The sequence below is a fragment of the Cohnella hongkongensis genome (assembly GCF_042654645.1).
GTDB classification, from domain to species: Bacteria; Bacillota; Bacilli; order Paenibacillales; family Paenibacillaceae; genus Cohnella; species Cohnella hongkongensis.
Genome location: NZ_JBHSEP010000001.1, coordinates 1 through 461373 on the forward strand (window position 1 = coordinate 1; position 461373 = coordinate 461373).

Genomic DNA, 461373 nt, shown 5'->3' on the forward strand with positions numbered 1-461373 from the left:
TCCGACACGCTCAACTTTGGTGGAATACTCACCAACATATGAATATGATCTGGACACGCTTCTGCTTCGTGGATCTCTACACCTTTGCGCTCACATAATTCTCGAATGATTTTCCCAATTTCTCGCTAGTTCCAGCGCGTATGTGCTAGACTGCTCTTATCCATTCCCTTGTCCTCCTTGATTCGATGGTGCGGTTGGCAGACCGGCTACCATCTTATCATAAAGGTCAAGGGATTTTTACTCATAGCTATAAGCTTTCCTGAACCCCCAGTCGAACTGGGGGTTTTCTTAGACAAATAAACAGCCAGCAGGTTCGCTGGCTGTTTCGGAGCTTGGATGCTTCGCGATTACTGCGCGTAGTCTCCCGTGTAGTTGACCAAGGACGCATCGCTTACGCCCGGCAGCTCGATAATGGTTTGCAGAAAAGAAGTATTGTCGTCGACAAGCTTGATTTCGTAGGTGACTTCCGTATAATTTTTGCGCACATTTTTCGATTTGAGCTTCCCGCTCAGCTTTTTCATTTCCGTTCGCAAAGCGGCAGTGGCTTCGTCGGTGTGGCGAATAATCAGGAGGAACGCCTCCTCCCGGATTTTTCGCTTGCTGAGCCAGACGATGACAAGGCCGATTAACAAGGAGCCGCCAAGCGCGAGCGGATAGACTTTGGCGCCAGTGGCAATGCCGGCGGATAACGCCCAAAACATGTAGACGACGTCCAGCGGATCCTTTACCGCAGTACGGAAACGAACGATGCTGAGCGCGCCGACCATTCCCAGCGACAAGACGATGTTCGTGCTGATCGTCATAATGACCAGCGTCGTAATCATGGTGATCAAGACGAACGACACATTGTAGTTGTAGCTGTACACGACGCCGCGGAACGTTTTACGATAGATGGCGTAAATAAACATCCCGATTGCGAAGGAAATCGCCAAGCTGATGCTGGCCTCGTAATAGGAAACCGTCTGGAAGCTTTCCAGTGTCAATACGCTCTTCTTAATAATGTCCTCAAAATTCATAACGGTCCTCCAACCTGTTCTCTAACAGCATCATTGTGTATGCAGCAGCATGAGTTTCTCTCTGCACAGGACATACTTGGAAATCGTAGATCGCAGATGATAGGCCGGCGTAATCAGTTCCCTGACGACGTTAGGCAGCACCTCGTCGAATTTTACCTCCATGATGGTGACGCCAGGCATGCTAATCTCGGAAAATAACAGCTCGGAATGAAAAAGATCCAGCTGGTTAGCGGCTACCGCAAGACGCTTGTCAAAGGTGATTCGAACATTCCCATGCGGATAGATAAACGCTTCCCGCCAATAATCGACGATAACGGTCGGCCGATATCCGCCAGCCGTCATGGAGGCGTAGAAATCTCGCGCTAACGGATCCTCGCCTTCATACAAGCTGTCGTAATTTCCATGCAGAATTTGGTCGTACTGCTCTCTGGGGATGCGAATCGATTCCTTCGCGACGTATTCCCCCAACTTGCTTTTCCGTTCCAGCGCGATGTGCTTGTCCGAGCCGTTGTAGATGCGGATTCGGAACTTTTGCCGTCTGAAGACGCCGTCGTTTTTCGTTTCCAGCGCGGTTTTGCGCGGGTCGTCGAAGTACAGGCTGCGGATATTGTAGCCGTCGACATCGACCGAATTCGGATCAAGCGTCATCAGCTGAGAAAGCCTCATGCGCAATCCCAAATAATCGTGCATATGGATGTAGTATTTCTGCTCCGTACGTAGCCGCTTCCCTCTCAGCCGCATTCAGTTCACCTCAAAATCCTTTATGCCGTAGTACATATCGCCTTCCTCGTCCGTGTAGATTTCAAAGTTGAACTGCCGATTGCCTTTGTCGTCCACGACATCCACCCGCCAGAAATACCGGCCGGGAGCCAGCTCCGGAATCGAATGCGAGATTTCCCGCAGTTGTTTATTTTCGTAGACGATATCCGTAAATTCTTTGTTTTTGGCAATGACCATTTCATAGGTCAGCTCGTCGGCCTGCAGGTCGAACGATACTCCCCAGTCGAAATAGATCCGGCCGTCGCGCTGCGTCGCTTCGTTCAAATAGAACGGTTTGGGCTTTTCCAAGTCGTCGTAGTAGCGCTCCAGCGCCCGTTTGGGCGTGTCGATAATCCGTTGGATGTCTTCATCGTAAGCGGACAGACGATCGGGCAAATATTGAATGTCCGGCATCCGGCCGACGAATGGCTCGACGATTGCGCGGTATTTGTCGATTTGCGCCTTTACGGTTTCCTCATTAATGTATTGGCTGAGCTCTTCCATTTTTTCGGTTAGCTTGTTGACATTCTCCTGATTGCGGAAGTAACGGTTATGCAATTCAACTCCCCAGTAATTGCTTAGACCGGCTTGATACGGACGAATAAACTTCATATTTCTTTGAAGCTCCCATCCGCCGTCGTAATCCCAAGGAAGAAAATACCACTTGTCGATATTAAGCGGAGAGTACAGGAAAAAGTTATTGGCGTCCGTATCCATGTTGTCCATTAAAATATTCATGGCTGTCCATGTCAGGAAGTTGTCAAGGTCGAAATACTTTTCCACGGTCTCTTCGATCGGAATGCTGTAATCGTTGACGGCCTCCAGCATGGCGATCAGCTTGTCGTGCTCTTCGCGCCCCTTGATTTCCAAAATCTCCTCGAATTTGGCGACATCGTAGGTTTCGTCCGTCGTCGATTTAATCTGGTCGGGATAGCGGTGAAATTCGAAAAATTTGACTTTATACAAATAGGCGTTCGGATCCAGCATATGAGCTTTCAAAAACCGTTTGTTCGGCTGTTCTACATTCGTGTATAAACCATAGTCGACATAGGGGGCTTCCTTCTCCCCCTGGCTAAGATCTTTCACGTAGAGCCGGACAAACTGCGTCCTCAGGCTGGTCATATCCGGAAGAGTTTCCATCAAATCGAAGCTAAGCTTGTTGCGAAGCCGCGACAGATCGTCAATATGCTTGTTCAGATTCAGCGTTCGCTGATCCATGTACAGCCCGGTCTCCTCGTACAGCTTCAGCCTATAGGACTTTTGAACGCGCGACCAGGCCGAGTTGCCGCGCACCGCAATCGACGCATTGGCCGCTGTCGCATCATGCTCGAACATGCCGGACTTGGGTCCGGATCCGTCCGGCAGCCCCTCCTGCACGATAACTTCAAGCGATTTCCCCAATTCCTTGTCCACCTGGCGGTTTAATGCGTACCAGTCGAACGAAGAATTTTCCCCTTTTGCCGGCAGCACGGTAACGTACAGCGCTTTAAGCGAATCGTCCTGATCGCGATTATACAGCCTCTTGTCGTCTTTTAATCTATAGTCGTGATCGACCGTGATCATCTTGGCAGGGCTATCGTTCGCTTCAATCTGGGAAGGGGGCCCTGAGCTGCACGCCGTCGCCAGCAGACACGCGACAAGCATCGTTGCGACGATGCCTGCTTTGCCTTTGCCGCGTTTATGGCGTGCCTTGTTGCTGATCGGCTGCGCGCAGAACGTATAGTAGTCGATATTGCGCACCACGTAGAGCAGCCGCGCACTCACGGCCAGCAGCGAGACGAACGAAGCGATGAACATGCCCAGGCCGTCATAATTCAGCTGCATCGTCGCAATCGTGCAGCCGATATTGAGCGCCACGAACAGCAAGCTTGTCCAAAGCACGCCTTTGCGGTCGTCGAAATACATCAGAATATGGACGAAGGAGAACAACATAATAAACAAGTAATAAGCGAGCGCCAGAATAATGAAAAGATCGAGCTGCTGCATCGTAAAGCCGATTTTCGGCAACAGCAGCATTCCCGCGCCAAGCGACAGAACCGTCACGACAAGCTGAATTTCCATCAGAAAGCTGATTTCCCGCATCAGCGTTTTTTGCATTTGTTTTTTGGCGTTTTGAATATCTTGTATGGTGCCGTCGGCGCTGATGTACAAATAATAGTGGCGAAATTTCTCGAAGAACGACGTTTCGACGGACACGACAAAAGTGACGAGCGTAGGCAGCACGGTCAGGAAGGCATAAAAAACAGGAACGTCGTAAAACATGAAGACCCGATAGGCGCCCCCGATCAATTGACCGTTCTCGCTGAACCAGTAAACAAAGTTATGCAAATAGATGCCGGAATAAACCAGCATGCCGCTGAAGAACAAGGCGGGATACTTTTTCATGTGCAGCAAAAATTCGTAATATTTGCCGGAATCGGCTTTGGGGAACTTATGGTGCATGTGAAGCCCTGTCAAAAGGCATATGGTCAAAAAACCTGCATCCAGTCCAATAAAGGCGCCCAACAGGGTAGAGATCGAGAAGTATTTCATCAGAACCCAGGCGACCAGCACGGCGATCCCGGCGCCGCTCAGAAAGCTGCGCGCAATTCGCATATAATCCTTTAACGCGGACAGGTAGACGCCCTGTATCCAAATCATCACGAGAAAAACAAAAAAGAAAAAGGCGCTGAATTTGTAAGCCAGACTTCCGTCTACCCGGCTTAAAAAGATCGCAGCCGTAATAGAGGCGATCGGCACGATAATGCTCAGCACGCCGTAATAGGAGGACATGAGCCTTCTGAATTGCTTGGTGTACAAGCAGTCCGAAACATATCGCGTAACGACGAGGGAGATCCCCGAAGTCATCACGATGGAAAAAATAAAGCAGTAGGACACCGTCGCAATGTACAGTTCCCAATCCAGATAGGTTCCGTCATGAATCGACATCAAGCGTTGTAAAATAATGATCAATGACATGCAGAGGATCATAGGACCGACTGTTGTCATGGAGGAATATGCGTAGGCACGCAGATTGTTGAGCAGCCCTTCTTTACGAAAGAGCTTTCGCAGCTCGAATCCGATCCCCGCCATTTGTCCCGCCTCCCAATTCAGTATATAATTTCCGGTAATTCGCAATGACGTCCTCTTGCCGATAATAGCGGCTAACGCGAGCATAAGCGTTCCGTCCGTACTCTTCTCTCATTTTTTTGCTGCTTGCCAGCTGCAGAACCGCCTGGGCGATTTGCTCGACATGCATGACCGGCACCACTAAGCCCGCGGGCCCGATCCCGTCGTCCAGCCCGTCCAGCAACTCCTTGCAGCTGCCGACATTGGTGGCGACGTACGGCTTGGCGGCAGCCATCCCTTCCAGCATCGCGAGCGGCTGTCCTTCGCTAATGCTCGTCAGCAGCAGAATATCCATTTTTCCAATATACTCCATAATGTTGACCGCTCCGGTAAAGATAACATCCTTCAGCTGCAGGCTGTCTACCAGCTTGAGGCATTCCTCGTAATATTCCTCGTCCTCATCGTAAGAGCCCATAATATAGAATACGGCGTCCGGTCTTTCTTCTTTCACAAGCATGAAGCTTAGCAGCATCGTTTTAATATCTTTAATCGGCACGACGCGAATAATGGCGCCGAGATAAAGCTGGTCGCCGGGTTTTTGCCGATCCAGCCGATCGTATCTTTCGACTTGAACCCCGTTGGGGATGACCTGGATTTTATTCGCGTCGCAGCCCAGTTCGATTTCGATTTCGCGGTTGCGGTTAAACAAAGTCGTGACTTGATCCGCATGCTCATAGGCGCTGCCCGACAGGCGATAGAAGTATTGAATCCACAAATCCTTGAAATACCCTTTCACCCAATCGGCCTTAATAATTTCCTCTTCCCTTTCCCGCGAGTAAATGCCGTGCTCGGTCAGGAGAAACGGCATCCCGTACAGCTGCTTGGCAAGAGCGCCGACTACGCCGGCATAACCGGTGGATACGCTGTGATACAGATCGGCTTGCGGAATGTTCTCCCGAATCGTCAGAAACAACGGAAGAATCATCGAACGAACCGTCCAGAACATTTCCGTGAAGGGGACAAGCGGATAGCGCTTCAGGCATAACGCCTGAAGCACATCGTAGAAATCTTTGCTTTGCAAAAAGTCCGATACGCGAGCATACTGCTCCTTGCGCAGCAGCGCGAACAGCTCCCGCCATTCCACCGTTCCCGCGTCTCCCAGAAGCCGCATCAGGTTGTCGCGGTCCCCGTCCGAGAGATGAAACCGCGTTCCCCATTTCCCTTCCTCTGTCAGATAGGCGTCGAGAAAGGTCTCCTTGACCTCGATCACATTGTCCGGCAGGTTGTATTTGAATTTTCCTTTCTGCGTTCGCTGGGCGGCGATCGTATAAATGATAAATTCATGCTCCTGCATTTGCGTGGCAATCTGATGAATCCAACTGGAGACGCCCCCCGTGACATAAGGGTAGGAGCCTTCGGCAATGATGCATATTCTCAAGTTCTCACCTACTTCAGTTCGATATTGAATTGCGCGTTTGTCGCTTCAACCAAATACGTATTTTCGTCGATCCGTTGGACGTGACAGTTGGTCAGCTTGCCGATTTTCTTGTCGGAGCGAAGAATAAAGTACTGCCGGGTATGGTAATTCTCAATGTCGACCCCTAATTCCGAATCCGTTTGCTTGCGTGCGATTCGGCTGTTCAGCACCGCTGCCACATGCATGGCGGCGTCCCCGGAGGTTTGCGCCTTTAGCCAGGGATAGGTATCGCTGACCCGGTCAAGCAGATGCTCGAAGTCCTGGTACAGGTTTTTCCAGCTTTTCTTCTTGCCCCTCCGCACATCCAGCAGATCGTCGGGATGGATAAAGTGCGAGAAAAACCCGTGCGCGGTCATCACGCTCGCCTCCAACCAGAGCATATCGGGCGATTCGGCATAACCGGACGTAATGCGCGGCATTTCTACAATCCCGTCCTCGGCAATTTCAAACTCCTGCACATAGGAGAAATCCCGCGGATCCTCCTCGTACAGACTCGAAATGACGCGCAAGCTGTCCCAGTTGTCGACCAGAGCCTTCCTGCCCTCTCTGCTCAATACGTTGGAAGGAGGCACATAGCTGACCGTGTCGTAGTTCGGAAACGCCTTTTCCAAAAAGGCAACGACCGTCTGTACGGAGGTCTCGATATCCTCATAGGATTTCCACGTATGATAGTGATACGCTTTGGCGATATCCTCCCGAAACTGCAAGGGCTGATGATTGTAGCCGTGTATGCCGATTTCGCCGCCGCTCTTCAGCACCTCGCGGCCGTATACGATCAGGTTGGTCAGATCCTCTTGCCGGTAGGGAGGAAGAGGCGCGGCCACCGTGTCGTTATAGTCTTGAATCGCAACGGCCGTATATTTCAAATCGTATTTTTTCGCCGCCCGAATCATATCCGGCCACCAAATATCCTTGAAGAACGAAGCGATATTGCGTTTATAGTCCGCGTAAATGTCAAGGTTAATGTCTTTACTCATCGGCGCGGGATAGTCGTCGATATAGAACAGCTTGGCGTTAAAAATCGGATAAATGTAGTCTGGAATCAGCATGCTGAGCGCGCCGACGACCAAGCCGCGATTCGATTTCGTAAACAAGTTGTTTCCGTTGTAAACCATTACGGCGCCATCGCCGTATTCGTAGCGCCAAATGACCGGTGACAGCTCTCCTTTGGCCAGCAGCTCGCTGTCATGATCCAGTTCGACAGAAAGCGAGTCGTTATAGAAATAATCGTCGGCGAATTTCTGGTTCTTTTGTCCGATCAGCACGTTCGAAGTCATTTCGATATCGTGATTTCCAATGACATACCGGTAATTAACGATTCCGATTTTGCGATAGATGCGGGTGAGAACAGGACCCGGGTGATCCATTCTGGTCAGGAAGAGATAGCCGCCTTGGGCAATATACCGCTCGAGTTCGTCAATGGCGTCCGGCATCGTTTCCATGCTGTTAAGCAGGATGACGGCCTGGCACGATTCGAAGCCGATATCGTCCGCGGCGACATCCTGAATCGTATAAGGCTGCTTGATATAACGGTAAACTTCCTTAAAATTGCCGTAATACTTGGCGCTCAATTCGTCCTGACTGTCATAGACCATACAGTGCGCGCCGGATGCTTGACTATTCGCCACAAGCATATCCGCGGGCTCGATCGACTGTTGAAACTCCCGCCACTCCGTCAATGACATTTTATTGTTGTTAGACACATACTTCAGAACGAGATCCGACCGAGCAAGCTGTGAAACAATGCCAAAAACAAGTATGCCAACCAGAATAATATAGACGTTTCTTCTAAATCTGACGTTGTTGTTCATTGGCTTCCCCTTCAGACCAAAACCGCACTGCAGTCAGCCCGGCATTCGACAAGCGAATCGGCGAATTTTTCAAGCGTATGAGCGTCTCCTCCAGCTTGCGGCTGGAGCGGACGGTAAAATAATATTTCATTAAGGACAAATAGGCTTGCTCGCTTAACGGAAAACATTCGACGTATTGAAGAGCGGTCTGCTCGGCTTCGGCAAAGATGCCCAGTTCGATTTCCGTTTCCAGCTTGGCCGCAAACAGCAGCTCTTCCTTCTCGTGCTGCTTCAAATAATTCGTTAAAACGGACAAATACGTATATTGGTATTTTCTCTTCGTCCGCTCGTCGAGAAAACCGCTTCTCACGTAAACCGCCAATACGTCGATGTAAGCTTTGGCGGTTTCCGCATGACGCTGATCCTGCTCGTAACGCACTTCCAGTTCCTGCAGGGCAATCAACAGCTTCCGCTTCATTTCCATAATCGCGCTTACTGCGTAATGCGAGGTTTCCGTATCCTCATTGTTTACCGCAAGCTGCAAAACCTCGATATATTTGATCGTGTCCTGTTTCAGCACTTCAATCAGCGCTTGCCGCCGATCTTGATGGCGGCTGGCCACCAACGCATCCTCAATCGGCACCACATCCAGCTCCCGCTGCTTTTCAACGCCGTGAAACACCCCGATTCGGCGAATGGAATGCTCTCGTTCCTGTTGTTCTACATATTCCGCGAATTGTTGCTCGGAGCGGGGGCGCGGTTTTTGACTCCATATCGTCGGCAAGAGCCAGCCCAGGCCCGGAATGCTGGCTACGATTAACAGCTTGATCAGCAGCAGCTGTTTATCTTGCCGGTTTAACAGGGCAAGCGCCGCAGCAGATAGGATGAGATAGAGTCCGTAATAAAGCCAAAGCATTCGCTCACTCCTCGTTTACGACGGTAAATGAAAATTCCGGATGAGACAGCCGCGGCATAATAAGGTCCAGATCCTGCTTGCTCGTATTCGACAGCAGCAGCTGAAGCTGCCGCTCTTCCGTAAGACCGACATAATCCGTTTCGCGGAGCAGCGGCTCGATAAATTGCGCCGCCTGCTGCTGAGAATACTGGTTCAGGTTGCACTGCAGCAGCAGGTACGGGATTTGATGCTGCAGCTTCGCCTCCTGCTTGGCCTGCACAATTTCCTTAAAGACAGCCGGCTGCATAATTTTCGTTCCTTCAACGTACCGATTGTTTTCCGTTGCTTCAATAAAGGTGAAGGCCTTGCTTAACGATGAAGCGATCAAATCGGTCGTAATCCGAAACAGATTTTGCTGGTACAAGGAGAAGCTTTCGAATTTCATGCCATCAATGGCAATAACTGCGGCAACCCGGTTTTGATATAAGAGCGGCGCCGCCATTAACGGTTTGTCCTGCTCGAGGTGCTTGTTCATGTAGATTTGCCCGTCTTGCAGGATGAGCTGCAGGTAGCTAAAATCCGATACGCGCAAGGACTTGTCCAGCAAATTTGCGTCGTAGCCCGAGCTGGCGAGCAGCCTTAGAAAATTTTGATGCTTGTTCAGACGATAGATGGCAACCTTCTCGACGCGCATAATCGATTTGACAACGTTAACGGCGGAGTTGAAGACCGTTTCCGGCTCCAAGCTCTCGAGCTCTTTCGTAGCATAATAGATTTTGCCGTAGCTGTCGCCCGCGTTCATGATACGGAGCTGAAGCTCGTCCTTAACTTCGCGCACCTCTTTATAGATATCTTCCAGAAACTCATAGCGTTCGGTAGCTTCGGCTGCTTTTCGCTCTTGCTGCGCAATGCGCACGTTTTTTCGCTGTATCGCATAGCCGACAACAAGTCCGATAAACAGATAGATCGCAATGCTGAAAAAGAAATCGGTGTCGTAGGTAAGCGATACGGGGTCTCTGCCTGCCTGCAGCTCTTGATAGGTGAGCAAGCCGATCGACAACGCCACGGCCAGCAGCGCCTGGCGATTGCCGTATAAAATGCCTATGATCGTAATGTAAAACAGCTTGACATCGATTACGCCGTACATGTTGCTCACGATGCTCAGGCTCAGCCAGGCGGTCAGCGCGAAGGCCAGCGCATTTTCAAGCGTCGGCATTAGCCACTTCGGCATTTTAGGACGGGCTTTTTTCGGCGCCAGCTCTGCCGCGGCTGATGCCGCGGCCTCATTTTGCCCGATCTGGCTGACGAAATAAGCGTACGTGCGCTCCAAGCCTTCTTTAAGATTGTAGAGCGGCGACCAGTCCAAATCCCGCATGATGGACGTATTGTCCAACTGCGAATGCCGAATATCCTGCTGTCGGGGCGGCTGGTGTTGAACCTGCACATCCGGTCGGATTTCAGAGAGATATCGGATAATGTCATTAACCGAGTCCGGACGGTTCACGGAAAGATTGTAAACGCCCGTGTGCGATGCATTTACGCTGCGATACAGCGCGTCGGCCACGTCCTCGACATAGATGAAATCCCTTGTTTGCTCGCCGTCGCCAAACACCTGCAAGGGCTTGCCCTTCAGCATGTTGTTCATAAAGATCGAGATGACCCCGCCCTCGCCGCCGGAATTTTGCCGGGGGCCGTACACATTGGAGAAACGAAAGCCGATTGTCGACAAGCCGTACAGGTCCTGCCATTTTTCCGCGTAAAACTCGTTGACATATTTGCTCATCCCGTAAGGCGCAATCGGGTCCGCGCTCTTCGTTTCCTGATGCGGCAGCGCCTCGCTGAGGCCGTATACGGCAGCCGATGAGGCGTAAATAAATCGTTTGACCCCGTACTTGACCGACAGGTCCAGCATGTTGACCGTCCCCAACACATTGGATTCCGTATCGAGCTGGGGGTTGACAACGGATTTGCTGACGCTGATCTGGGCCGCGAGGTGCACAACGGTATCAAAACGATACGCCCGGAAGATCTCTTCGCATTTGGGATCCGTCACATCCAGCGTATAGCCGCGATGCTTGATTTGCACATTCGCTTTATTCCCGGTCGACAGGTTGTCGATAATAAATACTTCGTACCCTTCCTTGAAAAACCGGTCCGCGACATGGGAACCGATAAAACCGTATCCGCCGGTAATCAATACTTTCATTTCTCGCATACCTCGCTTCTAATAACTATCGTGTGCAGAGCGCACTACTTCGTGATTTTATATTCGAACAGCGCCTCCTCCTCAGGAAGCTTTAAAGACTTCTGATCGTCAAGCATGACTCCGATCGCAATCGTGCCGCCAGGCCCGACTCCAAGCTCCTTCAACCCGACTTTCCATTCTATGAAGCCTTGGGCATTGACGTATGAAGCGTTGTCGAGCGTCGAAAGCTTGCGGAAATCCCAATTTTTGTTATCTCCCTCGTAACGGTACAGCGCTCCGTTTTCAACCAAATTGTCTATCCCGGACTCCTTCCACCTGGAGGACCGATAGCCGGAATCGCGGTCGTTATCCGAATCGATGTAGACCTGATTTTTCTTCGGCGAGCCGTTCGTTTGAATGGCAATATACAGGTACTCCGAATCGTTCGTCACATAGGCGGCCAGCGATCGATCCGCTTTGGCGGCAAGAGCCGGGAAATCGCTCCAGTCCTCCGACCGTCCGTCGACTTGAATGACAGAGACGGGAGCCGGCGTCGGTTCGGGCGTCGGCTGAGGAAGATCCGAATCGCCTGTTACCATGGCCATAGCTCCTCCGGCCGGCAATTGATCGTTTCTGGAATCCTTCCATATATACCCGATCATCACTTGCTTCTTATCCCGAACGCTCAAATCCGTTAACGGAATCGCCATTTCGATTGTGGAATGGTTAATCACCGATTCGCGATCGCGGTAATCTTTCACCCTTTCCCAGCTCCAGTCCTTGCCGCTTCCCGCGTACCGGTACAGGATTCCGTTCTCAATCAAATAATTCGCTTGTTGATTCGACCAGAACGGCACGGCAAAGGAATCCAAGCTGTCGGTGCGAATATAGAATTGCCCTTTCTCCTTCAGCAGTTGCCCCGTAAGGAGTACGTATAGCGTCCCGTCCACTATCGCGCTCTTCAGCGTCCTTGCATTCGAATCGCTCGTGGCCAGCGGAGAATAGGGGTCCCAGTCCTCAGATAAGCCGTCGATGACAAACGGTGACTGGTTTGCCGGCGGTTCCGGATTTTGCGGAGGCGCTGTCGGCGGCTCCGGGACATGCGGAGGCGCGATCGGCGGCTCCGGATTCTGCGGAGGCGCGGTCGGCGGCTCAGACGTCGACGTCTTGTACTCGATTGCGCCGATGTCGATCGAATTTCCGATAATCCGCGGCGAGGCTGTCAAATCAAAATCCCCGAATTGCGGATATTGCCGCGTTCCGGCATCGATCGCCGGTGAACCGGCGGTCAATTCCGGCATCCCGTCGTTTCGAGGCCGCAGCATCGGATCGGCATATATGGCGTTCGGATCCTGGTTGGCCGACTGCCTGTAGCTGTCGAGACTGCCGTAAAGAACATTTTGGAAAAGCCAGGAGGGACTTGTCCCCTCGACGGCAAAATACTGATTATAATCAAAAACGTTGTTCATGCTGGTCGAGCGGTTATCGAATATAAACGGCGTATCCGCGCCCGCAATCAGCAGATTGTTGGCAAAGACGTTGTTCTGCACATGATGCTGGAACGTTATTTCGCCGTCTCCGGTGCGCAGCTGATTGTTGAGATAGAACGTATTGTTCAAGACAACGTTATCCCTGGCGCCGCCGTTGTCCGGCGAGGAGCCTCCCATAATCAGACCGGACATCTGGTTGTGATGAATGTAGTTGTTCCGCAATGTGATGAAGCTTGCGGCGGCATCCTTGCGCTCGCTAGCTATTTCAATGCCATAATTGCTGTAAAATACTTCATTGCCCTCAATAACAGTAGAGGCGCCGCCATCCACATAGATTGCCGCCGCAGCCCGGTAGCCGCGATAGGCCGGATTGTCGATGGTGTCGACATAGGAAACCCGATTGCCGGCCACAACGCCATTGCGGGCTTGATCGACGCATGACCCGGAACAGGTTTGATAGAAGCCCGCCACATCGATGCCGATGTTGTTGACTCTTTCAATCACATTATTTTGCACAAGAAAACCGTCGACATTTCCTACGATCGTGAGCGCTTCGCTGGAGCCCAAAGTCAGGTCGTGCAAGTAATTGCCTATAATGGCAACGTTCTGGATTGCCGTGCTGCGGTTTCCGTATACGACAATTCCGTTGGCATTTCCATTCGGGTCGGTATGGGCTATGCGATGAATGTGATTGTTTTGAATGATCAGATTGGAGGAGCCTTCGACGACTTTAATGGCCGAAATATACTTCTTGGGGTCGCCAACCTGAAAATCGGTCAGCTCAAAGCCGTCAAAAATAACGTTGCGCGCGCCGTAAAACTGGACAAGGCTTGAGCTGCTGCTCTCCGCCCCGCTAATAACGGGGGTTTCTCCCGGATAGGCCTGAAAGGTTATATAGTCTCCCGAATCGGAGAAACTCTTTATCGTAATATTCTCTTGATAAATCCCTCCTCGGACGAACACCGCCTCCCCAGGCCGAAGCCGATCTGCTGCATGTTGAATCGTCTTCCATGGCGCGGCCTCCGTACCCTCATGGGCATCCGAGCCCCATGGCGCAACATAATAAATGGCCCCTGGCGACGAACCCGCTTTGACGAACGCAGGCAGATTCGAAATGAGAATCATCACGCCCATCAGAAATATAAAGCTGATTTTGATATCTCTCGTCTTTACGGGGTATTTTATACGTTCCATCACATTGATGTATCCCTCCACGCTGCTGCTGATCTGGGTTTGTCGCACCAACGCACCTTTCAAACCCGCGCCATCCGAAAGTATGTACAGGAGAAAGATACGAAATCTCCTTAATTGCCTTTTCATTCGTCTTCCCGCATCGGGCGAGTCGTCGAATCGTTTTAAGAGAACGACCTCTGTAAATCCAAACCTAAAAAACCAGTTAATGTTCTTTTGTCTTTTTTTGAAACTATATAATCATACAATTTTCGACTAAACAAAAACTGAACGTGGACCGGAAAGGAGTAAAAATTGCGGAAAAGGATAAAAATTGCACGTCCGTAAGGGGAGGAAATACGACTGAAGGTCATAATAGTCGTAGGAGAAGTCTATCACACCTATCAGCAAAATCAAGTCTTCCGAGAAAGGAGAATCTCGAAAACGGCGCGAACGGCGTCGCTCTCGGCGGAGATGCAAAGATCGCGCGCCAGATTCGGCATTAGCCGCTCCTTCCAGTTTTCGGCGGAGATGCGAAGATCGCGCGCCAGATTCGGCATTAGCCGCTCCTTGCAGTTCTCGGCGGAGATGCGAAGATCGCGCGCCAGATTCGGCATTAGCCGCTCCTTGCAGTTCTCGGCGAAATCCCTTCTCCAGCGCTTGGCTCAGCTTCTCGCCGGTCGGAAGGATGTCTTGGGCAACAACTGCCGAATTCGGCGCGGGACGACATCTTCTTCGGATAAGCGGCGAGGAGTTACGGAATATCGAATTCCTTGAGGGTCACGCTCACGCGCGCCGGCCGCCGACGAGCGCCGTCCGCTCCCCGGGATGGATGACGAGGCCTCCGGCCTCGATCGTCTGCTTGTCTTTCCCGACAGGGCGGTTGAACTGCAAGGAACGCCTCAGCTGGGCGTCACTCGCGCGACCAATTCCATCGGATTAAGGGGCTTGGTCATGAAGTCGTCGGCTCCCTGAATGAGACCAGTGATTTTATCGAGGTCGGAGCTTTTCGCGCTGGTGATTTTATCGAGTTCGGAGCTCTTCACGCTCAAGTGGAGGATCGGCATACGGTGCTTGTCGCGAATTTGCCGGGTCGCTTCGTCCCCGTCCAGCCTCGGCGTCATAATATCGAGAAGGGCCAAGTCGGTCGGATGCTTCGGTAACGCGTCCACCGCCTGCCCGTTCTTTGCCTTGAGGGATAGACAGCCCCGCCGGGCCAAATGCAGCTCGACCAGGTGGGCGATTTCCGTATCGTCGTCCGCGATCAGAATCGTCAACCGTTTCGCGCGCTTTTTTCCTCCCGGCAGCGGCGAACAGGGCGTACAACCCCCATCCGGTCATTCCTCCCGCCGTATTCAAAATCAGATCGTCCACGTCAAAGCTGCCTATGTAGAAGACCGCCTGGGACGTTTCCAGCGTTAAGCTGAGGAAAAACGAGCATGCGAGGACCTTCCCCGCGGCTCTTGCGGCCTTGCCGGCTCCGAGCGCTGCCAGCAGCAGCCCGAACGGCACAAAAATCGCAAGATTGCCATATAAGTTCACCGAGCCGTGTCTCGTACCCGCGTACAACGCGCTCGTTATTTCATGCAGCGGAACCAGGTTTCCTTGTTGGATCCTCGTCAGAATGCGCGCTGGTTCCTGGAAGCTGAGCTTCCACTGCTCTGTCAAGAATGCGACATCTGCGGGATGGCCTTTGAACAGAATCACTCGGACGAGAACATATAAATAGACGACGAGAGCCGCTCGCAGTACGGCATTTCGCAGCTTCACGAAGGACCGGCCTCCTTCGCGCCAGGCGATCCGGCTCCCCAAGTCGTGACGATGACGCCGTCCTTGTTGTCCCCCGAGATCGTATAGCTGCCCGATACCGGAATCGATAGCGACGGGCTGTCCTTCAAGGAATAATAGGATACGACGTACGCCGTTCCGTTCACTTCGGCCTGAATCCGTCCTTGCTCTTTCAGGTAGTCCAGATATTCTTCCAGCACCCTATTTTGTTCCCGCATTATCGCGCTATGCGGGAGTCCGACGTAGCGAAAATGCCAGGGCTCGTGACGGATGCCCGTAATGTCCGTCTTGTCCTCCGGATAACGCAGCACGAATCCGTGCTTCCAGGCGTTCTCCTCCAGCCACTTGCCCTCCGGCGCATCCTTCATCAGTCCGAGCGAGGAGCCGACGTCGAGAGACAGCCCCAGGTTATGCTCGCTATGGCCCGGCGGATTGGCGTAATCCGCTCCCAGCCTCTCGTACAGCTCGGCCTGTTTTTCCTCGTTTCTGTAGCCGCTCGTAATCAGAAATTGATCCACGCCGTCCGCTCTGGCGGCTTCGACCATCTCGACGAATTTGCGCAGCAGATCCGGAGGCAGCTCGATCCCGTCGCCTGCAATGCCGATGCCTTCCGCCAGCTCCGGCCGCTCGGACAAGTTGACGACTTCAGGCAGCTTCGCCCCCTTAGACACAGGGTAACGGGAATTGACGAGCAGCAAATCGCCTCGACTGATCTCCTCGCGGCCTATCGTCAGCATCTTTCGGGCCGATTGCGGCTCCTGCCACTCCGGCGCGTCTCCTTCCAGCACTACGATGACCGCCTCGTCGTCCGCCCACGGCTGCCGGAGCGCATTCCAGCCGAATCCGAGCAGCAATAGTAGAATAACGCCGCACAACGCTTTCTTCATCCCTAGATTCCCCCTCTGCCTTCTTAAGGATAAAGGGGAATTTTTAATAAATAAGCCGGAAAAACCTAAAGAATTTATTAAACCGGAAATCGGGAGCAGGCAAGCAAAAGCGCGTTCGGCGTCCTCTAGACGCAGAATCGCGTTTTTGTCGGAGGGGATTCAAAAAAGGGGAGCCTATTTTAGGCTATCTGAATCGCCAAGCTAAACGGTTTACGCCGTCCATGGGATTGGCGGGCTCCCGTTGATGCCGGAAGGGATTCAGATCAGGACAGCGTATTCTAAACTTGCCGAATCGTCAAAAAATCCCCTTCGAGCACAGGGCGCTTAATGGCCCGTCTGCTCGAAGGGGATCTTTCCTTGTCGATGAAGCCTGACTCTCTTTCGCCTCCGCTTACCCTTCCAGCCAGATCGTTTTCTCGGCTGCGGGAGTTCGAGCGGCTGCCGGCTGAGGCATGTCGGGGTACCCGACGTAGACGAAGCCGACGACAGTCTCCCGGTCCTCCAGCTTAAACGCCTGCTTCATGACCGGATGGTATGCCGGAGCGCCGGTGCGCCATACGGCGCCGAGTCCGTTATCGTGAGCGGCCAGCAGCAGGTTTTGCACCGCCGCATGCGCGGCCGCCAGCTCCTCCTGCGGGAGCGCCCGCGCATCGTCGGAAGGCGAGCAGACGGCCGCGATGACGACCGGAGCGCGAAGCGCCTTCGCCACCTCCGCTTGACGCCGCGCGGCGCGCTCCTCCTCCGCCAGCTCTCCCCAACCTGCCGATGCGATAGCGGCATAGGCCTCGCCGAGAACCTTCCGGCCCTCCCCGGTCATGACGATAAACCGCCAAGGCTCCGTCCGAAAATGGTTAGGCGCCCATACGGCCGCCTCGATCAGCTTCTCCACCAGCTTCCTTGGAACGGGATCCTCCTTCACCTTGCCGATGCTGCGTCGGCCGCGCACAACTTCTTCAAAACTGGCCATACTCGTCTCTCCTTCTCCCCTCAAATAGCAAATCCCCGACAATCTTCCAAAATCATAACATACTTGCCGGCTGGCGAGAAATACGGAAGACTAATCGAGGTCCCGCCCTGTATTCCTGACTCGAAGGGATATCGGGAAAAGGAGCACTCATGCCCCAATGTTGTCGGGTTAAGCCGTTGTCGTATGCGATCGTGGCGCCATCCTGCCTTCAACGTCTAACGGTTGCAGTGGCGCTTAATCGATCGTTTTCTCTAAAAAGGAGAAGCTAACGGTTGCCACCGCGCTTATTTTGGGGTTGACGAGCGAAACGGCGCATTTTCAGCTGAAATAGCCGCTGCTGCAACCGTTACAATCTCCATATTGCGAAAACAGCACGATTAGCCGCGCTGGCAACCGTTACGTTAGCGGGCTGGCATGTGTTGGCGCGAGTTGGAGTGGGCGGTCGGCTGGCGCAAGTGGTGGGCTGGCGCAGGTTGGTGGGCTAGCGTGTGTTGGTGGGCTGGCATGTGTTGGCACGAGTTGGAGTGGGCGATGGGCTGGTGCAAGTTGGTGGGCTGGCATGTGTTGGTGGGCTGGCGCGAGTTGGTGGGCTGGCATGTGTTGGCGCGAGTTGGAGTGGGCTGGCGTAGGTTGGTGGGTTGGCGCGGGTTGGCGGACTGGCGCAGGTTGGTGGGGTAGCGCGGGTTGGCCTTTGATCGCGATGACCGTCAGGACTCCGCCGCGCACGAACATCTCCCGAATTCAACCAACTCAAGTTGCTTTGATTTTCTGAATCATGCGAAGGAGGAGCAGCAGCAACGGTAAGAACCCGACTTGCGATTCGGTTTAAGATTAACTCTCAATTGAGACGATTCTGCTAGGCTGCTTTTTGACCGTTTGCTTAACCTGACAGCATTGCTCCTGCCCCTCCCACATAATCCTGATTAGAAGGGATTACGAGGAAAGAGCCGCGCTTCGGCGGCTCCTTCCTCGTTCCTGACTGAAGGGGATATCGGCAAAAGCCCACGAAAAGCGAAGGCTGTTCGCAATGCTCCCGGCTCCCGGCATCCGAGTCATCCCACGCCGGCCTTAACGCCGCCGGCGAACTGGCTGTTGTACAGATCCGCATAGAAGCCGCCCCGGGACAGCAGCTCGGCATGCGTGCCCTTCTCGATAATGCTGCCGTGGTTCATGACGAGAATAAGATCGGCGTCCCGGATCGTGGACAGCCGGTGCGCGATGACGAAGCTCGTTCTGCCCTTCATCAGCTCGTGCATCGCCTTCTGAATATGGGCCTCTGTCCGCGTATCGACGCTGCTCGTCGCTTCGTCGAGAATGAGGATGGCCGGATCGGCGAGGATGGCGCGGGCGATCGTCAACAACTGCTTCTGCCCTTGGGACAGATTGGACGCCTCTTCGTTAAGCACCGTGTCGTAGCCGTCCGGCAGCGTGCGGATGAAATGATCCGCATGCGCGGCCCGCGCCGCCTCGACGATCTCCTCTTCGGTCGCTCCGATGCGCCCGTACGCGATATTGTCGCGGATCGTCCCGTTGAACAGCCACGTATCCTGAAGCACCATCCCGAACAGGCTTCTCAGATGACCCCGCTTCATCCGCGTAATGTCCTCGCCGTCGATCGTAATTGCGCCCCCGCTCACCTCGTAGAATCGCATAAGCAGGTTCACGAGCGTCGTCTTTCCGGCGCCCGTCGGTCCGACGATCGCCACCGTCTGACCGCTGCGCACGTCGAGATCCATCTCCTCGATCAGCGGCGCGTCCTCCTTGTATCCGAAACGAACGCCGCGCATGGCCACATCCCCGCGCGGAGATGCCAATGCGACAGCCCGGCCCTCTTCCGCTTCCGGGACTTCCTCCTCTTCGTCCAGCAGCTCGAACACCCGCTCGGCGGACGCGATCGTCGATTGGATGATGTTCGCGATGTTCGCCGTCTGCATGAGCGGCATCGAGAACTGCCGGGCGTACTGGATGAACGCCTGAATGTTCCCGATCGTGATCGTGCCGTTCGCCACCATAATTCCGCCGATGACGCTGATGAACACGTAGCCGATGTTGCTCACCATGCTCATAAGAGGCATGATGTTCCCGGATACGAATTGGGCCTTCCAGCCCGACTCGTACAGTCTCTCGTTAATCCGGTCGAATTGGGCGACCGAGTTCTCCTCCTGGCCGTACGCCTTGACGATCTTATGCCCCGAATACATCTCTTCCACGTGGCCATTCAGTTGGCCCAGCTCCATCTGCTGCTCCTTAAAGTACTTCTGCGATCTGCTGGCCGCTCCGCGAATGACGATCATGGAAAGAGGCAGCGTCAGCAGCAGAATCAGCGTAAGCCACGGGCTGATCGTCAGCATCATGACGATGACTCCGATAATCGTAATCAGCGACGTAATCAGCTGCGTCAGGCTCTGCTGCAGCGTATTGCTGATATTGTCGACGTCGTTGACCGCCCGGCTCAGTATCTCCCCGTGCGTTCGCGTATCGAAATATTTCAGCGGCAGCTTGCCCAGCTTGGCGTTCACTTCGTTGCGCAGCCCGTATACCGTTTTCTGCGCGACGCCGGCCATCAGAAACTGCTGAATGTAGCTGAACAAGGAGCTGACCAGGTACAGCGCCGCCAGAAACAGGACGATCTGCCAGATCCCCGGCAAGTCGAAGGTCGCGTCCGGGTCGCCCTGGATTTTCCCCATCATCCCTTCGAACAGCTTCGTCGTCGCCTCTCCGAGAACCTTCGGACTGTAGATCGCGAACGCCGTGCTCAGAATCGCCGTGATCATCACCGCGATCAGCTTCGCGCGCTGAGGGCGCAAATAGCCCATCAGCCTGCGCAACGTCCCTTTGAAATCCTTCGCCTTCTGCACGGGCATTCCCATTCCGCCCATGCCCGGTCCCGGTCCCATGCCCGGCCCTTTCGGCATTTTGCCGCGCGGCTCGCTCATGCGATCTCCTCCTCCGAAAGCTGCGAAGTGACGATTTCCCGATACACTTCGCAGCTCGCCATAAGCTCCTTATGGTTGCCGATGCCCGCTACCCGGCCCTCGTCGAGCACGACGATCCGGTCCGCATCCATAACCGTGCTTACGCGCTGGGCGACAAGGATGACCGTCGAATCGGTCGTCTCGCTCCTTAGAGCGGCTCTGAGCTTGGCGTCGGTCTTGAAGTCGAGCGCGGAGAAGCTGTCGTCAAACACATAGATCGCCGGTTTGCGGACCAGCGCCCGGGCAATGGACAAGCGCTGCTTCTGACCGCCCGACAAGTTCGCCCCGCCCTGCGACACCGGCGAAGCATAGCCCTCCGGCAGCTCTTCGATGAAGTCCGCCGCTTGCGCGATGGCGGCCGCATGACGGATCTCGTCATCCGTCGCGTCGTCCTTCCCGTATCGGATATTGTCGGCGACCGTTCCGGTGAACAGCTGCGCCTTCTGCGGCACGAGTCCGATCAAGGAGCGCAGCTCCTCGACGGGCATCTGCCGCACATCGACGCCGTCGATGCGCACGCCCCCCTCCTCCGCGTCGTAAAATCTCGGAATCATGCTGATCAGCGTCGACTTGCCCGAGCCGGTGCCGCCGATAATCGCCGTCACTTCGCCCGGAGAGCTGCGGAAGCTGATTCCGGAGATCGCCGGATTTTCCGCCCCCGGATAGCGGAACGACACCCGCTCGAACTCCACTTCGCCGCGCCTGCCGCCCGACGAGCTTCCCCGGACCGATTGCTCCTCCGGCCTCCTGCCGCCCTGCTCCATGGCGGAAGGCTGCAGCTCCAGCACCTCGTTAATCCGCACCGCCGAAGCCGAAGCCCGCGGGACCATGACGAACATCATCGAAACCATCAGCAGCGAGAACATAATCTGCATCGCATACTGCAGGAACGCCATCAGGTCTCCAACCTGCATATGTCCGCCGCTGACTCTCAGCCCGCCGAACCAGATGATCGCCAGCGAGGAGAAGTTCAGAATCAGCATCATCATCGGCATCATGAAGGCCATAATCTGGTTCACCTTGATCGCGGTTTGCGTCAAGTCGCGGTTCGCCTCGTCGAACCGCCGGCTTTCGTGGTCGAGGCGGTTGAACGAACGGACGACGCGAATGCCCGTCAGTCCTTCGCGCAGCACCAGATTCAGCTTGTCGATCTTCTTCTGCATCGCCTTGAAGTACGGAATGCCCTTGCTCGCGATCAGATAGATCGTCAACGCCAGCACCGGAATAGCTCCCACGAAGACGAGAGACAGCTGCGCGTCTTTGGAGATCGCCATGACGAGCCCGCCGACGCACATCATCGGCGCCGCGACCATCATCCGCATCATCATGATCAGCACGGTCTGAACCTGCGTAATGTCGTTCGTCGTCCGGGTGATCAGAGAGGCCGTGCCGATCTTGTCGAATTCCAGCAGCGAGAAATTCTCCACCTGCCGGAACGTTCGGCTCCGAACGTCCCGGCCGAATCCGGACGCGATCCGCGCCGACAAATAGCTGGCTCCGATCGACACGAGCGTTCCCGCAGCGGTAACCGCCAGCATATATCCCCCGATTTTCCAAATATAAGGCGTATCTCCCTTGACTACGCCCTCGTTCACGATGTCCGCCATCAACGTCGGCAAATACAGCTCGCTTAACGACTGCAGCAGAACAAGCGTCATCACCGCCGCGACCGCCCATCGGTAAGGCTTCAGATAACGAAACAGCTTTAACACTTGCCATCAGCTCCGGTGTCTAAAATAAAAAGATATGCCCTATGTAAAAACAATCATATGACGTTATTATGAACCCAGTGTGAACGAAACACAAACTCGGCCCCGTCTCGTCCCAATAAAAAAAACCCGTCGGCAGACGGGGGATCGCGCGATGGCGACTATCGAATTTTGCGGTCAACGAGGAACGGCCCGAAAGGGATAAACGCCGCGATTACGGATAAGGCCGACAGGAGCCAGCTCAGCTTGCGGGCCGCCAGGGCGTTCGCGATGGCGAGCAGATACAGCACGAACAGCACGCCGTGCGCCATTCCGACGACCGACACCGCATCCGGATAATCGGCGAAATATTTAAGCGGCATGGCGACGAGCAGCAGGACGAGAAACGAGATGGCTTCAAGAGTGCCGACGACGCGAAGCCGTCCGATCGGCGTGTTGAGCATGGCAGATGACCTCCAGAGCTTAGCGGTAATATCCCCATCTTACCAGCGCTTGCCCGGGAAAGCCATGTCCATCCTGTGACCGTTCGCCGACGGGCCGACGCCAAGCGCGTTAGGCTCCGACCTGCGAATTTCACAGACTCGGGTTAAAGCCGAGGCGCGCCGCGACCTCGCGCATGCGGGCAGGCAGCGGCGCCTTGAATTCCCGACCGTCCGGCAGGACGACCCTCCAGGCGTGCAGAAGCTGATGGTTGACGTCGCCGAACCTCTTGCCCCCGTATTTGACGTCGCCGAGCAGGGAGTGCCCGATATGCTGGAAGTGGCTGCGGATTTGATGCGTGCGCCCGCTGATCAGCTCGATCTCGACGAGCGAATAGGAGCTGCCGGTCTGCAGCGTCCGATACCGGGTTTCGGCCGACTTGGCCTGCTCGGCTCCTTCCCGGGCCACCTTCGTCCGGTTGCTTTTTTCGTCCCGTACCAGACCTCCCGTCACTTCCCCGTCTCCGGTCAAATTTCCCTCGACGATCGTAACGTAATATTTTTGCAGCTCGTGGCTCTGGATCCACTGATTCAGCCGATGGAGCATGCCCGCCGTTTTGCCGACGAGGACGATGCCGCTCGTGTTGCGGTCCAGTCTGTTGGCGGTAGCCGGCATGAACAGCGGACTGTCCAGCTTCCCTTGGCGGTACAAATAGGCGTGCACGCGGTTGACGAGCGTATCCTTCTGATCCGTCCGATCGGGATGGGTCAGCATGCCGGCCGGCTTGTTGACGACCATCAGCTCGTCGTCCTCGTACAGCACGTCCACGTTGGCGTTCACTCCGACGTACTTCGCTTTTTTCTGACCGATGCTCGCTTCCTGATAGGCGGCTTCGTCCACGTAGAGAACGAGCTCGTCGCCCGCCGCAAGCTCGTAGTTCTGATTTTTGCGCTTGCCGTTCACTCTTACCTTGCCGTTATCGATCATCTTGTAGATCTGGCCCAACGGAAGGTTCGGCATCAGAGTCCGAAGAAACCGATGAAGTCTTTTGCCGCTTTCGGAGGGCGCGATGGTACGATTAATCATCCTTGACTTGTCTCCTCATCTTAACGAATACGCTCGCCTTTCCTTCTCGATTATAGAGCCGGAGGGCTCCGCGTACAAATCGTTGTGATTTTTTATAATTTTTTTAGGAAGGTCTCCCAAAAGGCAGAAAAATATGTTATACTGTAAGCGCTACCAAAGCAATGTCATTCTAAAGGGGGACTGAAACGATGAATGCAGCGCTTCAGGAGAAAAATGTGTACGAGGATTTCGAGCCGCGTCAGGACACGTTATTCTTCAAGATCGGGGCACACGGGCTGATCAGCTTTCACGGACGGAACTACAACATTAAAAAAAGACTGTCCGCCGATGAAAGAAACCGCCTCATCTCGGATACCGCAACATTCTTCCGCGTTTCGTCCGATTGCTACGTGAATATTAGAAACATTTCCGTGATCGGCGAGCACCATCTCTTCTTCGACGACACCTCGAAGCGTCTGCCCTGCTCCGGACGCAAGCAGCAGATGATTCGCCAACTGCTCGGCTGATCGACGCGTCCGTTCTTAGCCGCTGAACGACAAAGCCTGAGCCAATCGCGGGAGTCGGCTTCCGCGGTTCGCTCAGGCTTTGTCGTGATGTCAGGGAACCAGCAGCTCTATAATCAGGCCGGCCGTCTCCTCGATCGCTTTCTCGGAGACGTCGATGACCGGGCAGTTCAGGCGCTCCATAATATCGGCGGCGAACTGGAGCTCCCTCTCGATTCGTTCCATCGACGCGTAGTTGGCCTGGCTGGGCAGTCCGAGCGCCTTTAGCCGTTCCGAGCGAATCTTTAGCAGCCGCTCCGGCTGCATCGTCAAGCCGACGATCAGACGGCTGGAGGAGGCAAAAAGCTCTTGGGGAGGCTTCACCTCGATTGTAAGCGGATAGTTCGCGGTTTTGATCCCCTTATGCGCGAGATAAATGCTCAGCGGCGTCTTGGACGTGCGGGAAACGCCGATCAGCACGACCTGGGCTTGAAGAAGTCCTCGAACATCCTTGCCGTCGTCGTATTTGACGGCGAATTCGATCGCCTCAATCTTCCGATAGTAGTTCTCGTCCATCTCGTGCAGCAGGCCGGGCTTGTACTTGGGCGAGTCGTTAAACGTGTCGATAAACGCCTGCATCATCGGCCCCATCACGTCGACCGCGCGCACGCCGAGCCGAATCGTCTCCTCCCGCATCGTCTCGCGCAGCTCGGGCTGAACGAGCGTGTACGCGATGAACCCTCCGGTCTGCCCCGCTTCCGCAATGATCGCTTTAATCTCGTCCTCCTGCTTGATGTTGCCGTACCGTTTGATCTTCACCTGCTCGGTGGCAAACTGCCGGGCCGTCGCCCTGGCGACCGCGTCGGCGGTTTCCCCGACCGCGTCCGAGCATACGAAAATGATTTTCTGCCGTTCCTCCGACATCCGTCTATTTTCCCCCTACTCCGCGATAAACCCGGAGGATAAGTCCACCAAGGCCAGCGTCATGTTGGTTTTCGTAATTCTACCGACGACCTCCAGCCGGGAACGCTCGCCCGCCGCGCTTACGACCGGCAAGCCCCCGACCTGATGATCCAACATCTTCCTGGCCGCGTCCAGCAACGAATCTTCCGGCGTCACGTACACCAGTCTGGTCACCCGGGTCATTACCATGCTGATCGGAATCGCAGCCGCATTCGGGTTGCCCAACGTGATCTTCAGCAAATCCTTGAGAGACACGGTGCCGACCAGCGTTCCCTGCTCGTCCGTCACGGTCAGAAATCCCGTATTTTCCACGAACAGCGAAATAACGGCATCGTTAACCGTCGCCGTCTCCACAATAACGACCGGACGATTCATGACGTCCTTGACTTTAAGATTCAGCACCCTCTCGCTCTGCCGGCCTTCCGAGGTCATTACCTTGCCCAGGAAGTAGCCGACTTTCGGCTTGGCGTCGATATAGCCAAGCATAACAAGCACGGACAAATCCGAGCGAATCGTCGGGCGGCTGACGCCCAAACTTTCCGCGATCTGCTCCCCGGTAATCGGCGCGTGCTTCTTCACGAGATCGATAATCGCGATTTGTCTAGCCGTAAGTTCGATAATCGGCTCACTCCCTTGCTCTCTGACCCGCATGCCTCCAGGCGGACACGATCAATCGCTATTTATGGTATACCATAAACCGATTTATGACACAATATTTCGTTTTTATCGCGCATAAACGTCTCTATACGCCGTTTACGTGGGCGCGGTCGGAAGAGATCGCCGCCTGCCGCCTGCCGTCTGGCGTCGGGCCCGGCCTGCAAACAGGGATGCGCCCGCCCGCAGGCGAACCGCATCCCTGTATCGTTAGGCCAAGCTGGCTCCGTGGGCCCGATCGACGTAAGCGCGGGCCATGTCCCGCAGCTCGTCGAATTGGCCGGCCTTCACGAGAGCCGGGTCCAGCAGCTTGCCGCCCATTCCGACGGCAATCGCTCCGGCGTCCAGCACTTCGGCAATATTTTGCAGATTCACGCCGCCTGTCGCGATAAACGGAATGTGGTTCAGCGGAGCGCGAATCTCCTTCAAGTAGCCGATGCCGAGCGTGCCCATCGGAAACAGCTTGATCGCGGACGCTCCCGCCTTGTACGCGTTGACGATTTCCGTCGGCGTCATCGCGCCGGGCCAGACGTCGAGCCCCTGCTCGACCGCGTGATAGATCACTTCCTCGTCCACGCTGGGGGAGATCAAGTACTGGGCTCCGGCTGCGATCGCTTCCTTCGCCTGGCCGATGTCGAGCACCGTTCCCGCGCCGATGCGCATCCGGTCTCCGAACCGTTCGCGCAGCCGGGATATGATGTTCAACGCGCCGTCGGTGTTCAAGGTCGCCTCCAGGAACACAACGCCTCCGTCGGCAAGCGCCTGCGCCGCCGATAACGTCTCCTCCAGCGTAAAGCCGCGAGCGATCGCGACGATTTTCTCCCGTGACAATTGCCCTAACAGTTCAGAAGGCATACGGATAACTCCTTTGTCGGTCGTTGTGGTCTAGCTGTCGCCTCCCATTGTACCACCATCGCCGCCATGAAGGAACCGTCCCTTTTTACCGCTTGGCCGCCTCTCTCTCCTTGCCGATCGCTTCCCACATTCCGTTCAGGTACACGGCGCCGAGCGCCCGGTCGTACAAGCCGTAGCCCGGCTTCCCCGTCTCGCCCCAGATCATTCTGCCGTGGTCGGGGCGAATCGGCCCGGCGTAATCGATGTCCCGCAGAGCGCGAATAATTTCCGCCATATCCAGCGAACCCGCAGAGGACAGATGCGCCGATTCCTGGAACGAGCGCTCACCCGTTATTTTGACATTGCGGGCGTGCACGAAGTTCACCCTGCGCTCCTGGCCGAAGCGCCGGACCATCGCCGGGAAATCGTTGGCCGGATTCGCCCCGAGCGAGCCGCTGCACAGGCACAGCCCGTTAACAGGACTGTCGTACAGGCGCAGCAATCTGTCCAGCGCCGCCTCGTCCGTCACGATTCGCGGCAGGCCGAAGATCGGCCACGGCGGGTCGTCCGGATGGATCGCCATTCGCACTCCCGCCTCCTCGGCAGCGGGCATGATCGCTTTAATAAAATAGGACAGGTTATCCCACAGCCTGTGCTCGTCCACCGAAGCGTACTGCTCGAACAGCCGCTGCAAATCCTCTTTGCGATAGCTGCTGTCCCAGCCCGGAAGCTGCAATTCGCCGGTCAGCGGGTTCATTCGCCGCACGACTTCTTCCTCGTAGATGAGCGCGGTCGAGCCGTCCTCCAGCTCGTAATCGAGCTGCGAACGCGTCCAGTCGAACACCGGCATGAAGTTGTAGCAGACGACAGGCACGCCGGCTTGGCCCAGATTGCGCAAGGTGCGCCCGTAGTTGGCGATCAATCGGTCGCGGTCGGGCAGCCCAAGCTTGATATGCTCGTGCACCGGCACGCTTTCGATGACGCTAAGCTGCAGCCCGGCCGCTTCGATCTTCCCCTTCAGCTCCAGTATGCGGTCCAGCGGCCATTCCTCGCCGACCGGAATATCGTAGACGGCGCTTACGATTCCGGCCATGCCCGGAATTTGCCGGATTTGCCACAGCTTTACCGGATCGTCGTCTCCGTACCAGCGGAACGTCATTTGCATCGGCAGATTTCCCCCTTATATCCTCTAATTATCGGTCGAACCCGTGCAAGAAAGTCCATTCCATTCCGGATGAGCTGGCTTTGCCGGCACGAACAGGTTGTTTTGAGCTGCCTCGTTGAACAGACCTCGTCTAGATCGTCATTGCCCCGAAGCCGCCGTCGACGCGCAGCAGCGAGCCGGTCACGAACCCCGAAGCCCGCTCCGACGCCAGATAGACGACTGCTCCCTGCAGCTCGGCCGGCTCGCCGAACCGCTTCATCGGCGTGTGCGCCATGATCGAAGCGATTCGTTCCTCCGACAGGATCGCCCGGTTTTGCACCGCGGGAAAAAAACCCGGCATGATCGCGTTTACCCGCACGCGGGCGGGCGCGAATTCGCGTGCGAGAAATTGCGTCATATTGTTGACGGCGGCTTTGGAAGCCGAGTACGCAAACACCCGCGACAGCGGCGTGGAGGACGATGCCGAGGACAGATTGATGATGCTGCCTCCCCGGCCCCGGTCGACCATATGCCTGCCGAACACCTGGCAGGCGAGCATCACGCTTTTGGCGTTGACGTCGATGATGCGATCCCATTCCTCTTCCGTAATGTCGAAGAACGGCGTCGCGCTGTTCACGCCGGGACAGTTCAGCAGAATGTCCGCCCCACCGGTCCACGCCTCCACGTCCGCGAGCAGCTTCTCCAGATCGCCGCGCGACGTCGCATCAACCTTGTAGCAGCGCGCTTCGCCGCCGGCCTCCGCGATGCGCGCGCGAATCGGCTCCGCGTTGTCCGCCTGGCGCCCCGTCAACGCGACCTTCGCTCCGTACGCCGCCAGCGCTTCGGCCATGACGCCTCCAAGCGTCGAAGATCCGCCGATGACGACCGCCGTTTTGCCGCGCAAATCAAACAAATTCATGCCACGCCCCCGTTCCCGGAAGCCCGGACCGATCGAACTTGAGCTGTCTCTTGTACCGCTCCGGCGTCATCCCGACCTGCTGCTTAAACAGTCTGCTGAAATGCGCAAGATGCTTAAAGCCGAGACGGAAGCATACTTCCGTCACGGCCAAGTCCGGCTGCAGCAGGAACAGAATTTTCGCCTCGTTGATCCTTTTGCGGTACACGTACTCGAAGATCGTCGCTCCAGTCACTTCCTTGAATATTTTCGCCAAATACGATTTGCTGAGGTGAAGCTCCCGCTGCAGACTGTCCATATCCAGCTCGTCGTCCGTATACTTGCGCTCCAGCAGCTCGATAACGTCCTGAACCGCTCTCTCCTTATCGGAAGGAAACTCTCTCTTCTCGTTCAGCGACGACAGACAGCGGTCGTAGACGAAATGCAGCAAGTCGGCGAACGCCAGCAGCAGGCGGCCGGCGCCCACCTGATCCCCCCGGGCTTGATGCCCGTGCATCCGCAGCAAAATCCGCTCCGCCTCTTCCTTGTCTTCTCCGCGCAAGCAGAGCCGATGATTTTTGAACTGCTCGAACGGCAGCAGGATCGGAGCCGCTTGCGGCAGATCCGTGTAGAAACGGAGGATCGCCGGCTCGAAATGAACGATCGAGCGGATATACGGAACCGTCGGATCGATCTTCGGACAATGCAGCGTCATTCCGTACATCAGAATCAAGTCTCCGGGGGCCAGATTATAGATCCGATCCCCGATCAAATAATTGCATCTGCCTTCGTGAAAATAAAAAACCTCGTAAAAGGGGTGAGAATGGAAGATCGGTTCGAGCGCCCGCGTCGAGCGGTAAGCGAACTCAAGCATTCGAGCTCAGCTCCGACAGCAATCCTCCGATATACTCGGAAAAATGGCGGAGCATGGCGGGGGATTCGGCGAACTGTCCGCTGAAGTCCTCGACGCCCAAATAGCCGTCGTAACCGACCGCCATCAGGTCGGCCAGCACTTGACGCCACGGCACGGCCCCTTCTTTCAGGCCAACCCATTCGCATGTCCAGACCGCTTCTCCCGCCTCGTTCGTTCCGACGGTGCGCCAGCCTGCGTTTTTGACGTGAACGTGCGCCAGGTACGGCCCGAGCGCCTCCAAAGCCATCCGGTAATTCTCGACGCCTTCGTGAATCATATTGCCCGGGTCGAACAGCACGCCGACCCACTGCGGGTCCAGCCCTTCGACCAGCCGTCTCGCTCCCGACGCCGAGGCGGCGATCGTGCCGTGATGGATTTCCACGACGCCCTTAACGCCGTATTCGCGGCAGAGCGGCTGCGCCTCCCGCAAGTATGCCCGACCTTCTTCCAGCAGCTCTCCAAGCGGCCGGCTCCGGTCGTAGCCGGGAACGCCGAGCCGGATCATCGCCGAGCCGGCGTGGCGGGCGGCCTCCAGCACCTTCGCCGCCGCCGCCAAATCTCCGGCGCGCAGGTACGGCGTAACGCTCACGACCTCCAGACCGTTAGCGAGCGCCGCCCGCTTAAAGCGTTCGACCTCCTCCAACCCTTTGGAAGGCGCGATCGTGCAGCGGTTGTTGCCCCAATAAGACGGCGCCTGCCGGCGCACCTCCTCCGACGCTTCCGCATACCGCCATTCCACGCCGTGCAGTCCCGCTTCCTTGGCGGCCGCTGCCAGCTCTTCCGGTCCCAGCTCCGGCGTCGCGACCGTGAACACAGACAGCTTCATCATTCGTTCGTCCCCCTTCAGTAGGCGCGAGGCCCCGGCTTATTCGACTTTGACGGCTTTCTCCTGGGCTTGCAGGCACAGCTCCGCCGCTTTGAAGGCGTGCGCCTGCGACATCGCCTTTTCCGTACGGTTCAGACAGTCCAAAATCAGTTCGCCGAAGAACGGATAACCGACCTTGCCCGCCAGCTCCAAATGCCGCTCTCCTTCGCCGTTCACCAGGTATAGATGATCTCCTTGGCCGTCGCGGGCGATATCAACGTATTTGCGCAGCTCGATGTAGCCGTTGGTGCCGAGGATGACCGTGCGTCCGTCTCCCCAGGTCGACAAGCCGTCCGGCGTCAGCCAGTCCACGCGAAAATAGTGGGTCGCTCCGTTATCCCCCGCCAGCGTCGCGTCGCCGTAATCCTCCAGCTCGGGATAGGCTTTGGAGTTGTAGTTCGCCACCTTGCTGTGCAGCACTTCGGCGTTCGCGCATCCGGCATAATAAAGAAATTGCTCGATCTGATGGCTGCCGATATCGCACAGAATGCCGCCGTACTTCGCCTTCTCGAAAAACCACGCAGGCCGCTGGGCCGCGTTCAGCCGATGCGGTCCGAGTCCGAGCACCTGAACGACGCGTCCGATCGCCCCGTCCCGCACCAGCTGTCCCGCAAACACGGCGCTCTCCACGTGCAACCGCTCGCTGTAATACACCGCATACTTCCTGCCCGTCTGCGCAGCCGCCTGTCTGGCGAGCGCCAGCTGATCCAACGACGTGAACGGGGTTTTGTCGGTGAAATAATCCTTGCCGTGCGTCATGACCTTCACGCCAAGCGGGCCTCTGTCGCAAGGAACGGCGGCCGCAGCGACGAGCGCCACCTCCGGGTCCTGCAAAATCTGCTGCTCGGAGTCGGCGGCCTTGGCTTGCGGGTACGTCTTCACGAACTGGCGGACCTTGGCCGGATCGGGATCGTACACCCACTTCAGCGTCGCGCCCGCCTCGATCAGACCGTTGCACATGCCGTATATATGTCCGTGGTCCAGCGCCATCGCCGCGAAGACGAACTCGCCTTCGGCCACGACCGGCCGCGGCTTGCCTTGCGGCGCGTAATTCATTCCATTGGAACGGGTCATCATTGAATCCTCCTTAGCGGGCGGAGACCGCCGAGCGCGCAATTTGTTCCTGCAGCTTCTCGTAGAACAGATCCTCGTCGATCGGCAGTTCGACCCAATCGTCAATCCAGGTAGACAGCAGCATCGCATTCGAGATCATCAGCCCTTGAATGCCTTCCTCTCCCGGCGCAAGCAGCGGCGTGCCGCGCAATATCGCATTCGTCCAGTTCTGCGTAATCTCCTTGTGCTGAGCCTCGCCGGGAACGATCGGAATATCGAACTGCCAGCATTCCGGCTGTGCGAACGACTCCGTATTGGCGCGGTTGAATTCGGATTCGAGCTGTCTGAGCCGCCAGAACGTCATGCGGTCGTTCTCGATGACGATTTTGCCCCGGTCGCCCGAAACCTCGAACCGGTTCGTGCCCGGCCATTCGTGCGTCGAAGTGACGAAGACGCCCGTGGCGCCGTTATCGTATTCCACGTAAGCCGTCACGTCGTTCTCCACCTCGATGTCGCGATGCTTGCCGAAGCCGCAGAAGGCGCGCACCCGCTTCGGCATCAGCCCGGTCGTCCACTGCCACAGGTCGAGCTGGTGCGGATCCTGGTTGATCAGCACGCCGCCGCCTTCGCCGGCCCAGGTCGCTCTCCACCCGCCGGAGTTATAATAAGCTTGCGGGCGGTACCAGTTCGTTATGATCCAGTTCGTCCTGCGAACCTCTCCCAGCTCGCCTGACGAGATCAAATCTTTCAGCTTGGCGTAAAGAGGGTTTGTGCGCTGGTTGTACATGATGCCGAACACCCGGTCGCTCTGCGCCGCGATCTCGTTCATCTCGCGAACCTGCTTCGTGTAGACGCCGGCCGGCTTTTCGACGAGCACGTGCAGGCCCGCTTGGAGCGCCTCGATCGCCAGCCGCGGGTGATCGTAATGGGGCGTGCACAGCAGGACGCCGTCGATTTCTCCCGAGCGGAACAGCTCTGAAGCGCTTGCATAGGTGCGAAGCTGCGCTCCCCAATCCTCCTTCGCCTGGGCCAGACTGTCGGGCCGAATGTCGCTGACCGCCGTTAATGCCGCCCCTTCAACTTGACCTTCAATCAAATACTGCGCATGTCCTTTGCCCATGTTGCCTAGACCGACAATGCCGATTCTCACCGTGTCCAACAGGGATCCGCCCCATTTCCATTAGAATAGGTTCACGGTTTATTGTAACATGTCGATCGTGGATGAACTTCACTCCAGAACTTGAAAATCAGCCGGCATTTAACTGTGAGTCCACCGGATAAAATCGATCCCCTTCCGCTAGATTTGCAGCAGGTAGATGACCGCCGTGACAGTCACGATGCTGAGCGCCGTCGACACGAGCACGCTTTGCGAAGCGAAGTCCCTCTCATTATCGAACTCCACGGCCAGCAGCACGCTCGACAACGAGGTCGGAACGGCGGAGGAGACGATCAGGGCGGCTCCCATCAGCTCGTCGATGCCCATCATCCATACGACGCCCCAGGCGAGCAGCGGTCCGGCGATCAGACGAAGCGTCGTCGCGATGCTCACATCCAGCGCCAGCCTGCGCGTCAGGAACCCTTTCATGTCGCCGAGCTGAACGCCAAGCGTAAACAGCGCCGTCCCGATAAAGGCGTCGGACAAGTAGCCGACGGAGATGTCGACGAAGCCCGGAAGCGGCACCTGGAAGCTTCTCATCAGCAGCGCGACCGGGATGACGTAGATGACCGGCATCGACAGAATGACTTTGCGGATCGCCCGCCAATCCGCCTTGTGCGCGTTCACGCTGTAGATGCCGTACGTATTCGGGATAAGCGACTGCATCATCATGACGATGATCTGGACCGACAGCGTATACGTATTGCCTGCGAAAGCCAGCTGATTGATCGGAATGCCGTAATTGGCGCTGTTATAGAACAGCACGCTGTTCCTCATCGCCGCGCGCATGCCGCCCTTGTAGCCTCGCAGCCGCACGACGATCTCCAGGACGGCGTACTGCAGCAGCATGAACAGAATGAAGAAGAGCAGCACCTGACCGAACAGCCTGCCCGAGATGGCCGTCCCATACAGCAGCTCGAACATGATCGCGGGGGAAAACAAGTAAAAATTCAATTTGGACAGCGTCTTGATGTCGAGCGTAAAAATGCGGTGCAGCAAAATTCCCAGTCCGATGACAAGCGACAAGGGAAGTACGTTGTGATATAAAATGTGCAAGAAAATATCCATGTTGCCCATCAGCCTCTCCGTATCGCAAACCGCCAAATTCGTGTTGGCATGTTATACTGGTATGATGAAAAAGGAATGCAGCGGACTTCCGCCGGTTCGAGCTGCAGAACGCCGAGAGGAGATGAGCGAAGTGGCTTTCGGGATAGACAGAGCGGAATTGGACGCATGGAAGGCTGCCGTCTCTCGCGGGGAAACGGCCTTCCTGACGCATTACTGGTACGATCCGAGATTTCCGCAATTCCGCACGGTCACCAAAGTCGGCAACGCCGACTACGAACGGCTGGCCGAATGGTGCAGGGCCAACGGCCTGAACCCGAAATACATTCACGCCCGCTCTCCTTTTCCGCATTTCGATCTGCTCGGGGCGAAGCAGAGGGAAATTCTGATCAAGGAAAACCTCCTCCATCACCTGTCCCGCTTCAAGCTGGACCAAGCCTGACCGGCTTACGCCGTCCTTGGGAGCGGCGGGACAGCGTTTATGTCGGAGGGGATTCAGTCGGGATAGCGTATTGGATCCTTTCTGAATCACGAACAATAACCGCCGAACGGCGCTTCCTGCGCGCGTTCGGCGGCTATCCCTCGGCTGTCTACCCTTTATTCCAATCGAATCCGACTTTGTTCAGGAAAGCTCTGGCCAGCACGGCATGTCCCGCCTGCGTCGGGTGCACCCGATCCCAGGCCAGCGTCGCCGGGTACAGCTCCTTCAGCACCGCGTCGAAGGCAGCCTGCGTATCGACGAACAAAGCGCCGGTCTCTTCCGCCACCTGCTTCACCATCTCGCCGTATTGGTCCATCGTCCGCCGCATGGCGTCCTGCCGGTTTCTTTCCAGATAGAACGGCGTCATCAGCACGAGCTGACGAACATGCGGCTTCGTCCGCTCCGCCAGAGAACGAAGCGTCGATTCGTAGCGATCCGGGTAGACATGCCATTCCTTAATGAACGGCGTGTCGTATTGCCGCCAGACGTCGTTCGTGCCGATCATGATCGACAGCCAGTCCGGCTTGCGGTCCAGCACGTCCTCCTGCCATCTGCGCTCCAGATCGACGACGGTATTCCCGCTGACCCCCATGTTGACGACGCGAACGCCCAGCTCCGGATACACCGCCTGCAGCAGCGAGTCGACCAAGGACACGTAGCCTCTGCCGAGCGCTCCGAACAGCCCTTCGCCCGCCGGTCTGCTCCGCTCGCAATCCGTGATCGAATCTCCGATGAACAGCAGCTTGTCGCCCTTTAGCAGCTTCATGGTAATCGTCTCTCCTCTATCGCGTTCCATTGTACAATCCATCTGCCAAACATCCCCATTGTACAACGGAACCGATAGGAAGAACAGCTTAAATCTGCGTGATCGGCGCGTTCGGCCTTTCGTCCGGCAACCGAACGACGCTCCTGCTTAGTCTCTATTCATCCATAAAGGGTTTGTTAACGTAGTGGTACATATACCCGAGCAGCAGCCCGCCGCCGATCAGATTGCCCAGCGTAACCGGGATCAGGTTATGAGCGATGCCCGCCCATGTCACCGCCCCCGGATCGCTGTTCAGGACAAGCGCGATCGCGAACGTGCACATATTGGCGATGCTATGCTCGTAGCCGGAGATAAAGAAGCAATATACGAACAGCAGCATCGCGAACATCTTCGCTCCGTCGGACTTCATGAACATCGGCAGGAAAAAAGCGAGGCAGACGAGCCAATTGCACAAAATTCCCCGAAAAAACAGCTCCATCGCAGGCGCATGCATCTTCTTCTCCGCGACGCTGAGCAGAAAGCCGTTGACTGAAGTTTCCGCGAACAGACCGGTCGTGTAGATGAGCAGGGCGAACACCGCGGCTCCCAAAATGTTGCCCGCATAGCTGACGCCCCACAGCTTCGACGTTCTCGACCAGGTCAGCTTGCGCCGCAGTGCGGCATAGCTGTAATAGAACGTGTTGCCGGTGAACAGGTCTCCCCCGCCGTAGGAAATGAGAATAATGGCCGAGCCGAACGCGATGGCCGCCATCGGATAAGTCATCGGGGATTCCGCGTTGTAGAAGTAGCTCCCCGTCTTGAAGGCGACGATAACGCCGAAGCCGATGAACATGCTGGCCAGCATGGATCGGGCGACGTAACGCATCGGGCTTTGCTCATAGATGCGGTTTTTCTTCAAAGCCAGTTGTTCGACCTTCAGCAGCGCCTCCGTCTCCATGCGCGTCTCCCCCGATCGGTTCTCGATGTTGAGAGCTTACCACATTCCCCTCGCTGCGACTGTAAAAGGGATCACAATTGACGGAGCGAAGCGGGACGAACCGCCGGCTCTCAAGATCGGGAGGCTTCGCCGGCGCGGAGACGGAGCAGCCGGTCAACCAGCCTGACGATGCCCAGCATCAGAAAGCATAAGATTAGCGCAACCGCTTCCAGCTGCAGCAGATACCACGGCCACGGGCCGAGCCAGTCGAGCAGGGACGCCGTATTCGGCTTGCGGGCCAGAAACATGAAGTTGCTTCCTGTCCACGCGTTCGTGACTGCGGCCGGAATGGCGATGACATGGAGCCAGCCAAGCGCCCGGAACACCGATGCCGTCGTCGGGCGATAGCCTTCGATCGCGGTCAGGAACACGCTGGCGCCGATGATGGCTCCGTGGGCGATAAAAAAATGAAAAAAGCGAAACTCCGGATAACCCGCATCCAGGTTCGGCGTCAGCAGCGCCTGCATCGCGCCTATAATGCCAAGAAAAAACGTCACCTCGTACAGTTTGCGGCTTCGCGTCAGCAGCACGACGGCCGACAGCCACATCATCGCGCTGCACAGCTGGAACGGCAGGGAATGGACGCCCCAATTGTCCGTCCACCCGTACCACAGCTGAAGCCCCAGCTCGCATCCGATCAAGACGGCGACCAGCGCGTATCTGGCCCGAAGATTCGCGCGCGGCGCCCGCAGCCGCTTGCGGAACAGCAGGATGCTCGCTACGATCGCCGCCGCCATGGCCAACCCCAGCGCATGCGCCGCCGTGAATGGCGCGAACGCCGTTTCTTCCATATTCGCCGCCCTCTTTTCTAGCGTTTATTTCGAGCCACACGCGAAAGCGCTTCCCCAAGCCGCAGCGGAATAGGCGCCGCGAACAGAAGCGCCCCCTCTGCGCGAAGCCAGAGAGCGGACCCGCCGCTCCGCTGCGAGACAATGCCTCGTTCCTCCCCTTCGGTCGCCCGGACGGCCGCAGCAGGCTCTGTCACCACCCGCGCCCGATCAGCCAGGAGCCGCACAGCTCCGTCCATGTCGCCGTCCGGGGCTCATCCCCGGCGAGTCCGAGCCCGTGTCTGCCGGTTTCGTAGACGTGCAGCTCGCAGGAGACTTTGTTCCGGATTAACGCTCCGGCGAAAAGCAGCGCGTTCTCGACCGGAACGGCGCCGTCGTCCGCTGTATGCCAGATGAATGCCGGCGGCGTATCCTCGGTAACCTGCAGCTCGCAGCTGAGCGCTTCCACGAGCGCCGGATCGGGATCGCCGCCCAGCAAGTTCGTCAGAGAACCTTCATGCGTGAACGGTCGCTTCAACGTGACGACCGGATAGCAGGGCACGATCGCGTCCGGACGGCAGGACTCCCGATCGATCGGATCGGCCGCATCCGGATTCCCGCCGTCGTAATGGGTTCCGACCGATACGGTCAGATGTCCCCCGGCAGAGAAGCCTAGCACGGCGATTTTCCCCGGATCGATCCCCCATTGTCCGGCATGGTGCCGAACGTAGCGAACCGCTCTCTGCGCATCGGTCAGCGGGCTCGGATGCCGATACGGCGCGACCCGATAGCGCAGCACGAAGGCGGGAATGCCGATGGCGTTCAGCCACAGCGCAATCGGTTCTCCTTCGTGATCCGCGCGCATGCCGTATCCGCCGCCGGGAAGCACGATGACCGCCCCTCTTCCTCTCTCTTGAACCGGATAAGCTTGAATCGCCGGAGTATCCTCGTCCCCGCGGCCTTGCGCGCCCGGAGCATCGCCCGTCCATAATCTGATCCATTCCCTGTCCATACCCATTCTCGTTTCCCCCAGAAAGTCTTTTCTCCTATTCTACTGGTTGGCGGACGATCCAACAACGCTTTTCAAAAACGCAAGCGATGCCATTCCGGGAGGCGGAGAAGTGCTCATCGATCTGCAGGTGTCGGGTGCCGCGCCGAAGAGCCGTCGCTAAGGGAGCAGCCAGCCCTGCAGCCGCCCCCTTCGCTAACGGCTTTTTGGTCATATTCGCTTGCGTCGGTTCTATCACCGGCGGCATACGGCTTTGTAGGCGCGCAGTTTAGGCTCCTTCGGACGGGTCTTCCCGCCGGCCCCGCTAGCCGGTTCTTCTTGCGCCCCATAAAGCGACGCCTTGCTTCGAAAGCACGGTGAAGGATTCGGTCCACGCCTCCGATGCAGGGTCCCAGGACTGCAGCCATACCCCGTCGTAATCGGTGCCGTCTATCGTAAGCCGAAGGCTGTTGCCCTCCCCTAACGACCACTTGCCGCCGGCCGCCCCCGTCACGCTGCCGTCCGCTTGAAAACGGATCGGAGCAGACTCCTTGACTTCGGCCGAGATGTCCTTGCCGTGATCGACCCATTCGTATTCGCCGGCGACCCGGTTCTTCCCGTCCTTCTCGTCCGGCACGCCGGCATAACGGAACGGCGACACGACCGGCCAGCCTTGTTCGTTCATGAAAAACTGGTGCACCCGGATTTCATGCCGTTCTCCCCTGCGGGGAAAGCGCGTGTGGAAAAACAAAAAATAATGTCCGGTTTCCTGATCATAGTAAGCCGAATTATGGCCCGGCGACACGTACCCCGTCTCGCCTCTCACTCCGCTCGGATCCTTCCAGAGATGGTTCCCCATCAGTTTCACGCCGTAAGGCTCGATCGACCGGTCGTCGAACAGCGGCTTCGACGGATCGGCTTTCACGTCAATCATGTCGTTGCCTTCGGCGTCAACGAAAGGTCCGTCGGGCGACTTCGAACGGGCGACCCGAATTTGATAGCCTCCCCTTGCATCAAGCCCCCCGTAAGACAGGAACAAATAATAGTAATCCGTATCCGGACTATACAGCATGTACGGCCCTTCGATCCGGCTATGGTTGCCGCCGAGAAGTTTCTTCCCATAGCCTTGGCCCGGCACCGGTTTGCCCGTCATAGAATCCATCTCCATAATGAAAATGCCGCCGGAGTATGAGCCGTATACCATCCACAGTTTGCCGTCTTTATCGAAGAAGACGTCCGGGTCGACAACGTTCGGATGAATCCTCGCATCATAGATTTCCCCGTCTTCGCTTGGCTTGCTCCACATGCCGGATTTCAGGATAATCCCCAAGTCCTTATAAGGTCCTTCGATGTTTTGCGCCGCCGCGACTCCCATCGCCGACAAGGGCGAATCGCCGCGGCAGGCGTTGTAGTACATATAATATCTGCCATCCTTCAGCTGAATGACGTCCGTTGCCCATAATGTATCGGCCTCCGCCCATTCCAGCGTCTCGCGCAGCTCCTCCGTCACGTTCGGAATAAGCGGATTACCGTTCGCGACTTTGGAGGCGACAAGCTTCCAGTTCAGCAGGTCGTCCGACTTGGCCGCGGCGAGGTGCGAGCCGAACACGTAGAATGTCCCGTCCTTTTCCCGCCAAACAGACGGGTCATGCACGGAGGCTTCCGTGAACGCCGGAATCCCCCCATTCGCCGAACCGCCAACGTCATCGTTCGCTCCGCTGCATCCTGCAACCAGCAACAAGGCGGCGGCCGATGCGGCAATCGCCGCGCGAATCGTTCGGTCTTTTTCCCTCATCCTTTGATTCCCGAGTTCAAATTAATCGATTGAATAAAGTATTTCTGAGCGAACGAGAACAGAAGCAGCGTCGGGATAATGGCGAGAATCGCCGATCCCATCAGTTGCCCGATCATGCGGTAGTTGCCATAGATATCCTGAAGAAGCAGCAAGCCGGCGGTTACCGGCATTTTCTCGACATCGGTGTACACGATAACCGGCCACAGAAAATCGTTCCACGAGCCGATAAAGGAAAACAAACCGCATACGATCAGAATCGGCTTCATGAGCGGCAGAATAACCGAGGCATAAATCCGGAAATCGCCTGCGCCGTCTACGCGCGCCGATTCGTCGAACTCGTGCGGCACCCCGAGCATGAACTGCCGAACCAGGAAGACGTTGCCCATGCCCGCAAGCCCCGGAATAATCATCGCCCAAGCCGTATTCACCCATCCCAGCGTATCGATGATTTTATAGGACGGAATTAAATTGACGACGCCCGGGAAAAAAGAAATTCCAAGCAGCGTAAAAAACAAGGCGTTCCTGCCTTTAAATCTCATGCGCGAATACCCGTAGCCGGTAAGAGAAATGACCAATACGACAAGAAACGTATGCGAAATCGCGATGACGAGCGAATTGATCAACCAGCGCAAGATCGGCGCCGTCGACGTATTGGTCAGGATCGTCGTATAGTTATCGATCACCCATGTCTCAGGAAAAAGTCTGAAGCCGGAAGAAACGACTTCGCTCTGGGATCGGAAGGATGTCGATATCCCGAATACGACGGGAATGACCCATAACAAGCACATGACAATCAAAAACGCGTAGGCGAAATATTTGGAGAGACTGAACTTTTTCATCACGGTTCCCGCACCTGCCCTTCCGTAGGCGTCACATGCAATCTCATCGCTTCTACCTCGTGCTCCTGCTCATGACATAGTACTGCAAAGCGGATACGATCAAAATGACAACGCCCAGCAATACGGCCATAGCCGAAGCCATTCCGGCAATCGATTCCCCGTGGCCGAACGCCAGGGAGCGAATATACATCATCAGGACGTGCGTGCTTTGGCGCGGACCTCCGTCCGTCATCATCAGCGGCTGTCCGAACACGTTGAAAGCGCCCGCCGTCGTCATCACAAAGGTATAAATCAGCGGGAAATGGATCGAGGGCAAGGTGATGCTGAAAAACTTTCGGTACGGGCCGGCGCCATCCATGTCGGCGGCCTCGTACAAATCTTGGGCGACTCCGGCGAGCGAAGCGCGGTAAATGATCATGTTGCCGCCCAGGCCGCCCCAAATCGTAATGACAATAATTATGATCCACGCGTATGGCTGTGTCGCTGCCCAGGCCGCATTCGAATTCAACACGTTTCCGGTAATCCCAAGCTGTTTGTTGAAGATAAGAAGCCAGATCAGCGCCGCCGCCGAAATCGAGATCAAGCCGGGAACGTACAGAATAGATTGCATTACCCCTTTTGCCTTCACAAGCTTATGCTGGAGCGATACGGCGGCAAGCAGCGGGATAAGGATTAAGAGCGGAACCGTAAACAGCACAAAGAGCAGCGTATTTTTCAGACCGTTCCAAAACTGCGTATGAAAAGTCGATTGGGTATCGAACAAAAGCGCCTTGTAATTAGCAAGACCGACCCAGTGAGGGTCATTCATGAGATTCCATTGCGTGAAGGAGGCGTAGATGCCATAGATCGTCGGCAACAGAATGAACACGATGAACAAAATCAAATGGGGACCTACGAATAAATAAGGCATTATTCCTTTTTTCATACTTGCTAATCCCCTTTCCAGGCTCGCTTCCGGTACTCCTTTCATTAGAAGAGGCCGTCCCTTAAGGGGACAACCCCTTCTGCAGTTCAGACGTTTAGGTTATTTAGCCCCGCTGTTTTCGGCAATCTTGTCTTCTACGAACTTCTGCATCGTTGCAAGCGTCTCGTCGAGATCGACGTTGCCGCGGACGATATCCGCGGAATACATATCCACCGCTTCTTGGATGTACGGATAGTGCTCGTACGTGTAAATGTAGAGCGACTTCGTCTGTTCTTCGTTGGATGTGAAGAACGACTGCATGTAGTTGCCGTATTCCGGCGATTCGATGACATGCCGGCTTGCGACGATCTGACCCGCCTTCGCCCATTCTATCGAATTCTCGCGGATGTACTCGAGGAATTGGCCGATGCCTTCTTCTTTCTCGTCGGAGCGCTTCTCGTTCGCGAACATGGCAAACAGGTGGGAAGACGAGCGGTTCGTAAACTTGTCAGGCGATACGGAGAAGATGTTCGTTACGCCGAAGTTTAACCCCTCAACAGCGGCATGCGCCGTCGAAGTCCAAGTTCCGTCCGTGGAGAACAAGACGTTGCCGGCTTGGAACATGAGATATCCGTCCTCGCCGAACGGCGTCATCAGACCGGCGTCCGCGATTTTTTTCACGGATTGGTACGCTTGGCGGAAGACGTCCGTATCAACGGCCGGCTTGCCGTCGACTTGAATGTCGCCGCCCAAGTTCTGAATCTGTCCCAGCATCCCCCATCCGAGCAGCGCGTCGTTGACCACGTAGTGGCCTTCTTCCATTTTGCCTTGCAGCTCCAGCATTTCGTCCACCGTTACGTTATGATCGTCCAGCCAGTGTTCGACACCGTATTTCGCCAACAGATCTTTGTTGTAATACATGGTGTGGCTATGGATGTCGAGCGGCACCGTGTATTGGACCCCGTTGATGCTGCCGGTATTCCAAGCTTGCGGCAGGTAGTTCTCTTCTTTAATTTCGGGATGCGACGCCATGATATTCGTCAGCGCCTCGAGCTTGCCCTGCTTCACGTATCCCGGAACGCGATCCGCGTGAATGATGGCCAGGTCGGGAATGTCTTTGCCGGTGTTCAGCACCGTGGAGAGCTTGGTGTACATATCGGCGGTAATGACATGTTTCACTTGAAAATCCGGGTTCGCGGCATTGTAATTTTTGACAAGCTGATCCATATATGCCCCGTCGTCGCCGGTAAGCGGCGTCCAGAACGTAATCGTATTTTTGCTGTTGTCGCCGCCGCTGCACGCGGACAGGATCGTCATCATCGTCATACCTAAAATCAAAGCATGGATAAATCGCTTTTTCATGTACATGTCTCCTCCCTTATTTTGCCCTTTAACTTTTCGGTTCTTAAATCCGCTTCCACGACCCTCTTAAGCGTTTACATTTCCGTCTTTAAGCGTTTACATTTCACGTTCGGCAACACCCCCTCTATGTCGCATTGACCGAAATGCTGCAATGGCCCCTTTTGCTGCCTGGAATGGCCAATGATAATTCGTATAAATGTTAATCATTAAACAGTTTGGTTAACCTTGGGTTTAGAATAATATTGCTCAGCACTAAATGTCAATCAATTTTTGTTTAATATTTTATGTTTATATAAAATATTAAGCACAGTGGAATTGTCATTAACCTTTCTCCTTGTCAGTAGCTATTTTTGTACTGTATATTTAACATAAAACTTAAACACTGGATGAGGTCGAATGGAAACTATCGTATCTGAAAACAATCTCCCTCTGTTCGAAGCGCTTGCCAGCAAAGTCCGGATCAAAATCATCGAATTGCTCGCCCAGGAGCCGATGATCATGAAAGACTTGGCTTCAGCGCTCGGTCTCAGCAACTCCATCATTACGATGCACGTCAAGAAGCTTGAGAACGCCAACGTGGTCCGTACCGAAATGATTCCCGGCAAAGGCGCGTCTCAAAAGCTGTGCACGCTTGTCGCGGACCGAATCGAGTTCGTTTTTCCAAGCAAGGGATTGATCCCCCGGAATTTTCATATTTGCAACCTCTCGATCGGCCATTTCACCGACTTTGACGTCAAACCGACCTGCGGACTTGCCTCCAAATACAAGGTAATCGGCGGCGGCTTTGACGATCCCCGATACTTCCTGGATCCTGAACGAGTAGACGCCAAAATTTTATGGTTTTCAACAGGCTTTATTTCGTATAAAATTCCAAACTATCTGCTGCCGGAAGAAGAGCCCGAAGAACTGGAAATTACGATGGAGCTGGCTTCGGAGGCGCCGCTGTCCAACGCGCACTGGCCTTCCGATATTTCGTTCGCGTTCAACGGCTATCCGATCGGCAAGTGGACCAGTCCCGGCGATTTCGGCGGCACGCGGGGCAAGTATACCCCGGAATGGTGGGACATCAACATGAATCAATACGGCCTGCTCGTCCATATCCGCATCAACGGCGACGGCACGTTCATCGAAGGAACGAAGGTCTCGGACTATACCATCCATCAGGTCGATATCCGGCGCCTGCAATGGGATCTGAGGCTGGAAGTGAAGGACGACGCCAAAAATATCGGCGGACTCACGATCTACGGCGTCGGCTTCGGAAACTATTACCAAGACATCGTCTGCAAGCTGACTTATTTCGATCAGAAATAGTTCGATTTTTGCGGTTATAAAACAAGAAGAACCTCGAATAAAAAACGAGGTTCTTCTTGTTTTATAGAGTATGTTGATCTCCAGAACAGCCCTTGCCCCAAGCATAAACGGCTTACGCCGTCCTTGGGACCGGCGGGATAACGTTTATGTCGGAGGTGATTCCGACGGAGGAAACAAATGGATAACATTCACGTATTCCTCTGTCACTTAATTAAAAAGTTCGGTTTTAATCGTAATTTTATTTACAGATTTGTCTACAATTTCTTTATGAATAAACTCATCAAATTCTTGAACATTCGCTATCTTTTCTTTTTCAATTAACATAGCCATTAACTTTGAGATTAAAATTTCTTCTTCATATTCTTCCCTTACATCCTTACTGTTCCAAAACTCATCTGGAGAGAGACCGGTCATTTCAATACGATGCTTCATAATTTCTTTAATCAAATGATTGGTTTCCCCCGTAACTGACTCTTCCTCGAGCGTCTCTTTCTGGAATGTTATTTGTTCGTCGAGTTCTTCCTTGGTTACAGTTATCCCTAATGATTTTGCATAATTTGCTCCAACCTTTTTGGCAATCATTATATTTATTATTTCATTGTCAGAAGGGAGTTGGAAAGATCCCTTCCCCATATCTTGGATTAGTTTTAGATTCTCCTTATAGAAAACAAAATCATTCTTGAGGATCACAAAATCATCGCTTTCGACTAGAACAACATTCGCAATGCTTTTGTCCATACTTTTCAAAGAATCAAAAGTCGCTTTTATCTTGTTCGTTGGAATATTGGGATTAGCTAGTATTGTCCCAATCGAAACAACAGCAATTGCAATAATAACTCCAAAAAGGACCCCATAATTTTTCTTCAATCCTTACTCCTCCCTTTGATCGTGTTTGCATGTATATCGAAGAGACTCACCTGCGTTCCGAATGGTCTCCGGGTGCGTAGCGCAAGTGAGTCGCTTTTAAGTTTATGCGGCTTGATTCGTCTTGTTCATCCCTTCGGACTGCCATGCTCTTTGTCTGCGAACGACCAAGCATTTTGCGAAATATGTTGCAGTTCTCCTAGAAGGTCAGTCCCGCTTAAACGCTTCGTTATAGCACCGTCTGCATACCGGCTTGTAATCCTCGTTGCCGCCGACCTGAATCTGTTCGCCTTCGTTGATCGGCACGCCGTCCTTGAAGCGGATGACCATCGTCGCCTTGCGGTCGCAGTACCAGCAGATCGTCTTGATTTCCTCGATCTTGTCCGCGTAGACGAGCAGGTTGTAGCTGCCCTCGAACAGCTCGTTCTGAAAATCGTTCTTGAGTCCGAACGCCATGACCGGCACGTTCAGCTCGTCGACGATGCGGGTCAGCTCGACGATATGGCGCTTCTTCAGCCACTGCGCCTCGTCGACGAGAACGCAATAATAGCGGCCCGACTCGGCGAGCTGCCTCTTGACCTCCTCGTATAAATTCGTCGTCTCGTCTACGGGTATGGCCGGACGCGTAAAGCCCGCCCTCGTCCCGACTTGATCCGATCCGTTGCGCGTGTCGATGACAGGCGTGAAGATCAATACCGGCTTGCCCTGCTCCTCGTAATTGTGCGCCACCTTGATGATTTCGAACGACTTGCCGCTGTTCATCGTTCCGTATTTGAAGTACAACTGAGCCAATGCGCTACCTCCGCAACGAAGTTGATAGATAGCAAACATTATACAACAGATGCTCGCGATGCAGTAGTCGGCATTTTCTCCGGCCATACGAACAAGGGACTTCTCGCCGCCCGTGCAGGGGTCGAAAAGTCCCTTCCGATCTTGCCGTTTCCGTCAGCCGTGCAAGCCCTTCTTCACCCAGCCAGCCACCGTGGCGGTGCGCTTGCCTTGATGGATCGCCGCCGCGCGTACGTCCTCCAGCATTTTGCCGGATTGGTCGACCGTTACGGAAGTGCCGTAGGGATTGCCGCCGGCCGAGAAGATGACGGGATCGGTGTAGCCCGGCGCGGCGACGATGCCGCCCCAATGGTAGATGGACGTGTACAGCGACAGTATCGTCGCTTCCTGTCCGCCGTGAGCGTTGGACGCGCTGGACATGGCGCTGACGACCTTGTTCGCCAATTTTCCGTTGAACCACAATCCGCCCAACGTATCGAAAAACTGCTTCATCTGCGAAGCCATATTCCCGAAACGGGTCGGCACGGAGAAAATGTAGGCGTCCGCCCACTCGAGATCGTCGGGCGCAACGGTCGGCACGTCCTTCGTCGCCTCCGCGTGCGCCTTCCATTCGGGATTCGCGTTAATCGCCGCCTCAGGCGCCAGCTCGGGCACCTTCAGCACCTTCGTCTCGGCCCCGGCTTGTTCCGCTCCTTCGGCGGCCCATCGCGACAGCTGATAGTTGGTGCCCGTAGAGCTGTAGTAAATGACGGCCAGCTTGACATCGGACAGGGGAATCATCTCCTTTGAAATTAACGAATTTTCCCCCTTAAGAATGCCACTGCGGCAGTTCGTTTATACAGGGCGGGCCGCCGGCGCCGCGCCCCTGCTAGATTTTGTAGAGCGCCATGGACGGATGAACTTCCTCGATGCAGTCCGGCGTCTCCCAGGACGTATTCTCGACATAGGGCGTGACCGGATAGGTCCGGAAGTCCGCGTCCGCCAACGCTTGCAGCATCGACTGCAGCACTTCGATTCTCGTCTCCTTCGGATCCAGCCACAGTTCCATCGCTTCCTCGTCCAGAACGAGAGGCAGCGGATGATCGGTGCCGAAGGCGCTGCCTCTGGTCACCACCGTACACATCGGATACTCGTTCCGTTCGGAATCGAGCCATACGTCGTAAATGCCGGGCATGGCGAAGGTCGGCTTCGTTCGGTGCACGACGCGCCACGCGCTTTTCTTTTTCCCTTCGATTTTCCAGATGTAAAATCCGCTGCAAGGAACGACGCATCGCTTCTTCGTCAGCATGCTGCGCAAATAACGCCGATCGGCCAGCGTATCGACGTTCGCGTTAATCGAATTTTTGCCCCAATAGGGCATCAGACCCCAGCGATGCTGATTAAGGCATCTTTCGCCTCCGATTTGTTGAATGATCGGAACTTGCTGCGTCGGCGCAATGTTGTAGCGCATCAGGTAAGGAACGTGAACTCTGTCGATGCGAAAATGCTCCGTCAAATCCGACAATTCCGCCGTTAGCGAATAGCGGTTACACATGTGCATCAGCCCATTTCCAAGAATTTACTCGTTCTCAGTATGAGCTTGCGCCTGCCGGATTATGTACGGCCGATCAGCAGCGCAATTCCCGACGCGGCCGCAACAAAGAAGATCGAAGCGGCATACATGATCCTAACCGCAAGACGGATGTGCTCGGCATGAAGCCGATGGAGCGGCTCGCCCATCGCAGCCCGTTCGGACGGCACGGCCTGATAATAATTCAAGCCGCCGAGCTGCACGCCCAGAGCTCCCGCGACGGCCGACTCCGGGAAGCCGCTGTTCGGGCTCGGGTGAAGGCGGGCGTAACGGCGGACCGTGCCGACGACCCTGCCTGCGTTCAGCTTAAGGATCGCCGCTGCGGCCGCAATGGCAAGGACCGACAGCCGGGCCGGTATCCAGTTGGCCAGATCGTCGAACCTGGCGGACGCCCAGCCCAAGTCCCTGTACTTGTCGTTCCGGTAGCCGACCATCGAATCCAGCGTGTTCGCAGCCCTGTAGGCGAGCGCGAGCGGCGCGCCTCCGATGAGAGCATAAAAGAGCGGCGAAACGATCGCGTCCACGATGTTTTCCGCCACCGTCTCTACCGCCCCGCGAGTAATCTCGCTCTCATCGAGCTTGTCCGTGTCCCGTCCCACAATCATCGACAGCGCCCGGCGGGCTTCCGGCAGCTTGTCCTCCTTAAGCAGGCGGTAAATGTCCATGCCCGCGTCCCCCAGCCCTTTGGCCGCGATCGTCGTCGAGATCATCCAGGCCGCCGCGCCGTAAGCCAGCCAAGGATGGAGCAGTCCGAACAGGAAAAGAATCGTCCAGCCCAGGAGGAAGGAGCCTCCAACGAGAACGACCGGGTAGGCGATTCCGGCGAGCTTCAGCGCCTTGTCTTCCGAAGAGCCGCCGAGCGGACGGGCGAGCCGTTGGAGCAGCGGGCCGGCCGCGGCCGCGCGCAGCGGCCGCTCCAGCTTGGAGATGATATGCCCCATGCCGACGACGGGATGCGGCAGCGCGCGCGGATCGCCGATCGCCAGATCGATGACCAACGCGCTTGCGACGATTGCGATCTCGACGCTCATCTACGGCTCCCCCTGCGAGCTCGCCGCCTCGCGAACGGCGGCGTAGACGAGCCGGCCGAGCGCATTGCCGATCGTCGTCGCGGCGCCGGCGTAGCGATGAATGCGGCGGTAGCGCTCCGACTGGCTGACGGCGACAAGCACCGCATCGGTCGACGTTCCCGTCGCCACGCGACCGCAGCTGCGGTCGCGAACGTCCAGATCGGCGAAAGCGGCGCTTTTCGCTTCCGTAGCGCTGATGACGGCATTGACCATCGCGCTTTCCGTCATTCGCCCGTCGATCAGCAGAACAAGGTTCACCGTCCCCGGCGCATAGGCCGGGAACGTCTCGCGGGCTACGCCCGCTCTCGCCGCATTGCCGGTGCCGACCGACGCGCAGACGAGCAGCCGGCATTCGTCTCCCGCCTCTTCGACGATCGAGGTATGCGCGATGTTCGCCGCCGTCTGGAGGCCGATCGTCGACGCCGGATCGTAGCCCCAGCGGATTAACGCCTGCCGCATCATCTCCGAAGGATCGGAGCAATCGTAATCAAGCGGCACCTTCCAGTTGACGAAGCGTTCCCCGCTGCCGGGACCTCCCCGATAGGGAGCGTTGCTGAGCGTTTGGTAGATTCGGCCGCACTCGACGGACAGATGATCTTGCCGAAAGCCGATCCGCAGCTCCGGCCACAAGGGCGACGAGTACGAATCGGCGCCTCCGCGAAAAGGTTGTGTCATAAGAACCCCCCGGTCGTAAATGCGAGCAGCGCCAGCAGTGCCAATGTCTCCGAGCCTTCCACCAGCGCCCCGTAGACGTCCCCCGTGAAGCCGCCCAGCTTGCGTACGATGTAAAGTCCGAACAGCCAGCCCGCCAGCAGGACGCCAGCGAAGGCGATCGCGCCCCGCCAGCCCGCGATTCCGAAGGAAGCCGCAAGCGCGAGCAGTCCGTTGGCGAGCAGCACGGCCGGCGTTACGCCCTCGCGCAAGCCGCTGCCGAGCCCGTTCTGTTGAATGTAGGGAAAAAAACGGATCGCCGCGAGCAGCACCGCCCTCGCCATCGCCGGAACGACCGCCAATACGGCCAGCGCTCCCTCTGCGGCAAGCTGCTGCACGGCGGCAGCCTTGAGCAGGATAAGCGCGATCGCCGCCACGACGCCCATCGCCCCGACGCGGCTGTCCTTCATAATTTCCAGCGCCCGCTCGCGGCCGCGCTGGCTCCCCAGCCCGTCGGCCAGATCCATCCAACCGTCCAGATGGAGCGCGCCGGTCGCGATGATCCAGAAGGCGACAACCAGCGCCGCCGCGACCGGAGATCCGGCCGATCCGAAGACGAAGCCGGCTGCGGCTCCGACCAGCCAGACGGCGGCCCCGAGCAGCAGACCGACGAGCGGATAATACCGCGGGCTCCGGCTCCAGCCTTCCAGCGTCTGAGCCCGTTTCGGAACCGGGAACCTCGTCAGAAAGCCGACAGCCTGCCAGAAGGCGCTCATCCTTTTAGCCTCCAGGGCAGTCCGCTGATGACGGCGATCGCTTCGTCCGCGCGTTCGGCCAGCCGCTGGTTCGCTTCTCCGACGACGTCCTGGAACCAGCGCCCGAGCGGCGACATCGCCACGCCCCCCCAGCCGACCTCGTCCGTGACGACAATCGCTTCGCGAAGCGGCGACGAGCCGAGCTCCTCCAGATAAGCGTCCACTTGAGCCAGTATGCGCTCGGTCGTCTCCCGGTCCCTGCACCGATCCTCGGGCAAAGCCATCAGCCGATTGGCGATCCAGGCGGACAGCGTGTCGACGAGCACGATGTCGAAGCCGTCATAGGCGGATGCGGACAGCTCGTGCGGGCATTCCAGCGTGTGCCAGCTCTCCGGCCTCCTGCTCCGATGCCTGTCGATGCGTTCGTCCATCTCTTCGTCGAAGCGAAGGCCCGTGGCGACGTACAGCACCGACGAGCTGCCGGCCTCCGACCGTTCCCGGGCCCGCTTCTCGGCGTAGGCGCTTTTGCCCGAGCGAACGCCTCCGCTGATCATAACCAGGTTCATCGAAGCGCCTCCTCTCTCTCCCGATCCGCTTCCTCCAGCGCCCGCAGCAGGCGATCGTTATCCTCACGCCCCCGCACCGCAATGCGAATGTGGCGTTCCGTGAGGCCGTCATACTTGGCGCAGCTGCGCACGAGGACGCCCTTCGGCCCCAGCGCCGCCTGCAGCCGTTCCGCCGTCCAGCCGCCGGACAGCTCGACCAGCAGGAAGTTGGCCTCTCCGGGCCAGGTCCGCCAGCCCAGCCGGGCGCCGAGCTCCTGACGCAAGGAAGCCCGCCCCGCGGCGACCAGCTCTCTCGTTCTTCGCTCGTACTCCGCCACCTCCGGCTGCAGGCAAGCTTGCCCGGCAAGCAGCGCCAGCCCGTTAACGCTCCAGGTCACCTGCTTGGCCGCCATTCTCCGAATAAGCTCGGGCGCGGCGATCGCATAGCCGAGCCGAAGGCCGGGAATGGCAAAAAATTTCGTCATCGAATGCATGAACAGCACATGCGGGAAGCTTCTCAGCTCGGGCAGCAGCGTCGCTCGTTCCGGCGGCGGGACGAAATCGATGAAGGCCTCGTCCACGACGACGTACGCCGACCGCTCCCCGGCCATCGCGGCAATCTCTCGCAGCTGCTCCAGCGAATAGGTCAGCCCGGTCGGATTGTTCGGATGGCCGAGGAACAGCAGGTCGACCTGCCGCAGCAGCGGCTCCAGCTCCGACGGCTCGGCCCGGAACCCGTTCTCCTCGCGTCCGATCAACGTCCGCACCTCGGCTCCGCAAGCTTCGGCCAGCTGGGCGTATTCCGAGAAGCAGGGAGCGACGACGCCGACCGAGCGGACGCCGAGTCCGGACAGCGTCAGCCATAGACATTCCGCAGCTCCGTTGCCGATCAGCAGCTCGTCCTCGCCGACGGATAGACGGGCCGACAGCAGCTTCTTCAGCTTGCGGTGCCCCGGATCGGGGTAGTTGACGATGGCGGACAGCCCGTCCCTTAACGCCTCCAGCGCCTGACGCGGCGGCCCAAGCGGGTTGATGTTGGCGCTGTAATCGAGCCAGCCGTCCGGACTGACGCCGAATCGCGCCGAGGCGGTCCACAGATCCCCGCCGTGTCCGTATGGCTCCAGTGTGCCCGAGCCTTTCTTCATCGCGCTCCCTCCAGCCCTTCGTTCATTATTTCGTACAGCTTGCGAACGTCCAGATGCCGGCGAACGTGATCGGCCAGCCGATCGAATTCGGCTTCCCGCAGCCGGCCGTAATTCAATTCTCCTGCGATCGGCCGCCAGCCCTTCGACGCGCGAATCGCATTCAGCCAGTCGCGTCTAAACCCGTCGTTATGCAGAATGCCGTGCACGTACGTCCCCCACGCCCTGCCGTCCTCCGAACGGGCGCCTTCCCGGTACGAGCCTCTTTCCCTCCTGTCGACCGACGTCAGGGTGAACGGGTGGGAGACCGGTCCCGTAAACGTCGATCTTCCCATATGGATCTCGTAGCCCTCGATCCCGTATCGCGCCGTGCCCGAATCACCGCTCCAGCCGTGCGCCACGCCCTTCACGCGCTCGGTTCTCTTGTCGGCCCCGAACGTCGTTACCATCGGGAATACGGCCAGCCCCGGCAGCGAGGCGTGGACGGATTCGATTCCTTCCGGGTCGTTCAGCCGCTTTCCGAGCATCTGATAGCCGCCGCAGATTCCGGCCAGCCAGCCTCCCCGGGCGATATGGGCGACCAGGAGGCGGTCGAGTCCCGACTCTCGCAGGAACAGCAAGTCCTCGGCCGTATTTTTGCTTCCGGGCAGGACGACCGCATCCGGCGTCCCGAGCTCCTCCCGCCTGGACACGTAGCGGACGGCGACGTCCGTCTCCGCAAGCAGCGGATCGACATCGGTAAAGTTCGCCCAGCGCGGCAGCCGAACAACCGCAATGTCGAGGCGGTCCCCTTCGGCGAAGGCCGGGCCTTCCGCCGAAGGGCGGAAAGACAGCGAATCCTCCGCCTCCAGCCGCAAGTCGGCCAGATAGGGCACGACGCCGACGACAGGCTTGCCGGTGCGCCGTTCCAGCCATTCCAGACCGGGCCGGAGAAGCTCGACGTCTCCCCGGAATTTGTTAATGACGAAGCCGCGCACTCTGTCCCGCTCCTCCGGCTCCAGAAGCTCCAGCGTTCCGACGAGCGCGGCGAAGACGCCGCCGCGGTCGATATCCGCGACGAGCAGCACGGGAGAATCCGCCCAAGCGGCCATGCGCATGTTGACGATGTCGCGATCCTTCAGATTGATCTCGGCGGGACTGCCCGCCCCCTCCATGACGACGATCTCGTACTTCGAACGCAGCCGCTCCAGCGCCTCTCTCGCGATCGCCCCCGCCTCCGCCAAGTACTCGCTGCGGTAGCTGAACGCATCCATCGTCCGGTACGGCTTGCCGTGAACGACCACCTGGGACGTCCGGTCGGACGAAGGCTTCAGCAGAATCGGGTTCATGTCCGTCGTCGCCGCGACGCCGCACGCGTCGGCCTGCATCCCCTGCGCCCGTCCGATCTCCTTGCCGTCCGCCGTCACATAGCTGTTCAGGCTCATATTCTGCGACTTGAAGGGAGCGACCGACCAGCCGTCCTGGGCGAATATCCGGCACAGCGCGGCGGTCAGCACGCTCTTGCCCACATCCGACGCCGTTCCTTGAATCATCAGGACGCGGGACACCGCCTTGGCCCGGCCCGTTCCGCCGCGGACTGCGGCGTTGCGACGATCCGGCGTCATTCGCGGGACACTCCCGCGCTCTCGAATGTCGCCATCTCCCGCATAATCCGACCGGCGGCGTCGAGCAGCGGAAAGACGAGCGCCGCGCCGCTGCCTTCTCCCAGCCTCATGTCCATATGAATCATCGGCGACAGGCCGATCGCCTTCAGCAGGCTGCCGTGGCCCTGCTCCTGCGACAGATGCGAGGCCAGCATGTAAGGCGTGCAGGCCGGGACAAGGCGGCTGGCGATCAAGGCGGCCGCGGACGAGATGAAGCCGTCGATCACGACGAGCGAGCGGTGAGCGGCCGCTCCCAGAATGACGCCGACAAGGCCGGCGATCTCCAGGCCGCCCAGCTTGGCCAGCACGTCCAGCGGATCGTTCGGATCGGCCGCATTAACCGCCAGCGCACGTTCGACCACGCGCCGCTTGTGCAGCAGCCTCCCGTCGTCGATGCCGGTGCCGCGGCCGACCGCCTGCTCGGGCGTCAACCCTCCCAGGGCGACCCCTATCGCCGCGCTTGGCGTCGTGTTGCCGATGCCCATCTCTCCTGTCGCGAAGACGCGCGTGCCGGCCTCGGCCAGCTCCGCCGCGACGTCGCAGCCGACCCGGATCGCCGACGTCGCCTCTTCCCGCGACATGGCCGGCCCTGCCGCGATATTCCCCGTCCCGCAACGGATCTTCCGCGAGACGAGCCGGGGATGCGACAGCTCGGCGTTCACGCCGATATCGACGCACACGACGTCCGCGCCGGCATGGCGGGCGAGCACGTTCACCGCCGCGCCGCCGTTCAGGAAATTGAGCACCATCTGCGGCGTCACCTCCGCCGGGAAGGCGCTTACGCCCTCCTCGCATACGCCATGGTCTCCCGCCATCACGACGACGGCTTTGCGCGACAGATCCGGCGCCATCTCGCCGGCGACGCCGGCCGCCTGCCTCGCGACCGCCTCCAGCTTGCCCAGGCTCCCCGGGGGCTTCGTCAAGCTGTCCAGATGCGCCTGCGCCTCTCTCATCGCTCCGTCGTCCAGCGGCCGGATGCGTTCGGCCACCTCCCGAATCTCGATCGGAACGTTCGTCGTCATCGATTCATCTTCCTCTCAGCAAAATTTGCGGCACGCCGCTGTCCGGGTGAGGCAGCACGATCGGTTCTGTGCCGTACACGTCCTGCACGAGATCCGGGACGAGCACTTCCCCGGGGGGCCCTTCGGCGGCCGCTCTTCCATCTCTCAGCACGAGCAGCCTGTCGCAGTATTGGGCGGCCAGGTTCAGGTCGTGCAGCACGGCCACGACCGTTCTTCCGCTGTCCCGCTGCCACCGGCGGACGTAATCCATCATTTGAAGCTGGAACCCGATGTCGAGATAAGTCGTCGGCTCGTCCAGCATCAGCACCTCGGGCTCCTGCACGAGCGTCTTGGCCAGCGCGGCCCGCTGGCGCTCGCCTCCGCTGAGCTCGGCGATCGGACGGGAAGACAGAACGGCCAGATCGAGCTTCTCCATCACGACGTCGATCAGCCGCGTCGGATCTTCCTTCTCTCCGCCCAGCCAGCTCTGATGCGGATAGCGGCCCATCTCGACCACTTCGCGTACCGTATAGCCAAGCGAAGGCAGCGCCTCCTGCTGCAGCACCGCCACCCGTCTGGCCAGCTCCTTGCGCCCGTAAGCGCTCAGCTCCCGCCCCCCAAGGGCGACGGTCCCCCCTTGAGCCCTCTCGAGCCCGGACAGCAGCTTCAGCAGCGTCGATTTGCCGCTCCCGTTCGGACCGATAATGCCGTAAAATTCTCCCTTCTCTATTCGGACGTCGATCCGGCGCAGGATATGCGCCGCGCCGATCCGGTAGTCCAGCGCTCTGGCTTCGATCATCCTCTCGCCTCCCCGCCTCTCGTTTTCCTTTTCCACAGCAAATAGGCAAAAAACGGGGCTCCGATAAACGCCGTCACGACGCCGAGCGGAATTTCCTTCGGATTCAGCGCCATCCGCGCGATCGTATCCGACCAAAGCACGTAGACGCCGCCAATGACGGCCGACAGCGGCACGACGATCCGGTTGTCCGGCCCGACGACCAGCCGGACGAGATGAGGCACGACCAGCCCGACGAAGCCGATCACGCCGGACACCGACACCGCCGCCGCCGTAATCAGCGTCGCCACAACGAGCACGATCATCTTCGTCCGCTGCACGTTCACGCCCAGATGCGCCGCCTGGCGCTCTCCGAGGGCGAACAGGTTCATCTCCCGGCTCAGCGAGACGAGGACGACGGCGCCTAACGCGACGTACGGCAGAACGAGCAGGGAATGGCTCCATCCGCGCATCGACAAGCTGCCCATGATCCAGAAGAGAATCTCGTTCACGACGTTATTCGACAGCGACACCATGAACGACACGAGCGCGCCGAAGAAAGCCTGAACGACGACGCCGGACAGAATCAGCGTCTCCAGCTCCATTTTTCCCTGATGATACGCTAACCGAAGCACGATAAGAAGCGTCCCTATTCCCGTCAGGAAAGACACGGCGGGAATCGTCCACAGGCCGATCCACAGCTGCAGCCCGAACAAGATCAGGAACGCCGCCCCGACCGAGGAGCCTGTCGCCACGCCAAGCGTATACGGGTCGGCCAGCGGGTTGCGCAGCACCCCCTGGAAGCCGGCGCCCGCAAGCGCCAGCGCCGCCCCGACGAGCACCGCAAGCACGACTCGCGACAAGCGCACCTTCAGGATGATCGTCGCGTCCGGATCGGCGGTCCCTTCCGCAATCGGCCGCAGGTTCAGCCAATCGCCGACATAAGGAATCTGCTGAACCAGAACGCTCCATACTTTGCCGATCGGCACGTTCGCCCCGCCTAGGGAGAGGCTCGCTAGAATCGAAACAAGGAGGAGCGCGAGGGCTCCTCCCATATAGACCGTCAATTTGCCGCGCATGCTATTCCACCTTGTCGGGATGGATCGCCTTGGCCATATCCTGCAAAACTTTCGTCAAGCGCGGACCGACCCGGCTGATCGAATTGTCGTCCACCGCGTACAGCCGGTCGTTCTTCACGGCGTCGATCGCCTCGAAGCCCGGGCGCTCCTTGATCGCCTGCGGAATGCCGAGATCGAACTGCGTGTTGTGGGCGTACAAAATCACTTCCGGATTGGCCTGGATGACCGCTTCCGGATCGACCTCGAACCAGCCGCTCTTCTCCTTGGACACGTTGTCGCCGCCCGCCAGGGCAAGCAGCTCGTCCATATATTCTCCGCTGCCGACCGTATAGCCCGGCGAGAATTCCATGTAGACCTTCTTCGGCGTCACGCCCTGCAGCGCGTCCGTGACCCGCTTCAGCTCCTCGCGCATCGTCGCGGTCACTTGGGCCGCGCCCTCCTGAACGTTCATGATCTTGCCGACCGTCTCGATCTTCTCCATGACCTCTTCCAGCGTCTTCGGATCGGAGGCGTACACTTTCACGTCCAATTGGCGCAGCTTCTCGATGACGCTCGCCTGCATGCCGCCGTGCGCGAACACGATGTCGGGCTTGGCGGCGAGCAGAGCTTCCACGTTCGTATTCAGATCGCCGACGCGATCGAGCGTCTGTGCCTCTTCCGGGTAATCGCTGTAATTGTCCGCAGCGACCACCTTCCCGCCCGCTCCGATGGCGAACATCACCTCGGTCTCGGACGGGGCGAGCGTCACGACCCTCTCCGGCGTCTGCTCGAACACGACCTCCGCGCCCGTGCTGTCCGTCAGCGTCAGCGGATACTCCGTCTCGGACGCGGCGGACGGCTCTTCCGAAGCCGGCGCGGACGGCGGAGCCTCCTCCGAGGCCGACGCGCTCGGCGAGGCGGCGGAGGAGGGCGGCGCACCGGCCGCATTGTCTTCCTTGCCGCAGCCGACAAGTGCGGCCGCCATGAGAACGACGGCCAACCATAAGCCTAGTTTACTCCACATTCGTTGACTCTTCATACAATCCATCTCTCCCCGCGTTTCTATGACTAAGAGGAGCTTGACCGATTGAACGACCGACACGAAAAACCCTCCCCTCGAAATAGATTCGGAGAGAGGGTCAGCAAACAGGGAAAATGAAACGCGATCGTGCGTGATGCATTCCCGAGTGAGCCGTATCCTTATCCGCGAAGGATTTCGTCTGCTGCATCTCAAGGCAGGTCTCCTGACTGATAGGTTCACGACGAGCCTCCCCTTCCCATCCGATCGGACAGTGGCTACCGAGGCCGTCCCTATTTCACAGTGGCGGGACCGTGCCGGAATCTCACCGGCTTCCCTTTTAACCCGTTGCGTCTGCCATTCAGGTCGAACCGTTGAAGAGAAAGCCCCTTTCTCCATCTCATCGGGTCATCTCTTCGACGTATCATCGGTTCAACTTAAACAGCGGCAGCGCATCGGGCACCTTGAGATATAGAGTCTATTCAATTGCCGCAAGCTACCAATCACTTGGAATTATAGCCCGGGAGCGCGGGGATTGCAACCGTCGCCCTGCGCTATTCGCAATAATACATGAATCCGATCGCGCCGACGCCCGTATGCGTGCTGATGATCGGCGTCGTATCCTCGATCCCGAACTTGTCGTAGCCCGTTCTCTCTACGATGCTCTCTTTCAGCCGGGACGCCAGCTCGTATCCGGCGGCGTGCACGAGGCCGACTCCCCGGACGACCTTGCCCTTGACGTCCTCGGCGAACTGCTTCGTCAAATATTCGACGATCTGCGTTTTGGTCCGCACTTTGGCGACCGGGGTATACTCGCCGCCGTCCAGGCTGGCGATGATCTTGATCTTCAGCAAGGAGCCGAGCCATGCTTTGCCCTTGCCGATGCGGCCGCCCTTGACCAGATTGTCCAGCGTATCCACGACGACGAACAGCCGCGTGTTCCGGCGAATCCGGTCCAGGCGTTCGACGATCTCGCTGACGCTCTTCCCGGCTTTGGCCATCTCCGCCGCCTCGAGCACCTGAAAGCCAAGCGCTTTCGAAATGTAACGGGAATCGACGACGGTCACGCTCGACTCGGACATCCCCGCGCCCATCTCGGCCGAACGAACCGTTCCGCTCATTTCTCCCGTCATATGGATCGACAAAATGTCGCTGCCGTCGCTGCCCAGACGGTCGTACGCCTCCAGGAAGACTCCCGCCGGAGGCTGGGAGCTTTTCGGAAGCTCCGGAGCCGCCTGCATTTTCTCGATAAATTCCGCCGGGCGAATATCCACTCTGTCCAAATACGTGTCGCTGCCGATGCTGATCGATAGCGGAACGACTTCGATCTCGTGCCGGCGCAGAGCGTCGTCCGACAGATCGGCGGTCGAATCCGTCACTATCCTGATTTTGCTCAATCGTCTTCCTGCTTTCCTCGTGGACTAAGCCGCAGCTTCCATGTAGTCTATCATCCCCGCTTGGCCTGTCGCAACTTTTCAGTCTCCGGAAGATCCTTCCGGCAGATGTCGGCGAATCAGCTCGCTCTTCAGGTTCAGAACGGCCGGACTGTAGTTGACCCGATACGGCTCCGGATTCAGCTTGCGAAGATGCTCCGGCCAGAACAGAGCCAGCTGTTTCCTGTGCTCGCCGCGAATCTCGTCCAACCCCGGCAAGGCGCCGACCGGCTCTCCTTCGGCGATGACGGGTCGAAGCAGAGGAACTGCGCGATAGCGGGCCACTTTCTTGTAACGATGGGGATGCAAAGGATCGAACAGCTTAAGCGGCCTTCCTCCGGCGACGTCCTCGTCGCCCGGCAGCGTCACGTAATCGGCCTCCGCCATGCCGCTGTCCGCATTTACGATTCTGTAGACTTCCTTAATGCCGGGATTCGAGATTTTCTCGGGATTCGCGGAGACTTTAATGACCGGCTCCATCGCTCCTTCCTTCTCTCTGGCCGCCAGCTTGTATACGCCCCCGAGAGACGGCTGGTCGAACGCGGTAATGAGCTTCGTGCCGACGCCCCAACTATCGATTCGCGCTCCCTGCGCCTTGAGCTCGGCGATGAGGTGCTCGTCCAGATCGTTCGAGGCGACGATCTTCGCGTCCGGGAAGCCCGCCTCGTCCAGCATCTCCCGGGCTCGCTTGGACAAGTAGGCCAGGTCCCCGCTGTCCAGCCGAATGCCCTTCAAGCGCTTGCCTCGCCGATGCAGCTCGCGGGCGATGCGGATGGCGTTCGGAATGCCGCTTCTCAGCGTATCGTACGTATCGACGAGCAAGATGACATGATCGGGAAGCGCCTCGGCATAATCGCGGAACGCGTCCTCCTCGCTGTCGCGGCCCTGAACCCAGGCATGAGCGTGCGTTCCCGAGGTCGGAATGCCGAACCTCATTCCCGCCAGCATGTTGGACGTCGCGTCAAAGCCGGCGATATAGGCGGCTCTTGCTCCCCAGATTGCGGCGTCCGCTTCCTGGGCCCGCCTGGATCCGAATTCGAGCAGCCGATCGTTCGGGGCCGCCAGCCGGATCCTCGACGCCTTGGTTGCGATCAGCGTCTGGTAGTTCATGAAGTTAAGCAGCGCCGTCTCGATCAATTGCGCCTCGAACACTCTCGCCTCGACCCGTATGAGCGGCACGTTCGGGAACACGAGGGCTCCTTCGCAGACCGACGAGATGCTGCCGCTAAACTTAAAGCTTCTCAGCTCGGCGAGAAACCGTTCGTCGTACCGCTCCTCCTGCGTCCGCAAGTAGGCGATCTCCTCGTCGCCGAACTTCAGCTGACGGACGTATTCGACCAGACGCTCCAGCCCGGCAAACACCGCATAGCCGCCGCCGAACGGCAGCTTGCGGAAGTAGGCTTCGAACGCAGCCCGTTCGTTCTTCGTCCCCCGCTTCCAATGCGCATACATCATGTTGATCTGATATTTGTCGGTGTGAAGCGTCAGATTCGTCTCGCACATGGCGGAGGCTCCTTTGCGCTCTTGCGCGCGCGTATTGCCGGACCGTCCGGAGAGGTGCCTCGATCGGCGCATGCTCGCAGCGCCCATATGCGGCGGATCGGGAGGGAAGGAGTGAGCATCTGCCGGCGACGAGAGGGGGGTCCGTTCGTTCAGCTGTAAATCGACAGCTTCGGCTGACGCTCCGTAAACCGGTATAGCTGCGCGAAGCGCTGGGAATAGCGGTTGGACATTTTGCGCTCCCCGTTGCGGTCCCGCACCTCCTCCAGAATCCCCTTCCGGCTTTGCGTCGACGTCACTTTGCGGATGAAATTTTGGTCCTCGAACTCCGGAACGACCGTCTCGATCACCTGGTAGAGCTCGCTGATCGTAAATTCTTCGGGCAAAAACTGTCTGGCGATCGTCGTCGTCAGCATCCGGCCGCGAACGTGTTCCAGGGCGTCCCGCAGCATGGCGCGATGATCGAAGGCAAGCGTCATCTCCAACGCTTCGGAGACGGGAAACAGCCGAACGTCCGAAGCGTCGTCGGCCGCTCTGCGCTTCATCAGCCGCTCCTCTCGAACAAGCGCGCAGAAAGCGTGCGAGATCATCCATCCGCGAGGGTCTCTGCCCGGCTCGCTGTACACGTTCAAATATTCAAGATGGATGCCGTCGATCCCCGTCTCTTCCTTCAGCTCCCGCCGCGCGCACTCGTAGACCGACTCGCTCTCCTCGCAGAAGCCCCCCGGGAGCGCCCACAGCCCTTCGAAGGGCTCGTACTTCCGGCGGACGAGCAGCACCTGAAGCTCGCGGACGGGCAGCGATTTCTTGGCCGAACTCCGCCTGGAGGACGTCATCGTGAAGAGGACGATGTCGGCAGGCGCGCCGTCCGGACTCCGATGGCCTTGAGCCGAAAGGTTGGATGCATTCTGATTCCCGTAATCGCCGTTCACTTCGAATCGCCCGCCTTTCCTCGAATGATTCCTGGATTCCCCGGCATCCCAACGTACATCTCCGTACCGTTAGCATGCTCAAGAACGGAAAAATTCCGTCTTCATCCTCAGCTCGACAGATTTCGAGCGCAGCGAGTCGGTAGAGGCCGCGATCTCCTCCATGACCGCCGTCTGCTCCTGCGACGCCGAGTACACCTGCTCGGCGCCGCGACGGATCCGGTCGGCCACCTCCGCCACTCGCTTAGCCTCGTTCAACTGCACGGTCGCCTGCTCCGCCTGCCGGGCAATGCCGGCGGCCATCGATTCGACGATGCCGACCACGTGCCGGGCTTCCTCGTTCACTTCGCGGAAAGCAGCGGCGAACTGCTCGCCTTTCATCGCTTCGCGCTCCGACAGCTCGTATTGGGAACGAATGTGACCGACCGCCCGGCCGACTTCCTCCTGAATGTGGCGTATGAGGGTGCGAATGTCTTTCACCGAGAGGGCGCTCTCGTCGGCAAGCGATTTGACTGCTTGGGCGACGACCTCGAAGCCTCGACCGTTTTCCCCCGCTCTGGCCGCCTCGATCGACGCGTTCAAGGCGAGCAGATGCGTCTGGTCCGCAAGCTCGCCGACGACGCTGGAGATGGCGCCGATCTGACGGGCGTACTCGTTCAGCTTCTCGACGACGTCCATCGCTTCCTTGTTCAGCTCGGACAGCTGCTTCATGCCGCTGATCAGAGACTGGAACACTTCCTCGCTCTGCGCCGCCGCCCGGTTCATCTGGCTGGCGCGCTCGCGGGCGACGGCCGCCTCCTCGCTCATCCGGTCCGCGGCGGACGACAGCGCTTCCGCATCCTGATGCAGTCGATCCGCCGAATCCGCCTGAGTCTGCGTGCCGGAGGTGATCGCCTCCGATTCGTTCGTCATCTGCTCGATCTGGCCGGCGGCTTGTCCGACCGCTTCCTGCAGCTCCTTGACATGCGATTCCGTTAGCCTCGTATTGTCCTTAATGCCGTCGATCATCGTTCGCAGCTGCTCCAGCATCGTTACGAAGGCTTCTCCCAGCTCTTGCATCTCGTCTCCGGAACGAGGGGCCGCCGCGTGGGTCCTCAGATTTCCCTCCGCGGCTTCCCGCGCCGCCGACGTCAGCGACAGCAGCGGCTTAAGCAGCCATTTTGCCGCGAAAAAGCCGAACAGCCCGGTCCAGAAAATGCCGAACAGCAACGTCAGAAGAACAAAAAGCCATCCTGACATGAAATCGAACATATCTTTAAGTACCAGGAGAAAAAAGGCGCTCGTCGCGTAAGTCACCGCCGAAGCCGCCGTAATTCCGATCACCATCTTTTTGACGATGCCGAATTTCGGTTTCATGAAGCAGCCCCCTCGTTTGCCTGCAGTTTCTTCCATTGAAGCACGCATTCGGCCGCGATACTGTGACTTACTTCACATTTGGCCTTGCCGCGCAGGGGAAGGGGCCGCTTTTAACGAGCGTTCATCAGTGGTACATTAAGGTAAACAAAAGGAGGACGGCACCATGATGGCAGCCCTGGCCTTGTGCGGTCTGATCGCCGTATCGTTAGCGGGCTACGGTCTCTTCGGAGAGCGCAGGCGGCTGCGCGTCGTCCGGCACACGATTCGGTCGCGGCGGGTGCCGCCGGGCTTCGACGGCATCACGATCGTTCAATTCAGCGACGTTCACCTCGGCCCTTATTATTCGCTTCGACAGCTGGACGAACTCGTGAACGCCATCAATTCGCTCCGTCCCGATCTGGTCGCGTTTACGGGCGATTTGCACGACGCCCGAAGGAAAGACAATATCGCCAAGTACGACCCTTCTCCGGTTTTGTCCCGAATTCAAGCCCGTCTGGGCAAGTTCGCCGTATACGGCAATCACGATTTCGGATACGAGCGGAAGCTCCGCTCCTCGGGAGCGTTCCTGAGCCGGGGCGGATTCACGGTGCTGATCAACGACGCCCGGCGGGTGACGCTTCCCGGAGGGGAATTCATGACGATCGCCGGGTTGGACGATTGCATGCTCGGCAAGCCCAACCCGTCGAAGGCGGCTTCCAAGCTGCATCCCGACCGGTTTAACGTGTTGCTGGTTCACGAGCCGGACGTGGCCGACCGGCTTGCGCGCTACCCGATCGATCTGCAGCTGTCCGGACACAGTCATGGCGGACAAGTCGTCCTGCCGCTTGTCGGCGCGCTCGTCAGAACCTCTCTCGGCCGCAAGTATGTCGGCGGCCTATATCGGATCGGCAGCCGATTTCGCGACAAAAGGCCTTATGTGCTGCATGTGAACCGGGGAGTGGGAACGACGAGAATTCCGGTTCGCATTCGCTGCGTACCGGAGTTGACTGTCATTACCCTTAGATGCGAGGAACAAAGTCGGGATTGAATGAACAAGCCTATTGCAAGATTATAATAGGTAGGCATTCGAGACAAAGGAGGGCTGTCGGATGGATTATATGACCCATACGCTGTTCGGAGTCGCCCTCTACGGAGCACTGAACAAGGCGCATATGGACGTCAAAACGAAATGGGCGTTTTTCGGCGCTTCCGTCGGATCGAACGTCATTCCGGATATCGACATTCAATGGACGCGGGCCGGGGCGGACTATCTCCTGTCGCACCGGGGAATTACCCATTCCTTCGCGATGGTGCCCGTCTGGGCGGCTCTGTTCTTCCTGCTGGCTTGGGCGATCTTTCGCGTGAAGGATCGGCGCATTTTCTGGCTCGCGGCGGTCGGCGTGCTGCTTCATATTGTGAGCGATTGGACGAACGCATGGGGAACGGGGCTGCTGGAGCCGTTCACTTCGCGCAAGTACGCCGTCGGCATCATCCCCAACAAAGGCTATCTGTTCTGGGCGTTCGCGGCCGCGCTCGTTCCTTTCCTGCTGCTGTATCGGAGCGAGAAGCACCGGATGCGGATTTCCCGCGCCTTCTGGGGGCTGGGGGCGCTATATGTCGGATTCCAGATCGCGCATTCCGCCTATGTGTATGCGGATTTGAAGAAGGAAGGCTTCGACCGGGTTGCGATCCGCGCGGACCGAATTCCCGGGGGGCTGTCGTATTACGCCAAAAAAGAATTCGAGGTCGTCGAAGGACGCCACCGGATCGGCGGCGCAGACGGCGTCGTGCAGACGTACCGAATCGACCCGGTAGACGTGAACGCCCTGAAGCTGGACGATTCGGCCAGAATCCTGTTCCTGTTCGCTCCGTTCGTGGTCACTCAGGACTTGGGGGATCAGGTCCGCATCTTCGACCCCCGCTTCGCAGGCCGAGACGGGATGCTTAGCGTCGACGTTCCGAAGACATAGCCCGCGCGTCTCTCATGCGCCGGCATCGGTTCGGCTTTCGGGCCGACCGGCAAAAAAAACGCCGCCCGGCCTGTCCCCCGAGGGGATGCGGGCGGCGTACGCCAAGCACCGATACCGAACCGGAACGGTCCGTTTATCGGCATTCGCCTTCGCCGGTCATTTTCCTTCGACGATCGCCTTAATCTGCTCCAGCGCAATCTTGGGCACGCGATCGTACGTCAACAGCCCGTTGATCTCCTGTTCCACATCGGTAAGCTGCGTATAGCAGAACCCTTGAACGACGCCCGACGCCAGCAGCGGTTGGATAACCGCGCGCAGCCGCTCGGCGTAGTCCTCGTCGTTCTCGGCCCCGGAGTACCCCCAGCCCTCCCACTCGCTCTTCTTGTAGGCGATCCCGCCGAATTCGGTGACGAGTATCGGCTGCCCCGCGTAAGCGTGGCCTCCGACGGACAGCCTGCGGTTGGCCGGCATCGCGCTTGTCGCTTTCTCCCGCGAACTGTAGCGCTCCTCCAGCACTTCCCTGCGCCATTCGTAATCGTGAATGTTGAACAGATCCGTCGCGACCATCTCCCAGCCGTCGTTGGAGACGACCGGTCTCATCGGATCCAGCGACTTCGTCAAATGATACATCGTCAAGGCGTGCTGCTGCTGCCGCTTGTCGATCTGAATGTTCGGCACGCCCCAGCTCTCGTTCAGCGGCACCCAGGCGACGATGGACGGATGGTTGTAATCGCGCTCCATCGCCTCCTGCCATTCGTTCACGAAGCGGCGCACGTACTTCTCCGAATACTGGTACGCGTTGGCCGCCTCGCTCCATACGAGCAGGCCCAGCTTGTCGCACCAGTAGAGATAGCGAGGGTCTTCGAGCTTCTGGTGCTTGCGCGCCCCGTTAAAGCCCATTGCCTTCGTCAGCTCGACGTCTCTTCTGACCGCTTCGTCGCTCGGCGGCGTCAGATTGCCGTCGGGGAAGTAGCCCTGGTCGAGCACCAGCTTCTGAACATACGGCCGGTTGTTCAGACAGAAGCGGCCGTCCTCGATCGACACCTTGCGCATGCCGAAGTAGCTGGAAGCTTCGTCGATCGCAGCGCCGCCGGCCCGCAGCGTGAAGCGAACGTCGTACAGGTTCGGACGTTCGGGCGACCACCAGCGCCCTAGAGAATGATCGTTGAAGTCCGTCAGCCGGACCGTCCTCGTCTCTTCCTCGTTGTTCACGCGCACGACGTCGCGGGCCACAGGAGCCCCTTGGAAGCTCACGTCGATCTCCAGCGTCAAATCGTCCGGGCGATCTGTCCAACCTCCGAAGAAGAGCCGCATCTCGATATCGTTCCGGTCGATATCCGGCGTATACCGGACTTTGTCCACGTAAGTCCGGCCGACTGCCTCGAGCCACACCGTCTGCCAGATGCCCGTCGTCCGGGTATAGAAGATGCTGGCCGAATCCGGCAGCCAGTACTGCTTGCCCCGGGGAAGCGTAACGTCCCGGCTGTAATCGACGGCTTTAACGACAAGGGTGTTGGCCCCGCTCCGGTTCAGAATATCCGTAATGTCCGCGCTGAACGGCGTATGGCCGCCTTCGTGCTTCGCCGTCAGCGTGCCGTTCACCCATACCGACGCTTCGTAGTCGACCGCTCCGAAATGCAGAATCGTTCGCTTGCCGGAGAAGGACGCCGGGACGTCGAACCGGGTTCTGTACCAGACCGTATCGTGAAAGTCGGGATCGCCGATTCCGCTCAGCTTGCTTTGGAACGCGAACGGCACCTGAATGCGGCGGGACAGCTCCTTCTCCCCCGCATGCCATTGCTCCCGATCGCCGACGCGGCCGTCGTCGAACTCGAACTCCCATTCGCCGTTCAGATTCATCCAGTCCGCGCGTTCGAACTGAGGACGAGGATGCTCTTGCCGAGGAATTGCCTTCATGTTTGCAGCCTCCATTAGTTAACTTAGCGATAAACTTAATAACTATATAATTCACTTTTCACCCCTATTATGGATTAAAACAAAGGATTAAGTCAATACTTGATTGTTTAATTAACTTTTGAGTTATATAATAAAAAGAAACGCATTTGGCGGGGAGATTTTATGATCATTCAGGTTCATTCCAGAAATGCGGCTTATTTCGAGTGCTTCTCCTCCGAAACCCGGCTGCGCATGATCGAGCTGCTGAACGTCCGGCCGATGAACATCAAGGAGCTCGCAGCCGCGCTGGAGCTGTCGTCGGCGATCGTCACGAAGCACGTTCAGAAGCTTGAGGAGGCGGGAATTATAGGAACGGAGAGTCTGTCGGGGATGCGGGGAAGGCAGAAGGTATGCCGGCTGCTTCCCGATACGGTCACCTTGCAGTTCAGGACGCCGGAGGCGAAGGACGTCCGGCAATATGCAGTATCCGTGCCGATCGGCCAATTCTCCGACTTTCAGGTGAAGCCGACGTGCGGGCTAACCTCGGAGCGCGCCCTGATCGGAATGGTGGACGATCCCCGCTACTTCTCCGACCCGGAGCGAGTAAAGGCCAAGCATCTCTGGTTCGCCAGCGGCTTCGTCGAGTATCGCATTCCCAACTATCTCGTCGGCAGCCAGAGCGCGCAAAGCCTCAGCCTGTCGCTGGAGCTGTGCTCCGAGGCACCGGGCTACAACGAGAACTGGCCCTCCGACATTACGTTCTCGATCAACGGAGTCGTCATCGGCGTCTGGACCTGCCCCGGCGACTACGGCAGCCAGCGCGGAGCGCACACGCCGGCCTGGTGGAACATGGGCACGCAGCACGGATTGCTGAAGACGATTGCGGTCCGGGCGGACGGCACTTACCTGGACGGACTTTATCTGTCCGATACGACCATCTCCGATCTCGGCATACGCTACGGAGAAGATCTGCGCTTCCGCATCGCCAGCCGAGAGGACGCCGAGCATCCCGGCGGCGTCAGCTTGTTCGGCCGCCATTTCGGCAATTACGATCAGGAGATCGAGGTTACGGTTCACTATTAATTAACGAAGGCTGCCCCGCTGCCCTCTTGAGAGTTCGCAGCGAAGCAGCCCCAGCGCTTCATTCCTTTGAAATATGATCCTGCAACTGATCAAAAAGCTCCGTCGTGCGAAAATCATAGAAGAAGTCTCCATTTTTTTTCATCCCAACTTCAATCATACAACATTCCAATTGGTTATAGGATAGCGCCTGGCAAATCCTCCCCTTGCTCCCACTCCAACCCCGCCAAAGCCTCCGCCAGCATGATACCGCTCAACCGGACGCTAAGCTGGACCGGGCCGGCCGGAGGCGTCGACCACGACGGGCCGATCGCGCCGGACGCGCGGTCGATTCCGCGGTCCCACAGCGTCTCTCCGTTGCGGCGCAAGAGGTCGGTCCACTCTGCCGCCCCTTGAGCCTGCCGGTCGATCATCAGCTTGACGTAACGAACGAGAATGCCTTTGAATAAGCCGGTATCGTCGATCCCTTCGTCCGGCAGCATACCCGTCTCCGGATCGACCAAGCGGTCGATCGTCGCCCGCGCCGTCCTCTCCGCCTCGCGCAAATACCGATCCTCGCTCGTCAGAGCGTACAGCTCCAGCCCCCCTCCGATCATAACGCCTTGGCAATAGGTGAACGCCCAGTCGTAATCGATTCGCCCGTCGCCAAGCCGGTTCATTCCGTCCCAGACAAAGCCCGTCTCCGGGTCGACAAGGTTGCCAAGATTCCACTCGTAGATCCGCTTCGCCCAGATCAAATCGTCCTCCGCCCCAAAGCGCGCGTGCAGCCGGGCGGCGAGAATCGCGGCGGGCGCGTTGGCCGGCGTGTTTTTGTAGTCCAATTGATCCTTCTTCCACGCCAGCCCGCCTCCCATATGCCCGTTCCAGGCGGTGCGAATATCTTCCCACAGGTCGAGCACGGCCAGCTTGTATGCCTCCTCGCCGGTATGGTCGTACATTCTGAGCAGAGCCAGCGCCGTCCATTCCATATCGTCGTAATAGTTGTGGCGATAGGTGCCGCCGTTGGATGCTTTGAGGCCTCGGGCCAACCGCTTGGCGCGTTCCAAATACTTGGCGTCCCGGCTCCGCTCCCAGCCGTCGACCAGCGCGTCGATCGCATGGGCCTGCCACCAGTAGTAATAGTTCTCGCCTTCCGTCCCTTTCTTCTTCGGATGCCATTGATTCATTATGGCCGTCCGTTCGTTCCAATAGTGGCAATAGAAGGCCTCCTGCAGCGCTTCGGCGCGTTCGGTCCAGACGCCGGCGCCTTCGCCGGCGGGAATGGCCGGCCGTCGTGCGCCAGTCTCTTGACCGCTTGTCGATTCCAGCTCCCGGTTCATGCGGTCGCCTCCGTCCGGCCGGCAGGCTCTGCGGCCTCAAGACGCGCGGCCGCCTCCAGCAAAATGATGCCGCTGAGCTGCGTTCCCAGCTCGACCGTCCCGCCCGGAGGCTCGCTCCAATTCGGGCCGAACAGCGTCCGCTGCGGGTCTCTTCCTCGGGACCACAGCAGGTCGGCGTTGCCGGCAATCAGCTTCGCCGGCTCCCCGCTGCGGGAAGGATCGGCGAGCGCGAGCTGTGCCAGGTAACGGACGAAAATGCCCTTGAACAGCCCGCCGTCGCCGTTCCCTTCGTTCGGCAGCGCCCCCGTCTCCGGGTCGGCCAGCCTGGCGACGGCAGCGGCGGCCGTCCGCCGGGCGTCCCGCAAGTACCCCTTGTCCCCGGTCGCCCGATACAGCTCCAGCGCCGCGCCGATGAACACGCCCTGACAGTACGTGAATTCCCAAGCTTTGTCGATCGCGCCGTCGCCCTCCCGATTGATGCCGTCCCAGACGAAGCCGCTTTCGGGATCGACGAGGTTGTTTTTCAGCCATTCGTAGATTTTCACGGCCCAGCCCAGATCGGCTTCGTCTCCGAACCGCGCATGCAGCCGGGCGGCCAGGATGGCGGCGGGCGCGTTGGCCGGCGTGTTTTTGTAGTCGAGCTGGCTTTTCTGCCAGGCGATGCCTCCGCCCATATGCCCGTTCCAGCCGGTCTTGATGTCGTCCCAGAGCAGCAGCGCCGCTTCCTTGTACTTCTCCGTTCCGGTCGCGCCGTAGGCTCGGAGCCAGGCGATCGCCATCCACTCCATGTCGTCGTACAGCGCGTTCGGCCATACGCCTCCGTTCCGTCTGAGCAGCCCTTCGTACAAAGCGTCGAGCCGCTCGGCGTACCGGGAATCTCCGGTCCGCTCCAATCCGTCCGTCAACGTCTCGACCGCGTGGGCCATCCACCAGTAGTGGAAAATCGTATTGCATTCGCCGTTCGGACACGGCGTCTCGATGTCGAACATGCCGATCCCGGCATTCCAGTAACGTTCCGCCAGCGCCTGCTGCGCCAGATCGGCCCGAGCGGCCCATGCTTCCGTCTGATATGTCATATGCGATCACCGCTCCGTTTTCTTTATTAAAATCCGAGGCTCTCCAGCCTGGCCGCCTGTTCGACGAGGATGACTCCGCTTAGCTGCGAGCTGAGCTGGACGACCGTCTCCGGAGGCTGCGCCCAAGAGGTGCCGAACCTCGCCGCATCGCCGGCTCTGCCGTAGTCCCACAGGCTGTCCGCGTTGTTCAGTATCAGGCTTCCGTATTCCCGGCCTCGCTCCGCGTCGCGCGCCGCCCACTCGGTCAAGTAACGGACAAGCACGCCTTTGAACAAGCCTCCGTCGCCGTCGCCTTCGTTCGGCAGCAAGCCGGTCGCCGGGCTGGCCATCTCGCTCAGCACGTAGTCGGCCGTCCGGTTCGCGTCTTCCCGGTACTTCTCTTCGCCCGTCTGCTCGTACAGCTCCATCGCCGCGCCGATAAACACGCCTTGTCCGTAGGTAAACTTCCAATCTTTATCGATCTGACCGTCGCCCGTCCGGTTAATTCCGTCCCACACAAGGCCGGATACGGGATCGACCAGCGTGCGCTTCTGCCAATCGTAGAGGTTCAGCGCCCACTGCAAATCGTCCTGCGAGCCGAAGTTCCGGTACAATCTGGCGGCCAGAATGACGGCCGGCGCGTTCGCAGGCGTGTTCTTGTAGTCAAGCTGCTCCTTGCGCCAGGCGATGCCTCCGCCCATCTCCTCGTTCCAGCCGGTGCGAATGTCCGCCCACAGCTCGAGCGCGGCTTCCTTGTAGCGGTCCTCTCCCAGCAGCTCGTAGGCCCGGAGCCAGGCCAGCGCCATCCATTCCATATCGTCGTAGTACCCGTTCGTCCATACGCCGGCGTTGCGGGCGCGAACGCCATCGAACAGTTCCCCGATCTGCGCTTTCGTCTCCTCGTTCCCGGTCCGCTCGTACCGGTCGAGCAGAGCGTCGGCCGCATGCGCCTGCCACCAGTAGTTAAACGGATCGGTGCAGGCCTGCAGAATACAAGGAGACGCGTTGTTGAACATGCCCCGCTTGCCGTCCCAGAACGAGAGATCAAGCTCCGCTCCCGCCTCGTCCGCGCGAGCCCCCCAGACTTCCCGCTTCGTCTCGCCCGTCCAGCCCGGCGCGATCCAGAGCAGAATCGCCGACGCCAACGCTAACCCCAGCGCGGCGCCTCCCATCCAGACGATTCGTTTCGTCCCGATATCGATCATCCCCTACCCCTTCACTCCGCTGAACGCGATGCCCTGCACGAAGTATTTTTGCAGCAGAACAAACAAGACAAGGATCGGCAGCGTCGCGACGATCGCGCCTGCCATCATCGGGCCGAAGTCGGTTTGATAATTATAGGAAAACGCCTGCAGCCCCATCTGGATCGTATGCTTCAACGGATCGTTCAGCACGATCATCGGCCAGAGAAAAGCGTTCCAGCCGGCCTGGAAGGTAAATATTCCGAGCGTCGCCAGCGCCGGCTTCGTCAGCGGAAGATAGATTTGCCAGAAAATCCGGAACTCCCCCGCTCCTTCGATGCGCGCCACCTCCATCATGTCGCTGGGCAGCGTCAGAAAAAACTGGCGCATGAAGAACACCGCGAACGAGCCCGCCGCGCCGGGAAGAATGACCGCCCAGAACGAATTCAGCAGGCCGCGCCCTCCCTCTCCCATCCAGTCGTTGCCGCCGAGGAACGGCAGATGCATGAGCACGTAGAAGCTCGGAATCATCGTCACGACGCCCGGAATCATCATCGCCGCAAGCAGGATGCGGAACAGCGGCTTGTTGAGCCGGAACGTCAGCTTGGCGAACGCGTAGCCGGCCAGCGAGCCGAGAAACAGATTCGACAGCACGCCCATGACTGCGAGGTAGAAGGAGTTGCCGAAATATCTCAGGAAAGGAACGGTCGTGAAAGCGTCCCTGTAGTGCTCCAGCGTAAAATGCGAGGGCAGCCACCGGATCGGAAACGCGAAGATTTCATTGTCCGGCTTGAGCGAAGTGAGCACGCTCCATAAGAACGGAAGGAACAGGACCAGCGACACGGCCGAGGCCGTCACGTAAAAAGCGGCCGTGCCCAGCGTCCGGCCGGCGCCGGGGCTCAAGCCGGCGGCGGATGTTGTTTTCATGACGTTTCCCCCCCCTATACGATCGGCTCTTCCGCTTTGGACAGCCGCATGTTGATCAACGAGAAGATCAGGATCGCCAGCGCGAGCACGAACGCCTGAGCCGATGCGTAGCCCATCTGCAGCTGGTTAAACCCTTGCTGATAGATCAAATACACCGGCGTCTTCGTCGCGTTCGCCGGACCGCCCTGGGTCAGCACGAACGCCTGGTCGAACAGCTGCAGCGCGCCGATGATCGACATCGTGCTGACGAGAAACGTCGTCGGCCTCAGCTGCGGCCAGGTAATGAACCGGAACCGCTGGACCGCGTTAGCGCCGTCCAGCTTGGCCGACTCGTACAAGTAGTCGGGCACGCCCTGCAGACCCGCCAAATAGATCACCATGTTGGAGCCGACCGCTTGCCAGAGCGTCACCATAATGACGGAGGCCATCGCCGTTCTCGTCTCCGACAGCCACGCCGGACCGGTCACTCCGAAGTAGGACAGAAATCCGTTCAGCAGCCCGAATTCCGGATGCAGCACCCACAGCCATACGGTGGCCGCCGCCACGGCCGAGGTGAGCGTCGGCAAATAGTTCAGCGTGCGGAAGATCTTGACGCCGGCGATCGCCTTGTTCAGCAGCAGCGCAATAAGCAGGGAGGTGAGAATGTTCAGCGGAACGAATACGATCGTATAGAAAAGCACGTTGCGAAACGTCTGCCACAGCAAATTGTCCGCATACAGCTTCCGGTAATTGGCCAGACCGACCCAGTCCATCCGGCTCAGCACGTCATAATTCGTAAAGCTCAAATAGAAAGCCATGAACACCGGCACGACGGTAAAGACGGCGAACAGCAGAAACGCAGGAGAAATAAACAGGTACGCCATTCGCGCCTGGTGAGCGCCCAGCTTGCGGGAACGAAACATCTGCGCACTTCCTTTCTGCTTGTCTATCACTTGGCTACCCGGATGCCGCATACGTCCAGCACGAGCTCGCAGTACATCATGTTCGCCCATGAGAACCACGGCCGCGTATATTGGCTTGCGTCTTCCGCATCGAAGCTTTCGTGCATCATGCCGGCGCCCCCGTCCGTCCGCTCCAGCAGATCGAGCAGCCTAAGCTTCTCCTCCGGCTCGGTCGCCGTCAGCCCCTGCATAGCCAGCGCGATCGGCCAGATATAGCCGGGGGGCGTATGCGGGCTGCCGATGCCCGAAGCTTCCTTCCCCGAGTAAAAATAGGGATTGTGCTCGCTCAAAATAAAGCGTCTCGTTCGAACGTATATCGGATCGTCGCTGCCGGCGTAGCCCAGATAAGGAATCGACAGCAGGCTGGGGACGTTCGCGTCGTCCATGAGCGTATAGTTGCCCAGCCCGTCCGTCTCGTAAGCGTAAATGTCGCCGAACTTCGGATGGTGCACGATTCCGTACGTCCGGATGCCGGCCTCGATCTCGGACGCCAGCCGCTCGGCCTCGGATTGCAGCGAACGGTCCTTCAGCACCTGCTGCGCGATCTCGGCCAGCTCCCGCAGGGCGACGACCGCAAACATGTTGGACGGAATCAGATAACCGTAATCGCAGGCGTCGTCGCTCGGCCGGAAGCCCGACCAGGTCATTCCCGTCTTGCCCGTCCTCGCGCCCTTGCCGTCGCGGGGAAGCGTATCGGTCGCCGGACAGTTGCGCCTTACGAAGCGGTAATCCGAATGTTGTTCATGGTTTTGTTCTTTCCGCCACAGCTCGAGAGTCAGCGCGGCCGCCGTCCGGAACGTATCGTTGAACTGAGCGGTCGTGCCGGCGTTCCTCCACAGCAGATAAGCCAGATGAATCGGATAGCACAACGAATCGATCTCGTACTTGCGTTCCCAGATCCAGGGCGTCATCGCCGTCTCGTCCTCCTGATGGCCCTGGCCGTTCGGCGATTCGTTAAACGCGTTCGCGTACGGATCGTGGCTGACGTAACGAAGCTGTCTCTCGACGACTCCGAGCAGCAATCGTTCGAACTCCGGCTCGGATTTCGCCAGCAGCAGATAAGGCCTGGCCTGCGCCGCCGAATCCCGGAGCCACATCGCCGGAATGTCTCCGGTGATGACGAACGTCGTGCCGTCCTGCAGCGGACGGAAGGTCGTCTCTATCGTGTTGCGCATGCAAGTCTCGAACATCGCTTGCGTCCTGGGGCGATTCTGCAAATGCCGCTGAACCGATTGAATCCAGCGCTGCAGCGGCTCCAGCACGGCGGCTGTCTGAACCATCGTTTCCCTCTCCTTCTTCTCTCTATAGCGAAGAGGGAGGCGAACCTCCCTCTTCACAGCCGATAGGAGCTACTGCACGTCCGCGTTGTCTTTCAGCAGCCGGTCTCCTTGCTCCTGAGCTTTCTTAAGCGTTGTCGCCGCATCCTGCTTGCCTTCGAGGAACAGCTGCAAATTCGGGATAAGACCGTCTCCCTCCATGATGGAATAGCCCGGATGCTGCGGCCTGATCTTGGCGAACTCGAGCGTATCCAGAAACGGCTGCCAGGAAGGATCGTCCTTGAAGAACGGATCTTCCAGCGCAGGCTTGTAGCCCGGGATGTTCAAGCTCGTCTTGGCCCACAGAAGCACGTTGTCCTTGTTGGCCAGCCACCACTTGACGAACTCCCACGCCTCTTCCTTATGCTTGGAGCCTTCGCCGATCACCAGACCGAAGCCGCCCATTACGCTTCCGCGATCTCCGTTCGGCCCCGCCGGTGGCGGAACGATGCCGAACTCCAAATCCTGGCCGTACTTGTTATACGTGCTGAGCATCCAGGGGCCCGTGTAGTTCATCGCCAGCTTGCCGGTGACGAACGCGTCGGTGCCTTCGCCCAATCCCTGCTCGAAGCCGATTTTGTACACTTTGTCCTCATTCAGCAGCCGATCCCACAGATCGAGAACCGCCAAACCTTTGTCGTTGTTGAACCCTGTCGCGTCGTTCGCGTCGTTCAGCATCTGGCCGCCCGCCTGCTGGAGATACATGTTGAACAGTCCGGCGTCGCCGAGAGAGAAGCCCGCCACCTCCAGCTTGTCTCCGTTCCACTTCGTCAGCGCTTTGGCGGACGACGTCAGCTCCTCCCAGTTGGTCGGCGGCTGGAGCCCCGCTTCTTCGAACATTTTCTTGTTATAGAAGAGCGCTCTCGCATCCACGGTCAGCGGCAGGCCGTAAAGCTTGCCGTCGTAAGAAAGCTCCTTGAGCGCTTCATCGTAATAATCGTCGGCGGAAATGCCGTCTCTGGCCATATATTCGTCGATCGGATGCAGGACGTTCTTCGGCGCGTACAGGTTCGTCCGCCAGCGGTCCCAGAACATGATGTCGGGAGAGCCGCCGGAAGTCGCCGCCGTCAGAAATTTCGTAATCATATCCTGCTGGAGCACGTATTTCACGCGAATTCGATCCTGGGACTTGTTAAACGCGTCGACCATCGTCTCGAACTGCTTCTGCCCTTCGCCGCCCCAGTCTCCCCAGAAGGTCAGCTCTACGACGCCTGAATTGCCGCCGCCGGATCCGCCGCTGCTCGGAGAGGGGGAAGCGCCGCCTCCGTTGCCGTTCCCTCCGCCGCTGCAGCCGGCCAGCACCGTGAGCAGCATTCCGGAGGCTAATAGGATGCCCATCCACTTTTTCATTTTCGACAGCCCCTTAATTCAATTTATTAAGCGCTTACAGATAATATATTAATTCCAGCAATATAATATGTCAACATAAAATTTTCATCACTTTTATATATCAACATAATAATTTTGTCGACGAAAAAGCGCTTACATTCTATCGTTCGACAGAAATGCGCGAAAACCCGAAGCCGGAGCCGGGCTTTCGCGCATCCGCCGGCCTGAACGTTTCCTGCCGGGAAGGTCATTTACGTCGTGGAGTCGCCTTTGACGATCGTAAAGGGAACGGTGTTGTTAAACGATATCTCCTGCATATCCCACTGCATCTGCAGCAGATCGGCAGCGCGCCGTCCCATCGCGAACTCGTCCTGGCTAATATGGGTGAACAAATACCTGTTAAACGGATTATGAGGGGAGTCGAAGCAGACGATGCTGCAATCTTCGGGAATTTGCTTGCCCATGGACAGCAGCACTTCTCTCAGGATGAGGGCCAGATTGTATTCGACCGCGACGAATGCGGTCAGGTCCGGATTCATCTCCACGAACTTCTTGACGTTCTCGAAGTCCACCTGCACGTTGCGCTCCTCGAACGAACGCGGCACCGAGCTGAACAGATTCGTCATCAGATGCTGCGGATTAAGTCCAAGCCCGTGACGGATCAAAGCGTCCGTATAGCCCTGAATGCGATCTTCGATCGTCGAGGTGTTCTCGACCGGAAGCGAGATGAAGCCGATCTGCTTATGTCCCCGGTCGAGCACGTACTTGGTCAGCTCGTAGGCCGCCTGGCGATTGTCGGTATAGACGGCGCAAGCCGCCAGTCCTTTTAAGTAGCGGTCCACGAATACGAGCGGATGTTTGTCCAGCACTAGACGCAGCAGCTCCGAATTGTAGTGCTCCCCGTGAACGGGGAAAATAATGAAGCCGTCCGCCCCGAGCTGCAGAAACGAACGAATCGCTTCCTCCTCCTCCTCTCGCTTGTCGTACGTAATCTTCATCAGCATCCGGCAGCCCAGCTCGGAGAGCCGCTCCTCCACCCCGTGAATCATGCGGAGACCGTACGAATCGGCAAAGTCGGGCAGAATGAGGCCGACCAGCTTCCAGCTTGGCGGATAGGTTTTCTTCGTCCCTTGAATCAGCTCCGTCTCGGGAAGCGTCTCGGCCACGAACGAGCCTTTGCCCTGCACCCTTTCGATCAAGCCGTCCGCGGACAGCATTTCCAGCGCCTTCTTCGACGTGATCCGGCTAACGTTGAATTGATCGGCCAGCTCCTTCTCGGAGGGCACTCGGCCTCCGCTGGGCAATTCCCCGCTCCGAATCTTCTCAAGCAAATAGTGATAGATTTGTTCGTACAATGGACCGTCCATTTTACCATCCCTTGATGTAACATGATATATCAACTATACCTAAAAAGATGAGACCTATCAAGTTGAATTTGAAAAGGGGCTCCCCATCAGGATCCGAGCCGTACCGGCTCATTTACTGATGGGGAGCCCCTAATCGAGCCCGTCACCGCGCAGGCAGTCTCACCACTCCGCTACGCTGCCGTCCGAATGGCGCCATAGCGGATTTTTCCAGTCGTGCCCGATCTCCGCCATTCTCCGAACGTGCTCCTCGTTGATCTCGATGCCGAGCCCCGGTCCTTCCGGGATCGCGACAGCACCGTCCGTGTATGCGAATACGGACGGATCGGCGACATAATCGAGCAAATCGTTGCCCTGGTTATAATGAATGCCCAGGCTCTGCTCCTGAATGAAGGCGTTATGGCTGGTCGCATCCACCTGCAGGCAGGCCGCCAGCGCGATCGGTCCGAGCGGACAATGCGGCGCAAGCGCGACGTCGTACGCCTCCGCCATGCCGGCGATTTTCTTGCATTCCGTAATTCCGCCGGCATGCGAGACGTCCGGCTGAATAATATCAACGTATCCGTCCGAGAGCAGCGTCTTGAAATCCCAGCGGGAGAACATCCTCTCTCCGGTCGCGATCGGAATTCGCGAGGCGCGTGCAATCTCCCGAAGCGCCTCGTTGTTTTCCGGCAGAACCGGCTCCTCGATGAACATCGGGCGGAAAGCTTCGAGCTCCTTGGCCAATATTTTGGCCATCGGCTTGTGGACTCTGCCGTGAAAGTCGATGCCGATGCCGAACTGGGCGTCCGTCGACGCTCTGACGGCGGCCACTCTCTCCAGCACCTGGTCGATCTTCTCGTAAGAGTCGACGTACTGGAGCTCCTCGGTCGCGTTCATTTTGACAGCGGTGAAGCCGGCCGCCCGAGCGCGGGCGGCCGCCTCGCCGACCTCGGAGGGCCGGTCCCCTCCGATCCAGGAATACACCTTGATCCGGCGTCGGCAGGCCCCTCCCATCAATTGATAGATGGGCGCTTGATGAAACTTGCCTTTAATGTCCCATAGCGCCTGATCGATTCCGGCGATCGCGCTCATGAGAATAGGACCTCCCCGATAGAAGCCTCCCCTGTACATCGCCTGCCAGTGATCCTCGATGTCCAGCGGATCTTTGCCCAGCAAATATCCGGCCAGCTCCTCGACGGCGGCCTTCACCGTATGCGCCTTGCCTTCGACGATCGGTTCTCCCCATCCGCAGACGCCTTCGTCCGTCTCGATTTTCAGGAAGAGCCATCTCGGCGGGACGACGAACGTTTCCATTTTCGTGATTTTCATGTTGCATTCCCTCCCGTTTGAACGGCGTTCAGCATGTCTTGAATGTGGGCCTTCATCAGCACGCGGGCCTGATCGGACTGGCGCTCCGCGATCGCCGTCGCGATCAGCCGATGATAGCTGATCGCCTTCTCCCGCATATGCGGCAGCTTGTCCGTTTCCCTCCTGCCCTTCGCGGACAGATCCGCGATTACGCTAAGCATCTGCGCGAGCAGCGGATTGCCCGCTCCGTCGGCGATCTCCTGATGAAACCGCACGTCGGTCGCGAAATGGTCCTCCCCGGCTTTCATCTGCGCCTCCATCCGATCGGCCAGCTCGCCAATGGAACGGGCCTGCGCGACGGAGGAGCGAACCGCGCAATAAGCCGCCAGCTCGGGCTCGATCGCCAGCCGGGCCTCCAGCAGCTGCAGCAGCGACTGGGGCTCCATGCCCCGCAGCCGTTCGGCCGGATCGTTCAGCAGCTCCGGATCGTGAGAGACGAAAATTCCTCTGCCGTGCTCGATGCTGACGATGCGCCGGCTCTCCAGCACGCGAAGCGCTTCTCTAACCGCCGTCAGGCTGTATCCGTAGCTCGAAGCCAGCTGCGGCATCGTGGGCAGCCGCTCCCCCGGCTTCCATTCTCCGGATCGGATTTTCTCCTCCATCCGTTTTAAGATTTCTTCGTGAGCCAGCTTTTTCATCCTAACCTCGCCATTTTTCTTCGTTCTATAAAGGATATTATCTTTCCGTTTAAAAGATAATATCTATATTCCTTCATGTCAACCCCCGTTATTCGGCGTCCCCTTCCAAAAACCGCTTCAGCACGATCGCTTGATTGCGGAGCTCGTCCTTGGCGGCGTAGAGCAGTGTGACATCCTGTTCCTTGGCCCACGACCGCAAGCGCTCCAGGTGAGGCCGGGCAGCTTCGCCTTTCAGCTCCTCGACATACCTGGCCCGAAACGGCTCGAACCGCTCCGGCCGATGCCCGAACCATCGAAGCAACTCGACGCTGGGCGCGATCTCCTTCAACCACACCTCCGCGCCGACGCGCTCCTTGGTCATCCCTCGCGGCCACAGTCTGTCCACCAGCACCCGGAAGCCGTCGCCGTCTTCCGCCTGCTCGTAGACCCGCTTCATTTTGAATTGTCCCATTCGGCACCTCCCTAGGTTCTGCCCGCACGGTTACTTCTCTCATTATAGCCGAACCGCTTTCCTATCGCAGACCGATGCCCGCCTCTCGATTGTGATCGTCATCAAAAAGCTGTATATTATTCATAAATATTTATATTAATCCCCAAACCAGCTCATCGAACCCGGAGGTTATCTTCATGAAACTGGACATATCGGAGAACGCGCTGCCCGTCTACGAGGCGCTGGCAAGCGACGTTCGGCTTCGGATCATCCATCTGCTGGCTCAAGAGCCGAGAAACGTCAAAGAGCTGGCGGAAGCCGTCGGCCTGAGCAGCGCGATTATGACGATGCACACGAAGAAGCTGGAAAAAGCCAACCTGATTCGCACCGAGATGGTCCGGGGAAGGGGCGGCGTCCAAAAGCTGTGCAGGCTGTGCGTCGATAAAATAGAAATCGATTTTCCCTCGAATAAGGAACCGAACAGGGAGAGCCACCGCACGGAGCTTTCCGTCGGGCATTATACCGATTTCGAGATTCATCCGACATGCGGGCTGGCGACGCCTGCGAAGCTGATCGGCGAATTCGACGAGCCGAGATTCTTCTGGGATTCCGAGAGAGTCGACGCCAAAATTTTATGGTTCGGCCGCGGCTACATCGAATACAAAGTGCCGAATTTCCTGCTGCCGAGCCAGATGCCCGACGAATTGGTCATTTCGATGGAGCTGGCTTCCGAAGCGCCCGGCAACAACGACAATTGGCCTTCAGACATCGCCTTCTCTCTCAACGGGAAGGAGCTGGGAACCTGGACGAGTCCGGGAGACTTCGGAGACGCTCGCGGGAAGTATACGCCGGCCTGGTGGCCGGACGCGATTAACCAGTACGGACTGCTCAAGCATCTGCGAATTACGAAAGACGGAACGTACATGGACGGCAACCGAATCTCCAACGTGACGCTGGACGATATTCAGGCCCGGAAAAAACAGTGGACGTTCCGGATCGCCTGCATGGACGAAACCAAGCATATCGGGGGCGTCACGCTGTTCGGAGCCGGCTTCGGCAACTATAACCAGGACATCGTGTTTCAGCTGTACTATACGACGGCCGAGGCTCCCTCGCCGGAGAACGAGAGCATCCGGTAATCGCGGGAAAAGCAAAGAAGATCAACGACCGCAAATATGTTCACATCCAAATGCCTCGATCATTCACACCTCCCCTATCGTTACACTATGGTTCATAGAGCGGTCAAGCTATAATGAAGCGAAAATGAAGCGAAATCGTACGATTCAGCCTCGATTTTGGGATAAGGGTGAGGTCTCCATGAATCTCAAAAAAATGAGCCGCAACCGACAGTTGTACACACGAATCCTGATCGGAATCACTCTATGTATCGTTGCGGCTCTCCTCATCGCGTCTTATGTCTACTATTACGCGTTTGCCCGAATTTTACAGAAGGAAACGTTTCAGTCCGATCTGAATCACTTAAGACAGACCAGCCAGACGGTCGCCCGAACGAGCGACAACGCCTTAACGGTTTCCTCCCAGATTTACCGCAACAGCACGATCGCGAAGCTGCTTTACTACACGGAACCGAATGCCTTCGATATTCAGGGGGCCATGCTCGATCTGGACGGCTATCTAGCGACGATGCCCTTTATCCAGTCGATCTACGTTTACAACCCTGCCGCAGGTTACTATATCGTCTCGCGCGAAGGGAATCAGCGCGGCCTGACTCCCGAAAGCAGCGTCGAAGAGTCGGGGATCAACGACATTCTGGAAAATTATCGAAACTTCAAGCCGTTCACGCCAATCCCCAGAACCTTCCGTTACGACGGAAGCGAGCAGCCCCCACGAGGCGCGTTTACTTATCTTCTATACGATGCTTTAGGCTTCGATCGGCAGATCAATTCCGCGATTATCGTCAACGTCTCCGCGGAGTGGGTGAACTACGAGCTGGGGATGAACAATTTCGAAGGCGTGGGAAAAAATTACTTCGTCGACGATCAGGACAACATCTTGTCCGTTAGCGAATTAACGGAGGTGCAGTGGAGCCAAGAGGAGAGGCTGCTGATCAAAGAGGCGATACGGCACCCTCGTTCCGGCTATACGATTGCCGATGTCGAAGGCGTCAAATCGCTGATTACGCACACCTCCCCCGACAAATACGGTTGGCAGTACGTAAGGATTACGCCTTACGAGGCGATAACGGCTCCCGTGAAGCAGGTTCGGGCCGCAACGCTGCAGCTCGCTACGGTGATTCTGGGAGTCGGACTGCTGCTATCCTGGCTGCTCTCCCGTTTCTTGTACGTTCCGATCCACAAGATCGAAAACCGGGTGGAAGCTCTGGAATCGGAACGCCGCAACACCAGCTACACCATTCGTCAGAACATGCTGCGGAAGCTCATCCAGATGAAGGATTTCAATCCGGACTATCAATCGGATAAATTGAAGAGTCTGAACATCTCGTTCGATTTCACCAAACCGTACATGCTGGCCTATATTCGAATCGACAGGTTTAAGCAGCTCAAGGATTTGGGCCACAACGACCTGCTGACTTATAAATTCGCCATTATGAATATCGCTTCGGAGATCTGCTCCAAGTTCGCGCGAGTGGAGGCCGTCGATTTGGAGGAAGAAAGTCTTCTGCTCATGATGAACGCTATGAACGAAGAGCTGTCCGATTCCGGGCTCCAACGGATGTTTAGCGAAGTGCGGCAGGCTTGCAAGGAATATTTAAGTCTGAGCATTACGGTCGCCTATTCGCCGTACGACAGCGATCCTCGCCAGCTTCATCACCTGTTTAAGCAGGTTCATTCGGCATCGCGCCATCGCTTCTTTCAGGGCAGGAATACGATCATCGCGGCTTCCGGCCTGAAGCTGTCCGACAGTACCGCGTATACGTTCCCGATCGGCAAGGAAAGGAGTATGATCGACGCGCTGGTCGGCGGCAAGACGGACGAAGCGAAAGCGCTCTTCGAGGAGATCATGCGCGAGACCGCCCAGTACCCGCCGGTCGTCTGGCATATGGCGGCCAAGCACCTGACGGTTTCTGTTACGAATAGGATCGCGGAGATCGAGAAAAACGGTTCGCTTCAGCTCGGGCTTAATCCGGACGACCTTCCGGACATCGCGGAATACGAGACGCTGGACGAATGGACGGAACGATACTATGCTCTATTCGACAGGCTGAAGCTCAAGCTTGCGGAGAAGCGAAGCCATAAGCAGGAGGATCTGATTCGTCGGATTGCCGAAGTGATCGATTCGCGGTACGCCGATCCGAACTTAAGCCTGAATCTCATCGCGGAGGAGCTCAAGATGTCTCCTTACCACATCAGCAGAGTCTACCGCCAGCAGACGCTGAACAACATCGTCGATCGAATCAATCAAGTGCGAATGGACAAAGCCAAGGAGCTTCTGATTCGGTCGGAGCATTCGATCGCGGCAATCGCGGAACGGACGGGCTATACCAACAGCTCTTATTTCCATCGCATCTTCAAAAAATCAAACGGCGTAACGCCGTCGGAATTCCGCAAAGCGGCGCGGTAATCGCAGCTGAAAAGGCGCCGGTCTTAGGTTGCGCAACTTAAGACCGGCGCCTTTTACGCTCTCGTCCAACCTCAGCCGCTATTACTGGATTCCCGCATCCTGAAGATAAGCCAACCATTGCTTCGTATAGCCCTGCTGCACTTTTTCGAGTCCAGCCTGCTTCGCTTTCTCCATAAATGTGGCCAGCCCCTTCTCGACGTCCGCGACCTGACCGGCCAGCAGCGGGAACAAATATTGCTTCTCGACCTGTTCGAGCGCCGCGCGCTCCGCCTGATATTCCGTGTAGTCCTCCGCGAAGCCGGTGTAGATGTCCGGCTTCTGAATTTTGTCAAGCTCGTCGAAGATCGCCTTGACTCCGTCATAGCTTGGCTCGAACAGCATGAATTCCGGATTGCGCCATGCCCAGCCCTGCATGCCTTCTCGAAGGAAGCCGTTCGTGTCGGCGTTGCCGACCAGCTTGTAATAGCCGTCCTCCACCTCGTAGTTGACTCCTTCAAAGCCGTATTGCGTCAAATGATTATAGCGTTTGTCCGTGACCATCTTCTCGTAGAAGGCAAGCGCGCGCTCCGCGTTCTCGCTGTGCGCCGGAATCGCGAATCCGTTATGAATCGGATGCACCGGCGTTGCGTAGCCTTTGGTCAATCCGTACGGATAATAGCCCAGCTCCCAGTCCGGGTGCAGAGACTTCATATTGCTGTTCGTTTGGTTGTATCGGGTCGGGTTATCTCCAAGCATGGCAGCCGCGGTTCCGTTAACGAGCTTGTCTTGGCTCGTATCCTTCACGTTCAGCTCGTTTTTCGACATATAGCCTTTTTCCGCCCAGCTTCTGTACAGCTTCAGATCCTCGAGATGCTCTGGGGAACCCCAGTAACTCGTCACCTGGGCCGGACTGCCGTAAGGTGCGAACACTCCGTAAGGCATCGGTCCGACGATATCCCGCGCGATTTCCAAATGACTGTCGGACAAGGCTGCGGCGACGTCCGAGCCGATCGCTACCGGCTGAATGTTCGGCTCGTTCTTCTTAATGCCCTCCAGGTAGGCTTCGAAGGTCGCCATATCGACCGGCTTGGGCAGGCCGTACTTCTGGCGCAAATCTTCCCGCCATACGAATCCGCCCGTTACGTACTCCTTGTAGGTGGCGGGTACGGTATAGATGCTGCCGTCGATTCTGACCGCATCCCACATCTCCTGAGGCACGAATTGATTCAAGACGGGAGCTGCCTTCGGGAGCAGGTCGTCCAGCGGCAGAAACGCCTTTTTCTTCGCGTACTGCTGATATTGCGTCCATTCGGCGGTGAAGATGAGGTCGACCTTCTGCCCTGTGGACAGCAGCAGCTTGTACTTCTGATCCCAGTCCGTCCAAGTCGTGAAGTTGAATTTGACCGTCGCGTTCAGATCTTCAAGCGCCATTTTGTTGATTTCCGCCTCGACCTTAGCCAGATCCTTCGGCGCGTTGCCGAGCATGTAGAACTGAAGCTCCACCTTCTTCGAGGTATCGATGCCCGCAGGCGCTGCGGAGGGCGATTCCGACGCCCCGGCGGACGGAGGGTCGGACGCCTGCTGCGGCGAGCTTTGCGTCTGCTTGTCGCTATTGCCGCTGCAAGCGGCAAGGAGCGATGCCAACAATACAGCGGATAAAACGAGGCCGGGCCACTTGTTCAACTTTCCTGGCATGTGAATCCTCCCTTTGTTCCTTCTGAGAATCTATGTTAGCCGGCTTCAAGTTCCTTGAGCACGGTTCTAACCTTTGACGGCTCCGATCGTCAGCCCTTTGACGAAATAGCGCTGAATGAACGGATAGAGCAGCAGGATCGGTCCGGTGACGACGATCGCCATCGCCATCTTCATCGATTCGGCAGGCACGCCCTCCGACAGGACGATTCCGGTTCCGGCCCCGATGTTTCTTAGAAAATCGGCCGTGTTGATCATGTTGTACAAGTAAAACTGCAGCTGGTACTTCTCCGGACTGTTGATGTACATCGCCGACGAGAACCAATCGTTCCAGTAGTGAAGCGCAAGGAACAAGCCTACCGTCGCCAGGCCGGGTACGGCGAGCGGCAGCACGATCCGGTAGTAGATGAGAAAATCGTTGGCGCCGTCGATCTTGGCCGACTCCACCACTTCGTCGGGCACCGCGGAATTCATGAAGCTTCTCATCAGAATAATGAGGAACGGCGTCATTAACGACGGCCAGACGAGCGCGTACAGACTGTCCGTAAACTCCAAGTACTCGGTGATCAAAATGTAATAAGGCACAAGCCCTCCCCCGAACAGCGTCGTAAAATAGATGACGAAGGAGAAGAAGTGGCGGTATTTGAAATCTTTGCGCTGCAGCACGTAGCCGGCCATCGTCATCATGAACAGGCCGAGAACCGTTCCGACCACGGTCACGAGCGCCGTCACTCCGTAAGCCCGCAGAACCTCGTCCGGAACTTGGAAGATGATTCGATAGCCCTCCAGCGAGAAATCGCCGGGAAGGATCGTGTAGCCTTCTCGAATGATCGACTCGTTGCTCGACAGCGACGCCGAAACGATGAGAATAAACGGCAAAATGCACAGAACGCCTCCCCCGATGACGACGGTATAAGCGAGCAAACGGAACCATTTGGCGGTGCTGTCTTCTCTGATTTTCATCGGCTGCCTCCCTAGAACAATGCGTAGTCTTTGTTGACCTTGCGAATGATGCCGTTGACGACCATGATCAGCGCAAACCCGAACAGCGACTGGTAGACGCCGGCGGCCGTCGCCATTCCCATATCGAACGTGACCTTGAGCGAGCGGTAGACGTAAGTATCGAGAATATCGGTCGTGCTGTACAGGAGGCCGTTATTCCCTACCATCTGATAAAACAGGTCGAACTGGCCTTTCATAATCGTGCCGAGCGAGAACAGCAGCAGGATGAAAAAGGTGCTCTTCAGCATCGGAACGGTAATGCGCCATGCCCTCTGGAAGGTGTTCGCGCCGTCGATTCGCGCCGCTTCATAGTACTCCTCGCTAATGCCCGTAATGGCGGCAAGGTAGATGACCATGCTGTAGCCGAAATTTTTCCATAAATAAAAGACGATAATGAAGAAGATCCACAGCTCAGGCTTGTTGTAGACGTCCACGGGCTCGGCTCCGAGCCTCTCCAGCACCGTGTTCAACACCCCCTGCTCGTAATTGAACAGATTGAACACGATGACGCTCAGGATGACGAACGAGACGAAGTACGGCAGAAACAAGATCGACTGCGTTATTTTTTTGAACCACTTGCCCTTGAGCTCGCTGAGCAGAACCGCCACGGAAATCGACAGCGCGTTCCCCAGAAGGATGAATGCCAGATTGTATCCGATCGTATTCACGGTCAGCTCGAGCAGCTTTCCGGACTTCCATAGAAATTCAAAGTTTTTCAACCCGACGAAGTTCATCTGGAACAGGCTTGTATTGAATTCGAACTGCACGAACGCGTAATAAATTCCGATCATCGGCGCATAGTTGTTAATGAGAAAGTAGACGAGCACGGGAAGCAGCATGAGGAATAATATCCGATTTTTGTACAGCTCGCGCCAGAGCGCTCTTGATTTCGCTTTGATCTTGTTCCCCCTCTTTCCTCCGGTTGACCGCGGTCGATTCCGGTTCTTTCCGGTCGGCGGCCCGCGGTTTGTCCCCTGCCTGAATCCAATATAGAAGAGCGGCGCCTCTCGGTATAGTGAAAATCCGTGGCATCGTTGATCTTTTCGGGGATTGGAGGCGTGAACGAATCTGACTTTCCTGCACTTGGTCAATCTGTACAACCGCTTACCGGCGAATCTGTCGCGTCCGGGCCGGAAAAAACCGGCCCGGACGCCTCCTCCGAACGCGAAAAGCGGCAGTCAAGGCGTTCTTGACTGCCGCTTCGTCATCTGCGGTCGTATCGTTGGCTTCGGCTCTCCGTGTCTCCCTTTCGCCCGAACGGCTGCGTATGCTCGCGGGGCGGAACCGAGCCCCCGTCCCCATAGGCTGGCCAGCCGGCTCCGCCCGGCGCGGGGCAGCTTCTGTCCTTAAGCTTCGCGGCGATTCTTACGAAGCATCCGCACAGCGCGCACGTCTGATCTCCGATCAGCTTCGGGCAAGCGCGGCACAAGCTCAGCCGAGCTTCATAGACGTCTTCGGGCACGCAAGCGCCGCTGTCCGGGAGAAACATCGGGGCAGCAAGCAGCTTGTCTATTCGCTCCTCGATGACCCGATACTCCTCCCCGCAGCCCTTGCAGCCGCGGCCCGCCTCTTGCCCCGGCCTCATCGTCCGGCGGCGGTCAACTCCAGAACGGCTACGGACATCGGCGGCAGATTCGCCCGCAGCTGCGAGCCGGAGACGGCGAAGTCCGTATAGGCGACGGGCGCAACGCGATCCGGCCGATCGAACGTATTGTGGCCGTCCGTGGCGTCGGAGGACAGAATCGATCCGGAGACGTTCACCTCTGCGCCGGCCCATCCTCGCAGCTCGACTTCCAAGCTGGCGTTCGACCGGTGATCCAGGTTGCACAAGCTGAGATGAATGCGGCCTTCCGCGTCCCGGGAGGCGGAAGCTGAAATTTGCGGCAGAGCGTCCTCGCCTCCGATCGTCCGAACGGACTCGTGCATATCCAGCAGCTCCGCGTCCTGGTGAACCTGGAACAGATCGAACACGTGATAGGTCGGCGTCAGCAGCATCCGTTCGCCTTCGGTCAGCACGACGGCCTGCAGCACGTTGACGAGCTGGGCGATATTCGCCATCCGAACGCGGTCGCAGTGCCGATGGAAGATGTGCAGCGTAATTCCCGCCACCAACGCGTCCCGAATCGTATTCTGCTGATATAGAAAGCCCGGATTCGTTCCCGGCTCGACATCGTACCATGTGCCCCACTCGTCCACGATCAGGCCGATGCGCTTGTCCGGGTCGTACTGGTCCATGATCGCGGAATGGCGGGAGATCAGTTCCTCCATGTGCATCGCCTTGCGCAGCGTTATCGCCCATTCGGATTCGGGGAATCCGGTCGCGGCGCCTTTATGCGACCATACGCCCGGGACGGTGTAGTAGTGCAGCGTGATGGAATCCATCCAGCGATGGGCCTGCTTCATCAGCGTTTCCATCCAGTAGTAGTCGCCCTCGCTGGGCCCGCATGCAATCTTGTGAATGCGGTTGTCCCCGTAGCTGCGGACATAGGTTTGGAATTGACGATACAGGTCCGCGTAGTATTCCGGACGCATATTGCCCCCGCAGCCCCAGTTCTCGTTGCCGACGCCGAAGTATTTCACCTTCCAGGGCTGCTCCCGGCCGTTGGCCTTGCGCCATTCGGCCATCGGCGATACTCCGTCGAAGGTCATATACTCGACCCATTCGGACATTTCCTGCACGGTGCCGCTGCCCACGTTGCCGTTAATGTACGGCTCGCATTCCAGCAGCTCGCACAGCTTCATGAACTCGTGGGTACCGAAGTGGTTGTTCTCGACAACGCCGCCCCAATGCGTGTTGACCATCCGCTTGCGGCCTTCTCTCGGACCCACCCCATCCTTCCAGTGGTACTCGTCCGCGAAGCACCCTCCCGGCCATCTCAGCACGGGGATTTTCATCTTCCTTAACGCCTGCAGCACGTCGTTGCGAATCCCTTCCGTGTTCGGAATGGGAGAATCCTCCCCGACCCATAGCCCTTCGTAGACGCAGCGTCCGAGATGCTCGGAGAAATGCCCGTAGATGTTCCGGTCGATCGTGCCTTTCGTCCGGTCTGCGTGAATGACGATTCGGTTAGTCATCGCTGAGTTCACTCTCCAATAGTTAATGTTTTTATTAATCGACTATCGTTTTTATTAATTCAATTACTATCATAAAAGCCTCTTCAAGAAATCGCAATCTTTTTTTCCAAGCATAAACGGCTTACGCCGTCCTTGGGACCGGCGAGATAACGTTTATGTCGGAGGGGATTCAGATCAGGATAGCGTATTTTATACTTCTGAATCACCAAGCAAAAACGCCCCTCGCCGTCCTTCGGACAGAGAAAGGCGTTCCGGCAACGTCAGAGGAGCTCCTTCGTTACGGCCGAGCTCCCGAATGACGGGGCGATCAATCGGCCACTCTCGGGCGGGCGGGATCGCAGGACGGCTGCGGCACCATTCCGCTCTGGGCTAGCTTCGTCAAATAATAGCATTCCTCCCGGTACATATGATCCGGAATTAACGGGCTGATCCGGTCCAGCATCTCGGCCGTCAGCTGCATCTCCTCCAGCTCCTGCAGGAAGTGCATGAACACGCGCATCTCCAGATCGATATCGCTGTGGAACTTGCGGAAGGCCGGAAAGTCGGTCAGCTGCGTGCGCATATACCCCGCCATCTCCACCGCCTTGAGGTAGAGCGCCTGGAACTGCTTCTCGAACTTCATGCTCTGCTTGATCCGATTCTTCTCGACCAGATCCATATCCGCGCCAAGGCCTGCGGCATGGCCAATGGCGTCCTGAAGCCACAGCAGATCGTGATGCAGCGGATGGAAGACCGGCACCGGCTTCCCCTTCAGCAGCGCGTCCAGTATGCGCACATATTCCTCCAGCTCGTTCACCATATGATTGAGAAAAGAAGGCGTAAAGCCGATCCTCACCTTGCCAAGCAGCAGCCTCTCCAGCAGGCTGAGCTTAAACGCCCGAAACTTCGTCACCTCCTGCATCGCCTGCTCGTTCAGCGAAGCCAGCATAGCGCCGGCATCGGGCCGGCGGGCCTCCTCCAGCAGTCGATCGAACGTCTGCGCGTACTGCTCCGCGCTTCGAATGTCCGCTTGCTCCCGCGGAGCCAGCACGTTCAAAATCATGCGAGCATGGTCGCCCATAATTTGCAGCCAGAACCGATGCTCGAACAACGGCCCCTCCATCCGTCCCACCTCCAAGTCAGATTCCTATTCAGAAGGAGTATATGATCCCTTTCGGGAAAAAACACCTGGAGGCTTCGAGAGATCAGCGGAACCGCCAAGCCTTAACCTAAAGAAGAAGGGACCCGTCCGATGTGGAGGGGTCCCTTCTTTCTAGGTGGTGACAAAAACGAGATTCTGCGTCTAGAGGACGCCGAAGGCGTTTTGGCTTGCTTACGAGCAGAGGAAGAGCTTAGGCAGCGAAAGGTCCCATATGCTCCGGTCTCGCGTGCCGCAGCAGCTCGACCGTGTCGAGACGCAAGCTTCCCGACGCGGCTGCTTCACCCGCCAGCGCGTCTCGTTTCGTCTTACGAACACTTGCTGTATCCGCAGTTGCCGCAGGTTTTGCAGCCTTCCACGTTCAGCAGCGACGCCGAGCCGCAGGAAGGGCACAGATCCTTCGACGTATATGCGGCTGTCGGCTTCTCGGCGGCGTAGCCGGCGGATGCGGACAGCGCTTCAGAAGCGGCCGCCTGCTCGTGCTCCGACGAGAGACCGGCGTGCGTCTCAAGCGCCTGGGCGACGGCGTCGGCGATCGATTCGACGCGATTCGGACCGAAGCCGACGGCGCCGGAGCCTCCGATGCCCTTCAGATGCTTCACGAGCAGCTGGATCTTGTCGCCGTGATCCCCGTAACGCAGGAACAGCGAGCAGACGCGGCCGAGCGCCTCCGCCATCGCGAATACGTCCGAGCCGGCCTTGCCGACGTTGAGGAAGATTTCCCCCGGCGTGCCGTCCATGTCGTTGACCGTAATGTAGGCCATGCCGAACGGCGTATTGAATTTGTAGGTTGCGCCGCGAAGAATTTTCGGACGGCTCTTGTACTGCTTGTCGAACGCCTGCCTTTGCTGCGGCGTGACGCTTGCGTTAAGAGCGGTATCCAGCGTCGCCGCCGGATTCGCTTCGGCCTCCGCAGCCGCAGCCGGAGCCGCTTCCGGCTTCTCCTCTTTCTTCTTCTCGTCCTTGGCGGTGCGCAGCACCTGCACGTCGCGGCTGCCGTCGCGGTAGATCGTAACGCCCTTGCAGCCCAGCTCGAACGCGAGCTCGTACAGCTCGGCCGTCTCTTCCACGGTAAAGTCCGACGGACAGTTGGCCGTCTTGGAGATCGAGCTGTCGACCCAACGCTGAATCGCGGCCTGCGCCCGGATATGGTCCTTGGCGGACAGATCCATCGCCGTCACGAACCACTCCGGCAGCTCCTCGCCCGGATGCGCATCCTGCCACTCCTGAGCGATCGGAACCAGCTGCTTGTCGAAGCCCAGCCGGCTTTGACGGTAAAATTCGAACGCGAAATACGGCTCAATGCCGGTGGACGTGCCGACCATCGTTCCGGTGGAGCCGGTCGGCGCCTGGGTGATGACCGTAACGTTGCGCATGCCGCGCTTCAGCACCGCTTCCCCGACTTCCGGATACGTGTCGACCATATTTTTCATAAATCCGCTCTGCAGAAATTTGTCCGCTTCGAACGCCGGGAACGACCCCTTCTCCGCAGCGATCTCCGTCGACGCCAAGTAAGCTTCGCGAGCGATAAAGCCGTACAGCTTATCCAGAAACTCCAGACTTTCCGGGCTTCCGTAACGGACTTCCAGACGGATCATCAGCTCGGCCAGCCCCATCGTGCCGAGTCCGACGCGGCGTTCGTTCTGCTGGTTTTTCTGATTCTCGGGAAAATGGTACGGCGTCTTGTCGATGACGTTGTCCAGGAAGCGCGTGGAGTACCGGACGACGCGGGACAGTTCGTCCCAGGCGACGTCATGCTTCTCCGAATCGTAAAACTTCGACAGATTGATGGCGGACAGATTGCAGACGCCCCATGCGGGCAAGCCTTGTTCCCCGCACGGATTCGTACAAATAATCGGATTAAAGTACCAGCTGTTGGACATCTGGTTGTAATATTCCATGAATACGACGCCGGGCTCCGCAGACTTCCAGGCGCTCTCGATGATGGTATTCCATACGTCGCGGGCCCGTACGGTGCGGTAATGTACGACGCTCTTGCCGCGCTTCTTCCACTTCTCCAGATCGCCGTCCCAGAGCACATCGTACTCGGGGTCCGCCGAATCCGGGAACACCAGCTCCCAATCCGAGTCCTCCTTGACCGCCTTCATGAACGCGTTGCTGACGCAGACGGAGAGATTGGCGTTGGTCACCTGCCCCATCGTCTGCTTAACGGTGATGAAATCCTCCACGTCGGGATGCCAGTCGTTGATCATCAGCATCAGCGCCCCCCGGCGGCTTCCTCCCTGCTCGATCAACCCGGTCGTGTAGCTGAACAGGCCGCCCCAGGAGACTGCCCCGCTGGAGGAGCCGTTCACGCCCTTAACGATCGACCGCCGCGGCCGAAGCGAGCTCAAGTTGATGCCGACGCCGCCTCCGCGCGCCATAATCTCGGTCATCTCCGACAGCGTCTGCATAATGCCGCCCCGGCTGTCGTGAGGAGACGGAATGACGTAGCAGTTGAACAGCGTCAGCTCCTCGCTCGCTCCCGCTCCGGCCGCGATCCGTCCGCCGGGAACGAGCTTCCAGTCGTCAAGCAGCCAGCGAAACTTCTCCGCCCAGTCCTTCTGCTTCTCCGGCGTTTCCTCGACCGAAGCCATCGCGTTCGCGAGCCTTGTCCACATTTCCTCCGGCGTTTTCTCGATCGTCAGCGTCAGCTTCTCGACGGTCGATTCCACGAGCTCTCCGTTCCTCAGCTTGACGGTCACGTTTTTCCCGTCGCGCGCCACGACTTCCCCGACGTCCTTGGTAGGGAACTTCGGATCGTCCTTCGTCAGCACGAGCACGACGTCTCCTGCCTTGGTCTCGTTCGTATTCGCATTTTTCCAGGCGTAGCGGTCCAGAAATATTTTCTCGCTCAGCCCTTCGAGGCGTTTCCCCTGCATCGTTGTCACTGCGATCACTCTCCCGGCAAGCATAATAGATAAGGCACAACGCATGCGCAATTAAGATGGAGACAACCGTTAACCATATGTAAATTGTACAATATATTGTGCGTAATCACCATTATACTCTCCTACATCTAGTATTTCTATAGACGAAAAGACCATAAATTTGAACTTGACGCCAATGCCCGACGCGCCCTGATTCCCCGGCTTCCCCTGACTCGACTTGACCGACCGCGGACGGCAGCGAATCTCTCAACGATCGCCTATCGCCGCCGCGCCAGCGGGCCGCAGCAGCGGGACGACTCCGCGCAGTCTCCTCGCCCCGAAGGAGCGAACGGGTTTGAATCGCGCCCGATTGCTCATACTAGAAAGTGGATACCCGCGAGATCGCCTAGGAGGACTGCAGATGAATATGTCTATTCCAACCGATGCCGCCCCCCGCAAGCTGCATCCGCTCGTGGAGATGCACGTCGACCGCGGCGCATTCGAGGACTTGGAGCAGCGGGTCGAACGCAACGGTCCCTGGGACGACTGGTCGCTGTACCAGCTCGCTCTGGAAGCCGAAGAGGCGAATCTCGTCACCGACTTCCACGCGCTGAGGTGCCTGTCGCTGCTGCCGCATTTCGAGCCGATGCCTCACCAGATCGACACCGCCCGACGCGTGCTGCACGAGATGAGAGGACGCGCCATTCTCGCCGACGAGGTCGGCCTCGGCAAGACGATCGAAGCCGGCTTGATTCTTAAGGAATACCTGATTCGCGGACTGGTGAAAAAAGCGCTCGTGCTTGTGCCCGCCTCCCTCGTGCTGCAGTGGGTGCGCGAGCTGAACGGCAAATTCGACATCCCGGCCGTCGCCCAGCGCAAGGCTTATTCTTGGGACAACGACATTGTCGTCGCCTCCATGGATACGGCCAAGCGCCCCCCTCACCGCGAGACGCTGCTCGACAGCGAATACGACCTGATTATCGTGGACGAAGCCCACAAGCTGAAGAACAAGCGGACAGGCAACTATCAATTCGTGAACGAGCTTCGCAAGAAATACTGTCTGCTGCTCACCGCCACGCCCGTTCAGAACGACCTGTCCGAGCTGTACAACCTGATCACCCTGCTGAAGCCCGGCCAGCTCGGCGGCGAAGGCGACTTCGCCGCGAACTTCGTAGCCGACCGGCGCGTGCCCAAGAACGAATCCAGGCTGCAGGAAGCGCTGGGCCAAGTGATGATCCGCAATCGCCGCAGCGACGGGGGCGTCGAATTTACGAAGCGGGTCGTGACGAACGTTCCGCTCCGCCTGTCTCCGGAAGAGATGGCGCTCTACGAAGGAGTGACCGAATATGTGCGCAGGCACGCCGCCTCGGAGAGCGGGGATATGGCCAGCATGCTGTCTCTCGTCACCCTTCAGCGCGAGGTCTGCTCCAGCCGGGACGCCGTGTTCCTCACGCTGATCAATCTGTTCAAGAAGACGGCCGAGGATTCTCCGCTGCGCGCCCGAATCTGGGAGCTCGTCGAGCTGATCAAGCGGATCAAATCGAATACGAAAGCCGAGAAGGCGATGGAGCTCGTCCGAAGCCTGAACGACAAGGCGATCATCTTTACAGAATACCGGGCGACCCAGGAATACTTGCTGAAGTTCTTTAAGGAGCACGATCTGGCCGCCGTGCCTTACCGCGGCGGAATGAACCGGGGCAAGAAAGATTGGATGATGGAGCTGTTCCGCAGGCGGGCGCAGGTGATGGTTGCCACCGAAGCCGGCGGAGAGGGCATTAATCTGCAATTCTGCCATCACGTCATCAACTTCGACCTGCCCTGGAACCCGATGCGAGTCGAGCAGCGGATCGGGCGGGTGCACCGGCTCGGGCAGACGGAGGATGTGCAGATCTTTAATCTGTGCACGCTTGGAACGATCGAGGAGCATATCGTTCGTCTTCTGCACGAGAAGATTAACATGTTCGAGCTTGTCATCGGAGAGCTGGACGAGATTATTCAGCAGTTCGAGCAGGAAGACTCGCTGGAGCGCCGGCTCGCCCGGCTGGTGCTGGAGACGGAGGACGGCGAAGAGCTGCGAAAAAAAATCGACGGGCTCGGGGACACGCTGCTCGAGACGAAAAAACGGAGACAATTGGAGAACGCGACATGAATTCGAAACAGGTTCACCGCTTCGTCGTCTCCTATCTGGAGTCGAAAAACTGCCATTTTATCGAGAAAACCCCTGTCGGGGTTACGGTCAAGCTGTCCCCGGACGCGGACCGGGCGCTGTCGAACAGGCCTTATTACTGGAGCTTCGTCGACCGAACCGGAACCCCTCCGGAGACGATGACCTACCGGTGGTCGTTCGAGAATCCGGCGATGTCCGATCGGATGAACGCCTCTCCGGTATCCTACGTCATGACCGAATCCGGAAGGGTCATTCAGGAAGACGTCTACTTCGGATCGCGGCGGCTTCACCAGCTATTCGGCATCGTCCAGCAGTCCGGGCGCTGCGTCACGCTGTTCGAGGAGCCCCCTCGCGGCCGTCTCGGCCCGCTCGCGTCGCAGCCTTATACCGCATGGCTGGGCGCGAACTTCAAAGTCGGCTACGAATGCGACATGAAGCGCGAAGAATTGTACTCGTGGGGCATATCGCTCGCAACGGGCGTGATCGATGAGAAGTTCATGGACAAGCTGAAGGACCGGAGGCTGACGCCCAAGCTTCCGGCCAACGTCCATCTGCTGAAGAACGGTCTCTCCTTAAAAAAAGGAATGGTCCAGCTGGAGTCGGCGCTCGAACGAAGACTCCGCGCCGCCGATTTCTCCTGGGCCGCAGAGGCCGAAGCGCGCAGGCAGGACGAGCTGGAGCGAATTCGGCAATATTATGTTCCGATGCTGGAGCAGATGAACCATCCGGACCAGCGGGAGCAGAAGGATGCGATGACCGCCAGATTCAAGCAGCGGGAGGACGAGATCGATTGGCAGTACAGACCGCGCGTTAGCGTTTCCGTTCTCAATTGCGGCATATTCCACCTGCCGGGCATCGATTAAGCGACGAAACGCCGCCAATCGGCAAAAATAGAACCCTCCTGACCGGCGCAGGCTGACACGTTCCAACACCTTCGGCGGCGCCGGTCGGATACAATGAAGTCGACAAGCGCCGCCCAACCTGATTCCAATGAACAGCAGGTGATCAAATGATGTATCGAACAAGCCGTGCCGCCAGCCGCAGAAGGACAAGCCTACGGCTGGCGGCCACCGTCGCCATTGCGGCACTGGTGTGGTCGAGCGCGGCTCTGTCCCCATCGGCGGCGGAGACCGCAGCAGGACCGTCGGACGAGCCGCCCTCCAAGCTGGAGCGCCAGGTCGAGAGCTGGGTCACGTCTCTGTCCGAGCAGACGCCGTTCCGCGACTGGCTCACCGCCGATTCTCAAATCTCGGCGCTCGGACCCGGAACGCATAGCTGGCTGGTCCTGTTTACGAAGGAAGGGCGCGATATCGGCTACATGGTGGTGCATGCCGTCATCGACGGCTCGTTCCGGCTGGGCGAGTACGGAACGGGCCCCTATTCTCTCTACTCTGCCGACCGGCTCCATCGCTCGCTGATCGACAGCGGCCTCGCCTCGGACGGGGAGCTTGGCCGCTTGACCGCCGTCAGGCACTACGTCCACCCGTTCGCCGCCGCATGGGAAGTAGCTGTCGGGGGGCATACTTATTGGCTGGACGCCAAGACGGCGGAGCAGCTTCCCGTCAACGGTCCGCAATGGCGCTCCTTGTTCGGGAAAAGCAGTCCCGGCGCTGGAATCGCCGAAGCCTCCGCGCCGGAGACGCTTCGGCTGAACGAGACGTTCGATCCCTACGACAAGCTGCCATGGCTCGTCAAAGAGGCGCCCTTCCCCGCGAAAGACGCCCGAAAGCTGCAGAAGCGTCTCGATGAAGGAAAGCCTCTGCGTTATGTAACGGAGCCGTTCGGGGACGCGATGCTGTATGCGGCTCCGGTGATCGGCTACCTGCGCTGGTCGAGCGGTCGTGTCGACATCGCCCTGGACATGGCGGGAACGCGCTTCATCCCGCTTGATTTGTTGCTGCCCGACGGCCTTTTTTATCGCTAATTCGCGGAAGAATTCGCAGAACGCGCCGCCTCCTGGCGCGTTTTGTTTTTTCTCAGCGCCCGGCTTCCCCACCATATCCGAAGTCCGATCGGCGCAACGCCGAACCACTTGGTCAGCCAAGGCTCCTTGATCTTCCCTGCCGGCTTCTCCGGCTTCTCTTCCTTCGGACGGTCCATATAGCTGACGACCCGCTCCGTCACGTACTTCAGATATTCTGATCCATCCATACGTCCTCGCCTCCTTGCTACTAGCATGCCCGTTTCGGAAAGCGTCCAACCGTCTTGCATGGCCAACGGCAATTTGTGTCACGCTATAGAGCGGAGCTTCGCAATGAGAAACGGAGGAGAACAAATTTGCGATTAAGCCTTAGTCTGTTCATCATTGCCGGCAGCTTGTGGCTCGCGGGCGCAAACTCGTCCGCGGCCGAAGCCTACGAGCCGCCTAGCGTCAAACGAGCGCTTCCGACCGCCGACGTGCTCATCGATGCCGGGCACGGCGGCATCGACGGCGGAACCCACTGGAACGGCGTTCTCGAGAAGGATATCAACCTGGACATCTCAAGGAAGCTGTACCTGCTTCTTCGCGCCAAAGGATTGAAGGTTATCCTCAACCGCACCGGGGATTACGCGCTTAGCGACGACAATCGCTGGCATCTGACGCGCTCGCGCCACCGGCGCGATCTCTCTCAGAGGCGGGGGCTGTCCGACGAGATCGGCGCGAATCTGTTCGTGAGCATTCATGTGAACTGGTCGCCGAAAGGGAAGAAAAGAGGGCCTCTCGTCATTCATCAGCCGGAAGGTCGCAGCGCGATGCTGGCCAAATTCATCCAGGACAGCCTGAACAACCAGCAAAACAGATTCAGGCTGCCGCAGGTGGCGAACCAGTATTACTTGCTGAATCGCGTTCAGGTGCCGAGCGTCATCGTCGAGACGGCCTTTCTGAGCGACCCGGGGGATCGGGCGATGCTGACCTCGATTCCCGGACAGAACCGCATTGCCGCAGCGATCGCCAACGGGATTATCGCCTATCGATTGTGCAGCCCTTGAGCGGCGAAAGGCTCGGGAAGCGGCAGAAGACGGGTGATCGGCACAAATGCCGCCTTCCCCTTCAGTTCGGGTATGGCGGCTCGAAGCGCGTCCGAAGTCGACAGGCCGGACGGTCCGACATGACCGATGACGATGCAGCTTTCATTGGCAGCCAGCCGCTTCTTCACTTCCGCAATCTGCTTCATTACATGATGCCGCGTATAGACGTCGTCGAGGAATACGTCATTATGGAGAGTCGTAATCCCAACCTCCTTCGCCACCGCCGGAACGACGGTTCGATAGGAAGTCCGGCTGTCGAGAAAAATCAGTCCTTTTTCCTTGCACACTTGAAGGACGATTCTCATGACCCGTTTGTCGGCCGTGGCCTTCGACCCCATATGGTTGTTCATCCCGACCGCATACGGCACGTCCGCGATCGCCGCCTCTACCCGTCGGCGAATTTCTTCATCGGTCAAGTCCGTCGTAATCGCGCCGGGACCGAGCCAGCTTCGCTGCCCCTTGACCGGCTCCATCGGCAGGTGCACGATGACGTCGTGTCCGAGACGGTGGGCCGCTTCCGCATCCTTCTTCGTCGTCGGCAGGAAGGGCATGACCGCGACCGTCAAAGGAATCGGCAAGTTCAGCATCTGCTCCGTGCCCTTCATCCCGTTGCCGAAATCGTCGATCACGACGGCGATCTGGCGCTGCAGAGCCGGTGACTGCACGGATTCCGGCGCTTTCGCAGTTAACGTTCCGGCCGGGAAAAATGCAAAGCATCCGCAGATCACGGCACAGAGAACGAATCTCCTCATGTTTCCTTCGCTCCTTATTACCGGCGTCATGGGCCGATCTATGACAATGATCCCCGCCAGGCTTGCGGGCAGCCTGCGGGGATCGTCCAACAGTCCTCGTATCGGTTACCGGGCGTCTTCGCGATTCCGGCTGCGCATGCCGGCCAATCCGAACAGGCCGAGCAGACCGAGCCATCCCCAGCTGAATCCCGTTCTGGCCGGCGTCGTGTCCATTCTTCTGACCGTGTTGTCGTTCGCGCGGGCTCTCACGTTCGTCGTGTTGTTCGTATTGTTGTTGAGCGGACGATAAGTGTTCATTCGGTTCGTATCGTACGCGCCGTACGTTCCGTTCGTGCCGTTCATGCCGAAGGTGCCATTCGTATTATAACCGCCATAAGTTCCGTCAGTGGTGCGATCCAGCGGCATGCTATCCGTTCTGCCCGCATTCGGATAGTACGTTCTCGCCGGTACCGACGCGCCGTTTAACGTTCTGCTGTCTCCGGCTGTGCCCGTGCCCGCGGTCGTATGCTCCGCAAATGCGGGACTTACGCTCGCCAACGCGATACACGTACCCAGAGCCAAACTAGCCGCCATCTTGTTCAAACCTAAACCCCTCCTTAGACAATTTGAATGCCCTAATAAGGTGTCCGAGGCCGGTCAAAATATGCGATGAGGATCGGCGGCACGCCAGCCATAAGCAGGAAATCCTTCGCCGCAGGGGCGGCATAACGCCCAGCCGGAAGCATCCCGCATGTGCTGGAGCCTGTTTTTGCCAACATGGGTAAATGTACGGACCGTAATCTTCTCCCTACATAAGCTACATACGTGACAACTGTCATAATCAAACCGCAAGGTGGTGATAGATATGGGATATCCTGTTGCAGGTGATGTATGCGGTCCTAAAGGCGGAGTGGCGGGAGCCGCGGCTTTCGCACTTGTGCTCTTCGTCCTCTTGGTAATCATCTTGCGCGCCGGCTGGTGCTAACGGACGACAACGAGCTTCCCCGCCGTTCCGGAACCGTCTCGACGCGCGAGTCGGGACGGCGGGCTTTGTCTCCGTCTGCCATTATTCGGACTTGGAGGCGAGCCAGCGCAAGGAATCCGCATAGCGCTTCGGAGACAGGCCTTCGGCTTTCTTAAACAGCTTGCTGAAGTAATACAGATCTCCGATGCCGACCTTCTCGGCGATTTCTTCGATCGTATGGCGGTTCTCCCTGAGCAGCCGCTTGGCCTCTCCGATCCGGATTCCCGTCAAGTATTGGGAGACGGAAACTCCGGCCGCTTGTTTGAACAGCGTTCCGAAATATTTCGGGGACAGGTTCGCTCTTGCCGCCAGCTTCTTCAGATCGATCGGCTTCGCATAGCTTTCCTTCATATACTGGATGGCGTCGAGCATCAGGTCCGCATGGGAGTGGCTGATCCGAATCCCGTCCTCCGTCGTCAATTCCCCGTGGATCAGCCCGATCAGCTTGAGCATGGACGCCTTCAGCCAAATCTGCGCGTCGGATCGCGTCTCCTCGAAATGGCGGCACAGCTCCCTGAACGCATCGAAAAAATCGTGAACCCGCGCCGGCTTGATCCGCTCCGGAATGTCCATATCGACCAGCTCCGCATCGGGCCGGGCATGAAGCCAGCTCGAATCCGGCGTTTCCTCCGATTTCCTCCCCAAATAAACCGCATAAGGCGAAAATTCAGCCGCTTCCCCGAGAAACACGTAATCGAAATGCACGGCGAAGCAATGCATCGGCTCATTCGCCGAGACTTGCATCTCGTTCGTCCGGCGCGGACGAATGTAAAGCAGATCGCCGGGCTCCATCCGGTGAATTCGGTCTTCAATGCGAAGCGTGCCCGTTCCCTTCACGACATAAATAAATTCGTGGTCGTAGATGAACCGCTCCGAATTCAGCGCTCCCGCCGGTATGACGATCTCGTGCACGAAACGGACGTACGGCGAGATCGTTTTGTAATCGACTCGCGTAGACAAAGCCAACTCGGCTCCCTCCTTTCGACCCATGCCGTTTTTTACAAGTATATCACTTCCCAAGTTGCGTTTTATAAGGAAAGCTTAGTTTCGACTTTTTTACAAAAAAAGCGGAAGTCTCTCCATCCCCGTCTGTCTCCGGCGATTGTATGATGAAGGCATACTACCGCGAGGAGGAACAACGAATGACGACAACGCCAATAACGCAGGACCATATTGATTTTTACCGGGAAAACGGATTTGTCAAAGTCGACGATATGCTGACGGGGGAAGAGCTGGAGCTGCTGAGAACTTGCCTGGAGGAAGCCATGCAGATGCCAAGCGACCGCTCCGTGCAGACAGACAAGCAGGGAGGACTGTATTACCGCGTACTGAATCAGAAGGTCAACACCTGGAGAGATCATGCCCTGATGGGCAAATTCAGCTTCCACGAGAGATTCGCCCAATCCGCTCTGCAGCTGACGGGCGCCGATCGGATTCGGCTGTTCCATGATCATGGCCTCTGGAAGATGCCGCAGGACTCCAAGCCGACGCCGTGGCACCAGGATACGCCATACTGGCCGATCAACGAAGCGGAGCAGGGCATGATGTCCATCTGGATCGCGCTGGACGACGTCGACGAGCGGAACGGCTGCATGGCCTTCATTCCGAAGTCGCACAAGCTGGGCAAGCTGCACGGCATCGATTTCCTGGATCCGCAAAACATTTTCGACTACGTCGAAGGCGGACAGCTGGACGACCGCAAGCCCGTCGTCGTGCCGCTGAAGGCGGGAAGCTGCACGTTCCATAACGGCCTGACCTTCCACTACGCCCATGCCAACGAGACCGATCGGCCGCGCCGGGCGCTGGCGATCATCTACATGCCAGACGACATTACGTTCAGCGGCGCGTCTCATCCGATCACGAACGGATTAAATCTGGAGAAGGGCGACGTCCTCAAGGGGCCTCTGTTTCCGCTGCTTGCCGGTCGCGAGTAGAATCCGATAAAAGCGGAAGAGCCCGAATCATCTTTGCCGTACTTGCGGCAGAGATTCGAGCTCTTCCGCCGTCGCAATGCCCGGCGGACTAGCGGCTTGCTCCCGGCGGGGTCCCTTCGGCTTCCGGAAGATAATATTGGCGGAACTCCGTAGGGGTCAGACCGATCTGCTTTTTGAACAGCGTACTGAAGTAACGGGAGTCGGGATATCCGACCTTGTCGGCGATCTCGTACACTTTGTTCCGTTCGTCCATTAGCAGCTCAGCCGCTTTCTTAATCCGGTAATTGGTGCAATATTCGAGAAACGTATAGGACGTTTTGCTCTTAAACAGCTTGCTTAGATAGCTTTCGCTAATATGCAGATGGTCCGCAATGTTCTTCAGGGAAAAATTTCTCTCCACGTTCGCTTCGATATAGGCGATCGCCTCCGACAAGTACCGGTCGTTCGGCTTGGCGCCGTACGCCAGCTTCCCGTGCAGCCCGATGTGATCCGCCGAACGTTCTCGAAGCGCCAGATCGTATTCCCGCTTTCTGCAGACCGCCTCGACCGTCTTCGTCAGCACGGCGTCCAGCTCTTCGTCGTCGATCGGCTTCAGAATGAAGCCTTGCGCGCCCAGATCGACGGCCGCCTTGGCATATTTGAAATCGCTGAAGCCGGTAATCAGAATGAACTCCGTATCGCTCGTCTCCCGACTCCTTCTCATCATCTCGATTCCGTCCAAGCCCGGCATTCGGATATCGGTAATGACAATATCGGGCCGAAGCTTGTCGATCAGCCTGACCCCCTCCAGCCCGTCTCCGACTTCGCCGATGACCTCGCAGCCGTAGTCTTGCCACGGCGTCGTCATGACCAGACCTTTGCGCAGCAGATGCTCGTCCTCGATAACGATAATTTTGATCATGCCGTCTCCTCCTTCGGCCGGTAAGGAATCCGCAGCGCTACCCGCGTGCCGACGCCGGATTCGCTTTCAATGTCGAGCCCGTAGGCTTCCCCGTAATAGAGGCGAATCCGATTATGCACGTTGCTGATTCCGATGCCGCCTTGATGCGTCCAGCCGCGAATGGCCGCCAGCGTCTCTTCGTTCATCCCGATCCCGTTGTCCTTGATCTCCACTTCAAGCTCGTCTCCGCGCCTCCTGCAGACGATGCTCAAATCCACGTTGCCAATCTGATTCTCGAAGCCGTGAACGACAGCGTTCTCGACGAGGGGATGGAGGAGCAGGCGGGGGATCTCGGCGTCCATAGCGTCGTCGTCGATGCCTACGTTCACATGCAGCCGGTCCGCGAAACGAATGCGCTGGATGTACAGATAATGCTTGATCAGCTCCATCTCCGAGCCCAGCGTCGTCACCTCGTCTTCCACGTGAATCATGCCTCTAAGCAGCCGAGCGAGCTGTACGACGATGCCGCTGATTTCTTTCGTCCGGTTCATCTTCGCGTTCCATTTGATCAGATCGAGCGTGTTGTAGATAAAATGGGGATTAAGCTGCGCCTGCAGCGCCTTCATCTCCGCGACGCGAAGCCGCCGCTGCTCGTCCTTGGCGCTGGCGATCAAATCTTTGATCTGCGTCGCCATCGCATTAAAGCCGCTGGCCACGATACCGAACTCGTCGACGCGCCGGGAGTCGATCCGAACCGACAAATCTCCCATCGAGATGCGCTTCATCGCGTGCGCGAGCTCGAAGATCGGTCTGGACACATATTTCGAGAGCTTATAAGCGCACCAGAGGCAGATGACGAGACTAATCGCCGCTGCCGCGGCGAATAAACCTTGAATATAGCCCATGCTTTGCTCTACGATCGCGTCGGGAGAATAGCCGAATACGGACAACCCCATCTTCTCCGAGACTTCGAACTGCAGCAGATTCCCGGTGCCGATCCCTTCGAGGTTCCGCTCCAGCGTTCCTTCCCGTTCAGGCTGCTTCGTATGAATGACCGTGTAAGCATGCTTGTCCAGCACGACGAAATCCATAGCGAAGGGCGCATCGTAAGCGCTTACGATATCGGCAATCAGCGAGCGCGGGAAATCGACGATCAGATAGCCCAGCAGCTCGCCGGAGGCCGAATGCAGCGTTTGTACGAGACTAAGCACAACCTTGTTTCCCGTCTCGCTCTCGTAAGCGTGCGGATAGACGCGAATCTCGCCTTCACTCTCGTGAGCGGTGCGGAAGATGCCCCATCCGCGATACTTGACAGGGTTGTAGATCGACGGCAGCTCCCGAGTGGAATAGTGGACGCTGCCGTCGGCACGGATCAAATATAAGGCCGCTTTGTTTTTCTTGCCTGCCAGCAGCAGATGCACGCTGTTCGACATTTTTCTTCAGCTCGGCATTCCCCCGAAGCAGCGCCTGGCGCACCTCCGGCAGCTCGCCGATCGTGCTCATCATGCCGCTGTACTCCTCCGAGAGTGCATCGAACCTCTCGGCGGCTCCGGCTACCTTGTCGTGGAGCTGTTGTCGATACTGGTCGAGAAAGAAGCGTTTCGAGAAGCCGTACGTCATCGAGCCAATGATGAGCAGCGGGATGACGCCGACCAGGATGAAAAATATAAGCAATTTGTTATAGAAGCTTACCGAGTTCCGCATGCGGATGTCTCCTTCGGCGATTCAGAGCTGTCGGTTGCGCGTGAACGTCCGCTTTCTTCTAATGAGAATAACGTATATTCAAGAAACCGCGCAACCGCCAACGAATGGCAGTCTCCGAGGAGAGCCTACCCGGCCGATCGGACCAGCGCTCTCAGTTCCTCGTGAACGAGACCGTTCGTCGCGATCAAATCGATGCGAGCCATCGCGCTCTGAATCGGCTTGCCCTCCCAATCCGTCGCCCGGCCTCCGGCCTCCTCCAGCAAGATCAGCCCGGCCGCCACATCCCAGACGTTCAGGTCGAGTTCGAAATAACCGTCAATCCGACCTGCCGCCACGTAGGCCAAATCCAGAGAAGCCGGACCCTTGCGCTTCAGATCCTGGCAGGCCGAGAATACTTTCTCCGCCGCCCGGAACATCGTCGGCGCGGAAACCTTCCTGTCGTAAGGAAATCCGAACCCGAAGATGCAGGCTTGCGCTTCATCGTTCCGCGATACGGAGAGCCGTTCGCCGTTCAGCCACGCCCCGGAATCGGACAGCGCAGTGAACAGCTCGTCGTTAAACGGATTGTAGACGATGCCGAACCGGCGATCCGGCCCGACGTATGCGACCGATATCGCCACGTGCGGATAGCCGTGAATCAGATTAGTCGTACCGTCGATCGGATCGAGAATCCATTTCGCCTTTCGCGTCGCATACTCGTTCGTCTCGTTCTCTTCGGAGATGAACTCCGCTTCCGGCTCCAGCTCGCGTAATGCCCGGTTTAGCGCGCTTTGAACGGCCAGATCGATATTCGTGACATAGTTGGCGAACCCTTTTTCCTCGACGCTCAGCTCCCTGCTCCCGCCGCGAACGATCTCGCCGGCCGCTCTCACGCAGGCGATCGTCTTTTCCAGCAGCTGTTCCATCGTTCGTTCTCTCCCTCCGTTGCCCGCTTCTATTCTCCATTTCGCCCCTTGAACAGGGACCCTTTACATCATAACGCTTCTGCCGCCGGAAAACTTGTTAAAGATGACGAGCGAGACAACCGTCGCCACCGAAAGGATCGACGCGAGCGCGGCCGCCGTACCGAAGCTGTCCTTGAAAATCTCCGTAAATATCGCGACCGAGATCGTCCCCGTCCTTCCGGAGAACAGGATCAGGGTGGAGCTGAGCTCGTTGATCGTCTGAACCCAGCTGAGAATTGCGCCGGAGAACAAGCCGGGCAGCATCAGCACCGCAGTTGTCTTGAAGAATGTGCGCATCGGCGGAACGCCGAGACTGATCGACGCCTCCTCGATGCTTGGATCGATCTGATACAAAATTGCCGTGCTCGACCGGAGAATAAATGGCAGCTTGCGGATAATATAGGATACGACGATGATCGTCACCGTGCCGGTCAGAATCAGCGGCGCCTTGTTGAACGCTGTAATTAGGCCGATCCCGAGGACGGAGCCGGGAATCACGTACGGGAACATCGCCAGCGAATCGAGCAGCGACGACAGCAGCGACCTTCTGCGGACGACGACGTAGCTCAGCAGCAGGCCGATGACGATCATGATGACGATGGCGATGCTGGCGAAATAAAACGTATTGACGATATTTTTCGACAGCTTAAATCCGATCGCCTTATAGCTGTCAAGGCTGAAGCCGCTGACGAACAACGGCCCTCTCGTCTTGATGAACGAGGTGACGAACACGACAATCTGCGGCGTAACCGCGAGCAAAGATACCGCGAAGGCGATCGCCGTCAGCAGCGAGCGCTTGCCGAGCTTCAGCCTCTGCACCGCAGGGGGGCGAAGGGCGCTCATGCGGTAGTTTTTGCGAGAGACGATATATTTCTGAACGAACAGCACGAGCAGCGCGCACAGGACGATGACCGTGCTCAGCGTGCTGGCCAGATAAACGTCGCCCCCGATGTCGCTCATGAACTCTTCGTAGACGACGACGGGCAGCACCTTGTAGCCTTCGGCGATAAGCAGCGGCGTGCCGAAATCGGCGAGCGAGGTCATAAAAACGACAATCGCGCCGGCGCTGATCGAAGGCAGGATGACCGGGAACGTCAGCGTCAACAGCTTGCGAATGCGGGACATGCCGAGATTTTCGGCCGCTTCCTCGAGCGAGCTGTCCATATTGGAGAGCGCTCCGGATACGTACATGTAGACGAACGGAAACAGCTTCAGCGTAAAAACGAGCAGCATGCCGTGAAACCCGTAAATCGTCGGAAGCACGATGCCGATTTTCTCGAACAGATTCGTAATGAATCCGTTGCGCCCAAGCAGCAAAATCCACGAATACGCCCCGATGAACGGCGGAGACAGCAGGCTCAGCACGATCATAATATTAATGACGGATTTCCCCCATACGTTAAATCTCGTCATCATGTAGGCGAGCGGGACGCCGATCAGCGTCGCCAGCACTGTCGTCAGCGCCGACACCGTCAAGCTGTGCTTAAGCGTATTGAAGTAATAGGGCGTCGTGAAAAAGTCGTAGAAATTCACGAAGCTGAGCCGGTTCGTCTCCGGGTGGTACAAGCTTTTCAGAAACAACGAGGAGAACGGATAGACGAGGAAAACGATCATCAGCGCCAGCAGCGCGACGCTGACGACGATCCAGAACGAAGGCCTTCGCCAGCTTCTGCGCACCGCCCCCGGCACCGCCGTCGGATCGATCGCCGGACTGCTCATCGAATCGCCTCCCCGGTATCCGGACGATAGAGGTGGAGCTTGGCCGTATTGAAGCGTATTCCGACCCGGTCGCCGACGGCTCGCAGCACATCGGTATCCTTCGCGTATTCGTTCACTTCGACCAACTGCCCGCCCCCCAGCTCGACCTCATAACTGATGTAATCCCCCAGGAACGTCACGAGCGATATGCGGCCTTCCGCATCGCCGCCGTGCGTTTCGGTCAGATGAATATCCTCCGGACGGATGGCCAGACGAACGCTGCCGGCATACGCGGGCCGCCCGCTCACGGGGATCGCGCCAAATCCCGGCACGCTTACGGCGGCAGACGCTCCCGGTCCCGAAGCATCGGAGGCCGGGGGAACTCCGGATTCGGTCAACTCTCCGTCCAGGAAGTTCGTCGTTCCGATGAAGCCGGCCACGAAAGCCGTTGCCGGCTTCGAATAGATGTCCTGCGGCGTGCCGATCTGCTCGACGACGCCCGAATTCATGACCGCGATCCGATCCGACATTGCCAGCGCTTCCTCTTGGTCGTGGGTTACGTAGATGGTCGTAATGTTCAATTCCTTCTGAATTTTTTTGATCGCGGTTCGCATGTCGATTCTTAGCTTCGCATCCAGATTGCTCAGCGGCTCGTCCATAAGCAGAATCGTCGGATGAATGACGAGCGCTCGCGCCAACGCGACCCTCTGCTGCTGGCCGCCGCTGAGCTGGGAAGGATCGCGGTCGCGATACTGCTCGATATGCATCAGCTTCAGCATTTCGCTTACTCTGGCAGCGATCTCCGTTTTCGGGAGCTTGCGGGCCTTCAGACCGTAAGCGACGTTTTTGTGAATCGTCATATGTGGAAAGATGGCGTAGTTCTGGAACACCATCCCGATATTTCGCTGATAAGCCGGGATGTCGTTCATGACCCGGTCGTCGAACAAAATCTGCCCATTCTCGATGGAATTGAAGCCGGCGATCATGCGGAGCAGCGTCGTTTTGCCGCAGCCCGACGGGCCGAGTATCGTGAAAAACTCGCCCTCCTGGATCGAAAAGTCGATGCCGTTGACCGCCGTATTGTCACCATATTTCTTGGTCAGATTGCGGAAAGTTACGCTGTGGCTCATCTGATCACTCCTGTCTCGTTGGGGGAAGCGGACTCCGGAATTCCTTCCGGAGCCCGGCCCCTCGATTCCGCTTGCTGCTTATTGGCTTATTGGCCTCCGACGATGAATTCCTTCCACTTCTTCGTAATCATCTCTTTGTTCTCAATCGCCCAGTCCATGTCGTATTCGACTTTCACGAGCTGGTCCAGCGGAACCATGCCCTTCGGTTCCTGAAGATCCGTCCGCACCGTACGGCGGTAGATATCTCCGATATGGGATTGAACCTCCTTGCTGAGCAGGAAATCAACGAACTTCTGAGCGTTCTCCATGTTTTTCGCGCCTTTGACAATGCCGAGGCCGGACGTCAGCAGCGTATTCCCGTCGGACGGATAGACGATCTCCAGATCCGCTCCGGATTCGACATACTTCAATGCCCCTTGCTCGTAGGTGACGCCTACGCTGTATTCGCCGTCGGAGACGCCCTTGAACGTGCCGGAGGAGCTGCTGATCAGCTTGCCGTCCAGATTGTCGACGAACCGCTTGATCAGATCCATCCCCTGCTCGCGGTCAGGCTTGGACAAAATCATGTTCACGACTGCCGTAAACGAGGAGCCCGACTTGACCGGATCGGCGTGCGCGATTTTGCCTTTCCACTTCGGATCGGTCAGATCCTCCCAGCTCTTCGGCGCCTCTTCCTCCTTCACCAGCTTCGGATTGTAGATGATGACCATCGGCTCCAGATTAAAGCCGTACCACGTGTTGTTCGGGCTTTTCGCTTCGGGAATCAGACTGTCGAGCTCCGTGCTCCTGTACGGCTCCAGCAGATCTTCCACGACCGCGTACCCGTCCACGAAGCCTCCCCACAGCACATCGCCCAACGGATTGTCTTTCTCTGCCCGGATTCTGGCGATCAGCTCTCCCGTTCCTGCGCCGACAAGATTGACCGTAATGCCGGTCTTCTCCTGAAACTCCTTCACGATCGGATCGGACCAGTCCGCCGCATGCGAGTAATAAAGCGTAAGGGAATCGGACTTTCCTCCCTCTTGACCTTGGCCGCTCGAGCCGCATCCTGCAGCGATCACGCTGGCCGCAAGCAGCACCGCCGTCACGCCTGCCCATTTTTTTCTCATCCCGATGTCCTCCCTTGTTTGATTTTCAAGTTCATTCTAAAGCGCTTTCAGAATCCTCACAACGTAACAATCCGGCACTTTTGTTTGTAATCAAGCACACTTTCTCTGTAAAAATTGCCCAACTAGCCAAATCGCCTTCGGCGTCCTCTAGACGCGGAATCGCGTTTTTTTCGGAGGGGATTCAGATCAGGATAGCGAATTTTATAATTTCCGAATCACTAAAAAACCTGCCGATTCGCTGGAATAGCGGTCGGCAGGTTGCGTTCGCGGCTCAGGAAACGGCTTTTCCCGTCTTCTTGCACGCTTTGCTGTTGTTTTTGCAGGTATGATAGACGCCCATAAAATCAAGGCGATGATCGGTCACCTTAAAGCCGTATTCGTTCGCGACGCGCTGTTCCAGCTCGTGCAGCCAGTCGTCCTGAATCTCCTCCAGCGCTCCGCATACTCTGCACACCAGATGATGATGCATATGATCGTGCCCCTCCTGGCGGAGGTCGAAGCGAGCCACTCCGTCTCCGAAGTTCATCTTCTGCACGATCTGCAATTCCGCGAGCAGCTCCAAAGTCCGGTATACCGTAGCCAGACCGATCTCCGGAAACTTCTGTCGCACCAGCATGAACACATCTTCCGCGCTTAAGTGATCGCTCTCGTTCTCCAGCAGCACCTTCAGAGTAATCTCGCGCTGCGGCGTCAGCTTATATCCGTTAACGGTCAACTGCCGATTGATTTTGTCGATTTGCTCCACGATATCCATCCTATGGACACCCCCCGCTTCATTAAGAGTCGTTTTTGTCGTCACTCTCTCATCATAGCGAAATTGGGCGAAAAAATCAAAGCAAAAACCAACATTTTCCATGAGCGGCAGGACGGCTCGACGGTCATGAACGCCGGGCGGGCCGCTTACCGGCCCTTGGCCGCCTTAAACGCCTGCACATACTGGGCGGCACGGGCGGCTACGAGGCTCAGATCGCCCTTCTTCACCGCTTCGTTCGTCAGATCGGAGCCGATGCCGACGGCAACCGCTCCCGCCGAGATCCAATCGCCGACATTGTCCAGCGTCACTCCGCCGGTCGGCATGATGTTCGCTTGCGGCAGCGGGCCTTTGATCGCCTTGATCGCCGACGGCGTCGTGCTCGGGAACAGCTTGACGATATCGACGCCCAGCTCCAGCGCCTCCTGGATCTCCTTGATCGTCATGACGCCGGGCATGACCGGGATCCGGTATCGATTGCACAGCGCGACGGTCGCAGCGTTAAGCGACGGGCCGACGACGAACTCGGAGCCGCTCAGAATGGCGGCCCGCGCCGTCTCCGGGTCGAGCACCGTGCCGACGCCGATGATCGCAAACTTGCCCGGATCGCTCGTCGTGCTGGAGTACTTCGCCGCCAGCTTCTCGATCGCCTTCAAAGCCGAAGGCACCGTCATCGTCACTTCGATCGCTTTAATGCCGCCCGCGATCGCCTGTTCCGCCATCTCCGCCACTTCGTTGGCGTCCTTTCCCCTCAGCACGGCGACGACGCCGTGCTCGACAATATGCTGAATCGTTTGCAGCTTCTTCATCTGTTTCCTCCGCCTTTCCGAATCATCGTTAGTCCTAACGCTCGACGTGCGCCACGTTGTTCAGCACGGCGTCCGTCTCGGCCCGTGTCGGCAAGCCTTCCCAATCTCCGACCATCTGGACGACAAGAGAGCCGACCAGATTGCCGAGCCTCACCGACTCGACCGGATCGAAGCCGCGCAGAAGCCCGGACAGAAATCCGGCACAGAAGCCGTCTCCGGCTCCGATTGGATCGACGAAATGCTTCGCCCGGAAATAAGGAACAGCCTCAACCTTGTCCGGGCGGACGACATAAGTCTCCTCGTTGCCGCCCTTAAGGATCGTTTGGGCTTTCAATCCTCTTAACCGCGCGACGATCTCGTCGAAGTCTTCCGTATCGTACAGAAGCTTCAGCTCGTCCAGGCCAGGCAGAAAATAGTCGGCTTCCTCCGCCAGCTCAAGCAATGTGCGCCTCGCTTCGTCCAGCCCCCACAGCTTCAAGCGCAAATTCGGGTCGAACACCACCTTCGTTCCGCTCGACTTCGCGATGCGGATCGCTTCCCGGACCGTATCTCCGCAGCTGGCGCCGAGAGCCGGCGTAATGCCTGTGACATGCAGATACTTGGCCTGACCGATATAATCGGCGTCCAGATGATCCGGCCGGATTCGGCTGGCGGCCGATCCCCTGCGGTAATAATAGACCGACGTTTTGCCCGCCAGCTGCTCCCGCAGCATGAGCCCCGTCGGGGCTTCGTCCGTCAGCCCCGCTCTCGACACGTCGACTCCTTCTCCTCGAATCGCTTTCAGAATGTGGCGGCCCATCGGGTCGTCTCCCAACAGGCCGAACCAGCCGACGCGATGACCGAGACGAGCCAATCCGATCGCGACGTTGCTCTCGGCTCCGCCGAACGACTTGCTCATGCCGTCGCTGTGCTCGATCCCCTTCGGTCCGCCCATGAGCAGCGTCATCGTCTCCCCGAAGGTGACGACCTCCGGCCGCGGTAGTTGCGTCATCGTTCCTTCCTCCCTGTGAGTCGTTCTTCGGTTTGCTTGCTGCGATCCATCCTTCCCCATACTTCTCTTAGGTGAAGAACGTAGAGCCGCCGGATCTCCTCCTCGTCCCCCGTCCTGAGCACTTCAATGAGCGGCTCGTGGCCGACGGCGATCGAGAGGAGATCCGGGAAATACAGCTTGTTCGTAACGGCCAAAAACCGATTCAGCTTATGGGCAATCTGCCGCCAAAGCTGGAGAATCGTCCGATTGCCCGACTTCACGTAGAAAAACTCGTGAAACTCCATATCCCGGTCGATGAACCGGAACAGGTCGTCCTCGTGAGCCGCTTTAACCATTCCCTCGTAGATCGCATTGAGCCGTTCGTAATCGGCGCTCTCTAGACGAGGGATCGTTCTGCGCACCGCGTCCCATTCGATCAGTTCCCGCAGGGCATAGAGCTCTTCGATCTCCTCCTGCTTGATCTCGGCGACGATGGAGCCCTTGTTCGCCTTGCCGACGAGCAGCCCTTCCTGCTTCAGCCGCTCCATCGCCTCCCGAACCGGAGCCTGGCTGACGCCCAGAGCGCTTGCGACCTCCAGCACGAGCAGCCGGTAGCCCGGGGAGAGCTCCCCCCGGACGATCGATTCGCGCAAACCCAAATACACTTGCTCGCTCAGCGAAGTTCCTCGTTCGTCCAGTCGAAACGGAATGATGCATCCCTCATTCATTTTTATCGATATTATTATCGATAATCTTATCGATAAGAAAAGTGTAGCATTCGGCCCGACAGCCGTCAATGCTCCGTAACCACTAGTAAAAGAGGAGGCAAGACGTCTGCACGTCCGCTATAATGGATGTACGTTCAACTATTTTGTCCGAAAAGGAGCAAAGCGATGATCCCTCTCACCCGCGCGCCCGTGGCGCACGCGCAAATGCTGATCAGAAAGCCGGTCGAGCAAGTATTCGAAGCGTTCGCGGATCCGGCGGTTACGACAAAGTTCTGGTTTACGAAAAGCAGCGGCAGGCTGGAGGAAGGCAGAAGCATTCGTTGGGAATGGGAAATGTACGGGGTAGGCACCGATGTCGAGGTCAAGCGGGTCGTGCCCAATGAACGAATCGTCATCGAATGGGGAGCTCCGAACCCCAGCACCGTCGAGTGGACGTTCGTTCCTCAAGAAGAAGGGACGTTCGTTACCGTTAAGAATTCCAATTTCAATGGGAACGGCGACGAGATCGTCGCCGAAGCGATCGACTCCATGGGCGGCTTTACGATGGTGCTGTGCGCGCTTAAGGCGCTGCTGGAGCACGGCGTCGTCTTGAACGTTGTCGCCGATCGCGCCCCGGACAGCCGCTCGGAATCGTAATCTGCAGCAAGCGGCGGGGGCGGCCGTGATGGACGACTCGCCGTCCATCACGGCCGTCTCCGGACAAGCCATCAGCGGAAAATTCCTTTGGCCTTCGCCTCGCGCAGCCATAACGGAAACTCGTTCAGCAGCTTGTCGTACAACTGCTCGTCCGTAATGGCCGATATATCGTCGAGATGAAAGAAATTGGCGTTATCGACAACCCTGCCCGGCAGCGTATCCAACTGGCTCAGAACTTCGAAGTCGGAGTCGCCGATTCCGACGAACTGCCAGAAGATCGGATGAACGGCCGCCTCCGCGAGCGTTCTCTTCGTCGGCCTGACCACTCCGCCGTCATTAATGAAAATAATGAATACCGGCGTAGACTCCGGCTCTTCCTTCACATATTTGCGGATCACATCTTCCATGACCTGCGGCTCGTCGTTTCTCCCGAACTTGTGGATCGCAGGATCGTTCAGGATGCGGGTTTCTACGTAGCCGCCGAAATCCCGCTCCGTCACCGGAGGCAATCTGCTGAATTCGTGGTCATACACCCAGACGTCCAGCGCTCCGTTATCGTCGAACTGGCACGCCACCGCCAGCATCCGTTCCACGACTTCCTGAACGGTGCCGTTACCGTACAATTTCCGCATGGATCCCGTAATATCAAGCACGAGGCCGACTCTGGCGACGACGCCGGACAACTTCTTCTTTTCCAACGTCATTCCGACCGTTTTCTTGCGCAGATCGATGGACGACAGCGCCAGCGTTTCGGACACGGCCGCTGTCTCGGGAACGGCGGCTCCCTCCTCTTGCACTTCCAGACCGAAACTCTCGCACAGCGACCGCAGTCCGCCGAAGAAGCCGCTCCCGACCGCGCGGAACTTCCATTCCCCTTGGTACCGGTACAGCTCTCCGGCTACGACGGCCGTCTCATGCCCAAGGTCGGAGCCGAAGTCGAATCGGCCTATTTCCTCCCCCGCAGCCGCATCGACGAGCCTTATGTATAGTCCGAACACGTCCTGCATCGTTTGTCCATGCTTCTCGCCTTCGTAGATCGTCACCGTCATAGCGATTTTGTCGACGGCTTCCGGCACGTGGCGAAGCGAAACCCGAATCGCCTCCCGGTCTTTTTCCTCCGCTGCGGAGTGAGCGATAGCGCCTCCGAAGGCGTTAGGGTTGCCGTAGAAGACGAAATGCTCGTCGCGCTCGCATCTGCCCCGTTCAGACAGCACGAACCCGGCGGCATCGATGCAGATTCTCGCATTCTCGCATTGCCATCCGAAATAAACGGCCAGTTCGCTCACGTTCCTGCCCTTCGTCACATCGACTTTCTGGCCCTTGACCAGCATCGTATCGGCCTCCCTGCCTGCTCGCTAAAATGATGCTTTCTCTATCCGCAGCCCGTGCAGGAACTGTTGATTTTATTTTAACATGAGTCGAAGGGGGAGCAAGCTTATTTGTCCGGCTATTGTACGGAAAGATTGGAGTTACGATCTTAGGAGGGAACTTGCAAGAAAAAAAACGGAATAGCTGCATGCCGGCTCGCCAACCTCGGTTGGGTCGTGAACCGGGATTCGCCATCCCCAATTGACTAGCTTCCTGTTGCGATAAGCAGCCGAGTTTTAATCTCACATGGCCTGTTGTCGGCGAGAAGCGGCGATGAGGCTAGCCTCTCTGCTCGTAATAGGCCCGGGCGTAAATGTCCTTCAGTTGCTCGACCGTAACCTCCCTCGGATTTCCGCCCGTGCAGACGTCTTTCAGAGCCTGCTCCGCCAGCCGTCCGGCGTCCTCCAACCGGAAGCTCGTCGCTTTTAAAGGCGGGATGCCGACCTTCGCCGACAACTCGCGCACCGCCTGGAGCGCAAGCCGGGCGGCCTCGTCGACCGATGCGGCGTTCCTCGTGTCCATGCCCATCGCCGCGGCGATATCGGCGAATTTCTCCGGTGCGGAGGGCAAATTGAACTCCATCACATAAGGCAGCAAGATCGCATTGGCGACGCCATGCGGCAGATCGTATTCCGAACCGAGCTGATGCGCCAAGCTGTGAACGATGCCGAGCCCGGCGTTGGAGAACGACAGCCCGGCAATATACGAGCCCCAAGCCATTCTCGATCGGGCCTCTACGTCCAGGCCGTTCTCCACCGCCTTGGGCAGTGCCGACGCAATCAGGGAGATCGCTTTCAGGGACAACGTGTCGGACAGCTCGAAGCTTCCTTTGGCGACATAGGACTCAATCGCGTGCGTCAAGGCGTCCAAACCGGTAGCGGCGGTAAGCCCTGCCGGCTTTTGAACCATCAACTCCGGATCGTTGACCGCAATCCAGGCCAACGAGTTCGGGTCAACCATGACCATTTTGATTTTCCGCCGCTCATCGGTAATGACATAATTGATCGTCACTTCTGAGGCCGTTCCGGCCGTCGTATTGATGGCGATGATCGGAGCGGACTTGTTCGCGGACTTGCCGATTCCCTCATAGTCGGCGATGCTGCCGCCGTTGGTCGCCAGCAGGCCGATCGCCTTGGCGGCATCCTGCGGAGAGCCTCCCCCTACGGAAATGAGAAAATCACATTTTTCCGCCTGATAGGCGGCGAGCCCTTCCTCGACGTTAAGCGTCGTCGGGTTCGGCTGTACTCCGTCGTAAATCGCGTACACGATCCCGCTTGCGTCCAGCACGTCCGTTACCCGCTTGACGACGCCGACCTCGTTCAACACCTTGTCCGTCACCAGAAGCGCCTTCCCCAAACCAAGCTTCCCGATTTCCGCTCCGATTTCCTTCACGCAGCCCGGTCCGATCAAGTTCACGGAAGGCCAATAGATTCTGCGAGATGTTTGCATGCGCTTCACTCCTTATGCGAAATGTTCATTGCCTGTCCCGCCTTAAGCTTAACCGATCGGATGAATTTTTCATGTGAAATAAATCACATATAATCTCGAATAAGGGACTGCGGCGTCTATGCAAATCATTTCGAGTATTTGCGAGGCCTGCACAGCTTTTCAAAGAAAGGTCGCGCCAAGGCACTTTCTTGACCTCGGACATGCCGACTCGGGCACGTCAAGGCACTTTCTTGACCTCGGACACGCAGACTTGGGCTCGCCGAGGCACTTTTTTGGCCTCGGACACGCAGACTCGGGCACGTCAAGGCACTTTCTTGGCCTCGGACACGCAGACTTGGGCTCGCCGAGGCACTTTCTTGGCCTTGGACATGCCGACTCGGGCACGTCAAGGCACTTTCTTGGCCTCGGACACGCAGACTTGGGCTCGCCAAGGCACTTTCTTGGCCTTGGACATGCCGACTCGGGCACGTCAAGGCACTTTCTTGGCCTCGGACACGCAGACTTGGGCTCGCCGAGGCACTTTTTTGGCCTCCGATCGACGCGCCCAAGCCTCTGGCTTTCGCTTCGTTATGCGAGCTCTCTATCCGCTTTGGAGGCCAACCCCTCCATTATCTTTCGCATACATGCTTTGGTCCTGCAACCGAACCAGCACTTTACCGTAACGGCCCCCCTGCCGGACGACCGCCTTGCCGGACGGATACGCCCGCTTCAAATAGTCCGCGACCGTTTTCCGATTCCGGTCGTCCGCCGGCAGACCGTGACCGCGAAGCCAGCTCATTATCTCCTGCAGCGCCTCCTCGTGGGGAACTTCCGTCGTTTTCTCTTCCCGCGTAATTAGCGACCCGTAAGAGTAGCCTTTGAGATACAGCAGATGAAGCAAATATTCGAATTCCATAGGTTTGACAGCGAAAGGCTTCCCCGTCACGAGCGGCCAGATTTCATGGGCCAGGCTATTTTCCGCGGAGCCCGCCGGCATGCTGATATAACAAAATCGCCTTGCGCAGCGGAGCACCTTTTCCACGCTCTCCCAGTCGAAAATGACCGGGCACATCGAAACAAAGACGAGATCGAAGGCATCGCTCCAGCCTCTGGCTTCCGCGTCAATCGCATCAAACGGCTCGGCAACGATCCTCACCTTGTCTTCTCCGTATTCGGCGACGTTTTCCTTCAGCAGTTCGACCAAAGGCAGGGAGGACTCTACGGCGGTGACGAGGGCCCCTCGCTCGACAAAAGGCACCGTAAATACGCCCGAGGCGGCGCCGACGTCCAGAACGGAGGCGTTTTCGAAGCGGACCCCCTGATCTTCAAGCCAATTGACAATCCGCGCGGTCCGTTTTCTTCCCTCTGCGCTGAACGATTGCTCGTTGAACGACTTCGCCTTATGATCAAAAGCTTTTGCGGGTTCGATGCCGGCCTTTTTCATCTTTCTCCGAACGTTCTCTCCATGGTCTTTCCATTCCTTCTCCCACACCGCTTCGTTAAAAAAATGACTCATGGTCGTTTCCCTCCGGCGATGTGCCACGCCTCTGCATTCAGTTCGCCAGTTATCGTCGCCGCGGCTATCGATCCCATCGAGGCCGCAGCAATCGCCTGGTGCATACGCGATGCGGCATCCCCGGCGCTGTAGACGCCCGGAACGTTCGTTTTTCCAAAAACGTCGACAACAACCGTTCCCGTTTCCGACATCTCGCATCCGATCGCTCGCGGCAAGTCCGATCCGGGCACCAGCTTCGGCTTAAAGAAGATCCCCCTGCACGGAACGGTCGTTCCGTCTTCAAGCACGACCTGCCGCACGATCCCGTCGTCGGATTCGATGCGCCGTATCGGCGAGTCGAACAACGGCACCCGATGCCTGCGGAGCTCCTCGCGCTGCTCGTCCGTCAGCTCGTCCGGGCCATTCGTGCAAATCGTAAAGCGGTCCGTCCACCCGGCGATAAGCGGCGCGAAGTGCAGCAGTTCGGCTCCGCTATTAATAACGACAAGCGGCTCGTCTCTCAATTCCCAGCCGTCGCAAAACGGACATACGAAGGCGCTCTTCCCGTACGCCTCCGCCAGACCGGGAATGTCCAGCGGCCGATCCTTCATCCCGGCGGCGAACAGCACCTTCTTGCTGGTCAAGACGCTTCCTTCCTCGGTCGAAATTTGAAAATGTCCGTCCGAGCCTGCGATCGACACGGCCGTACCCGCCACGAACGACACGGAGGGATAGGCGCTAATCTGCTCCTTCGCAATTCGCCGAAATTCGCTTGGGCTTATTCCGTCTCGGGTAAGGAAGCCATGGGCCTCGCGAGTGACGGCGTTGCGGGGGCGGCCTTCGTCGACGACCGCCACGTTTTTCCGGGCTCTCCCCAGCACAAGCGCGGCGTTTAAGCCGGCCGGGCCGCCGCCGATAATCGCCACATCGAGCAGTGATTCGTTCATGTTTTATCCATCCTCCACAGATCTATTATATCCATAATTAAAATGCAAAAAGCGCAGCTCATCTTGTTCTCTTAATTAACGCAGCGCTTGGACGCCTCGTCCAGCATCGACAGTCTCCTCCTCCCTTCCAACAACCACCTTATTACGGACCTGCGATATCCATAATATACGATTCGAGTACGAATTGCAAGACAGCTTGCAGAACGCCGGGGCGATATTTGCAGCGACTCTCATGAGACGCGTACTTCAACCATATAATGGGAGTAGAATTCGACTTGAAGCGGAAGCCTTTTGATGAAACCCCGTTAGCCCCCCAGCAATTCGGTTTCGCCGTATTTATGATAAGCGGAAAGAGGGAGAGTGACTTGGCGTTAAACATTCGGAAGGAGGCGAGCAGCAGCCCGGAGAACCCTTGTACATTCCGGGTTGAGCTCTCAGCGGAAGGAAGCCTTACAGCATCAGATTTGCCTTTATATTTGGTGTTCGTTATTGACGCGACTTCGTCGATGGGCACACAGGATGTCAACAACAATACGGCAACGCGATTTCAGGTGACGGCTCAAGCGATTCACTCCTTTTTGGACATTATTTTTTCGGAAGAATATGCTTCGGTCGACAAGCACATCGCCCTTGTAACGTTTGGCAACGGGGCTAGGGTGCATGTAACGCAAGCTGACGCCGAAGGAAGGTTTAGCGGCTTAGTCAATCCGGCTCCTTTAACGTTGCCAGCCGGCGGCGGTGCGCCGGTACAAGATCATTATATTGGGGCCAACAGCTACAATCCGTCGCAGGCGACGACGGCGCTGGACAATTTTCGGAGCGTGGCCGACAAAACCGCTTTTTTCTATCAGACCGAGGCAGAAATTGAAACGATGATCGACAATATCAGCCGTTACAGCAATACAAACATTCAATCGGGTTTTCTCTTGGCAGGCGAGCTGCTGGAAGCTGTTCCGGGCGAAGCGCATAAGTTGATCATTCTCCTGACGGATGGAGAGAGCGCAGCATCCTCCACATTTTACGCCTACTATAACGAGGCCGATATTCCAGACCGGATTAACGCGGCGTTACTTGTACAAGAGGGGAACGCACTCTTTGCCGACTCCAACGGTATTCGGGCGCCGGTTACGAACGAGGATTTGATCCGGGAAGGAATCGACCCGAACAGCTTCGACCCGGCGACCTTCACGCCGCTGCAAACCGTCGGTCTCAAATTGCGTGCGCTAGCAAGAAGCGAAGCTTTCTTTGCAGCTGCGACTCAATCGCTTATGATCAATCCGTTTGCCGGTGAATGGCATAACTTCGATGGAAGAAATAGCGACAATGCGACCCGCGTTCCCGCCGTGCCCAATCTGCTCAACGACATTACGTTGAACGGCTATTACTGGTCGAACGGGCGAATTGGATTTGCGGCCAATTATTATTATTACCAGCACAGCCCGTTCTTCGAGAAGGTCGACGGCATTTGGCAATTCTCGCAATCGGGCACGGGTACCCCGTTGCAACCGGTATATACAGACGCCTTCTTCTCTCAAAGTCTAGTCGGTCGCGAGCTCGAGACGGTCACATTCGACAACTCCGAGACGGAGCTGATGATCTTCGCCACCGACGATAAAATTCCGCAAACCCGCCTTATCGATTATTATGAGCAAACGAGCCGGAATATCTACGCCAGCAACGAAGCCAAGCGGTTTATGATCGCCGCCTCGGAGGCGATCCGCGCCAACGGAATTAGGATCGATACGATCGGGATCGGCCACTCGGTTCTGCTGCCTGAATATTTGGATGCGACGGCGTCTTCCGGCCAAGCGTTTATCGTTCCCCTCGAGATCTCCAACGCTCAAGATGCGCTTCGCGACCAGATGCTTGCCGTCACCAACGCAGTGTTAGGCTTTTTCGGCAATGTCGTTATCACGGATAGGGTTCCCCGTCGCCCCACTGAGCTCCCTTCTCAGCCGAATGACGGCACCTTCACGCTGGATAGTCATTCGCTCCAAGTGGCCTTCGTGCGCACGCCGAATAGTCCGGTTCTATTTCAACCTGTCGACTTGAGCAGCGGACTTGTCCGTGTGACCGAGGAGGAGGATCATTATAACATCGTATTTCGTGCCGGCGACCTGTGGGCTCCGGAGGAGGCCGCTCTGCAAGAGGGGCGCTTCTTCAAAACGATTATCGCGTATGACCTGACGCCGAATCCGGGCGTCATCTCCCGAAGCGGCGAGAACGTGCCCGATATTCCGGTTAATATCGAAGCCTCCGTCAGTTGGATAGAAGCGAATGCGGAAAGATCGCTGCCTTACCCTCCCGCCTTGGTGTTCGTGCCTGCATTCTGCACGCCGCAGCCTCCGGGCGGCGGAGAGCCGGAAGCTCCTCCAGGCGGCACGCCGCAGCCTCCGGGCGGCGGGGAGCCGGAAGCTCCTCCGGGCGGCACGCCGCAGCCTCCGGGCGGCGGGGAGCCGGGAGTTCCCCCAGGCGGCACGCCACAGCCTCCGGGCGACGGGGAGCCGGGAGCTCCCCCGGGAGGCGCGCTCCAACCTCCGGTTGTCTCGGAGCCAGAGGAGGTTCCTCCAGAGGTCACCCCCCAGCCTCCGGTTATCGTGGAGCCAGAGGAAGCTGCCCCAGAAGTCATCTCCCAACCTCCGGTTGTCGACATCATCGTGGAGCCAGAAGACGTTCTTCCGGGAGAAGAGATATCGGTCACTATCATTATCCAAAATAGGGCCGACAGGCCCATTGAAATGCGGCTGTTCATTCAACTTCCCATAGGATTCCAGTTTGTTCGCCAATCGTTGGTTGACAGCAAACAGCCCAATCTGGCGGAAACGCTGGATGATATGGATCTCGGCGTTAACCCGCCCGGAGAAGTGCAAACGATCCGCTTCCGGCTTGCCGCACCGCTTCACAATCTTTTTAAGCATTATACGCTGCGCGTCACAGTAAGTACCGTTCTGGGCGATGTTACGGCATCTGCCGTCATTCAAATCGAAGAAGAGGCAGAGTAAAGGGCCATTGAATGCGTGGCAAGCCAAAACGCCTTCGGCGTCCTCTAGACGCAGAATCGCGTTTTTGTCGGAGGTGATTCAGATAAGGATAGCGCATTTTATCCTTTCTGAATCACCTAGAAAGGTTCGAGTTCTTCCGACCGTGCCATTAAAGCTGTACTGAAGCCAACATGTGATAGCCGAGATCTGGACTATGCCCTATGGGCAGATGACTTGCAGGTATCTTAGCCTCTTTTGGGAGAATACCGACGCTTTTTATGCAGATTCCCTTGTCGTTTGTTTTTTGGTTTTCGGCTATTCGGATGCTTGCTTCCTCTTGCAGGCTGCTGAGGCAGGGAACATTTTGCATCCCGATATTGTATAACCGGCTCCATATGATCCGAGAAAAGCAGGCGTTCCGTTTCCTCGTTTTTTGGGGATCCGATCCTTTGCGCTTTCACGTAGTCCGGCTCCTCAAACTGCCCAGTCTCGCTTAAAAGAAGCATTTCTCCCATGGATACCGGCTGTTTGACGACTAACAAATGATACATGATCTGGTGAGCGACATTCAGCTGCGTTTGCCGGAGCAAGGCCAACTCGAATGGATCATAGCCGGTTTGAAAGGCAGGGAAGTAAAAAAATTCCATTCTCAGCACCCTGAAGTCCATCGGCAACGAGTCCTCCTCCAGCAAGGACCAGCTGCTATTTTGCGATAGCAGATACTCGTCGCCAGCGACAACCGTTTCGGAAGAGCGCGTCCAGAACCGCGGAGAATGCTCATTAAACCATTGTTTAAACTGCGGGTTAATCATATGAGAGCTTGCATGAGCATAGGGCGCCACTATACAAACGATTGCCTTGTGGCGGCATACCCGGTAAAGCTCCGTTAAGACGGATGGAAGATTATCGGCATACTGCAGACTATTCGAAGCCATCACGAATTCCACCGAGTTATCTTCAAATGGAAGCGGACGATTAAAGTCATGCACCAAATCCGTATCGGGATAAGCAATCCGATCTATGCCTATGCAGTGTTTAAATTTCCGTTTTCCGCTGCCCAGATCAATTCTCAAGCCCGTTCCTCCCTTCCCCTATTGCTTATCCCTATAGTATTCCATTGATTATCGTGCCGAATAGGTATTTGTCCTCGTGTAATCACCTATACTCTCCGTGCATTATACCGTTCTTGCAGGGGCTGCAAATGCATATCCCCACGCAAGCAAAAACCCCTTCGGCGTCCTCTAGACGCAGAATTGCGTTTTTGTCGGAGGGGATTCAGAGAAGGATAGCGAATTTGATCCTTTCTGAAGCACGCAAAAAGCTCCCGAACCGTCCCCGGGACGATTCAGGAGCTCCTGCTTGGTTAAAAGAACCGTTTGCGAGAAGTCGGGCCAAGTCAAGCCAGCACTTGCCCGTCCCGCAGCAATTGCGCCCTCAGCGCAGCGTAATCCACCGCCTGCACGGGGATATCCGCCTCCAACGCGAGCGCCGCAGCGGTTGCCGCGGATTGCCCCAGCACCATGAACACCGGCTCCATTCGGATCGAGCCGTATGCGATATGCGAGGCCGACAAGCAGACGGACACGAGCAGGTTGGCGCACTCTTCTTCCTTAGGCACGATGGCGCGATAGCTGATCGGGTACGGACCATTCAGCTTGATCTGCACGTCGCCTTCGTTGACCGCGAACCCTTCCGCGCTTACATGCCTTTGCACATTGTGCGAGTCCATCGTGTAGGAGCCTTGACCGATGGCGTCCGCTACGGGCGAGCGAAGGAAAATATGGTGCTCGTTCATAACGAAGTCACCAACCATTCTTCTGGCTTCCCTAATATAGAGCTGCGGCGACCAATGCCCGTTCTCTTCGAATTCGTCCAGGGGCAGCCCCCATGGCGCATAGAACGCGCGCAGCTGTTCCGGCACCCGCGGATGGTGCTGCAAGGTCCAGATCAAGCCGCGCTGGTGGCGCTCGTGCGCAGCCGCGATCAAGTCCCGTTCGGCGTACGAGGCTTCCGGATAATCGTAATTGCAGCCGATATAGTCCGTAGAGAAGCCTTTGTCATTGTTCGAATCGGTCTTGCGGTTCGGCACCTTGTTCAGCTTGAAAAAAATACGCTCGCCCTGCTCGATGGCCCGGAACAGCAGCTCGTAATCCCGCTCGTCGTAGCCGTCCGGCTGCTCCACGAACACCCGGTTGGACGGATCGTCCGTCAGGCACATCCGGTAACAGTAGGCTTGGATTCTATGGTCGCCCTGTCCGTCGGGGCCGCCGGCGTCCGGATTGACGCCGGGAAGCAGGCCGCTGGACGGATCGCCTTTTACCACATAGGGATCGACGCCGTGCGGCAGTTGGTTTTTCACCGCATTGGCGGTCTGAATGCCGTTGTACGTTTCCCCGTACACGCTGTTGGACTCGCGGCCCGTCGCATAGGACACGCCCGCGGCTTTCATCAGATCCCCTTCGTATCCGGCATCCAGATACATCCGCCCGCCGAAGCTGCGGCCGGATTCCATCCGGATCGCCGCAATGCGGTTCCCTTGCTTGACGAGCGGATCGATCGGGTCGAGCCGTTCGCCGAAGCGCACGTCGAGCCGGTATTCCTCGGCCCATTCCCTGAACACGGCCAGCGCCGTCTTCGGCTCGAACAGCCATGCCGCCGCGTTATCCGTGCCGTACCTGCGGCCAAGCCTCCGGTAAAAGTCCAGCGACAATCCGCCTATCGCGCCTTTGTCCCCGAAATCGGTGTCGCCAAGCCCGCCCGAGCTAAGTCCGCCCAAGCGCGCGGACGGCTCCAGCACGACCGCGCGCAGTCCCAACTTGCTGGCCTGCACGGCGGCGGCCAGTCCTGCCGATGTGCCTCCGTAGATCACCAGATCGTACATCATTCGCTTATCCTCCATCCGTCGCAGGACCGCCCGGGCCGTCCTTCAGGCACAAGGCAATCAGGTCGTCCACATGCGCGGTCGCCAGACATTCCACCGTATCCGCAGCGCCGTAATAGATTTTCACTTCTCCGCTGTCTTCAAGAATCATGCCTCCGGGGAAGATCACGTCGTTGCGAAATCCCCCCGCGACCTCATAGGGAGCCTCCGGCGCCAGCAGCGGCGTCCGGCAACGGCCGATCACCTTGCGCGGATCGTCCGGGTCGAGCAGCATGATGCCGGCGCTGTAGCGCTTGGTCCACTTCGGCTCCCAGCCGTTCTTGCCGCGCGCCGGATCGATATCGACCGCATGGAACGTCGTCAGCCAGCCCTGCTTCGTCCGCACCGGCGGCGCGCCGGGACCGATCTTGTCGTTAGCGTACGCGACCTGCTCGACGCCCAGCACCAGAGACGACTTCCCCCAGTAGACCAGATCGGGCGATTCGGACAGCCACAGGTCGAACCGGTCGCGTCCGCCCCGGCTGTATACCGGCATCGGCCGCTCCAGCCGCATGTAACGGCCGCCGATTCGTTCCGGAAACAGCACCATATTGCGATTGTCCGGCACGCTCAGACTGATCACGTCGAAGCTCTCGAAATCTTCCGTCGTCGCAATGCCGCCCCGCAATCCGTGTTTCGTATCCATCGCGAAGCACAAATACACCTTGCCTTCGATGACCGTCAAGCGCGGATCGTACACGCGATCTACTTCTTCGTCGCACCACTGCCAGACAGGCGAAGGCCGCACCTCCCAATTTACGCCGTCTTCGCTGAAGGCCAGCCCCAGATTCGTCGTCCGGCTGTCATGCACCCGCTCGGCCCGCTCGTCGCCGTAGTCGTTGCGGAACACCATCGCGTATTTTCCCTCGTATTTGGTTACGCCCGCGTTGAACACCATCGCAGGACCGTAAGGCACTTGTCGGGGCGACAGTACGGGATTGCCCTCATACCTACGAACAACTGCGGCCGACCGCAGCGGAACGCTCGCTGCGCCGCTAGCTTCGGAATTCGCCAACCTTGCCACTTCCTCTCCGCTTTCCTGTCTTTTAGAAGATGGTTGAACCTCTGAGGAGGAAGTCCGTTTCACTGGGTCACCCCTTCGACGTATCCTCGCTTCGTTTTACATAGACTTTACTTACTCGCGTACCAGGCGCTCACTTCCTGCGCGACTTCTTCTCCGCCAGCGCCGTTCCAGGCTTTCTGGAGGCTTGCGATCGTATCGTCCGTTACGCCGTCCACGATCATCTTGATCAAATAGTCGTTCACGGTGCTGTCCAGCTTGGCGCCGTTCGCCGAATATTTCGGCAAATAAGGCGCGAACGCCAGCACGTCCTGACGAATTTGCTCCTTGGGGATGTTGTTGACGAGCTGGAAATTGTCGAACATCGCTTTGCTCTTCTGCAGGCGCGCTTGCCAGTACGTTACGAAATGGGCTTCGTCCATGCCGATCACGAAGTTGTTCGCGGAGCCCCTCTGTTCGAAGAACGCCGGTTCGATCGGCATATAGTTGCCGTTCTCTAGCGTGTAGGTGACGCCCTCCTCGCCGACGAATATCCCCTTGAACGTCTCCGGGTCCAGCATCGCGTTGACCATCTTCACCACGTCTTCGGGATGCTTCGCCGACTTGGGCACGAACGTGATTTTGTTGAACCCTCCGATCTGCGTAAACCCGCTCTGTCCGTCCGGACCTTTCATCGGAGGAATGAACTGATAAGCCGCGTCGGGGACGTTCTTCTTGATCGCTTCGTCGTATCCGGGAATCGACGACCAGCGCGCCCAGATGACGCCGGCGCGGCCGCTGGTGAACTTCTCCGCGGAAGTCGCCGATTTATTCGTGGCGAATTCCTTGTCCAGCAGTCCCTGCTCGTACAAGGAACGCATGAACGACGCATAATCCTTCAACGCCGGATGGCTCGATACGTTAACCGGCTTGCCGTCCAGCTCGTTCCACTGTCCGTAAATGCCGAACGCGCCCATGATGTTGTCCACCAGCCCGATGCTGTCGATCGTGAACGGGATGTTGTTCTTCCCGTTGCCGCCGGGGTCCTGCTCCTTAAACGCCTTCAGCACATCGACGAACTCGTCCAGCGTCGTCGGCATCGCCTTCCCGACTTTGTCCAGCCAATCGGTGCGAATCAGCAGGCCGTCCCTCACGTAGCTGACGTTAAGCGTGGGAATGCCGTATATTTTGCCGTCCACCGTCGCGCCCGCCAGCGATTCCGGAGAAAGCGCTTTCTTAATGTTCGGACCGTACTGCTCAATCAGCGGCGTCAGATCGGTCAGCGCTCCGTTCTTCGCGAAGTTGAAGAAATCCTGCGTGTTCATCGCATCGATGAAGTCGTAATCCGCGCCGGAGGCCATAATCAAGTTCAGCTTGTCTCCCGGCTTCTCCTGCGGCAGCATGTCGTTTCGAACCGTGTAACCCGTCTTTTCCTCGATGTACTGATTCACCGGGTAGCTGTTGTAATCGTCCTGCATGTAATTGCGCAGCGCTTTCAGAACCGGCTTCTCCTCCGGCGCGGCCGCAGAGCTTTCGGACGTCTTGCCGCTTGCGCTCGGCGAAGCCGGACTTGCGCCGGAATTGCCGCCGGCGTCCTTGTTAGTCCCCCCGCATGCGGCCAGAATCGTCGTGAACGACAACAGCAGTACGAGCAGTGCGGCGAGTCCTTTTTTCCTCGACATGTCGAACCCCTCCAATAAGCTTTATTATAAATAAACCCGCTGCGCTTTGCCGCAAATCGTTACTAGCTTGCCAAGATCCAAGCGCAAGGGATTATTCCGCCCGCCAAGTCCGTCCCGGCCCGGTCAACCTTTAACGGAGCCGATCAGGATCCCCTTGATAAAATACTTCTGCAGCATCGGATAGACGAGCAGAATCGGAATCGTCGATACGATGATCGTCGCATTGCGAATGCCCTCCGGCGACAGATTAAGCAGCGCGTCGATGTCCTGGTTGAGCAGATTTTCATCCGAAGCCTGCAAAATAATGTCCCGCAAATACAGCTGCAGAGGCTTCAGCGAAGGATCGTTCAAATACAGCATCGGATGGAACCAGTTGCTCCAGAAGTACACCGCGTAGAACAGGCTGATCGTCGCGAATACCGGCGCAGAGATCGGAATGACGATGGAGAGCACGATTCTCAGGTTGCTTGCGCCGTCGAGCTTGGCCGATTCCTCCAGGCTTTCCGGCAGGCTCTCGTAATAATTTTTCATCAGCAGCAGGTTGAACACATTGATCAGAGCCGGCAAAATCAGCGAGGCCAGACTGTCCATGAGATGAAGATTTTTGATCAGCAGGTAAGTCGGCACCAGCCCGCCGTTAAACAGCATCGTGAAGATGTAGAGCAGCAGCACAAACTTGATGCCCGGCAGATGCTTCTTGGACAGCGGGTACGCGGAGACGGCGGTAAACAGCACCGCTCCAAGCGTGCCGACAACCGTGACGAAGACCGAGATCAAGAACGCGTTCTGAAACAGCCGGTCGCGAAGGACGAACATGACGTTCTCCATCGTGAAGGCCACCGGCAGCAGCCCCACTTTGCCCGATAGGATCGCCCAGTTGGCGCTGAGCGACTTGGCAAGCACGTTCAAGAAGGGAAACAGACAGAGAATGCCAGAGCCGGTCAGGATGACGTACACCGCCCCGATGTAAATCTTCTCAGACCATGGCCGTTTGATTGAATGCTCCAACTTCGTTCGCCTCCTTCGTTACCATATGCTCTTGCCCGTCACCCGCTTGGCCATCCAGTTGCCTCCGATGACCAGGAAAAACCCGATGACCGATTCGAACAGCCCGACGGCGGTGGAGAAGCTGTATTCCATCGAGGTCAGCCCCATCCGGTAAATGTAAGTGCCGATCACGTCGCCCGTCTCGTAGACGGTCGGATTGTACAGCAGCAGAATTTGTTCCGTTCCCGCCTCCAGCACATGACCGATCCGCAAAATGAACATGAGCACGATAGTCGAGGCGATCCCGGGCAGCGTAATGGTGAAAATCTGCTGAATCCGGCTGGCTCCGTCCAGCCTCGAGGCCTCGTACAATTCGGGATCGAGTCCGGCAATCGCGGCGATGAAAATGATGGCGTTCCAGCCCGCTTCCTTCCAGCCGGCCGTGGCCACGATTACGCTGCGGAAATAGTTGTTGTCCATGAAGAAGTTGATCGGTTCGCCGCCGAAAAATTCGATGATATTGTTCACAATACCGTTAGAGGGCGACATGATGTTGACGAACAATCCGGCGATAATGACCCACGACAGAAAATGGGGCAAGTAGATGATCGTCTGAACCGTGCGCTTGAACCACATTTTCCCGACTTCGTTCAGGAAAACCGCGATGGCGATCGGAATCGGAAACAGGATGACGATCTTGTATAAGCTGATGAGCAGCGTATTCGTCATGACCCGGCCGAAATCGTCGGAGGAGAACAACCGCTCGAACTGCTTGAGCCCGACCCACTCGCTGCCGCCAATGCCCTTGAAAATATTGAACTCCTGAAACGCGATGACAAGGCCGTATATCGGGGTGTATTTGAAAATCGCCAAAAATACGAGCCCCGGAATGAGCAACAAGTATAAATCGTAATTGCGTCTAACTTGAGAAGTCCAGTGAATACGGCCCTTCATGCTATCCCTCCCCTCCAGCGCCGCTGCTTAATCCTGGTTTTATCATAGCGGCCGAAGGCGAACGGTCGTGAGGCACATCGTTCAACGGTACTGGTACATTCTTCAGGTCGCGCAGCAAAAAAGGCTCCCCCGGTCCGGCCTGCTTGCAGCCTTGCGGGACAGCCTTGTCTTGTCTTGTCGCGTCGTTCGTTGGTTACTGCGAGCCGCCTGGCTCCGCGCGCTCCGGCACGAACAGGCTGACGGTCGTCCCTTCTCCCGGCGCCGACCGAACATGCAGCCTGCCCTCGCCGCCGGTGAACAGCCGCAGTCGCTCCCATACGTTGTACAGACCGTAGCCGGACGGCGATGGCGACGGCGGGGCGTCCAGGCTGGCGATCAGCTGCGCCGCCTGTCCCTCATTCATGCCGTTCCCGTCGTCGGACACCCGGATTACGAACCCGCCGCCGTCAACGACAGGCTCCGCCTCCACCCGAATGCTGCCGTAATGCCCGTCGACGCTCTGAATGCCGTGCAGAATCGCGTTCTCGATCAGCGGCTGAATCGACAGCTTGGGAATAAGCCGAGCGGACAGAGTCTCCGCACACTCCACCGCGTAATCGAAGTTATGGAACCGCTGCTTCTGGATTTCCAGATAGGCTCTCGCCAGGTTCAGCTCGTCCTCCAGCGACACGATGTCCTTGCCCTTGTTCAAGGTCAGTCGAAAATACTGCGCCAGCATGTTCAGCATTCGGCTGATATCGTGCGCGCCCTTGGTCAGCGCCATCCAATTGATCGTATCGAGCGCATTGTACAGAAAGTGCGGGTTGATCTGCGCCTGCAGAGCCCGAAATCTCGCTTCCTTCTCCTGCTCCTTGACGCGGTAATTGTCCTCGATCAGCTGTTGGAACGTCGACAGCATGTGCGCCACGCTCTTCTCCAGCCGAATGACGACGCCGCTGTGATGGGGAATCCCCTCTTCGATCATGGCGGCGCCGCGCTCCCGCAATTGCTCGGTAATATGGCGGACGCGGTTGATCGTACCGCGGGTGACGTGCACAAAAGCGAGAAAAGCGCCAAGAATAAACAGCAGCGCCAGCGACAGCGTCAAAATAAGCGAAAATCCGAAATTAAAGTCGCTGTTCATATGGTTGATCTGACGGGCCGGCAGCACGGACACCACGCTCCACCCGCCTGCGCCCAGCGCGGCGTGAATCATGAAATGGGGCTGCCCGTTCATCGCGAACTTCTCGATGCCGGACGGCCGATTGCCGAACAGGCCGACAGATTCCGGCACGGGAAGCTTGCTGCCGATCTTGTCCGGCTGCCCGTGGGATACGATGACGCCGTCCCGATCGACGACGTACATATTCCGATTGGAGACGTCCAGTTCGGCATCGTTCAGAATGGCGGCCAGATTGGCTTCCGGCATGTCCAGCATCAGAATGCCGATCACGCGGGCATATTCGTTCGGATCCCGAATCATCCGGGCGGACGAGAATACGCGGACCTCGCCGGGCGAACTGATATAATTCTCGATATGCGTCGGTATCCATTCTACTGCGCCATTGCGTCCGATCACAGCATCGTACCACGGCATCTGCCGTGCAAGGTCGAGGCTGAAAAAGTTGACGTGCTCGCCCGCGTACATTTTGTCGGCGTTGACGTACAGCTTGATTTTCAGAATGTCGCTGCCTTGGAGACTGCGGATCAGATTGCCCAGCTTCTTCTCCTCTTCCACCTGACTGAACCGGGTGCCGACAAGCGGATCCTGGGCGAGAATATCGTACAGCTCGGAATTGAGAATGAGCGCGTCGGAAATATCGCTCACCTTGGACAAGCGATAGTCCAGATTGATTTTCACCTGTTGAACGGATTTCAGCATCGATTGCGTGACCTGGCGCTCCAAAATATCGGCCGATTTCTCGAAATAGGAATACAGCATGACGCCGGCCGGCAGCAGCACGACCAGGAGATAGAGCAGCAGCATTTTCCGGTAGGTGAGCCACAACAGCTGTAATTTACGCCAAATTCCCATCGCTCCGTTTACCTCCCGCCGTGAAGCCGTTCATGTCCCGCCGCGGCATCCGGTCAAATCCCGTTCAGGAACGAAATGGCCGTATCGGCGATTCGCCGGAAGCCCGCCTCGTTAGGGTGGAGCCGGTCGCTCGTGAAGGCGCCCAGCGTCAGCTTGTTGAAGCCGCTGACCGTGTATAAATCCAGCACCGGCAAAGCGTACGCCTGTCCGACCCGGAGCGCGGCCGCCGCATAATCGGCCAACAGGCAGCCGACTTCGTTGCGCCTCTCGCCATCGTATCCGTCCTTGTCCCGCTGAAGCGGCGTCCACAGATTGAGCCGGCTAAGCGGATAACGGCTCAGCAGCTGCTCTACCAGCGTCTGATAGGCGCCGAAAAAAGTGCGATCGTCGAAATCGCCGCCCACCGGCCGCAGCTCCCCCAGCGGCATACTTAACCGATAATCGTTCGTGCCCGCGAATATCGTAATGCAATCGTACGGCTCTTCGAGACAGCGGCCCATATAAACGGTCGCCCCCTCGTCCCGGTCGCTGCCTGCGGCGAGCGGGCAGCCTCCGCGCCCGAAGTTGTCCGCCCGGGCGAAGCCGAGCGCCTGCTGCACGAGCGGTTGATACCCGCCTGCCGCCGTGATGCTGTCCCCCAGCGTCGCCCAGCCGGCGCCGCGCCACCTGGTCCCGGTCATCCGTCCGTCCTCCTGTGGATGTCCCGATAGTCGCTCGGATTCATGCCCGTATATTTGCGAAACTGCTTCGTGAAATAGCTGGGCTCGGCATAGCCGATCGCCGTGCAGACTTCCGCCAGCTTGCGATCTGTGCCGTTCAACAATTTCTTGGCCTGCTCCATTCTGACCCTTGTTATATATTCGTTGATCGTCTCCCCGGTCTCCTGCTTGAACAACAGGCAAATATACGTCTTGGCCAGATACACCTGCGAGGCAATGTCCGCAATCGTCAAATTTTCGGAGTATCGCTCGTGAATGATGCGCATAATTTCCGTGATGACCTCCGGTATTCTCCTGTCCTCCCGCTGCTCGATCCGTTCGCATACCTGCGTTAAATACACCTTCAGATGATGGCTCATATCGTCCAGCGTCTCCAGCTTCAACAGCTGCGCCCAGGCTTCGGACTCCCGCTCGCCCAGATCGCCCGCGCGAATGCCGGACTCGGACAGAAACTGCGAGGCGACAAGCAGCACCTGCAGACCTATCCGCTGGCAATCGATATAGCCGATGCCCGAGCTTCCGCGCAATTCCTCGAACAGCGCGTCGAGGCGCTGCGGCACCTGAACGGCGTTGCCGGACTTCAGCGCGGAGGACAGCGAGGTCATTCGTTCGTTGACGGCCCGGTAATCGACGTCCTTGCGCGCCGCCATCGCGTCGAAGGTGACGACCTGGTTTCTGCCGAGAAACAGCTTGCGCTCGATCGCGCCCGACGCCATCTGATAGCTGTCGGCCAATCGCCCCAGATGCTCGACCGTGCCGCCGATCCCGATCGTCAGACTGATGCCGCCGATCATCCGATTCAGGAACCCGTTCAGACTGGCCATCAATTCGCTGACCAGAGGAAAGATAATCTCCTCCCCTTCATTCTCCGGCAGCTCCACAATCAGCACGTATTCTCCCCGCTGATGCTCGAACACGCTGCCGGAAGCGCGCGCCTCCACAACCTCCCGGCAAATATTTTGAATGGCAAAGGAAATCAGCTGCGTATTCTGCTCGGGCATCTTCTCGAACACGGTCCGCGGGTTGTCAATGCCGATAATGATGGCGCAATAAGGCGCCTGGTAGGGCAGCCGCAGGTCGAGGAAATCGATGCGCTTCTCCGTCGAGGCGCGGTCCATGTTGCCGTCCTTGATCAGCTGGATGAAGAACTTCTCCCGCAGCAGCGGAATGCTTTCGTTCAGCTTGGCGGACAGCCGCTGCAGCATATCTTTCCGGTTTTCCTCCCGCTTCGACATCGCCATAATTTTCTCGATGACTGTGATCAGTTCCTGCAGATTAACGGGCTTCAGAATGTAATCCACCGCATCCATCTTCATCGCCGATTTCAAATATTCAATATCGTCGTACCCGCTGATGAACACGATCTTCGTATCGGGATGGCGTTCCTTCAACCGTTTGACCATCTCGATTCCGTCCATGCCCGGCATCTTCACATCGGTCAGCACAATGTCCGGCTTGACCCGGTCGGCCAGCTCCAGCCCCTTGTTGCCGTTCTCGGCCTCGCCGGCGACTTCGATGCCGTAATCGAACCAATGGATGCAGATTTTCAGACCGTTGCGCGTCGAATACTCGTCATCCACGATGATCAGCTTGTACATAAGCGCTTCCTCCCCGATGAAAATGCCATTGTGCGACTAGGCCGCGGCTTGATGATTCTATTATAAGCGGTTTACCGTCTCTCTTCGCTAGGACAAGCTTATGGAAAGATGGTCGAATCTTCATCACCTGCGCACGTCTGCTGAAGACGGAGGAGGGGACAATCGTCATGAATTCTCGGCCCTGGTCAAGCCTTTCTTCGACATCCAGAAAACCGTCAGGAGATTCGTCCTGACGGTCCATTGGATTTCGCGTATTATACTTCGTAACGGACGTTAGCGCCGTTATCGTCGGCGTACTCGATCACCGTCTTGCTTGTTCTCAGATCAATCGCAAGGCTGCAGACGCTTCGGTCCTTGCGCCAAGCCAGACGCACCTCGTGCGAAGCGCAATCTGTCGGGAGGATAAATTCGCCGTTAAACGCCTCATATTCGTTTCTAAACTGAATCAGCTTGATCAGCCGCTGTACGACTGGCTGGAGAACGGCTTCCTCTATCTCCTCGGTCGTATAGTTATGTCGGTTGATTTCCCGCCCTTCGCCAGTTTCCGCGACACGCTCCGTATCGTTCTTGCCGGCGAGCAATCCGACATAATACACTTGCGGAATGCCCGGCACGAAAAATTGGATCGCCCTGGCCGCCAAGTAGGCATCATCGTTGCAATCGAGCACGGAGTAATAGGAGCAGCGGATCTGATGCACGTCAAAGCCGTCCTCTGCCTTGTGCTTGTCCGAATAGATCAAGCTCAGGTTCGAGCCGCGCTCCAGGCACACATCGACCAATGCGCGAGCCTCTTTCGGATCGATCAGGCCGTCCAGATCCGGTTTTACCGGCACGCCGTCGTGGCAATCCAGCATCGTGAATTGTTTCTCCGGACGGCCCTTCAAATAGCTATACAGCGCAGTGCTCGAACGATTGATGAAGGTTTCAAGCACGCGGTACGGCAAAATAAAGTCGTAAATCCAATAGCCTCGCTCTGCCAGCCTGATCTGGATTTCGTAGTGCGCGTGCACCTCCGGCAGCAGTTCGATGTCCATGCTGCGCGCCAAAGCCGAAATCCATTCGAGAAAATCCCAGATTTCCGGCTCGACGAAGAAGCTGCTTGTACCCGGCTTCTTAATGACATAACCAACCGCATCCAAGCGAACGATCTTGACGCCGTGCTTTCGAAAATTGGCGAAATATTGCTCGAACAATTGTCTGACCTTCGGCGAGTAAATGTCGAGATCGATCTGCTCGGAAGGATCCGACTTGCCGAATGTCGTCCAGACCCGCTCTTCCCGGCCATCCTCCGTCCGAAACGTCGAATACGGCAACGGCCGCCGCAAAAACATCTGAGCGATATGTTCGTCTACCGGCTGTCCGTCCTCCCAGATTTTGTCGAGGGTCATAAAGTAGTCCGCATATTCCGATTCGCGTCCGCGCTTCAGGAAATCGCGGAAGTAAGCCGACTGCGCGGAAATGTGGTTGACCATCAGATCGACGAGAATATCGAACGATTTCCCGATTTCATTCACATCGTCCCAATCCCCGAAGCGTGGCTCGATCTCCAAATAAGTCAGCGGCGCGAATCCCCTATCGCCGGAGGACGGATACGGAGGCAGAATATGAATGCCGCCCTTGAACACGTCGAGAAAGTGCCGATGAAGAACTTGCCTTAACGCCTTCAAATCCCCGCCCATCGAATCCGGATAAGTAATGAGCTGCACCTGATTTTTGATTGCCATTTTGCGAGCCTCCTACACCAGTTGGTACATTTCCTTGATCTGTTCAAGCCTGGGCAAATTAGCAACCGCGCCGGTATATTTCAGTTTAAATGCGCTGACCGCAAAGCCCGCTTGCAGAGCTTCCCTAATCGTGCTCCCTTTAACGAGCGAGGAATAGAAGCCCGCCCAGAATGCATCCCCTGCGCCCGTCGTGTCGATTACTTCCGTCGCCATCGTCTTGAACTTTAGCGTCTCTTTGCCATTGGACACGAGCGCTCCGTCCTCACCTAGCGTCATTACAACAAGCTTGGCGCCCAGCTCCAGAAATCTTTCAAGCTGATTTTCATAAGAATCCGCGCCAAACAGCCTCTCCGCATCCACTTCGGAAGGTTTAACGATATCGACCTGACGGATGATCGATTTCACATATTCAACGCCGTCCTCGCCCTTCGCCCAAATCATCGGATGATAATTAGGATCGAAGCCGATTATCGCGCCTTGCTTTCGGGCCTTCTCGATGACGCGCTCCATCGTACCGCGCGCAGGCTGCATCGAGATCGGCCAGCAGGAAAAATGTACGATTTTGGCGCTATCCAGCGCCTGATCCAGCTCCGGCGTGTACGCCAGATGATAATCCGCATCCCGATAAAAGATCGGAACGGGCGTCTTCTTGCTCTTGGTCACGACCACCATGCTGGTCGCATGGTTTGCTTGCTGTATGCAGCGCGTATCGATGCCCTGTTCCTCCAGGTGCTTGACAAGAAATTTGCCGAGTCCGTCATCGCCGACCGTCGAAGCGACTAACGCGCGAATGCCGAGTTTGCTGACATTCATGGCAATGTTGGAGGGCGAGCCGCCGAAATAGCGGTTATACGTATCGCAATCCACATTCTCATCGTAATCCGCCGAAATCATATCGACCAGCAAATCGCCAATTGTCAATAAATCTATCTCTCTATTTGGAAAAGACAAGCGATCCTCATAGTTAAACATTTCGTTTCCTCCGCCTCCTGGCCATTCCACTTGCTTATCCGAAAAACACGTACGCCACCTTCATCTCATCTTCCCTCAGCTGTAATTTCCGCGTCGCCTCAAGCAGCGGCGTGCGGTCATAAACAAGGCTCTTCATTGCGATCCGGCCGTCGGTAATTGTGAAGTAATGCGCTTCCTTCGTCGGATCGTCGGGCCGGCGGTACGACACGCTTCCAGGATTCAGCCACAGGCTCGTATCGCTTAAATAATGCACGCATCTTCGGTGCGTATGACCGAAAATAATGCGGCGGTCCCCCGCAGTCTCGATCGTTCCCCCGTTGCGTTCCGCCCAGAAGGCGTCGTACTTGGGCAGACTGTCGATCGTCAGATAATTCTCGTACAGATGCTGCATCGTGTAGCTGTATCCGTCCATCTCGAAGGTGCGATAGACAGGCATGCCTTCAAGGAAGGAAATTTCCGCCTCGCCCAGCAGGCGCGCATTGTGATGCGCCCACTTGATCTGATCTTCCGCGACGTCCAGACCGCGATTGCCGTTGCGGTATACGTCGATAATAATGTCGTCATGGTTGCCGCGAACGCAGATCGCGCCATGCTTGTGCACCCATTCGATGACTTCGCCGGGGAACGGCCCGTAGTCCACAAGGTCTCCCGCGCAATAGATCACGTCGCAGTCGGGCTCCGCCTTGCGGATCGCCTCCAGCGTGCAGACGTTGCTGTGAATGTCCGAAATAATTAGTGCTTTCATCGTCTGTTCAGCCCCCGATTAGAGTTCTACGACAAGCCCGTCATAAGCCATCTCAAATCCGTGCTTCTTCGCCTCAACGGCCAATTCGTCGTGCGTCATGCCGCACATGTGGGAAATATGCGTGAGCAGATACCGCGTACGCTCGCTTATGCAGCCGTACTGTTCAAGCTTGCGGCGCATCTCCACGTTTTCGCCCAGTCCCATATGACCGTCTCCCGGAAGCACCCCTCGCGCGCAATCCATGCTGACGAGATCAAAATGCAAGCCGGCAATCCGCTCATAGTTCTGTTCGCTGATCGCATCGGTATCATTCGCGTATAGAATGCGTCTGCCTTCTCCTTCGATCATATAGATGTAGCACATTTCGTCTCGTCTATGATTGGCGATCAGAGGAGTGAAGATCAACTCCGATGCGGCGAATGGCACGAACGGTTCGACGTAATGGAAGGCCAGTTGTTCCAGATAACCTTTCAGTTTCTTGTTCACGCCTTGATAGAACAGCGTCTCGACCGGCTTGCATCCATATACTTGCACTTGCTGTACGCCGCCCTGCTCGTAATCGATGGTGCAGTAATTCGGCTTGCCCCGAAGCATTAAGGAAAAAATATCGAAGTGATCCTCATCCGCGTGGGTGACGACGATACTTTCTACCTTCGCCAGGTTCAGCCCGAAGGCCAGCTTCTGTCCGTACAGATCGGGAGATACGTCGACCAGCACCGTATCGTTGATCAGAACGTTGGAGCGGCGCTTAACGTTGCGGCCGCCCGCTTGAAGCGCTCTTCTGCATACCTCGCATTCGCAGAACATAGCCGGGAAGCCCTCTGAGGCGCCTGTGCCCAAGTATTGAAACCTCATATTCGAACTCCTCTCCCGCTAAAGGCGCCTCGCGCCTAGCCCTTCACGCCGGATGAAGCGACGGATTGAATAAACTGCTTCTGGAAAATAAGGAAAATGATTAGCGTCGGAATCGTCACCATCGAGCCGAACGCAAAAATTTCTCCCCAATACACATAGGCGTCCGAGTACAGAGACTTCATCGCCTGAGGCAGCGTACGGTACGTATCGTCCCTTGTAACAAGCGTCGGCCAGATTAGATCGCCCCATCTCCGGATGAACGTCATGATCGCCACCGTCGCCATGACCGGCCTGGACAGCGGCAGCATGATGCTCCAGAAGCTGCGTATGTAGCCCGAGCCGTCAATAATCGCCGCTTGCAGCAGCTCCTTCGGCATGCCCTTGAAATGGTTATAGAACAGAAATACGTAGGCCGGATACGCCAGCGCCGGGATGACGAGCACCGACATCGTATTGAGCATGTGCAGATCGGCGGCAACGAGCATCCGGTTGATGATAACCGCCTCGGACGGGATGATCATCAGTCCGATAATGGCGGCGACGATCAAGCTTTTGCCGCGGAAATCGAGCAGGCCGAGCGCATATCCGATCATCGCATTGATGATCGTACCGAACAGCACCACCAGCAACGTCGAAATTGTCGAGTTCATAAAATACTTGAAGAAATCCATTCTGGCGAATATATTTTTGTAGTTCTGAAAGCTGAGATCGCCGTAAGGGATAAAGCCTTTAATCGAAGACATATCCGCCACGATCTGCAGGTCCGACTTAAAGGAAGCGACGAACAAATACAGCAGCGGGCCGGCAAACACGACGCCGACTAGGGCGTAGAGGACATACATCAGCGACAAGGAGACGCGCTTGCGCGCGGATAACGTTGAAGAGTTCATGCTATTTATCTCCTTTCGTGATGACTTTGTTCTGGATCAAGGAAATAATCAGGACGATGACGAAGAAGACGACCGCCATTGCCGACGAATAACCGATTTGATTTCTTGAGAAGCCGATGTTGTACATGAACAGAACGACCGTATTGGTGCTGTTCTGCGGACCGCCGTCGGTCAGCATGTAGACCTGTGTAAACAGCTTCAGCGCCGCGATCGTATTAGTAATGATGACGAAATTAAGCGTGTTTTTGAGCATCGGAATGGTAATTTTCATGAAAACCTGCCATCTCTTCGCCCCGTCAACCTTGGCCGCCTCGTAGATCTCTTCCGGAATATACTGCAGACCGCCAAGGATAATGATCATTTGCATGCCGATCGCCTGCCAGATCGACATTATGGCAATGCCGTACATCGCCATATTCGGATCCTTCAGCCACAGCTTCCCTTCAATGCCGAAGATCGCCAGAATGGAGTTTAGCAGACCGTCCGCACTGGGCGAGAAAATAAATGCCCATATGACGGCCACGACCGTCATGGATACGACTTGCGGACTGAAGTAGATCAATCGGATAAACCCAATCCCTTTGACCGTCTTGTTGACGAACACGGCCAGCAGCAGCGAAAGCGCGACGGTAAACGGCACGAACAGCAGGGCGAAGAACCCCGTGTTGCCGAACGCCTGCAGCGACGCTTCGTTCGTAAATACTTTCAAATAGTTGTTGAATCCGACGAACCGCAGCGGATTGTTCGGGTTGGCGACAAGCATCTTGTTCGTGAAGGAGTAGACGATCGCCATCACGAACGGAATCAGCATAAAGACGATAATGATCAGAAGCGACGGCGCGCTCAGCAGCCATGCGGCAGATGTCTGGCCGTCGGCAATACGGTTGGGATTTTTCTTCATGCAGGAAACTCACCTCGTATCATTGAGAAGGGCCGGACGCAAGCCCAGCCCTAGCAGTTACTACTTATTCCAGCCGTTCTCGGTAATGACTTCGTCCAAATCCTTGGACGCCTTGGTCAACTCTTCTGCCGCATCGCTGCCTAGCAGCAGGTTAGCGACAACGCCCTTCATCACATTGTAGATCTCGTTGTGCGCAGGAGTTTGCGGACGAAGATAACCGATGCCCGCCTCCAACTGCTCGCGGTACAGATATAGCCTGCCGCCTTCTTTGTAGTTCTCGTTCTCGTTCAGTACGGAAATTCTGGCCGGAATACCGCCGTTGACATTCGTCATCTTGGCGATGTATTCCTTGGAGATCGCCTCGTTCAGCACCTTCCAGCTTTCGTCGGCTACGTTCTTTTTCTGCGCGGCTGTCGTAATGCCCCAGATTACCGAACCGCTTCCGGTGTATACGCCATGGCCGAAGTCTGGAATCGGGAGCAGGATGGCATCGTCGCCCAGCGTTTCGAAATGCTCCTTGGCCTTCCAGTGGCCGATCAATGCGAGCGCGTTTTCCTTGCGAGTGTAGAAGCCGTCCTCATAGTCCGCTACCGGGTTCAAGTATTCGTTCTTGATCATCCAGCTAATGTAGTCGAATGCCGCAATCGTTTCCTTGCTGTTCAGCTTTCCGTCCGTCAGCCCTGTCTCTCGATTCAGCATATCGCCGCCAAAGCTTTTTACGATCGGCGTGTATGTGTAATAGAGCGTCTTCGGAGAGTTCTGTCTGATGTAGATTGGATATTTCACGCCGCTTTGCTTCAGCTTGGCCAGCGCATCCTCGAATTCCGCGCGATCCCATGCTTCCTTGTAGCTTGTCGGAATGCGGACGCCCGCAGCTTCCAGCATCGACTTGTTGCCCCACAGGCTCATGCCGGAATCGAATTGCGCCGTTGCATACAGCTTGCCTTTGTAAGTCCCTTCGTTGATGATCGACGGCAGCATGTCCGACTTGATTTCATCGGTCATGTAATCGTCCAACGGCGCCATGACGCCGGCTTCGATGTAATAAGACAGCTCCGTCGCATCCATGATGACAATGTCCGGCGTATCGCCAACGACCGGAGACATTTTCAATTTGTTGTAGAACTCTTCATTCGGGAAGAATGCGAATTCCAGATTGAATTCGTCATACTTCGCATCGATTTCAGGAAGAATCTCGTTGTATACTGCCGTTTCCGCGCCGTCGAGACCCCAGATCTTGATGGTGACCGGCTTCTTGTCTCCACTCGGCTTCTGCGAGGCCGAACTGCTTGGAGCTGCGCTTCCGCTTGGCGATGCGCTGCCGCTCGGAGCTGCCCCTTCCGAATTGGAGGACGATCCGCAACCTGCCGTAAACAATGATACGCTAAGCAAAGTAAGTGCCGCGAATTTGATGCTGCCTTTCCTCATCTCTTGATTAACCCCTTTCTCGACTTCATCCTGTTGAAATGTATTTCGCTTTCGAGTGCATCCGGGATATGCAAACCGGTTTGCATATCAAGCAAAGCTGAACCGGATTTACACTCACAAAATAGTTATAAAGCAAATATTTCCATATGTCAATCGGTTGACATATTAAAATTAAGCGTTTTCTACGAATCTGTTCCGGATGAAATCCAGCTTCTGCTTTTCAATTCCAATCGATTCCAAATATGCAGTTGGGGAACCGTAAGTTTCGCGGATATAAGCGAGAAACTGGTGCATATTGCTGTAATGAGATCCGGTCAAATCATCGGAAAAGTTGGCAATATAGGTGCGGCTCACCTCATAATCGGCGACAATGTCCGCTTCTTCAACGCCGGCAAGCGCAAGCAGGAACATGACGGCGATCCCCGTGCGATCCTTGCCAACGGCGCAATGAATCAGTCCCGCGCCTTCCTTCATCTCGGCGATCGCCTCGAACAGCTCGCGCAGCTTGTCCGAGCATTCGCTCAGCACCTGGATATACATGTTGACGAGAGATTGCGTATCCTTCTCGCCATGATTAACGGCCAGTTGCTCAGGCGCCAGCTTGCTGAAGAGAGAGATCGAATGGCTCACCGCGCCGTCGCCGAGATCGGCATCCGGCATTTGCTTGTACTCGGTCTCGTATCTTAAATCAAAGACCGTTCGGACGCCAAGCTCCTTCAGAAACTCCACTTCTTCCTGCGTCGCTCGATGCAAATTGCCCGAGCGATAAAATACGCCGTAACGCGTCACCCCTCCCTCTTCCGTCGGGTAGCCGCCCAAATCCCGAAAATTCGCGATATTGCGGAAAGGAACGCGCCTAAGAAGCTTTTTATTCATTTGTCATTTCCCCATTCTATGTTCACTAAGTGGTTTGTCTGATCTTCAACTCATTCGGCAAAATATTAACGCATTCCACCGGCTCATGATTGATCTGCTTCATCAGCAGATCGAAGGCCAGCTCGGCGATTTCGCGGATCGGCTGCCTGACCGTCGACAACGGCGGCGCGGTCGCTTCCGAGAAAGCAATGCCGTCGTAGCCGACAACTTTAATTTGCGAGGGCACCTTTTTGTTAAGCTGATGGCAGATTTTCAGAATATGCGCCGCAATCACGTCGCTGCTGGCAAAGATGCCGTCGATATCCGGATACTTGGAGAACAGCTCCATAATAATCCCTTCGTAATTGTCGGGATTAAAGCCGTAATCGTCCGTTTCCAGGACCGTATACCAAATTCCATGCTTCTTTGCTGCCTCCACAAAGGCATCGTGCCGTCTATTGGAGAGCATAGGCAGCTTGAGACTGCCCGTAATCATCGCGATTTTTCGGCAGCCCTTCTCGATCAGCAGCTCGGTAGCCATGCGTCCGCCCTCATAGTTATCGGAGCTGACATAAGGAATTTGGTCGCTGATCGCCCGATCGAACGTGACGAGCGGCAGCGCGATTTTGGAAAACTCTGCGACATTGATCGTCTGGCTGCCCATCAGAATTCCTTCGACCTGGTTCGCCTTCAAGTAATTCAAATACATTAGTTCTTTGTCTCTATCATGCTGGGAATTGCACAGCACGACTTTGTATTGGTGCCTGTAAGCATAATCCTCCAGGTGACTGCACAATTCGGCAAAAAAAGGATGGGCAACGGTCGGAATGATAATGCCGATCATGTTGCTTTTTTTGCGGAACAGCGTTCTGGCGACTTCATTCGGCTGATAATTCAGCTCAATCATCGCCCGCTCGATCTTCTCGCGCAAGCTGTCGCTAATGTAGCCTCTATTGTTCAGAACTCTCGAGACCGTGGAAACATTGACGCCTACTTTTTTGGCAATATCCTTAATCGTCGCCGGCAATCGCAGGTTCCTCCTTTCTATAACTAATTTTGGGATATAACAGTGCCCATACTACCATAATCGTTAATAGATGGAAAGAGATCGGCAGACGAAGAAGGGGAATGCCATTTAGGACTCACATTAAACGCCTATAACGACCTTCAAACGAAAAAGCTCCCGAACCGTCATAAGGACAAATTCAAGAGCTTGCTCATTGTGAATATGGTGCGGTCGAGAGGACTCTAAACCGTTCGTACTGCGGCTCAGACGAGAAATCGTGCCGCGAGCTGCTCCAGACAAGCGCGAGCGGCCTGCCGGTCCGATTCGCCAGCTATACGGGTGCTCGTCTGCAGCTCTGCGGCCCCCAGCCGAAATTGCTCTATCGCGGCCGCTTCCTCTCCGATACTGGCATAGATTACCCCCCGACGGAACCGCACCGATGCGAACGAGAAGCGAACGGAATCGCCGTAATTGAGCCTGGACGGATATTGCTCCACGCGATCCGCCCAATGCTTGGCCGCCGCCCAGTCTCCGGCGTTCAGCGCCTGACGGGCCAATCCGAGCGTCGCCTCCCTCCAACAAGGACCGCTGAATTCGGTGCCTTCTCCATTCTCGAATTCCTCGGTGGATAGAATCCCGTAAGCAGCCTCGTATTGTCCGAGAGCCAAATAAATTTCTGTAAGCTGCACAAGTACTTTGGCGCGATTGTCCGCTGCTTCCATCAGCGAGATCAGCGCCTCCCGCTTGTCCAGCTCTCCCCTTTCCCTGTAGATCTGGTCGAGCAGCAGCAGCGTATCCGTGTTGCCGCCGCCGTTCGTCCGCGCATCCTCTTCCAAATACGCGGCGGCGACTGCAGGTTCCTTGCGATTTTTCAAGTACATGTATCCGAGATTGCGGAGCAGCACGGTGTAGCGCAGCCCTTTGCCATAGGCGGATAACGAGAGAGCCAGCGCGTCCTCCCGACGCTCGATAGCGTAATAGTAGACGCTCAGCACATAGTCCAAACGCCCGCTCGTGTCCAGCTCGCGGATTTGCTCCAGAAACGCGGCGACCGGCGCCTCGTTCAAGAACGCGTAATCGAGCGAATGCCGCAGCGCCTCCTCGATCCGCTGTGCGGCATCCGCGGGCGGCTCGTCGCCGAATCCGGACGGCCAAGTCAGCATCAGCCTTGCAAGACCGCTGCGCAGCCCGGCATCGCGGGCCTGATCCAGCACTTTCAGCGCGTCGTCCCGCATGCCCAGCTCCGCGTAGAAAAGCGCGATCGGAAGGAGCACCCGCTCGTCGCCTCCGGCGTAGTCCGCCAGCTTGGCCCGATCTTCCTCGGAATCGGAGGCCAGCCAGCGCTCCGCATAGCCGTACTCGCTCAGCAGTGTCGGGACCGCCGCTTCGTCCGACGGCGCTGTCGCCGGAACGCCCAGCCGCCGCTCGCAAATTCGCCTAAGCAGGTCTAGATAGGGGCTGTCGAAGCCGGCGCTGTCGATATGGACGAGCGCTTCATGCCAGTGGCCGAGCGCGATGTCCGTCTTGACCCACTCGATGAGCGAACCGTCATAATAATCGGCGTCCGCCGCGATGTCCTCGAACAGCTTTCTGGCTATGAGCGTCCGACCTGTCATCTGTTCGGCTGCGCCAAGCAGGAACCGGGCCTTCGCATTGCGATTGTCGCAGCGCAGCGCCTCCTGCAGCAGCCGGATCGCCTCGACGGGCCGCTGCTGCTTCAGTCTGATTTGGCCCAACCGGACGAGAGACACCGTGCAGCGCGGATAGTCTCGCAGATGCGCCTCGTAATACCCGGCTGCCTCTTCGAGCAGGCCGAACGATTCCTGGTACTGCGCCCGGTCCAGAGCCGAGGCGCCTTCACTCTCGGGCCGGCGCACGACGCGCACGTCCTCGAACAGATGAATATCCGGCGGCTCCGACATCCGCTCGTCCCGCCCGCTCATCGCGAGCAGCGTCCGCCCGCAGTGCCGAATCTCCAGGCGGAACCGATACTTCTCCGCCCGATCCGCCAGCTCCGGCAGCGCGAAGCTCGCCGCTGCAGTACGCTCCGGCGTCAGATCTAGCCGCTGCCGGTACGTCTGTCCGCCGACTGTAAGCGCCAGCTCGCAGGCGTCCAGGCGCCGGACTGCAGAGCAGTGGATGACGAGCGAGCGATCGTTGAACTCGAAGCGGACCGCCGCCTCCCGCTCGGCATAATGCAGGTCGCCCAGCTCCGGAATCGCATACCAGTATTCGCTCCATTGGACGGTCTGATGGGGCTTCAAGAATTTGTAGACCGTCTGGCTCTCGAACGGGCCGCTCTGAATCTCGATATAGGCGGAATCGTCCTCCGTGAGCGAGCGATTCCATGCTTCGGCATACGCATCGGTGCCCCAGGTAAAAAACTTGGCGCCCTTCAGCTTCTTGCGATCGGCATAATGCACGACGCCGTATTTCGCCAACCCGTCGTAAACGCCGAAGAAGTTATGCATCGGCAGCTTGCCGAACGTCTCGAACGCATACGGCATTTGCCCGGCGACCGTGCAGTCGTACCCGTCGAACATCGGCCAATTTTCATAGCTCGCCGAGATATTGTTGACGCCCCATTCGAACGGATAGACGAGGCGCAGATGCGGATGGTAATCGACTGCCGCGTTCGTCCAAAAGTAGTAGCGCTGCTCCAGCCGGGTCGGATTGTACAGCTTCACCTTTTGCTCGATGCTCGCCACGCCGGGGTACAGCCGAAGCTCGACCTTCCAATTCATCGACGAGAGCTGCTCGATGCTGCCGAAGACGACGGACGCGCTGCCGTCCTCGTACTGCCTCGTATCGACATTGACCCGGTCCGACGTATGCGGAGCGTGCGAGATCGGAAAATTGAATTCGATGCCTCCGGAGATCCAGGCGCCGCGCGTCCCGACCATGCGCGGCCGAATGACGTCATTACGGTAGAACATCTCGCGCTGCGCGCGCTTGTCGTAAGCGCTGTAGAGCCGCCCGCCGAACGCCGGGAGCACCGTCAGCTTGAAATATTCGTTTTCCACAACGACGGCGTCATACGTCCGGTCCCTTTTTTCCTGCGAAAAATGGTTTTGCTGCGTGTACGGGTAAGGGTCCAAATATTTGTCGAAGAACGGATTGATATCCTCCTTCAACACTTCGTAGGTAGGGAGCGTGAGCCGCTCCCGGTAAACCTGAACTTGTGTCAACCGCTGTCACCTTCCGCTCTGTTGTCGTTATCCTTTAATGCCGGAGAATACCATGCCCTTGCGCAAGCTGTCGCTGAACGCCGCGACCACGATCAGCAGCGGGATGAGAGAGAGCGCCGCCATGCCCATCAGGAAGTTCTGCTTGATGTTCGCGTTGAGCGACAGATTGTACAGGGCGACGTTAAGCGGCCACAGCTCGGCCTTCTTGACGATCAGGAACGGCCAGAAAAAGTCGTTCCACACGCCGAGCATCGTCGTAATCGCGACGACCGCCGTCACCGGCTGGGACAGCCGCATCAGAATGCTGAAGTAGACACGCATCTCCGAGGCGCCGTCGACGCGCGCGGCCTCAAACAATTCACCCGGCAGCTTGTCAAAGAAGCCCTTGTACAAATAGACGAAAAATCCGGCCGCAGTCAAATGCGGCACCAGCATGCCCCAATAGGAATCGCTTAAGCCCCAGCGCTGGAACATCACGTACATCGGAATCATGTAGGCTACGAACGGAATCATGGTCGCCGCCAAAATATAGAGCAGCAGCAGCTTCGCCATCCGCCTGCCGAACAGCCGGGACAGGGCGAAGGCCGCCAGCGAATCGATCGTCACCTGCGCCGCGATCGCGAAGACGATCACGAGCAGCGTATTCGCTCCAAACCATAGGAAGCTGAACTTGGCAATCATCTCCTCTTCGGCGAACAGCACCTGGGGCAGCTTCCAATAGCCCGCAAAGTTTTTCAAAGCGAACCAGTAGCTCTCCCGCACAACGCTGCCCTTGTAGACGCCCTCAACATTGTATTTATTGGCGAGATAATCGCCGATCTGGCCGTCGAACTCGTTGTCGCCAAGGCGCGAGCGATCGAACGACGCGGAGAGCCCTTGCGGATCGAACCGATACCCGACATTTTCCACCGACTGCTTGTATTTCTCCAGCAGATTCGCCCGGTTTACCTGGGCTTTATCGTAGATCAAGTACGTCAGATTCATCTGTAAATCGCTCTTGCCGGAAGAGGATTTGTAGATGACGCGATCTCCGACCGTACCGTAAAAGTCAACCCCAAACACGCCGCTTTTGTTGATCTCATAAACCGTAGAGTAGAGCGCCAGCGTTGAGTCCCGCCACAGTGCCTCCTGCAGCGCCGCCTCGCCCTGCTCGGCGACCTTCGTATAATCGAGCACGATGCCGATCGACTTGGGCGGCGACGGCAGAAGCTTCGGCGGCGTCTCGTAAATTTGCAAATCGTCCTTCATGGACGAGGAGAATAAAAAGAGCAGCGGCACGAGAAGCAGCCCGCACCAAACGACGGTCAGCACGTAGGAGACGACCGTAAACATGCAGTTGCCGGAAGCGATACGTTTGAACAATGTCCTCATCCTCTCCTCAATTGGTGTCTTCTTTGCTCAGCAAGAGTTGAACGACTGTGATGAGCAAGATGACGAACATGAGCATAAAGGAGGATGCCGTCGCCGCTCCATAATCCATATTTTTCTCCGCATATTCATAAATTCCAAGCGCCACCGATAAGGTCGAATTAACCGGCCCGCCATGCGTCATCTGGAACGGAAGATCGAGAATCTGCAGGACGCCGATCACCGTGAAAATCAGTTGAATGGCGATCACGAACGAAATATTCGGCAGCGTGATGCGCATCAACTGCCGCCACTTGCCCGCTCCATCCAGTGTAGCCGCCTCGAAGATCTCCTCCGGTATGCCTTGAATGGCTGCCAGATAAATGAAGACCGCAATCCCTCCGCCGAGGAAGCCGGGAAAGATCAGCGCGAATTTCGCCAGGTGAAGATCGTTCAGCCAGCTGTACTCGCCGAGCCCCACAAAACGGGTAATCAAGTTAGCCAATCCGTAGTCCGGATGCCATATCCATTTCCACAAAATTACCGTCACGGACAGAGGGATGACGACCGGCAAAATGTAAATCGATCGGAACAGTCTGCCGAAGCGTTTGATCTCATTCAAAAACACAGCCTGAATAATCGGAGGAACAAACGCAAGCAGCAAGGTCAGAACAAGATAAACAAACGTATTGCGCCAGGAGGTCCAGAAAAAGCCGATATCCAGCAGCGACTTGTAATTGCCGAAGCCGACGAAGCGGCCTGGCGGGCGCACGAGATCATATTCATGAAGAGACATGTAGAACGCTTGCGCGATCGGGTAATATTTCAGCAGTGTAATGGACAGCAGCGCGGGGGCGATAAACAGCCACGGGCGAATCCATCGTTTCATTTGCATCTGCGCTCCACTCCTTTAGCCGGGATGAAAATATAAGGGGAAGCGCGAAGCCTCCCGCCTATATTTTCGCCTTTTTTTCTATAGGTTCCAGCTGCTTACTTGCCTGCGAGAACGTCCGCGTTGTATTTGTCGACCGCTTCCTTCTGCGCCAGATCCTGCTGCTTTTGCAGCTCGGCCATGATATCGGCGTTTTTATCGACCAGCACCTTCTGGACAGCGGCGACGACATACTTGGTCAGCACGGCCTTGCCCTCGTACTCGTCGCGTCCGGTGGAGACGCCCTCGTTCAGCGCTTCCTCCCATGCCGGGTCGAGCGTCACGATATCGCTCTGCTTCATATCCTTGTAGATCATGATTTGCGGCGGCACAATCCCTTTCTTCTCCTGGTCCTGCAGCTTGCTTGTGATCGTATCTCGGCCGTAACGATACTCGATCCACTCCCATGCCGCCTGCTGCTTCTCCTTGCTGATGTTGCCCGTGATCGCGGTCAGCGCCACGCCGGTCGACGTAACCGGCTTGCCGCTCGGGCCTATCGGCATCGGGACGATGCCCAGATCCTCGACCTTCATCCCCAGCGATGCGACCATCGGCACCCAGTCCGGAGCAAAAATCATCATCGCGGACTTGCCGGTGGCGAACTCCTGCACCATGCCGTTGAAGTCGAGCGTAATATCGCTCTGTACGACTTGATCCTTCCACTTCAGGTCTCTATACAGCTCCAGCGCCTTGACGACGGCAGGCGAAGTGAACTGCAGCTCGATCGTGCCGTCATCCTTCACGCTCGTCAGATCGCCGCCGGCCTGCCAGACGTAGAATTGGAAAAACCAGTCGAGCCAGTCGTTAGCGAGCATCGAGTAGCCGTACTGATTTTTGCTGCGATCCGTCAGCTTCACGGCAGCGTCGATCATCTCGTCCCATGTCTTCGGCGGCTGCAGGTTCGCCTGGCTGAACAGCGCCTTATTGTAGCCGAACATCATCGGGCCGAGGAAGGTGACGAGTCCGTAGGTGGTGCCGTCCTTGATGCCGATCTCCTTGAACACGTCGGTGTGCTTGTCCTTCTCCGGCCAATTCGCGATGAAGTCGTCGAGCGGCGCGAAGTACCCCTTCTGGATATACTTCTTGAACATCGGCCCGGAGATGTCGATCACATCGGGCGCGACGCCTGCGGCATAAGCGATGGCATATTCCGTGTTCGTATCCCCGCTCTTGTCGATGACGTTCAGCTTGATATCGGGATGCTCCGCCATAAATTCGCTGCGCAGGTTTTTGTCGAACGCGCTCTCGTCCTTCGTATTCACCCACAGCGTCAGTTCGACCGGCGTCGTCTGCGCGCTCGCTCCGGCGCTCGGAGATGCCGCCGCGGACCCGCTCTCCGCGGGAGACGCAGCTCCCGAATTGTCCTTGTTGCCGCCGCATGCGGCCAGCATCGATGCGGCCGTCGCCAGCACGAGCGTCGAGGTCAACCATTTTTTCATCTGTTCGTCCTCCCTTTTATTTGAAAGCGCTTCCTGTTGCTCTTTCATTATAAGGCGTTGCCGTCTCCCCCGATATTGAGAAAACGGCAGCGGATATTGGATAATATTCGTCACTTTTTCATGCATCCGCGAACCCGCTTCGGCAGCGACGGACACCGTCCGCTGAGACTTGGATTATTTTCAGAGCGGCCTTTATTATTTTCAGAATCGATTAGGTGATCGTCGTGTCCGGCGGCATTCTTCCATGCGTTGGCCGTGCTTGAATTATGTATAGCTTTCTATCGGCTTCGTGCCTCGAGTAAAATGACCGTATCGTAATTGGCATTCCCGTTGCCAATGACGATGCGCCGCTATCCATTGGAGCTCTGCCCTTGCGAAGAGAAAAAAACACTCCCAAACGGAAGTGTTTTTTCGTCCATATGCGGCTTGCTCCGATGCTTACCGGCCAGCCAAATGCTCGAAGCCTAGCTTGGCCGCGCCGAGCATGCCGGCTTGGTTTTTGAAGGCTGCGGGAACGAGCTTCATGCTGGCCACGGCCGGGTTGGCCTGTTCGCGAATGTGCTTTTCAAGCCTCCCCCACCACCATTCTTTGGTGTCGATCAGCCCGCCGCCAACGATGAACAGGTCCGGGTCGTACACGTTCGCCAAGCTGATGAACGCCACGGCCAAATCGGATACGAAGGCGTTGAGCGTATCGCGGGCGACAGCGTCGCCGGCTGTCAGCAATTCGAAGAACTGTCTGCCCGACGCGATCGCTTCCTCGCCTCGGCGCTCGTTGTAGCTTCGATAAAGCGCGGTTCCCGAGCAGTACTGCTCGAAGCAGCCATGCTGTCCGCAATTGCACGGCCTGCCGCCGGGATACAAAATCATATGGCCGATCTCTCCGGCGCTCCAACGGCCGCCCCTGACGATTTTCCCGTCGACGAATACCGCTGCCGCAATCCCGGTGCCAAGCGTCACGCACACTGCCGATTGTTCGTTTTTCCCCGCTCCCAGCCACATTTCTCCGATGCCGGCCGTGTTGACGTCGTTATCGACGATCGTTGGAATGCCGTGCCTGTCCTCGATATATTGCTTCAAATTCAGACCAGTCCAATTCGGAAGATTCGATGTGGCGTAATAGACGCTGCCCGAATCCACGTCGATTCGCCCCGCGCTGCCAATACCGACCACATCCGGCTTGCAGCGGCTGCGCAGCTCGGTAATCAGCCCATCTATTCCTGCCAAAACGTAGTCTTTCCCTTTGGAAGCATCCGTCGCCCGATATTCGACGTCAAGCAGCGATCCGTTATCGTCGACGATTCCGCCGGCTATTTTCGTTCCCCCGATATCTATTCCAAGTGCGATCATTGCCCTCACCTCGTCTTCAATCGCTTAGACTTAGACCGTCTGCAAATACGCGTTGATCTGCGTTACGTTTTTCAAAGTAATGATCTGCGGTCTCGTAATGCCCGCCCCGATTACCACGGAATGGGCGCCATTCTCGAGCGCTTTAACCGCATTGCGATAGTCCCAGAAACGCCCTTCCGCGACAATCGGAGCTTCGATCTTATCGGCCAGCGCCGCGATAATTTCGAGATTAGGCTCCTGCAGCTCGATCGGCACGTTCGATTCCTTCCGCGTGTAAGGCGTATACCCGCACAACGTTGAGGAAATCAGATCCGCGCCGGCTTTCCAGGCTGCGATGCCTTCTTCAAGCGTCGACACATCCGCCATAACCAGAATATCCAGTTCGCTTTTGATATCGTGAATGAATTGCTCCGTTGTTTTGCCGTCCGGTTTGGTCAGCTTGCTCGCGTCGATCGCCACGATCTCGGCTCCCGTTGCCGCAACCTCTCTGACTTCCTTCATTGTCGGCGTTATATAGGGATAACAATTCGGATACTCCTGCTTGATGATGCCGATGACCGGAATCGCGACCGCTTTCTTAACCGCGACGATGTCCGGAATCGTGTTGACGCGTACGCCTACCGCGCCGCCCATCTCCGCCGCCACTGCCATTCTAGCCATATATTCCGATCCGAACAGCGGCTCGTCCGGTTGTGCCTGACAAGATACGAATAATCCCCGTTTAAGTTCATGTATGCGCAACTTTAACCCTCCGTTTTTTCGATACGTAATCCAGACTTACGGCCAACAGCAGCACGGCTCCTTTGACGACAAGCTGGTAATATTCGCTGATGTTAAGCAGAATCATGCCGTTCGTGAGCACGCCCATAATCAAAATACCGGTAATGACGCCGCTGATCCGGCCTTCGCCCCCGTTCATGCTGACGCCTCCCAGCACGACGCCGATAATGACGTCAAGCTCGTAGCCAGTTCCCGCCGTAGGCTGGCCGCTGTTTACCCTTGAGAGCAGCACCAGTCCGGCAAGCGCGCTTAGGAAGCCGCTTAGACAGTAAGCGATGTATTTGATTTTGCGAACGTTAACTCCGGACAGACGGGAAGCTTCCTCGTTGCTGCCGACTCCGTAGACGTACCTGCCGAAACGCGTCTTCTCCAGAACGAAGTATCCGACGGCGAAGCAAGAAAGCATGAGGATGACGGGAACGGGAATCCCCATTACATAACCTTGTCCGATGAACGAATAGCCTTCCGGCAAGCCATATACGGGCAACCCTCCGGTAATAATGTAGGCGATCCCTCTTAGCGCCGTTAAAGTCGCCAGCGTCACGATCAGCGCCGGAATTTGAATCTCGTGGATAAAGTACGTGTTGACGAGACCGATCACGATACCGGCAACGAGCGTCAGCACGAACGCCAGCGCCGGATGGACGCCGAACAGCATCAGTTTTGCGGCCAATACGGCGGAAACGCCGATAATCGAACCGATGGACAAGTCGATGCCCGCCGTCAAAATCACGAACGTCATGCCTACGGCCACGATTCCGACTATCGATACTTGTCTTAAAATGTTCAACAGGTTATCTACGGACAAAAAAGCATCCGAGGCGACCGAGAAAAAGAGGACGAGAAGCAGCAGCACAATGTAAATTCCGTATTTTACGAGTATGGCTCTTATCGGCACGGGTTGACCTCCGCTCTACATTTGGGATAAGAACGACGACTGTTATTCCGTAGCCATCGTCAGAATGCGTTCCTGCGTCATTTCATCGCCTGCAACCTCTCCGGTTAGCGCCCCTTCCTTCATGACCAGCACCCGGTCGGACATCCCGATCAGCTCCGGCATTTCGGAAGAAATCATAATAATCGACTTGTTCTCGCCGATCAGCTTTCGCATCAGGGTGTAGATCTCCTGCTTCGCTCCGACGTCGATGCCTCGAGTAGGCTCGTCGAAGATCAGAATATCGCACTGTGTCGCCAGCCATTTGGCCAGAACGACCTTCTGCTGGTTGCCGCCGCTCAAGTTTTTGACCGCCTGCAGTTCCCCGGGCGTCTTGATCGCCAATGCCGCGATATAATCCGTGGCCAGGTTTTTCTCCTTCTTCTTATGAAGAAAACCGAAGGAGGAGATTTTATCGAGCGAAGCGTACGAGACGTTAAACTTCACGTCCATGTTCAACAGCGCGCCATGCTGTTTTCTGTCCTCCGGAATGAGCCCCATCTTGTAGCCGATGGCGTCCATCGGATGACGGATCTTTACGCGTTTCCCTCTGATTAGCACCTCGCCGGCGAAGATCGGATCGACGCCGAATATGGCGCGAACCAGCTCCGTTCTTCCGGCGCCGACCAGGCCGGCGATGCCCAGTATTTCTCCTTCTCTCAGGGTGATGGATACGTTGTTGACCTGAGGGTTTGAGAGACCCTTGACCTCCAGCACCGGGGGTCCCGTCCGGGAGGCTTTGGGCGGATAATGCTGTCCCAACGCCCGTCCGACCATCAAGCCGACCAGTTCGGATCGGTTCGTGTCTTCGCACTGCAGTGTTCGAATATATTTGCCGTCTCTCATGACCGTAATCCGGTCGGAGAGGCGGAAGATTTCCTCGAATTTGTGGGAAATGTAAATAATCGTCATCCCCTGCCGCTTCAGCTTGTCGACGATATCGTACAGCTTCTCGACTTCGCTGCTCGTCAGCGGGGCGGTAGGCTCGTCCATAATCAACACTTTGGCGTTGCCGGATATCGCTTTGGCGATTTCTACGATTTGCTGAAAGCCGACGCTCAAATCTTTAACCAGGCTTTGCGGCCGCACGTTCACGCCGAGTTGACTTAAAATTTGCGACGACCGGGCGTTCATCTCGCGTCTATCGATCATGAACCTGCCGCCAAGCTCTCTGCCGTAGAAAATATTTTCAGCTACCGTCAGACTCGGAATCAGGTTGAATTCCTGATAGATCGCGCTGATTCCTTCCTTTAAAGCATAGATCGGATTCATGCCGCTCATCTCAACGCCGTTGTACCTAATGCTGCCCGAAGTCGGCTCGATGGCGCCGGTGATCGTCTTGATCAGCGTCGATTTGCCCGCGCCGTTCTCGCCTACGATCGAATGCACCTCTCCTGGCCGAAAATCGATTGAAACGCCGTCCAGCGCCTTAACGCCAGGGTAATATTTGCTAATGTCCCGAAGAGCTAATAGGGGTTCGCCCATCCCGGCCGGCCTCCTTTATCTCCCGCAGACCCTCTCTCCCGTCTTCGCCGCACAACGTCCAGGGAGAAAGGTCTGCGGATAGAATCGTATTTCTTACTGGATAAATTCGTCCACGTTGCTAAGCGTTACGGGAATCATATTCACCGCGATCGGTTCGGCAATCGGGCCGTCCGCGATGACTTTCACCGCCGTATCTACAATCTGCCGCCCCATTCCAACCGGAGCGATGTCGATAGTCGCGCGGTAAATCCCGTCCTCCTTGATCTTCTTGAGTGCTTCCTGAGTAGCGTCCAGCCCGCCGATAAAGAAGTCCGGCGTATCTTTCTTAGCGGCTTTCACGACTTCGTAAACGCCGAGCGCACCGGCATCGTTAACGGCTGCGACGACTTTGACGTTCGGATGAGCCTGGAGAATCGTTTCCATTGCCCGCATTCCTTTCTCAACCGTGTTCGCCGACTGATTGGCCACGATTTTGGCATCCGGCGCATGCTTCAGAATGCCGTCCTTAATTCCGTTGGCCCGTTCGATGATCACTTTCAATTCCGGGTAATCGATAATAGCGACTTCCGCCGTGCCGCCCAATTTGTCGGCAATCCATTTACCCGCCTCTTCTCCGATCGCCATTCCATATTCATACTCCGGCACGGTAAGGAATGCATCGGAGCCGGCTACGTTCTGGTTGGAGCTGATGACGGTGATGCCGGCTTCTTTGGCTTTCTTGACTACCGGCTCCAAAGCCTTGTCGTCAACCGGGCTGATGACGATGACGTCCAGCTTCTGCGTAATGAAGTTTTCGATCGCGTTGACTTGCTGCACCGCGTCACCTTTGCCGTCATGAACGGTGACGTCGTATCCGAGCTCTTTGGCCCTTGCCTTCACGCCTTCCGACAAGTCGACGAAATACGTATTCGCCAGATTGGCGACCGTAAAACCGATTCGCAGCTTTTTGTTTACGGCTTCGCCGCCGGTTTCCGCAGACGGGCTTCCTTTAGACCCCGCATTGTTTCCGCTTTCATTTGCGCTTGAACAAGCCGTCAATGCCGTCATTGCCACGATAAGCAGAAAAAAAACAATTTTACGCATACTCTTTTCCTCCGATTTTTCATAATATTCCGATTTTTCAAACTTTTAAAACCGTGCTCCGCCCCCTTGAAAACAGAGCTTGTAGAGCGTACATCACCCCCTAGTTCAAATCTACATGCGTTACTTCAACTGGATTTTATATTTATACTTATCGCGGTTGACGATCCGATAGTTGAACTCCACCGGAAGCGTGCCGAAATAAGCAATCCGCTTAATTAACAGACACGGAGAGTTTTTCTTAATATCGAGCAAATCCGCTTCTTCCTTGCTGATCAGGACAGCATCGATCGTCTCTTCGGCCATGTTGGCGGCTACATTGTAGACCTCGCTTAGCGTCTCGTACAAGGAACGCCGACCGAAATCGTATTGGTCCAACCCAGGAAACAGCCGGCACGGCAAGTAAGAGCGGTCAATGACAATCGCTTCGTTGTCGGCCATCCGGAGCCGCTTGATCAAGTAAACCTGCTCGCCCTCGGGCAAGGTCAAAGCCAGTCTGACCTCGTTGTCGGGGAAAACCCTTTCAAGAGATAATTGCTTGGAGGATGGCGTGTATCCCCGCCGCTTCACTTCGTTCGTAAAGCTGTAGAACCGATTCAGTTCCTGGTTAATGCCGGAAAAACGAACGAAAGTACCTTTGCCCGTCTTCTTCTCGATCATGCCCTCATGTTCGAGCTCGGATAGGGCGCGCCTTGCCGTGATACGGCTAACCTGATAGAGATCGCATAACTCGGCTTCGGATGGCAGCTTGTCCCCGACCTTCCATTCGCCTTCCTGAATTTTGTTGGAGATAATTTGCTTCAGTTGATGATATAATGACAGCGGATTGTTCTTATCAATCAAGATGAGCTCCCCTTTCGCGAAATGATCAACCTCCACCTGTTATAACATTATAATATCATGATACGATCGTTTGTCAATTCATTTGTCAAAAAAAGAACGGTAGGCGTTCGCCAGCCCCCGTTCGGGACTCTTACCCTATTTGATGAAGCCCATGCTGGGCGTACACATGAAAAAGAGCGGCCGGCAATGACCGGCCGCTCTTCAGCTTTTACGGGCGATGGAGCCCGGGCTTACTCCAAAGTGCTTTTTGAACAGCCGGCTGAAGTAGGAAAGATCGTCATAGCCCAGATCGTGCGATACTACGCTGACGTTCGCCTGTCCTGACAGCAGCAGCTCTCTGGCCTTCTCCATCTTGTACTGAATGATGTATTCGACCGGAGACAGATCGGTCTCTTGCTTGAAGAGCGTGGAGAAATAGTTCTTGTTCAGGTTAACGTGGTTCGAGAGATCTTCCAGCGTGATTTTGCTGCGGTAGTTTTGCTTGATATATGCGATCGCCTTGCGAATCTCGTCGCGCTTGCGGCCGGATCGAAGCTGGGCCAGACCGGCATGAACGCGTTCGAACAATTGCTCGATTCGACTGCTATACGCCGCAAAATCGGAGGCGCTGTCGAAACCGTCCGCCGCTTCAGAATCTACGGCCGCATCCAGTTCCCCGCCCGCGCTTCTCAAAACCTCCTCGGCCAATGTATGCAGATTGCGCCCGATCTGCCTGACCGCCTTCATGCCGTAGCGCTTGTCCTCGATATGTCTGAACAGCTCGTCCAGCAGCGGCGAAACGTCCTCGCCGAGCTCCAACTGGTCCCGCAGCCGCTGCTTCAGATGCCAGAACGCCTCCTCCAGATCAAGGGTCACCGCAATCTCGTCCATCCGCCGCACGCCCGGGCACAGCTCGTAAAACTCGGAGTCGAGGCCGACCGCGAGATGCCGCACCTCCTCCCCCATCCTCTCCCACGCCACGGGTTGCTGCTGGTAGATCAACTGCATATCCAGATTTAAATAGCGTCGGATCAGCATTCGAATGTCCTCGCCGATCTCCCGCAGTGCCGACTCCGGCTCGTCTCCGGTCTCGACCGGAAACACAAGCAGGCAGCGGCCGGCTCCCAGCGTCAACGCTTCCGCAGCCGTCTTGCGGTTAACTACCTCGAGCAGTATGTTCCGCAGCGTCTCATCGTCCGGCACCCCCCGTTCCCCGCGCAATGCGGACGCGGCGATCAGCCGGTTGCGCTCGCCGATTCGCAGCCGGAACCGCTCGATGCGAGCTCGCAGCTCCGCCGCGTCGATATCGCCGTGCAGCCACTCCAGCGCCAGACTGTTCCGGCGCAGCTGCTCTCCGTCGCCTGCCGTCCGCTCCGACACGCCCGCCAGCGAGCGCACAAGCTCGACCAGCTCGTTCCCGTTCAGCGTCACCTTCAGCACATAATCCGCGGCTCCCGCCTTGATCGCTTCCTTTACCATCTGCAGCTCGTTATAATTGCTCAGAACGACAATCTGGCCCTGGTACCCGGTCTGCTTCAGCCGCTTAATCAGCTCGATGCCGTCCATAACCGGCATATTCAGATCGGTGATCACGACGTCGGGCGCAGTCTCCATGATGAGACTGAGCGCCGACTTGCCGTCCCGCGCTTCCCCGACGATCTCCATGCCGTTTGCTTCCCAATCGGCGATGACGCGTATCCCCATAAGCACCAGAAGCTCGTCGTCCGCAATAAACAATTTAATCATCGTCTGCTCCCCCTTGCTGAGAACGACTCGGCAAATCGAGCGCGACCTCCGTCCCTTGACCCGGCGCGCTGTCGATAGTCAGCCGGAATCCGCCGCCATAATGCAGCCGCAGCCGTTCGCGAACGTTCGGCAACCCGATCCCCCTCATTTTCGTCGCCTGCTCCTCCGCCTTCGGGGTAAAGATCGACGCGAGCTGCTCCGGCGTCATCCCTTGGCCGTTGTCGACGATACGAATCTTCAGCGCGCCGTCCTCCGTCCATGCCTCAACGTCGATGCGCCCTCTTCGATTCAGTCCGTTGAAGCCGTGAATCAAGCTGTTCTCGATGATCGGCTGCAGGATCAGATTGATGACCGGGCACATCGCCGCCTCCTCGGATACGCGGTATTCGACCTCAAACAGCCCGCCGTAGCGGATCGCCTGAATGTTGCAATAGTGCCGCAGATTGTCGATCTCCTCCGCCAGCGGCACGAACTCCTTGTTGCCCAGAATGCCGCTCTTGAGCAGCGTGGCGAGCGATACGATCAGATCGCTGACGGGCTTCGCCTTATTGATGTCGGCCACCCACCGGATCGAGTTCAGCGTGTTGAACAGGAAATGCGGCTTGATCTGCGACCGCAGCATCTTGAGCTCCGCCTCGCGCTTGTCCCGCTCCTCTTCGTTGATCCGACGGATCAACTCGTTCATGCGCAGTACCATTGTATTGAACACCTTAGAAAGCTGCCCCACCTCGTCTCGGCCGCTGATCTTGACGGAGACGCTCAGGTTGCCTCCTTGGACCTCCTTCATCGCCTCCGTCAGTTGAATGATCGGCTTCGTGATGCGCCCGACCAGCAGCGCCGACAGCGCGGCGAACAGCGCAAGGAACCCGCCGGTAATCGAGATGAACAGCGTCCGGCTTCGCTCGATATCGCGATAGATCACCTCGCGGGGAATCGTCTGGACCAGTCTCCAGCCGTTGCTCAGCGAATATGCGTTGACGAACGCTCTGTGCGCCCGGCTGTACTCGGAGCTGGCAGAGCCCGCCTCTACCGACTGCAGCGAAGCCGCATCCGGGTAAGGGAGGCCGATCTCGGCGCGGTCGGTGGATGTGACGATGCTTCCCTGCTCATTCACGATACGGATCGTGATGGCCGGATCTATCTTGGCGGACTGCAAGATCCGGTAGAGGTTCATCTCGTTAACGCTGATCAGCATCGTCCCCTTGCTGTGACCGATCGACTCGTAGGGCAGCATCATCAGCAGGCCGATGCCATACGGATTCTGGTTGCTGGAATTCAAGCCTTCGACGGACAACCACTTGGTGTTGGCGCCCTCCGGCCAGCTCGCATGGCGGTCGATGAAACCTGCGATCTTGTCCTTGATGGCGCCGAGCGGCACATTCTGGCTCATATGCAGATTCCCGTAGCTATCCTTGATCGCGACGAAGCTGTTCGGGTAGTTCAACACCGAATACATGATCTCGGTGAACAGATTGTTGAGCATCTTAATGTTGCCGAAAATGTTGACGGGATCGTCGTAAATGTTTTTCGACAATACTTCGCCCATATCGTTATTCGCGAGCACGACATGCGAGGTCGTGACCATGTCCTTGAACACGACGTTCAAGTTTTGTCCGATCTGCTTCGTGATCTCCGTGTGCGTCACGACAATCTTTTCCTTCAGAATCGTTTGCGCGTAGTAGACGTAAACAAGCGACAATAGCAGAAAAGGAATCAGAACGAAGAAAATGAAAATCGCGATCAGCTTGTACTTGATGCTGGTCTGCCTTAATAAGCCAGGAAAGATCATGGGGTTAAGGTAGCTCCCTTCAAGCAAGCAGAAGCAGATTATAATTGGTATGATAGCAGGAACGCCGCCAATTGAAAATAAAAGCAAGGCCCCCGTCTTCGCGCGGAAGCGAAGACGGAGATCCTCTATGCCTGCGCTATTCGCGCTTCAATATGTTGTAAAGCACAGTCGCGGCGGCCGCCCTCGTCAAGCTTCCCTGCGGATTCAGCCTGCCTCCGCCCTCTCCGCGGACTAGTCCGCTGCCCAGCAGCGTCGCTGCGCTAGCGCGGGCGTAGTCCGCCACGGCCGCCTCGTCGGCGAAGCCGGTCAGACTCGCGTCTTCGTCCGAACCTAGGCTAAAGCCGGCGAGCCGCAGCGCCTTGACGACGAGCACCATCATCTCTTGCCTGGAGATCGGCTGGTTCGGACCGAATCTGCCGTTCCCGATGCCTGAGGTGATGCCGAGCGCTTCGGCAATCGCGATCTCCCGGTAGTTGGCGTCCGTCGCGGCAACATCGGCGAAGCTCGACTGCGCTGTGGCGGACAATCCCAGTAGCCGCACGAGGCTGCCCAAAAACTCCGCCCGCGTAATGTCCGCTCTCGGTCTAAATCTCCGATCCGTCGCCCCCTCCATCACGCCTTTAGACGCAAGAGCTTCGATCGCCGCTCTTGCCCAATCGATTTGGGCCAGATCGTCGAACGTACGATGATAATAGGCTGCCGCATAGATGCCAAACTGCGCAGCGGAGAACACAAGCTCTCCTGTTGTCGGGTCGTACTTGGCATTCGGCACCTGCACCGCACCTCCGTCCCCATCTATGCGCCAGATCGTCATAAAGTCGGGATTAAAGGAAGCGTCACTCGCCTCGGCTGCCGTAATCGCATTCTTCAGCGCAATGGCGACGGGGGCGTCCGGATTGTTCCATTCGATCGACCGGCCGTCTGCCGTCAAGATCAGTTCGATCGCCGGCCCGCTCCCGAACGGATCTCTCCGCCGCTGCCCGGCAAGCTCGCTCATGGAAACAGGCGCTACCGACAGTCCGAGCGTCGCCGCCTGGCGGAGATGTTCGTCGCCGAGCATGGCGCGCGGCAGTGCAAGCGTCGCCGTCTGCGTGTCGATAATCAGCTTGCCGATATCGCTGCCGGCCGCGAACACATCTGCCGGCAGCAGCACCTCGTAGGCTTGCGCGCCGGCGATCGGCTTTACGATCAGCTTGATCGTCTTGGCGCCTGCGGCATCCGTCGCAGCGCTTCGGGCAAGCGCATCCAGCATGGAGGACGAGACGGAAGCTTGCGCGCTGCCGTTCGCTTTTAATATCGGCTCAAGCGCTGCCGTACCGTTCACAGGCGTCGGCGTTGGCGCCGAGCCGCCCGGGGCCTGGATTGAACCTGTGTCCGGGCTCGAACCTGGGTTCGGACTTGGGCTTGGCTCCTCCGACCGAGCCAGCTTGAGCACCTTCACGGGGAAGGTTTTGGTGTCCGAACGGCTTCCTCTGACCAGCGTCGCGGTTAGAATCACCACCGCGTCGCCGTTCCTATAGGCGGGACGCGTGACGGTGCCGTCCGGCCCAACGGCCGCATCGCTGGACGTCCAGCTAATGGATGTGCCGTGCCTGCCCGTCAGCGGCAACGATAGATTTTGCGTCACGGCATCCGCCGTATCCGGATCCGCGAACCCGATCTCCAGAGCCGCCTTGTCCGCCGCCAGCAAATCCGGCGAGCCCGGCGCCGGCTCGCCGGACAGAGACACCTCGCTCCATTCCGCGCTTGTCGTGACATCGTTCAAGCCGGACAGCGTGTGCGCGACTACCCCATAGGAGCGAATCCCGTTCGCCATGTCCTCGTCATTGATGTGCGCCGTAATGCCGATCGATCGGCCCTCCTGCGGCTGAATAGCGATCAGCGTCCAAGGGACTGCCAGTTCGACCGTATACCCGTCCGTCGCGGGCTGGGAACGCTGAATCACCGCACTCGCCGACTCGCTCGGCGCGCCGTTCAAGAACACCTGATCGTCCGCATATCGGATCGTAAGCTGAGGGGCATGCTTGCCGCGCGGACCTTTCGTCAAGTCGCCGTCGATGAACAGCTCTACTCCGTCATCCTCCCACGGCTGCGTCGGATGAGAGAAGCTCCTCGGATCTTGATCGTTCACCTCGAAGGCGGCGTACAGATAGCGGTCGTTCCACAATACGCCGAACCGCCCCGTATTGTCGGTCTCGCCGTAGATCGGATAGAAGATCTCATGGCGCAAATCCCATGCCGCCTCGTCAAGCTCGCCGTCAACGATCAGCTCGTCCTCGTCTATCCTGTAGGCAAACAGCCCTTCATCCGGCAGCTCGCCCGGGTACTGCGACGGCAATGGCTCGCCCGCGATAAAGTGGAAATGATCGAAATACAGCGTATACGGATGAGCCTCACCAAACTTCCAAATCTCGAATCCGATCATACGGGTAACGTCAATATCCGCCAGCGTCGAGATCGGAATGCGCACATGCTTCCATTCCTTCGGACCGATCGTCACCGGGTTCTGGTCGTTATGCTTCCAATCCTGATCGAAGGTCTTGACATAGATCCTCGCTTCTTCATCCTGGGGATTATATACATCGAAGCCCAGAGCGCTGTACTTCGACCAATCGGCCGACCGGAAGCCGGTTCCTTCATAGAATAGCGAAATGCCCGGCCAATGATTTTGAGGGTCCGCGCTTGGCGTATAATCGACCTTCATCGCTTGCCGTCCTTGCGTCACATAATCCGAGGACAGACTTAAGCTGACCTCCGTCTTTTGCCAACGGGCCAGATCGTCCTCTGTCTCCGCATTGTTCAGGGCAATCGTATACTCGGGGGCCGCCTCGCTCAAATCCTGCGAGGGAAGCGCCTCGTGAGCGATAAAATGAAAACGATCGTAGTACAGCGTATACGACTGGGCGCGTCCGAAGGTCCAAATTTCAAAGCCGATCATCCTCGAACGGTCGACCCCTCCGAACGATTCCGCAGGGATAAATACCCGTTTCGATTCCTTAGCGGCGATCGTGATCGAATTGCCGTCGTAATTCGTCCAGTTCTGGTCGAAAAATTTGACGTAAATCGTCGCCTCCGCATCCGACGGATTATAGACGTCGAACCCGATCCCCGAATACTTCGACCAGTCGCCCGAACGAAAACCGGTTCCTTCATAAAACAGTTGAAAGCCCGGATAATCCCCGCCTCCCGTGTAGTCTACCTTGAAGGAGCTATCGCCCTGGGTAGACCAATCCGTCGACAGGCTCATGGACACCCCATTTTTCATAAAACGGGAGAGATCGTCCGCAGTCTCGGCGTCGTTCAAACCGATCGTGAACTCGGGCAGCCCCGCTCCCTTGCCGACCAGCACCAGCGTCTGCTGCTGCGCCTCGCCCTCATGCGTCACGTTGAGAGGCAGGCTGTTCAAGCCGGGGTTCAGCTCGACCAGTTCGGAGAAGACTTCATAGCTCGCCCCTTGCGCCTCTGCTTGAAGCGTCTGGCCGGCAAGCTGCGCGGACGCTCCCTTTTTCGCATAAATCGTAATCCGCTGCTGTAAATCCGACACCCGTTCCACGTTCCACACATACAGGGGATCGCGTACGAGCTCGACGATTCGGTTGGCGATCTCCCGCCGGACCTGGAGCAATTGCTGCGGATCTTCGTCATACTTGTTGATCCTCTCGAACAAGCGATCGTAATAGGGCTGGAGCGCCGCATCGACGTCAAAATCCGCCAGTCCGAGCTGCCCGGCCGCAGCGCTCAACCGTTGCTGCAGCAATCGCAGATATTCGTAATCCTCCATGCCTTCGCGAATCGCTTCAAGACGAATCGTCGGCACGGGACCATGAATGCCGTAGTCATAACCGGGATACATCAAGAAGCCGTCGCCATTCGCACCGCCCGCAAACGCCATCGGATCGCTCCACACGTCCCGATCGACGTAACGAGCGCCGTTGTACTTTTGAAAAATCGTCGTTGACCAGTACAGATTGCCCTCTATATGATGCTGCATCTGCATCCAGGAGAGCAGACGCGCGCCCAACAGATCGTCGTCAATATGATAGGAGGGATACGGATGCTGGGGAGCGAGCGCGGTGTACCACCACATCTGATCGCCCGCAGCCTCTCGCTGCCCGGCTTTGACCGGATCGTACAGTTGGAGCGGAACCGCCCACGTATTCACATATCCGGTCAAGTCGGACACAACCTCCTTCGTGACGACGTGTCTGACATCGGGCGCGATCTCCTTGAGCTGCACCGACACGTCTTTTACAAGCGGGTAGCGGTCCGGGGACGGCTCATCCAGAAAGTTCAGATAGAAGTAGCCTTTGGAGAGCCAGCCTCTGGCCCGCAGCTTGTCTACTATACTCTGCATCTTGTCCAGATCAAGACTCCTGGTCTCATCGCAATTTCCGCTGCAGTAATAAGGAATGCGGAAGCTCGTTACCTTCGAATTGTCCAGAAACCGGCCCGCCGCATCGATGTATGCGTCAATATCGTCGGTTGGAATCGGCAGATCGTCTGGCGGCAGCCGATATTCGGTCTGGAACCAGTAATAATTTTCGAGAAGCTCCCAATATTCCTGCGTATTCATCTCCACATGATGCGCCTTGGCCAGTTGATCTCCCCACAGAGCGAATGCCGTAGACGTGCTGGAGCCATCTTCGAGCTGAAAATCCCATACAGTAAAATGAATCGGCACCTCCAGCAGCTCGGCGTCCTGCACTTGCACGGTTACCTGACCGTAATACACGCCCGGCGGCTGGTCTTTCGGCACATGAACAGTGAGCCAGATGCCCTGATTGCGGCCGGCCTTCACCTCAAATCGGTCGGACGAGCCGAGCGGCAGCAGCGCGTCCGGATACCAGCCTTTGGGATTCGCCTGCGTCGTCTGCTTGGTCACCTCGATGTAGTGCTGCTTATATACTTTGATCCGATCGGCAGCGATCCGCTGCCCGGACTCGCCGACCAGATCGGTAACGCTAACGCCGACCGCAGCCAGATCCTCCTCCGTCGCCCGGACGATGATCTGGCCGCTCTCGTATTCGTTGCGGGCCGCCTCCATGACGAGCGAGTTCGATAGCTCCCCGTTTGTCGGCGCCTCGTCGCGCATCATTTTCTCGCTGTTGGCGGGCACCCCTATTTGGACGCGCTCCGTCTCCGTCTGCTCCGAACTTGCCGCATGGACGGTCAGCTGCGTCGTCTGAAGCGCCAGGACAGCAGCCAGTACGATCGACAACCACTTTTTCATGTAATGCAATCCCCCTCCTGAGATTCATTCAACGCCTCAAATTATTTTGAAAGCGTTTTCCAATATCAGTATAAATGGGGGGGATCCCGGGCGGATATTGAGAAACGAAAGGTATTGTTGGACAATCGTTGTGAATTTTCGTCCAAATAGAAGAAAAATCATGCCGTCGGCAGGTCCGCATCCGCTCAGATGGCATTATTGTTTGAAATCGTATAACGATTGTAGCGAATTCGCGCGAAAATGTTGGTTCTGCCGTTACCTGGTTCGCCCCGCGCCTGCCATGATCGCCAAGTCAAAGCATCAGAGTCGGCTGGCCCATTCCACCATCCTAAATCAGCCCACCAACCTACGCTAGCCCAGCCCAACTTGCGCCAACCCACCAACCCCCGCTAGCCCGCCATCCTACGTCAGTCCACCAACCTACGCTAGCCCACGCCAAATTGTGCCAACCCACGCCACCCACTAACGTAACGGTTGCCAGCGCCGCTAATCGTGCCGTTTTCGCGATGTGGAGATTGTAACGGTTGCAGCAGCGGCTATTTCAGCTGAAGACGTACCTTTTCGCTCGATAACCCCAAAATAAGCGCGACGGCAACCGTTAGCTTTTCCTTTTTCGGAAAAACGATCGATTAAGCGCCACTGCAACCGTTAGACGTCACCGGCAGGAAGCACGCCACCGATCGCATACGACAACGGCTTAACCGGACGACATTGTCCCGTCCCCGATCGTTTCGGACGACAGGTTCCTTCAGCTGATTTCAGTTTTGAACCGCTTAGCCTGACGTCATTGACCGTCCTCCCCTCCTTCTCCTCCTCTTTTATATTGTCATAGATGAGCTGGTGCTTAGATAGTGTGAATCAATATGCAAAAAGGCTTCCAATCTGTTGGAAACAGATCGGAAGCCTGTCATGGATGAAGTGGTGCGGTCGAGAGGACTCGAACCTCCACGGGGTATTAGCCCACACGGACCTGAACCGTGCGCGTCTGCCAATTCCGCCACGACCGCAAATGAAGAGTTGTTGTTTGGCGTCAACGTTTAATATACTACCATGAAGCTCCTTATCGGGTCAAGCGTTATTTTTCAGATTCCCTGAAAGAAGACAAAGACGGGAGCGCTCCGAATTATCGCTGTCGCAGAAAGGCAATCAAAGGATCGAAAGCCTCGGCGTTCGGCAGGACAAAAACGGGGAGCCCCAGACCGGCCGCCTCCCTCTCGATCCGAGGCAGCTTCGTTCTCGACCCGACCGCGATCACGTTGGCCAGGCGGAGCAGATCGGCGTCCTTGTCGTCGCGGATAAGCGCGACCTTCGGATAGGCCGCGGTTTTGAAGCCTTCGACGATCAGATCGTCGAGCCCGTGCGCTCCCATCCGGGAGACCAGCTCCTCGACGGGCGTCCCCCTCTCCAGCACCCATGCCGTGCGGGACGAAGAAGCGATCGCCGTTACCGCCGCGCCGGCCTGCCTGTGTTTCCACGTATCCGTTCCCGGCGGCTCCGGCTCGAACTGGTGAGCGTCGCGCTTCAGCGTCCCGACTTTGCGGCCTTCGGCCGCAAGTCTGCGGACCAGCTCGCAAGCCAGCGTCGTTTTGCCCGAATTTTTGTAGCCTACGATCTGAATAATGCGCACTTCGGCGCCCCTCCTCGCGCTACGGCCTGATTTTCCACGCCTTCACCGGCTGCCCCCGCTTCAATCCCTCCTTGGTCGGAGGAATTTCAATCAGGCAATCCGAGCCGACGATCGTCGTCATCAGACTGGACTTGTCGTCTCCGGTCGGCGTTACCCAGACCTGACCGTCTCTGATCTCGGTGGCGGCTCTGACGTATCGGCGATAGGCGTTCACCTTCGGGAAATCCTCTCCCAGGAAGGCCGAATAAGCCGGGTGCAGCGGCCGCTCCACTCCGAGCATCCGGCGCAGCGCCGGAACGGCGAACAGATGGAAGCCGACGAAGCAGGCGCCCGGATTGCCGGACAGGGCAAGAATCAGCTTCTCTCCGAACAGCGCCGCGGAAGTCGGACTTCCCGGCCGCATGGCGACTTTGTTGAACAGCAGCTTCGCGTCCGGCCGTGCGACAATGTCGGCCATGACATCGTAATCCCCGACCGACACTCCGCCGGAAGTCAGCAGCAGATCGCAGCCGGACAACGCCTGCCTCACCCGCTCTTCCGCCTCCTCCGCGCGGTCGGGCACCTTGCCGAGCATCAGCGGCTCGCCGCCGAATTCCCGAACAAGCGCCGCCAGCATCGGCGCGTTGCTGTTGCGGATTTTGGCCGGCGCGAGCGGCTCGTCCACTTCCAGCAGCTCGCTGCCCGTGGACAGAATCGCCACGCGCGGGCGTCTTGCCGCCGCCACGCGCGTATACCCGCAAGAGGCGAGCAGGGCGCTCTCCCCGGGGCCGATCGGCTGGCCGACGGGCAGCAGACGATCGCCCAACCGGATTTCGCTGCCGATCTCGGAGAGGTTGACGCCGGACGGCACCGACTTGCCGATCCGTACGATCGGCATCCCGTCCCTCTCCCCGGCCGAGGTCATCTCCAGCATAACGACGGCGTCCGCCCCTTCGGGCACCATTCCCCCTGTCATAATTCGCGACGCCTGACCCGGGCCGATCGGATGCTTGGGCTCCGCGCCTCCCGGCAAGCTTTCCAGCACCTCCAGCTCCGCCGGGCTCTCGGGCCGCGCCTGCTTCAGATCGGCGCTGCGCACCGCATAGCCGTCCATGCCCGAGCGGCGGAAGGCGGGAAAAGGATGCGGAGCGATCAACTCTTCGGCCAGATGCCGGCCCCAAGCCTCGTACAACGAAACGTTCTCCGCACCGAGAAAGCGAGCATGGTCCAGCACCGCTCTCTGCGCTTCCTCGGGCTGCTTCGCCTGCCGGCGGAACCGCTCCGGACTGTCTGTATGCTGCATATTGGCGCTAACTCCTTTGCTGCGGGTGTAGGGGACGCGCCGCCCAGCGGGCGATCGCATCCTCGTATTGCTCGGGCGTATCGATGTCCTCGGCCAAGTCGGTCGAATGTCCGGCCGCCAGCAGCTCGTCGGCGCCGACTTCCCGCCGCTCGAGTCGTTCCAGCCAATGCAACAGCCGTCTCGATCCGGCAAGCAGCCGCTCCTCGGCGATCGCCCCCGTCTCCTGACGGTAGACGGCGTGAAACGGCTGAAGATTTCCCCCGATAAGCGGAACCGCCGCCTGCGCCTGTTCGACCGACAGCAAGCGAAGCAAGTATTCGGCGGCCGAGGCGCTCGGATAAGGCTGATCGCAGCCGAGCAGCCAGACATGCGGAGACCGCGCTTCGCGGAAGCCGGCATGCACGCCGGCCAGCGGACCTTCTCCGGCGTACGCGTCGGAGACGATCCGCACGCCCGGATACGCCGCCGCCAGCTGCTCGGAGAAGCGCGCATCGTTGGCGACGACGACGACGTCCGTCGACAGCTTCGCCGCCTCGCGCAGCTGACGTTCGATTATCGTCTCCCGTCCGAGCGTCAGCAGCGCTTTGTTGCGTCCGCCCATGCGCCTGCCTTCTCCCCCCGCCAGAATGACCGTCGTCAGCTCTCCCTGCCGCACCGCATTTCCTCCCCGTCTCAGACGACTTCAGGCGTCTGTATTTTCCCATTGTAGCCCTGCATCGACGCCGCAACAACCCCCTGGGCGGCCATTCCCCCCGTACCCGAGTCTCGCTATCGTCCGTCTCTGCGGATTGCCCTCCGATGATGAAGAAGAGGCCGTCTTATGACGGCCCCCGCGAAAGGTCCAGCAGCGCCTCTGCGGCCTGCTTCCCCTGAGCGACGCAGTCCGGCAGGCCGACGGCCTCGAACGCGGCGCCGGTGGCGACGACGCCCGGCAGCCGCTGCCCGAGCTTGGCGCGGAAATCGGCGATCGCGCCGACATGGCCGACCGGATATTGCGGCATCGAATGGCGCAGCCGCGTAATCTCGGCGAATTCGGGCGCCGCCTCCAGCCCCATCAGGTCGCGCAGGTCGCGGCGCACCGCCGCGGTCATCGCCTCGTCGTCCAGCTCGACGCCCTGCTCGTCGCCCGCCCGTCCGACGTAGCAGCGGATGAGGCGTTTGCCCTCCGGCGCCGTATGCAGCCACTTGGCCGAAGTCCAAGTGCTCGCCGTAATGAGCCGCTTCTCCCCTCGCGGCACAAGGAAGCCGGAACCGTCCAGCTCCCGGTCGAATCCGTCGGCGTCGTACCCGAACACGACGTTGGCCACCGAGACGTAGCGGATAGCGCGCAAGGCCGCGACGTCCGTGTGCGGCTCCAGCAGCTCCGACGCGGCGTACGCAGGCAGCGCGACGAGCGCCTGATCGGCTTCCCGTACCGTTCCGTCGGACAGCCGAAGCCGGTAAGCCGATCGCTCCGCTTCCGCGCCGATCGGCTCGATCGCCAGCACTTTGGCGCCGAGGCGAATCTCCCCTCCCTCCGCTCGGATACGGCTCTCCAACGCTTCGACGATCGTCGACAAGCCGTTCCTGAACGTCAGGAATACGCTGGCGGGAAGCGCCGACGCGGTTCCGGCTCCGGCCGGCTCCCGCTCCGCCTTCGCGGCGGCGGCCCGCTGGGCCGCCCGCGTGCCCGCTATGAGGCTGCCGTGCTCCTCGACCATTCGCTTGAATTGGGGGAAAGTCGCCTCCAGCCCGAGCTTGTACAGATCGCCGGCGTGAATGCCCGCCAGCAGCGGCTCGAATAGGCGTCCGACCATCTCCTTGCCCATGCGGCGCTCGAGGAAAGCCCCGACCGACTCGTCTCCCGCCGGCCCATCATCCGGCAGCTCCTCCTCCTCCAGCGCCCTCCGCTTGCCTGCCTCCGACAGGAGCTCCGTCCGCATGAACTTGTCGCGATCGGCAGGAATGCCGAGCGTAAGCCCCTGCGGCATCGGCACGAGCCTGCCGTCCAAGGCTATATACGTGCTCTTCGCCTGCGGATTCGTGCCCGTCAGCTCCGACGCCAATCCGAGCTCTTCCGCCAACCGGATCATCGGAAGCTTGCGTCCGAGGAACGAGTCCGGCCCGCGTTCGATGACGAACCCGTCCCTCCGCAGCGTATGGATCCTCCCTCCAAGCCGGTCCGCCCCTTCCAGGACGGCGACTTCGATCGCTTCCCCCCGCTCCTTCGCCTGCCGGAGCAAGTAAAAGGCGGCGCTGAGACCGGTAATCCCGCCGCCCAGCACCGCCACCCGGCGACTTTTATTCGTCATGGCCGTCTCCCCCGCTCGCCGCCCCGATGACCGAATCGGCCAGAGCGGCCATATATTGCGGATCGTCGTTCAGCATGCGGATTCGCTCCAGCCGCATCCCTTTCTCCTCCGCAAACTTCTTCGCCTCGATGTCGAGATCGTACAGAACCTCGAGATGATCCGACACGAAGCCGACCGGCGCTACGAGCACCGACCGAACGCCCTCGGCTGCCAGCTTCTCCAGCGTCTCCAGAATGTCCGGCCCCAGCCAGGGCTGCCCGGTCTGCCCCGCGCTCTGCCAGGTGAACTGCCACCGGTCCACGCCCGCCTTGGCGGCGACGGCTGCGGAAGTTGCCAGCAGTTGGTCGGCGTACGGGTCGTTCAGCTCGAGAATTTTCTCCGGCAGACTGTGCGCGCTGAACAACACGAGCGCTTCTTCGCGGCCGCCTCCGAGCCTCTTCAGCCCTTCGGTCACGCGTTCGCTCAGAGCTTCGATCAGCTGCGGGTGCAGATGGTACTCCTGGACGCCGCGGAACCGGATGCCGCGCTTCGCCGCTTCCTCCTCCGCCCGCTTCAAGTAGCCGCCGACGCTCATCGAAGAATACTGCGGCGTCAGCACGATGCCGACCGCCTCCCGAATGCCGTCCGCCGCCATCGCCGCAACGCCGTCCTCGATGAACGGAGCCGCATGCTTCAAGCCCTGGTAGCAGGCGTAGACGCCCTCGCCCGCCCGTTCGTCCAGCATGCGCTGAAGCGCCTCCGCCTGCCGGTTCGTATTTTCGCGAAGCGGGAAGACTCCGCCTACAATAGCCCGGTAGCGGGACGTCAAATCCTCCAATTGCTCCGGCGTCGGAGGATGACCTCTGCGAATGTGCGTATAGTAAGCTTCTATGCCTTCCATGCTTTCGGGCGTCCCGTAGGACATGACAAGCACCCCGATCGGTGGGTTAGCCCCGCTCATGCCTTTGCCTCCTCTGCCAGCTTCCGTTCGCTGTAGCTATGAATATAATCCGTCAGCTCTTTGAGCTTCTCCAGAGACGCTTCCGGAAACAGTCCGTGTCCCAGGTTGAAAATGTAGCCGGGCTCTCGCATGCCTTCGTCCAGCAGCTTCCGCGCCTGCTCGTGAATGACCTCGGACGGAGCGGTAAGCACGTAGGGATCGAGATTGCCCTGGATCGCATACCGCCCGCCGAGCCTGCGCCGCCCCTCCGCCAGCGGCACCCGCCAATCGAGTCCGATGACGTCGGCTTTCAAGCCGGTCAAATGCGGGAGAAGCTCGCCGGAGCTGACGCCCGGGAAATATATTTTCGGCACGTTCAAATCCGCCAGCTCCGAGAAAATCCGCTCGATATGCGGCAGCACGAATGCCTTGAAATCGTGCGGAGCGAGAGCGCCGACCCAGCTGTCGAACAGCTGAACCGCCTTCGCTCCGGAGGAAATATGCGCGCGCAAGTAGGCCGCCGCCATATCCGCCAGCTTGCCCATCAGCCGGTGCCAGGTGTGGGGATCTCCGTACATTAGCGATTTCGTGCGGATATACGATTTGGACGGTCTGCCTTCTATTAAATAGCTGGCCAGCGTGAACGGCGCACCCGCGAACGTGATCAACGGAACCTCCAGCTCGCGGTCCAGTATTCGAATCGTCTCCAGAACGTGCGGCAGATCGCCCTCCGCGTCGAGCGGCTTCAGCCTCTCCACGTCGGCGGCGCCGCGCACCGGGTTATGGATCACCGGGCCGACATCCTTCACGATATCGAATTCGATGCCGATCGACGCGACGGGATTCATGATGTCCGAGTAGAGAATCGCGGCATCGACGCCCAGCTTGCGAATCGGCATCAGCGTCACTTCCGCGGCCAGCTCGGGCTGCCGGCAAATCTCCAGAAGCGAATACTTTTCCTTGATTTTGCGGTAATCCGGATCGTAGCGTCCCGCCTGGCGCATATACCACACGGGAATTCGCTCCACCGCTTCCCCTCTGCACGCCCGCAAGAACAAGTCGTTCTTCAACATAAGCTTCCAGCCTCTTTTATGTACCGTTTTGGTTTTTCATTGCTTTCATTATGCCCCTTTTGGCTGGCGCGGACAAGCTTCCAGCCCGAAGCGAGTATGACAATAGTTTGACAATGCGTTTTTTTGCCCCCGCATGAGCCTATGTTATACTGGCTAGAGATCAGATCCGCATCTGGAGAAGGTGTCAGCAATGCAGCGTTGGAAAGTCAATCTGTACTTATTAATGATCGGCAACTTCCTCGTCATGGCCGGGATGACGATGATTATGCCTTTTCTGTCGTTATACTTGCAGCAGGATTTGGGGGTGACGGGGGAACACGAGATCGGCGTATGGGCCGGCGTGATTTTCGCGGCGAACTTCGTAACGTCTTTCCTGTTCCAACCGTTATGGGGCAAGCTTGCGGAGAAATACGGCCGGAAAATGATGCTTCTTCGCTCCGGCTTCGGAATGGCGATCGTCATGCTGCTGATGGGCTTCGCGACCGAGCCCTGGCATCTGCTTCTGCTGCGGATGCTTAACGGAACGATCTCGGGATACGTGCCCGCTGCGGTGTCCCTCGTGTCGACGGCGACCCCCAAGGACCGTATGGGCTTTGCGATGGGCACGCTTCAGTCCGGAAGCACGGCGGGAGCGATACTCGGCCCTTTTATGGGAGGGTTAATGGCGGACAACTTCGGCTTTCGGCCGATTTTTTACATCACGGGCGCTTTGCTGTTTCTCGCCTCCGTTCTGTCGTGGATGCTCGTTCACGAGAAGTTCGACCGGGCCGCCGCGGCGCTGAAGAAGCAGGCCAGCGTCCTGAGAGGGCTCCGCGAGCTGATGGCCATCCGGCAGCTGCCCGTTCTGCTCACGATTACGTTCCTGATTCAGTTCGCCATGCTCAGCCCGATGCCGCTTATTCCGATCTACGTGCAGCACCTGCACGGCACGGCGGAGAATCTGGCGTTCTATGCCGGGTTCGTCGGCTCCGTCACCGGAATCTCCAACATGATCTGCTCGCCCCTGCTGGGCCGGCTCAGCGACAGGATCGGTCCGATCCGCATCCTGCTCGTCTGCCTGGCGGGCTCCGCCGCCATGACGATTCCGCAAGCGTTCGCGGATTCCGTCGGCATGCTGCTCGTCTTTCGCTTCCTGATGGGCTGCTTCATGGGCGGCCTGATTCCGACCGTCAACGCGCTTGTGCGCCAGTATACGCCGGACGGCAAGGAGAGCCGGGCCTTCGGCTTCAATACGAGCGCGCTCGCCCTCGGCAATATGATGGGTCCGGTCGTCGGCGGAGCCTTATCCGGCTGGATCGGCATCGAGGGGCTGTTCATCGTGGCGGGCGTGCTGCTGTTCCTGACCTGCCTCTGGGCCACCGGAGCGCTGCGGGCTCGGCGGGAGGCCGGCGCCGCAGGGTGACGCTCGGCGAAGCCCGTCCTCGGCGGCGATCGGACCTTCCTTCATGCCGGAAGGCCGCCGGCTCTGCGAGCCAGGCGGCCTTCCCCCGCTTGTTTTATTTGAGCTCGTTCAGACGCTCCTCCAGACGGTCCCACGTTTCGGTGATGCCCTGCAGCATGCCCATATCGATGACGGATTTGAGCGCCTCGGCGGTCACGTATTCGTTGAAGCAGACCAGCTTCGTCTTGCCGCCGAGATCGATAAACTCCATCGTCACCTCGGTCGCCGGCATCGTGTCGTTCTCACGGCCTTCGGCATCCGAGAAGTAGTCGGTATAGACAATCTTCTCCGGTTCGACAATTTCCTTATAGACGGCCTTGCCCCAAGACTCCATTCCGTAAAAATCGCCCTGGTTCCGATCGACGCACTTCATGCAGTAGTGCCAAACGCCGCCTGGACGGAAATCGACCTTGCAGACCGGAATCTCCCAGCCTCTCGGTCCCCACCATACCTTGAGATGCTCCGCTTCCTTGAACATGTTGAATACGAGCTCCCGCGGCGCGTCGAAAACGCGCTCCAGCACGAGCACCCGATCGTTCTCCACTCTGGACACCATCGCGTTGTTAGTCATTGTCATCCTCCTGATAATTAAAGAAATGTGATGAATCTTCCTTGCTCCTCAATTCGCGCAAGTAGTCGTCCAGCTTGTCGAATCTTTCCTCCATTACGCGACGAAACGATTGCAGCCAGTCGTCCAGCGCCAGGAAGGGCGCCGGCCGCAGCCTGTAGATTCTGCGGTTGGCCTCGGCCTGCACGTCCACAATCCCGCTCTCGCCCAGAATCTTCAGATGCTTGGAGGCTTGAGGCTGACGAAGCCCCAGCCGATCGGCGATCTCTCCCACGGTAAGGGGTCCGTCCCGCAGCAGCTCGACGATTCGCTTGCGGTTAGGTTCGGACAACGCGCTCAGCACCGTCATGTCCATGTCCGGAAGAGATCCTGACATGTCATTCACCTCGTTAAGGGATTTTTTCCGGCCGTCCCCTCTCCTTCGCAGTTGGGTAGTTTTTTGCTTGCCCTGAATATACCACCAAGGGAATATTCCTGTAAAGGAATATTTTTGCGCTTGCGACTTAAAGGGACGAATAACGCATCAAGCCGGGAGCGATCTCGCGGATCGACTCCCGGCTTCGTTCGGTTCGGTCAAGAAAGCTCGAATTTGACGAGGAAGTAGTTTTTCTTCCCTCTGCGGATAACGGCGTACTTCCCGTGCAGGAGATGCTCCTTCGTCAGGACGAACTCGAGCGACTGCTCCCTCCGTCCGTTCAGATAGACGGCGCCCTTCTCGATGTCCTCGCGCGCCTGGCGCTTCGAAGGCGCTGCTTTCGTCTCGATCAGCAGCTCGACCAGCGGCGACTCCTGCCGATCGCGCACGACCGTCGTCGGCATATCCTGCAGCGCCTCGACGAGCTCCGCCTCGCTCAGCTGGGTTACGTCGCCGGAGAACAGCGCCTGCGTGATGTTCTCCGCGCTGACGACAGCTTCTTCGCCGTGAACGAGCCGCGTCACTTCCCGGGCCAGCTCACGCTGGGCAACTCGCTTCTCCGGACGCTCGGCCAGCTCCCGCTCGAGCTCGGCAATCCGTTCGGGGGGCAGGAAGGTAAAGTACTTCAGAAACTTGACGACATCGTTGTCGTCCGTATTGATCCAGAACTGATAGAAGGCGTACACGGACGTTTTGTTCCGGTCAAGCCAGACGGCGCCCGATTCGGACTTGCCGAACTTCTTCCCGTCGCTCTTCGTGACGAGAGGCAGCGTCATGCCGAACGCCTCTCCCCCGCCCATTTTGCCGATCAGATCGAGCCCTGCCGTAATGTTGCCCCATTGATCGCTTCCGCCGACCTGCAGAGAGCAGCCGTGGTCGGTCAGCAGCTTGTAGAAGTCGTACGATTGCAAAATCATGTAGCTGAACTCGGTGAAGGAAATGCCGTTCGCCAGACGCGAGTCCACCGAGTCCTTCGCCAGCATGTAGTTGACGGTGAAGTTCTTGCCGATGTCGCGCAGGAACGTAATCAGATCGAGCGACCCCAGCCAGTCATAGTTGCTGACGAGCTTCGCCGGATTGTCGCCCTCGAATTCGAGAAAGCGGGACAGTTGATTTTTTAATCGTTCCGTCCAGAGCGCGACCGTATCGGCCGTGTTGAGGGAACGCTCCGTCGAGCGTCCGCTCGGATCGCCGATCATTCCGGTGCCGCCGCCGACCAGCGCGATCGGCCTGTGGCCGGCCTTCTGAAAGTGGCGCAAAATGAGAATCGGCAGCAGATGGCCGATGTGGAGGCTGTCTGCCGTCGGATCGAAGCCGCAGTACAGCACGATCGGCTCCTTCTTCAGCTTCTCCTGCAAGCCGTCGCGGTTCGTCGACTGGTAGATCAAGCCTCTGTACTCGAGGTTTTCCAGCAGCTGGGGGTCCAGATGAGTCATTCCTTGTCTCTCCTTTTAATATGGATTCAATTCGGCTGAGCGGGCGGCCAATCAAAAAAAGACCCGTCCTGTCCTGAAGACAGGGACGAGTCATCGCGGTACCACCCTATTTGAGCCGCGCCGGAAGGACGCCTGCTCCGCTCTTGCCCGATAACGGCCGGCATTCCGTCTTGTCCTTCCGCGCCCCGCGCGGGTTCGGAACAAGAAGCTCCGGGACGTAATTCGCCATTCGCCCGCGTACCGGCTTGCATCGACCGCCGGCTTTCTGGAACGCGGAATTCGAACGCTACTGCTTCCCTTCGTCGCTTTCATCGTATGGCTTCGTTTGAATCACTTTATCCTAACCGGCAGCCGATGTCAAGCGTCCGCGAACGGCGGTCTCCGGCCGTCGCCGGACGTTCTCATGAAGAGAGTCAGCCCGCCTTGAAAACGCGCTTCCGGGCTCCGCTGCCGCTCGGCGGCAGACCTCCCGCTGCTCACGCATAATGACAAGCCGCGAAATGATTCGGACGCGCCTCGCGGAACTCGGGAACCTCCGCCGCGCATTTCTCCGTTGCCAGAGGACAGCGGGTGCGGAACGGACAGCCGCTCGGCGGATCGACCGGGCTAGGCAGATCGCCCTTCAGCACGATGCGCTCCTTGCTCTCCTCCACGTCCGGGTCGGGAACCGGGATCGCCGACAGCAGCGCCCTCGTGTACGGGTGCTGCGGATTGGCGTACAGATCCTCGCTGCGCGCGAGCTCGACGATTTTGCCCAAGTACATGACGGCGACGCGATCGCTCATATACTTGACCATCGACAAATCGTGCGCAATGAACAGATAGGTCAGCCCCATCTTCTTCTGCAGCTCGATCAGCAGGTTGATGATCTGCGCCTGGATCGAGACGTCGAGCGCGGAGATCGGCTCGTCGCAGATCATGAACTGCGGATTAACCGCAAGCGCTCGGGTAATTCCGATTCGCTGCCGCTGACCGCCGGAAAATTCGTGCGGATAACGCGACGCATGCTCGGCGTTCAGGCCGACCATCTCGAGCAGCTCCTCGACCCGGCGCTTTCTCTCGGCTCTGCTACCCGCCAAGCCGTGAATGTCGAGCGCTTCGCCGATAATGTCCAGAATAGTCATTCTCGGATTTAGAGAAGCGTAAGGATCCTGGAACACCATCTGCATTTTGCTGCGATAAGCTTTGAACTTGGATTTGGACAGCTTCGTAATATCCGTGCCTTCGATGGAGACGCTGCCGGAAGTCGGCTCGTACAAGCGAATGATCGTACGCCCCGCCGTCGACTTGCCGCAGCCGGATTCACCGACCAGCCCGAGCGTCTCCCCCTTTTGGATCGAGAAGCTGACGTCATTGACTGCCTTTAAGATACGATGATTGCCCAGGTCGAAATGCTTGCGCAAGCCTTCGATCTCGATGAATGCCTTGCTCATACGCTAGCCTCCTTGCCGCCGGCCGAACCCGATTGCTTCGCATACGGATGCTGCAGCCAGCACCGGACCGACTGTGTGCCGCTGACCTCCGTATAATCGGGAACTTCCGTCTCGCAGATGCGCATCGCCTCGCCGCAGCGGCTGCAGAAGCCGCAGCCCTGGGGAGGCTGGATCAGATCCGGAGGAGTGCCGAAGATCGGAATTAGCGGCTCGTCCTTCGCCTGGTCCAGGCGAGGCAAAGATCTGAGCAGCCCTTTCGTATACGGGTGCTGCGGATTATGGAAGATTTCTCTCTTCGTCCCCGTCTCCACGACCTGGCCCGCATACATGACGATTACCCGGTCGCAAATATCCGCAACGATGCCCAAGTCGTGCGTGATCAAAATGATCGAGGTTTTCATTTTCTGCTGCAGCTCTCTCATCAGGCTCAGGATTTGCGCCTGGATTGTCACGTCGAGAGCGGTCGTCGGCTCGTCCGCGATAAGCAGGGAAGGATTGCATGCGAGCGCGATCGCAATGACGACCCGCTGGCGCATGCCTCCGGAAAACTGGTGGGGATACTGCTTAAGCCGCGTCTCCGGATTCGGGATGCCGACCATCCTCAGCAGCTCGACGACCCGCGATTTCGCCTCTTCCCGGCTCATCCTCTGATGCTGCAGCAGCCCTTCCATAATCTGCTTGCCGACCGTCATCGTCGGATTCAGCGACGTCATCGGGTCCTGGAAGATCATTCCGATCTTGTTGCCCCGCACCTTCTGCATTTCCTTCTCGGACAGCGCAAGCAAGTCTTGCCCGTCAAGCACGACCTGCCCCTGCTTGATTCGTCCGGGGGGCATTTGAATCAGGCGCATGATCGTTTGGGCGGTAACGCTTTTGCCCGAACCGGATTCTCCGACGATAGCGACCGCTTCCCCCTCCTTGACTTGGAAGCTGACGTCCCGGACGGCTTGCACTTCCCCGCCGTATACGTCGAACGAAACGCTCAAGTTTTGCACGTCCAACAATGCGCCGTTTGCGCTTGGCGTCGATTTCATGAAGGCCGCAACCTCCTTTCCGCGTATTGCGGTCGTTATTTTTTCAGCTTCGGATCGAATGCGTCGCGCATTCCGTCTCCGAAAATATTAAAGGCAAACATCGTCAAGCTCAGGAAAAATGCCGGAAAGAACAGCCGCCACGGATAGATCGTCATCGACTTGACGCCGTCGTTGATCATCGTCCCCCACGAAGCGACGGGCGACTGCACGCCGAGGCCGAGGAAGCTTAGGAACGCTTCCGTGAATATCGCGCTCGGAACGGTTAACGTCATCGTCACGAGAATCGGTCCCATCGCGTTCGGGATCAGGTGACGGAAAATGATGCGCATCGCGCCTGCGCCCAGCGCCTTGGACGCCAGCGCGTACTCCTGGCTTTTCAACTGCATCATCTGCCCGCGCACGATCCACGCCATGTTGATCCATCCGGTAATCGACATGGCCACGATAATCGTAGTCAAGCTCGGCTCCATGACGACGAGAAGCAGAATGACGACAAGCAGATAGGGAATCGCGTACAGCACCTCGGCGAACCGGTTCATGCCTTCGTCCAGCTTGCCGCCGTAGTACCCCATAATTCCTCCGTAGATGATGCCGATAACGAGATCGATCAGAGCGGCCGCAAAGCCGACGAACAGAGACACCTGCGCGCCCTTCCACGTTCTCGCGAACAGATCGCGCCCCAGATCGTCGGTGCCGAACCAGTGCTCGGCGCTCGGCGGCAGATTGGTTTTGCTCAGGTTGTTCGTGAAATGATCGTGCGGATAGAGAAGCGGCGCGAACACCGCGAGCAGGACGACGGCCGCCATAATCCAGAAGCCCGTCATCGCCAGCTTGTTGCCGTACAGCCTCATGCGAATGTCCTGCCAGGCGGTCAACCGCTTGCGCTCGATCCTCTCCGCTTCGCCGGAGTCGCGCCTAAGCGGCTGAAACTGTTCGAGCCGAATCGCTCCCGTCTTGGAATCTTTCTGCAGCAAGGTTTATTTCGCCACCTTTCCGCCTGACATTCTAATGCGCGGATCGACCAACACATAGGCGATATCCGACAGCAAACGGCTGACCATCAGAATCACGGCATAGAAAATCGTAATGCCCATAATGAGCGGGTAGTCCCGGTCGGAGACGCTTTGCACAAAAAACTTGCCGAGTCCGGGAATCGCGAATATTTTCTCGATGACGACCGAGCCGGTAATGACATTGGCCATCAGAAAGCCGAGGAACGTCACGACCGGCAGCATCGAGTTGCGAAGCGCATGACGCCACACGATCAGATGGCCGGCCAAGCCTTTGGCCTTCGCCGTCTTGATAAAGTCGGCGTTTAATACTTCTATCATGGTTGAACGAATCAACCTGGCGATAAAGGCGATAGAGGTGGAGGAAAGAGCGATCGTAGGCAGCACGTAATCCAGAGGCCCGTTTAATCCCGCCACCTCGAACGCCTTGATTTTCACAGCTAGGACGTATTGCAGAAGCGGCGCCAGCACCAGACTCGGGACGGACAAGCCGATAACGGCAATGATCATCGCGAGATTGTCGAGGAGCTTGCGGTGGTACATGGCCGCGAGAATGCCCAGCACGCATCCTGCCACTACGGAAGTGACCACGGATACTAAGCCGAGTTTAAGAGAATACTTGAACGAATCGGAAATGATTTTGTCCACCGCTTGAAACTTCTTCTTCATCGAGATGCCCAGGTCGCCCTGAACGAGATTTTTCAAATAGACGCCATACTGTACGATCAGCGGCTTATCCAAGCCGTAATACGCCTCCAGATTTTTCTGGATCGTTTCGCTTGTCGCTTTTTCGGATTGCAGAGGACTGCCCGGCACGGCGTTCATCAGAACGAACGTCGCCGTGACCAGGCAAAACAATGAGACCAGCATAAAAATGATTTTTTTCGCAATATAACGAATCAAGCTTTTTTCACCCGCCCGTTCTGCCTTTATGATGCAACCGAAAGGGTATATATAGCGTGCGTGCTATATATACCCTTTCGCGTCATGGATATTAGCGCGACATCACCGACGCTTTACTTCTTCTTGCCGAATGCCCAATCCAGGTGACCCGCATAATCGGAGACGACGTCCTCGAAGCCGTCCTTCTCCATCGTGACGGTCGTATAGTAGTAGATCGGCAGAACTGCCATATCGTCGGCGATCGCCGTTTTCTCCGCTTGGGCGATCCGCTCCAGACGAGTCTTCTCGTCCGGTGCCGCGATGGCGTCGTCGAGCGCTTGTCCGACGGCCATATTGTCGTACTTGCCGTCGTTGTTGCCCGATTTCGGGTGAATCAAGTCGTACGAGAAGTTGATCGCGTGGTTGAAGTCGGCTCCCCAGCCGGAGCGGGCGACGCCGAATTGTCCGGCTTTTCTCGACTCCAGGAAGGTGCCCCACTCTTGGTTGGACAGCTTCACTTCCACGCCGAGATTTTTGCGCCACATATCGACGATCGCCTCCGCAATCGCTTTATGGCCTTCGTTCGTATTGTACAGCAGCGTCGTTTCCGGGAACTTGTCGAGGCCGCCCTCCGCCAGACCTTCGGCCAGCAGCTTCTTCGCTTCCTCCAGATTCTCGGAGAAGTAGCCGTCGTCCGGATACATTTCGCGGAAGTTCTTGCCGTCCAGGCCGCCGATGCTCGGCGGGATCAGCGCGAAGGCCGGCGTCTGGTTCGCCTTCGTCACGTTGTCGATGATCGCTTGACGATCGATCGCCATCGCGAACGCTTTGCGCACCTTGACGTTGTCGAACGGCTTTTGCTTCGTGTTGAACAAATAGTAATAAGTGGACGCAATTTCCTTGATTTTGGCCTTGCCGTCCTCGACGAGCTGAGGGACGCGGTCGCTCGGCACCGAGCCGGCTTGCGCGCCGATCCAGTCGATCTTGTCCGTCTCGAACAGGTTAAATACGGTAGAGTCGTCCTCTACGAGGGAGATGGTGACCGTGTCGAAACCGACTTCGGCCGCATGATAGTAGTCCGGGTTTTTCGTCAAAACGAGCTTGTCGCCGTGGGCCCACTCTTTCAGCAGGAACGGTCCGTTCGAGACGATCGTATCGGCGTCTGCCGCCCATTCCGGCTTGCCTTCGACGGAAGCCGGGTGTACCGGCCAATACGTATAGTGCGCGATCAGGCTGTTGAAGTACGGCGTTGCGGAAGCAAGCTTCACTTCCAGCGTCGTTTCGTCGAGCGCCTTAACGCCGACTTCGTCTTCCGCCGCTTCCCCGGCGTTGAATTTCTCTCCGTTTTCCAGATAGAAGAGCATGTATGCGTATTCGGAACCCGTCTCCGGATTCAGCGCGCGCTTCCAGGAATACTCGAAGTCGCTCGCGGTGACCGGATCGCCGTTGCTCCATTTGGCGTCGTCGCGCAGCTTGAACGTATAGGTTTTGCCGTCCTCGGACACCGTCCATTCCTTGGCGATCGCCGGCTCCGGAACGCCTTCCGGGCTAAGACGGGTCAGACCGTCGTACAAGCCGGACGCCACAATCGAGGATTGGGCATCTTTCATCAGCGCGGGATCCAGGCTAGGCGGCTCGCTGGCAAGCGTAAAGCGGAACTCCTGCGGCTTCGCGTTCCCCTGGGACGCTCCGCTGCCGGAAGGAGAAGCCGAGTTGCTGCCGTTGTCGTTGCCGCAAGCGGCCAGAAGCGAGCCGGCGAGCGCAACTGCCATCGCAGTCGAGATCATTTTCTTGTAATTCATTCATTTGCCTCCCCGTTTATAAGAGTATGTTCTTCGAAACTTCCGTTATCTATTCACGAATTTATTCTATCTATGCAAATTTTTACCTAAATTCGTATAGAGAGTCCCCGATTCGCCCTTTGCCTGCTGCAGAGCGCTCGCTTCGTCCTTGCCCGGATGTTCTTGAACAAAAGTCATCTTACTATGAACATTTGTGTTCTGCAATGTGAATTTTTGGAATTGTAAATGAATCTACCTCATTGTGATATATATTCTTACTCATCAAGCGGAAAGCGCTTTCTATTTTTGGTTAAACATTAGATTTGCCGTATAAACATTCATCGGATCTGGTCTCGGCGCGAGCGAGGTGGATGTGAAGGTGAAAATCATTCGTTTTGGTACGGTTTTTTTAAATGTTGATTTTTCCACCGGCTCAGGATTTAGCAAATTTCTAATTATTTTTTTCATTTTGTCAAAAACGAGTTTGCACATATGTAAAAAAGCTCTGGAGCGGCATTCGCCGGCCGTTCCAGAGCTTGCGCTGTTCATACGCCCCCCCCCCTCAGCCCTTCACCCGGGCCAGAGCCAATCCGTCAAAAGCCGGAAGATGAACCCCTTGCAGGCGCGCGTCTCGCGCGATGGCCAGGTTGAACTGGCGGATGGCGCGAACCGACGGACCTTGCCTCGCGTCATCTATCGTTTTCCCTCTCAGCAGCGTATTGTCCGCCGCAATGATCGCGCCGTCGTTAGCCAGCTCGATGCAGGCTTCCAGGTACAGGGGATAGTTTTCCTTATCCGCGTCAATAAAGAAAAAGTCAAACTTCTCGCCTTCCTCCTTCAGCCTGTCCAGACTGGCCGATGCGTCTCCGACGCGGTACTCGACCCGGTCTCCGAGGCCCGCATCCCTCATGTTGGCCAGGGCCAGCTCGGCGTATTCCCGATGGATTTCGAGCGAGACCAGCTTGCCGTCCGCGCCCAGCCCGCGAGCCAGGCAGATTCCGCTATAGCCCCCCAGAGCGCCGATCTCCAGCGCCCTTTTGGCGCCCGACACCGTGACCAGCAGCGTAAGCAGCCTCCCGTAACCGGCAGCGACAGAGATGTCCCGCATTCCCGCTTCCCGCAGCCGTTTGCCGACCCGATCCAGATCCGCGTCGCTTTCATATAAGCCGTCAAAATAAGTTTCCGGCGTCCGCTCCATCGCTTCTCTACCTCCGTCCTGATCTTCCACGATCATTTTAGCACAAAGTTTGTAAATTCCCCCGCAGAAGAGTTATACTTTTTTTTGTTTCCTCTTTGTCATGTTAGAATTAACCCGATGTAAACGCGGACCGTCGTTCAAGACGGATACCGGAAAGGAAGTGAACGATGCTGCCCAAACTGCGCAACGCCGCGAGCCCGTGGATAAGCCGAAGCTTAAGCGCGCTGGCTTCGTGGCCGATCTGGGGAATGCTGCTGCTCGTCGCGTCTATGCTGTATAAATTAAACGAGCTGGACCATCAATTGAACGTCGGCGGAATGAATTACTGGAAATGGGCCGTCAATCTCGGAGCGATGCTTCTCGTCTCCTTCTGGACTCTGTTTCTGGGCGTCCGGGCGAGAGCGGTCGCCTTGGCCGTGCTGGATCTGGCGTTATCCGTCCTGCTGTTCGCCGATCTTATTTATTTTCGTTACTTCAAAGACTTCATCTCCGTTCCGGTGCTGCTTCAGGCCGGCCAGGTCGGAGAGCTGCAGGACAGCATTTGGAGTCTGATGCAGCCCGGCGACTGGATTTATTTCGCAGATCTTCCGATCGCCTTCGCGCTCGCCGGATGGACGTTGTGGAGGTCCGCCAAGCGCTCGCCCGCCGCGCCTCTTCGGAAGGCTTCGCGGCGCGGGCTCGGCTTTCTGTGGCGCAGGCTGCTTCCGGCCGCTCTCGCCTTCTCTCTCGGCTGGGCGTTGATCTACTATCCCGTCGTCGAACAGAAGAACGGCTGGGCGCGCGGCTTGTTCGTGGGCAACTGGTGGAATATCCCGATCTACAACGTCACGGGGCTGCTCGGGTTTCACGGCTACGATACCTATCGCTACGCGAAGGAGCATTGGTTCGGGGCCAAGCTGTCGGAGGAGCAAATTCTGGAGGCCAAAACCTGGTTCGAGGAACGGCAGCAGCTGCAGAAGCAGATGGAGTCCGAGCCTCTGTTCGGGCAATACGGGGGCAAGAACGTCCTGATCGTCCAGGCCGAAGCGTTCCATACGTTCGTCATCGGACAATCGATCGGAGGCGAGGAAATTACCCCTCATCTGAACCGCCTGATGGACCGAAGCCTTTATTTTCCGAACTTCTATCATCAGACGGCGCAAGGCCGAACTTCCGACGCCGACTTCCTGACGAGCTGCTCGATGCATCCGCTGCCGACCGGCTCCGTATTTATCCGCTTTGCCGGCAACGACTACGATTGCGCTCCGGGCATCCTTCAGGAACGCGGCTACGATACGACCGTCCATCATCCTTATGACGGAAGCTTCTGGAACCGGAACAATATGTATCACAACATGAATTACGACCAGTTCTATACGATTAAAGACTATCTGATCGACGAGCCGATCGGCTGGTCGCTCGGCGACATCTCGTTCTTCCGCCAGACGATCGAGCAATTGAAGGAGCGCAACCGTTCGCCGTTCTACGCTCTGACGATTACGCTCACCAGCCACCATCCTTACAAGATTCCTTACGTCAACCAGGAATTGAACGTAGGGGAGCTGAGCGGCACGATCATGGGGGACTACCTTCAGGCGGCCCGCTACGTGGATACGGCGGTCGGAAAGCTCGTGCAGGAATTGCAGGACGAAGGGCTGTGGGACGACACTATTTTCATGTTCTACGGAGATCACGACAACTCCATCTACGATTGGAGCTTGTACGAGAAGCTGTTCGACCGACCTGTCTCCGAGCTGGAGAAGGATCGGATCGTGCGCCAGGTGCCTTTCCTGATCCACCTGCCTAACGACGAGCATGCCGGCGTCATCGAGAAGGCCGTCGGACAGATCGATACGCTGCCCACCGTGATGCACCTTCTCGGCATCCCGATTGAAGGCCGATACTTAATGGGGGTCAGCATGCTCTCCGAAGCGAGGAAGCCTGTCGTATTCCGCAACGGCGGCTTTACCGACGGCAGCGTCTACTTCGTGCCGAGCGCCGACGGGCTGATCGAGAACGGCCGGTGCTACTCCCTGGAGGGCGGCGAAGCGGCGGAAACCGACTCTGCGGCATGCGCCGCAGGAGCCGAAGCCGCAAATCGGGACTTGAGCGTATCCGACAGAACGATCGAGAACGACCTGATCCCGGCATTCCGGGAGGACGACTCGCATTAAAATCGACAAGGCCATTCGGCGATCCTCTTCCGATCGTCGCCGAATGGCCTTGTCGCATTTCCGGTTTCCGCTAATGTTTGACGTACTTGCTCGCCTTCTCGACCGCTTCGTCTTCCGACGGGGCCGTCACGTACCGGCCGTTGACGAATACGAAGGCGTAACGCGCGCAAGGCCCGCAATAAGATTTGCACGCCACCTTGATCTCGGCTCCCGGGGCCATCTTCTGAAGCTTGGGCAGCATCGACTTGACGCGAATGTGCTTGCACTTGTCGCAGATCCGGATGTCGTTCCGGGACGCGACGGCCTGCGAATCAGTGGTCTCCATGGTTCCCTTTGCTCGGATTCGTAATGACGAACCCTTCCTGAGGAAAATAAAGATAGTCGATCTTCACGCCGTCGAGAAATTCTTCGCCCTTCTTCAGAATGACATCGATGCCTTTATCCGTCGCTACGACTTCGTCTTCGCCGGTCGGCTTGGCCAGATCCATGCCGTAATGGGCATGATCGCCGTGGCTGTGCGTAACGAAAACTTTAAGCTTCAGTTCGGCGTTCTCGGGCTTGTCCAGCTCCTGGCGCAGCACCTTCGCCGCATTTCGGGTAATTTTACAGTTCATCGTCTTCCACTCCCGTCAGGTTCTCCGTTCTATTGTAAAGAGTTTACTGTAGGAATACAAGAGAGACGGCCCGCTGCGGGTGAGCCGTCTCGGTCGCGCTTCGTCCGCCGCTCCTGCAGTTAACCGTACACTTGGGGGGCGTACGGCGGATGGGGAGAATAGGAAAATGCCGGTTGGCCGGCCGGCAAGCCCTGCGACGGATGCGGCCCGACTGCGGCGGAGGGAGCTTCCGACCGCTTCCCTTTCTTGCAATCCTTCGACGGCCCGATATACGTCGTCGCTTGCAGCGGCGCCAGCGCGGCCTTCACCTGGGCTTCGTCCAGACAGTACGTGTGCGCCCATACGCTCGGGGGCGTCAAGCGCAAAATATCGGAGCCGAAGATCGCTTCCGGAATCGGCGCGTCGAAGATCGCCAGCAGATGCGTGCGGTCTTCGGTAGCGATCTCATAGTGCCACCAGCCCTGCGGAACGTTCACGACCTGGCCCGGCCGGATCGGAATATTCATCAGCCGGAGCGAGAAAGGATTGACGATCGACACGACGGCCGCCCCCGAAATGCAGTAGATGAGCTCCGATGCGTTCTGGTGGATGTGCGGTTCGATGACGTTGCCTGCGCTCAGGAAAATATCCAGCAAGGAGCTGTTGCCGAGCGTATTCAAATCCTGGATCGACAAGCGATGGATATAATTGCGGTCGTCCTTTTTGAAGAACACGTCGTTCTTCAGCTCGAAGGAGAATTGGGCGTTCGGAGAACTGTAATCCATATACGAAATAGCCAATACGGTCACGCCTCTCTGTAGCAGGTTTGAATTCTACAGAGAGTATATGCGTCCGCCTATCGTCGGGTTCATAACCCGTACTTGCGCTCCATCAGCCGCGCATAGGCTGCGGCCGCGACTGCGGTGAACGCCGCGTCGTCGATCGGCAGCATCGGCATGAAATCCGGCAGGATCCAGTACAGAGCGACCGGTACGACGAAGATCAGCTTGTCCTTTAACGCCACTCTGTTCGAGCTTAGAATTCGCCATACCCGTCCGGGGATGCGCATCCATAACGCGAGTCCGCGCTTGCGAGACATGAGGGAAGCTCCTTTCCTGAGAGCCGCAGTTTTCTCTCATTGTACCCGATCGGCGCGCACGTCAGTCAAGCGCGGCGAACAATCGAGCGCTTCGGCCAGCAGCCTGGCGACATCGTCGTACAGCTCGTCGACCGAATCCGGCGGCAGCGGGTTGTGTCCCCACCCCGCCTCGACCGTAAATCCGGGCCGGCCGAACCTGGCAATAAACCAATCCTTGTAGCCGGCGTCGCTGCCCTCCAGATAGACGGCGCGATACCCTGACGCCTTCGCCATCCGGTCGGCCCATTCCCGGGACTCCCTCGGCTCCGAGCCGCGATAATTCCAATAAATCTCCTCTCCCTGCGTATGAAGCGCGAGCACCGCATCGAAGCTCTGCCGCTCGGTAAACGCCGCCAGAGCGGCCGCTTCCGGCTCGCTCAGCGGTCTCTCTCCGGAATAATCGCGGGGCGCCGGCCCGTCCATGGCGCGGCGCTTGCGCTCTTCCTCCCAGAATGCGGGGAACTGATCGTTCAGATCGACGCCCCTGGCGTTCGCTTTCCATCGATGAAACCGTCCGGAACCCCGGTTCCATCGCAGCAGCTCGCGGTAATGCGGATGCCCTTCCGTCAGCCCGCGCTGGACCAGCTCTACGCCGTCCGGATTCAGCATCGGCACGATCCAGAGACTGCACCGCTCGAACAGCTCCTTGGCCGACTTCCCCCAGAACGAGACGTCTCGCGCATAGCTGTCGGCATAATCCTCGGCGAATTTCATCAACAGCACCGAGGTGATCCATTCGTTCGCATGGCACGCGCCGTTGAAGTGCCACCGATAAGGCCCCGTCCCCAACCTGAAGAACGGGATCGGCCGGCCAAGCGCGCTGCTGCCGATCGATCCCGCGACGACAAAGGAATGCCTCCGCGTTAAAGCCTCCAGCTCCGCCTGCAGCCGATCCGGCCCGTAATCCGAATACGCCGGACTGTCCGCCATCACGATTCCTCCCTTTACTCGGCGATGGTAATCATGTATGCGGGCCGAACCCGACTTATGAATCGCCGGGACGCCGACAAGCCGTCCGTGCGATGCTCGATCCGGCGTCCGTCATCTGGAGCCGATCGGCGTAAACTGCCAGACGACAGAGGTTCGCCGGATTTGTTCGTCGAGCCATTCCTGGGCGATCTCTCTGAATTTCACGGGATCGCCGCTGCTGAAAAATTGGTGAGTCGGGATTTGGTCCGACGGGGCCAGCCCGTTGCTTGTGCCCAGCACCTCTTGAATCTCCCGCGCGGTTTCTTCCGCCGAATTGATCAGGACGACCTCCGGTCCCATCGCTTGGGAGATGCAGTCCGCCAGATAAGGGTAATGCGTGCAGCCGAGAATCAGGCAGTCTATTTTCGAGTTCCGAAGCGGGGCCAATTCCTCGGCGACGATGTCGAAGGCTCTCGAGGAACGGAAATCCCCTTCCTCCACCAAGGGCACGAACGAAGGACAGGCCCGGCTGACGATCTCCACCCGGGAAGACAGGCGCTTCAGCGCCGCCTCGTAAGCTCCGCTCTTAACCGTTCCCTCGGTGCCGATCACGCCTACGATGCCCGACCTCGTTCGTCTCACCGCCGCTCTCGCTCCCGGATTGATGACCCCGATCACCGGCAGCTCCACTCGTCGGCGGATATCCTCCAGCGCAGCCGCAGTTGCCGTATTGCAGGCGATGACGATCATCTTCGGCTCGTATTGAACGAGGTATTCGACGATCTCGCGCGTAAATGCTACGACCTCTTCCGCTGCTCTAGGTCCGTACGGAGTTCTGGCGGTGTCGCCGAAATACAAAATTTGCTCACTGGGAAGCTGCCGCATCACTTCCTTCACGACGGTCAGCCCCCCGACTCCGGAGTCAAGAACAGCGATCGGTTGCTGCACAGGAACACCGCTTTCTTCATGGGTGTATAGGTCGCTTTAGATTATTTTATGAGCACCCGGAACAAATGGTTCCCTCGGATACGGCAAAGAACCGCCCTGCGGGCGGCTCGGTTCGGACGGTTCTCCGACGCTCTATAACGCGGCCGTGCTTTCCTCATCTTTAACCGACGAGACTTCGGCTTGCGGCGCCTCCTGATTTTTGCGCGCGCGAATGTCCGTAATAAGACCCGACGTGCGCTTGGCCAGCGACTGTACGGCCGAACCGGCCTGACGGCTGATGTCGGCCGTCTTCTCGCCGACTTTATGGGCCGTCTCGGCAATGTCGCCGCGAAGCTCGCGGCCCGTTTTCGGCGCCAGCAGCAAAGCGGTCACCGCTCCCGATACGGCACCGGTCAACACGCCCCACATAAACGATTTGACAACCTTCTTCTCTGCCATTCTTGTTCACTCTCCCTCTGTTAGATCCGCATCCGCATCCGGGGTCTGACGGCCGACAGACGAAGACCGGACCGTGTCGGATCGTCCCTGCCACAGGGACCACAGCATCCGCCCGAGCTCGAACGGCTCCGGCTTCCCGGCGGACGGGCTCTCGCCGGATTCGGAGCGAAAAGGCGCGGACAGACAATCCCGATACAGCTCGGTCAGGCGCACCGTCGTCCGGGCGGCGGCATGAACGGCTTCTCCCATCGCTCGCGCCCCCTCCGCGAGCGTAACGAAGCCTTCCAGACCTTGCCGAGACAGGGCAAGCGTCTCTGCGGCCTCTTGCGCCAGACGGCCGCAGCGCCGCAAGGAAGCTTCCGCTTCTCTGCCGACGTTCGCCGCCGTCCATTCAAGCCGCCGCACCGATGTCGAGAATGAGACCAGCGCCCATACGACTGCCGCCGCTATGGCCACCGCCGCCGCCGCGATTCCATACCCGGCTACCTGCCACGCCATTGGCTTCCCCTCCGTCCACCGCTTTCCCGGGCGAATGCCCATGCGGTTAATACAATATAAGTAGCGGCAGCCCGTCTTGACACAGCGGACAAGCCAAAAAAATCGAGTCCGCAAGGGCACATCGGTTCACGCCGTCCCGGGGATCGGGATCGCGTTGATATAAGTTGACGTCGTGCGCTGAATCGCGAAAAAGCCCGTGCCGCAAATGCGACAGGGCTTTCCCCATAAAACGGATGTCAATCGTCAAAATAACTCTTTGTTCAAATACGCCTCCACCTGATCCGAGAAGCCCATCAGCACCCTCGGGAGCTCCGGGGTGAGCGGATGAAGCTTATGGCGCGGCCACTGGTCGTATTCCTGCACGAGCGTCTTGCGAAGCAGGACGAGACTGCGCAGCGGCTGGGCCACTTCCGGCGAAATGACGCCTTCCTCCGAGATGATATCGATAATATCCTCGTAGCTGCTGGCGTCTCTCATGATAAAGCCGTCGATCAGGGCATGTCCGACATCGGTCGCGACTTCCGCCGCTAGATGAAGCGCTCGCTCCTGGGCAAGACCTTCGATCAGTTGGCCCTTCCATGATACGGTCGCCGCGGACAGCGCTTGCGCCAGCTCCGGCAGACAGGCAAGCCGGCTGCGAATATAGGTCACGTTAACGTCGTACATCGGCCGGAACCCCCCGTTATTTCTTCTTGCTGCGGCCTCTGCGCTTTAGCCAGACGACCATAACCACCGCGCTGATCAGAATGAGGATCGTATACGTGGCCATCTGGTACACGTCGCCCATGTTGGACGGATCTTTCTCCGCGGCCAGCGTCAATAGGCGATCAGCTCTCATAGTCGACCGCAACCGAAGCTTCGCGAACGGCTGTCATATGCTCGATCACCTTCTGGTGCACCGGATGCACCTGATAGGCGTTCAGCGCTTCGAGCGAATCGAACTTCGTCACCAACGCAATGTCGTAAGAACGCTCCGAATGAAGCACGTCCTTGCCGACTTCCAGGTAACGAAGCTCCTCGATCTTCCCCTCCATGTCTCGCAGCACCTGAGCCGTGCGCTCGACGCTTTCCGGGCTGCGGTCTTTCAGCTTGAACAGAACGATATGCGTAATCATGGGATTTCCATTCCTTTCTTCTTATGACATGGAGCCGGCACGCGCATACTAGGTCATATCCAGCGAAAGGGGCATGCCTGCGATATGCGTTATCCCGCTACCGGAATATGCACGCTGATCGGACTTGCGCTTTGCCTTTTTAACGCAACCGGCTACGACCCTCATAATCTGTTCCTGATGATGTTCAGCGTCCCGATGTGGCTCGTCGAGCTGTTTACCGATCTGCACAGAGTCGACGTATGGCTGATGTACATTCTTACGGTGTTAAGCTGGGCGCTCATCGGGTACTTGATCGATCTCGGAATCGCTCGGACCCGCTCGAAAGGGAAAAGCCGAGCGTAACCTCCTTCGGCTCTCTGCGGAGATCTACCGGATCGCTGGAAAAAAGGAGCCTGACGGCTCCTTCTTTCTCTATTCGACAATCAGTTTGGAAATCATCGTGGCATGTCCTTGTCCGCACATAATGGAACAGTGCAGCTCATAAGTGCCGGGCGTATCGAAGGTGACATCCATCTCCGGAGTATCCTTGTCCAATTCGATTCCCAAGCCCACGAACTCGACGCCGTGCGTTCCGAGCGTGTTGGAGTATTTCACTTTGTAGTTGGTTCCGGCCTTCACTCTGTACTCCGCCTGGTCGAACTCGAAGTTCGTCGCTTTGATTCTGAGCAATTCTTGACCTTCGGCCAACGCTTCCTCTTTCGGTCTTTCCGGCAGCGCGGTCGCCAGCAAGTATACCCCCATTGCGCACGCGATCGTCACCAATGCGGACATTAACCATTTGTGCATTGTCTGCTCCCCTGCTTCCTACAAAATGTCTACCTCATATTCTACCTAATTTCCTCATTTGAACTCAAGCATTTGTCGAGCATCTTCCGTTAAAACTTTTGACAAATTCATGAACAAAAAGAGGAACGGGCAAGGAGCCCCGCGTTAGTCGAGATTGCGAAAATCGCTCGGCACCTTGCGGGCAATCCCTTCGTTAATCGCTTCCTGGACAACGGCCCGTCTAACGGCGGGGACGACTTTGTCGTTAAAGACGCTGGGAATGATGTACTCCTCGTTCAGCTCATCCGGCGTCACGATCGATGCGATCGCATGCGCGGCGGCCAGCTTCATCGACTCGCTGATCGTTCTGGCCCGCGCGTCCAGGGCGCCGCGAAAAATGCCCGGAAAGGCCAGCACGTTGTTGAGCTGGTTCGGATAGTCCGACCGACCGGTCGCGAACACTCTGACGCTCGATCCCGCTTCCTCCGGAGAGATTTCCGGATCGGGATTGGCCATCGCGAATACGATCGGATCGGAATTCATTTTGCGAATATCCTCGTTATGCAGCAGTCTCGGCCGGGACAAGCCGATAAATACGTCCGCTCCCGCGATCACCTCGGATAGCCGTCCCTTCTCGTTGTCCGGATTCGTCAGCCGGGCGAATTCGTTCCAGGCCTCGTTGCCGTAATGCTCGTCCCTGTGAATGGCGCCGTCCTTGTCGACGCCGACAAGACGAGTGACGCCCGCGGCCAACAGCATGCGCGAGCAGGCGACCCCTGCCGCTCCGATGCCGCATACGACCACTTTGATGTCGGCGATGTTTTTGCCCACGATTTTCAGCGCATTAACGAGCCCCGCGAGCAGGACGACGGCGGTCCCGTGCTGGTCGTCGTGGAAGACGGGAATGTCCAGTTCTTCCTTCAGCCTGCGTTCGATCTCGAAGCACCTCGGAGAGGAGATATCCTCGAGATTGATGCCGCCGAACGTCGGAGCCAGCGCCTTCACGATCGCGATGATCTCTTCCGTGTCCTTCGTATCCAGACAGATCGGGAAGGCGTCCACGCCGGCCAGCTCCTTGAACAGCATCGCTTTCCCTTCCATGACCGGCATGGCCGCATGCGGACCGATGTCGCCCAGTCCGAGAACGGCCGTCCCGTCGGAGACGACCGCTACCGTATTGCGCCGGATCGTCAGAGAGTGGGACTTGTTCACGTCGTCCCGGATCGCCATGCAGACGTTGGCGACCCCCGGAGTATAGACGCGGGACAGGTCGTCGCGGTTTTTGATCGGAACCTTCGAGCGAATCTGGATTTTCCCGCCGAGATGGAGCAGGAAGGTACGGTCGGAGACGTTAATCAGGCGAATTCCCTTCATCGCCCTGACGGCGTCCGACAGCGCCCCGATGACGGAAGGCTCCGCGACGCTTACGGTCAGATCGCGTATTTCCGTCCTCCGGCCGGGCTGAATGACGTCGATGGCGACGATATCTCCGCCCTGCCGGCCGATCAGAGACACGAGCTCCCCGAACGTCACCGCCTGCTTGTCCATCTCGACCCGCATAATTACGCTTGTGCCGCTTTCCAATCTCATCGCGAACCAGCCTCCTTCTTGTAAGAAAAGACCTTTGTTTCTAACAAAGTATACCCGGACTCTATTCCGTTATCCCGTTCTTTCCTTGACTCGGCGGCATGCCACTTCTCTATTATAAACGGGAACCCGCGCATGCCAAGCCGAAAAAAACCTCTTCGCGTCATCAGATTTCCCTTGCACGACTATCAATAGATCTTTTCAAAGATCGGAAAGCGGTGCCAGTTCCAGATGCCCGGCGCTGCCAGCAATAACCCCGGCGGCGGTCGGGACTCACGATTTCTTGTTCGAATCTTCGCCCTTCTCCCCGGCCCGGTTCCGCAGCACCGCCACGACGTTCCTTAACTTGTCCGGCAGCGGCAGCCCCATCCTTCCGTAGTTTTCAGTGATGGACAGCAGCTCGTTGGCGATATAGAAAAAGACGGCGCTGCCCATGATCAGATCCGCCCCCAGCAGGACGTCGATCCTGTGCGTGATCATGATGACAAGCAGAATAAGCCCCTTCTTCAGGAGACCCCAGAAGCCGATGCTGCTGTTAAGACCGCTCCCCTCCTTCACCGCTGCAGCTATCCCCGTCATGTAATCGATCGCCATCAGAATGATCAGCAGCGTCAGCGACTCGCTCCAATTGCCGAACGAGAAAGTCATCGCCGCACCGAGCAAAGCGCACGCCGTTCCCGCGTACAGTTGCATGAGTCGTCCCCCCTTAAGTTGAACTCTGCTTCAGCATATGAAGGAGTGGACAAGACGGGAACGGTGTTTTCCCCGAACAGGATCGAAGCAAGTCCGGATCCACGGGCAGCCGGCAGCCGACGACGGCGCGCGTGAACCGCCTATGGCCGCCGTCCGTATGGCTTCCGGGCATTCGCTTAAGCCCTCGTGACGCAAGCCAAAACGCCTTCGGCGTCCTCTAGACGCAGAATCGCGTTTTTTGCCGGAGGGGATTCAGATAAGGATAGTTTATTTTATACTTGCTGCATCACGAACAAAGGGCCAAACCCCCTCGCTCGCGCGATCGGTTCGACCCTCTTTCAGCTCTTTTACTGCACGGTTATCGAATCAAAGTACTTCTCCTGCATGTTCTTCGCCGCCGCATCGAGCAGCGCTTGAAGATCGGCGTCCTTCTTCGAGAAGACCTCCTGGATGACCGTCGTCATCTCGTTATAATACTCCTGCGTATTGTACTGCGCTTCCGGCTTGCCGTCCAGCAGCGCGTTCGACGCGGCGTCGTACTTGAAGACGTTGTCGTACTTGTCGAAAATGGCTTGAACCCGCTGACCGTACTCGGAATCGGAATTGTAGTAATCCATATGCGCCGGAACGAAGTACTTGTCTTCCTCCTGGAACATCTGGATGTTCTTCTCCAGAGATTCGAGGTACTCGTCGGAGAAATAGTCGAATGTGATATAGTTAAACGCCGCTTCCTGCTCCGCCTTGGACGCGTTCGGATTGATGACCAGATAGTCGCCCCCGAGTACGCCGGTATGCTTGCCGCCCTTCTCGGCCGCCGGCATCGGGTAGACGAGCACGTCATCGGGCGTGAAGCCGGCCTGCAGAGCCTGCTGGAGCGGACCTTCCGCGCCCGCGATTACCATGGCGGCGCGTCCTTGCGCGAATGCGGCCGTCGCGTCGCCCCAGCCGAGCGCCCAGTCTTGCGGAACGGCGTTCGCTTCCCAGCGGAGCTTCCGGTAAAATTCCAGCGCCTTCAAGCCCGCATCGGAATGAAAGGAGGCTTGCAGCTTGCCGTCGGCGATCGTCGTAATGTCGCCGCCCGCTTCGAACAGGAAGTTCGTCCAGTTCCAGCCGCCGTCTCCCCCCTTGGCCATCGGCGCGATGCCCGAGATGCCCTTGTCCGGATCGGCTGCCGCTTTGGCAACATTGTACATATCGTCCCAAGTCCAGTCGTACGGAGGAATCGGGATGCCTTTTTCCTCCAGCATCTTCTTGTTGATCATCGTCGTTACGACGTACCCTTTCTGCGTCACGCCATACACTTTGCCGTCGACGATGAACTGGTTCTGGAATACCGGATTAATCTGATCCTTGTTCGGATAGTTGTTCCACAGCTCGGTAATGTCGGCCGCCCAGCCTTTCTCCACCAGCATCTTCGCTTCGGTCGCGAACGTGTTGAAGAAAGTCGGCGCCTCGTTGGCGGCCATCTTGATGCCGATCTCGTCAACCGCGTACTGCCAATCGTCCGGAATGACCTCAACATTCGGATACTTGGCCTGGAACCGCTTGATTTTCTCGTCTTCGAGCTGCCGAAGCTCGACTTTATCCGCCGTCGGATAATAGATTTTGATCGTGACCTTCTCCGGAGGGGCCTCGCTCTGGGTCGGTGCCGGCGCGGTGGACGCGCCCGGAGAGGCTCCGCCCTCGTTGCCGCCGCTGCATGCCGCCAGCAGCGAGCCGAGCAGCGTCAAGCTCAGAAGCGCCGATAATACGTTCCTCTTTTTCATGGTAACTCCCCTTATCGACAGAATTTGAAGTACAGTTTCATCATAATGGAGACCGATTTCTCGCACGATGTGCATTCCTATTTCGTTCGTGTGCGTGTTTACGATGTTATGACGGTGTTCCAAAAGTCCGCTTTTGCCGCTGAAAACCGAACTTCCGGAACCTGCGCGTATAGCCGCCGCTATCCCTTCACGCCTCCGATCTGCAGACCGCCCATAATGTATCTCTGGAAAATCAGGAAAACAATCATCGGCGGAACGGCGGTCATGGCGAGAATCGCAAACTTTACGTTCAGCTTGAGCCCCCGGGCCGCGATCACTTTTTTGTAGATGGCCGTAGCCAGCGGATAGTTAGGATCCCCGTGCATAACAAGGGACGGCCAGAACCAGTCGTTCCATACCGCCGAGAACACGAAGATGGCCAGCGTCGAGAAGATCGGTACGGACAGCGGAAGCGCGATTGTCGTAAAGCTTCGCCAGTCGGACGCGCCGTCCATCCGCGCCGCTTCGAACATCTCGTGATGAAGGTTGTCGAAAAAGCTTTTCAGCAGCAGCAGGTTAAAGGCGCTCGCCCCGGCCGGCAGCCAGAAGGCGAAAAACGTATTCAGCAATCCCAGATCCTTCAGGTTGACGAAGTTCGGCACAATGTAGGTGGAAGGCGGGATGAACAAGGTCATCAGGAAAAAGAGGTAGATCCCTTTTCGATAAGGCAGATTCAGCCTGGACAGCGCGAAGGACGCAAGGCCGAGGACGAAGATCGTCACGACCATGTTGCCGGCGAAAATTTTGAACGTGTTGCCCATGAAATGCGGGATGTCCATGTACCGCCAGCCCTCAGTGAAGTTGTCCAGCTTCCACGATTCGGGAAGAAACTTCGGAGGGAACGAATTGACCTCCTGCGTCGTCTTGAACGAGTTCATGAACGTGACGGCGATCGGATAGATCATCGTGAACACCATCGTCGCGATGACGAGACATACGATCGCAAAAGCGAATTGATTGGACCTTTTTCTATAATCGTATCTGGACAGAATCGCGCGCTCGGCCGTCCTCATCTTCAATCGCCCCCCCGATTCGTCATTCTGAATTGAAGAACGGCAAGCACGGCAAGCACGAAGAACATCAGCACGCCCATCGCGGAGGCGACGCCGTAATCCAGCCTGGAAAACGCGTACTTCACGATCACAAGGCCGTACGTCAACGTCGAGTTGATCGGACCCCCGTCCAGCATGGCGAGCTGGGACTGGAAGCCTTGCGAGGTGGCAATCAACTGCATCACCAGCAGCAGCAGAATCAGATTGCGGATGGAAGGCAGCGTTATGTGACGGATTCGGGCCATGACGCCCGCTCCGTCGATCTCTGCGGCTTCATACCAGTCCTTGGGGATGCTGACGACGGCGGCCAGGTAGATGAGCAGCGCGGAGCCGAACTGCTGCCACGTCTCCATGATGACGAGCGCGGCCATCGCCCATTTCGAGTCCGCCATGAACATGATCGGGTCTAACCCCAGCCCCTTCAGCATCGCGTTAATAGGACCGACGGGATCGTACAGCCATCTCCACAAGCCGTACAGAACGACGACGGGAATGACGTTGGGCAAGTACGCCGCGATTCTCGAGATCCCTTGGAATCTTCTGAGCTCGGAGATGGCGACGGCGAAGACGATCGGCACCCAGAAGCCGATGACGAGCGCAAGTCCCATATAGTACAGCGTATTGCGAATCGCAATCCCGACGCTATTGTCGTTGAACACCGTCCTGTAATTGTCCCAGCCGACGAACTTGTCGCCATGGACGAAATCCACGTGATAGAAGCTGTAGACGAACCCTTTTACGATCGGCGTCCACAAAAACAAGATGAACAGGACGGCGGCCGGCAAAATAAAAAAGTAACCCCAAAAATGTTTTCTCAGGGTTCGAAACAGACCTCGCTTATTCGCATTTGTCGGCCGCATCGAAGCTGTAGCTTGTGGCTGCATAGCACTCCTCATTCCTTTTCTGTTGGTCTGTCTCAAATTATAGAAAAGGGAGGCGGCTTCTTAACATGTGCGTATCTATCGCAATGATAGGCGATCTTACTTCTTCAGCTCGCTGGGGCTGCAGCCGAAATACTTTTTGAAAATTTTGCTGAAATGCTCGGGCGATTCGTAGCCGACGCGGTCGGCGATCTCGTATCTCCGGAGATCCGTCGTCAGAATCAGCCTTTTGCTCTCCTCCATGCGCAGCTTGATGACGTATTCCCATAGATTGATTCCCATGTATTTCTTAAACAAATAGCTCAAGTAATTGGGACTGACGTGGTTTTTATGCGCAATATCGTTTAGCGTCAGCCCCTTCAGCGCGTAATTCCGATCGATATATTCCTTTACCTTCTCGACGATAAAATTGTTCCGGGAAATCCATTCCTCCTCCGTCAGATCGTCGGACGGAATTCCCCATTTGTAATCCCCGAAATAGAACACGTAATGATCCTTATGCCGATTGTTCCATTGAATCGCCTTGAGCGATTGCTCGTTCAGCTGCGGCAGAAACTCCGCCCCCTTCAGAATCTGGCTGATTCCGACGACGTTGGCGAGCCGCAAGTACTGCTCGATATTGTAATGCAGGCTGCGCCCGACGATTTCCAGCTGATTGATTTTGTTCACGGTCGGATCGGAGTAATCCTCTTCGCTCCATTGGAACAGGATGCAGATTTCGTTCGGCTGCGAATAGAACGCATGGCGGCCCGACTCCTGATCCAGCAGTTCGGTGACGATATTCAGCGCCGCGTACCGCAGCAGATTCTCGTCCTTCGCCGAGACTTCCGGAAATTGAAGATGCACCCGCAAGACCGCGTAATAGGGGCCCGGGAGCGACACCCCGTACTGCCCCAGCGCCGGCGACCGATCGGCGGAAAGCTCCGGATTCGTCAGCAGCTCGTTGAGAAGCCGATCTTTGCCTCCGTCCGGGCTTTCCATCTGAAAGCGATCTCGCGTCCCCGAAAGAATCGGATACTCAGCGGATACGGGACGGTTGATATTCAGAATGACGTTGCGGACTGTATTTAAGAAATGCTCGTTATTCAGCGGCTTGATTAAGTAGTCCTTCGCTCCGAGCCGAATCGCCATCTGCGCGTACTGAAACGTCTCATGGGCGGAGATGACGATCGTCTCGATCCACGGCTTGATCATCTTCGACTGATACATGAGCTCGATTCCGTTCATCGCGCCCATCTGAATGTCGGTGACGAGCACGTCGATGCTCTCCATTCGAATGTAATCCAGCGCTTCATAGGCGTTGTAGGCGATAAAAACACGATCCAGACTCAATCCCGACGTCTGCAGCAGACTGCTGAGACCTTTGCAGATCAGAGGCTCGTCGTCAACGATGAGAATATTGTACATGGATGACCTCCTAGGAAGATTCGTTCGGATCTTGCCGGGCGTAAGGGATCGTCACCGCCGCGATTGTTCCCCCTCCCGGACGTTTGCGGTAGCTCAGCCCGTACGAAGCGCCGAAGTGAAGCTGCAGACGCTGATGCACGTTGCGAATTCCGTAGCCCTTCTGCGTCTGCTCGCGATCCTCGTTCAGATGATTCGTCAGGGCGTCGACGTCGATCTCCTTATAGCCGTTATCTTCGACCTCAATGACGACCTTGTCCCCGTCCCGCTTTCCGCTCACGACGATCTCCCCGTCTTCCCCCATGTTCTTGACGCCATGAATGATCGCGTTCTCAATGAGCGGCTGAAGCGTAATCTTGGGAATCTCGCAAGCCGTCACGCTTCGGTCCACGCTCCACCGTACGTGGAAGCTCTGCTCCTGCCGCTTCTCGACAAGAGCCGTGTACGCGGTCGCGTGCTGCAGCTCCTCCTCCAGCGTAATCAGCTCCTTGCCCCGGCTGAGCGCGATCTTCATCAGCTTGGACAGCTCCTTGATCATCTCCGCCGATTCGGACTTGCCCTCCAGCATGCTCTTCCAATAGATCGTCTCCAGCGTGTTGTACAGAAGATGGGGATTGATCTGCTGATAGAGCAGCTGGAGCTGCGTCTCTTTCCGCTTGATCTCGAACGTGTAGTGATCGCGAATGAGCACATTCAGCCGCCTCGCCATATCGTATACAGAGGAGACGAGCACGCCGACCTCGTCCTTCCGGTGCCGATCCGGCGTGCTCGGCACGAGCCGCCCCGGCACGTATTGGCGGACGAACCAGGCCAGACGCTGCAGCGGCGTCATCAGCCCCTGCCAGAAGTACGTCATTACGAGAATGGCGAGCAGCGCGTCCGCCACCGTAATGAATTGGATGACTCTCTTCAGCTCGTTCTGCTGACGGAGCAGCGTTTGCACCGGCACACGGTACACCAGCTTCTGGTCGGCTCGGTAGTTGAAGCTCATCACATAGATATAATCGGAGGCGATGGCGTCCACCGTTCCTTCGTAGCGGTCTCCCGTACGAATTTCCGGAGGCAGCCGGAAATACGCTTCTTTGGCCGGCACGGTCGACGCGAGAATGCGGTTCGACCAGTCGGTCAAGTAGATTTCTCCGTCGGACAGCGAGACGGTCTGCAGCGACTGGCCGATCTTCCGGTCCATCGTGGCGATCAGCACGCCGATGACGTCGTTGCCCCGGTAGATGTTGTTGATCGCACGGACGTAATAAAGCGATTGGCTGTCCCACTCGAGGCTGCCGTCCCGGGACAGCATGCGCAAATAGCCCGCTCCCTTGCGCTCCTCCGCCTCCCGGATCCAATCCGTCTTCGTATCGTCCGAGTAGAAGAAAACGCCGGAATTTTTCGTCTGATTCGGCGTCTTGGGCGCGACGGCGTATTCTCCCTTCGGATCGTACACGTAGAGCGTATAGTGAATCGCTTCCCCGCCGCTGATTCCGCCGGAATAGGAGCCGAGCAGCTTCTCCATCTCGTCGTAATGGCTCAGCCGATCGCGCATCGTCGCCGGCCTGTTCGTGTTCATCGCCTGCGTAAGCGGATCCTGGATAATCGCTCGCGTCACCCGGTTCACCGTATCGAGATCGCGGGCGATGAGCAGCCGGTTCTGCTTGTTCAGCTCCGTGTAGGCTTGCGTGACGTGCCGTTTCAGAATTTGCTCCGCCTGAATGTTGCCGTACCAGTGAATGACGAAGACGGGGCTGACCAGCACGATAAACAGCAAGACGAGCTGCTGCTTGACGCTTAATTTGGTTAACGGGTTCATTAGCGACTTGCCCAATCCGCCGCCCTCCGATCCAGCTTAGGTCATTCTGACCGACACTTCTATTATCCTCGAAAAAACTGCGTTCCACGTTATTGTAGAGCAAGGTTCGTAAAATTGACTACCATTATCTTGGAAACGCACATAAGGCTGCTCCTCCAGCGCCCGGCGGATTCGGACGCTGGAGGAGCAGCCTTGTCATTGGTCGATCGATTGCGGCGTGCCGCAAATCCGGATCAACCGGCGCACGGCGTTTTATTCCGAATACATACGGCTGACCGCGCTCCAGCTCTCGCCCGGCTCGAGACGGATCAATCCGGTTTCCTCCGCGGGAAGATCGACGTTCGGCGCATTCACCATCCCGGTCTGCGGCTCCGGACAGAAAAAGCTGCCGCTCGCCTCGCCGTTATACACCATCCAATGCTTGTAGGCGTCTCCGGCTTCGTAGACGAAGCGAACGCCGGTCCGGCGGTCGTACAGCGTCATCGCGTTGATCCCGTCCACAGCCGAGGCGGTGTAGTGGTTGTCCATCGACGCGAAGTACGGGTCGCCCTTCCCTTCCCGAAGCCGCCGTTCTTCTTCGTTCAGAGGCAGACGCCTGCCGGTCGGAAGCATCCGCTCGTTCAGCTCCCATCTCTCGCCGAACGAGAAGCCGCACTCCAGATCCTCCGGGCGGCTTCCCGGCGCGAACGGAGCGTTAACCGTCGTATGGAAGCCGAGCATGAAAGGAATCGCCTCGGCGCTGTCGTTCGTCGCCTCGAACCGGTGCGAGAGTCCGGCGTCCGTCAGCGTCAACGTCTGCGTCAGCGTCACGCGGTGCGGGAAGTAAGCATACCCCGGCTCCTTCTCGTCGAAAACCAGCCGAACGGTCGCGAAGCTCTCCTCCTCCGTGCTGCCGTATTCGACCACTTCCCACTTCGAACTGTACACGAAGCCGTGCAGATGGTTGCCCGTCGACGGCTCGTTTACCGGAAACCGGTAGGTCCGTCCGTCGTATTCGAACGTGCCGGCATCGTAGCGGTTCGGCGGAAACAGAACCGGAACGCCGTGCACCCAGGGGCGCTCGACGAATCCGGCCCAGGCGTCTCCCTCCGGCTCGCGAATAAACCGGAATCCCCGGCTCTCGTCGCGGAAGGATATGAGATTGCCGCCGATTCCGGGCAGCACAATCGCCGAATATTTTCCGTGCTTCAAATAGACCGCCTGCTCGCTCTCGTAGGTCCCCAGCTTTGCTTCGTTATGCGCCATGCCGATTCATCCCCCCGGTATTGTCATCGTTACGAGTATATAAGCCAGCGGGCGGCAGCGTCAACCTGCCCGACCGGCTGATCCGGCCAGGCGCGCCGCTTCGGACGCCGGCAAGCCTTATGCCGAGCGAGCCTGCCGAACGGACCGTTATTTTACCGTTGTGAGCCAGCCGACGATCGAGTCGACGATCAGCTCGAGATTGGAGCGGCCGTCGGTGTTGAAATAAGGCTCCCGGTCGCGGAAATAATCGGCATGCTTGCCCACGATCGGCACGCCGAGAAATGCGGCCGGCGCGTGCTTGTTCCGCGTCCAGCAGGGCAGTCCCCGCTTTCGGGTCCATCCGCCGTAAGAGCCGATACGGGATACGAAATCCGGGGACGGCCCGACGGAACCGTCCTTCCTTCTTCCCTCCGCGAAGATCGACAGAACGCGAGGCTTCATCCGCTCAGGGACCCGGCAGCGGGGAGAGCCGATCTTCACCGCGAAGCAGCAGGAGCTGACGCCGCTCTTCAGCAGCAGCTCCGCCGCGTGAACGGCAGCGACGCCGCCCCCGCTATGTCCGACGAGCAGCGTCGTCCCGCTCTCTTCGCCGTCTCCGGCCTCGGCCCGTTCGCGCGCGATGTCGGCCAGCGCTCGGCCGCCTCCGATCGATCGGTCCAGCCGCGCCGCTCCCCGCCGCATATCGGCCCGAATTTCCCAGAGCTGAGCGACGACGTTCCGGCTCCAGTCGCCGTACGGATACAGCAGGCTCGACCGGATGAACGGCCGGCCGAACACCTCCGCCTTCAGCAGGCTCTCCGTCAGCATGATCCGCAAGTTTTCCATGAAGCCGGGGGCCGTCCCCAGTCCGGCCAGTAAGTAGATATCGACCTTAAGGTCTTGGGGTCCGCTCAAAGTTGTCCGCATACAAGATCCTTTCCATATCGGAGGGATGAGTATCCCTGAACCATTTGACCAGCAGCGGCGGATGGACGTCGCTCAGCGACGCCACTGCCATCTTCTGGTACATCGTCACTGCGCCTTCGGCGCTTCCGATCAGTTCCATAGCGTAGCGATCGGCCGCCGTCTCCGCCTGCCGCGAGACATAATTGGAAATCGGCAGCGAAGCGAAGGAAAGCATCGATAGGATCATCAGTGCAAGAGGCAAAGCGGTCATGTCCGACAGAGAACGGATGCCCCATCGGACGCCCCGTTTGCGTATAGCTGCCCTGTAGAGCCAGCCGCCCAGAGCCAGCAGCGCCAAGGAGGAGCCGACAGCCCCTGCGGCGCTCCATTCCAGATGGCGCATGACGTAGTGCCCCATTTCGTGAGCCATAATCAGCATGATTTCCGGTTCTTCCAGCCGCTGCAGCGTCGTATCCCACAGCACGATCCGCAGCGAGGAGCCGATCCCGTTGACATACGCGTTCAGCGCATTCGTTTTCTCCGACATGTCGACTTCATATACGCGGTGAGCCGGAATGCCCGCTCTGGCGGCGAGCTCCAGAATGCCTTCCTCCAGCTGCGGATCGGACAGACGGCTGAATTGGCTGTAGAGCGGATCGATAACGACCGGCTGCACGTACATCATCAGCAGGGTGAACGGCACGGACAGAAGCCACAGCTTCAGCCACCAGCGGCCTCCTCGGGAAATGATCCAGAAAGCGACCGCGGAAACGGCCAGCATCGTCGCATAGCCGATTCCGAAAGCGATCAGCTTGTCCCTCAGCCATCCCGTCAGCGGCTGCGTCGAGATGCCGTACGTCTTCGACAGGCAGTAGCTTGCAGCCCGAAGCGGAAAGTAAAGCAGATAGGCCGTCGCCTGGATGAGCAGCACATAAAGGGGAAAGCGCAGATAGATCGGAAGTCCGCGCTCCTCAAGCTTGACTCTCCATCTCCGTGCGAGTCCGCTGGCCAGCATCATGAAATAAATCAGCCACTCCCAGGGGCCGCTCATAAAGAAAATCCAGTTGCGGGCCGCATTCAGCCACTCGCTGCTCTGAAGCTGATTCGGGGAAAAAAAGGTCGCGGGATCGGCCGCCGTGCCCCGATACGCCTCCGGCACCTGATTCGGCGAGACGTAGGCGACATAGAGGGCGATCGCGACGGCGTAGCCGATCAACCCTAACGAATATTTCAAAAAAGCGGAATGTTTGCGAAAGCTCATCTTGACCTCCTTCATAACGGAATCATGCCCGATAATAGGAGTATAGCACTTCTCTCAACCGGGTAATCATTCCGGCTCCTGTTCGGATCAGGACAGCGAACTTATTTCAGCTTCACTAAAAAAGCATGGATCTCCTTCCGGTTTCCCGGAGATCCATGCTCTAGCCCTTCCCTATAAATGTCCGAAACCGGACCGCCCGAGTTCACACTCGCATTTCCTCCATAAAACGGACGATTTCCTCTTCCTGCGGCATTCCGTTCTGCGCTCCGAATCGGGTCACGGCCAGCGCCGAGGCGGCCACCGCGAATTCCACCGCCTTCTTCGCCCCGTCCCCGCGAGCGATCGAAACGGAGAAAGCTGCGTTAAAGCAATCGCCCGCTCCCGTCGTATCGAGCGCCTGAACCTTCTTTCCCGGAACGTGAAAACGGAGTCCGCGCGCGTCCTTGTACGCGGCGCCCTCAGAGCCCAGCGTCACGACGACGGCATTAAGCCCCTTGCTTAACAGCTTGTCCATTGCCTCGTCCAGCAACCCCGGTTTGAAGCCGCCAAGCAGCTCGGGACTTTCGGCCAGCACGGCCAATTCGTCCCGGTTCGGCGTCATGGCGTACAGCATCGGATAGAGCTCTTCCGGAAGCTTGTGCGCGGGAGCCGGGTTCAGGACGACTTTCTTGCCCGATTCATAGGCATAGCGAATCGTCTCCTGAACGGCAGCGGGGGATATTTCCAGCTGCAGCAGAACGACATCCGCCCCGTCTATTAAATGCCTGCTGCGGTGAATGTCCTGCCAAGCCAGCTTGCCGTTGGCGCCGGGCACGACCACGATGCGATTGTCCGTGTCGTATACCCAAATCGAGGCGACACCGGTGCTTTCCTCCGGCATGACCGTAACCGAGCAGTGGATATTCTCCGTCTGCATCGCCGACAGCAGCTGTTCGCCGAAGCGATCCGAGCCTACCGCGCCGATAAAAATCGTTTGCGAATGAAGCCGCGCCGCAGCAACCGCCTGATTCGCCCCTTTGCCTCCCGGCAGCAGCTTAAAGGACTTGCCGGTTCGCGTCTGCCCTTGCTCCGGAACTTCCCCGATTTCCACGACCAGATCCATGTTCACACTGCCGACGACGACAATTCGGGGAATTGGAGTTTCCGCCATCTTGTTCCTTCAACCCCTTCGTGTCGATCCCCTGACCTTCAGTTTGACTTCCATCTCGATGACGTCCGGATGCGTTCCCGTCCGGCCCTCTTCGATCTGCTGAATGACGCTTTGCGCCGCCACCTTCCCCATCTCGTAGATCGGCTGCGCGACGGTCGTCAGCTCGGGCTCGACAATCTCGGCCAGACTGATTCCGTCGAAGCCGCAGACCGCAATCTTCTCGGGCACGCTGATTCCTTTACGATGAAGAGCCTTCAGCGCGCCGAGCGCCATCAGATCGTTGCCGGCAAATATTCCGTCGATATCGGGATGGCGGTTCAGCAGTGTTTCCACCGCCTGCACGCCGCCCTCCAGACGAAACATGCCGGGCGCCATCAGCGATGGCGTATACCACGAGCAGGATCTCACGCTATCCTCGTAGCCCTGCATTCTCTCGCTTGCCGTCGCAATTTCGGGCGGCCCGTAAATGTGCGCGATTTTCTGGCAGCCCGTATCGAGCAGATGACGTACCGCCATAATCGCTCCCTCGTAATTGTTGCTGCGAATCAACGTGCACTTGCTCGTATCCGAGGCACGATCCAATACAACGACGGGGATTTGCTGCTGTCTCAGTCTGTCCAGTTCCTGCTGAGTCAAATAATTGGAAGCAAATATAATTCCGTCAATTTTGCGCTTGCGCAAAATGTCCAGATAACGGATTTCCCGGTGGTCTTGATGGTCCGAATTGCAGAAGAAGACCGCGTAGCCCTTCTGCTGACTTACATCTTCAATGGCGCGGGCCAGCTCGGAGAAAAAGAGATTGGTGATATCGGGAAGAATCAGCGCAATCGTCGGCATGCTGTTGACCGCCATTCGGCGCGCCGCCAGCGGTTTATAACCCAACTGCTCCATCGCCGAAGCGATGCTTTGCTCTGCCTGCTTGCTGACGTAACCGTTCTGATTGATCATGCGGGAAACCGTAGCGATGGACACCCCCGCCAATTCCGCAACCTCTTTAATCGTCGCCAACCTTAACACCGCCGCTTCTTTGCTAGTGCTTGCCGCCAGAGCCGTTCTACCTCTGGAGCTTATCGAACAAATCTATGAAGATCGCATTCCGGTCTACGGATGCGACGTTTCTCATCAGGTGTCTGGAGCGGTCGAAACTCCACTGCAGCTTATCCGTCAATATCGGCGAATGAATGATGGGTGCCGGCGCCCACTTCTCGTTAAGCAGATAAGCAATCGCGCCAATATCCCAGATCACTTTGGCCCAGCCCAGACGATTGCTTCCATATTCCCGAACGAGCTCGATCAGCGCATCGCTGGCTTCGTTCTTGCCTCCGATGCAGGCTTCCATCTCCGGTACGGAGGTGAGCAAATGCGAAGTCACCGAATAACACGGAACGTGAACCAGCGGCACTCCACTGTTGAACAGTACCTGGGCGGCCAGAATGTCCTGATACACATTGTACGCGTTATTGTTGTTGTCATCCAAAGTGTTTCCGCCGAGCCAGACTACCACGATTCGGTTGACGAGATCGGGACAGAGCAGCAGCGCCGAAGCGATATTGGTGGAAGCCCCGATACCTACCACATAAAGCGGACGCTCGCTGGAATACCCTTTGGCTTTCTCGATCAGGTCAAGCACGGCAGGACTGGACACGGGATGATCCAGATCCGGCAAGTAGGTTTTGGAGCCTTTGAACACCAGGTTCTCGTGCGGAATATTGAGCATGCGCAGAAACCGCAAAATCTCGTTGTAGCTCAGCTCCATCCCGACGCCGGGGTCGGATGCCCGCTCGTTCATGGAGAAAGGCGCCGCATAGATCGCCTTGACATTCAGGCGCTCCTTGGACTTCAACGCGTAGACCAGCGCAAACTGGTCATCCACTTCCGTATACGTATCCGTGTCCAGCACTATATCCACGACGCCTTGCGGATGCTCAAGCATCTGTAGTCTGACGCTGTCATTCAACCGGGGAAATCTGTTCATTCATCCATTCCTCCTCTGATATTAACCTTTAATTCCCGAAGCTGCAATTCCTTCCACGAAATGCCGTTGCAGCAGCAAAAACACGATCAGGATGGGAAGCGACAGCAAGACGACGCCGGCCAATGTCAGATTCATCCGCTCGAACATTAAGTCCTTGACGGTTTTAAGCCCGACGACCAGCGTATAGTTTTCTCTGGATGCGAGGAAGGTTGCCGGAATCAAGTACGAATTCCACGTTCCCGAGAAACTGAAGATCGCGATGGAGGTGATAAGTGGCTTGGTCAGCGGCAGCATAATGCGGAAGAAAATGCCCTCCCGGCTTAATCCGTCGACTCTGGCCGCCTCCTCCAATTCCTTCGGAATGGTCAGGAAAAACTGGCGCGCCATAAAAATATATAAGCTGTTAAACAAAAACGGGACCGTAATGCCGTACATCGTATCGATCCAGCCCAAGTCCGCCAACTGAATGTAGACAGGCGTAATAATGAACTGGTACGGGATCATCATCGTCGCCAGCACCGCGACAAAAATCGCGTTCCTTCCCGGAAACTGCAAACGGCTCAGCGCATACCCGGCCATGCAATCGATGATGATATTTCCGATCACGATGCAGAACGTATTGACAACCGTGTTGCCGAACCAGCGAAGAACCGGGTAGCTCTCAAACAACAGACGGTAGTTTTCCAGCGTGAAGTGCCGCACCGATACGATCCGGTCGATGAACTGTAGCGGCAGCAGGGAATAGTACAGCGAATAGGCGAAAGGCAGGATGAAAAGCATTGCCAAGCCGGTCAGCAGAAGATACAGAAGCCCTTTTCTTGTCGCGTTCATCATCTATACCCTTTCATCACTCGTCTTTTCCGAACATTTTTTTCTGCAGCAGCGTGATGGCCAGAATCATGGCGAACAGAACGACCGCTGTGGCGCTGCCGAAGCCAACCTCACCGAACTTGAAGGAGTTGAGGTAGAAGAAGGTAACCAGCGTGCTGATCGATCCGGCCGGCGACCCCAATTGCCCTTGCCCGGATACCGCCGCGATCTGATCGAACACCTGGAAGGCGCTGATGGCGCCGTGCGTCAGCGCCAGAAACGTCACGGGCTTGAGCATCGGGAGCGTAATATACCGAAGCCTCTGCTTGCCGTTGGCGCCGTCCATCTCCGCCGCTTCGACGACTTCACCGGATATCGTCTGCAAGCCGGATAGATAAATAATCATGTAGAAGCCGACCTGCTGCCAGACGTACATCATAATAATGAACGGCAGCGCATACCTCGTATCCGCGAACCAGGACACGTTATCGATCCCGAAGTAGGATAATAGCGTGGGAATCGGTTTTCCGCCCACGAATAAATACATGAACACCGTTGCTACCGCAATGGACGAAATGACGTGGGGCATATAAAAAATCGTTCGGTATACGCTTCTTCCCTTGAAAGAAACATTGATGCAAACCGCCAGCAGAAGCGCAAAAAAAGTTTGCAAAGGCACGGCGACGACGACCATCGTCACCGTGTTGGACAGCGCATTGTAAAAGCTGTCATTCTTGAACAGCTTGACGAAGTTGTCCAAACCGACAAAATGGTTGTTCAGCTTCATGACATAGTTGTATTCGAAAAAACTGAGCCTGAAGGATTGCAGAGCAGGAATCAGAAACCAGACCGCCCACAACAGCATGGCTGGAAGCAAAAACAGATACGCCGTCCGCCACATCGACCGCGTATCCTTGCTCGCCGCTTTCCATCTCATTTTCGCACTTCACCTTCCACTAGCAGGCTGGAGCGGGAAGCTCCAACCCGCTTTAATCGTCCAGTTGCTTTTTTACTGCTCGAAGTCTTTCTTAGCCATGTTGACGACATCCTGACCCGTCATCGTGCTGTCGTTCTTGTAGATAGCCGATCCGATGGCGTTAATCAGCGCGTTCGTAAACTTCTGTGTTCTCGGAGGATATCCGAACGACACCGAGTACGGAACCGCCTCTTTTAACTGAGCCGTTTGCGGATTAATCTCGTAGAACTGATCGGAGATCGTCGTATCGCTCGGAATGATTCCTCTGTTCTCCAGCGCGTACTGTTGGAAGTCCTTCCGGGCCATATAGTTGATCACCCGGTTGACGATCTCTTCGTGCTCGGTGCTCTTCAGCGCCACGAAGGCGTCGGAGTGCATCGTCTCGGAAGGAGCGGCCGGATCGACTTGCGGAATCGGAATAATTTTATAATTCATATCGGGAGCTGCCGTCTGCAGGTTCGAGATGTACCAGATGCCGCCAGTCGACATGGCCGCCTTGCCCGCCGCGAAGGCGGCTCCGTCCCAAGCTTGCCCCAATTGCTTCGGTGATACGGCTAACCCTTCCTTGAACATCTCGATAATATAATCCATAGCCTTGGCGTTGGCCGGAGAGTCGATCGCCGCTCCTTCCTCCCAACCGCCGCCGAAGGACAGCGCATACTGGGTTAAGTGGAATTCGGAATCGATGTTGATGACCAGACCGTGAACGTCATCCTTGGTCAGCGCCTGGGCCGCCTCCTTCACCTCTTCCCAGGTGGAAGGGAGCTTGTTCTCGTCCAGACCGGCCTGTTTCCACAAATCCATGTTGATGACGAATCCGGCCGGAGCCGCCGTATACGGATAGCCGTACAGCTTGCCGTCCACCGTCCAGATGTCTTTCGCCGCTTGGGAGACGTTCGTCATCTCCAGCTTTGAAGGATCGAGTTCCAGGAAAAGCTCGTTCGAGATAAATTCCAAGTAGCGTTCGTTGGTGACATTGACAATATCGGGAGCCGCTTTCGCGGCGATCTGGGAAGGCAGAGTGTCCCAGAAGTCGGAATCGGAAGGATATTGGACGAATTCCACTTCAACGCCTGGAAGTTCTTGATCCAGGCCCTCAACCGCATACTGGTACGCTTTCAATACCGTATCATTGCCCCAATAGCCAAACTTGATCTTAACTTTCTCGACATTAGCGGATCCGGAAGGCTGAGCGGAATTTTCCGCCCCTTTATCGTTTCCGGAGGAACACGCGGACAGCAGCAGCGTCGCCGCCAACGCCGCGAACGCGAACGGGCGCAACTTCATCTTTGACATCTCCATAGCACCTCTCTGAGTTGATTTTAATGATTGGTCCGTTTTCTCTCGTTTTGTACCCGTTTCAACGCATTCTCGCTTGCTCTTACCCACAGAAGCGTTGAGTTGATGGAAGAGCCCCTTCTTTTTCACCTCACCTACGTATGAAAAATTTACACAAGGAAAGCCACAAAACTGTCGTTCATGATGAAACTGAAATCGCTTTCCGGTTACAGAATAGCAAATAACACCACAACACTCAACGTTCATACTGTTGATAATATCCGTAGTTTTCGCTGATTAATTCGAGTTTTCGATAACTTTCTCCATTTTTCGCCGATGTGATTTATTTCATATAACACCTAATATAATTGTGTAAAATTTACACACATTGCACTCCCCATAGTAAAACGACAAAAAGCCCCTAAGTCGCGCCTAAGGGTGCACTTCACCCGGCACGACCGGAGCTTTGGCTTGAACGGTTTCGCCTACTCATCGAGAGACACTTAAGACAGCTATACCAGCTCGTTCTTTCTCCGCAAATAAGCATAAAGGAACATGCAGCTGACGGAGCAGAGAAGCGCGAGCAGCGCGATAAATCCGTATCCGGCCTGCAGCCCCAGGGTCAAGCTTTCCTTGGCCGCCAGACCGGCTCCAAACAGCCTCCGGGCCGCGTCGATCACGACGCCGATCATCAGATTGCCGAAGACGCAGGCGATTCCCATCAGCGTCACGGTGAACGTGATCGCCGTTTCGGTGCCTCTGGGGTAACGTTTGGCGAGAATCGCCATGACCGTCGGGTAGATCGGCGCAATGCCGACGCCGGCAATCGCGAACAGAATCGCCCCCCGTTCGCCGATCATAATGGCCGCCATGCTGCACAAGCCCGAGACCGCGGACAGCAGGATGACCGATAGCGTGTAACCGATCTTGTCCGTCAGCGGACCGAGCAGCAGTCTGGCCGCCATGAAAAAGACGAAAAACAGCGACAGCATGCCCGATGCCGCCTCGGTCGACCAATCGTACGCCTTCTCCAAATAGTTGACGAGCCAGCCGCCGACAGCCAGCTCGGAGACGACTCCCAGCGAAAGCACGACGACGATCAGCCAGGCGGCCGGATCCCGCCCGAGCGCTTTCAGCGTCAGCCGCTCCCCCTGCTCCCCGCCTTCTCCGTCTCCGTCTCCGGGAAACTTGGCGAAGAGCGACGGAAGAATCGGCAGCAGCGACAGCGACAGCATAATCAAGTACATGCCCCGCCAGCCCAGCTCGCCGCCCATCGGCTGCCAGCCCATCATGGACGCGGCGACGATCGGGGCGACCGCCGAGCTGAGCCCGTAGAAGAAATGGGCCAGATTCATCATCGCGCCCGTATTGCGAGTGAATATGCGGGCCGCCATGATCGCCAGGCCGATCTCCAGCATGCCGTTGCCGATGTACATGAGAAAATAGGCGACCGACAGCTGAACGTAGTTCGCCGATACGTACATCAGCACTCCGGACACCGCCATCGATACGAAGGCCAGATTGCCCGTCCGCTTAATGCCGATCTTCCTTGTCAACAGCCCCGTGAACGAGCAAGCAACCAGATAGCCGAGCGAATTGAAAGCGAGCAGCATGCCGAGCTGCGTCTCATGAAGACTGAAATCGGCCTGCATTCGCGGAATGGCCGGCCCTTTCACGTTCTCGGATAATCCGAAAATCAAAAAGCCGCCGAATACGATCAGCAGAAGCAGCCAATCGTTCGTCTTCATCGCCTTGATGTTCAAGCTGAAGTCCCCCCGCTCGCCTTAAGTGGAGTCGACTGCGCCCGGGCCTCCCGGATCGTCGCCGTCGCATAGACGATCAGCGCCGCCCAGATCAGCGTAAAGCTGATCATCGTCACCTGGCTCACCGTCTCCTGGAACACGGTCACGCTTAAGATCAGCGTAAGCGTCGGACCGATGTACTGAATGAACCCGAGCATCGACAGCGGCAGCTTCGCGGCCGCCTTGGCGAATAGCAGCAGCGGCAATGCGGTAGCCGCTCCCGCGAACAGCAGCAGCGCAAGCGAGGACAGCGGCAGCGTCCATGCGGTCGCGCTGCCCGAAGCGCCGAGATAGCCCCAATAGACGAGCGCCGCCGGAACGACAATCGCGGTTTCGGTCATTAAGCCAAGCGAGGAATCGATCTTGACTCTCTTCTTGACGAGACCGTAGAGCCCGAAGCTTAATGCGAGGGTAAGCGAGACCCACGGCAGGCTTCCGTAATCGATCGTCACGAGGACGACGCCCGCTCCCGCCAGGGCGATCGCCAGCCACTGAGCCCCGGACGGCTTCTCGCGCAGAAAAAAGATCGCCAGCGCCACGTTAATGAGCGGGGTCAAATAATACCCGAGACTCGTCTCGACGACGTGACCGTTGTTGACGGCCCAGATAAAGAGGAGCCAGTTGACCGAGATCAACAGGCTGCTGGCGACAAGCGGCAGCAGCGCCTTCCGGTTTTTCAGCAGTCCGGCGAAATCCTTCCAGCGCCGCTGCAGCGAGAGAAGTCCGGCCACGAAGAGGAACGACCAGATCATTCTGTGCGACAGAATTTCTCCCGCCGGCATCGAATCGAATTCCTTCCAATACAAGGGCAGCAATCCCCATATGACATAAGCGAGTATCGCGTTGAACAATCCGACTTTCATGACGCATCCGCTCCAATCCGTTCGCTGAAACATGAAGGGAATTATATCACGAATTCCGCGGACTGAATATGGAAAATAAGAGGGACATCCGAGAAGCGGACGCCCTACTCAGAACGGGCGGGCTGCCTCTTCTTCCGTGCGCTCAGAACGGCCCATCTGACGCCCCAGACGGCAAGCGCGACGACCGCTGCCGCGATCGCAAGCTTCCACGAATGATGCTCGATCGCGTGCAGCACCCGCTCCCATTGCGGGCCGAAGACGTGTCCGAGACTGACGAACAAGGCGCACCAGAAGAGCGCGCCGCCGTAAGCGTAGGCCGCGAACGTCCGGAACGGCGAACCGATGATCCCGGCGAAGTAACCGGTCAGGTGCCTCACGCCGGGGATAAAATATCCGATAAAGACGAGCGCGTTCCCGTATTTGCGGTACCACTTCTGCGTTTTTTCAAGCTTGGACGGAGTGATCAGCAGCCACTTTCCGAACTTCAGGAGAAACGGCATTCCGGCTTTAAGCCCGACGAAATAGGTAATCGTCATGCCGATCGTCGTACCGGCGAAAGCCCAAGCGAACGCCTTCCAGCCGTTCAGAATGCCTGCGTACGACAAATAGCCGGCGTAGAGCATCGTCGTCTCCCCGGGGAAAGGCAGCGCAATGAATTCCAGCAGCAGCCCCAGGAACAGAACCTCGTAGCCGTACTGATCGAACAATCTTTCAATATTAAAGCTCATGGTCTTCTCTCGTCCTCTTCTCTATATTCCAGCCTCCTTATTATACCTGACTTTGAAAGAAAAGACGCCCAACCCGAGTCGGGGACGACTTAAGCCTGCCGACAAGCGTCTGCGAGAATTCGGCGAAGCGGTGAAACGCGTTTCTCTCTCGTTCCGCAGTGATCTTTGTCATAACCAAGAAGCGGAAGAACAAGATACAATCAATCGAAACGGGAAAAGGAGGGGGACAACATGAAGCCTGTTCGCGAGTCGAAAACATCCGGCCCTATCGGCGTCATGTGGAAAACGGTTTCGGAGGATTGCAACCTCGCCTGCAGCTATTGCTATTACAGCACCTGCAGGGGGAAACCCGGAAACAAAATCAACAGAATCGACTCCTCGCTGCTCGAGAAATTTATCAAGGAATATATGGCGTTATCGCAAGGAGTCGCTTCCTTTGCCTGGCAAGGAGGAGAGCCGCTCTTGGCGGGTCTTGATTTTTTCGAGGAAGTCGTCGCGCTCCAAGCGAAATACGCCTTGCCGAATACCGTCATCAGCAATGCCCTGCAAACGAACGGGACACTGCTTCATGACCGGTGGGCCGCCTTTCTCAAACGATATCGTTTTCTGGTCGGCGTCAGTCTGGACGGTCCCAAAGAAATTCACGACCGCCGCCGGGCGGATGCCCGAGGTCAAGGAAGCTTCGACAGAGTCATGAAGGGGATCTCTCACCTGCGTCGTCATGACGTGGACTTCAACATTCTTACCGTCATCCATAAAGACAATGTCGGTAAAGCGGAAGAGCTGTACCGGTTTTATGAGCAGGCAAAATTCGGCTTCGTTCAATTCATCCCGTGCATGCGATTTCACTCGAAGCGGATCGACCAGCCCGGCTTGTACGAAATCACGCCGGAGCAATACGGCGACTTTCTGTGCGAGGCGTTCGACTGCTGGTACAATAACGGACATCCTGTCCTGTCCGAGCGTTTCTTCGACAACATGCTCAGCGTCTACGCCCGCCGCGAAGCCGAACTGTGCGTTCACCGGAAAACCTGTTCGAGCACGCTTATTTTGGAACAAAACGGCGATGCTTTTCCATGCGACTTTTACATTCACCCCGACTGGAAAATCGGCAACGTCGTCACGGATGCCCTTCCCGATATTCTGAATCATCCCTTGCACGAGCAATTCTCGAACATGAAGCTGCGGCTGTCCGAACAGTGCAAGACGTGTCCCTGGCTTGAGCTGTGTTACGGAGGCTGTCCGCGCAACCGCAGATGGAGTGACGACTTGCGCGAATCGGACCCGGATTATTTCTGTCTCAGTTACCAGAAAATATACGCTTATGCGCATGAGCGGATGGTTGCGCTTTCGGAAAAGGTTCGCCGCAATTGGTTTGCGCAGGGCCTCAATGTTTATTACAAAGGAAAGCTGCCGGGAAGAAACGATCTGTGCGCTTGCGGCAGCGGAAGAAAGTACAAGCATTGCTGCTTGGAGCTCGCGGGGCGATGATCTGGGAATGTCTGAAAAATCGCCGATTCGTCCGCCCCCTTAGCTCCTGCCCCGCTTAGAGGGCGTCCTCTCGGCCCGATAGAAAAGACGCCCACCCCGTCGGGGGGCGTCTTAAGCTGATGTTCCAGCGAAGCGGTCGACCGCGGGGTCACTTGACCGCCGATACCCGTCCTTCCGTCATCTGGACGAGCTGTTCAGGCGTCAGTTGGAACACCGCCTTCGGATGTCCCGCCGCCGCCCACAGCGTCTCGAACTGCAGCAAATCCTCGTCGATAACCGTCATGATCGGCTCCGCATGCCCGATCGGGGCGACTCCGCCGATGACGAAGCCGGTCCGTTCGCGTACGAAATCGGCATCCGCCTTCTCCAGCTTGTCGCCGATCTCCGCCGCGATTTTCTTCTCGTCGACGCGGTTGACGCCGCTGGCGACGACAAGCAAGGGGGCATCGGCTCGCTTCCGTCGGAAGACAATCGACTTGGCGATCTGAGCTATCTCGCATCCGATCGCGTTCGCCGCCTCCTGGGCCGTGCGCGTGCTGTCCGGCAGCTCCACCACCCGGTTTTCGTAGCCCGACTCCGACAACAGCTCCTGAATGCGCTGCGCGCTTTCTTTTAATGGCATGCCCGTTCCTCCGTTCTTGCGGCAAAGGTTCTATTCCTTGGCGTTGTCCAGCAAAATCGCGTTGATGCCGTTCAGGAACGCGTTCGCGCTCGCCTTCACGATATCGGTATCCATCGCGCGTCCCGTATACGTCTTGCCGTCGAATGAGAGGCGCAGGTTCACCCGGCCGATCGCCTCCTTGCCTCTGGACAGGCTGCTGATCCTGTAATCCTTCAGCTCGACGTCCAAGCCGACCAGCGTCTTGATGACGCCATACAGCGCGTCGATCGGACCGTCGCCGACTGCGCTTCCCTTGACGATCTCCGTACCTTTCTTCAATTGAACCGAGGCGGTCGGGAACATGTCGTTGCTGACGACCTGGAACGAGTCGAGCGCGTACAGCTGCTTCTCCCCGTCGCCGGCTTCGTTGTGATCCGCCGCCAAATAAAAGACGTCGTGATCGTACACTTCCTTCTTCGCGTCGGCCAGCGCCAGAAACTTCGCGAACAGCGCCTCGAACGCTTCTCCTTCTCCCGGATCGAAGCCCATTTTCTCCACCGCGTTTCTGAACGCATGTCGACCGGACCGCGCGGTCAGAATCATCTCCATCTTCTCTGCGCCCACATCCTCGGGAGACATAATCTCGTAGACGTTCTTATCCTTCAGCAAGCCGTCCTGGTGAATGCCGGAGGAATGCGCGAAGGCGTTCTCCCCGGTGATCGCCTTGTTGACCTGCACGTCCAACCCCGTCAGATGGCTGACCAGGCGGGAGGATTTGAGCAGCTCCTTCGTCCGGATGTCCGTATAGCCGCCGTAGAAGCTTTCCCGGACTTTAAGCGCCATGACGACTTCCTCCAGGGACGTGTTGCCCGCCCGTTCGCCCAGACCGTTGATCGTCACCTCCACCTTATCGGCGCCGTTCCGGACCGCGCTCAGCGTGTTGGCCGTCGCCATCCCCATGTCGTTATGGCAATGGACGCTCAGAACGACGCGGTCGTCCAAGTTTTTGAGCCGCTCGTTAAGCTTGCGGATCAGCTCTCCGTACTCTTCGGGAACCGCGAATCCGACCGTGTCGGGAACGTTGATCATTGTCGCTCCCGCCTTGACGACCGCCTCGATCGTCGACCACAAATACTCGAAGTCGGAGCGCGACGCGTCCTCCGTCGAATACTGAACGTTCGGCAGCAGCGTCTTCGCGTATTTCACCGCATCAACGCCCATCTGCAGCACCGCGTCCTTCGAGCGGTTGAACTTCTTCTCCACGTGAATGTTCGACGTGCCGAGTACGATATGGATCAGCGGATTTTGCGCCAGCTTGATGCTCTCGTAGACGGCGTCGATATCCTTCTTGACGGCTCGGGCCAGCGCCGTAATCGATACGGTATCGCCTACGCTGCGCACGATTTCCTGCACGGCGCGGAAGTCCCCCTCGGACGAGGCCGGAAATCCGGCCTCGATGATGTCGACGTTCAGACGCTTGAGCTGCTTGGCGATTTCCAGTTTCTGATATACGTTCAATTTGGCTCCCGGCACTTGTTCTCCGTCGCGCAAAGTGGTGTCCAGTACGATAATTTTTCTGCTCATGTTCGTTTCCTCCCGTAGGTTGGTGTTTCGCGATCTATGTGAAGCGAGGCTGGACGGACCCGGAATCCGGCCAACAAAAAAACCCCGTCTCTGCTATAGAGACGAGGTTGAACTCGCGGTACCACTCTAATTCGTTTTCCGCAAGCGGAAAACAATCTTCTTCGATGGCCATCACCATCTATCCCTGTAACGGTGGAATTCCGTCCTGCCTTACATTGTCGGGCAAGCTGTTCATAGACGAGTTCGGAATGGACGACGCTGCCGTTTCGCACCCGCCAACGGCTCTCTGAAAGGTCATGTCATTCTTACTATTTCTAATCGCAACATTTGAGTAATGAAGTTAATGGCTATTATAGGATGTCGGAACGGAGATGTCAACACCGTTATTCTGCCGAATTTTTAAACTAAGCCTCTTTCTTCGCCGGCTTCTCGCGCCTTCTTCCGGAATTCGCTCCGGTACGAAACTGCGCGGGCGTCACTCCCGCCCACTTCTTGAAGGCGTTCTGAAACGCGCTCGGCTCCGAATAATGCAGCAGATAGGCGATCTCCGATACCGAATGCTCCGAACGGCTCAAGTACCCCTTGGCCAGCTCCATCCGTACGCTCGCGCACAGCCCGTTGAAGGAGGCGTTCTCCTCCTTGAGCTTCGCTTGCAGCGTTCTCGTGCTCATCCCGAAATGCAGGGCGGTCTGCCGTAATGTAGGGAAGGCGACGGGCAGTCGCTGCATCAGCCATTGGAAGACGCCGTCCGACAATGTCTTGCCTCGCATCAGCCTCTCCATCGTCTCGACGGCGATCGCCTCGAACGACGACCTCAAGCGAGCGTCGGAGTATAAGATCGGAGCGTTCAGCACCTCCCTGTCCATTCGGAAAAACGTTTCCGCGCCGCCGAAGCGCGGCTCGATTCCGAAGACGGACACATAGAGAGCGACGTCATACGATGCGTCGTGCGAAGGCGCATCATGGGAAAATTGAAGCTCATGCAGCGGAACCGATCGGTTAGCGAATTTGCATATAAGCTGGTAAACCGAGCTCGCCATGTCCTCCATACAGTGCCGGGACATCCGCGTCGCCGGATTCAGGGGGTACAAGCGAATCACAGCGTCCCGCCCTTCTTTCTCCCAAGCGAGATTAAAGCCGCTGCACAAAATAACGTTAAATCTCCGATAAGCGTCCAGCGCATCCGCGATCGTCTCCGAGTGCATCATCACGTACCCGAGAATGCCCATATCGGACACGTCGGTCATCTGCCCCTGGTTCAGGCCGAAATAATCGTCGTCCGTGTACGCTGCTGCGGCGTTCATCAGCCGTTCCAGCTCCCGAGCGGAAATTCTCGCTTCCGGGTCCCGCAGCAGCGCCCCGTCGAAAGCGGCGGACTCGCAAAACCGCTCTGTATCGAAGCCTTTGCGGACGAGCGTCTTCATAATCGGATACACCATCGTCACGGCCATTCCCTGATCGTTCACGCGCCGACCTCCCTTGCGCGATTCAGCAGATTTCCTGCGCGTCGCATCATAGGCGACTCGCGCGGTTCGTCGTATGCTGAATACAGTTCTTACCCGCTATCCTAACACAAATACAGGGAAAAAGAATCCTGCGAAGGTTCCCTTCCCGATACGGAGGTCTCGCTATGAGCAAAAAAATTCTCGTCATTACCGGCCACCCGAATCCCGAAAGCTTCTGTTCCGCCCTGTCCCAAGCCTATGCGGAAGGCGCTTCCGGCTCCCGTGCCAGCGTGCGGCTGATCGATCTCAGCCGAATTTCGTTCGATCAGAATCTGAGGCACGGCTATCGCCGAAGAACCGAGCTGGAGCCCGAGCTCGTCGAAGCCCAGGAAGCGATCCGCTGGGCCGATCACCTCGTGTTCGTCTATCCGACCTGGTGGGGCGCGATGCCGGCCGTCTTGAAAGGCTTCTTCGACCGCGTGTTCCTTCCCGGCTTCGCCTTCAAGTACAGGGAAAATTCCCCGCTATGGGATAAGCTGCTCACGGGCAAAACGGCGCGCCTCATCGTCACGATGGACACGCCGCCCTGGTACAATCGCTTGATCTACAGGCGGGCCGGCCACAGCGTCATGAAGCGCAACATCCTGCAGTTTTGCGGCATCCAGCCGGTTCGCGTTACCGAGATTACCCCGCTCAAAGGCTCCACGGACGCGCAGCGGGCCAAATGGCTGGAGCAGGCGAGAAAACTCGGCGCAGCCCAAGCCTAGGGCGTGTATGCATACTCCGAGGAAAGCAGATATGGCCGAATACACCCCCTAGAACGGCTTGGCGATCATAAGCGCGAGAACGGCGATCGGCAGCAAGGTCGCGGCTGCGCCGAAGACGGCCCACAGCCGCGACGCTCGCCGGTACTCCGCGGTTAAGCTTCCTCCGGCGACCGATGCAGCGCTGTGACGGATCATCGCCCGCTGCAGCGGAATCAGCACCGCTCCCCAGATGAGGCCTGTCGCTCCGAAGACGGCGAGCGAAACCGTCAGCCAATTGCTCTCGTCCATCGGCATGCCGGCCTTGTGCGCCATGGCGACGCCGGACGCCGTAACGAGGACGATGCCGGGCAGCGTAAAGACGAAGTCAGCCAGCATGACGCTCTTCGCGGCATCATGGACGACGACCGGATTCCCTCCGAGATCGGCCCGTACTTTCCAGAAAGCGGCCGTGACGATGTTGCCGACGAACAGAACGACGCCGACAATGTGAAGCGTTAGCCACAAATTCATCGGTTACCCTCTCCCTTTAAGTGTATGAGACTGAAGCAGACTGCGAATGAGCCCGGTAAAATCCGAAGCGGCGAAGTCGGCGGATACGCCGGGAATGGACGAGCGCACGCGCAATCCGAGCGAGATCAGCACGAATAAATCGCCCATTTTCCCCGCGTCCACGGTGTCCGGAATGACGCCGTGCCGCTGTCCGGATTCGATCCATTGCCTGGAAAACCGCGCGGTCTGCTCGTAATAGCGTCCCAGCGCTTCCCCGACGGCGGGGTCCTCGTCCTTGCCCAGCAAGTAAGCGAGCACCTTGTTCGTCACGTCCTGTCCGTCCTCCAGCGCGGCGAAGTCTTCGGCGATCTTGCTCAGCGGTCCTTCGAACGTCTTCGCTTCGCGCTCCGTCTCCGCCGTAAACCGCTTGTCGGTCTCCTCCAGCCGTTCGTGCAGCACCCAGGCGAAAATCTCGTCCTTGCTTCTAACATGGTGAAAAATCGCTCCCTTGGACAGCTTCGACCGGTCCATGATGTCGTTCATCGTAATGGCGGCGCAGCCTTTTTCCCGAATGAGCTCCTTCGTCGCGTCGAGCAGCCGGCCGATCGTCATCTGCTTGCGTTCCACTTGCTTCACGGGCATCTTCCCCTCTCTTTGTTTTTATTTTACAAACAGACCGTCGGTTTGTAAATAGGGAGATCTGATGAAGGACCCCATGATTCGAACCGATCAGCCGGATTTCCAACATAGACCCCGTCGCCTGACTGCCGAAAAAGCCCATCCCGCGTCCTTCCGGAGCGAAGATGGGCTTCTCGACAGAGCTGCAGGTTTACTGCTGCGATACGGATTTGAACCAATCGTTGACTTCCAGCGTCACCTGATCGCCGCCGTTCGCTTTCCAACTGGCGACGAAGTCGTCAAACGCGTCTACCGGAAGCTTGCCGTAGATGATTATGTTGAACGTCGCCGATCTCGCTGCCCTCGATCGCGACGATTGCCTTGTTCACGATGGTCGGCCACTGGAACGCCTACTTCGACGGCCTGATCTATATGAAGGGAGCCGAAAATCTGCCGCTCGCCAGCTTCATGCAAACCGTCATCGTGCAGGGCAACATGACCAGCTTCGATCCCGATATGATCGCCAACATGTCCCAGCGCACGATCCGCGCCTCGCAAATCGTCATCGGCGCGGTTAAGGAGTAGTGGCTCCGCATGCTCCGGCATCGCCGGTTTAGGCGCCCCTTCGGGGGCCCAACTCGGGATTTGAAGCTTTCGCGGGGCTGACCAAACGGTAAGGCTAAAGGGATAAAAAATATCGCATCAAATATCGCCGTCTCCTTCACGGAGGGACGGCGTATTTGTTTGCTCCGCCAGCAGCGTTGCGCGATCGGAAGCCTGCCGTCTATATTCCTTGGGCGTCAGACCGCGGTGTTTGCGAAACACCTTATGGAAGAAGCTGATATCCCCGAAACCCGCCTCATAGGCGATATCCGTAACTTTGCGGTCCGTTTCCGCGAGCAGCCAGCAGGTATGTCGGATTCGTGTCTTGTGTAAGTAATCCACGAAGCTGCTTCCCGTCGCTACGCGGAATTTAGCCGTGAAAGAGGAAACGCTCATCCCGCAAAGCCGGCTGACCTGCTCAAGCGTCAGCGGTTGACGGAACTCCCGCTCGATGAAATAGCAAACGGACTCGATCCAATTGCGGTCGCCGACCATTGGAAGCGGAAGGATGCCGGGCTTTTCGTTCAGATAGCGGCTGAGCCAGACGAGGCACTCGATCCATCGGGTTTTTACCAGCAGCCGCCAGCCCTCTCGTTGCTCGGCATATTCGCGGTAGATCGTATCCAGATGGTGAAGGATAACCTGGCACTGCTCATCCTGCAGCGGCTGGTACGGAACAAATGAGGCGCTTCGTCGCAGGAAGGGGAGCAAATAAAAGAACTGGACGAAGGCGGGCAATAGGAGGAGGGAATCGAGCTCTCTTCGCAGGAAATCAGGGTCAAACAGGACGTTGTAGACGATGGTCTCCTCGCTTGCCCCGTTATAGCTGTGAAAAATGTTCGGTTCAATCACGAACACGTCGCCTTTCTGCAACGTATAGCGATTGCCTGCCATCTCGTGCTCCGCGTTGCCGGAAACGACAAACACCAGCTCGATGAAATCGTGCGTGTGGGATGGAATATACTCGTTCGGCTGTATGGCGTATCTGTCGATATGGAACGGAAATCCTTCATTCTTGAAATAATGTGCGCCTGAATGAATGTTCATAACGAACCCTCCTAGGAACAGTATAGCGCAGAGTCCCATCGACGACTTGGCGGATCGCCTGTTTTTTTTAGTCGATCCGCCAAGTCTGAACAGAAGGCGATCCCTTACAGTAATAGTGAAAACGATGATGGAAAGGGTGACTGTCGTGTTAGACAATACGATCAAACTCACGGATGAGCAGGTAAGCTACTACAGGGAAAACGGTTTTGTCCAAGTGGAAAACATGCTGACTACGGAAGAGCTGGAAGAACTGCGCGAAAACCTAGAGGAGGCGATGGGCGTCCAAGGAGGCCGCGGGGTCCAAACCTCCGGCGTCGGCGATCTCTATTATAAGGTGCTGAACCAGCGGGTCAACACGTGGCGAGACCACGGCGGGATGGCCCGGTTCGTTCTGTCTAAGCGGTTCGCGGATGCGGCGAAGCAGCTGACGGGCTTTTCCGGCGTCCGTCTCTTCCATGACCATGCCCTGTTCAAAATGCCGAGGGATTCCAAGCCGACGCCCTGGCATCAAGACTGGCCTTACTGGCCGATGAACGAGACCGGCGCTATGTCGATTTGGATCGCGCTGGACGATGTGGACGAAAACAACGGCTGCATGATGTTCGTTCCGAAATCGCAAAGGGTGAAAAATCTTAAGACGATCGACTTGGTCAATCCCGAGGATATATTCAGCGACGAAGGCGCGTCTGGGGTGGATCGCAATATGGCGGCGATCGTCCGCTTGAAAGCTGGCAGTTGCACGTTCCACGACGGATTGACCTTCCATTACGCGCATGCCAACACGACCGACCGGCCACGCCGGGCGCTTGCGATCATCTACATGGCGGACGGCACGACCTATAGCGGTTCGAACCATGTATGTACCGACGGACAGGGATTCGAGAAAGGCGACGTGCTCCGGGGTGGCATGTTCCCGAAACTGGCTTAAGGAGGCAGCATGCGTTACCGCGAATCCAACCCATTGTAAAAGCGCTTGTACGATCGGGAGCAAATCAACAGATCGAGGAGGTCGAGTATTCGATGGAAGCTGTCGGCTCAACACTCATACGCTCGCAAGGCACATTGGAAGAAGCGCTTGCACAAGTCAACCGGATGGGTTTTCGTCTGGTCGAGCTTGGGGTGCAGCCCTGGTGCGATTTGAAACCGGAAAATCTGATGAATCGCTATGAACGAGAACTTGCCCGTGTCCAACACTTGCTGGAGCAGCATCATTTAACAGCCGTCGGGCTGAATGCCGGGCTAACGGAACGGACAACGGAGGAAATGCAAATGCTGGCCGCATTGGCAAATGATTTGTCCATAAAGATCATTACGACCAATCCGCGCTCCCCGGAAACCGACTTCGCGGGAGAAGTGGAGCAACTGCGCGAGCTTGTCCGTATTTGCGCGGCCACAGGCGCACAGGCCACCATTGAAACCCATATGTTCTCCATGACGGAAAAGCCAGAGAATGCGCTACGGCTGGCGCAGCATGTACCCGGTCTCGGCCTCACCCTGGACGTATCGCATTATTATTGCAACGGGAGTGAAGACCGGATCCGTCCGCTGCTCCCATTCGTCAAGCATGTGCATATAAGGGATTGCGGACGAACTTGGGACCGCATCCAAATGCCATTCGGCGAGGGTCTGCTCGAATTGAAGCGCTGGGCGGATGAGTTGCGCGCTGCCAGCTACAACGGATTTATTGCCGTTGAGTACATTGATTTGCCGGATGTAGCTTTTGCCGTAGAGGAGGCAACGGTGAACTGCAAAAAAGCCATTGAGGCGATTTGGGGAGATGAATAAAATGAGCGCATTCAAAGCTGTTGTCATCGGTTGCGGCGGAGCGGGTACCAACCACGCCGTCGGTTATTCCAAACTCCCCGACGTTCAATTTGTCGGCGCTGCGGACATTGATTTGTCCAAAGCGCAAGCACTCACTGCCAAAGTGGGCGGAGTGGCCTACGCTTCCTTCGAAGAGTTGATCTTAACGGAAAAGCCGGATCTCGTGTCCGTATGCACGCGCGAGTATGACCATGACCTGCCCGCGATCTTCGCTCTGGAGAACGGCTGCCATGTGTTAAGCGAAAAAATAATGGCGCACAGCTTGCAAGCAGGGACCCGCATGGCGGAGGCGGCCATGCGATCAGGCAAACAGTTGGGTGTCGATTATAATTACCGTTTCATCGACAGTATTCAAATTTTGAAACAACAGCTGGATGCAGGCGCTATCGGGGATGTCAAAACGGCATCGTTTCAGGTTCACGCTTACTGCCATCACCATGCACTCGATCTGATCCGGTTTCTGTTCGGCGATCCGGACGAGTTGATCTCCACGTTGACCGAAATCGACGCGGAACGGAATTACCCGTGGGATCGCGCGCATGAATTGCTCTATATTCCGTCCTACAATGAAACGACGGTCATTCGCTTCGGTAGGATGCTGCTTACGCTAACCGCTTGCCACCGGTCCTTCCGCTATCCGTTGATGGAAATCGATATTGTCGGTACCCATGGTATTCTCCAGGTATGCCGCATGAACATCGCTTCCGTTAACGGAGAAGTGACGATCCAGCACGAGGAACGAATCGATCGCATCGTTCCGGAGCCCTTAACGCTTGACGATACCTTTTACCGATCCGTCGCCAGCTGGGTGGACACCCTAAAAGGCAATCCAACCGTGAGTGCGACCGGAGAAGACGGTTTGCAAACCATGATGCTGGAGCAAGCGATTTCCCGATCCCATCGGGAAAAACGTTATATCATCCCTGCGCCTCGTCATGCCGAAGGCTGAAATCCATCCATTCATCAAAAGATGGCTCCTGCATGCATCAGGAGTCATCTTATGTCGGTTTAGCCTTGCTTGTTGTCCGAATCAACCCTGAATTTTGCCTTTATCAAAGAGTAGAATAGGGGTGAATGAGCAAGGAAAGAAGGTAGATCGATGTTCCGTTTGATATCCCATTTGACGATCCTACAGAAACTGATTCTCACGTTTCTTCTCGTTCTCGCGCCTTTATACATCTTGAGTTTATCGATGAACGAGTCGGGATCCGAGACGCTCAAGTCAGAGATCTCGAAATCCATGTTTTCGAAAGTCAACTATTACATGAATACGATCGACTCCGAATTCAACCGCATCATCAAGCAGGAATTCGAGCTGATGTACGATGACGACTTGTCCAAACTAAGCGTGGCGTATTCGGCGATGAACAATATCGAGCGAATGCAGTCGACCCGCAGGCTCGTCAAACGGCTGGAAATGTTGAAGAGCTCCAATCGTTACGTAAAGGACATTGCCGTTTATGTTAGCGACATAGGGAGCACCCTTGCCACTGCCAGCTCTACGGTTCCTTTCCCGACCGACGAGTTTTTCCATTCCCCGATGTCGAAAGAACGGCTGGACACGCCGATCCGACTTTGGAACGACCGGATGTTCATCAGTTTCCCCTTTCCGGAGCGGGCTTTCCTCGGCGACCTGGGGAGACCTTCCTTCGTCGTTCATGTTGAAATCCATACGAAGGAATTGTTAAACGATCTGAATCGTTTCGTTTCTCATGAAGAAGGAGGTACGGTGTTGGCGGATTCGGCCCGGTCCTGGATTTTGTCGGACCGGCAGGATTCGCATTTTCAGGATCGCATACTGGCTTGGCTGGACGATACGACCGCGGCGGCTCAAACGAACGGAGCCGGAACTTTGTCCATCCAGGATCGAAAATATATGGTCACGTATCAGAGAGCCCTGAGCATCGGCGCGGTTATGCTGACTTATACGCCAGAGGAGCGGATGCTTCAACCCATCTTGAAGTATAAAAGGTGGTACTGGCTTCTTTTGGTTGTCTCCTTGTTCATCATCCTGATCTTCTCCTATTCGATCTACAGCTTGATTCACCGGCCTCTCGTCCGTCTACTTCAGTCTTTCAGAAGCGCCGAGATGGGCAAATTCCAGCGAATCGGTTCCTATCGGTTCAAGGATGAATTCTCCTATTTGTATTTTCAATTCAATCAGATGATCGAAAGGCTGCAAATACTGATTCATGAAGTGTACGAGCAGAGGTATCGCGCGCAATTGGCCGAGTTGAGGAAGCTGCAGTCGCAGATCAATCCGCACTTTTTTTACAACAGCTTCTTTATCCTGTACCGAATGGCCAAATCGGAAGATTACGAGAGCGTCATGCGGTTAACGAAGCTTTTGGGAGAGTACTATCAGTTCATCACGAGGGACGGCCATGACATCATCTCCCTCGATACTGAGGTTCGATTCGCGAGAACGTATGCGGAAATCCAAAACATCCGCTTCTCCAGACGCATTGCGTTACAATTTCCGGAGCTTCCGGCGACGATGGACGCGATCCTCGTCCCGCGGCTTACGCTGCAGCCATTGATCGAGAATGCCTATAACCACGGATTGGAGAAGAAGAGCGCTGGCGGCTTGATCCGAGTTCTCTTTGTCGAGGAGAAGAGCCAAGTGACGATCACCGTGGAGGACAACGGAGAAGAAATGAATGAAAATCTGCTTGCGGAGCTTCGGAGAAGTTTGTTGTCTCCGGACGCAGTGGCGGAAAGCACCGGAATGATCAATATCCATCGCAGAATCCGCATTCATTGCAAGAATAAAGGCGGACTTTCGCTTTCGCGGAGCGAACTTGGGGGGTTGCAGGTGACCGTCGCCATACCGAAGGAGGAGAACGAGCATGTATAAGCTGCTGATCGTGGACGATGAAGATATGATCGTGGACGGCTTGCATGCGATCTTCACGGAGCAAGAAGAGCTGGACCTCCAAGTTTACAGGGCTTACTCCGGAGACGAGGCCATTCGCGTGCTCGACCAAACCAAAATCGACGTCGTCCTCTCCGACATTCGAATGCCCGGCATCAGCGGGCTCGAGCTTCAAGGCGAAATCATGAAGCGGTGGCCGGATTGCAAGGTGATTTTCCTGACCGGCTACAACGAGTTCGAGTTGGTTCAGAAAGCGGTCAGGGAAGGCGCCGTCAACTACATTTTGAAAAACGAGGATGACGAAGAAATCGTCGAATCGGTCAAAAAAGCCATTGCGCTCACCCGTGCGGAAAGAAGCGGCAAAAATTTCGTCGAAGCTGCGAAACAGCGGCTCCGAATCGCTCTTCCCGCCTTGCGGAGCGAGTATTTGAACAAGATCTGCGAGGGATACCGGACCATCAAATCGCTGACGCCGGAAATTTTCGAGGACCTGGTCGTGAAGCCCGATCTAGAAGTGCCTGTCGTCCTTGTCCTGGGAAAGGTCGACGAGTGGAAGCCCGCCTATGGACAGACGGACAAATTGCTTCTGCTCGGCGCCTTGGAGAACATCGGAATGGAGTGCTTTAACGGGTTTATCATTCTCAAGTCATCCTTTGAGGACCATTCTTTTTTCTGGGTACTTCAGCCTGCAAACGGTCATTGGGATTCTCTCCCGTCGGGAAATCCGGGTGCTTTGATTTGCGGCACGCTGGAGAACATCCAACAGATCGCCAAAGAGCTGCTGCAGCTTCCCGTCTCGTTCTCCACCCTCAGCGGGCCGGTCTCGTGGTACCGCATCGCTTCCGGCTATGCAGTGTTGAAAAGATCGCTGGTTCGAAAGCTTGGCCATGAAATGCTGGTCGTGCTGAACGGAGAGGACGACGAAGCGAAGGAGGATCAAGAGCGGCGGAACGAGCATCATATCCGGATGCTGTTCGGCAACTTGCTGGAAGAAGACGGGGTGTTCGATCCCGAACAAGCCGAGCGAAGTTTCCGGATCCTCTGCGAGATCCGGCAGTTTCTTGCCGTCTCGTACATCGATGCGGCCTTGTATTCGGAATTGTACCTCACGCTCATTTCCAAAATGCTGCAGCAGCTTAATTCGTGGGGCGGTACGGATAACGAAACACTGCTGAAGAGATTGTGGGATCTGCTCGACAGCGAGCATCGGACCGATCCGCAGAAAGGCTTGGAAGCCGTCGGACAGTTGTTGGCTGCGTGGAACGATGCCAAAGGGTCGGAGCGGTTGGAGGCGGGGAGCCGCATCGTCGCCGTCGTGAACCAAATCATCGAGGATCACCTGCACGAGGACCTGTCCCTTGCGTTTCTTTCCGGCAAAGTCTATTTGAATCCGGCTTACTTATCCAGGATTTACAAAAGCCGCACGGGCAAAAATCTGATCGATGCGATTAACGAGCGCCGCATCGCCAAGGCCAATGAGTTGCTGGAAGGATCGCTGATGAAAATTATCGATATCGCCCGCGCTGTCGGTTTTCAATCGCCAGCTTATTTCTCCAGGCTGTACAAGAAATTGACCGGGCAAACGCCGCAGGAGCATCGGGATCGGTCGATTCGGTTGAACAACCGGGACGGCTGAATGCTGCATGCATAAATGGTAGAAATCGGGCAACGATCGTCAAGATCGTCCCGTTGTGAGGGACGGTCCCGGACTGGATAATTAAAGCGTATTCACATACGAGGAGGCTAATCCATGAAAAAGAGAGGTCAATCGAGGACGTATGCGGCCATCTGTGTGATGCTCGCGATCATGCTGGCGCTGTCCGCCTGCGGAGGTACCAAGGGAACCGAAGGAAGCTCTTCGCCTGAGGCAGCCTCGCCATCTTCCGCAAGCGCGAACGATTCGGGCCAGCCCGGGGAAGGCAAGGCGGAAGAGGATCCGTACTTCGGCAAGTACGACCAGCCGATCGAAGTGACGACGGTCCGGAAGCAAGACGATACGTTCAAGTTCGACAGTGGGGAGTCGCTGGACAACAACGTATGGAGCCGGACGCTAGAGAGCGAATTGAATATCAAGGTCAAAAATGCGTGGGTCGCAAACGGGGAGCAATACGATCAAAAAATGAACGTTTCGATCGCATCGGGCGACCTTCCGCAAATCATTCCCGTAAGCGCGGTTCAATTAAAGCAGCTTGTCGATGCCGACTTGATCATGGATCTCACAGACATCTATGAGAAGCACGCCTCTCCGTTCCTGAAAGAAATCATGAACCAGGGCGGACCGGAGGTAATGGCGTCGGCAACTTTCGGCGGCAAGCTGATGGCAATGCCTTTCACCGGCTCTCCGCAAGACGGCTATTCGATGTACTGGGCCCGAACGGATTGGCTGGAGAAGCTGGGCCTTACCGCTCCGAAGACGATGGACGAGTTTTACAAGGTCATGGAAGCGTTCGTCAAAGATGACCCCGACGGCAACGGCAAAGCCGATACGATCGGCCTGTCCATGACGAACGGACTATTCGGTGTCGGTTATGCGACGCTTGAAGGCTTTTTCAACGGCTTTCACGCTTACCCCAGAATATGGCTGGATGACGGAAGCGGCAATCTGGTCTACGGCTCCGTTCAGCCCGAGGTGAAAGCGGCCTTGGCCAAGCTGCAGGAACTGTACAAGGCTGGTCTGCTGGACCAGGAGTTCGGGGTGAAGGACGGAGGAAAGGCCGCGGAATTGTCCGCATCCGGCAAAGCGGGCCTGCATTTCGGCGGCATGGCGAATTCCATCTGGCCGCTTCAGCCGAGCAGAAAGAACAATCCCGACGCGCAATGGAGGGCGTTCGCGCTTCCGACGGTCGATGACAAGCCGGCCCGAACGCCGCACAGTTTGGCCGTCGGTCAGTATTATGCCGTGTTGAAGGGTACGGAACATCCGGAAGCGTTAGTCAAATCACTGAATGTGTTCGTCGAGAAAGGCTGGGGAAAATCGACCACGCCCGAAATCTACGCCATGCATTGGAATGCGGGCGGTTTGGAAAGGCATAAATACGCGCCGTTCCAGGCCTGGCCAGCCAGAAAAAATCTGGACGCCCATCTCAAGGTTTCCCAAGCGGTGCTATCCGGCGACGCTTCCCAGTTGAACGCTGAGGAAACGGATTATTACAACCGCATCATGAAGTACCGCAACGGCGATACGGATACGCTGAATTGGGCGTATGACCGGGTATTCGGACCGGAGGGCTCCTTCTCGGTGGTCAATGTTTACGAGGAGAACGACCTGACCGCAAGGAACGGATTTTTCGGGGCGCCGACGCCGACAATGGCGGCGAAAAAAGCGACGCTCGACAAGATCGAGGAAGAAACGTTCACGAAGATCATCATGGGAGAATCGATCGACAACTTCGATAAATTTGTAGCGGATTGGAACAAGCTGGGCGGCAGTCTGATGACGACCGAAGTGAACGAATGGAATCAATCGAAATAAATTGATTATCTGAATGGGGAGGATGCTTGCAGGAGGTCCTCCCCCTTCATGGAGAGGTGCAGGTCGATGGGGAAACACCGGTTCGCGGATCTCCCGCTACATCTGATGATTCTGCCGGGAGCCTTCATCGTGCTGATCTTCAGCTATTTTCCGATGTTTGGCATCGTCATGGCGTTTCAGCACTACATTCCCGCCAAAGGGATGTTCGTATCGCAATGGGTCGGACTGGATAATTTGAAGTTCGTATGGGACTTGCCCGGATCGATGGTCGTATTGCGGAATACGGTGTTCATCGCGATGATGAAGATCGTCGCCGGACTGCTCGTCCCGATTACCGTATCCCTCATGCTGAACGAAGTGCGCAAGGAGTTCGTCAAAAGAAGCATTCAGACGCTGATTTATTTGCCTCATTTCTTGTCCTGGATTATTCTGGGCGGCGTGCTGATCGATATTTTGTCGCCTTCCACGGGCTTCGTGAACCAAATCATCAAGGCAGTCGGGTTTCAGCCGGTTTATTTTCTGGGAAACAATCATGTTTTTCCATACGTGCTTGTCGTAACGGATGTATGGAAGGAGTTCGGCTTCAGTACGATCGTGTTTCTTGCTGCCCTGACTTCGATTAATCCGGCCTTGTACGAAGCCGCGATCGTCGATGGCGCAAGCCGATGGAAGCAGACATTGCATATTACCCTCCCGGGCATGATGCCGATAATCGTCCTCATGGCGACCCTTAGTCTGGGCAATGTGCTCAATGCCGGCTTCGATCAAGTATTCAATCTTTACAGTCCCCAAGTGTACGAAAGCGGCGATATTATCGATACGCTCGTGTACCGTATCGGGTTGATCGACGCGCAATACAGCGTGGCGACTGCGGTCGGCTTGCTCAAATCCGTGGTTTCACTATTGCTCATCTCGGTTTCGTATTTACTGGCTTATAGATATGCGAATTATCGTATTTTTTAAGGGAGGATGACCGGGTGGTTGAGCGTCTTTCCTTCAGCAGGCGCCTATTTCTTATCGTTAACTACACAGCACTGATCGCGACGGCGCTCGTCTGCATATTGCCGCTTGCGCATGTATTGGCGTTATCCTTCAGTTCGAATGCTGCCGCTACCTCGGGATACGTGAAGTTATGGCCGGTGGAGTTCACTTTGAAATCTTACGAGTTCGTGCTAAGCCGCCCTGCTTTCATGAAGTCATTGCTCGTGACATTGGAACGCGTCGCGATCGGTTTGCCACTGAACTTGCTGCTCACGATTCTGATTGCATATCCTCTTTCCAAGGAATCCAGCAGATTCAAGTTAAGGACGGCCTATGTATGGTATTTTGTTTTTACGATGTTGTTCAGCGGCGGGCTGATTCCGACTTATATGACCGTCAACAAAGCCGGATTGTTGGATTCGATATGGGCCTTGGTATTACCGGGCGCCGTTCCGGTATTCAACGTCGTGTTGCTTCTCAATTTTTTCAGAGGACTTCCGAAGGAACTGGAAGAGGCGGCCTTTATAGACGGAGCCGGTCATTTCCGGACATTGTGGAAAATCTATTTTCCGCTTTCGCTGCCGGCCATCGCCACCATTGCACTGTTTACGACTGTCGGCCATTGGAACTCCTGGTTCGACGGTCTGATTTATATGAACTCGCCGGACCATTATCCGTTGCAAAGTTATCTTCAGACCGTTATTGCGAGCAGAGACATGACACTGGCCTCTTCCACGGACTTGGAGCTATTGGCCGAGGTGTCGGACCGGACAGTCAAGGCGGCGCAAATTTTCATGGGGGCCTTGCCCATATTGCTCGTTTATCCGTTTCTGCAAAGGTATTTCGTCAAAGGAATCGTACTCGGCAGCGTGAAGGAGTAGGGGTTGCGGCACGTGCTGAAGGGATATATATCGTGACGAACATCGCCGTCTCCTCGGTTGAGGAACGGCGTATTTTCTTGGCTTCACCCCCGCTTTCTCCGCGGAAGTTTCGAAAATTGCGGCCTCTCCCTCATTTTTTGCGCGATGATTGTCGTCGTTGCCGTTATAATGGACTTCAGATGAACAATGAAAGCAGGAGAATCCTATGCCGATGCGGCCGTCGAAAGGGGCTTTTCCACATAAATTTATTTACTTGTCAAGTCCTATTTTCTCTTTTTCGTGCAAAAAAAGAGCGGGCTATCTTTTCGATAACCTGCTCTTGTTCTTGATTTTTGGCCCTGCGCCTTAACTTAATGACATGGCCCTTCGGGGGCGCTTTTTTGGCCTCCGCTGTTCGCACCCGCCGCCACACTCCGGACCCAGGGCACTTTCTTGGCCTTAGCTAATCAAGCACAGTCGCTGCGAAAGAGGGGCTGTCCCATACAGCGTATGGAACAGCCCTGACTTCATATTAGTTGGTCGTCTTTGCAGTTTGGCGATCGAGATAACGGTCCAATTGACCGTTTCTTCGACGTACTCCCCGACCGGTCCCTCGGACCGTTACCCGACGTTCCCCGGCTGGATCACTTGATCAGCCGGAAAGGAAGGGCGGAGTTAGTCTGGCTGTTGGGGCCCGACGTAGACGATGAATGAGCCGGCGTCTCCATCTCGACCGTCTCGTACGCCCTGAATGGCAGCGACAAGGTCACGAAAGAAACGGCCGTCAAAATATTGAAAATCGCCGAAGAGCTCCATTACGTCCCCCACGCCGGGCTCCTACGACGCCAACCAGCGCCTCCGCGCCGTCCGCCAGGCCGCCGAACGCGCCCCGCACGCTCAAGTGATCGAGCTTCAGGGCGATTTCGGCAGAGCGTCGGGAGAGGCGGCCGCCCCTCCTATCTCCCAACCAAGGCAGCCCAGCTTCTATAATCGTGAACGGCCATTCCGGCGTACCCGGCATACCGAGAGAACGCTTGATGAGCGGCTTGCAGCTCTTGTTCCATGTATTCCGCGCTCTTGGAATAAAACGACGTGTGATCGCCTTCCGAGCTTTCGGCGGTTTCGATTGCAACGATCAACGGCTTACCCAAAGCGGCGGCTTCCCTCAGCATGGCCCGAGCGTTCTCGACGATCCCGTTGCTGCCTAATGCGCGATTGCGATAATCCATGATCACCAGGCCGTCGAACTTCTCCAATAACCAGGCGCTGAAGCTGTATTCGGTGCCGGGGATCTTCACGTTATGAAGCCAAAAGGGAACGTCCAACGCGATCGTCAGGCCGCTTCCCCGGGTCTCCTGCTCGAGGAATCTCAAATTATGGATCCACTCTTCAACCATCTTCCTCCGGTCTGTTTCCCATTCGTCCAGGAGATAAGGCTCGATATCCAAATGCAGGCCGTCAAAACGTTCTTCCGGCTCGACGGACGCATTGTATTGCCGTACCCATGCCATGAAAGCTTGAATTTGGTTCTGATTCGCCTTCAAGCCCCATTCGGGACGGCCCGCCAGAGCCTCCACTCGGATTTGCCGCTCCTTGGCGCTTCGAATGAAATCCGCATACGCCCGAGACGCAATATCCTTGTTCACATGAAGGTAAACGGCCGTCACGTCATGCTCGCTTGCGAAGCTTAGAATTCGCTCTCGATCCTGCTCGATAATGCGGCTATCCCAAATCCACGTTCCTTTCGGAATGGTCGGCGAAGACGTCACGACGGCCAGTTGACGCTTCGCGTCCCATTCCACCTGAGCTTGAAAGAGCTCGCCGATCAGCCGCAGCGGGATCATCGTCCGGTTGTTTTTGATCACCGCCGGCGCATCGATCGCAATGGTCTTCCCATTCACTTGCGCATCGTTTTGACCTATCGTTAAGCGGATCGTTGCAGCTTTCAGCGAAAAAGTAACCCGGTTCAGCTCCCCCTCCCATTGCATCTTCGCGCCCAGCTTTTCGGATACGAGCCTGGCCGGCACCATCGTACGATGGGTTTGGCGATCGACATACGGAGGCTCATCCGGGAAAACGACCTTCTCGCCATCTACGACGACTTGAACCGGATAAGCGACCTTCCCGTTATCCACGGCGATTTGAACCGGATTAGCTTCGACGGCTTGAACGGGAGGACCGGCAACGGCGGACGGCGCGAAAATCGCGGCGGCCAGAGCTACAATCCGCATGCAGATGAGCCGTTTATTCATTCCTGCGGCCTGATCTCCAATTCTTCCTTAATGACATCGGCAAGAACGGAGACGAAGCCTGCCAGCTCCTGCTCGTTCGGACCCTCTGCCATGACGCGCACAAGCGGTTCCGTGCCCGAAGGGCGAACGAGCACTCTTCCGCTCCCGCCCATCCGATTCTCTACCGCCCTGACGGCCTCTTCGATCTTCGGATTCCCTGCCAGCCTCGACTTGTCCTCGACCTGAACGTTCACCAGAAGCTGCGGATACTTGGTCATCCCTTGGGCAAGCCCGCTTAGGGGCGCGGATTCGGACTTCAACACATTCATTAGCTGGATCGCGCACAGCATGCCGTCGCCCGTCGTGCTGTAGTCCAGCATCACGATATGGCCGGACTGTTCCCCGCCCAGGTTATATCCGCCCCGCACCATCTCCTCCAGGACGTAGCGATCCCCGACTTTGGTTTGCCTGGTCTCCACTCCCCTGCTCTCCAGCGCCTTGTGGAAGCCCAGGTTGCTCATCACCGTAGAGACTACCGTATCGTTCTTCAACCGGCGGCGCTTCTTCAGGAATTCTGCCAGTATATAGAGAATCTGGTCTCCGTCCACGATCGCTCCCTTCTCGTCGACGGCAATGAGCCGATCCGCATCCCCGTCGAAGGAAAGGCCCAGATCGGCCCGATGCTCCACAACTGCCCGTTGAACCGCTTCGGGGTGCGTCGAGCCGCAGTTTTCGTTAATATTCAGCCCGTCCGGCTGATGAGACAACATCACCGTGTCCGCGCCTAAATCGCGCAGAAGCTGGGGGGCGAGCCTCGATGCCGCCCCATGGGCGCAATCCACGACGACCTTGAGCCCTTCGAAGCGCTGATGGACCGTGGCCTTCAAATAGGACAGATAATCCTGCCCGCCTTCGGGGTCATCCTGTACCGCGCCTACTTCGGCGCCGATCGGACGGGGAATCCGATCTTCATCCGCATCCAGGAGCGCTTCGATCTCCGCTTCGATCGCGTCCGACAGCTTAAAGCCGTCGCCCCCGAAAAATTTGATCCCGTTATCCTCCACAGGGTTATGGGAAGCGGAAATCATCACCCCCGCATCCGCCCCCCTCGTTTTCGTCAAGTACGCCACGCCTGGGGTAGAGAGAATTCCCAGACGGACCACATCCGCTCCGATCGATAGCAAACCCGCGACTAGAGCCGCTTCCAGCATTTCTCCCGATATGCGGGTATCCCGTCCGATCAGAATTACGGGACGCTTCCCTTGCTTGTTCCGGGTCAGCGCATAGCCGCCTGCGCGGCCTAAACGGAAGACCAGTTCCGGACTTAGCTCCCTATTGGCGATTCCGCGAACCCCATCGGTTCCAAAGTATTTTCCCATGCTTATCGTCCTTTCCTTCATTCCTGGAAGCCGGATTCCGCGGCTTCCCTCCAATGTTTGTAATCATGGATAGAAAAGCCTTCATACCCGGCATGCCACCGCAAGAGCAGATGGCTCAGCCGCATTTGCCGATGCAAGCTGGAGGCGCCCTTGCCGTAAAAAGTGACGTGCTCTCCTTCCTCCGTAGGGCCCGTTTCCAGACCGACGATCACCGGCTTGCCCGCTCGCGTTCCTTCTTTAATCATCGGCAGCGCCTGATCGACGATCCCGTTGTTTCCGATAGCGAAATTCCGGTAATTCATGAGCACGACGCGGTCGAACCGGTCGATCATCCAGGCTCCCAAGCTCTCGCTATGGCTGGCAGGAATCTTATGAATCCAGAAAGGGAGATCGGCCGAGATGCGCAAGGACGCGTCCTGCCGCGCCCTGCCGACCAATACCTCCACATTCTCCATCCATTGGCGCACGGCATCGTCGCGATCCCGCTCCCATTCCTCCAGCAGATAGGGCTCGATGTCCACGTGGATGCCGTCGAATGCGGCTTGCTCGCCCGCAGCGTTCTGATAGTTTTCAATCCATCCGAGAAAGGCCTCGATCTCCTGCCGATAATCAGTCAATCCCCAGGCCGGGTCTCCTCCCAACGCCTCGACTTCAATCCCCAGGCCGTGCGCTTCTTCGACGAAGACCCGGTACGGTTCGAAATCTGCGGATTTGCGGTCGATGTGCAGGAAGATCACGTTCACTCCCTGGTCTTCGGCAAAAGCGAGTATTTCGTTGCTGTCTTCCTGTAACGTCGTCGTATCCCATATCCAGGTGGCCTTGACAGCCGGTTTTTCGGAGCTCCATTTCAGCATAAGAACCGTTGCGATCGCCATGCAGAGCAGCAAGGCGATTAGAATGATTTTCAGATACCGCGCATTTCTTGGAAATTCGAGCTTAAGCGCCGACAAGAACCTTCACGTCTTGAGGGGTGATTCCGGTTCCCAGCTTGTGAATGTGATCCGACTTGATCTCCGCGAAAGCATTGCGCGTATCGATGATCGGAACGCCCATGTCCGCCAGCTCGTGATAGCTGAAGCTTCGGTGATTGGTGATCAGCACCATGCAATCGTATTGAGTGAAGGCGTCCGGATCGTATTTGACCGAATGAACGGTGCGGCCCTGCTCGTCCTTGAACGAAGTCGCATACGGATCGTAATAGTCGACCTTCGCTCCGCTCTTTTGGAACAATTCATAGATTTCCAGGCCGGGGGATTCGCGCAGATCGTCGATATCCGGCTTGTAGGACATGCCGAGGATCAGCACCTTCGAGTTGCGAATCGATTTCGCGTAGACGTTCAGCACTTGAGCCGTTTTGTTCAGCACGTATTCCGGCATATTATCGTTGATGGATTGGGCCAATTCGATGAACTTGCTGTAGAAACGAAACTCCTTGGCTTTCCAGGACAGATACATCGGGTCCAGCGGGATGCAGTGACCGCCGATTCCCGGCCCCGGATAGAAGGACATGAATCCGAACGGTTTCGTAGAAGCCGCCCGGATGACTTCCCATACGTCGATCGCCATGCGATCGCACATCATGGCCAATTCGTTGACGAAGGCGATGTTGACGCTGCGGAACGTATTCTCCAGCAGCTTGGACATCTCCGCGACTTTAGGAGAAGACACCGGAACGACGGTTTCGACCACGTTGTTGTACAGCATCACCCCGAGCTCCTTGCATTTCTCGGTCGTTCCGCCGATGACCTTAGGCGTATTGTAAGTATTGAAGTTGGGGTTGCCCGGGTCTACCCGTTCCGGAGAGAAGCACAGGAAGTAATCCCGGCCTGCCGCGAGCCCCAGCGACTTCAGCTCGTATTCGATCAATTCCTCCGTCGTTCCGGGATACGTCGTGCTTTCCAGAACGATCAAGGCTCCTTTGCGGATATATTTCTTGATCTCATTGACGACGCTCACGATATAGGAAGTGTCCGGATCCTGGTTTTCGCTAAGCGGCGTCGGGACGCATATGCTGATCGTATCCAATTCCCGAATCGTTTCGTAGCGGTTCGTCGGCACGAACTTCCCGCTGCCGACCGCATCGGCCACCGCGGCGCTCGGCACGTCTTGAATATAGGACTCTCCGTCCAGAAGGGACTCTATTTTCCGGCTGTCCAGATCGATGCCGTATACGGTAAATCCGCCCTTCACCATTTCCATCGCTAACGGCAATCCGACATACCCCAGTCCGACGACGCCTACCTTCGCCGTTTTGTTCTGCAGATTCTCTTTTAAAAGGTTGTACTTCATACGATCCGCACCTCGATTCGCAAGATTAATGAGTTTTCGTCAGCCTCTTGATTTTCCACTCCAATTCAGAGATCGATAGCGGCTTGGTCACATAATCGGCAGCCCCCGCCTCGTAAGCGCGGCTCCGGGATTCCTCGAGCTGCTTGTCCGTCAGAACGATCGCCTTGCCTTCATTCGATTGAATGCTGCGAACGAGCTGATATCCGTCCATACCGGGCAGATTCAGCTCGGTAATGACGACGTCCGGCGATCTCCGAACATATTCGTCGTAAGCCTCTTGTCCGTCCTTGGCCGCATAGACGCGATACCCCTTCAGCTCCAGCCGGATCTTGATGAATTCGCGAACGAGATCGTCGGGATCGGCGACCAGAACGGACGTCTCGGCATTGGCCGCCGTATAAAAGCGAATGTCATCCTCGTTCCCTTTGCTCCGGATCGCCCGCTGCAGGAATGCGGCGATTGCAGACTCGGTCGGCTTGGCGCTCTCCGGGAAACCGGACACGATCAATGGCCCTTGCAGCAAACGCTGAGGCTGGAGAAAATCCTTCAATACGAGAGACGCGTAATGGGCGCTGCCCAAGGTTCCGCCGTCCAGTACGGCGAATAAAAGCTGATTCGGATTGTCATAGAACAATTGGACCGGGCGCGAGGCATCGCTGCCGTTCATAACCCCCTTTGCCTGCTCGAGCGTTTTGGCGCTCATCCTGGCGCATGGAGCCAGAATGACTCCGCACGAACCGCTCCTCGCGGTCGCTGTATGGATGTGCTGTAAAAGCTGCAGCGTAATTTCCTGAATGCTGCTGCGAATCACAATCGCCATATTTTTCACTCCTTTAATCGATATTCAGAACGTTATTTATTGAAACGGGTCCTAACCATCGTTCCCCACGTATTATTGTTGCGGAAGTAGTCGATGTGTCCCAGGAACCTCCACAAAACGCCGACTTGACGATAACCGAGAAACATGAGGATAGAGTAAAGCAGCATTTTATGAAGATCGCTCAGCTTGGGATAGCGGCTGAAGGCCTTCTCCTCGATGAATAGTGCTCCAAGGCTAAGAATGAAGCAGGAGAAGAAGTTCACCAGCATAAAGACGGCGACGGTTTTCCAATCCGCCATATTCAGCAGCCAATACCCGATCATCGCGATTAGACCGCTCAACCGGAAGTAAGGGTTCAACGTTTCGAACAGGATGTTGTAAGGAAGCGTCAGCAGCCCGAACACTTTGTAGCGGGGACGGAAGACCATATGGACCCCTTCTTCGATCATGTTTTTCAGGTTACCGCGGCCCCAACGCTTCCGCTGGCTGCTGAGAATCCGATACGTATCCGGCGCTTGCGTCCAGCATACGGCATCCGGGCAAAAAGCGACCCGATAAGGAATTTTGTTCTCCAGGCAATAACGGTGCAGCTTGATGACGATGTTCATGTCTTCCCCGGGGTATCCGCCGCGGTAACCGCCTACGGCAATCACCTTGTCCTTCTGGAAGACGCCGAAGGCGCCGGAGACGATGATCAAGCCGTTGATGGCGCTCCAGCCGATCCGGCCGCCCAGGAAAGCCTTGATATACTCGACGTTCTGGAGAGCCGGCCACCATTGCCTGGGGAATCGGATGCTTTTGACCCCCCCGTCTTCTACCGTGCAGCTGTTGACGACTCGAACGTTGCCGCCGACCGCTACGGTATCCTCGGGATTTTCCATGTACACTCTGGCGATTCTCGTCAGCGCGTCCTTTTCCAGCAGCGAATCCGCATCGATCGTAGAAATCAAAGCATAGCGAGAAAGGTTGATCCCCGCATTCAAGGAATCCGCCTTCCCTCCGTTTTCCTTATCGATGAAATACAGGTTCGGATATTCCGGGTTATGGTAATAGCCTCTGATCTTCTCGGTCTTAATCCGCTGGGCGACGAAAGGACGGATCTCCCGGAGCTGAAACTCCTCGATCATAATTCGGGCCGTATCGTCATTGGAGCCGTCATTGACGACGATGACCTCGTATTCCGGATAATTCAAAGCCAACAAGGAGCGCACATTCTCTTTAATCGTTAATTCTTCGTTGTAGGCCGGGACCAATAACGACACGGGCGGCACGTGCTTGGAACCGGACAGCTTCTGTACGCGATTGTAACGAATCCCTCTCTGGAGAGGGAAAGTATGCCGAATCGACAGGGAAAAAATCAGGAAATAAACGAAAGTGATCGTCAACGCATAATACATGGCAAAGTAGCCGTAGCCCAGTAAAAAGTCTCGCAAAAAGCTCGCAGCCTGCTGCCAATAGTAATCCCATATCCTCATCTCGAATTCCTCCTAGCCTGCAAGCTACACGACGCGATAGATCCGTTGGCTCTTGCCGAACGCTTTATCGTAATGGTAAGCCAGCGAATTATATCGAGTCAGGCCGTCAAGGTCGTGGAGTTGCGTCGTAAGAGATTGGATCTCTTCCTCGATGAGCAATCGAAGGTATTCTCCTTGCTCCGACCCTCTGGCTTCTGCGGCGACTCCGCACAATCGGGCGATTCCTTCTTCTCCAAGAAGCAATAGTCCTTTCGCGCTGGCGCCGGATACCCGCTTGCTTTCGTCCAATAGCGATTCTCCCAAGACGTCGATATACGGAACGAGCTTCAGATCGGCGACCGCCCGGATCGCGAGGACGCGAACTTCGTCCGCCGGATGCCGAAGCAGCTTTTGCGCGACGTTTCCGGGGATAAAATGAACGGATTTCAGATAGATTTCCGCGGCTTTAGCTTGAATGGCGCTATCCGTGGAATCGAGGAGACGATAGACGGCCGAGGCCGCCGCCGGCTCGGTATAATCCTTCAATCCGCACAAGCCGATCTGAACGAATTCCTGGCTTTCCCGCCGAATGAATTCGGCAAACAGCGCCCCATGGTCGATATCCGCTTCCTGGATCATGTCGACCAGCAATTCATAAAATCCTTTGTTATGTCGCAGGACGATCTGAACCATATCCTGGACATCCCGATCGTCGCGAGCGCATTTGGCAATCGAACGGGCGATGACGAAGAGAGAAGAATTCCGCTTATGCGTTCGAAGAAGCTTGAGCAGAGCCGGAACGGCTTCCCGGGCTCTCATGCAGCCCAAGTGATACGCCGCATCGATCTTCGCCGAGTAAGAGCCTTGGTTCAAGCGGTCCAGATGATATTGCACCAGTCCCAGGCGGCGGCAGAGGTCCTTGCATTTATCGCGAGGAGCTCCGGTAAAGGTTTCGATCATCTCATTCAACCGTTCCTGCATCGCTTCCCGTTCGACCTTGTTCATTGGAAACGGCGGCGCGTTCAACGGCTCTTCGCCTTCGATATGGACCTGGACATAGGTGAGGTAATCTTTGATTTTGGCCTCAAACCTGCGTTCTATTCCGGCTCTTCTCAGCTTGTTGATTTTCACGGCATACACGGCGACGGCGAATACGATATTCAGAACAATGAGAGCATATAAAAAATGGATCGCCACTTCGAGGTGGGTATACACAAATAAAATCCTTCCTTTCCTTCGCGATTACCCGGATACCGGCTGCTTCACTTCGCGCATCGCTTTTTGCATCGCATAGTAGCTTTGTTTGGGGCGTTCCACGTAGTCGACATCGACATCCTCCCACCTGTCCCACGTGTAAAAAGGAAGCTTCGATACCGGATACGGGCGGTCGCCCCCGAGTCCGACGACCTCCTTCGTCCCCTTGCGGACGATCCATGGCACAAGGCGAACGCCCTCGACTTTCACGGATTCGAATTCTTTCGTGCCGGTGTCGGTATAACTGATGGCGCTAAGCGAGCTAGGATCGCTGAACCCCAGCAGCATCCACGGAATGCGAATTTCCAATACATGGCCTCGAGCCTGCCACATCGCTTTCGAATTGTAGTTCGGATCCTGCGGATCGCTCGTTCCCCTCAGCAAGTCGCCGACCTCGATATCGCCGAAGGGATGATCGACGCGGGCGTCCGGATATTCGAGCAAATAATTCACGACCAGTTTCCACGGCTTGAACAGTCCGCTATCGTCCTGCAACTCCTTGGGGTCATAAGCGAGTATGTTCGACAGCTTGCCGTAAAATCGGGTATGGAAGTCGTAGTTGGAGGCAATCGTCATCTTCCCTTTATCCTCGTTGCCGAGCTCGATTAACGTTTCCAGTCCTTCATCCAGCGTCTTTCCTTGAAGCTGCGGGGCATGGCGATTGCCGCCCTTCAACGTATCGAACCCGAGATACAAGGAATGATTAGAAAAATCTAAAGATTCGGATAATTTTACCAAGAGGTACAAATACCCTTCGTCGTGCGCGGCCCATATTTCGTTAAATCCTTCGATCTGCAGATTCAGCCTGGTCTTGTCCCCGTCATCGAGCTTGTCCCAGTCCGAGGCATCCCCGTCGATGTGAATCGTATCGTCTTTGCCCGGATACATGCCGAGCACCCCGAAATGGGATTCGTTCGTCAGCGCGTTGTACCAATAGGCCCGTCGGTCGGGAACGTCGTAGTGCATCGTGTTCCAGGTTTTCTTGAACCATTCGTCCTGCCAGGTAAACAAGATCGCGCCGGAGTATCCCTCCTGATGGATTTGACGGAACATATCCGCATCCATCTCCCCTTGCGTCTTGTCGTCGTGTCCTCCCTGATTGCGACCCAGCATGCCGACGTGGGCAATGCCTTGCGAGGCGGGAACGCCGAATTCGGTAATCATGACCGGCATATCGCGATGGTAGTTCTTCAGCTTGTGAAGATAGGCTTTGTAGCTGTCCGTTTCCCCTCTATCGTTCTTCATCGTCTGATACGACTTGTCGAAGGTGAAGAAGTCGGGATAATAGGGGTAGACGTGATAGGAAGCAAAATAGCCGGCGTCCCAATCTACGGCTGCGATATGCGTCGGATCGACGCTGACCATATCTTCGGCCACCAGCGGCTCGCCCGGATGCTCGAGCGGGTCGGTGGTCACCCAATTCGAGAAGGCGATCGGATGCTGCCATCCGTGCTTGGCTTCCGTGGCGGCCGTGATGTCGACCATCTCGGCCAACCATTTCTCGAAGGGACTAGCCCCGGGCAGGCTTTGAAAATGCGCTCCCTTATAATCCGCTACGTCCGAATTGTTCCGATTCGTTTTGACCACCATCACGGGATCCCATTCCGTGCCGACGATCCATCCCATGAGATAGGGCCCTGCATTAAATACGTACTTGCCGCTGGCCTTGCCGGAATGCGCCTCGGCCTCGAGGTCGATATTTCCGTATACCGCCTCTACGGCCTCTCGAATCTCTTTTTCAAACTTCGTCTTGACCTGCGGATCAAAGGCGTTCTGGCCTTCGATCAATTGCTCTTCCGGACTCCACACCCCCTGAATGAAGAAGAGCGGATCCTCCCGATGCTTCGCATTGTACCGGACCAAAGCTTCGTAAAACTCCGGTTTGAGAATGGTGTACACGCGAATGACGTTGGCGCCCATCTCTTGGATCATTTCAAACCATCTCATGTAGTCGTCCTTCGAAATCTCGAGTTCTCCGGGGAAATGTCCCGGAACGGCAGCCCCCATATTGACCCCTTTGGCAAAATACGGTTTCCATGACTGATTTTGAAATTGCTCGATTTGCGCCCCGTTCGCTTTGAATTTCACCTTGACGCCATCGCCGATCTCGGCGCTCTCTACCTTGGCGACTGGCGGCATCAGCCAATACGCAAGCGCTCCGAACGCGACGGCAGCAGCAAGTCCAAATTTGACAAAACCGCTTTTCAATAACTTTTTCATTGCGATCTTCCTCGTTTTCGTAATCGGATAAGCTGAACCCCTTCATGAATTGCCTATTCCCTTTCTCCACTGCATGGGGGATTCTCGTTGTCTTATCTTGGTTCAACCTATATAGCAATGGGATATATCGTTCGGAGTGAGTCTAAGCCGGTCAAGCCATGTGCTGCGACTTCAATGAATGTAGCACAATCCCCGGGCTTTTCGGCATTAACAAATTTTTAGAACTTTAATGTGAACGGATCTTTGGGCCCCTCTATTATGAGCCTTGTCTCATCTAGCTCTAATCAGGCCAGGCTCCAATTTTGCCGTTTATGCCTTAATCCGTGAATGACGAAAAAAAGCTATCCGCTCGCAAGGAGCAGGAATAGCTTTTAATCATGAACCGGCCAAGCGGCAGAAACATTAACTCTTTCTTTAATAATTCCTTTCGGAATGCAATGGGCATTGGTTCAACTTATATCGAGTAATTGAGGCGATCCCGTGCGCGAAAGCTTCGGCTTGGCGATCATCAGCGCCGCAACGGCCTCCTTTACCCTGTTGCCCGGCCGAAGCCGGCGACCGCTTCTCCGACGGCAGAGCTTTCTTCTTGGTCCTGCGGGTCTTCGAAACGTCTTCTCTCCGCGCCCGCCTTCTACTCTTCCAGCCATTCGTCGATCTGTTTCGCCAGCTGCCCGAGACCGACCTCGACCGGAACCCGGCCATGCAGCATCCGCTCGAACATCTCGTTGAACGCCTGATCGATCTTGGCCCAGTTGGCTACGGGAGGACGGAGGAACGAGGCGTCCAGGCTTTCCACATAGGGGCGGATCGTCGGGCTGTACGTTTCCTTCGAGTCGCTCGCTTCGGCGTTCGTCGGCAGCAGCCCTGTCTTGAACATAAGCCGCTGGGCTTCCACGTCCGTCATCCACTTCATGAACGTCCAAGCCGCCTGCTTGTTCCGGGAATTTCTCATCAGCACCAGATTTTCTCCGCCGATAATCGAGCCTTTCGTCCCCGGGTTGTGCGGGAACGGAGCCAGCAGCGTGTCCCGCTTCAGCCTCGCGTAATCGTAGCCCTCGACGTTCGCCAGAATCGTATAATACCACGGTCCTTCGTCCATCATCAGCAGCTTTCCGTCCTGAACCGCCTGCCATCGCTCCAGCTTGCCGGACAGCACGTCGCCGCTGACGATGTCCGATTCGATCAGCCTTCTTAGCGTATGCACGGCCCGCGCGCTGGCCGGCCCGTCCAGATAGCCGCTCGCTTTCGTATAGTCCTTGTTCGTAAGCTGGCCGCCAAGACCGACAAAATAGGGCAGCACCGCCCACGTATTGATGCCGTTGACGCCCAACTGATAACCGGTGCGCTCGGCCAGCGCAACCAGTTCGTCCATCGTCTCCGGAGGCTTCTCCAGACCGGCTTTGCGAAGCAGCTCCCGGCTGTAGATCGCCGCCTTCGTATTGATGTTGAGCGGCAGCCCGTAGTGCCTCCCCTCGTACTTCCCGGATTCGAGCGCCGATGGCAGCAGCCGCTTCGTTACGCCGGGCAGCTCGGGATACGTATCGATCGGATCGATCAACCCCAGCCTGGCGAACTCCGGCAGCCAGACGATATCCATTCGTACGACGTCCGGTCCGGCGCCGGAAGTCGTCTCCGCGATCAGCGAGCCTTTGAAGTACTCGTATGCATGCTTAACCGACAGGACGCGAATGTCGGGATGCTCCGCCTCGAAGGCCGGAATGACCTCCTGCTCGAACGTTCTCGTCTCCACGTCGCTGTACGTATGCCAGACCGTGATCACCTCGCTCGCCTCCGGCTCGACCACCCGCTCGACCTCGTCTCCGGCGATAATGCTCTCGTCTGCGCCGCAGCCCGGCAGCAGAACGGCGGCGATCGCCAGACCCAGGACGGCAAGCCGACCGAAGCGATCCCTTCCTCTCGCCGCATTCGTTCTGCGCGTCAACGCGCTCCCCTCCCCGCCTACTCGCGCGACAAGCGGCGCTCCCGGTATTCAACCGGCGACGCGCCGGTCGTCTTCTTGAACAGCTTGCTGAAATATTTGACGTCGTTGAATCCGGCTCTGCCGGCGACCTCGTAGATTTTCAGCTCCGTATCCCGAAGCAGCTCCTTCGCCTTGCCGATGCGCAGCCGAATTAAGTAATCGATGAAGTTCAACCCCGTATGATGCTTAAACTGCAGGCAGAAGTAGTTTTTGCTCATATGGACGTAATCGGCGAGCTGCTGCAGCGTAATCTCCCCCGTGTAATGACGGGAGATATAGGCGATCGCCTTATCGATCAGCTGCTTGTTGCCCCGGTACGTATGCGAGCCGGCGGCGTACGATTTGCGGTAGCCCTTGATCTGGGCGTGCAGCAAGGCGGTCAGCTCGGCTATCGTCTCGCTGCGCTTCAGCTCCTCGAAGCCTTCGAGCAGAACGGTCATTTCCTGCTCGTTCACGAACAGCGCCGTGACGATCTCGAGCGCTTCCTTGCGCACCGCGTCCGGATCGGGCCGAAGCGCCGTCCAGCGGCCGATCCAGCGGCGCACGACCTTGTCGGCCGCCTCCGCGTCTCGGGCGTGCGCGCACGCCTTCAGCTCCTGCAGCAGCTGGCCGGCTGACGGCAGGCCGGACGGCCGATCCGCCGAAGGGAGAGCGGCTTCCGACGCTGCGTATTGTCCGCTTCCTTCATAAAATCTCCGCTCGGCCGCCCTTCCGCTCGCCCCGAACACGCCTCTCAGCTCTTCGACGCCCCCGCCGTGCGCATATCCGATCGTCACCGTCACTCCGAGGCGGCCGCGCCACTTCTCCGCGACGCCGCGAAGGAACGAAGGAGGCGAGCCGCCGTCTCCGGCGGCGACGAGCAGCACGAGCATCCGCGTGCCGACCAGGAACGCGGCGCCTTCCTCGGCCGTCTCGTAGAAGACGCTCTGCATCTCCTCGAGCAGGATGGCCGAGTGGAGCTGTCCGAATCGCTCCTCTGTTTCCCTCAGACCGTCGATCAGCACGGTGCAGATCGCATAGCCGCGCTTCATCCATTCGGGGACCGCCTCCGCGGACAGTCCGCCGTCGTCGTGGGCCAGCGCCCGCTTGACGTCCGACTCGAGCCGCTTGCGGTCGAAGCTCCGCTTCGATATCCGAATCAGCTGCCGGTCCAGGTCGTGCCGCCTCTCCTCCTCGATCTGCCTCAAGCATTTGCGGACAAGCTCCAGCAAGCCTTCGGGCTCGAGCGTCGGCTTCAGCAAATAGTCGACGACGCCCAGCTTGAGCCCTTGCCGGACGTATTCGAAATCGTTGTAGCTGCTGACGAAAATCACCTTCGTCCGCGGATGGCGCCCCAGCGTCCGTCTCGTCAGCTCCAGGCCGTCCATCACGGGCATCTTGATGTCCGTGATCAGAATGTCGACCGGCTCGCTCTCAAGCGCCCGCCACGCTTCCTCGCCGTTGGCGAAATCTCCGACGAGCCCGACGTTCTCCCGGGCCCAGTCGACCGAGGCTTTGATCCCGAACCGGATGACCGGTTCGTCGTCCACGATGGCAACCCGGTACATCTTCATCCCTCCTCCCGCCGCTCGCGTTGCTCCGTCGGCTTGATCAGCGTCATGAAGACGGCCGTTCCGCCCGGGGGCCCGCTTTCGATTCGAATTTCCGAGCCTGGCGGATAGTAGAGCCGAATCCATTCGCGAACGTGCGTCAGCCCGATTCCCGTCATTCCGGAAGGCTCCGCCCCCTGCGGAAGCTCCAGCTTCTGCAGCTCGTCCGGCGAAATCCCGCGGCCGTTGTCGCGAATCACCATACCGATGGCCTGCTCGGTCGCCCATGCGTCGATCCAGATATCTCCTCCCCCTCCCAGAGGGACGAGGCCGTGGAACACGGCGTTCTCGACGACCGGCTGAACGAGCATTCGCGGAATCGGAAACGTCTCCGCCTCGGGAGAGACGTTCAGATGAAGCCGGAACGTCGTGTCGTAGCGAATTTTAAGGATGGACAAATATTGAGCGACGATGTCCAGCTCCTCCCCGAGCGTAACGAAGCTGCCCTTCTTGCCCATGTTTGTCTCGAGCAGCTGCACGAGAGACGCCAGCGCTTCGTAAGCTTTGGCGGATTGGTTGTAACGGACGAGCCACTTGATCGTGCTGAGCGTGTTGAACAGGAAGTGCGGATTGATGCGGTGCATGACCGCCCGCAGCTCGGCCTGGCGCTTGCTCTCCTGCACCTCCCGCACCTCCCGCACCAGCTCGTCGATCCGTTTGATCATTTTATTGAACTGCCGGCTCAGCAGCCCGATTTCGTCCTTCGAGCCGATCTCCGTCCGCGCGGTGAAGTCGCCTCCCTCCGCCACCTTCATCTGCGAGGTCAACTGCTGGATCGGCTTCGTGACCTGGCGGGCCAGGACAAGACCGATCGCGACGGCGAGCAGCGCGAACCCTACCGCCGACGTCCCGATCATTCGGCGCATGCCGGTCAGCTCGTCCGTAATCTCGTGAATCGGCACCGACCCGACGACGCTCCAGCCGCCCGGCAGCGGCTGCTTGATATGATAAAACCGGACGCCGCCTTCTTCATGCTCGAACTCGGCGGCGCGGCCGGACGAGGCCCATTCCCTCAGCTCGGGGTCGGACAACGGACGGCCGATGCGCTCCATCCGACGGTCGATCACAATCGTGCCCGCTTCGTCCACAACGAAAAAGCCGCCGGTATCCCCGAGACGGATTTGTCCGATTCGATCCAAGATTTTGTTCCCGTCGAGGTTGACGAGCAAGTACCCGATATCGGCAAGTGACTCGAAGTCCTTGATCACCCGGGCGACGGGCAGCACGAGATCGTTGATGTCCCCGATTCCGCTGTACGGATCGTAGGAGAGCCGCCCCCACACCGGCACCCCGTCCTTCCGTCTCGCCTGCTTCGCCCATTCCAGATCGTGCAGCGACTGCACGTAGATTTTCGAGAGCTTAAAGGAGCCGCTGCCCCAGCTCGTGCCTTCCTCCCTCAGCACATACATCGTTCGGACGAACGAGTTGGAGCCCACGTAGTTGTTCAGCAAATTGGAGACGTACGTTTTGTAGTCTTCCTCCTCCTCCGGAGCCGGGCTCGTATTGCGAACGGCCTGCTGCAGCTTGACGTCGCTGTACAAAATGTTGGAGGCGTCCGTGCCGGCGAGCATTATCGCAGACAGCGCGTCGGCGGCTTGCCTGACGAGCTGCAGCGAGGACACGCGCACGTTTTTCTTGACGAGCTTGGACGAGGCGTTGTAGAACAGCACGCTCGTCAGCGTCGGGATGAGAATGACGACGAGCAGAGTCGCTATCATTTTCGTTGCCAACCTTCTGCCGCCGCGAAACCTCCGTCCGTTGCCCCAGACGAGCTGCTTCATCCGCTCTCCCCCCGTACGATTATTGTACACGTCCGGAGGCGGGAGTGAAAGCGATTCCAACACGGTGTCCGATATTCCGGAATTCGTTCCCCCGTCAGCCTTTTACAGCCCCTTCGTTAAAGCCCGACTGCACGAATTTTTTCTGGAAGGCGATGTAGATCAGAATAACCGGCAGCAGCGCGATGATCGACGCGGCGAAAATTTGTCCGTAGTTGGTCGCATACTTGTCGTTGAACATCAGAATCGCAATCGGCAGCGTGCGCAGCGCCTCGCTCTTAATAATCGTCAAGGCCAGGAAGTATTCCTCCCACGTCGCCTGAAACACGAAGATCGCGAGCGTTCCCATCGCCGGGAGCGACAAGGGCAAGTAGATATTCCAGTAGATGCGCCAGCTGCCCCCGCCGTCGATCAGCACCGATTCCTCCAGCTCCCTCGGAATGCTCTCGAAAAACCCGCGCAGGAAAAACATGTTGCCCACGACCCCCGTTGCGATGTAGATCAGCCACAATCCGGCGTAGGTATTCACCAGTCCCATATTTTTAATGATGATGAATTGCGGGATGATATTAATGACCGACGGGATCATCATCGTCAGCAAGAACAGCCGGAAGACCCCCTCCTTGCCGGGAAAGGAAAACCTCGCGAATCCGTATGCCGTCAACGAGCTGACGAGCAGCGCCCCCGCCATCGCCACCGACGTGAGCAGCATGCTGTTGCCGAAATATTGGGCGAAGTGGTTTTTGCCCCATACTACCTGATAGTTGACGAAATTGGGAGTGACGCGGAACACTTCCTCCGGCCGGGGCAGCGAGAACGTGGCGGTAAAGAAGGAAGTAAGAATCATATAAATAAACGGAAATACGAACAGCAGCGCTCCGGCCACGAGAAGAGCGTATACGGCGAGCTTCGTCATCCATGGCGTTCGCATGGCGTGTCTCCTCCAATCGTCGTCAGAACAAGCGTTGCTTGCCGATCTTGGTCATCTGGGAATACGTGACGGCGAACACGAGCAGCCCCATCATCACGCCCATCGCCGCCGCTTCTCCGAAGTGGAAGTGCTTAAACGCCTCCATATAAATCAGGCTGGGAATGACCTGCGTCTGATTCATCGGTCCGCCGGCCGTCATGAAATACACCTGCGGGAAAAAGCCGAAAGCGCCGTTCACCAGATTAATCAGCACGAACACGGTAATCGGGCGCAGCATCGGCAGCGTCACGCGGATAAACTTGCCCGTCGCCGAAGCGCCGTCCATGTCCGCGGCCTCGTACAGATCGCGCGGAATGCCCTGCAGCGCGGCCAGGTAGATGACGATTCCCCAGCCGACCGTCTTCCAAATATGAAACAGCCAGATCATGACCATCGCCGACCAATAGTGGCTTTTCCAGGCGACCGGCTCCGACAGAATGCCGACGTTCAGCAGCACGTAATTGACGAAGCCGCCCGACCCGTCGGCGAATAAATATTTGAACAGCAGCGCCACGACGATCCACGACGTCACGATCGGCAAGTAATACAGCGTGCGGAAGGCGACTTTCATTTTCACGAACCGGGTGTTGATGACGACGGCGAAAAAGACGGCGAGAAACCAGTTGATCGGCACGGTGACCGCAACGTTGAGGAACGTGTTCTTCAGCGCGATTATAAACTTGCCGTTCGGATCGTCGAAGACGGCCCGGTAGTTGTCCCACCCGACCCAGGGACTGGCCTGGCCGGGCAGAATGTTAAATTCCTGAAAGCTGACCATGGCGTTCTGGATCATCGGGTAGACGACGAAGACGAGAACGCCGATCATCCCGACGGCAACGAACGGAAGCGCGTTCAGCCATTGCGCCAGTCCGGCGCGAAAGCGGGATTTGTTCGACAGCGTCGCTTGCGCTTGCGTCACGGCTGTGTCCTCCTTCTATAGGATAGCGACGGCCGCGGCGCAAGCTTTCGCGGTCCCGGCCGTCGTCGCAGGCGAACCGATCGTCGAGGCGTTACGGGGCCAGAATCGCGTTCATCTGCTTCACGGCCTCGTTGAGCGCATCGGCCGCCGTCAGCTCTCCGCGGATCGCCTTCTCCAGACTCAGATTGAGAATCGTCTCCATCTCGCCCCACTGAGGAATCGGCGTGCGGGGGAGCGCCGTGTCCAACTGCTCGATAAACGGGCCGATGTACGGATTTCGGCTCGAGTCGATCTCTTGGGCGGCTTCGCGGTTCGTCGGCACCATACCGGCCTCGACCATGATCGACTGCGGTTCCTTGCCAAGCATCCATCTCATGAACGTCCATGCCTCCTCCGGGTGCTTCGAATTGGCGAACGTAACCAGATTCTCGCCGCCTACGACGGAAACGCTGCCTCCCCGGCCTGCGGGAAACGGAGCGCGAACCGTCCGTTCGAGCGGATTAAACGTGTTCTCCGCGTCTCCGAGCAGAATGCTGAAAAACCAGGGGCCGTCGTCGATCATCAAGTATTGACCCGATTTCAGGCCGTCCCACGACCCCGGCTCCCCGCCGAGCAGCGCCGGTATGACCAGCCCTTCGTCGTTCCAGCTTACGATCTGCTGTAGCGCTTCGATGCTGTCGGCGCTGTTCAGGTAGCCGTCCACCTGCGTATAATCGTCGCTCGTCACCTTGCCGCCGAGACTCCAGAAGTAAGGCAGAACGCCCCAGGCGCCGATGCTCGAGATGCCGATGCCCTGCTTGCCTTGGGCTTTAAGGCTGCGGGCCGCCTGCACGAGCTCGTCTATCGTCGCGGGCGCCTGTTCCAGCCCCGCCTCCTTCAGCGTGTCCGCATGATAGATGGCGATCTTCGTGTTCGTGTTGAGCGGCACTCCGTAATAGTCCCCTTCGAAAATGTTCGTCTGCATCGGGCCGTCGAATACGGCGCTCTTGATTTCGTCGAAGCCGGGCAAGCCGCTCAGCTTCTTCAACGCGCCCTTGGAAGCGAGCTCGGGCACCCAAATAATGTCCATCCGCATCAAATCCGGGGCCGCGTCTCCGGCCACCGCCGCGATCACCTGGTCCTTCAGCCCCTCGTACGGCATGCGCGTCAGCTTAAGCTCGATGTTCGGATACTCGGATTCGAACATCGGCTTGATCTGTTCGATCAGCACCTTCTCCTCGCTGTCCGAATAGGTATGCCAATATTCGATCGTCACCTTCTCGACCGGGTTGTCCGAGCCGTCCGGCGACGCGCCCGGACTCGCCCCCCCGCCCGAAGAAGCTCCGTTGTTTCCTCCGCACGCGGCCAATACGAAAATCAGCGCGAACGCCAGCCATGCCGACAGCCTTTTTTCCATCGCTTGTTCTCCCCCTGTTAAACGAGATTTTTGGATAACCTGCTTTGCCCGTTCAGTATGAAAGAAAACGCATGAAGGGGAAACCGCTTACATTCTCCGACAAGGGGGACTCGATTCCTCTCTTGGGCGGGAGACCGTCGAAGCGGACGGCAAAAAGGTGTCGAACGTTCCGAACGGAATCGGAATGTTCGACACCTGAGGGGAGGGCGATTACTCGGCTTCGACCGGGACGGCGGCGCGGGAGAGATGCGCCTGCACGACCGCTTCCAGCAGCCGCTGATTGCGATATCCGTCCTCCAGACCGGCGAAGTCCGGGCGGAGCGGACGGCCGCTGCGAATTCCGTCGACGAACGCCGCCCATGGATTCAGTCCTTCGCTCTCCGGAACGGCGATCGTCTCCGTCACGGTCCCTTGGCCGTCCTCCGCCGGATAAATCCAGACGAGCTCGCGGTCGTTCAGCGTGCTGACGCGAAGCGTTCCCTTCTCTCCATACAGGGCGATCTCGTGCTGATTGCCCGAGCCAAGCGCATTGCGCGACGTCTGGAAGACGCCGATTGCCCCACTTGCGAAGCGGGCGTTCAAGCAGGCGAAGTCGTCGACCCGGACGGCTGCGGGCGCTCCCGTCTTCGGGTCCCTCCGCTGAGGCACGATCGTCGAGAGCATCGCCTGAAGCTCGACCATCCGCGATCCCGTCAAATATTCCGCGAGGTCCATCATATGCGAGCCGAGGTCGCCCAGGGCGCCCGTGCCGGCCACCGCCTCGTCGAAGCGCCACAGAAAGGGCGCATCTTTGACCGTCGCTCCCCAATCCTGCAAGTATTGCACGAACAGATGGTTCAAGCGGCCCAGCCTGCCTTCGGCGACGAACCTCCTCGCATATTGAAACGCGGGCCCGTTGCGGTAAGAGAAGTTGATCAGCAGCGGCATCGGCGAGCGGCGGTACGCCTCCGCCACTTCGCGCGCTTCGTCCAGCGTCCGCGTCAGCGGCTTCTCCGCGAACAAGGGCTTGCCTGCCCCGATGCAAGCCAGCAAAATCGCCGCGTGCGAATCGTTCGGGGTGACCGCAACGATTCCTTCCACTTCCGGGTCGGAGATGAGCGCTTCCCCGGAACGATAACGCCTCATCTCCGGCACGCCTAGCCTGTCGCCGACCTCGGCCAGCGCTTCGGGGCTGACGTCGCACAGGGCCACAATCTTCGCGCCTTCCACCTCCCCCAACCGCTCGATGTGATGCCGCGCCATTCCGCCCAATCCGATAACTCCGATGCCGACTTCCCTGCTCACAGCAATCGCCTTCCTTCTGAGAGTGTTATCGTCATCAGATTTCGCCGCGGAGGGCGATATTCCTCCCCGATTAAGCAAGCCCGGAAGTTTGGACACGGCTTCGGAACGGAGGACTCTCTCGCGAGGCATCGCTCGTGTCTTAGCCGGAAAGCGGTGTTCAGCGCCCCTACCCTGAGCGAAATGCCGATCCTCAGCGAAAAAGAAGCCCTCCGTCCCGCCAACTGCGGAACGGACAGGCTTCTGCCGCCGGTTCTATTAAGGGACAAGGCTTTCCAGAACGTCCTCGACGATGTGCCGGTTTGCGATGGCGCCGGTATACAGCCAGCTCGAGGACGGCGGATACTCGTGGACATTGCCGTTCTTGACCGCCTTGATGCTCTGCCAGATCGGATCCTGAAGCGCTTCGGACCCCGATGAGACGTCGCTATTAATCAGGAAGATATGATCCGCGTCCAGTTCGGTCAGCGCCTCCAGCGATACGGACTTCCAGATGCCGCCTTCGCCCTTGGAGATCCGCTCGACCAGTTCCGGAACGGCAAGTCCGAGATCGCGGTACATGACGTCGCCGCTCGACTGGCTGTCGCTGACCAGCCAGAACGTTTTCGAGACGAGCCAGATCGCCGCAGCCGAAGGACGCGTCTCGTATGCCGCATCAATCTTCTCGCGGGCAGCCTGCAAATCTTCTTCGTACCGATCAAGCACGGCTTGGGCTTCCTCGCTCTTGCCCAGCGCTTCGCCGACCTTCAGCAGCGCCTTCCGCCAATCCGCGTTGACCTCCTGACCGAGGGCGTAGGTCGGCGCGATTCTGGCGTAAGTGTCGTATTTGCCGTCGGCAATCAGGGCTTCGTCCCCGATCAGAATCAAATCCGGCTCCACGCTGGCTACCGCTTCGAACGGAAGATCGTGGGGAATCGTCTGAACGTCCGCCAGATCCGGCTGCAAATACCCCATGGGTGAGCCTCCGACCGACCACTGCGCCACCGGGACGACGCCGAGCGCCACTAAATAGTCTTCCAGATAAGAAGCCAGCACGCGCTGCGGCTCCGCAGGCGCGACCACTTCGTGTCCGAGCGGATCGACAAGCTTGCGTTCGCCCGGCTCCTCCTGCTGAGCCCCTTCCGGCGAGCTCTGTTCCGGCTGCGGCGACGCCTGCTCCGTTCCGGCCGGCTCCGCTGCGGAACCGCCTCCCTCTTTATCCCCATTGCCGCCGCACGCGGCGAGCAGCATCGCCGTCACCGCGACGGCAAGCAGCGCGTACATCGGCTTATTTTTTCGTCTCCAGTCCATCCTTCATGACTCCTCCTGCTTGGCTAAGATCGTCCACCTAAATGAAATCGATTCTCATTATCATTGGACAACTTTATTTTATCAGGCTGAAGACCGTCGTCTATGGATTAAAGTCATTCTTTTCATGCACAAAGACGCATGGCCCTTCGTCCGTCCGCCCATGCTTCAGCAGCAGATCCCGCTGCAGTTCAAGCTGCTTGATCATGGACAGCATGTCGGAGGAATGGAACAGCTGCCGGTCGATAAAATAAATACGGTTGCTGCGGTGGGCCGGAATCGACCTCCATGCCGGATGCCGCATCATTCTTGTCACCCACTGCTCGCTGTCGGGCGTAAACGGATAGCATACAAACATGTGATCTGCCGCATACGCGGGCAGCTGCTCGATCTGCAGCTGGGTAATCATCCCCTTGCCCATCACGCGACGCCGGACGATCTCCGGAGGCTCCAGACCCATCGCCCGATACAGATTATACCCGCCGCGGCCGTGAAATTCGCTGAACACCCAGATGCTCTCGGGGCTGAGCTCGTACAGCCCGACCGACTCCCCGGGGCGAATCACTTCCGAGATTTCCTCCCGAATCTCCTTCGCCCGCTCCCGATAACGGGCGATGCAGACTTCGGCTTCCGCCCGGCGGCCAAGCGCGTCCCCCAGACGCCGCACCCGATCGACCGGATCGCCGTAAGGAACGACCATCGTCGGCGCGACCGTCTGCAGCCTGCCGGTCAGCTCCGGCCCAAGCCAGCTCGGCGCGACAATCAGGTCGGGTCTGGAATCGATGACGGGCTGCATCGAGGTTCGCCCCACGTCTTCGACGCCCCGCAGCTCCTCTCTCAGCAGAACGTGGTTGGTCAGTCCGCCGAAGTAAGAAGCTCCGACCGGCTTGACGCCCAATGCGAGCAGATGACCGATCAAGTCGTAGATCACGACGCGCTTAGGCTCGCGAATATAGGCCTTCGGCGAGAAGCCCGTCACTTGCTTGAACTTGCGGCTCAAATAAAGACCGTTCGAATACCCGACATCGCGGGCGATCTCGTCCAGATTGCTGCGAGTGAGCAGCAGATGCTCCTTCGCCTTGCGGATGCGAATGTCGGCCAAATAGTCCGCGAATCCGCTGCCGGTCTCCTGCTTGAACAGGCCGGAGAAGGAGCGCGGATGGAATCCTGCCAGAGCCGCCATCGAATCCCTCGTAATCTCCTCGTTATAATGCTGCTGCATATAGGCGATGACGTGGCGGATCGCCGTCTGGTGATCCGGCGCCGCAGCCTGGCTCCCGACCGGCTTGCCGCGTTCGCGCAGAAGCAGCAGCAGCTCGTACAGCAGCAGGTCTCTCCGCATGAGCTGAAGATCGTCGGCTTCGCCGCTGGCTGAGGCGGTCAAGAGCTCGCCTACAAGCTCGGCGGCTCTGTACGCCCCGTCAAGCGCCACCGCCCCGTCGTTCATCCACCGGTCTGTCCGCTCCCGGTACAGCCCTTCTTCTCCCGGCTTCTCGGAGCGACGGAGAATCCGGAACCGAACGGCGGCCACGACGAGATGGCCCCGCTCCGCCGCTTGCAGCTCCACCAGCCGGTCCGGATTGGAGAAGAGAAGCGTCCCCGGATGCAGAATCCATTTCTCCCCCTCGATCGCCAGCTGGCCCTTGCCCCCGAGCACGGCGAACAGGCCGTAACCGTCCATCCAATGCCTGTCGGCTCCGTCTGCCGCCTGCAGGACGATCCGCCATGCGCCCGAGCACGTATACAACTCGTTCATAGGCCGGTCATTCTCTCCTTCGAGTCGTTGATCCATGCTTCCTTCAGTGTACACGCAATGTCCGCGTCGAGGCAATCGGACGGGTCCCGCTTGACGCGTGGCGTTTCTCCTTGATGCCGAAATGAATATTGTGGTTGCTCAAAAACTGTATATATAATATACTGTTTATGTCATATACAATTAAAGCAAAGCAGAAAGGAAGGGAAAATCGGGATGAATCCGCTGGCTATTGAAACGAGAGGGTTAACCAAATGCTTCGGCAATCAAGCCGTCCTGCAAGGCGTCGACCTGTCCGTGCCTTCCGGCGCCATCTACGCGCTGCTCGGACCGAACGGGGCGGGCAAAACGACGCTGATCCACATTCTGTCTACGTTATTGCCGGCCGATACGGGAGTCGCGAAGGTAGCGGGGCACGACGTCGCGACGGATCCCGACTCGGTCAAGCATGCCATCAGCTTGACCGGCCAGTTCGCGGCCGTGGACGAGATGCTGACCGGGGAGGAAAACGTGCGGATGATCTGCCGGCTGTCCGGACTCTCTTCGTCGGAATCGCGCGTTCGCACGGAGGAGCTGCTTGAGCAGTTCGATCTGAAAGCGGCCGGCAAGAAAAGGGTGAAGTCGTATTCGGGCGGCATGCGCAGAAGGCTGGATCTCGCCGTCAGCCTCGTCGTCGACCGGCCGGTGCTGTTCCTGGACGAACCGACGACAGGACTGGATACGATCAGCCGGCAAACGCTGTGGAAAGTCATCCTCCGGCTGAAGGAACGGGGCATCACCGTCTTCCTGACGACGCAATATCTGGAGGAAGCGGACCAGCTCGCCGATACGATCTCGGTGATCGCCGGCGGACGCGTCGTCGCGACCGGAACCGCCGCGGAGCTGAAAGCCCGGGTCGGCGAAGACGTGATCGAGCTTCGCGACCGCAGCGAGGCCTTGCTGCGGACAATACCCACGACCGGAACGATCGCCGATCTCCGTCAGTCGCTGTCCGAGCTTGCCGCCCTGTTTCCGGGGGATACGAGGGTCAGCCTGCGCAAGCCGAGCATGGACGACGTTTTTCTCGCACTCACTTCTCAACGTCAGGAGGAATCGATCTCATGAATTCGTCCGTACCGCCGAAGTCGTCCGCGGCTTCCTTCGCCACAGTCAACTCCGTCTTCATCGGCCGGAGCCTGCGTCTGAGCCTCAGAAATGTGGAAGCGCTCCTGATGGCCGTCATTCTTCCGGTTATGCTTATGCTGCTGTTCACTTATGTATTCGGAGGGGCGCTCGATCCGAGCGGCAATTATGTCGATTACGTCGTCCCGGGCATCATTCTGCTATGCGCCGGCTTCGGATCGTCCAGCACGGCCGTCGACGTCTCCCAAGATATGACGAACGGCATTATCGACCGGTTCCGGACGATGCCGATCCACAGCATGAGCGTCGTGACCGGTCATGTCGCCGCCAGTCTTGCCCGCAATCTGCTCGCGACCGCGATCGTCATCGGCGTTGCCTGCCTGGTCGGCTTCCGCCCGAACGCCACATTGGCGGAATGGCTCGCCGCTCTCGGGGTTATCGTGCTGTTCATTCTGGCCTTCACCTGGCTGTTCGCCGCGATCGGTCTGGTGGCGAGCAGTCCGTCCGCAGCAAGCGGATACGGCTTCGCCCTGCTGTTTCTCCCCTATTTGTCCAGCGCGTTCGTATCGACGGAGACGATGCCGAATTGGCTTCAGGGCATCGCCAACCATCAGCCGATTACGCCGGTCATCGAGACGATCCGCGGCTTGCTGACCGGTACGCCGATCGGCGGTCATGCCTGGCTGGCCATCGGCTGGTGCGTGTTCCTCATCCTCGGCTCCCTCCTCTGGTGCCGGTTCTCGTTCCGCCGCCGCTCCGGTCGCCGATAGACGGCAAGAGGCGACTCAATAGCGGTTTATACTACGGCAGATGAGGGACGCTCGAACGGGGCGAATGTGTACGAAAAGTCGACTGCTCAAGAAGGCGGCAATCGATCAAAAGCCAGGAATGGCGGTGCAGGGATCCCCCCTAGCACCGCCATTCCTTTACTTTTTCCGCTTTCCTTCAAGCGAGCTGTCTCCTCAAACGAGAAGATCAACTTTGGGCACAGCCTCTCGTTTAACTCTTCCGCTTGGCGTCCAGGTAGCGCTGAATGCCGTCCAAAATCCGTTCCAATCCGAAGTCGAAATCGTCGCCGACCGTGCTCTCCTGTTCGTTCTCCCCCGCATAAGTCCCTGACATGACGAGCGGATGAAGATAAGGATAGCTCTCAGGCTGCACCAGCTGCTTCAGAGCGGCGCTGTACTCCAGTCCGTTAAACGTGTCCGGATCGGCTCCGGCCTTTAGCGCCTGGTCGAAGTCCCGGCTGATGATGCCGACCGACCGGCTGTAGCTGCTGAGCAGCAGCAGAATCGACATCTTCTCATGCTCGTTCAGCGGAAAGGAGCGCATCGTCCCCATTAGCCAGTCGATGATCTTCAGCGTGTTCGGCATAATCGGGATGGTCGTAACCGGAATATCGCCGAACCAGGGATGCCGGACGAACACCTCCACGCATACGCGCACGTATGCCCGCATCTCCGCTCGCCAATCCCCGTTCGTTCTCTCCGGGAGCTCGATGTCGCTGACGGCGTCGTACATTAACAGAAGAAGATCGTCCTTGCTGGAAAGATAACGGTAAAGCGACATGGTCGTAAAGCCCAGAGAGGCTGCGACCCGGTTCATCGATACGGCGGCAAGACCGTCCCGGTCGGCAATCGCGATCGCCGCGTCGACGATTTTCCGAACGCTTAACTCGCCCTTCGGGCCCCGGGTCGAGGGCTTGACGAGCCCCCAACTCAGCTTGGCGGCATGGGGGAGCTTCTGCAGCGCTGCTTCCTGATCCGTCGGGCTCGAACCGTCTCCGGTATGCATCCGTTCCATCGTTGTCTCCTTGATGTCCCGCGGGCTCCGATACGGAGCGCGCTGAATGTGTATACGATATAAACAGTATACCATAACCGGCTTCCTAAATCCGCGCCGTCACCACCCGACGTCCGCTCGACCGCCGTGGCTGATCTCAGGCGGCCGGCCGAATTTCGAGCAGCTTGCCTGCGGACACGTCGTAGACGTAGTCTCCGACGTACGGTTCATCGTCTTCTCCGGTCCATTCGAACGATACGCGCAGGCGGCGGTCGTCCAGCCATTCTTCGGCCTGGAAATACGGATCCGCCCGAACCTCATGCGCGGTCGCGTCTCCCTCCCATTGTCCGCGTATCTCCTCCAGTCCCGGAAGGGAGATTTCGACGCCGTCGCGCGCGTCGACGACAAGCGTTCCGCCCCAGACGCGCGCCATATAGGAAACGGCAACGTACCGGCTGTCCTCCGACCACCGGAAGGAATGGCTGTAGTATCCCGCCGTCGACCATATCGCTTCTCCCGACGCTTTCCGCACGAGGCGGACGCCCTCGGCCGGATACAAACCTCCTGCGGCAATCGTCTTGTTGACGCCGTACGCTTCGGCCAAGTAAACGCCGTTCGGCGACTCCGCCGACTCGTTGTTCACGCCGAGCTCCGTGATCGAATCCTCTTCAGGGGTTACGCCCCCGTTCGGGGACTCCCAAGCCGCTTCCTCCGCGATTTGGCCCGCGCTTGCGGCGCTTTCGAGCGGATGGGACGCGATTTCGCGGAGTGCGATCCCGTCCTCTCCGCTATTCCCGCCGGAGCAGGACGCCGCAAGCCAACTAGCGGCCATCAGACCGAGCAATGCCGTCACTGCTTTCTTGCGAATCGGAATAAACATGGGGACCGCCTTTCGCCAATGAAGTGATTTCCTATTTGGACGCAGAACATGGGAAGTTAGCCGATCGTCCGCTTCCAGCACGAAGCGCCTCACCGCTTCGATATCCGGTTTTAGCGGATGCTCGAGCCGAGCCAAATACGCTTCGACCTGCTCCTTACCAGACTTGGCCGTTCTCGACTGTGCCATCTCCAAATCCCCTTCCTTGTCCGTTCTACCATCATTATATAGGAAAAGGGAGCTTTCCATTTCTTACCGATTGCGATGAACTTGCCGGAGCCCACGGCCCCATCACCGCGATAAATTCGCCCTGGCCGCATCCAGAATTTCGCTCTTCCGTTCCTCCGGTTTCTTGGAGATTCTCATCGACGCTCCTCCCTGCCTTTTCCTTAGACCGACCGTCGTCTACAGGTAAGCCAACATGTTCCTGACCTCTCGCCAAGCGGATCCGTCAGACCCGCAATCGCGACTCCCCCGTGACCAAAAAAGAGGAGAGCCCCTCGTCGATGGCTGACGATGCGCTCTCCCCGGGCGGACCGGGCAGTATCGGGCCGCTTAGTCTAGAAGAAATCCGGTCTTAAAGATGTCCAGCAAATATTCGAGCGTAGTCGGATCGCTGTAGGTCGAAGACTCCGTATCGATCTCGATGACGCGGCGGTTTTGAACGGCGGGAATGTTTCTCCACGTCTCCGTGTCCATGAAGGCGCCGTTGCCTTCCTTGTTTTTGCTCAGGACGATGAAATCCCCGGCATATTCGGGAATGACTTCATGCGACAGCGTGTAGTAGCCCGGCTCCAAGGCGTCCTGCTCGACTTTCTCCGGCATGCTCAGCCCCATCGCCTGGTACAGAATCTCCGTGCCCCGAGCCCAGTTGTCGCCGAATACGTAGACATCCTTCATGTCGTACTCGAAGACGGATACGGTCACGTCTTCGCCGTACTTCGCTTTGATCTGGTCGCCGGCCGCTTTGGCTCGGCTCGAGAAGTCCTCGATCCAGGCCTTCGTCTCCGCTTCCATGCCGAGCAGCTTGCCGATCTCGAGATGCTGCTGCATATAGTCCAGCCTGCCCCAAGTATAGACGATCGTCGGAGCGATCTCGCTCATCCGGTCGAGGTTGTTCATCCACGAACCGGCCAGGATCAGGTCGGGCTCGAGCTCGATGATTTTCTCCAGGTCGGCGTCGGACACGGTCTCGACGTCGGCCAGCTTGTCGGCGAACAGCGGGTTTTTCTTCGTCCACTCGTCCACGCCGACCAGATTGCCGTCCAGCGAAGCGACGTTCGGCGCGTTCGCCAGTCCGATGATGCGTTGCGGGTTGGCCGGAATCTCTACGGGACCGTTCTCGGATTCATAGGTGACGGTTCCGGGCAGCGCTTCCTTGTTCGCCGGCGCGCTGCTCCCCGGAGCTCCGTCCCTCTCCTGGCCGCCCCCGCATGCGCCAAGTGCAGCGACAAAAAGAAGAACAATGAAAGGGATCGCAATTTTGTTCATGCCGATGTCTCCTTATTCCTTATCTCCATGCTGCCGGCTTCTGCGAGAGCGATGCCGACTTCGAGAATGAGAATCATTTTCATATTAACTATTTCTATCCTATCAATTCTTCGCCAATTGTCAAGGCGATTTAGCGGCGCTCCAATCTTAAAGGAACCGTCTCATCCGCCCATGAAAGCAGGCGGCGAAACGGTTCCGTCGATCTTTATTGAAGACCGTGTTCTTCTCTGATCTTGTACAAGCCCTGCAGCAGCATGTCGGCCGGGTCCCGGTTCAGAAGCAGATGCGTAAACAAGAGATGAAGAGGAATCGCGCAGACGTTGTTGCCGTCCCGGATTGCCGGAAAACCGGTCTCGAATACGGGGCCATGCTCCTGATTCCAGGCCAGCCCCGCGTGGACCCGCTCCGGTGCGAACTCTTCGGTTACGGCTTTGATGCATTGCGGAACCAGGACGTTGTCGATGAGCCCCTTGGCCTCCGCTTCGCTCGAAGGCGGCTTGGGAAACGGCCTTCCCCCCTCCGTCTTCATCAGCTCGATAAAGAAGGAAGCCATCCACTCCGAAGGATTGTTGTTCCCCTGGAACCGGGCGACCAGCTCGCGAAGGAAAAACCCGCACTCGTAGCCGGCGCCCGACTCGTCCTGGACGCGAAAGACAAAGACAGGGCCGTAAATGTCCTGATTCAGCACTTTTCCTTCCACCTGGTCGAAATGCATCCTTAAAGCGACAAGGCCGTTATGATGAACCGCCTTGACCAGCTCGGCGAATTTCTCGTCCTTGTTCGCGGCTTGCGCGTCGTTAGCCGCAGTCGTCGTTTCTTTATTGTCCATAGTCTGCTTCACCCGTTTCCCATCATACCACGAAATGAGCGGTTGGCCCACTCGGAAGGCTCGTCAGGGATAAAATGGATCGCTTTACTCGTCCGGGAGCTACGTCCGGCGCATATACGCTCTGACTGTAATCGGGGCGAACACGGCCACGATGACGGCGGAGCCGATCAGGGAGATGCCGAGGTCCCAGCCCGCGGTTCCGTTGTTGGCCAGCTCGCGGACGGCCGATACGAGATGCGAGATCGGGTTGACGTTCACAAACCATTGCAGCCAGTTCGGCATCGTCTCGACCGGCACGAAGGCGTTGGAGAGAAACGTCAGCGGGAACAGCACGATCATCGAGATGCCTTGAACGCTGGAAGCGGTTCGGGCGATCACCCCGAAGAAAGCGAAGATCCAGCTGACCGCCCATGAGCAGAAAATGACCAGCACCGCCGCCACGGCGACGCTCCCCAGCCCTCCGTCGGGACGATAGCCCATGAGATAGCCCATCGCGAACGTCAGCGCGGTCGCAATGGTATAACGGATCGTATCGGCCAGCAGCGCTCCGGCCAGCGGCGCGATCCGGGCGATCGGCAGCGATTTGAAGCGGTCGAATACGCCTTTGTCCATATCCTCTCGCAGCTGAACGCCGGTGACGATCGAGGTGGTAATGACGGTCTGTACGAGGATGCCCGGAATGATCACCGGCAAATAGCTTAACACGTCGCCGGAGATCGCCCCGCCGAAAATATAAGTAAACATCAGCGTAAAAAGAATAGGCTGCAGCGTCACGTCAAACAGCTGCTCCGGCGTACGCCGGATTTTCAGCAGTCCCCGATAGGCCATCGTTAACGAATGCCGCACCGACTGCCCGAAACCCGTATAGTTTCTTAGCGGACGGGACGCTCCCGCCTTGACCTCCGCCGTTCTCATGCGCTTTCCTCCTCATTCTCCTTTACGGCCTGCCCCGTGATCGTCAGGAAAACCTCGTCCAGCGTCGGCTTCTGCACGCTCACCTCGGCCAGCCGAATCGACTTCGCTCGGAGTGCGACAAGCAGGTCCGTCACCAGGTCCGCATTCGCCATCGGGGCGGTAATGACGCCGGCCTCCGACGATATGCCGGTGGCGGCCTGAAGCACTTGCTCGATCGTTCGGCGCGCTTCGGGAATGTCGCCTGTCTGCTGCACGCGCAAATGCAGCGAGGAGGTGCCCACCGACTTCTTCAGTTCGTCCACCGTTCCCTCGGCGACGACGCGGCCTCGGTCGATGACCGCGATCCGGTCGGCCAACTGATCGGCCTCGTCGAGGTATTGCGTCGTAAGCAGAACGGTGGAGCCGTTCTTGACCAGGCGGCGGATCGTCTCCCACATCTGGGCGCGCGTTCGAGGGTCCAGCCCTGTCGTTGGCTCGTCCAGGAAGATGAGCGGCGGCCGGGCGATCAGGCTTGCCGCCAGATCCAGACGGCGGCGCATGCCGCCCGAGAAGTTTTTGAGCGGTCTCTTCGCAGCCTCCGTCAAGCCGAATTCCTCCAGCAGAGCGGCGGCCTTGCTGCGCGCCTCCGCACGTCCCAGCCCCAGCAGCCGGGAGAAAATAATCAAATTCTCGGTCGCGCTCAGCGACTCGTCCACCGAGGCGTACTGGCCGGTCACTCCGATCAGCTGGCGCACGATCTGCGACTCCTTCACCGCATCGTAGCCGAAGATGCGGGCCGACCCGGAATCCGGCCTGAGCAGCGTCGCCAGCATTCGGATCGTCGTCGTCTTCCCCGCTCCGTTCGGGCCGAGCACGCCGTAGATCGATCCCGCGCGAACTTTCAAGTCCACGCCGTCGACAGCCCGGTTGTCGCCAAAAAGCTTGACGAGCCCGGACGCCTCGACAGCCCATTCGTCATTCTTAAACATCGCCATCCTCCTTCATCTGTTCCACAACTAGAAATTACTCCGCCTTTATGAACGGAGTATGAACATTCGAGCCTCGCCGGCTTCCCGTTCAGCCTTCTGCCTCCATTGTAGGAACTTGCGAAAGGCCGATAAACCTGCCGGAGAGTGGTTTGCGGCTCGGTCTGAGGGAGGAGACGGCAGCTCCCAACGGCGGCGCGGAAACGAATGGCCCGAGGTTTTGCATGCTTCTTCTCTCGAATCGTGATAAAATGCAGAGGATAAAGCGATATCAGATCTGGAGGTGTTCATCCCCGAATGACAACCCGAACGTATGTCTTCATCGGCTCCTATGCGGAGGAGAACGGACCCGGCCTGTACGCCTGCTCCTATGACGGACAGACCGGCTCGCTAACCGTACTGGATCAGGCCAGCGGCTTGTCCAACCCAACGTTCCTCGTTCCGAACGCGGACGCCGGAACGATCTATGCCATAACGGAGCTCAAGGATGAGGAAGGAAAACGGAGCGGCGCTGCGGCCGCGTTCCGCTTCGATCCGAAAGCTGAGCGGCTGCAGCAGCTCAATCTGGAGGCCACGACGCCGGGGACGACCTGTCATATCGAACTGGACCGCACGCGCCGGCTGGCGCTCACGTCAAGCTATCACGGCGGCATGCTGGGCGTATCGCCCGTTCTGGAAGACGGACGCATCGGCCCCGCCGTCCAGGTGCATCGGCACGAGGGCGCAAGCGTGCTGCCGGTGCAGTCGCAATCCAGAGTCCATTCGGCCGTCGTCGACCGGTACAACCGCTATGCGATCGTCTCCGATCTCGGACTGGACAAGCTGTTCGTGTACAAGATCGACGCAGCGGAAAAATCCTTGAGCTTACATAGCGAAACAAGCGTCGCCCCGGGATCGGGACCGCGCCACTTTGTCTTTCATCCGCAGCTGCCGTACGGCTACGGCATTAACGAGCTGAACGGCACGATTAACGTCTACGCGTTCGACGCGGACGCCGGACGGCTGAGCGTCGTCCAGACGATAGCCACGCTGCCGGAGGGCTATGAGGGAAGCAACGCCTGCGCGGACATCCATCTGTCCCCGGACGGCAAGTTCCTCTATGGCTCCAACCGGGGACACGACAGCCTTGCGGTCTACCGCGTCGGCTCGGAGGACGGACGGCTGACGCTGGTTCAGCATGCGCCGACGCTCGGCGGCCATCCCCGCAACTTCGCCGTCTCGCCCGACGGGCGGTTCGTGCTTGTCGCCAACCGCGACAGCCATCATATCGTCACGTTCGCCCGCGACGCGGAGAGCGGCAAGCTGCGGCCCGCCGGCATCGAGCTTGAGGTGTCCCGGCCGATCTGCTTGCGCTTTGCAGCGTTCGCTTAGCTTGCCGCAACGAGGGCTGTCCACCCAAAAGGCGACCGTATGAGGCAGGCGCTTCGCTCTCCCTCCACGACGGTACCGCCCCTGGGAGACAGCCCCTCTTCAGAAAATCGAGAAATGCTTGCTGATTTGCCCGGCGGCAAAGCGAATATGCTCCGGCAATGTCGCCAGATTGATGCGGATAAACCCTTGCGACTTCTCGCCGAACCATTCCCCGTAATCCACGGCAAGCCCGCATTTGTCCTGCACCAGAGCGCGTACCTGGTCGGCGGCGGCGCATTTTCTAAGATCGAGCCAGGCCAGATAGGTGCCTTCCTTCTCGCTGAGCACGGCCTGAGGGAGGCGCACTTCGAATTCGCTTTTCAGCAGCCCGTAATTATGCTCGATCAGGCTCCGCAAGCCGTCCAGCCATTCGCCGCCTTCGCGGTAGCAGGCTTCGGCGGCGATCAGTCCCATTACGCTCGCAGCGGCTTTGTTCACCTGCTTGGCATGCGCGTCGTAAACTTCCCGCAGCCTTTCGTCCGGAATAATCAGATGGGAGTGCAGCAGTCCGGCGAGATTAAACGTTTTGGAAGCCGAATGCAGCACGATCAGATTGGGGTAATGCGGCTTCAGCTTTAAGGCGCTTACGAATTCCGTTCCCGGACGGGCGAAGTCCAGATGAATTTCGTCGCTGACAACTATGACGCCGTGCTTCGCGCAGATCTCGAAGGTCCGGCGCAATTCCTCCTCCGTCCACACTCTGCCGACCGGATTGTGCGGCGAACAATGGATAAACAGCTTCACCCGCCGGGCTACGATCTGCGCCTCGAAGTCGTCGAAGTCCATCGTGTATTCGCCCTCCGTATTGATCAGCTCCGAGCGCACAAGCAAACGCCCGTTGTCCTCAACCGCATGATAGAAAGGATAATAGACGGGCGAGCATACGATCACCGCGTCGCCGGGCTTCGTGAACGCTTGCACCGTCCAGTAGAAGGAATTGACCACCCCCGTCGAGAACCGGATCCAGCCGGGGTCCAGCTCGACGCCGTGACGGGCGCTCATCCAGCCGAACAGCGCTTCGTAATACGAAGCCGGAATCCCGCCGTATCCGAACGCCCCGTGGTGAACGCGATCGATCATCGCCTTCTGCGCCGCCTCGGGAATTTTGAAGTCCATATCGGCAACCCACATCGGGAGCAAGCCGCCCGCTCCGAATCGCTCCTCGACGCGATCCCATTTCACGCAATCGCTGTTTCTTCTGTCCACGCCATAAGCCGCGCAAAATTCCTCAACGCTCCGCATATTACCGCTCTCCTTCCGCTGGTCAGTAGATCAATTCCTGTACATACGGCACCATCGCGATTTGCAGCGCTTCTTCAATCGCCGCGTATCCGGAACGTTCGCTCATTCCGGAACCGAGCCTCAGCCGGCTGCGCGGAGCCACGGCGAGCACGACCTCCCGGCCTTCGCTCAGCTCCGCCGACGTCAGCGGACGGCCGGTAGCCTTGTCGAACGTCATGATCAGATCGGGAAAGGTGCTCAGCCTCTCCCCGTTGAAGTCCACCGCCATATATTCATTCCAGATGTAGGTGCGATACCGGTCGGCTTCCCCGACGATGTCGAATCTGCCCCAATCCAGCCCGCCGCGAATCTCCAGAACGAGACGGGACACCGCCCCCTCGCACACGATTCGTCCGCCCAGCATATCCAGCACGTTGGCGATTTTGTCGCTCGGCGTCGAGCCTCTCATATGCGCTTCGCCAATGGCGCAGGACTGGCTCAGACAGCCCAGCGCCGCGTTTTCGGCCAAATACCTCTTGGTGACCGGATTTCTCGCCACGACGACCAAACCGCCCGCCGCGACAGCCGCTTGACGCACCAGCGCCGAGGCGGATTCTATCGAGCCTCTGGTCCACATCTCAACGCGCCGACTCGTTTGCGGCTTGCCGCCGGAGACCGCCTGCACGGACTCGTAGCCCTTCTCGGCCAGCCGCATGGCCCCCATCGTTCCCAGCGGATGAGCGCGTCCGTTGCAGGCTCCGTCGATCAGCGGAATGCCTTTGAAGGCGGACGGCACGAACGGATTAAAGCTGGAGATGCCGCCCATCTCGTTGGCGATCAGCGCCTTGATCTCTCCCCCCGCGTTTCTCTCGAAGATGTCGATAACGTTCACATAATCCCTGTAATCGATATGCTGGTACTCCGCCGAGGGAGCCCCCACGGCCGAAATGGTCAGCACCAGATCGTCGTCGGCCAGATCGTCAAGCTGAATCAAGGTGGGGGCCGACGGACTCTCGAATGCTTTACGGGCGGTATCGATGCCTATGCGGCTCTCGCCTCCGCCCCCGCCGCCAAGAATGGTCCCTCCGACGGAGAGCGGCATAATGTGACGGCTTTCCAGTGTATTCATGTTTCAGGCTCCCCTATAACGTGATGTGTCTCAAATAGTCCTCCTCTTCCTCGCTGACTACCGGTATCGATTTGATCAGCTTGCGCGTGTACGCCGCGCGCGGAGAAGTAAAGATGTCGTGAGCCGTTCCCGTTTCAATCCGCTTGCCCGCCTGCATGACCACGACATGGTCGGCGGTATTTTTGACCAGCGCCAGATCGTGCGTAATAAACAAATAGGTCAATCCGAGCGTCCGCTGCAGCTGCTTCAGCAGCTCCATGATTCGGGCCTGAACGGAAACGTCCAGCGCCGACGTCGGTTCGTCCAAAATAATCAGTTCCGAATTCAGCGAGATCGCCCGGGCGATGCCTACCCGCTGCTTCTGTCCCCCGCTCAGCATATGCGGATATCGGGCCGCAAAATCGGCCGGAAGCTCGACCAGCTGCAGCAGCTGCCGCACTCTGTCCGCTCGCTGCTCCTTTGTCCCGTAGCGGTGCACGAGAAGAGGCTGCTCCAGAATGCGGCCGATCGTCATGCTCGGATTAAGCGAAGAAGCGGGGTCCTGGTGTACCATCTGCACCTTGCTGCGGTAATAGAACAGCTCTTTGCGGGCCTTCATCGACGAGATGTCCTTGCCCTCGAACAGAAGACTGCCCCCCGTCAACGCCTCGAACTTCATCGCCAACCGGGCAAGCGTCGTTTTTCCCGAGCCCGATTCTCCGACGACGGCGACGGTGGTTCCCTTCGGCACGGCAAACGAAACGTCGTCGACGGCCGCAATCGTCCGGCGTCGGCGTTCGCCTTTGTTTCTGACCGTATAGTGCTTGGTCGCGTTCTTGAACTCCAGCATGACGCTGCTCATCGAGTCTTCACCTCGCTTATACCAGCTTGGGCACGGCTTGCAGCAGCGAGCGGGTATAATCGTGCCTGGGCGCGGAAAACACATCCTTCGTGCTTCCTTCCTCCACCACCCGTCCGTGCTGCATTACATACGTCCGCTCGCCCATCTCCCGGGCGACGCCCAAATTATGAGTAATGTAGATCATCGATATATTTTCATCCCGAACCAATCGTTTCAGTTCCTTGTTAATGCTGTCCTGAACCGTTACGTCCAGAGCCGTGCCGGGCTCGTCGGCGATCAGCAGCCGGGGAGTGTGCATCAGCGCGAGCGCGATGACGATTCGCTGCCTCATGCCTCCGCTCAATTCGAACGGATAGCGGTTCAGCAAGGCGGGCGGGTCCGGCAGCTTCATCTTCTCCAGCAATTCCAGCGCCCGCGCTCTCGCCTCCTGCTTGCGGCGGCGCTTGTCCCGCTGCGAAAGCCCGAACATCCGCCGCATGCCTTGGTAGACATACACGTTTTCCAGCTGCGTCCCCACGGTGAACACCGGATTCAGCGCCGTCATCGGATCCTGGAACACCATGGAAATCTGGCTCCCCCGGATCGCGGACCAGTCCTCGGGTTTATTGTCCAGCAGGTTGCGGCCTTCGAACCGGATTTCACCGCCGTCGTAGATCGTTTGGGCGGCGGGCAGCAGGCCCAGAATCGAGCGTACCGTCACCGTTTTCCCGCTGCCCGATTCGCCGACCACAGTGACCAGCTCCCCGCGGCCGACATGAAGATTAACGTCCTTGATCGCATGGACTCTCTCGTCGTCATTCCTGAAAAAGACGTTCAGTCGACGGATCTCAAGCAGCTTGGCGGCTTGTTCGCTCATGGCTGTCGTCCTCTCTCTTGATTGTTTCCGGCGCTAATCGACCTTCACATCGAAGAAGTCTCGCAGCCCGTCCCCTACCAGATTGCATCCGAGCACGGTGACCAGAATCGCCAGGCCGGGGAAGGTCGTCTGCCACCACATCGTCGGCAGATAGACGCGTCCTTCGGCCACCATCGTCCCCCATTCCGGAGAAGGCGGCTGCGCGCCCAAGCCGAGGAAGCCCAGGCTCGCTCCCGTCAAAATCACGGCCCCCATATCCGTCGAAATTTTCACGATGATCGGAGACAGACAGTTCGGCAATATTTCCCGAAACACGATACGCCACTTGCTGGAGCCGATGCCGACGGCCGCAGACACGTAAGGCTCGTTGCGAAGCTTCAGCACCTCGGCCTGGACGAGCCGCGTAAACCAGGGCCACCAGCCGAAGGAGATGGCGAGCATGGCGTTCATGAGCGAAGGCGACAGCAAAGCCGCGGTCGTCATCGCCAGGATGATCGAAGGCACCGCCAGGAAAATATCGGTGATCCGCATAATGACGGCGTTGACCATGCCCCCCCAGAAGCCGGCGATCAAGCCGAGGGGAACGCCGATCAAGACGGCGATCGCCATCACCATGACCCCCATGACAAGCGAATATCTCGCTCCGAAAACGACGCGGCTCAAGATGTCCCGCTCGACCTCGTCCGTTCCGAACCAATGCGCGGCGCTCGGAGCTTGGTTCATGAAGGCGAAGTTGATTTCGCCCGTCGCGTCTCCCGGATACGGGGCCAGCCAAGGGGCGAAAACCGCGCACACGACGACCAGCAGCAAAATCAGGAGGCCGGCCGCCGTTAGCTTGTTGGACAACAGCTTTTTGATTTTCTTTTTCGCATGATGCTGAACGAGCACGATACCGCTCCTCCTTATCGCCCCACCTTAATTCTCGGATCCAGCCATCCGTACAGCAAATCGATAACCACGTTAATCAGCGCAAAAAAAATGCCGATCACAAGGGTAACGCCGATAATGGCGTTGTAATCTTTGAACATCAGCCCTTGTATCGCATACTGCGCCAAGCCGGGCCAGCCGAATACGGACTCCACCAGGAAGGCGTTGCCGAGCAGCGAACCCAACTGCATGCCGATCGTGGTCAATACGGAAATAAAAGCGTTCTTCAGCATATATCGGTTGACGAGCGAGGGAGGCAAGCCGTAAGCTCTGGCCGCAATGACGTAATCCTTGTGAATCTGATCGAGCATGTTGGCTCTTGTCATCCGCATAATCTGGGCCGAGGTCGAAATCGCGAGCGCCAGGGAGGGCAGAATCAAATGCTTTAAGCTGTCAAGAAAACCCGCGCCGTTAAACGTCATCAAGCTGTCGAGCAGCCGCAGGCCGGTGATCCGTTCCACCTCTACGGCGCCTCTGCTGATGACCGGGAGAAGGTTCAGCCAGTACGCGAATACGAGCTGAAGCAAAATCGCCAGCCAGAAGCGAGGCAGCGCCGTGCCGGACAGAGAAACTAGGCGTATCAGATGATCGCTCCACTTGTTATTGCGAACTGCGGCCGCCACGCCCAGGGAGACGCCGATCAGCACGGACAGCGCCATGGAGAACAGCGCCAGCTCAAGCGTGGCGGGCAGCGTCTCCCGGATATCCAGCAGCACGTTGCGCCCCGTCCTCAGCGATACGCCCATATCCCCTTGCAGCAGTCCGGTCATATAATCCGTGAACTGGAGGACCAGCGGCTTGGTCAGCCCCATTTTTTCTTCCAGATCCCGAATTTGCTGCGCCGTGGCATCCGGTCCAAGCGACAGCCGGATCGCGTCGCCGGGCATCAGCCTCGAGAGCAGGAACATCAATACGATCAGTCCGAACAGCACCGGCACCATCGCCAATAATCTCCTGGAAATAAAACGGGTCATAGCCTCACCTTCACCTTAACCCATTTTCAAAAAGTATTCGAATAACCGCAGCCTCTCCGCCTTGTCCGCCAACAGCTCCGGATGAAATTGCACCGATAGAATCGGCCGTTCCGCATGCTCCAAAGACTCGACAATCCCGTCCGCGGTATAAGAGGTCGCTTTTAATCCGGCGCCCAGCTTGCCCACCGCCTGGGTATGCTGCAGCCAAACCGTCGGCTCGGCTCCGAACAGCTTAAACAGAACGGAATCGGGCAGCGCGGTCAGCGTCTCCTTCTTGCCCTGCGCATAGTCCAATCCGTGCGAACGCCGAAGATCCTGGTGAAGCGTGCCGCCAAGCGCGACATTGATCAGCTGATGCCCTCGGCCGATGCCGAATATCGGCTTCCCGGCCGCATAGAAAGCGCGAAACAGATCGAACTCCATCGTATCCCGATAAAAGTTGGTCGTCACCGGCGAATCGTCGAAAGCGATTGGCGTATGATACCTGCCGGGATGAATATGAAGCCCGCCGGTCAGCAGCAAGCCGTCCGCCAATTCGCTGTATTCCCGTTCCATGCCGGGACCGAGCGGCGTAACCGGCAGACCCCCGGCTTCGCTGACGGCGTTCGTATACGACTTGTCCAACGCATAGATCGGAGCGGTGTACATATTGGGCGCAGAAAACGTATGATCGCTTGTGACAAGGATAACCGGTTGGCTCGCCATCGTTAATCCGCTCCTTTTTCCTTGTTTCTACATTCCGAGCACTGCTCGACGAAATAAGAAAATAGCCGGGTCATATCCGGACCGTCGGGAGGATTGGGCATCTCTCCACGCATCCGCTCCGGATGCCATTGCGTGCCGAAGACCGGCAGATCGACGTGCTCGATCGCTTCCGGCACGCCGTCGTCCGAGAAGGCCGTCACTCGCAGATCGTCGCCCAATTTTCGGATGTAATGCGTGTGGTGGCTGTTCACCGTCAGGCTCGGACCGAACAGCGATTCGACGATCGATCCCTGTTCGGCTTTAATCCGGTGGCCGATGCCGGCGCCGTGCTCGGTGCCGATCTCGCCCGGCAGGTCGAAGCTGTTCGCGCCGCCTTGTCCGATGTTGATGGCCAGCAGCCCCTGGCAAATGCCGAGCACAGGCTTGCCGGCCTTCTTGAACGCCTGGTACAGCTTCTGGTCGTACGGATTGCGCACCTCATCGTTAAACGTTTCCTGATCGCCCGCCTTGCAGTGCCCGAAAGCGTAGTTGTCGGGATGCAGAAGCCAGCCGCCGGTCAGCACCAGTCCGTCCGCTAGCTCGGCGTAGCTGTCGTAATCGCGCTCGCCGGAAGCCAGCAGCGGAATTCCGCCGCCGGCCGCAACGGCAAGCGCATAGTTTTTATTCAGCACGTACTGCTGTCCGCCATGCCGCGGATTGATGTCGTGCGAAGCGGACATCAAGATAAGCGGTTTTTTGCTCAACGGCTTCTCACTCCTTCAACTCCGGATGCTTCCGAATGTTACGCCGCATAGCGCAGGTTATAGAAGGCCAGGTCGTAGCCCATCAGCCCGACATACCGATAGCCCGTCACCTGTTTGCTGTAAGCAATCGTATTGTTCGGATTGGAAATATATACGGCCGGATAAAGCGTAGCAATTTGCCGCTGGGCTTGCGCGTACAGCTCGGCTTGCTCCTCTTGGGTCGGCGCCGTTCTGGCCCGTTCCAGCAAATCGGTAATCTCCGCGTCGTCCAGCCAGCTCATCGAATTGTAATTGCCGTGGCTGGCCGGGTGATAGAGGCCGTTCAAAAACGCGTCCTGGTGCGGATAAGAGAGACTGGTCGTAATCGCGGTCAGATTTTCGGTCGTGCTTGCCTTGGCGGAAGCGGCCGTAATCTGGGTCCATGTCACCGGCTTCAGCTCTACCGTAATGCCGATTTCCTTCAAATTGCTTTGCACTAGCTGCGCCAATTGGCGCTGCGTTACATTGTCGGCAATATACATGAAGGTAACGTTAAGCTCCGAGCCTTTGTATTGGGATTCGCCGACGAGCTCCTTGGCCCGCTCCAGATTGCGGCTTAACGGCTGAATCGACTCGTCGTGCCCCGTCACGATCAGCGGCACCGGTCCGGCCGCGGCCGTCGCTCCGCCGAGAATCGCATGAAGCGCCGTATCGTAATCGAATGCGAGCGAGATCGCCTCTCTGATCTTCCCATCGTCCGTCGGCGCTTTCTGCGTATTCATCGGGAAATACATCAGCTTGGCGCTCGGCAGGCTGTCTACCGCGATGGAGTCGTGAGTCGCGAGCTCCTGATAAGCATTAATGGTCAGCACCTTATGAATCATTTGCGCTTCCCCGGATACCATCAGCGTCTTGACCGTCGATTCCTCCGTCACTACCTTTAAGGTAATGTCCTTGATCTGATCGTCCTTCCATCCTCTCCAATATTCCGGATGGGAGGCAAGCTTCATTTCCGATTGCTGATCCCACGATACGATTCGGTAAGGGCCGGAGCCGACGGTGTTCTCGCTCAAGTAAGCTTCCCCGTAATCCTGGTCTTCCCCGTACTGGCCTTCGGCGTAGTGCTTGACGAGCTCCGCGCTGTCCAAGACGAACAGCTGGGTCAGCGACGAAATAAAGGGGGCATACGGCGTTTTCAGCGAAAATACGACCGTGCGCTCATCCGGGGCAGTCACGCCGTCGGCGTCCAGCACGCTGGACCACAGCCAGGAATTACCTTGCCCGAGAGCCAGACTCCGCTTGATGCTGTACGCGACGTCGGCGGCTTTCAGCTCGTTGCCGCTATGGAAACGAATGCCCTCCTTGATCTTAATCGTATAGACTTTGCCGTCGTCCGATACGGTATAGGATTCCGCGACATGAGGGACCGGATCCATCTTGTTGTTGTCGACGTCGGGGTAGAACAGCGGATCGTACGTATTGATAACCGTCAGCAGCTCCGTTTCGTCCACGGCCTTGGCCGGGTCGATCGATTTGACGGGCTGCTGCAAAATATACGTAAACGGCTTGCGCTCCGCCGGGGTCGGCGAGCCGGACGATGCCGAGCCGGACGGCGAAGGGGAGACGGAGCCGGTCGGAGCCGAGTTATTGGAGCACGCCGCCAGCAGCAGCATGAAGAGCGATAATACAACGGCGGACCAGCGAACGGACCGGTTATGGATCTTGTTTGACATCGAAATTCCTCCTGATATTTTAAATGGCCTGCTGCTCGCTCACGCGAGAAAAATGTTGAATCTGAACAGCATATTTTCAATTTCCGGCTGCTTCTGGCGGAGCAGCGCAATCGCCTCCTGCTGCCGCTCTTCCGAGAACCGGTAGGTGGGACCCGATACGGTCAGCGAAGCGGTCACCGCTCCGGAGGCGTCCTTGATCGGGACGGCCACCGCAATGACGTCGGGCGTATATTCGCCGTAGCTGATCGCAACCCCCTTCTCTCTAACCTTCCGTATTTCATCCCAATAATGCTGCTTGTCCGTCAGCGTAAGCGAAGTGAAGCGCACCACGCCTTTGTCCAAAATACGCTCGATGAATCCGTCGTCCTGAAAAGCGAGTATAGCCCTATAGGAAGCGCCGGCGTACAGCGGAGCCCTGCTTCCTTCGAAGGCGGACGCTTTCACTCGATTGACCGGCTCGACGGCCATCAGCGTTACGCATTCCTCCCCGTCGATGGTAGTGAGAAACACGGACTCGGTAGAGATCCGACACATTTCTTCGAGCAGCGGGCGGATCAGCTTCTCCAGATTGATGCCCGCCTTCATGACCGTTCCCAATTCCAAAAAAATGACGCCGAGGCTGTACTTCTTGGTCACCGGATTTTGCACCATAAACCCGTTATTCTTCATCGTCTCCAGAATGCGAAACACAACCGTCGGATTAGCCTCCAATTCCTTGGCCAACTCTCGCACGCCCCACGAATTTTTCTCGTGGGTAAATTGTTTTAGCAGTTGAAGCGATAATGTGAGATTCTTTAGCACAAACCACACCCCTATTGTTTCTCTATGAGAAACACCGTTTCTATTCGTAAATAAATGATATCACCCTCGCAATATTATGTAAATGGAATTCGGCCAATTTAATCATTCAATTCCGATAAGGTTAGAACAGATAATGTCGGGATACGGTTTTGTGATTGTCGCGGTCTCCTCCTTAATGAAAGGGTCCGCGTCGCTTCGTTTAATCGCAAATACGTGCTGCAGCGGCAAAACGGCTTACTGCCGCGCCGAGAAGCTGTTCAGCTAACAGTCCGACTGCCAAGCCCGCAGCGGAATTGCACCGCCTGGCAATCGCCATGCTGCGCATGAAGGCGGCCCCAGGGAGAGCTCTCCTCTCTCCTTGGGGCCGCCTATATTGGCTGCCATCCGCTCTACTTTCCTTTCCAGTAATAGATGGCCAGTTGGGTTCGGTCGCGAAGCTCCAGCTTATCCAGAATGACGGACAGCATATTGCGCACGGTGCCGTCGCTTAGAAACAGCCGTTCTCCGATCTCTTTGTTGGACAGGCCCTGGGAGACGAGCTCGACGATATCCGTCTCCCGCTCCGTCAATCCTGCCAAAGCCTCTCTCGGCGGCGCGATGATCGTATCCAGCACCTCCGGATCCAGCACTCTCGTTCCGGTCATTAACGCTCTGATCCGATCGGCCATATTGCCGATCGAAGCCGATTTGAGCAAATAGCCCTCCGCGCCCGCTTTCAAAGCGATTCTAATATTCTTTTCATCCTTAAAGGTCGTCAGCATCATAATGTGAACGGAGGGAAACAAAGATTTGATCTCCCTCGCGCTTTCAATCCCGTTCATGACCGGCATCTGAATATCCATCAGAACAACGTCCGGCGGCTGGATCCGGCAGCGTTCCAGCGCTTCCCGGCCGTTGGCCGCCGAGCCGATCACTTCGAAGCCCTCCTCCTTCCCGAGCAGCAGCTCCAGGCTTTGGCACACCAGCGGGTCGTCGTCGACGATCAGAAGCTTCACGCCTTCACCCCCTCCTTCTCCAGAGGAAGCACGCAAACGAGCAGGAAGCCGTTCTCCCGATGGATCGACAGACTGCCTTCCATTGCGCGAGCCCGAAGCTGCAGGCTCCTCAAGCCGCTACCCGCCGGACGGCGGAGCGTTGCGGCGCCGTTGTCCCCTACCAGCAGCCTCGCGATCGATTCCGTCACCTGCACGTCCACTTCGACCGAGGTCGCCTGGCTGTGGCGGACCACATTGGTCAGCGCTTCCTTTAAGCAAGCCTCCAGCAGCCCCCATTGATGGGCCGATACGAGCTGCATATCGCCCTTTTTCTCATAACAAATCTCGATCTGCCGGAAGTGGCGCACGATGTGATCCAGGTTTTCTATACCGGTCAAGGCGGCAGTCGTCATATTGTGAACCGTCTCCCTTAAGATGACCGTACTGCGCTCCAAGCGATTTTTCACTTCCTGAAGCAGCTGCTTCGCTTCTTCAGGCTGCCGAACGTGCTCGTAAGCCTGCAAGGCCAGCCACGCGCCGGTCAGGTCATGCCCGAGATGGTCGTGAAGGCGCCTCGATATGCGGTTTCTCTCCATCAGCTCCGCCTGTTGGGAAGCCGCTCGGCTGGCCTCCAGCAGCTCGCCCTTGATTCGCTCCAACTCGTGTCTGGCCTTGCGCTGCTCATCCGCCTCCAGCTTGTAGATGCGTTGAGAATTTAACGTGACGGAAGAGAAGATGCCGAAAAATAACGCCTGGAAGTACAGCCAGAAGAAGAAGCCGGAAGGCGCCGCATACGTCAAGCCGGCGACGAGCAGCAGTGCGGTCAGACGCTTCCCCTTCAACGCAAACTCGAAAATCGGCAGCGCCAAGCCTAAATAGCCGATATCGGCGTACGGAACATACAGCAGGCACATGAACGCGTCGAATACAACCGTCCAGAGCGGCAGGCGGAAGCGCCAGCGCAAGCTCGCCATGACGAACAGAAGAAGGATCAAGATAAAGGCGCTTGCCTCGTATTCTCCCATGATCCAGATATGAACGAGCAGGCCGACCTGAAGAAAGCGCCATCCCGTTACAAACCGCTTCGGATCCACGAGCTCCTTCATCCTTCCCCTCCCGGATCAGTGCATTTTTCTTGCGCTTCCTATAATGGCGAAGATGACGGCATACAGCCACAATACCGCATTTATCAGCAGAAAGTCGGCGACCCGCTCTCCCGACGCTACCCAAGTCTGACCTTGAACGAGCCAATAGGTCGGCAGAATGACGGCGATTCGCTTTAGCGACTCGGGAAAAATCTCGAGCGGAATCAGTAAACCGCCCATGACGACAATCAAAAAGATCAGCGCCATATAGACCAGAAAAGACGTCTCCTTCACACGATAAAGCGAAATCCAAGCCAGCGCAATGGCCAACGACGTCAAGCTGAAGGAAACATATAGCAGCAGAAGCGGGAGCGGCCTGTACAATTCATGCCCGTAGAGAACGCCGCCGTATACGGCTATCGCGCATTGGACGCCCATAATCAGGAAGAAAGCCATCAGATTCTGACTCCAATAACGGAGATGGCTCACCGGAGCTACGGCCAGGCGCTTCACAACGCCTTGAGCGCGATCCTCCAGAACCTGGGATGCCAGACGGATTCCTACAAACAGAAGAAGAATGCCGAAGTATTGATATCCGTAAGGAAACAAGACCCCGTTCTGGCCCGAAGGCAAAAAAAGACATGCAATCGGAAAAAGCCCGAGAAAAATCATATTCGTCTTGTTGCCGAAGCTTCTTTTTAACGCATAACGGAAAATCGTCACTTGATTTTCCTCCTCCCCGCCAGCAGCATCGCGATGAACAAGACGACATTGGCCGCCAGGAGAATGCTCGCTTGAAGCCAGGCCTGCTGCGGATTGCCTTGCTTCATCTCGTTCACCGCCCCGATCGACAAGGCGAGCGGATTCCCGTAGGAGCCCATGAAGTCGAAGAAGGCGTTGTCCGGCAGCGGGAAGAATAGGCCGGCCAGCGCGATAAAGCCGATGCCGTAAATCTCGCTTAATCGCTCCGCAAGCTTATAGCTGTTCACGGAGAAGGTGAAGATCAAGCATACGATGCTGGACATAACGGACATCAAGGAAATCAGGCACAGCGTCCACAGCCAGTTCCATTCCATCCCCAGCGCGAACTGAGTGAAAGTCATCAAGGCCGCTCCCATCATGACGGAATACGCGGTTCCGCACATCAGAATCGAAAAAGCGTACAGCGTTTTGTTGAATGGCAGCGTGTAAATCCTCCATTTGTTGGCGGTAAAGAAATCCTGATAAATCATATGCATGACGACCGAGCCGCCGAAAAGCTGAAAAGAGAGCACCATCGAGAGCGCCGATTGATGGAAATACGGCTCGCCCGTCTCGTCGACCGCGCCCGAGAGAATCAACCAAAAGAACGTCAAAATGAGAATGGGGAGCAAGAGCAGCAGCAGCAGCACGATATAACCCCTAACGATTCGCAGCGCCGTATACTTCAACGTCGAAAGTACGCTCATAGCGGCTTCTCCGTGTCTCTAAGCTGCTTTCCCGTCAAGGTGAGGAATACATCCTCCAAGTTGGGCTTATCCGCCTGAATGCTGAGCACCGCGGCGTGCTCCTTCACGAGGGTCAGAATCCGATCCAGATTGCCCGAACCTGCCGCCGATACGACCGTCACCTGGCTGCCGCCGACGACGACTTTATGAACGCCGGCAATCTTCTCCAGCTCCTCGACCGGAATGCCGGCCGGATCGGCCACCTCGAATTTCACTTTTTCCTCGTGCTGAATCGTTCGAATGAGCTCCTGAACCGTTCCTTCTTTGATGATTTGTCCCTGATCCATAATGACCACTCGGGAAGCGATCGCCTGCACCTCCTCCATATAATGCGACGTGTACAGCACGGTCGTTCCTTGATCCCTCAGCTTTCTGACCGCTTCCAGAATATGATTTCTGGATTGCGGATCGATGCCGACGGTCGGTTCGTCCATGATCAGAAATTCGGGCCGGTGCGTGAGGGCGCAAGCCATATTCAAGCGGCGCTTCATCCCTCCGGAAAACTTGCCGGGCTTCTTATCGGCGTGATCCGTCAGACCGACGAATTCCAGAGCTTCCGCCACCCGCTTCTTCCTCGTTTCCCCCTTCAAGCCGTACACGCCTGCAAAAAAAGACAGGTTTTCTCGCGCCGACAGCTCTTCAAATACGGTAATCTCCTGCGTGACCAGCCCCAGCTTCTTCTTGATATCGTGACGATAAGGCGGCTGCGACTGTCCGAAAAGCTCGATGCTGCCTCGCTCGAACGGCAGAATTCCGGTTAACGTCTGGATTAGCGTCGTTTTGCCCGCGCCGTTGGGACCGAGAAGCCCGATAATTTCCCCCCGGTCAATATCCAGATCCACATGGTCGAGCGCCACGTACAGCCCGTATCTTTTAACTACGCCTCGCAGAGAAGCAATCGTCATCGCATACATCCTTCCTTTTTTAACTTCAGTATGACGACTTCCGCATTCTCTCCATAGTTACATTTGTCACGGAATTCGGCAACAAGCCGAAGAGGCGGACGCTGGCGCGAATTCCGCGCTTACGTCCGCCTTTCCTTAGGCGTCTGCTCGTTGTACGTTCGTTTATCCGACTTCCTGCAGCGTCCGCAGGAGCACGGCCGCCGCCTGCCCCCGCGTGGTTGCGCCCTGCGGATCGAACGTTTTCGCCCCCGTGCCCGTCATAATCCCCAGCTTGACCAGCAGACGAACGTTCCCGAGATCTGCGGCCGACAGCCCTCCGAGATCCTTGAAGCCGGCGAGGTTGACGTCGGCGCTGCTGACGGGCCGTTTCTCCAGACGGATGGCCGCTGCCAGCATGCTCGCCATCTCCATGCGGGTTATCGGCTGATCCGGCAAGTAACGCCCTTCTTGCGCGAAGCCAATAAGACCGAGTTCCTCCGCTTGCCTGACCGCGCCGCTGTACCAAGCGTCCGAACGAACGTCTTCATAGGGCGGAGAGCCCGCGCCGCTCGGTGCGCCGCGTCCGAGCATGCGGACGAGCATCGCGGCGAATTCCGCTCTCGTCACCGCTTTGTCGGGCTCGAACCTCCCCTCGCCTACGCCCAGAACAAGCCGTTTGGCCGCAGCCTGCTCGACGAATGGCCGGCTCCAATGCTTGTCCACATCGGTGAAGCGGACGTCATTCTCCGCCGTGACGTACAAGCTGTTGGCATAAGAACGAATCTCCACTTGAATCTGTCCGTCTACGGTGGACACCCGGGAGGGCACGAATTCGAACTCCTTCTCCGTCTCGTCATACCGGAACGCGCCCCATGATCTCGATGCCTTGAACTCGCTCTCCGTCACAGGGAGGGTTCTGGTCAATGCGGCGTTGAACAAATCCGCCGCTCCGAGCGTCCGCGCGGTCTTCGTCTCGACGATGTCCAGATGAAAGTCCACGATCGGGCCCAGCGCCCTGCCCTGCGGGAAGCCATTGGCAAGCAGCCGTCGTGCCCGGCTGTCGTCCGACTTGTCGGAGAGGATGATTTTGAAGCTGATATCCTCGAGATTCAGGCCGGCTGCCGCCAGCTTGTCATTGAGCCCCGGGATGCGGCCAGCCAGATCGACCGGCACCCGATAGCTCCCGTAAGGGGCTCTAATTTCGATCGTCAAACCGGCGTTTCGCTCCTTGAGGCCGTTCAGTACGACGGCCGGAATGCCGACATATGCGATACCTTCTTCATTGGGCGTCACGTTCAGCGTCGCGAACGGCTGCGAGGCGTCGATCGCTGCCGGATCCAACGGCGTGCCGTTCCAGTCGATGAACGGCTTGACGACGGCATTCGGCGCGCCGCCTCCGTGATGACCGCCGCCGCTGCCGACCGGCGGCGCCGGCGCCACAGTAACCGTCGCGGATAAGTCCGCCGCTTCGACGCCGTTCAAATAAACGCTGAACACGTAGCTCTTGGCGCTCGAGCTCGTATTGCGGGGGAGCGCAACGGTCGCCTCCGCGCTCGTGTCGCTCGTAACGACGGCAGCAACCGGTTCGGCTCCGTTCACATAGATCTCCACCGTCTGTCCCGCCAGGCTCGAGCCGGTTACGGCGACGGTTGCGCTTCCCCCCGAACTGGCCATATTCGCCGGACTGGCGGAGATGCCGGACACGACAGGTTGGACGACGGCAAAGCCTGCTTCTGCAGCGTCAAGCAGACTGAAGTAGACGTTCCTCACCCTATGGCCGGCTGCCTTGATTTTGTAGGCTCCGTAGTCGAGCACGCCGTTAAACGCCAACGTGTACGTGCGCGAGACCTCGTCATAGCTCGACGCATAATCGGAAAATAAGGCCCCGTCCTTCTCCATGCTCAACAGCGCAAGCGCATTGGACGCGTTCAGCTCGACGCCGTCCGCCGCCCAGTAGACCGCCTCGCTGACCGTAACGCGAACCTCGGAAGGCGGCGCGGCGAAACGCTGTCCGTCCGTAAACCCGTCGAAGGCGACGAACGGCTTGGGCGGGCCGAACTCCGCCGGAACGGACGTTCGACCATTGGCGGAATCCCCCCAGGCGACGACCGTGCCGTCGGCCCTCAGGGCGACCGCATGGTCGGAGCCCGCGGCCAACGACGTCACTTCGGAAAGCCAAGTCGGAACGGCCAAGTCAGGGACCCCGCTTCCCCAAGCGACGACGGAGCCGTCCGATTTCAGCGCCAGCGAGTGTCCCCATCCGGCGGCGATGGCGACCACTCCGCTTTGCGCTTCCGGCGGCACGGTCGATGCGCCGGAGCCCCAAGCGACGACGCGGCCGTCCGATTTCAGCGCCAGCGCGTGAGTATAGCCGGCGGCGATCGCAATTACGCCGCTTCCGGCATCCGACGGAACGGCCCCCGGCGCCGATCCCCAGACGAAGACGGAGCCGTCGCTTTTGAGCGCCATCGAGAAGCTCATGCCCGCGGCGATGGCGGCGACTCCGCTTTGCGTTTCCGGGGGCATGCCCGACGCTCCGGACGAAGAGTCTCCCCAAGCGACGACGGCGTCCCCCCGGAGCGCCAGGGAATGCGAAAATCCGGCAGCGATAGCGGTCACTCCGCTTTGCGCCTCCGCAGGCACAGTCAACAGATCGTAAGAGTCCATCCCCCAGGTGACGACGGAGCCGTCCGCCTTCAGCGCCAGGGAATGGAACCCTCCCGCAGCGATCTCGACAACGCCGCTCTGCGCTTCTGGCGGCACGGTCGATTGACCGACGGAATTCGAGCCCCAGGCGACGACGGAGCCGTCCGATTTCAGCGCCAGGGAATGCGTCGCTCCCGCGCCGACGGCGATCACGCCGCTCGTCGCGGCGTCCGCCGGCCGGAAGCCGTGCGCAGCCGTCAGACTTCCCAGCAGCAGGAGCGACGCAGCCAAATAAACGAGAATTCGCCATCGGTTCGATCTCATGTTCCTTCACTCCTTATTCCTATGCAGAAAGCCCCTCGACAATCTGAGAGGCGGCTGGTCCAGCTCGTATTTTATGTTAGCAAAACAAGCGCTGGAAACCTCTTAAAACATTCTTAAAATCCTACAATCTCTGACGATTTTTGCGCTATACTGATAAGGAATGACTAGATTTCGAGCGGGTGTCTGATCGTGGAAAAACATATTCTTCTTGTGGACAACGAACCGGAGCTGCTGGATCTTGTCGAGCTTCATCTGGTCCAATCGGAGCTGCGCGTCACGAAAGCGAATTCCGGCTTTGCCGCCTTGAGGCATCTGGACAACGCATCGTTCGACCTGGTCATCCTGGACATCATGATGGACGGCTTGGACGGCTTCGCGGTGCTGAAGCGGATACGCGGGGGCGCGATGGAGATGCCCATCATTCTATTAAGCGCCAGACACGAGGTGGACAGTAAAATTTACGGTCTCGGACTGGGAGCGGACGATTACGTCACGAAGCCGTTCAGCCCCTTCGAGCTGGTCGCCCGGGTGCACGCCCATCTGCGCCGAGCCCGCCAGTCGGTGCCGATCGATCAGATGATGTCGTATACCTATGCGAATTTAACGCTTCACCCGGCTGCGCAAATGCTGTATAAAGCGGATCAGCCGATCCCTCTCTCCGCCACCGAGACGAAAATTCTGTTAGCTCTGATGAAGCGTCCCAACCAGGCGATCGCGAAAATCCGATTGTTCGAAGAGGCTTGGGGACATTCGAATTACGACGAAAATTCCGTTAATGTCTATATCAACTTTTTGCGAAAAAAAATGGAGGACGATCCCCGCCACCCCCGTTACATCCAGACGGTGTGGGGCGTGGGGTACCTGCTGGCGGGAGATCCGGAGTGAAGCTGAAGACGAAGATGATGTGGATGATTGCGATGTCCGTTCTGATCGCCGTCGTGGCGCTCGTCGCGATGATCTATGCATTCAATGCCCTGCTTGTAACCGGTTATAATCATGTCAAGCTGCAGGAGATGAGCCTCCGGCTGTCCGAGCGGCTCGAACAAGCGGAAGGGCCGCATCCGGAGCGATTCGCCCGCATATTTCGGCAGTTCGATGCCGACTACGAAGACGTCGATATGGAATTGTTCGATAGCGACGGAAAGCTGCTGTACGCCTCCTCGGACCGGACGTCCCCGTATCCCGCCCAGCATCTGCTGGCGCGCTTCGCGAATCAGCCCGGCCGCATGTTCAACGGAGAGGATGCCTCCTTGGCCTACGAGATCACGGTCGGCGGACATCGGTATTTCGTCGTTTTCGATGTGAAGGGCGCCGCGTTTCAGCAGGTTCAATTTTATTTGTATTTGAACCGGGATTCCGTCTACCCGTTTTTGATCGTTCCGTTAATTCTGATCGTCGCTCTGCCTGCGGGGGTCGCGTTCGTGTTCATCCTGTTCGTTACCCGAAGGGTGGGCAGGCTAAGCCGGGCCATGCGCCACGCCGACCTGCGGGAAGAGCCCGTTCGCCTGCAGGTCGGATCCGAAGACGAGATCGGCGAGTTGACCCGATTGTTTAACGAGATGTCGGAGAAGCTGTATCGGCAGTATGCTCGCATTCGCCAGATCGAGCAGTCCCGCACCCGGCTCGTCAGAAACCTTTCTCACGATTTAAGGACGCCGCTTTCGATCATACAGGGCTATGCCGAGACGCTGCAGCGAGGATCGGCGCACGATTCCGTCGCCCGGGTCAGACATGCGACGATCATCCTCCAGAAGTCCGAATATATGAACGGATTGCTGCATCAGCTGTTCCGGCTCGCCGAGCTCGACGACGTATCGAAGGCGTTCCGGTTGGAGCAAGGCTTCCTCCCCGAGCTCCTGCAGTCGATTGTGGCGGAGTACGTGCTCATCCTGAAGGATCGGGACATGACCTGGAATGCGGACATTCCCGAGCCGTTCGCCGGGCTGAATTACGACCGCGATTCGTTGGTTCAGGCGCTGCGCAATCTGATCGACAACGCGCTCCTTCACGGAGGCGACGGCAAGTTTCTGGGCGTTCGGCTGCGGGCGACGGACGAGACGGCGCAAATCGATATCGAGGATCGGGGACAAGGAATCCCGGCCGGGGAGCTGGATCGGATTTTCGAGCGGTTTTATCGCGTCGACAAAGGGCGGAGAAGCAACGGAATCGGCATCGGGCTTTCAATATCGAATGAAATCGTGCAGCGGCACGGCGGGTGGATCTCGGTGCGCAGCGTCCCGAATGTAAGCACCGTGTTTACGGTTCATCTGCCCTGGAAGACGGAAGCCGCTGCGGCATCCGCCACACCCCCGATGCACGCCTAAGCGGGGGCTTACTTGCCGCAACACAAGCCAAAACGCCTTCGGCGTCCTCTAGACGCAGAATTGCGTTTTTGTCGGAGGGGATTCAGATCAGGATAGCGAATTTGATCCTTTCTGAATCACAAAAAAACGGCAGAAGCTCTGCCGTTTCGTTTCAGAATAGTCTGGTGGGTTCTCAGGGGCTCGAACCCTGGACCTGATGATTAAGAGTCACCTGCTCTGCCAACTGAGCTAAGAACCCTTGCAAGATTGGCAAACCTGACGGGAACGAACCGCCGACCTCTGGACTGCCAGTGAACCGCTCTGCCGTGGCGGTCCATTTTTCACATCCACAATTATAATACGGACAAGACGTCGTTGTCAACACGAGGCTATCGTTCCGTTTAGCAGGGCCGATTTCTTCGACCCTAGACAGACCGAAGCCCGGTTCCGTCCTTCTAACCCGTCCGGGATCCGAAACCGTACGAGTTGACACTCGAACGCCGGCAATGATATATTGTGTATGCACAACATACACAATTAGAAGCGGAGGTACGACATGCTGGCTTTGGAGATTCGAAACTTGAATAAGAAATACGAGCACTTTCATTTAAAAGACGTGTCTTTTCAGCTGGAAAAAGGTTATATTATGGGATTTATCGGAGCCAATGGCGCAGGAAAAACGACCACGATCAAATCCATTTTGAATTTGATTCGTCCGGATCGCGGCGAGATTCGAATCTGGGGCAAAAATATGGCCGAGCACGAAATCGAATTGAAACAAGAAATAGGCTCAGCGTTCGGGGACATCCATTTCTATCCCCGCAACACCATCAAAACGTTGACGAGCGTGATCAAACCGTTCTATCGCAACTGGGACGATGCAACCTACTCCATGTATCTGAAAAAGTTCAACTTGATGGAGAGTAAAAAAATCGCCGAATTATCGACCGGCATGAGAGTCAAATACAGCCTGGCTCTGGCTTTGTCGCACGGCGCCAAGCTTCTTATTCTGGATGAGCCGACCAGCGGACTTGATCCGGTTGCGCGAGACAGCCTGCTGGACATTTTCCGGGAACTGGTGAAGGACGGCGAGATCAGCATCCTTTTTTCAACCCATATCACCTCCGATTTGGAGAAATGCGCCGATTATATTACCTACATTCACAACGGACAAATCGTCAACAGCGCGGAGAAAGACGAGTTTATCGATTCGTATCGTCTGCTGAACGGGAGAAAAGAGCAGTTGGAGACGGTCAAGGACCGGCTGATTTCCTACAAAATCAATTCATTCGGCTTTACAGGCCTGATTCATTCCCGAGACCTCGATCCGTCTTTGCCGCTGAAATCAGCCATCCCTAATCTGGAGGAAATTATGATCTACGTCTCGAAGAAGGAGGCTGCGCATGTATAACTTATTGATGAAGGAATTTAAGCTGGGCGGAAGTCCTTTCTTCTATGTACTGCCCTTTTTGACTGGCGCTTTAATGTTAATTCCGGGCTGGCTGTACTTCCTCGTCATCCTGTACTTTTGTTTTATTACGATACCGAATTTGTTCGGGGGGTATAAAAGCCAGAACGACTTCATGTTCACCAGCATGCTGCCCGTAACGAAAAATGACATGGTGAAGGCCAAAATATTATTTGTCGTCATCCTGGAGTTGTTGCATGTGGTCACCGCCGTAATTTACGGCATGATCAGCGTCCGCTTGTATCCGGATTTGATCTATCATTTCTTTTCCCCGTCCTTCGGGTTCTGGGGACTATGCTTCGTCATGCTGGCGATCTTTAATCTCTTTTTTATCCCGATGTATTACAAGACGGCGTATAAATACGGCGCTGCAGCTATCGTATCCATTACAGCGGCGATCCTGTTTGCCGTAGGCGCAGAGTGGCTGGGCATACAGAACCCGTTCGTATCCGATCTATTCAAAGGCTCCGGCGCGGAAAATGCGGGGATTCAGCTTTCGATTCTGCTTGCGGGAATGGCGATTTTTGCAATATTTACGATGATCGCTTATTCTATTTCCAAAAAGCGGTTTGAGAAAGTGGAATAATAATGAACATTGCGATCTCGAATACTTCCGAGAAACCGATCTATCAACAACTGTTTGAACAAATCAGCGCTCAGATTCTCAAGGGCGAGCTGGAAAGCGGCTTTGGCTTGCCGCCCATACGACATGCGGCCACGGAGCTCCAGGTCAGCATCATTACCGTAAAGAAAGCTTGGGAAGAGCTTGAGCGATGCGGCTTAATTTATACCGTCACCGGCAAAGGCTGTTTTGTCACTCCGCTTAGCCCCGACGAGATGCTTCAGAAGCGCAACGAAATGATTTCGAAGCAGATGGCGATCGACGCTTCCTATTACAAATCGTTCGGCCTGACGATCGAGGAAGTTTATGAGCTCATGAAGGAAGTTTATTGAAGGGGCGGAGCTCGCCCGGACCATCCCCTTCAGGCTTCCTCCATGTGCGAGGCCGACTCCGCTCCGCCATACGCGAAAAAACACGCCTCTTATGGGCACGGATCGAACCCCTGACCGCATCGCTGCAGCAACATAGATGAGGCTAACGGTTCTGAGAGCGCTTATTCGGCCAAAAACGGCCGAGAATAAATTCTAACGGTTCTCAGAAGCGTTATGGATGCCGTTTAAGCGCTTTTTACAACAAATGGCTTAAATAGCGGCTCTCAGATCCGTTAGCTTGTAATTTGGCGCATATTCATTAAAATAAGGTCGCTCAGATCCGTTACAGCCGTGGTCAGTGACAAGATGACAAACGAACAAACGTTACGGTAGAATGAAACGCCGCGCGCGTCCGTTCGAAGACACTCCGACAGTTCTGCATATGCTCCGTCCGTGCGGAACGCCTCCTCCTCCGGGGCTCGCGGGCCCTTCTCTGCCAAATAAAATAACCACCCCAGCAATGGAGTGATCTGATTAAATAGTATGGTGGAGAATAGGGGGATCGAACCCCTGACCTCATCGCTGCCAGTGGAGAGATGGGGTTCTGGGGTGTATACGTGCGCGACTTAATTACTATGCTCAGTAAGGCTTCGTCGGCATTTATGTCTACTTGCTGTGAGTTTCTATGTTCCAGAAAAAGAAAAAGTGTGACCAAAATAGTGACCAACTATATCTGCTATATAGTAGTTTTTGCGAATATATGTGCGAATATTCTTCATCTATATTATCCTGTTGATCGCTGGGCAGTTAATCTAAAAATGCTCTTATTCACTCGGCTATGCAAGCCGGACACGCTCAAGAGTTCGGCTTTATGTTTTTATCAAGATATTGCCCTAAGATAGCTATCATTATCTTAGCTTACTTGAGTTATATTATCTTTCGCTAACACCTCGTAATATTGTTTCGTAAGCTCAGAACGAAGAAAAGCATCGTTCATCAGTTTGAGGAACGCTTCTTTAGATTTTTTTGTATCGAGCCTAATTGTATTCCCATCTTCACTATATTTAAACTTGCCTGCAAGCTCATTTGTATTCTTCGTAAATTCTATGATTACTTCTTTTGGAATGTTCAACTTTATAATTGGGGAAGACTTTTTTACCTTAGACAACTTACGTGCAAATGTTGATTCTTCAGCAGCGTCTTTGAGGACTTGTATATCTTCAATTAAAGCAAGTTGTTCGATTGCCTGAATTGTATCTTCTGCTGCCTTAAATATGAGCTTATTGAAGCCAAAGTTCCGTTCAAGGACAGTCAGGTCGGTAACAAATATTTCTCCCTCAACGCGAATTAGTTGTGCTGTACCGTTAAGCCTAATAATATCCTCACCTGCGATTTTCTCAAATCGGTTCTTACTTTTTATGGCACCAAGCAGAAAACTATCACGTTTTATTAAAGAAACAGGGTAGTGCTTTTTAAATAACACGATGCCGCTTTCCATTGAACCCAAGTAAATTATATATCCGTAAAGTTTGCTCAGATCATCTTGTGAAAAATCAAATTTGTCACCCTTGATCGCACTTTCTATATCAAAATTAAGGAATAAGCCTAGCTCTTCTGGATATTCCTCATAATCGTAATGATAAATCGCATCGTTACGTTCGTCTGCTGTAGATAATTCACAAAGAACTAAATCTTCTTTATCTACAATCAGGCTTTTGATATAGCCACTAAAAAGAGAAGTAATCTCTGTTTCTGTACTTTCTCTTTCGGTATCACTATCTCTTTCGATATCTGCCAATTTCAGTTGCAGGTTATCGTCTTGTTTTAGAACGAGATAAACCTGAGTTGAATATGGACTACTAACTACGCTACTGATTTTAGTTTTGAGTTCTTCTGGAGTCATCTTCTATTCTCCCTTGCTACCCATACATTATTTTCAATCTTTATCCACTCAATTGCTGTGCCGCGTGACAGTCTATCTTTTGAAATGAGTATAATACCGTTAGGATCGTTTAACCCTTGTATCTCAGCACGATATAATCTGTATCCTAGTAATGCCAAAGTGGGATTCCCATAGTATAAATCCATCTTAACAAAGATTGAGCCAATTAAAATAAGCAGTATTCCTAAAACCAATATAAACCGTACATTACTCAAATCAATACAAATGAGCGGAATAATATAAGTCGTGAGGAAGGTAAGGTACTCGTAATTCTCATTTTTTATGCTTACAATTGTATACGGTGGATTGGTTACACCCGCCCATTCATATTTAGTTTTTTGGGTTAATAGCCAACTAACAATAGACAAGATGGCGGCTATAAGCGGAAGCACATTTCGTTTTAGTAAAGGTACAATTCCTACGAATTTTGCATCAGTTTCAAAGGAAAAAGGAATATCAACAGTGAGTAAGAAAATCAAAACAAAAAGCAACCACAGTGACATTATATAAAACCGTACTTTCATGCGGATATTATCCTGATTATTCTCCATACAACTATACCTCGTACCTCTTAATGTCTGCGATACTGTCTTTTGATCAAATTTGTCATTCTGCAAAGTAAAAGAGATATATTCCTCACTACCACTCTCCTACCCTATTCCACAATAACACATGAATTTCCTTTTTTCGATCATAATTATCATTTACAATTTGGATTTAATGGATAACAACCAGTCAGAAAAAGTAATATTTTGAAGCTGTAATCGCTTTATATTTGAATTATATATTATATAAAAGATTCCTATAAGCCGCACAATCAAAGGAGATGAGTTAAATGGAAATAAATTTATGAAGAAAATTACGTAAGAGAAGTTCACTCATTTGGTAAGCCAGCCGGACACGCTTTGACGTGTTCGGCTTTTATACGTTTGTTTTCAAGATACAAATATATGGAGGCAATTCTATGAACCAGTATCGTATGGAAGAATTGAAAAGGCTGATTTCCGAATCGTTAAGGGAAAGCACAGACAGTTATACCATCCAGCAGTTATTCGAGCACTTCCCGACTACAATCGAATTAATGGATGCTTCCGAGCAGCAATTAGTTCATATTCATGGTATTGGAAAAGGCAAAGCGCGTCAGATTAGCGCCATTCTAAAGCTTGCCCAGACGCTCACCATCCCAATGCCGGAACGCTACAATATTAGCTGTCCGAAAGATGCATTTGACTTGATTGAACCGGAATTCAGGTATTTAAACAAGGAACATTTCGTATGCCTATTTTTAAATACGAAGAATCGCGTTATCGCCAAAGAAATCATCTCTATCGGTTCGCTTAATTCGTGCATCGTACATCCCAGAGAAGTATTTCGATCAGCAATTAAGCGTTGTTCCGCCTCGCTGATATGTGCGCATAATCATCCAAGCGGAGACTGTTCCCCTTCACCAGAAGACATTAGCTTAACTAAGCGTCTTGTCAGCGCGGGGAAGATAGTCGGAATTGAAGTTCTCGATCACATAATAATTGGCGGCAAGCAATTTACAAGTTTACGTGAAATGGGAGTAATGGAGGAAAGTTCAATCTCAACAAGTGATTCATTTGTACACTAATAAGCGCCATTTAACATTAGGGAGGTGCCCCGATTGTTTACTGGAAGAAAAATAGTATCCAAACAAGTACAAGAGGAGATTCCTTCTTGGCTGCAAAATTTGCTTTGGTATATGGTCGAAACGATGGATGTACCTCAGAAAGATCGGACACAGTTTTTTGAACTAAAGGGTATTGTGCAAAATGGTACTTTTCAGCAAAAAATAGTCCAGCAGCAACAAAATCCCTATTATCGCAAGGAACAGATTTTAACGTTAAAGCGTACATATACTGCAAAAGTAATCGTTGTAGACAATGTATCCGAATGCTTTATGCTGATATTATCAAGTTAGAGCGCGTTATCTCATCGATTATCGCGGAATCTTAATAATTGCTTGATGAATTGATAAACCTCTTCTTGCTCTTTCTCCGTTCTGCCTCCAAGTTCATAATTAATCTTTTCAAGAACAGTCATCGTCTTTCTCTCCGAAACGTTCACATCAAAACGGAACAATTGCTCCAATTCGATATCCAAAGCCTTTGCTATCTTATCCAAGCTATCAATGGTGGCTGATTTTTCGCCGCGCTCGACTTGTCCAATATAGCTGGTATTCATTCCGGCTTTTAAAGCAAGTTGTTCCTGACTCAAGCCTCTTTCTTTCCGTAACGTTCTTATATTGTCACCGACAAATAACGTAATATGCTTCAAAAGAACACCTCTATCTATTCCAATCTTCTTAAGGAAACGATAGATGGTGCAATTAACGATAACAACGCCCTATAGACGCTATATTTTACAGCGTCTATAGGCATTGATTAGAGTTGTCGAATTCAGTATACTTTTATTGTATTGTGGCAAATTTAGGGACTGCGTATGATAAGATTTAGGATAAAAGAACTATGGATTATTGAGAGGGTGTCGTGAAACGAGTATGCTTCCTAGAACGATAGTAGAACTAGACCGGATAAAAAAAGAATGCAAATCGATGGTTAATAAACGGGCGACTGTTTCGGCAGCAGCCGCGGCGGTTCCGGTGCCGGGAGTTGATGTGGGAGCAGATGTTGCTATTATGCTTGAACTTCTCCCGGCAATCAATAGAAGGTTTGGGCTATCCCCCGAACAGATTGAACAATTGGACTCAGCGATCAAAGGCAAAATTCTTGTCATTATTTCCTCAATCGGGAGTAGGTTGATTGGCAAAGTAATCACCAAAGAACTCGTAATATCCTTGCTGAAAAAGGCCGGAGTCAGAATAACAGTCAAGCAGGCTACTAAATATGTTCCTATTGTAGGGCAAGCGGTTTCAGCCGGAATTAGTTTTGGTGCTATGAAATATTTGGGCAATTCCCATATTGATGAATGTTACAAGGTATGCGAACGGATAATTGAAATGCAACCGTCACCATAGATAGAGAAAGTTGAATGAGCCATCAATTTTTCGAGCGACTTTCAGCTTTGAACTATTTGTATTTATTAGGTTAAGAACCCGTTATTGAACGATAAAATTCATTATAACAAGGGAGAGAATCAAAGTGGCATCCGAACTAACGTTGCTTTTAGTTACTCTAATGGTAGCAGTACTTGGAGTGGGTTTAATTGGTTTGATTAAACCTTCGTTGGTATTACCCAAAAAGATGGCCTCTCGTAGATCAGTTTTGACAATCTATCCAGTGATATTAATTGTTCTGCTTATATTAACTGCTACCACGATCATTCTTTCCGTTAACGCATCTGATATTCAATTATCCGATAGTAAAAAACCTCAACCAGATACCGTAAAAGAAACTCCTGCAACAGAACCAGTTAAAGGAGAAACCAAAGAAGTCGAGGAAGTCGTTAAAAAGCCAACTTGGGATACTTCTATTGTAGATATTGCTCTTGGTGACAATAACGTTGATTATGCAACGAGCCTTATTTCTAGCGGGAAGTATCCCAACTCCGATACTATGAAAGATTCTATAGCGTTAAATGAATTGTTCAGAAATTCCGAGATAAAATCCCTAATCGGAACGGAAATTACCTTTATCGGACTTCCGTATACCGTAGACGTAAATCCAAAATATAAGGGCATTAGAAGTAGCATTGATTTTTTAATTGAAGGAGCATCAAGGGCTGACAATCTTGACATCAATGTACTATCTATGAAAACGGACGGACTTGGAGTTTCGACAAACAATCCTTATATAGCAACTGGCTATATAGTCGGTTCCAAGAACGTATCGTATGAAAACGAATTTGGGGGAAATGAATATTCAATTCCTTCTGTCGTAGTAGAAGATATACATCCTTATTCATATGAAGAATATGAGTATGGGTATAAGGGCAATCTTCAAAATGATTCATACAATAGTCCTCAAGAAGTCCCTGGTTCAAATAATTCAGGCAAAAAAACTCTATCTGACATTATGTATAGTGATCCTAAAAATCGTCCGAAATCTCAATTAGAGAAGTCTTTAAACGATGCCATCTTAGAATATTATGGGAAAGCTCTTGATAAAGCGCTCGAAGAAAGAGCGCCAAAAACGGAAGCTGAAATACGACTTAAAGCGATAAGCAATGTCGCCGAAGGTTTTATGCTTCAGGTTGATCATATGCCATTTTACGACAAATTAAATGAGGATGATAAGAAGAATTTTAAAACTGTCCAAGACACTTTCCAATTTTTCTTCGATGAAGTCGAGAGATATAAGAAGCAATACAAAGAGTGGAAAACAGTTAAACTCTGGGATGAGACAACTATTGATAACTTGCTCGCTGTTTTAAAGGACACCAAGGAACGCCACGATAAGAAGATTAAAGAATTCTATTCTCCCGAAATAGAGAAAAACATTGATCGATTGAAACTAGATGCCAACGGGTTTACTGAGAGTATGAGACTCTATAAGAGTTCTGGCGAACCGTTTACATCAGGGGAATTAAACCCAGAAACGGCACTAGACTTCGTTGATCTGGTTGGAACGTATCTAGTCAATGCTCATCATAAAATTGTAACAGATAAAGACTTTAATTCAACCTACCAAAAATCTATAGCTGCAACGGAGAAAGCAATAAGCAAGTATCTGTTGGACTTGAAAAAAGTACTCGCTGAGGTGGCGAAAGATCCCCGATGGGAAACTTGGGAGGGCGGAAACTTTGATACCGTTTTGAGTGAATTGAACCAGTCTCAAAAAGCATTTGAAAATGCCAAAACTTCAAAGGGATGATTTGTACGTAATCAGGAGGATGGATACATGGACACAACCCCGCCAACTGTGAATAATTCGGAAATCATTGACGCTCATGTTAAATCATTTCTTGATCTTATAGATCAGGAAATAGAAAAGCTCACCAGTGAGCATAAGCCAATCAGGGACGATACCTGAAAGTTGATAATGGCGGAGAACAGATGTTTTCCGCCATTAAAGAAAGGAACGAATACAATGCTAAGGGTTATGGGAAAGGAATATCCAGAACAATTGGAATTCAAAACCGGGGAATTGAAAATTGCAAAAGTTAGATGGACATTTTTCGTGCTGCTTGTTTTATCTCTCGTCGCCTCGTTTGCAACACTTACTGTAATTTCATTTGGTACCTTCATCTACATCTATCCAGCCTTCGCAGCAATTCAAATCATAGGAGCCGTCATTAGTCTCAATAGATTCAGAGATCGGTATTTGCAGGATAAGAATATCAGAGTATTGGGTTTTGACAAGAACGGAGAATTTTTAGGCTCGGTATTTGAGAAACGGATTTATTTGTACGTACTTGAATTATCGTATAAAGCTAAACTAAAGAAGCCGCCAATGTTTGCCATTCAGGAAACCCCCATTGTAAATGCTTATGCAATGGGAGCTTCGAGAAATAAAGCTCTGATCGTTGTAAACTCTGCAACTATCCAATATTTTTCTGAGGAATCAGTCTTAGCGTTAGTAGCTCATGAGTTTGGTCATGTCGTAAGCAATGATATGAGAAACCAGACATTCCTGAATTGCTTCCTTTACGTTTCAAGTATGATATTGACGTTCCCAAAAAAAATACTTATGTGGCCTATCGCAGTCCTCATTGAAGATTACTTTAATATCAGAAATGTATCTTATGTGATACAGTTCTTAGCAGGGTTCCTGATTGATATTATAGCAATGGGAATTGTAAAGCTTATCATATTATCGTATTCACGAAGACGTGAATTTAGAGCAGACTATGCCGCCGCGAAAATTATGGGTAAAGAAAAAGCCTTGAAGATGTTACGAGAATTCTCAAGCATAGAAATGCCCAAAAATAATACTGAACATGCAACAATGGCTTTTATCGGCAACTATTCATTTCTGGACATTTTTTCTACTCATCCTAACTGGAAGAGAAGAATCAAGTACATAGAAAGGAAAATGAAATAAAACTCACATCTCAATCAATTCAAAAAGGCAAGGTAAATAATCAACGTTCCATCGAACAGGTATCGTCACGGGATTAACTCCCAACTTATGAAGTTCTTTTATGCGCTTGTCAAATTCACGTTTATTAGAGACCATATCTCTGGCTTTCCAAATTCTTCTTTTTTCATTCACCTGCTCAAGAGTTTTCAAAAGAGCATGTTTCTTCTCTGTTTTTAATCGTTTGCTTTGAATAATTTCCTTGGCTTTCGGTAATGTGTAATAATCGCCGTAACCAATAGTTTTTTTGAAATAAAAATTCAGAATGTTTTCAGATACATCTCTACTCAAAAAATACAAGAATCCTTTCTGGGAGAACTCTATGTTCCTTGTAAGATTATAAGTCTTGCCGTACTCACATTGAACCTCAAATCGTAGTGCATACATTACCTTCTCTTCATCGAATGGTAAATTCTCACTCTTTAACTGTGCCCCTTTGTTATAGCAGGTAACAGTCACCGTTTTGTTCCCTTTCTTGTTTTTATGCACTATATAAAAGCTATCTTTGGGTGGTTTTCTACGCTTACTTACTAGATCAGGCATGTCAAATAGATGGAAGCCTTCGGGGATATTTGCACGCCTGATTAACCGCATATAAAGCTCAATATGTTCAGTAATAATATTGACTGCGAAATCCACCCTTTTAAAATTATATGAACTGATCTTGTGTAACTTAAATTTGATATGCTTATTTTTTTTATCCCGTTCAAATCCTATTTTTATTGGTTTGAACACTTTTTCAAATGCCTTTTCGATAGCTTCATAATGATGTAAATCCGTCAATTGAAAATACTCGTTTTCGTTCAAGAGTCTTGCTGGATTCATAATTATTTCTAGTGCGCTGTAGCTGATTCCATCTTCAAGTTCTATACGCTTTAAAGTTAGGTTGAGCCCATTGTTTTTAAGTAGCTCACAATGGGTCAGGTTTTTCTTATCATAGCACCTAGCTTTATACAATTTCGATAGTTTACGCAAAGTCCTCAATAAAGCTGAATAATAATCTGATTTTATTTTACAAAACATTTCAACCGTGTGCAGCATAAACAAAACCTCCAATCAATAGTTTTGATCTTTGGTCTTGTGTTTGCCGCATTTTTGTTTTTTATGAAGTTAACGAGATCGTCGAATCGTTACTACTAACAGCATAAGAAAAGTAAGTACATATTAAAAAAGATAATACATATTTATATGCTCAGGATAAGCGTCAATCCAAGAAATCAAATAAGTCCCCCCATTTTTTTCCTCCCACTTTCTTCAAAAACAAATCTTTATGCGATGCTGTTTCCTCTGCATTTTTCTTAATAACTTTAATAATATCGGGAATCATTTTTCCATTAAAATTAATGACTCTAGGAAGTGTTTTGGCTCCGTTAAACCAAGCTGGATACTGAGTTGTATTATTCCCTTCATCATTAAAACAAATAAGATCGTTCTCATCTAATAGCTTTGCTAATTTTTTAGGACCGATTAACTTATGAGATTTTTCAAGGTGCTTGGCAATAAGATTATAAACAGAGGCCCAGTGCAGCTTTAGTACTACGAGTTCCTCTTCCTTCTTGACTACGCCATAAATCCTATGATCAAGATTTAACTCTTCTATATTTATCGCCACAATGAATACCTTCTCAAGTATTAGTTCTTTGAGAGCGTCTAAGAACAACTCTACATTGATATCGAATATTGACTTGTGCTGATCTTCCAATAAATCACCGAAAATTTGATTTGCATAGCTACATTTTTTAACAAAATCATCATTAGTAAGGAATCCTTGTTCCTTACCATATGTCATATAAAAATTAAAAGCAATAATCTGATGTGCGAAACTATCCGTGTAGCGTCCGTGAGCACCATACTTATCTCCAATTACTTTTCTAAGAGCGTCAAACTCTCTTTTATAGTCATCTATAAAGGTCGAATTTAACTTCACGCTAAGCCATTCTATATAGTGCATGATACTTGTTGGAAGAAAGCGTCTATCTTTAAATTGGTCATATTTTTCTGCTTTTTGCACATCGTAAGTATCTTGGTCATTTCGATTAAACAAGTTATCCATCTTTAATCTAATGATTCGTTTTTTGGACGATTCGTATTTTTCATCCGGCGGAAGAAACGATTCTCCTGTAACCAATACCATTCCGTTAGATAAATTACTGCTTGAATAATGTCTATCAGATAGATTTCGGATGATATCTTCAACTTTGTTTATGACACTATATTCGTTTTGTTTTGTCTTGGATGTACCATAGTCGTCAATTACAAAGACGCAATCTTTGTGTTCTTCCAACCCCGGTAAAATTGTTTTTGTTTTATGAGCATCGGGCCGCGCTGCGTTATCCTTTTTATAAATCTTGGTGAAAAGATTTGAGAGGGTCGTCTTTCCATATCCAGTACGCCCCACGATCCAAAGTAAATAATTCGGTGATAGTTCTTTGGAATCCAGCAAAGGAGTGGCAATGATCGACGTTAGCAAGAAACTTAATAAGGAATAGGATAGTTTATGATCGCAAATGTCCAACATATCCAAACTTCCCAGAAATGATTCTTTCGCGCTTATAGCATCATCCTTGTTAAAGAAAAACTGGGTATTGCTCGTACTAACATTATTATTTTGAGTTCCACCAATGACACCGCCGCTATGTAGAAAAAACCATTTGTCTTCTAATCGATGCCATCCAATTGTGTCGTATTCTATCCGTTTGGGTATGCCTTTCTCAGACTGATAGATGTAATCAAGGAGCAGACTGTAATTTTGTTTTTTACTTCCGTAAATCTTGCAAAATACATCCCATTCCTGTATCCAGTTTGGTTTGCTCAAATCGGATTTTAATACGGCTATTGGTTTCAATATCTTTTCTTTTTTCAATATGCCATCAAAAACATACTTATAGTCCTCTACAATTCCTGAATCAGAAACCTTCATGATTATCTCTACGGGTCGAAATAAAAAATTGGACAATGGTATCTGTTTTTGGTTTCCTAACCTACAGAACTCACCAACTTCATTAATAACAAACCCCGTGTTTTCAACCATTTGTGAGAAAGAGTTCATCCATTCTTTAATCGCGATATCAATTTCATTTTTATCCATAAGTAAAAACTCCTTTATTCGTTTTAAAATCTGATTATCTGAAATCAACGCTATAATTCTATCATATAATCAGATTTTTTAAATGCTTTTACAAAATATCTACTTACGAACAATCTAATTTGACGTCATATACTTACAATAATTCTTTTTTAACTTCATCAAACAATTAGATAACCAGAACCGCCGTTATTCTGGGTGATAGCAATTATATATTATTACTTTGAGTATTTACATTCTGGGAAAGGGTGAAAAAATGTTTGCTCAGTACGATGACATTATGTCTGTCGATGACGTGATGGAAGCTTTGAATATCGGACGTTCCAAAGTGTATGAGCTACTTAGAAGCAAGAAGATCAAATCAATCAAAATGAAAGGGTACAGGATACCTAAAGCAGCATTGCGAGAATTCGTACTTATTCAAAGCGGATTGGAAAAGTAGTGTTAATTGAATATTCCAAGAAAGTGCTAAGTTATACAAGCAAGCTGCGGCTCTATTTGACGCAGCTTATTTGTTTTTGTCAAATTCAAACCTTTGGAGATTAGATGCTTATGAATAACCATCTTTGGACGCTATTGGACGATGAGTATCATCTGGAACGATTGGTCGCTATTGCGCGGCGGCATATCAAACTTGTATTGGAATTCAGTCAAAGGGGAGTATCGCTAGAGCGAAGGATGCAGATCAAGCAAGAAATTGATTTACTCCGAAAGGAACGTGATGAATTACTTGGTCTCAGCCCAATAAAAAAATAGTCGGTTCGAGACAGCTTTGTAAGCAGAAGTTCAAGGCTTCTGCTTATTTGTGTTTTCCATTAACCAATTTGGAGGAATCAAGATGCAAATGAAAGTGAAAAAGGACGAGATGAAAGGAACCTACTGGTTTGTAGCAAGCGCGGGGAAGGATGAGAATGGTAAGCGCAGACAGATAAAAAGGCGCGGTTTTCGAACAGAAAAAGAAGCCATGAAAGAGATGCGGAGACTGTTGCAACAGGTCGATGACAATACCTACGTAAAAGATTCCAAATTAAAGTACATCGAGTTTTTAGATGGAGAATGGATTGAGAGCAAAGCATTAAAACTGAGAGATGCAACCTTAAAAACTTACAAGTTGAATATTAAAAAGCATATTAAGCCGTATTTTCTAAACCAAGAGATAGGGAAAATTACGACACAGATGATTGAAAAATTTTATGTTCATCTTTCAAAATCAAGCGGCTTGTCCGAACGCTCGATTCAAGATATTCATAAAATTGTAAAAAGCTCTTTTAAAACAGCTGTGAAACGTAAGTATATATCTTATAGCCCTGCTGCGGAAGCAGAAGCGCCTAAAGTACCTCGTAAAGAAATGACCGTATGGAACTTGGACGAGACTGTTCGGTTTCTGAAAAAGTGCGCTAAAAATGATTTGCATATCGCTTTCCTTCTTGCATTAACAACGGGAATGAGGCAATCTGAAATTCTGGGCTTGAGATGGAAAGATGTTGATACGAAGAGAGGTATCTTGCACGTTCGGCAAACGCTTAGCCATGACGGCAAGCAGTTGTATATGGATACCAAGACTAAATCGAGTACCCGAACGATCTCGTTGGTCGAAAAGACGTTGGAGGAATTGAAAGAGCATCGAAAGAAAATCGATGAACTCAAGCAGTCCGCTGGGGATGAATATCAGGATAATGACTTGGTGGTATGCACTAAGCTTGGAACGCCAATCAATCCTCGGAACTTGCTGCGTACATTTTATATTTTAATGAAAAAAGCGGATGTACCTAAAATTCGATTCCACGATCTTAGGCATACGGTAGCGACTCTAATGTTAAGTCAGAATGTCAATCCAAAGGTTGTTAAGGAAATTTTGGGGCATTCTGATATTCGGGTTACATTGGATACTTACAGTCATGTATTACCATCCGTTCACAAAGAAACCGCCAAGCAATACGGTGATATGTTATTCAATTGATCCAGTTCAAGCTAAATATCGATGAAAGTGAGCCAATCTTATTCAGGGAGAGCCTCATTGTTAATAAAATTGAGCCATGTTGTTAATGCTGAGAGCCCAGTGGATACTAAGCTGACGAAAATAGTACAAATAGAGGGATTAAATAATCTATAGAGAATACATTTAACAAATCACATTTTTAAGAATGTTGGGGTGTCGTTTTATGTCTTCTCTTTTAGATATGAAGGAGCAATTGTATCATTTATTAAGGCAAGTGGGGGTGCATTTAGGGGAAGATCAATTAGTAATACAAGATAGAGGCAAACCGCATGTAGTACCGTTTAATGAAAATAAACTATACGTATATACCTTTAGATTTGGCGTAGAATATCTGAAGATAGGTAAGGCGGGAAAGAAGAGTAAGGCACGATTACAGAATCAACACTATAACCCCGCAAGTAGTCAAAGTAATCTTGCACTATCTATTCTTCAAGATAAGAGCATGGAACGATTCAATCTTACAAACGAAAATGTTGGAATATGGATAAAGAATAATGTGGATCGTGTAGATATTGAAATAGATGAAAATGCTGGCGTATTTGTTCAGAATTTTATTGAGGCAGCGCTACATTGTATGTTGAAGCCTAAATATGAAGGATTTGAATCTCAGCGGTAAATTACTAATGGGAGAGTGAATATGGGAGATCGAATTCCTACTCAAAAATGCCCTGACCCATTTATGATGAATGAAAATGAAGTTAATACTGCGGTAGCACATTTCTTAAAATCTAAACATGTAGACGTTCAGAAAGTCGCAGTTGACAAAGAAAAAGGATATGACGTTTTTGGTGTGAAAAATGGGTATTCCATCATTGTTGAATCAAAGGGAATGATGGCAAATAATCAAGACAAATATGTATTTGGCTATGGACAGATTAAATCTCATCTAGGTGATCAAATTCTTTATGTCTTAAAGCAGTATGAGCACTCTTCTGGAAATACGTTATTAATGATCGCAAATCCAGATATTCCAAGAATCAGAAGTAGGCTAGATGAGGTATCACTTGCGTTAGATAAACTTGGTATTATTAGATTATGGGTAACGGCAGATAGGTTTGTTGAGTTAGAGTACCCTCAGGAAGTATTTCAGGTACTAAATTCACTTGAACTGGTATGAAAATTGATAAAGAGGAGCCATTTAATCATCTGGTGACTCCCTCGAATATCATGTTTAAATGTTCAAAAAAATAGCTACTGTGACCAAAAGTGTGACCACAGCTAAAAATCTGTTCAGGGGATAAGAATTTGTTTTAATTAAACGATTCGAAAGAGGCTCAGATAACGGGGGAAAACATTGAGTAAAAAAAGAAAAACCCTTGCTACATAAGGGTTTTACCGGCGTTATGGTGGAGTCTAGGGGGATCGAACCCCTGACCTTCTCGCTGCCAGCGAGACGCTCTCCCAGCTGAGCTAAGACCCCGTATTCAATTTGACCTCTTCGCTGCCAGCGATGCGCTCTCCCAGCTGAGCTAATTCCCCATATGGTCTCGATGAAGCAATTGTATAACTTCGCTGACGGTGCATTCTCGCCTGCGCCGAGGGCCCGTATCATTTCGCGACAAAAATGAGTTTACCACAGCGAGGAAGGGAATGTCAACGGATTTCTGAAAAAATGTCGTTGTGCTGTAATAATGTCACTCAGCGCCGCCGGAAAGAGCGGGAAAAGCAGACGCATGGCCCTCCGAGCCGCGCTCCCTGGCAGCGGCGAACGAAGAGACATACGCCTGAACATGGCATGCGCCGAATCCCGTCCCTCTTACTTGTTCGGATTGCGGTCCGGCTCCGAAATCACTTTCAGCGAAAACGCCGGGCGATCCGACCAGGCCTCCGGAAGCCGGACGATCAGTCCCTCCTCCGTGCGCTCCCACTGAAGCTTGTCCTTCCAGCCCAGCAGCTCCACCGCCTGAATATCGGACGCATACTCGGCGGAGCTGCTCGACAGCGTCCGGATACGCGCCCGGCCGTCCTCCGGCCAGCCCAGCACCGTCGCGTACAGATGGCTGCCGCGGGTCGTAAAACGGATATCCTCGGCGCCGTAAGGCTGGCGCTTCGTATCGTTGAACATCCCCTTGACGATGCGGGTCGGGCCTTCCCCGTAGACCTTCCAGGGCCGGGTTCCGTAGATCGCCTCGCCGTTCACGGACAGCCACTCCCCGATCTCCAGCAGAAGCGCCTGCTCCTCTTCCGGAATCGTACCGTCCGCTCGGGGGCCGATATTAAGCAGCAGCGTGCCGTTTTTGCTTACGACATCGACGAGATCGCCGATCAGCGTCGTCGACGTTTTGTACTTGTGATCGGCAATGTGACACCAGGCCGTCTCGCCGACGGACGTACAGGTCTGCCATACCTCTGGGTGAATGCCCTCCAATTGCCCGCGCTCCACATCGTATACCGCCGTTCCTTGCTCGAAAGCGTCGAACTTGTAGTTGACGACGACGCCGCGGTCCCACTGCGCCGCGCGATTGTAGTAATGGGCCGCCAGCTTCTGCAAATAAGGCTTGAACGCCGGCTGCTCGATCCACCAGTCGAAGTAGAGCAACTGCGGCCCGTAACGGTCGATCAGATCGCAGGTGCGAACGAGCCAGTCGTCCAGAAATTCCTCGTTCGGCTGGACGATCGGCAGCGGATAATCCAGATCGCCGTAGCAGGGTTGCGCCGGGCCGTACAAGTCCGCATATTTCGGATCCTGGACGTCGGAAGGAATTTGCCTTCCGCCGTTGAAGTACCACCAGTTTTCGGCCCGGTGGCTCGATACGCCGAACGTCATATAATGACGGCGCACAGCGGCCGCCAGTTCGCCGATGATGTCCCGCTTCGGCCCCATTCGGGCGGCATTCCACTCCGAGAAGGGATTGTCGTACATGGCGAAGCCGTCGTGATGCTCGGCGACCGGCACGACAAAGCTCGCTCCCGCGCGCTTGAACAGGGAAGCCCATTGCTCCGCATCGAACTTCTCAGCCGTAAACTGCGGTATGAAATCCTTGTACCCGAAATTCTCCTGAGGGCCGTACGTTTTCCGGTGATGCTCGTATTCCTCGCTGCCCTCGATGTACATTTTGCGGGCATACCATTCCGTCTGAAATGCGGGTACGGCGTAAACGCCCCAATGGATAAAAATGCCGAATTTCGCGTCGGCGTACCACCGGGGAACCTTGTAGTTTTTCAACGAATCCCAATCTGCCGCGAACGGCCCGGCTTGAATCGTATGGCGGATTTCCGCTTTCTTGTCCATGCGCAATTGATGCAGTGTCATTCGGGTTCCCTCCGATTTATCGTCATAGATTAGGCGCGGCTGCGCTCCAACTGCTCCAACTGTTCCAGCCGCTCCGGGACGGCGCGAACCGACATACGCGGTCGGGGTCTGCCGGCATCTACGGATGGCCGTCCTTTCTTACCGCCGAGCCCCTATGAAGACGACGGGCCTCACTCCCCGCGATCCGCTCGATGCGGGCCGCGCCCCCTCTCTCGGCCACCATCGCAGCGTCCACCGCAGTCGCAATGACCTCGAGCAGCGTCTTTCGGACCGCTTATGGTTTTCCGTCGTCGAATCCTCCGACCATGGCGATTCTGGCCGCTCCGATCACCCCGGCCCGATTGCCGAGCGCAGCCGGGCAAACCGGCATCGGGTACGGCTGCTCCGCCTCCCAGCGCTGCTGGAACGCCTCCCACCAGACGGCGCTCGCATCCGCCAGCCCGCCGCCGATCACGACCGCTTCGGGATCCATGAACATCTGAACGGCGCGAATCGTCAGGCTCAAATCGCGGAAAAACCCTTCCATAGCCTCGCGCGCCTCCTCGCGTCCCTCTTCGAACGCCTGCAGCAGCCTGTAGCTGTCCCAAGATGGCGACACGCCGCGAGCGATGCGGTTCAATGCCGTGCCCGATACATATTGCTCCACGCAGCCGGTTCCTCCGCAGCTGCAGGGCAGGCCTCCGGGATACAGGCAAGCGTGCCCGATCTCTCCGGCAGCCCCGCTGCGGCCGGACAACACGCGGCCCCCGCATACGAGAGCCCCGCCTACGCCCGTGCCGAGCGTAATGAGCGCATAATCGCGCAGTCCGGCCGCCGCGCCGATCCAGCCCTCTCCCGCCGCCGCCGCATTGGCGTCATTGTCCACGTACACCGGCAGGCCGAAGGCGTCGCCGATTCTCTCGGCCAATCTCATGCCCGTCCAGCCCGGCAAATTGTCCGTCGCATACCGCACCGTTCCCGTTGCGCGATCGATGCGCCCGGCCGAGCCGATCCCGATGCCCGAGACGTTCAGCCCGCTGTCCCTCAGCTTGCCGGCGACCCGAACCAGCTGTCCGAAGATCGCCTCCGCCCCGTCCGCGGCCGACGTCCCGACCTTTTCCTGCACCAGCACACCGCCTTTTTCATCGACGATTGCGCCTTTAATGCCCGTTCCGCCGACGTCAAGACCGATCCAGCAACCGCTCATACGCCTTATGCCCCATACGTCCGGATTGCCGACGTATAGCGTTCCGTTATCCATTGCGGACGGGTAATCGCCGAACCGACAACGACGAAAGCCGCGCCCCGCCGCAAAGCTTCAACCGCCTGCGACGGCTCGTAGATCCCGCCCTCGGCCACGACCGGAACGGTCAGCGCGTCGGCCAGCCGGCCGACCAGATCCAGGTTCGGCAGCTCCGTTTCTTGCGTTTCGCGCGTATACCCGCACAGGGTGGTCGAGACGTAGTCGGCTCCCCAGTCGGCGGCCCGCAGCCCTTCCTCGTAAGTCGAGATGTCCGCCATGACCCGCACTCCCGCCTGCTTCAGCCGCTTCAGCACGTCGGCCAGCGGCAGGCCGTCCGGCCGCGGACGGCTCGTTCCGTCGATCGCCACAATATCCGCGCCCGCGCGGTGAACTTCCAGGGCCGCCTCCACCGTCGGCGTAATATACACCTCGAAGCCGGCCGTCTCGCGTTTCACCAGTCCGATGACCGGCAGCCCGATTTCCGTCTTAATAGCCCGAATGTCCGCCGTACCGTTCGCGCGAATACCGATCGCGCCCGATTGGCGGGCCGCTCTGGCCATCGCCACCATATGGTGGCTGCCGTGAAGCGGCTCATGCTCCAGCGCCTGGCAGGACACGACGAGTCCCCGCCCGATCAACTTCGAATTCATAGCTCTCCTCCCTCTGTCGTCAGCCTTTGACCGCTCCGCCGACCAGACCCTTAATAATGAACTGCTGCACGAACAAATAGAGCGTAATAATCGGCAGCGCCACCAGCGCCGCCCCCGCAAACATCTGCGGCCAATTCGTATTGTATTGGCTCTTGAACGCCATCAAGCCGATCGGGAGCGTGCGCATCTCCGGCGAAGACAAATAGACAAGCGGATTAAAGAAATCGTTCCACGAATTGATGGCCACCACAATGACGCAAGTCGCCGTAATCGGCAGCGTTAACGGAAATACGACCTGCATGAAAATCCGGAACGGCCCGCAGCCGTCGATCCATGCCGCCTCTTCGATCTCGGAAGGAACCGTCTTGAAGAAGTTCACATACAGGAAGATCGGCAGCGCCAGTCCCGAAGCGATCTGGATCAACGAAAGCCCCAGATGCGTATTGAGCAGATTCAGCTCCCTCAGGACGAGAAACGCCGGGATCGTCCCCGAGAAAGCCGGCAAAATCAGCCCCATCAGAAAAAAGCTGGACATCGCATCGGACTTGAACCGTTTGCCGTGATGCAAACCATAAGCGGCCAACACCGATACGCCGATCGCCGCCACGGTCGTCATCGCCAGAACGAAGGCGCTGTTGCCGAAATACTTCAGCAAGTTGCCCGTGCGGAACGCTTCGCCGTAATTTTGCCACTGCGGATCGGCGGGGAAGCTGAGCGGGTTGACCGACGTACTCGTCTGCAGCGATACGGAGAACAGCACCGCCATCGGTACGAGCACGATGATCAGAGCAACCGCAAGAACGGCGTACGCCGACACTTTCTGCTTCGTTTTCAATATCTGGCCTCCAATCTGCCCAGCAGGCGCATCTGAATGAAGGTGACAACGATAATCATGACGGACAGAATCATCGCCATCGCCGTGCCGTAGCCCATCTGCGACGTCTTGAACGCGAACTGGTAGATCATGATTCCGAACGTCTGCGTCGAATTCGCCGGTCCGCCCTGCGTCATAATGAACACATGCTCGAACATTTTCATGCAGCCGATAACCGACAGCACCGTATTGACAATGATCGAAGGGAGCAGCAACGGAAGCGTCACCTTGCGGAATTTATGCCAAGGCCCTGCGCCGTCAATGCTCGCGGACTCATAGATTTCGGCGGGAATAGACTGCAGGCCGGCCAGGTAGATCATCATCGAATAGCCGGTATACTGCCACACCATGACGAGAGCAATCCCGTAAATCGCCAGCTTGGGGTCGCCCATCCAGTCGAGCGCCGCCAACGAATGCAAGCCGATCGTATCCAGAAACCTGGGGATAAAGCCGATCATCGGCGCATACATGTAGCTCCAGACGTAACCGATCACAACCGTATTCAGAATGACCGGGAAAAAGATTATGGCGCGCATCCATACGACGCCTTTAAGCTTCAAATCCAGCAATACCGCAAGCAGAATCGAAGCGCTGTGCTGCAGCACAATGACGACCACGGACAGAATCGCCATATTTTTCAGCGCCGTGACGAGCAGCGGGTCGCGAAATACATCGCGGAAATTGTCCAGCCCGACCCAATTGGCCTGGAAGGAAAAACCGTTCCAATCTGTAAAACCGTAATACAGGCCGCTGAAAATCGGACCGGCGAAGAAGAGCAAATACAGCAGCAGCGCCGGAGCGATGAAATACAAATACGTTCTGAAATTGAAGATTTTCATATCGCGCCCCCTTCGGCAAGTGATCCGTTCCGCCGCCCCCAAGGACGGTCGTGAGATTCGGCACAAGCGAAAAGAATAAGCGAAAGACAGGATGTCCGCTTCCGCTTATTCTTTTGTTAGATTCGGATAGCCGCTCGCCTTGCGGGCTTACTTGACGTCTCTATCCTGCGTTGCTTGCAGGGTGCTCAGCAGCTCGGACGTATCGACATCCTGCCCGAGCAAAATACGCTGCAGCATCGGGAACAGCACCGGTTCCATCGAAGTCGTCAAGCTCGGGAAAATCTGCGCCGCATTCGCTTCGATCTGAGGCTGCAGCAGCTCGGCCAGCTTGTTATAGGTCGGCGACGAGCCGCCTTTGACGGTAACGGCCTGCTTCGCCTCGCTGGACCAAATCTGCGCGATTTCCGGCCGGGCGATGAATTCCATGAACAGCTTGATCTCTTCCTGATGCTTGCTCCACGATACGCCGACGAACAGGTTGTCGGATACGAGGTTCGTCACGAGCGGCTCGTCGCCGCGGTTGACCGGAAGAATAAAGGCGCCCAGTTCGAAGTTGGAGAAGCTTTCGTCGAAGTTCTCGCTGAACCCCCACTCGCCCATCGGCCACATCGCCGCTTTGCCATCTTTGAACACTTGGGCGACCTGGTCGTAGCTCAGACCGACCGAGTTTTCCAGCACGTAGCCCTTCTGAACCATTTCAATCATCCCGTCGAACAGTCCGGCGAACTCCGGGTCGGTCCATTTTTTCTCGCCGCTCTCCAATTGCTTGAAGACTTCGGGGTTGTTCTGCTGATACAACCCGAACTGCGAGGTCGTCAGGAATTGGGTTGCCCAAGCATCCTTGCTTCCGATGACGATCGGAGCCGTTCCGTCCGCCTTGATCGCTTCGCTCGCCGCCATCAATTCCTCCCAGTTTTTCGGAATGGACAGGCCCAGCTTGTCGAACAGCGTCTTGTTGTAGAACATGATGATCGGCTGGCTGTTATAAGGAACGCCATACGTCTTGCCGTCTACCGTTCCCAGCTTCACCGCCGCTTCGAGATAATTGTCCAGCCACGGGCTTCCGGTAATGTCCATCAGCGCGCCGACTCTGGAAAACTCGACGACTTGGTTCGGGAACAGCCAAATCAGATCCATGTCAGCTTTGGACGCGATACGCGTGCGCATAATTTCACGAAATTGATCGTAAACTTTGTCGTGTTCGACCGTGATGTAAGGATACTCCTCCTTAAACTTGTCAATGACCGTCTGGCTGATCGGATTCCAGGTCGTCAGCTTCAAAGTGACGGGCTCCTTCTGCGACGCATCTCCGCTTGCTGCCGGCGCAGACGATCCGCCCGAATTGGAAGCGCTGTTTCCGCAAGCGGCGAGCAGCATCATCAAGCTTAACCCGAGCGCTACAAGCGGTGCTAACTTTCTCTTTTTCATAGTCGGCCTCCCCAACATGAGTATTTTCAGGTTAATTGTATACGCTTCATGTCAGGCAAACTACCACAATAACCTGCGATTTCAAACATTAATCTAACATTTTGCAGGCTGCAGCCGTCCGAATTCCGAGAAAAACGCAATTTGATGCGATTTCATTTGTTTATATGCTCTCGCTGATTGCGATACTCCAAAGGCGTGACGCCGACCATGTCTCTGAACAGCTTGCTGAAATAGTGAGGATTCGTGTATCCGATCTCGGCGGCGATTTCGTACACTTTGCGGTTCGTTTCCCTGAGCAGCCGTTTGGCGTATTGAATTTTCTTGGAAGTGACGTATTCTCCGAAGCTCTCCCCGACCTCCTTCACGAACAGCCGGCTGAGGTGACCGGCGCTGACATGAACGGACTCCGCAGTTTTGGCCAGCGAGATTTCCTCCAACAGGTGGGCGTCGACATAATCCATGGCCAGCCTGACGATGCCGCCGATCTTGCCGGATTGCACCGGATAGCTTGCTGCCGCCTCCGCATAGGCTCGGGCCACCTCGTCTCCCCGATGGCAGACCGAGCTGTAGCCGTAAGCGATCGGCACGTTGAGCAGCTTCAGCAGCGCATCCTCCATCCGGCACACGTACGCCTCGACCATTGGCTCGCTTCCGCCGTCCGCCAGCGGCTCGGGCGCGAACCAGACCAGCTCGTTGTCCGGCCTGTCCAGCACAATTCCGCCCCGTTCATGGGCTACATATTCTTCAATGAAATACCGGACGGACATAAGTTTGGTGCGGCTGAACTTGGCCTCGCCCTCCGACTCGCCGACCGTACGAAATAAAACGATGCGAAACCCCGATTCCAGCATGCCCAGATCGGCAGCCTGCCAAGCGGACTCCCAAGCGTCGGGCAGCGGAGAAGCCTCCAGCAGCGTACGCAGAAGCTGCGCCCGCCCGGCTTCCGGATTTGCGCGCTCCGCCGGCTCCAGCTCTTCGAGATTGTGAACCGCCTTCCTCAGCGTATCGGCAATTTCCTCCTCCTCCATCGTCGGCTTGTGCAAGTAATCGACGACTCCGATCCGCACCGCCTCCTGCACGTAAGAGAAATCGTCAAAGCTGCTGAAGAAGATGACCTGAACGCTCTCGTCCTTGAGCTTGATCGCCTTGGCCAGCTCCAGCCCGTCCATCACCGGCATCCGGATATCGGTAATGACGATATGAATTTGTTCCTCCTCGATAATCCGCAGAGCTTCTTCTCCGCTCGAGGCTTCGGCCTTCCAACGGATCCCGAACGACTCCCAATCCATCATATTGCGAAGACCGATCCGCACGATCGTCTCATCCTCCACAACAAGCAAATTCCACATCCGCGTCTCTCCCTTTCGCGTGGTCATCGTTGCTCTTCATGCTCTTCCTCATAAGGCAGATTGATATAGACTTGCGTCCCCTGGCCGATTTCGCTTCTCACCTTGACCCCGTAGGAAGCGCCATAGCGGAAACGAATCCGGTCGCGCACATTGTACAGTCCGATGCTCTGCTCTCCCTCGGCGTTCTCCGCAGCTTCGCCGTTCATTCCGTCCAGCTTGTCCGGCTCCACGCCCCGGCCGTCGTCGATTACCCACAGAAGCAATTGGCGCTTCGCTTTGTCGCACTCGGCGCCGACCTCAATGTTCAGCACGACATCCTTGCCCTTGGAACCGTGAAAAATCGCGTTCTCCACAAGCGGCTGCAAAATCATCGGCGGTACAAGCGCCTTGAACGCGCCGACCTCTATCCGCCAATTCACCTTAAAGCGATTGGCATATCGCAGCTCCATCAGCCTGACGTAATTTCTTAGAAAATCGGTTTCCGCCTCCAAAGTGACTTTGTCCCGATCCAGCTTCATATTGGCATGCAAAAGCTTGTTCAACGACTTGAGCAGCCTGGCGATCCGATCCGCCTGCTGCAGCTCCGCCAGCATTCGGATGGAATGAATCGTGTTGTAGAGAAAATGAGGCGTAATCCGCGCCCGCAGCGCGTTCAGCTCCGCCTCCCGCTTCTGCTCCTCCTTCACCTCGATCGAATGGACCAGCTTGTCGAGCCTGCCGACCATGCGGACATAGCTGATGTACAACTGGCCGATCTCATCGCGGCCCGTCGTGACGTTCGGCGCCGCGAACAGCCCCCGCTCCACGAGCCGCATCGAGCGAATCAGGCCGCGAATCGGCTTGGACAGCCTGCGCGCGAGCAGAATGGATACCAGACTCGCCAGAATGACGAGAATGACGACAAGAGTAACCGTGAAATCTCTAATCTCGTTCGCTTCCTTGAGCAGCTCATTGCGTTCGACCAGCACATAGCTGGTCCAGCCGAGATAGGAGCTGTGCGCCCACACGCCGCTCTTCTCCAGCTCCGTGCCGGCCGCCTCCAGCGTCAGCCATCCCCGGCTCAGCCTGTCCTCCTCGGCTTTGACGCCGCGCAGCGCCGACAGTTGGTCCGCACCGACGGGACTGCTCGAATAAATCAGCTGTCCGTCCTTGTCGGTCACGATGACGTGCATATTTTCCAACCGAACCGAACGTACGATTTTATCGATAAACTCCGGACGAATATCGATGACCATGACCCCGGCCGGGCGAAAATCCTCGTCAACGAGCATTCTGGCCGCCGTAATCGTAGGGAAGGGAGCGCTGTTGAACTGGGTCTCCGTCCTCAGGCTGGAAATGACGACGCCGCCATTGCTGCGGATGGCCTCCTGATACCACTCTTCCTTCTCCGGACTGACGCGCTCGTTGATCGACGAACGGTTGCTTACTCGGTAACCGTAAGTATTTCCGCTCGCGCTGTAGAAAATCAACCCCTCGATCGTGGAGAAGATGGACGGGTAAGTCGCCAGCAGTTCGGCGAATTTCTGCTCCGTATCGATCTCCTGATACCCCCATTGCTCGCGAGGGACGTACGGCTGATTCAATATGCGAAAGATTTCCGGCGTAAAATAAGGAAAAATGCTGAAGCGGTCGACGTCCTCGACTACCCGTTCAATGGCGGCGTTCAATTGTCTGGTAATGACGTCCAAATCCGTAGTCAGCCGCTCCTCCAGCGTATTCACCGACTTAAAGTACGCGATCGTACCGATCGAGACGGAAGGGATAAGCCCGAGCAGAAAAAAAATCAGCAGCAGCTTGCTCTGAAAAGAAACATCATGCCAACGTCTGAACAATGTTGCATCGCCTCGCTTGTCTTTCATGAAGATGTACGTTGTATTATACAACAAAAAAAACTGCCGAATAAATTCGGCAGCGATTTCAAATCCCGTGCTTACTCATCAACGTGTTCAGCTCTTTCAGGAACATGTTAATATCCTTGAATTGGCGGTAAACGGATGCGAAGCGAACGTAGGCGACCTCATCGACCGGATAAATATGCTCCATCAGAAGCTCGCCGATGATTCGGCTCTCGACCTCGGCCGTGGCGGTATTCCGAATCTCCCGCTCCACGTCGGAGACGATGACCTCGAGCTGGCCGACGGAGACCGGCCGTTTCTCGCAAGCTCTCAGCAAGCCGCGCAGCACCTTATCCCGGCTGAATTCCTCGCGGCTCCCGTCCTTCTTGATGACCATCAGCGGCGTTTCCTCGACCGTCTCGAAAGTCGTGAACCGACGGCTGCACTTCTCGCACTCCCGCCGGCGGCGAATCGATTTGTTGTCGTTGGCCGGACGGGAGTCCAGCACCTTCGTTCCGCTGTAATCGCAATAAGGGCATTTCATGTCGTCGATCTCGCCTCCTTCGAATCCGTTAGATTTTCCAAGCCTTCCCTTACATGAACGGTAGAATAAAGCACATAATACAGTTACCAACCGCAAGGAGGTGAACACACATGGCCGGACAAAACAACAACAGCAACCAGCTGCTCGTTCCCCAAGCGAATCAAGGCCTGAATCAACTGAAATATGAAGCGGCCCAGGAGCTTGGCATTGCCATCCCGCAAGACGGTTACCAAGGTAACATGACGACGAAGGACAACGGTTCCATCGGGGGTCACATTACCCGCCGTCTCGTGCAGATCGCCGAGCAACAGCTGGCAGGCCGTTAATCCGACGACGGTTATCGACTGAAGCACTCCATTATCGGGAAGCTTTGAAGCGAAAGAAACGCTTCAGGGCTTCCTTTTCAGATTATAACGTCTCGTATATGTCCTGATACTTCTTATAATAATACAACACACGCTGGACGTAATGTCTAGTCTCTCCATAAGGAATATCGCTAATCGTTTGTTCCCCGCCGTCCCATACGCCCTGTTCGAGCCAGGATCGGACCTTGCCGGGTCCCGCATTGTACGCGGCCAGCGATTTAACCAGATCGCCGCCGAATTGGCGCTGCAGCTCCTTCACATACCACGAGCCCAGGGCGATGCCGGCATTCGCCTGCGTTCCCGCGTCCTTGACGGTAATATCGCCGAAGTCTCCCTGCTTCAGAATCCATTCCGCCGTGTCCGGCATAATCTGCATAATGCCCATCGCTCCCTTTCGGGATACGGCCGTCAGCCTGTAGTTCGACTCGACGCGAATGATCGCCGCGATCAGAAGCGGATCCAGCTCGTAATGTTTCGCGTTTATCTTGATCTCATCCTGGTAAGATATCGGATAAATCCATTTGCCGAGCCAGTCCGACCGTATAAACAGAGCGGCGAGCACGATCAGGACCAGGAAAAGAATAAAGCGTTTGCGTCTTTTCTTCATCCGAACCCCTTTTCCCGCCAGTAACGATTAACCTGCTTCTCCGTCTCCTCCGGCGTCCCGCCGTTATCGATAACGATGTCCGCGAGCCGTTTCTTCTCCTCGATGTCCATTTGGGCGGAGAGCCGCTGATCGGCCTCCTCCCGGGTTAGCCCGTCGCGCCGGATGAGACGCAGCAGCTGCGTCTCTCGAGGCGCATAGACGAGCATCACCTGTTCGAAATGGCTCTCCAGCTTCGATTCGTACAGGAGCGGAACGTCGACGACGACCAGCCTGGCCGGATCGTCCCGCTCATAGCGGGCCATCCGTTCCTTCATGACGGCGCGGATCGCCGGGTGCGTAATCGCTTCTAGCGCTTTGCGCTCTGCCCGGTCCGAGAATACGATGGCCCCGAGCTTCTTGCGGTCGAGGGAGCCGTCCGGCTGCAGCACAGCTTGTCCGAACCGCTCCGCGATGGCATGCAAAGCCGGTTGCCCGGGCTCCACGACTTCCCGGGCGATCCGGTCCAGATCGATCAATATCGCGCCCCGCTCCGTCAGCAGCTTGGCGACCGTGCTTTTGCCGGTGGCGATGCCCCCCGTTAATCCTATATTCATAAGTCCCTCTTCCTAGAGGACGTTCTCCGGAGGAGCTCGCCGTCCTCTACGCAAACAATTTGAATATCCCCATCGCGATCAGAATGATGCCGGGCAGCATCGACAGCTGCTTCACCCAGCGCCAGCGGGAAGCCCACAGGCCGAATCGGGTGCCGAACCAGAGAAACAGCCCGCTGGACGCCGCGATCAGAAGCGCCGTAAGCATCGGAGGAAATCCGACCAGAGCTGCGCCGATTCCGGCTCCGAAAGCGTCCAGCGACAACGCCGTTCCCAGCAGGAACGCCTCGCCGGCGCTGATCGTCCCCGACCGGTCCATATCGGCCGCCGAAGGCGTACGCAAAATTTGGATGATGAATCCGAATATTTTCAGCTCCAGCTTAAGAACGGGAGCGTCCGCAGCCTGATCCGGTATTTCCGTTCCCGCTCTCCCTCTGGCGACGGCGTCCCGCGAATCGCGTTCGCCGCTGCGAACGAACTGAATCAGCGCCCACAAGCCGATGCCGATCAGAATGACCGCTCCGACGGCCGAAGCGCCGTGAGGCGGTATCCATCGCGCCATCGCGACGCCGACCATCATCGAGAGCAGCAGGATCAGACCGGAACAGATCGAAATAATCGCCACGGAGGTTACGGGTATTTTAATTTTCCTGACGCCGTAGGTAACGCCGACGCCGAAGCCGTCCAGACTAACCGCGAAAGACAACAAGAGAAGCGTTGCGACAGGTGCCATCATAACGGATTTCCCCCTGCATGGATGCGATCCCGCGCTTTCGAAATCGAAACCGGGTACTTTCCATCCTATGCAGGCTATCGTGACAATGCCCCGATTCATCCGTCGCTACCGGCTGTCTCCGTCCAGTCTTCGCTTTACGGCATGAGACGCCCGCCGCGTTCCGGCGTCAGCCATCGGCCTCGCTTTCGCTCTTCCCGAACCGCGAGGCGGCTTCTGACAGGTCGGACATACGTGTGTGCCCCGGCCGCCCACGACCGACTTCTCGATCGGACTGCCGCACGCAGGACACGGCTCGCCCGTTCTTCCGTACGCGCGCAAGCCGAACTGAAACAGCCCCATCTCTCCTTGCCCGTTAACGAACGATTTGATCGAGGAGCCCCCGGCCTCCACAGCGGCCGAGAGCGTCGCTACGATCGCGCCGTGAAGCTTCTCCTGCTCCTTCGGCTTCAGCTCGCCTGCGGGGGTCTCCGGATGTATGCCCGCCGCATGCAGCGCCTCGTCCACGTAGATGTTGCCCAAGCCGACGACGACCTCCTGATTGAGCAGCAGCGGCTTAATCTTCGTCGTCCGCCTTGCGAGAGCCCGCTTGAACGCGTCCGGCGTGAAGCCCTCGTCCAGCGGCTCTAGTCCCAGTTTATTCAGCGGAGCGGCGGTCCATTCTTCCCCGGACGCAAACAGGTGCATCGTCCCGAATTGTCGCACGTCCTTGTAACGCAGCTCTTGTCCGTCCGTAAAACGAAACCGCACATGCGTATGAAGCTCGACCGGTTCGTCTGCTCGGTACAAGCCGTAGCGGCCTTCCATCCGAAGATGGGACACCAGCACCAGCCCGTCCAGGACAAGCCGCAGAAATTTCCCTCTCCGCTCCACCGACTGGAACGTTCTTCCTTCCAGCATGGCGGCGAACAGCTGCGGGTCGTCCGGCTTCTGCAGAATACGTGGCAGACTAACGGTCACGCGTTCGATCGTCTTGCCGTTGATCAATTGGTTCAAGGTGCGGCGCACCGTCTCTACTTCGGGTAATTCCGGCATTTCTCTTCCCTCTTTTCCTGCTGACGATTACTTCGCCTCGTACCAGTTGGAGCCGACGCTGACTTCCGCCAGCAGCGGAACGTCCAGCTTCAGCGCGTTCTTCATCGTCTCCGGTACGAGGGCTTTCATCGTATCCAATTCATCCTCCGGCACCTCGAACACCAATTCGTCGTGAACCTGAAGCAGCATCCGGCTTCTCAGCCCGCGAGAGACCAGTTCCTCGCTCATCCGCATCATCGCCAGCTTGATGATGTCCGCCGCCGTCCCCTGGATCGGCGTGTTCATAGCGGTGCGCTCCGCGAACGACCTCAGGTTGAAGTTGGAATGGCGAATTTCCGGCAAGTAACGGCGGCGTTCCAGCAGCGTCGTCACGTAGCCGTCCTTCCTCGCCTGCTCCACAATCTCGGTCATATAGCGGCGCACGCCCGGGAATGCCTGAAAATATTGCTCGATGAAGCTGGCGGCTTCGCCGCGCGTAATATTCAAGTTCTGAGACAAGCCCCAGTCGCTGATGCCGTAGACGATGCCGAAGTTGACGGCCTTCGCCTGACGCCTCATGTTGGCGTCTACCCGGTCCGCCGGCACGCCGAACACGTCCATCGCCGTCTTCGTATGGATGTCCATCTCCTTCAGGAACGCTTCCTTCAGCCCGTCGTCCCCGGAGATGTGCGCGAGCACCCGCAGCTCGATCTGCGAGTAGTCGGCCGCTACGATGGACCAGCCCGGCTCGGACGGCACGAACGCCTTGCGGATCTGACGGCCTTCCTCCAGACGGATCGGAATGTTCTGCAGATTCGGGAACTGGCTCGACAGCCTTCCCGTCGCCGCGATCGTCTGCCGATAGAACGTATGGATCTTGCCCGTCTCGGGCCGAATTTCCTTCAGCAAGCCCTCGATATAGGTCGATTGCAGCTTGGACAGCTGGCGATAGTGCAAAATCAGCCTGACGATCTCGTGATGGGGCTCCAGCTTCTCCAGCACTTCCGCATCCGTCGAATAGCCCGTCTTCGTCTTCTTCACGACGGGGAGCCGAAGCCGCTCGAACAGCACTTCGCCGAGCTGGCGGGTCGAGCCGATGTTGAACTCGAAGCCTGCGCAGGCGTAGATCGCGTCCGTCGTCTCCTCCAGCCGGCGCTGGAACTCCGCGCCCAGCTCCTGGAGCGTCTCCGGGCGAACCTGGATGCCCTGCTTCTCCATGCCCGCCAGCACGACGGACAGAGGCTGCTCCAGCTCATAATACAGCCGGTTCATCCCGAGATTCTCGAGCTGCTCGGCGAGCGGCTCCCGCAGCCGGCGCACCGCGTCGACCTTGGCGGCCAGATGCTTGGCCAACTCGTCCGCCGCCGGGACGCGGAATTTCGCCCCCTTGCCATAGACCGCTTCGTCCGACGGAATCGGCGACAGCCCGTACCGCTGCAGCAGATTGTGCAGCGACGGATCGGCTTCCGTCGGATCGAGCAAATATGCCGCCAGCTGCACGTCGAAGGAATGGCCCTTCAGCTCGATGCCCGAACGGGCCAGCACAAGATCTACGCGGTGCAGGTCATAGCTGATTTTCGGAGCGCCGGCGTCCGCCAGCCATTCCCTGAGACGCGAGGCATCCGGACCGGACAGCTCGCCATACGGAACGACGTAGCAGATCTCCCCGGCCGCGACGGCCAGTCCGATGCCCTCGCTCTGATGGGGATTGTCGCCGGCTGCGTCGACCAGGAAGGCTTCCGCCTCCGCTAACGCGGCGTATAAGCGTTCCCAGCCTTCCTTGGCAACCTGGACGACCTCATAGCGAGAGGCCGTCTCGGCCGTTTGCTGTTCCAGCGCTTCATCCGCCGGCCCCAGGTTCAGCCGTTCGCTAAGCGCTTTGAACTCCAGCTTGCGGAACGCCGAAGCCAGCGCCGACGGCTCGTAGCCCTTCCAGACGACGTCGTCCAGCGTATAGTCGAGCGGAACCTCGCGATAGATCGTGGCCAGCTCCTTGCTCATTCTCGCGCTGTCCCGATTCGATTCGATGTTCTCGCGGAGCTTGCCCTTGATTTCCTCGACATGCTCCAACACGCCCTCGACGGTGCCGAATTCGTGCAGCAGCTTCAGCGCCGTCTTCTCTCCAACGCCGGGGATGCCCGGGATGTTGTCGCTGGCGTCTCCCATCAGCCCTTTCAGATCGATGATCTGCGCGGGCGTCAATCCGTACTTCTCGGCAATGCCCTCCGGCGTGAACCGCTCGACTTCGCTGACGCCCTTGCGCGTAATCCAGACGCTGACCTGTTCGGTCGTCAGCTGCAGCATATCCTTGTCTCCGGAGACGATAATAGCGGTCTTCCCTTGCTCCTCCGCCTGCCGGGCCATCGTGCCGATAATGTCGTCCGCCTCGTAGCCGGCCAGCTCGTATTGGGAGATCGAGAACGCTTGCAGCAGTTCCTTCAGCAGCGGAAACTGCTCCGACAGCTCGGGGGGCGTCTTCTGCCTCCCCCCCTTATATTCCGAATAGCCTTCATGCCGGAAGGTGATCTTGCCCGCGTCGAAGGCGACCAGCACATGACTCGGCTTCTCCTCTTCCAGCACCTTCAGGAGCATCGTCGTAAAGCCCAGCACGGCGTTCGTATGCAGTCCGTTGCTGCTCGTCAGCGGAGGCAGCGCGTAAAACGCGCGATTGATAATGCTGTTTCCGTCAATTAAGACCAGCTTGTCCCTTTCCTTATCCTTCCCCATTCCCGTTCGTCCACCTCGCCGACTTTGTCATAGCACCATCATAACATAATTGCGGAACGGGCCGCACCCCGGAGGTTGTTTCCGCTGTCCTCTCTCAAGCCCAAAAAAAGAGAGCCTCCCCGAGTCCTTTAGACTTTGGGGATGGCTCCCAGATTCGCGGCCGCGGGAACTTCGCTCGGCCTTCCGATCAAATAACCCTGCGCGAAATCGAAGCCCATGGCGCGCAGCAGCCGGAGCTCCTCCGGCCGTTCGATTCCTTCCGCGACGGTTCTGATGTTCATCTTCTTGGCGAAACGGACGAACGTGCGGAGCATATGCTTCTTCATCTCGTCCTTGTCGGCCAGGCGGACGAGCGAACGATCCACCTTAATATAATCGGGACTCAGCTCCACGATCGACTGCAGGGAGGAGTAACCCGCGCCGGCGTCGTCGATCGCGATCTCGTACCCTTGACTGCGATAGTGAGCCAGTATTTTTTTCGCCGCTTCGAAATCGTCGATCGAGCTTCGCTCCGTCAGCTCAAACACGACCTGTCCGGGGTACATGCCTTTATCGCTCAGCCAGCGCACCGTCTGTCCGGATACGAAGTGGGGATCGTTAATAATGCTCATCGTCACGTTGATGAAAATTTTCTGGACGGACCCGAGCGACGGAGAGTGCCGGATGGCCGTCTCTCTTGCCAGGCGATCGAGCGCAAGAGCCATCTGGCTTTTCTCGGCGAATCTGAACAGGGAGAGCGGCCCGTCAAACAGGCTGCCTTCCGGACATCTCGTCAAAGCCTCGTAGCCGAATACTTTCCCGTCCCCGAGCCGTATGATCGGCTGGTAGACGCTCTTGATGCTGCTCTCCGCAAGCAGCCGCTCCAACTCGCAGCGCAGCTCCCAATCCCGCTGTCCGCTGAGCGACTCGCGGATCCGTTCCGTCGCCTTCACGACGCCGTTATAGACGACGTCCTTGACGCGCTCCGCCGTTAGCCCTTGCAAGCTGGCGTAACCGATTCCCCGCTCCTTCTGGCTGGAAGTCAGCGGCGTCTGTCCGGCCCTCCCGACCGACTCCGCTGCAATCGCCTCCCGAACCCGCTTGGCCATCGCCCGCAAATACAAGTCTCCCTCGTCCTCCCGCACGGAGGAGGGCAGTCCGGCATAGAGCCACAGATGGCCAGACACCTCGTCGCCGAACCATAGATCGCTTCGATTCATCGATCGGGCAAGCCAGCCGTCCCATTCAAAGCCCTCTTGCCTGAACTTGGAGGCGAGCCCGCCGCTCCACTCCGATAGATCAATGCCGATAATCCCGACAGAAGGATGATGTTCGATTCGATCGATGAGTTGTTCTATGCCGAACCATGACGTTGCCATACGATTGAACACCAGCTTCCCCGAGAAAATATTCGCGATTATAATGTAACAGGGTTCTGTTAAGGCAATTCGACACTTTCGTTAACGCCCCGTTAATTCCGCCTCCGCCTTCCTGTCTTCCGCCTCGCGCTCCTCGAGCTCCTCCCAGACGATAGAATTGCCTCGCTGCCGCTTCGCCTTCTTCTTCAGCAGCGCCGCTCTTTCCGAAAGCGCCTCCGCCGTCCAGCCTGTCGTCGAGCGGCACAGCAGCAGAGACAGCGACATGGACAAGGCCGGCGCCTCGAGCGGCTGTCCCGAGCGGTCGAACACCGGACCCGAATGCAGCGGGACATACACTCCGATTCCTTGCTCGAAGCGGTCGATCGTCTCCCGCGCCGCCGCCAGCGCGTCCAGCCCCGAAGACAGAACGATGAAGTCGTCTCCGCCGATATGACCGACGAAGCAATCTCCGTTAGGCCGTTCTCTCGCCATCTGCACAATCGTCTCGGCCGTATAGCGAATGACGTCGTCTCCCCGCTGGAAACCGAACTGGTCGTTGTACCATTTGAAGTGATCCAGATCCGCATAGAGCACCGCGAACGGTCTTCCTTCGGCAAGCCGGCGGTCCATCTCTCTGCGGATCGGCTCGTTGCCCGGAAGCCCGGACAGCGGATTGGCCCACTGGGCGTCCTTCACGCGGGCTTGCGACACCCACTCCAGCATGGAACGGATCGAAGCGATGCCCGTGACTTGACCGTCGCGGGTAATGATCACCTCGTCGTACAGCTTGTCCGGCTCGCGAGCCATCGCCATCTGCGACGCCTGGTCTACGGTGACGGACTCTTCGACGATGACGGGATGGGTATCCATAATTTTGCCGACGGGTCTGTTCCAGTAGAGGGGCAATCCGAATTGTCCGGACAACAGCTGCAGCAGCTTCTCCTTCATGAGCAGCCCGACCGGCTTGCCGTTGTCGGAGATGACGACGCCCTGCGCTTCGCGGTGAAGCTCGAAGTGGCGAGACACTTCAGACACGTGCGTATCGCGGGAAAACTGCTTGACCGGATTGGCCAGTCCGGCCATCGTGCCCGCCGCTCCCCGGAACCTCTTGGCGACCTCCTCCCGGATGCGGGTTTGCAGCCCGGAGATTCGCTTCTCCTGATCCGCGTCGCCTCCCTCGCTCTCCTCGGGCAGCTTCTCCGCTTGCGCATAGTGCATTCCGCTGGCCACCAGACCGGGCAGCAGCCCCTCGCGATCGAGCCCTCCGGCGATGAAGACGATCTGCTCCTTGCGCGCCAGGGCAATTAGCGCCTGCAGCAGACTCGCTTCCACGGAATCCGGCGTTTCTCCGCGAATCCAGGATACGTCCAGATGCGCGTAATCGGGATGCAAATCGGCCATTCTGCGCAGAGATTCCAGCTCCGGACGCACTCCCGCCACCGAGATGCGAAAGCCTTGATTGCGATAATGCTTGAAGGCCGACGCCGTCATGGACGGAGACTCGTTATCCCCTTCGATCAGAACAAGAACGACGTGCTCCGGCCGAAGGTTCGCCGCCTCGATTCTTCGGAGCGTGCTTCCGGGATAAAGCCTCGGATCGAATACGATTTTGGCCGGGACGGGAAGAAACAGCTTGACGTCTCCATTCGACGAAGGCAGCCCCCGGATCGCCGCCTCGCGGAAGCGCCGATCCCATTCGAACAGCTTGCCGGTCTGTTCCGCCTGGGCATAGAACGCTTGCAGATCGATACGCCGTCCTGAGCGCGTATTCACCGGAACGGCTTCATATCCGTACAGGGAGCCGTCCAGCAGCGATACGATCGGGAGGTAGCTCACCAGATAATCGAAGTCGGCCAACGTTTCCTCCGGCTCGTTCAGCGGAAACCGAAGCAGCGGCACGGCGGAGAGCAGCATCCGTTTCCAAGCGGTCTCGTACGCGAGCAGAAGAGCAGCCTCCGCTTCGCGGGGATCGACGGACAGGCCCGCGACCTGCCCGTCCTCGCCTGTCGCCCATCCGAACCCGCAGCGAATGCTGCTGCCGGCCGGCATCGTCTCCGGCCGTCCGAACTGCATCCAAGCGCGTTGGACCGTGTCCCGAATCAGAAGAGCCATCCTTCCCGAGAATACGTCGCCGTTCTCGCCCGCGTCGCCTTCGTCGGCGAAGGTGACGGCGACGATCAGGCCGGAGCCGGCCATCGTCCATCCGATGGCGGAATCCGATCGTCTGGACAGACGCATGCCAACCGCGCGCATCAAGCGTGAGACGCGTAACGAAGAGCTGCCGGGCATCTCCGGATCGGCTTCCCACCGCACGACGAACAGTCCGCAGCGTCCCGGATTCCCGTCCTTGCTCTGCCACTTCCGTAAAATATCCCGGTTCAGCCAACCTCCGGTCCCCTTCATGACGTCCAACCTCCGCCCGACGATTCCCTGTTTGCGAGATCCGTTTTGTTTATTCCAACATAACACGGTCTCGTTATTTGTAGTTCGGCCTTTTGTTAACGGAACGTAAATTAAAGGAGCTTCTCCCGTAACGACACGTGAACGGGAGAAGCGGAGGTCCGCGCTATTGCGAAGGGGACGCGGCTTCAGAACTGGCGAAAAACTCGTAGACCTTTGGCCAGCTCGTGCCAGACCTGCCCGTCCGGCGTATAGATGCTGCCGCCCCTAACGACGACCTCTTGTCCGTCCGGAACCGTCAGCTCGTAGCTTCCCGGACCGACAGCGACGATCGTGGCGGCGCCGGCAGCCCGGCTGGCCGTGATCTTGTACTGATCCCCGCGGTAACGGATGTCCGAAGCTCCGGCGTACGAAAGCGACGAAGGCAGCTTCGGCGCGACGCGCAGGCCGTCCAGCTCGGCCCGAAGCCCGAGAAAACCGTGCGTCATGACGGCCGGAACGAGACCCGATTCGGGAAACTCCCCGATGACGCCGTGGCCGATAAAGCCGGCGTTGTTCGGGAGATCCCGGCTCCGTCGCAGCTCGTCCTGGGCGAATTCGGCTAAGATCGCCTGCAGCCGGCCGAAGCCGCTGTCCGGACTGATATGCTCGATTCGTCCGACGATGTCGTCGAACGACGTATACAGAATCGCCCCGCCGTTCTGGGCGTTGGCCCCGTACCGGCTGTTGCCCGCCGGGCCCGGATCGACGCCGAAAGCCTCCCCGTCCCACCAATACGGAGTAGATGACGCGATATCGAGCGTATTGCTTCTCGGCGCATACTTGAACGCGTCGTAGATGTCGCTTCCTTGGGACGTATCCCCGCTCACGATGCGCGTGCCGTCCAGCCACTGGTAGATCAGGCTCGCTTGATTGGCGTCGGCCAGACCGAACCGGACCGCCATCGTATTCAAGAAGGTGAACCCGTAATCGCGCCTGCCGCCTTCGACGTCGACCGTCGCGATGTATCTGCCTTTGACCGGATCCCAGAAGGTCGAATTAAACATGCTTTTCATGGCCGGCAAGTAGCTCCGGTATGCGGCCGCCTCCGCCGTATGTCCGAGCGCCTCCTCCAGATCCGCCATCGCTTTGGTCGCCTGGTACATCAGGGCGTTGGCGTAAGCGTCTTTGTAGCCGAACGGAATGTTGTCCCAGTAGTTGGACGCGTTCGGCAGCGGCGAAGGCAGACCGTCGTAGCCGGGCTCCGTGTAGACGAACAGGCCGCTCGCCCCGCCGTAATTCGTCAGCATCCAGTCGAGCGATTTGCGCAGCTTGTCCAGCAGCGTGTTTACGCCGGCCGGAAGCGGCGGAGCGTTGACGTTCGTGAAGCCCGGAAGCGCGTCCGTCAAAAACGTGTCGTCCCTCGTCCACATGTAATATTCGTAGGCGCCGAGAATGTACATCGGATTATTCGTATTGTGCTTCTGCACGCCGAGGTGAAGCCGGCAATATTCGCAGCCCCATACGAACCCGTCGGCGTCCATCGGAATGTTGTAAATCACTTTCCGGAAATGGTTTTTGGCCTCCTCCTCCGACGTCCAGGCCAGCTTCAGGGCGTCCCAGTAATGCCATTCCGTCGATGCGGAGGCGATGATGCCCCCGGTCGTATTCGTCCAGTCCGTCCCGCCGCCGATCGTCTCGTTTTTGGCCGTTCCGAAGACGGTCCACATATTGTTCAGATAGGCGTCGAACGTCTCTCCCAGCGACGTGAAGAACGTATTTTCGCTTGCGCCGTAGATTTTCACGTCCGCGAGCTGCGTGTAATAGGCATGTCCGTCATGTCCCCGCATGTCGCTGTAGATTCTCAAGTATCGCGCGTTAATGCCGTTCGTTTCCAACCGCTGCGGCACGTCCCCGGGATTCGGATATACCGGAAAATCGAGCACGGGCATATCGAACCAGACCGCGCCGTCCAGACTGTACTGCAGCTTCAGAGCCGTCGGAAATCCGATTCCGGAAGGTCTTGCGGTCAGCTCGACGGAATCGACGATCCGGATGCTTCCCAGGTCGAAGCGAATCCACTGCGGATCGTCGTAGGCGCCGCTTGCGGCCGAGCTCGACCAGAAGGTGAGCGGATCGCCGTCAACCGCTTTGCCGGCTGCGTTCGCAGGGCCGTATTCCGATGAAGCGGTTACATTCACCGGCAGGATCGGCGACGGCGGCGCCGCATTGCCATAGACCGTCACAGCGACGGACGGGGACCATTCGGCGGAAGGCGTGCCGCGGCCGTCGAACGCTCTCGCTTTGACCTCGTATTGCCCCGGGCTGCTCCAAGAATGAATGCCCCGTCCGCTGTATCGGTCCGTCGGTCCCGGCAAGTTCGGAATCGTCTGCCCGCTCAGGCTTTGCGTGCCGTCTCCCCAATCGAACAAATACATGACCTTCGAGCTGTCGCCCGGATCGGCCCGCAGCGCCCCGGCCCAGTAATCGTTCTTCTCCCCGGCCTGTACCGTCGTGTTTAATTGTCCCAGGAACGGCGTCAGAATCGTCGCCGTCAGCGGAGGATTCGCCAGATAAACCTCCGAGACATAATCGTAGTCGGTCGCGGCGCCGTTATGGTAGCCGGTCGACGGATGGGCGCTGTCCAGATAAGCGTAGACGCCGACCAGCTCCGTCGCGTCGCTCAGCACCCACAAGTACTCGCCGGCCGGCTGATCCGGAAAGCTCATCTCCAGCCAAGCGTTGTCGTCGAAATTGAGGAAGGCGCGCTTGGCGATCGGCGTGCCGGCCACCGAGGTCGCATAATCGGTGTCCCATTCGTATAGCGTCAGAGTCAGGTTGCCGACGCTGTTCCCCCAGCTCGGACACGACACTCTCAGCGAATTGAAGGCGTCCGGCGCCTCGAACTGCTGACCCCTCGTCTCTCCGCTCGCAACCACGGCCGCAGACAAATTGCTGCCCGTATACAGCTTGGTCCAGCCGCCGGAAGCGTGGGCCGAAGTCAGGTGACCGAGCACGAACAGCACAGCGAGCGGCAAAAATAAGACAACCCCTTTACCCGCCAATTTCCGAATGAACATGATCATTCCTCCCGGATTGAATGGATTCCGAGGACTCGATCGAGACCCCCATGATGGGGAGCGCCCCTCCCGGGCCCTCGGGTGAAACCGGATTGCCGATTACTGAATGTAGCCCAGCGCCTTATACTGTTCGGTCACGCTGTCGAGCAATTGCTGCCCGCCCGCCTTCAGCCAGCGAGCTTTGAACGCCTCGTAATCGTTGTCGCTGCCCAGGATGTACTTGATGTCGAATTCGTTCTGAAGCTTCGTGACATCGCTCATCAACTGCGGATCCAGCGTAAGCAGCGATTCGAAATCCGAATAGCGGGGGGTAACCATCGTCTCCTTGTCCAACTCGTACATCTTCTCCTCGACCTTGCCCGCCTCGTCGGCCGAGCTTTGGAGCACGTTGTCCAGGTTAGTCGCAATCCAGGTGCCGTAATCCCAAGCGCCGGGCATCGCTACGCGGTAGTTGTCCGGGTCTTCCTTCTCCTCGCTGAAAAACTTCGCCCCGTTCGGCAAGTCGACCAGCGTTTCCCCGGTGATGCCGATCCCCCAGCGCAGCTTCCAGAAACCTTCGTTCGGATGCGTGACGTTCTCGATCAGCTGCAGGATCCGCTCCAGCTTCTCGGGATCTTTGGCCGCGTTGGCGGAGATGGCCAGCATGCCTCCGATCGGGGCGCCCGGAGCGCTTTTCCCGCCGATCTCCGACCCTTTGGGCATCGGAAGATTAACCCAGATGTCGGCCGCCTTGCCGGTGTTTCCGTTGTTCTGGTCGTACTCGGCGAGCAGAACGCCGGGATACTGGTCGACGCCGACTTTGTCCGTGTACAGCTTGGCGGCTTTCTGCCCCCAGTTCTGCGTATACCAGTCCGGGTCGATGATCTTCTCCTCGTGCAGCTGCTTCACGAAATCGAGAAACTTTTGGTGCGTTCCGTTCAGGATGGAATGGTCCGCCTTGTTGTCCGAGACCTGGAAGCCGCCCTGCCCGTACATCGCTTCGAGCGCGGCCAGCGTGCCCAGATGCGCCCCTTCGCCGGAAGTGGTGATCCCCCACGTATCCTTTTTCCCGTTGCGGTCCGGATCTTCGTTCGTGAATTTCCGCAGCGTCTCGAGCAGCTCCTGGTCCGTTTGGGGAACCGGCAGTTCCAGCGCGTCGAGCCAGTCCTTGCGGATTTTGAACGACCAGATGCTCGCGTCCGCCTGTTTGGGAAGCGCGATCATTTTTCCGTCCAGGGACACGTATTGCCTCGCGATGTCGGTCATCGTTCCCGCAGCCGTCGGCACCTGATCCAGCAGCGGCATCCAGTCCTCCAGCAGCACGCCCTGGTTATAAAGCTTGAGAATGACGTTGCGGTCCGTGCTGTAGATCAGATCCGGCGGCTCGTTGGCCGAAAATCGGGTTAACAGCTTGCTCTCGAAATCGTTGGCCGTAATGTTCGTCAGCTTGAAATCGACGTTAAAGGTTTCGTCGATCCATTTCTTGAACGGATCGCGCTCGTCCGTCGCCGTATTGACCCATCCGGTCTCCAGCAGCTCGATGGCGACCTTCCGACCGCCGCTCTCCGCTCCGGGATCTCCGCCGGTTCCTGCCGCCGCCGAAGGCCCGGCGGAAGAGCTCGAGCCGTTCGGCGCGCATCCGGCCGCCGCGACGCTCCCGGCCAGCAAAATGCCGGCGATCGCGTGCAGCCTTTTTTTCTTAGTCATGTTTTTGTCCTCCCTCGTTTGGTTTGCCGATGGCGGGTTACCCCTTGACTGCCCCCAAGTACATGCCTTTAGCGAAATACTTTTGCAAGAACGGATACACGCAAAGAATCGGAATCGTGCCGAAAACGACCAGCGCCATTTTCAGGGACTCCGGGGAAACGCGGAGCCGGGCGTTCGCGACGTTGGAGGCCGCGCCGATATTTTGCATGACCGAAAATTGCTTGTCGTTCACGAACATATTGCGGATCAACAGCTGCAGCGGGTGCATGCTCCGGTCGTCCACGTAAATGAGCGCGTCGAACCAGGCATTCCAATGCCCGACCGCCGTGAACAGGCCGATCGCCGCCATCGCCGGAGCCGCCAGCGGGATCATGATGCTCCACATCAGCCGGACTTCCCCTGATCCGTCGACGCGGGCGGATTCCTCCATCTCCGGCGGAAGTCCTTCGAAAAACTGCTTCAGCACGAGCACGCTCCAGCTGTCGACCAATCCGGGAACGATCAGCGCCCAGAGCGTGTTCAGCAGGTGCATATCCCGAACGACCAAATACGTCGGAATCAATCCGCCTCCGAACAAAATCGTGATCAGAATGGCCAGCAGAAGCGCTCTGCGCCCCGGCAGCCCTCGTCTGGACACGACGTAGGCGGTAATCACGGTCAGAGACAGCGTCAAGGCCGTGCCCAGCACGGTCCGTTGAATGCTGACCCACATCGCCTGCGTGAACAGCGTGCCCGTGAACATCTGCTTGTAGGCCAGCAGCGTCGGCTCGTCCGGCCAGAGAATAAAGCCGCCCTTGGCGTTCCACTCCTGCTCGTTGACGAGGGACGAGCCGATCACGTACAGGAGCGGAAGCAGGGAAAGCGCCGACAGCGCGATGACGATTAAAGCCGCCAGCCATTGATAACTCCGTTCCGACATTCGTCTTCCTCCTTGCTACCAGATCCCGGTTCCCGTCGTTTTTTTGGAGATTGCGTTCGAGATGAGGATCAGCGCGAGCCCGATGCCCGATTGAAATAGCGAGACCGCCGTCGCCATGCTGTACTGCAGCGAATTTAAGCCTTGGCGGTACACGTACGTGTCGATCACGTCGCCCACGCCGTACGTGGCGGGATTGTAAAAGAGCAGAATTTGCTCTCCCCCCGCGTACAGAACGCTGCCGAGCGACAGCGTGAACAGGAAAATCATCACCGAACGAAGGCCTGGGAGAGTCACGTGCCAGATTCGTCTCAGCGGTCCCGCGCCGTCCATCTTGGCCGCGTCGTACAGCGAGGAATCGATCATCGTCATGCCGGCCAAATAAATGATCGTCCCCCACCCGATCTCCTTCCAGATGGCGGAGCCGATGAGCAGCGGCCTGAACCAGCCCGGCTCCAGCAGAAAGTTCTGGGCGGCGCCCCCCAAGCGCTCCAGCAGTTGATTGACAAGTCCCATGTTCGAAAACAGAGCGTAGACGAGGCCGTACATCACGACCCATGAGAAGAAATGGGGGATGTAAAGGACGGTTTGGCTGACCCGGCGAAGCGCCGCCGAATGCAGGTCGTAGAGCAAGATGGCCAGCAGGATCGGAGGAATAAAACCGAACGCCAGACGCAGCAAGCTGATCTCCACCGTATTGGTCAGCACTTGATAAAACTCAGGCTTCGAAAAAATGTACGAAAAGTTGGCCCATCCCACCCATTCGCTGTTCCAGATTCCGCCGATCAGGCTGAACTCCTTAAAAGCGAGCGTAACCTGCACGAGCATGGGGTAGTAGCGAAAGATGACGTAATAGATCAAGATCGGGACGATGAGCGCGTACAAAAACCAGTAACGCTTCATTCGGGATAAAGGAAGCCCCAGCCCTGTTCTCCCCCGGTTGCGAATCCCCGCCCCGGCCGCGCGATGTTCCATTTGGACATTCACCTCCTCAGCGCCGGCCGCGGCCCCTTTCGGACGCCGCTTCCGTCATTGTAAGGGCGGCGGCGCCGGCGTTAAAGGCGACGATCCGACCAAAAAGGGACGAATGTTGCTCGAGCCTCCGCGGGAGGTTGCTCATCGGAACGTTATCGGTTATACCTAAGAGGAAGCGCTTTCTACAGACTTGCCGAACGCACTGGAGCGGATGATCTTGATCAGGCTTGCCCCCCTGAACTACCGGAACTGGCCGATCTTCCTCAAGATGGCCGTCGTATTTTCGCTTATGTCGACCAGTCTCGTCCTGAGCATCGGAGCCGCCTCATACACGGTATACCGGAGCAGCATGGAAAGCCAGATCGGCGATTTCGTTCCCCAGGTGCTGTCGCAGGCGAACAAGCAGGTCGAGAGCTACATCGGGGATTTAACGACTGCCTGGCCCGATCCGCTGCTGCAAGCTTTGCGGGAAATCAATCTGGGAGAAGGAAAGCCTTCCCTGGAAACGACGCTGGAGCTCCGGGAGATGCTCGAACGGTTAAAGCTGAGGCTGAAGGACCGGCTGTACGGCGTCACGTTTTTTACAGCTCAAGGCCATGCTTTCGTAATGGAGCAAAACGGCGGCGTATGGAAAGAAATGTCCTACGAGACGCAATCCTGGTTCGACCGGCTGGACACGGTTCAATTCACCCCGCTCGTGCTCGGAACGGTGCGCCAGCCGATTCCCAACAATCGCCAAGGGGCGTTCTTCTTCTCGATCGTGCAGCCGCTGCGGCTGCCCGGCACGAAGGAGCTTGCCGGAGCGATCCAGATTTTCGGGACGATGGAGCCGCTGAAAACGATCATGAGCGGCATCGACTTCGGCCCGAACTCCAGCCTGTATATCGTCGATCACGAGGATCAAATCGTTTACTCTTCTTTATCGGCGCAGATCGGAGAAAGCTGGAAGCCGGACCTGGGCATCGATCTGGCCGGGCAGCCTCCGGGAGCCCATTCGCAAGTCATCCGGCCGGAAGGGAAAAAGCGGCTGCTCAGCTACAATTGGTCTTCCGAAACGGGCTGGAAGGTCATCGGGGTCGTGCCGATGGAAAATTTCAGCAAAGGAGTGTCCCAGGTCGCCCTTTGGACCGGCGTCGGGATTTTGATCGGGGTTATGGTGGCCGTTACGCTGTCCAGCCTGTTATCCTACGGCTTTACCGGACGGCTGCAAAAGCTCAGCAGGCAGATCCGCTCCGTTCAGCTGGACGATCTGGAGCTCAAGCAGGAAGCGATGCAATATGACGAAATCGGATATTTGTCCGTCTCCTTCCGAAGCATGATCAATCGGATCCGAAACCTGATCGAAGAAGTGCTCAAGACGAAAATATTGAGGCAGGAGGCCGAGATCAGGGCGCTGCACAGCCAGATTAATCCCCACTTCCTCTATAACGTGCTGGAAGCGATCCGCATGACCGTCAACAAAGGGGACAGCGCTTCGGCCGAAGCGGCTCTCGTGTCGCTCGGCCACGTGTTTCGCTACCAGGTCGATCAGGCAGGCGACCTCGTTCCGATCGGCAAGGAGCTGGAATTCGTCGAGCAGTATTTGCGGATTCAGGCGCTGCGCTTCGGCGACATGCTGGAGGTTCAGCTCGACGCGGGCGGCGACGTCGCGAACGTTCTCGTCCCCCGCATGGCGATCCAGCCGCTCGTCGAGAACGCGCTGAAGCACGGCCAGTCGAGCGTCGATCTCACGATTCAATTGACGGTTCGCATCCGCCGCGTTGGCGGCGAACTGCGCATCGATGTCATCGACGAAGGAGACGGGATGACCGCCGGACGGCTCGCCGAAGTTGTCGCGGGCTTGGAAGAAGGCTATACCTCGGATCGCCGATTCGGCCTGGCGAACGTCTACCAGCGAATTAAGCATCGGTACGGGGAGCGGGGGACGTTGTCCATCGAAAGCGAGGAAGGCGCGGGCACGATCGTCCGGATCCGCCTGCCCGCCGAAACCGGAGGCGAGATAGCAGACGAAGCTGAGAACCGGACTTCCGGCGAGGCCCCGCACAGCACAAGAAAGGAGAGGCTTCCATGAACATCCTGATTGTTGACGATGAATACGCCATTCGGGAAGGGCTCCGCGAAATGCTGGGGCGCCTCGCCCTCCCCGGGGCGTCTCTGAGGCGCGTCGATACGGCGATCGACGGAAACGGCGCGCTGGCGGCGCTTCACCGTCAGCCCTACGACCTGCTGATTACGGACGTGCGGATGCCGGGCATGGACGGCCTGCGACTTCTCGAGCGCGTCCGGGGCCGATATCCGCGGATGAGAACGATCATGCTCAGCGGCTTCGACGACTTCTCTTACGTTCGGGAAGCGCTCCGGCTCGGCGCCTCGGATTACCTGCTGAAGCCGGTGCAGCTGCAGGAATTGACGGCGGCGATCGAGCGGCTTCTGACGGACGAGCGTCCCGAGGACGGCGTTCGTTCGAGCTGGGAACGATTGAACGGACGCGACGGCTTCAAGGTGCTGGCCGCCGTCGATCTGGATCGCCCGTTCGGCTCGCGCGCCGGACAATTCGGAGATCTGCAGACGCTGGCCTGGCTGCTGAACAAGACGGCATCAGAGATTATGGAGGGGCTGCCGGACGCCGCAATCGTCGGCGGGCTCCCCGAGGGGGGAGACGCATGCCGTCTCGTATGCGGCTTCGTCGGCGATTCTCCCGAGAAAGCCGAGCAGCTCGCCGAACGGTTCGCCCGGACCTTGTCCGGCTTCTGGGCAGACGTCGTCCGATTGCCCGTCAGCGTCGGACTTTCTCGCCCGTTCGGTCCGGGTCAGGCGGAAGATGTCCCTTATTCCGAAGCTCTCCTGGCCTTGCTGTCGAGATTGGGCCGGGGGAGCGGCATCTATCGGACCGCAGACTCGGTCGCGGACGCGGCCGGCGCCAAGGCGGATCCGCGCGTCTGGCAGCAGCTTCAAGCCGCGCTGGACGTCGGGGACTTCGATCGGTTGACCGAACGTCTGCTCGGCCTGATCCGCGACTGCGCGAGCCGGGGAACGCCTCTCCAGCTCATCCGGACGATCGAGAAGCTGCTGCTTGCCCTTCAGGATCGCATTCAAGACGACGCTTCGGCCGCCGATCAAGCCCGCAAGACGGCGGATTTCATCCGCAAGCTGTGCTGGTCCCGCAGCGAAGACGGCTTGTTTCGCGAGCTCAGCGAGCGGATTAGCGGCTTGTACCTGCTGCTCGACCCCGAAGAACGAGAAGGGCAAATTATGGCGAAAGCCAAAAAGTACATGCGCGAGCATCTCGGAGAAACCCTTACGCTGGAAGACGTCAGCCGGGTAACGTACGTCAGCCGGTCGCATCTGAGCCGATTGTTTCGCAAGCGGGCCGGGCAAACGTTCCTGGAGTACTTGACCGACTTGCGGATTGAGGAAGCGAGAAGGCTGCTCTCGGAACCGGGAATCAAAATCTACGAGCTGGCTGAAAGGCTCGGTTATCGGGATTGGAAGCATTTCAGCCGAACGTTCAAGGAACGCACCGGATACGGACCCGCCGACTACAGATCGAACCTCAGCGTCAAGCTGTCGGAGTGAACCGGACCTCGAATTCGCGGCCGGGGTCGCCGATGAGGAGCTCGTACCCTCCATCCTCCAGTCGTACGGGACGGCGATCGGCGCATACCGGTTCCGTCCCGCTGCGGAACTGGAGGCGTCCCGTCCCGGCCGGAATCGAGACGCGGATCTTCTCCCGGTCCATGTACACGAACACCTCTCCCGCCGGGACGGGAACTCGGCCTTCGATCCATTCGAGCCCGCCCAGAGCGGGACGAATCCGCACCTCCTCGTAGCCCGGTTTCGCCGGAGTCACGCCGAGGAAGTATTTTCCTAGCAGATACAGGGGGCTGGCTCCCCAGGCATGGCAGAGGCTCTTGCCGTATTTCCGGCCGTACATCGCATACTGGTCGGGCAGAGGAACGGCAGGATCGTATTCCTCCCAGAACGAAGTCGCCCCCAGCTCGAGCATGCCGCCCCAATAGGACGCGATTTCCTCCCGCACGCTTGACTGCTCGCCGATCTCGCACAGGGCGGCCAGCTCGTAGAATCTCATATAGGGCGTCGTAATGGCCGGAACATCCGGATTCAGCAGCGCGCGGCGCTTCACCCGATCAATCTGCTCCGGCTCCAGAAACCCGTACAGCAGCGCGATCATATTCGGATGCTTCGTCACGAACGGATCGATCGCGCCGTTTAAGCGGCGGTGAACGAACGCGCCCTTCTCCTCGTCCCAGAACGTCTTGCGGATGTCCCGGCGCAGCTTCTCGGCTTTCGGACGATAGCGCTCTTCCGTCTCCCAGTCGCCGAGCAATTCGGAGAACCGAACGACCGCCTCCAGCGCCAGGCAGTACAGCATCTGCTCAAAGCAAAGCTCGCCCTCCTTGTCCATATCGGCCCAATCCACGAACACCCAGTCTTCTCTCCGCCCTTCCAGCATGCCGTTCTCATTGCTCCGGGAGTCGCAGAACGCCATCAGGCGAAGCATCGAGCCGTATTGCTCCCGAATAAAAGCGAGATCCCCCGTATAGCGATAGTAATCGTCCAGCCCGATAAACCAATAAAGCGTATAGTCCAAAATCGTATTCAGATGATGCTCGACAGGGTCCTTGCCCCGAAGCGCGACGATCGTTCGCCGGGTAATCGGCATATCGAAGAACAGATAATAGTTCATCAAATAGCTTTGATAGGCGTCTCCGGACCAGACCCAGCGATCCCGCTTGATCCCGTCCAGAAAAAACTCGCGGGCGTTCAAATGGAACGTATACGCCGACACCTCCCAAATGCGGTTAAGCTGCGGGTCTGACGACCGGAAGCTTCCCCGATAGGCCAACGGCAAATATTCGTATAGCAGCGAGACGCCGCCGACGCTTAAGCCTTCGCCGCAATGAACGCGCACGTACCGCAACGCCCGGGAATGCCGAACCGTCGCTTCCTCTCCGTCCCGCTCCGAGACTCTAAGCTCGTCGTACGTCTCGCCATGCTCGAAGTCGTTCGCCTCCTCCTCCGATTCCCCGTAGACGAGCCTAGCAACCCCCTCTCCCCGGATCCCGTGGAGCCGCACGTAGCCGAACGTCTCCCGGCCGAAGTCGACGATGAGCGAGCTTCCTTCTCGCCGGACGCTGACAGCGTTCAGGGGCTCCGTCTTCAGTCTAAAATCGGCCGGCGGAACGGCCGGATCGCGGAAGCCGCCTCGTCCGGCGCTCGCGAACCCGGTATGCCAGAGGTGGCTGACCTCCCACGATTCGTCCGAGAAGACCGTTTCCCCCTGAACGAACAAAGCCGGCACCCGCGACAAATGATGAACCTGCGCCATTATCGCGTGCTCTCCCGCCTCGACCCGCACGCCTTGCTCCGGATGTTCGATCGTCCTGTCGCCGATTTGCAGACGCAGCGCTCCGTCCGCCAGGAACGTCACCGTTTCCGCTCTGTCCAGCTTGACCGTTTTCCGGAACCTGACGACCGGGTATGGACTGTCGACGCGCCAGATCGGCGCGATCGTCGACCTTCGCTCGTCCCGTCTCAGCTCGACCTCCCGCCGCAGCCAGATTTCGAAATCCCCCGGATACCAGATCCATTCCGCCTGTTTGTCGCCCATGGCCATTCCCCTTCCGTTTGCGTTTGCTTCCTTCCATTTTAAAAACAAGCGGCTTCGGCGGTAAGGAGAAAATCGGGGAAAAAAGGAACGGAACGGAGCGGAACGGAGCGGAACAGGGCTTCTCCTCTTCGTCCGGCGGCATGTGCCCGACTGCGTTGGCCTCTTGATCTCCCCAAGCAGAGATGCGGCGGGTTAACGGAGGAAACTTGTGAAATCGCTGGTCAAAAGAAAATCGGCGCCTCCCCGGGCGACGATAATCGCGCTGTCAGTGCAGGCGGCTTGCGCCGCGCGCGCTCAGGCGTTCGTCCGAGACCCGGAAGGTGCCGATCCGTTTTTTACTACTGATTCAGGTCCGGGCGTTTGCCCGTCACCAGATAGACGACGCATTCGGCGATATTCGTCGCGTGATCGCCGATCCGCTCGATATACCGTCCCACGAAGCTGAGCAGCATCGCCTGGCCGACCGTCTTCGGGTTTTCGACCATCAGCGAGAACAGCTCGCGAATAATCTGGGCGTACAGCGCATCGACCTGATCGTCGTCCTTGGCGCTTTTGTACGCCAGATCCACGTTCTCATCGGCATACGATTGCAGCGATTCGCGGATCATGACCGCGACGATATCCGCCATTCTCGGCAGGTCGAGCAGCGGCTTGATAAGCTCCTGCCCTTCCAGACGAAGAACGGCTTTGGCGATGTCGACGGCCAAATCCCCCATCCGCTCCAGGTCGCTCGATATTTTGAACGCGATTAGAATGCGGCGCAGATCCTTCGCAACCGGCTGCTGCGTCGCGATCAGCTTCGCGCCGATCTCGCTGATTTTCTCCTCCAGCTGGTTCAGCTCGGTATCGGACTTGACGATCTCCTTGGCCGAGCCTACGTCTCCGCTCTTCAGCGCGTTCATCGAATCGATAAGCGCCTTTTCCGAGCGGCTTCCCATCTCGATCAACAGTTGGGTAATCTCGTCCAGCCCTTGATCGAACTCCATTCTTTTTACCATATTCCGTCACCCTCTCCCGGTTTCAACCGAACCGTCCGCTAATATAATCTTCCGTGCGCTGATCCGTCGGATTGGAGAACAGCCGCTCCGTCTCCGAATATTCGACGACTTCTCCGTTCAGGAAGAAGACCGTTTGCTGCGAAACCCGGGCCGCCTGGTGCATATTGTGCGTCACCATCACGATCGTGTAGCGGTCCTTCAGCTCTTGCGCCAGCTCTTCGATCTTTAGCGTGGAGATCGGATCCAGCGCCGACGTCGCCTCGTCCATCAGCAGAATGTCCGGCTCGACCGCCAGCGCGCGCGCGATGCACAGACGCTGCTGCTGCCCGCCGGAGATGCTGTTCGCGGAACGCTTCAGATGATCCTTCACTTCGTTCCACAGCGCGGCGGAACGCAGACTCGTCTCCACGATCTCGTCCAGCTTCTTGCGGTCGGTGATGCCGTGCAGCCGCGGTCCGTACGCCACATTGTCGTAGATCGACTTCGGGAAGGGATTCGGCTGCTGGAACACCATTCCGACCCGTTTGCGAAGCGTCTCCACGTCGACATTGCCGGAGTAGATGTCGGTTCCGGCGATCTCGACCTTGCCTTCGATACGCGTTCCCGCGATCATGTCGTTCATTCGGTTGAACGTGCGGAGGAGCGTCGATTTGCCGCAGCCGGAAGGACCGATGAAGGCGGTGATGGCCTTCTCCGGAATTTCCATGTTAACGCTCTTCAGGGCGTGGAAATCTCCGTAATACAAGTTCAAATCATGGATCTCGATAATGGAGCTCATAATAGCCATTCACCTCTTCTTTTATCCGAACCGCCCTGTAATATAATCGTTGGTCTCCTGCTTCTGCGGATTCGTGAAAATATTCGTCGTCAAATCGTACTCCACCACTTCGCCGGTCAGGAAAAAGGCCGTTTTATCCGATACGCGCGCAGCCTGATGCATATTGTGGGTGACAATGACGATACAGTAATCCCGCTTCAGCTCGGCAATCAATTCCTCGATTTTGGAGGTCGACACCGGATCGAGCGCCGAGGCCGGTTCATCCATTAAAATGATGTCCGGCTTAACCGCGATTGATCGGGCGATGCACAGCCGCTGCTGCTGTCCGCCCGACAGCGCCAGCGCCGAATTGTGCAGACGATCCTTCGTCTCCTCCCACAGCGCCGCCTTGCGCAGCGACTGCTCGACGATCTCGTCCAGCTCCTTCTTGTTTTTCGTCCCGTGGTAGCGAGGGCCGAAGGCGATGTTCTCGTAGATCGATTTGTGAAAAGGATTCGGACGCTGCCAGACCATGCCGATGCGCTGGCGCAGCGAGACGACGTCCGTATCCGGACTGTTGATGTTCCGGTCGCGAATCCAGATTTCCCCCGTAATTTTACATTCGGGGATCAGGTCGTTCATCCGGTTCAAGCTTCTCAGGAACGTCGACTTCCCGCAGCCGGAAGGTCCGATGAGCGCCGTTACCTGCTTGGATTGGAAATCAAGCGAAACATCCTTGACCGCCTGCTTGCCGGAGTAATAGACGCTCAAGCTTTTGGTAGACATGCCAATGCCGGTCATCCGGTTCCATCCCCCTTCTATTTAATGGCTGTAAACTTGCGGTACAGGTAACGTCCCAGCCATCTGGCCGAGAAGTTGAAGATGAGCACGGTAACGACCAGCACGGCGGAAGCTCCGGCAGCGATTTCCTTCGCGTCCGGCGCGAGCCCTTCGGAATTGATTTTCCAGATGTGGACCGCCAGCGTCTCGGCCGGACGGAACGGATTCAGCGGAGAGAACGGGCTGAACGGATTCCAATCGGTGAAATCGAGCCGCGGCGAGCTCATGCCCGCGGTGAACAGCAGCGCGGCCGCTTCGCCGAACACGCGCCCGGCGGCGAGAATCGTTCCGGTCAGAATGACCGGCATCGCAATCGGCAGCATAACCGACGTAATCGTCTTCCATTTGGACAATCCGAGCGCAAGGCTCGCTTCCTTCTGCTCTCGCGGCACGCTCTTGAGTCCCTGCTCCGTTATTCGCACCATCAGCGGGAGATTGAATACGGTCAACGCCAAGGCGCCCGCGAACAGCGAGAAGCCGAAGCCGAACATATTAACGAGCACTAGCAGGCCGAACAGGCCGACAATGATGGAAGGAACGGATGACAGCACCTCGACGATGAGCCGGATGCCGTTCGTCACCTTGTTCGCCGGAGCGTACTCGCTCATATAGATCCCGGCGCCGAGGCCGATCGGAATCGTAATGATCATCGTCAGGAACAGCAGGAATACTGAGTTGAACAGCTGCGGTCCGATGCCTCCGCCTCGGCGAATCGTTTCCGGAGGAGACGTCAGGAAGCTGAAGCTGATATGTCCGAATCCCCGAACAAGAATGTAACCAAGCAGTCCGGCCAATACTAGAACGATCAGGCCGGCGACCGCAATGATGATCGAGGTCGCGATTTTGTTTACGGTTTTGGCGCTCATATCTTCGATCTCCTTTCCAGCCAGCGCACGATGAAGACGAAGACGAACGTCATGATCATCAGAATCAGCGCAAGGGACCACAGGGCGTTATTGGAGACGGTACCCATCGCGGTGTTGCCCATGCTCAGCGTAATCGCGCTGGTCAGCGTCGACGCGGACTCGAACAGCGAGCGCGGAATATGCGGCGCATTCCCGATGACCATCTGTACGGCCAGCGCTTCGCCGAACGCGCGAGCGATGCCGAGCACGATGCCCGTCATCAGAGCGGGCAGCGTCGTCGGGAGAACGATGCGGTATATAGTCTGCCAACGGGTGGCGCCCAGCGCGTAAGAGCCTTCTTTAAGGCCCTTGGGCAGAGCGGCCAACGCGTCGGTCGCAATAGTCGTAATCGTAGGAAGAATCATAATCGACAGCACGACGGCGCCGGCTCCGATCCCGAAGCCTTGTCCCGGAAACAGATCTCGGAAAAACGGAACGACGACGCTCAAGCCGACGAAGCCGTACACGACGGACGGAATGCCCGCAAGCAGCTCGATGACCGGCTGCAAATATTGGCGTCCGAATTTCGGCGCGATCTCTACCATGAACACCGCTGCGCAGAAGCCGAGAGGGGCGGCGATCGCCGCGGCAAGCAGCGAAGTGCTGAACGATCCGAAGATAAACGGCAAAGCCCCGAACAGCTTTGGATCTGCATCCGGCGCCCATTTTAATCCCGTCAGCAGGTCGATGACGTTGACATGGTTAACGAAAAAAGTGCTTAGCCCCTTGGAAGCGACAAAATAAACGATTGAAAATATGGTAAGAACAAGAAATGCAATGCACAGTAACGTATAAATTTTGCCGACCCATTCCTCCGCAAGATGCGGCTTAGCTTTCTGTCGTTCTAACGGCTGAGCCATAAACCTCTCCCTTTACACAGCCAATCAAGAGGCATTGCGATAACGCCTCTTGATCGGCTTATGATATGGAACTTGTTACTTCGTGATCGTGCCGTTTACGTCGCGTTTGATTTGCATGCTGCTGGCCGGAATGTAGCCGAGCTCCACCACGTCGTTGAGTTGAACATCGTCGCTCAGCATGAAGTCGAGGAACGCTTTTTGGACTTCGTTTGGCTCGCCTTTCGTGTACATGTGCTGGTAAGCCCATACCGGATAAGTGCCGTTCGTGATGTTATCAACCGTTGCTTCTACGCCTTCGTACTTCAACACTTTGACCGACTCGTCCAGGTAGCTCAGAGCCAGGTAACCGATCGCTCCCGGCGTTTCCCCGACCAGCTTGCGAACCGTACCGGAGGAATCCTCTTGAATGGAGCCCGGCAGATCATCGGACTTTTGGCCAAGCGCGTAAGTCTCGAACGTTGCGCGAGTACCGGAGCTGGAAGGACGGTTGATGATCTGGATGCTTTGATCGTTGCCGCCGACGTCTTTCCAGTTCGTCACTTTACCCGTGAAGATGTCGACCAATTGCGCCTTCGTCAGATTGTCGACCTCAACGCTCGGGTTAACGACTGCCGCCATGCCGACGACGGCCACTTGGTGGTCGACCAGCTCGGCCGCTTTGTCGGCGTCCAGCTTCTCTTCCGCGAAGACGTCGGAGTTGCCGATGTCGGACTGACCTTCCGAGACTTGATTTAGGCCCGTGCCGCTTCCGCCGGCTTGTACTTGAATCGATACGCCTTTGTGAATGTCCATGAACTTCTTGGAAGCTTGCTCGACGAGCGGCATCAGAGCCGAAGATCCCGTAGCCAGAATCGAACCGGACAGTTCGGCGGCCGGGCTTTCGCTTGCCGGCGCGGAGCTTGCCGGCGCAGAGCTTGCCGGTGCGGAGCTTTCCGGAGCCGAGCTCGCCCCGCTGTTGTTATTGTTTTGACCGCAAGCAGCCAGAACGACCGTCAATACCAGAACCATCATCAACATTACCGTCTTTTTCATTTCCGTTTAGTTCCCCTTCCAACTCTCATTTGTTTTTTTATTGACAGTTCATATTGTAGAAGGCAGGCATTAATACAATGTTTTCGTTTTGTTAACTAGGAGAAAAATATTCATATAATTATTAAATACATATGATAATATTATAGAAAGATTAAATGGTATACACGGCGAATCGGAGGAAACGGTCATGAGTCTATTAAAATTGAAAATTATTGAGCTCGTAGACCGCTATAAACAGGTGACTGCCGTAGCGGAGGCGTTGGGCATGAAGCAGCCGACGATCAGCTTTCATATGAAGAGAATGGAGAGCGATTGGGGGATCAAGCTGTTCGAAGCCCGATCGGGCCGAATCTATTTGACGTCCGCAGGCAAGCTGCTGCTGCCTTATGCCCGGCGGATCGTGGCGCTGCATGCGGAAGCCGAAGCCGCGATCGGAGAGCTGCGAGACCACGAGCGGAAGCTTCTTCGGATCGGCTGCACGGACTCCGCCGCCGCATCGCTCTCGAGAGAGGGAAGGCTGGCCCGGATCGGACGATTGCCCGGCATTCGGATGACGATCGTCCGGGAAGACGAGGACGAGCTGTTCAGGCGTCTGGAGTCGGGAGCGCTGGATCTGGCGTTCTGCGGGAGGCGGGCCTTCGATCCCGAACGTCTGCGTTCCTCCGAGCTGTACGTCTCTCCCATGATGCTGCTCCTGCCCCGGAACCACCCGCTGAAGGGGCTGCAGGGCTCCGATCTGGCGGAGCAGCTGCCCCGCTATCCTTTCCTGGAGCATGCCGAGCCTTCCCTGAACAAGCTTGTCTCGCCATGGCTCGCTCGGACGGGCGTCTCCCGAATAAACGGCACGTTCGACTCGGTCGAGCTGATCGTTCAAGCGGTGTCGGCCGGGCTCGGCCTCGCTGTGCTGCCCGAGTGCGTTCTTGGCGAATCCGCACAGCTGGCGATCGCGGCGAATATGCCGGACCGCCCGAACGACTGGGTCTTATATGCAAGCTGGAACGCCCATGAAGGGAATGTCGGCCTTGCGGAGCAGGTCGTAAGGACGCTTGCTCCTTAGCAGTCGGCTCCGCTCTTCTGTTTAATGATAGGAATTCATTTGACCGGCGAGCTTGCGAATTTCGTTCCGGACTTCATCGGACTTGTCCTTGGCCGCTCCGGATGCCGCGAGCAGCATCAAGGCCGCCTCCTGGTTCAGCTCGGACGAGCTCCACAGCTGAGCGAACGTATCTTCGGTTCTCTTGACCGAGTGGACGCCGCGATCCGCCCCCTGCTTGCCTTCCCCTGCCAAGCCGGCCGACAGCTCGACCGCCTCCGTCATCGATCGGATCATTCCGGCAATCTGAGCGGCCGAACGTTTCGTCTGATCCGCCAGCGTCCGAATCTCCCCGGCGACGACTCCGAACCCTCTGCCCTGCTCTCCCGCTCTCGCCGCTTCGATCGCGGCGTTCACCGCCAGCAGATTGCATTGATCCGCCAGCTCGGCAATCAGACGGACGATGCCGTCGACGGCGGACGTGCGCTCGGTCAGCTGAACGGCCGCCTTCTCCTGACGGTCCGCATTGACCGACCACAGCTTGAACAGCTCCAGCATCTCTCCCAGCTGCGCCCGGCCCTGATCCGTAATCTCTCCGATCCGCTCGCTGCAGGACTTCGCTTCGTTCGTCGCTTCCGCCACCCGATCGACCGACGCATGGATGTCCTCGATCATCGCTTCGGTATCCCGGATGGTGCGGATTTGCCGGCTGACCGCTTCCCGTTGCAGCCATCTGGACACGTTCAGAAGATCGTTCACCGTCAGCACCCCGGCCAGCTTCCCTCCATCGGTAAGCACCACAGCGTCGTAGAACGTCTCCTCTCCGCGCGACAGCGCCCGATCGATCAGCTCCTGTGGGTCGATCGACAGGTCGGCAAGCATCGGCGCGTCATCCATCAGCATCGACACTGGCCGATGCCCGTACAAGGATTGGCCGTACAGCGTCCCTAAGCGGCGGAAAAACCGATCCTTCATTATCAGGCCGACCGGACGCTTGCGCTCGTCGCAGACGACGACGCATTCGAACTGATTCTGCCGGCGAAACAGATCGACCAGATCATCGCTCCGCTGCGACGGAGCAATCACGGGACAGGCTCGCGCCAAGTCTTTCACAGCGATAGGCGGATGCAAATCTTGGACCGGGGACGTTTGCATGCCGGACTGGCGATTGCCGGATTTCGGTAGAGACGATTCGGTTGCCTCTGCCACGCGAGGTTCCGAAAGAAGCACACTCGTTGCCATCTGAACACCTCGTTCTATAGAAATTAAGCTGAACAGCCATTGTCTTCCTTCATTTGAAACTATCAAATGTTTGTTTTCCATCCGTTGGCTTTTCGTTAATCCGGCGTAAACTTTGCTCGGAGTCGGCCTCTCTCTTGACGAGGATTCGTTAAATGTATATAGTATATATACACACTATAAACAAAGTGTACGGAGGGATCATGAATATTATTTTATCCAATGCGTCCGACGAACCGATCTACGGACAAATCGTCCGGCAGATCCGGCAGTCGATCTTGAACGGCGAGCTTTCTCCCGGCCATCCCCTGCCCTCCATCCGCCAGCTGGCCAAAGACCTTCAGATCAGCGTCATTACGACCAAGCGGGCTTACGAGGAGCTGGAGAAGGAAGGCTTGATCGACTCTGTCGTCGGCAAAGGCTCCTTCGTATCCGGAGCCAATCCGCAATTTATCCGGGAACAGCGGCTGCGGATGCTGGAAGGAAAGCTGACCGAGGCGGTGCTGGAAAGCCGCGCTCTGCAGATGCCGCTGGAAGAGCTCATTGCGCATATACGACTGTTATACGAGGAACTGGAGGGAGAAGCATGAACGGAAATTCGGTAATCGAAGTCCGTCGACTGACCAAAAACTACAAGCGCTTCGCGCTAAAGGACGTCACCTTGGACATTAAGCAGGGATTTATTACGGGGCTGATCGGGGCCAACGGGGCGGGCAAGAGCACGCTGATCCGACTGATGATGGGCATGTCCGTTCCAAGCGGCGGGGAGGTCCGGGTATTCGGACAGTCGTTCGCCGCCCATGAGGCGGACATTAAGGAACGAATCGGCTACGTCGCCGACGAGAGTCACTTTTACGAGCATATGACTATCGGCGGGATGAAGAGCGTCTATGCGCCCTTCTACAAAAAATGGGACGAGAAGCTGTTCGGACGCTATCTCGAGCGGTTCGAGCTGTCGCCCAAGGCCAGAATCCGCAGCCTGTCCAAGGGAATGAAAATGAAGCTGGGCCTTGCCTTCGCCCTGTCGCATCAAGCCGATCTGTTCATTATGGACGAGCCGACTGCCGGTCTGGATCCGGTGTTCCGAAGGGAGCTGCTGGAGCTGCTGGCGGAGCTGATGCTGGACGAGCGCAAATCGATCTTGTTCTCCACCCACATTACGACCGATCTGGATCGGATTGCGGACTATATTGCTTTCCTGAATCGGGGAGAGCTCGTGTTTAACGAATCCAAGGAGGGAGTATTCGAGAGGTACGCGATTGTGAAGGCCGGCAAGGAATTGCTGGATGCCGACGTTCGCCGCGTCTTCGTCGGCATCCGCGAGACGTCCGCCGGCTTCGAAGGGCTGGTCGACAACCGGAAGGAGGCCGAACGGCTATTCGCCGGCTTCGCCCAGCTCGAGCGTCCGACGCTGGAGGATATTATGTTCTTCACCGCCAAGGGGGTAGAACGGTATGCTTAATCTGATTCGCAAGGATCTTCTTTCTTTGAGATTTTATATTGCGGCAGGGCTGCTGTACGTGGTCATCTTCGGCACCTTCGCGTTCACTCCGACGATGACCGGAGCGTTTCCCGCCATTCTCATTCCGCTGTATGCCACCCACATCGAGCTTCGCTACAAGAGCATGCTGTTCGTCGGCAGCCTGCCTGTTCGAAGAAGCCAAGTCGTCATGGCGAAATACGGCTCCGCCTTCATCTATCTGGTGCTGGGCTTTCTCCTGACCCTGGTGCTTCAAGCGGTTCACCGCTACGGCTTGGATCGGAGCTTCCCGATCACGACGTTCGATTTGGCGGTGGCCGCTGCGCTGGTCATGCTGTTTACTTCCTTGTACTATCCGATACAATACGCACTGGGCTCTCGAAATTCGACCACCGTCTCATTCGTGCTCATCTTTCTGACGATCGCCGCCAGCGGCTGGATCGGCAATGTCGCCAATCAGCTGTCTCTGGAGCCTTCGACCGAAATCAGGCTGATCGTCGGGCTTCCGTTGGCCGGAGTTGCGTTGATGTGCGTCTCCTATCGAATATCCATCGCCATTTTCCTCCGCAAGGATCTGGAAGCATGACCGACGGTCGCTCGTCAAAAAAAAGTCCCGACCGGTAAGGTCAGGACTTGCGGACTATGAATCAGATTACACCTCGTCAAGGCTGACCCAGGAGCCGCGCTCGATCGACAGATCGACCGCTTCGAGCACTTCCTGGCACTTCACGCCGTCATAGAAGGTCGGCGCGAACGGCGCCCCCGTCGTCATATGCTGAACGAATTCGTACACGATATGAACGAAGGCATGCTCGTAGCCGATAATGTGGCCGGTCGGCCACCAATTGCCCGCATACTTGTGCGACGGCTCCGTCGCCAGAATGCGGCGGAAGCCGGCCAGATTCGGCTCGTCCTCGCGGAAGTACACCTCGAGCTCGTTCAGCTTCTCCAGATCCCAGCGGAGGGAGCCCTTGCTGCCGTGAATCTCGAACGTATTGTGATTTTTGCGGCCGGCCGCAAATCGCGAAGCGACGAACATCCCCATCGCGCCGTTCTTGAAGTCGGCCAGGAAGCCGGTCGCGTCATCGACGGTGACTTCGCCCTTCTCCGTGGAGGAGCCAGTGCCGGACAGACCCGAGGAGCCGGTCAATACCGGGCGCTCCTTCACGAACGTGCGGCTGTGGCCGACGACGCGGTCGAATTCGCCGATCAGGAAGCGGGCCAGATCGATGCTGTGCGCGTTAATGTCGCCGTGAGCGCCGGAGCCCGCCACTTCCTTCTTGAGACGCCAGGCCAGCGGGGTGTTGGGGTCTACCAGCCAGTCCTGCAGGTAAGTCGCGCGATAATGGTGGATCTCTCCCAGCCGGCCTTCGTCGATAATCTGCTTGGCCAGCTGCACCGCGGGCAGGAAGCGGTAGTTAAAGCAGACCGCATGCTTGACGCCCGCTTTCTCCGCCGCCTCCAGCATTTCGCGGCCGTCCGCCAGGTTCAGCGCCAGCGGCTTCTCGCAGAAGACGTGCTTGCCTGCCGCGATCGCCGCCAGCGCGATCTCCTTGTGCGCGTCGCTCGGCGCGTTGATGTCGACGAAATCGATGTCGTCGCGCTGGACCATCTTTCTCCAGTCGGTCTCGTACGATTCCCAGCCGAACTTGTCGGCCGCCGCCTTAACGCCTTGCTCGTCGCGTCCGCAGATCGCCTTCATGACGACGTCCGCGGCCGGATCGAAAAACATGCCCACGTCTTTATAAGCGTGGCTGTGGGCTTTGCCCATGAACTTATAGCCCACCATGCCGACGTTGATCGTTTTTGAGTTTACGCCCACCACATCTCACCCGCGCTTTCCTTCAAAATGAGAGAGTTGAGGAAGCCCGCCGCTTTCGTGATGCCTTCGTTCACGCTCATGATGCCGTCCTCGTGCTCGATGCTGATGACGCCGTCATAGCCGACGAGGCGAAGCGTGCTCACCAGATCCTTCCAGAACTCGTCGTCGTGACCGTAGCCGACCGTGCGGAAGACGAAGGAACGGTTCAAAATGTCGCCGTAATGCTTCGTGTCCAGCACGCCGTTCAGCGCCGTATTGCGCTTGTCGATCTTCGTGTCCTTCGCGTGCACGTGATAGATCGAATCGCCGAGCGCCTTGACGCACTCGATCGGATCCATCCCCTGCCAGAACAAATGGGACGGGTCGAAGTTGACGCCGATGTTGTCCCCCGCTTCCCGGCGAAGACGCAGGGCGGTCTCGGTATTGTAGACGAGGAAGCCCGGATGCGCTTCGATCGCCACTCTGACGTTATGTTTGCGCAGCAAGGCCGACTGTTCCTTCCAGTAAGGAATGGCGACCTCGTTCCACTGCCATTCGAGAACGGTAAGGAAATCGGGCGGCCAAGGACAAGTGACCCACGACGGGTACTTGGCGCTCGGCGAATCCCCCGGACAACCGGAAAACGTAATGACCGTGTCGACGCCGAGCTTCTCGGCCAGTTGAACGGTAGCGACGAAATCCTCGTGATCGGATTGGGCGACTGCCTTGTCCGGGTGCAGCGGGTTGCCGTGGCAGCTCAGCGCGCTGATCGTCAGACCGCGGGCGTCGACCGCTTCGCGAATGCGGCGAATGGCCGCCTCGTCGTTCACGACCTCCTTCGCGTTGACGTGAGCCGTGCCAGGGAACCCTCCCGTGCCGATTTCTACCGCTTGAAGTCCTGCGGCTTTAACGGTATCAAGCGCCTGCTCGAACGATTGCTGGGCGAATAGAACGATAAATACGCCAGATTTCACTTGAAACTCACCAAACCTTTCATGTGGAGTGAGAGCTTTTTTGCACGCTTATGTACGCGCGTTCATCTTTTGCAATTCTATTTTACATGAATTGGAGGGCGGAATGCCACCCCTATTTCGCCGGGAGCGGCGTCCCGACCCTTCGCGACCGCCGGCGGAATGCCGTCTCCGCGCCGCTTACGAGAAGCTGATCGCCTGACCCTTATTCGCGGATTCGTAGACGGCCTCGAGAATTTCCTGGACGACGAGCGCCTGTCTGGCCGTAACGACCGGCTCGCGATCGTAGGCGACCGCTTCGATCCAGGCGCGAGCCTCTTGCTCGGCTGCGTCGTCCGGCTGCGCTTGGCCTCCGAAGTCGCCGGCCATCTGGATTTCCTGCGTGTACAGGCGGCCATGCTCCTCCCCGTTGAACCGAAGCCCTTTCTTCATATCGGCGCCGGCCTTCGTCCCGCTCAACGATACCTTCGCCTCGTCCACATCCAGCGTATTCAGCGCCCAGCTCGACTCCAGCCATACCGTCGCTCCGTTCTTCATCGTGATCATGGCGAACGCGGAGTCCTCTACCGTAAATTTGGCCGGATCCCACGGTCCCCACAGGTTCGCGTAGCTTCCTTGCTCGGCCAGCTTGCGATAGGAGGAGCCGAGCACCGTCTTCGGCTCGTAATTGTCCATCATCCACAGAGCCAGATCAAGCGCATGCGTGCCGATATCGATCAACGGACCGCCGCCCTGCTTCTCGAGATCGAGAAACACGCCCCAGGTCGGCACCGCGCGACGGCGAACCGCATGGGCTTTGGCGAAGTAAATCTCCCCCAGCTTGCCTTCGCGGCAAGCCTGATGCAGCCAGCGGCTGTCGGCCCGGAACCGGTTCTGATACGCAATGCTCAGCTTCCTGCCCGTTCTCTGGGACGTTTCAAGCATCCGGCGGGCATCCTCGGCCGTCTTGGCCATCGGCTTCTCGCAGAGCACGTGCTTGCCCGACTCCAGCGCCGCAATGGAGATCTCCGCATGCGTATCGTTCGGCGTGCAGACGTGAACGACGTGAACGTCCGGATCGCGCAGCAGCTCGTAGACGTCATGGTATACTCTGGCGTCATGCGTGCCGAACTTGTTCTTCGCTTCGTGCGCCCGGTCGGACGAAATATCGAAGAACGCGACCAGTTGGGCTTCCGGGATTTTGGCGAGCGATGGAAGATGTTTCCCCATTGCGATTCCGCCGCAGCCGATCATGCCTACGTTAACTTTTGTCAAGATGCTTGTCCTCCTTGCGGGTTAACCGTATTCAAACTACAATATAGTGTATCACACTTCCTGCAGATTCCTATTCGGTGATGTGCGAGGATGCTATGCGATTTTGTCATTTGCCGGCCACCTACTTCGATAAGGGGATGATCCCTTGCAGCATTTAAGAGAGAAAATCGAATACGAGAATCCTTTGCTGTCGCTGAAAATCTGGATGTCGACAAGACGCCGCCACGGGGAGGTCGGCTGGCATTACCATCCGGAATGCGAGTTGATGCTCGTCCAGGAGGGCACCCTCACCGTCTACCTGAGCGACGAATCGTTCGAGCTCGGTCCGGGAGACATCGTCATTCTCGGCAGCTCTCAGCTGCATAGAGACCACAGTCCCGAAGGCCTGCTGAAGTACGTCGTGCTGCAGTTCGATCTTCATAATTATTTCGATCAGAGCACGATTCCATACTTGCAATATTTTAACGAAACGAAAGTCCCCCTAAGCGCAATGAACTATATCTTCCGCGAAAATCCGGAAGCCCGCAGCGAAGCGGGCGAATGCATCCGCCAGATTCATCAGGAAGCGTCCGATAAGCAAAGCGGATACGAGCTGGCCGTCAATATGCTGATCAAGAAGCTGCTGCTCATTCTGATCCGCAACGATACGCGCGGGCTGCTGGCCGATCAGGACCGGGTCGAGCGCATTCGCCTAAAGCCCGTTCTCGACTTCGTGGAAGCAAATATCGCCGGCCGGATTTCCGTAGAGGAGGTCTGCGGACTGGCCAATATGAGCTACTACTACTTCGTTAAATTTTTCAAGAAGATGATGGGCCAGTCGTTCACCGAATACGTCAACTTCCGTAAAATCAAGCGAGCCGAACAGCTGCTGCTTACAAGAGACATCAGCGTCAGCGAAGTCGGCGATCTGATCGGAATGGCGAACATGGCCCACTTCTACAAAATGTTCAAACGCTTCAACGGCTGCTCGCCGAAGGAGTTTCAGCGGAAAATGCTCGCCTGGGGGCGCGGCTGACCGTTCTGGCCGCCGACCCGTCCACCCGCAAGCCTCTGACCGCCCGGGCTTGCCGCTCTACGAGATGGACTGCGGCAAGCCGGCGGGCCGGGAAAACACAAAACCCGGCCTATTCAGCCGGGAATTCGATTCATAGTGCGTAACTTGCTATTGAGTTGAAGTCTTTCGGTGAACGAACAGCTTGTACCCGACGCCGCGGATGGAATCGATCTGGACGCTCTGCTGGTTCAGCTCCAGCTTCTTGCGCAAGGAGCTGACGTGCACGTCGACCGTGCGCTGTCCTCCGATGTAGTCGAAGCCCCATACGACGTTCATCAGATCGTCCCTCGTAATGACGATCCCGGGACGTTCCGCCAAATAGAGCAGCACTTCGAACTCCTTCGGACGAAGCGTAATCCACTGCCCTCCCGAGAACACCTCGTATTTGTCGGGGAAAATTTGCAGATCTCCGATCGAGATGACCTTCTCCCCGTCCGCCGCCTTCGTCGGCTTGCTTTCCTCGTTGCGGGACCGTCTCAGCACGGCCGACGTCCGGGCCAGCAGCTCGGCGACGCCGAACGGCTTCGTAATATAATCGTCCGCCCCCAGCTTCAGTCCCTGAACAACTTCCTCTTCCGCGTTTCTTGCGGTCAGAATGATGACAGGCGTGCGCACGCCGTTCTGGCGAAGCTTCTGAAGCACCTCGAATCCGTTCATGCCCGGAAGCATCAGGTCGAGAAAAATAATGGCATACGATTCGTGAATCGCTTTATGAAGGCCCTCCGCGCCGTTCCCCACAACTTCCGTGTCATAGCCTTCCTGCGAAAGATTGTAAGTGACGAGACGGGCAAGCGTCGGTTCATCCTCTATAATCAAAACTTTGTCCGACATGCGTACCTCCGGTTCAGCAGGAATGTTCCCGCCTGATTGGCTCACTATGTTAGTTTTATCATACCACTGTAAAGCCAACATCATGTAAATGTTAACGCAGCGTAAAATAGGTTGTCCGTTACGGCTGCAGCAGCGGTAGTTCCAAAATAAACTGCGAGCCCGCCCCGACCGTGCTCTCCACCCGAATCGTGCCGTGATGCAGCTCCGTCAGATGCTTGACGATGGAAAGCCCAAGGCCGGTGCCTCCGGAGCTTCGCGAACGGGCTTTGTCGACGCGATAGAACCGTTCGAAAATACGCGGAATGTCTTTTTTCGGAATGCCGATCCCGGTATCCGATACCGTAATGCGCACCAGTTCCTCGCCGTCTTCCGCTTCCACGATTTCCGCCTGAACCTTCACTTTGCCGCCATCCGGCGTGTAGTTGATTCCATTTTGCATCAGATTCATGACAATCTGTCCGAGACGATCCTCATCCGCTTCCAGGAACAGCCCTTCCTCCGACCTGACGCTAAGCTCGATGTTTTTCTTGACCGCCTCCGGCGACAGCAGCTCGGTCATCCGTCCCAGGAAAACGGACAGATCGATCGGGGAGAACTGCAGCGGGGAACGGCGGGACTCGATTTTGGACAGCTCCAGAATGTCGCCGATCAGCCGGTTCAGCCGATCGCTCTCGTCCTGGATAATCGTCAGGAACGACTTCGCCGTCTCCGGGTCGTTCATCGCCCCCGCCAGCAGCGTTTCGGCGAAGCCCTTCACGGCGGCGACCGGCGTCTTCAGCTCATGCGAGACGTTGGCGACGAACTCGCTGCGCATCCGCTCCAGACGGCGAATCGCAGTCACGTCCTGCAGCACGAGCAGCAGCCCCTGCGAATCATCCGCCCCCATCGTCATCGGGACGATATGAATTTCGATCAGCCTCTCCTCCGGGAAATACACCGTCAGCTCCTCGTGAACGGGCACCGGCTGCTTCAGAACGTCCCGGATGAGGTTAACCAGCTCGAAATGCTGGCGGATCTCCGTAAAGCTCCGCCCGACGCGCTCGCGAACCGAGCTTCCGAGCAGTTGCTCCGCTTCGCGATTGTACAGCGTAATTTTCCCGTCCGGCGCGATCATGACGACGCCGCTCGTCATGTTGTCCAGCACGCTTTGCAGCCGGGTTCCGTTGTCGCGAATTTCGTCCATCTGATGCTGCAGGCTTCCCGCCATCGCGTTAAGCGCCCTCGCCAGCTCGCCTACCTCGTCCTTGCCGCCTTCGGGCACCCGAATCTCGTAGTCCATGTTAGCCATGCGCTTGGCCGCCGCCGTCATTCTCTCCAGCGGCCGGGTGACGCCCAGCGCCACCCGGTAGCTGACCGCCCCGGCGACGACGAAGAGAAGGAGCAGGCCGAACACCAGCGCAATCCACATGTTGTTCAGGTTCCGCTCCACATCTCCGAGACTCATGGCCAGACGCACGATCCCCGTTGCGCCGCCGCTGCCCGAAGCATCGACCCGAATCGCCACGTACATCATCCGTTCGCTTAAGGTGTCGCTGTATCGGACGCTGCTGCCCGTTCCCGACGCAAGCGCTTCGCGCACTTCCTCCCGGTCCAGATGGTTGTTCATCGTGCTCGGATCGTGATCGGAATCGCCCAGCACCTCGCCGTCCGTTCGAATATAGGTAATGCGCATCTCGGCGATTTCCTTGAACCGCTGAGCCTGATGCTGCAAATATTCGCTCGTCTGGTCGGCGTTGTGCTCGGCCGGGTCCGGCCACGGCACTGCCGCGTTCAGCACGTGCAGCTCCCGGATCATATGATCGCGCAAGGCGGCCTGGTTATTTTTTTGATAAGAGTTGCCCATAAGCAGGCCGGCCGCCAGCACGGAGGAGCCGATCAGCAGGACGAACAGGACGGTGAGCTTAATGCGGAACTTGGTCATGGCCGGGCATATGCTCCTTCTCCGTTAGGCGAATACGGGATCCTTGAACTGCTCCAGCTTCGCTCTCGAGTCTTTGTCGACGTCGGCATGCAGGCTGTTGCCGTGGGCGTCCATCGTGACGATGGCCGCGAAGCCTTCGACTTGAAGATGCCACATCGCTTCCGGAATGCCGAATTCCATATAGTCGACGCCGTTTACTTTTTTTATGCATTCCGCATAGTATTGAGCCGCGCCGCCGACGGCGTTCAGATAGACCGCGCCGTGCTCCTGAAGAGCGGCGAGCGTCTTCGGTCCCATGCCGCCCTTGCCGATCACCGCGCGCAGACCAAACTTCTTCAGAATGTCGCCTTGATAGGGCTCTTCCCGAATGCTCGTTGTCGGGCCCGCGGCTTTGACGTGCCAGCCTTCCTCGTCTTTAAGCATAACCGGGCCGCAGTGATAGATGACGCCTCCGTTCAGATCGATCGGCGCGTCGTGATCCATCAGATGCTTGTGCAGCGCGTCCCGTCCGGTGTGAAGCTCGCCGTTCAGAATTACGACGTCTCCCACCTTCAAGCTGCGCACGTCCTCCTCCGTAAGCGGCATCTGCAGCACGATTTCTTTTCCTTTCGGCGCTTCCGCGGAGGCAGCCGGCTTGCTCTTCATCGGCACATTCGAGCCGCCCTCGTAAATCCAGCTCTTGATCTCGTGCGTGCGGCCGTCGAGCAGAACGCCTTGGCGGCGATACGCCCAACAGTTATATGCGACGGAGACGAAAAAGCTCGCCGGAAGCCGGTTGTTGACTCCTACTTTACAGCCGAGCAGCGTCACGTTGCCGCCGAAGCCCATCGTGCCGATGCCGAGCTGGTTCGCTTTATCCAAAATATATTCCTCAAGCTGAGCCAGCTCCGGAATCGGGTTGACGTCGTCGACGCTGCGGAACAGCTGCTGCTTGGCGAGCTCGTAGCCGGTCGTGCGGTCGCCGCCGATGCCGACCCCGATGAAACCGGCGCTGCAGCCTTGTCCTTGGGCTTGATACACGGCGTGAAGAATGCATTTGCGAATGCCGTCCAAGTCGCGCCCGGCTTTGCCGAGCCCTTCGATCTCGCACGGCAGGCTGTATTGGATGTTTTTATTCTCGCAGCCCCCGCCCTTCAGAATGAGGCGGACATCGATCTCGTCGCGTTCCCATTGCTCAAAATGAATGACCGGCGTGCCGGGACCGAGATTGTCCCCGGTATTGGAGCCCGTCAGCGAATCGACCGAGTTCGTGCGAAGCTTGCCGTCCTTGGTCGCTCTGGCAATGGCGCTGCGGATTTCCTTCTTCATCACGATCTGGTTGGCGCCCACCGGCGTATGAACGACGAACGTCGGCATCCCCGTATCCTGACAGATTGGAGACACGTTGCACTCGGCCATCTCGATATTTTGCGCGATGGTGGACAGCGACAGCCCCGCCCGAGTCGCCTGGTCCTCCGCCTCGCGGGCGGCGGTTATCGCACGGCGCACATCCGCCGGAAGATTCGTAGACGTCTCGACGATGAGTTGATAGATGCTTTGCTCGAATGCTGATGTCATAAGTACGGAATCCCCTCTCTGTTCGTTAACTCCTATACATTATATAATAGCATAGGATAGTTCCTTCTTATAGGTTAGAAAAGGTTCCCTTCCGACCGGTCGGCGAATGGTTCCGACGGTTCCATCGACGGTTCCATCGACGCCCGCGGCAGAGAAAAGGAGTCTCGTTTCATGGCGAATCACTTTTTGGCTTATTTGTACCGGCTGCAGCATATCGAGCGCTGGAGTCTTATGCGGAACACGAATCCGGAGAACGTAGCCGAGCATTCCTTTCACGTGGCGCTAATCGCCCATTCTCTGGGCGTCATCGCGCAGGAAATATTCGGAAGGGACGTCAGCCCCGAGCAACTCGCGGCCTTCGCCCTGTTCCATGACGCCACCGAGGTGTTCACCGGCGACATCCCAACCCCCGTAAAGCATCAGAATCCCCGCATTCTCGCCAATTTTCGCGAGATCGAAGCGATGGCGTCCGAACGGCTGCTGGCTAACGTTCCCGACCGCCTCCGCCCCGTCTATGCACCGCTGTTCTCGCGAACGCCTCCCGATCCGGAGCTCGCCAAGCTGCTGAAGGCCGCCGATCTGCTGGACGCTTACTTGAAATGCACCAGCGAAATGTCCGCGGGCAACCGGGAGTTCGCCACCGCCCGCAAGCAGATCGAGGATCGGCTTGAATCTCTCCGGCTTCCCGAAGTCGAGTGGTTTCTCGCCCACCTCGCTCCGGGATTCGAGAGAACGATCGACGAACTGTCCGACTTCGAAGGAGAGAACCGACCGTCATGAAGCTAAAACTGTTTAAATCCCTGTGGGGAATGGAGCATCTGCCGCTTGAACAGAAATTCGAACGCATCGCGGAGGCCGGCTATGCAGGCATCGAGAGCCCCCCGCCCGCGCCGGAAGAGGAGCCTCGCTTCCGCGAGCTGCTCGCTCGTCACGATTTGGCGTACGCTTCAATGGTGTTTACGAGCGGCGATCACGCCGAGTCGTTCCGCAGCCAGATGGAACGGGCCGTTTCTTTCTCTCCGGTGACGATCAACGCCCACAGCGCCAAAGACGACATGCCTTACGAGGAGCAGCTGCGGTTTTTTCGTCAGGCGCTCGAGATCGAACGCTCCTTCGGTATCCCCGTCGTTCATGAAACGCATCGCGGGCGGGCGATGTATACGCCATGGACGACGGAACGGCTGCTGCGCGATCTGCCGGAGCTGCGTCTGTGCGCCGACTTCAGCCATTGGTGCGTCGTGTGCGAGTCTCTTCTGGAGGACCAATCCGAACGGATGGCGACCATTACGGCTCGGGCCGCGTACGTTCACGCCCGCGTCGGCTATGCCGAAGGACCGCAGGTCAATCATCCGGCCGCCCCGGAGCATGCCGGCGCGCTTGCCGCGCATGACGCCTGGTGGCGCTCCATTGCCCGTCATCGTCGCGACCAAGGCGCCGAGCAGCTTGTTTTCGTGCCGGAGTTCGGGCCGCCGGGCTACCTGCAGACGCTGCCGTTCACCGGCCAGCCCGTCTCCGATCTATGGGACGTCTGTCTGTGGATGAAGCGTTACATCGAGAGCCGTTGGGAAGATTGGCTGACATAGGCCGACAACGAAGCAAGCTCCGAAGCGGCATTCGCTCGGAGCTTGCTCTGTTCGGTTGCCTATGGCGAGCTTTAATCCCGCAGCCCGCCCAATGCCGCACGCTTGCGGCCTGCGGGCCCGTTAGCAATTTCCCCGCACGACGCCTCGCTTACGGCCTGCAGGGCCGTTACACGCCCAATTTCCCGCACGGCACCGCGCTTACGGCCTGCGGGACGTTACAGCAACGGATGTCCGTCAAGCAGCTACTGCGCCGCCTTCCTTCTCGCTCTAGTTAGCGGACGGGCGACCGGCGTCTACGTTTCTCGGTCCGGCACCTCGACGACGACCGTGTCGGCCTTCCCGTTCCAGGCGATCTCGACGCGCCAAACTCCGTTAGCGGCATCGTATTCGGCCGCTTGGACGGAAGGTGCCATTACCTCGTCGACCTCAGCCGCTTCCAGCGCCCTGCGGATCGCTTCCGCCTCGGTCATCCCGGCTCCGTCCGGCTTGGCCGGCTCCAGCACCTCCACGCGCTTCGCTTTACCTTGTCCCGGATAGGATTCGGCAATTTCCCCGGTCGACCATACCCGAACCTTCTGCCCGATTTCGAGCCCCGAGCCGGCATCGGAAAACCAGACGGCGTCGAAATAATGAGAAGCCCCGCCATTCGCGCTGAAATCCTTCCTCACCGAGCCGGTAACGAGAATGCCCGTGCCCTTCGTCTCGACGATATATCCCGTAATCGCCATGGCCGGATCGTCGGAAGGCTGACCGGATCCGCCCGGATCCGGATCCGCATCCGCCCGCCGTTCTCCGCAAGCCGCGAGCAATGAGACGAGCGCAAGCAGAAGCGCCGTCCAAGCGATTAAGCTCCTCCTCATCGTTTACGTCCTCCTTTCTGTCTGACTTTGGCCCAGACGAGAAGCAATCCCGCGCCGATAAGCGGAACAGGCCACAGCCAGACGAGATTCTGCTGCGAATCGGCAGCGCTTCCGGGCAGGGGTTCGCGTCCCGCCCCGAGCTGCTGGATGTCGGCTCCCGCATGCTCCGCCGGCTTCGTCAACTCGCACATGCCCGTCTCCAGCCGATCGGGCGATCCGTAGGCGGATACGAGATAAGAGGTGCCCGGCTCGAAAGAGACATAACCGCAGCTTTCTGAACCTATGCTCGTATAGACTGTCGTTTGCCGGGCAAGCTCGCCTTTCCACACCCGATCTACGTCGAACTTTATCTTAACCAGATCGACCGAGCTGTCGACGACCTCCTTGTCCGGCTTGATCACCTGGGTCACCCTGCCCGAGAAAATCGCCGTCTTGCGCGCCATCTCCTCCTGCACAGACGGCGGCGCCGCGCAGGAGCAGGCGTATGCCGTTCCGGGAGCCGCGGCAAGCCCTCCGGCAAGCGCCGCCAACAGAGCGGCCCATAACGTCAACACCGTTCTCATCTCTGCATCACCTCTACGCTTCAGACGCACAAGCGCAGGGGAATGTTCCACAGCCTGAAAAAAGAAATCGAACGGCCCTCCCCCGCGTGTCCGAAAACGTCCATACCGAAAACCCCGTCCGACAGTCGGACGGGGTTTTTCTCGGTGATTCAGAAAGTATAAAATACGCTATCCTTCCTGAATCCCCTCCGACAAAAACGCAATTCTGCGTCTAGAGGACGCCGAAGGCGTTTTTGCTTGAGAGTGCGGCTGCTCGTCTTACGCCCTGTACCAGGGCACCTGCATCAACCAGATCATTACCATGAACAGTACAAAAATAATCGTGCTCAGCGTTTGAACTTTCGAGATCGAGGAGCTTGCGCTCTCGCCTTTGACGGATGAGGCCGCGATCTGCTTAAGCGGTCCTTGCACGATGCCGGCCAAAGCTCCGATCGCGACGAACAGAACGCCTACCGTTACCATCCAGGCGACGGAGTAGCGGACGTTCAAACCGGTCAGCAGGTAGCCTCCTGTAATAAGCTGCAAGATCAGTGCGTACTGGCCCACTCGGCCGCCGGAGATGAGCCCGCGAGCCAAGCCCTCCTGCGCTGTGCCGGACAGCTGCTTGAACTTCCCGACCACAAACGGCAGGATCGCGTACACGCCCATGCCGACTGCGCCGACTACGTGCAAAAACAACATCACATTTGCCATTTGTCGCAACCTCCAAATCGTTAACAACCAGACTAGGACAATCTAAGTATACACAAAAAAAAGGACGAGCAAAACTGCCCCTGCCCGCAGGCGGGCAAAAAAATCGCCGAAACCCTGCCGCTTGGGCGGGCTTTCGGCGATGCGGATGCGGCATTACGCGTTGTCGACGATCCGGATGACGCTGCGCACCGATTCCGCGGACTTCTCAAGAGCCGCCTTCTCTTCCGGCGTCAGCTCCAGCTCGATGATCCTTTCGATGCCGTCTCCGCCCAGCACGGCCAGAACGCCCATGAACAAACCGTCGAACCCGTATTCGCCTTGAAGCAGCGCGATGACCGGAAGAATGCGCTTCTTGTCCTTCAGAATCGCTTCCGTCATCTGCACGAGAGACGCCGCCGGCGCGTAGTACGCGCTGCCGTTGCCCAACAGATTCACAATCTCTCCGCCGCCGACGCGGGTGCGGGCGACGATGGCGTCAATCTGCTCCTTGGGCAGCAGCTTCTCGACCGGAATGCCTCCGATCGTCGTATAGCGAACGAGCGGAACCATGTCGTCTCCGTGGCCGCCGAGCACGACCCCGCGAACGTCCTCGACGGATACGTTCAGCGCCTGCGCCAGAAACGTGTTATAGCGAGCGGTATCGAGAACGCCGGACTGGCCGATGACGCGATTTTTCGGAAAGCCGAGCGCCTGGTTGGCGACATAGGTCATGGCGTCGACCGGGTTGGACAAAATGATGACGTAAGCGTTCGGACTGGTCGCTTTGACGTTCTCGCACACCGACCGGACAATCCCCGCGTTCGTATTCACGAGATCGTCCCGGCTCATCCCCGGCTTGCGGGCAATGCCGGCCGTAATGATAACGACGTCCGAATTCGCGGAGTCGGCATAATCCGCCGTTCCGGTAATGTTGGCGTCGACGCCTTGCACCGGCGTCGATTCGAGCATGTCAAGCGCCTTGCCCTTCGTCGGATTCTCCTGCTGGGGAATGTCCAGCAGGACGACGTCGCCCAGCTCCTTCTGAGCCAGCATCAGCGCCGTAGTCGCACCGGTAAACCCTGCGCCTACGACCGTAATTTTCGCGCGTTTGATTGCCATGGATCGTCCTCCTTGTCATTGGCCCGGCCTTTTTCCATGCCGAACAGTCCGGCTTACGCCGTTCTTGGATCGGCGGGATACCCTCTCGGGCGCTCCGCCCCTTGCGCAACCGTTCGCTTCCTCTCCGCGCAGCCCCCGAATCCGGGAGAACCGCCGCCCAATTCAGGCGACGGTTCTTCGATTTTCGGCATTCGGTCTATTCGATTCGTTTCTTCGTCAGAGCTTAGAAGTTTTTGATAATCTCGTTCGCGAACTCGGAGCATTTCACTTCCGTCGCGCCTTCCATCAGACGGGCGAAATCGTAAGTGACGACTTTGCTGCCGATTGATTTCTCGAGCCCTTTGTAAATCAGGTCGGCCGCTTCCAGCCAGCCCAGATGCTCCAGCATCATAACGCCGGACAGAATGACGGAGCCCGGGTTTACAACGTCCTTGTCCGCATATTTCGGCGCCGTGCCGTGAGTCGCCTCGAAGATGGCGTGGCCGGTTGCGTAGTTGATGTTCGCTCCCGGGGCGATGCCGATTCCGCCGACTTGAGCGGCCAGCGCGTCGGACAGGTAGTCGCCGTTCAGGTTCAGCGTCGCGATCACGTCGAAGTCGGTCGGACGGGTCAGAACTTGCTGCAGGGCGATATCGGCGATGGCATCCTTCACGAGGATCTTGCCTTCATCCAGAGCCGCCTTCTGCGCCGCATTAGCCGCCGCTTCGCCTTGCTCGGCTTTGATTTTGTCGTATTGATCCCACGTGAACACCTTGTCGCCGAACTCCTGCTCGGCCACTTCGTAGCCCCAGTTTTTGAATGCGCCCTCGGTGAACTTCATGATGTTGCCTTTGTGTACAAGCGTAACGGATTTGCGGTTATGCTTGATCGCATACTCGATCGCAGCGCGAACGAGACGCTTGGAGCCTTCCGAGGATACCGGCTTGATGCCGATGCCGGAAGTTTCAGGGAAGCGGATCTTTTTGACGCCCATCTCCTTCTGCAGGAACTCCAGCACCTTCTTGACTTCATCCGTACCGGATTGATACTCGATGCCGGCATAGATGTCTTCCGTATTTTCGCGGAAGATGACCATGTCTACGAGCTCCGGACGTTTTACCGGAGACGGAACGCCTTGGAAATAGCGAACCGGGCGCAGACAGACGTACAGATCGAGCTCCTGGCGCAGAGCGACGTTCAGGGAGCGGATACCGCCGCCGATCGGCGTCGTCAGAGGGCCCTTGATGGCGATAATCATCTCGCGGATCGCTTCGAGCGTATCGTTAGGCAGCCATTCGCCGTAAGTATTAAAAGCTTTTTCCCCTGCGAACACTTCGTACCAGGCGATCTTCTTCTCGCCGTTGTAGGCTTTCTCGACGGCCGCGTCCAGCACGCGCTTGGAAGCTTTCCAGATGTCGCGTCCCGTGCCGTCGCCTTCGATAAAAGGAATGATCGGATGGTTAGGCACGTTCAGCACGCCGTTCGTTACCGTAATTTTCTCGCCGGAAGTCGGCGCTGCGAATTTTTCGAGTTTCATAAAGTGGTTTCTCCTCCTGGAATGATGTTCTGTTTAGGGTATGTTCGTTAGCTTCTTTGGGCGATTGGCACGTAGCTCTGATCTACGGGACCGACATATTCCGCGCGAGGGCGGATCAGGCGGTTGTCTTCGTATTGCTCCAAAATGTGCGCAGTCCAGCCGGATACGCGGCTGATCGCGAAGATCGGCGTAAACAGGTCGCGCGGGATGCCCAGCATCGTGTAGCAGGAAGCCGAATAGAAATCGACGTTCGGCTTAAGCCCCTTCTGGCCGGTGACGAGCTCCTCAATCTTGACGGACATTTCGTACAGCGTCATGTCGCCCTTGAGCTCGCCGAGCTGGCGGGACATCTGCATCAGATGCTTGGCGCGGGGGTCGCCGTTCTTGTATACGCGGTGACCGAAGCCCATGATCTTCTCTTTGTTGTCCAGCTTGTTCTGGATGTAAGGCTCCACATTCGCGAGAGAGCCGATCTCATCCAGCATAACCATGACCGCCTCGTTCGCTCCGCCGTGAAGCGGACCTTTCAGAGCGCCGATCGCCGAAGTCACGCCGGAGTAGATATCCGACAGCGTTGCGACCGTCACGCGCGAAGCGAAGGTCGAAGCGTTCAGCTCGTGGTCGGCATGAAGGACCAGCGCCTTGTCCATCGCCTCGATGGCCACTTGCGCCGGCTCTTCGCCGGTCAGCATGTACAGGAAGTTATGAGCGACGCCGATCCCTTTCTTGGGAGCGATCGGCTCCTTGCCTTCGCGAATGCGCGCGAAAGCCGCAACGACCGTAGGGAGCTGGGCCTGGAGCTTCACCGCCTTGCGGTAGTTCGCCTCCCGGCTCATCTCGTTCGCTTCGCCGTCGTACAGCGCGAGGCTGGACACAACCGTACGCAGCGCAGCCATCGAGTTGGCCTGCTTCGGGTAGAGGCGCAGACCTTCGATCACCTCGGCCGGAACGGAAGCGTATTCGCCAAGCTGAGCGATCAGTTCATCAAGCTCCGCTTGAGTGGGGAGCTTGCCGTGCCACAACAAATAGATGACTTCCTCGAACGAAGCTTTTTCCGCCAGTTCGTCGATGTTAATGCCTTGGTAGGTCAGGACACCATCGATAATGGAGCTGATAGAGGACTTCGCCGCGACGATGCCTTCAAGGCCCTTGGTTGCTGTCATATTTTCTCTCTCCTTTGACCGGAAAATTCATGTCCGCCGGCTTGTCTTCCGCCCCGCCGCGGGGGGATGCCCTTAAATGTCCACGTACAAGATCGAAGCGCTCTCAGCTCGATATTGTGCGTAAACCGTAGCAATCTTAACATTCTTTGACCTTTTTTAATGATAATCGATTTAACAGGCGAATGGAACCGATAGGGGTATAAAAATGCTTTATCGGCCCCATCACGAATCGTTCTTGCGCTCCGATCCTTATCATCATTTGACTTAAAGTCCCTGATTATTCCACGGGTCGATTTATGTTACAATGTAACGAAAGTTTGAACCAGTGGATGGAGGCTTGCGAGTGCGTACAACAAAGAGCCGGGCAACCGGAATTATCGATATCGGTTCCAATACCGTCCGCCTGTCCGTCTATCAGTTAACGGACAACGGCGCTTACAGAGTCGTCGACCAGGGACGTTGGTCCGCCAGGCTGAGCCAGCGCGTGGCTCCCGACGGCACGCTGCCGGCCGACGCGGTGGACGAGCTGGCGGAGGTGCTGCGCCATTATCTCCGCATCTGCGCCAAGCACGGAGCCGAACGCATTCGCGCGGTGGCGACGGCGGCCATCCGGCAGGCCGCCAATCGGGAAAGCGTCATCCAGCGGCTTCGCTCCGTCGCCGGCATCGACATCGAGCTGTTGTCCGGCGAGGAAGAGGCCCGGATCGGCAGCGTGGCCATGCTGAACAGCCTGAGGTTCGGCGACGGCTTCGTCGTCGATATCGGCGGCGGCAGCACTGAAATGACGCTGATCCGGGGACGGCAGGTCGTCTCCGCCGCCTCCTTCCCGATCGGCTGCGTGAACGTCTCCGCCCGCTACGGTCTGGGGGACGAGCCCGTGACGCAGGAAACCTTGGAAACGATAATCGCGGACACGAAGAGCCGGCTCCGCCGCGAGGACTGGATCTCCCGGCACCCCGGGCTGCCCCTGATCGGATTGGGAGGGACGGTGCGCGCGCTGGCGAAGCTGAGACAGCGGGAGTCCGGCTATCCGTTCCCTCACCTGCACGGGTATGAGATGTCCGCTCCCGACGTGTCGGCAGCGCTGAACGATCTGTCCCGCATTCCCGTTGCGCAGCGCCGGAAGCGTCCCGGCCTGTCCAAGGATCGGGGCGACGTCATCGTGCCGGGACTCGCCATCCTGCTCGGCGTGATGGAGCATATCCAGGCGTCCGGTCTCGCCGTATGCGGAGCCGGCTTGCGCGACGGGCTGTTCTACGAGACGTGCGAGCCTTATCCGCTGCCCGCTTCCGACGAAGAAGTGCTGGAGGAAAGCATACGAAATCTGGTCGCGCTTTATCCTGCGGCGCCCGGCGAGCATCTCCAGCAGGTCCGCAAATTAGCCGTCGCGCTGTTCGACCAGTTGGACGCCGGCTCCCAGCTGCCCCGGGGAAGCCGCAAGCTGCTGGAAACGGCCGCCAGACTGTTCCGGATCGGCGCAACGATCGATTATAACGACTGCGCGGATCATACGTTCTACATGCTGCTGCATACCCATTGGAACGGCTTGTCCCACCGGGAGACGATCCTGACCGCCGCCATCGCTTCGTACCGAAGCTCCAGCTCGTTAAGACGGAAGCTCTCTCCCTATCCGTCCGTTCTCTCCGAGGGAGATCTGGAGACGGCCGGAAGGCTGGGCGCATTGCTGCTGCTCGCCTCTACGCTGGACCGCAGCGAATCCCAGGCGATCTCCTCGCTCGAAATCGCCGTCGAGGGCAAGAAGCTCATTCTCTACGCCCAATCGAGCCACCCTCTGCCGGTCGAACGGATGGAGATCGGCAATATGGCCAAAGAATTCAAGAAAATATGGGGAATGACGCCGGAGCTGCGAGTCGTCCGAGTCTAGCCCTGCCTCTCTAGGAATCCAGCGCCGCCGCAATCGATTTCCACAGCGGAATGTCCGCCGCTTCGAATTGACTGCGCAGCGGCGTTTGCTCGTTCGCGACCCGGATGTACGAGCCCGTCGGCTGCAGCTCCCTCGCCTTGACGTTGTCGAGCAGGTTCATCTGCAGCACGTTCATGAGCATCAGGCGAAGCCCTTTGTCGTACACCGGACACATCAGCTCCACTCTGCGGTTCAGATTGCGGCTCATCCAGTCCGCGCTCGAAATATACACTTCTTCGTTGCCCCCGGCTGCGACGGCCAATATTCTCGCATGCTCCAAATACCGGTCGACAATGCTGATGACCCGAATGTTGTCGCTCAGCCCGGGGACTCCGGGACGAAGACAGCACACCCCTCTGACGATCAGATCGATTTTGACGCCCGCCTGGGAAGCTTCGTACAGCTTGTCGATCATCGACTGATTCGACAGCGAATTCATCTTCGCCACGATCCGCGCCGGCTTGCCGGCCTGAGCGCTTGCAATCTCCCGGTCGATCAGCTCGAACAGCTTCGGCTTCAGACCGATCGGCGCGACGGCGAAGGCCGACCACAGATGCGGCGCCGAGTAGCCCGTCATCTCGTTGAACAATGCGGTCGCGTCCGCCCCGATATCAGGGTGGCTGGTGAGCAGTCCGGCATCGGTGTAGAAACGGGCCGTGCTCTCGTTGTAGTTCCCCGTTCCGACATGAACGTATCTTCTGAGCGAGTCGGACTCCTTGCGGACAACGAGCGTAATTTTCGCATGCGTCTTTAGTCCGACCAGGCCGTACACGACATGGCATCCGGATTTCTCGAGCTGCCTCGCCCAGGCGATGTTGCGCGCCTCGTCGAACCTCGCCTTGATCTCCACGACAACGGTAACCTGTTTTCCGGACTCCGCCGCGCGAGACAGCGCCTGGATCAGCACGGAATTGACGTTGACGCGGTAAAGCGTCATTTTAATCGCCAGAACGTCGGGATCGGCGGCCGCCTGCAGCACGAAATCGTTAACGATCTCGAACGATTCGTACGGGTGGTAGACAAGCACGTCCCTTTCGCGAAGCACGGACAGGATGTCGTCCGTATCGTCGAACTCCTTCGGATAGACGGGCTCGTACTTCGGATAACGGAGATGCTCGTAATTCGGCAGAGAGGCGGCGAACTTCGACAGAAAGCCGAGGTCGAGCGGCCCGTCGATCTCGTCGATGAACTCCTCCGACAGCTCCAGCTCCTCTTTCAACAGCTCCAGCGCGTCCGGATGAATTCCTTTTTCCGCCTCCAGCCTGACCGGCAGCCCTCTTTGCCGCCGGCGCAGCTCCTTCTCGATCTCCTGCAGCAGATCCTCCGCGCCTTCCTCGTTCGGAGTCAAATCGGAGTTGCGGGTCACCCGGAAGGCATGCACCGCCTCTACCTGATAGCCGCTGAACAGAAGCCCGATATGTTCGCGGATCAAATCCTCGAGCAGCAGATAGACCAGCTTACGACTGTTCCTTCTTCCGGGGACGACGACCGTGCGAGCCAGAATCGAAGGCACCTGCACGATGGCGCAATAGGTTTGGTCGGGGTCTTCGGCGCCGCTCTGCTCATGCTTCAGGACGACGGCCAAGTACAGCTCCTTGCTGTGAACGAGCGGGAACGGGCGGCTCTGATCGACCGCCATCGGGGTCAGCACGGGATAGACGATGCGCTTGAAATATTCCGTCGCCGCCTGCTTCTGCTCCTCGCTCAAATCCCCGTAATTCGTGAGCGATACGCCTTCCTTCGCCAGCAGCCTCAGCAATTCGCGATAGGTCCGGTACTGCTCCCGAACCATTCGCACGCTTCGCTTCATCAGCCGCCGGATCAGACCTTGCGGCGTGTAGCCGGTAAAATCCGATTTTCCGTAACCGGCTTTGCTCTGCGCCTGTAATCCCGCGACTCTTACGCTCATAAACTCATCTAGGTTGCTTTGGACGATGGACAGGAATTGCAATCGCTCCAGAAGTGGCGTTCCGGGATCTTCAGCTTCTTCGAGCACCCGCCTGTTGAATTCGAGCCAGCTTAAATCTCGGTTGATGTACTTTTTGACGCTTGACACCCGCATCCCCCTGTTCGAATGACCGGCGACAAACTTCGACGCCGACTTGTTTCCTCCATTATGTTGGTAGAGTGTAAACTCAACATCAACTTTGCGTTAACGCAGTGTGAAAAGAAATCGGCGCGGGAAAAGGGGCGGTTAGCGTGAATCGAAAAATCGGAGGCCAGCTGTCTCGACTGGGCCTGGTCGCGGCTCTGCTGACCGCGGCCATCCTGCTGCTGTGGTGGGCTTTTCCCTTTCTCTATCCTTTTCTGCTCGGCTGGCTGCTCGCCTACGCCCTGAATCCGCTTGTCGGCTTCCTGCAGGCCAGAACGCGGCTGCCCAGATGGCTGGCGGTTAGCGTATCGCTGACCCTGTTCACGGGAGCGATGCTGGCGTCTGCCGCCGCGCTCGTCATGAGGCTCGTCGACGAGATCGTCGCCTTGTCCCGTTCGCTGCAAAACCTGGTGGCCTGGGCGGAGAAGTCCTTTAACGATTTGCTGGCCAATCCCGAAATTCAGGACATGATGACCCGGATTAACGACTTTTATCTGCACAACCCCGAATACAAGGAAACGATCAACAGCAGCATATCCAACACCGCCCAAGCGATTACCCATACGGGAACCGGCCTGATCAGCCTCTTTTTCGGGGGAATCGTCCGCATTCTGTACTCGTTGCCGATCGTCGTGACGATCGCCATCGTCGTCCTGCTTGCTTCTTTCTTCATCGGCAAAGACTGGAATCGCTACGCCCGGATCCGGGTGTGGCTTCCGCAAGGTCTCGTCCGCAAAACCGGAACGGTGTGGCGGGATCTCCGGCATGCCCTGTTCGGATATGTGAGAGCCCAGCTTATTATGATCTCCATCACGACCGTCGTCGTCATTGTCGGCCTATGGCTGATCGGGGTCAAGAACGCCCTTGCGATCGGCTTGCTGATCGGATTCGTCGACCTGCTCCCGTATCTGGGCGTAGGCGCCGCGATGATCCCCTGGATCGGCTACGCGTTTCTGACCGGCGACTGGGCGCTCGGCACCGGACTGTCCGTGCTGTACGGCATCATCCTCGTCGCGCGCCAGTTCATCGAGCCCAAGGTGCTGGCCTCCAGCGTCGGGCTGGACCCGCTGTCTACGCTGATCGCCATGTTCGCCGGTCTCCAGCTGCTCGGAATCGCCGGTCTGATCATCGGCCCCATCGCCGTCGTCCTTCTGACCGCCTGTCACAGGGCGAACGTGTTCCGGGATATCGGCCGGTACGTGAAACAAGGCAGCCGCTGAATGCGGCCGCCGCGACCGGGCTTACCAGCGGTTCGGCCCCCGGTAGATCGTGAACCGGCCTCCGCGCATCAGTCTCTCGAGCCAGCGATACATAAACAAACGATACAACGGTCGGGTCAAGGGGAGCAGCAGCGTCAAGCCGACCACGTCCGAGATAAACCCCGGAACGATCAGCAGAATACCGCCGACCAGCACGCACAGCCCCTCCAGCAAAGTGTGTCCCGGAGGCTGGCCGCTCTGCATCTGCTGCTGCGCCTGGCGCCATACTTTGCGGCCTTCCGTCTGGATCAGGTAAGCCCCGAGCAGGCTTGTCGCGAGCAGCAGACCGAACGTCCAGAAGCCCCCGATCCATCGCCCCATCATATAGATTCCCCAAATTTCAAGCAGCATCGCCAGCACGACAATCGTCAGCAGCTTTCTTTGCAAGGCCGTCACCCTTTCCCTATCGGTCTAGTCCCGCCAATGCCACCATTTTATCATACCAATCGGGAGCCTCCCGCGCGAATCGGACCGGCTTCCATTCCCGGTTCACCCAGACGTGGCGAGTCCCGCCCTTCACGAGCAGATCGCCCGGCGGCTCCTCATCTTCGCAGGCGTCCCCCAGACTTGCCGTCAGATCTCCCCCGAATATGCGCGACTCGAACCCGACCCGCAGGCTCGTCAGCTCCGCGACCTTCGTGCATATCGTGATCCACTCGTCGTAGCGGGCCGCTTGCCTAAACGACGCCTCCAGGTTGGTGACGGGCAGAAGCAGTCCGCGAGCTTCCATCTCCCGATAGGAGATGCCCGCCCTTCGCACCCACTCCGTCCTGCCGATCTCGAACCAGTTCAAATAGTTGACGTGATAGACGACGCCCATCTGGTCCGTCTCCTGATACCTCACCCTCAGCGGGTGCAAAAACCATCTGCCCATACGGCCTCTCCTCTCGAGCTTCCGATAGAATCGGATACGTAAATCGGAAGAATCGGTTTCAATCCGGCTTTTCAGGCGCCTCGCCGCCGGCGGCAGCCGGAAGCCGGGGTCTTGCGAGCGCGAAAAAGTTCCCTGCAGCTCGGCCGCAGGGAACTTTCTATTGCCCGTTTCGGGTCCTTACATCACTTTCGCTTGGCCGGAGTAGATCACGCCGTGCTCGGCGTACAGCGTCACTTCCATGCCGTCCTGCAGCAGCTTGGCCGCATTGTCGACGCCCACGATCACCGGAATGCCCAGATTAAGCCCTACGACAGCCGTATGACAGGTGATGCCGCCGCATTCGGTAATGACTGCGGCCGCCTTCTCGATCGCCGGCATATATTCTTTGTCCGTCGACGGAGCGACCAGAATCGCTCCCGGCGTCATTTTGGCATTCGCTTCTTCCGGCGAGGCGGCGATGACGACTTTGCCCGTCGCGCTCTGGGAGCCGATGCCTTGCCCCTGCGCGATCAGTTCGCCTACGTTGTGGATCTTGATCAGGTTCGTCGTGCCCGAGCGGCCCACCGGCACGCCGGCGGTGATGACGATCGTATCTCCCAGGCGGACGATTCCGCTTTCCAGGGCGCCCTTCACGGCAATCTCGAACATCTCGTCCGTCGTGGCCGCAGGTACGCCCTTCACCGGAATGACGCCCCAGACGAGCTGCAGACGGCGAAGCACCTGCTCGACCGGCGTGACGGCGATAATCGGAGATTTCGGCTTATATTTGGAAACCATGCGAGCCGTATAGCCGCTTTCCGTCGAGGTGACGATCGCCTTCGCGTCGAGGTCGAGAGCGGAGTTGGCGACGGCCTGGCTGATCGCTTCCGTTACGGATGTTTGCTGGGCGTTCGCCTGTTTCGTGAAGATTTCGCGATAATGCAGGGCGGACTCGGCGCTTTCGGCGATCCGGGACATCGTCTCCACGGATTCGACCGGATACTTGCCTGCCGCCGTCTCGCCGGACAGCATGATCGCATCGGTTCCGTCGAAGATCGCGTTCGCGACGTCGGAAGCCTCCGCGCGGGTCGGACGAGGATTGCGCTGCATGGAATCGAGCATCTGCGTCGCAGTAATGACGGGCTTGCCGGCGCGGTTGCACTTCTCGATCATCAGCTTCTGCACGAGGGGCACTTCCTCCGCCGGAATCTCCACGCCGAGATCCCCGCGGGCAACCATCAGGCCGTCGGACACTTCCAGAATTTCGTCGAGATTGTCCACGCCCTGCTGATTCTCGATCTTGGAGATGATGTGGATATGACGGGCGTCATGACGCTCCAGCAGCTCGCGAATCTCGAGCACGTCGCTGGCGCGGCGCACGAAGGAAGCGGCAATAAAGTCGACGCCGACTTCGATGCCGAATTTGATATCGCTAATATCTTTCTCCGTCAGTCCCGGCATGGAGATGGCTACGCCAGGTACGTTCACGCCTTTCTTGCTCTTGATCTGGCCGTTGTTCACGATCTGGCACTTGATTTCCGTCCCTTGGATGTCGACGACCGTAAGGCCGATTAGACCGTCGTCAATCAGAATCGTCGAACCGACGCTGATGTCGGAAGGAAGGTCCTTGTACGTAACCGGTACCCGGTCAATGTCGCCGAGAATTTCTTCCGTCGTCAACGTAATGTACTCGCCCTGAACGAGCTCGATCGGCTCTTCCTTCAGCTTGCCTAGACGAATTTCCGGTCCTTTCGTGTCGAGAAGAATGGCGACGGTTTTGTTGAGCTCGGCGGAAGCCTGGCGAATCGTTTTGATCCGGTTGCCGTGTTCCTCGTAGTCCCCGTGCGAGAAGTTCAGGCGGGCGACGTTCATGCCGGCGGCGATAAGCTTCTTCGTGTTTTCCAGCGATTCGCTGGAAGGGCCGATCGTACAGACGATTTTCGTTTTTCGCATGATTTCGTTTCCTCCATTTTATCTATCCAAGTCGAATATGTGGAGAGCTATTCCAGCTCTGCGGTGCCGAAGCGTCCGACTTTGCGGAATTTCCGGTACCGGTCCTCCCTGAGTTCGTCCGGCGTCAACGCGCCAAGTTCCTGCAGATGGCGCCATAGCGCCTCCTTGATCGACTCGGCCTGCGCGGCCTTGTCCCGGTGCGCTCCGCCTTGGGGCTCCGGAATGATCTCTTCGATGACGCCGAGCTCATGCAAGTCCTTCGCCGTAATTTTCATCGCTTCCGCCGCCTGATCGGCCTTGGACGCGTCCTTCCACAGAATCGAGGCGGCGCCGTTCGGCGAGATGACCGAGTAGATCGCGTTTTCCAGCATCAGCACGCGATTGCCGACGCCGAGCGCAAGCGCGCCGCCGCTTCCGCCTTCCCCGATGACAACGCAGATGATCGGCACGCCAAAAATCGCCATCTCGCGAAGATTGCGGGCGATCGCCTCCGATTGGCCTCGCTCCTCCGCGGTGTCGCCGGGATAGGCGCCCTTCGTGTCGATGAACGTGATGATCGGGCGGCCGAATTTATTCGCTTGCTGCATGAAGCGAAGCGCTTTGCGGAAGCCTTCGGGGTGCGGACTGCCGAAGAAACGCTGGATGTTGTCCTTCGTGTCCTTGCCCCGCTGATGTCCGACGACCGTCACCGGCACGCCGTTCAGCTTGGCCAGACCCCCGACGATCGCCAGATCGTCGGCGAACACCCGATCCCCGTGCAGCTCGATAAAATCGGTAAAAATCAACGAAATATAGTCAAGAGTCGTCGGACGCTGATGATGACGGGCCATGTGCATAATCTGGGCCGCGCTCATTCCGCCGTAAATCTCCGCTTCCAGCTGCTTGTAGCGTTCCTCGAGCCGAGCGATCTCGTCCGTGAAGTCGATCTGTTTCTCGGCGCCGAACAGCTTGAGCTCGTCTATTTTCTTGCGCAATTCAGCGAGCGGCCTCTCAAAGGACAGTTCACTGGACATCGGCCGGCTCTCCCTTCCACGCGTGCATATCTAGCAGTTTGGTCAGCATGGCCTTCATTTCCTTGCGGGGAACGACTTTGTCCAGTTGGCCATGCTTGAGGTTAAATTCGGCGGTCTGGAAGTTGTCGGGCAGCTTCTGGCGGATCGTCTGTTCGATGACGATCCGGCCGGCGAAGCCTACGATCGCTCCCGGTTCAGCCAGATTGTAGTCTCCGAGACTGGCGAAGCTCGCCGATACGCCGCCCAGCGTCGGATCGGTGAAGACGGAGATGAACAGGCCGCCCTGCTCCTGAAACTTGGCGAGCGCGGCGCTGGTCTTGGCCATCTGCATCAGGCTGAGGATGCTCTCCTGCATGCGGGCTCCGCCCGACGTGGAGAAGAAAATAAGCGGCAGCTTCTTCTCCGTCGCTTGCTCGATGGCGCGCGTCACCTTCTCGCCGACGACGGAGCCCATGCTTCCGCTGAAAAAGTCGAAGCTCATCACCCCGATGACAACAGGAAAGCCGCCGATCTCGCCTTCCCCGGTCACGACGGCGTCATTCAGGCCGGAGCTCGCCCTCTGCTGCTCCAGCTTGGAGGCGTACCCCGGAAATTGAAGCGGGTCCTCCGAGATCAGATTTTCGTCAATCTCAAAAAGACGCCCCTCATCGAGCGTAATCGCAATGCGCTCCCAGGCGTTTAGACGATAATGATGCCCGCAGCCGGAGCACACTTTCAAATTTTTCTCGAGTTCTTTGCTGAGCTGGATTTGGCCGCACTTCGGGCAGCGGTTCATCAGCCCTTCGGGGATGTCCCTCTTCGTTCGCTCCGATGGAACGACGGCGTATTTTTTCTTCTGAAATAGATCCTTGAACACAGCGACACCTCACAAGCGATATATGGCGACCTTCAAGCCAGGGGCCCGCGTTCAGAAGTCCGATGGGACTGTTGAACAACCTCTAGGGGTATCGTACTGGTTACAGGTGCAGAATGCTTCCTAATACCTCTTGCACTTCCCGCACCTCGCCGGATGGAACCAATATTTCATATTGCGGTTTCGTAAGGTTTATGGGGCGTACTTGTACGAGAAACCCTTCATCGGTAAGTCGCTTCTGAATTCTGTCGGCGATCTTAGCGGTCGGTGCGATGTAGATGACCGTCCACATGATGCGGTACCCCCAATTTCTTAATCATTCAACGAAGAATCGAGACAAGCAATATGGAAATCATAGCACAGATTCCGCAAGACTAGCAACCGAGAAGCGGCAGTTATCCGGGGCTGCCGGATAGCGCGCCGCCCCATCCGGCCCGTTCCGCCCCTCGCTACGCTCCGTCTCGAACGGCGGGCGGATAACCGTCTGCCGCTCAGTCGGCCCGCAGCGGGAGCCATTCGAGCACTCTGCGGATTTTGAAATCCCAGTAGCCCCATTCGTGTGCGCCCGGCTCCTCCTCGTAGGTCAGCGGAAGCCCGAGTCTGCGGCAATGATCGCGGAAGCGGACGTTGTCCGCGTACAGGAAATCTTCCGTTCCGCAGCATTGATAGAGCAGGGGAGCGCCTGGCTTGCCCGCGGCCCGCTCGGCCAGGGCGAACAGATCGAGCGGCGATCCCGGCAAGGAGGACGGATCGTCGACGATAAGCCGCGCGTCTTCGGCGAAGTTCTCGGCTGCGATCCGGTGGACGTCTACCGTCCCGGACAGACTGGCCGCGGCGGCGAAGCGGTCCGGATGGGAGAGAGCGAGCTTCAGAGCGCCATATCCTCCCATCGACAGCCCCGCTGCGAAATTGTCCTCCCTGCGCTCCGACAGCGGGAAGAACGACCGCGCCAGCCGCGGCAGCTCTTCGCTGACGAACGTCCAGTATTTGGCCCCGTGAGCCATGTCCGTATAGAAGCTGCGGTTAACGGCCGGCATCACGACGGCGATGCCGCAAGCTTCCGCATAGCGCTCGATCGACGTTCTTCGGCACCAGATCGTATGATCGTCCGACAAGCCGTGCAGCAGGTACAGCGTCTTCAAGGGCCGGCTCTTCTCTCCCTGGGGCAAAATCACGTTCATCGATGCCGAAATATTCAACGAATCCGAATAGAAACTGCACTGCAGCAAAGCCATATGAACACTCCCTCTCTCTTCCTGGATCGCTCGGCGGCGTCACTTGACGCGGACCGTCCCTTCGCCGAGAAGCTTCTCCAGCTCCGCCATAAGCTCGGGAACAGGTTCGACGTTGTATTCGTCGCTCAGCGCGACGGTGCGGCGGTCCTTCTCGTAGCGGAGGATCGTCGGCAGAGCGCCGCGATGCGACTTGAGCAGCAGCTTGAGCCGGATTAGCGTCGCCGGCTTCTCGTGATCGGCGTCGATCAGAATATAGACGCGCGGTTTCGCAGCGTCTGCGGGCAGCCCTTCGGCGCGCGGCGGCGGCGCGCGCCGAACGGCCGCGGGCTGGGGCGCGTTCCGGACCGCCGCCTCGGTGCCGGCCGTTCCCGCCGGCGCTCTGCCGGCCGCCCCCGGCGAAGCCGGCCTGCCGCCGCCCCTGGCCCCTTCGAAGCGCCGGGAGAGCCGGCGAAGCCGCTCGGCCTGCGCCGGCAAGTCCGGGGCGTCCAGCGGCAGAATGTCGTCTGCCAGCAGCTTGTAGTCCTCGTCGCCGTGCTGAACCTTCGCCCTCACGAAGACGAGCGAGCCTTTCCGGACGAAGGCGGACGCCTTGGCCCATGCGGACGGGAACGCGACCAGCTCCGTCCCCATAATCCGGTCCTCGATCTCCAGAAACGCCATCGCCTGTCCTTTGCGCGTGACGAACGGCTTCAGCGAGACGATCATGCCGGCGGTGAACGTCGTCTCGCCGTCCGGAAGCTCGGCGATGTCGATCAGCCGTTCGACCTTCAGCTCCGCCATCCGCTCTTCGAAGGCGTCGAGCGGATGACCCGACAGGTAGAGCCCCATCAATTCCCGCTCCAGCTCCAGCATTTGCGCCTGCGAATAGGGCGTCACGGAAGGCAGCTCCACGTTCCAGTTCGGAGTCTCTTCGAAGTCGAACAGCTCGATCTGCAGCTCCTCCCGTTCCTTGCGCCAGAGCGCCGCGGCGGCGACCGTCGGCTCGAGCGCGGCAAGCTGCTGGGCGCGGTGCCCCGGCATCGACTCGAGCGCCCCCGCCTGCACGAGCGACTCGATCACCCGCTTGTTGCACGTCCTCGGGTCGACCCGGCGGCAGAAGTCGCTCAAGCTCTCGAACGGCCGCTCGCCCCGCTCCCGCAAAATGCTCTCGATCGCCTGCGTGCCGACGTTTTTTACGCCCGCGAGCCCGAACCGGATCGCGCCTCCTTCGCCGCTGGAAACCGGCGTGAACAGCACGCCGCTCTCGTTTACGTCGGGCTTGAGCACCGAGATGCCCATTCTCCGGCACTCGTCGACGTATTCCGCCGTCTTGCGCTGGTTGCCGACGACGGCCGTCAGCATCGAAGCCATAAAGGCAACCGGATAGTGGGCTTTCAGATAAGCCGTCTGGAAAGCGAGCACCGCGTAGGCGGCCGCATGCGCCCGGCAGAAGCCGTAATCGGCGAAGCGGACGATCAGGTCGTAGACGCCGTTCGCCTCCCGCTCGCCGTAGCCCATCCTCAGACTGCCCGCGACGAAGTGCTTCCGCTGCTCGTCCAGCACCTCGCGCTTTTTTTTGCCGACGGCGCGCCGCAGCAGATCCGCCTGGCCCAGCGTAAATCCGGCCATCGCGGAAGCGATCTGCATGATCTGTTCCTGGTAGACGATAATGCCGTACGTATCGGCGAGAATCTCCTTCAGGCTGGGATGCGGATACTCGACCTCCACCAAGCCGTGCTTGGCGCGAATAAACTGCGGAATAAATTCCATCGGGCCGGGCCGGTACAGCGCGACAGCGGAGACGATGTCCTCGAACGAGGACGGCTTCAGCTCCTTCAGCACCCGGCGCATGCCCGCGGACTCGAGCTGGAAGATGCCGGTCGTCTCTCCGCGTCCCATCAGCTCGTAAGTCGCGGAATCGCCGTAGGACACCTCCTCCCAGAGCAGCTCCCGACCGGTCTGCTCGCGGATGGAAGCGAGCGTTCTCTCGATGATCGACAGCGTGCGAAGCCCGAGAAAGTCCATCTTCAGCAGCCCGACCGCCTCGAGGTGCTCCATCGAGTACTGCGTGAGCGGCACGCCGTCCGTGCCCTCCTGCAAGGGCACGTAATCGGTCAGCGGATCGGAGGAGATGACGACGCCGGCCGCATGCGTGGAGGCGTGACGCGGCATGCCTTCCACCCGGCGCGCCATCGCGATCAGCCGGCTCGCGTCCCCGCCCCCTTCGGCCAGCGCTTTGAACTCCGGACTGTCCCGCATCGCCCGCTCGATCGACATTCCCGGCAGGCCGGGAATGAGCTTGGCCGCCTTGTCGACGTCTCCGTACGGCAGATTCATCACCCGGCCGACGTCCCGAACCGCCGCACGCGCAGCCAGCGTCCCGAACGTAATAATCTGCGCGACGTGCTCCGCCCCGTACTTGCGGACGACGTAACGAATGACCTCGTCGCGCCGCTCGTCGCTGAAGTCGATGTCGATGTCCGGCATCGTCACGCGCTCGGGGTTCAGGAACCGTTCGAACAACAGCTTGTATTTCAGCGGATCGACGTCGGTAATCTTCAGGACGTACGCGACGAGGCTGCCTGCCGCCGACCCCCGTCCCGGCCCGGTGACGATGCCGTTCTCGTGCGCGAAGCGGATGAAGTCCCACACGATCAGAAAATAATCGTTAAACCCCATAGTCCCGATGACGTTCAGCTCGTAGCTGAGCCGCTCTTCCGCGGACGCCCGGAAGGCGGGGTCCGCCCATTCGGGCGTCCCCTCGTACCGCGTCCGCAAGCCGCTCCGGCACAGCTCCGCCAAGTACCGGGCGGCCGTCTTGCCTTCCGGCAGCGGGGAGAATTCCGGCAATATATGGCGTCCGAATTCGAGCTCGAGCGTGCAGCTCTCGGCGATTCGGACCGTATTGGCGATCGCCTCAGGCACATGCCGGAACAGCGCCGACATCTCTTCTCCGCTCTTCAGATACAGCTGGTCCGTGGCGATCTTGAACCGCTCGGGATCGTCCATCGTCTTGCCCGTGCCGATGCACATCAGCACGTCCTGCAGGGAATGGTCCTCCTCGCCGATATAGTGCGAATCGTTGGTCGCGGCCAGCGGAATGCCCAGCTCCTCCGACAGCCGGATCGTTCCCGCCGTCATTTTCTTCTGCTCGAGCAGGCCGTGATCCTGAATCTCCAAATAATAATCGTCGCCGAACAGCTCGCGGTAGCGAAGCGCGAGCTCCTTCGCGCCTTCGTAGTCGTCCTGCTCCAGCCGCTTGGACAGCTCGCTGCTCATGCAGCCGCTCAGGCAGATCAGCCCTTCGGCGTGAGCGGACAACGCCTCGAAATCGATGCGAGGCCGGTAATAGAACCCCTCCAAATGTCCGATCGTCGTCAGCTTCATCAAATTGCGGTAGCCGGTCTCGTTCTTCGCCAGCAAAGTCAAGTGATAGATCGGCTGCTCCTTGCGAGACTGCTTGTCCCGTCTGGAGCCGGCCGTGATGTAGGCCTCCATGCCGATGATCGGCTTAATGCCCCGCTCCCGGCACGCTTTATAGAAAGGAACGGCTCCGTACATGACGCCGTGATCCGTCAGGGCCAGCGAGGTCATGCCGAGCTCCTCCGCCTTGGCCGCCATCTCCTTGATCCGGGCCGCTCCGTCCAGCAGACTGTATTCGCTATGAACGTGAAGGTGAACGAAGTCGCACATGAGATCCCCCTCTTTTCCGAAGCCGCTCTTGTTCCAGCCGCTCTCTTCCAAACACACGTTCGAGCTTTCTTGCTTATTATTGTATCATAAGCGCGCGGGCCAGTCCCATAGATATGATAGAGAAGAAACATCCGCGAACGCCGGCAGGCGAACGCGCTTAGGGGGATGGACATGGACGAGTTTTTCACGAAAGCGGCTTTCAGCTTCTTCATCGCGTTCGGCGTCGTGCTTGGAGGGGCTCTGCTGGCGGGAATGGGGTCGGTATTCCTGTTCACTCCGCCCAAGGAAAAGATGCTGCAGGTGGCCAGCAATCTAAAAATCTGGGCGCTCGTTGCCGCAGTGGGAGGCACGATCGATCCGATCCGGGTCATCGAGTCGCACGTGCTGGTCGGCTATCTCTCTCCCGCCATGCAGCAGATCGGCTATATTCTGTTCGCTTTCCTCGGCGCGCACATGGGCGTCGAGCTTATCCAATGGCTGCACAATAACGGGGGGTGACATGCGGTCATGCGTGTCCCTTCCTTCGACCGGTTTCAGAAGTTCATGCAGGTGACGGCCTTCTTCGTATGCGGAATGATCGTCGGAAGCGCCGTCTACAGCGCGCTGAAAAACAATATCGTCGATCAGATCATTCTGCAAAACTACGAGCTCAAGGATCAAGTCGATTCGTTAAAAAAAGATTTGGAAATGGCCCATCAGGTGCGGAAGGAAAACGTCATCCGGAGCATCGTCACCATTTTCGTTCACGAGCAGAACGAGGCGGAGGCGATCGACATCCTGACGGAGAAAGAGCTGAAGAGGCGGTTGAAGGACGACCTGGACATCTTCATCGGCCGAAGCATCTATATGATCAACACCGACTCCACCTTCGCGAGAAGGCTGCTCAACACGAAGGTGTACGATCAGATCGAGGGCCAGGACTACGACGTGACGATACGGACGATGCTGGTCGTAGACGGCGTGCTGCAAGTATGGGTGGAAGCCAAGAAGCATCTGATCAGCAAGTAATTGTGTATGATCCTCGATAAAAACGACAGGCTTTGTTTCTGCAGGACGACGCAGTCGTTTTTACTTGTGGTACAATATTGAGGTCTCAGGTATCGCAACGCAAGCCAAAACGCCTTCGGCGTCCTCTAGACGCAGAATTGCGTTTTTGTCGGAGGGGATTCAGAGAAGGATAGCGTATTTTATACTTTCTGAATCACCAAGCATAAACGGCTTACGCCGTCCTTGGGACCGGCGAGATAACGTTATGTCAGAGGTGATTCAGAAAAGGATAGCGAAATTTATACTCTCTGAATCACTTAAAAAGGAGCTGCTTTCTTCGACATGGTCACCGTGCTGCAATGGATCTTCGGAATACTGGTTGTCGTCTCTGTCTTCTTCTCCGCGCTGTACAGCATCCGTTCCCGCCGGACGCGCGACGGAAAGCTTCGCGGCTTGTACGCGTCGCGAATGAACATCAGCATGGGATTGATGCTGATCTTCATCGCCATCATCCAGATGTTCATCTTCCCGGGCTCTTCCGTCCGAGTCGTGGTCGGCGCGGTGTTCCTTCTGCTCGGCTTGTTCAACCTGTTCGCCGGCCTGCGCAACCACGCTCATTTCGTCCGGCTGATGCGTCAGCCGTAACTCCTATGCCGGGTCGATCGTCTGGGCGGTCAGCATCGCTTTGGCGACGACCTCGCCGTCCATGATCGCCTGAACCTCCACCTTCACGTACCTTCTGCTTGCTTCGATGATCTGGGGAATGATCGAGATGCTCGAGTCCATCACCGGCACAGTCCGCAGGAAGTACGTCGTCATATTGTCCAGCACATGCTCTCTTCTTCTCAGCTCTTCCACGGCCCGGCTGGCCGCCTGCTGCATGAGCGACGTGAGCACCCCTTCGGAGATCGTCCCGAGCGGTCCGGACATCTGCGGCGTAACCAGGCCGGTATACTGAGGCCGGTTCTCCGCGTCCCGCTGCTCCGAGAAGCCGCCCCACATGAGCGAGTCGAACGTCTCGCCCAGATGGGCCGGACGATTCGCGAACTGCATCGCGCGAAGCACCTCTCCCCGATTGATTGCGCCGACCAGCTTCCTCTGCCTGTCGACGACCGGCAGCAGCTCAATGCCTTCCGACACCATGCGGTGGGCGGCCGACGCGACCGGCGTGTTCAGCGTCACCGTCATCGGCCTTCTCGTCATCAGCTTGTCGAGCGTCTGGTTCGTCGGCGATCCCGACACGTCCTTGAACGTGATCATGCCGACTACGCGATTCCACTCGTCCGTCACGGGAAACCGGCTGCTTCCCGTCTGCTCGCTCAGCTTGACGAAGTCGGCGACGGTGGACGACTGCTTCAGCGTTCCGCTTCGGGCGGAAGGCTCCAGCAGATCGGCGATGATCATAATTTTGCGCTTGATCAGCTGATCGTACATCGCCCGGTTGATCATCGAAGCGACGGTAAACGTATCGTGCCGGCATGTCAGAATCGGCAGCCTCCTCTCGTTGGCCAGCCTTCTCACTTCCTCGCTCGTTCCGAACCCGCCGGTCACCAGAACGCCGGCGCCCTGCTGCAGGGCGATCCGATGCGCGTTCTCCCGGTTGCCGACGATCAGCAGGCTGCCGGCGTCGATGTAGCCGGACATCTCGTCGATCTCCATGGCGCCGATGACGAATTTATGCAGCGTCTTGTCCAAGCCCTCCTCGCCGCCCAGCAGGCTGCCCTGAACGATCTCCAGCACCTCCGAGAACGTTAGCTGCTCGGGATGCCCGCGCTTCTTCTTGTCCACGCGAACGGTGCCGATCCGCGCCTTCGTGCTGACGAGTCCGAGCTGTTCGGCCTCCTTCAGCGCCCGATAAGCGGTCCCCTCGGATACCCCCCGTTCCTTGGCGATCTTGCGAACGGGAACCTTCGTGCCGATCGGCAGCTCGCGAATATACTGAAGAAGCTGTTCATGCTTCGTCAGCTCGTTCGGATGGTTATCGCCTCCAGACATTCCCTTCTCCCTCCTGCCCAGTGTGAATAGAATATTTAATTCGGAAGAGATCGCTTCCATAGCTTGCCAATTGGCCGTAAAGTAGTAAAATGGTCATACCTGTTCTAATTCGACCGAAATCGACTTTGTTCGACAGTCACAAGGAGGATTTTCTGCCGATATGCTGCAACAATACATCCAGCTCGTCATCGGTCTGTCCATCCCCCAGACGCTAGTCCGCATCTGGCTGGTTTTCGCGGCGGCGGGACTCGGACCGACGAAGCGCCATGCCGGCAAGCTGGCCCTGTTCTCCGTCGCAAGCTCGGGCATCGTCGAACTCGACTACTGGTTTGTTTCCGCTCCTGTTCATGCCCTGAACTCGACTGTCCTGGCGCTGGCCATCCTGTACGCCCTGTTCAGGAAGCTCGGGTTCAGAAGCGTGTTGATCCTTTTTGTGGCTTATACCTTGCTCAGCCTCCTGACGGATATGATCGGAGGGATGCTGATCCAGTTTCTGTACGGGCTGATCGACCGCAAGAGCGTGATCGTCGATTATCCGCTCGCGCTTCAATCGGTATACGTCCCGCTCGGAGCCGCGCTCGGACTGCTTGCGGTCTATTTGGAGAAGAGAAGCTTCCCTTTCCTCCATCGATTATATCAATATTTATTGGATATCCAACAATCCCGAATGAAAGAAGTGCTGCTGCTGACGATCGTCCAGCTCTTGGCTCTCGGCATGCTGTTCTCGATCGGCATGGAATACGGAGAACAAGGCTTTCCCGCTTCATTCTACAATTGGACGATTTACGCGCTCGTTCTGCTGACCTTCTGCGCGATCTTCTATATGCTGCGCCTGGTCGTTCGCATTCGAGAGGACGCGATTACGCAGACGCGGGACGTCTACGCGGAAGAGATCGGGCAGATGTTCACCGTCATCCGCGGCCACCGGCACGACTTCCTGAATCATCTGCAGGTGATCTCCTCCCTGCTGCAGATGAACAAAATCGAACAGCTTAGAAGCTATATGAAGGACTTGACGGAGGAAGCTCGGGCCGTCGCTCCGGCCGTCGCCTACGCCTCTCCCGTTCTGGCCGCCTTCGTCATCGGGAAGACGGAGCAGGCGCGAACGAAGGAAATTCCGTTTATATGCGACATTCCGGCGAATGCCGACATCGAGTCGTCGATTAGAATGATGGATTTCGTCAAAATTATGGGCAATCTGGTCGACAACGCCTTCGAGGAAAGCGAGATGCTTCCGCACGGCAGCCGAGACGTGAAGCTGGAAATCCGCAGCGAGGGCGAAACGCTCGTGCTGGAGGTCAGCAACCGGGGACGGGCATTGTCCGACAAGGAGCTGAGTCTGATGACCAAGCCCGGCTACACGACCAAAACGGTCGGCCACTCCGGACTCGGACTGGCCATCGTCCAGGAGCGGGTCCGGTTCTATCAGGGAACGCTGAGTATCCACTTCTGCCCGGACGACGGAACGACGATCGTTCGGGTCCGGCTTCCCCGCAAAGCCTGAGCGGGAGCAGGAGCCGGGCGAGGGAGCCCGCCTCCGGCTTCGGCGCCGCTGCGGCATCGCGCCGCCTCATCCGATCCAGCCGAAGCTTCCTTTGGTGATCCGTCTTGCCGCTGAAAGAGATTTCCAGAGCCCATTTTGCCCCGTCTCCGCACCAGAGGAAAACCCCTTTCATATGATAAAGTTGACTGTATCCCTATACCTTGTATTCACAACATTCCCGGGCAAGGAGGGGTGACAAACGTTGAAGGGCAGCGACCATAAAAGCAAATTCCTACTCACCAATCGGGAACGCGAAGTCTTTGAACTGCTGGTACAGGATAAGACGACCCGCGACATTGCACAGCAGTTGTTTATAAGCGAGAAAACGGTCCGAAACCATATCTCGAACGTTATGCAGAAGCTGAATGTCAAAGGTCGTTCGCAAGCGGTTGTCGAGCTTATTAAGCTCGGGGAGTTAAAGATTTAAAGCAGCAGGTGCACGATTCTTCTCCGCCGACTTTACGGCGCGGGCCTTCTTCTTCGTTTCCGAGATGGAGCGGAGAGGGAGGCTCTCTGATTTTGTCGCCGAATGAAGATTTCCTTATCCGCCAACCGACAAGTCCAATCGTACAGGCGTATCCCGCTCTTCTCCATATATTGGTGGAGGAGAAGGAGGTGATGGCTATGGCGAACAGAGTTAACTCCTTGCAAACCTATCCGAGACTAACCGTCTACTCGGAAGAGAATTTTCAAGGCCGCAGCGCAATCTACCGGGGAAATCTGGGCATTGCGAATCTGGACGCTCGGCTGGGAGGAATTGAAAGTCTGAGGTTTTTCTCGACGAGCGGCAATGCGACGCTCGTTCTCTTCTCCCGCACGAATTTCAGAGGCACGTTCCGGGTGTTCCGCGGGAACAGGAACATTTCCGATCTGGACGATATTATCGGCGACAACGACGCGGAGTCGCTCATCTCGACGAATCAACGCCTGACGCTGGCTCAAATCCGGGCGATCCGGGACAGCGGAAGCCTGCCGGAAGGATATCGGAGGCTCTAAGGAGCGGTTGTGTCAATATTGTTACGCTGTGACGCAAATCACATTCGGCTTCACCCTTCCGGTATTATGATGGGCATGTAAACGAGACGATACCGTTGAAGGGAGCAATACGACATGAAAAAATGGGTGTCTTTAAGCGCGCTGATGCTCGCCGCGATGCTGGTCGCGTCCGGCTGCGGAGGGGGCGACAAGAAGGAATCCGGCTCGTCTCCGGTTGCGACGCAAACCGGCTCGACCGGCGGAGAGACGAAGGCGTTCACGGTCGACGCCACGAACTTCAAGTTCGAGCCGGCCGAGATCACCGTAAATCAAGGCGACGAAGTGAGCATTACGCTGAAGAACAGCCAAGGCAACCACGCCTTGTTGATCGAGGGCTACGAGAAGGAAGTCAAGGGCAATGCCACGGTGAAGTTCGTCGCCGACAAAGCCGGAGAGTTCAAAATCGTATGTTCGATCTTCTGCGGCAAGGGCCATGACGACATGCTGAGCAAGCTGATCGTTCAATAGATTCCCGTTCGGGAGCCGATCCGGCAAGCAATCGGAAGTCGCGATTGCAGGGATCGGCTCTTTTTACTGCGCATGAAAACGGTGTAACAAATCGTCCACAATCGCCGGGTTTCCCGTGACAATTGTCACAGTCGGGACTGCTGGAAGTCCTTACAATGAAAACAACTTGAATTCAGGAGGAATCGAGATGCGCGACGATCGAACGGTGTCGAAGCCGGACGAAGGCTATACGCAGCCGGAGACGAGGGAACAGCCGCTCAAGGGAGCTTTCGCCTCCGTCATGCTGCTGGGAGCGTTCCTGGCTTTGTCTTGGATCGGGGTATTCATTTTATTCGTCTCACGCCACTAGAAGGGGGAAGAAATCAATATGCATATGCATCGTCTGGAGAAAATATGGCTGACCGTCGGGGTGTCCATGTTGGCCGTATTTTTGCTCGTGCTGGGGATTATGACCTTCGGGAAGGGCATTGCTCCGCCTAACGAGCATATTCACCGCATCGATCCGGCGAAGGTGAGCGAGACTCCGCCGTTCGACAAGCCTCAGCTCACCCAGATCGGGGACAATGTCTACAAAGCGGTTATGGTCGCCTATGCCTTCGGCTACGATCCGATTCCGCTGGAGGTTCCGGCCGGAGCGACCGTCCACTTCGAGATTACGTCGTCGGACGTCGTGCACGGCTTCGCGATTCCCGGAACGAACGTCAACGTCATGGTGACGCCAGGAGAAATCAGCCACGTCTCCCATACGTTCGACAAACCCGGAGAATATTTGATTCTCTGCAACGAGTATTGCGGGATCGCCCACGAAATGATGAAAACCACCCTCGTGGTGAAATAGGAGGCCGTGTCCGATGAGTGAATCCAATCTTTCGACATTCGACCGCAAGGACGGCCGGCTGGTGATCGCCCACGTCCTGTTCGCTTTCGCGGCGCTGCTGCTCGGCGGCATCGCGGGCATGCTGCAGGGGATGGTGAAGGGCGGCACGATCACCCTTCCGGCCAACATCGGCTACTATGAGCTGCTGACGGCTCACGGCGTGCTGATGGCGCTCATTTTTACAACCTATTTTATAGTCGGATTTCTTTATTCCGGCGTGTCCCAAACTTTGGGAGGAAGGCTTCTGCCGCTGACGAGAAAGCTGGGCTGGATCGGTTATCTGCTCATGTCCGTCGGCACGCTGATCGGCGTCGTCGTCATTCTGCTGGGCAAGGCCAGCGTCCTTTACACGTTCTACGCGCCGATGAAGGCCTCTCCGTGGTTCTATATCGCGCTCGCGCTTGTCGTCATCGGCAGTTGGCTGAGCGGGTTCGGCATTTTCTATCAATATGTCCAGTGGAGAAAATCGAATAAAGGGAAGCTGTCGCCGCTGTTCGCCTTTATGTCCGTCATTACGATGCTGCTCTGGCAGATCGCGACGATCGGCGTGGCGATCGAGGTAGTCGTACAGCTCATCCCTTGGTCGTTCGGCTGGGTGGAGACGATCAACGTCGTGCTGAGCAGAACGCTGTTCTGGTTTTTCGGCCATCCGCTCGTCTATTTCTGGCTGCTGCCGGCCTATATCTGCTGGTACGTCGTCATTCCGAAAATTATCGGCGGGAAAATCTTCAGCGACGCGCTCGCCCGGATGTCGTTCGTCCTGTTCCTGCTGTTCTCGATTCCGGTCGGCTTCCACCACCAGCTCATGGAGCCGGGGATCAGCCACTTCTGGAAATATCTCCAGGTCGTGCTGACGTTCATGGTCGTCATCCCTTCGCTGATGACCGCGTTCTCTCTGTTCGCGACGTTCGAGCTGAACGGGAGATCCAAAGGCACGAAAGGGCTGTTCGGCTGGGTAAAAGCGCTCCCGTGGAAAGACGTTCGCTTCTTCGCGCCGTTCATGGGCATGCTGATCTTCATTCCGGCCGGAGCGGGCGGGCTGATCAATGCGAGCAACCAGATGAACGCCGTCGTTCACAACACGCTGTGGGTGACCGGGCACTTCCATCTGACCGTGGCGACAAGCGTCGCGCTTACGTTCTTCGGCATCGTGTACTGGCTCATCCCGGTCGTGACCGGCCGGGAGCTGACGCCGCGAATTAACCGGCTCGGCATCGTTCAGACGATCGTTTGGTGCGTCGGCATGTTCTTTATGTCCGGCTCGATGCATACGGTCGGCTTGCTGGGCTCGCCCAGACGCACCGCGTTTAATACGTACGACGATCATCCGGACGCCATCCTGTGGATGCCGTATCACGTGGCGATGGCTGTCGGAGGGGTCATCCTGTTCATCGCCCTGCTGCTGATCATCTACAATCTCGTCGCGCTGATGCGGGCTCCCAAAGGTCGGACGGAGTACCCGATCGGCGAAGTGTCGGACGCGTCGGAGCCGACTCCGCGCTTCCTGGAGAATTGGAAGCTCTGGATTGCGCTCACCGTCATTTTGATCGTGATCGCCTATACGATTCCGATCATCGATCAGATCCAGAACCCGGCGGCGGGATCGCCCGGATACGTCACCTGGTAGTTCTCTATTCGCCAACAAGCCCGTGCTTGCGCTCGCCATTCCTGGCGAGTTCGAGCACGGGCTTGTTGCTGTTGTTCGACCGGTTCGGCTTCGCCCGCAGACCGGGCATAGCCGGTGCTGCGGAATTTATCGAGTCTGCGTGCCGGATCGCTCCGGAAAAATTCTCTCGACGAGAGCGTTGAACTCGGTAATGAAGCCTTGAATCGGATGTCCGGCTCTGACGTCGTTGGCGTACCCTTCCATCCGGCCGATAAAGTCGGGATTGGCGGATACGTACACGTTCTCCACCGATGGGGACAGCGCCTTGACCTGGTTGGCGATTTTATCCTTCACCTCGTCGGTCAGCGACGTGTGGCCGGTGTTCGCTCGGTCGTCCTCCACTACGGCAACGTAAGCATTGCGGTCGGTCAGCATCACATAGGCCGCGCCGATGCCGGGCATCGCCGAAATTTTATTGGCGATTCGGTCGCTCGCCTCCATGCGTGTGTTGCCGTGCATGCCGACCACGTTGTTGTCGATCCGCTGGTTGCCGTTGAGGCGGTTTTGCTCGTTGGCGGCGTCTTCCGCGAAGCGCCGGGCCTGGGGCCGCATGCCGTATTCGTTAGCTCCTCCCCGGGCGGCGTTATTTTGCCGAGCGGCATTGTTCCGAATGTTTTTGTTCCCCAAATCTCCGGTTTTGTTCATGCATCCCGACAGCGCGATTGCAGATGATAACAACACCGCCGCCGTCGAGAGGATAACGGCTTTTCTCACGATCAGATAGCCTCCTTTTGGATTCGTTGCTTGACTTTCTCTCCCCTCTAGGATGCTTCCCGCGCTGCGCATTTATGCGATCGAGAGCAAATCTTGACAACTCCGGCTATCGGCAGTATGATGTCACTATTAATACCAGGTACTAACACTTAATACTAAACTTCGTGATGCGAATCACGACGAGCGGAGGAATCTTATGCCTGCTTCAGCGGAATCCGCCTTTCAATCGCGAGCTCATCTAGCGGCGATCGGCAGCTATGTCCCGGACGGAATCGTGACGAATTCCGATTTGGAGAAGATGGTCGACACCGATCATGAATGGATCGTCAGAAGAACCGGCATCGAGCAGAGGCGCCGGGCTGCGGCGGATCAAACGACGAGCGATCTGGCCATTGCGGCCGTCCGCGATCTGCTCAGCCGTTTCCCCGCCGTCGATGCCGCGCGGATCGACGGCATCATCGTAGCCACGACGTCGCCGGATATGGCTTTTCCGTCGGTGGCGTCCAAAGTTCAGCACGCCATCGGCGCGCACAGATGCTTCGCGGTCGATCTTAGCGCCGCCTGCGCCGGCTTCGTCACCGCCCTGCAGATGGCGAACGGAATGATCCTTAGCGGCGCTTACCGTTCCGTCCTTGTTATCGGAGCGGAGACGCTGACGAAGATAACCGACTACTCGGACCGTTCCACGTGCATTCTGTTCGGCGACGGCGCGGGCGCCGCTCTCGTAGAGGCGAGAGACCCCGGCGCTATGCTTGCCGCGAACGCCGTCACGGACGGCTCGGGCGGAATGCAGGTGTACTGTCTTCCGAACGGGAGCATCGTCCAGAACGGCAGGGAAGTGTACAAGTGGGCGCTGTCGACCGTCCCCGACGGCGTGCGAGCGCTTGTCGGCCAGGCCGGTCTCGCTCTCGAGGCCTTGGACTGGTTCGTGCCTCACAGCGCCAATCTGCGCATGATCGAAGCCATATGCGAGAGGCTGGGCCTTCCGTCGGACAAAGCGCTGCAGAGCGTCGTCAAGTACGGCAACACTTCGGCTGCGACGATTCCGCTCGCTCTTGACGCGGCCTACAAGGAAGGACGTCTCCGGCCGGAGCAGCTCGTCGCTCTGTACGGCTTCGGTTCCGGCCTTACCCAGTCGGGCCTGCTGCTCCGATGGACGATTTGACGCAAGCGGAGGCGGACGCCCCGTCCGCCTCCGCTTGCCTTGCTTATTAAGTCGTGCGCCGACCCCACCCGATTTCTGCAGAACGACCGTCTTTCTCCCCCCGCAGCTCCCAGCTTCGACGGCTTTGCCGCTTCATCGTTCTTCGTCTGCCATCCCGCAGCGACTGTTCATCCGCTCGGACAGGCGCCGAAAAACAGGCGAACGATACGGTTCAAGCGTCGTGGCGGCTAACGCCCTGTCCACATACGATAGAGCATCCGTTTTGCTATTTCGTATTGAAGATGGAGGTTGCCATGACGAATTTCCCTCTGGTTAGCGTCATTATCCCTTTTTACAACTGCCCCTTCATCGACCAATCGGTTGCGAGCGTGCTGAATCAGACGTATCCCAACATCGAGATTATCGTCGTCGACGACGGCTCGACGCTCCACCAGCATAAGCTGGACCCGTTCCGCGCCCGGATCCGCTATGTCGGCAAAGCCAACGGAGGCACCGCCAGCGCGCTGAACTACGGACTGCGCATCGCAACCGGCAAGTACTTCGCCTGGCTCAGCTCGGACGATCTCATGTATCCGCACAAGATTGCCCGGCAGGTTTCCTTCATGGAAGGGCATCAGGCTCCGATCAGCTGCACCGACTTCCATCTGATCAACGCCAACAACGACATTACGATGACCGCGCTCGCCGTCAAGTTCCCCAGCCTCCGGAAGCTGATCGAAGCTTTGTTCACCTTCTGTCCGATTAACGGCTCGACCGTCATGATGCACCGTTCCGTTCCCGAACGAATCGGTTATTTCAACGAGGCGCTTTCCTGTACGCAGGACTACGAATACTGGCTCAGAGTCCATCTGGCCAGAATCGACTTCTACTTTATCAACGAAGTGCTGACGCTCTACCGATGGCATGACGGGATGGGCTCCGTGCAGAAAAAAGCCGCCGTCGACTACGAGTTCAATCGGGTACGCGACCAATACGCGCCTCAGCTGCACAGCTTGCTAAGCGTGCTCTAAATCGGGGGCCAGTCGAGATGACGCTGGACCGTTACAATTCTAGGAGATGATGCGGGAACATGTTAACGAGCATTGTGATCCTGACGCTGAACAACCTCGATCAGACGATGCGCTGCCTTCACAGCATCCGCGTCTTTACGAACAGTCCCTACGAGCTGATCTTCGTCGACAACGGCTCGACGGACGGCACGGTCGCCTGGCTGTCGCAGCAGCCGGACGTCAAGCTGATCGCCAACGGCGTCAACCGGGGATTCGCCGCCGCTTGCAATCAAGGGGCCGCTGCGGCTGCCGGAGACCACATCGTCCTGCTGAACAACGATACGATCGTGTCCCATCACTGGCTGACCGTCCTGCTGCAATGTCTGCACGCCGACGAGCGGACCGGCATCGTCGGGCCAAGATCGAATTTCGTCCTCCCGCTGCAGAAGCTGGAGGCGGATGTTCGCCAGGAGGGCCAGTACCATCTGTTCGCCCAAAGCTATAATCGTCACCAACCGGATCTCTGGCAGGATCTGTGCGCGCTCAGCGGCTTCTGCATGCTGCTGAGGCGGAGCACCTGGCATCGTCTCGGCGGCTTCGACGAGGCGTTCGGCGTCGGCGGCTACGAGGACATCGATCTCGGCTACCGCGCGCTCAAGGCGGGCCTGGTGCTTCGGCTGGCCGGAGACGCCTTCGTCTATCACGAAGGCAACCAAAGCTTTAACGCCAACGCCATCGACGTGTACGGCGCAGCCGCCGCCAACCGCCGTCTGTTCATCCGCAAGTGGCGCTTTAATCCCGAGAGGCTGATCCTGATCCGGGATCCCGCTTTTCTGCCCGATCGATACGCGCCTGCCCACCCGCATCATCCCCCTCGCGCGCCGGAGATTCCAAGCGGCTGGTACGGCATGGCCGGGGACGGCTGCGTCTACCGCATCGAACGAGGGTATAAGCGGCCTATCCATTCCTACGAGACGTTCTGCCGGCTTAATCTCAGCTTCGAACGGGTCGGCCGCTGCGGCGACGCGCTGCTGGAGAGCTTGCCGACCGGTCTTCCGATCGATGCCGGCAGCTTCCCGCTTGGCTATCCCGACGTGTTTCTCGCTCGGGATCCGGGAGGAGGCCTGTACAGCGTCTGCTGCGGCATCCGTTATCCGATCGCGAACGATTCGACGATGTGCGCTCTCGGCTTTAGACGGGAAGAGGCGATCCCGCTCGGCTACGAGCAAATCCGGAGTCTGGGAGACGGCTGGCCGATCCAGGGGGACGTCTGGGAGAACTTCGAGCTGCACGACTATGTGCTGTTCCGGGGACCAAGCGGCGGACTTTATTACAGCGAGGGCCAGCGGCTCCGACCGCTCGTCTGGGAGGAGACGCTGGCCCGATTCGGATGGAGCAAGGAGCGGGCCGTCTTCCTTCCTCCCGAGCTGTTCGGCCGGACGCCTGTCGGCTTTCCGATTGCTTAGCGGCAGCCGCCACGCGGAAAAGGGGGCGTCCCTTCGTCATCTACGATGACCTTCGAGACAGCCCCCAAAACCGGTTTCCGCTTCGGCTCGCATGCTTCGAGCCGGAATCGCTCTCGACTGCCTTAGCTCGCCGCCAGGCTCCAAGCCCGCCGTTCGGCTCGACTTCGCAAGGGACACCTCCCCCGGCTCTCCCTTGCCTCAGCCCTCCGTCAACGCCTCGACGGAAACTTCCATTTCTTCTTCCCTGTTGGCAAGCGGGTATACTCTTGCCGTCTCCTGCTCGTGATCGACATGCTGGATATACACCGGCATGCCCTCGTACGTGACGTTCGCCATGACGGGCGACTCCGAGATTTCCTGCGCTCTTTGCTTGTTCATGCCCCAGCTCCTCTGATCGATATGGGAAGTCGACTCTATTTTGCATGAAAGGGTCCGAAGCTATTCTTTCCCCTCCAACGCGGCCAGCAGCTTTTGCAACTTGGGAAGATACGTATTTCGCAAGCTGTCGAGCTCCTTCTCGATCTTCCCCCGGTGCAGGACCGTTCCCATCTCCGGATGAACCCGGTACTCCGTCAGCGGACTTCGCAAATAGCCGATCGGATGTCCGGACAGAATGACTCTCAGCCACAGCTCGTAATCGTGGGTATACGTCCATCTTTCGTTAAAGCCCCCGTAGCGGGCGAACAAGGAAGCGGCCATCATGACGGTACAGCCGTTGACCACATTGCTCAGCAGCATCCTTCGATAAAAATGACGCATCGAGCCTTCCGGGAGCAGAACCGGATAGGCCTCGGCAATTCCGTCTTCGCTTATGCGCCGGAACGCCGTATGGCTGATCGCGTAACCGGTTTCCTGCATGTAGCGCACCTGCTTCTCGATTTTGTCGGGGAGAAACCGGTCGTCCGAGCTCAACCAGGCCAAATAAGCGCCGCGGGCCAGACGAAAGCCCGCGTTTAACGCGCTTGCCGTTCCGCGGTTCCGTTGGCGGAGAACTTGAAGGCCGCCCGCTCGTTCGAGCCGGCGCAGCGCTTCCGTTTCTCGGACAGAACCGTCATCGACGACGATCACTTCCAGAGGCTCGTAGGTTTGAGCGTATACGCTCTTTACGGCCTCTTCCAAGTACGGATCGTTATAAAAAGGGATAACGACGGATACGAGCGGATTTATGGACCGGCCCACCTTTCCCCTCCTCCTTTCCGGCGCCTTCGCCGGCGCTCCTCCTCCAGCGCGTCGAGAATCGATCGGCGGAACGGCCGCTTCGGTCTCCAGCCCAGCTCCCGAATCGCCGAGCAGTCTCTCGGCTGCGGAGAAGGCGCCGGCGTTCCTTCGCCGATCTCCCATCGAAGCGCCTTCCGAGCCATTTCGTCGAACGCGCTTCTGACCTCGCCCAGCGTGCGGAACCGGCCCGATTCAACGGCATAGCTCCGCCCCGGTTCTCCTTCGACCAGCACTCGTTCGTAGGCCTCCACCGCGTCCCGGACGTCCATAAAGTCCCGCGCTTCGTGAAGCGAGGACAGGCGGAACGGCCGTCCGGCCCCTTCCGCCTCCTCCGCGTCCACGACCCAGCGGGCAATTCTCCCGCACAGCCCGTCGCTGCCGCCCGGGCCGATCAGGTTGGAGGGCTCCGCGATCATGACCGGGAGCCCGTACCAGCGATGCCACGCCTTGGCGGCCGCGCTCTGCAGCGTTTTGCTGAAGCCGTAAGGATGCGGGGCTTGCGACAAGGCCGCTTCGCTCGTCTGAAGCATCGATCCGGCCACCAGCACTCTGCAGTCCCCGATCGCTCGAGCGCCTTCCAGCACGAAGGCGGTCGACATCAGATTCGCGGCCAGCGCCGAAGAGGGCGACTTCCAGGAGGCGTCGACTGCGTTGCGGCCGGCCAAATGCAGCACCGCAGCAGGCTTCAGCCTCCCGATCAGCCCGAACGCGGCCTCCGCGTCCGTCAGCTCGCAGCGCTCCGTATGCGCGGCGCCGGGCACGTCGGCCAACCCGCTTCGGGGCGACACCGCCGCAACGACCTCCCAACCGGATGCGGCGAACCAGCGGCAGGCATGCATTCCCGTAAACCCGGCCGCCCCGGTAATCAGCACTCTTCGGGTCGTCATCGCGCTGCCGTCCACCTGCGAAGCTCCTCCAACATTTCGGCATAACGGGGCGGACGATAGTCGAAGTCGCTTCTCGTGGCGGCCAAAGTCCGGTCGATCACCGGCTCCTCCACCGGCACGATCGTAACGTTCCTCTTGTCGAACCGCTCCTGCATCATCAGCAGCAGCTCGTGCTTGGATACGGTCTCCGGAGCGGCCAGATGCACGAGTCCGCCGACCTCCGGCCTCCGGAGGAGCCAATCGATCGCCTTGGCCAGCTCCAGCGTCGTCACTCCGTTCCACAGCACGTTGCGATACCCTTTGACCTCCCCCTCTCGGGACAGAAACCATTTCATCAAGCCGATTCCCGACGGATTGTCGTCCGGGCCGATGATGGAGGTGCGGATCGTAACGTGCTTGCCGTCGAATACCTCGCCGAGCGCCTTGCTTCTGGCGTAGACGGTTTTACCGTCCGGTTCGTCGGTCTCGCGATGCGGTCCGCCGCGCTCTCCCGAGAAGACGCAATCGGAGCTGATATGGATCAGTCTGGCGCCGCAGCGGTCTCCCAAATGGCGCAGCCAATGCGGCAGCCATCCGTTCACCCGGTACGCGTCCAGCGGACGGTCCTCCGCATGATGGTTCAGAATGCCGACAGCGTTCACGATGACGTCCGGACCGCACTCGCGGACCAGATCTTCCACCGCCTCGAAGGATCGGACATCGAGCTCCCGAACCTGAAGGCCGTCCAGCGCCTTCAAGGTTCGGTTCGGAGCCGTCCGGGGTCTGACGGCGACGACGAGCTCGTCGCCCGGCCGCGTCCTCAGATAGGACGCGACCATGTGACCTGCCATTCCGTATCCGCCCAGAAGCAAAATTTTCACGAAAGAAACCCTCCCCGCCGCAGCATCGCCCGAATTTGCTCCTTATCCATCAGCGACTGGCTGGAGGAGAAGCTTTCGAAGTCGACCGGACGGTAATCCGCGTAATGCTCTCTCAGCCCGGGAATGTCCAGCGCCGGCAATATGACAAGGTACTGGTCGTCGTAGACCACCGTGCTCAGGCTTTCGTATTCGGTCAGCAAAATTTCGTGAATTTTTTCTCCGGGCCGTATCCCGCTCTCCGCCATTTCCACCCGTTTTCCGAGCGCCTCCATCAGCACCTCCGCCAAGTCGACGATTCGGCAGGTCGGCATCGTCATGACGAAGATTTCTCCGCCGATGCTCTGTGCCGTCGCTTTGAACAGCAGCCGAATCGCATCCTCCAGCGTCATGAAAAAACGCGTCATCTTGCGATCCGTCAAGCTGATCTGTTCCTTGTGCCGAATCTGGTTCATGAACAGATGAACGACGCTGCCGTTCGTTCCGAGCACGTTGCCGCCCCGAACGCAGACGAACTTCGTATCGCTGGGCAGCAAGTTCGCGTAGACGATCAATTTCTCTCCGATCGCTTTCGTCATTCCGTAGAAATTCGAAGGATTGGCGGCCTTATCGGTCGAAATGTTGATGACGCGCTCCACTTTGTTCTCGATCGCCGCTTCGATGACGTTCTGCGTTCCGATCACATTCGTCTTCAGCGCCTCATAAGGCTGCTCCTCGCAGACCGGGACATGCTTGAGCGCGGCAAGATGGAACAACAGATCTACGCCCTGGCAAGCTTTGGAGAGCGTCTTCCGATCGCGGACGTCGCCGATGCGAAACGTCAGTCTCGGATCTTCGAACGCCCGGCTCATGGCCACCTGGCTAGATTCGTTGCGGGAATACACGATCACCTCCGCCGGATTCATCGGCAGCAATTGTCTTATCAATTCGTACCCCCAGGAACCGGTCCCGCCGGTGACCAGGATACGTCGATCTTTAAACATCCCTTTTCCCTCCAAGCACATATTTCGCCACTTTGTCCGAGACGTTCGTATCCAGATAACCTTCGGGGCACTGCCAGCTATCGCGCAACCTTACCATGACCCGGGCCGCATTCCGGATCGCCTCCGGACGCACTCCCGCAACGACGTTGCTTCCGCAGTCCACCGTCTCGGGCCTTTCGGTCGTCTGCCGGACCGTCACGGTCGGCACGCCGAGAATGCAGCATTCCTCCTGAACGGTGCCGCTGTCCGTCAGCGCGAGAAGCGCATTTTTCTCCAGATGGACGAAATCGAAAAAGCCGAACGGCTCGTGAAAAGAGACCAGCGGATGAAGGGAGCCCCGCAGTTCCTCGGAAAGTCTGGATCTCGTGCGGGGATGCAGGCTGCAGACGAGCGGAAGACCGTGCTCCTCGGCGGTCAGGCTTAAGCCCTGCAAAATGCCGCGAAGCGTCTCCGGAGAGTCGACGTTCTCCGCTCGGTGGATCGTCGCGAGCAGATACTGTCCGGGTGCGAGACCGAGCCGTTCAAGAACGGGGCTGGCGGCTATCCGCTCCTCGTAGCGGCGCAGCACCTCGTAGATCGGATTTCCCGAACGGAAGATGCGGTTCACGGGAAACCCTTCTCTCAGCAAATTGTTTTTGCTGTTCTCGGTATAGGGAAGATTGTAGGTCGAGACGGCGTCGATAACCCGCCGGTTCTTCTCCTCCGGAACGTTCAGATCGAAGCAGCGGTTGCCCGCCTCCATATGAACGACCGGAATGCCCATTCTCTCCGCGACCAGCGCGCACAGGGCGCTGTTCGTATCTCCGAGCACGAGCACCCGGTCGGGCCGCTCCTTGACCAGCAGCTGCTCCACCGCGCCGAACATCGCCGCAAGCTGCCCGCCGACCGTCGTTTTGCGATCGTCGAGCAGCAGGTCCGGGGCCCGCAATCCCATCTGCTCGAAAAAAACTCCGCTTAAGCTGGCTGTAAAGTTCTGCCCCGTATGAACGAGCACATGGCGTTCCGCCAACCGATCCAGCTTGTCGATCAGCACGCTTAGGCGTATAATCTCCGGACGAGTTCCCAGTATCGTTACGATTCGCATCGGTTCACCTTCTTCTGCGACGGGCGCTGGCGCCCATCCGCTTCCTTGTGCGCTGGCGCGCGCGGCGTCTGGCCGGACGCCTGCGCCCTGCGGCCGAACGAACGCGCCGTCCGGTCAGCCGCGCGCGCCTTCTGGCCAAACGTGCCCGGCGTCCGCCCGATCGGCGTTTTTTTCGCCTGATTCCCCGCCCTTTCCCTCTGCTTGGTTTCGGCTTAGGCGACTCTCCGCTTCCCGGGTCGACCAGCATAGGTCCGGACGGAAGTCTCTGCAAATCTTCTTCGGGCACATCCGTCACCTCTTCGAATCGGAAGCCCCTTCGCAGGAACGTCTCCTCGGAGGCGAACGGCTGCTTTATGCCGTTCTCTACGAGATAAACCGTAGGCTCGGAGCCGCGCCACAGCGGTCCGCGAGCAAGAACGGGCGTCTGCGGCAGCTCGGCCATCAGATCCGCCAGCCGCTGCCTGAACGCCTCCAGCCCGAAAACCTGCTGCGAGATTTGCATGTTGCGTTCCCCGACGGCGCGAAGCAGCGCTCCGTTGCCCAGCAGCGCGCTCACCTTCTCGCTCAGTCTGCCGACGTCCCCGGGCGGCACAAGATAGTCCTGGTTGCCGGTCGCGTTCATGATCTCCTCCAAACCTCCGGAGGAGGCGGCCACGACGCCCTTGCCGAACATCAGCCCTTCCAGCGCGGTCATGCCGAACCCTTCCGCGATCAGGCTCGGAACAACGACGACGTCCATGACGGGAAAAGCGTGCTGAATCTGGTCTGCGAACGGAAGGAACAGAAAGCGGTCCGCATAGCCGGAATCCCGGACCAGCTTCTGACAATGGCGGTAATAGGCGTCGTCGGCCGATTTGCCCTGGATCAGGAAGCGCGCCCAGCCGTCAGACGCCGCGATCGGAAGCATCGCCTTCACGAACGGCTCCAGCCCTTTGTTCGAATAGATCGTAGCGGCCAAGAAGCCCGCCACGCGATGATGCTCTCCCCAGCCGTACTGCTGCCGCAGTCTCATGCGATGGTACGGCCAGCTGCCGGGAAGCAGTTCCTCGCGGATCAGATACGGCGAAAGCAAAAACGTGCGGGCATGAGGCGCCAGCTCCCGGATCGGCTGAAGCGTCGAATGGGAGATGCCGATGACGAGATCGCAGTTGGACGCGACGAGTTCGACCGACGTTTGCTTGGAGGCCCGATCCATCACCGTCTCCATCAGCACCCACAGCGTCGGAATCCCCTTCGCCTTGGCCGCCATCGCCGGCAAAGGGTGGACGGTCGTGTTCACGAGCACGCAGTCCGGCCGTTCCTCCTCCAGCAGCGCGTGAATCCGCCCCCACGACGGATGACGCTGCATGTCGGCGATCTCCTGTACAATCGTAGAGGCCGCAGTATATAAGGAAATGCACAGAGGGATCTCCTGAACGACGATTCTAACCCCCAGCTCCTTGGCCTTCTCCGCGATAATTCCCTGCTGCGGAACGACCATGACGCACTGAAAACGACGGACCAACTCGCGGGCGAACAGCAGCAGCAGCTTCTCCGCTCCCGTAACGGAAATCGGACTGCATATATGGGAGAAAATCACCAGCTTCGGCTTCGTGCCGTTCACGATTTCGCATACCTGTTCATGCTCACGGGTATGTCCGTCACCTCCTTTAGCCGAGTTGTACAATGTATGGGGCCAACAGCCTCCGCGGCGCGGCGGTTAACCATTCATTGTCAAATCTATCAATTGATTCAGCCGGGAAACGTACGTGTGATCCTTGAGCGTCCGGTAGAGGCCCCTGAGCGCGATATCCTGTCGTTCCTCCTCGTGCTCGAGATAGTACTCGGCTTTGGCCGCCAGATCCTCCGGCGAATCGTAGGTCACGATTTCCTTGCCGGGCACGTAATGCTGAGCGATATCGTCCCGGCAGTCGGTCAGCTGAAGCGTCGCCGAAGCGGAAATTTCGAACGTTCGCGGATTCGGAGACACCGCCGTGATCATCGCGCTATTTTGATTAAACGTGTCGTCGTCGTGGGCTCTGTGCGAGTTGATGGCAATTTTATGAGCGCTGTATCTTTCCGAGGTCGGCAGCGGCTCCATCCATTTCCCCAGCTCGATAACCGACTTCCAGCGCTCGAATTCCGCGAGCCGATCCCACCACATTCCGGAAACGTACAAGCGCCTATGAGCGATAAGCGGCATAAGCTGATTAAAGAGATCGACCCGATTCCAATACGCCGTTCCGATAAAGCAAATGTCTCCCCGAATCGAGCGATCCGTGTTCCGCGGACGGAAAATGCCGTGGTACACGCCCAGAGGCAAATAAGAAACGCGGGCGTGGCCTCTCTCCGCGTAGAACGGAACGCAATTGCGCTCCAGCGTAAAGACATGATAATAATGATGCGCGATTCCGCTCGTAATGTCGGTGTAATACGGGTCGTCCGTAAACCAGATGGCCGTGCGTATTCCCATATCGTTCACGGCCTGCACCTTCTCCACCGCCAGATGCATGCCGTCGAGCACAAGCAGCAGGTTCGGCCGTTCCCTTCCGGCGATCGAGACGATATCCTCGTCCGGAGCGGCTACGGTGACCCGCTCGACGATCTCCTTCAGCGTCGCGATAATGCCGTCGTCCAGGGGGGAATAAGGAAATCCTTTGCCCGACGTGACATACAGCACATGAATGGGACGCTTCACCGGAACGGGCGTCGCTGTCTGCACGATGTATTCGCACAGCCCCTGCCAGTGTCCGTCCGCTTTGCCAACTTCCAAACCGTCCGCTCTGCCTCTGAGATATTCCGGGTTCCCGATTGGTTCTGCGGGACGTCTTCTCACCTTAGCCAAGCGTCATCCCTCCTGATTTTCATTGCCGGTCGGGAGGCCTTAGGCCAGCCCGACCGTGTCGAACAGTCTTCTGATCCGGCTGCGGAACGTATGATCCTTTCTCACCCGCTTATACCCTCTAACCGCGACCCATTGCCGCTCTTCCTCGTGCGCCAGGTAGTAATCCAGCTGCCGGACGAGATCGTTCGCGTCGCGGAACACCCCGATTTCCGATCCGATCGCGAAATGCTCGGACAGCTCATCTCTAACGTCCGTAAGCTGCATGACGCCGCAGGAAGCCATCTCGAACGTGCGGGGATTCACCGATTCGGCCGGCCAGTTGATCCCGTTCAGGTTGTCTTTGCCCGCCTCCGTCGTCCGGTGAAGATTGATGACGATTTTGGCGCCGTTGTAATACTTGATCGTCTCCGGCACTTCGATCCACCCGTCTCTCACAAACTTCGACAGCCGCGGGAAGTTCTTCATCCGGTCCCACAGCTTCCCTCCGATCATGACTCGTTTGTCTTGCAAATACGGGGCGATCTCGTCGAACAGCTCGACTCGGTTCCAGAAAGCCATTCCGATGAAGCAGATGTCCGACCGATACTCCGAAGGTGCCAGCATCGGCTTGAACCATTCGGAATACGCGGACAGCGGGAGGTGATGCACTTGCTCGCAGCCCTGCGCGCGGTACAGCGACAGGCAGGCTCTCTCATGCGTGAACACATAATCGTAATGCGGGGCGATCTTCACCGTCGCGTCGGTGACATACGGATCGTCGACGAACCAGATGATCGTTCGGATCCCCATGTCTCGAATCGCGTCGATCTGCTCCAGATGATCGGGCGGGAACACGTGCAGCCCGTTCATCACGAGCACGGCGTCCGGGCGATAGCGCTCCGCTTGAAGACGCATCTCTGCCGCGGCCGCCACCGTCACTTCGGCTGCCTCGCTCTGCAAAGCGGCCAGCACGCCTTGATCGATCGCATGGAAGCCTTGCGGAACATAGAGAATGCGAGCGCCGCTGGGCCGGGGTCCCTCTTCCCCGACGGCTTCCTCTATTCCCCTGCATGCGCCCATTCTCCAGCCGTCCAGCTTGCCTTGGGCATGGCCGTCCATTCGGCCTCGATTGTACATTATTGTTCGAGATGAACTCCGCATCTTCATCACCCGCATTCAATATATGCGTCCAGGTTGGGTAGATCTTGGATACTTACCCGTCCATGGGACAAAATTAGGCGGGCAAAAAAAGCCCGTTCTCTCGCTGGCTGCGAGAAAACGGGCCTTTGCCGTCTTGACGTTCCGGGCCCGGACGCCTTCGGCTTCTGCGGGACGGTCCGTTGCGTCGGGAGCGAATCCCCTCCCGGACGACGGGGAACATTTGGCTTTCGCTTCGCGGGCTCCGGGGTTACTGCACACGGTGAACCTGGACGAACTGGTCGACGATTCCGCGAATCTCTATCGGTACGCTGGACGTTTTGACGACGCCGTTGCTGTATACGGCCGTGAAGATGAACGAATAGCTGCCTTCGGGCAGGTCGACAAAACGGATTCGCGTATCCGCTTCCCGCAGCAGCGCCGACCAGGAGGCCGAGCCGGGCGGGGATTCGGCCAAGCCTTTCGCCAGATCCGGCGTCGCTTGGGCCGTAACGGAGACCGCTCTCGTCTCCGAAGTTCCGGTATCGGTGACGACCGCCGACAGAACGAACGCTTCTCCGGCCCAGAATACATGGCTGTCCCTGAACCTCGCCGGATATTTCGCATTCCAGGTCAGACGGTTTCTCTCCCAATCCGGCGTATGAGCGACTTGTCCGGACACCGTCAGCGGCAGCACCGGAATCCGCTTCGTGACCGTATCTCCGGCACCGTGACTATCGGTGACGCTCAGCGTTACCGTAAACATGCCCGCATTGTTTTCCGTCAGCTGACCGGGGATCGTCATCTCTTTCGCGAATCCGCTCAGGCCGAAGCCGTCGGGAGCCGTGATCGTCCATGCGTAAGCAAGCGAATCTCCGTCGGGATCGGCGGACCGGTCAAGCAGCCGGATCGCATCTCCTTCGTACACCGGCTTCGGCAGCCAATCGAAATCCGCCGTCGGCTTGCGATTGATGACGGACACGCGCTGCACGGCCTGGGCGGATTGTCCCTTCGAGTCGGTCACGACCTGGCGGATCTCGATGACGCCCAGAGAGCTGAACTGCGTCGTCCATGCGCCGCGATCCGTAGAACGAATCGATTCCATGCCGTTCTGCGTCACGTTGCGCACATAGTAGGCATGCTTCAGGTTCGCGGCTGGACCGTCTTCCTTGTCCCAAGCCGTCGATGTAATCGTGAACGGCTCGTTCGCATAATTCGTAGACGGGGCGATCGTAAACCCGGGGATCGGCGGATCGTCCGGCAGCACCGGCGTTTCGATATCGATCGTCTGCTCCGCCCAGTAGCTCCATGCGCTGTATTCGTCCTTCACCTGCATGCCGACTCGATAGCGCCCTTTCATCTGCGGCGTTACGAGCTTCTGATTAACGATATCCCCGTCTGGCGTAATGTAGTAGTAGCGCCACTCCAGAACGCCGCGCGTTGCCCTGTAGTCGATTCCCGTGTTCTCCGTACTGTAATTCGTCGGGCTGAGCCACCGGTCCGGATCGTAGCTCTCATCGTGCCATACGACCGACTTGTCCGTCGGATGCAGCGATAACGTGAATTTCGCGACCGGCCGGCGATGTACGGTAATCACTTGCCAGAACTCGTTGGACCACTTCCGGTAGCCGCCGAACGTCATATCCGGATACCAATAGTCCGGATGCGGATCGTCCTGGGCTTTCAACGTAACGCGATAGTTCCCGACTTTATCGAATTCCAGCGCCGGGCTTGTCAGCGTCTGGCCGTCCAATGCCGATAATCCCTGATGATTCAAAAACTTCGGCGTATGCGAAATCGACCAAAGATTGTGCTGCGCCGCCGGGTCGTCCTCCGGATCGGAATACGTGATGTTGCTGTACCGAACCGTGGCGGTCGCTTTTCCTTCATCCCAAATGGCGTAGCTGGCCATCCATTCGACGTCCGGATTGCTGAGATCCTTCTGTTCAATTCCCGTGAACGTCACATAGGACTTGTCCGAGAACGGGCCGAACTTGCCGGATTGATACGTTCCGTCCGTGACTTCGAAATACGGAACGCCATCTAGGAAGACTTCGATTTTGTCTTTCTGCGTGAGAATTTTGAAGCTGTAGGTCGTCCGGGCTTGAAACGGATAAGCGATACTATCCAGCACTGTGCGCGTACCGTTCACATATTTGGATAGAAATAGCTTAGTCCCGTCTGTCTCAAGCGCATACCGGTATTTCGGGTTCGTCATTCGGAATGAAAATCCGGCGAATGACTGATCTTCCTTCGGAGAATCCATTTTCATCGCGAACGTATATTCCGCATCATCATACGAATCCGGAGAAACGAATTGCCCCAGACGAAACCCCCTATACACTGTAGTGGTCGTTGGCGTACCGACATCCAGGAACATATGCGCCGAAGCTGACGGCCCTCCTCCGGCCATGCTCATGGCGTAGGCGGTATCGTACATCGACAAGGAGATCCCGTCGCCCATGTACTCCCCATACCTCAATTGAGTCGCTGTTTCTGTGCTGACGACTGGATTATAGGCTCGTTTGTAGTATTCAAAGCCGGAGAAGTGATTCAGCTTTGAACCGAGACCGTCAGCGTTTTGGGATACCCATCCCCCTCTGTACTCCCCTGTATACGTGATATAGAATCCGGGGTTGAAGTTTTGCCTGGACGACGCCGGTCTTGTCATTGTCCAAGGACTCACTTCTCCAGTTGTCAAATCTACAAGCTCGCTGTAAAAATAGTTGCCCATCGATCCTTGAACCGGGGCTGCCGTCCTTGTTACGGCTTGTTTCGTGACATTATTTATCGCTAAAACCGCGCTCGTCTCCAAGTTGAGATCGTAAGGGCCCGGCCAGAAGTTCCCGTAATTGACCCCCTGAAGCCTCGCTTTGATTCCGAACGTAAAATCCGGTTTTAGCTGAACCAAATAATAACCCGCAGACGATTCCGGGTTAAGCGCCGGATCTAACGTTGCACCGTCCGCTCTTTTACACGTATTCGAGGCATAGGCGTACTTATTGCCCTCTATATCCTTAAATGAAAATGGACTGTTATACCAGCTGCAAGTGAAATCGGCAGCCGGTTCGGCGTAAATCGTTCCGTTCCAACTCCGAACGTTTCGTGCGACGTTTTCGACCGTTGTCGGTAAATTGACGGTTATATTCATCACATTTTTGCCTTGACGATTGTATCTCAGCACCTTACCGATCCCGTTGCTTGTCGAAAGGATCAAGTCATCGCCTAAAACGTCCGCATAAGAAACGTTTGCCGAAATTCGCTCGCCATTTTCATAGGATGAAGCAAGGAACTCGCCTGTATAGGCATCGTAAACATGCACATCCAAGTGATTTATACTTCCGTAATTGGTTCTGCTTCCTTCATCGCTTCTATAGTAATAAGCATAATCCGTGCGATAATAAACGATATAGATTCTGCTGCCGGCAATTTCGAACATTCGAGGCTTCGCGCCGTTTATCGCGGTACCCGACGCCCCGGAGAAATCGCCGTTGCGAGCCTTGGTCGACCAACTGCTATCCCTTTCTTTATCGCTCTCCGAGTAGTAGGGCACCCTGTACTGGTTGGCGGGGAGATTGTCAATATTCAATATGAAATCATAAGGATTTTCCCCATCCCAAAAATGCCTTAAGTTTTGCTCCCAGTTATAACCGTTACATAAGCTCATGTCGGTGGAGCCGCCGCAAGTTAAAACAATGTCCTTACGGTAGGCAGGGATTTTGTTTTTATTTAGCGCAAAAATATGGCGATTGTTATCAAAGAAGATATACGTTTTGTTTGATCTTATTTTGGAATCGAACCTTGCAGGCTGAAGCGTCGAATAATCTTCCCCCGTCGTGTAGCCGCTGTATTTTTGTGGCAGCAATACGGGTTGGGACCTGGAGTCTCGTGTCGCTATGGTACGATAGGCGGATAACCCGTTGGGGCCCAATCCGTTATCGCTATGCGAAGCAAAACCGGACTGTGCATCCCAGCCTCCGCCGGAACCCATAGATCCAGTCGTTCTAATCTGCGTCTCCATCCCTCTTCCCAGCCCGGCCAGCAGCGACTTCCCGTCTTTCTGCCACATATACGGACTATTCGCGATTTTATTTGTCGTGTTTGTATCGTAGAGATCCCACTCCAAAATTTGCGAAACCGGAATTCCGTCATCCGTTGGCGGCTTCGGAATTTCGTTCTCGCCCTCAATCAGGAAGGACACGCTCGGCGCAAGGTTGACGACATCGATGATCCGCGCGCTTTCCGGCTGCGTATCGGACGCCCAGGCGCATTTCCCCCAATCCTCGCACACCCGAGCATCCAGCAGGAACTTCCCTACCTTTTGGGGCCTCAGCACAACCTTCGTCAGATCCCCGCCCGGCATTGCGTTCCACGGCTCGTCGAATATCCCGTCATTATTGGCATCGTACTTGTAGCGATACTCGATGCTGACGACTTTATCTCCGTCCGGACTGTACGACTTGTTGAAAATGTTGAAATCGCTCGGTCGTATGCCAAGCGGCGGCACTTCAAGCACGCCGACCGGAGGATCGTCGGGAAGTACGGTCAGTTGATGCGACGCGGCGTATTCCGACTTCAATCCTGCACTATCCACGACTTCCAACCGAATCGTTTCTGTTCCAGGAGTCGTGTAGACATCCCTCTTATTCTCCCAAATATATTCGGCAATCGTGCGTCCGATCGGGCTGTAGCTCCTCTCTCCGCTGAACGGGGATGGCAGCGGACGATTCTCTTTCACTTTAGTCGGCCCAGTAATGACCGGGATGGGGTTCTCCGGGATGACGTTGAGGGTTGCGGTTCTTCTCGACTCCTCTCCGAACGTGTCCCGTGCAATAACCGTGATCGAATGCGACCCCAGTTCGGTCGCTTTCAAGTTGTAGTACGCCTCTTCATGCTCCCCTAAGCCACATTGATCCGGCAAACTGCGAATCCAGGAGCTCGAGCTGCTGCCGAACAAGAACGTGTACGAGATCGGATCCCCGTCCGGATCGTAAGGGGTCGCAGGCTTGCTGATAGAATCTTGAATGATGCGCAGATTGACCGGCCGGCCGACAACGACGTCGTAATCCGGGTAGATTCCCGTGCGGTTAGGTTCTCTGAAGAAGCCGACCGAAAACACGGGCGGGCGGTTGTCCCGGGGGTTGTCAATGTGGAGGGGCTTCTGATTCACCCATCCCGAATTACCACAGTCCGCAGTCACTCGAATCGAAATGTCGTTCGTCCCGACGCCGACGACGGGCGGGTACGCAGCGTGAGAAAAAGAAGTCACTTCAGAAGGACTGTGCACCTTCTGACTAATCCACGCCGCACCGTCTTTCACGATGTAATATTCGTGATATTGGTAAGTGCATGCCGGAGGAATGACGAAATTTTTCGGCTTCAGCGAGAAGCTGTCCCTCCATTGAATGCTCTGCGAAGGCAGAATGTCAAAGTCCCCAGTCACCGAATTTTCGTAAAAAAAAGAAACGTAGGCCGTTTTCTGTTGAGAAGTGAGCTGGACGATGACACTTCTGGACGAATCAATCCGATCGGAATACGTCGATCCGTAGGAGACGCTGCTGCCGGCCACGGTACCGAAGGTCGTCTTCGCACTGACAACTTGGCTTGTCGGCACATCGGCGTGCTGCGTCTCCGTTCCTTTGACCGCATACGAACCGCCCCCCGACTTCACCATATGCCGGATGTGAATCATGCCGGCATCGCTGAGCGGCTCATAGTATAGATTCAAGTAATACGTATCGTACTTTCCGTTATACGTAAACGATGGCGGCGGACCGCTCGTCATCGTCCCTCCGGACGGCCTTCTTTCCGTGCTTTCCTTGTACCCCGCATACTTGTATTTCGGGGATGCCGGCGGGGTGATCGTATACGTCTGCCCGACTGTCATCCCGGTCGATTGATTCGGGAACAACGAGTCGATATTTTGCCCGCTTGTCGTGTAGTGACGAACGTCAAGATTGCCTTCCAGCTCGAACTCAAAGACGACAGGCACAAATACTCGGACGACTTTCATTGGATCCTTGACATAGGGATAGGGGTTGTCACGTTGTGCTGTAACAATATAGAGGGCGTCCGATACCAAGTCGGAACGAACCGTAATCTTAAAACTAATGTCGCTTGAACCTATTCCGGTTTTGTTAGACACGTTAATGCTTCGTATATTCTTGCTAATGTGATCCTGGTATAGAGAAAAGCTTTCTCCGGTCGGACGGGAGTTATTGAAGTACTCCATGTCCAAAGAGCTTTCACCGAAGCGCCTCACCTTGATATCCTTAACCTTTCTTCCCGGAAAACTAAAGACGTAGGGGTGCTCCATTTCCACATTCGTCTCGCCGTAGTAATGCTGGTACACCTTTTTCTCATAATCCCAGGTGCCGTCGTTTTTACTCCAGATCTCGGTGTACATGAAGGCAACGGCATAGCGCTTCGTATCGGCCGGGTTTTCTGGAGGATACCCTCTAGGCTGAATCCAGCTATTCCCCCCGAGAATTGCAGCCTCCGCCTCTTGAGGCACAATTGGTACAAGGGGGACCAGGAAAGAGAGGACGAGTAAAATGCTTAATACTCTTTTGCGTATTCTCTTGTGCATTCCTTGGCCTCCTACTCCCACTCCTTACTTCAAGGGGTTTTCGATCAAGATATAACCTGGGTAGTCTGCTCTTAATGCAATATAATCGGCTTGTTGGATCGTGTAATCTTTTCTTTCAATATCGGTTGGACGGGAAACGTAGTAATAAATGAAGCGAAAGTCGCCCTGATTCTCTTCTGCGAAGAAGCTTCCGTTTGCAGTAAGAGCTTCCCGTTTTGGATTTAAGTAGACCAACCCGTTGGGCATAACGCCCTTGTCAGTAGTCGTGGCACGAATCCATGTTCCAAGCTCATCAGTAAATAAGTCAAACCGATAATACGCTTCCCCCCGAACGGTAAAAGGCAGATCATCCGCCGTAACCACATACGCCTGAGTCGCCGTTTCACAGGTTTTGTAACAGATTTTCATCAGAAACTCTTTATCCTTAAAGTACTTCTTATACGGATCTATACTAACCGGCTCCTTGAGGTCGCTCAGCTCCGGAATATCCTTGCTTCCGATCCATACAAAGCGAGTGGCCTTGTCCCATTCCACCTTTTCACCCAATGCTTCGGAAATAAAGCGCAGCGGCACATAGGTGCGACCGTTTTCTTCCTTGGCCGCGACGCCCAGCGCCAGTTCCTTGCCGTTTACCGTCGCCGTCTTCGCGCCGATGACCAGCTTAACCGTCCGGTCCCCCTTCAAAATCGTAATTTCCTTGCCCTTCAAATCGAGCTTGCCCCCCAGCTTGTCCGTCACGAATCGAACCGGCACAAGCACCTGGTTGTTCTCCATGCTCGGCTTCTGGTCGGGAAACTTGACCTTGCGGGCGTTAACCAGCACTTCAATGGCTTGGGGCTCGACTTTAGGAATGCGGGTTTTCTGATCAGCCGCCAATGCGGCGTCAGGCACGAATGATACGGCCAACAACACTAGCGCCAGAATCGCAACGGACATTTTTTTCATCCTTCTATCTCCTCCTGTATTGAGCTGGTGATTTCCTCTATTCTCGTTGAATCGTTCTCGATGACGGCCATGAACTGCCGCAGACGCTCCTTCGATAACGGGTCGACCTTTCGAGCCTCCAGCCATGTCTCCATCATAACGATCGTCTCAGCTCGCGTAGCGGTGCGGTAAACCTGAATCGTGCGATCCGGAAATCCGTTCACGATGCCCGCTCCGTATGCCAGTGCGATGTACGGCACATCCCGATTCTGGAGCTGCGCCCGATCCTCGAACGTCATATCGTCCTTCGCAAGGGCCTGAAAGCTCTCCAGATAGTCCCGGTAGGGCGCTTCAAGCGCCAGCGCCCGCGACAGGATGCGCACCATCTCCACACGTTTAATCGGGTTGCCGTAATCGGTCGAATCCGTATCGTTCAAGATGCCGAACTCCAGTGCGGCCGAGACGTAGCCCTGATACCAGGGCAGCCCGCCCTGGGAATGCGGAAGACGAAGGGCGCTCACGACCATTTTGATAAATTCCGCGCGGGTAACGACCGCTTGCGCGTGAAACGATCCGTCCGGATACCCCGTTACATACCCCCGGCTTACGGCCTGCTCGATCCGGGCTCTCGCCCAATGCCGCTTGGAGACGTCCTTGAACAGCGTCTCTTGAACGGCGGCTTCGGACGTTCCCCCGATTATGCCCGCAGCTAGCGCCAGCACGGCGGTCAAGACGGCTGCTTTCCTCATCAACAGTCCCCCTTCCGATAGCGGAATTAAACGAATGCCGAAAAAAAAGCACCAGCAAACACAGGGATATCTCCCTAGTCGGCGTGGTGCTTCCTCGCGTTAACATGATCCTGTTTTTAGTTAATTTATTACATTAACGACAAATCTGTCAAGCAAAATTTGACAACTCGCTACACCTGCTGCTCATAGCCCAGCTGATGACCGTCCTCGAAGCCTTTGGCGAATCCGATGTTATAGCCCTCGTTATACGCCTGATTGAAGCCCTCTTGATAGGTTGTGCCTCCCTCGGCTGCGCCCCCTCCGGCGCGTCTTCTCCGAAGTCTGCGCTTGTTGGCGCCTTTACGGGCGACAGGCCCTTTGCGAGTGCGAAGCTTGCTCTTGCCCGTTCTGATTTTGCCTCTGCGAACGGACTTCTTCCCGCCTTTTTTACCGGAGACGGGCTTCTTCCGAATGCCCGTGCGGGCGGAACGCGATTTGCCTTTCAATCCGGGACACCTCCAGTCGCTTCTTTACTTGCATCTGACCGTCTCTGTCAGCCAGGGCTCGGCCGGCGTTCCGATCACGGGAGGTCGCCAGCTTTGCCCGGTTACCGTTCGGAGCAGCGCCCCCTGCATCCCGTTGAGCACGCGCACATGCTCATGAAGAGTCGCGGGGGAGACGCCGACAAGATCCGTCACGTCCGCTACGTTTTCCAGTATCTTCGCTAGCGCTTCCTGGCTTCTGGAGATTGCGCCCATAAGCTGCAGCTTGATTTCCCACTCCCGTTCCAGCCGATTCATCTGTCGCGGTCTCCCATGTCAAAGCCCCCGAGCATAGACCCTATGCCGTCGGACTCCTCGGTGTCCGGGTTAAGAATCACTTTCATATTGCGGCTCAACCCGTTGCACAGCTTCGTCAATCCGTCGACAACCTCGATATTTTGCTCGTTCCACAGCATGCAGGTCGTCAACTGATCGTTATGCGCTTCATACGTATCTTTCGTGATGTGCGTGCAGAGCCAGTTGCGCACCTTCTCCGCCTCCGCCGCCTTCGCCTCCAAAATCATGGCGACGTTCCACTGCATCTTCGCAATCGCGTCAAGCGTGAGATGATAAGCTTCCTCCCGGTTCATCTCATCTCCCCTCCTTTCGCCGCGCCGGGGCTACTCCTCGTCGCTGGAATCTCCCATAGCTTTGACAACATGGGTTAAGCTGTCGGCAACGGCTTCCTGCAGGTCCGCGAGGCTGTTTAGATAGGCGATCACGTTCTTCGTTACATTGGCCGAGCTGTCGAGCAGCCCGTTCAACCCGTTCAGTTGGGGATGCTCATCCGGCAGCTCCTGCACAAGGTGCGCCATCCTTACAGCGACATGCCGCTTTGCATCCAATATTCTGGCCATTTGCTGGTGGGATCTGGAGAGATGGACGACAATCTCGGTCAACAGCTCTTGCATGCCAGCCATATCCTCCCTTTCTCTGATAATGTACGCCCTCGAATCCCAGCCGCAAACGTCTATTTTCTTACAGCATATGCGGCCAATCAGCGCTTGCCACAGGAGCAGACGCCCACATCGGAGCGCCCGTCCTTCCGTCGCAATGACAAAAAAGAGCTTACCGCGCGCTTCATCCAAGCGATCGATAAGCCCTGCGTTCCGGCGGCCCCTGCCGCCGGCCCCGTCTTCCGTTACAACACCTGCTTCAGCAGCGGAGGGGCGATAATCGGCAGCCCTTCCTCCGCCTTCGACAAATCCTCCGGCGAGATCGACCGAATCGGCTTGTAGTGAAGCTGCCACAGCTTCATCACCGAGGCGCTGACGATCCTCCGCGCTTTGCCGTTCTCCGCGTAGAACAGCGTCCCGTCCTGCAGCTGCGCAACGCCCGTTTCCCAGCCCGATTCGCCGTCCAAACCGCGCCACCGCGCTTCCGCCTCCCCGACGGAGATCGGAGCGCCGGCCGGCCAGCGCTTCAGGTCGATCTGGGAAAGCCTAACGGCGGGAAAAGTGATCGCGCCTTCCACAAGCCTTCTCTGCCCCTGCTCGATCCAATAATAATGAGCCCCGATGCCCTGCACGACAATTCGTTCCGGATAGAAGGCGGCTGCGTGGAGAGGGCCGCGCGATGCCGGATCCCGCCGATGGGCCGCCTGCCGGATCCATTCTTCGGGATTGCGCCACTTCTCTATGAAATACTGCTCATTGCGGTCGTTCACTTCCTGAAACCGATCCCCCAGCGCCTTCATGCTGACGCTGCCGAAATGATGAATAAACGTATCCTGCGCCATGACCAGACTTTTGCCCAGCAGACGCACGCGAATGTTGTAATCGTCGTCTTCGAAGTTGCCGATCTCGTAGCCTTCGTCGAAGTATCCGATACCCTCGAACAGCTCTCTGCGGAACAGCAGACAGAACCCGGTCAGACGCTCCGTTCTGCGCCATCGGGAAGGATCCGGTCGATTGAATTCTCTGGCGAACGCCGGCATATCGGCCAGATTCGTATAAGGAACGGCAATCTGCTGCTCTCCGCTAATAAAGTTCGTCATCGGGCCAACCATGCCGATCGCCTCGTCGCTGTTCAGACAAGCGAGCAGGTTGTGAAGCCAGTTTTCCGTCACCAGCGTATCGTTGTTCAGAAGCAAGATCGTTTTTCCTTTCGCCATCATCATCCCGACGTTGACGGCGCCCGCGAAGCCGAGATTCTTCTCCAGAGCCCGGTACCGCACCTGTCCGCCCAGACTTTGCAAATACTCCGCGGTCCCGTCGGTCGACGCGTTATCGACGACGATAATTTCGTAAGGCACGTTCGTATTTTCGAGGATGCTCTCTATGCACATCTTGACCATGGCCAGCTGATTATAGGTCGGAATCACGATGCTCGTTCCTTCGAAAATAACCGGGAAGCTCTGCAGTCCGAACTGCACGCCTTCCCGATAGCCGTCCCCCAATCCTTGCCGATAGCGGCCGAGCCTCGTTGCGCGCTTCCGGGAATACGTTCTCCGCGATGCCCGGCCTCCGGCTCGAGACGCTCTGCGTCCCCTCGCCCGCTTGGTCCTCTTCCTCGCTGCGGCCATCCCTTTCACCTCCTGCTGCTGTCGTCTTGGGCGGGCCGGGCGAGCCCGGCCATCCGATCCGCCAGATGGCCGAAATCGAACGTCACCTTGCCGCTCATTCCCGCCAAATGAACCGCAATCGGAATCGCCGGAATGCCGGCGGCCACGAGTGCGATATCGTAGTCGTAACGCATCGCCTCGGCCACGATACGCGTGACGTCGGCATAGCCGTTAACCGGAGTCACCACACCGGCCACTTCCAGTCCTTTATTTATAAGCGCTTGCCTGAGCTTCTCCGCCACGTCGCCGATAATGAGCAGCTTGCGGCCTTGGAACAACCGAAGCAGCAGTCCCTGCTCCTCCAGCGAATAATTCATCGTCGACGTCGTTAACCGAAGCTTCCGGTAATCGATGCCGTGCGCCCGCAAGACGGCGAACAGCAAAGGTTGAAAATGGGGATGCCGCGACATCGGCACGCCGATCAGCGTAGCGGCCTGCACGCACTCGGCCAGCTCGTCGCGCGCCTTCAGATTCGGTATCGTCACCCCCGCGTACGGAAGAAATGCTCCCGAGCGCCGGATTTCTTCCAAGGAAAGAACCTTTTCCTGCGCCAAAGTCAGCAGTTCTCCGTCCCCCAGACGAATGAATGCGTAAGAGCGCTTCTCCCTAAGTGCCGCCTCCAGCTCCTCATAGACCGCCGTGCTGTCAAGCAACGGAACGGCCCGGCTTTTGAGCGCTTCGACTCCGGCGGCGATCGCCTCCCGCGCCGTAATGTCGGGAATGATCATGTCCGCTGGCAGATGCTCCTGCAGCATTCGTTCGCCGCCCTCGATCAAGCCTTCCTGAAAGCCTTGCTCGTAGCTGCGATCCGACGGCCGCTGCCGAACGGCTTCGTCCCGCCCAACGTCCCTCTGTTCCGGCTGCGGATGGTCGGTCTGGCTAACGGGAAGGTTAGCGGGCCGGTCGGCAGGCAGACCTGCGGGCAGGCCAGCGGACAAACTGCGCTTTCTTGCGATGCGTCTTTTACGGGAGGCAGGCTTCCCCGCGCCTCTTCCCGGCTTGCGAGCGCGTCGGGGAACCGACTTGGCCGGCTTCGCCGGAGCGGCGGATTTGGCGGATTTCGGCTTGGCAGTCTGCTTGACCGGCTTGCGCAAGCTCGATTGAATCATGTAATCGCCCCCTTCAGTCTCCTCCCCGCTTCTTCTAAGGACTCGAAAGTGCCCGCATCGGTCCACCAGCCCGTCAGCTCCCGGTAGGTCAGCTGGCCCGACGCGGCGTACGCGTTATTCACGTCGGTAATTTCCAGTTCTCCTCTGCGGGAGGGCTTCACTCCGTGGATTCTCTCGAACACTTCCGTATCGTAGAAATAAAGGCCTGTCACGCAATAATCCGATTTGGGCTGCTCCGGCTTCTCCTCGATCGTCAGAATTCGCCCGCTTTTCTCGTCCAGCAGCGGAACGCCGTAGCGGCGGGGATCGGCAACCTTTTTCAGCAGCACCATCGCGCCCTTGGATTGCTTGGCGTACTGCTCGCAATACGGTTGCAGGCTTTCCTCGAACAGATTGTCTCCGAGCAGCACGACGAATTTATCGCGATCCGCCATAACAGGCCGGGCCAATTCCAATGCCTGAGCGATTCCGCCGGCCTCCTCCTGAACCCGGTAGACGATCGATACGCCCCAGTCCCTTCCGCTGCCCAACACGTCCGCAAAGCTGCCGATCGCCGTCCGGTTCGTTACGATGACGATGTCCCGAATGCCGGCGTCCCTAAGCTTTGTCACGCCGTAACAGATCATCGGATACGTCCCGATCGGAAGCAGGTGTTTATTCGTCCAAAAGGTGAGCGGCTTCAGGCGCGTACCCGTTCCGCCCGCCAAGATGACAGCCTTCAAAGCGATACCTCCTCTATAATAAGGGGCGCATACGGCCCGATTTTAGACAAAAGCTCGCGGGTCGAGCTGCCACTTATCGATAAACCTCCGGTAGTTCCGTTCCACGAGCAGCGACTGCTGCACGGTGCCTTCCCGTTTGAAGCTGGCGCTTCCCTCGTGGTAGATCAGGGTGTCGTGGCAGACGAGCAGCCCGTAGCCGTGAAGTCTGGCGCGCAAGCAGTAATCGTCGTCCTCGTAATGGCCGGGGGAGAATCTTTCGTCCAGCAGACCGATCGTCTCCATCAGCTCCCTGCGAAAAACGAAGCAGAAACCGACCACTCTTTCCGCCCTATTCCACTTCGAGCGGTCCGGGGCGTTGACCGCTTTGGCAACGCGTTGAAACTCCTCCAGATTCTCGAACGAATAACGAACCTGCTGGGGACCGTCGGCATAGTTCGTAACGGGTCCCACGATGCCGACATTCGCGGCGCTGTACAGAGCCGCCGACAGATTCCCGAGCCAATTGGGGGTCACGACCGTATCGTTGTTCAGCAGTACGAGCGTATCGCCCGAGGACAGAAGCAGGCCTCGGTTGCAGGCGGCGGGAAAGCCGTCGTTGCGGGGCAAAGAGACCAGCGTCAGCTTCTCCCGCAAGCACCAGGCGGCCGTTCCGTCCTGCGATCCGTTATCGACGACGATAATCTCGTAAGGGAGCTCGGTATAGCGGCGAATCGAATCGACGCACCTTCGCAGCCAATCCAGTCCGTTGTAGGTCGGAATAATGATAGAAGCTTTGGTCATGTCGGCCACTCTCCCGATAACGCCCGATGGCGCGCCAGATCGGCGAACTGCATCCGGCTTCCTCTGGCGTCGAACGCTTCCTTCCACGCTTCGGCATGATCCCCCGCCGCTTTTTTCCATCTCGCATCCGCCGCATTCGGCAGCGTCCCGGAAGCGGCGAAGCCGCCCGTTCCGATTCGCAGACCTTTCAAGATCGCCAGAGCGTGCGCTCTGGCCGGAACGGCCAGCTTGGCGGCGCCGATCGCCTCCAGAGCCCTTCGGGATAACGCGAACGGAAGCGCCGACAGCGAATTGATCGTCAGATCCTCTCTCTTCAGGGTGACGTTCAGAAACTCGCGCAGCCGTTCGATCGGTTGGCGCTGACGGAATGTCCTCATTCGCGAGGAAAGGTCGTTCAGCACAACATCCAGCCCGGCTTCGCATTCCCACAGAAATCGCGCGAGCAGATCGGCTTCAACGGCATCGTCTCCGTCGACGAACAGCACCGTGTCCGCCCCGGTTAGTTTAGCGCCTAGAGCCCGTCCGATATCGGGGTCCACGGGATCCGGATATCCGACGACTAGGGCGTTGCCGACTTCTCTCGCCCTTGCGAACAGCTGCTCAGACGGACGGCCTGCGACAATTACGATCTCCTGCAGAGGCAGAGCTTCCAACTGAGCCAGCACCAGCGATGACGACGCTTCGCTTTCGCCCGCGCAGACGACGGCCGCCGCCTTCCTCTGAAGGGGAACCGGCGTCAGATCGACCCGCATTCCGGCTGCTTGCATGAAGCCCTCGGCATACTGCTTGCCCCGGTGCAGCGTTTGCCGCCAAGCGGCCCCGCTTGTTCCGCCGGACTCCCGGAATCTTCGTTTCCAGCCTTCGTGGATCGCCTCGCGCAGCCCTTCCGGCGAAGATGAGGGATGGCCCCTCCAGGCTGCTCCGTCGTTCGCACCGGCGGCGTAATCGGCATAGGCGCTCGAAGGAACAAGGCTTCCTCGCTTCGCTGCGGCGACTGCGCGGCGGCGCTTGCCCTTGCGGGTAACGGACGGCCGCACCGGCCTTCTTCGCGAGGAGGAACGAACGGCGCGTCGGATTGCACGGCGTTTTTTCCTCATTCCGTCATCTCACCATCCCTCTTTGGCGGAAGCCGTCCTCGTATCCGCCCCTGTCGTCTGTATGCCGGAGCCACCAATCGATCGCTTCCAGATGATCGCCGACGATTAGAGGCTCCAGAGAATTCGTGCGCTCCCGCTTTAATCGAACCGGATTGAGCTTACCGACGTTGACCCGGGCGGCGCGCTCCACCTTCAGTCCCTGCCGAATCGCAATCGTATGCGCCAGGGGAGGGACGGACAGCGCCGCGCTGCCGATCGCCGACAAGGCGCGCCGGCTGATCGCATGCGGAATGGCCGTCATCGAAGTCCCGGCCAGCTCCGGGCGCCCGAGCAGGGCGTTCAACGCATGTTTGGCCAGTACGACGCCATGAACGACCGGAAGATCCACCGGACCGGAATAATCGTTAAGCGCCACGTCCGTCCCTCTGTCCACCGCGTGGACGAAGGCTTTAAGCTTGGCGGCCGGTATTACCATATCCGCGTCGATGAAAAGCAGAATATCGCCCTTTGCCTCGCGCGCTCCGATTGATCTGCCGACGTCGTGGCCCAGCGGGCGATCAAAGACGATCACCTTCGCCCCGCTTCTCTTCGCGATATCCAGAGAGCCGTCGGTTGAGCCGTTCACGACGACGATCACTTCCGTGTTCGGGTGAACGCGATAGGCCTCCCGTATCACTCTGCGCAGCGTTCTTCGCTCGTTCATGACCGGCACGATTACGGATACCTTCGGCGCTTGCCCCGAATCGTCCGGCAGACGAACCTGCGGCTCGGGCGGTCTTCGTCTGGCGGCCGAATGGCGGATCGGCCTGCGGCGTCCTTTACCCGCGAATTTCGGTTTGCGAATGCGGGAGCTTCTTCTCCCTCCGCGTATCGCCAATCCATTCACCCCCCTCAGGTTCGGGCAAAGGTATACAAGACATAGTATGTGTGACGTGTCCATGCGCAACGGCATATGTACGTGTTCCGGCCAGGTTGACCCTCCTTAGGCGGCCGGGGCGGCTTGCGCGGTCGCGGCGTGCCGAACGCTCGGCTGCGACTGCACGGCAAATAGACGGTCATCTCCCCAGTCCGGATGGAAGGGGAGACGACCGTCTCCGCGATGGGTTTTACCGGTTTGCCTGATTGCCGAAGGCGATCCACTGAACAAAGCCGTGCGGCTCCGGCCCTAATCTCGTTCGGATTACGATCAGCTCCGCCTCGTCGGAGCGCTTGTCGCCGAGTATGCAGCTGCAGCCGGGATGGTCGGTCATCGCTACCAGCGCATAGGAGTCGTCGGAGAACGGGGACGGGAAGCTCACGATCAGGCGAATCTGTTCAGCCCCTCCCTGGAAGGCGTACGGCTCATTGCCGTATAACAGGCTCACGCCAGGCCAAGGCCCGGATACGGCCGGGAACGCCAGCTTCTCCCCGCTCACGCTGCCGTCGGCCAGCAGGTCGCCGGAGAGGCTGCCGGCTTCGAGCTCCCGCAGCGTCTCTGCCGGATCGGATGCCCGCCCCGCAACCTGCTGGATGTGATAAAGCCGTTCACGCACCTCCGGAGCCAGCTTCGACTCGCTGACGCTTTCGTCCGCCAGCTTCGACTCCGTAATCGCCCGGTCCTTGATATGGACGGTGCTGACGGCATCGGGCTCCAGCCTTTCAGAATCAATGCGCCGCTCGCCGTTCTTGGCCAGCTCGAGCAGGTCGGGCGCCAGGTGAGAGACCGACACCGTTCCTCTGCGAAGATGGTTTCCGTGCACCGCCTCCGGCTTCAGATGCTTGTCGCCGATGCTTTCCATCCTCAGATGCTCCTCGCCGACGCTGAGCGGGGCCAGCTTGCCGGACGTCACGCTGCCTTCGGCCAGCTTCTCCTCCGTCACCGCCGACGGCCCGATCGCTTCCTCCCGAACGCTGCCGACAGCCAAATGCGTTTCCCCGACCGCTCCTGCGCCGATATGCTCCGACGCGACCGATTCCCGCTTCAGATGCAAGGAGGAGACCGCCTGCTCGCCCAGATGACGCCCGGTGACCGATCCGGCCGCAAGCTTGCTGCCGTTCACGCTGCCGTCCGCCAATTGGCCGGATCCGACGGCGCCCTCGGTCAGGTGCGACTCCCGAACGCTCCCCTCGGCCAGATGGACGGCCAGCACAGATTGCTCCGAGAGATGGCGGCTTTCTACCGAACCGGCGGCCAAGTGCTCCGACCGAACCGCGCCCGCCGAGATTTTCTCCGCTGTCACCGCTCCGTTCGCCAGGCTCGGGGCCGTCACCGCCCCTTCGCTGAAGTGACGCTGCTCGACGGCCTGCGGCTGCAGATGCTTCGAGGAGACGGCCTCAACGGCAAGCGCCCGTTCCGTGACGGCTCCTTCCTGCAGCGCCTTGTCGAACACGGCGTTCTCGGACAGCTTAAGGGCATTGATGCTTCCATCCGCCAGTTTGGCCGAGGTGACCGACCGATCGGCCAGCTTGTCGGTAGAGACGCATTCCGGGGAAAGCTTCAGAGACGTAATCAGATGGTCGGTCAGGTGATGGGAGAACACGGCCCGAATGCCGATCTGCCGTTCCCCGACCGCCCCGGAAGCGATATTTTTCTCCGTTACCGCCTCGTTCTGCAGCGAAGACGTGCCGACCGATCCGTTCGCCAGATGAGCGGCCTCTATCGCCCCGCTGCGAATATGCCGACCGTCGATCGAGTGCTCGGCCACCGCTTCTCCGAGCACCGATCCGGGGCCGAAATGGCGAGGCTGCAGAATGCCTGCCGCCAGTTGATCCGACGTTACGCATTCCTTGGCCAGATGCTCCGTTCTGACCGCAGAGGCCGACAGATGGCCGTCCTCCACCGCATGCCCGGCCAGCTTGGAGGACGTAACGGCCCCATCCGCCAGCTGCGGCGTCCCGACCGCTCCTTCCGAGATATGCCCCGTCTGGATCGAATCGTAGGCCAGTTGAACGCTGCCGACCGCCCTGTCCGCCAGATGAACCCTGCCCACGGACTGTACCGACAGATGCCGCCCGTTCACGGAATCGTCGGCGATATGGCGCTCTTCCACCGCACCGTCGGCCAGCTTCTCCCCTCCGACGCTTCCTTTAGCGATATGCCGCGTCTGCACCGCCTCGTCGGCCAGCTTCGCCGAGACGATGCTCTGGTCCGCGACCTTGGTCGACGTAATAGCCTGATCGACCAGCTTCAGCGTCGTCACCGACTGATCGGCCAGCTTCGAGGCCGTCACCGCTCCGTCCAGCAGATGCTTCGAGCTAACGGCCTCTTCTCCGAGGTGCTCGCCTTTTACCGCTCCCGGCCGAAGATGCTCCGTATGCACCGAGCCGAACGCGAGCTTGCCGCCCTCTACCGTTCGGTCGGCCAGAGCCCTCGTTTCTACCGCTCCGTCCTCGAGATGCTCCGCCGCGACGGACCGCGGAGCCAAGTGCTTTCCCTGCAGCACCCCCAGCGCCACATGGTCGGCCACGATCAGCCCTTCGGTCAGATGCCGGGACTCGATCGCTCCTCTCGCCATCTTCTCCTTCGTCACAGCTCCGTCGCGCAGCTTGGAAGCCGTTACGGAGCCGTCCGCCAGCTTCGAGGTGTCCACGATCTCGTTGGCCAGGTTCTCGCTGCGAATGGCGCCGCTGCGGATTTTCTCGGACGTAATGCTCTGATCCTGCAGCAATTCCGAAGTGATGACGGAGACGTTCAGATGCTTGGACTGTATCGACCGCTCGGCAATTTTATCCGAGCTGATCGTTCTGTCGGCCAGCTTCTCCGACGAGACGCTTCCGTCGCGAAGCTTCTCGCCCGTAATCGACCGATCGCGAATTTTCTGGCCGGAGACCGCATTTTTGGCCAGATGGTCGCCGACGATAGATTCCGAAGCCAGCTTGGAGGAGGTGACCGAACCGTCCGCCAGCTTGATCGCCGTTACGGAAAAGTCCTCCAGCGCGTCGGTGCGGACCGATTCGGCGGACAGGTGCTCGGCCTTCACCGCGAACGGAGCCAGCTTCTCCCCCGTAATGGCCTCGTCCGCTATATCGTCCGTGTAGACGATCGGCGCAGGCCGTGACGGAATTCTCTTCTCCTCCAGCCGGGTCAGACGCGCCTCGCGGTCCGCCGCATCCGGCTCCGGCCGGCTCTGCGTCAGCCCCCCCTCCGAGTCGGCTTCGGCGACGAGCTCCGCCAGCTCGTTCGCGGATTGGACGCTTTCCCGGCGCAGCGCTTCAACAACCGTTACGATATCCGGCGGAGAGACCGGCAGCTCGGTCGCAGGAAGAGTCGCGGCGACGGCCACCAGCTCCCCCGATTCCTCGGAGGCGGGAGCCTCGTCCGAGGCGGGCGAGCCGGCGGAAGACGGAGACGCGCTGGCCGATTTGGCGGCCGGAGTCGGAGCAGCGCTTTCGGAGCCGCTTTTTCTGGCGGAGCCGCGCCTCGCTCTGTCGGCCGCTTGATGCTCCTGCTTCGCGACGGCCGACCCGTGCACGGCGATCGGCTTCGCCTTCGATTTTTGTATGTCATCCAGCCACTTCAGCTCGAGTTTGTTCGGATCGTCGACGTAGTACAGCGGCTTTCGCGATTTAGGAGATTTGCCCGTTCGTTTCTTTTTCATGTTCCTCTCCTTCCTGTTCATCAAATCTTCAGTATCATATGCATCCACCTATAGGCGCGTCACGAGGATGGGCGTCTGTCCGCTCCGCCCGGATGACGCCTCCTCCCCCGGTTTCCGTAGGCTTCCCGTTACGTTATAATGGAAGAACTATCGCCAACCTGTCGCAAGGGAGACTATCCATGGAGAAAATAGAGCTGAAGCCGTCGGACGACATCTGCGAACATTCCGATCTTTCGCTGCCGGACGTCAAGCGGCTGATGATTACCGAGGACGCCGCCGAGAGACTGGCCGAGCTGTTCAAAGCGCTTGGAGATCCGACGAGAGTCCGGCTGATCGGGGCTCTCCTTCATCGGGAGCTGTGCGTTCACGATCTGGCCGAGCTGTTGGATATGGGCCAGTCGGCTGTGTCCCACCAGCTCAGATATTTGCGCAATCTGCGCATGGTCAAGCGCCGCAAAAGCGGCAAAACCGTCTTCTATTCGCTCGACGACTCGCATATCGAGCAGATTTTTATGCAGACGATGCAGCATCTGGAGCATGCTTAAAACGTCTCCCCATCGCCGCAGCCCAAGCATAAACGGCTTACGCCGTCCTTGGGACCGGCGGGATAACGTTTATGTCGGAGGGGATTCAGAGAAGGATAGCGAAATTTATCCTCTCTGAATCACCGAAAAAAAGAGGCGCAAGCTCCCCCGTGAAGGGAGAAGCTTGCGCCTCTTTGTCGGCCTCGGTTCTCAGCCCCGCTGATAGCTCAGCCAGCGCTCGGCCGTATGCCGCCATTGAAAATTTTTCATCACCCGCTCTCGGCCTTTGCGTCCCATCTCCCGCCTAATTTCTTCATTCGCCAGCAAATAACCGATCTGCGCGGCCAGCTCCGGCACGATCGCCGAAGGCTCCTTGGAGACGAGAAACCCGGTTGACCCGTCCACGACGATCTCCTTCATTCCGCCCGCCCGGGTGGCGACGACGGGAAGCTCCGCGGCCATCGCCTCCACATTGACGAGTCCGAACGCCTCCCGGCCGACGGACGGCACGACAGCGACGTCCGCCGCCGCGAGCCACCGGGGAATGTCGCGGTGAGATACGTAGGGCTGAAAGCGGACATGCCTCTTCAGCCGCCTAGCCATTCGATGCAGACGTTTGACGTACCCGGTCTCCCTGTGCGAGCCGTATCTGGCGCTGCCCACGATGACAACGAGCGCGTCGGGCACGATCGCCAGCAGAGACGGAATCGCGGCGATCAGATGGTGAACGCCCTTCTGGGGGACAAGCCGGCCGACGTAGATGGCGACCGGACGGCCCCCCCAGCCGTAGCGGGAGCGCATTTCCTCGCGCATGGCGGCGCCCTCGGCCGTCGATCTTCCGAAAAAGCGCGAGCTGTCCACTCCCAGGTGGTTCACCCGGATTTTGTCCGACACTTGAGGCACATGCTTCAAAATATAGGAGCGAAGAAACTCGCTGTTGACCTGAATATAGTCGGCCGCCTGTAAGCAGGCTTTTCGCTTCAAGGGGGTTAAATACGGGCGGGTAATAAAGGTGGTGGAATGCAAATTCAGCCCGATTCGGCTGCCCGGAAACCGCCTCTTCAGCAGAGGAACCCACAGCGGACGGTTCTCGACCTGAATGACGTTCGGCTTCGATTGGGTCAGCCTTCGGCACACGCGGCGGAAATACTCGCTTTTGCTCGCGGCCGGATATCTGACCACCTTGACGCCGTGCAGAGTTCCCCTGGCCGGCAGCCTCGTCCCTTTCCGACCGTAGATCGTTGCGTCGACATGCGGCTGCATGGCGGGAACGACCTTTTCGACGACGCGTTCGACGGATCCCCCCATGGCCGAAGGGACCGGGTACGCGCCCGGAGTAATGAATGCGGCTTTCAGCATCGTCCATCTCCCTCGCCTGGTCTCTGTCCGAAAGACGGCCATGCCGTCCGGAGACCAGTCCATCGCTCCAGCATATACGCCGGTCGGACAAATGGATACGGCGGCTACCCCGGCGGCGGTCAAAGGGGCTATTGCACTTTACTCGGCGTTATGTCACAATTCTCGGGAATACGTCTATCGATAAAGGAGGGGCTCGGCCATATGACTCGTTGGCTGCTGCGCATGACGACGGAGTTGTCCTCGCGCAAATTCGTCTCCCGCTTGACGGGGCGCTTCGCCAAATCTTCCTTCAGCCGGCGCCTGATTCCCCGCTTTGCGGCTCTGTACGGCATTCCTGTCGAGGAAGCGGAAAAAAACATAGAAGACTATCGTTCGCTGAACGATTTTTTTTCGCGCCGGCTCAAGCCCGGCCTTCGGCCGGTCGATTCCGCGCCGGATGCGCTGACCAGTCCGGTCGACGCGCTCATTACCGGGTGCGGCGTCATCAAAGACGGCATGATGCTTCAGATCAAAGGACAAGACTACACCGTCGAGGAGCTGCTTAACGGTTCGCCGAGAATCGCCCAATATCGTCAAGGATACTTCTGGGTGCTGTATTTGAGCCCGACCGACTATCATCGCATCCATTCCCCTTGCGACGGCCAGATCGTGGAAAGCGAGCCTATTCCCGGCAAGGTATACCCCGTCAACGACTTCGGACTTACCTCGATGCGCCGAGTGCTCTCCCGCAACGAGCGCCTCGTCACGTACATCCGCCACGAAAGCGGCGAAGTCGCCGTCGTCAAAGTCGGGGCGATGAACGTCAGCAGCATCCGCTATGTCGAACCCAAGCCCGACCGTCTGAGCCGAGGGGACGAGCTGGCCTATTTCGAATTCGGCTCCACGATCGTTCTGCTGACCGAGGACGGCACGCTCCGCCCGCGTCCGGATTTGAAAACCGGAGACCGGGTTCGGATGGGAGAACGGCTCGGGACGCTGATCTTCTGACCGTCCGAGCTTTCGCGGAGGAAGCGGTCCGAGGCGTCGGCTAGCGGATTTCCGACGGGCTTTTTCCCGTATACTGCTTGAATTGCCGGCTGAAAAAGAAGATGTCGCGGTAGCCGAGCGCATCGGCGACCTCGGTCACGTTCATCCCCGCGTGCAGCAGCAGATGCTGCGCCCGCTCGATTCTAGCGCGGATCATATACGTCTGCACGGACATGCCGATCAGTTCCTTGAACTTGATCGAGAAGTAACGGGACGACAGCCCCGCCCGCTTGCCCAGATCCTCCACCCGGTGAGCTTCCCCCGGATGCTGCAAAATATAGTTGGCAACTTCCCGGATGCTCTCGCTGAGCTGATTGCTGGCTTTGCGTTCGACGGGCTCCTGCCGGTCGTACCGAAGCAGATGAATGATCAGCTGCTTCAGAATGAGCTGGGCCTCGATGTCCGCCGCATAGGTTTTCACCAGAAACAGACGCACGTACTTGGACAGCAGCTGTTCGAAATCGAAAGAATCCTCCAGCACCCGATACGGCTGCGGCACTTCCTGGACCGGCTCGCTCACGTCGAAATGAATGTACGTGAGCACGAGCGGCTTTTGCGGATTGTGGGTCGCCCACGTATGATCCCCTTTGCGAAAGAGAAAGCAGCTTCCCTTGCCCAGCGTATACAGCTTTCCGTTCAGGGACAGCTCCCCTTCCCCGCTCCAGACGTAGAAGATGTCGTAGTTGGCGAGCGGCTTTTCCCGTTTCTGCCATTTCCACCCCGGCTCGCATGAAATTTTCGCGAAAGCGGGAAGCAGGACGAACGATGTAGGCGATAGATTAATCATGAACCTTTCCTCCTTGTTCCGGCCCTGCTCCAAGAGCGTTCAGCGCAAGAGCCGCCTGACGAATACGACGAATGCCTTCTTCAATCTGCCTTTCGGTCAGATGGGCGAACCCGAACAGCGCCGAAGGCGGCCGCTTCTCTTCGCCGGGCCCTGCCAGCGGGATGTCGTAAACCGCGCCATCCTTCCACTCCGTGCCCCGATGCGCACATTCTTCGGCCAGCAGCCGATAGTCTGCTTCCGTTCCCTCCCACCTGGCGTAGACGTGCAGCCCGGCATCGGACGGAACGGCCGTGAACAAGCCTTGCAGATTCGCGGCCAGACTGGACCGGAGCTTGTTCTCGAGCTTGCCGAGAACGCGGCGCATCTTGCGCATATGTCTATCGTAGCCGCCCGAGGACATCCAGTTCGCCAGCGCCAGCTGCTCCGCAATCCCCGTCGGATAAGGGTCGTACAGCTTCTTGGCCAGCAGGAACGGCTGCATCAGCTCCTTCGGCAAAACCGCGAAGCCGATTCTCATGCTGGCGCTCATCGAGCGGGAGAACGTGCCGACATAGACGACCCGTCCTTCCCGGTCGAGCGCCTTGAGCGGCTCGAGCGGACGGCCGCCCCAACGGAAATCGCTGTCGTAATCGTCTTCGACGATCCAGGCCCCGCGTCTGGACGCCCAGGCCAGCAGCGCCTGTCTCCTCTCGTAGCTGAGCACGACGCCCGTTGGAAACTGCCGGGTAGGCGTCACGAACAGCAGCTCCGCGTCCCAGTCCCGAGGCACGATGCCGCCGCTGTCGGTTCGCTCCGCGATGATGGCCGCTCCCGTCGCCAGCAGCGCATTCCTCGTGCCGGCATAGCACGGATTTTCGATCACTGCCGTCTTTCCTTCCTCCAGCATCAGATGGGCCAGCAGCGCGATCGCCTGCATCGATCCGGAGGTAATGACGATGTCGTCCTCCCGGCACGGAATGCCCCGTTCCCGGCGCAATCTGCCGGCGATCGCCTTGCGCAGCGCCAGGCTTCCTTCGCTGCCCTGCCCGTAGAATGCGCCCGACTCCCCGAAGCTTCTCCACTGCTGGGCGACCTCCGACTTCCATTCCTGCCAAGGGAACCGCTTCGGGACGAGCCCGGCCGGCACGAACGAGACGGTCTCTTCCCCTGCCGGAAGCTGCGGCTTGGGCGCCGGGGCGACCGGCTGCAGCTCCAGCAGACGGAGTCCCCAGCTCGCAAGCCGGGGAGGCTGCCGAACCGATGCGCCTCGGCCGGCCTCTCCGCCGGCGGCCCAATGGGAGACAGCCCCTTCCGGATCCGCTCCCGCGACGAACGTTCCCTGACCGACGCCGGCCTGAACAAACCCTTCTGCGGACAGCATCTCGTACGCCAAGCTGACGCTTCCCCTCGATAACCCGTACAGGGCGGCCAACTGCCGGGTCGACGGCAGCTTCTCGCCGGGCGCCAGCGTCCCTTCCATGATCGCTTCCCGAATCGCCAAGTACATCGCCAAATGCTTGCTGCCGCAATCGGAAAGCTTGGCGAAGTAGGCAAAGGGCGATGACATACGGCTCCCCTTCTTTTCTCGATAAAATGGACCAGTCATTTTACTGTAAAATGGATCTTTTCACTTGTCAATGCAGGACGTACACTGTTCATCATTCCAGAAAAGGGAGTGGATTCGTATGAGAAGAAAAGAGTTTAAAGCCGAGGAGCAGGCATGCATCGACTTCCTGGCGGAGAAGCACGACGGCGTGCTGACGTTCTCCGGGGCCGACGGCTGGCCGAAGGCGGTTCCTCTGAACTACGTCTGGCACGACGGAGCCGTCTATTTTCACGGAAGCAAGCAAGGGGAGAAGATGGCCGGAATCGCGGAAAATCCGCGCGCCGAATTCGTCGTCTATCAAGCGCATGCCTTCATCCCCTCTTATTTTTCCGATCCTTATCTCGCCTGCCCCGCAACCGTCTTCTTCCGCTCGGTCCGCATTCGCGGCACGGTCTCTCAAGTCGACAACGCCGAGGAGAAGGCGGAGGCGCTCGCCGAGCTGCTGCGCAGCATGCAGCCGGAGGGAGGCCATGCGCCCATAGACGCGTCGGATCCCCGCTACCTCCCTTCGCTGCGCGGGGTGGCGGTCATGCGCCTCGACGCGGAGAGCATGACGGGCAAGTTCAAGTTCGGCCAGAACGTTCCCGGCGCGAAGAAGGAGAAGATCCTGGAGGGGCTGCGAGAGAGAGCTTTGCCCGGGGATGCGGATACGATCGCGCGCATCCGGAGCATAGACGAAAATCGATAAAATCTCGCTCCTTTTTTTCGTAGAAAACGCTTCAATGCAATGACGCTGTTCGGTCAATGGTGTATAATATCACCTAATGACGATTGGAAGGATGAAAGTGATGAATCCCCTTGCTCAGCAGTTGAACGAGACGATCGCCCGCGACAACCCGCACGCCGTCGAAATGCTTTCCAGTCTGGGAAAGGCCATGTACATGCCCAAGCTCGGTATTCTGAGCCAATCCGCCGAAGCGAAGCAGAAAGCGGGCACTTACAACGCCACAATCGGAATCGCGACCGAGGGCGGCAAGCCTATGCATCTGGAAGTCATTCAGGAAACGCTGTCCGCCTACGATCCGAAGGATCTGTACGAATATGCCCCGCCCGGGGGCAAGCCGGAGCTGCGCACGATCTGGCGCGATAAGATGCTGGCGGAAAACCCTTCCGTCGAAGGCAAGAAGATCAGCCTGCCGGTCGTGACGAACGCGCTGACGCACGGCCTGAGCATCGTCTCGGACTTGTTCGTCGACGAAGGCGACGCCGTCGTCGTGCCGGACAAAAACTGGGAGAACTACGAGTTGACCTTTAGCGTCCGCCGCGGCGCCGACATGGTTTACTATCCTTTATATAGCGCGGACAACCGGTTCAACTCGGAGGGGCTGCGCGAGGCGCTGCTCTCCCGCAAGGAGAAGGGGAAAGCGATCGTCCTGCTCAACTTCCCGATTAACCCGACCGGCTATACGCCGGGAGTCGAAGAGGGCCGAGCCATCGTCGCAGCCATTCGGGACGCCGCCGAGGCGGGCGTTAACGTCGTCGCCGTTACCGACGACGCCTATTTCGGCCTGTTCTTCGAGAACTCCTTGCAGGAATCGCTGTTCGGACAGCTTAGCGGCCTGCACGAGCGGGTGCTGGCCGTCAAGGTCGACGGCGCGACGAAAGAGGAATACGTATGGGGCTTCCGCGTAGGCTTCATTACCTACGGCGGACTGAGCGAAGCGAGTCTGGCCGCGCTGGAGCAGAAGACGATCGGCAACATTCGGTCCACGATCTCCAGCGGGCCTCATCCTTCGCAGACGTTTATTTTGAGGGCGCTCAAGTCGGACCGCTTCCAGGCCCAGAAGGAAGCGAAGTTCCGCATTATGAAAGGCCGCGCCAACAAAGTCAAGTCGCTGCTCGACAGCGGCAAGTACGGGGACGTATGGACCTATTACCCGTTCAATTCCGGCTACTTTATGTGCCTGAACCTGACGGTGGACGCGGAAGCCGTCCGGCAGCGTCTTCTGGACGCCTACGGAGTCGGCACGATCGCGCTGGGCGAGACCGATCTTCGCGTCGCTTTCTCCTGCATCGAGGAGTCCGATCTGGAAGATTTGTTCGACCGAATCTACCAAGCGGTGCTGGACGTCAAAGCTGGCAACGCCTAACTTCAAAGGGGATTTCACAAGCAAGAGGCTTCACGGCATTCCGGCTATCGCGCCGGCCGGGAAGCCTCTTGCTCTGCTGCCGGCCGAAGTCCCGTCCGCGCAGCCGCCTTTCGATACTCCGTCTATTCGTCGTCCTCGTCTCGATGCCTCGCGATGCTCCGCGGCATCCACCATCCGCACCAGAAAAGTCCGAAAGCGAGCGCGGCCAGCCCGTAATCGGGCCGCAGCCAGGCCGAAGGGTCCGCCCCCTCCGGCGCCGCTCCCAGCTTTGCCGTCGCCAGCCCTGCCGCTCCGATCGTCAGCACCGCCAGAAGGCCGGCCGCGCGGGCTACCGCTGCAGCCGCCTTCAGCTTCTCTTGCGGAGAAAGCGGCAGCGTATCGACCGTCTCCACAAAACGAACCCTCTTCAGCTCGCTAAGCTGCAGCCCGCACACGACAGCCGATACGCCCAGCGCGATCGCGTCCGCCAAAGCGCTGCCCGATACGGCCATCACGAGACAGGTGACGACCACCCATCTCCATAAAGCGCCGAACGTCTCCCCCCGCAGGAAAACTTTGGCATACAGAAAGTGCCATGCCCACCGTCTGCTCCAGGGAATCCAGTCTCCCGTCCAGGCGATCCACCGCCGATACGCCGGCTTGGCCGACTCGGAGGGCACGTCCACGAACCAGCTGAGAAACCCCATCCATTTGCGCCGGGTCGCCGCCTCCTCCTCGATCAGCCGTTCCCAGGGGAGCGCGTGCTGCGCGGGCAGCCGCCAAAGCAAATTCAGCAGCGCCGCGCACAGCGCCGCGAACGCGACGCCGGCCGGCATCGGATAGAGCAGCAGGGCGGCGACCGACAACGCCGTCAGCAGCGTTCGGACCGCCTTCAGCCCGAGACGCCAGCCGCGCGACGCCAGCCGTCGCTCGCGCCAGCCCCCGTAGACGTTGTGGGCCGCCAGCAGCGCCAGAAAGACGGCCAGCAGGACGACGGGATGGTTATCGGCCAGCTCCGACGTCTGCGGAGAACGAATATAGATCGGCGCGTACAGCGCCGATGCGGCCAACGTCCGCAGAACGCCCGCGACTGTCGCGCGGCGCAAAGCTTCGTTCACGTATCGGCCGGCTACGCGATTCTCCATCGCCATCAGAAAAACCGGATCTGCGGGACGCATATAAGTGCGGAGCGGCGCGCGCAGCGCCGCAAGCGAGAGAACGACGACGCCGACCTCGCGGGCAGGCCAATGGTCGGGAACTGCCCGGATCAGATCCGAATACCCGATCAGCGCCGCAAATAAAATCGCGGAAGCGAACAGCCCGAACCCGCTCTGGAACACATAGCGGAAATACGGCACGATTTCCCGCCGGAACGCGGCGGCGCGTTCGCGCCGAAGGGTACGCAGGAAGCCGAGCTGCTCCTCGTGCGTCCTCTTATCCACCGGCGCGGCCCCCTTCCGCAGCTTCGACAAGCGCCTCGAAAGCGTCGTCCAGCGTCGCTTCCGCGCCGGTGCAGCCGGCCTTCTCCTTGACCGCCCTCGGCGTGCCTTCCGCGATGAGGCGCCCCTTGTGCAGCACGACGAGACGATCCGCCTTGCGCTCCAGCGCCGACAAAATATGCGAGCTGAGCAATATCGCCGTGCCCTGCTCCCGAACCTCGTCCAGCGCCCCGACCAGGCCCCGGATCGCCAGCGGATCCAGCCCCAGGAACGGCTCGTCGATGATCAGCAGCGCCGGACGGACGAGCAGCGCGTTCATGAGCATAACCTTCTGCTTCATCCCTTTGGAGAGCGTATCCGGCAGCGCCTTCATCGCCTCCGTCATCCGGAACGTCCTCGCCAGCTCGTCCGTCCGTTCCTCCGCCGCGCCCTTATCGATCCCGTAGGCCATCGACGTCCAGCGCAGATGCTCCCTCACGGTCAAGTTCGGGTACAAGGACGGCTGCTCCGGCACGTAAGCGATCGAGGTGCGGTATAGCTCCCTGTTCTCCTCCAGCGTCGCCCCGGCGACTCGAACCTCCCCGCTGTGCGGAACCATCAGGCCCAAAATATGCTTGATCGCCGTGCTTTTGCCGGCTCCGTTCAATCCGATCAATCCCAGCAGCTCGCCGCCGTTCAGCGTCATCGATACGTCGTGTAGAACCGGCCGGCGCCGGCTGTAGCCCCCCGTGAGGGCCGTCATCTCAAGCGTCGGTCCGTTCGCCTTCCTTTGCCCGGATTCCACCGATCTCCATCCTCCCCGATACGGGCACTCATGTCCTCTGTTTCCCTCTATTATAGCGGGAGAGGATGCGGCTTACAAAAAAGCCGGCTTCATACGATGAAATTGGTGTGATCGATTCGGGTTCTCACGTTCACGGTAATGCGGCAGTCGGGGTACATTTCGCTCCATCGATCCTTAATTTGTTTCCATTCCTTCGGATGCTTCCGGTGGACATGCTCCCCGACGCCGAGCAGATCGGTTCCGCGCTGTTGGGAGAACGCGATAAAGGCGCCGATCTGTTCCGCGATCTCCGCATTCAGCTGTTTCTCCCAGTCGTCGATCAGGTCGCGAGTTACGGGCCGTTCTTCGCACGGTTGGCCGACCAGATTCATGTCCGCGTCGACTTCGATGCGGATGACGGGAATTCCGGATTCGCCGATCGACGTCACGATCCGGCTGTTGCTTCTCGTATTCTCGAAGGCGACCGTTCGGCTCGGCTTGTCTGCGCAGACCAGCTTCTCGGACGAGCCCTTCATGCGGTTCGCCGCGCGGAGATAGCCTTTGCTGAGCCGGGCGGGCATAAAGCCCGCCAACCGGTCGCCCCGGAACGCGTAAAACCCGACGGCTTTAAGCAGGCTGTCCGTTCCGCCGTTTTTGTTCTTCAGCACTTTGACGGCCGGAATGGCCATCTCGGGAAAGCCGTTATTCCGGTTCTTGTACAAGTCGAGCAGAGACGTCTGCGCGGTCAGCGCCGTATTCTTCCCCCCTTCGGCCAACCCTCTCAAGGCCTGCGCGCTGATCGACGCGTTCGGCACCTCCACCTCTAACACATCCGAAGCCTGCCCGTCGATCATGAAGAAGAGAGTCGTATTGCGGAACTGCCGAAAACGGCGAAACGAATCGATCAGATCGTCGATGCCTCGCTGCGCCATTTTCTTGCTGATTACGATCGACGTCGTCTGCCCCCACAACAGCGTGCGATCCGACTTGACGCGCATCAGCCGGACCGCTTCGTAGAAGTTGCTGCCTTCCCCGGTCAGCATAAACGTTCGGTTCTGCATCCCTTTCGGCTGCTGTTGTCCGGACGCCAGTCTGGCGATTTCCGCCGACACCTTCATCCTCCCGTTCTTCCCGGCATCCAGAGCGACAGAATGGACGATATGAATTTCGTTCAGCTCCAGACTGCCCGTGCAGCCCGAACACGCCAGCGCGAGGACGGCCAAAATTCGCGCGAACCGCCCTGCCCTTCTCATTTGTCCCCGCCTCTGAATCGATACGGATTTATCGCCCGAAACAGCGTCGGACGCTTGGCGTTCCAGGGGATCGGACGGCGTACGACGACGTCCGTCAGCTCCCGCGCATTCAGTGGAGCTGCCGGCCCCAAATACGGAACCCCGAAGGAGCGCAGCGAAGCCAGATAGGTCAGCATTACGATAACCCCGGCCACGATGCCCACATAGCCGAGCAGGGAGGCGAGGAACGTCATCCCGAATTGAAGCAGACGGATGGCGTAATTCATCGCGTTCGGAGGCAGCGTGAACGTGCAGATGCCCGTCAACGCCGCCACGATGACCATGATCGGCGACACGATGCCCGCCTCCACCGCTGCTTGCCCGAGAATAAGCGCGCCAACGATGCTGACCGCCTGACCAATCTGCTTGGGCATCCGAATGCCCGCTTCGCGCATAATTTCGAACGCGAACATCATCACGTAGCTCTCCACGACGGCAGGGAAGGGCACGGGCTCCTTGGCGGCGGCGATGCTCTGAAGAAGCGCGGTTGGCACCAGCTCGTGGTGAAAGGTCACCGTCGCCACATAGAAAGCGGGCAGCAGCATCCCGAGCAATCCGCAGAAAATCCGAAGCATGCGGAGCAAGGAGCCGATATAGAAGTTCCAAAAGTAATCTTCGCCTACCTGAAAAGCCTGCAAAAAAACGAAGGGAAGCAAAATGACGAACGGGGTGCCCTGGACGAGAACGGCGATTCGCCCGTCCATCAGCGCGCCGACGACCCGGTCCGGCCGTTCGGTCGACTCCACCATCGGAAACATCGTGCCGCGATGATCGGCGATCCATTCCTCAATGTAGTTGCTTCCGACGACGTAGTCGGCGGCAATCTCGTCGATTCTTCGATGGAGCTCCTTCAAAATCTGAGGATTCGTAATTCCCCCGACCGATAGAACGGCCAGACCGATCGGGCTCTGGCTGCCGATCTTGCGATGCTCGACCTTCAGGCGCGGAGACGGACAATAATAGCGGACGAGCGCCACGTTGTTGGACAGAGATTCGGTGAACCCGCTTCTCGGCCCTTTGACTGTCGATTCGCTCGACGGCTCTTCGACGCTCCTGAGCTGAACCCCCAGCAGTTTGACCGCTTCGGCGCCGGGCGGGTCCGAGAACAGCAGCACCGCGTGTCCGGCCGCCAGACTTTCCGCCGCTTGCCGGAACGAGGACAATCGGGCTCCCCTTCCGAATGCGAATCCCTTGTCGACGAATTCTTCCAGATGGGCCAGCAAAGCCTCCAGACTGCGGATGTCAATCATGCCGGTCAAATAAGCGATTTTGACCGGACATCCCGACGGAAGCTCCCGATCGATGAACGTCAAGTCTTCGGTGTGCTGCATCGTTTCTCGGATCCGCGCGGCATTCTCCGCCAGATCGGCCGTAAATTCCGTACGCCGTCCGCTCATGCGCTCACCTTCGGCTCTCCGCCGTCCCCTCGCATCCACGCGATAAGCAGAAGACCAACGGGAATCACCAGCTGGAATAAGCAGAAATACCAGGCTTGCTTATCGTAGAAGTCGCCCAGCTCGACCATTCCCCACACTTTGAATCTGGCGCAGACGTAGATGCCTGCGGCCATCGGGATCAGGAAAAGACGCGGCCTCCCCAGCTTGAGCAGATCGGCCAGCCCTTGCTGGGCGGACCAGAGGTATACGGTTAATTTGATAAAAGAGCTCATCACCCAGACGGCGACGAGAGCGGCGTCGAACCGTTCGATATGGCGAAACAGACGGATGTTCTGAATAAGGCTGACGCTCGGATAGGTGAACGTCTCGGACGTCTTCGCTCCGAACAGCATCGTGCAGGACAGCACGGACAGCAGAAGCAGCACCGTCGTAACCGCCACCGCGCCGAACGCGTACATCGGGGTTTTTTTCGTACGGCGAACGTGGTTCAGAATCATCGAGATAAACATGAGATCCCCCAGCCATGAAGCGACGGGAACGATGCCGGATAACGGCTCGAGCCACCCGTTCTCGAGAACGGGGAGCAAGTACTCCGGATGGTACTGCCACACCAGCGAGACGTAGATGCCCATAAAGGACGCGACGACGACGAACAAAATGATTTCCGACACGCGGCTGAACGCCTCAAGCCCGCGGAACACGGCATAAGCGCCCATCACAATTCCGGTGAGCAAGTATCCGGACTGCGGAATGTCCGGGTTCAGCGCGATGATGAAAAAATGGGCGAATTCGCGCAGCACCCATGCCGTAATGTCGATAAAATAAAAGACGAAAACGACTGCCAGCAGGCCGCCGATCCACGGTCCGAGCAGATGCTTGCAGATGCGGACCAGATTTTTGTCCGGATAGAGCCGGTTCAGGGTCAGAAAGACGGACACGTTCAAGAGGCCGACCAGGCCGCCCGCGAGAACGAGAAACCACGTATTGCGTTCGGCATATCGGACCAAGGTGGCCGGCGCGTACAAGCTGGACGTTCCGATGGTCGAAATGATGATCAGGGCCATCAATTGAAAATTGCTGATCACGGTGCTGCGTTCCATATCGTACCATCCTTTCGATGGCATAGTATGCTCAGCGAACCGTATTTTTACTCCGAATAGGGAAGGGTCTCTCGCGGAAGGGTAGAGTCGGGAGGTGGTTGGGCATGCAAGCCTATCGGCTCGCCTATGCGGCATCCGGCGTCTGGCTGATCGCCTTATCCGTCTGGCTGTCGGATTACAGACGGTATCGAGCGCTCTCGATCGAGACATGGGGCTTTATTCTCGTCGAAGCGCTGACGCTGCTGCCCGTTTTTCTGGTTCTGATCTTGGCGGAGCTGTGGCGAAAAAGGAAAAGCGGCGGCGTCAGGGATCGTCCCTGACCCGCCGCTGTCGACGCTTGTCCGTCCTTGCCGGACGTTACGATTGGATCTCGATCGACTGCACGACGCTGTTCGCCCCCCGGATGACGACGCTTGCGTTGGGCGACAGTCCGGCGCCGCCGCTGATCGCGACGTTCGGATCGACGTTGTAGATGACGATGTGGGCCGATCCGTCCATCGTTTTGTGCAGGGAGATCGTCTCCAGCTTGCCGTTCGAGTCCAGCGTGTAGGTGCCGAGAACCCCGCTGTCGACGAACGGCGCGCTCGTCTGGGCCGATTTCGTCACTTCGATGAACACCGCCTTTCCCTGGTGCGTGCGCACAAGCGCCTCGTCGCCGGAGCGCAGAGCGGAGAGGGGAGCTTTGACGTTGTCCCGGAAAATAAACACCTGGGCATCGACCGGCACCGTGACCGCCGTTCCGTCCGGGCGGGTCACCGTTAAAGTCTCGCCGGCGATCGACTGGATCGTCCCGACGATCGCCTGCGATCTGCCCTCCTCCGGAAGCTGCTGATCGACGCGGTCCAGCAGCGAAGCGAGCTCAGCCCGAGTGACGGGGCGGTTCGGCTGGAACGTTTTGTCGTTGTAGCCCTGAATCAGATTTTTCTCCAGCGCCACCGCAATATAGCCGACCGATCCCGCCGGGATGTCCTTCGCATCGCGGAACGGCAGCTCCGTGTCCATCTTTTTCTTCGCTTCGCCCTCCAGCTTCATCGCCTTGACGAGCAGAACGGATGCCCAGAGCCGACTGGCCGGCTTATCCGGCTGAACTGCGGCATCCATCTCGGAGAACAGATCGTTCTCCAGCGCCACTGCGACGTAACCGACCGCCCAGCCGTACTTTTTCTTCAGCTGCTCGAAGTCCTTGAAGTTCAGCTTGGCGTTCTGATGCTCCGGCTTCTCGGCCTCTTCCTTGAGCCCCAGCAGCCGGACCGCAGCGACCAGAGCCTCGATCCGGCTAATGTTGTTGCGCGGTTTGAAGCTGCCGTCTTCGTAGCCGTTGAATACGCCCTTGGAGGCGAGCCGAATAATCGGCTCATAAGCCCATTTCCACTCTTTTCCGTTCAAATCTTTATAGTTCAAAAAAATGCCGGGCTTGCCTTTCTTGTTATCGTTCCCTTTTTTCTGGCCTTGATCGAATTTCGCCGAAGCCATCGTCGCTGCAGCGCCGCTTGCAAGCAGGGTCAGAGCCAGCGTTGCCGCCGCCGTTTTCTTAAGAACCGGTTGCATTTGTTTCATCGTGAAGTCTCCTTTGCCGCAATCGTATTCACGGGAAGGGCCCGCCTTACTAGCATTCAGGGAAAGCCGCCTATCTGGCAAGGCCCAAAACGCGAAATAAGGCTGAAGTAGGAAACGTTCGCCGAGAACGGAAACCGGGCGTGAATAAATCCGATTCCTTCGTACCATGGTATAAAGAACCATGCCCGTAAGGAGAGTGCCTATGCGCAACCGCTCGTTCATTGTTTTGGCGGGCTTAGCCGCCGCCTGTTGGTTGATGGCCGCGTCCGCGTCTGCATCCGCGGTCGCACATCCCCAATCTCCGTTTCACTTCGGATTCAAGAAAAGCCGCGAAGGCAGCCTGCCGTCCATCGCGCAGGAAGGCTTTATGGACGTTCTGCGACGGCAGGAAGCGATCTTCCTCGGCAATACGGCAAGCAAAGAGCTGTATTTAACCTTCGACAACGGCTACGAGAACGGCTTTACTCCGCGCATTCTCGATGTTCTCAAGGACAAGCAGGCGCCGGCCGCCTTTTTCGTCACCGGTCATTTCGTGAAGGATCAGGCGGAGCTGGTGCGGAGAATGGCCCGTGAAGGCCATCTGATCGGCAACCACTCCTGGAGTCACCCGGACTTGAGCCAGGTCGGCTCCGATCGCATTCGCAGCGAAATGGATCAGGTGAAGCACTCGGTCGCACAGCTGACGAATGAGACGGAGATGCGCTTCATGCGCCCGCCCCGGGGCATTTTCAGCGATCGAATGCTGGGCGTCTGCAGGGAGCTGGGCTACACCGGCGTATTCTGGTCGGTCGCTTACAAGGATTGGGACGTCAACGCCCAGAGAGGCTGGCGCTACGCCTACGACAGCGTCATGGGGCAGCTTCACCCGGGAGCGGTCATTCTGCTGCATTCGGTCTCCCGGGACAACGCCGAGGCGCTCGGACGCATCATCGACTCCGCCCGCGCCCAAGGCTACGAATTCAAAAGCTTGAACGAGCTGAAGACGAGAACGTACCGCTGAACGGATGCTCGGAATCCAAGCATAAACGGCTTAAGCCGTCCGCGTTTTTGTCGGAGGTGATTCAGATCAGGATAGCGTATTTTATACTTGCTGAATCACGAAAAAACAAGCCATCGCTCCGCCTCGATCCAAGAATCGTGAGGCAGACGATGGCTTGCCGCTTTTAGTTCTGACCAGGCGGCGAAGACGCTTCGCGCTTGGCCTTCAGCCACTTCGGCGCGCCCTTGTTCTTCTGATCGCGCGCGCGCTCGGACTTCGACTTGCCCGGCTTGGGCTTGGCCGCCGGGGCTGATCTGGCCGGAGGCTGAAGCTTGCCCGCCGGCTTTCCCTCCGCCTTCGTCCGTTCGCGAGTAAGCCGCGTCTCGCCGTCCGGCGCGCCCGTGCCGGGAGCGGTCGTCTCATCCGCTCTCGGCTTCCGGACCGGCCGCCCGTCTCCAGACGCTGCCGGCCCGCCGGACGGCTTGCGGCCCGGAACGGAGCCTCGACGCTTCGAGCCCTCCTCGTAGTCCACGACCCGGCCCTCGTACAGCATTTTCGGCTCTATCGCAATCTTTAACTGCTTCTCCAGCTTGTCGACGATAAAGCGCTCCTCCGGGGCGATCAGCGTAACGGTAGTGCCCGGCCTCCCCATTCTCGCCGTGCGGCCGGACCGGTGAACGTAGTGGTCCGCATCTAGCGCGGGCTCCAGCTGGATGACGAGGGGCAGGCCGGGCAGATCGATTCCTCTGGCGGCAACGTCCGTCGCGATCAGCAGCTTCGTGCGGCCCTGGCGGAAGCGCTGCATCGTCTCCCCTCGCTCCTGCCCCTTCGTATCCCCGTACAGCGCGTCAACCGACAAGCCCTCGTAGCGGAGCTTGGCGAGCCATTCGCCGATTTTCTCCGTATCGTTCACGAACAGCAGCGCCGAGGAAGGCTTCAGATGGCGGACAAGCTTCTGGACCAGGCCGATCTTGTCGCGCCGGTCTCCGAGGAAATACCAGTGCTGCAGCGTCGGAGACAGCCCGTTCGCCTCCTCTCCCTCCGTCACGTCCGACACCCACGGCTCTTTCTGCCATCTCGCCTCCGCTTCCCTCATCGCTTTCGAGCGGGTCGCCGACACGAACACCGTCTGCCGCTTGTGAGCGCACTGCTTAAGCAGATGTTCGACGTCGTTTCGCCCCCCGAGGGCGAAGATTCTGTCCGTCTCGTCCACGACGACGAAGCCGACCGTATGCAGCGACAGCTTGCGCGTATTCGCCACCTCGCGCACGCGCCCCGGCGTCCCGACGATCAGCGCCGGCTTGCTCTTCATCCGTTCAAGCTGCCGCGCGAGCGACGCTCCGCCGATTAGCGCGGCGGCTTTAATGCCGAGCGGCTGACCGTAGGCCTCCGCCTCCCTCATAATCTGCATCGCCAGCTCCTGGGTCGGCGCCAGAATGAGCGCCTGCGCCTCCTTGCGCGAGCCGTCGATTCTTTGCAGCACCGGCAGCAAGTACGCCAGCGTCTTGCCCGTTCCCGTCGGAGAGATCAGGACGCCGTCCTGACCTGCCAGCAGCACGGGAAGCGCCTGCCGCTGCACTTCGGAAGGCTCATTCACTCCCGAAGCCGCCAGCTTGGCGGCCAGCGTCTCGTTCAACCCCAATGCGGTAAACTCCATTCCTTCAACCCCTTATCTGTTGCCCGCTATTTGCGGTTAAGCAGCTTCCCGAACAGCGCCTGGCCGATCCGGGGAAACAGCAGCATAAATTTCGCGCCGGCCGCTGCGGTCCAAGGCAAGTCCAGCTCCGGCCGGCGCGTCTCGATGACCGAGACGATCGCTCGGGCGACTTTGTCCGGCGGCAGCATAAACCAGCCCACATTTCGCACGTATTGACCGCTCGGGTCCGCGCGGTCGAAGAACGGCGTATCGACCGGCCCCGGATTGACCGCCGACACCGCGATGCCTGTGCCTTGCAGCTCCTGGCGCAATGCGTTCGTAAAGCCGAGAACGGCATGCTTCGTCGCGCAGTACGCCGTCGACTTCGCGGTCGCCATCTTCCCGGCCATCGAAGCGACGTTAACGATATGACCGTTCCCGGCCTCCAGCATGTACGGCAGCGCCGCTTGCGCGCAGCGAACCGCGCCCAAATAGTTGACGTCCATCATGTCCTGAAAATGGGAGATCGGCACGTCCGGCGCGAACCGGACGAACTCTCCGTAGCCGGCATTGTTGAGAAGAACGTCGATTTTCCCGTACCGATCGACGACCCGCGCCGCCGTCTCCCGAACCTGCTCGTCCGACCGGACGTCCATTCCGTACAGCGCATGCTCGCCGGGGATAGTCGCCGACAGCTTTTCCAGTTTATCCACGGAACGGGCCGTCAGAACCGGGATCGCTCCCCGCCTCGCCAGAAGCTCGGCAGTCCTCGCGCCGATGCCGCTCGAAGCTCCGGTGATGAGCACCACTTTGCCGTTCAGCCCTACCTTCATCATAACCCCTCCCCGGCAAAATACGCATCCGAGACCTTCGTCTCATGAAAAAAGCCCCTGACGGGGCTTTCGTTCCTATGTATTAAGCGATGAGAACCTGAATCTCCATCTCTCCGATTCCGTCCATAATCAGCGGAACCGCAAGAGCTCTCGTCGCTCCGGTAATCGAAGCGAAATGGGACTCCATAATTTTCGGAGGGGTGATGTCCACGTGAACCCCTTGGTTGTACAGCATCGTGCTGGCGTTGCCGCTGATCATGTTGCCCAGCTCCGATATCGCGCTTTTGCTCATATCGTCGATCTCGGTGATCGCGTAGCCGCCCATCATCGCGGATACGATTCTTAACGCGACCGATTCGCTTAATCCGAATACGATATCTCCAGTCAAATGACCCGTCAGTCCAATTTGAATCCATACATGGTTTTCCGCGAATTTGATATCTCGTACAGCGAGCTGTCCTGTGCTGGGACGAATCTGCACCATCTGCTCGATTACCATCCGCGCGGACTCCAAAAACGGGTTGATGTACTCAGCCTTCATGCCTGAACGCGCCCCTTGTCTGTTTGGATTGAACCGCTAGCCGTAACCACTTTTCTCCTATTATACTGAATTCATAGGTACAAGTACACTCATTTTTCTTTAGGGAGGGCGAACGATGCCGAATATTTGGGCGCATATCCAGTTCGGCAGGGAGGTGCTAAGCGCCATTCAGGCCGATAGTCCCATGAAACTTCCGGAGTGGAAAACCGCCTTCCAGCTCGGTTGTCAAGGGCCGGATTTCCTCTTCTACGATCGCTACCTGCCTTGGCAGCAAGGCGGCACCGTCCTGAACAAGCTGGGCTCGCTCATGCATGCCCGGCGCTGCGGCCCTTTTCTAATTTCCCTGCTTGAGGCGGCGGCGGACCGGACCGCGAACGATCCGGTCACGGCCTATAGCCTGGGCTTCCTCCTCCATCATCTGCTGGATCGCCATCTTCATCCGTTCGTATTCAGCCGCTCCGGCTTTCGCAAGTGGCACCATCAGCGTTATGAAACGGCTATGGACTCGGTCTTTCTCATGCGCCGCGCCGGCCTCCATACGGGCCGGACGCCGGTCGCCCCCGAGATCGATACGGGAGGCCGGCTTCCGGGCGGATTTGCCGCCGGCTTCCTCCGCATCGCTCAGCTGCATTATCCGGTTCTGGCGGGGGCCGTTACGAGCGAGCAGCTCGACCGCGCGGTGGCGCAGATGCAGCAGGCCCAGAGGCTCTTCTACGATCCGGGAGGCTGGAAGGGCCGGCTCGTCTTCGGGCAGTTGAAGCCGTTCTCTCCGCCCCGACGCACGCCGGACTGGGACGTGCTGAACGACGCCCGCCAAGCTTGGGTCGACCCGACCGACCGGACGGCGGTCCGCCGCGACAGCGCAACGGAGCTGTGGGAGCGCGCGCTGGCGGACGGCTGCGAGACAGCCGCTGCGGCGCTTCGCTGGCTGGAGGCGGGCCCGGACGAGACCGCCGGATTGAAGGCTCGGTTCGCCGAACGGCTCGGCGACATCTCCTACGAAACCGGAAAGCCTTGCGGCAGCGCCGAGATCGTCTACGCCGACTCCGTCGTCCCGATCTAGGCGGCGGCCCCGCCTAGATCGGCTGCTGGGCTTCCCGCTCGCCCTTCGCCAGATTGACCATCGTCAGCAATAGAATCCCTGCGACGAAGAAGAAGGCGACCGCCAGCAGCGCGGATCGGCTCGAATCGCTGATCAGCTTGACAAGGCCGAAAACAAGCGGCCCGCCGAACGAGAAAAATCGGCTCGTAAAGCTGAGAAAGCCGAAAAACTCCGCGTTCCGTCCGGGAGGGATCATCTTGCTGAAAATCGACCGCGAAGTCGCCTGGGAGCCCCCCTGCACCAGACCCACCATGCAGGCCAGCAAATAGAAATGCAGGGCGCTCGTCATAAAATAGCCGAGAATGACGATGACGAGATACGCGACCAGCGAGCCGTACAGCATCTTCTTGCTGCCCAGCTTGTCGGCCAGCTTCCCGAACAGAAGCGAAGCCGGGAAGCCGACGAACTGCGTAATCAGCAGCGCAGCGATCAGGTCGGTGTCCTGGATGCCGATCGTCGTGCCGTAGCTTGCGGCCATGACGATAACCGTATTGATGCCGTCGAAGTAAAACCAGTAGGCCAGCATAAATTTCATCAACTCGGGATAGCGCCGAATACGAAGGAACGTTTCCTTAAGCCGTCTCGCGCCGGAACGCAAATGCGTGCCTATCGACCCTTCTCTCACCAATCGGGTTTCCTGGACTCGGCGAAACAGAGGCAGCGAAAACACGAACCACCAGACGCCGACCGTCGCGAAAGAGATTTGCGAGGCAGCGGTTTTGTCGGGAAGGCCGATCGCCTCCCAGCCGAGGATCAGCCCGAGATTGACGGCCAGCAGCAGGCCGCCGCCCAGATAGCCCATCGCGTACCCTCTGGCGCTGACGCGCTCCCGCTCCGAAGGAGACGCCACGTCTCCGAGCAGCGCGTCGTAGAACGTATTGCCGGCCCCGAAGCCGACCATGCCGATGACGACAAGCACGGACGCAAGCCACATATCTCCCGGACCGATGAAGGCCATCGCGATGCTGGCGGCCGCTCCGATCAGGCTGAATACGCGAAGAAACGCTTTCTTCCTGCCGGTGTGATCCGCGATCGCCCCGAGCAGAGGGGACAGCAGAGCTACGACGATCGCCGCCGCCGTCTGCGTGAAGCTCCAGCTTCCGTCGGTTCCCCCGGCCACGCTAATGAAGTAAATCGGCATGACGGCCGCCATAATCGTCGTGGCAAAGGCCGAATTCGCCCAGTCGTACATCACCCAAGCGTGAATCTGTTTTTTGTCGTTCATCGGTGTGTCGCCTCTCTCGCCCATACGCGCAGATTTGACGAATGACTTCGACGAACGTTCGACGAATTCCTTGTCGGATCCGTGTCATCGGCAAGATTTAACCCCCGCCTTACATTCTCCGCAACCACCCGTTCGGAATTCGCTTGCGCCCGGGATGAAGCCCACAGCCTTTGCAGCGGGAAAAAAATTCCCCTATAATAGGACTATGACAAAACTTGTTTATCTCTTTTTGCGTATACGATAAATTAATTCGATGTTAAAGGAGGTGCAGGGATGAACATTAACCAACTGGAAACGCTGGTGACGATCTCCAAGACGCTGAGCTTCCGCAAAGCCGGCGAGCTGCTCAACTTGACGCAGCCCGCCGTCTCGGCGCAAATTAAAAGTCTCGAAGACGAGTTCAAGGCGACGTTGGTCGATCGCAACTATCCGGTCACGCTGACGGACAGAGGCCGCGTATTCCTGGAGCATGCCGAGCAGATTCTGGCGATCGTGGAGCAGCTGAAGCAGAAGCTGACCGATTTGAATCAAGTGCCCCAAGGCCACATCGTCCTGGGAACGACCACCTCGATCGCGATTCAGATTTTGCCCCGCGTCCTGTCCTATTTTCAGGACCAGTACCCGCTAATCAAGACCAGCATCGTTTCTATGTCTTCGACCCAAGTGCTGTCCAGCGTAGAGAACGGAACGGTGGATATCGGCATCGGATATTTAACCGATCGAAGCCTCCAGGTGGAAACGTCCATCCTCTACTACGACACGTTCGAGTTCGTCGTCGCTCCCCAGCATTCGCTTGCCGGAGCCAAGCGGATCACGATTAACATGCTGAAGGACGTTCCTCTGATTTTATTATCCCCGGATACGCTCGGCAGACGGTTTACGGACCGGGTGCTGCGAGAGCACGGCATCGAACCCCACATCGTCATGGAATTGGGAAGCAGCGAAGAAGTCAAGCGGATGGTCGAGCTGAATTTGGGCGCCGCCATCGTCTCCAAGCTGTCCATCTCCGAAGAAATCAAGCGAGGCACGCTGAAAATGATTCCCGTCACAGAACTGGAGGTCAGCCATCCCGTCGGGGTCATGACCAAGTCGGGGAGATATGTCAACAGCGCGATGAGACAATTTCTGAACGATCTGAAGGGGATGCCCGAATACCAGTTCATAGGAAGCGAATAAGATAAGCTAGGAGTGACGACAATGAAATTCGACCTGCATACCCATCATTACAGATGCGGACATGCTTCGGACGACATCCGGGACTACATCGAAGCGGCGATCGAAGCCGGTCTGCAGGTGATCGGCATCTCCGATCATTCTCCCTATTTTGCCCATGAGAACGATCACCCGCAGCCCGGCACCGCGATGGCGCGAAGCGAATTCCCCAAATATATCGCGGAGGTGCTGCGGCTCAAGGAGCAGTACAAAGACCGGATCGAGGTGCTGCTCGGCGTCGAGTCCGATTTCTACATCGACCAGATCGAGCTGTATCGGTCGGCGTACGCCCCGTATCCGTTCGACTACCTGATCGGCTCGGTTCACCAGACGAGAGGCGTCAGCATTTTCAACCGCAACCGGTGGAAGAACAAGGACGAGGCGCAGCAGCTCGACGAGAAAATACATTATTACGAGCTGATCCGCCGATCCGCCGAAAGCGGGCTGTTTCAGGTGCTCGGCCATATCGACGCGATGAAGGGGTACTATCCGGGCTTCGCGGACATCGCCGGAGCCGAAGCCGCTATCGACGAAGCGCTGAAGGCGGTCGCCGCGAACGATCTGTCCATCGAGATTAATACGAGCGGGAAAACGAAGGATTGCGGCGGCTGGTACCCTTCGGACGACATTCTCGAGCGCGCGTTGAGCTTCGGGGCCGACGTCACGTTCGGGTCGGACGCCCACCTCCCTTCCCGCGTCGGGGATGAATGGGAGTCCGTTCGCTCCCGTCTGCGCGAGATCGGCTTCCGGCGCTGGGTGTTTTTCCGGCAGAAGGAAAAGGTGGTCGTGCCCCTGTAAGCGGGACGCCATAGAAAAAAAGGAAGCCTGCCAACGTTGGCAGGCTTCAATACTATGAAAAAAGGGGGTCTTGTTACTAAGAATACCCGAGCTCTGCAACAGCCAGATCACAGAAAGATTTCAATTGTGTAACAAAGCGGCCCGGACGTCTGCCCGAATTCCCGGCTTCCTCAAGTTTTCACTTACTTTTTTGAAGTGCGTATGCTAAAATAGTACGAAAGGGGGAGTCGGTATGGATTATTCCAAAATGTGCCCCAAGTACGAATCGGCTGCAGAGCTGCTGGGCAAAAAATGGACCGGACTGATCATCCGCGTGCTTCTTGGAGGTCCTAAACGGTTCAAGGACATTAAGGAACAAATTCCGGAAATGAGCGATAAAATGCTGACGGACCGCATGAAGGAGCTCGAGGCCGCCGGGATTCTCACGCGAACGGTCTATCCGGAAATGCCGGTCCGCATCGAATATGAGCTGACGGAGAAAGGTCAGCAGCTGGAGGAAGTCATTCAATCCATCCAGCATTGGGGAGAAACATGGATGTAGCCTGCCGTGCGGCGTAGAGAGCAGGCTGACTCAAAAGCGGTTTTTACTACGGTAGATCGGCAGTTTTTTCGGGGGTAAGCAGAAAAAGCGCGGGTTGGGGGTTGCATAGCCCCCGTGACTCGCGCTTTTTGGTTCATTGTTGCCCATCTTCTGTATTCGTTTGCGCTTCTGCGAGATCCGCGACGTCTTGAGCTCGCTCCGCGACCGATCCGGCGACCCTTCGACTTCTTTCGCGTTTACACTTTCGAAACATCCCGATATAACGGAGATACATCCGTCTATTACTCTCTTAACCAAGAAATACGACCCAAGGAGAGTAAGAGATGAAAAAAAGATCGGTTGTCGTCGTCGCGCTCGGAGTTGCCATCGCCGGCGGACTGTTGTATAAAGAAGTACAATCGTCGAGCGGCTTGCCCTCGCCGAGCGCCCCGTCGTACGCAAGCGGAGCCCCCTTTCCCTCCGCTTCTCCGGACGCTCCCGGGGAATCTCCGCATGCGAGCGTCCCCGAGGGGTCGAAGCCTTCGGAGCCTCCCGGAACGCCGAGCGAGACCGACCAACCGCCGGCCACCGTGTCGCCGGTTTTCGCTTTGCTGGCCGATAGCCTGCCGGGCCTTACGATTGAGGAAGACAAGCATGGCGCAGCCGTCGTCACCAATGCGTCCAGCCTCTACGTCCTCGTCAACAAAAAGCGCAATTTGCCGTCGGATTACGTGCCCAGCGACCTTGTCGTGCCAAACGTGCCGTTCTCCTTCTCGGGCGATTCGCCGAAGAAGCAGATGCGCAAGGAAGCCGCCGCAGCGCTGGAAGATTTGTTCAAAGGGGCGGAGGATGACGGCATCGAGCTGAAGGCCGTTTCCGGCTACCGCTCCTATGCGACGCAGAAATCGATATTCGAGAGCAACGTCAAGCGCAAAGGCGAGGAGGCCGCCAACCGGACAAGCGCCCGACCCGGCCAAAGCGAGCACCAGACCGGTCTGGCCATGGACGTCTCGAGCGCAAGCGTCTCCTACGGACTGGAGGAAAGCTTCGGCGAGACGAAGGAAGGCAAGTGGCTCGCCGAGCATGCTGCGGACTACGGGTTTATTATCCGTTATCCGCAGGGCAAGGCGAGCGTCACGGGATATTCTTACGAGCCGTGGCACGTGCGCTACGTCGGGGAGCAAGTCGCCAAGGACGTCGCGAATAAGAAAGTGACGTTGGAGCAATATTTCGAAGAAGCGGAAGAGGCTATCCGCACCAAAGCCTAATCGATAACATCCGGGTGAGATTATGAACAAACGCATCCTCGTCGCCGACGACGAGCCGGGCATCGCGAACCCGATCTCCTATGCCTTCCGCAAGGAAGGCTACGAGGTCGAGACGGTCTACGACGGCCAATCCGCTCTGGACCGCGCGCTCAGCTTCCGTCCTCATGTTATGGTGCTGGACGTCATGATGCCGAAGCTGACGGGCTACGAAGTTTGCAAGCGGCTCGACAACCGCGCGAACATGGGCATCATTCTGCTCACCGTCAAGAACGACATCGTGGATAAGATTGTCGGGCTGGAGATGGGCGCGGACGATTACATGACCAAGCCGTTCGATCTCCGGGAGCTGATCGCGCGGGTGAAGGCGCTGCTCCGCAGATTGGAGAAAAAGGAGCCGGAGGAAGAGAAGATCGTTGCGGGCGCCCTGTCTCTTCATCCGAAGCTGCGAACCGTGCTTGTCCATGACGAGCCGGTGGAGCTGACGCCCAAGGAATTCGACCTGCTCGCGCTTCTGCTGTCCCACCCGGAACGGGTGTTCACCCGCGACGAGCTGCTGGACGCGGTCTGGGGGCTCGACTACGCCACAGGGACGCGCACCGTCGACATCCATGTGCAGCGGCTGCGCAAAAAGCTCGGAGACACCGGCCAGCACCTGCTGCATACGGTGTTCGGGGTCGGGTACAAAGCGACCGGAGCCCATTCATGAGAGCGGTCAGCATCAAGGTCAAATTCAGCCTGTTTCTCGCGCTGCTTCTGTTGCTGACTGTCTTCGTGCTCAGCATTTTCGTGCTCAGGGGCATCAAGGAGCACCAGCAGTCGAGAATTGAGAAGGAGCTGCTTCAGCAGACCCGGCTCGCCAATCTTAGCATTAAGCAAGCCTACATGATCTCGCCGCCGATCGAAGCGCAGCAATTTCTGCGCGCTAGAGGCCAGCAGTTCGCGATGGATCTCGCCGTCTATTCCGGCCTGCACGTCGTGCTGTACGACAAGGACGGCAAAAAAACGGGAGACTCCATTCCGCTTAACTCCACCTCTTACGGCGCAGACCATGCGCTGCAGCTTGCCTTGCAAGGTAAAATCGCTTATCTGCAGCAGGGGTCGTCGATTCTGTATCTCGCCCCGATTCAGGGGCCGGGGCAGCAGATGGGCGTTATCCAGTTCCAGTACTCCCTTGCGGACGACCAGCGCTTCTACAACACGATCGCCGGCCTGTTCGTGCTGACGGGAGCCGCCGTTCTCGGAGCCAGCTTTATTCTCGGTTATGGGTACTTTTCCCGTGCGGCTTCCTCCATCGCGAAGCTGAACCGCGCCGCGAAACGAATTCGCAAAGGAGACTTTCTCAGCCTCCCTCCCCTCCGGCGCCGGGACGAGCTGGGACAGCTCGGTCAAGAGATTTATTACATGAGCACGGCCATCCGCGGCAGCATCTCGGACATGAAGCAATTTATCGGCAATATCAGCCACGAGTTCAAGACGCCGCTGACGTCGATCAAAGCCTACTCCGAGCTGATGGAGCTGTATCCTGACGACGCCGCCCTGACGAAGGACGCCGTTCGACACATTGGCGCGGAGGCTGACCGGCTGACCGAAATGATCGACAAGGTGCTCCGATTGTCCTCGCTGGAGAAATACGACTTCGAATATCGCCCGGAGACGGTCGATCCGGCCGAGCTGCTCCTCGATCTGATCGGACGCATGAGGGCAAAGGCGGAGCGTTTCGGCGTCGAGCTTGTCCCCCGGTTGACCCCGGGCTCGATATGGGCCGATCGCGAAAGCCTGAATCATATTTTCATGAATCTGCTCGACAACGGCATCAAGTACAACGTGCAAGGCGGACAGGTCGTCGTCTCCAACCGCCAGGAAGATCACCGTTCCTTGATCGAGATTTCCGATACGGGCATCGGCATTCCGGAGGACGCCCGGGAGCGCATTTTCGAACCTTTCTTTACGGTGAACAAGGACCGGGCCCGCAGCAGCGGAGGAACCGGGCTCGGCCTGGCCCTCGTCAAGCAGCTGACCGAGAAGCAAGGAGGAACGGTGGAGCTGGCGCAGGCCGACCGGGGCACCACTTTCCGGCTCGTCTTTCCCGTCCGCCCTCCCTCCCATCTCAACTGAACCAGGAGTTGAACCGACGTGGCAAAAATTCGCAATGCGTTAGCCGGACTGGGAGTGGCGTCCCTGCTGCTCCTGTCCGGGTGCGGGCTGCAATGGAACTCGGACAGGGAGCAGATCGAGGTCTCCGGCCAGACGATTACAGTGCTGGACAATCCCGAGCCGTCCTCCTACGAGAGAACGGAGATGGACGAGCTGGTCCGGCTGGACGACGTGCGAGGAACGGATTGGCTCAGCGACGATCGGCTGCTGATCGACCGCGAGAACCGGGAGATGAAGCCCCGGCGAGCGGAGGGTGCGAGTGAATACCCGCGCAATGTCTATGTGCACGAGCTGTCTACCGGCGCGGAAACTCCGATCGCCGCTTCCGCCGGCCATCAGGGATACGCCTGGGTCAGCCCCGACCGAACGAAGGTCTTTTATAAGTCGTACTTCCCGCAAGCCGGAACGGCTAAAGGCTACGTCGCAGATCTGGCTGCCGGCTGGACGACGGCCTTCACCGGAAACGACGAGATCGCCGTCGACAACGGGCGCTGGATCGATAACGAATCGATCCTCTACGCCAACCTCCAAGGGGAGATCTACGAATGGCGGGCGGACGGCCCCGCGCAGCGCCTGCTGTCGAACAGCGGGGAAAAGTTTCCGGGCAATCTGGCGCTGGTCGGAGACAGGCTGATGTATACGACGCTTAGCGGCGAACTGGTGCAGCTCTCCCCCGACGAAAAAACTCTCATCCAAGTCCGGGGAAGCGTCGTCTGGATGGTCCCTTCCCCGGACGAGCAGCGTCTGGCGATCGTGAGCCGAATCCGCAGCGGCGACATGGAGCTGGTCATTACCGACCTGAAGGGCAACGTCCTGCACGCGATCGCCCAGGATTCGCAGCTGTACGGACTCGCCTGGTCCCCGGACGGAATCAGGCTCGCTTACGCCGGAATAACGCCAAACGGAACGGTTCGCGGCATCTACGTCGCAGACGCGGCAACCGGGCTGTCCGCTTCGTTATCTCTGGACATTCGATTCATTGCCGATCCTCTGCGCTGGAATCCGTCCGGCAACCGGCTCATGGTCACGTCCGCTCTTCCCGACGAGCATCGAAACCGGAACCGGTTCGTCACCTACCTCATCAGAGTCCCCGAATAAATCAACCGGGGCTGCTTCCTTTCTGAATCACTGAGAAAGAAAACGAGGGTGTCCCCAAGTCATCGTCGACTTTCGGAACACCCTCGTTTTCTTATGGAATTACAGGCCCAGCCATTGCTTGAACAAGTGCTTGGTCGTATCTTTGTTCATCGCCGCGATCGAAGTCGTCAGCGGAATGCCTTTCGGACACGAGCGCACGCAGTTTTGCGAATTGCCGCAGCCTTCGATGCCGCCTTCCTCCATCAGCGCTTCCAGTCGCTCATGCGCGTTCATCTCGCCCGTCGGGTGAGCGTTGAACAGCCGCACCTGCGAGATCGGAGCCGGCCCGATAAAGCTGTTGCGGTCGTTGACGTTCGGGCAAGCCTCGAGGCAGACGCCGCACGTCATGCACTTGGACAGCTCGTACGCCCATTGGCGCTTCGATTCCGCCATCCGCGGACCCGGTCCGAGATCGTACGTACCGTCGATCGGAATCCAGGCCTTCACCTTCTTGAGCGCGTTGAACATCCGCTCGCGGTTGATGACCAGATCGCGCACGACCGGGAACGTCGCCATCGGCTCAAGACGAATCGGCTGCTCCAGCTTGTCGATCAGCGCGCTGCAAGCCTGACGGGGCTTGCCGTTGATCACCATCGAGCAAGCGCCGCACACTTCCTCCAGACAGTTGGATTCCCAGCAGACTGGAGTCGTCTTCTCCCCCTTCACGTTGATCGGGTTGCGCTGGATTTCCATCAGCGCGCTGATCACATTCATGTTCGGACGGTAAGGAACCTCGAATTCTTCGGTGAACGAAGGGGCGTCCGGACGCTCACGGCGAGTAATGATAAACTTGACTTTACGACCCGTCGCCGATGCGGTCGCTGCTGCAGTTGCTTCCGCCATGGATTAGCCCTCCTTCTTCTTGTTCGTGGAATAGTCGCGCTTCCGCGGCTTGATCAGCGAGACGTCGACGTCCTCGTACGAAATTTGCGGACCTTCCGGCGTCCACTTCGCCTTCGTCGTCTTCAGGAAGTTGTCGTCGTCGCGCTCCGGGAACTCCGGCTTGTAGTGAGCGCCGCGGCTTTCGTTGCGCAGAAGCGCTCCGACCGTCATCGACTCGGCCAGCTCCAGCATGTTCCAGAGCTGCCGCGTGAACGCCGCGCCCGCGTTGTTCCATTGCGCCGTATCGTTGATATTGATCTTTTTGTAACGCTGCTTCAGCTCTTTGATCTTGTCGATCGTCTCTTCGAGCTTTTTGTTGTAGCGGACGACGGTCATATTGTTCGTCATCCATTCTCCCAGCTCTTTAGCCAGCACGTACGCGTTCTCGTTGCCGTCCATCTTCGTGATCGCTTCGTACTGGGAGGCGTGCTTTTTGCGCTCGCGCTCGAACACGCTCTCCGCCACGTCCTCGGCCGACTTCTTCAACCCCTTGATGTACTCGATCGCCTTCGGACCGGTCACCATGCCGCCGAAGATCGCCGACAACAGCGAGTTTGCGCCGAGACGGTTCGCGCCGTGATATTGATAATCGCATTCTCCGCAGGCGAACAGCCCCGGAATGTTCGTCATCTGATTGTAGTCGACCCATAATCCGCCCATCGAGTAATGTACGGCCGGGAAGATCTTCATCGGAATTTTGCGCGGATCGTCGCCCGTAAACTTCTCGTAAATCTCGATAATGCCGCCTAGCTTGACGTCAAGCTCTTTCGGATCCTTGTGAGACAGATCGAGATAGACTTTGTTCTCGCCGTCGATGCCGAGCTTCTGGTTGACGCACACGTCGAAAATTTCCCGCGTCGCGATATCCCGAGGCACGAGGTTTCCGTATGCCGGATATTTTTCTTCGAGGAAGTACCAAGGCTTGCCGTCCTTGTACGTCCAGATTCGGCCGCCCTCGCCGCGCGCCGATTCGCTCATGAGCCGGTTTTTATCGTCTCCCGGAATCGCCGTCGGGTGAATCTGGATGAACTCCCCGTTCGCGTAATAGACGCCCTGCTGATACACTGCGCTTGCCGCGGTTCCCGTATTGATGACGGAGTTGGTCGTTTTACCGAAAATGATGCCCGGTCCGCCCGTCGCCAGTATGACCGCGTCGCCGCGGAACGTGACCGATTCCATCGTGCGCAGATCCTGGGCGGATATGCCGCGGCATACGCCGTCGTCGTCGATGACAGCCCCCGTAAACTCCCAGTGCTCGTACTTCTGCACGAGACCCGCCACTTCCCAGCGGCGCACTTGCTCGTCCAGCGCATACAGCAGCTGCTGGCCGGTCGTCGCGCCCGCGAACGCCGTCCGGTGATACTGCGTGCCGCCGAACCGGCGGAAATCGAGCAAGCCTTCCGGCGTCCGGCTGAACATGACGCCCATCCGGTCCATCAGGTGAATGATGCCCGGCGCCGCTTCGCACATGGCCTTGACCGGAGGCTGGTTCGCGAGGAAGTCGCCTCCGTATACCGTATCGTCGAAGTGCTCCCACGGGGAGTCTCCCTCGCCCTTCGTATTGACAGCTCCGTTGATGCCGCCCTGCGCGCATACGGAGTGGGATCTCTTAACCGGAACAAGCGAGAACAGATCGACGCGAACGCCGGCTTCCGCCGCTTTGATCGTCGCCATCAGGCCGGCCAGGCCGCCTCCGACGACGATGACTTTTTGAGTTGCCATTGATGTACTCCTCCCTTAACCTACCGATACCGCGCTTAGCGCCGAGGCCGCAGAAGCGAATTCGTCGCTGCGGAATGCGAAAATGGACAGCAGGAACATAGCCGCCAGGACAACGAAAATGCCCATGCAGATTCTGGAAGACACCTTCTGCGCGCGAGGGCCGACCGTAATGCCCCAGCTGACGAGGAAAGCCCACAGCCCGTTCGCAAAATGGAACGTTGCGGCCAGGACGCCGATTACGTAAGCCGTTACGGCCCACGGATTGCTGAAGATGTTGTTCATGTGCTGACCCAGGTCTTCATGGGAGACATTGCCCAGCGCGAGCTGAATCCGGGTATCGTAGAAATGCCATCCGACGAAAATAAAGGTGATGACCCCCGTGATCCGCTGCCAGGCGAACGCCCAGTTGCGTCCGTAGCTGAATCTGCCCGTATTGATGTCCGATTGATAGGCGATGTAAAGTCCGTAGACCCCGTGGAACAAAATCGGCAGCCAGATCACGAACAATTCCAAGAAGAAAATGAGCGGAAGGCTGTTCAACAGATGGATAGCGTCCGCGAAGCCCTCTTGTCCCCCCTCGAAAGCCGTGTAGTTCGTTAGCGCATGCTCGACGATGAACAGGCCGAGCGGGATTACGCCAAGAAGCGAATGAAGCTTGCGCGGTAAATAAGAATTACCTTTCATGTCTAAGTTTGTTCTCCTTTCGCATCCATGCTTGGACATCTGACAATGATGTTTGTCGCACGGCTGGCATTCGTCACCATTTTGTCACCGCTTTTAAGGTTACTCTATTTTCGCTTATAATGGAACTGCTTATTTAATATTATAACTTATGCGCGTTGCGCATAAGAGAAGAGAGGCCGATATGCTTGAAGATATGCGCTTATTCGCGACGATCGTGGAGCAGACCAGCTTGAACAAGGCGGCGGAAAGATTGAACCTGTCCCAGCCGGCGCTGTCGCGCCGCCTGGCTCGGCTTGAGGCCGAGCTGGAGGTCGACTTGTTCCGCCGAATCGGCAAAAGGCTGGAGCTGACCGCGGCCGGACAGGTTACCTACGAATTCGCGCTGGAGCTCAGGCGGTTTCACGGCAGCTATTTGCAGAAGCTGAACGCTTACAAATCGCCGGAAGCCCACGTCGCTACCATCGGAGCCAGCCTGACGACGCTTCAGACGACGCTCCCCGATCTCGTGAAGGCGATGACCGAGAAGCATCCCAATCTGGAGATTAAGGCGGTAACCGGCAAATCGCACGAAATCGCCGAGTTGGTCAAGGAGCGCAAAGTCGACTTCGGCATTGTCGCCTCATCCGTAATCGAAGATCCGGCCATTACCAGTGTGCCCCTATTCGACGACCATCTTATCCTCGTGCTGCCCAAGAACCATATTATATTAGAAAGAACGCACATCGAAATGAACGATCTGCAGAACTTGCCGATGATTCTGTTCGCACACGGAACGTGGTACCGGACGCTGACCGACGAATTATTAAAAAAATATCACGTAAAGCCCGACGTCCGCATGGAAATCGACTCTTTCGAAGCGATTATCCGGCTGCTCTCCGCTTGCCGGGCGGGGACGCTGCTTCCCAAATCCTACCTGCGGGAGCAGGTTCTGATCGACAACGACCTGTATCTGGTACGCATTAAGGAGCTTGAGGAGACGAAGCGAACGACGTTTCTGATTCATGGAGATCCGGCCTGGATCGCTCCTTCGACCCGGTTTCTCATCGAGGAGACGACCGCCTACTTCAACCGGGAATCGCCGCGGCGCAAGCCTTCTTAGAAAATTCTCAGAAAGATCGGCTTCCTGATCTTGCCGGTTTTATCCCGCGACGGGCTGTGATACCTTTTACAGCAAGTCGGGGTCTCGCAGGCCCCTCAGGAGGAGATCGCATGAATCATCGTTGGAAAAAACTCGGCGCAGCATCCGCGGCGCTGGCCCTCGGCGCAACAATCGCGCTGCCGTCGCTGACCGCTCACGCGTCCGCATCCTATAAGGCGAAGGATTCCGATACGTTCTGGAAGCTGTCCAGACAAATGAACATTCCGTTGCAGCAGTTGATGGAAGCCAATCCGACGGTCGATCCGCTGAACATCTACGCGGGGCTGAAGCTGACGATTCCCGGCGCCGCGAAGATTGCCCCTCTCCAGCAATCGGTCCAGACCGCTTCCGGGCAAGCGATCGAGTATTCCAAGGTGCTCGACGTCAAGGCAAGCGCCTACTCGGCTTCGGCCGAAGAGAACGGGAAGTGGGGCGCCGTCGACTACTTCGGCAATCCGCTTAAGCTGGGCACGGTCGCCGTCGATCCGTCGGTCATTCCTTTCGGCACCCGGCTTTACATTACCGGCTACAATTTCGCGGGCCTGCCGACTGGCGGCATGATTGCCACCGCTTCCGATGCCGGAGGCGCCATCAAGGGCAACCGGATCGACATCTTCGTTCCGGGCTCCCGCTCCTTCGTATCCGGCTTCGGCATTCAGAACGTCAAGGTGTACGTGTTAAAATAGGCAGGCTCAGTTCGCTTTCTTCTCGGGAAGATGAAGCAGTTCCGTCAGCGCGACCGGTTCGTAGTCGTTGGCGCGCAGCCAATCGATGATTCTCGGGAGCGCTTCGACCGTCCCCGCCAGACTTTGGCCGCTTCCTCCGCCGGCATGCATCAGGATGACGGAGCCGGGTCTGACTGCGCGGGTGACGTTGCGGAACACCTGGTCGGCGCTAATTTGCCGCCAGTCCGACGAGTCGACATCCCAATTGACGAACGTGTATCCTCGCTTCTTGGCCCACTCCAGCTGGCTCGGCACAATTTCCCCGTAAGGCGGACGCACAAGTCTCGGTCTGAACCCTACCGTACTTGCGATCACCTGCTCGGCCCGCATAATCTGGTCCTGCACCTTCGCCAGGGACAGCCTCGAGAAATCCGGATGGTTGTAGGAGTGGTTGCCGATATCGTGCCCTTCCCGATGAATACGCTTGACCAGCTCCGGGTACTTCCGCGCACGGGTGCCGACGACGAAGAAGCTGGCCCGAACGTCCTTCCTCTTCAAAATATCCAGCACCTTCGGCGTGTAACGGGGATCGGGAACGTCGTCGAACGTCAAGGAGACTTTGCGGGCCTCGCGCGAGGCCGACAGAACAAACACGCCTTCGTATCGGCGCTCCCATTCGGACCAATGCGTGCCGGACGGCTTCGCTTTCCCGTCGGCTACCGGCAGGCCGCCCCACAACGTTAAAAAGGTGACGGCGCTCGCCAGCACCATCACCGCTCTTCCCAGTCGCGACCTCTTCATCGCCATTCCTCCATCCCGCTCGTCATAGCTTTAGCCTGAGCGAACGGGATGCTTTTCATTCACCGGAATGAAAAGACTCCTGACACTCCTCGATCTGATCGTTCGTACCGATCAGCACCATGACGTCCTCCTTCGACAGCACATCCTTGGCGGCGGGAGCGATAATAATTCCCCCCGGCTTGTTAATCGCCACGATGCTGCAGCCGAACTTGCCGCGCAGGTCGACATCCGCCAGAGATTTGCCCGACCAGCACTGCGGCACCGCCAGCTCCGCGATCGTATATTTCTGCGACAGCTCAATGTAATCGAGCAGGTTCGGCGAGACGAGCTGGTGGGCGACGCGGACGCCCATGTCCCGCTCCGGATAGATGATCCGGTCGACGCCCATTCTCTCCAGCACCCGCCCGTGCAGATCGGATACCGCCTTGGCCACGACCTTCTTCACCCCAAGCTCCTTCAGCAGAATCGTCGCCAGAATGCTCGCCTGGATATCGTCTCCAATCGCCACGACGCCGCAGTCGAAATTCCGCGCCCCGATCGAACGAAGCACATCCTCCTCCGTCGCGTCCGCCATGACCGTATGCGTCAGCATGCCGGACATCTCCTGCACCTTCTCCTCGTCCCGGTCGACGCCGAGCACCTCGTAGCCCAGTCGGATCAGCTCCCGGCCCAGGCTGGAGCCGAAGCGGCCCAGTCCGATGATGACGAACTGATTTAATTTCATCCTTCTCCGTCCTCTACCCGATGATGATTTTGCCTTCCGCGTGACGATAAAGCGGCCGACCCGGCTTCGGTCCCAAAGCGTAGGTCAAGGTGAGCGGCCCCAATCGGCCGATAAACATCAGAACGATAATTGTCAGCTTGCCCGCCAGGCTCAAGCTGTCGGTCAGCCCCATGGACAGTCCGACGGTGCCGAACGCCGACGTCGCCTCGAATAAAATTTTCAGAAAGCTGGCATCCTCCGTCGTAGCGAGCACCAGCGTCCCGGTCAGCACGATGCCGATGCAGAACAGCGTTACGGTAATCGCCTTGTATACTCTCTCCTGGGCCAGCCGCAGACGGAACAGCACGACGTCCTCCTTGCCGCGCATCATCGCCAGCACCGCGCCGACGAGCACGGCGAACGTCGTCGTCTTGATGCCTCCGCCCGTCGAGCCGGGAGAAGCCCCGATAAACATCAGAATGACGATGAAAAATTGGGTCGCTTGGCGCAGTTCGGCAATTTCTACCGTCGAGACCCCGCCCGAGCGGGTCGTGACCGACTGGAACAGCGCGGACATCGCTTTGTAAGCAAACGGCTCGTCTCCGATTGTGCGCGAATTCGTGAACTCGAAGATCAGAATGACGATCGCTCCGACGGCGACCAGCGCGGCGGAGACGCTCAGCACGACTTTGGTGTGCAGCGAGAACTTGCGCTTGTGCCGGTAATCGAACAAATCCGCCAGCACGATAAAGCCGAAGCCGCCAAGAACGATGAGAGCCATCGAGACGACGTTCATGTAGACGTCTTCGGAATAGCCGATAAAGCTGTTGCCCTCTGCGGACAGATCGAAGCCCGCATTGTTGAAGATGGAGATCGCATGGAAAACGCCGTGATAGACCGCTTGACCGAACGGCATGTCGAAAGCGAAGCGGATCGTGTACAGCACCGCTCCGGCCAGCTCCAGCGCCAGCGCATAGAAGATCACCTTGCGTACGAGACGGACAAGTCCTTCGATGCTGCCCTGGTTAAGCGACTCCTGCAAAATCAGTCTTTCCTTGAGCGAAATCCGCCTTCTTAAGATGAGCGCAAACAGCGTGGCCATCGTCATGAAGCCGACGCCCCCGACCTGGATCAGCAGAAGAATCACCCAGTGGCCGAAGACGGAGAAGTGGGCGCCCGTATCGAACAGAACGAGGCCGGTCACGCACGTTGCGGAGGTTGCCGTAAACAGGGCGTCGACGAACGACAGCGGCTCCCGGCTCGCGGAAGCGATCGGCAGCATCAGCAGCAGCGCCCCGGTCAAAATAATCAAACTAAAACCGAGAAGCATCATCCTCGGAGGAAAAGCATATAACCAGCGCACCGCTTTTTTGAACACAATGATCCACCTCGACCCGTATCCCGCTGCTGCTTTCTGAATCACCAAAAAAGCACTGGAACCCCAGTGCCCTTCATGCACGCGATTCCTGTTCGTCTAACGCCTACGAGGTTAGCTGTCGGGTTCGGGCTCGAACAGGCTGCCCTATCCGCCGCGGTCTGTCGCGGTTTGGAATTCACCCCTGGACGCTCGAATACAATGAACCTGTACCCCGCGATCCGTATTGGGTCCCCCGTTTTCCGTCCTAGGAAATTCGGCCGATTTATTCCGGATAAAAAACGTACCCCCGCATTATAGCCCTTACGCTGAGCGGGAACAACGTCAAAAAGGGGGCAATCCGGCTCGTTTAGGCGGTTTAACGGATAGTTCTTCGAGAGTTTTGGCTTCGGACAGTCATTATCGTTCGGTTTGCTTTCATTTTCATTGAAAATGCGAGATACTTAATGAAAAAAAACGGCAGCTTCAAGCGCGAAGCCGTTGAATACGTTATCTTTGAATTTTACTGCTGGCGAGGAGAGAAACCGCATGATCGAAAATCGACCGACGCCGCTGGACAAACGTTGGGTTTGGACGGCTGCGATCGGGCTGGCGCTGTTTTTGCTCATTCAAGTCTTCCCGATAACGGGGCAGCTTTTCACGACGAATGCCTCCGCCGTGCTGACGAGAGCCGAAGCGGAGCGGAAGGCGATCGAATGGGCGAACGAGAAATTCGGCATTGAAGCTGCGGACGTGAGCAAGACGACGGTAACGCATATGACCGACAGCAAGGCGAACGGCTACTTGTCCAAGCATGGCCTGACCGCCTCGTACGACAAGCTGTGGGCGGCGGCGGCTCCGACGGACGTGTACGTCGTCGAGCTGACGATCAGCGGGTCCCCGGGCGCGCTGGCCGTCTCCGTCCATATGGAGTCGGGCAGCCTGGTCGCTTGGCGGCATTTGGGGGCTGACTTCGACGCCGGCTCCGCGAGCCGCGAGGAAGAGACGCGGCCTGCAGCCGAGCAAGCCGCCGCCGCGCTGCGGTACGCCGAGTGGTACGGCATTCGCGCGAACGACTGGGAATGGACCGGCGAATCCTTCGGCGATCGCGGCTTCGAGTATGTGTCCCGCTTATCCGCGATCGAGGAGGCCGAGCTCCGGCTGCGCGTCGATCTGCCCCCGTCGTTCCGTCCGGCGGACTCCGCGATTCCCGAATGGCAGGGAGGCGCAGTCGCGTATCGGGTCGATCTGCCGGCCTCCTTCGTCCGGTATATGGAGGACCAGGAGCGGTTGGCCGGCCATTTGTCGGTATTCGGGTTCATTTTGCCCCAGTTGCTGCTATTCATCCTTGCGATTGTCTACACGGGGACTCACGGCGGATATACCTCCTACCGAAGAGGCATTTTTCTTGCGACCGTCTTTTTTGCGCTGTATGCAGCCTTAACGTTTAACATGATCCCCGGATTGCGGGCTGGAACCTGGGAGTCTGGAGTCAGCGTGGGCGATCGGGTTAATCTGACCGTCAGCCTCGTCACTTATGCGGCAATGGCGCTGCTGACCTACTTCTCGGCCGTCGGCGGGGACGGTTTGTGGAAGTCGATGGGAAGGCCGCTCTGGCCGAGGTGGCGGGAGTCCGGCTACGGGGAGGCGGTGCTGAAGAGCATGAAGGAGGGCTACTTCCTCGCTTTTATTCTGCTGGGCGCCCAATCCGTCATTCTTCTTCTGCTGGAGAAAACGCTCGGCGCGTTCGCCTCGTCGGACGCCACGCAGTCGATGTATAACATGAGCCTTCCGCTGCTTCTGCCGCTGCTGGCCTGGTGCGCGGGCATATCGGAGGAGCTGCAGAGCCGGCTGTTCGGCATCGGAGTGTTCCGCAGCTGGTTCGTCGGTCTTGCCCGCAAGTGGACGGGGAGGGAGCCGTCCCGCAGATCAGCCGTCGTTCTGACGACGCTCGCCATCGTTCCCCCCGGACTGTTCTGGGCGCTCGGGCATGTCGGCTACGCGGTTTATCCGGTCTACACTCGCATCATTGAGCTTGTACTCCTGTCCTTCCTGTTCGGCTGGTTCATGCTGCGATTCGGATTAATGGCCGTCATTTTCGCTCATGTCACGCTGGATGCGATTCTGATGGGCATGCAGATGATGTTCGACGGCCTGCCCGGCAATTTTGCCGGCGGCGTATTCAGCCTTCTGTCCCCCGCTCTTGTAGGCTGGGTCATATGGCGCCTCCACCGGGCTGCCCGGGCGCGAGCCTGAATCGCCCGCCCCTTCCGTCAGGCGAGCGCGCCGCCTTCGCGAATCGGCGCGGATCGGCTAGACGCGCTCGCGCGCCGCGGACAGCTTCTTCCGAATGAGCGGCATCAGCTCGCCCGCCAGCCAGAACACGAGCTTGGCTGCGAGAAGGCCTGCGAGAACGTCCGCGAGGACGTGCTGCTTAATGAACAAGGTGGACGCGATAATGGTGGCGCCGACGAGGGCGACGACCGTTCTCGCGCCCCCGCCCAGAACCCGGGCGCCGTAAATCATCAAGGCGCTGGTCAGCACATGAACGCTCGGAAAGCAGTTATAAGGCCGATCGTTGGCGTAGATGAACAGGACGAGCCGGTCGAACAGGCTGTCGGGCGTCACCTCGGGCCGGGGAACGGTCGTCTGGAAAAGCAGGAACACAAGGTTCGACAGCAGCAGTCCAAGGCACAAGGCCAGCAGCGTGCGGTAATATTCATGCCGGTCTTGCCGGAGAATCAGGATGAAGACGACAATCAGAAACGGGTACCAGATCGCATAGGGAAGAACGAACGCCGGAATATACGGCAGCATCCGATCCGCATCGGTCACGAGCGACTGAACGTTGCTGTTTGGCCGGTTTTGCAGGACGTACAGAACGTTGATGGCGGGAATGATCAGAAGCGCGAGGAGAGGCTTCCATGCTTTCCAGCCTTGCTGCGACGCTTTGGCGGCTTCGACCGGAATCATCAAGCCCTCGTTGCGCAGCTATCCGGCTCCGCGCGCAGCAATCTCCGCAAGTTGGCGCGAGTGGAGACGAGCTGGACGGACGTCAGCTTCGTCTTGCTCCGCTCGCTCCTGCCCAGACCGTTCGGGTGCAGGAAGCGCAGAAGCAGCTTCAAATACAGCGTCGTAATCCGTTCGAACGCCTTAGAGGGCAGCGCCCTCTGCTCGAAGCCGAGGCCGTGCGTAAGCCCCCGGTGCAGCAGCGTCACGCCGATGAGCGCCTTGACGTCGGCCAGCTCCGGTGCGCGATCGAGCGTCCAGGCCAGCTCCTTGAGCGAAGCTCTGATAAGGCGAGCCGTCCGGATTGCGGCCCGGTCCGCCCCGTGCTCCCGCGTCAACTCCAGCACCATCCGATTGTTCAGATGAAGCTCGCCGATCCGATCCCCCTTCTCGACTCTCGTGCCGTCCTGACAGACGAAGGCGGTCCCCTTATATTTCTTCACCAGCACCTTGCACATGCCCGCCTCCAGCGTACATTCGCTCGTCAGCGCCATCAGTCGGCCGACCCCCGCTTCCCAGGCCATCCAAACCTTCTGACGCGCCCTCCCTCCGGTTTTCCGGCCAGGCAGCGCCACCCCTCCGGTCATGCCGGAGCCGTGTACGATGCCCGTCTTCCATGTGGACTGTTCCATCTTCGTTCATCCCGCTTTCGTATTCGATAATTGACGTATTGGATGGGCCGCCTTCGCGCTTCGATTTCATTGTATCGCTCCGCAGGCCCCGTCTCCCATCGTTTCGCGTCGGGTTGTAAACCTGTCTTTCGTCCAGCGCGATCTAGACCGAGGTCTTGGCGGGACCTGGCCGTTCCTCCCGAAAGCGGGCCAAGCAAAAACGCCTCGGCGTCCTCTAGACGCAGAAGCGCGTTTTTGCCGGAGGGTTGATTCAGAAAAGGATTGCGAATGTTATACTTTCACAAAAAAAGCTGCCCCCGGCTTGCGGAGACAACCTTCTTCCATTATCGATAGAGGGATGACGATGCGGACTCGGGATCATTCTGCGTGCAGAGCCTCCAAAATGCGCCGGGCCAGCGACTCTCCGATCGACACCGCGCGGAAATCCTCTACGGAAGCTTCCTTGATCGCTTTCAACGAGCCGAAGTGGCTCAGCAGCTGCTTTCTCCGCTTCTCCCCGATGCCCGGTATGGCGTCCAGCCGGGAAGCGATCATCGATTTGGCCCGCTTCTCGCGGTGGAACGTAATCGCAAAGCGGTGAACCTCGTCCTGGATTCGCTGCAGCAAGTAAAACTCCTGGCTGTCGCGCGGCAGCGGGACGACCTCCGGCGGATCGCCTACGAGCAGTTGGGAGGTGCGGTGCTTCTCATCCTTCGCCAAGCCGCAGACGGGAACGTCAAGCCCGAGCTCGTTGACGAGAACGTCCAGCGCCGCCGCGATGTGGCCCTTGCCCCCGTCGACGACGATCAGATCCGGCAGCCGCAAGCCTTCCTTCAGCACGCGCTCGTAACGGCGCCGGACGACTTCCCTCATCGATTCGTAGTCGTCCGGTCCCTGCACCGTTTTGACGTTATATTTGCGGTACTCCTTTTTATCGGGCTTGCCGTCGGTGAATACGACCATCGCGGACACCGCGGCCGCCCCCTGGATGTTCGAGTTGTCGAACGCCTCGATGCGCGACGCGCTCGGGATGCCGAGCCAATTGGCCAGTCCTTCCGCCGCTTTGGCCGTACGCGACTCGTCCCGCTCGATCAGCCTGAACTTCTCCTCCAGCGCGACCCGGGAATTGTCGCAGGCCATCGCGACAAGCTGCCGCTTCGAACCCCGGCGGGGAATCGCCACTTTGATTTTCAGCCAGCGGCGCAGCGACTCCCCGACCTCCGCCGCTTCTCCATCTTCGACCGCTTCGCCGGCCTCCCCCGCCGTCTCGCCGTAGCCTTCCTTCGCCTCGGCGACTTGATCCATCCGGGCGGGGGCGGTCTCAGCCTCGCTCTGCCCTTCCTCCGGCGGCGGCGGAAGCAGCACCTCGCGCGGCAGTGCCGGATTATCGCTGTAATACTGCGTCACGTAGCTGAGGAAGTCGTCGTACGCCTCCCCGTAAAACGGAAAAACCGACATATGACGCTGGTTCATTTTGCCTTGACGCATATACAGAATCTGCACGCACATCCAGCCCTTGTCCACCGAATAGCCGAATACGTCGCGGTCCATCGCGTCCGCCATATTGATCGTCTGCTTCTCCATCAGCGCTTCGATCGCGGCAATCTGATCGCGGTATTCCTTCGCCCGCTCGAACTGCAGCTCTTCGGCCGCCTGCTCCATTTTCCGCTTCAGCTCGTTTTTAATTTCCGCATGTCCTCCGTTCAGAAATCTCGCGATTTCGCCGACCATCCGCTCGTATACGGAAGGCTCCACCGGATATTCGCACGGCGCCACGCACTGGCCCAGATGATAATACAGGCAGACTTTATCGGGCAGGGAGTTACACTTGCGCAGCGGATACATGCGGTCCAGAAGCTTCTTCGTTTCCTGCGCGGCGAACGCGTTCGGATAAGGACCGAAGTATTTCGCCTTGTCCTTGAGAACCCGCCTCGTCACCTCCAGCTTCGGATGCTTCTCATTCGTAATTTTCAAGTACGGAAACGATTTGTCGTCCTTCAGCAGAACGTTGTACCGGGGAAAATGCTCCTTGATCAAATTGCACTCGAGGATGAGCGATTCGGTATTGCTGGCCGTGACGATATATTCGAAGTCCCGGATTTCGGAGACGAGCCTTTGCGTTTTGCCGTCATGGCTGCCTGTAAAGTAAGAGCGCACGCGGTTTTTTAACACTTTCGCCTTGCCGACGTAGATGATTTTTCCCTCTTCGTTTTTCATTAAGTAGCAGCCGGGCTGGTCCGGGAGAAGCGCCAGCTTGTTGCGAATGTTTTCCATCGCTTTGTCCCGGCTCGCGGATACATTCAGGGGTTCCAAGGCACGCACCTCCTTCTGGGATTCGCGATCGTGTCCGATCGGATAGAACATCCGTTCCTCCCATTGTAGCACATTCGGCCGTCCTGTCGCCTTATCGGTTTTCCGTTGTCGCAAACTTGTCACCGATCGTTCGGAGGACTACCTTTACAACAAAAAGAGATGTTGGGTATACTGTAATTATCGAATGCGTGTCAGGAGGCTTACTATGGCAAATGTTACCGATCCGCGCCAGCACGTCAACGAAGAACCGCGCGGCGATTTATTCGATGTGGCGACGGGCTTTGGAGTGATGTTCGGCTTCATGTTCATCGTATTCACGGCCGCGGTCGTCGTTAAATTTTTGATTTCCTGATCGTGAAAGTCCAAACAGAGGGCCGTCCCTGCCGGGGCGGCCCTCTATCATTGCGTGATTCGGTTTATGAGGATTCGGGCTTGGTCGAATCGCGCTCCTTCTTGGCGCTTCGCGCGACATCGTCGTAGCGTTTTCTTTCCTTGCGCTCGATCTGCACGATTCGGCCGTCGTGGACGACGATGTTGACCTCCCCGTATTCCAACCCGTTGACTTGCTCCGCGATTCGCCCCAACCAACGTTCGTCTACTTGTACCGGTTTTGCCATTGGGCTACCCCCGTTTCACTTGTTGATGTCAACCCGATTTAGCGGCTCTCCTCGCTCATGCGGCTTTCCAGGAAGGATTTGACGACGAGCGTGACGACGGCCAGCACCATCAGCAGGGAAGCGACGGCAAACGCCGCGCTGAACTGGTATTCGTTGTACAAAATTTCAATATGCAGCGGCAGCGTGTTGGTCTCGCCCCGAATGTGCCCGGATACGACCGATACCGCCCCGAACTCGCCCATCGCCCTCGCGTTGCACAAAATCATGCCGTACAGCAAGCCCCATTTGATATTCGGAAGCGTCACCCTGAAAAATACCCGCCACCCTTTCGCCCCAAGGCTGACCGCCGCTTCCTCGTCCGCAACGCCCTGCGTTTCCATGAGCGGGATGAGCTCCCGGGCCACGAACGGGAACGTGACGAACATCGTCGCGATCACGATTCCCGGCGTAGCGAAAATAATATGGATATCGTGCTTGTCTAGCCACGGACCGAGCAAGCCCTGAGCGCCGAACAGCAGCACGTAGATCAGTCCGCTGACGACGGGCGATACCGCGAACGGCAGGTCGATCAGCGTGACCAGCAGGTTTTTGCCGCGAAACTTGAATTTCGTAATCGCCCATGCCGCCGCCAATCCGAAAATCGTGTTTAACGGAACGGCGATAAGCGCGGTAACAAGCGTCAGCCTCAAGGCCGACATGGCGTCCGGATCGGTCAGCGCGCTCAGGTAGGCGCTCCAGCCTTTGCGGAAAGCTTCCGCCAGCACGGCCGCCATCGGAAGCAGCACGATGAGCGCGAGGAACAGCAGCGCGACGCCGATCAGCACGTATTTCACGAAGCCGGGCTCGGACAGATGAGGCGGCGCTGTTCGTTTTTTCGCCGATTGCGGATTCGTAACGATTCCCGCCATGTTCGGTCAGCCCCCTTTCACCGTGCGCAGACGGCGGTTGCTCCACCTTTGCAGCATGTTGATGACCAGAAGCAGAGCGAAGGAGATCAACAGCAGCACGACGGCGACTGCGGCGGCTTGCGCGTATTGATACTGCTCCAGCTTCGTAATGATCAGCAGCGGAGCGATTTCCGTCTTCATCGGCATATTGCCGGAGATGAACACGACCGAGCCGTACTCGCCGATGCCCCGGGCGAACGCCAGGGCGAACCCCGTCAGAAGCGGCGGAATCAGGTCCGGCAAAATGATCTTAAAGAAAATGCGCAGCCGGTACGAGCCGAGCATGACCGCCGCTTCCTCCATATCGGATTCCAGATCCTGCAGCACCGGCTGAACCGTCCGCACCACGAAGGGAATCCCGATGAACAGCAGGGCGATCGTAATGCCGATCGGGGTGTACGCCACCTTGACGCCCAGAGGCTCGAGCAGGGAGCCGATCCAGCCTTTGGGCGCATAGATGGTCGTCAGCGCGATGCCGGCCACCGCTGTCGGCAGCGCGAACGGCAAATCGATGAGTCCGTCC

General features: G+C 57.3%; 408 protein-coding genes, 3 tRNA genes, 4 pseudogenes, 2 riboswitches and 2 other annotated features (1 of these 419 only partly in view). Of the genes and pseudogenes, 92 read left to right on the forward strand and 323 right to left on the reverse strand.

The annotated features are described in order from the left end of the window. From ACFO3S_RS00005 to ACFO3S_RS00090, 18 genes and pseudogenes are all read right to left on the reverse strand, one after another. A partial coding sequence (locus ACFO3S_RS00005) for a transposase (protein WP_378092203.1) occupies window positions 1–119 on the reverse strand: 119 nt, incomplete at its 3' end. A gap of 228 nt (window positions 120–347) precedes the next feature. Continuing rightward, window positions 348–1016 (reverse strand): DUF4956 domain-containing protein, encoded by a 669-nt coding sequence (locus tag ACFO3S_RS00010; protein WP_378090922.1) that lies wholly within the window; start codon window positions 1014–1016, stop codon window positions 348–350. A gap of 30 nt (window positions 1017–1046) precedes the next feature. Further along, window positions 1047–1757: a polyphosphate polymerase domain-containing protein gene (locus tag ACFO3S_RS00015; protein ID WP_378090924.1), complete on the reverse strand. Its 711-nt coding sequence runs from the start codon at window positions 1755–1757 to the stop codon at window positions 1047–1049. After that, window positions 1758–4847 carry an exopolysaccharide Pel transporter PelG gene (pelG, locus tag ACFO3S_RS00020; protein ID WP_378090926.1) on the reverse strand — a complete coding sequence of 1030 codons (3090 nt, stop codon included), beginning with the start codon at window positions 4845–4847 and terminating at the stop codon, window positions 1758–1760. Then, on the reverse strand, window positions 4807–6261 hold the full coding sequence (gene pelF / locus ACFO3S_RS00025; protein WP_378090928.1) for a GT4 family glycosyltransferase PelF: 1455 nt from the start codon (window positions 6259–6261) through the stop codon (window positions 4807–4809). The genes pelG and pelF overlap by 41 nt, the downstream gene beginning before the upstream one ends. An 8-nt stretch (window positions 6262–6269) precedes the next feature. Continuing rightward, window positions 6270–8111, reverse strand: a complete 1842-nt coding sequence (locus ACFO3S_RS00030) for a DUF2194 domain-containing protein (protein WP_378090930.1) — start codon at window positions 8109–8111, stop codon at window positions 6270–6272. After that, the gene (locus tag ACFO3S_RS00035) at window positions 8089–9006 is read right to left on the reverse strand and encodes a hypothetical protein (protein WP_378090932.1); all 918 of its coding nucleotides are present in this window, start codon (window positions 9004–9006) and stop codon (window positions 8089–8091) included. The genes ACFO3S_RS00030 and ACFO3S_RS00035 overlap by 23 nt, the downstream gene beginning before the upstream one ends. A 4-nt stretch (window positions 9007–9010) precedes the next feature. Further along, entirely contained in the window at window positions 9011–11191 is a 2181-nt protein-coding gene (locus ACFO3S_RS00040; protein ID WP_378090934.1) for an NAD-dependent epimerase/dehydratase family protein, read from the reverse strand. 44 nt (window positions 11192–11235) lie between these two features. After that, window positions 11236–13854, reverse strand: coding sequence for a right-handed parallel beta-helix repeat-containing protein (locus ACFO3S_RS00045; RefSeq protein ID WP_378090936.1), 2619 nt, complete (start codon window positions 13852–13854; stop codon window positions 11236–11238). A 389-nt stretch (window positions 13855–14243) separates the two neighbouring features. Then, window positions 14244–14447, reverse strand: a complete 204-nt coding sequence (locus tag ACFO3S_RS00050) for a hypothetical protein (RefSeq protein ID WP_378090938.1) — start codon at window positions 14445–14447, stop codon at window positions 14244–14246. Between the two features lie 285 nt (window positions 14448–14732). Continuing rightward, a complete protein-coding gene (locus ACFO3S_RS00055; protein WP_378090940.1) occupies window positions 14733–15107 on the reverse strand; it encodes a response regulator transcription factor in 375 nt (124 codons plus the stop codon). Between the two features lie 46 nt (window positions 15108–15153). After that, window positions 15154–15600: pseudogene (locus tag ACFO3S_RS00060) on the reverse strand (VanZ family protein); the annotation flags it as partial. After that, window positions 15597–16505 carry a M15 family metallopeptidase gene (locus ACFO3S_RS00065; protein WP_378090942.1) on the reverse strand — a complete coding sequence of 303 codons (909 nt, stop codon included), beginning with the start codon at window positions 16503–16505 and terminating at the stop codon, window positions 15597–15599. The gene ACFO3S_RS00065 and the pseudogene ACFO3S_RS00060, both read right to left, overlap by 4 nt. A gap of 391 nt (window positions 16506–16896) precedes the next feature. Further along, window positions 16897–17472 carry a nitroreductase family protein gene (locus tag ACFO3S_RS00070; protein ID WP_378090943.1) on the reverse strand — a complete coding sequence of 192 codons (576 nt, stop codon included), beginning with the start codon at window positions 17470–17472 and terminating at the stop codon, window positions 16897–16899. Window positions 17473–18524: 1052 nt separating this feature from the next. Beyond that, a complete protein-coding gene (locus ACFO3S_RS00075) occupies window positions 18525–20408 on the reverse strand; it encodes an ABC transporter ATP-binding protein (protein ID WP_378090945.1) in 1884 nt (627 codons plus the stop codon). After that, entirely contained in the window at window positions 20405–22159 is a 1755-nt protein-coding gene (locus ACFO3S_RS00080; protein ID WP_378090947.1) for an ABC transporter ATP-binding protein, read from the reverse strand. The genes ACFO3S_RS00075 and ACFO3S_RS00080 overlap by 4 nt, the downstream gene beginning before the upstream one ends. Window positions 22160–22317: 158 nt before the next feature. Continuing rightward, window positions 22318–22599, reverse strand: coding sequence for a DUF3817 domain-containing protein (locus ACFO3S_RS00085; protein WP_378090949.1), 282 nt, complete (start codon window positions 22597–22599; stop codon window positions 22318–22320). A gap of 130 nt (window positions 22600–22729) precedes the next feature. Continuing rightward, the gene (locus ACFO3S_RS00090; protein WP_378090951.1) at window positions 22730–23662 is read right to left on the reverse strand and encodes an RluA family pseudouridine synthase; all 933 of its coding nucleotides are present in this window, start codon (window positions 23660–23662) and stop codon (window positions 22730–22732) included. A gap of 188 nt (window positions 23663–23850) precedes the next feature. On the opposite strand from ACFO3S_RS00090, the gene ACFO3S_RS00095 reads away from it, so the two are divergent. Beyond that, a complete protein-coding gene (locus ACFO3S_RS00095) occupies window positions 23851–24168 on the forward strand; it encodes a LytTR family transcriptional regulator DNA-binding domain-containing protein (protein WP_378090953.1) in 318 nt (105 codons plus the stop codon). A gap of 90 nt (window positions 24169–24258) precedes the next feature. On the opposite strand, the gene ACFO3S_RS00100 is transcribed toward ACFO3S_RS00095, so the two are convergent. The 10 genes from ACFO3S_RS00100 to ACFO3S_RS00145 all read right to left on the reverse strand — a co-directional run bounded on the left by ACFO3S_RS00100 (window position 24259) and on the right by ACFO3S_RS00145 (window position 33689). Beyond that, window positions 24259–25068, reverse strand: coding sequence for a pyruvate, water dikinase regulatory protein (locus ACFO3S_RS00100; protein ID WP_378090955.1), 810 nt, complete (start codon window positions 25066–25068; stop codon window positions 24259–24261). A 15-nt stretch (window positions 25069–25083) separates the two neighbouring features. Then, a complete protein-coding gene (locus tag ACFO3S_RS00105) occupies window positions 25084–25758 on the reverse strand; it encodes a helix-turn-helix transcriptional regulator (RefSeq protein ID WP_378090957.1) in 675 nt (224 codons plus the stop codon). Window positions 25759–25971: 213 nt separating this feature from the next. Then, window positions 25972–26616 (reverse strand): bifunctional 4-hydroxy-2-oxoglutarate aldolase/2-dehydro-3-deoxy-phosphogluconate aldolase, encoded by a 645-nt coding sequence (locus ACFO3S_RS00110; RefSeq protein WP_378090959.1) that lies wholly within the window; start codon window positions 26614–26616, stop codon window positions 25972–25974. 85 nt (window positions 26617–26701) lie between these two features. Then, a complete protein-coding gene (gene uxuA, locus ACFO3S_RS00115; protein WP_378090961.1) occupies window positions 26702–27760 on the reverse strand; it encodes a mannonate dehydratase in 1059 nt (352 codons plus the stop codon). A 130-nt stretch (window positions 27761–27890) separates the two neighbouring features. Beyond that, on the reverse strand, window positions 27891–28658 hold the full coding sequence (locus ACFO3S_RS00120; RefSeq protein WP_378090963.1) for an SDR family oxidoreductase: 768 nt from the start codon (window positions 28656–28658) through the stop codon (window positions 27891–27893). After that, entirely contained in the window at window positions 28645–29508 is an 864-nt protein-coding gene (locus ACFO3S_RS00125; protein WP_378090965.1) for a helix-turn-helix transcriptional regulator, read from the reverse strand. Before ACFO3S_RS00125 ends, ACFO3S_RS00120 begins: the two co-directional genes overlap by 14 nt. Further along, a complete protein-coding gene (locus ACFO3S_RS00130) occupies window positions 29501–30373 on the reverse strand; it encodes a sugar phosphate isomerase/epimerase family protein (RefSeq protein ID WP_378092205.1) in 873 nt (290 codons plus the stop codon). The genes ACFO3S_RS00125 and ACFO3S_RS00130 overlap by 8 nt, the downstream gene beginning before the upstream one ends. Window positions 30374–30412: 39 nt before the next feature. Further along, window positions 30413–31486, reverse strand: coding sequence for a Gfo/Idh/MocA family protein (locus tag ACFO3S_RS00135; RefSeq protein ID WP_378090967.1), 1074 nt, complete (start codon window positions 31484–31486; stop codon window positions 30413–30415). Window positions 31487–31499: 13 nt separating this feature from the next. Continuing rightward, window positions 31500–32624: a Gfo/Idh/MocA family protein gene (locus ACFO3S_RS00140; RefSeq protein WP_378090969.1), complete on the reverse strand. Its 1125-nt coding sequence runs from the start codon at window positions 32622–32624 to the stop codon at window positions 31500–31502. Window positions 32625–32762: 138 nt separating this feature from the next. Further along, on the reverse strand, window positions 32763–33689 hold the full coding sequence (locus ACFO3S_RS00145) for an AEC family transporter (protein ID WP_378092207.1): 927 nt from the start codon (window positions 33687–33689) through the stop codon (window positions 32763–32765). A 130-nt stretch (window positions 33690–33819) separates the two neighbouring features. On the opposite strand from ACFO3S_RS00145, the gene ACFO3S_RS00150 reads away from it, so the two are divergent. After that, window positions 33820–34128, forward strand: coding sequence for a hypothetical protein (locus ACFO3S_RS00150; protein WP_378090971.1), 309 nt, complete (start codon window positions 33820–33822; stop codon window positions 34126–34128). Between the two features lie 148 nt (window positions 34129–34276). On the opposite strand, the gene ACFO3S_RS00155 is transcribed toward ACFO3S_RS00150, so the two are convergent. From ACFO3S_RS00155 to ACFO3S_RS00190, 8 genes and pseudogenes are all read right to left on the reverse strand, one after another. Next, window positions 34277–34933 (reverse strand): SGNH/GDSL hydrolase family protein, encoded by a 657-nt coding sequence (locus ACFO3S_RS00155; RefSeq protein WP_378090973.1) that lies wholly within the window; start codon window positions 34931–34933, stop codon window positions 34277–34279. A 154-nt stretch (window positions 34934–35087) separates the two neighbouring features. Beyond that, window positions 35088–35870, reverse strand: coding sequence for a formate/nitrite transporter family protein (locus ACFO3S_RS00160; RefSeq protein ID WP_378090975.1), 783 nt, complete (start codon window positions 35868–35870; stop codon window positions 35088–35090). Between the two features lie 110 nt (window positions 35871–35980). Continuing rightward, entirely contained in the window at window positions 35981–36700 is a 720-nt protein-coding gene (locus ACFO3S_RS00165; protein WP_378090977.1) for a YwaF family protein, read from the reverse strand. A gap of 190 nt (window positions 36701–36890) precedes the next feature. Beyond that, window positions 36891–37694 carry an alpha/beta hydrolase gene (locus tag ACFO3S_RS00170; protein WP_378090979.1) on the reverse strand — a complete coding sequence of 268 codons (804 nt, stop codon included), beginning with the start codon at window positions 37692–37694 and terminating at the stop codon, window positions 36891–36893. Window positions 37695–38004: 310 nt separating this feature from the next. After that, window positions 38005–39459, reverse strand: a pseudogene (locus tag ACFO3S_RS00175) (glycoside hydrolase family 43 protein); the annotation flags it as partial. After that, window positions 39456–40298 (reverse strand): carbohydrate ABC transporter permease, encoded by an 843-nt coding sequence (locus tag ACFO3S_RS00180; protein WP_378090981.1) that lies wholly within the window; start codon window positions 40296–40298, stop codon window positions 39456–39458. The gene ACFO3S_RS00180 and the pseudogene ACFO3S_RS00175, both read right to left, overlap by 4 nt. Window positions 40299–40350: 52 nt before the next feature. Then, window positions 40351–41223, reverse strand: coding sequence for a carbohydrate ABC transporter permease (locus tag ACFO3S_RS00185; RefSeq protein WP_378090983.1), 873 nt, complete (start codon window positions 41221–41223; stop codon window positions 40351–40353). Window positions 41224–41322: 99 nt separating this feature from the next. After that, on the reverse strand, window positions 41323–42564 hold the full coding sequence (locus ACFO3S_RS00190) for an extracellular solute-binding protein (protein ID WP_378090985.1): 1242 nt from the start codon (window positions 42562–42564) through the stop codon (window positions 41323–41325). Between the two features lie 396 nt (window positions 42565–42960). Between ACFO3S_RS00190 and ACFO3S_RS00195 the strand changes: the two genes are divergently transcribed. After that, window positions 42961–43875, forward strand: coding sequence for an ArsR/SmtB family transcription factor (locus ACFO3S_RS00195; protein ID WP_378090987.1), 915 nt, complete (start codon window positions 42961–42963; stop codon window positions 43873–43875). Window positions 43876–44082: 207 nt separating this feature from the next. Here the strand turns inward: ACFO3S_RS00195 and ACFO3S_RS00200 are convergent, their stop codons facing one another. From ACFO3S_RS00200 to ACFO3S_RS00285, 18 genes are all read right to left on the reverse strand, one after another. Continuing rightward, window positions 44083–44742 (reverse strand): SurA N-terminal domain-containing protein, encoded by a 660-nt coding sequence (locus tag ACFO3S_RS00200; protein WP_378090989.1) that lies wholly within the window; start codon window positions 44740–44742, stop codon window positions 44083–44085. Window positions 44743–44946: 204 nt separating this feature from the next. After that, the gene (locus ACFO3S_RS00205; RefSeq protein WP_378090991.1) at window positions 44947–45531 is read right to left on the reverse strand and encodes a thymidine kinase; all 585 of its coding nucleotides are present in this window, start codon (window positions 45529–45531) and stop codon (window positions 44947–44949) included. A 153-nt stretch (window positions 45532–45684) separates the two neighbouring features. After that, complete coding sequence (gene wrbA, locus ACFO3S_RS00210; RefSeq protein ID WP_378092209.1) at window positions 45685–46299, reverse strand: NAD(P)H:quinone oxidoreductase; 615 nt, start codon at window positions 46297–46299, stop codon at window positions 45685–45687. A gap of 97 nt (window positions 46300–46396) precedes the next feature. After that, window positions 46397–47068 (reverse strand): SOS response-associated peptidase, encoded by a 672-nt coding sequence (locus tag ACFO3S_RS00215; protein WP_378090993.1) that lies wholly within the window; start codon window positions 47066–47068, stop codon window positions 46397–46399. Between the two features lie 53 nt (window positions 47069–47121). Further along, window positions 47122–48129 carry an adenosylcobinamide-phosphate synthase CbiB gene (gene cbiB / locus ACFO3S_RS00220; RefSeq protein ID WP_378090995.1) on the reverse strand — a complete coding sequence of 336 codons (1008 nt, stop codon included), beginning with the start codon at window positions 48127–48129 and terminating at the stop codon, window positions 47122–47124. Continuing rightward, window positions 48130–48843 carry an adenosylcobinamide amidohydrolase gene (locus ACFO3S_RS00225; protein ID WP_378090997.1) on the reverse strand — a complete coding sequence of 238 codons (714 nt, stop codon included), beginning with the start codon at window positions 48841–48843 and terminating at the stop codon, window positions 48130–48132. It abuts the gene before it with no gap. Next, window positions 48840–49595 (reverse strand): adenosylcobinamide-GDP ribazoletransferase, encoded by a 756-nt coding sequence (gene cobS / locus ACFO3S_RS00230; RefSeq protein ID WP_378090998.1) that lies wholly within the window; start codon window positions 49593–49595, stop codon window positions 48840–48842. Before cobS ends, ACFO3S_RS00225 begins: the two co-directional genes overlap by 4 nt. Further along, window positions 49592–50140, reverse strand: a complete 549-nt coding sequence (locus tag ACFO3S_RS00235) for a bifunctional adenosylcobinamide kinase/adenosylcobinamide-phosphate guanylyltransferase (protein WP_378091000.1) — start codon at window positions 50138–50140, stop codon at window positions 49592–49594. The genes cobS and ACFO3S_RS00235 overlap by 4 nt, the downstream gene beginning before the upstream one ends. Continuing rightward, complete coding sequence (gene cobD / locus ACFO3S_RS00240; RefSeq protein ID WP_378091002.1) at window positions 50137–51264, reverse strand: threonine-phosphate decarboxylase CobD; 1128 nt, start codon at window positions 51262–51264, stop codon at window positions 50137–50139. Before cobD ends, ACFO3S_RS00235 begins: the two co-directional genes overlap by 4 nt. Beyond that, the gene (locus tag ACFO3S_RS00245) at window positions 51261–52865 is read right to left on the reverse strand and encodes a cobyric acid synthase (protein ID WP_378091004.1); all 1605 of its coding nucleotides are present in this window, start codon (window positions 52863–52865) and stop codon (window positions 51261–51263) included. Before ACFO3S_RS00245 ends, cobD begins: the two co-directional genes overlap by 4 nt. Then, on the reverse strand, window positions 52862–53926 hold the full coding sequence (gene cobT, locus ACFO3S_RS00250) for a nicotinate-nucleotide--dimethylbenzimidazole phosphoribosyltransferase (RefSeq protein ID WP_378091006.1): 1065 nt from the start codon (window positions 53924–53926) through the stop codon (window positions 52862–52864). The genes ACFO3S_RS00245 and cobT overlap by 4 nt, the downstream gene beginning before the upstream one ends. 4 nt (window positions 53927–53930) lie before the next feature. Beyond that, the gene (locus ACFO3S_RS00255; protein ID WP_378091008.1) at window positions 53931–54704 is read right to left on the reverse strand and encodes a heme ABC transporter ATP-binding protein; all 774 of its coding nucleotides are present in this window, start codon (window positions 54702–54704) and stop codon (window positions 53931–53933) included. Beyond that, window positions 54701–55759: a FecCD family ABC transporter permease gene (locus tag ACFO3S_RS00260; RefSeq protein ID WP_378091010.1), complete on the reverse strand. Its 1059-nt coding sequence runs from the start codon at window positions 55757–55759 to the stop codon at window positions 54701–54703. The genes ACFO3S_RS00255 and ACFO3S_RS00260 overlap by 4 nt, the downstream gene beginning before the upstream one ends. 1 nt (window position 55760) lies before the next feature. Next, on the reverse strand, window positions 55761–56777 hold the full coding sequence (locus ACFO3S_RS00265; RefSeq protein WP_378091012.1) for an ABC transporter substrate-binding protein: 1017 nt from the start codon (window positions 56775–56777) through the stop codon (window positions 55761–55763). Window positions 56778–56955: 178 nt separating this feature from the next. Then, window positions 56956–57148: riboswitch (cobalamin riboswitch) on the reverse strand. A gap of 162 nt (window positions 57149–57310) precedes the next feature. Then, window positions 57311–58153, reverse strand: coding sequence for a DegV family protein (locus ACFO3S_RS00270; protein ID WP_378091014.1), 843 nt, complete (start codon window positions 58151–58153; stop codon window positions 57311–57313). Window positions 58154–58231: 78 nt separating this feature from the next. Next, on the reverse strand, window positions 58232–59692 hold the full coding sequence (locus ACFO3S_RS00275) for a nicotinate phosphoribosyltransferase (protein ID WP_378091016.1): 1461 nt from the start codon (window positions 59690–59692) through the stop codon (window positions 58232–58234). Between the two features lie 149 nt (window positions 59693–59841). Further along, on the reverse strand, window positions 59842–60621 hold the full coding sequence (locus ACFO3S_RS00280; protein WP_378091018.1) for an NUDIX hydrolase: 780 nt from the start codon (window positions 60619–60621) through the stop codon (window positions 59842–59844). A 78-nt stretch (window positions 60622–60699) separates the two neighbouring features. Next, window positions 60700–61974, reverse strand: coding sequence for a methyl-accepting chemotaxis protein (locus ACFO3S_RS00285; RefSeq protein WP_378091020.1), 1275 nt, complete (start codon window positions 61972–61974; stop codon window positions 60700–60702). A 163-nt stretch (window positions 61975–62137) separates the two neighbouring features. Here ACFO3S_RS00285 and ACFO3S_RS00290 point away from each other — a divergent pair, with 163 nt between their 5' ends. Together ACFO3S_RS00290 and ACFO3S_RS00295 are read left to right on the forward strand one after the other, a co-directional pair. Further along, entirely contained in the window at window positions 62138–63001 is an 864-nt protein-coding gene (locus ACFO3S_RS00290; RefSeq protein ID WP_378091022.1) for a metallophosphoesterase, read from the forward strand. Window positions 63002–63062: 61 nt separating this feature from the next. Then, complete coding sequence (locus ACFO3S_RS00295) at window positions 63063–63923, forward strand: metal-dependent hydrolase (RefSeq protein ID WP_378091024.1); 861 nt, start codon at window positions 63063–63065, stop codon at window positions 63921–63923. A 156-nt stretch (window positions 63924–64079) separates the two neighbouring features. Here ACFO3S_RS00295 and ACFO3S_RS00300 read toward each other — a convergent pair whose 3' ends face one another. Next, window positions 64080–65840 carry a glycoside hydrolase family 2 protein gene (locus ACFO3S_RS00300; RefSeq protein ID WP_378091026.1) on the reverse strand — a complete coding sequence of 587 codons (1761 nt, stop codon included), beginning with the start codon at window positions 65838–65840 and terminating at the stop codon, window positions 64080–64082. Window positions 65841–66002: 162 nt separating this feature from the next. Between ACFO3S_RS00300 and ACFO3S_RS00305 the strand changes: the two genes are divergently transcribed. Continuing rightward, window positions 66003–66902 carry an ArsR/SmtB family transcription factor gene (locus tag ACFO3S_RS00305; protein WP_378091028.1) on the forward strand — a complete coding sequence of 300 codons (900 nt, stop codon included), beginning with the start codon at window positions 66003–66005 and terminating at the stop codon, window positions 66900–66902. A 173-nt stretch (window positions 66903–67075) separates the two neighbouring features. Here ACFO3S_RS00305 and ACFO3S_RS00310 read toward each other — a convergent pair whose 3' ends face one another. The 11 genes from ACFO3S_RS00310 to ACFO3S_RS00360 all read right to left on the reverse strand — a co-directional run bounded on the left by ACFO3S_RS00310 (window position 67076) and on the right by ACFO3S_RS00360 (window position 78770). Continuing rightward, a complete protein-coding gene (locus ACFO3S_RS00310; RefSeq protein ID WP_378091030.1) occupies window positions 67076–68218 on the reverse strand; it encodes a glycoside hydrolase family 76 protein in 1143 nt (380 codons plus the stop codon). Continuing rightward, window positions 68215–69294, reverse strand: a complete 1080-nt coding sequence (locus tag ACFO3S_RS00315) for a glycoside hydrolase family 76 protein (protein ID WP_378091032.1) — start codon at window positions 69292–69294, stop codon at window positions 68215–68217. The genes ACFO3S_RS00310 and ACFO3S_RS00315 overlap by 4 nt, the downstream gene beginning before the upstream one ends. Window positions 69295–69320: 26 nt before the next feature. Continuing rightward, on the reverse strand, window positions 69321–70478 hold the full coding sequence (locus ACFO3S_RS00320; RefSeq protein WP_378091034.1) for a glycoside hydrolase family 76 protein: 1158 nt from the start codon (window positions 70476–70478) through the stop codon (window positions 69321–69323). 3 nt (window positions 70479–70481) lie between these two features. Continuing rightward, the gene (locus tag ACFO3S_RS00325) at window positions 70482–71381 is read right to left on the reverse strand and encodes a carbohydrate ABC transporter permease (protein WP_378091036.1); all 900 of its coding nucleotides are present in this window, start codon (window positions 71379–71381) and stop codon (window positions 70482–70484) included. A 14-nt stretch (window positions 71382–71395) separates the two neighbouring features. Then, a complete protein-coding gene (locus ACFO3S_RS00330; RefSeq protein WP_378091038.1) occupies window positions 71396–72283 on the reverse strand; it encodes a carbohydrate ABC transporter permease in 888 nt (295 codons plus the stop codon). Window positions 72284–72309: 26 nt separating this feature from the next. Further along, a complete protein-coding gene (locus ACFO3S_RS00335) occupies window positions 72310–73602 on the reverse strand; it encodes a glycoside hydrolase family 125 protein (RefSeq protein WP_378091040.1) in 1293 nt (430 codons plus the stop codon). A 69-nt stretch (window positions 73603–73671) separates the two neighbouring features. After that, entirely contained in the window at window positions 73672–74988 is a 1317-nt protein-coding gene (locus ACFO3S_RS00340; protein WP_378091042.1) for an ABC transporter substrate-binding protein, read from the reverse strand. Window positions 74989–75218: 230 nt separating this feature from the next. Next, complete coding sequence (locus ACFO3S_RS00345; protein WP_378091044.1) at window positions 75219–76334, reverse strand: GntR family transcriptional regulator; 1116 nt, start codon at window positions 76332–76334, stop codon at window positions 75219–75221. A 159-nt stretch (window positions 76335–76493) separates the two neighbouring features. Then, complete coding sequence (gene dgoD, locus ACFO3S_RS00350) at window positions 76494–77642, reverse strand: galactonate dehydratase (RefSeq protein ID WP_378091045.1); 1149 nt, start codon at window positions 77640–77642, stop codon at window positions 76494–76496. Continuing rightward, window positions 77639–78319 carry a FadR/GntR family transcriptional regulator gene (locus tag ACFO3S_RS00355; protein ID WP_378091047.1) on the reverse strand — a complete coding sequence of 227 codons (681 nt, stop codon included), beginning with the start codon at window positions 78317–78319 and terminating at the stop codon, window positions 77639–77641. Before ACFO3S_RS00355 ends, dgoD begins: the two co-directional genes overlap by 4 nt. A gap of 88 nt (window positions 78320–78407) precedes the next feature. Further along, window positions 78408–78770 (reverse strand): DUF488 domain-containing protein, encoded by a 363-nt coding sequence (locus ACFO3S_RS00360; protein WP_378091049.1) that lies wholly within the window; start codon window positions 78768–78770, stop codon window positions 78408–78410. A gap of 176 nt (window positions 78771–78946) precedes the next feature. Here ACFO3S_RS00360 and ACFO3S_RS00365 point away from each other — a divergent pair, with 176 nt between their 5' ends. Then, window positions 78947–79888 (forward strand): ArsR/SmtB family transcription factor, encoded by a 942-nt coding sequence (locus tag ACFO3S_RS00365; RefSeq protein ID WP_378091051.1) that lies wholly within the window; start codon window positions 78947–78949, stop codon window positions 79886–79888. A gap of 178 nt (window positions 79889–80066) precedes the next feature. Beyond that, window positions 80067–82292 carry an AraC family transcriptional regulator gene (locus tag ACFO3S_RS00370; protein WP_378091053.1) on the forward strand — a complete coding sequence of 742 codons (2226 nt, stop codon included), beginning with the start codon at window positions 80067–80069 and terminating at the stop codon, window positions 82290–82292. An 81-nt stretch (window positions 82293–82373) separates the two neighbouring features. Here ACFO3S_RS00370 and ACFO3S_RS00375 read toward each other — a convergent pair whose 3' ends face one another. The 7 genes from ACFO3S_RS00375 to ACFO3S_RS00405 all read right to left on the reverse strand — a co-directional run bounded on the left by ACFO3S_RS00375 (window position 82374) and on the right by ACFO3S_RS00405 (window position 92060). Further along, a complete protein-coding gene (locus ACFO3S_RS00375; RefSeq protein WP_378091055.1) occupies window positions 82374–83966 on the reverse strand; it encodes an extracellular solute-binding protein in 1593 nt (530 codons plus the stop codon). A gap of 66 nt (window positions 83967–84032) precedes the next feature. Then, a complete protein-coding gene (locus ACFO3S_RS00380; protein WP_378091057.1) occupies window positions 84033–84926 on the reverse strand; it encodes a carbohydrate ABC transporter permease in 894 nt (297 codons plus the stop codon). Window positions 84927–84937: 11 nt separating this feature from the next. Next, complete coding sequence (locus ACFO3S_RS00385) at window positions 84938–85804, reverse strand: ABC transporter permease (protein ID WP_378091059.1); 867 nt, start codon at window positions 85802–85804, stop codon at window positions 84938–84940. A gap of 365 nt (window positions 85805–86169) precedes the next feature. After that, window positions 86170–86550: a DUF6171 family protein gene (locus ACFO3S_RS00390; RefSeq protein ID WP_378091061.1), complete on the reverse strand. Its 381-nt coding sequence runs from the start codon at window positions 86548–86550 to the stop codon at window positions 86170–86172. Beyond that, complete coding sequence (locus ACFO3S_RS00395; RefSeq protein WP_378091063.1) at window positions 86547–88040, reverse strand: alpha-N-arabinofuranosidase; 1494 nt, start codon at window positions 88038–88040, stop codon at window positions 86547–86549. The genes ACFO3S_RS00390 and ACFO3S_RS00395 overlap by 4 nt, the downstream gene beginning before the upstream one ends. Window positions 88041–88347: 307 nt before the next feature. Next, window positions 88348–89142, reverse strand: coding sequence for a DUF2935 domain-containing protein (locus tag ACFO3S_RS00400; protein WP_378091065.1), 795 nt, complete (start codon window positions 89140–89142; stop codon window positions 88348–88350). 344 nt (window positions 89143–89486) lie between these two features. Beyond that, complete coding sequence (locus ACFO3S_RS00405) at window positions 89487–92060, reverse strand: adenosylcobalamin-dependent ribonucleoside-diphosphate reductase (protein WP_378092211.1); 2574 nt, start codon at window positions 92058–92060, stop codon at window positions 89487–89489. A gap of 409 nt (window positions 92061–92469) precedes the next feature. On the opposite strand from ACFO3S_RS00405, the gene ACFO3S_RS00410 reads away from it, so the two are divergent. The 3 genes from ACFO3S_RS00410 (at window position 92470) to ACFO3S_RS00420 (ending at window position 96139) form a co-directional block, all read left to right on the forward strand. Beyond that, window positions 92470–94197: a DEAD/DEAH box helicase gene (locus ACFO3S_RS00410; protein WP_378091067.1), complete on the forward strand. Its 1728-nt coding sequence runs from the start codon at window positions 92470–92472 to the stop codon at window positions 94195–94197. Continuing rightward, window positions 94194–95078, forward strand: coding sequence for a YqhG family protein (locus tag ACFO3S_RS00415; RefSeq protein ID WP_378091069.1), 885 nt, complete (start codon window positions 94194–94196; stop codon window positions 95076–95078). Before ACFO3S_RS00410 ends, ACFO3S_RS00415 begins: the two co-directional genes overlap by 4 nt. A gap of 146 nt (window positions 95079–95224) precedes the next feature. Then, a complete protein-coding gene (locus ACFO3S_RS00420; protein WP_378091073.1) occupies window positions 95225–96139 on the forward strand; it encodes a hypothetical protein in 915 nt (304 codons plus the stop codon). Here ACFO3S_RS00420 and ACFO3S_RS00425 read toward each other — a convergent pair. After that, complete coding sequence (locus ACFO3S_RS00425) at window positions 96136–96366, reverse strand: YqzE family protein (RefSeq protein ID WP_378091075.1); 231 nt, start codon at window positions 96364–96366, stop codon at window positions 96136–96138. The two genes, ACFO3S_RS00420 and ACFO3S_RS00425, sit on opposite strands and share 4 nt — an antisense overlap. Window positions 96367–96492: 126 nt before the next feature. Between ACFO3S_RS00425 and ACFO3S_RS00430 the strand changes: the two genes are divergently transcribed. Then, complete coding sequence (locus ACFO3S_RS00430; protein ID WP_378091078.1) at window positions 96493–97185, forward strand: N-acetylmuramoyl-L-alanine amidase; 693 nt, start codon at window positions 96493–96495, stop codon at window positions 97183–97185. Here the strand turns inward: ACFO3S_RS00430 and ACFO3S_RS00435 are convergent. The 3 genes from ACFO3S_RS00435 to ACFO3S_RS00445 all read right to left on the reverse strand — a co-directional run bounded on the left by ACFO3S_RS00435 (window position 97164) and on the right by ACFO3S_RS00445 (window position 99945). Further along, window positions 97164–97976, reverse strand: coding sequence for a divergent polysaccharide deacetylase family protein (locus ACFO3S_RS00435; RefSeq protein ID WP_378091080.1), 813 nt, complete (start codon window positions 97974–97976; stop codon window positions 97164–97166). The genes ACFO3S_RS00430 and ACFO3S_RS00435 overlap by 22 nt on opposite strands. 105 nt (window positions 97977–98081) lie before the next feature. After that, a complete protein-coding gene (locus ACFO3S_RS00440; protein ID WP_378092214.1) occupies window positions 98082–98549 on the reverse strand; it encodes a WGxxGxxG family protein in 468 nt (155 codons plus the stop codon). Between the two features lie 472 nt (window positions 98550–99021). Beyond that, entirely contained in the window at window positions 99022–99945 is a 924-nt protein-coding gene (locus tag ACFO3S_RS00445) for a helix-turn-helix domain-containing protein (protein WP_378091082.1), read from the reverse strand. A gap of 176 nt (window positions 99946–100121) precedes the next feature. On the opposite strand from ACFO3S_RS00445, the gene ACFO3S_RS00450 reads away from it, so the two are divergent. Continuing rightward, complete coding sequence (locus ACFO3S_RS00450; protein WP_378091084.1) at window positions 100122–100913, forward strand: phytanoyl-CoA dioxygenase family protein; 792 nt, start codon at window positions 100122–100124, stop codon at window positions 100911–100913. An 88-nt stretch (window positions 100914–101001) separates the two neighbouring features. Here ACFO3S_RS00450 and ACFO3S_RS00455 read toward each other — a convergent pair whose 3' ends face one another. The 11 genes from ACFO3S_RS00455 to ACFO3S_RS00505 all read right to left on the reverse strand — a co-directional run bounded on the left by ACFO3S_RS00455 (window position 101002) and on the right by ACFO3S_RS00505 (window position 111636). Continuing rightward, window positions 101002–101814, reverse strand: a complete 813-nt coding sequence (locus ACFO3S_RS00455; RefSeq protein ID WP_378091086.1) for a response regulator transcription factor — start codon at window positions 101812–101814, stop codon at window positions 101002–101004. Beyond that, window positions 101811–102884, reverse strand: a complete 1074-nt coding sequence (locus tag ACFO3S_RS00460) for a sensor histidine kinase (RefSeq protein WP_378092216.1) — start codon at window positions 102882–102884, stop codon at window positions 101811–101813. The genes ACFO3S_RS00455 and ACFO3S_RS00460 overlap by 4 nt, the downstream gene beginning before the upstream one ends. 175 nt (window positions 102885–103059) lie before the next feature. Beyond that, the gene (locus ACFO3S_RS00465; RefSeq protein WP_378091088.1) at window positions 103060–103497 is read right to left on the reverse strand and encodes a hypothetical protein; all 438 of its coding nucleotides are present in this window, start codon (window positions 103495–103497) and stop codon (window positions 103060–103062) included. 125 nt (window positions 103498–103622) lie between these two features. Further along, window positions 103623–104402: an inositol monophosphatase family protein gene (locus tag ACFO3S_RS00470; protein WP_378091090.1), complete on the reverse strand. Its 780-nt coding sequence runs from the start codon at window positions 104400–104402 to the stop codon at window positions 103623–103625. 63 nt (window positions 104403–104465) lie between these two features. Beyond that, window positions 104466–106160 carry an ABC transporter permease gene (locus ACFO3S_RS00475; RefSeq protein ID WP_378091092.1) on the reverse strand — a complete coding sequence of 565 codons (1695 nt, stop codon included), beginning with the start codon at window positions 106158–106160 and terminating at the stop codon, window positions 104466–104468. Then, a complete protein-coding gene (locus tag ACFO3S_RS00480; protein ID WP_378091095.1) occupies window positions 106157–107269 on the reverse strand; it encodes an ABC transporter ATP-binding protein in 1113 nt (370 codons plus the stop codon). The genes ACFO3S_RS00475 and ACFO3S_RS00480 overlap by 4 nt, the downstream gene beginning before the upstream one ends. An 86-nt stretch (window positions 107270–107355) precedes the next feature. Further along, complete coding sequence (locus tag ACFO3S_RS00485) at window positions 107356–108378, reverse strand: ABC transporter substrate-binding protein (protein ID WP_378091097.1); 1023 nt, start codon at window positions 108376–108378, stop codon at window positions 107356–107358. A gap of 271 nt (window positions 108379–108649) precedes the next feature. Continuing rightward, a complete protein-coding gene (gene fur / locus ACFO3S_RS00490) occupies window positions 108650–109132 on the reverse strand; it encodes a ferric iron uptake transcriptional regulator (protein WP_378091099.1) in 483 nt (160 codons plus the stop codon). Between the two features lie 146 nt (window positions 109133–109278). After that, on the reverse strand, window positions 109279–109938 hold the full coding sequence (locus tag ACFO3S_RS00495) for a bifunctional 2-keto-4-hydroxyglutarate aldolase/2-keto-3-deoxy-6-phosphogluconate aldolase (RefSeq protein WP_378091101.1): 660 nt from the start codon (window positions 109936–109938) through the stop codon (window positions 109279–109281). Between the two features lie 34 nt (window positions 109939–109972). After that, on the reverse strand, window positions 109973–110929 hold the full coding sequence (locus tag ACFO3S_RS00500) for a sugar kinase (RefSeq protein ID WP_378091103.1): 957 nt from the start codon (window positions 110927–110929) through the stop codon (window positions 109973–109975). Beyond that, window positions 110926–111636, reverse strand: coding sequence for a GntR family transcriptional regulator (locus ACFO3S_RS00505; protein WP_378091105.1), 711 nt, complete (start codon window positions 111634–111636; stop codon window positions 110926–110928). Before ACFO3S_RS00505 ends, ACFO3S_RS00500 begins: the two co-directional genes overlap by 4 nt. Before the next feature lie 165 nt (window positions 111637–111801). Here ACFO3S_RS00505 and ACFO3S_RS00510 point away from each other — a divergent pair, with 165 nt between their 5' ends. Beyond that, a complete protein-coding gene (locus ACFO3S_RS00510; RefSeq protein WP_378091108.1) occupies window positions 111802–112272 on the forward strand; it encodes an SRPBCC family protein in 471 nt (156 codons plus the stop codon). Between the two features lie 71 nt (window positions 112273–112343). Here ACFO3S_RS00510 and ACFO3S_RS00515 read toward each other — a convergent pair whose 3' ends face one another. The 5 genes and pseudogenes from ACFO3S_RS00515 to ACFO3S_RS00535 all read right to left on the reverse strand — a co-directional run bounded on the left by ACFO3S_RS00515 (window position 112344) and on the right by ACFO3S_RS00535 (window position 117510). Next, complete coding sequence (locus ACFO3S_RS00515; protein WP_378092218.1) at window positions 112344–112976, reverse strand: vWA domain-containing protein; 633 nt, start codon at window positions 112974–112976, stop codon at window positions 112344–112346. Between the two features lie 114 nt (window positions 112977–113090). Then, window positions 113091–113603: pseudogene (locus ACFO3S_RS00520) on the reverse strand (TerD family protein); the annotation flags it as partial. Between the two features lie 316 nt (window positions 113604–113919). After that, entirely contained in the window at window positions 113920–115089 is a 1170-nt protein-coding gene (locus ACFO3S_RS00525; RefSeq protein ID WP_378091110.1) for an iron-containing alcohol dehydrogenase, read from the reverse strand. 580 nt (window positions 115090–115669) lie between these two features. Continuing rightward, the gene (locus ACFO3S_RS00530; RefSeq protein ID WP_378091112.1) at window positions 115670–116584 is read right to left on the reverse strand and encodes a class I SAM-dependent methyltransferase; all 915 of its coding nucleotides are present in this window, start codon (window positions 116582–116584) and stop codon (window positions 115670–115672) included. Continuing rightward, window positions 116581–117510, reverse strand: coding sequence for an NAD(P)/FAD-dependent oxidoreductase (locus ACFO3S_RS00535; RefSeq protein WP_378091114.1), 930 nt, complete (start codon window positions 117508–117510; stop codon window positions 116581–116583). Before ACFO3S_RS00535 ends, ACFO3S_RS00530 begins: the two co-directional genes overlap by 4 nt. 275 nt (window positions 117511–117785) lie before the next feature. Between ACFO3S_RS00535 and ACFO3S_RS00540 the strand changes: the two genes are divergently transcribed. Then, a complete protein-coding gene (locus ACFO3S_RS00540) occupies window positions 117786–120512 on the forward strand; it encodes a vWA domain-containing protein (RefSeq protein WP_378091116.1) in 2727 nt (908 codons plus the stop codon). A 224-nt stretch (window positions 120513–120736) separates the two neighbouring features. Here the strand turns inward: ACFO3S_RS00540 and ACFO3S_RS00545 are convergent, their stop codons facing one another. The 38 genes from ACFO3S_RS00545 to hemE all read right to left on the reverse strand — a co-directional run bounded on the left by ACFO3S_RS00545 (window position 120737) and on the right by hemE (window position 171054). Further along, a complete protein-coding gene (locus tag ACFO3S_RS00545) occupies window positions 120737–121564 on the reverse strand; it encodes a methyltransferase domain-containing protein (RefSeq protein ID WP_378091118.1) in 828 nt (275 codons plus the stop codon). Window positions 121565–121887: 323 nt separating this feature from the next. After that, window positions 121888–123375, reverse strand: a complete 1488-nt coding sequence (locus ACFO3S_RS00550; protein WP_378091120.1) for an FAD-dependent oxidoreductase — start codon at window positions 123373–123375, stop codon at window positions 121888–121890. A 4-nt stretch (window positions 123376–123379) separates the two neighbouring features. Then, window positions 123380–124387 (reverse strand): glycoside hydrolase family 130 protein, encoded by a 1008-nt coding sequence (locus tag ACFO3S_RS00555; RefSeq protein WP_465251396.1) that lies wholly within the window; start codon window positions 124385–124387, stop codon window positions 123380–123382. Between the two features lie 155 nt (window positions 124388–124542). Beyond that, window positions 124543–126093, reverse strand: a complete 1551-nt coding sequence (locus ACFO3S_RS00560) for an extracellular solute-binding protein (RefSeq protein ID WP_378091124.1) — start codon at window positions 126091–126093, stop codon at window positions 124543–124545. Between the two features lie 123 nt (window positions 126094–126216). Further along, window positions 126217–127101 carry a carbohydrate ABC transporter permease gene (locus tag ACFO3S_RS00565; protein ID WP_378091126.1) on the reverse strand — a complete coding sequence of 295 codons (885 nt, stop codon included), beginning with the start codon at window positions 127099–127101 and terminating at the stop codon, window positions 126217–126219. 18 nt (window positions 127102–127119) lie between these two features. Beyond that, window positions 127120–128034 carry an ABC transporter permease gene (locus ACFO3S_RS00570; protein WP_378091128.1) on the reverse strand — a complete coding sequence of 305 codons (915 nt, stop codon included), beginning with the start codon at window positions 128032–128034 and terminating at the stop codon, window positions 127120–127122. Between the two features lie 193 nt (window positions 128035–128227). Then, window positions 128228–130048, reverse strand: coding sequence for a cache domain-containing sensor histidine kinase (locus ACFO3S_RS00575; RefSeq protein WP_378091130.1), 1821 nt, complete (start codon window positions 130046–130048; stop codon window positions 128228–128230). Between the two features lie 53 nt (window positions 130049–130101). After that, on the reverse strand, window positions 130102–130728 hold the full coding sequence (locus tag ACFO3S_RS00580) for an SGNH/GDSL hydrolase family protein (RefSeq protein ID WP_378091133.1): 627 nt from the start codon (window positions 130726–130728) through the stop codon (window positions 130102–130104). Next, a complete protein-coding gene (locus tag ACFO3S_RS00585; RefSeq protein ID WP_378091135.1) occupies window positions 130725–132365 on the reverse strand; it encodes a response regulator in 1641 nt (546 codons plus the stop codon). The genes ACFO3S_RS00580 and ACFO3S_RS00585 overlap by 4 nt, the downstream gene beginning before the upstream one ends. Before the next feature lie 254 nt (window positions 132366–132619). Then, complete coding sequence (gene gtfA / locus ACFO3S_RS00590; RefSeq protein ID WP_378091137.1) at window positions 132620–134089, reverse strand: sucrose phosphorylase; 1470 nt, start codon at window positions 134087–134089, stop codon at window positions 132620–132622. 12 nt (window positions 134090–134101) lie between these two features. Further along, the gene (locus ACFO3S_RS00595; protein ID WP_378091139.1) at window positions 134102–135061 is read right to left on the reverse strand and encodes a carbohydrate kinase family protein; all 960 of its coding nucleotides are present in this window, start codon (window positions 135059–135061) and stop codon (window positions 134102–134104) included. Window positions 135062–135095: 34 nt separating this feature from the next. Continuing rightward, a complete protein-coding gene (locus tag ACFO3S_RS00600; protein ID WP_378091141.1) occupies window positions 135096–135806 on the reverse strand; it encodes a metallophosphoesterase family protein in 711 nt (236 codons plus the stop codon). An 18-nt stretch (window positions 135807–135824) separates the two neighbouring features. Then, window positions 135825–136661, reverse strand: coding sequence for an MBL fold metallo-hydrolase (locus ACFO3S_RS00605; protein WP_378091143.1), 837 nt, complete (start codon window positions 136659–136661; stop codon window positions 135825–135827). 35 nt (window positions 136662–136696) lie between these two features. After that, complete coding sequence (locus ACFO3S_RS00610) at window positions 136697–137551, reverse strand: carbohydrate ABC transporter permease (RefSeq protein ID WP_378091145.1); 855 nt, start codon at window positions 137549–137551, stop codon at window positions 136697–136699. Window position 137552: 1 nt separating this feature from the next. Continuing rightward, on the reverse strand, window positions 137553–138452 hold the full coding sequence (locus tag ACFO3S_RS00615; RefSeq protein WP_378091147.1) for a carbohydrate ABC transporter permease: 900 nt from the start codon (window positions 138450–138452) through the stop codon (window positions 137553–137555). 60 nt (window positions 138453–138512) lie between these two features. After that, window positions 138513–139880 carry a sugar ABC transporter substrate-binding protein gene (locus ACFO3S_RS00620; protein WP_378091149.1) on the reverse strand — a complete coding sequence of 456 codons (1368 nt, stop codon included), beginning with the start codon at window positions 139878–139880 and terminating at the stop codon, window positions 138513–138515. Between the two features lie 171 nt (window positions 139881–140051). Next, a complete protein-coding gene (locus ACFO3S_RS00625) occupies window positions 140052–140756 on the reverse strand; it encodes a tyrosine-protein phosphatase (protein ID WP_378091151.1) in 705 nt (234 codons plus the stop codon). A gap of 25 nt (window positions 140757–140781) precedes the next feature. After that, window positions 140782–141762 (reverse strand): LacI family DNA-binding transcriptional regulator, encoded by a 981-nt coding sequence (locus tag ACFO3S_RS00630; RefSeq protein ID WP_378091155.1) that lies wholly within the window; start codon window positions 141760–141762, stop codon window positions 140782–140784. A gap of 242 nt (window positions 141763–142004) precedes the next feature. Further along, entirely contained in the window at window positions 142005–144929 is a 2925-nt protein-coding gene (locus tag ACFO3S_RS00635) for a DUF5107 domain-containing protein (protein ID WP_378091157.1), read from the reverse strand. 27 nt (window positions 144930–144956) lie between these two features. Then, window positions 144957–146291: a carbohydrate ABC transporter permease gene (locus tag ACFO3S_RS00640; protein ID WP_378091159.1), complete on the reverse strand. Its 1335-nt coding sequence runs from the start codon at window positions 146289–146291 to the stop codon at window positions 144957–144959. Between the two features lie 16 nt (window positions 146292–146307). Continuing rightward, window positions 146308–147171, reverse strand: coding sequence for a carbohydrate ABC transporter permease (locus ACFO3S_RS00645; protein ID WP_378091161.1), 864 nt, complete (start codon window positions 147169–147171; stop codon window positions 146308–146310). A 95-nt stretch (window positions 147172–147266) separates the two neighbouring features. Continuing rightward, window positions 147267–148646, reverse strand: coding sequence for an extracellular solute-binding protein (locus ACFO3S_RS00650; protein ID WP_378091164.1), 1380 nt, complete (start codon window positions 148644–148646; stop codon window positions 147267–147269). A 438-nt stretch (window positions 148647–149084) separates the two neighbouring features. Then, entirely contained in the window at window positions 149085–149996 is a 912-nt protein-coding gene (locus tag ACFO3S_RS00655; RefSeq protein ID WP_378091166.1) for an ROK family protein, read from the reverse strand. Between the two features lie 30 nt (window positions 149997–150026). Further along, entirely contained in the window at window positions 150027–150737 is a 711-nt protein-coding gene (locus tag ACFO3S_RS00660) for an N-acetylmannosamine-6-phosphate 2-epimerase (RefSeq protein WP_378091168.1), read from the reverse strand. After that, window positions 150724–151674, reverse strand: coding sequence for an ABC transporter permease (locus tag ACFO3S_RS00665; protein ID WP_378091170.1), 951 nt, complete (start codon window positions 151672–151674; stop codon window positions 150724–150726). Before ACFO3S_RS00665 ends, ACFO3S_RS00660 begins: the two co-directional genes overlap by 14 nt. A gap of 42 nt (window positions 151675–151716) precedes the next feature. Further along, complete coding sequence (locus ACFO3S_RS00670; protein ID WP_378091173.1) at window positions 151717–153195, reverse strand: sugar ABC transporter ATP-binding protein; 1479 nt, start codon at window positions 153193–153195, stop codon at window positions 151717–151719. Window positions 153196–153288: 93 nt separating this feature from the next. Next, a complete protein-coding gene (locus tag ACFO3S_RS00675) occupies window positions 153289–154278 on the reverse strand; it encodes a sugar ABC transporter substrate-binding protein (protein WP_378091175.1) in 990 nt (329 codons plus the stop codon). A gap of 120 nt (window positions 154279–154398) precedes the next feature. After that, complete coding sequence (locus ACFO3S_RS00680; protein WP_378091178.1) at window positions 154399–155118, reverse strand: GntR family transcriptional regulator; 720 nt, start codon at window positions 155116–155118, stop codon at window positions 154399–154401. Between the two features lie 201 nt (window positions 155119–155319). Continuing rightward, window positions 155320–156843 (reverse strand): response regulator, encoded by a 1524-nt coding sequence (locus tag ACFO3S_RS00685; protein ID WP_378091180.1) that lies wholly within the window; start codon window positions 156841–156843, stop codon window positions 155320–155322. Beyond that, on the reverse strand, window positions 156836–158632 hold the full coding sequence (locus ACFO3S_RS00690; RefSeq protein WP_378091182.1) for a sensor histidine kinase: 1797 nt from the start codon (window positions 158630–158632) through the stop codon (window positions 156836–156838). The genes ACFO3S_RS00685 and ACFO3S_RS00690 overlap by 8 nt, the downstream gene beginning before the upstream one ends. Window positions 158633–158768: 136 nt before the next feature. Further along, window positions 158769–163862 (reverse strand): glycoside hydrolase domain-containing protein, encoded by a 5094-nt coding sequence (locus tag ACFO3S_RS00695; protein ID WP_378091184.1) that lies wholly within the window; start codon window positions 163860–163862, stop codon window positions 158769–158771. 919 nt (window positions 163863–164781) lie between these two features. Then, window positions 164782–164869, reverse strand: a tRNA-Leu gene (locus ACFO3S_RS00700). Window positions 164870–164985: 116 nt separating this feature from the next. Beyond that, window positions 164986–165489 (reverse strand): molybdopterin-guanine dinucleotide biosynthesis protein B, encoded by a 504-nt coding sequence (mobB, locus tag ACFO3S_RS00705; protein ID WP_378091186.1) that lies wholly within the window; start codon window positions 165487–165489, stop codon window positions 164986–164988. Window positions 165490–165508: 19 nt separating this feature from the next. Beyond that, window positions 165509–166771, reverse strand: coding sequence for a molybdopterin molybdotransferase MoeA (locus tag ACFO3S_RS00710; RefSeq protein ID WP_378091188.1), 1263 nt, complete (start codon window positions 166769–166771; stop codon window positions 165509–165511). Between the two features lie 7 nt (window positions 166772–166778). Further along, window positions 166779–167426 carry a molybdenum cofactor guanylyltransferase gene (mobA, locus tag ACFO3S_RS00715; RefSeq protein ID WP_378091190.1) on the reverse strand — a complete coding sequence of 216 codons (648 nt, stop codon included), beginning with the start codon at window positions 167424–167426 and terminating at the stop codon, window positions 166779–166781. A gap of 163 nt (window positions 167427–167589) precedes the next feature. Continuing rightward, the gene (hemG, locus tag ACFO3S_RS00720) at window positions 167590–169062 is read right to left on the reverse strand and encodes a protoporphyrinogen oxidase (protein WP_378091192.1); all 1473 of its coding nucleotides are present in this window, start codon (window positions 169060–169062) and stop codon (window positions 167590–167592) included. Next, complete coding sequence (gene hemH, locus ACFO3S_RS00725; protein ID WP_378091194.1) at window positions 169052–170002, reverse strand: ferrochelatase; 951 nt, start codon at window positions 170000–170002, stop codon at window positions 169052–169054. The genes hemG and hemH overlap by 11 nt, the downstream gene beginning before the upstream one ends. Continuing rightward, on the reverse strand, window positions 169999–171054 hold the full coding sequence (gene hemE, locus ACFO3S_RS00730; protein WP_378091196.1) for a uroporphyrinogen decarboxylase: 1056 nt from the start codon (window positions 171052–171054) through the stop codon (window positions 169999–170001). Before hemE ends, hemH begins: the two co-directional genes overlap by 4 nt. Before the next feature lie 190 nt (window positions 171055–171244). Between hemE and ACFO3S_RS00735 the strand changes: the two genes are divergently transcribed. Beyond that, entirely contained in the window at window positions 171245–172456 is a 1212-nt protein-coding gene (locus tag ACFO3S_RS00735) for an MFS transporter (RefSeq protein WP_378091198.1), read from the forward strand. A 94-nt stretch (window positions 172457–172550) separates the two neighbouring features. On the opposite strand, the gene ACFO3S_RS00740 is transcribed toward ACFO3S_RS00735, so the two are convergent. The 10 genes from ACFO3S_RS00740 to ACFO3S_RS00785 all read right to left on the reverse strand — a co-directional run bounded on the left by ACFO3S_RS00740 (window position 172551) and on the right by ACFO3S_RS00785 (window position 182252). After that, complete coding sequence (locus tag ACFO3S_RS00740; protein WP_378091200.1) at window positions 172551–173066, reverse strand: SRPBCC domain-containing protein; 516 nt, start codon at window positions 173064–173066, stop codon at window positions 172551–172553. Then, a complete protein-coding gene (locus ACFO3S_RS00745) occupies window positions 173059–173439 on the reverse strand; it encodes an ArsR/SmtB family transcription factor (RefSeq protein WP_378091202.1) in 381 nt (126 codons plus the stop codon). The genes ACFO3S_RS00740 and ACFO3S_RS00745 overlap by 8 nt, the downstream gene beginning before the upstream one ends. Window positions 173440–173636: 197 nt before the next feature. Further along, entirely contained in the window at window positions 173637–174914 is a 1278-nt protein-coding gene (gene tyrS / locus ACFO3S_RS00750; RefSeq protein ID WP_378091204.1) for a tyrosine--tRNA ligase, read from the reverse strand. Window positions 174915–174992: 78 nt separating this feature from the next. Further along, window positions 174993–175226: a binding site (T-box leader), on the reverse strand. 164 nt (window positions 175227–175390) lie between these two features. Further along, window positions 175391–176347, reverse strand: a complete 957-nt coding sequence (locus tag ACFO3S_RS00755; protein ID WP_378091206.1) for an ABC transporter ATP-binding protein — start codon at window positions 176345–176347, stop codon at window positions 175391–175393. Beyond that, entirely contained in the window at window positions 176344–177381 is a 1038-nt protein-coding gene (locus ACFO3S_RS00760) for an ABC transporter ATP-binding protein (RefSeq protein WP_378091208.1), read from the reverse strand. The genes ACFO3S_RS00755 and ACFO3S_RS00760 overlap by 4 nt, the downstream gene beginning before the upstream one ends. Before the next feature lie 35 nt (window positions 177382–177416). After that, a complete protein-coding gene (locus tag ACFO3S_RS00765) occupies window positions 177417–178355 on the reverse strand; it encodes an ABC transporter permease (protein WP_378091210.1) in 939 nt (312 codons plus the stop codon). A 3-nt stretch (window positions 178356–178358) separates the two neighbouring features. Continuing rightward, complete coding sequence (locus tag ACFO3S_RS00770) at window positions 178359–179294, reverse strand: ABC transporter permease (RefSeq protein ID WP_378091212.1); 936 nt, start codon at window positions 179292–179294, stop codon at window positions 178359–178361. A gap of 113 nt (window positions 179295–179407) precedes the next feature. Continuing rightward, window positions 179408–181075: a peptide ABC transporter substrate-binding protein gene (locus ACFO3S_RS00775; protein WP_378091214.1), complete on the reverse strand. Its 1668-nt coding sequence runs from the start codon at window positions 181073–181075 to the stop codon at window positions 179408–179410. A gap of 279 nt (window positions 181076–181354) precedes the next feature. Beyond that, on the reverse strand, window positions 181355–181603 hold the full coding sequence (locus ACFO3S_RS00780; RefSeq protein WP_378091216.1) for a hypothetical protein: 249 nt from the start codon (window positions 181601–181603) through the stop codon (window positions 181355–181357). Window positions 181604–181616: 13 nt separating this feature from the next. Beyond that, on the reverse strand, window positions 181617–182252 hold the full coding sequence (locus tag ACFO3S_RS00785; protein WP_378091218.1) for a class I SAM-dependent methyltransferase: 636 nt from the start codon (window positions 182250–182252) through the stop codon (window positions 181617–181619). Window positions 182253–182419: 167 nt separating this feature from the next. On the opposite strand from ACFO3S_RS00785, the gene ACFO3S_RS00790 reads away from it, so the two are divergent. Next, window positions 182420–184405, forward strand: a complete 1986-nt coding sequence (locus ACFO3S_RS00790; protein WP_378091220.1) for an LTA synthase family protein — start codon at window positions 182420–182422, stop codon at window positions 184403–184405. 70 nt (window positions 184406–184475) lie between these two features. Here the strand turns inward: ACFO3S_RS00790 and ACFO3S_RS00795 are convergent, their stop codons facing one another. From ACFO3S_RS00795 to ACFO3S_RS00845, 11 genes are all read right to left on the reverse strand, one after another. Next, a complete protein-coding gene (locus tag ACFO3S_RS00795) occupies window positions 184476–184730 on the reverse strand; it encodes a YuzB family protein (RefSeq protein ID WP_378091222.1) in 255 nt (84 codons plus the stop codon). Continuing rightward, window positions 184717–185019 (reverse strand): iron-sulfur cluster assembly accessory protein, encoded by a 303-nt coding sequence (locus tag ACFO3S_RS00800; protein WP_378091224.1) that lies wholly within the window; start codon window positions 185017–185019, stop codon window positions 184717–184719. The genes ACFO3S_RS00795 and ACFO3S_RS00800 overlap by 14 nt, the downstream gene beginning before the upstream one ends. Window positions 185020–185138: 119 nt before the next feature. Continuing rightward, window positions 185139–185798, reverse strand: coding sequence for a cupin domain-containing protein (locus ACFO3S_RS00805; protein ID WP_378091226.1), 660 nt, complete (start codon window positions 185796–185798; stop codon window positions 185139–185141). 68 nt (window positions 185799–185866) lie between these two features. Then, window positions 185867–186097: a hypothetical protein gene (locus ACFO3S_RS00810; RefSeq protein ID WP_378091228.1), complete on the reverse strand. Its 231-nt coding sequence runs from the start codon at window positions 186095–186097 to the stop codon at window positions 185867–185869. 36 nt (window positions 186098–186133) lie between these two features. Further along, a complete protein-coding gene (locus tag ACFO3S_RS00815) occupies window positions 186134–187066 on the reverse strand; it encodes a M14 family metallopeptidase (protein WP_378091230.1) in 933 nt (310 codons plus the stop codon). 111 nt (window positions 187067–187177) lie between these two features. Beyond that, window positions 187178–187993, reverse strand: a complete 816-nt coding sequence (gene racE / locus ACFO3S_RS00820; protein ID WP_378091232.1) for a glutamate racemase — start codon at window positions 187991–187993, stop codon at window positions 187178–187180. Between the two features lie 132 nt (window positions 187994–188125). Beyond that, window positions 188126–188431: a YtxH domain-containing protein gene (locus ACFO3S_RS00825; protein ID WP_378091234.1), complete on the reverse strand. Its 306-nt coding sequence runs from the start codon at window positions 188429–188431 to the stop codon at window positions 188126–188128. Between the two features lie 6 nt (window positions 188432–188437). Further along, window positions 188438–188929, reverse strand: coding sequence for a hypothetical protein (locus tag ACFO3S_RS00830; RefSeq protein WP_378091236.1), 492 nt, complete (start codon window positions 188927–188929; stop codon window positions 188438–188440). Window positions 188930–189172: 243 nt separating this feature from the next. After that, on the reverse strand, window positions 189173–189595 hold the full coding sequence (locus ACFO3S_RS00835; RefSeq protein ID WP_378091238.1) for a DUF86 domain-containing protein: 423 nt from the start codon (window positions 189593–189595) through the stop codon (window positions 189173–189175). Window positions 189596–189611: 16 nt separating this feature from the next. Further along, window positions 189612–189767, reverse strand: coding sequence for a hypothetical protein (locus ACFO3S_RS00840; protein ID WP_378091240.1), 156 nt, complete (start codon window positions 189765–189767; stop codon window positions 189612–189614). After that, on the reverse strand, window positions 189757–190044 hold the full coding sequence (locus ACFO3S_RS00845) for a Dabb family protein (protein WP_378091242.1): 288 nt from the start codon (window positions 190042–190044) through the stop codon (window positions 189757–189759). The genes ACFO3S_RS00840 and ACFO3S_RS00845 overlap by 11 nt, the downstream gene beginning before the upstream one ends. Before the next feature lie 84 nt (window positions 190045–190128). Between ACFO3S_RS00845 and ACFO3S_RS00850 the strand changes: the two genes are divergently transcribed. Continuing rightward, window positions 190129–190386 carry a hypothetical protein gene (locus ACFO3S_RS00850; protein WP_378091244.1) on the forward strand — a complete coding sequence of 86 codons (258 nt, stop codon included), beginning with the start codon at window positions 190129–190131 and terminating at the stop codon, window positions 190384–190386. Window positions 190387–190455: 69 nt separating this feature from the next. Here the strand turns inward: ACFO3S_RS00850 and ACFO3S_RS00855 are convergent, their stop codons facing one another. The 20 genes from ACFO3S_RS00855 to ACFO3S_RS00950 all read right to left on the reverse strand — a co-directional run bounded on the left by ACFO3S_RS00855 (window position 190456) and on the right by ACFO3S_RS00950 (window position 213011). Next, a complete protein-coding gene (locus ACFO3S_RS00855; protein ID WP_378091246.1) occupies window positions 190456–190830 on the reverse strand; it encodes a cupredoxin domain-containing protein in 375 nt (124 codons plus the stop codon). A 144-nt stretch (window positions 190831–190974) separates the two neighbouring features. Beyond that, a complete protein-coding gene (locus ACFO3S_RS00860) occupies window positions 190975–192399 on the reverse strand; it encodes an NAD-dependent malic enzyme (protein ID WP_378091248.1) in 1425 nt (474 codons plus the stop codon). A gap of 270 nt (window positions 192400–192669) precedes the next feature. Then, window positions 192670–193089, reverse strand: a complete 420-nt coding sequence (locus tag ACFO3S_RS00865; protein ID WP_378091250.1) for a phage holin family protein — start codon at window positions 193087–193089, stop codon at window positions 192670–192672. 347 nt (window positions 193090–193436) lie between these two features. Then, a complete protein-coding gene (locus ACFO3S_RS00870; RefSeq protein ID WP_378091252.1) occupies window positions 193437–194855 on the reverse strand; it encodes an ABC transporter substrate-binding protein in 1419 nt (472 codons plus the stop codon). Window positions 194856–195034: 179 nt separating this feature from the next. Beyond that, entirely contained in the window at window positions 195035–195907 is an 873-nt protein-coding gene (locus ACFO3S_RS00875; protein ID WP_378091254.1) for a carbohydrate ABC transporter permease, read from the reverse strand. A gap of 2 nt (window positions 195908–195909) precedes the next feature. Then, the gene (locus ACFO3S_RS00880) at window positions 195910–196842 is read right to left on the reverse strand and encodes a carbohydrate ABC transporter permease (protein ID WP_378091256.1); all 933 of its coding nucleotides are present in this window, start codon (window positions 196840–196842) and stop codon (window positions 195910–195912) included. Window positions 196843–196926: 84 nt separating this feature from the next. Beyond that, complete coding sequence (locus ACFO3S_RS00885) at window positions 196927–198234, reverse strand: response regulator (protein WP_378091258.1); 1308 nt, start codon at window positions 198232–198234, stop codon at window positions 196927–196929. Between the two features lie 10 nt (window positions 198235–198244). Beyond that, window positions 198245–200053 (reverse strand): cache domain-containing sensor histidine kinase, encoded by a 1809-nt coding sequence (locus ACFO3S_RS00890; protein WP_378091259.1) that lies wholly within the window; start codon window positions 200051–200053, stop codon window positions 198245–198247. Window positions 200054–200290: 237 nt separating this feature from the next. Then, the gene (locus ACFO3S_RS00895) at window positions 200291–201283 is read right to left on the reverse strand and encodes an aldose 1-epimerase (RefSeq protein WP_378091261.1); all 993 of its coding nucleotides are present in this window, start codon (window positions 201281–201283) and stop codon (window positions 200291–200293) included. 147 nt (window positions 201284–201430) lie between these two features. Then, entirely contained in the window at window positions 201431–202177 is a 747-nt protein-coding gene (locus tag ACFO3S_RS00900; protein WP_378091263.1) for a hypothetical protein, read from the reverse strand. Further along, window positions 202155–203429, reverse strand: a complete 1275-nt coding sequence (locus ACFO3S_RS00905; RefSeq protein ID WP_378091265.1) for a M48 family metallopeptidase — start codon at window positions 203427–203429, stop codon at window positions 202155–202157. Before ACFO3S_RS00905 ends, ACFO3S_RS00900 begins: the two co-directional genes overlap by 23 nt. A 202-nt stretch (window positions 203430–203631) precedes the next feature. Next, on the reverse strand, window positions 203632–204579 hold the full coding sequence (rbsK, locus tag ACFO3S_RS00910) for a ribokinase (protein ID WP_378091267.1): 948 nt from the start codon (window positions 204577–204579) through the stop codon (window positions 203632–203634). 9 nt (window positions 204580–204588) lie between these two features. Continuing rightward, window positions 204589–205587, reverse strand: coding sequence for a LacI family DNA-binding transcriptional regulator (locus ACFO3S_RS00915; protein WP_378091269.1), 999 nt, complete (start codon window positions 205585–205587; stop codon window positions 204589–204591). Window positions 205588–205633: 46 nt separating this feature from the next. Next, window positions 205634–206554: a nucleoside hydrolase gene (locus tag ACFO3S_RS00920; RefSeq protein ID WP_378091271.1), complete on the reverse strand. Its 921-nt coding sequence runs from the start codon at window positions 206552–206554 to the stop codon at window positions 205634–205636. A gap of 21 nt (window positions 206555–206575) precedes the next feature. Beyond that, a complete protein-coding gene (locus tag ACFO3S_RS00925; RefSeq protein ID WP_378091273.1) occupies window positions 206576–207385 on the reverse strand; it encodes a carbohydrate ABC transporter permease in 810 nt (269 codons plus the stop codon). Window positions 207386–207401: 16 nt separating this feature from the next. Then, window positions 207402–208301, reverse strand: a complete 900-nt coding sequence (locus tag ACFO3S_RS00930; RefSeq protein ID WP_378091275.1) for a carbohydrate ABC transporter permease — start codon at window positions 208299–208301, stop codon at window positions 207402–207404. A gap of 72 nt (window positions 208302–208373) precedes the next feature. Beyond that, on the reverse strand, window positions 208374–209636 hold the full coding sequence (locus tag ACFO3S_RS00935; protein ID WP_378091277.1) for an ABC transporter substrate-binding protein: 1263 nt from the start codon (window positions 209634–209636) through the stop codon (window positions 208374–208376). A gap of 494 nt (window positions 209637–210130) precedes the next feature. Then, a complete protein-coding gene (locus ACFO3S_RS00940; protein ID WP_378091279.1) occupies window positions 210131–211381 on the reverse strand; it encodes an MFS transporter in 1251 nt (416 codons plus the stop codon). Next, window positions 211378–212283, reverse strand: coding sequence for an EamA family transporter RarD (rarD, locus tag ACFO3S_RS00945; protein ID WP_378091281.1), 906 nt, complete (start codon window positions 212281–212283; stop codon window positions 211378–211380). Before rarD ends, ACFO3S_RS00940 begins: the two co-directional genes overlap by 4 nt. Window positions 212284–212387: 104 nt before the next feature. Then, the gene (locus ACFO3S_RS00950; protein WP_378091283.1) at window positions 212388–213011 is read right to left on the reverse strand and encodes a DedA family protein; all 624 of its coding nucleotides are present in this window, start codon (window positions 213009–213011) and stop codon (window positions 212388–212390) included. A gap of 231 nt (window positions 213012–213242) precedes the next feature. Between ACFO3S_RS00950 and ACFO3S_RS00955 the strand changes: the two genes are divergently transcribed. Then, window positions 213243–214502 (forward strand): anaerobic sulfatase maturase, encoded by a 1260-nt coding sequence (locus tag ACFO3S_RS00955; RefSeq protein WP_378091285.1) that lies wholly within the window; start codon window positions 213243–213245, stop codon window positions 214500–214502. A 148-nt stretch (window positions 214503–214650) separates the two neighbouring features. Here ACFO3S_RS00955 and ACFO3S_RS00960 read toward each other — a convergent pair whose 3' ends face one another. The 3 genes from ACFO3S_RS00960 to ACFO3S_RS00970 form a co-directional block, all read right to left on the reverse strand. Beyond that, window positions 214651–215124 (reverse strand): YbaK/EbsC family protein, encoded by a 474-nt coding sequence (locus tag ACFO3S_RS00960; protein ID WP_378091287.1) that lies wholly within the window; start codon window positions 215122–215124, stop codon window positions 214651–214653. A gap of 30 nt (window positions 215125–215154) precedes the next feature. After that, window positions 215155–216687, reverse strand: a complete 1533-nt coding sequence (locus ACFO3S_RS00965) for a 2-isopropylmalate synthase (protein ID WP_378091289.1) — start codon at window positions 216685–216687, stop codon at window positions 215155–215157. A 94-nt stretch (window positions 216688–216781) separates the two neighbouring features. Continuing rightward, window positions 216782–217018 (reverse strand) — a binding site (T-box leader). A 73-nt stretch (window positions 217019–217091) separates the two neighbouring features. Continuing rightward, window positions 217092–218153, reverse strand: coding sequence for an AraC family transcriptional regulator (locus ACFO3S_RS00970; RefSeq protein ID WP_378091291.1), 1062 nt, complete (start codon window positions 218151–218153; stop codon window positions 217092–217094). Window positions 218154–218317: 164 nt separating this feature from the next. Here ACFO3S_RS00970 and ACFO3S_RS00975 point away from each other — a divergent pair, with 164 nt between their 5' ends. Next, on the forward strand, window positions 218318–218899 hold the full coding sequence (locus ACFO3S_RS00975; RefSeq protein ID WP_378091293.1) for an NAD(P)H-dependent oxidoreductase: 582 nt from the start codon (window positions 218318–218320) through the stop codon (window positions 218897–218899). A 48-nt stretch (window positions 218900–218947) separates the two neighbouring features. Here ACFO3S_RS00975 and ACFO3S_RS00980 read toward each other — a convergent pair whose 3' ends face one another. Together ACFO3S_RS00980 and ACFO3S_RS00985 are read right to left on the reverse strand one after the other, a co-directional pair. After that, the gene (locus ACFO3S_RS00980) at window positions 218948–219409 is read right to left on the reverse strand and encodes a DUF2269 family protein (RefSeq protein ID WP_378091295.1); all 462 of its coding nucleotides are present in this window, start codon (window positions 219407–219409) and stop codon (window positions 218948–218950) included. 3 nt (window positions 219410–219412) lie between these two features. Beyond that, window positions 219413–220024: a TetR/AcrR family transcriptional regulator gene (locus tag ACFO3S_RS00985; protein WP_378091297.1), complete on the reverse strand. Its 612-nt coding sequence runs from the start codon at window positions 220022–220024 to the stop codon at window positions 219413–219415. A 363-nt stretch (window positions 220025–220387) separates the two neighbouring features. Between ACFO3S_RS00985 and ACFO3S_RS00990 the strand changes: the two genes are divergently transcribed. Next, the gene (locus tag ACFO3S_RS00990) at window positions 220388–220591 is read left to right on the forward strand and encodes a hypothetical protein (RefSeq protein ID WP_378091299.1); all 204 of its coding nucleotides are present in this window, start codon (window positions 220388–220390) and stop codon (window positions 220589–220591) included. Window positions 220592–220708: 117 nt separating this feature from the next. Here ACFO3S_RS00990 and ACFO3S_RS00995 read toward each other — a convergent pair whose 3' ends face one another. Continuing rightward, the gene (locus tag ACFO3S_RS00995; protein ID WP_378091301.1) at window positions 220709–221656 is read right to left on the reverse strand and encodes an AraC family transcriptional regulator; all 948 of its coding nucleotides are present in this window, start codon (window positions 221654–221656) and stop codon (window positions 220709–220711) included. A gap of 136 nt (window positions 221657–221792) precedes the next feature. Between ACFO3S_RS00995 and ACFO3S_RS01000 the strand changes: the two genes are divergently transcribed. The 9 genes and pseudogenes from ACFO3S_RS01000 to ACFO3S_RS01040 form a co-directional block, all read left to right on the forward strand. Beyond that, window positions 221793–222584 (forward strand): phytanoyl-CoA dioxygenase family protein, encoded by a 792-nt coding sequence (locus tag ACFO3S_RS01000; RefSeq protein WP_378091303.1) that lies wholly within the window; start codon window positions 221793–221795, stop codon window positions 222582–222584. Window positions 222585–222676: 92 nt separating this feature from the next. After that, the gene (locus tag ACFO3S_RS01005) at window positions 222677–223441 is read left to right on the forward strand and encodes a sugar phosphate isomerase/epimerase family protein (protein WP_378091305.1); all 765 of its coding nucleotides are present in this window, start codon (window positions 222677–222679) and stop codon (window positions 223439–223441) included. Between the two features lies 1 nt (window position 223442). Beyond that, window positions 223443–224429, forward strand: coding sequence for a Gfo/Idh/MocA family protein (locus ACFO3S_RS01010; RefSeq protein ID WP_378091307.1), 987 nt, complete (start codon window positions 223443–223445; stop codon window positions 224427–224429). 291 nt (window positions 224430–224720) lie between these two features. Further along, a complete protein-coding gene (locus ACFO3S_RS01015) occupies window positions 224721–226337 on the forward strand; it encodes a sensor histidine kinase (protein WP_378091309.1) in 1617 nt (538 codons plus the stop codon). Then, window positions 226330–227991, forward strand: coding sequence for a response regulator transcription factor (locus tag ACFO3S_RS01020; protein WP_378091311.1), 1662 nt, complete (start codon window positions 226330–226332; stop codon window positions 227989–227991). Before ACFO3S_RS01015 ends, ACFO3S_RS01020 begins: the two co-directional genes overlap by 8 nt. Window positions 227992–228105: 114 nt before the next feature. Further along, window positions 228106–229827, forward strand: coding sequence for an extracellular solute-binding protein (locus ACFO3S_RS01025; protein WP_378091313.1), 1722 nt, complete (start codon window positions 228106–228108; stop codon window positions 229825–229827). Between the two features lie 48 nt (window positions 229828–229875). Then, complete coding sequence (locus ACFO3S_RS01030; RefSeq protein WP_378091315.1) at window positions 229876–230790, forward strand: ABC transporter permease; 915 nt, start codon at window positions 229876–229878, stop codon at window positions 230788–230790. Between the two features lie 14 nt (window positions 230791–230804). After that, a complete protein-coding gene (locus tag ACFO3S_RS01035; protein ID WP_378091317.1) occupies window positions 230805–231689 on the forward strand; it encodes a carbohydrate ABC transporter permease in 885 nt (294 codons plus the stop codon). A gap of 705 nt (window positions 231690–232394) precedes the next feature. Continuing rightward, a pseudogene (locus ACFO3S_RS01040) lies at window positions 232395–232499 on the forward strand (LacI family DNA-binding transcriptional regulator); the annotation flags it as partial. A 125-nt stretch (window positions 232500–232624) separates the two neighbouring features. On the opposite strand, the gene ACFO3S_RS01045 reads toward ACFO3S_RS01040, so the two are convergent. The 17 genes from ACFO3S_RS01045 to ACFO3S_RS01125 all read right to left on the reverse strand — a co-directional run bounded on the left by ACFO3S_RS01045 (window position 232625) and on the right by ACFO3S_RS01125 (window position 256272). Further along, complete coding sequence (locus ACFO3S_RS01045; protein ID WP_378091319.1) at window positions 232625–233920, reverse strand: copper amine oxidase N-terminal domain-containing protein; 1296 nt, start codon at window positions 233918–233920, stop codon at window positions 232625–232627. Continuing rightward, window positions 233917–235278 carry a phosphoglucosamine mutase gene (gene glmM, locus ACFO3S_RS01050; RefSeq protein ID WP_378091321.1) on the reverse strand — a complete coding sequence of 454 codons (1362 nt, stop codon included), beginning with the start codon at window positions 235276–235278 and terminating at the stop codon, window positions 233917–233919. The genes ACFO3S_RS01045 and glmM overlap by 4 nt, the downstream gene beginning before the upstream one ends. A 17-nt stretch (window positions 235279–235295) precedes the next feature. Next, window positions 235296–236228 carry a hypothetical protein gene (locus ACFO3S_RS01055; protein WP_378091323.1) on the reverse strand — a complete coding sequence of 311 codons (933 nt, stop codon included), beginning with the start codon at window positions 236226–236228 and terminating at the stop codon, window positions 235296–235298. Continuing rightward, a complete protein-coding gene (locus ACFO3S_RS01060) occupies window positions 236215–237567 on the reverse strand; it encodes a nucleotide sugar dehydrogenase (RefSeq protein ID WP_378091325.1) in 1353 nt (450 codons plus the stop codon). Before ACFO3S_RS01060 ends, ACFO3S_RS01055 begins: the two co-directional genes overlap by 14 nt. A gap of 25 nt (window positions 237568–237592) precedes the next feature. Beyond that, window positions 237593–238387, reverse strand: coding sequence for a response regulator (locus ACFO3S_RS01065; RefSeq protein WP_378091327.1), 795 nt, complete (start codon window positions 238385–238387; stop codon window positions 237593–237595). A gap of 32 nt (window positions 238388–238419) precedes the next feature. Further along, entirely contained in the window at window positions 238420–239820 is a 1401-nt protein-coding gene (locus ACFO3S_RS01070) for a glycosyltransferase family 2 protein (RefSeq protein ID WP_378092220.1), read from the reverse strand. A gap of 66 nt (window positions 239821–239886) precedes the next feature. Further along, window positions 239887–241056: a HEAT repeat domain-containing protein gene (locus ACFO3S_RS01075; protein WP_378091329.1), complete on the reverse strand. Its 1170-nt coding sequence runs from the start codon at window positions 241054–241056 to the stop codon at window positions 239887–239889. Window positions 241057–241083: 27 nt separating this feature from the next. Continuing rightward, complete coding sequence (locus ACFO3S_RS01080) at window positions 241084–243315, reverse strand: hypothetical protein (RefSeq protein ID WP_378091331.1); 2232 nt, start codon at window positions 243313–243315, stop codon at window positions 241084–241086. Between the two features lie 631 nt (window positions 243316–243946). After that, window positions 243947–245257 (reverse strand): extracellular solute-binding protein, encoded by a 1311-nt coding sequence (locus tag ACFO3S_RS01085; RefSeq protein WP_378091333.1) that lies wholly within the window; start codon window positions 245255–245257, stop codon window positions 243947–243949. Window positions 245258–245274: 17 nt separating this feature from the next. Further along, on the reverse strand, window positions 245275–246843 hold the full coding sequence (locus ACFO3S_RS01090; protein WP_378091335.1) for a response regulator transcription factor: 1569 nt from the start codon (window positions 246841–246843) through the stop codon (window positions 245275–245277). A gap of 2 nt (window positions 246844–246845) precedes the next feature. After that, complete coding sequence (locus ACFO3S_RS01095) at window positions 246846–248666, reverse strand: sensor histidine kinase (protein WP_378091337.1); 1821 nt, start codon at window positions 248664–248666, stop codon at window positions 246846–246848. Window positions 248667–248760: 94 nt separating this feature from the next. Further along, on the reverse strand, window positions 248761–249594 hold the full coding sequence (locus tag ACFO3S_RS01100) for a carbohydrate ABC transporter permease (RefSeq protein ID WP_378091339.1): 834 nt from the start codon (window positions 249592–249594) through the stop codon (window positions 248761–248763). Between the two features lie 22 nt (window positions 249595–249616). Beyond that, window positions 249617–250552, reverse strand: a complete 936-nt coding sequence (locus tag ACFO3S_RS01105) for a carbohydrate ABC transporter permease (protein ID WP_378091341.1) — start codon at window positions 250550–250552, stop codon at window positions 249617–249619. Between the two features lie 91 nt (window positions 250553–250643). Then, the gene (locus tag ACFO3S_RS01110) at window positions 250644–251948 is read right to left on the reverse strand and encodes an extracellular solute-binding protein (protein ID WP_378091343.1); all 1305 of its coding nucleotides are present in this window, start codon (window positions 251946–251948) and stop codon (window positions 250644–250646) included. Between the two features lie 210 nt (window positions 251949–252158). Beyond that, window positions 252159–253232, reverse strand: a complete 1074-nt coding sequence (locus ACFO3S_RS01115) for a Gfo/Idh/MocA family protein (RefSeq protein WP_378091345.1) — start codon at window positions 253230–253232, stop codon at window positions 252159–252161. 255 nt (window positions 253233–253487) lie between these two features. After that, window positions 253488–254519, reverse strand: a complete 1032-nt coding sequence (locus ACFO3S_RS01120) for an ABC transporter substrate-binding protein (protein WP_378091347.1) — start codon at window positions 254517–254519, stop codon at window positions 253488–253490. Window positions 254520–254619: 100 nt separating this feature from the next. Further along, window positions 254620–256272 (reverse strand): helix-turn-helix domain-containing protein, encoded by a 1653-nt coding sequence (locus ACFO3S_RS01125; protein ID WP_378091349.1) that lies wholly within the window; start codon window positions 256270–256272, stop codon window positions 254620–254622. Between the two features lie 213 nt (window positions 256273–256485). On the opposite strand from ACFO3S_RS01125, the gene ACFO3S_RS01130 reads away from it, so the two are divergent. Then, window positions 256486–257373 carry an ATP-binding cassette domain-containing protein gene (locus ACFO3S_RS01130; protein ID WP_378091351.1) on the forward strand — a complete coding sequence of 296 codons (888 nt, stop codon included), beginning with the start codon at window positions 256486–256488 and terminating at the stop codon, window positions 257371–257373. Further along, window positions 257370–258161, forward strand: coding sequence for an ABC transporter permease (locus ACFO3S_RS01135; protein ID WP_378091354.1), 792 nt, complete (start codon window positions 257370–257372; stop codon window positions 258159–258161). Before ACFO3S_RS01130 ends, ACFO3S_RS01135 begins: the two co-directional genes overlap by 4 nt. A 229-nt stretch (window positions 258162–258390) precedes the next feature. Here the strand turns inward: ACFO3S_RS01135 and ACFO3S_RS01140 are convergent, their stop codons facing one another. The 6 genes from ACFO3S_RS01140 to ACFO3S_RS01165 all read right to left on the reverse strand — a co-directional run bounded on the left by ACFO3S_RS01140 (window position 258391) and on the right by ACFO3S_RS01165 (window position 264253). Beyond that, window positions 258391–259194: a TetR/AcrR family transcriptional regulator gene (locus ACFO3S_RS01140; protein WP_378091356.1), complete on the reverse strand. Its 804-nt coding sequence runs from the start codon at window positions 259192–259194 to the stop codon at window positions 258391–258393. Window positions 259195–259330: 136 nt separating this feature from the next. Beyond that, the gene (locus tag ACFO3S_RS01145) at window positions 259331–260239 is read right to left on the reverse strand and encodes a hypothetical protein (RefSeq protein ID WP_378091358.1); all 909 of its coding nucleotides are present in this window, start codon (window positions 260237–260239) and stop codon (window positions 259331–259333) included. 366 nt (window positions 260240–260605) lie between these two features. Continuing rightward, complete coding sequence (locus ACFO3S_RS01150) at window positions 260606–261541, reverse strand: iron-hydroxamate ABC transporter substrate-binding protein (protein ID WP_378091359.1); 936 nt, start codon at window positions 261539–261541, stop codon at window positions 260606–260608. Window positions 261542–261746: 205 nt separating this feature from the next. After that, the gene (locus ACFO3S_RS01155; protein WP_378091361.1) at window positions 261747–262370 is read right to left on the reverse strand and encodes a hypothetical protein; all 624 of its coding nucleotides are present in this window, start codon (window positions 262368–262370) and stop codon (window positions 261747–261749) included. Window positions 262371–262469: 99 nt separating this feature from the next. Beyond that, the gene (locus ACFO3S_RS01160) at window positions 262470–263285 is read right to left on the reverse strand and encodes an ABC transporter permease (protein ID WP_378091363.1); all 816 of its coding nucleotides are present in this window, start codon (window positions 263283–263285) and stop codon (window positions 262470–262472) included. Beyond that, window positions 263282–264253 (reverse strand): ATP-binding cassette domain-containing protein, encoded by a 972-nt coding sequence (locus tag ACFO3S_RS01165; RefSeq protein WP_378091365.1) that lies wholly within the window; start codon window positions 264251–264253, stop codon window positions 263282–263284. Before ACFO3S_RS01165 ends, ACFO3S_RS01160 begins: the two co-directional genes overlap by 4 nt. 294 nt (window positions 264254–264547) lie before the next feature. On the opposite strand from ACFO3S_RS01165, the gene ACFO3S_RS01170 reads away from it, so the two are divergent. Continuing rightward, the gene (locus ACFO3S_RS01170; RefSeq protein ID WP_378091367.1) at window positions 264548–265621 is read left to right on the forward strand and encodes a lactonase family protein; all 1074 of its coding nucleotides are present in this window, start codon (window positions 264548–264550) and stop codon (window positions 265619–265621) included. A 99-nt stretch (window positions 265622–265720) separates the two neighbouring features. Here the strand turns inward: ACFO3S_RS01170 and ACFO3S_RS01175 are convergent, their stop codons facing one another. The 16 genes from ACFO3S_RS01175 to ACFO3S_RS01250 form a co-directional block, all read right to left on the reverse strand. Further along, window positions 265721–266902, reverse strand: coding sequence for a MalY/PatB family protein (locus ACFO3S_RS01175; RefSeq protein ID WP_378091369.1), 1182 nt, complete (start codon window positions 266900–266902; stop codon window positions 265721–265723). Window positions 266903–266924: 22 nt separating this feature from the next. Beyond that, window positions 266925–268010 (reverse strand): S-methyl thiohydantoin desulfurase domain-containing protein, encoded by a 1086-nt coding sequence (locus ACFO3S_RS01180; RefSeq protein WP_378091371.1) that lies wholly within the window; start codon window positions 268008–268010, stop codon window positions 266925–266927. A gap of 13 nt (window positions 268011–268023) precedes the next feature. Beyond that, complete coding sequence (locus ACFO3S_RS01185; RefSeq protein ID WP_378091373.1) at window positions 268024–268851, reverse strand: ABC transporter ATP-binding protein; 828 nt, start codon at window positions 268849–268851, stop codon at window positions 268024–268026. Between the two features lie 16 nt (window positions 268852–268867). Further along, window positions 268868–269707, reverse strand: a complete 840-nt coding sequence (locus ACFO3S_RS01190; RefSeq protein ID WP_378091375.1) for an ABC transporter ATP-binding protein — start codon at window positions 269705–269707, stop codon at window positions 268868–268870. A 33-nt stretch (window positions 269708–269740) separates the two neighbouring features. Continuing rightward, window positions 269741–270595 (reverse strand): ABC transporter permease, encoded by an 855-nt coding sequence (locus ACFO3S_RS01195; protein WP_378091377.1) that lies wholly within the window; start codon window positions 270593–270595, stop codon window positions 269741–269743. A 14-nt stretch (window positions 270596–270609) separates the two neighbouring features. Then, window positions 270610–271608 (reverse strand): ABC transporter permease, encoded by a 999-nt coding sequence (locus tag ACFO3S_RS01200; protein WP_378091379.1) that lies wholly within the window; start codon window positions 271606–271608, stop codon window positions 270610–270612. A 15-nt stretch (window positions 271609–271623) separates the two neighbouring features. Further along, entirely contained in the window at window positions 271624–272313 is a 690-nt protein-coding gene (locus ACFO3S_RS01205; protein WP_378091381.1) for a gamma-glutamyl-gamma-aminobutyrate hydrolase family protein, read from the reverse strand. A 2-nt stretch (window positions 272314–272315) separates the two neighbouring features. Next, the gene (locus ACFO3S_RS01210; RefSeq protein WP_378091383.1) at window positions 272316–273056 is read right to left on the reverse strand and encodes a gamma-glutamyl-gamma-aminobutyrate hydrolase family protein; all 741 of its coding nucleotides are present in this window, start codon (window positions 273054–273056) and stop codon (window positions 272316–272318) included. Between the two features lie 38 nt (window positions 273057–273094). Next, the gene (locus tag ACFO3S_RS01215; protein WP_378091386.1) at window positions 273095–274768 is read right to left on the reverse strand and encodes an ABC transporter substrate-binding protein; all 1674 of its coding nucleotides are present in this window, start codon (window positions 274766–274768) and stop codon (window positions 273095–273097) included. Window positions 274769–274807: 39 nt separating this feature from the next. Next, window positions 274808–275569 carry an IclR family transcriptional regulator gene (locus ACFO3S_RS01220; RefSeq protein ID WP_378091388.1) on the reverse strand — a complete coding sequence of 254 codons (762 nt, stop codon included), beginning with the start codon at window positions 275567–275569 and terminating at the stop codon, window positions 274808–274810. Between the two features lie 389 nt (window positions 275570–275958). Continuing rightward, the gene (locus ACFO3S_RS01225; RefSeq protein ID WP_378091390.1) at window positions 275959–276564 is read right to left on the reverse strand and encodes a response regulator; all 606 of its coding nucleotides are present in this window, start codon (window positions 276562–276564) and stop codon (window positions 275959–275961) included. Then, window positions 276561–277649 carry a sensor histidine kinase gene (locus tag ACFO3S_RS01230; protein ID WP_378091392.1) on the reverse strand — a complete coding sequence of 363 codons (1089 nt, stop codon included), beginning with the start codon at window positions 277647–277649 and terminating at the stop codon, window positions 276561–276563. Before ACFO3S_RS01230 ends, ACFO3S_RS01225 begins: the two co-directional genes overlap by 4 nt. Window positions 277650–277664: 15 nt before the next feature. Continuing rightward, a complete protein-coding gene (locus ACFO3S_RS01235; protein WP_378091394.1) occupies window positions 277665–278351 on the reverse strand; it encodes an ABC transporter permease in 687 nt (228 codons plus the stop codon). Next, window positions 278348–279076 (reverse strand): multidrug ABC transporter permease, encoded by a 729-nt coding sequence (locus tag ACFO3S_RS01240; protein WP_378091396.1) that lies wholly within the window; start codon window positions 279074–279076, stop codon window positions 278348–278350. The genes ACFO3S_RS01235 and ACFO3S_RS01240 overlap by 4 nt, the downstream gene beginning before the upstream one ends. Continuing rightward, a complete protein-coding gene (locus ACFO3S_RS01245) occupies window positions 279073–280020 on the reverse strand; it encodes an ABC transporter ATP-binding protein (protein ID WP_378091398.1) in 948 nt (315 codons plus the stop codon). The genes ACFO3S_RS01240 and ACFO3S_RS01245 overlap by 4 nt, the downstream gene beginning before the upstream one ends. Window positions 280021–280182: 162 nt before the next feature. Then, on the reverse strand, window positions 280183–282969 hold the full coding sequence (locus ACFO3S_RS01250; protein WP_378091400.1) for an S-layer homology domain-containing protein: 2787 nt from the start codon (window positions 282967–282969) through the stop codon (window positions 280183–280185). A gap of 189 nt (window positions 282970–283158) precedes the next feature. On the opposite strand from ACFO3S_RS01250, the gene ACFO3S_RS01255 reads away from it, so the two are divergent. Together ACFO3S_RS01255 and ACFO3S_RS01260 are read left to right on the forward strand one after the other, a co-directional pair. Next, window positions 283159–283854 (forward strand): response regulator transcription factor, encoded by a 696-nt coding sequence (locus ACFO3S_RS01255; RefSeq protein ID WP_378091402.1) that lies wholly within the window; start codon window positions 283159–283161, stop codon window positions 283852–283854. Further along, on the forward strand, window positions 283851–285293 hold the full coding sequence (locus tag ACFO3S_RS01260) for a sensor histidine kinase (protein WP_378091404.1): 1443 nt from the start codon (window positions 283851–283853) through the stop codon (window positions 285291–285293). Before ACFO3S_RS01255 ends, ACFO3S_RS01260 begins: the two co-directional genes overlap by 4 nt. Before the next feature lie 162 nt (window positions 285294–285455). Here the strand turns inward: ACFO3S_RS01260 and ACFO3S_RS01265 are convergent. Then, window positions 285456–285531, reverse strand: a tRNA-Lys gene (locus ACFO3S_RS01265). 297 nt (window positions 285532–285828) lie between these two features. On the opposite strand from ACFO3S_RS01265, the gene ACFO3S_RS01270 reads away from it, so the two are divergent. Genes ACFO3S_RS01270 through ACFO3S_RS01280 form a run of 3 tightly spaced genes read left to right on the forward strand, consistent with a single transcriptional unit; the run spans window position 285829 to window position 287694 of the window. Continuing rightward, window positions 285829–286683 (forward strand): ABC transporter ATP-binding protein, encoded by an 855-nt coding sequence (locus ACFO3S_RS01270; protein ID WP_378091406.1) that lies wholly within the window; start codon window positions 285829–285831, stop codon window positions 286681–286683. Next, complete coding sequence (locus ACFO3S_RS01275) at window positions 286676–287326, forward strand: ABC-2 transporter permease (protein ID WP_378091408.1); 651 nt, start codon at window positions 286676–286678, stop codon at window positions 287324–287326. The genes ACFO3S_RS01270 and ACFO3S_RS01275 overlap by 8 nt, the downstream gene beginning before the upstream one ends. 2 nt (window positions 287327–287328) lie before the next feature. Continuing rightward, window positions 287329–287694, forward strand: coding sequence for a GntR family transcriptional regulator (locus ACFO3S_RS01280; RefSeq protein ID WP_378091411.1), 366 nt, complete (start codon window positions 287329–287331; stop codon window positions 287692–287694). Window positions 287695–288586: 892 nt separating this feature from the next. Here the strand turns inward: ACFO3S_RS01280 and kwaB are convergent. Both kwaB and kwaA read right to left on the reverse strand, forming a co-directional pair. Beyond that, window positions 288587–289576 carry an anti-phage protein KwaB gene (gene kwaB / locus ACFO3S_RS01285; protein WP_378091413.1) on the reverse strand — a complete coding sequence of 330 codons (990 nt, stop codon included), beginning with the start codon at window positions 289574–289576 and terminating at the stop codon, window positions 288587–288589. Then, window positions 289573–290166 carry an anti-phage protein KwaA gene (gene kwaA / locus ACFO3S_RS01290; protein WP_378091415.1) on the reverse strand — a complete coding sequence of 198 codons (594 nt, stop codon included), beginning with the start codon at window positions 290164–290166 and terminating at the stop codon, window positions 289573–289575. The genes kwaB and kwaA overlap by 4 nt, the downstream gene beginning before the upstream one ends. A 413-nt stretch (window positions 290167–290579) precedes the next feature. Here kwaA and radC point away from each other — a divergent pair, with 413 nt between their 5' ends. Beyond that, window positions 290580–291227, forward strand: a complete 648-nt coding sequence (radC, locus tag ACFO3S_RS01295) for a RadC family protein (protein WP_378091417.1) — start codon at window positions 290580–290582, stop codon at window positions 291225–291227. A 33-nt stretch (window positions 291228–291260) separates the two neighbouring features. Next, a complete protein-coding gene (locus ACFO3S_RS01300) occupies window positions 291261–291557 on the forward strand; it encodes a DUF960 family protein (RefSeq protein ID WP_378091419.1) in 297 nt (98 codons plus the stop codon). An 11-nt stretch (window positions 291558–291568) separates the two neighbouring features. On the opposite strand, the gene ACFO3S_RS01305 is transcribed toward ACFO3S_RS01300, so the two are convergent. Next, window positions 291569–291913, reverse strand: a complete 345-nt coding sequence (locus tag ACFO3S_RS01305) for a helix-turn-helix domain-containing protein (protein ID WP_378091421.1) — start codon at window positions 291911–291913, stop codon at window positions 291569–291571. A 277-nt stretch (window positions 291914–292190) separates the two neighbouring features. Between ACFO3S_RS01305 and ACFO3S_RS01310 the strand changes: the two genes are divergently transcribed. The 4 genes from ACFO3S_RS01310 to ACFO3S_RS01325 all read left to right on the forward strand — a co-directional run bounded on the left by ACFO3S_RS01310 (window position 292191) and on the right by ACFO3S_RS01325 (window position 295578). Beyond that, complete coding sequence (locus ACFO3S_RS01310) at window positions 292191–292613, forward strand: hypothetical protein (protein ID WP_378091423.1); 423 nt, start codon at window positions 292191–292193, stop codon at window positions 292611–292613. A gap of 124 nt (window positions 292614–292737) precedes the next feature. Next, on the forward strand, window positions 292738–294408 hold the full coding sequence (locus tag ACFO3S_RS01315; RefSeq protein WP_378091425.1) for a hypothetical protein: 1671 nt from the start codon (window positions 292738–292740) through the stop codon (window positions 294406–294408). A 27-nt stretch (window positions 294409–294435) separates the two neighbouring features. After that, window positions 294436–294567, forward strand: coding sequence for a hypothetical protein (locus ACFO3S_RS01320; RefSeq protein ID WP_378091427.1), 132 nt, complete (start codon window positions 294436–294438; stop codon window positions 294565–294567). Window positions 294568–294576: 9 nt separating this feature from the next. Beyond that, window positions 294577–295578, forward strand: coding sequence for a M48 family metalloprotease (locus ACFO3S_RS01325; protein WP_378091429.1), 1002 nt, complete (start codon window positions 294577–294579; stop codon window positions 295576–295578). Window positions 295579–295581: 3 nt separating this feature from the next. Here ACFO3S_RS01325 and ACFO3S_RS01330 read toward each other — a convergent pair whose 3' ends face one another. Both ACFO3S_RS01330 and ACFO3S_RS01335 read right to left on the reverse strand, forming a co-directional pair. Beyond that, a complete protein-coding gene (locus ACFO3S_RS01330) occupies window positions 295582–296655 on the reverse strand; it encodes a hypothetical protein (RefSeq protein ID WP_378091431.1) in 1074 nt (357 codons plus the stop codon). Between the two features lie 163 nt (window positions 296656–296818). Next, the gene (locus tag ACFO3S_RS01335; protein WP_378091433.1) at window positions 296819–298702 is read right to left on the reverse strand and encodes a hypothetical protein; all 1884 of its coding nucleotides are present in this window, start codon (window positions 298700–298702) and stop codon (window positions 296819–296821) included. 277 nt (window positions 298703–298979) lie between these two features. Here ACFO3S_RS01335 and ACFO3S_RS01340 point away from each other — a divergent pair, with 277 nt between their 5' ends. From ACFO3S_RS01340 to ACFO3S_RS01360, 5 genes are all read left to right on the forward strand, one after another. Further along, window positions 298980–299141: a helix-turn-helix domain-containing protein gene (locus tag ACFO3S_RS01340; RefSeq protein ID WP_378092222.1), complete on the forward strand. Its 162-nt coding sequence runs from the start codon at window positions 298980–298982 to the stop codon at window positions 299139–299141. A gap of 110 nt (window positions 299142–299251) precedes the next feature. After that, window positions 299252–299455, forward strand: a complete 204-nt coding sequence (locus ACFO3S_RS01345; RefSeq protein ID WP_378091435.1) for a hypothetical protein — start codon at window positions 299252–299254, stop codon at window positions 299453–299455. Between the two features lie 82 nt (window positions 299456–299537). Beyond that, window positions 299538–300659: a tyrosine-type recombinase/integrase gene (locus ACFO3S_RS01350; protein ID WP_378091437.1), complete on the forward strand. Its 1122-nt coding sequence runs from the start codon at window positions 299538–299540 to the stop codon at window positions 300657–300659. 202 nt (window positions 300660–300861) lie between these two features. After that, window positions 300862–301314, forward strand: a complete 453-nt coding sequence (locus ACFO3S_RS01355) for a hypothetical protein (RefSeq protein ID WP_378091439.1) — start codon at window positions 300862–300864, stop codon at window positions 301312–301314. A 21-nt stretch (window positions 301315–301335) separates the two neighbouring features. Beyond that, entirely contained in the window at window positions 301336–301815 is a 480-nt protein-coding gene (locus ACFO3S_RS01360; protein ID WP_378091441.1) for a hypothetical protein, read from the forward strand. Window positions 301816–302042: 227 nt separating this feature from the next. On the opposite strand, the gene ACFO3S_RS01365 is transcribed toward ACFO3S_RS01360, so the two are convergent. From ACFO3S_RS01365 to nrdR, 10 genes are all read right to left on the reverse strand, one after another. After that, a tRNA-Ala gene (locus tag ACFO3S_RS01365) sits at window positions 302043–302118 on the reverse strand. Between the two features lie 336 nt (window positions 302119–302454). Then, window positions 302455–303951 (reverse strand): alpha-L-fucosidase, encoded by a 1497-nt coding sequence (locus ACFO3S_RS01370; protein WP_378091443.1) that lies wholly within the window; start codon window positions 303949–303951, stop codon window positions 302455–302457. Window positions 303952–304225: 274 nt separating this feature from the next. Continuing rightward, complete coding sequence (locus ACFO3S_RS01375; RefSeq protein WP_378091445.1) at window positions 304226–305137, reverse strand: ROK family protein; 912 nt, start codon at window positions 305135–305137, stop codon at window positions 304226–304228. Window positions 305138–305142: 5 nt separating this feature from the next. Continuing rightward, window positions 305143–305823: an N-acetylmannosamine-6-phosphate 2-epimerase gene (locus ACFO3S_RS01380; RefSeq protein ID WP_378091448.1), complete on the reverse strand. Its 681-nt coding sequence runs from the start codon at window positions 305821–305823 to the stop codon at window positions 305143–305145. Window positions 305824–305842: 19 nt separating this feature from the next. Further along, window positions 305843–306658 carry a carbohydrate ABC transporter permease gene (locus ACFO3S_RS01385; protein ID WP_378091450.1) on the reverse strand — a complete coding sequence of 272 codons (816 nt, stop codon included), beginning with the start codon at window positions 306656–306658 and terminating at the stop codon, window positions 305843–305845. Continuing rightward, window positions 306655–307536 carry a carbohydrate ABC transporter permease gene (locus ACFO3S_RS01390; protein ID WP_378091452.1) on the reverse strand — a complete coding sequence of 294 codons (882 nt, stop codon included), beginning with the start codon at window positions 307534–307536 and terminating at the stop codon, window positions 306655–306657. Before ACFO3S_RS01390 ends, ACFO3S_RS01385 begins: the two co-directional genes overlap by 4 nt. A gap of 147 nt (window positions 307537–307683) precedes the next feature. Further along, window positions 307684–308964, reverse strand: a complete 1281-nt coding sequence (locus ACFO3S_RS01395) for an ABC transporter substrate-binding protein (protein ID WP_378091454.1) — start codon at window positions 308962–308964, stop codon at window positions 307684–307686. A gap of 152 nt (window positions 308965–309116) precedes the next feature. Next, window positions 309117–310313 carry a response regulator transcription factor gene (locus ACFO3S_RS01400; RefSeq protein ID WP_378091456.1) on the reverse strand — a complete coding sequence of 399 codons (1197 nt, stop codon included), beginning with the start codon at window positions 310311–310313 and terminating at the stop codon, window positions 309117–309119. Window positions 310314–310336: 23 nt separating this feature from the next. After that, window positions 310337–312145 (reverse strand): cache domain-containing sensor histidine kinase, encoded by a 1809-nt coding sequence (locus ACFO3S_RS01405; RefSeq protein ID WP_378091458.1) that lies wholly within the window; start codon window positions 312143–312145, stop codon window positions 310337–310339. An 85-nt stretch (window positions 312146–312230) separates the two neighbouring features. After that, a complete protein-coding gene (nrdR, locus tag ACFO3S_RS01410; RefSeq protein WP_378091460.1) occupies window positions 312231–312692 on the reverse strand; it encodes a transcriptional regulator NrdR in 462 nt (153 codons plus the stop codon). A 110-nt stretch (window positions 312693–312802) separates the two neighbouring features. Here nrdR and ACFO3S_RS01415 point away from each other — a divergent pair, with 110 nt between their 5' ends. Beyond that, window positions 312803–313018 carry a small, acid-soluble spore protein, alpha/beta type gene (locus ACFO3S_RS01415; RefSeq protein ID WP_378091462.1) on the forward strand — a complete coding sequence of 72 codons (216 nt, stop codon included), beginning with the start codon at window positions 312803–312805 and terminating at the stop codon, window positions 313016–313018. Between the two features lie 82 nt (window positions 313019–313100). On the opposite strand, the gene ACFO3S_RS01420 is transcribed toward ACFO3S_RS01415, so the two are convergent. The 11 genes from ACFO3S_RS01420 to ACFO3S_RS01470 form a co-directional block, all read right to left on the reverse strand. After that, a complete protein-coding gene (locus tag ACFO3S_RS01420; RefSeq protein ID WP_378091464.1) occupies window positions 313101–313664 on the reverse strand; it encodes a lytic transglycosylase domain-containing protein in 564 nt (187 codons plus the stop codon). Continuing rightward, window positions 313661–314257, reverse strand: a complete 597-nt coding sequence (gene coaE, locus ACFO3S_RS01425) for a dephospho-CoA kinase (protein WP_378091466.1) — start codon at window positions 314255–314257, stop codon at window positions 313661–313663. Before coaE ends, ACFO3S_RS01420 begins: the two co-directional genes overlap by 4 nt. Before the next feature lie 46 nt (window positions 314258–314303). Beyond that, window positions 314304–314987, reverse strand: a complete 684-nt coding sequence (gene ytaF / locus ACFO3S_RS01430) for a sporulation membrane protein YtaF (protein WP_378091468.1) — start codon at window positions 314985–314987, stop codon at window positions 314304–314306. Window positions 314988–315095: 108 nt separating this feature from the next. Then, entirely contained in the window at window positions 315096–316022 is a 927-nt protein-coding gene (mutM, locus tag ACFO3S_RS01435; RefSeq protein ID WP_378091470.1) for a DNA-formamidopyrimidine glycosylase, read from the reverse strand. 27 nt (window positions 316023–316049) lie between these two features. Beyond that, the gene (gene polA / locus ACFO3S_RS01440) at window positions 316050–318728 is read right to left on the reverse strand and encodes a DNA polymerase I (protein ID WP_378091472.1); all 2679 of its coding nucleotides are present in this window, start codon (window positions 318726–318728) and stop codon (window positions 316050–316052) included. Window positions 318729–318856: 128 nt separating this feature from the next. After that, complete coding sequence (locus ACFO3S_RS01445) at window positions 318857–320086, reverse strand: EAL domain-containing protein (RefSeq protein WP_378091474.1); 1230 nt, start codon at window positions 320084–320086, stop codon at window positions 318857–318859. Window positions 320087–320167: 81 nt separating this feature from the next. After that, window positions 320168–322468 (reverse strand): EAL domain-containing protein, encoded by a 2301-nt coding sequence (locus tag ACFO3S_RS01450; RefSeq protein WP_378091476.1) that lies wholly within the window; start codon window positions 322466–322468, stop codon window positions 320168–320170. A gap of 185 nt (window positions 322469–322653) precedes the next feature. Then, entirely contained in the window at window positions 322654–325524 is a 2871-nt protein-coding gene (locus ACFO3S_RS01455) for a discoidin domain-containing protein (RefSeq protein ID WP_378091478.1), read from the reverse strand. A gap of 99 nt (window positions 325525–325623) precedes the next feature. Further along, on the reverse strand, window positions 325624–327210 hold the full coding sequence (locus ACFO3S_RS01460) for a type 2 periplasmic-binding domain-containing protein (protein ID WP_378091480.1): 1587 nt from the start codon (window positions 327208–327210) through the stop codon (window positions 325624–325626). A 37-nt stretch (window positions 327211–327247) separates the two neighbouring features. After that, window positions 327248–328129: a carbohydrate ABC transporter permease gene (locus tag ACFO3S_RS01465; RefSeq protein ID WP_378091482.1), complete on the reverse strand. Its 882-nt coding sequence runs from the start codon at window positions 328127–328129 to the stop codon at window positions 327248–327250. Window positions 328130–328144: 15 nt separating this feature from the next. After that, on the reverse strand, window positions 328145–329101 hold the full coding sequence (locus tag ACFO3S_RS01470) for an ABC transporter permease (protein ID WP_378091484.1): 957 nt from the start codon (window positions 329099–329101) through the stop codon (window positions 328145–328147). A 217-nt stretch (window positions 329102–329318) separates the two neighbouring features. On the opposite strand from ACFO3S_RS01470, the gene ACFO3S_RS01475 reads away from it, so the two are divergent. Further along, the gene (locus tag ACFO3S_RS01475; protein WP_378091486.1) at window positions 329319–331172 is read left to right on the forward strand and encodes a cache domain-containing sensor histidine kinase; all 1854 of its coding nucleotides are present in this window, start codon (window positions 329319–329321) and stop codon (window positions 331170–331172) included. Beyond that, window positions 331169–332677 carry a response regulator gene (locus ACFO3S_RS01480; RefSeq protein WP_378091488.1) on the forward strand — a complete coding sequence of 503 codons (1509 nt, stop codon included), beginning with the start codon at window positions 331169–331171 and terminating at the stop codon, window positions 332675–332677. The genes ACFO3S_RS01475 and ACFO3S_RS01480 overlap by 4 nt, the downstream gene beginning before the upstream one ends. On the opposite strand, the gene ACFO3S_RS01485 is transcribed toward ACFO3S_RS01480, so the two are convergent. The 7 genes from ACFO3S_RS01485 to ACFO3S_RS01515 all read right to left on the reverse strand — a co-directional run bounded on the left by ACFO3S_RS01485 (window position 332661) and on the right by ACFO3S_RS01515 (window position 340125). Beyond that, window positions 332661–334733, reverse strand: coding sequence for an alpha-L-rhamnosidase-related protein (locus tag ACFO3S_RS01485; RefSeq protein WP_378091490.1), 2073 nt, complete (start codon window positions 334731–334733; stop codon window positions 332661–332663). The genes ACFO3S_RS01480 and ACFO3S_RS01485 overlap by 17 nt on opposite strands. A 338-nt stretch (window positions 334734–335071) precedes the next feature. After that, complete coding sequence (gene phoU / locus ACFO3S_RS01490; protein WP_378091492.1) at window positions 335072–335731, reverse strand: phosphate signaling complex protein PhoU; 660 nt, start codon at window positions 335729–335731, stop codon at window positions 335072–335074. A gap of 22 nt (window positions 335732–335753) precedes the next feature. Further along, entirely contained in the window at window positions 335754–336509 is a 756-nt protein-coding gene (gene pstB, locus ACFO3S_RS01495; RefSeq protein WP_378091494.1) for a phosphate ABC transporter ATP-binding protein PstB, read from the reverse strand. 21 nt (window positions 336510–336530) lie between these two features. Continuing rightward, window positions 336531–337289 carry a phosphate ABC transporter ATP-binding protein PstB gene (gene pstB / locus ACFO3S_RS01500; protein ID WP_378091496.1) on the reverse strand — a complete coding sequence of 253 codons (759 nt, stop codon included), beginning with the start codon at window positions 337287–337289 and terminating at the stop codon, window positions 336531–336533. 17 nt (window positions 337290–337306) lie between these two features. Then, entirely contained in the window at window positions 337307–338194 is an 888-nt protein-coding gene (gene pstA / locus ACFO3S_RS01505) for a phosphate ABC transporter permease PstA (protein ID WP_378091498.1), read from the reverse strand. Beyond that, entirely contained in the window at window positions 338191–339093 is a 903-nt protein-coding gene (gene pstC / locus ACFO3S_RS01510) for a phosphate ABC transporter permease subunit PstC (RefSeq protein ID WP_378091500.1), read from the reverse strand. Before pstC ends, pstA begins: the two co-directional genes overlap by 4 nt. Window positions 339094–339168: 75 nt before the next feature. After that, the gene (locus ACFO3S_RS01515; protein ID WP_378091502.1) at window positions 339169–340125 is read right to left on the reverse strand and encodes a phosphate ABC transporter substrate-binding protein PstS family protein; all 957 of its coding nucleotides are present in this window, start codon (window positions 340123–340125) and stop codon (window positions 339169–339171) included. Window positions 340126–340312: 187 nt separating this feature from the next. Between ACFO3S_RS01515 and ACFO3S_RS01520 the strand changes: the two genes are divergently transcribed. Continuing rightward, complete coding sequence (locus tag ACFO3S_RS01520; protein ID WP_378091504.1) at window positions 340313–341182, forward strand: LysR family transcriptional regulator; 870 nt, start codon at window positions 340313–340315, stop codon at window positions 341180–341182. A gap of 21 nt (window positions 341183–341203) precedes the next feature. On the opposite strand, the gene ACFO3S_RS01525 is transcribed toward ACFO3S_RS01520, so the two are convergent. After that, window positions 341204–342244, reverse strand: a complete 1041-nt coding sequence (locus tag ACFO3S_RS01525) for a methyl-accepting chemotaxis protein (RefSeq protein ID WP_378091506.1) — start codon at window positions 342242–342244, stop codon at window positions 341204–341206. Between the two features lie 356 nt (window positions 342245–342600). Between ACFO3S_RS01525 and ACFO3S_RS01530 the strand changes: the two genes are divergently transcribed. Genes ACFO3S_RS01530 through ACFO3S_RS01540 form a run of 3 tightly spaced genes read left to right on the forward strand, consistent with a single transcriptional unit; the run spans window position 342601 to window position 344463 of the window. Beyond that, entirely contained in the window at window positions 342601–342987 is a 387-nt protein-coding gene (locus ACFO3S_RS01530) for a GntR family transcriptional regulator (RefSeq protein WP_378091508.1), read from the forward strand. After that, on the forward strand, window positions 342984–343859 hold the full coding sequence (locus tag ACFO3S_RS01535) for an ABC transporter ATP-binding protein (protein ID WP_378091510.1): 876 nt from the start codon (window positions 342984–342986) through the stop codon (window positions 343857–343859). The genes ACFO3S_RS01530 and ACFO3S_RS01535 overlap by 4 nt, the downstream gene beginning before the upstream one ends. Further along, entirely contained in the window at window positions 343852–344463 is a 612-nt protein-coding gene (locus ACFO3S_RS01540) for an ABC-2 transporter permease (protein WP_378091512.1), read from the forward strand. Before ACFO3S_RS01535 ends, ACFO3S_RS01540 begins: the two co-directional genes overlap by 8 nt. A 66-nt stretch (window positions 344464–344529) precedes the next feature. Here ACFO3S_RS01540 and ACFO3S_RS01545 read toward each other — a convergent pair whose 3' ends face one another. The 3 genes from ACFO3S_RS01545 to ACFO3S_RS01555 form a co-directional block, all read right to left on the reverse strand. Next, window positions 344530–345666 (reverse strand): Gfo/Idh/MocA family protein, encoded by a 1137-nt coding sequence (locus ACFO3S_RS01545; RefSeq protein WP_378092224.1) that lies wholly within the window; start codon window positions 345664–345666, stop codon window positions 344530–344532. A 23-nt stretch (window positions 345667–345689) separates the two neighbouring features. Then, the gene (locus tag ACFO3S_RS01550; RefSeq protein WP_378091514.1) at window positions 345690–346652 is read right to left on the reverse strand and encodes a sugar phosphate isomerase/epimerase family protein; all 963 of its coding nucleotides are present in this window, start codon (window positions 346650–346652) and stop codon (window positions 345690–345692) included. 177 nt (window positions 346653–346829) lie between these two features. Then, a complete protein-coding gene (locus ACFO3S_RS01555) occupies window positions 346830–347903 on the reverse strand; it encodes a Gfo/Idh/MocA family protein (RefSeq protein WP_378091516.1) in 1074 nt (357 codons plus the stop codon). Between the two features lie 145 nt (window positions 347904–348048). Here ACFO3S_RS01555 and ACFO3S_RS01560 point away from each other — a divergent pair, with 145 nt between their 5' ends. Beyond that, window positions 348049–348918, forward strand: coding sequence for an AraC family transcriptional regulator (locus ACFO3S_RS01560; RefSeq protein ID WP_378091518.1), 870 nt, complete (start codon window positions 348049–348051; stop codon window positions 348916–348918). Window positions 348919–349065: 147 nt separating this feature from the next. On the opposite strand, the gene ACFO3S_RS01565 is transcribed toward ACFO3S_RS01560, so the two are convergent. The 3 genes from ACFO3S_RS01565 to ACFO3S_RS01575 all read right to left on the reverse strand — a co-directional run bounded on the left by ACFO3S_RS01565 (window position 349066) and on the right by ACFO3S_RS01575 (window position 353266). Next, window positions 349066–349788 (reverse strand): response regulator transcription factor, encoded by a 723-nt coding sequence (locus ACFO3S_RS01565; protein WP_378091520.1) that lies wholly within the window; start codon window positions 349786–349788, stop codon window positions 349066–349068. A 118-nt stretch (window positions 349789–349906) separates the two neighbouring features. After that, entirely contained in the window at window positions 349907–351709 is a 1803-nt protein-coding gene (gene pnpS, locus ACFO3S_RS01570; RefSeq protein WP_378091522.1) for a two-component system histidine kinase PnpS, read from the reverse strand. Window positions 351710–351733: 24 nt separating this feature from the next. After that, on the reverse strand, window positions 351734–353266 hold the full coding sequence (locus ACFO3S_RS01575; protein WP_378091524.1) for a fumarate hydratase: 1533 nt from the start codon (window positions 353264–353266) through the stop codon (window positions 351734–351736). 171 nt (window positions 353267–353437) lie between these two features. Between ACFO3S_RS01575 and yfbR the strand changes: the two genes are divergently transcribed. After that, entirely contained in the window at window positions 353438–354046 is a 609-nt protein-coding gene (yfbR, locus tag ACFO3S_RS01580; protein WP_378091526.1) for a 5'-deoxynucleotidase, read from the forward strand. Continuing rightward, on the forward strand, window positions 354043–354849 hold the full coding sequence (locus tag ACFO3S_RS01585; protein WP_378091528.1) for a sugar phosphate isomerase/epimerase family protein: 807 nt from the start codon (window positions 354043–354045) through the stop codon (window positions 354847–354849). The genes yfbR and ACFO3S_RS01585 overlap by 4 nt, the downstream gene beginning before the upstream one ends. A gap of 293 nt (window positions 354850–355142) precedes the next feature. Here the strand turns inward: ACFO3S_RS01585 and ACFO3S_RS01590 are convergent, their stop codons facing one another. The 6 genes from ACFO3S_RS01590 to citZ all read right to left on the reverse strand — a co-directional run bounded on the left by ACFO3S_RS01590 (window position 355143) and on the right by citZ (window position 360742). Further along, window positions 355143–355709 (reverse strand): YobA family protein, encoded by a 567-nt coding sequence (locus ACFO3S_RS01590; RefSeq protein WP_378091530.1) that lies wholly within the window; start codon window positions 355707–355709, stop codon window positions 355143–355145. Next, entirely contained in the window at window positions 355706–356272 is a 567-nt protein-coding gene (locus ACFO3S_RS01595) for a hypothetical protein (RefSeq protein ID WP_378091532.1), read from the reverse strand. Before ACFO3S_RS01595 ends, ACFO3S_RS01590 begins: the two co-directional genes overlap by 4 nt. A gap of 258 nt (window positions 356273–356530) precedes the next feature. Further along, entirely contained in the window at window positions 356531–356965 is a 435-nt protein-coding gene (locus ACFO3S_RS01600) for a hypothetical protein (RefSeq protein ID WP_378091534.1), read from the reverse strand. 153 nt (window positions 356966–357118) lie between these two features. Further along, on the reverse strand, window positions 357119–358063 hold the full coding sequence (mdh, locus tag ACFO3S_RS01605) for a malate dehydrogenase (protein ID WP_378091536.1): 945 nt from the start codon (window positions 358061–358063) through the stop codon (window positions 357119–357121). 223 nt (window positions 358064–358286) lie between these two features. Further along, window positions 358287–359579 (reverse strand): NADP-dependent isocitrate dehydrogenase, encoded by a 1293-nt coding sequence (gene icd, locus ACFO3S_RS01610; RefSeq protein WP_378091538.1) that lies wholly within the window; start codon window positions 359577–359579, stop codon window positions 358287–358289. 47 nt (window positions 359580–359626) lie between these two features. Beyond that, on the reverse strand, window positions 359627–360742 hold the full coding sequence (gene citZ / locus ACFO3S_RS01615) for a citrate synthase (protein ID WP_378091540.1): 1116 nt from the start codon (window positions 360740–360742) through the stop codon (window positions 359627–359629). 343 nt (window positions 360743–361085) lie between these two features. Here citZ and ACFO3S_RS01620 point away from each other — a divergent pair, with 343 nt between their 5' ends. Then, window positions 361086–362627, forward strand: coding sequence for a Ppx/GppA phosphatase family protein (locus tag ACFO3S_RS01620; RefSeq protein WP_378091542.1), 1542 nt, complete (start codon window positions 361086–361088; stop codon window positions 362625–362627). A gap of 10 nt (window positions 362628–362637) precedes the next feature. On the opposite strand, the gene ppk1 is transcribed toward ACFO3S_RS01620, so the two are convergent. After that, window positions 362638–364728 carry a polyphosphate kinase 1 gene (gene ppk1 / locus ACFO3S_RS01625; protein WP_378091544.1) on the reverse strand — a complete coding sequence of 697 codons (2091 nt, stop codon included), beginning with the start codon at window positions 364726–364728 and terminating at the stop codon, window positions 362638–362640. Window positions 364729–364865: 137 nt separating this feature from the next. Here ppk1 and ytvI point away from each other — a divergent pair, with 137 nt between their 5' ends. After that, a complete protein-coding gene (gene ytvI / locus ACFO3S_RS01630) occupies window positions 364866–365978 on the forward strand; it encodes a sporulation integral membrane protein YtvI (RefSeq protein WP_378091546.1) in 1113 nt (370 codons plus the stop codon). Window positions 365979–365999: 21 nt separating this feature from the next. Here ytvI and ACFO3S_RS01635 read toward each other — a convergent pair whose 3' ends face one another. The 8 genes from ACFO3S_RS01635 to ACFO3S_RS01670 form a co-directional block, all read right to left on the reverse strand. After that, on the reverse strand, window positions 366000–366404 hold the full coding sequence (locus tag ACFO3S_RS01635) for an FxsA family protein (RefSeq protein ID WP_378091548.1): 405 nt from the start codon (window positions 366402–366404) through the stop codon (window positions 366000–366002). A gap of 16 nt (window positions 366405–366420) precedes the next feature. After that, on the reverse strand, window positions 366421–366891 hold the full coding sequence (locus tag ACFO3S_RS01640) for an acyl-CoA thioesterase (protein WP_378091550.1): 471 nt from the start codon (window positions 366889–366891) through the stop codon (window positions 366421–366423). 177 nt (window positions 366892–367068) lie between these two features. After that, window positions 367069–368823, reverse strand: a complete 1755-nt coding sequence (pyk, locus tag ACFO3S_RS01645) for a pyruvate kinase (protein ID WP_378091552.1) — start codon at window positions 368821–368823, stop codon at window positions 367069–367071. A 47-nt stretch (window positions 368824–368870) separates the two neighbouring features. Next, window positions 368871–369836, reverse strand: coding sequence for an acetyl-CoA carboxylase carboxyl transferase subunit alpha (gene accA / locus ACFO3S_RS01650; protein WP_378091554.1), 966 nt, complete (start codon window positions 369834–369836; stop codon window positions 368871–368873). Continuing rightward, a complete protein-coding gene (gene accD, locus ACFO3S_RS01655; RefSeq protein ID WP_378091556.1) occupies window positions 369826–370692 on the reverse strand; it encodes an acetyl-CoA carboxylase, carboxyltransferase subunit beta in 867 nt (288 codons plus the stop codon). Before accD ends, accA begins: the two co-directional genes overlap by 11 nt. Window positions 370693–370792: 100 nt before the next feature. Further along, a complete protein-coding gene (locus ACFO3S_RS01660; RefSeq protein ID WP_094050319.1) occupies window positions 370793–370981 on the reverse strand; it encodes a glutamate decarboxylase in 189 nt (62 codons plus the stop codon). 199 nt (window positions 370982–371180) lie between these two features. Then, entirely contained in the window at window positions 371181–371924 is a 744-nt protein-coding gene (locus ACFO3S_RS01665; protein WP_378091558.1) for an alpha/beta hydrolase, read from the reverse strand. Between the two features lie 39 nt (window positions 371925–371963). Continuing rightward, window positions 371964–375596: a DNA polymerase III subunit alpha gene (locus ACFO3S_RS01670; RefSeq protein ID WP_378091560.1), complete on the reverse strand. Its 3633-nt coding sequence runs from the start codon at window positions 375594–375596 to the stop codon at window positions 371964–371966. Between the two features lie 171 nt (window positions 375597–375767). Between ACFO3S_RS01670 and ACFO3S_RS01675 the strand changes: the two genes are divergently transcribed. The 3 genes from ACFO3S_RS01675 to ACFO3S_RS01685 all read left to right on the forward strand — a co-directional run bounded on the left by ACFO3S_RS01675 (window position 375768) and on the right by ACFO3S_RS01685 (window position 377228). Continuing rightward, the gene (locus tag ACFO3S_RS01675; RefSeq protein ID WP_094050316.1) at window positions 375768–376094 is read left to right on the forward strand and encodes a YtrH family sporulation protein; all 327 of its coding nucleotides are present in this window, start codon (window positions 375768–375770) and stop codon (window positions 376092–376094) included. Window positions 376095–376103: 9 nt separating this feature from the next. Next, entirely contained in the window at window positions 376104–376604 is a 501-nt protein-coding gene (locus ACFO3S_RS01680) for a hypothetical protein (protein WP_378091562.1), read from the forward strand. 321 nt (window positions 376605–376925) lie between these two features. Further along, window positions 376926–377228: a YtpI family protein gene (locus ACFO3S_RS01685; protein WP_378091564.1), complete on the forward strand. Its 303-nt coding sequence runs from the start codon at window positions 376926–376928 to the stop codon at window positions 377226–377228. 3 nt (window positions 377229–377231) lie between these two features. Here the strand turns inward: ACFO3S_RS01685 and ACFO3S_RS01690 are convergent, their stop codons facing one another. Further along, complete coding sequence (locus ACFO3S_RS01690) at window positions 377232–378578, reverse strand: DRTGG domain-containing protein (RefSeq protein ID WP_378091566.1); 1347 nt, start codon at window positions 378576–378578, stop codon at window positions 377232–377234. Between the two features lie 160 nt (window positions 378579–378738). Here ACFO3S_RS01690 and ACFO3S_RS01695 point away from each other — a divergent pair, with 160 nt between their 5' ends. From ACFO3S_RS01695 to ACFO3S_RS01725, 7 genes are all read left to right on the forward strand, one after another. Further along, on the forward strand, window positions 378739–380082 hold the full coding sequence (locus ACFO3S_RS01695; RefSeq protein WP_378091568.1) for a sensor histidine kinase: 1344 nt from the start codon (window positions 378739–378741) through the stop codon (window positions 380080–380082). A gap of 241 nt (window positions 380083–380323) precedes the next feature. After that, a complete protein-coding gene (locus ACFO3S_RS01700) occupies window positions 380324–380548 on the forward strand; it encodes a helix-turn-helix domain-containing protein (protein ID WP_019422432.1) in 225 nt (74 codons plus the stop codon). A gap of 197 nt (window positions 380549–380745) precedes the next feature. Continuing rightward, the gene (locus tag ACFO3S_RS01705) at window positions 380746–381117 is read left to right on the forward strand and encodes a hypothetical protein (protein WP_378091570.1); all 372 of its coding nucleotides are present in this window, start codon (window positions 380746–380748) and stop codon (window positions 381115–381117) included. A 114-nt stretch (window positions 381118–381231) separates the two neighbouring features. Then, a complete protein-coding gene (locus ACFO3S_RS01710) occupies window positions 381232–381624 on the forward strand; it encodes a cupredoxin domain-containing protein (RefSeq protein ID WP_378091572.1) in 393 nt (130 codons plus the stop codon). 187 nt (window positions 381625–381811) lie between these two features. Then, complete coding sequence (locus ACFO3S_RS01715; protein WP_378091574.1) at window positions 381812–381973, forward strand: cytochrome c oxidase subunit 2A; 162 nt, start codon at window positions 381812–381814, stop codon at window positions 381971–381973. Between the two features lie 18 nt (window positions 381974–381991). Further along, window positions 381992–382462 carry a cytochrome c oxidase subunit II gene (locus ACFO3S_RS01720; protein ID WP_378091576.1) on the forward strand — a complete coding sequence of 157 codons (471 nt, stop codon included), beginning with the start codon at window positions 381992–381994 and terminating at the stop codon, window positions 382460–382462. A 13-nt stretch (window positions 382463–382475) separates the two neighbouring features. Beyond that, window positions 382476–384128: a b(o/a)3-type cytochrome-c oxidase subunit 1 gene (locus ACFO3S_RS01725; protein WP_378091578.1), complete on the forward strand. Its 1653-nt coding sequence runs from the start codon at window positions 382476–382478 to the stop codon at window positions 384126–384128. A 126-nt stretch (window positions 384129–384254) separates the two neighbouring features. Here ACFO3S_RS01725 and ACFO3S_RS01730 read toward each other — a convergent pair whose 3' ends face one another. Beyond that, window positions 384255–384881, reverse strand: a complete 627-nt coding sequence (locus ACFO3S_RS01730) for a YhcN/YlaJ family sporulation lipoprotein (RefSeq protein WP_378091580.1) — start codon at window positions 384879–384881, stop codon at window positions 384255–384257. A gap of 196 nt (window positions 384882–385077) precedes the next feature. On the opposite strand from ACFO3S_RS01730, the gene ACFO3S_RS01735 reads away from it, so the two are divergent. The 3 genes from ACFO3S_RS01735 (at window position 385078) to ACFO3S_RS01745 (ending at window position 388501) form a co-directional block, all read left to right on the forward strand. Then, a complete protein-coding gene (locus ACFO3S_RS01735; RefSeq protein WP_378091582.1) occupies window positions 385078–386046 on the forward strand; it encodes a ketoacyl-ACP synthase III in 969 nt (322 codons plus the stop codon). A 293-nt stretch (window positions 386047–386339) separates the two neighbouring features. Then, on the forward strand, window positions 386340–387056 hold the full coding sequence (locus tag ACFO3S_RS01740) for a glycosyltransferase (RefSeq protein WP_378091584.1): 717 nt from the start codon (window positions 386340–386342) through the stop codon (window positions 387054–387056). A 59-nt stretch (window positions 387057–387115) separates the two neighbouring features. After that, window positions 387116–388501, forward strand: a complete 1386-nt coding sequence (locus ACFO3S_RS01745; protein ID WP_378091586.1) for a glycosyltransferase family 2 protein — start codon at window positions 387116–387118, stop codon at window positions 388499–388501. Window positions 388502–388699: 198 nt separating this feature from the next. On the opposite strand, the gene ACFO3S_RS01750 is transcribed toward ACFO3S_RS01745, so the two are convergent. The 23 genes from ACFO3S_RS01750 to ACFO3S_RS01860 all read right to left on the reverse strand — a co-directional run bounded on the left by ACFO3S_RS01750 (window position 388700) and on the right by ACFO3S_RS01860 (window position 417101). After that, the gene (locus ACFO3S_RS01750) at window positions 388700–388879 is read right to left on the reverse strand and encodes an H-type small acid-soluble spore protein (RefSeq protein WP_378091588.1); all 180 of its coding nucleotides are present in this window, start codon (window positions 388877–388879) and stop codon (window positions 388700–388702) included. A 60-nt stretch (window positions 388880–388939) separates the two neighbouring features. Next, a complete protein-coding gene (locus tag ACFO3S_RS01755; RefSeq protein WP_378091590.1) occupies window positions 388940–389680 on the reverse strand; it encodes a glycosyltransferase family 2 protein in 741 nt (246 codons plus the stop codon). Then, window positions 389665–390621, reverse strand: a complete 957-nt coding sequence (locus ACFO3S_RS01760) for an NAD-dependent epimerase/dehydratase family protein (protein WP_378091592.1) — start codon at window positions 390619–390621, stop codon at window positions 389665–389667. The genes ACFO3S_RS01755 and ACFO3S_RS01760 overlap by 16 nt, the downstream gene beginning before the upstream one ends. Next, complete coding sequence (locus ACFO3S_RS01765; protein WP_378091594.1) at window positions 390603–391466, reverse strand: dTDP-4-dehydrorhamnose reductase family protein; 864 nt, start codon at window positions 391464–391466, stop codon at window positions 390603–390605. The genes ACFO3S_RS01760 and ACFO3S_RS01765 overlap by 19 nt, the downstream gene beginning before the upstream one ends. Next, window positions 391463–392446, reverse strand: coding sequence for a polysaccharide biosynthesis protein (locus ACFO3S_RS01770; RefSeq protein WP_378091596.1), 984 nt, complete (start codon window positions 392444–392446; stop codon window positions 391463–391465). The genes ACFO3S_RS01765 and ACFO3S_RS01770 overlap by 4 nt, the downstream gene beginning before the upstream one ends. Next, on the reverse strand, window positions 392439–393530 hold the full coding sequence (gene wecB, locus ACFO3S_RS01775; protein ID WP_378091598.1) for a non-hydrolyzing UDP-N-acetylglucosamine 2-epimerase: 1092 nt from the start codon (window positions 393528–393530) through the stop codon (window positions 392439–392441). The genes ACFO3S_RS01770 and wecB overlap by 8 nt, the downstream gene beginning before the upstream one ends. Before the next feature lie 4 nt (window positions 393531–393534). Then, window positions 393535–395133 (reverse strand): glycosyltransferase family 4 protein, encoded by a 1599-nt coding sequence (locus ACFO3S_RS01780; protein WP_378091600.1) that lies wholly within the window; start codon window positions 395131–395133, stop codon window positions 393535–393537. Window positions 395134–395229: 96 nt separating this feature from the next. Next, entirely contained in the window at window positions 395230–396345 is a 1116-nt protein-coding gene (locus ACFO3S_RS01785) for a CgeB family protein (protein ID WP_378092226.1), read from the reverse strand. A gap of 48 nt (window positions 396346–396393) precedes the next feature. Further along, entirely contained in the window at window positions 396394–397452 is a 1059-nt protein-coding gene (locus tag ACFO3S_RS01790; protein WP_378091602.1) for a CgeB family protein, read from the reverse strand. A gap of 289 nt (window positions 397453–397741) precedes the next feature. Next, a complete protein-coding gene (locus ACFO3S_RS01795; protein WP_378091604.1) occupies window positions 397742–403483 on the reverse strand; it encodes a hypothetical protein in 5742 nt (1913 codons plus the stop codon). A gap of 600 nt (window positions 403484–404083) precedes the next feature. Then, window positions 404084–405004: a copper amine oxidase N-terminal domain-containing protein gene (locus tag ACFO3S_RS01800; RefSeq protein WP_378091606.1), complete on the reverse strand. Its 921-nt coding sequence runs from the start codon at window positions 405002–405004 to the stop codon at window positions 404084–404086. Next, window positions 405001–405732 carry an S-layer homology domain-containing protein gene (locus ACFO3S_RS01805; RefSeq protein WP_378091608.1) on the reverse strand — a complete coding sequence of 244 codons (732 nt, stop codon included), beginning with the start codon at window positions 405730–405732 and terminating at the stop codon, window positions 405001–405003. Before ACFO3S_RS01805 ends, ACFO3S_RS01800 begins: the two co-directional genes overlap by 4 nt. 170 nt (window positions 405733–405902) lie before the next feature. Next, on the reverse strand, window positions 405903–406217 hold the full coding sequence (locus ACFO3S_RS01810; RefSeq protein WP_378091610.1) for a hypothetical protein: 315 nt from the start codon (window positions 406215–406217) through the stop codon (window positions 405903–405905). 24 nt (window positions 406218–406241) lie between these two features. Then, complete coding sequence (locus ACFO3S_RS01815) at window positions 406242–406511, reverse strand: hypothetical protein (protein ID WP_378091612.1); 270 nt, start codon at window positions 406509–406511, stop codon at window positions 406242–406244. Then, window positions 406508–406843: an alpha-helical endospore appendage domain-containing protein gene (locus tag ACFO3S_RS01820; protein WP_378091614.1), complete on the reverse strand. Its 336-nt coding sequence runs from the start codon at window positions 406841–406843 to the stop codon at window positions 406508–406510. The genes ACFO3S_RS01815 and ACFO3S_RS01820 overlap by 4 nt, the downstream gene beginning before the upstream one ends. Before the next feature lie 30 nt (window positions 406844–406873). Further along, entirely contained in the window at window positions 406874–407164 is a 291-nt protein-coding gene (locus ACFO3S_RS01825; RefSeq protein WP_378091616.1) for a nucleoside-diphosphate sugar epimerase, read from the reverse strand. 230 nt (window positions 407165–407394) lie between these two features. Then, window positions 407395–408777: a glycosyltransferase family 2 protein gene (locus tag ACFO3S_RS01830; protein WP_378091617.1), complete on the reverse strand. Its 1383-nt coding sequence runs from the start codon at window positions 408775–408777 to the stop codon at window positions 407395–407397. Between the two features lie 5 nt (window positions 408778–408782). After that, the gene (locus ACFO3S_RS01835; protein WP_378091619.1) at window positions 408783–409925 is read right to left on the reverse strand and encodes a GT-D fold domain-containing protein; all 1143 of its coding nucleotides are present in this window, start codon (window positions 409923–409925) and stop codon (window positions 408783–408785) included. Beyond that, complete coding sequence (locus ACFO3S_RS01840) at window positions 409922–410647, reverse strand: sugar phosphate nucleotidyltransferase (RefSeq protein ID WP_378091621.1); 726 nt, start codon at window positions 410645–410647, stop codon at window positions 409922–409924. Before ACFO3S_RS01840 ends, ACFO3S_RS01835 begins: the two co-directional genes overlap by 4 nt. 42 nt (window positions 410648–410689) lie before the next feature. Next, window positions 410690–411427, reverse strand: a complete 738-nt coding sequence (locus ACFO3S_RS01845; RefSeq protein ID WP_378091623.1) for a glycosyltransferase family 2 protein — start codon at window positions 411425–411427, stop codon at window positions 410690–410692. Then, window positions 411424–412524, reverse strand: a complete 1101-nt coding sequence (locus ACFO3S_RS01850) for a hypothetical protein (RefSeq protein WP_378091625.1) — start codon at window positions 412522–412524, stop codon at window positions 411424–411426. Before ACFO3S_RS01850 ends, ACFO3S_RS01845 begins: the two co-directional genes overlap by 4 nt. 4 nt (window positions 412525–412528) lie before the next feature. Continuing rightward, on the reverse strand, window positions 412529–413401 hold the full coding sequence (locus tag ACFO3S_RS01855; protein WP_378091626.1) for a glycosyltransferase family 2 protein: 873 nt from the start codon (window positions 413399–413401) through the stop codon (window positions 412529–412531). Window positions 413402–413630: 229 nt separating this feature from the next. Continuing rightward, window positions 413631–417101, reverse strand: a complete 3471-nt coding sequence (locus tag ACFO3S_RS01860) for a WIAG-tail domain (protein ID WP_378091628.1) — start codon at window positions 417099–417101, stop codon at window positions 413631–413633. Between the two features lie 179 nt (window positions 417102–417280). Here ACFO3S_RS01860 and ACFO3S_RS01865 point away from each other — a divergent pair, with 179 nt between their 5' ends. Continuing rightward, on the forward strand, window positions 417281–417646 hold the full coding sequence (locus tag ACFO3S_RS01865; RefSeq protein WP_378091631.1) for an ArsR/SmtB family transcription factor: 366 nt from the start codon (window positions 417281–417283) through the stop codon (window positions 417644–417646). A gap of 189 nt (window positions 417647–417835) precedes the next feature. On the opposite strand, the gene ACFO3S_RS01870 is transcribed toward ACFO3S_RS01865, so the two are convergent. After that, on the reverse strand, window positions 417836–418984 hold the full coding sequence (locus ACFO3S_RS01870) for a glycosyltransferase family 4 protein (RefSeq protein ID WP_378091633.1): 1149 nt from the start codon (window positions 418982–418984) through the stop codon (window positions 417836–417838). A 201-nt stretch (window positions 418985–419185) separates the two neighbouring features. On the opposite strand from ACFO3S_RS01870, the gene asd reads away from it, so the two are divergent. After that, complete coding sequence (gene asd, locus ACFO3S_RS01875) at window positions 419186–419971, forward strand: archaetidylserine decarboxylase (protein WP_378091635.1); 786 nt, start codon at window positions 419186–419188, stop codon at window positions 419969–419971. Between the two features lie 40 nt (window positions 419972–420011). Here the strand turns inward: asd and ACFO3S_RS01880 are convergent, their stop codons facing one another. Then, window positions 420012–420797, reverse strand: coding sequence for a helix-turn-helix domain-containing protein (locus tag ACFO3S_RS01880; protein ID WP_378091637.1), 786 nt, complete (start codon window positions 420795–420797; stop codon window positions 420012–420014). Beyond that, window positions 420790–422343 (reverse strand): MocR-like pyridoxine biosynthesis transcription factor PdxR, encoded by a 1554-nt coding sequence (pdxR, locus tag ACFO3S_RS01885; RefSeq protein WP_378091639.1) that lies wholly within the window; start codon window positions 422341–422343, stop codon window positions 420790–420792. The genes ACFO3S_RS01880 and pdxR overlap by 8 nt, the downstream gene beginning before the upstream one ends. A 118-nt stretch (window positions 422344–422461) precedes the next feature. On the opposite strand from pdxR, the gene ACFO3S_RS01890 reads away from it, so the two are divergent. Together ACFO3S_RS01890 and ACFO3S_RS01895 are read left to right on the forward strand one after the other, a co-directional pair. Then, window positions 422462–423070: a pyridoxamine 5'-phosphate oxidase family protein gene (locus ACFO3S_RS01890; protein ID WP_378091641.1), complete on the forward strand. Its 609-nt coding sequence runs from the start codon at window positions 422462–422464 to the stop codon at window positions 423068–423070. 100 nt (window positions 423071–423170) lie between these two features. Further along, a complete protein-coding gene (locus ACFO3S_RS01895; protein WP_378091643.1) occupies window positions 423171–424472 on the forward strand; it encodes an aminotransferase class I/II-fold pyridoxal phosphate-dependent enzyme in 1302 nt (433 codons plus the stop codon). A gap of 122 nt (window positions 424473–424594) precedes the next feature. Here ACFO3S_RS01895 and ACFO3S_RS01900 read toward each other — a convergent pair whose 3' ends face one another. The 5 genes from ACFO3S_RS01900 to ACFO3S_RS01920 form a co-directional block, all read right to left on the reverse strand. Beyond that, a complete protein-coding gene (locus ACFO3S_RS01900; RefSeq protein WP_378091645.1) occupies window positions 424595–425893 on the reverse strand; it encodes an ABC transporter permease in 1299 nt (432 codons plus the stop codon). Next, window positions 425886–426632: an ABC transporter ATP-binding protein gene (locus ACFO3S_RS01905; protein WP_378092228.1), complete on the reverse strand. Its 747-nt coding sequence runs from the start codon at window positions 426630–426632 to the stop codon at window positions 425886–425888. The genes ACFO3S_RS01900 and ACFO3S_RS01905 overlap by 8 nt, the downstream gene beginning before the upstream one ends. A gap of 131 nt (window positions 426633–426763) precedes the next feature. Continuing rightward, window positions 426764–427906, reverse strand: coding sequence for a Ger(x)C family spore germination protein (locus tag ACFO3S_RS01910; protein WP_378091647.1), 1143 nt, complete (start codon window positions 427904–427906; stop codon window positions 426764–426766). Next, window positions 427903–429342: a spore germination protein gene (locus ACFO3S_RS01915; RefSeq protein ID WP_378091649.1), complete on the reverse strand. Its 1440-nt coding sequence runs from the start codon at window positions 429340–429342 to the stop codon at window positions 427903–427905. Before ACFO3S_RS01915 ends, ACFO3S_RS01910 begins: the two co-directional genes overlap by 4 nt. Then, entirely contained in the window at window positions 429339–430442 is a 1104-nt protein-coding gene (locus tag ACFO3S_RS01920; protein WP_378091651.1) for a GerAB/ArcD/ProY family transporter, read from the reverse strand. The genes ACFO3S_RS01915 and ACFO3S_RS01920 overlap by 4 nt, the downstream gene beginning before the upstream one ends. Window positions 430443–430546: 104 nt before the next feature. Between ACFO3S_RS01920 and ACFO3S_RS01925 the strand changes: the two genes are divergently transcribed. Continuing rightward, window positions 430547–430762 carry a hypothetical protein gene (locus tag ACFO3S_RS01925; RefSeq protein WP_378091653.1) on the forward strand — a complete coding sequence of 72 codons (216 nt, stop codon included), beginning with the start codon at window positions 430547–430549 and terminating at the stop codon, window positions 430760–430762. Window positions 430763–430799: 37 nt separating this feature from the next. Here ACFO3S_RS01925 and ACFO3S_RS01930 read toward each other — a convergent pair whose 3' ends face one another. Continuing rightward, window positions 430800–431999 (reverse strand): S-layer homology domain-containing protein, encoded by a 1200-nt coding sequence (locus tag ACFO3S_RS01930; protein ID WP_378091655.1) that lies wholly within the window; start codon window positions 431997–431999, stop codon window positions 430800–430802. Between the two features lie 202 nt (window positions 432000–432201). Between ACFO3S_RS01930 and pdaA the strand changes: the two genes are divergently transcribed. Further along, on the forward strand, window positions 432202–432999 hold the full coding sequence (pdaA, locus tag ACFO3S_RS01935; RefSeq protein WP_378091657.1) for a delta-lactam-biosynthetic de-N-acetylase: 798 nt from the start codon (window positions 432202–432204) through the stop codon (window positions 432997–432999). A gap of 163 nt (window positions 433000–433162) precedes the next feature. On the opposite strand, the gene ACFO3S_RS01940 is transcribed toward pdaA, so the two are convergent. The 3 genes from ACFO3S_RS01940 to ACFO3S_RS01950 all read right to left on the reverse strand — a co-directional run bounded on the left by ACFO3S_RS01940 (window position 433163) and on the right by ACFO3S_RS01950 (window position 435988). Next, on the reverse strand, window positions 433163–434635 hold the full coding sequence (locus tag ACFO3S_RS01940; protein ID WP_378091659.1) for a DEAD/DEAH box helicase: 1473 nt from the start codon (window positions 434633–434635) through the stop codon (window positions 433163–433165). Between the two features lie 26 nt (window positions 434636–434661). Continuing rightward, window positions 434662–435447, reverse strand: a complete 786-nt coding sequence (locus tag ACFO3S_RS01945; RefSeq protein ID WP_378091661.1) for an SDR family NAD(P)-dependent oxidoreductase — start codon at window positions 435445–435447, stop codon at window positions 434662–434664. Between the two features lie 82 nt (window positions 435448–435529). Continuing rightward, the gene (locus tag ACFO3S_RS01950; RefSeq protein ID WP_378091663.1) at window positions 435530–435988 is read right to left on the reverse strand and encodes a chemotaxis protein CheX; all 459 of its coding nucleotides are present in this window, start codon (window positions 435986–435988) and stop codon (window positions 435530–435532) included. A 115-nt stretch (window positions 435989–436103) separates the two neighbouring features. Between ACFO3S_RS01950 and ACFO3S_RS01955 the strand changes: the two genes are divergently transcribed. Further along, window positions 436104–437051 carry a zinc dependent phospholipase C family protein gene (locus ACFO3S_RS01955; RefSeq protein ID WP_378091665.1) on the forward strand — a complete coding sequence of 316 codons (948 nt, stop codon included), beginning with the start codon at window positions 436104–436106 and terminating at the stop codon, window positions 437049–437051. 13 nt (window positions 437052–437064) lie between these two features. On the opposite strand, the gene ACFO3S_RS01960 is transcribed toward ACFO3S_RS01955, so the two are convergent. Beyond that, complete coding sequence (locus ACFO3S_RS01960; RefSeq protein ID WP_378091667.1) at window positions 437065–438315, reverse strand: MFS transporter; 1251 nt, start codon at window positions 438313–438315, stop codon at window positions 437065–437067. 273 nt (window positions 438316–438588) lie between these two features. On the opposite strand from ACFO3S_RS01960, the gene ACFO3S_RS01965 reads away from it, so the two are divergent. The 7 genes from ACFO3S_RS01965 to ACFO3S_RS01995 all read left to right on the forward strand — a co-directional run bounded on the left by ACFO3S_RS01965 (window position 438589) and on the right by ACFO3S_RS01995 (window position 445365). Next, on the forward strand, window positions 438589–439491 hold the full coding sequence (locus ACFO3S_RS01965; RefSeq protein ID WP_378091669.1) for a LysR family transcriptional regulator: 903 nt from the start codon (window positions 438589–438591) through the stop codon (window positions 439489–439491). A gap of 21 nt (window positions 439492–439512) precedes the next feature. Next, entirely contained in the window at window positions 439513–440325 is an 813-nt protein-coding gene (locus ACFO3S_RS01970) for a histidinol-phosphatase (RefSeq protein WP_378091671.1), read from the forward strand. 232 nt (window positions 440326–440557) lie between these two features. Next, window positions 440558–440866: a winged helix-turn-helix transcriptional regulator gene (locus ACFO3S_RS01975; protein ID WP_378091673.1), complete on the forward strand. Its 309-nt coding sequence runs from the start codon at window positions 440558–440560 to the stop codon at window positions 440864–440866. Window positions 440867–441189: 323 nt separating this feature from the next. Continuing rightward, complete coding sequence (locus tag ACFO3S_RS01980) at window positions 441190–442113, forward strand: M15 family metallopeptidase (protein WP_378091675.1); 924 nt, start codon at window positions 441190–441192, stop codon at window positions 442111–442113. A gap of 22 nt (window positions 442114–442135) precedes the next feature. Next, window positions 442136–442819 carry a response regulator transcription factor gene (locus ACFO3S_RS01985; protein WP_378091677.1) on the forward strand — a complete coding sequence of 228 codons (684 nt, stop codon included), beginning with the start codon at window positions 442136–442138 and terminating at the stop codon, window positions 442817–442819. After that, complete coding sequence (locus ACFO3S_RS01990; protein ID WP_378091679.1) at window positions 442816–444228, forward strand: sensor histidine kinase; 1413 nt, start codon at window positions 442816–442818, stop codon at window positions 444226–444228. The genes ACFO3S_RS01985 and ACFO3S_RS01990 overlap by 4 nt, the downstream gene beginning before the upstream one ends. An 18-nt stretch (window positions 444229–444246) precedes the next feature. Beyond that, the gene (locus ACFO3S_RS01995) at window positions 444247–445365 is read left to right on the forward strand and encodes a TolB-like translocation protein (protein ID WP_378091681.1); all 1119 of its coding nucleotides are present in this window, start codon (window positions 444247–444249) and stop codon (window positions 445363–445365) included. A 99-nt stretch (window positions 445366–445464) separates the two neighbouring features. On the opposite strand, the gene sdhB is transcribed toward ACFO3S_RS01995, so the two are convergent. Genes sdhB through ACFO3S_RS02010 form a run of 3 tightly spaced genes read right to left on the reverse strand, consistent with a single transcriptional unit; the run spans window position 445465 to window position 448692 of the window. After that, window positions 445465–446247: a succinate dehydrogenase iron-sulfur subunit gene (sdhB, locus tag ACFO3S_RS02000; RefSeq protein WP_378091683.1), complete on the reverse strand. Its 783-nt coding sequence runs from the start codon at window positions 446245–446247 to the stop codon at window positions 445465–445467. 3 nt (window positions 446248–446250) lie between these two features. Beyond that, entirely contained in the window at window positions 446251–448008 is a 1758-nt protein-coding gene (gene sdhA / locus ACFO3S_RS02005) for a succinate dehydrogenase flavoprotein subunit (RefSeq protein ID WP_378091685.1), read from the reverse strand. Between the two features lie 15 nt (window positions 448009–448023). Then, complete coding sequence (locus ACFO3S_RS02010; protein ID WP_378091687.1) at window positions 448024–448692, reverse strand: succinate dehydrogenase cytochrome b558 subunit; 669 nt, start codon at window positions 448690–448692, stop codon at window positions 448024–448026. A 181-nt stretch (window positions 448693–448873) separates the two neighbouring features. On the opposite strand from ACFO3S_RS02010, the gene ACFO3S_RS02015 reads away from it, so the two are divergent. Further along, entirely contained in the window at window positions 448874–449791 is a 918-nt protein-coding gene (locus ACFO3S_RS02015) for a LysR substrate-binding domain-containing protein (protein ID WP_378091689.1), read from the forward strand. Window positions 449792–449901: 110 nt separating this feature from the next. Then, window positions 449902–450516: a 3D domain-containing protein gene (locus ACFO3S_RS02020; protein ID WP_378091691.1), complete on the forward strand. Its 615-nt coding sequence runs from the start codon at window positions 449902–449904 to the stop codon at window positions 450514–450516. 6 nt (window positions 450517–450522) lie between these two features. Here ACFO3S_RS02020 and ACFO3S_RS02025 read toward each other — a convergent pair whose 3' ends face one another. From ACFO3S_RS02025 to ACFO3S_RS02035, 3 genes are read right to left on the reverse strand one after another with little or no spacing between them, the layout of a single operon-like run. Next, on the reverse strand, window positions 450523–451296 hold the full coding sequence (locus tag ACFO3S_RS02025; RefSeq protein ID WP_378091693.1) for a polysaccharide deacetylase family protein: 774 nt from the start codon (window positions 451294–451296) through the stop codon (window positions 450523–450525). Between the two features lie 55 nt (window positions 451297–451351). Further along, a complete protein-coding gene (locus tag ACFO3S_RS02030; protein WP_378091695.1) occupies window positions 451352–452020 on the reverse strand; it encodes a potassium channel family protein in 669 nt (222 codons plus the stop codon). A 13-nt stretch (window positions 452021–452033) separates the two neighbouring features. Next, window positions 452034–453332 (reverse strand): TrkH family potassium uptake protein, encoded by a 1299-nt coding sequence (locus ACFO3S_RS02035; protein WP_378092230.1) that lies wholly within the window; start codon window positions 453330–453332, stop codon window positions 452034–452036. 130 nt (window positions 453333–453462) lie between these two features. Further along, window positions 453463–453646: riboswitch (cyclic di-AMP (ydaO/yuaA leader) on the reverse strand. A gap of 256 nt (window positions 453647–453902) precedes the next feature. Here ACFO3S_RS02035 and ACFO3S_RS02040 point away from each other — a divergent pair. Next, window positions 453903–455609, forward strand: a complete 1707-nt coding sequence (locus tag ACFO3S_RS02040) for a hypothetical protein (protein ID WP_378091697.1) — start codon at window positions 453903–453905, stop codon at window positions 455607–455609. 57 nt (window positions 455610–455666) lie between these two features. Here ACFO3S_RS02040 and ACFO3S_RS02045 read toward each other — a convergent pair whose 3' ends face one another. The 3 genes from ACFO3S_RS02045 to uvrC all read right to left on the reverse strand — a co-directional run bounded on the left by ACFO3S_RS02045 (window position 455667) and on the right by uvrC (window position 459247). Next, window positions 455667–456326: a phosphatase PAP2 family protein gene (locus tag ACFO3S_RS02045; protein WP_378091699.1), complete on the reverse strand. Its 660-nt coding sequence runs from the start codon at window positions 456324–456326 to the stop codon at window positions 455667–455669. Next, complete coding sequence (locus tag ACFO3S_RS02050) at window positions 456326–456994, reverse strand: YkoP family protein (protein ID WP_378091701.1); 669 nt, start codon at window positions 456992–456994, stop codon at window positions 456326–456328. The genes ACFO3S_RS02045 and ACFO3S_RS02050 overlap by 1 nt, the downstream gene beginning before the upstream one ends. Before the next feature lie 357 nt (window positions 456995–457351). Beyond that, window positions 457352–459247 carry an excinuclease ABC subunit UvrC gene (uvrC, locus tag ACFO3S_RS02055; RefSeq protein WP_378092232.1) on the reverse strand — a complete coding sequence of 632 codons (1896 nt, stop codon included), beginning with the start codon at window positions 459245–459247 and terminating at the stop codon, window positions 457352–457354. A gap of 244 nt (window positions 459248–459491) precedes the next feature. Between uvrC and ACFO3S_RS02060 the strand changes: the two genes are divergently transcribed. Beyond that, entirely contained in the window at window positions 459492–459638 is a 147-nt protein-coding gene (locus tag ACFO3S_RS02060) for a YqzM family protein (protein WP_378091703.1), read from the forward strand. Window positions 459639–459702: 64 nt separating this feature from the next. Here ACFO3S_RS02060 and ACFO3S_RS02065 read toward each other — a convergent pair whose 3' ends face one another. The 3 genes in view from ACFO3S_RS02065 to cysT are tightly spaced (at most 38 nt apart) and all read right to left on the reverse strand, a layout consistent with a single transcriptional unit that may run on beyond the window. Further along, window positions 459703–459903, reverse strand: a complete 201-nt coding sequence (locus tag ACFO3S_RS02065) for a YezD family protein (RefSeq protein ID WP_378091705.1) — start codon at window positions 459901–459903, stop codon at window positions 459703–459705. Window positions 459904–459941: 38 nt separating this feature from the next. Next, window positions 459942–460811, reverse strand: a complete 870-nt coding sequence (cysW, locus tag ACFO3S_RS02070; RefSeq protein WP_378091707.1) for a sulfate ABC transporter permease subunit CysW — start codon at window positions 460809–460811, stop codon at window positions 459942–459944. 6 nt (window positions 460812–460817) lie between these two features. Beyond that, window positions 460818–461373, reverse strand: the 3' portion of a protein-coding gene (gene cysT / locus ACFO3S_RS02075; RefSeq protein WP_378091709.1) for a sulfate ABC transporter permease subunit CysT. It continues 290 nt past the right edge of the window; the window shows 556 of its 846 coding nt (coding positions 291–846); its start codon lies beyond the right edge, outside the window; the stop codon is at window positions 460818–460820.

Bases quoted from the DNA above. Each gene is read 5' to 3' on its own strand.
- ACFO3S_RS00010 (WP_378090922.1), bottom strand. From the start codon at position 1,016: ATGAATTTTGAGGACATTATTAAGAAGAGCGTATTGACACTGGAAAGC.
- ACFO3S_RS00015 (WP_378090924.1), bottom strand. From the start codon at position 1,757: ATGCGGCTGAGAGGGAAGCGGCTACGTACGGAGCAGAAATACTACATC.
- pelG (WP_378090926.1), bottom strand. From the start codon at position 4,847: ATGGCGGGGATCGGATTCGAGCTGCGAAAGCTCTTTCGTAAAGAAGGG.
- ACFO3S_RS00030 (WP_378090930.1), bottom strand. From the start codon at position 8,111: ATGAACAACAACGTCAGATTTAGAAGAAACGTCTATATTATTCTGGTT.
- ACFO3S_RS00035 (WP_378090932.1), bottom strand. From the start codon at position 9,006: ATGCTTTGGCTTTATTACGGACTCTATCTCATCCTATCTGCTGCGGCG.
- ACFO3S_RS00040 (WP_378090934.1), bottom strand. From the start codon at position 11,191: ATGAAAGTATTGATTACCGGCGGATACGGTTTTATCGGTTCCCATGTC.
- ACFO3S_RS00045 (WP_378090936.1), bottom strand. From the start codon at position 13,854: ATGGAACGTATAAAATACCCCGTAAAGACGAGAGATATCAAAATCAGC.
- ACFO3S_RS00050 (WP_378090938.1), bottom strand. From the start codon at position 14,447: ATGCCGAATCTGGCGCGCGATCTTCGCATCTCCGCCGAGAACTGCAAG.
- ACFO3S_RS00065 (WP_378090942.1), bottom strand. From the start codon at position 16,505: ATGAAGAAAGCGTTGTGCGGCGTTATTCTACTATTGCTGCTCGGATTC.
- ACFO3S_RS00070 (WP_378090943.1), bottom strand. From the start codon at position 17,472: ATGGCCAGTTTTGAAGAAGTTGTGCGCGGCCGACGCAGCATCGGCAAG.
- ACFO3S_RS00075 (WP_378090945.1), bottom strand. From the start codon at position 20,408: ATGAGCGAGCCGCGCGGCAAAATGCCGAAAGGGCCGGGCATGGGACCG.
- ACFO3S_RS00085 (WP_378090949.1), bottom strand. From the start codon at position 22,599: ATGCTCAACACGCCGATCGGACGGCTTCGCGTCGTCGGCACTCTTGAA.
- ACFO3S_RS00090 (WP_378090951.1), bottom strand. From the start codon at position 23,662: ATGATTAATCGTACCATCGCGCCCTCCGAAAGCGGCAAAAGACTTCAT.
- ACFO3S_RS00095 (WP_378090953.1), top strand. From the start codon at position 23,851: ATGAATGCAGCGCTTCAGGAGAAAAATGTGTACGAGGATTTCGAGCCG.
- ACFO3S_RS00100 (WP_378090955.1), bottom strand. From the start codon at position 25,068: ATGTCGGAGGAACGGCAGAAAATCATTTTCGTATGCTCGGACGCGGTC.
- ACFO3S_RS00105 (WP_378090957.1), bottom strand. From the start codon at position 25,758: ATGCGGGTCAGAGAGCAAGGGAGTGAGCCGATTATCGAACTTACGGCT.
- ACFO3S_RS00110 (WP_378090959.1), bottom strand. From the start codon at position 26,616: ATGCCTTCTGAACTGTTAGGGCAATTGTCACGGGAGAAAATCGTCGCG.
- uxuA (WP_378090961.1), bottom strand. From the start codon at position 27,760: ATGCAAATGACGTTCCGCTGGTACGGAGACGACGATCCGGTAAAGCTG.
- ACFO3S_RS00120 (WP_378090963.1), bottom strand. From the start codon at position 28,658: ATGAATTTGTTTGATTTGCGCGGCAAAACGGCGGTCGTCATCGGCGGA.
- ACFO3S_RS00125 (WP_378090965.1), bottom strand. From the start codon at position 29,508: ATGCTTGAGTTCGCTTACCGCTCGACGCGGGCGCTCGAACCGATCTTC.
- ACFO3S_RS00130 (WP_378092205.1), bottom strand. From the start codon at position 30,373: ATGAAGCTGTCTGTGTTCACGGTCGCGACGCCGGAGCTGGGACCGGAA.
- ACFO3S_RS00135 (WP_378090967.1), bottom strand. From the start codon at position 31,486: ATGACCCGTTCCAATGGAATGAATTACGCGCCGCAAGGCAAGCCGCGG.
- ACFO3S_RS00145 (WP_378092207.1), bottom strand. From the start codon at position 33,689: ATGGATATTTTCTTGCACATTTTATATCACAACGTACTTCCCTTGTCG.
- ACFO3S_RS00155 (WP_378090973.1), bottom strand. From the start codon at position 34,933: ATGAAGCTGCTAAAGGGCGACAAGCTGCTGTTCATCGGAGATTCGATC.
- ACFO3S_RS00160 (WP_378090975.1), bottom strand. From the start codon at position 35,870: ATGGAGACGGAGGCGCTGCTGAAGGTCGAACAACTGGCTTTGAAGAAA.
- ACFO3S_RS00165 (WP_378090977.1), bottom strand. From the start codon at position 36,700: ATGGAAGAAACGGCGTTCGCGCCATTCACGGCGGCGCATGCGCTGGGG.
- ACFO3S_RS00170 (WP_378090979.1), bottom strand. From the start codon at position 37,694: ATGGGTATGGACAGGGAATGGATCAGATTATGGACGGGCGATGCTCCG.
- ACFO3S_RS00180 (WP_378090981.1), bottom strand. From the start codon at position 40,298: ATGAAAAAGTTCAGTCTCTCCAAATATTTCGCCTACGCGTTTTTGATT.
- ACFO3S_RS00185 (WP_378090983.1), bottom strand. From the start codon at position 41,223: ATGAAAAAAGGAATAATGCCTTATTTATTCGTAGGTCCCCATTTGATT.
- ACFO3S_RS00190 (WP_378090985.1), bottom strand. From the start codon at position 42,564: ATGAAAAAGCGATTTATCCATGCTTTGATTTTAGGTATGACGATGATG.
- ACFO3S_RS00195 (WP_378090987.1), top strand. From the start codon at position 42,961: ATGGAAACTATCGTATCTGAAAACAATCTCCCTCTGTTCGAAGCGCTT.
- ACFO3S_RS00215 (WP_378090993.1), bottom strand. From the start codon at position 47,068: ATGCACATGTGTAACCGCTATTCGCTAACGGCGGAATTGTCGGATTTG.
- cbiB (WP_378090995.1), bottom strand. From the start codon at position 48,129: ATGAGCGTCGAGATCGCAATCGTCGCAAGCGCGTTGGTCATCGATCTG.
- ACFO3S_RS00225 (WP_378090997.1), bottom strand. From the start codon at position 48,843: ATGACACAACCTTTTCGCGGAGGCGCCGATTCGTACTCGTCGCCCTTG.
- cobS (WP_378090998.1), bottom strand. From the start codon at position 49,595: ATGAGCGCCTTCTGGCAGGCTGTCGGCTTTCTGACGAGGTTCCCGGTT.
- ACFO3S_RS00235 (WP_378091000.1), bottom strand. From the start codon at position 50,140: ATGAACCTGGTTATGATCAGCGGAGGCGTTCGCTCGGGCAAAAGCGCC.
- cobD (WP_378091002.1), bottom strand. From the start codon at position 51,264: ATGAAGAAAGGCTCGGGCACACTGGAGCCATACGGACACGGCGGGGAT.
- ACFO3S_RS00245 (WP_378091004.1), bottom strand. From the start codon at position 52,865: ATGACGCCGGATCGTCGCAACGCCGCAGTCCGCGGCGGAACGGGCCGG.
- cobT (WP_378091006.1), bottom strand. From the start codon at position 53,926: ATGACGACGAACGTTCCGATCGAGATTCGGGAGGTGGCCGAACGCATC.
- ACFO3S_RS00255 (WP_378091008.1), bottom strand. From the start codon at position 54,704: ATGATCGAAGCCAGAGCGCTGGACTACCGGATCGGCGCGGCGCATATC.
- ACFO3S_RS00260 (WP_378091010.1), bottom strand. From the start codon at position 55,759: ATGCGCGGCAAATTGACGGTCTATATGGGAGGAGCCCTCGCGCTCCTC.
- ACFO3S_RS00265 (WP_378091012.1), bottom strand. From the start codon at position 56,777: ATGAAGAGTCAACGAATGTGGAGTAAACTAGGCTTATGGTTGGCCGTC.
- ACFO3S_RS00275 (WP_378091016.1), bottom strand. From the start codon at position 59,692: ATGTGCGAGACGAATCTGACGCTTCACACCGACAAATATCAGATCAAC.
- ACFO3S_RS00285 (WP_378091020.1), bottom strand. From the start codon at position 61,974: ATGAAACCGAAATTCGGCATCGTCAAAAAGATGGTGATCGGAATTACG.
- ACFO3S_RS00290 (WP_378091022.1), top strand. From the start codon at position 62,138: ATGATGGCAGCCCTGGCCTTGTGCGGTCTGATCGCCGTATCGTTAGCG.
- ACFO3S_RS00295 (WP_378091024.1), top strand. From the start codon at position 63,063: ATGGATTATATGACCCATACGCTGTTCGGAGTCGCCCTCTACGGAGCA.
- ACFO3S_RS00300 (WP_378091026.1), bottom strand. From the start codon at position 65,840: ATGAAGGCAATTCCTCGGCAAGAGCATCCTCGTCCTCAGTTCGAACGC.
- ACFO3S_RS00305 (WP_378091028.1), top strand. From the start codon at position 66,003: ATGATCATTCAGGTTCATTCCAGAAATGCGGCTTATTTCGAGTGCTTC.
- ACFO3S_RS00310 (WP_378091030.1), bottom strand. From the start codon at position 68,218: ATGAACCGGGAGCTGGAATCGACAAGCGGTCAAGAGACTGGCGCACGA.
- ACFO3S_RS00315 (WP_378091032.1), bottom strand. From the start codon at position 69,294: ATGACATATCAGACGGAAGCATGGGCCGCTCGGGCCGATCTGGCGCAG.
- ACFO3S_RS00320 (WP_378091034.1), bottom strand. From the start codon at position 70,478: ATGATCGATATCGGGACGAAACGAATCGTCTGGATGGGAGGCGCCGCG.
- ACFO3S_RS00325 (WP_378091036.1), bottom strand. From the start codon at position 71,381: ATGAAAACAACATCCGCCGCCGGCTTGAGCCCCGGCGCCGGCCGGACG.
- ACFO3S_RS00330 (WP_378091038.1), bottom strand. From the start codon at position 72,283: ATGTTTCGTTCCCGCAAGCTGGGCGCTCACCAGGCGCGAATGGCGTAC.
- ACFO3S_RS00335 (WP_378091040.1), bottom strand. From the start codon at position 73,602: ATGGTTCAGACAGCCGCCGTGCTGGAGCCGCTGCAGCGCTGGATTCAA.
- ACFO3S_RS00340 (WP_378091042.1), bottom strand. From the start codon at position 74,988: ATGAAAAAGTGGATGGGCATCCTATTAGCCTCCGGAATGCTGCTCACG.
- ACFO3S_RS00345 (WP_378091044.1), bottom strand. From the start codon at position 76,334: ATGGACGGTCCATTGTACGAACAAATCTATCACTATTTGCTTGAGAAG.
- dgoD (WP_378091045.1), bottom strand. From the start codon at position 77,642: ATGAAAATCACGAAAATGGAAACGTTCGTCGTCCCGCCGAGATGGCTC.
- ACFO3S_RS00355 (WP_378091047.1), bottom strand. From the start codon at position 78,319: ATGAAAAAGCTGGCTCACGAAGAAATCTTAAAACGGATGGAGGAGAAA.
- ACFO3S_RS00360 (WP_378091049.1), bottom strand. From the start codon at position 78,770: ATGGGACAATTCAAAATGAAGCGGGTCTACGAGCAGGCGGAAGACGGC.
- ACFO3S_RS00365 (WP_378091051.1), top strand. From the start codon at position 78,947: ATGAAACTGGACATATCGGAGAACGCGCTGCCCGTCTACGAGGCGCTG.
- ACFO3S_RS00370 (WP_378091053.1), top strand. From the start codon at position 80,067: ATGAATCTCAAAAAAATGAGCCGCAACCGACAGTTGTACACACGAATC.
- ACFO3S_RS00375 (WP_378091055.1), bottom strand. From the start codon at position 83,966: ATGCCAGGAAAGTTGAACAAGTGGCCCGGCCTCGTTTTATCCGCTGTA.
- ACFO3S_RS00380 (WP_378091057.1), bottom strand. From the start codon at position 84,926: ATGAAAATCAGAGAAGACAGCACCGCCAAATGGTTCCGTTTGCTCGCT.
- ACFO3S_RS00385 (WP_378091059.1), bottom strand. From the start codon at position 85,804: ATGCTGCTTCCCGTGCTCGTCTACTTTCTCATTAACAACTATGCGCCG.
- ACFO3S_RS00390 (WP_378091061.1), bottom strand. From the start codon at position 86,550: ATGAGGCCGGGGCAAGAGGCGGGCCGCGGCTGCAAGGGCTGCGGGGAG.
- ACFO3S_RS00395 (WP_378091063.1), bottom strand. From the start codon at position 88,040: ATGACTAACCGAATCGTCATTCACGCAGACCGGACGAAAGGCACGATC.
- ACFO3S_RS00400 (WP_378091065.1), bottom strand. From the start codon at position 89,142: ATGGAGGGGCCGTTGTTCGAGCATCGGTTCTGGCTGCAAATTATGGGC.
- ACFO3S_RS00405 (WP_378092211.1), bottom strand. From the start codon at position 92,060: ATGCAGGGGAAACGCCTCGAAGGGCTGAGCGAGAAAATATTTCTGGAC.
- ACFO3S_RS00410 (WP_378091067.1), top strand. From the start codon at position 92,470: ATGAATATGTCTATTCCAACCGATGCCGCCCCCCGCAAGCTGCATCCG.
- ACFO3S_RS00415 (WP_378091069.1), top strand. From the start codon at position 94,194: ATGAATTCGAAACAGGTTCACCGCTTCGTCGTCTCCTATCTGGAGTCG.
- ACFO3S_RS00420 (WP_378091073.1), top strand. From the start codon at position 95,225: ATGATGTATCGAACAAGCCGTGCCGCCAGCCGCAGAAGGACAAGCCTA.
- ACFO3S_RS00425 (WP_378091075.1), bottom strand. From the start codon at position 96,366: ATGGATGGATCAGAATATCTGAAGTACGTGACGGAGCGGGTCGTCAGC.
- ACFO3S_RS00435 (WP_378091080.1), bottom strand. From the start codon at position 97,976: ATGAGGAGATTCGTTCTCTGTGCCGTGATCTGCGGATGCTTTGCATTT.
- ACFO3S_RS00440 (WP_378092214.1), bottom strand. From the start codon at position 98,549: ATGGCGGCTAGTTTGGCTCTGGGTACGTGTATCGCGTTGGCGAGCGTA.
- ACFO3S_RS00450 (WP_378091084.1), top strand. From the start codon at position 100,122: ATGACGACAACGCCAATAACGCAGGACCATATTGATTTTTACCGGGAA.
- ACFO3S_RS00455 (WP_378091086.1), bottom strand. From the start codon at position 101,814: ATGATCAAAATTATCGTTATCGAGGACGAGCATCTGCTGCGCAAAGGT.
- ACFO3S_RS00460 (WP_378092216.1), bottom strand. From the start codon at position 102,884: ATGGATTTCGTCGTGCTGGACAAGCATGCTTACACGGTCATTCATACG.
- ACFO3S_RS00465 (WP_378091088.1), bottom strand. From the start codon at position 103,497: ATGCGGAACTCGGTAAGCTTCTATAACAAATTGCTTATATTTTTCATC.
- ACFO3S_RS00470 (WP_378091090.1), bottom strand. From the start codon at position 104,402: ATGGAACAGCTGCTGGAAAAGACGATCGCCTGCGTGAGAGCGGCCGGC.
- ACFO3S_RS00475 (WP_378091092.1), bottom strand. From the start codon at position 106,160: ATGAGCAGTCCGGCGATCGATCCGACGGCGGTGCCGGGGGCGGTGCGC.
- ACFO3S_RS00480 (WP_378091095.1), bottom strand. From the start codon at position 107,269: ATGAGCCACAGCGTAACTTTCCGCAATCTGACCAAGAAATATGGTGAC.
- ACFO3S_RS00485 (WP_378091097.1), bottom strand. From the start codon at position 108,378: ATGAGAAAAAAATGGGCAGGCGTGACGGCGGTGCTGCTTGCGGCCAGC.
- fur (WP_378091099.1), bottom strand. From the start codon at position 109,132: ATGGATATCGTGGAGCAAATCGACAAAATCAATCGGCAGTTGACCGTT.
- ACFO3S_RS00495 (WP_378091101.1), bottom strand. From the start codon at position 109,938: ATGAAGAAGCTGCAAACGATTCAGCATATTGTCGAGCACGGCGTCGTC.
- ACFO3S_RS00500 (WP_378091103.1), bottom strand. From the start codon at position 110,929: ATGACGCAACTACCGCGGCCGGAGGTCGTCACCTTCGGGGAGACGATG.
- ACFO3S_RS00505 (WP_378091105.1), bottom strand. From the start codon at position 111,636: ATGAATGAGGGATGCATCATTCCGTTTCGACTGGACGAACGAGGAACT.
- ACFO3S_RS00510 (WP_378091108.1), top strand. From the start codon at position 111,802: ATGATCCCTCTCACCCGCGCGCCCGTGGCGCACGCGCAAATGCTGATC.
- ACFO3S_RS00515 (WP_378092218.1), bottom strand. From the start codon at position 112,976: ATGACGTTGGAAAAGAAGAAGTTGTCCGGCGTCGTCGCCAGAGTCGGC.
- ACFO3S_RS00525 (WP_378091110.1), bottom strand. From the start codon at position 115,089: ATGCAAACATCTCGCAGAATCTATTGGCCTTCCGTGAACTTGATCGGA.
- ACFO3S_RS00530 (WP_378091112.1), bottom strand. From the start codon at position 116,584: ATGAGTCATTTTTTTAACGAAGCGGTGTGGGAGAAGGAATGGAAAGAC.
- ACFO3S_RS00535 (WP_378091114.1), bottom strand. From the start codon at position 117,510: ATGAACGAATCACTGCTCGATGTGGCGATTATCGGCGGCGGCCCGGCC.
- ACFO3S_RS00550 (WP_378091120.1), bottom strand. From the start codon at position 123,375: ATGATGTACGATCTGGTGATCTACGGAGGCACATCGGCAGGACTGGCC.
- ACFO3S_RS00560 (WP_378091124.1), bottom strand. From the start codon at position 126,093: ATGTCGAGGAAAAAAGGACTCGCCGCACTGCTCGTACTGCTGTTGTCG.
- ACFO3S_RS00570 (WP_378091128.1), bottom strand. From the start codon at position 128,034: ATGAAGGGCCGTATTCACTGGACTTCTCAAGTTAGACGCAATTACGAT.
- ACFO3S_RS00575 (WP_378091130.1), bottom strand. From the start codon at position 130,048: ATGGGAATTTGGCGTAAATTACAGCTGTTGTGGCTCACCTACCGGAAA.
- ACFO3S_RS00580 (WP_378091133.1), bottom strand. From the start codon at position 130,728: ATGACCGGGACCAGGTGGCGCGGCGCCGGCTGGGCGACGCTGGGGGAC.
- ACFO3S_RS00585 (WP_378091135.1), bottom strand. From the start codon at position 132,365: ATGTACAAGCTGATCATCGTGGATGACGAGTATTCGACGCGCAACGGT.
- gtfA (WP_378091137.1), bottom strand. From the start codon at position 134,089: ATGGCAATCAAAAATCAGGTGCAGCTCATTACTTATCCGGATTCGATG.
- ACFO3S_RS00595 (WP_378091139.1), bottom strand. From the start codon at position 135,061: ATGTTTAACTATGAGGATCGCTTGTCTTTTCCAAATAGAGAGATAGAT.
- ACFO3S_RS00600 (WP_378091141.1), bottom strand. From the start codon at position 135,806: ATGAAAGCACTAATTATTTCGGACATTCACAGCAACGTCTGCACGCTG.
- ACFO3S_RS00605 (WP_378091143.1), bottom strand. From the start codon at position 136,661: ATGAGGTTTCAATACTTGGGCACAGGCGCCTCAGAGGGCTTCCCGGCT.
- ACFO3S_RS00610 (WP_378091145.1), bottom strand. From the start codon at position 137,551: ATGAACTCTTCAACGTTATCCGCGCGCAAGCGCGTCTCCTTGTCGCTG.
- ACFO3S_RS00615 (WP_378091147.1), bottom strand. From the start codon at position 138,452: ATGAAGAAAAATCCCAACCGTATTGCCGACGGCCAGACATCTGCCGCA.
- ACFO3S_RS00620 (WP_378091149.1), bottom strand. From the start codon at position 139,880: ATGAGGAAAGGCAGCATCAAATTCGCGGCACTTACTTTGCTTAGCGTA.
- ACFO3S_RS00625 (WP_378091151.1), bottom strand. From the start codon at position 140,756: ATGAATAAAAAGCTTCTTAGGCGCGTTCCTTTCCGCAATATCGCGAAT.
- ACFO3S_RS00645 (WP_378091161.1), bottom strand. From the start codon at position 147,171: ATGCAAATGAAACGATGGATTCGCCCGTGGCTGTTTATCGCCCCCGCG.
- ACFO3S_RS00650 (WP_378091164.1), bottom strand. From the start codon at position 148,646: ATGAAAAAATGGTTGACCTCGACGCTCGTGCTGGCGACGGCCGCATCG.
- ACFO3S_RS00655 (WP_378091166.1), bottom strand. From the start codon at position 149,996: ATGATCGCACTTGGAATAGATATCGGGGGAACGAAAATAGCCGGCGGA.
- ACFO3S_RS00670 (WP_378091173.1), bottom strand. From the start codon at position 153,195: ATGGGCGAACCCCTATTAGCTCTTCGGGACATTAGCAAATATTACCCT.
- ACFO3S_RS00675 (WP_378091175.1), bottom strand. From the start codon at position 154,278: ATGCGTAAAATTGTTTTTTTTCTGCTTATCGTGGCAATGACGGCATTG.
- ACFO3S_RS00685 (WP_378091180.1), bottom strand. From the start codon at position 156,843: ATGATTAAATTGTTTATTGCGGACGACGAGCTTCTGGTGCTTATGGGG.
- ACFO3S_RS00690 (WP_378091182.1), bottom strand. From the start codon at position 158,632: ATGATCTTTCCTGGCTTATTAAGGCAGACCAGCATCAAGTACAAGCTG.
- ACFO3S_RS00695 (WP_378091184.1), bottom strand. From the start codon at position 163,862: ATGAAAAAGTGGTTGTCGATCGTACTGGCTGCTGTCCTGGCGCTTCAG.
- ACFO3S_RS00710 (WP_378091188.1), bottom strand. From the start codon at position 166,771: ATGCAGCATACAGACAGTCCGGAGCGGTTCCGCCGGCAGGCGAAGCAG.
- hemG (WP_378091192.1), bottom strand. From the start codon at position 169,062: ATGACGAATAAAAGTCGCCGGGTGGCGGTGCTGGGCGGCGGGATTACC.
- hemH (WP_378091194.1), bottom strand. From the start codon at position 170,002: ATGAGCGGGGCTAACCCACCGATCGGGGTGCTTGTCATGTCCTACGGG.
- hemE (WP_378091196.1), bottom strand. From the start codon at position 171,054: ATGTTGAAGAACGACTTGTTCTTGCGGGCGTGCAGAGGGGAAGCGGTG.
- ACFO3S_RS00735 (WP_378091198.1), top strand. From the start codon at position 171,245: ATGCAGCGTTGGAAAGTCAATCTGTACTTATTAATGATCGGCAACTTC.
- ACFO3S_RS00740 (WP_378091200.1), bottom strand. From the start codon at position 173,066: ATGACTAACAACGCGATGGTGTCCAGAGTGGAGAACGATCGGGTGCTC.
- ACFO3S_RS00745 (WP_378091202.1), bottom strand. From the start codon at position 173,439: ATGTCAGGATCTCTTCCGGACATGGACATGACGGTGCTGAGCGCGTTG.
- tyrS (WP_378091204.1), bottom strand. From the start codon at position 174,914: ATGACTCATCTGGACCCCCAGCTGCTGGAAAACCTCGAGTACAGAGGC.
- ACFO3S_RS00755 (WP_378091206.1), bottom strand. From the start codon at position 176,347: ATGAGCAAGGCATTCATCGAGATCGAAGGCTTGCGCAAGCATTTCGAC.
- ACFO3S_RS00760 (WP_378091208.1), bottom strand. From the start codon at position 177,381: ATGAAATCGACGCCAAGCGCAAACGGCGCATTGTTGGACGTGCAAAAC.
- ACFO3S_RS00775 (WP_378091214.1), bottom strand. From the start codon at position 181,075: ATGAATTACAAGAAAATGATCTCGACTGCGATGGCAGTTGCGCTCGCC.
- ACFO3S_RS00780 (WP_378091216.1), bottom strand. From the start codon at position 181,603: ATGAACAGCGCAAGCTCTGGAACGGCCGGCGAATGCCGCTCCAGAGCT.
- ACFO3S_RS00785 (WP_378091218.1), bottom strand. From the start codon at position 182,252: ATGGAGCGGACGCCGGAAACTTATTTTGACGGCTTATATGAAAGCGAC.
- ACFO3S_RS00790 (WP_378091220.1), top strand. From the start codon at position 182,420: ATGCTGCCCAAACTGCGCAACGCCGCGAGCCCGTGGATAAGCCGAAGC.
- ACFO3S_RS00795 (WP_378091222.1), bottom strand. From the start codon at position 184,730: ATGGAGACCACTGATTCGCAGGCCGTCGCGTCCCGGAACGACATCCGG.
- ACFO3S_RS00800 (WP_378091224.1), bottom strand. From the start codon at position 185,019: ATGAACTGTAAAATTACCCGAAATGCGGCGAAGGTGCTGCGCCAGGAG.
- ACFO3S_RS00810 (WP_378091228.1), bottom strand. From the start codon at position 186,097: ATGTCTCGCAAGCGCGGACTCGCGTTATGGATGCGCATCCCCGGACGG.
- ACFO3S_RS00815 (WP_378091230.1), bottom strand. From the start codon at position 187,066: ATGGCGGACAGTCCGGCGTATTCGGATTACGGGCCGGATCGGCTGCAG.
- ACFO3S_RS00825 (WP_378091234.1), bottom strand. From the start codon at position 188,431: ATGGCAGAGAAGAAGGTTGTCAAATCGTTTATGTGGGGCGTGTTGACC.
- ACFO3S_RS00830 (WP_378091236.1), bottom strand. From the start codon at position 188,929: ATGGCGTGGCAGGTAGCCGGGTATGGAATCGCGGCGGCGGCGGTGGCC.
- ACFO3S_RS00835 (WP_378091238.1), bottom strand. From the start codon at position 189,595: ATGTACGACGTTAACGTGACCTATATTCGCAGCCGGCTTGCCTGTCTG.
- ACFO3S_RS00840 (WP_378091240.1), bottom strand. From the start codon at position 189,767: ATGAGAGCTGATCGCCTATTGACGCTGGCCGCGGAGAAAGATCCGTCC.
- ACFO3S_RS00845 (WP_378091242.1), bottom strand. From the start codon at position 190,044: ATGATTACGCATATCGTTCTGTTCAAGCTGAAAGACCGCAGCCCGGAA.
- ACFO3S_RS00850 (WP_378091244.1), top strand. From the start codon at position 190,129: ATGCGTTATCCCGCTACCGGAATATGCACGCTGATCGGACTTGCGCTT.
- ACFO3S_RS00855 (WP_378091246.1), bottom strand. From the start codon at position 190,830: ATGCACAAATGGTTAATGTCCGCATTGGTGACGATCGCGTGCGCAATG.
- ACFO3S_RS00860 (WP_378091248.1), bottom strand. From the start codon at position 192,399: ATGAGATTGGAAAGCGGCACAAGCGTAATTATGCGGGTCGAGATGGAC.
- ACFO3S_RS00865 (WP_378091250.1), bottom strand. From the start codon at position 193,089: ATGCAACTGTACGCGGGAACGGCGTGCGCTTTGCTCGGTGCGGCGATG.
- ACFO3S_RS00870 (WP_378091252.1), bottom strand. From the start codon at position 194,855: ATGAAAAAGAGGAACGTATTATCGGCGCTTCTGAGCTTGACGCTGCTC.
- ACFO3S_RS00875 (WP_378091254.1), bottom strand. From the start codon at position 195,907: ATGAGGACGGCCGAGCGCGCGATTCTGTCCAGATACGATTATAGAAAA.
- ACFO3S_RS00880 (WP_378091256.1), bottom strand. From the start codon at position 196,842: ATGAGGAGTGCTATGCAGCCACAAGCTACAGCTTCGATGCGGCCGACA.
- ACFO3S_RS00885 (WP_378091258.1), bottom strand. From the start codon at position 198,234: ATGTACAATATTCTCATCGTTGACGACGAGCCTCTGATCTGCAAAGGT.
- ACFO3S_RS00895 (WP_378091261.1), bottom strand. From the start codon at position 201,283: ATGGCGCATAACGAAGCAAAGCTGGGGACCTACGAGAGCGAGCAGGCG.
- ACFO3S_RS00905 (WP_378091265.1), bottom strand. From the start codon at position 203,429: ATGAGCTTTCGCAAACATTCCGCTTTTTTGAAATATTCGTTAGGGTTG.
- rbsK (WP_378091267.1), bottom strand. From the start codon at position 204,579: ATGGCGGAAACTCCAATTCCCCGAATTGTCGTCGTCGGCAGTGTGAAC.
- ACFO3S_RS00920 (WP_378091271.1), bottom strand. From the start codon at position 206,554: ATGAACAGATTTCCCCGGTTGAATGACAGCGTCAGACTACAGATGCTT.
- ACFO3S_RS00925 (WP_378091273.1), bottom strand. From the start codon at position 207,385: ATGAACGCGACAAGAAAAGGGCTTCTGTATCTTCTGCTGACCGGCTTG.
- ACFO3S_RS00930 (WP_378091275.1), bottom strand. From the start codon at position 208,301: ATGAGATGGAAAGCGGCGAGCAAGGATACGCGGTCGATGTGGCGGACG.
- ACFO3S_RS00935 (WP_378091277.1), bottom strand. From the start codon at position 209,636: ATGTCAAAGATGAAGTTGCGCCCGTTCGCGTTCGCGGCGTTGGCGGCG.
- rarD (WP_378091281.1), bottom strand. From the start codon at position 212,283: ATGAAAGTCGGATTGTTCAACGCGATACTCGCTTATGTCATATGGGGA.
- ACFO3S_RS00950 (WP_378091283.1), bottom strand. From the start codon at position 213,011: ATGAGCTTTAATATTGAAAGATTGTTCGATCAGTACGGCTACGAGGTT.
- ACFO3S_RS00955 (WP_378091285.1), top strand. From the start codon at position 213,243: ATGAAGCCTGTTCGCGAGTCGAAAACATCCGGCCCTATCGGCGTCATG.
- ACFO3S_RS00960 (WP_378091287.1), bottom strand. From the start codon at position 215,124: ATGCCATTAAAAGAAAGCGCGCAGCGCATTCAGGAGCTGTTGTCGGAG.
- ACFO3S_RS00965 (WP_378091289.1), bottom strand. From the start codon at position 216,687: ATGAGCAGAAAAATTATCGTACTGGACACCACTTTGCGCGACGGAGAA.
- ACFO3S_RS00975 (WP_378091293.1), top strand. From the start codon at position 218,318: ATGAGCAAAAAAATTCTCGTCATTACCGGCCACCCGAATCCCGAAAGC.
- ACFO3S_RS00980 (WP_378091295.1), bottom strand. From the start codon at position 219,409: ATGAATTTGTGGCTAACGCTTCACATTGTCGGCGTCGTTCTGTTCGTC.
- ACFO3S_RS00995 (WP_378091301.1), bottom strand. From the start codon at position 221,656: ATGAACATTCATTCAGGCGCACATTATTTCAAGAATGAAGGATTTCCG.
- ACFO3S_RS01005 (WP_378091305.1), top strand. From the start codon at position 222,677: ATGGAAGCTGTCGGCTCAACACTCATACGCTCGCAAGGCACATTGGAA.
- ACFO3S_RS01010 (WP_378091307.1), top strand. From the start codon at position 223,443: ATGAGCGCATTCAAAGCTGTTGTCATCGGTTGCGGCGGAGCGGGTACC.
- ACFO3S_RS01015 (WP_378091309.1), top strand. From the start codon at position 224,721: ATGTTTTCGAAAGTCAACTATTACATGAATACGATCGACTCCGAATTC.
- ACFO3S_RS01020 (WP_378091311.1), top strand. From the start codon at position 226,330: ATGTATAAGCTGCTGATCGTGGACGATGAAGATATGATCGTGGACGGC.
- ACFO3S_RS01025 (WP_378091313.1), top strand. From the start codon at position 228,106: ATGAAAAAGAGAGGTCAATCGAGGACGTATGCGGCCATCTGTGTGATG.
- ACFO3S_RS01030 (WP_378091315.1), top strand. From the start codon at position 229,876: ATGGAGAGGTGCAGGTCGATGGGGAAACACCGGTTCGCGGATCTCCCG.
- ACFO3S_RS01045 (WP_378091319.1), bottom strand. From the start codon at position 233,920: ATGAATAAACGGCTCATCTGCATGCGGATTGTAGCTCTGGCCGCCGCG.
- glmM (WP_378091321.1), bottom strand. From the start codon at position 235,278: ATGGGAAAATACTTTGGAACCGATGGGGTTCGCGGAATCGCCAATAGG.
- ACFO3S_RS01060 (WP_378091325.1), bottom strand. From the start codon at position 237,567: ATGAAGTACAACCTTTTAAAAGAGAATCTGCAGAACAAAACGGCGAAG.
- ACFO3S_RS01065 (WP_378091327.1), bottom strand. From the start codon at position 238,387: ATGGCGATTGTGATTCGCAGCAGCATTCAGGAAATTACGCTGCAGCTT.
- ACFO3S_RS01080 (WP_378091331.1), bottom strand. From the start codon at position 243,315: ATGAAAAAGTTATTGAAAAGCGGTTTTGTCAAATTTGGACTTGCTGCT.
- ACFO3S_RS01090 (WP_378091335.1), bottom strand. From the start codon at position 246,843: ATGTACCGGGTTGCCATCGTGGACGACGAACCGGTCATCCGGTTCGGG.
- ACFO3S_RS01095 (WP_378091337.1), bottom strand. From the start codon at position 248,666: ATGAAGCAGCTCGTCTGGGGCAACGGACGGAGGTTTCGCGGCGGCAGA.
- ACFO3S_RS01100 (WP_378091339.1), bottom strand. From the start codon at position 249,594: ATGCGAACGCCATGGATGACGAAGCTCGCCGTATACGCTCTTCTCGTG.
- ACFO3S_RS01110 (WP_378091343.1), bottom strand. From the start codon at position 251,948: ATGGAAAAAAGGCTGTCGGCATGGCTGGCGTTCGCGCTGATTTTCGTA.
- ACFO3S_RS01120 (WP_378091347.1), bottom strand. From the start codon at position 254,519: ATGGACTGGAGACGAAAAAATAAGCCGATGTACGCGCTGCTTGCCGTC.
- ACFO3S_RS01125 (WP_378091349.1), bottom strand. From the start codon at position 256,272: ATGAACGAGTTGTATACGTGCTCGGGCGCATGGCGGATCGTCCTGCAG.
- ACFO3S_RS01130 (WP_378091351.1), top strand. From the start codon at position 256,486: ATGAATCCGCTGGCTATTGAAACGAGAGGGTTAACCAAATGCTTCGGC.
- ACFO3S_RS01135 (WP_378091354.1), top strand. From the start codon at position 257,370: ATGAATTCGTCCGTACCGCCGAAGTCGTCCGCGGCTTCCTTCGCCACA.
- ACFO3S_RS01140 (WP_378091356.1), bottom strand. From the start codon at position 259,194: ATGGAACGGATGCATACCGGAGACGGTTCGAGCCCGACGGATCAGGAA.
- ACFO3S_RS01145 (WP_378091358.1), bottom strand. From the start codon at position 260,239: ATGGCACAGTCGAGAACGGCCAAGTCTGGTAAGGAGCAGGTCGAAGCG.
- ACFO3S_RS01150 (WP_378091359.1), bottom strand. From the start codon at position 261,541: ATGAACAAAATTGCGATCCCTTTCATTGTTCTTCTTTTTGTCGCTGCA.
- ACFO3S_RS01155 (WP_378091361.1), bottom strand. From the start codon at position 262,370: ATGGACAATAAAGAAACGACGACTGCGGCTAACGACGCGCAAGCCGCG.
- ACFO3S_RS01160 (WP_378091363.1), bottom strand. From the start codon at position 263,285: ATGAGAACGGCGGAGGTCAAGGCGGGAGCGTCCCGTCCGCTAAGAAAC.
- ACFO3S_RS01165 (WP_378091365.1), bottom strand. From the start codon at position 264,253: ATGTTTAAGAATGACGAATGGGCTGTCGAGGCGTCCGGGCTCGTCAAG.
- ACFO3S_RS01170 (WP_378091367.1), top strand. From the start codon at position 264,548: ATGACAACCCGAACGTATGTCTTCATCGGCTCCTATGCGGAGGAGAAC.
- ACFO3S_RS01175 (WP_378091369.1), bottom strand. From the start codon at position 266,902: ATGCGGAGCGTTGAGGAATTTTGCGCGGCTTATGGCGTGGACAGAAGA.
- ACFO3S_RS01180 (WP_378091371.1), bottom strand. From the start codon at position 268,010: ATGAATACACTGGAAAGCCGTCACATTATGCCGCTCTCCGTCGGAGGG.
- ACFO3S_RS01185 (WP_378091373.1), bottom strand. From the start codon at position 268,851: ATGAGCAGCGTCATGCTGGAGTTCAAGAACGCGACCAAGCACTATACG.
- ACFO3S_RS01190 (WP_378091375.1), bottom strand. From the start codon at position 269,707: ATGAGCGAACAAGCCGCCAAGCTGCTTGAGATCCGTCGACTGAACGTC.
- ACFO3S_RS01200 (WP_378091379.1), bottom strand. From the start codon at position 271,608: ATGACCCGTTTTATTTCCAGGAGATTATTGGCGATGGTGCCGGTGCTG.
- ACFO3S_RS01205 (WP_378091381.1), bottom strand. From the start codon at position 272,313: ATGGCGAGCCAACCGGTTATCCTTGTCACAAGCGATCATACGTTTTCT.
- ACFO3S_RS01215 (WP_378091386.1), bottom strand. From the start codon at position 274,768: ATGTCAAACAAGATCCATAACCGGTCCGTTCGCTGGTCCGCCGTTGTA.
- ACFO3S_RS01230 (WP_378091392.1), bottom strand. From the start codon at position 277,649: ATGAAGGAGCTCGTGGATCCGAAGCGGTTTGTAACGGGATGGCGCTTT.
- ACFO3S_RS01240 (WP_378091396.1), bottom strand. From the start codon at position 279,076: ATGAGCGTACTTTCGACGTTGAAGTATACGGCGCTGCGAATCGTTAGG.
- ACFO3S_RS01245 (WP_378091398.1), bottom strand. From the start codon at position 280,020: ATGACGATTGCTTCTCTGCGAGGCGTAGTTAAAAGATACGGGCTGTAC.
- ACFO3S_RS01250 (WP_378091400.1), bottom strand. From the start codon at position 282,969: ATGAGATCGAACCGATGGCGAATTCTCGTTTATTTGGCTGCGTCGCTC.
- ACFO3S_RS01270 (WP_378091406.1), top strand. From the start codon at position 285,829: ATGCTGGCTTTGGAGATTCGAAACTTGAATAAGAAATACGAGCACTTT.
- ACFO3S_RS01275 (WP_378091408.1), top strand. From the start codon at position 286,676: ATGTATAACTTATTGATGAAGGAATTTAAGCTGGGCGGAAGTCCTTTC.
- ACFO3S_RS01280 (WP_378091411.1), top strand. From the start codon at position 287,329: ATGAACATTGCGATCTCGAATACTTCCGAGAAACCGATCTATCAACAA.
- kwaB (WP_378091413.1), bottom strand. From the start codon at position 289,576: ATGACTCCAGAAGAACTCAAAACTAAAATCAGTAGCGTAGTTAGTAGT.
- kwaA (WP_378091415.1), bottom strand. From the start codon at position 290,166: ATGGAGAATAATCAGGATAATATCCGCATGAAAGTACGGTTTTATATA.
- radC (WP_378091417.1), top strand. From the start codon at position 290,580: ATGAACCAGTATCGTATGGAAGAATTGAAAAGGCTGATTTCCGAATCG.
- ACFO3S_RS01310 (WP_378091423.1), top strand. From the start codon at position 292,191: ATGGTTAATAAACGGGCGACTGTTTCGGCAGCAGCCGCGGCGGTTCCG.
- ACFO3S_RS01320 (WP_378091427.1), top strand. From the start codon at position 294,436: ATGGACACAACCCCGCCAACTGTGAATAATTCGGAAATCATTGACGCT.
- ACFO3S_RS01325 (WP_378091429.1), top strand. From the start codon at position 294,577: ATGGCGGAGAACAGATGTTTTCCGCCATTAAAGAAAGGAACGAATACA.
- ACFO3S_RS01330 (WP_378091431.1), bottom strand. From the start codon at position 296,655: ATGCTGCACACGGTTGAAATGTTTTGTAAAATAAAATCAGATTATTAT.
- ACFO3S_RS01335 (WP_378091433.1), bottom strand. From the start codon at position 298,702: ATGGATAAAAATGAAATTGATATCGCGATTAAAGAATGGATGAACTCT.
- ACFO3S_RS01340 (WP_378092222.1), top strand. From the start codon at position 298,980: ATGTCTGTCGATGACGTGATGGAAGCTTTGAATATCGGACGTTCCAAA.
- ACFO3S_RS01345 (WP_378091435.1), top strand. From the start codon at position 299,252: ATGAATAACCATCTTTGGACGCTATTGGACGATGAGTATCATCTGGAA.
- ACFO3S_RS01350 (WP_378091437.1), top strand. From the start codon at position 299,538: ATGCAAATGAAAGTGAAAAAGGACGAGATGAAAGGAACCTACTGGTTT.
- ACFO3S_RS01355 (WP_378091439.1), top strand. From the start codon at position 300,862: ATGTCTTCTCTTTTAGATATGAAGGAGCAATTGTATCATTTATTAAGG.
- ACFO3S_RS01360 (WP_378091441.1), top strand. From the start codon at position 301,336: ATGGGAGATCGAATTCCTACTCAAAAATGCCCTGACCCATTTATGATG.
- ACFO3S_RS01370 (WP_378091443.1), bottom strand. From the start codon at position 303,951: ATGACACTGCATCAATTGCGCATGGACAAGAAAGCGGAAATCCGCCAT.
- ACFO3S_RS01375 (WP_378091445.1), bottom strand. From the start codon at position 305,137: ATGAGCGGTTGCTGGATCGGTCTTGACGTCGGCGGAACGGGCATTAAA.
- ACFO3S_RS01380 (WP_378091448.1), bottom strand. From the start codon at position 305,823: ATGAATTCGAAGTTGATCGGGCGGGGACTCGTCGTGTCCTGCCAGGCG.
- ACFO3S_RS01390 (WP_378091452.1), bottom strand. From the start codon at position 307,536: ATGAAAATCTTCAATTTCAGAACGTATTTGTATTTCATCGCTCCGGCG.
- ACFO3S_RS01395 (WP_378091454.1), bottom strand. From the start codon at position 308,964: ATGAAAAAGAGAAAGTTAGCACCGCTTGTAGCGCTCGGGTTAAGCTTG.
- ACFO3S_RS01400 (WP_378091456.1), bottom strand. From the start codon at position 310,313: ATGTGGAATTTGCTTGTTGTGGAGGATGAGACGATCGTGCGGATCGGT.
- nrdR (WP_378091460.1), bottom strand. From the start codon at position 312,692: ATGAAATGCCCTTATTGCGATTACAGCGGAACGAAGGTGCTGGACTCC.
- ACFO3S_RS01415 (WP_378091462.1), top strand. From the start codon at position 312,803: ATGGCCGGACAAAACAACAACAGCAACCAGCTGCTCGTTCCCCAAGCG.
- ACFO3S_RS01420 (WP_378091464.1), bottom strand. From the start codon at position 313,664: ATGAAGAAAAGACGCAAACGCTTTATTCTTTTCCTGGTCCTGATCGTG.
- coaE (WP_378091466.1), bottom strand. From the start codon at position 314,257: ATGAATATAGGATTAACGGGGGGCATCGCCACCGGCAAAAGCACGGTC.
- ytaF (WP_378091468.1), bottom strand. From the start codon at position 314,987: ATGGCACCTGTCGCAACGCTTCTCTTGTTGTCTTTCGCGGTTAGTCTG.
- mutM (WP_378091470.1), bottom strand. From the start codon at position 316,022: ATGCCGGAATTACCCGAAGTAGAGACGGTGCGCCGCACCTTGAACCAA.
- polA (WP_378091472.1), bottom strand. From the start codon at position 318,728: ATGGGGAAGGATAAGGAAAGGGACAAGCTGGTCTTAATTGACGGAAAC.
- ACFO3S_RS01445 (WP_378091474.1), bottom strand. From the start codon at position 320,086: ATGGCAACGTCATGGTTCGGCATAGAACAACTCATCGATCGAATCGAA.
- ACFO3S_RS01450 (WP_378091476.1), bottom strand. From the start codon at position 322,468: ATGAAGGGGACCGGAGGTTGGCTGAACCGGGATATTTTACGGAAGTGG.
- ACFO3S_RS01455 (WP_378091478.1), bottom strand. From the start codon at position 325,524: ATGTTCATTCGGAAATTGGCGGGTAAAGGGGTTGTCTTATTTTTGCCG.
- ACFO3S_RS01460 (WP_378091480.1), bottom strand. From the start codon at position 327,210: ATGACTAAGAAAAAAAGGCTGCACGCGATCGCCGGCATTTTGCTGGCC.
- ACFO3S_RS01465 (WP_378091482.1), bottom strand. From the start codon at position 328,129: ATGTCGGAACGGAGTTATCAATGGCTGGCGGCTTTAATCGTCATCGCG.
- ACFO3S_RS01470 (WP_378091484.1), bottom strand. From the start codon at position 329,101: ATGGAACATCGCGCGGCCGGGGCGGGGATTCGCAACCGGGGGAGAACA.
- ACFO3S_RS01480 (WP_378091488.1), top strand. From the start codon at position 331,169: ATGAACATCCTGATTGTTGACGATGAATACGCCATTCGGGAAGGGCTC.
- ACFO3S_RS01485 (WP_378091490.1), bottom strand. From the start codon at position 334,733: ATGGGCGACAAACAGGCGGAATGGATCTGGTATCCGGGGGATTTCGAA.
- phoU (WP_378091492.1), bottom strand. From the start codon at position 335,731: ATGGTAAAAAGAATGGAGTTCGATCAAGGGCTGGACGAGATTACCCAA.
- pstB (WP_378091494.1), bottom strand. From the start codon at position 336,509: ATGAGCTCCATTATCGAGATCCATGATTTGAACTTGTATTACGGAGAT.
- pstB (WP_378091496.1), bottom strand. From the start codon at position 337,289: ATGACCGGCATTGGCATGTCTACCAAAAGCTTGAGCGTCTATTACTCC.
- pstA (WP_378091498.1), bottom strand. From the start codon at position 338,194: ATGAGCGCCAAAACCGTAAACAAAATCGCGACCTCGATCATCATTGCG.
- pstC (WP_378091500.1), bottom strand. From the start codon at position 339,093: ATGGCTCAGCCGTTAGAACGACAGAAAGCTAAGCCGCATCTTGCGGAG.
- ACFO3S_RS01515 (WP_378091502.1), bottom strand. From the start codon at position 340,125: ATGAAAAAGACGGTAATGTTGATGATGGTTCTGGTATTGACGGTCGTT.
- ACFO3S_RS01520 (WP_378091504.1), top strand. From the start codon at position 340,313: ATGAGTCTATTAAAATTGAAAATTATTGAGCTCGTAGACCGCTATAAA.
- ACFO3S_RS01530 (WP_378091508.1), top strand. From the start codon at position 342,601: ATGAATATTATTTTATCCAATGCGTCCGACGAACCGATCTACGGACAA.
- ACFO3S_RS01535 (WP_378091510.1), top strand. From the start codon at position 342,984: ATGAACGGAAATTCGGTAATCGAAGTCCGTCGACTGACCAAAAACTAC.
- ACFO3S_RS01540 (WP_378091512.1), top strand. From the start codon at position 343,852: ATGCTTAATCTGATTCGCAAGGATCTTCTTTCTTTGAGATTTTATATT.
- ACFO3S_RS01545 (WP_378092224.1), bottom strand. From the start codon at position 345,666: ATGGTGGGCTATAAGTTCATGGGCAAAGCCCACAGCCACGCTTATAAA.
- ACFO3S_RS01565 (WP_378091520.1), bottom strand. From the start codon at position 349,788: ATGTCGGACAAAGTTTTGATTATAGAGGATGAACCGACGCTTGCCCGT.
- pnpS (WP_378091522.1), bottom strand. From the start codon at position 351,709: ATGACCAAGTTCCGCATTAAGCTCACCGTCCTGTTCGTCCTGCTGATC.
- ACFO3S_RS01575 (WP_378091524.1), bottom strand. From the start codon at position 353,266: ATGACATCAGCATTCGAGCAAAGCATCTATCAACTCATCGTCGAGACG.
- yfbR (WP_378091526.1), top strand. From the start codon at position 353,438: ATGGCGAATCACTTTTTGGCTTATTTGTACCGGCTGCAGCATATCGAG.
- ACFO3S_RS01585 (WP_378091528.1), top strand. From the start codon at position 354,043: ATGAAGCTAAAACTGTTTAAATCCCTGTGGGGAATGGAGCATCTGCCG.
- ACFO3S_RS01590 (WP_378091530.1), bottom strand. From the start codon at position 355,709: ATGAGGAGGAGCTTAATCGCTTGGACGGCGCTTCTGCTTGCGCTCGTC.
- ACFO3S_RS01595 (WP_378091532.1), bottom strand. From the start codon at position 356,272: ATGAGAACGGTGTTGACGTTATGGGCCGCTCTGTTGGCGGCGCTTGCC.
- ACFO3S_RS01600 (WP_378091534.1), bottom strand. From the start codon at position 356,965: ATGGCAAATGTGATGTTGTTTTTGCACGTAGTCGGCGCAGTCGGCATG.
- mdh (WP_378091536.1), bottom strand. From the start codon at position 358,063: ATGGCAATCAAACGCGCGAAAATTACGGTCGTAGGCGCAGGGTTTACC.
- icd (WP_378091538.1), bottom strand. From the start codon at position 359,579: ATGAAACTCGAAAAATTCGCAGCGCCGACTTCCGGCGAGAAAATTACG.
- citZ (WP_378091540.1), bottom strand. From the start codon at position 360,742: ATGACAGCAACCAAGGGCCTTGAAGGCATCGTCGCGGCGAAGTCCTCT.
- ppk1 (WP_378091544.1), bottom strand. From the start codon at position 364,728: ATGCGGGTGTCAAGCGTCAAAAAGTACATCAACCGAGATTTAAGCTGG.
- ACFO3S_RS01640 (WP_378091550.1), bottom strand. From the start codon at position 366,891: ATGGGCAGATGGTTTTTGCACCCGCTGAGGGTGAGGTATCAGGAGACG.
- pyk (WP_378091552.1), bottom strand. From the start codon at position 368,823: ATGCGAAAAACGAAAATCGTCTGTACGATCGGCCCTTCCAGCGAATCG.
- accA (WP_378091554.1), bottom strand. From the start codon at position 369,836: ATGTCCAGTGAACTGTCCTTTGAGAGGCCGCTCGCTGAATTGCGCAAG.
- ACFO3S_RS01660 (WP_094050319.1), bottom strand. From the start codon at position 370,981: ATGTGGACGGTCATCTACATCGCACCGACCGCTAAGATCGCCGACAGA.
- ACFO3S_RS01665 (WP_378091558.1), bottom strand. From the start codon at position 371,924: ATGGCTTTGCTGCAGTGCAGTTTCTATTCGGATTCGTTGAATATTTCG.
- ACFO3S_RS01670 (WP_378091560.1), bottom strand. From the start codon at position 375,596: ATGTGCGACTTCGTTCACCTTCACGTTCATAGCGAATACAGTCTGCTG.
- ACFO3S_RS01675 (WP_094050316.1), top strand. From the start codon at position 375,768: ATGGACGAGTTTTTCACGAAAGCGGCTTTCAGCTTCTTCATCGCGTTC.
- ACFO3S_RS01680 (WP_378091562.1), top strand. From the start codon at position 376,104: ATGCGTGTCCCTTCCTTCGACCGGTTTCAGAAGTTCATGCAGGTGACG.
- ACFO3S_RS01685 (WP_378091564.1), top strand. From the start codon at position 376,926: ATGGTCACCGTGCTGCAATGGATCTTCGGAATACTGGTTGTCGTCTCT.
- ACFO3S_RS01690 (WP_378091566.1), bottom strand. From the start codon at position 378,578: ATGTCTGGAGGCGATAACCATCCGAACGAGCTGACGAAGCATGAACAG.
- ACFO3S_RS01695 (WP_378091568.1), top strand. From the start codon at position 378,739: ATGCTGCAACAATACATCCAGCTCGTCATCGGTCTGTCCATCCCCCAG.
- ACFO3S_RS01705 (WP_378091570.1), top strand. From the start codon at position 380,746: ATGGCGAACAGAGTTAACTCCTTGCAAACCTATCCGAGACTAACCGTC.
- ACFO3S_RS01710 (WP_378091572.1), top strand. From the start codon at position 381,232: ATGAAAAAATGGGTGTCTTTAAGCGCGCTGATGCTCGCCGCGATGCTG.
- ACFO3S_RS01715 (WP_378091574.1), top strand. From the start codon at position 381,812: ATGCGCGACGATCGAACGGTGTCGAAGCCGGACGAAGGCTATACGCAG.
- ACFO3S_RS01720 (WP_378091576.1), top strand. From the start codon at position 381,992: ATGCATATGCATCGTCTGGAGAAAATATGGCTGACCGTCGGGGTGTCC.
- ACFO3S_RS01725 (WP_378091578.1), top strand. From the start codon at position 382,476: ATGAGTGAATCCAATCTTTCGACATTCGACCGCAAGGACGGCCGGCTG.
- ACFO3S_RS01735 (WP_378091582.1), top strand. From the start codon at position 385,078: ATGCCTGCTTCAGCGGAATCCGCCTTTCAATCGCGAGCTCATCTAGCG.
- ACFO3S_RS01740 (WP_378091584.1), top strand. From the start codon at position 386,340: ATGACGAATTTCCCTCTGGTTAGCGTCATTATCCCTTTTTACAACTGC.
- ACFO3S_RS01745 (WP_378091586.1), top strand. From the start codon at position 387,116: ATGTTAACGAGCATTGTGATCCTGACGCTGAACAACCTCGATCAGACG.
- ACFO3S_RS01750 (WP_378091588.1), bottom strand. From the start codon at position 388,879: ATGAACAAGCAAAGAGCGCAGGAAATCTCGGAGTCGCCCGTCATGGCG.
- ACFO3S_RS01770 (WP_378091596.1), bottom strand. From the start codon at position 392,446: ATGTTTAAAGATCGACGTATCCTGGTCACCGGCGGGACCGGTTCCTGG.
- wecB (WP_378091598.1), bottom strand. From the start codon at position 393,530: ATGCGAATCGTAACGATACTGGGAACTCGTCCGGAGATTATACGCCTA.
- ACFO3S_RS01790 (WP_378091602.1), bottom strand. From the start codon at position 397,452: ATGGACGGCCATGCCCAAGGCAAGCTGGACGGCTGGAGAATGGGCGCA.
- ACFO3S_RS01795 (WP_378091604.1), bottom strand. From the start codon at position 403,483: ATGAAAGTCGTCCGAGTATTTGTGCCTGTCGTCTTTGAGTTCGAGCTG.
- ACFO3S_RS01800 (WP_378091606.1), bottom strand. From the start codon at position 405,004: ATGAAAAAAATGTCCGTTGCGATTCTGGCGCTAGTGTTGTTGGCCGTA.
- ACFO3S_RS01805 (WP_378091608.1), bottom strand. From the start codon at position 405,732: ATGAGGAAAGCAGCCGTCTTGACCGCCGTGCTGGCGCTAGCTGCGGGC.
- ACFO3S_RS01815 (WP_378091612.1), bottom strand. From the start codon at position 406,511: ATGAATCGGCTGGAACGGGAGTGGGAAATCAAGCTGCAGCTTATGGGC.
- ACFO3S_RS01820 (WP_378091614.1), bottom strand. From the start codon at position 406,843: ATGAACCGGGAGGAAGCTTATCATCTCACGCTTGACGCGATTGCGAAG.
- ACFO3S_RS01825 (WP_378091616.1), bottom strand. From the start codon at position 407,164: ATGCAAGAGCTGTTGACCGAGATTGTCGTCCATCTCTCCAGATCCCAC.
- ACFO3S_RS01830 (WP_378091617.1), bottom strand. From the start codon at position 408,777: ATGGCCGCAGCGAGGAAGAGGACCAAGCGGGCGAGGGGACGCAGAGCG.
- ACFO3S_RS01835 (WP_378091619.1), bottom strand. From the start codon at position 409,925: ATGATTCAATCGAGCTTGCGCAAGCCGGTCAAGCAGACTGCCAAGCCG.
- ACFO3S_RS01845 (WP_378091623.1), bottom strand. From the start codon at position 411,427: ATGACCAAAGCTTCTATCATTATTCCGACCTACAACGGACTGGATTGG.
- ACFO3S_RS01850 (WP_378091625.1), bottom strand. From the start codon at position 412,524: ATGAGGAAAAAACGCCGTGCAATCCGACGCGCCGTTCGTTCCTCCTCG.
- ACFO3S_RS01860 (WP_378091628.1), bottom strand. From the start codon at position 417,101: ATGAAAAAGAAACGAACGGGCAAATCTCCTAAATCGCGAAAGCCGCTG.
- ACFO3S_RS01865 (WP_378091631.1), top strand. From the start codon at position 417,281: ATGGAGAAAATAGAGCTGAAGCCGTCGGACGACATCTGCGAACATTCC.
- ACFO3S_RS01870 (WP_378091633.1), bottom strand. From the start codon at position 418,984: ATGCTGAAAGCCGCATTCATTACTCCGGGCGCGTACCCGGTCCCTTCG.
- asd (WP_378091635.1), top strand. From the start codon at position 419,186: ATGACTCGTTGGCTGCTGCGCATGACGACGGAGTTGTCCTCGCGCAAA.
- ACFO3S_RS01880 (WP_378091637.1), bottom strand. From the start codon at position 420,797: ATGATTAATCTATCGCCTACATCGTTCGTCCTGCTTCCCGCTTTCGCG.
- pdxR (WP_378091639.1), bottom strand. From the start codon at position 422,343: ATGTCATCGCCCTTTGCCTACTTCGCCAAGCTTTCCGATTGCGGCAGC.
- ACFO3S_RS01890 (WP_378091641.1), top strand. From the start codon at position 422,462: ATGAGAAGAAAAGAGTTTAAAGCCGAGGAGCAGGCATGCATCGACTTC.
- ACFO3S_RS01895 (WP_378091643.1), top strand. From the start codon at position 423,171: ATGAATCCCCTTGCTCAGCAGTTGAACGAGACGATCGCCCGCGACAAC.
- ACFO3S_RS01905 (WP_378092228.1), bottom strand. From the start codon at position 426,632: ATGACGGCCCTCACGGGGGGCTACAGCCGGCGCCGGCCGGTTCTACAC.
- ACFO3S_RS01910 (WP_378091647.1), bottom strand. From the start codon at position 427,906: ATGAGAAGGGCAGGGCGGTTCGCGCGAATTTTGGCCGTCCTCGCGCTG.
- ACFO3S_RS01915 (WP_378091649.1), bottom strand. From the start codon at position 429,342: ATGAGCGGACGGCGTACGGAATTTACGGCCGATCTGGCGGAGAATGCC.
- ACFO3S_RS01920 (WP_378091651.1), bottom strand. From the start codon at position 430,442: ATGGAACGCAGCACCGTGATCAGCAATTTTCAATTGATGGCCCTGATC.
- ACFO3S_RS01925 (WP_378091653.1), top strand. From the start codon at position 430,547: ATGCAAGCCTATCGGCTCGCCTATGCGGCATCCGGCGTCTGGCTGATC.
- ACFO3S_RS01930 (WP_378091655.1), bottom strand. From the start codon at position 431,999: ATGAAACAAATGCAACCGGTTCTTAAGAAAACGGCGGCGGCAACGCTG.
- pdaA (WP_378091657.1), top strand. From the start codon at position 432,202: ATGCGCAACCGCTCGTTCATTGTTTTGGCGGGCTTAGCCGCCGCCTGT.
- ACFO3S_RS01940 (WP_378091659.1), bottom strand. From the start codon at position 434,635: ATGGAGTTTACCGCATTGGGGTTGAACGAGACGCTGGCCGCCAAGCTG.
- ACFO3S_RS01945 (WP_378091661.1), bottom strand. From the start codon at position 435,447: ATGAAGGTAGGGCTGAACGGCAAAGTGGTGCTCATCACCGGAGCTTCG.
- ACFO3S_RS01950 (WP_378091663.1), bottom strand. From the start codon at position 435,988: ATGAAGGCTGAGTACATCAACCCGTTTTTGGAGTCCGCGCGGATGGTA.
- ACFO3S_RS01955 (WP_378091665.1), top strand. From the start codon at position 436,104: ATGCCGAATATTTGGGCGCATATCCAGTTCGGCAGGGAGGTGCTAAGC.
- ACFO3S_RS01960 (WP_378091667.1), bottom strand. From the start codon at position 438,315: ATGAACGACAAAAAACAGATTCACGCTTGGGTGATGTACGACTGGGCG.
- ACFO3S_RS01965 (WP_378091669.1), top strand. From the start codon at position 438,589: ATGAACATTAACCAACTGGAAACGCTGGTGACGATCTCCAAGACGCTG.
- ACFO3S_RS01970 (WP_378091671.1), top strand. From the start codon at position 439,513: ATGAAATTCGACCTGCATACCCATCATTACAGATGCGGACATGCTTCG.
- ACFO3S_RS01975 (WP_378091673.1), top strand. From the start codon at position 440,558: ATGGATTATTCCAAAATGTGCCCCAAGTACGAATCGGCTGCAGAGCTG.
- ACFO3S_RS01980 (WP_378091675.1), top strand. From the start codon at position 441,190: ATGAAAAAAAGATCGGTTGTCGTCGTCGCGCTCGGAGTTGCCATCGCC.
- ACFO3S_RS01985 (WP_378091677.1), top strand. From the start codon at position 442,136: ATGAACAAACGCATCCTCGTCGCCGACGACGAGCCGGGCATCGCGAAC.
- ACFO3S_RS01990 (WP_378091679.1), top strand. From the start codon at position 442,816: ATGAGAGCGGTCAGCATCAAGGTCAAATTCAGCCTGTTTCTCGCGCTG.
- sdhB (WP_378091683.1), bottom strand. From the start codon at position 446,247: ATGGCGGAAGCAACTGCAGCAGCGACCGCATCGGCGACGGGTCGTAAA.
- sdhA (WP_378091685.1), bottom strand. From the start codon at position 448,008: ATGGCAACTCAAAAAGTCATCGTCGTCGGAGGCGGCCTGGCCGGCCTG.
- ACFO3S_RS02010 (WP_378091687.1), bottom strand. From the start codon at position 448,692: ATGAAAGGTAATTCTTATTTACCGCGCAAGCTTCATTCGCTTCTTGGC.
- ACFO3S_RS02015 (WP_378091689.1), top strand. From the start codon at position 448,874: ATGCTTGAAGATATGCGCTTATTCGCGACGATCGTGGAGCAGACCAGC.
- ACFO3S_RS02020 (WP_378091691.1), top strand. From the start codon at position 449,902: ATGAATCATCGTTGGAAAAAACTCGGCGCAGCATCCGCGGCGCTGGCC.
- ACFO3S_RS02025 (WP_378091693.1), bottom strand. From the start codon at position 451,296: ATGAAGAGGTCGCGACTGGGAAGAGCGGTGATGGTGCTGGCGAGCGCC.
- ACFO3S_RS02030 (WP_378091695.1), bottom strand. From the start codon at position 452,020: ATGAAATTAAATCAGTTCGTCATCATCGGACTGGGCCGCTTCGGCTCC.
- ACFO3S_RS02035 (WP_378092230.1), bottom strand. From the start codon at position 453,332: ATGATGCTTCTCGGTTTTAGTTTGATTATTTTGACCGGGGCGCTGCTG.
- ACFO3S_RS02040 (WP_378091697.1), top strand. From the start codon at position 453,903: ATGATCGAAAATCGACCGACGCCGCTGGACAAACGTTGGGTTTGGACG.
- ACFO3S_RS02045 (WP_378091699.1), bottom strand. From the start codon at position 456,326: ATGATTCCGGTCGAAGCCGCCAAAGCGTCGCAGCAAGGCTGGAAAGCA.
- ACFO3S_RS02050 (WP_378091701.1), bottom strand. From the start codon at position 456,994: ATGGAACAGTCCACATGGAAGACGGGCATCGTACACGGCTCCGGCATG.
- uvrC (WP_378092232.1), bottom strand. From the start codon at position 459,247: ATGGAAAACATTCGCAACAAGCTGGCGCTTCTCCCGGACCAGCCCGGC.
- ACFO3S_RS02060 (WP_378091703.1), top strand. From the start codon at position 459,492: ATGGCAAATGTTACCGATCCGCGCCAGCACGTCAACGAAGAACCGCGC.
- ACFO3S_RS02065 (WP_378091705.1), bottom strand. From the start codon at position 459,903: ATGGCAAAACCGGTACAAGTAGACGAACGTTGGTTGGGGCGAATCGCG.
- cysW (WP_378091707.1), bottom strand. From the start codon at position 460,811: ATGGCGGGAATCGTTACGAATCCGCAATCGGCGAAAAAACGAACAGCG.